The sequence below is a fragment of the Pseudomonas oplopanacis genome (genome assembly GCF_057128725.1).
Genome location: NZ_JBSKHV010000004.1, coordinates 1 through 417,280, shown reverse-complemented (window position 1 = coordinate 417,280; position 417,280 = coordinate 1). Strand labels below are relative to the sequence as shown.

Below are 417,280 nucleotides of genomic sequence, written 5' to 3'. Positions count from 1 at the left end.
TGGCGTACGGTTACCGGGATAGCGAATTCTTTTTCATGAAGATCAAGAGCGTCTTTCCCGGTAATCCGTGAAGAACCATAAAAAAGCCCCGATCAGATCGGGGCTTTTGCTTTTTCGATTTGTCGATTCACACTGCAATCATCAAATCGCGGCGAACTGGGAAATCAATCCCAGCTAAGCGCACCACCAGTTTGGTATTCGATTACCCGAGTCTCAAAGAAATTCTTCTCTTTCTTCAAGTCCATAATCTCGCTCATCCAAGGGAACGGGTTAGTCGTCCCTGGATACTCTTCCTTCAAACCAATCTGGCTCAAACGACGGTTAGCGATGAACTTCAGGTAGTCCTCCATCATCGCCGCATTCATCCCCAAAACGCCACGAGGCATGGTGTCACGTGCGTATTCGATCTCCAGCTGAGTACCCTGCAGAATCATCTGCGAAGCCTCTTCCTTCATCTCGGCATCCCACAGGTGCGGGTTTTCGATTTTGATCTGGTTGATCACGTCGATGCCGAAGTTCAGGTGCATGGATTCGTCGCGCAGGATGTACTGGAACTGCTCGGCGACGCCGGTCATTTTGTTGCGGCGGCCCATGGAGAGGATCTGGGTGAAGCCGCAGTAGAAGAAGATGCCTTCCAGAACGCAGTAGTAGGCGATCAGGTTGCGCAGCAGCTCTTTGTCGGTTTCGACGGTGCCGGTTTCGAACTTCGGATCGGAGATCGAACGGGTGTATTTGAGGCCCCAGGTGGCTTTTTTCGCGACCGATGGGATCTCGTGGTACATGTTGAAGATCTCGCCTTCATCCATGGCCAACGATTCGATGCAGTACTGGTAGGCGTGGGTGTGGATCGCCTCTTCGAAGGCCTGGCGCAGGATGTACTGGCGGCATTCCGGGTTGGTGATCAGGCGGTACACGGCCAGGACCAGGTTGTTGGCAACCAGGGAGTCGGCGGTGGAGAAGAAGCCGAGGTTGCGCATGACGATGCGGCGCTCGTCGTCGGTCAGGCCTTCCGGGTCTTTCCAGAGGGCGATGTCGGCGGTCATGTTGACTTCTTGCGGCATCCAGTGGTTTGCGCAACCGTCTAGATACTTCTGCCAGGCCCAGTCGTACTTGAACGGTACGAGTTGGTTGAGGTCGGCGCGGCAGTTGATCATGCGCTTTTCGTCGACAGCGACGCGGGCGGAGGCGCCTTCGAGTTCGGCGAGGCCTTCGGCGACGTCGAGGGTGTCCAGGGCAGCTTTGGCACGGGCGATTGCGGCAGAGTCGTTCGCGGTAACGGCGCGAGCTTCTTGAGCGGCGACACCACCAGCGGTGTCGAGTCGGTCCATGTTGGCTTCGGTCGCGTGGCCGGCGTTAGCGCCTTTTACCACGGCTTCGCCGCTGTCTTCTTTGTCGAATTCGTCCCAGCTCAGCATGACGTGTCGTCTCCTGCGTGAGGGCCAGATGCCCGTGTGATGGTTTTTCACACGGTCGGTCTGACCGCGTTGGATCTTAAGGAATCGTTTTTTGCAGCCAAGGCAGGCAATAAAACAGAATTTTGTACGGGGTTCCGAGAGCCACTGATGGGCGCAACCTGCGTTAAACGCGAGTGCGGGGCTTCAGATTGGCTTTTCATCCCTGTAAGGGAATATTGCAGGCCCGTTTAAGGCGGCATTATAGGGAAATTTTTGCCGGCGTGGTGCGGCGAATCGGCTCATGGAAGGGCCGAAAGGGATGGTTTTTCGGGCAAACCGAGGTAATACAGGGCTTTGGCCGGTGTAGATTTTTTTTAGTTAATTTTGACGCTGATTTGTTTTCGCTCAAAAAACAACCAAAAAGCCGCTTTTTCACTACATCTAGTGTTTCTCAGCGGTTTTCGTCGCTTGCAAACACAACTGAGCCCGACCGAAGCCGGGCTGGAATCGACCCTCAGCGCTCAGCTGAAATGACCCGATTCGGTGCAGTCTTGATCAGCCATTGGAGCAGCCGTTACCCATCATGGTGTAGCTCAGAATATGCCGTTGGCCCTTGGAGTCTTCGTATTCCATTTTCATCGGGACAACTTCACACACATTCGGTACTTCGCTGATGGAAACAACTTTGGCGATGTCCAGATGAGTGGAGTAAGTGTATTCCTCAACTACCGGTTGTTGCTGTGCGACATCAGTCGGGACCTCGTCTGCCATGGCGGTTGCGCACAGGCTGCTGAGGGCCAGAACTAATAAAGCTTTCATTTCAGATTTACCTTTTAGAGGTCGAGTGGGGTCACGCAACCTTTGTGGGGTTGCGTGTGGAGCTTGGGTACCGGAGTGTTTGATTAACTGCCTTCGTGGGGGCTGCAACTTGGTTAATCAGATTGCCTTGTTGGCGTGGCAGATTTTAGGCGTGGGGGTTTCAATCATATAGCCGTGGATTTGATAAACACCTTTGACAGATTTCGTAACAATCCACGGAAACAGGGGTTTCTACTCCATTTGCAGTAAGACGCTGCGTCCCTCATATGACACCGTAAGCCTTGCTGGCTGAGCCTCGCAGGCTTTTCAGGACATTTTGTAGGGGCTTGTTACTACCATCGTCGAATGGTTCTATAGGGCCGGCCCGGCTACAACAGGGCCATACAAAAACAACTATTCCACCGAGGTAAGAAAGATGAGTGCGGCTTCCCTGTATCCCGTTCGTCCCGAGGTCCTGGCTAACACGCTGACTGACGAGGCGACCTACAAGGCCATGTACCAGCAGTCGGTCGTCAACCCGGACGGCTTCTGGCGCGAGCAAGCCAAGCGCCTCGACTGGATCAAGCCTTTCACCACGGTGAAGCAGACGTCCTTCGACGATCACCATGTCGACATCAAATGGTTCGCCGACGGCACCCTGAACGTTTCCTACAACTGCCTCGACCGTCATCTGGCCGAGCGCGGCGATCAAATCGCGATCATCTGGGAAGGGGATGACCCTGCCGAAAGCCGCAACATCACCTACCGCGAGCTGCACGAGCAAGTCTGCAAGTTCGCCAACGCCCTGCGTGGTCAGGACGTACACCGCGGCGACGTGGTGACTATCTATATGCCGATGATCCCCGAAGCCGTGGTCGCCATGCTGGCCTGCACCCGGATCGGCGCGATTCACTCGGTGGTGTTCGGTGGTTTCTCGCCGGAAGCCCTGGCCGGTCGCATCATCGACTGCAAATCCAAAGTGGTGATCACTGCTGACGAAGGCATTCGTGCCGGCAAGAAGATCCCGCTCAAGACCAACGTCGACGACGCGCTGACCAATCCGGAAACCAGCAGCATCCAGAAAGTCATCGTGTGCAAGCGCACCGGTGGTGACATCAAGTGGAACCAGCATCGCGACATCTGGTTTGAAGACCTGATGAAAGTGGCGGGCAGTGTCTGCGCGCCGAAAGAGATGGGCGCCGAAGAAGCGCTGTTCATCCTTTACACCTCCGGTTCGACCGGCAAGCCGAAGGGCGTGCAGCACACCACCGGCGGTTACCTGTTGTATGCGGCGATGACCCACGAGCGCGTGTTCGACTACCGTCCGGGCGAAATCTACTGGTGCACCGCTGATGTTGGTTGGGTCACCGGTCACAGCTACATCGTCTATGGCCCACTGGCCAATGGCGCGACCACGCTGCTGTTCGAAGGCGTGCCGAACTATCCGGACATCACCCGGGTGGCGAAGATCGTCGACAAGCACAAGGTCAACATCCTCTACACCGCACCGACGGCGATCCGCGCGATGATGGCGTCGGGCACGGCGGCGGTGGAAGGCGCTGACGGCAGCAGCCTGCGCCTGCTCGGTTCGGTCGGTGAGCCGATCAACCCGGAAGCCTGGGATTGGTACTACAAGAACGTCGGCAAGTCCCGTTGCCCGATCGTCGATACCTGGTGGCAGACCGAAACCGGCGGCAACATGATGAGCCCGCTGCCGGGCGCTCATGCGCTCAAACCGGGTTCGGCGGCACGTCCGTTCTTCGGCGTGGTGCCGGCGCTGGTGGACAACCTCGGTAACATCATCGAGGGCGTTGCCGAGGGCAACCTGGTGATTCTCGATTCGTGGCCGGGTCAGGCCCGTACCCTGTACGGCGACCATGACCGTTTCGTCGATACTTACTTCAAGACGTTCCGTGGCATGTATTTCACCGGTGACGGTGCGCGTCGTGATGCCGATGGCTACTACTGGATCACCGGTCGCGTGGATGACGTGCTCAACGTCTCCGGCCACCGCATGGGCACCGCCGAGATCGAAAGCGCGATGGTCGCGCACCCGAAAGTCGCCGAAGCGGCGGTGGTCGGTGTGCCGCATGACATCAAGGGGCAGGGCATTTATGTCTACGTCACCCTGAAAAATGGCGAAGAGCCGACTGAGCAACTGCGCCTGGAACTGAAAAACTGGGTGCGTAAAGAGATTGGTCCGATTGCTTCGCCGGATGTGATCCAGTGGGCACCGGGGCTGCCGAAGACGCGTTCGGGCAAGATCATGCGCCGGATTCTGCGCAAGATTGCCACGGCTGAGTACGATGGGTTGGGCGATATTTCGACCTTGGCGGATCCGGGTGTGGTGCAGCATTTGATTGATACGCACAAGACCATGAATGTTGCTTAAGTAGCGAGTCATGAGTCATGAAACCCTGCCGGGTGGTGAGCCTGGTGGGGTTTTTTATTGCCTGGGGTTTTGTGGTGGCTGTTCTTGCCCTTTCGCGAGCAGGCTCGCTCCCACAGGGGATCTGCGTAGTAACCCAATCAAATGTGGGAGCGGGCTTGCTCGCGAAGGCGGCATGTCAGACACCCCATAAACAACAGCCAATAATTATCGGCTTCAGTTGTAGGTCGATTCCCACTGTTACCCATCCCCCTTCAAGTAACTGAATGTGTAACCGCCCGCGCCCATCCGGGGCATAGGGAAACGCAAAACCCCATTCCCACGCCTCCCCAGCCCGCCAGAAAAATAAGACATAACGCCAAGCTTGCCGGATTAGAAGGGTTTGCCAATAATAGGCCCGCAATTTGCAACGTAGATCGGTTCACTGTCTTTTGCTCTTGCATGATTTTGCAGGGCTGTCAACGCGCTCAAGCGGCTTTCTCGGTGCATCTGTAATTAGTTGTCGCATTGAAGAAATATCGGCTTCGGGCCTGTCGTTAGAATGCCGATCACTCGCTCGTCGGTGGCCGTGTTGAAAACAACACGCGATTCCTAGGACGCAGCAATCGCTTTTGTGGTTCTACTCACTCGCATATTGGGCTGTCGCTCACTCTGCCGTTTTTGCCCTTTACCGATGGAGTCCCAAGATGAAGAAACTCGTGCTGCTTGGCGCCCTGGCACTGTCCGTGCTGTCCCTGCCAACCTTCGCCGATGAAAAGCCTCTGAAAATCGGCATCGAAGCGGCTTACCCTCCGTTCGCTTCCAAAGCACCGGACGGCAGCATCGTTGGTTTCGACTACGACATCGGCAACGCACTGTGCGAGCAGATGAAGGTCAAGTGCGTGTGGGTCGAGCAAGAGTTCGACGGTCTGATCCCAGCACTGAAAGTGCGCAAGATCGACGCGATCCTGTCGTCCATGTCGATCACTGAAGACCGCAAGAAGTCTGTCGACTTCACCAACAAGTACTACAACACCCCGGCTCGCCTGGTCATGAAGGCTGGCACTCAAGTCAGCGAAGGCCTGACTGAGCTCAAGGGCAAGAACATCGGCGTGCAACGTGGTTCGATCCACGAGCGTTTCGCCCGCGAAGTCCTGGCCCCGCTGGGTGCCGAGATCAAGCCTTACGGTTCGCAGAACGAAATTTACCTCGACGTGGCCGCCGGCCGCCTCGACGGCACCGTGGCAGACGCTACGCTGCTGGATGACGGTTTCCTGAAAACCGACGCTGGCAAAGGCTTCGCCTTCGTTGGCCCGGCGTTCACCGACGTCAAATACTTCGGCGACGGCGTGGGTATCGCTGTGCGCAAGGGCGACGCGCTGAAAGACCAGATCAACACCGCGATCGCTGCCATTCGTGAGAACGGCAAGTACAAGCAAATCCAGGACAAGTACTTCGCCTTCGATATCTACGGCAAGTAATACGCTGCGGCGACAAGTCCGAAATGGCGCAAGCAACAGGATCTCTGAGGTTTGCGCCATTTTTTCATCCCAACTTTCGAGGACCTGAATCATGTTGAAAGGCTACGGGGCTGTCATCCTCGATGGCGCATGGCTGACGCTTCAGCTCGCCTTGTCGTCCATGGTCCTGGCCATCGTTTTGGGGCTGATCGGCGTTGCGCTGCGTCTGTCGCCGATTCGCTGGCTGGCCTGGCTGGGCGATCTGTATTCCACGGTGATCCGCGGTATTCCCGATCTGGTGCTGATCCTGCTGATTTTCTACGGCGGCCAGGACCTGCTCAACCGCGTCGCACCGTTGCTGGGCTTTAACGACTACATCGACCTGAACCCGTTGGCCGCCGGTATCGGCACCCTCGGTTTCATCTTCGGTGCGTACCTGTCGGAAACCTTCCGTGGCGCCTTCATGGCGATCCCGAAGGGGCAGGCAGAAGCCGGCATGGCGTACGGCATGAGCAGTTTTCAGGTGTTCTTCCGGGTATTGGTGCCGCAGATGATTCGCCTGGCGATTCCGGGCTTTACCAATAACTGGCTGGTCTTGACCAAGGCGACTGCGCTGATTTCGGTGGTAGGTCTGCAAGACATGATGTTCAAGGCCAAGCAGGCGGCAGATGCCACCCGCGAGCCTTTCACCTTCTTCCTCGCAGTGGCGGCGATGTACCTGGTGATCACCAGTGTCTCGTTGCTGGCATTGCGTCACCTTGAGAAGCGCTACTCGGTAGGCGTAAGGGCGGCTGATCTATGATCTTCGACTACAACGTCATTTGGGAGGCCTTGCCGCTGTACCTCGGCGGCTTGGTGACTACCCTCAAATTGCTCGCGCTGTCGCTGTTTTTCGGCCTGCTGTGCGCCTTGCCGCTGGGCCTGATGCGCGTCTCGAAGAACGCCGCCGTCAACATGAGCGCCTGGCTCTACACCTACGTGATCCGCGGCACGCCGATGCTGGTGCAGCTGTTCTTGATCTACTACGGGTTGGCGCAATTCGAAGCGGTACGTGAAAGCTTCCTGTGGCCGTGGCTGTCCAGCGCAACGTTCTGTGCGTGCCTGGCCTTTGCGATCAACACCAGCGCCTACACCGCCGAAATCATCGCCGGCAGCCTGCGGGCCACGCCGAACGGCGAGATCGAAGCGGCCAAGGCAATGGGCATGTCGCGCTACAAGATGTACAAGCGCATCCTGTTGCCATCGGCCCTGCGCCGGGCGCTGCCGCAGTACAGCAACGAAGTGATCATGATGCTGCAGACCACCAGTCTGGCGTCCATCGTGACCCTGATCGACATCACCGGTGCCGCGCGCACGGTCAACGCCCAGTTCTACCTGCCGTTCGAAGCCTACATCACCGCCGGTGTGTTCTACCTGTGCCTGACCTTCATCCTGGTGAAGCTGTTCAAACTGGCCGAGCGCCGCTGGCTGGGCTACCTGGCCCCGCGGAAGCACTGATATGGAACGCATCGATCACGTATTGCCGTGGAGCCACTTGGGCAGCGAGCGCCAGATCTCGGTGTTCCGCTTCGGTAGTGGCGAGCGCAAGGCCTACATCCAGGCCAGCCTCCACGCCGACGAACTGCCGGGGATGCGCACGGCCTGGGAGCTGAAAAAGCGCCTGGCCGAACTCGAAGCCCAAGGCTTGCTCAACGGCGTGATTGAGCTGGTACCCGTGGCCAACCCGATGGGCCTCGGCCAACTGTTGCAGGGCAATCATCAAGGGCGCTTCGAGGCGGGTAGCGGCAAGAATTTCAACCGCGATTTCGTTGAGCTGAGCGCGCCGGTTGCGGCTGCGCTGGCAGGGCGCCTCGGTGATGATCCGCACGCCAATATCCAGCTGATCCGCCAGGCCATGAGCGATGCGCTCGCCGCATTGCCACCGGCCGCGAGTCAGTTGCAAGGCATGCAACGCATCTTGCTCAGCCACGCCTGCACGGCTGACGTGGTGCTGGATTTGCATTGCGATTCGGAAGCGGCGCTGCACATGTACGCCTTGCCGCAACACTGGCCGCAGTGGCGTTCGTTGGCCGCGCACCTGAATGTGCGGGTCGGTCTGCTGGCGGAAGATTCCGGCGGCAGTTCCTTCGATGAAGCCTGCTCGCTGCCGTGGTTGCGTCTGTCGCGTCTGTTCCCGGATGCACAGATTCCGCTGGCGTGCCTGGCGACTACCATTGAATTAGGTGGTCAGGCGGATACCGGTCGTCTCGAGTCCGTGGCGCACGCCGAAGGCATTCTGGCGTTCCTCGCCGAGCAAGGCCTGATCAGCGGCGAATGGCCCAAACCTGCGCAAGAAGCGTGTGAAGGCATGCCGTTTGAAGGCACTGAATTGCTGTTTGCTCCACACCCCGGTGTGGTGAGTTTCCTGCGTAAACCCGGTGAATGGATCGACGCCGGTGACGAGATTTTTGAAGTGATCGATCCGTTGTCGGATCGGGTCAGCACGGTGTGTGCTGGTACGTCCGGGGTGCTGTTTGCCATTGAACGGCTGCGTTATGCCCAACCCGGTTTCTGGCTGGCCAAGGTGGCGGGGCGCGAAGCGCTGCGTCACGGGCGCTTGCTCAACGACTGACTGACTGTTTTTGTGAGAACCGACCGCATGTACAAACTTGAAGTCCAAGACCTGCATAAACGCTATGGCAGTCACGAAGTGCTCAAGGGCGTGTCCCTGAAAGCGGCGGCTGGCGATGTGATCAGCATCATCGGCTCCAGTGGCTCCGGCAAAAGTACCTTCCTGCGCTGCATCAACCTGCTGGAGCAGCCGCACGCGGGCAAGATTCTGCTCAACAACGAAGAGCTGAAACTGGTCGCCAACAAGGACGGCGCGCTGAAGGCGGCCGACCCGAAGCAGCTGCAACGCATGCGTTCGCGCCTGTCGATGGTGTTCCAGCATTTCAACCTGTGGTCGCACATGACCGCGCTGGAAAACATCATGGAAGCGCCGGTCCACGTACTGGGCATGTCCAAGGCTGAAGCCCGCGAGAAGGCCGAGCACTACCTGAACAAGGTCGGCGTGGGTCACCGCAAGGACGCTTACCCTGGCCACATGTCCGGCGGCGAACAGCAGCGTGTGGCAATTGCCCGAGCGCTGGCGATGGAACCTGAGGTTATGCTGTTCGACGAACCGACCTCGGCACTCGACCCGGAACTGGTCGGCGACGTGCTGAAAGTCATGCAGGCTCTGGCCCAGGAAGGCCGGACCATGGTGGTGGTCACGCACGAAATGGGCTTTGCCCGTGAAGTGTCGAACCAGTTGGTGTTCCTGCACAAAGGTGTCGTCGAAGAAAGTGGCAACCCGCGTGAGGTGCTGGTCAATCCCCAGTCCGAGCGTCTGCAACAATTCCTCTCGGGCAGCTTGAAGTAATCAAGACTGCCGTTGTGCACCGGGATAGTGCATGCTTCGCAATTTAGAGGCTGGCCCCGATCCCTTGTAGGAGCCGGCTTGCTGGCGATAGCGGTGGGCCAGTTTGCGTATCTGGCACAGACATACCGCCATCGCCAGCAAGCCGGCTCCTACAGTTGATCTCTGTTGGTTTTGAGATTTGCGTTCATTTACGGGCTAGCATTGGCCCATGCCTTCATCACCGTTCTTAGTTTCGGATTGCCCGCCATGACTGCCCATCGAATTGGTTTCCTGATTTGGCCCAGCACTAAAGCACTGACGCTTGCGCTGGCTGAGGAGGCCTTGCGTGTTGCCCAGCGTGTGCACCCGGACGTGGTTTACGAACTGTCGTTTTTGCAGGCCGAACCACCGACCGAAGGCGCCTGGCAATTGCCGGGTGAGCCGTGGGCCGGCAAGCTCGAAAACTTCCAGAAGCTGTTTTTGCTCGCCGATGAGCCGCCGACCACGCTTGCGCCGGCGCTCAGCAGTGCGTTGAAACAACTGGTGCGGTCTGGTTGTGTGATTGGTGGTTTGTCGGCGGGTGTGTACCCGCTGGCGCAATTGGGTTTGCTGGATGGTTATCGCGCTGCCGTGCATTGGCGCTGGCAGGACGACTTCACCGAGCGTTTCCCTAAAGTCATCGCCACCAGTCATTTGTTTGATTGGGATCGTGATCGCCTGACCGCGTGTGGCGGCCTGTCGGTACTCGATCTGTTGTTGGCAGTATTGGCCCGTGACCATGGCGCCGAACTCGCTGGCGCAGTCTCGGAAGAACTGGTGGTCGAACGCATCCGCGAAGGCGGGGAGCGTCAACGTATCCCGCTGCAAAACCGCCTCGGCTCCAGCCATCCAAAGCTCACCCAAGCGGTGTTGCTGATGGAAGCCAACATCGAAGAACCGCTGACCACCGACGAAATCGCCCAGCACGTGTGCGTGTCCCGACGACAGTTGGAGCGGATCTTCAAGCAGTACCTCAACCGTGTGCCGAGCCAGTATTACCTGGAGTTGCGCCTGAACAAGGCCCGGCAGATGTTGATGCAAACCAGCAAGTCGATCATCCAGATTGGCCTGTCGTGCGGCTTCTCCTCTGGACCGCATTTCTCCAGCGCCTACCGCAACTTCTTCGGTGCCACGCCGCGGGAAGATCGCAACCAGCGGCGCAGCAGCAGCCCGTTCGAGTTATCGTCGGTGCCGTCCGAGCGCGGCTGAGTTACTCGTCGATCTCGGAACCTTCAGAGGTGGAAATGTCCATTTCCCCTCGATTGATGACTTCGTCCACGCCGAAATCCGCCCCCGTGCGTTCGTAGTAACTGATCAGCCGTAACAGGCTCTCCTCGGACAACGGGTTGCCGCGCAACGTAATGTTCTCTGCAATTTCCACGGGCAGTTCCATCAAATCTCTGGGCACTTCGGTGATGGCATTGCTGCTCAGGTCTACCCAGTCGAGATCGGTCAGTTGCAGCAGGCCGTTTGGAATTTCGGTAACGCCGGTGTTATCAAGCAGGAGGGTCGACAGCTCCGGCATCTGGCTGACATCAACGGTGTGTCCCAACAGGTTGGAGCCGAGGTCGAGATAATCGAGCTGGTCCATTCCAGCCAATGCGTTTGCCGATTCTACCGACAGTCTGACGCGGCAAGCCGGAAGCGAAAGGGATCGTAATTGGCCCATGTTGAACACGGCATCCGGAATGTTGCCCAGCGTGCAATTGCGCAGCCTCAGGCTTTTGAGGTTAGGGAAGGACTCCAGGAAGCGACCAAGAGAGGTTGCACCGTCGGCACTCCGATTCTCCAGCGCTGAAACATGACTGAAGTCTGCATTCAGAGTAGGTAATTGTCCGTTGATGACTGAGCGGGCAGTCAGTTCGTAGGTGGGCGTTATACCGTCGTTGAAATCATCCAGCTCGGACTCGTGCTGCCAGCATTGCTCCAGCGCTTGCTTGAACTCGTCACGGTTAGCTTGTTCGGTAAAGAGTTCGGCGGCGCTGAAAGGCTGGCCCGTCAGCGGGTGTCGGGCCGGAAGGTCGGCGGTCCATGCGGACAAATCGGCTCTCAAACGCGTCAGCTCCTGTTCCAGGCGTGCCAGATCTGCCCGGCCATCCTCCAGAGTGCCCGGCAACTCGTAGACAAACTCGCTCGCTTGCTCGACTTCCATACCCGGATACAACGTCCTGACGCGATCAATGTCCGCCTCGGGGGCGTAGACGCCCAGGTCGTAAGCGCTATCGAAGTGATGTTGTTTGACGAGTTCCCGTGAGCGGTTGGAAATCGGGTTGTGCGTCAGGTGCACGCCGCGTTTTTCGTACAGCGAACTCTCGAACAACTCGACAGGCAATTCACTGATCTTGTTGTTCATCAGCAGCAGGGTGTCGAGTTTTGGATGTTGCAGGGCTCCGGTCGGAATATCGGTCAGGTTGGTATTGCTTAGATCAAGGTGAACCAGCTCATTCATCGAGTCGATGCGAGGGACGATGTCGAACGGGTTTTTGTACAGGTCCAGCATGACCAGCTTGTTCAATGCCGTCAGTTTTGCCCACGTGGCAGCGTTCATCCTGATACCGCAATTACTTAACACCAGCGCATCAAGGTCTGGCATTCGAGTGAGGGCCTCGGGGAGGGTGGACAAGGCGAAACGACGCAGCTCCAGGCGGCGAAGCCCACTGAAACTGTTCAGAAACTGCGATACACCCTGGGCAGCATGATTGCCTTCCAGAGAAAGCAATGACACATGGCTGAAGTCGGCGGTGAGTGTCGGCAAGTCGCCCAGGATCGGTTCTGAAAACCTCAATACATACTGCTCGCTGCCATCGGGCGCATCGAAATCACGCTCGGATTGGCGGCGCCAGCTGCGCTGGATTTCCTGGGCAAGCCGAGTGCGATTACGGTGCGCGACCTCGCGGTCCTGATCGCTCAGGGCGAGTCGGGTTTGCGGGTGGGCGGTCGGTGCGTCGTTTATCCAGCGCCCCAGATCCTGGTGCAGACGGGCCAACTCGTTTGCCAGCCGTGAAAGTTCTACACGGGCGCCACCGGGATGCCGCTGCAGCATCAGGACCATGGACTGGATTTCGTCCTCGGAAAGGCTTGGATAAACCTCGCGCACCCGTTCGTTGAGCGTTGGAGCTGCGGGGCCAACGCGCGGGTAACCTTCCGCACCCCCGGGCAGGCGCATGGTCGTTGGGTCATAGAAGGTTTTGCGACGAGGGTTTTTCGCGAAGAGTGCTCGAAGCTGTGGTTGGTCCAGAGCCTGCGCGGCAATGCGCTGTTTGAGCCGTTGTCCTTCGCCGATGGAAAAGCCCAGCGTCGTGCGCTCGGTATCCGGCAGTGCCTGAAGGATGGCCTGATAAAAGTCGCCAGAGAACAGCGGCGTCTGGCTGTCATCAAGCACTTGGTAAATGCCATCTTCGTTGCGTATCAGCGTTTTTCGGATCGATGCGTCGATGGGTCCAATGCTGTCGCGCACGACCCCGTCATGGACAAAGTCCCGCACCTCGATGCGCACGTTGGCAGGCCAGCCGGGTAGTAAATCCAGGCTGTGCAACGCCAGGGTGTGGGTGTCTGCCGTCGCCAATGCGTCAGAAAAGAGCCCTTCATACGCTCGGGATGCGCGCACAGCCTCCAGGGCCTTCCTTGCGACATCCTTCAGGCGTTGAGGTGTGGCCCCGTTGTGCAAGTGCATCAGTTCATTGCCCGACGCATTACCCGCCAGTTCCTGGGCGATATCGGTCGGCAATCCCTCGAAGTCGGCAAGCAGCTGTTGTGTCGCTGGATCTGCTGTTTTTTCCTGCTCACGATAGCGAAGCTCAAACAGCGATTTTCGGTAGTTTCGGGCGATATCCGCGGTCTGCTTGCGCAAGACGGGTGTCTGGGCTTCCGGTTTCGGCAGGGCGGTATCGGCAGGCCATGAGTCGAAACGGGTCAGCAACTGTTGCTGCATGAGCGGATCGGCCATGCGGTATTGCTCAGGCTGGTCGCTGCCAATCTGTTCGATAAACGTCTGAATATCCCGGTCGATCCTGAAGCGCTTGATCGTGTCGGTCAGCAGCGATGGGGGGCGATGGTTTTCGACATGGATTTCTCGCAACACGTTGTCGTGAAAACCGCTGATTCGCAGAATCTGCTCTCGCTCGGCACTGGAGAGCGATTCGACACTGTGGCCAAGACGCCGCATGACGGTTTCCCGGTCCCACTGCAGCGGTTGCTCCAGTTCTGTTTGCCAGGCGCCATGACCGTTGTGTCGTAATGACGGCTTATAGCTGTCATTGCGGCTTGGATGTTCAATCTGAAACTGACGGGTATCGCGAGTTGGGCGTACGGCGAACAGCTTTCCTTCGAGGGGCAACAGCGTTTTGCCTTCGTGGTGGTACAGGCCCAGGTGATCGGGGATTTTCTCCTGCGGCAGTTCAATGGTTTGTTCGTACGGCGCCAGATCCGGCTTCCAGTATTTGCTTTTGCCCTCTGGCGTGGGGACGGGTTTGAGCGGAGCGATTAGTGCCGTCGTTTCGCGGGAAAGGAGGCGACCGAATGTGCCGGCGGCGATGGCGCCGCCCACCGCGAAGGTCCCCACTTGCACGGCCGTTTCGACGAGGCCGATCAAGTGCACGAACGCTTCTTTTTTCAGCCCTTCGGCCCAGTCAATGATCCCTTCGAATGTCTCGTCGAGTAGCTGGTAGGCCATATAGGCCAGCATCAACTCGCCCAGGAACGGCACAAAGGGTATGGCCACGAATGTCGCTATTTCAAGGATTGTGGAGGCGATTTTGCTGAAGGCGTCCCACAGCGCCCATCGCGCCGTTTGATCGGCGCGCGCGGTGGAAACAGCGAGCGTGCTGGCGTCGTTGATGATTTTGTTCAGCTGTCGCTGGTACAGATGATTCCACAGACCTGCTCTGAATGGCTTCATCGAAAATTGCAGGTTGGGCTTGTCGATGGGCGTTTCGCGCCAGCTTGGCAGCGGGTCGCCATGAGTGTGTTGATGCCAGGTCACCGTTTGCAAGCGACTGTTGAGGTCAGCAAAAAAGTGCCCACGTTCCGCGTGATCGACGAAGCGGCTGAAGAAAGTTTGATAAGCGGGCGAGCGCAGTTTGCGGGTCAGTTCGGTCATGAACGCCACGGTGTCGGCGTACAGCTTGAGCGGGTGCTCCGGGTCGTCCGGAATGTAGGCGATGATGCGGCTGGCTTTGGTTACCCGGTCGGATTTGGCGCCAAAGATGACAATGCCGGTCAGCGCTGAGGACATCATCGTCAGGTCGTGACAATGCAGAGGGTGACCGTCCCATAGCATGGCCGGGCCTCCTTCCAGTACGCGATAGATCGCGTTAAAGGCGTTGCTGTCGATGTCCTGACGTGTGTGGGCCAGGTGCAACGCCGAGCGCAGGGCGGCTTTGTTCGCGCTCGTGACATTCGATTTCAGGACGGCCCCGGCCACCGGGTTGGTCAACCCCAGGTTGTCTTTGAGGTAGGCGTTGTACCGGGCACCAATGTCCAGTTCCCGGCACAACCGGGTAAAGCCTTGAACCGTTATTTTTCGGGTGACCTGCGGCAGGGTATCGAACTGCCCTGTTGGCGACGGTTGGGTGATAAAGGTCGATTCAGGCTCGTAGGCATCCGCCTCGGTCTCGGACGCCTGGAAGTTGTGCAGTGCGGCGTCCAGCAGCGATACAGTCCATGTGCGGGCGGCGCCGGTTTTGACCGCGAAGAAGGGCGTGGTCTGAGGGATATAGAGACGCAGGAAGGTTTTTTTGACGTCGATGCCCAGGTCGAACCGGGCTTTCAGGGCCTGCCCCAGAATCGACTCGGCAAAATCCCGGGCGTTTTGCAGTTTGGCCAACATCGAGCCCAGTCGGTTTCGCTGGGTCATGTGGGTCTGGCTTGAGGCTTTCAGCGCCTGATGGTGCGGTCGGGGCGCGGTACGGTGCCAGTGCGGTACATCAAGGCTGGCGTTCTTCAAGGCGCTGCGCGTCTCGGCCGAAGACTCCAGCACCCACGCGGGCAGGTTTTGGTAGAGGGGGTGAAAGTGGGTGTCTGGCTGAGTGTCGAGCTCGATATCGTTTTGGTTCATGCGCTAATCCCTTAGCGTTTGGATTGAGCCCAAGCAAACCAGATGACGATCCACGGTGTGCGGTACATATTTACCGCACCATTCATCAGGCCTGCCTATAACCTGTGCCGCCGGTTTAAACTGCGCCTTTGCGACGCTATATGTCGCATTGCCGTAAACCCGGCTGAAACCGGGGTTTGCGCTATAAGAAGTTGTCGCTTGGCGGCAAGGCCGGGCTGAAAACTGTCCTTACAATCCCCTCATCGCTCGCCAGTTTCAGGCGAGTGTTCCTCTTCAGGAGACTCCGATGTCCGTTGAGCACGCTGCGGTACAACGCGCCGATTTCGACCAGGTAATGGTTCCCAACTACGCGCCTGCCGCTTTCATCCCTGTGCGTGGTGCCGGTTCCCGCGTCTGGGACCAGTCTGGCCGCGAGCTGATCGACTTCGCCGGCGGGATTGCCGTTAACGTATTGGGCCACGCACACCCTGCGCTGGTCGGTGCCTTGACCGAGCAGGCGAACAAGCTGTGGCACGTGTCCAACGTGTTCACCAATGAGCCGGCCCTGCGCCTGGCGCATAAGCTGATCGACGCTACCTTTGCCGAGCGCGTGTTCTTCTGTAATTCCGGCGCCGAAGCCAACGAGGCCGCTTTCAAGCTGGCCCGTCGCGTCGCCTTCGATCGTTTTGGTACTGAGAAGTACGAAATCATCGCCGCGCTGAACAGCTTCCACGGCCGTACCCTGTTCACCGTGAACGTCGGTGGCCAGTCGAAGTACTCCGACGGTTTCGGTCCGAAAATCACCGGCATCACCCATGTGCCGTACAACGATCTGGCGGCTTTGAAAGCGGCTATTTCCGACAAGACCTGCGCCGTGGTGCTGGAGCCGATCCAGGGCGAGGGCGGCGTATTGCCGGCTGAACTGGCTTACCTGCAAGGCGCTCGCGACCTGTGCACCGAGCACAATGCGCTGTTGGTGTTCGACGAAGTGCAAACCGGTATGGGCCGCAGCGGCAAGCTGTTCGCCTACCAGCATTACGGCGTGACCCCGGACATCCTGACCAGTGCCAAGAGCCTGGGCGGTGGTTTCCCGATCGCCGCCATGCTGACCACCGAAGACCTGGCCAAACACCTGGTCGTCGGCACCCACGGCACCACTTACGGCGGCAACCCGCTGGCGTGCGCTGTCGCAGAAGCCGTGATCGACGTGATCAACACCCCTGAAGTGCTGGCCGGCGTCAATGCCAAGCACGACAAGTTCAAGGCGCGCCTTGAGCAGATCGGCGAGAAGTACGGCCTGTTCACTCAGGTGCGTGGCCTGGGTCTGCTGATCGGTTGCGTGCTGAGCGATGCCTGGAAAGGCAAGGCCAAGGACATCTTCAACGCCGCCGAACGTGAAGGCCTGATGATTCTGCAAGCCGGCCCGGACGTGATTCGCTTCGCGCCGAGCCTTGTGGTTGAAGACGCTGATATCGATGCCGGTCTGGACCGCTTCGAACGCGCTGCCGCCAAACTGACACAAGCCTGATAGGGGCCTTCGACGCCTGACTATTCGGGCGTCGAACCAAATTTTTATGCCGGACTTGTTCCATTGTGGGAGCGAGCCTGCTCGCGAAGAGGGCGTGTCAGTCAACATCTCTGCTGACTAATACACCGCTTTCGCGAGCAGGCTCGCTCCCACAGTGTCCGGCGTTTTTTCTGTGAATTTATAAGAGAAAGGAGTGACACCATGCTGGTGATGCGCCCCGCGCAAATGGCTGATCTGGGCGAGGTACAGCGTCTGGCTGCGGACAGCCCGATTGGTGTCACTTCCTTGCCGGATGACGTTGAACGCCTGAGCGACAAGATCGCTGCAAGCGAAGCCTCGTTTGCTGCCGAAGTCAGCTTCAACGGTGAAGAGAGCTATTTCTTCGTCCTCGAAGACACGGCCACCGGCAAGCTGGCCGGTTGCTCGGCAATCGTGGCCTCGGCCGGTTATTCCGAGCCGTTCTACAGCTTCCGTAATGAAACCTTCGTGCACGCCTCCCGCGAGCTGAAGATTCATAACAAGATCCACGTGCTCTCGCAGTGCCACGACCTGACCGGCAACAGCTTGCTGACCAGTTTCTACGTGCAGCGCGAGTTGGTGGGTTCGCCTTGGGCCGAGCTCAATTCCCGTGGTCGCCTGCTGTTCGTCGCCAGCCACCCGGAGCGCTTCGCCGATTCCGTGGTGACCGAGATCGTCGGTTACAGCGATGAAAACGGCGACTCGCCATTCTGGGACGCTATCGGCCGCAACTTTTTTGACCTCAACTACGCTGAAGCCGAGCGACTGTGCGGCCTGAAGAGCCGCACGTTCCTGGCCGAGCTGATGCCGCATTACCCGATCTATGTGCCGCTGCTGCCGGACTCCGCTCAAGAGGCGATGGGCCAAGTGCACCCACGGGCGCAGATCACCTTCGACATCCTGATGCGCGAAGGCTTCGAGACCGATCACTACATCGACATTTTCGACGGCGGCCCGACCTTGCACGCCCGTGTGACGGGGATCCGTTCGATCGCCCAGAGCCGCGTCGTGCCGGTGAAAATCGGTGAGCCGGTCAAAGGTGTCGGTCGTCAGTACCTGGTGGCCAATGCCCAGTTGCAGGATTACCGCGCCGTGTTGCTTGAGCTCGATTACGCGCCAGGCAAACCCGTGACCCTGGATCTGGAAGCGGCCGAAGCCTTGGGCGTCGGTGAAGGTGCCAGCGTGCGCCTGGTGGCGGTTTAACGCCGGCATTGATTTCCAGCGAGTAATACCTGGAAAGCAGCGAAATTTCACGGGTGGCGCAAGCGGCCCGTTTGAGGAGATAGCATGATCGTTCGTCCCGTACGCAGCAGCGATTTACCCGCTCTGATCGACCTGGCCCGCAGCACCGGCACCGGCCTGACTACCTTGCCGGCCAACGAAGAACGTCTGGCCCATCGGGTCGGCTGGGCCGAGAAGACCTTTCGCGGCGAAGCCGGGCGCGCTGATGCGGACTACCTGTTCGTACTCGAAGACGACACGGGCCGCGTGGTGGGCATTTCCGCCATCGCCGGCGCGGTCGGCCTGCGTGAGCCTTGGTACAACTTCCGGGTCGGCCTGACGGTCAGCGCTTCGCAAGAGCTGAACATCTACCGCGAGATCCCGACGCTGTTCCTGGCCAATGACCTGACCGGCAACTCCGAGCTGTGCTCGTTGTTCCTGCACGCCGATTTCCGCACCGGCCTCAATGGCCGCATGCTGGCGAAGGCGCGGATGCTGTTCATTGCCGAGTTCCCGCAACTGTTCGGCAACAAGATCATCGCCGAGATGCGCGGTGTCTCCGATGAAGCCGGGCGTTCGCCGTTCTGGGAAAGCCTGGGCCGTCACTTCTTCAAGATGGAATTCAGCCAGGCCGATTACCTGACCGGCGTGGGCAACAAGGCGTTCATCGCCGAACTGATGCCGAAGTTTCCGCTGTACACCTGCTTCCTGTCGCCAGATGCGCGCAACGTCATCGGCAAGGTCCATCCGGACACCGAGCCGGCGCTGGCCATGCTCAAGAGCGAAGGTTTCAGCTACCAGGGCTACGTCGACATCTTCGACGCCGGCCCGGCCGTCGAGTGCGAAACCGGCAAGATCCGCGCGGTGCGTGACAGCGAGGCGCTGGTGCTGGCCATCGGCACACCGGGCGACGACGCCACGCCGTTCCTGATTCACAACCGCAAGCGCGAAGACTGCCGGATCACTGCCGCGCCAGCACGCTTCGCCGCCGGCACGCTGGTGGTCGATCCGCTGACCGCCAAACGTCTTCAACTCAACGCCGGCGATCAAGTGCGCGCCGTACCGTTGTCTGCTGCTCGGGAGTCGAAATAATGAATTCGCTATACATCGCAGGTGAATGGCTGGCTGGTCAGGGCGAAGCCTTCCAGTCGCTGAACCCGGTGACCCAGCAAGTGCTGTGGTCCGGCGAAGGCGCCACGGCGGCTCAGGTTGAATCCGCCGTGCAAGCCGCCCGTCAGGCATTCCCGGGCTGGGCCCGTCGCACTCTGGACGAACGCATTACCGTGCTTGAGGCCTTTGCCGCCGCACTGAAAAACAAGGCTGACGAACTGGCGCGCTGCATCGGTGAAGAAACCGGCAAGCCGCTGTGGGAATCGGCGACCGAAGTGACCAGCATGGTCAACAAAATTGCGATTTCGGTGCAGAGCTACCGCGAACGTACCGGCGAGAAGAGCGGCCCGCTGGGCGACGCCACCGCTGTGTTGCGTCACAAGCCGCACGGCGTGGTGGCGGTGTTCGGTCCTTACAATTTCCCTGGCCACTTGCCGAACGGTCACATCGTGCCGGCGCTGCTGGCCGGTAACAGCGTGTTGTTCAAGCCAAGCGAGCTGACGCCGAAAGTCGCCGAGCTGACGGTTAAATGCTGGATCGAAGCCGGTCTGCCAGCGGGCGTGTTGAACCTGCTGCAAGGCGCCCGCGAAACCGGTATCGCCCTGGCGGCGAACCCGGGCATCGACGGTTTGTTCTTCACTGGCTCCAGCCGTACTGGCAACCACCTGCATCAGCAATTTGCCGGTCGTCCGGACAAGATACTGGCGCTGGAAATGGGCGGTAACAACCCGCTGGTGGTCGACGAAGTGGCCGATCTCGATGCTGCCGTTTACACCATCATCCAGTCGGCCTTCATTTCCGCCGGTCAGCGTTGCACCTGTGCACGCCGCTTGCTGGTGCCGCAGGGCGCCTGGGGCGACACATTGCTGGCGCGTCTGGTGGCGGTCAGCGCGACGATTGAAGTCGGGGCATTTGATCAACAGCCGGCACCGTTCATGGGGTCGGTCATTTCCCTTGGCGCTGCGAAAGCGTTGATGGATGCGCAAGAACATTTGCTGGCCAATGGCGCAGTGGCGTTGCTGGAAATGACTCAGCCGCAGGCGCAAGCCGCTTTGCTGACTCCGGGCATCCTCGACGTGACGGCCGTGGCTGATCGTCCTGACGAAGAGCTGTTCGGCCCGTTGTTGCAGGTGATCCGCTACGCTGATTTCGAAGCGGCAATCGCTGAAGCCAACGACACCGACTATGGCCTGGCGGCGGGTTTGCTGTCGGATTCCGAAGCGCGTTATCAGCAGTTCTGGCTGGAAAGCCGCGCCGGTATCGTCAACTGGAACAAGCAGCTGACCGGCGCCGCGAGCAGCGCGCCATTCGGCGGCGTCGGCGCCTCGGGCAACCACCGCGCCAGCGCCTACTACGCAGCCGATTACTGCGCGTACCCGGTGGCCTCGCTGGAAACCCCAAGCCTGACCATGCCTGCCGCTCTCACGCCTGGCGTGAAGATGGCGTAACGCCCATTCGCGAGCAGGCTCGCTCCCACATTGGAATGCATTTTCCTGTGGGAGCGAGCCTGCTCGCGAAGGCCGCGCCTCGGTCTGACTGAATTGTTACCTGAAGCCTATAACAACAGATTCTCGTGGAGCCTCGCTGATGAAATCCTATGAAGTCAATTTTGACGGTCTAGTGGGGCCGACCCATAACTACGGCGGGCTGTCCTACGGCAACGTCGCGTCCCAGAGCAACAGTCAGCAGTCTTCGAACCCGAAGGAAGCTGCGCTGCAAGGCCTGGCGAAAATGAAAGCGCTGATGGAAATGGGCTTTCAGCAAGGTGTGCTGGCGCCCCAGGAACGCCCGGACGTGGCCGCACTACGCCGTTTGGGTTTCAGCGGCACCGACGCGCAAGTGATCGAGCAAGCTGCTAAAGACGCCATGCCATTGCTGGTCGCCAGTTGCTCGGCGTCGAGCATGTGGGTGGCCAACGCCGCCACGGTCAGCCCAAGTGCCGACACTGCGGATGGCCGCGTGCATTTCACCGCCGCCAACCTCAACTGCAAATACCACCGCAGCATCGAACACCCGACCACCAGCCGCGTGCTGGGCGCGATGTTCGCTGATCAGAAGCACTTTGCGCACCACGCCGCGTTGCCGGCCGTGGCGCAGTTCGGTGACGAAGGCGCGGCCAACCACACCCGTTTCTGCCGTGAATACGGTGAAGCCGGCGTCGAGTTTTTCGTGTTCGGTCGCAGCGCTTTCGATACCCGCTACCCGGCCCCGCAGAAGTACCCGGCACGCCAGACGCTGGAAGCGTCCCAGGCCGTTGCCCGCCTGCACGGCCTGAGCGAAGACGGTGTGGTCTACGCGCAGCAGAACCCGTCGGTGATCGATCAGGGCGTTTTCCACAACGACGTGATCGCGGTGGGTAACGGCGAGGTGCTGTTCTATCACGAGGACGCGTTCCTCGACACCGAGCAGATGCTGGCCGAACTGCAAAGCAAGCTCGCTAAAGTCGGCGGCAAGTTCCAGTCGGTCTGCGTGCCGCGTTCGGCGGTCACTGTTGAAGACGCCGTTCGGTCCTACCTGTTCAACAGCCAGCTGCTGTCGCGTCCTGACGGTTCGATGCTGTTGATCGTGCCGGAAGAATGCCGTGGCAATGAGCGTGTCTGGCAGTACCTGCAAGGTCTGACCAGCTCCGGCGGCCTGATCCGCGAAGTCAAAGTCTTCGATCTGAAGCAAAGCATGCAGAACGGCGGTGGCCCGGCTTGCCTGCGGCTGCGCGTCGCACTGAATGAAACCGAACTGGCGGCGGTCAACCCAGGGGTTATCATGACGGCACCGTTGTACGGCACGTTGACCGAATGGGTCGACAAGCACTACCGCGACCGCATGACCGAAAACGATCTCGCGGACCCGCAATTGCTGCTTGAGTGCCGGACGGCACTGGATGAACTGACGCAAATCCTTAAACTGGGCGCGGTTTATCCATTCCAGATCAATTGAAAGTCTCAAACGAGAGCGTAAAGAACATGAGCGATACCCTGCAGCTGATCCTTGAAGACACCGACGGCACGCAACTGGAAACGTCCTGCACCCGCGTCGCGGTCATGTGGCAAGGCAAAGAGCTGTGGATCCAGCACGATGGCCGTGGCCAACTGCTGATCGGCGTGGACGTTGAAGAAGGTGACGCTGAATACGCCAACCTGCTGCTGCGTCCATTGGCGACTAATCTGGTAAGTCTGCAACTGGAAATGGAACCGGCTGAAGTCGGCGACGAAGACCACGTGCACGGCCCGGATTGCGCACACGACCACTAAGGAAACCGCTCTATGCTCGCCCTCGGCAAACTGCTTGAACTGACCCTCGCCGGCCGCGAACCGGCGGAGAAGACTCAACTGACTGTCGAAGGCGTGCGGATGCGCTGGTTGAGCGAAGGTGCGCTGGAAGTCCGGCCACCCGAGGCTCGCGACAATGGCCTGGACCTGCTGCTGTCGGCCGGTATCCACGGCAACGAAACAGCGCCGATCGAGTTGCTCGATCGCCTGTTGCATGACATCGCTCGTGGCGACTTGAAACCACGCGCACGCATTCTGTTCCTGTTCGGCAACCCGGAAGCGATACGTAAAGGCGAGCGCTTCGTCGAGCAGGACGTCAATCGGCTGTTCAACGGCCGTCATGAACAAAGCAGCGGCTCCGAAGCCTTGCGCGCTTGTGAGCTGGAGCGCCTGGCGGCGAGTTTCTTCAGCCTGCCGGATCGCCAGCGTCTGCACTACGACCTGCATACCGCGATTCGCGGCTCGAAAATCGAGCAGTTCGCCTTGTATCCGTGGAAGGAAGGTCGCCAGCATTCGCGTCAGGAACTGGCGCGCCTGCGTGCTGCCGGTATGGAAGCGGTGCTGTTGCAGAACAAGCCCTCCATCGTTTTCAGTTCCTACACTTACGACAAGCTGGGCGCCGAGTCCTTTACCCTTGAGCTGGGCAAGGCGCGGCCGTTCGGGCAGAACGCCGGGGTCAACGTTTCCCTGTTGGAAACCCGCCTGAAACAGATCATCGAAGGCACCGAGCCGGAACTGACCGACGCGGCACTGGACGGTTTGCAGCTGTACAGCGTGGCGCGGGAAATCATCAAGCACAGCGACAGCTTCCGCTTGAACCTGCCGGCGGACATCGAGAACTTTTCCGAGCTGGACGTGGGTTACCTGCTGGCGGAAGACATCGCCAATACCCGCTGGATCATCGAAGAGAAGGGCGCCCGGATTATCTTCCCGAACCCCAAGGTGAAGAATGGCTTGCGCGCCGGCATCCTGATCGTACCGACCACCGACGAAAACCTGGCCTGACCACAACACAAAACAAATGTGGGAGCGAGCCTGCTCGCGAAGGCGCCATAACAAACAACATCACCGTTGAATGTTAAACCGCTTTCGCGAGCAGGCTCGCTCCCACAGTTGGTTTGGGTGAAGGCAGAGACTTCACCCAGATCGGATTTTGGATTAAACAGCCATCGCACGCGGCTCACTGCGACGCAACGCACGCATCTTGTGCAGCGTATCCGCGCACGTTTTCGCCGCTTCCTGGCCTTTGTGCAGGAAATGCTCGAAGAAGAACTTCTGGTGCTCTTCACCGGCATGGAAGTGGTGCGGGGTCAGGGATACCGAGAACACTGGCACTTCGGTTTCCAGTTGCACCTGCATCAGGCCACTGACCACCGACTGGGCGACGAACTCGTGACGGTAGATCCCGCCATCAACCACGAGGGCTGCGGCGACGATGCCGGCGTAACGGCCGGTCTTGGCCAGCAGCTTGGCGTGCAGGGGCATTTCAAAGGCGCCGCCGACCTCGAAGAAATCGATGTCCGATTCCTGATAACCCTGGGCAATCATTTCGCTCAAGAAGCCTTTACGGCTCTGATCGACGATTTCCTTGTGCCAGCAGGCCTGGATGAACGCAACGCGCTCGCCCTGATGGTTTTTGCTTTTGCTATCGATTGCGGTGGGTTGCATGTTCTGACTCCTGTTTATGGTTAAAACAGGGCATATGAATCGAATGGGATTTCAGGGTGCGCACGCTCGCACGAATGCGACGGACGGCCCTTTGGCGTCAATCCCGTTCTCTCTTCATCCGGACTATGACCGTCGGCCCCGGGATCACACCGGGTCTGCTGACCTTGTCGTCATGCACGGCCATTGCCGTGCCTGTCGCCAAGCGCTCGCGGGCTATGCGCATTGCGCGCAATTACCGCCGGTGGGGAGTTGCACCCCGCCCTGAGAACGTTTTGCCGTCAGATTGTCTGGCAGCGCAGCGTTTTTAACACATATTTTCGACCCGCGCATCGCTGCTATCTGATGATTGCTATCGATTTTTTCGCTGGCTTGGGGTGTCTTTTGCGGCTCAAGGGTTGATTATTCGTGGTCATGACCGCAGTAATTCCTGACTGAAAGGGATTTTCCCTGCTTACCGAGGCCAGATTCATGAGCGTTATCGATCTTCGCAGCGACACCGTCACCCAACCCTCCGCCGGGATGCTCGACGCAATGGCCACAGCGGCCACCGGTGACGACGTTTATGGCGAGGATCCGACGGTCAACCTTCTTGAGGCCGAGCTGGCAAAACGACTCGGGTTCGCCGCAGCGCTGTTTGTGCCGACAGGCACCATGAGCAACCTGCTGGGGTTGATGGCGCATTGCGAGCGCGGCGAGGAATACATCGTCGGCCAACAGGCACACACCTATAAGTACGAAGGTGGCGGCGCGGCGGTGCTCGGTTCGATTCAGCCGCAGCCGCTGGAGCTGCAGGCCGATGGCTCAATGGACCTGGCTCAGGTGGCCGCCGCGATCAAACCGGACGATTTCCACTTCGCCCGCACCCGGTTGCTGGCGCTGGAGAACACCATGCAAGGCAAAGTGCTGCCGCTGGAGTATCTGGCGCGGGCCCGCAGCTTTACCCGTGAACAGGGCTTGCAACTGCACCTGGATGGCGCGCGACTCTACAACGCGGCGGTCAAACTGGGGGTTGATGCCCGGGAAATCACTCAGCACTTCGATTCCGTGTCGGTGTGCCTGTCCAAAGGCCTGGGCGCGCCGGTCGGTTCGGTGTTGTGCGGTTCGGTCGAGTTGATTGCCAAGGCGCGTCGTTTGCGCAAGATGGTCGGCGGCGGCATGCGTCAGGCCGGGATTCTGGCCGCGGCGGGCTTGTATGCCCTGGACAACAACGTCCAGCGCCTGGCCGACGACCACGCCAATGCGCAACTCTTGGCCGAAGGCCTGCGCGCAGCGGGTTACGGCGTCGAACCGGTGCAGACCAACATGGTGTACGTGCAGATGGGCGACAAGGCCGAATCCATCAAGACGTTCGCCGCCGAACGCGGGATCAAGTTGAGCGCGGCAGGGCGTCTGCGTATGGTCACGCACATGGACGTCAGTCGTGAGCAAATCGGGCAGGTCGTCGCGGCATTCGTCGACTTTTCGCGCAAGTGATAGCGTTAGCGCTCCAATTGACTGTTTCTATCGTATAAACACGCTGTACCCCGCGCGCAGGGCCGATATAATGCGGCCCTTTGCCGTCGCTTCGTCTGTTGACGTTTCGAACAGGCCTTTGGCCGCAGCCTCCGTGGAAGAACCTAATGAAAAGCGCAGAAATCCGTGAAGCCTTCCTTCGCTTCTTCGAAGAGCAAGGCCACACCCGTGTAGCCTCCAGCTCTTTGATTCCGGGCAACGACCCAACCCTGCTGTTCACTAACGCGGGGATGAACCAGTTCAAGGACTGCTTCCTGGGCCAGGAAAAACGTGCGTACACCCGCGCCACCAGCAGCCAGAAATGCGTACGCGCTGGCGGCAAAAACAGCGACCTGGAAAACGTCGGTTATACCGCTCGTCACCACACATTCTTCGAAATGCTCGGTAACTTCAGCTTCGGTGACTATTTCAAGCACGACGCAATTACCTTCGCCTGGACTTTCCTGACCGGCGTTTTGAAGCTGCCGAAGGAAAAACTCTGGGTCACCGTCTATGCCTCGGACGACGAAGCGTATGACATCTGGACCAAAGAAATCGGTGTGCCGGTCGAGCGCATGATTCGCATCGGCGACAACAAAGGCGCGCCTTACGCCTCCGACAACTTCTGGACCATGGGCGATACCGGCCCGTGTGGACCATGCACCGAGATTTTCTACGATCACGGCGATCACATCTGGGGCGGCCCACCGGGCTCGCCGGAAGAAGACGGCGACCGTTACATCGAGATCTGGAACAACGTGTTCATGCAGTTCAACCGCACCGCCGATGGCGTGTTGCATCCGTTGCCAGCGCCGTCGGTCGATACCGGCATGGGCCTGGAGCGGATCAGTGCGGTAATGCAGCACGTAAACTCCAACTACGAAATCGACCTGTTCAAGAACCTGCTGAGCGCGTCGGCCGATGCGATCGGCTGCGAAAATGGCGATCAGTCTTCGCTGAAAGTTGTTTCCGACCACATTCGTTCGTGCGGTTTCCTAATTGCTGATGGCGTGTTGCCGTCCAATGAAGGTCGCGGTTATGTACTGCGCCGGATCATTCGCCGCGCCTGCCGTCACGGTAACAAACTGGGCGCCACCGGCAGCTTCTTCTACAAGATCGTCGCGGCGCTGGTCGCCGAGATGGGCGAAGCCTTCCCTGAGCTGAAGAAGCAACAGAGCAACATCGAGCGCGTGCTCAAGGCCGAGGAAGAGCAGTTCTCCAAGACCCTGGAACACGGCCTGAAGATTCTCGAACAGGATCTGCTGGAACTCAAAGGCACCGTGGTGCCGGGCGATGTGGTGTTCAAGCTGTACGACACTTACGGTTTCCCGATGGACCTGACTGCGGACATCGCTCGCGAGCGCAACCTGACGGTCGACGAAGTCGGTTTCGAACGTGAAATGGAAGCCCAGCGGGTTCGCGCCCGTTCTGCCAGCTCCTTCGGTCTGGACTACAACACCTTGGTCAAGGTTGACGTGGCGACCGAATTTACGGGTTACAAGGCCACCAGCGGTTCGGCGAAAATTGTCGCTATCTATAAAGATGGCCAGTCGGTCGATGTGTTGAGTCAAGGCGAAGAGGGCGTGGTGGTTCTGAACCAGACGCCTTTCTACGCTGAATCCGGTGGCCAGATTGGTGACTGTGGTTATCTGCAAGCCGGCAACAGCCGCTTCGACGTACGCGATACCACCAAGACCGGCGGCGCATTCCTGCACCACGGTGTGCTGGCATCGGGCAGCTTGACCATCGGTGCGCCGGTAGAGACTCACGTCGACGCCGATGTTCGTCACGCCACTTCGCTGAACCACTCGGCGACTCACTTGCTGCACGCCGCATTGCGTCAGGTGCTGGGCGATCACGTTCAGCAGAAGGGTTCGTTGGTCGACAGTCAGCGCCTGCGCTTCGACTTCAGCCACTTCGAAGCCATCAAGCCTGAGCAGTTGAAAGCACTGGAAGACATCGTCAACGCCGAGATCCGCAAGAACTCCGCGGTTGAAACCGAAGAAACCGACATCGAGACCGCCAAGAAGAAGGGCGCCATGGCGCTGTTCGGTGAGAAGTACGGCGACAACGTGCGCGTGCTGAGCATGGGCGGCGATTTCTCGGTTGAACTGTGCGGCGGTATCCACGCCAACCGTACCGGCGACATCGGCCTGCTGAAAATCATCAGCGAAGGCGGTGTGGCATCGGGTGTGCGTCGTATCGAGGCCGTCACCGGCGCTGCGGCACTGGCCTACTTGAACGCGGCTGAAGAACAACTCAAGGAAGCGGCCAACCTGGTCAAGGGTAGCCGCGACAACCTGATCGACAAGCTGTCGGCTGTGCTGGAGCGCAACCGTCTGCTGGAGAAGCAACTCGAGCAGTTGCAAGCCAAGGCTGCCAGCGCGGCGGGCGACGATCTGTCGGCCGCAGCCCTGGACGTCAAAGGCGTGAAGGTACTGGCCGTGCGTCTGGACGGTCAGGACGGCAAGGCGCTGCTGGCGCTGGTCGATCAACTGAAAAACAAACTCGGCCGCGCAGTGATCCTGCTCGGCAGTGTCCATGAGGAAAAGGTCGTTCTGGTTGCAGGCGTAACCAAAGACCTGACTGGCCAACTCAAAGCCGGTGATTTGATGAAGCAAGCCGCTGCGGCAGTGGGCGGGAAGGGCGGTGGTCGTCCAGACATGGCGCAGGGCGGCGGTACAGACGCCGGCGCTCTGGATGCAGCATTGGCCCTGACCGTTCCATTTGTAGAGCAGGGTTTATAAGGCAGTGTGTCTGGCCCGCGGTCTAGTGGCGGGCCAGAACGCTGTTTGAGTGATTATTTGGGCGCCCTTCATGGGCAGAGGCGGCTTTGAAATGGCTTTGATCGTACAGAAATTTGGAGGCACCTCGGTCGGCACTGTCGAGAGAATCGAGCAGGTCGCCGACAAGGTTAAGAAATTCCGCGATGCTGGCGATGACCTGGTGGTTGTGCTGTCTGCAATGAGCGGCGAAACCAACCGTCTGATCGATCTGGCCAAGCAAATCAGTGGCGACGACCAACCGGTTCCCCGTGAGCTGGATGTGATCGTTTCCACCGGTGAGCAGGTGACGATTGCACTGTTGGCCATGGCGCTGATCAAGCGCGGCGTGCCAGCGGTGTCCTACACCGGTAATCAGGTACGGATTCTGACCGATAGCGCGCACAATAAAGCGCGTATCTTGCAGATTGATGACCAGAAGATTCGTGGTGATCTGAAGGCCGGTCGCGTAGTGGTTGTCGCCGGTTTCCAGGGCGTCGACGAGCACGGCAACATCACCACCCTCGGTCGTGGCGGTTCCGACACCACCGGCGTGGCGCTGGCCGCAGCCTTGAAGGCTGATGAGTGCCAGATCTACACCGACGTCGATGGTGTCTACACCACCGACCCGCGTGTGGTGTCCGTGGCTCAGCGCCTGGAAAAGATTACCTTCGAAGAGATGCTGGAAATGGCCAGCCTCGGTTCCAAGGTACTGCAGATCCGTGCGGTCGAGTTTGCCGGCAAGTACAACGTTCCGCTGCGCGTACTGCACAGCTTCAAGGAGGGTCCGGGCACCCTCATTACTATTGATGAAGAGGAAACCATGGAACAGCCGATCATTTCCGGTATCGCATTCAACCGCGATGAAGCCAAGCTGACCATCCGTGGCGTGCCAGACATCCCGGGCGTTGCCTTCAAGATTCTCGGCCCGATCAGTGCCGCGAACATCGAAGTCGACATGATCGTGCAGAACGTCGCGCACGATAACACCACCGACTTCACCTTCACCGTGCACCGCAACGACTACCAGGCGGCGCAAGCCGTGCTGGAAAAAACTGCTGGTGAGTTGGGTGCCCGTGAAGTCGTGGGCGATACCAAGATTGCCAAGGTATCGATCGTCGGCGTCGGCATGCGCTCCCACGCAGGCGTGGCCAGCCGCATGTTCGAATCCCTGGCGAAAGAAAGCATCAACATCCAGATGATCTCGACATCGGAAATCAAAGTCTCCGTTGTGATCGAAGAGAAGTACCTGGAACTGGCTGTGCGCGCTCTGCACACAGCTTTCGAACTGGACGCACCGGCCCGTCAGGGCGAGTGATGCGTTTGCCAAAGGGCGCGGTCTGACCGCGCCCTTTGTCTTTTTTTGAATGGCGCGGCCTAAAACTGTTCTTTTGCTCGCGCTGGTCAATACTCAGGCATGTAGGGCTGCGATCATTCCGGTTGTGGGTCGAATGCCTTTTTTTTGCAGACTGTTGTCCCTGAAATGAAATGCGTTAGGAGAAAGGTATGCTGATTCTGACCCGTCGGTGCGCAGAAAGCCTGATTATTGGTGATGGCGAAATCACCGTGACCGTGCTCGGCGTCAAAGGAAATCAAGTGCGTATCGGTGTGAACGCCCCGAAAGAGGTTGCTGTGCACCGTGAGGAAATTTACCTGCGTATAAAGAAAGAGAAGGACGAAGAACCAAGCCATTAATTTTTATCGTTTTTTATGTTTGCAAACGGGGAAAAGGTTGGTTAAGATACGCCCCGTGTTGCGGAGAGCTGGCCGAGTGGCCGAAGGCGCTCCCCTGCTAAGGGAGTACACCTCAAAAGGGTGTCGGGGGTTCGAATCCCCCGTTCTCCGCCATTATTTGCGTAGTACGTTGTAATCTGGCTTCTTCGGTAAGTTGTTGAAATTACTAGAAAAAGTGTTTGACATAGAGATTAGACGGCCTATAATGCGCGGCAACAAATGCACTCGTAGCTCAGCTGGATAGAGTACTCGGCTACGAACCGAGCGGTCACAGGTTCGAATCCTGTCGAGTGCACCATTTAAGAGTTGTTTGCAGTAATGCGAGCGACTTTGCTTCAGCCAGTTGTGGTCTGGTTTAAAAACACAAAATGCACTCGTAGCTCAGCTGGATAGAGTACTCGGCTACGAACCGAGCGGTCACAGGTTCGAATCCTGTCGAGTGCACCAAACACCAAAAAGCCTGCGTCTAACGCGGGCTTTTTGCTGTCTGGGATTTGGCTTTTCCTCGGGTACATCCTTTCTCGTCAAACTCGACCTGTGCGCTACGGCCTCGCTTGGCGTCGTAGCGGTAACTCGTTGATGAATTCCTGATACTGATCTTGTCTGGCTTGCCAAGGGCGCTCTCGACGTCCTGCTGGCTCATGCCGGCGACGACTCGTTGGTTGATGATCGCTTCGCGTCGTTCCTTGGCGCTGATCAGATTTCCGCATTTGTCTTCGGCCTGGCCTACGATGGTCGGTTCTCTCCTGATGTTTTTCATACCTGATGTTTCGCCAGTCCTGGCTTCTGGCATGAGTGCTGTCGTGCTGCCGGGTGTGAACGTGCGCACTTCCTGCAGCGAGAGGCTCTCTTCGTCCGTGCAGCTCAAGGTGGTGAAGGTGACGTGCCCGTTGGCAGCCTCGCAGCGGTGAACAATTCCCGCCTGTAGCCGGAGCGGCAGGCAGAGCAGGGCGGTCAGCAAAAAATAGTACGCAATCGATGGCATTTGACGTCCTCCATGACGGTCGATACCAAGGGTAGCTGCTACATTTTTTGAGGGCGGTGTGTTTTCTTTTCAGAATGAGTCGTCGCATTGGAAGAGATAAGTTGGCGCTCAGGTTTGGCTTGCAAGCGCTTGTTTCAGCCACGATTTTTTAACGTTTAAAACCGTTGGGCGGTGTATCATTGCGCCCGTCAGCCCCGCCGGGGCTTGTGGAATACCTCCATGGACTTACCCAGTAGTTACTCAGTACCCCGTTTTACCAATCATGAATTGACTGATTGATCCTTCCGGCGTGCCCCGCTGCTGGGAGTGGAGTTCGCCTATGTCCGAAGTTGAAGTAAAGAAAACGCAAGAAAGCCTGCAGGACCGCCTCGCTCAAGTTGTTGAGCTGTTGCAGCGTCAGCGGGTCGTCGAAGACCTGACTCATCGCCAGGAAGGTCCGCACCACGACCGGGTCGAGAACCTGGTTCACCGGCAAAACCTCGTCGAGCTGCAACGCAAGCTTGATGATCTGCACTCCGCCGACGTTGCCTACATCCTTGAAGCACTGCCGCTGGACGATCGTCTGACACTTTGGCAATTGGTCAAGGCTGATCGCGACGGCGACATCCTGCTCGAAGTATCCGACTCGGTCCGTGAAACCCTGATCGCCGACATGGACGATCACGAGCTCCTGGCTGCGGCCAAGGACATGGACGCCGACGAACTCGCTGACCTGGCTTCCGAGCTGCCGCGAGACGTCGTCCACGAGCTGATGGAGACCCTTGATGGTCAACAACGTGAGCGCGTTCGCTCCGCGTTGTCCTACGACGAGGAGCAAGTCGGTGCGTTGATGGACTTCGAGATGGTGACCATCCGTGAGGATGTCAGTCTCGAAGTGGTTCTGCGTTACCTGCGTCGCCTCAAAGAGCTGCCCGGCCACACCGACAAACTGTTTGTTGTCGACTACGACGGCGTGCTCAAAGGCGTACTGCCGATCAAGCGTCTGCTGGTCAACGATCCGGAAAAACAGGTTTCGGAAGTCATGGCCAGCGACCCGGTGAGTTTTCACCCGGACGAGGACGCCTACGACGCCGCTCAGGCGTTCGAGCGTTACGACTTGATCTCCGCCCCCGTGGTCGACAAGAACGGCAAGCTGATTGGCCGTCTGACCATCGATGAAATGGTCGACCTGATTCGTGAAGAGAGCGAAAACGAAGTTCTCAACATGGCGGGTCTGCGTGAAGAAGAAGATATTTTCGCGTCAGTCTGGAAATCCCTGCGCAACCGTTGGGCCTGGCTGGCGGTGAACCTGATTACCGCGTTTATTGCATCGCGCGTGATCGGCCTGTTTGAAGGCTCCATTGAAAAGCTGGTCGCATTGGCGGCGTTGATGCCGATCGTGGCCGGTATCGGTGGCAACTCCGGTAACCAGACCATCACCATGATCGTTCGGGCCATGGCGCTGGATCAGGTCAGTACCGGTAATACCTCGCGACTGATGCGCAAGGAATTGGCGGTCGGCTTGATCAATGGCCTGGTCTGGGGTGGGGTGATTGGCGTTGTGGCCTATCTGCTTTACGGCAGTTGGTCGCTCGGCGTGGTCATGACGGCCGCCATGACACTCAATCTGTTACTGGCTGCCCTGATGGGGGTTTTGATTCCGATGACCTTGGCGCGGCTTGGACGCGACCCTGCGATGGGGGCGAGCGTGATGATCACTGCCATGACCGACAGCGGCGGGTTCTTCATCTTCCTCGGACTGGCGACGATCTTCCTGCTCTGACTTGACCCACTTTAAGAAACCCGCCCAAGCGGCGGGTTTTTTATGGCCAGATTTCAGGCAAAAAAAAGCCAGCTATTATGCTGGCTTGAGCTTTCGGGGTGAATCAGGACGCGTCTGCGGCCATTTCAGCGTCGTGGGCGATCAGCGAAACGAGGGCGTTTTGCTGGCGGTGGGACAGTTGACGGAAACGTTGCAACAGTTCGCGTTCGTGCAATGACAGCTCCGGGCTGTCCAGGCGCATGCTCAACTCTTCGCCCAGTGCACCTTCCTGAATAAGACTCTGCTCCAGGCGTGCAATGATTTCGGAGTTCATGCTGCGATGATGATTGCGAGCCACCTCGGCAATGCGTTCACGCATTCCGTCTGGCAGACGTACGACGAACTTGTCAGCCGTACGGCTGGAATAAATTGCCTGTTTCAATGGGCGCATATATTTAACCGGTTAGTTCAGGGGAGCGGTTCTCGGGATTGGCCGCAGGATGTCTGGTAGGACAAGCTTACTGGCCAAATGTTCAACCTGAATTGAAAGAGGCCCGCATCATGCCTCAAGGAAGCCAGATCATTGGCGTCAATTCTGTGACAAATATTGAGCCGGGTAAAGGCTTAATGCCAGCACCCCTTGTCAGAAATGTGGACTGGTTGGAAAAGTTTGCCCAGAGCCGCATTGCTGACCGCGTCCTTTGCTCCCGCAGGTGATGTCTGAAGACGTCTGAGGGTGCATGCTATGCGGATTCGATCCTTGATCCTTGTCTGATACAGGATAGTGGCAAATGGCCGATTTACTAGGGGCGAACTCGCTCTGGGGGACGATTCAGGATGGATGGCAGGCTGATTTATCTGATGGGGCCTTCCGGATCCGGCAAAGACAGCCTCATCGAAGCGGCTCGTGAACCTTTACGGTCGATGAACTGCGAAGTGGTGCGCCGGGTCATCACGCGCTCGGCCGAGTCAGTGGGCGAGGATGCTGTTGGCGTCTCCCGCGAGGAATTTCTGCAGCTCCAAGATGCGGGTGAATTCGCGCTGTCGTGGCACGCCAATGGTCTGGATTATGGGATACCGATTCAGATCGATCAGTGGCTCAAGGAGGGGCGGCATGTATTGGTCAACGGTTCTCGCGGTCATATTGCCGAGGCGCTGCAGCGTTACCCCGATCTGGTACCGGTACTGTTGACCGTCAAGGATGAAGTGTTGCGCGAACGCCTGGTGCGGCGTGGTCGTGAGAGTCTCGCGGAAATTGACGCCAGGCTAGGCCGCAATACGCAGTTCGCGGCTGACGACGCGCCGGTCCATCGACTGGATAACTCTGGCGAGCTCGCCGTGACCGTTGCCCATCTCGTCGGTCTGCTGAAACTTAACGCAGCACCGGATCGAACTTGATTTTTCGCCCGGCAATCAAAGCCAACACAAACAACCCGGCGAAAACGCCGCAGGCAATCAGCGGCAGGGTGACAACCGCCTCTTGAACCAAGGCCAAATGAAGAATGCCACTCAGTAAGGCAAGGATCAAAAATCCTGCGGCTGATTTGGACATGCTGTGCTCCTGATAGGGTGATTCAAAATACAAAGCGTTCGGACGCCTGCGATACCGGGCCTTCCTGGCTCACATCCTGGCGAATAAACTCGCCCTGATCGCTCAAGACCGCCAATTGCGGGGCCTTTTGCAGTTGCAGGTAATGCGGCATGCGTTGAGCAACCTGCACCGCGCTGTTCTCGGGCGCAAAATGAAAACCCGCCAGGACTGCCAGGGCGATCGCATTCGAGAGTAAAAGGGCGCGGTTCATGAGGCTCACCTCTGTTGTTCTTGAGAACAGCTGAAGCAGCCCGCGTGCCAACAGTTTAACGGCTAATAAATCCTTTAAAAACAAAGAATTAACTTATCCTTTTGAAGTGTCCGCATTGCAAATTGCAATGGTGGCATTTTGAGAGGATGCAATTTGCACGGTAAACAAAGCCACAGCCCGGCGGGGCGCCTGCCTACACTTAAAAAGCCCTACGGACGACATGACAAATCCGGGCCTGCCCGTTAACATGCACGCCGTCCATCGCACCGCATTTCGTGCGGGCGACTTGTGTCTCAGTAGCTCAATTGGATAGAGCATCCCCCTCCTAAGGGGAAGGTTGGCAGTTCGAACCTGCCCTGGGACACCATCTATTTCACGGCGCCTTGCGCAATGCGCCGTTTCTGTCAGTGCCCGCATCGCACATTCCTTGCTTGTTCGTTTCCAGAGGCTTTGGCGCTAATGGTTGAAGAAGAGCTGTCCAGACCGGACGCAATCAGTCTTCGTGAAGCGTTCTGGTTCTGGTTGAAACTCGGCTTCATCAGTTTCGGCGGGCCTGCCGGGCAGATCTCGATCATGCACCAGGAGCTGGTCGAACGGCGGCGCTGGATATCCGAGCGCCGATTCCTGCATGCCCTCAACTACTGCATGTTGCTCCCCGGGCCGGAGGCGCAGCAGTTGGCCACCTATATCGGCTGGCTGATGCATCGAACCTGGGGCGGGGTGATTGCCGGCGCGCTGTTTGTGCTGCCGTCGTTGTTCATCCTGATCGGGTTGTCGTGGCTGTACATCGCCTTCGGTGACGTGCCGGTGGTGGCCGGGCTTTTCTATGGCATCAAGCCTGCCGTGACCGCCATTGTCGTGCAGGCGGCCCATCGGATCGGCTCTCGGGCACTGAAAAACAATTGGCTTTGGGCGATAGCAGCCGCTTCATTCACCGCCATCTTTGCGTTCAATGTGCCGTTCCCGCTGATCGTTCTGGGGGCCGCAGTGATCGGCTGTGTCGGCGGACGCCTGGCGCCCGAGAAGTTCAGGACCGGTGGTCATGGTGCTGCCAAAAAGTCCTTTGGCCCGGCCTTGATCGATGACGACACTCCATCCCCGGAACATGCCCGGTTCAGCTGGCCGAAATTGGCAATGCTGGCCCTGATCGGCGCCGCTTTATGGGCGTTACCAATGGGGATTTTGACCATCCTCTTTGGCTGGGACGGCACACTGACCCAGATGGGTTGGTTCTTTACCAAGGCTGCGCTGCTGACCTTTGGCGGTGCGTATGCCGTGCTTCCCTATGTCTATCAAGGGGCGGTCGGACATTATGGCTGGCTGACACCTACGCAAATGATCGATGGCCTGGCGCTGGGTGAAACCACGCCGGGGCCGTTGATCATGGTCGTGGCCTTCGTCAGTTTTGTCGGGGCGTACGTCGCTCAAGTGTTCGGCAGCGACCATGTTTTTCTCGCGGGAGCCGTCGCTGCCTGCCTGGTGACCTGGTTTACCTTCCTGCCCTCATTCCTGTTCATCCTCGCGGGCGGGCCATTGGTCGAGTCGACCCACAACGAGCTCAAGTTCACCGCGCCACTCACCGCGATTACGGCCGCCGTCGTGGGGGTGATTCTCAATCTGGCGTGCTTCTTCGGCTATCACGTATTGTGGCCAAAGGGTTTCAGCGGCCAACTCGACTGGCCCTCGGCACTGATCGCGATCGCCGCGGCCATTGCCTTGTTCCGCTTCAAGCGGGGCGTCATTCAGGTGCTGATGGCCTGTGCACTCGTTGGCCTGGCAGTGCATCTGCTGCGTTAGAAACACTAAAAAAGCCCTGCCGGAGACCCACATCCGGCAGGGCTTTTTTGTGCCTTCAAATAATTAGCCATCGCTTGGGACCCACTCAGTCTCAAGCTAACGGCACTCTTGGCCGATAACCCGAACGGTCACGCTCTTCTTCTTAAAACTGCCTGGAAATCTTCGATGCTGTCGTATCACCAAAAGAGTTTTCTGATCGTCGATGATTTCTCGGATTTCCGCAGTTCCGTCAGGTCCATGCTGCGTGAGCTGGGCGTCAAGGACGTGGACACCGCGGACTCTGGCGAGCAGGCGCTGCGCATGTGTTCGCAGAAGGCCTACGATTTCATCCTGCAGGATTTCCACCTCGGCGACGGCAAGAAGAACGGTCAGCAGGTCCTCGAAGACTTGATGATCGAGAAGCTGATCAGCCATGAAAGCGTGTTCGTCATGGTCACCGCCGAAACCAGCCAGGCCATGGTGCTCAGTGCGCTGGAGCATGAACCGGATGCCTACCTGACCAAGCCGTTCAACCGCTCGGGCCTGGCTCAGCGTCTGGAGCGACTGGAGCAGCGCAAGAACCTGCTCAAGCCGATCCTGCAAGCCCTCGACCGTGGCAAGCCGCTGGAAGTGCTCAATGCCTGCATCGAGCTATGCAAGAAGGACATCCGTTATTCGCCGCTGTGCCTGCGCTATCGCGCGGACGCGTTGCGCGACTTGAATCAGAACGAAGCGCTGGAACGCCTCTACGACAGCATCATTGCTGATCGGCCGTTGCCGTGGGCGTTTGCCGGGTTGGGCCAGTTGCTGTTCAAGCGCGGCCACGTCAGCCAGGCCAAGGGCATCTACGAAAAAGCCCTGAAAGTGTTTCCGATGATGCCGGCGCTGTATGACGGCATGGCCGACGTGCTGGTGGTCGAAGGCGACACCAAAGGCGCGCAGAAAGTATTGGAAGAAGCCATTCGCCTGTCGCCGCTGGCCGTGCGCCGGCAAGCGTTGCTGGGCAAACTGGCAATGACCAACGAAGATTTCGACACCGCCTCCCGGGCGTATCGCCAGGCGGTGTCCCAAGGGGCTCAGTCGCGTTTCAAGGATGCCGAAAGCAACCTCGGCCTGGCCCACGCCCTGATCAGCAAAGGCAGCGAGAAAGGCCTGGATACCCGCACCCGCCTGGAAATCAACACGACCCTCAGCCTGGTGGCCAAGGAGAACCCGTCTGATCCGGGCCTGCAGATTCGTGCGCGCCTGATGAAAGCCACCAGTTTGTTGCTCAACGACGGTGAAACGGCCGAGAAGCTCACCGAGCAAGCGATGATGCGCCTCGAAGGCATGGAGCAATTCATGAGTGCCGAGGCCGCGCTGCTGGTGGCCAAGCAGTTGCAAATGCTCGGTCAGGCAAGCGCTGGCGCCTCGATGCTGAAGAACTGCGCGGAAATCTACGGTGACGATCCGGTGGTGATGAAGGGTATCGCCAAACTGACCGACGACCCGACGATCCTTAGCTCCAGCAACGCCGCCGCCGAGCTGAACCGTGAGGGTGTGCGGGTGTACAAGACAGGCAATCTGGTGGAAGCCCGCTCGGTGTTCCGCAGGGCGCTGGCGATGCAGCCGAAAAACATCAGTATCGCGCTGAACATGGCGCAGTCGCTGCTGCACGGCACCGACACCAGTGTGCCATCGGCGGAAATCGATGAATGTCGGGTCTGCCTGAAAATGGTCGGCTTGATGCCCGACACGGACGCGCGTTATCCGCGCTATCAGAAACTCAAAATCAAGGCGTTCGGCGGATGAGCCAAGATAACCCGGCATTGGATTTCTCCACGGTGATTGCCTCCACCGTGCACGACATGAAGAACTCGTTGGCCATGCTGATGCAGGCTCACAGCCATTGGCTGGCGCGCTTGCCCGACCCGCAGCTGCACAGCCCGGAACAGGGCGTCATCGAGTATGAGTTCGCGCACCTCAATGGCATGCTGGTGCAGCTGTTGGGCCTGTACAAACTGGGCGTCAATCAATTGCCGTTGCAACCGGCCTACCATGATCTGGATGACTTTCTCGAAGCGCAGTTGGCCAGCCATCAAGAAGTGTTCGCCAGTCGCGGCATTATCGCCACTTATGAAGTCGACCCGTTGAGCCCGCTGGGGTTCTTCGACCGCGAGTTGGTCGCCTCGGTGCTCGGCAACATCATCAATAACGCCATACGATACGCGCGCGAGTCGCTGCTGATCAGCGTCAGTGACGAGGGCGGCCAACTGGTGCTGACCATCAACGACGATGGTGCGGGCTACCCGGCGGAGATGATCGAGTCTCAGGCGGACTATGTGCAGGGCATCAATTACAGCAGCAGTAGCACCGGCCTGGGCCTGTACTTTGCCGGGCGGATTGCCGCGTTGCATCAACGCAATGGTGTCGGCGGCAGCACCCGGCTCAGCAATGGCGGCCCGTTGGGCGGCGGCATGTTCAGCCTTTATCTGCCCTGAACATTCTTTATTGTGTGGCGCTGCTTGAAATTCTGAACAGGCGAAGCCTATTTTGTACGGGTCGCCGTTCGCGGCTCGCACAACAAAGGACTGAGTCATGACAACCGATGGCCATCGTTCACTCGCACAGCGATTGGCGGGCATTGATGAGATTGAATGTGTCACGCCGGACCTGAATGGAGTTCCCCGGGGCAAAGTGATGACGGCCGAGGGTTTCCTCGAAGGACGTCGGTTGCAGTTGGCGCGGGGTGTGCTGCTGCAATGCATCATGGGCGGGTATCCACCCGCGCGTTTTTACGGCAGTGATGACGGCGACCTCGCGTTGGTGCCGGACCCTGCGCACATCTATCGCCTGCCTTGGAGCCAGCAGCCACGAGCACTGGCCATTTGCGATGCGGACGAATTGAGCGGTGAACCGTCGAGCCTGTCGACCCGCGGTCAACTCAAGTCAGTGATCGCGCGTTACGCAGCGCGCGGCTTGGCGCCGGTGGTGGCGACCGAGCTGGAATTTTTCGTGTTCGCGCCCAACCCCGATCCGACTCAACCGTTCCAGCCGCCGCTGGGCCTGGACGGGCGTCGCGAGGACGGTCAGTCGGCATTCAGTGTCAGTTCCAATAGCGGCTTGCGGCCGTTCTTCAGTGAGGTCTACGCCTGCATGGCGGCGCTGGGCCTGCCGCGCGACACCTTCATGCACGAAATGGGTGTCAGCCAGTTCGAGATCAACCTGCTGCACGGTGATCCGCTGCTGCTGGCCGATCAGACCTTGCTGTTCAAGCACCTGCTCAAGGAAGTCGCGCTCAAGCATGGCCTGACCGTGGTCTGCATGGCCAAGCCGCTGGCGCACACGCCGGGCAGTTCGATGCACATTCACCAAAGCATCGTCGACATTGCCACCGGGCGTAACGTGTTCAGCGATGAGGCCGGTCAGCCGACCGCGACCTTCCGTCACTTTATCGGCGGCCAGCAGGCCGGCATGGCCGATTTCACCGCGCTGTTCGCACCGAACGTCAACTCGTATCAGCGCTTGTGCCATCCGTACGCGTCGCCGAATAATGCCTGCTGGTCCCACGACAATCGGGCCGCCGGGTTGCGCATTCCGGCCAGTTCGCCGGTCGCTCGTCGGGTCGAGAACCGTTTGCCGGGAGCCGACGCCAACCCGTACCTGGCCATCGCCGCCAGCCTTGCCGCCGGGTTGCATGGCATTGAGAACGAATTGGAACCCAGCGAGGCGATCCAGGGCGAATTCGAAGTGCCGGATAATCTTTCGTTGCCGTGTACCTTGCATGCGGCTCTTGAGCGTCTGAAACGTAGCCAATTGGCGAAGGAACTGTTTGGCACTGAGTTCATCGAAGGCTACGTCGCTTCGAAGTCCATGGAGCTGACCAGCTTCTTTGATGAAATTACCCCCTGGGAACGGCGTGTTTTAGCTGCTCAGGCCTGACGCTTCGTCGTCTTCGGGCTATCGTTTCGGTAGCCTGATCTTCACTGCAAGGAGCCGCTCGGAACGCCGATGCGCCAAATCTGGAAATCCTTTCGAGCGCTGTATTTCGCCTCGCTGATGATGTTGATCGGCTCGGGCCTGTTAAGCACTTACCTGGCCTTGCGCCTGGCAGCCGATCACGTCGACAGCTTGTGGGTCGGTGCGTTGATGGCGGCCAACTATTTCGGCCTGGTGCTGGGCGGCAAGATCGGTCACCGACTGATCGCCCGGGTCGGGCATATTCGTGCCTATGCCGCGTGTGCCGGGATCGTCGGTGCGGCGGTGCTCGGTCATGGATTGATCGACTGGCTGCCGGCCTGGCTGTTCCTGCGGGTGATCGTCGGCCTGGGCATGATGTGCCAGTACATGGTCATCGAGAGCTGGCTCAACGAGCAGGCCGATGCCAAGCAACGCGGCATGGTCTTCAGTGGCTACATGATCGCTTCCTATCTGGGGTTGGTGCTGGGTCAGCTGATTCTGGTCATGCACCCAGGCCTGGGCCTGGAGCTGCTGATGCTGGTCGCGCTGTGCTTCGCCCTGTGCCTGGTGCCGGTGGCCCTGACTCGACGGATTCACCCGGCGCCGTTGCACCCCGCGCCGATGGAGCCGCGCTTCTTCATCAAGCGCGTACCGCAATCGTTGAGCACGGTATTGGGAGCAGGGCTGATCGTCGGCTCGTTCTACGGTCTGGCGCCGTTGTATGCGTCCCAGCAGGGACTGTCCACCGAGCAGGTCGGTCTGTTCATGGGTAGCTGCATTTTTGCCGGCCTGCTGGTGCAGTGGCCGCTGGGTTGGCTGTCTGATCGTTATGACCGGGCGCTGTTGATCCGCTGTTTTGCCTTCAGCCTGGCGCTGGCCGCGCTGCCGCTGGCGATTCTGCAGAAGGTGCCGCTGGAGGTGTTGTTCATCTCCGGGTTCCTCTGTTCGCTGGTGCAGTTCTGCCTGTATCCGTTGGCAGTGGCGTTCTCCAATGACCACGTCGAAGGTGATCGCCGGGTCTCGCTGACGGCGATGCTGCTGGTGACCTACGGTGTCGGCGCCAGTATCGGGCCGCTGGTCGCCGGGGTGCTGATGAAGCTGTTCGGCAGCCACATGCTCTATGCGTTTTTCAGTTTCTTCGCGATGGTGCTGGTGTGGCGGATCCGTCCGAAAGCAGTTACCAACCTGCATCAGGTCGACGATGCGCCGCTGCATCACGTGGCCATGCCGGACAGCATGTCGAGTTCGCCGCTGGTGGTGTGCCTTGACCCGCGTGTCGACGAGCAGATCGTTCAAGAGCAGATGCACAGCCCGCCCCATCCGGAAGCGGAGCCGGGACCGGAGCCGGAGGTGGAACTGGAAGGAGAGCCGACGCCACCGGAAGACCCGGACGCCGGTCGCGAACAAAGCTTCACGGAAGCCAGACCCTGATAGTTGCGGCATAAAAAAACGGGCAGTCACCGCAAGGGACTGCCCGTTTTTTGTTGAAGCGTTGTATCAGAGATCGTCTTTGTCGAAGCGCCGTGCTTCACGCTGCAGCTGATACACGAAGCGCTCGACCTGACGCTGCACCAGCCCGCTCATGTTGTGAAAGCGGATGCCGGCGAAGGTGGTGGAGATCCTTTCTTCGAAGTGCAGATAACGCAGCTCAACCGGGGTGGTCATGCTGCCGAAGGGCAGGTCGGCGACGAAGCGGTCGTAGACCTGGCCCAGTTGCAGTCGGCCGGTGATGTCGCCGTCAAAGCGCAGCTTGCAGCCGGTGGCGGAAATATCCAGCAGCTTGCCGCTGACCGGGAACTTGAGCTTTTCACCGCCCAGTTCGACGTTGACCAATTGCGCCAGTTTCAATGCAGCCCGGAAGGCGTTGCGGCGCTGGTGGTAGACGACTTCGTCAGGCAGTTTGCCGCGATAGCAGCGGGTGTCGCTGAATTCGTCGATGCTCAGCGGGCCGTTGCTTTCCCAGGCGATGCGCACGCCGTCGTGGAAGCCTTCGACCCGAAACGACTCGCCCGCCAGCAGATAGCGCTCGCCATCGCGGGGCACCATTTCGTCCAGGGCAATCGTGTTGTTGTCCCGGTCAACCTCAACCAGATAGCTCTGGAAGCGCTGGTTACGTTCGTGGAACGTAATGATCAGCGGGTCATGGCTTTCTTGCAGCTGCCGCAGGTTACCCGCGATCTCCATGGGCGTGGAGAGCACCTTGGGTGGCTGCGGAGCATCTTCCGCGGTTAAGGCATTGGACACGGTTCATCGTTCTCCGGACAAAATGTGACAGCGCATGGCCAGCATACTGCCAGCATGTGACGCGTCTTGAAAGTGCGAACTCATCAACAGGTTCATGCCTGACTGAGCGGGCGCGGCTTCGCTAGCTTGGCGGTTGATCCGCGGGCATCGTAAAGCGCGGGTGGTTCGCCGCCGGTGAGGATCTTCAGCTGATTGGCCGTGGCGGCCTGCTGGACCAGGATCGACTGACCATTATTGACATTGATGGCCTGGCACTGCGCCAGAAGGTCGGTCAGGGCATCGCTTTGCGCAAGTAACTGGTCACCGACGCTGGATTGGCTGGCGAGTTGCTCCAGCCCCTTGCGATTGGTGGGCAGATTGAGGCTGGCGAGGACTTCGCTGCGCTTGCGGCCATGCTGTTCGAGCAGAATGATCATTGCCTGTTTGCGCGCCAGAATGTCTTCGAGCAGTGGCATGTCGCGACCATGCAAGGCGAGGGACTCGGTTTGCAGTAACTCCAGCAAGTGTTGCGCTGGAGCAAAGTCGTCGATGATCAGTTGCAGTAAATTAGTGTCGTGCATGGCTGGCCTTGGGGTTTAAGCGTCCAAAAGCCTGGCGCAGGCCGGGGGCCTAGCGCTGGGCTTCGAAGTTGAGCAGTTTGCTGGCTACACGGTTGCTGTCGACTTTATAGCTGCCATCGGCAATCGCTGCTTTCAACTCGGCCACGCGGGCATTGTCGACGGCAGGCTGATCGCGCAGCTTGTCAGTGACCTTCTGCAACTGTTGAGCCTCATTGCTGAGGTGTACCGATTCCCCGCTTTTGGCGGTACTGGCCTGTTCGGCCGGGGTATTCAGCGGCGCGGATTTGCCGGCTTCGGCAGTGTCCTTGTTGGCGCTGGTACGCGTACTGCCGGTCAGTGACGAGGAACTGTTCAAACGGCTGAAATCGATGACCATGATAAAAAACCTCTGGGAATTTGGACGCTTGCCATGTTTTCGGCTCTCCCTGCAAAAACTTTAGGCCCATTTATCAACGAGCCTGCATGCGCCAGCGCATTTCCTGCGTGAGGCACAGTTTAGGGAACAGCCACGGCCAGCGCCATGTTTTCGCAAGGGCAGAATTTCTACATGGCCACTTCCACCTGGCCCGGCGCCATGACCTGCGCCTTGATGACCCGTTGGGAGTTGAGGTTTTTTACCCGGATCTGTTCACGCAACCCGCCATTGGACAGGGCTTCGCCCGGCATGCGCACGCTGAGCGTACCACTGCGGGCAGTAATCACGACCTGATCGCCTTTGGAAATGACTTCGGCCTGTTCGAGATGGACCAGCGTCAGCACCTGATCGGCGACCGTTGGTCGGGTAAGTTTCTGCCCGATCGCCTGATCCGTCGAGGTGAAGTAGCCCTGACCGATCAGGCTGATGTCGCGTTCGCGCAGCATGACATCGCCCGGCTCGATAAAGCCGGCGCGCTTGAGCGGTCGGGTGGTGGTGACGACGTCGCGAAACAGGCGAACTTGAGCGGGCACGAAGACTGTCCAGGGTGAGGTGCTGTCGCAACGAACCTTGACCGTGACCCGACCAATCGGGATCGCCGGGCTCTCCAAAGTGGCTGTCAATTCCTTGTCGCACATGGGCATTCGCAGGCGCGGATCGAGCTGCTTGACCTCGATCTCATAACGACCTTCGGTTTGACTGGTCGCCAAATAGTCTTCTACGGTGAACTCAAGAAAGCCCTGAGTGACGCCGATAAGCATGTCAGGCAAGGTAACTGCGTCAGCAAGGGCAGGGCTGCCAGCGTTGAACAGGCAGACGGCCGACATCGCGCAAAGCACTTGGCGAGCGTTTGATGTCAGGCGTCGGAAAAATGTCGGTTCTGTGTTCATAAGAGTTAAAAAGCAAGCGCCGTGCCGTTTAGCAATGAACGTGCGTCGCAACACACTTAAGCGTTGGTGTAGGAGTCTGTGCATGGCTGGTGTAATGGATGCGGTAAACCAGCGCACGCAACTGGTAGGGCAGAATCGCCTGGAGCTGCTGTTGTTCCGTCTCGACGGCCAGCAGCTCTATGGGATCAACGTGTTCAAGGTTCGGGAAGTGCTGCAATGCCCAAAACTCACGCTGATGCCAAAATCCAGTCCTGTCGTGTGCGGTGTGGCAAATATCCGGGGGGCGACCATTCCGATTCTTGATCTGGCCATGGCGACCGGCTCCGGCGCGCTGAAAGATCAAAGCAATCCGTTCGTGATCATCACCGAGTACAACACCAAGACCCAGGGGTTCCTGGTGCGCTCGGTGGAGCGCATCGTCAACATGAACTGGGAAGAGATTCATCCGCCACCCAAGGGCACGGGGCGCGATCACTACCTGACGGCTGTGACTCGGGTCGACAATCAGTTAGTCGAAATCATCGACGTCGAGAAAGTCCTCGCGGAAGTGGCGCCGACGCCGGAAGCAATTTCGGTCGGTGTGGTCGATGTCGAAACCCAGCACAAGGCCTTGTCCTTGAAGGTCTTGACCGTCGATGACTCGTCCGTGGCACGCAAACAGGTGACCCGTTGCCTGCAAACGGTCGGTGTCGAAGTGGTGGCGTTGAACGATGGCAAACAAGCGCTGGACTATCTGAAAAAGCTGGTCGATGAAGGGAAAAAGCCGGAAGAAGAGTTCCTGATGATGATTTCCGACATCGAGATGCCGGAAATGGACGGGTACACCCTCACGGCCGAGATCCGCAACGACCCGCGCATGCAAAAGCTTCATATCATCCTGCATACTTCGTTGTCGGGGGTATTCAATCAGGCGATGGTCAAGAAAGTCGGTGCTGATGACTTCCTTGCCAAATTCCGTCCTGATGACCTGGCATCCCGGGTAGTCGACCGGATCAAAGCAGCAGATATCAGCTAGGGGCCTTCTGCCCCTGGTGGTTAACACGATTTAAGAGGCGGCATCTTTGTCTACGGGTAATTTGGATTTCGAACAGTTCCGGGTCTTCCTGGAAAAAGCCTGTGGCATTTTGCTCGGTGAAAACAAGCAGTACCTGGTCTCGAGCCGTCTCAACAAACTGATGGAACAGCAAGGCATCAAATCCCTGGGTGAGCTGGTCCAGCGCATCCAGACCCAGCCGCGCAGTGGTTTGCGCGAGATGGTGGTGGACGCGATGACCACCAACGAAACCCTGTGGTTTCGTGACACCTATCCGTTTGAAGTGTTGAAGAACAAGGTATTGCCTGAAGCGATCAAGGCCGCGCCCGGCCAGCGTTTGCGGATCTGGTCCGCGGCGTGTTCGTCGGGTCAGGAACCGTACTCGCTGTCGATGTCCATCGACGAGTTCGAGCGCGTCAATATGGGCCAGCTGAAGATGGGGGCGCAGATTGTCGCCACCGACCTGTCCGGCACCATGCTGACCAACTGCAAGACCGGCGAGTACGATAGCCTGGCGATCGGCCGTGGCCTGTCGCCCGAGCGTCTCCAGCGTTACTTCGACCCGAAAGGGCCGGGGCGCTGGGCGATCAAGGCGCCGATCAAGAGCCGCGTGGAGTTTCGCTCGTTCAACCTGCTGGACAGCTACGCGGCCCTCGGCAAATTCGACATCGTGTTCTGCCGCAACGTGCTGATCTACTTCTCCGCCGAGGTGAAGAAGGACATCCTGTTGCGCATTCACAGCACGCTCAAGCCGGGCGGCTATCTGTTCCTCGGTGCGTCTGAAGCGCTGAACGGTTTGCCGGACCATTACCAGATGGTCCAGTGCAGCCCGGGGATCATTTACCAGGCGAAGTGATTCGTTGGCGGCACAAAAAACGGGAGTCCTCAGGGGCTCCCGTTTTTTTTGCCGATGATTTCCCGCCAACACCACTAAACCCTGTGGGAGCGAGCCTGCTCGCGAAAGCGCTGGGTCAGGCAATGCAGATAGATGTCGACTGACAGGACGCCTTCGCGAGCAGGCTCGCTCCCACAAGGGATCTGCGTTGCTCTTGAGAAAGCGGCAGAAAAGCGGCATCCAGCGGAAACCGGTTGCCGCTTTTCTGGCATTGCCGCCCTTGCCACTGCCCGCAAAGCCCCGGTTTCCGGGCTTTTTCGATTTGGCACGCCGCTTGCTATGTCTCTGTTACGAAAAATCAGGTCACCCGAAGGTTTCCCGACATGAGCATCAGCTTCGATAAAGCGCTCGGTATCCACGAACAAGCCCTGGGCTTCCGCGCTCAGCGTGCCGAAGTCCTGGCCAACAACATCGCCAACGCCGACACCCCGAACTACAAGGCTCGGGATCTGGACTTCTCCAAAGTGCTCGCCGCACAGAACGAGAAAACCAAGAGCGGTACTTTTGCCTTGAACATGACCAACAGCCGTCATATCGAAGCTGAAGGCCTGGGCAATGGCGACGAGTCGCTGCTGTATCGCACGCCGATGCAACCGTCGATCGACCAGAACACCGTGGACGCCCAACTGGAACAGTCGAACTACGCGGAAAACGCCGTCGGCTTCCAGGCCAGCTTCACCCTGCTCAACAGCAAATTCAAAGGGCTGGTATCAGCCCTGCGCGGAGAGTAATTCATGTCTCTATCCAGTGTTTTCAACATTGCCGGTAGCGGCATGAGCGCACAAACCACGCGTTTGAACACCGTGGCCTCGAACATCGCCAACGCCGAAACCGTCTCGTCGAGCATCGACCAGACCTATCGCGCCCGTCACCCGGTGTTCGCCACCATGTTCCAGGGCGGCCAGAACGGCGGCAGCGATTCGCTGTTCCAGAGCCAGGACGCTGCCGGTCAAGGCGTGCAAGTGCTCGGCGTGGTCGAAGACCAGAGCAACCTCGAAGCGCGTTATGAGCCGAACCATCCCGCTGCCGACGCCAAGGGCTACGTCTACTACCCGAACGTCAACGTCGTCGAAGAAATGGCCGACATGATTTCCGCGAGCCGTTCGTTCCAGACCAACGCCGAAATGATGAACACCGCCAAAACCATGATGCAGAAGGTCCTGACCCTCGGTCAGTGATAAGGGGCGACTCAGATGAGTGTTACCGATACCACCAGCGGCTTGAGCCTCAAGGATGTCCTGGCCAACTCTTCGGTCAAGACCAATAACACCAGCAGCGACGGCCTGGCCGGAGCCACTAACAGTGCCACCGGCAATAAAGCATTGGGCAAAGATGCCTTCCTGCAATTGCTGGTGACTCAGCTGAAAAACCAGAACCCGCTGGAACCGCAGGACAACGGCGCGTTCGTCGCTCAGTTGGCGCAGTTCAGTAGCCTGGAAGGCATCACCACGCTCAACGATACGGTCAGCGGCATTGCCGGCAACTACAACTCGTCGCAAGCGTTGCAGGCTTCTTCGCTGGTGGGTCGTTCGGTCGTCGCCCAGACCGACACCGCGGTGGTCGATACCTCCAAGAGTTTCAACGGTACAGCAGTCGTACCGGCCTCGACGAACCCGGTCACGATCAAGATCACGGACACCGATGGCAAAGTCGTTCGCACCATCGATCTTGGCAGCCAGCAAGCCGGCAACGCCGGTTTCATCTGGGACGGCAAGAACGATGCGGGTGAAGTGGCCAAGGCCGGCACCTACAAGTTTGCAGCTACCGCGACTTACGACAGCCAGGCGACCTCGCTGGTGACTTACCTGCCGGCAACCGTCAACAGCGTGACCATCAGCCAGACCGGCGGTGAATTGATGCTGAACCTGGCAGGCCTGGGCAGCGTTGCCCTGTCCAAAGTACAGACCATTGGTATATAGAGCCGACTAACACGGCACAAAGGAGTGGAATATGTCTTTCAATATCGGCCTTAGCGGTCTCTATGCAGCCAACAAACAACTGGACGTCACCGGCAACAACATCGCCAACGTCGCGACCACCGGTTTCAAATCGTCCCGTGCAGAATTCGAAGACGTGTACTCGGCCACGCGCCTGGGTACCGGCAGCAAGACCGTCGGCAACGGCGTGCGTCTGGCCAACGTTTCCCAGCAGTTCGGCCAGGGCGACGTGAACAACACCGGCAACGTGTTGGACATGGGTATCCAGGGCAACGGTTTCTTCGTCATGAGCGACAACGGCTCGCTGAGTTACACCCGTGCCGGTGCGTTCAAGACTGACGCCCAGAACTACGTGGTCGACAACAACGGCCGCCGCTTGCAGGGTTTTGGCGTAGACGCCAACGGCAAGATCATCAACGGCGTGCTGACTGACCTGAAAATCGACACCTCGAGCCTGGCGCCGCACGCGACCACCCGTGTCGACCAGACGATGAACCTGAACTCCTCGGACCCACTGCCGACAGTGACGCCGTTCAACGTCAAAGACACCAACAGCTACAGCAAGACCATTTCCACCCCTGTGTTCGACACGCAGGGTAACCAGCACACGATGGACCAGTACTACGTTAAAAATGCGGCGTCCAACTCCTGGACTGTCTACACCTACATGGACGGCCGTAGCCCAACCAACCCGCTGGCTGAGCCGCCGGTGCCGATCACTGCTGACCTCACCTTCAATCCTGATGGCAGCATCAAGACCCTGGTTGGCGGTGCGGGCTGGACGCAAACCGGTACCACCCTGACCATGACAGGCTGGAAGCCGGGCGTGCTGGTTAACGCCAACACCAACCCACCAACCTGGGCCCTGAACGGCTCGGACGCAGCCGCGGCCGGTATCGCGTTCGACATGACCAAAACCACGTCGTACGCTTCGCCAACCGCACGTACTGCGCAGTACCAGGACGGTTACGCGACAGGCCAGATTTCCAGCCTGACCATCGACGAAAGCGGTGTCATGACCGCCAACTTCACCAACCAGCAAACCAAGGCCATCGGCCAGGTCGCCATTGCCAGCTTCGCCAACGAACAAGGCTTGCAGCCAATTGGTGGTACTGCCTGGAAAGAAACCTTCGCCTCGGGCGTGCCTGGCATCGATGCTCCGAAAACCGGTACCTTGGGTTCGGTTGTGTCCAACTCGCTGGAAGAGTCCAACGTCAACCTGACCAACGAACTGGTTGATTTGATCAAGGCGCAGAGCAACTACCAGGCGAACGCCAAGACCATCTCCACCCAGAGCACCATCATGCAGACCATCATTCAGATGACTTGATGCCTGATAGCGCTGCATAAAGAACCCCTCGAAAGAGGGGTTTTTTTATGCCCGGGATTTGTCTCCGGATCTTGGTATTTCGGTTGTCTGGGCCGGCCTCTTCGCGAGCAGGCTCGCTCCCACATTTGACCGCATTCCTCCAGGCCAACCCGGTCTCCTGTGGGAGCGAGCCTGCTCGCGAAGAGGCCAGTGGGGGCGCCACTTTCCACCAGGCAAAAGAAAACCCCCGACCCATCCAGAGGATTGATCGGGGGTTTCAGGTCAGCGCCCTTCAGCGCCTACCGGCTCAGCTTATTGGCAAGCTTCGCAATCCGGCTCGTCGATGGCGCAGGCCTTCGGCACTGGAGCAGGGCCGGCAGGTGCTGCCAGGACCGAATCTTCACCTTGGTTGCCGCCGCTGGAAACAGCGTTCAGCTTGCCGGTGTTGATGGTCGACTTCTCGGTGCTGGTCGCGGCCAGGGCACGGAGGTAGTAAGTGGTTTTCAGACCACGGTACCAGGCCATGCGGTAGGTCACGTCCAGCTTCTTGCCCGATGCACCAGCGATGTACAGGTTCAGCGACTGAGCCTGGTCGATCCACTTCTGACGACGGCTTGCCGCGTCAACGATCCACTTGGTGTCCACTTCGAAAGCAGTCGCGTAGAGCTCTTTGAGTTCTTGCGGGATGCGCTCGATTTGCTGCACCGAACCGTCGTAGTACTTCAGGTCGTTGATCATGACCGAGTCCCACAGACCGCGAGCCTTCAGGTCGCGAACCAGGTACGGGTTGATCACGGTGAATTCGCCCGACAGGTTCGATTTCACGTAGAGGTTCTGGTAGGTCGGTTCGATCGACTGCGAGACGCCAGTGATGTTGGCGATGGTCGCGGTCGGTGCGATGGCCATGATGTTGGAGTTACGAATGCCTTTCTGTACACGGGCGCGAACCGGTGCCCAGTCCAGGGATTCTTTCAGGTCAACGTCGATGTACTTCTGGCCACGTTGCTCGATCAGGATCTGTTGCGAATCCAGCGGCAGGATGCCTTTGGACCACAGCGAACCCTGGAACGTCTCGTAGGCGCCACGCTCATCGGCGAGGTCGCAGGAAGCCTGGATCGCGTAGTAGCTGACCGCTTCCATCGACTTGTCGGCGAAGTCGACGGCAGCGTCGGAACCGTAAGGAATGTGCTGCAGGTACAGCGCGTCCTGGAAGCCCATGATGCCCAGGCCGACCGGACGGTGCTTGAAGTTGGAGTTCTTCGCTTGTGGCACCGAGTAGTAGTTGATGTCGATAACGTTATCGAGCATGCGAACAGCGGTGTTCACGGTGCGTTCCAGCTTGGCGGTGTCCAGCTTGCCGTTGACGATGTGGTTCGGCAGGTTGATCGAGCCCAGGTTGCAAACGGCGATCTCGTCCTTGTTGGTGTTCAAGGTGATCTCGGTGCACAGGTTCGAGCTGTGGACCACGCCCACGTGCTGCTGCGGGCTGCGCAGGTTGCACGGGTCTTTGAAGGTCAGCCATGGGTGGCCGGTTTCAAACAGCATGGACAGCATTTTGCGCCACAGGTCTTTGGCCTGGATGGTCTTGAACAGTTTGACCTTGCCTGGGTATTCGGTCAGGGCTTCGTAGTACTCGTAGCGCTCTTCGAAGGCTTTACCGGTCAGGTCGTGCAGGTCCGGGACTTCGGATGGCGAGAACAGGGTCCACTTGCCGTCATCGAAGACGCGCTTCATGAACAGGTCAGGGATCCAGTTGGCAGTGTTCATGTCGTGGGTACGACGACGGTCATCACCGGTGTTCTTACGGAGTTCGATGAACTCTTCGATGTCCATGTGCCAGGTTTCCAGGTAGGCACACACAGCGCCTTTGCGCTTGCCACCCTGGTTAACGGCAACGGCGGTGTCGTTCACTACCTTGAGGAACGGAACAACGCCCTGGGATTTACCGTTGGTGCCCTTGATGTACGAACCGAGCGCACGAACCGGCGTCCAGTCGTTGCCCAGGCCACCGGCGAATTTCGACAACATGGCGTTGTCGTGGATCGCGTGGTAGATGCCCGACAGGTCATCCGGCACGGTGGTCAGGTAGCAGCTCGACAGCTGTGGACGCAGGGTACCGGCGTTGAACAGGGTCGGGGTCGAGGACATGTAGTCGAAGGACGACAACAGGTTGTAGAACTCGATGGCACGGTCTTCTTTCTGCTTCTCTTCGATCGCCAGGCCCATGGCCACGCGCATGAAGAAGATTTGCGGCAGTTCGAAGCGGATACCGTCCTTGTGGATGAAGTAACGGTCGTACAGGGTTTGCAGGCCCAGGTAGGTGAACTGCTGATCGCGCTCGTGGTTGATCGCCTTGCCGAGTTTTTCCAGGTCAAAAGTGGCCAGGACCGGGTTCAGCAATTCGAATTCGATACCCTTGGCGATGTACGCAGGCAGCGCCTTGGCGTACAGGTCGACCATCTCGTGGTGGGTGGCGCTTTCGGCAACGTTGAGGAAGCTCAGGCCTTCGGCACGCAGGGTGTCCATCAGCAGGCGAGCGGTCACGAACGAGTAGTTCGGCTCACGTTCAACCAGGGTACGGGCAGTCATCACCAGGGCGGTGTTGACGTCGGTCAGGGCCACGCCGTCGTACAGGTTTTTCAGGGTTTCGCGCTGGATCAGGTCGCCGTCGACTTCTTCCAGGCCTTCGCACGCTTCGGTGACGATGGTGTTCAGACGACCCATGTCCAGAGGTGCAAAGCTGCCATCGGCGCGGGTGATGCGGATCGACGGGTGAGCGTTGACAGCTTCTTCGGCCGGGGCGTGGGCGGCGCGTTGTTTCGAACGGCCGTCACGGTAGATCACGTAGTCGCGGGCTACTTTCTGCTCGCCGGCACGCATCAGGGCCAGTTCGACCTGGTCCTGGATTTCTTCGATGTGGATGGTGCCGCCCGATGGCATGCGACGCTTGAAGGTCGCGGTGACTTGTTCGGTCAGGCGGGCCACGGTGTCATGGATTCGCGACGAGGCGGCAGCGGTGCCGCCCTCAACTGCGAGAAACGCTTTGGTGATGGCGACGGTGATCTTGTCATCGGTGTAAGGAACGACAGTGCCGTTACGCTTGATCACACGCAGTTGGCCAGGCGCGGTAGCGGACAGATCCGAAGTCGAATCAGCGGCCTGCGGCAAGGTGCCCTGCGGGTTCTCGCGAGTTGTGTCGGTTTGCATGGGGGGGTGTCTCCACATTCTCTATGTTTGTTTGGGCACCATAAAGGTGCCCACCGTTCTGTCCAAAAGCACTACAACCGACGGGGGTCGGGCATAACAACTTCGGGACAGTAGGAAAAAGGCTAATGATGCCGCTTCCTTGCCGAAGTTTTTGGCCGCGAGCCTGGGCTCGAAACCGGATTCCTTTCAGGGGTGCCAGTAATGACTGCAACACCCGTACCGTTTTGGCTGTTCTGGCCTGAAAAAACGGTGCCATCCGCCTGTGCGGTTTGGGCTTGTAAATTCGTGCTTGGTTCAACCATAAACAGGCAATAAAGCGCTTGAGTTTCTGGTCTGAAATGTGGTTGGGCTTTTAAGCTAAAACCCTACATGTAGGGTTTTTTTGGCGCCGAGCTACAAGATAATGCGTTTTGGAGGGTGTTGCAACGTACTACCTGTGGATAAACCTGTGCGTAAATTGTGTGTGAAAGGTGGAACGGGCGTGTAGGCCGCGACCTAGCTGGAGCGCACCGTTTTTCATCGATTTTCAACGATTGAAAACAGCTGTTTGGATTTTTAAGGGCGCGAACCCTATCACAAAAAACCGGGTTGTCCGAACGCATTTGCCGGCTTGTGTTCTCGGCGGGCGGCGTTTATACAATCGCCCCATGGTTACGCATTCTTATCCTCCCCAATCATTACAAAAAGACGGGCGGATCCTTCCTTATAAGTGTTGTTGGCAAGCAGAGGTCACCGTGGAGCAAGAAGCCTGGCAGGTATTGATTGTGGAGGACGACCAGCGTCTGGCCGAACTGACCCGTGATTACCTGGAAGCCAATGGCCTGCGCGTTTCAATCGAAGGCAACGGTGCGCTGGCGGCGGCACGCATCATTAAAGAGAAACCGGACCTGGTGATTCTCGACCTGATGCTGCCGGGCGAAGACGGCCTTAGCATCTGCCGCAAGGTCCGCGACAAATATGACGGCCCGATCCTGATGCTCACCGCCCGCACGGACGACACCGACCAGATCCTCGGCCTCGACCTCGGTGCCGACGACTACGTCTGCAAACCCGTGCGTCCGCGCCTGTTGCTGGCGCGCATCCAGGCCCTGTTGCGCCGCAGCGAAGCCCCCGAGGCCATCCCGGAAAAACAGCGGCGTCTGCAGTTCGGTCCGCTGGTGGTGGACAACGCGTTGCGTGAAGCCTGGTTGAATGACAACGGCATCGAGCTGACCAGCGCCGAGTTCGACCTGCTCTGGCTGCTGGTGGCCAATGCCGGGCGCATCCTGTCCCGGGAAGAGATTTTTACCGCGTTGCGTGGCATCGGTTATGACGGCCAGGACCGTTCCATCGATGTGCGTATCTCGCGTATCCGCCCGAAAATCGGCGATGATCCCGAGCATCCGCGACTGATCAAGACCATCCGCAGCAAAGGTTATCTGTTCGTTCCCGAAGCCTGCGTAGACCCGTCGCTGTGAATTCGATCTTCCTGCGCATTTATGGCGGCATGTGCGCGGCGCTGGTGTTGGTCGCAGTGCTCGGCGTGTTGGCGTTGCATCTGCTCAACGAAGTGCGCAGCGAGCAATACCGCGAGCGCCTGGCCCACGGCACGTTTTCGTTGATGGCCGACAACCTCAAGCCGATGAACGAAACCGAGCGCCACCGCGCCTTGCTGGTCTGGGAGCGCTTGCTCGGGATTCCATTGGCGCTGACCACGTTTGCCCAGACCGACCTCGACCTCACCCAGCGCACCCGCGTGCTGCGCGGTCAGGCGCTGGTGGAGCAGACCGGCCCGCACGCGGCCAAGGTCTATCGCATGGTCAGCGACAAGGAGCAATTGGTGCTCACCGGCGAGGTGCAGCAGATCAGCGAACAATTGGCCCGTGCCACTATTTACCTGCTGGTCGATGAACTGGTGCGCTACCCGGTGGCGGAGCAACCCGAGCGGCTGGCGCTGCTGAAAGAAGACAAGGGTTTTGGTTTCGACTTGCGCCTGGTCAAGGTCGAGCAGGCGGATATGGACGAGGACCAGAGCCGCCGGGTGTCCGAGGGCGACACGGTGATGGCGCTGGGCAAGGGCGGCGACTCGATCCGCGTATTTGCCGGCATGGTCGGGACGCCGTGGGTGCTGGAGATCGGTCCGCTGTACCAGATGAATCCTTATCCGCCGGAATGGCTGGTGTTGATCGCGGCGCTCGGGTTGAGCCTGATCGGTTTGATCGTCTACCTGCTGGTGCGGCAACTGGAGCGCCGATTGCGCGGTCTGGAAGCGGCTGCCACGCGCATCGCCAAGGGCAGCCTCGAGACCCGCGTGCCGGCCCGCGGTGCCGACTCGGTGGGGCGATTGGCCGCGGCGTTCAACGGCATGGCCGAGCACTTGCAGCAATTGCTGGCGATCCAGCGAGAACTGGTGCGCGCCGTGTCCCACGAATTGCGCACGCCCGTGGCGCGCCTGCGTTTCGGCCTGGAAATGATCGGCTCGGCCACCACGCCGCAGCAGTTGGAGAAATACCGCGAAGGCATGGACCACGACATCGAGGACCTCGACAAACTGGTCGATGAGATGCTGACCTACGCGCGGCTGGAGCAGGGCTCGCCGGCACTGAATTTCCAGCGGATCGATCTGGATGCGCTGGTCAATCAAGTGATCGAAGAACTGGCGCCGTTACGCGCCGAGGTCACCGTGCAGCGTGGATTGTGTTTGTCGGCGGCAGATTGCGATGACGCCTGGGTCGAGGCGGAACCGCGTTACTTGCATCGGGCCATCCAGAACCTCGTCAGCAACGCCATGCGCCACGCCTCGTCGCGGGTGACCGTGAGTTATCAGGTGGGGCAGCAGCGTTGCCGGGTGGACGTCGAGGATGACGGGCCGGGTGTGCCGGAGTTGGCCTGGGAGCGGATTTTCACGCCGTTCCTGCGCCTGGATGACAGCCGTACCCGCGCTTCGGGTGGGCATGGGTTGGGGTTGTCTATCGTGCGGCGGATTATTCATTGGCATGACGGACGGGCGTTGATCAGCAAGAGCAAGAGTCTGGGTGGGGCCTGTTTCAGTTTGAGTTGGCCGCGCAATCAGGAGAAGCGCTGAGATTTGTGGTGAATGATAGGCCGCCTTCGCGAGCAGGCTCGCTCCCACAGGGATTTGTGGTGATGCATAGATCCAATGTGAGAGCGAGCCTGCTCGCGAAGAGGCCGGCCCAAACACCACACCTCTTCAGGCCTTGATACTGACCAGACTCAACAGCTGCCCATCCATCACCCCAAACTGCGCCTCCAGCTCTGTCCCGTTGCGCCACTCACCCGACAAATCCGTCAGCAACCGCAACCGCACCTCACCGGCCTCGGTCCATTCCAGCACCTCGGCATGTTCAAAATAAAAGCGCTGCTGAACAATCGGGTACAGCGCCTTGAACAGGCTTTCCTTCACCGAAAACGTCAGTGTCACCAACAGCGCCAGATCATCGCGATGACCGGCCGCCATGCGCTGCAACTCTGGCGGCGTGAGGATTTCCCCGGCCAGGCGCTCGGCCCGTTCCGGGTTGAGCAGGTTTTCCAGGTCCATCCCCAACCCGCGCCAATCGGTTTTCCTCGCGACAATCGCTGCCGCCCGGCCGGTGCTGTGGGTGATGGAGCCGGCGATGTGCGCGGGCCACACCGGCGCCCGGTCTTCGCCGATGGCCGGGATAAAACTCAGGCCTTCCAATTGTTGCAGTGCAGCCCGAGCGCACACCCGTCCAGCAAGAAACTCGGCCTGACGCTTGGCGACCGAGCGCTGAATGCTCGCCGGCGGCTCGATGGCACTGCGCCGGAAATCATCGTTGGCCAGTTGCGAGCTGTCGAAGTGGGTACTCAGCAACACCGTATCGGGCAGCACAAACGGCAGCGGCCAATGGGCATCGAGCGGGGTGCAGCAGGCGGGAAGGGCGGGGGTGGGATTCATGGCGGGCATTTTGCCGGGTTGCTCTCGGGCTGGGTAGTGCAAAGGTCTGGATTGGCGGTGCGGCCTTCGCGAGCAGGCTCGCTCCCACACTGGATCTGCGTAGCGACACAAATCCCTGTAGGAGCGAGCCTGCTCGCGAATGGCCGCGCCGCGGTCTAACCAAATATCTTTTTGAAAAACGCCTGCATATCCGCCCAGGAACGCTCATCCGCGGCTTTGTTGTACCCGATATCCGGCCCACCATGATCGCCATGGCTCAACCGGTCCGCATCCGGATTGCTGAACCCATGCTTGGCGCCCTCAAGGCTGACGAACTGATAGTCGGCGCCAGCCTTGTCCATTTCAGCCTTGAACGCCGCCACCGCATCCGGCGTGACCATACTGTCCATCGCCCCATGCTCCACCAGGATTTTCGCTTTCACACTGCCAGGGGTTGCTGGCGTATTGGTTGCCAGCGCGCCGTGGAAACTCACCACCCCCAGCAGCGGGGCACCCTGACGCGCCGCATTCAGCACCACACCGCCGCCAAAGCAGTAACCAATAGCCGCGACTTTTTGCGGGTCGGTTTGCGGTTGTTGCTCCAACAGGGTAAGTCCGGCCTGAAAGCGCACGGCGGAGGCCGAGCTGTCCTTGAGCACTTCCTGCATGAACGCCATCGCGTCCTTCGGATGCTCGGTGTTTTTGCCATCGCCGTACATGTCGATGGCCAGCGCGCTGTAGCCCAGACCGGCGAGGTCGCGGGCGCGGCGCTTGGCGTAGTCGTTCAGCCCCCAGAACTCATGCACCACCACCACGCCGGGGCGCGGGCCTTTAATGGCGTCATCGTAGGCGTAGTAGCCGATCATTTTTGTGCCGTCGGCACTTTGATAAGGGATTTCTTCAGTCTTGATAGCGGCCTGAGTCAGGGCGCTCAACACCAGCAAGCAGAGGGCGAGGATTACGCGCATGGTCGGATCTCCTGCAATGGATTCATCAGAATAGCCGCAGTGATCTGGTTCAGCTCAGGTTCAGTCTGCGTTCAGGGGCAGTTCAGGGGCAGGTGAGTAAGGTGGCTCGTACCCAAAGCACCTGCGCATGAGGAAATTCCCTAATGACTGGCTTTAAAAACCTGATTCTGGCTTTCACCGTTCTGAGCGCCAGCACCGCCGCGCTTGCCTCCGATGACGTCATTGCCAGCCTTGCTCTTGGGAAGACCAACGAGAAGGTCAAAAGATCCCTCACTCTGAACAGCTTCAGCACGGTCCGCACCGTGGGCCATGAAAGTGCCTGGAGTGCGCATTTGGGCCAACCCGCCACCCCGGCCGATTACCGCGCCGGTTACGCCAACGTGTCGGTCTCGCACAATGGCATTAAACTCAATCAGCAAGACCTGATGGGCCGCTATGATCTGTCCTGACCGTTGGATGCGCCGTTGTGCCATTGGAGATGTCGTTTTGCCCGGGAGAGCGTTATGAAACTGCTGGTCGTCGAAGATGAAGCGCTGTTGCGCCATCACCTGCAAACCCGCCTGACCGAAAGCGGCCACGTGGTCGAATCCGTGGCCAATGCCGAAGAGGCGCTGTACCAGACCGGACAGTTCAACTTTGACCTGGCGGTGATCGACCTCGGCCTGCCGGGCATGGGCGGGCTCGACTTGATCCGGCAACTGCGCACGCAGGGCAAGACCTTTCCGGTCCTGATCCTCACCGCGCGCGGCAACTGGCAGGACAAGGTCGAAGGCCTCGCCGCCGGCGCCGACGATTACGTGGTCAAGCCGTTCCAGTTCGAAGAACTCGATGCGCGCCTGAATGCCTTGCTGCGCCGTTCCAGCGGTTTCACCCAGTCGACCATCGTCGCCGGGCCGCTGTTGCTGGACCTCAATCGCAAGCAAGCGTCCCTTGATGAACAACCGCTGGCGCTGACCGCTTATGAGTACCGGATCCTCGAATACCTCATGCGTCATCACCAGCAAGTGGTGGCCAAGGACCGCTTGATGGAGCAGCTCTATCCCGATGACGACGAGCGCGATCCGAACGTCATCGAAGTGCTGGTCGGCCGTCTGCGCCGCAAACTCGAAGGCCCGGGCGGGTTTAAACCGATCGACACCGTGCGCGGCCTCGGCTACCTGTTCAATGAGCGTTGCACTTGATTCGTTCCCTTCGCGTTCGCTTGATGCTCGCCGCCACACTGTTGGCGGTGTTGTTCATGTTGGCGTTGCTGCCGGCGATGCAGGGCGCGTTCAGCCTGGCGTTGCAGGACTCGATCGAGCAACGCCTGGCCTCGGATGTCACCACGCTGATCTCCGCCGCACGGGTGGAAAACAACTCCCTGCAAATGCCGGCGCAATTGCCCGATGAGCGCTTCAACCTGACCGACAGCCGCTTGCTCGGCTACATCTTCGACCGCGAAGGTCACCTGGTCTGGCGGTCGAAAGCCACCGGGCAAGAACTGATCAACTACAAACCGCGCTACGACGGCCGCGGCAATGAGTTCGCGCGGATTCGCGAGTCCAACGGGCAGGAATTCTTCGTCTATGACGTCGAGGTCAAGTTGCTCGGCGGTAAAAGCGCGGCGTTCAGTATCGTCACGCTGCAACCGGTGCGTGAGTACGAAAACACCCTCGAAGGCCTGCGCGAAAACCTCTACCTCGGCTTCGGCGCGGCGTTGCTGGTGTTGCTGTCGTTGCTGTGGATCGGTCTGACCTGGGGCTTGCAGGCGTTGCGCCGGCTTAGCCAGGAACTCGACGAAATCGAAAGCGGCACTCTCGAAAGCCTCAGCGAACAACACCCGCGCGAACTGTTGCGCCTGACCGGCTCCCTCAACCGCTTGCTGCACAGCGAGCGCGAACAGCGCAGCCGTTACCGCGACTCCCTCGACGACCTGGCCCACAGCCTGAAAACCCCGCTGACCGTGCTGCAAGGCGTCAGCGAAGACATGGCCCAGCGCCCGGAGAACCGCGATCAGGCCTGGGTGCTGCAAACCCAGATCGAACGCATGAGCCAACAAATCAGCTATCAACTGCAACGCGCCAGCCTGCGCAAAAGCGGTCTGGTGCGCCACCAGGTGCGCCTGCAACCGGTGCTGCAAAGCTTGTGCGATACGCTGGACAAGGTCTACCGCGACAAACGCGTGCGCGTCGCCTTCGATCTGCCGCAACCGTGTTACGTGCCAATCGAGCAGGGCGCCTTGCTGGAAATGATGGGCAACCTGTTGGAAAACGCTTATCGGCTGTGCCTGGGTGAAGTGCGTATCAGCGTGCGAGAAACGCTGAGCGGGGTGGAGTTGTGTGTCGAGGATGACGGGCCGGGGGTGCCGGCGGATCAGCGCGCGCGGATTCTGCAAAGGGGCGAGCGGCTGGACCGTCAGCATCCGGGGCAGGGGATCGGGCTGGCGGTGGTCAAGGACATTATCGAAAGCTACAGCGCCAAGCTGACGCTGGGGGATTCGCCGATGGGTGGGGCGGCGTTCCGGATTCATTTTCCGGTGGTTTGATGAAGGCAAGAACGACTTAAGGTACTGACCATTCGTCGTAAAAGGGCCTGTACCTGTTATTTCTGACAGTAGCCAAGCTTCCTTCTCCGGGTGTCTGATCACCCCTCAAAGCCCCTGCAAACATGGGCTCATTGAGAAGGAAGGTGTCCCATGACGGCCAACGAATCAACCCCTGGTGTGCTGGTCAACGCACCGGTGAAATTTGCCGGTGCTACCCCCGGCGTTATCGTCACGCCAGCGCCTCCCGCCGGGGTGCCGGTGGAGGGTCTGCCGCAAGCGAGCTTCAGGGAGGTCCTCAGAAGGGATGGCAGTCGGGAAGGGGCGGTACAGGCTGTGGTTGATCCGCCCTTGGGTGGGAATTATCTAAACATTGCGCTGTACGTGCAGGGACCCCGGGATACGCAGTGGCAGTTGATCGAGCGCAAACCGGTGGCCCCGGCCGATCAGAACAACCCTGTGTATTTCAACGTCTTTCAGTCGCTGCTGAATGACGGGGTGCATCGTTTTATGTACGAGGTGGAAAGCACCAGCGGCAACAGTGGCCCCTCAACCGAATCATGGGCGCTCTACCACCGCGACCTTCCGGGCGGGAACGACGTTCCCGGTACAGGGGCTCATCCCGACCTGCGCATCAGCCTGCCGCCCGAACTGGGCAACCCGCCTCAGATCGGCAAGGACGAGGTGGATCGAGGTGTGCCGGTCACGTTGTCTTATCCGTTCATGAGGGCTTACGACGTCATCACGCTCGAGCTTAATCGCGAACGTTTCACCTTCACGGTACAACCGGGTGACGAGGGTAAACCGTTCGTGATCACCGTCACCCGCAGCATGTTCGAACGGGCCGGTAGTCATCCTGAATTTCCGTTCTCCTTCACCGCGGTTGATCATGTAAACAACCCGACCCATAAGCGGCGTTGGTCGAGCGTCATCAAGGCTAATGTCAATACTGAACGAGTCACATTGACGGCCCCTGATTTGAGCGAGAATCCGGACGATCCGGCCGATGATCCAGAGACAATTGACCTGGGCAAGGTGAAGGATTTTCTCTATGTGCTGGTTCACGTATTTTCACCCCTGTGGGCGGCCAATGACACGATCCGGATGACTTACACCTGCACCCCGGAAACAGGATTGCCCGTCACCCATACCGTCGAGATGCCTGTAACGCGACTACCTTTCACCCACAAACTGCAAGTTCCTGTGACTAAGGTTTTGAAGGGCGGCGCCGTGTCAGTGATTTACGAACAGGTCCAAGGGGGGAAGGTCATCGCCACTTCGTTGCCCGCCAAGGCGCCGGTCATTGGTGAAAGCCTCGTTAAATTGAGTGCACCGCTACTGGTCGCGCCAGCCACTAACCCGATCGATTTACTGAAGTTCCTGACCGGAGTGAAAGTGCGTGTAGAACACCTCACTGACCAAAACGGTGGTCAGGCGCAACTGTTTGAGGTCAACCCGCCGCCGGATTCCCCGCCGTTTGCGGTGGTGACGCTGAACAAGAACTTTCGGGCCAACTTCGACCTTGATGCGGCATTCCTCAGCACGCACTACGGCAAGGAGTTCCGTCTGCGCTGGAGGCTGATACGCGGCGGGGAGCAGATTGCCCAGTCAGGGCCGCTGGTATTGAGCGTGCTACGAATAGCCGATGGCGACACGCGGTTTCCGACCCCAGCGATCGATGGAGCAGTAGCTGGACAGTTGGATGTAACCAAAATGCAGGCGTCGGATAAGCTGCGGATTGCAGCATGGTGGCCTCAATCCAGCGGGACGAATACTTGTTGGTTGCAATATGCAGGCGTCGACATAAATGGCAGGACTACTTTCGACGACCTCGTAGGGCAACCGCATGACGGAGGACTGCCGCTGATTCGGCCGGCACCGATTGGCTGGTTGAAAACGCTCAAGAATGGCAGTTCGGTAACGGCAACGTTCAAGATTCAAATTGCTGAGGGCGCGACTCTCGTCACCTTTCCGATTTGCACTTACACAATCAAGGCCGAAGCACTCATCTTGCCTGCCATTACGATGGTCAGAGACACCTCCGACCGGATCATTTCGCCAGGGACGGAGACTGTGGCCCGCTCGGTGAAACTATCAGGAACCGCGCAGGAGGGGGCGGTCGTCGAGATCTACGACAGTGGGCAATTAAAGGGGCGGGTTACTGCGACTGGAGGGCATTGGGAGCTTCCGATCGCGGGGCTCTTGGTAGGCGACCATATCTATAGTGCGAAAGACACTCGCGGTACGTCCGAAAACTGGACCATTCGAGTCATCGCGGCTGTGCCACCGATTCTGGTGTCCATCACCAGACAGTTGGGAGGTAGCTATCCAAGCGGCAGCAGGATACCTGTCACGGTTTCCGAAAGAGGGCCGATTATCTTTCGCGTGACGTGCCAGGCCTTACCCTATGATCGGATGATTTACATCAATCAAATAAACTACGGTATGTCCGGCGTGCTTGTTTTAGCCGGAAGTACGTCAGGAGTCTCCCCTGCCTCTACCGCTTCCATACATCCCAATATGGGGCGGACCGAATGGACGCTCAGAGATACAGCGTCCGATGTCTTATCGGTGCTGCCTCGTTACTGGAACACGGTTAATTAGCGAAAAAGAGGACGTATTTATTTATCCGAAGTTGCGTCCCGTGAGGCCTGAGCGAGCATTAAACGGCGATGTTTAAAACACATCTCCAGACACTCACTCAGGCTACACATCCTTGCGCCGTTGCCTACGACTACGCCAGAATCCGCCGGCTTGTGTGTCTAAGGCTTGGGTCCTATCGTTATCCCGTCGCTGACCAATCAGCGATCGGGTTTAGCAGCCCGGATCTCTCTAGATGCACAACGTCCGTCGTTTTATGGCGGCTTTGCGTGGGGCACTTCGGTGCGCCGGGTTCTAGAGTCCTGGTCTGCTAACCCGCGCATAGCCGCCACCCGTTTTTCGTTTAGCAGCGATGAGTAGCGGCTCCATAACTCTAGGAGCTTCAAATGTTCAAGATCACTCCCAACCCGCCAGAAACCGACACCGACGACGTCTCCCCCTACGAAACCCCCCGATTCCAAAAAACTCAACAAAGCTGCCGACCGCGCCCTCGATTACTACCTCAAACCGGTCATTCCCAAAGACACCGCCCGCAAACCCAGCACGATCTACTTCGTCGGGGCCGACACCAATGATGAAACCCTGTTGGTCAGCGCCTGTGAAACCATGGCGTCGGCGAGTGTGATGCTCAGTGAATTTGCGGGGCAGGTGGAGGGGACGCAGCGCAACACGGTGCTGGGGATTGCGCAGGTTGTGATGCTGGGGGAACTGGCGATGAACCGGATGCTGGACAGGCTTGATCCGCCTTAGCCGATATTGAGTCAGGTAGACCGCGTCATCGTTCTTCGCGAGCAGGCTCGCTCCCACAAGGGATCTTCAGTGACCACACTATTTGTGAATATCCGAGATCAACTGCGGGGAAAAGGGGACGCATTTATTTTTCTGGCTGATCTGGTTTTCCCTATGGCCTGAGTGAGCATTAAACGGTGATGTTTAAAACACATCTCCAGACACTCGCTCAGGCTACACATCCTTGCGCCGTTGCCTACGACTACGCCAGAATCCGCCGGCTTGTGCGTCTGGGGCGTGGGTTCTATCGTTTGCGGGTCGCTGACGAATCAGCGATCGGGTTTAGCGATCCGATCCCCTACACAGACGCAAAAGCTGCAATTCGCGTAATGGCGGCTGTGCGTGGGAGACCCCTCGAGGTCTACCCGGGGTTTCTGTGTCCCGGATCGCTAACCTGCGTACAGCCGCCACCTTTACTTGTTTAGCGATAAGCCGTGGCGGCTCAATCAACCACGTAGCTGCACATGTTCAAGATCACTCCCAACCCGCCGGAAACCGACACCAATGATGAAACCCTGTTGGTCAGCGCCTGTGAAACCATGGCGTCGGCGAGTGTGATGCTCAGTGAAATTGCGGGGCAGGTGGAGGGGACGCAGCGCAACACGGTGCTAGGGATTGCGCAGGTTGTGATGCTGGGGGAGCTGGCGGTGAACCGGATGCTGGACAGGCTTGATCCGCCTTAGCCAATATTGAGTCAGGTAGACCGCGTCATCGTTCTTCGCGAGCAGGCTCGCTCCCACAAGGGATCTTCAGTGACCACACTATTTGTGAATATCCGAGATCAACTGTGGGAGCGAGCCTGCTCGCGAAGAGGCCAGTCAATTCAACGCAAAAATCAATTCTCCTGCGCGCGATAAGCCCCAGGCGTCAACCCGGTCCATTTCTTGAACGCCCGATGAAACGCCGAAGGCTCGGAAAACCCCAACTGCTCGGCAATCTGCTGCAACGACAAATCCGCGCGCCCCAGGTGATAAATCGCAATGTCGCGCCTTAGCTGATCCTTCAATTCCTGAAAACTCGTGCCTTCCTCGCGCAAATGCCGACGCAAGGTCTGCGGACTGATGTGCATGTGCGCGGCCACCGCTTCCAGGTCCGGCCAGCGAGCGCTGTCGCGGCTGAGCAAGCGGCGCAACTGGCTGCTCAGGCTGTCGCCGTCATCCGGGCGTGACAGCAGGTCGGCGGGGGAGTGTTCGAGGAAGTGCTTGAGGGTGCGATCGTCCTGCAACAGCGGCATGTTCAGGTAGCGACTGTGAAACAGCAGGCTGCTCTGCGCCGAGGAAAACACCATCGGGCAGGGGAACAGCAAGTCGTATTCGGCGCCGTGTTCGGGTCTTGGGTAACTGAACGTCGCCTGTTCCAGGCGCATGCGCTGGCCAATCAGCCAGCTGCCGAGCCGATGCCACACCATCAACTGGCTTTCGGTAAGGAAATGGTCCGGGTCCTGGAACTTCGAATCGTCGAGGCTCAGGCGGATCATTTCGCCTTCGTGGCTCAGGGTCAGGCGCGGACCCTCGGGGAATAAGCTATAAAACAATAAGCCGCGATGCAGTGCTTTATCCAGATTGCGGCAGTGGATCACGGCGTGGCACATCATGGCGAAGCTGCCGGTTTTACTCGCGACCGGCCCGAATCCGAGGTATTCGTCGTCCAGTGCCAGCCACAGGCCCTGGATCAATCGGGTGAACTGCTCAGGTGCGATACGCGCACGCGGTTCGTCCAGCAGCTCGGGACTGATGCCCAGTTGCTGCAACAGGTTTGAATAGTCATAACCCAGCCGGCGTGCGCCACCGAGAACGGCACGGGCGAAATGACTGGCGATGGTGCGTTCGCGCATAGAAGGCAGGTCCGTCCATTGAACGACGGATGGTAGCCGCGCTGACCGTCGAGGAACAAGGCGGATATCCGCCAAATTGCCGGACGAGGTTGGGTGGATGGGCGGAAATCCGCCACATCGGTGTCACCACTCAGTGACGAAGAAAAACCTGCAGCCCTTGATGTCAAAAGGCTTGCAGGGATTTTAGCGAAGGTGGCACGGGCCTTGCGATACAACGAGCAGATGCCTGCCGTCGCGCAGCTCGAAAAACAAATCCCTCCAGAAGCAGGAGGGTTCGCAATTCAGGTGTCAGGGACAACAGGTGGATGTTGTCACCGGGCACTCTTGAGGAACTTTGCAATGACGACTCGTCAGCCACTGTACAAATCCCTGTATTTCCAGGTGATCGTTGCCATCATCATCGGCGTTTTGATCGGTCACTTTTATCCGCAGACTGGTGTGGCCCTCAAGCCGCTGGGTGACGGGTTCATCAAGCTGATCAAAATGATCATCGCTCCGATCATCTTCTGCACCGTGGTCAGCGGTATCGCCGGTATGCAGGACATGAAATCGGTCGGCAAGACCGGTGGTTACGCGCTGCTCTACTTCGAAATCGTTTCGACCATCGCACTGTTGGTCGGTCTCGTGGTGGTCAACATCGTCCAGCCGGGTGCCGGCATGCACATCGACGTGACCACGCTGGATGCCTCCAAAGTGGCTCAGTATGTGGCCGCTGGCGCTGATCAAAGCGTGGTTGGCTTCCTGCTGAACGTGATCCCGAACACCATCTTCGGCGCGTTCGCCACCGGCGATATCCTGCAAGTGCTGATGTTCTCGGTGATCTTCGGTTTCGCCCTGCATCGCCTGGGTGCCTACGGCCGCCCGCTGCTGGACTTCATCGATCGTTTCGCCCACGTGATGTTCAACATCATCAACATGATCATGAAGCTCGCGCCACTGGGTGCCTTCGGCGCCATGGCGTTCACCATCGGCGCCTACGGTGTCGGCTCGCTGGTGCAGCTGGGTCAGTTGATGGCCTGCTTCTACATCACATGCGTCGTGTTCGTGCTGGTCGTACTGGGCGGCATTGCTCGCGCTCACGGCTTCAGCGTGCTGAAAGTGATTCGCTACATCCGTGAAGAATTGCTGATCGTGCTGGGTACTTCTTCTTCGGAATCGGTACTGCCACGCATGCTGATCAAGATGGAACGCCTGGGCGCGCAGAAATCCGTCGTGGGTCTGGTGATCCCGACCGGTTACTCGTTCAACCTCGACGGCACCGCGATCTACCTGACCATGGCGGCCGTGTTCATCGCTCAGGCGACCGACACCCACATGGACATCACCCACCAGATCACCCTGTTGGTGGTGTTGCTGCTGTCTTCCAAAGGCGCTGCCGGCGTGACCGGTAGTGGTTTCATTGTGTTGGCCGCTACCTTGTCCGCCGTTGGCCACTTGCCGGTTGCCGGCTTGGCGCTGATCCTCGGTATCGACCGTTTCATGTCCGAAGCCCGCGCCCTGACCAACCTGGTGGGTAACGCCGTTGCCACCCTGGTTGTGGCCAAGTGGGTCAAGGAACTGGACGTTGACGTGATGCACGCTGAACTGGCTTCTGGCGGTCGCGGCATCTCCGATGAACGCGTAGAAGACGACCTGGGCGTGGCCGAAGGCCCAACCCCAACCAACGTCAAGTAACACGCGTTGCAATGAAAAACCCGCTTCGGCGGGTTTTTTCTTGTCCGCAATTTGAGCGCAACGGTCACCTTTGCTGACACTTCGGGTGATTGCTGCAATGCCAATGGCTGCCTAGGCTGGAGGCATCGTTCACGGAGATCGTTCATGCTCGGGCCATTGGCATCACTCAAGGTTCTGGATTTTTCGACACTGTTACCGGGGCCGTTTGCCTCGTTGTTGCTGGCGGACATGGGCGCCGAGGTGTTGCGCATCGAATCGCCGACCCGCATGGATCTGCTGCGGGTGCTGCCGCCGCATGATCAGGGGGTTTCCGCCAGTCACGCCTACCTCAATCGCAACAAGCGCAGCCTGGCGCTGGACCTCAAGCACCCCGAGGCGCTGGCGGTGATCAAGCAGTTGCTGGCCGACTACGACATCGTGCTGGAGCAGTTCCGTCCCGGTGTGATGGAACGCCTGGGGTTGGGGTATGAAGCCTTGAAGGCGATCAATCCAAAGCTGATCTACGTATCGATTACCGGTTATGGCCAGACCGGCCCCTACAAGGACCGCGCCGGCCACGACATCAACTACCTGGCGCTGGCGGGGCTGGCCAGCTACACCGGCCGCGCCGACAGCGGGCCGCTGCCGTTGGGCATGCAAGTGGCGGATGTCGCCGGTGGCTCGCTGCACGGGGTCATCGGCCTGCTCGCGGCGGTGATCGCCCGGCAGCAAACCGGGCAGGGCCAGCATCTGGATGTGAGCATGACCGATTGCGCGTTCAGCCTGAACGCCATGGCTGGCGCCGGGTACCTGGCCTGCGGCGTGGAGCCGGGCAGGGAAGACCAGATGCTCAATGGCGGCAGCTTCTATGACTATTACCGTTCAGGGGATGGACGCTGGTTATCGGTGGGCAGCCTGGAGCCCGCGTTCATGAAGCAACTGTGTACGGCGCTGGGGCTGGAGGAGTTGTCGCCCTTGGGCTTGTCGCCAAAGCCTGCGGATCAGAAAAAGCTCAAGGACGCGTTGAAAACTGAATTCGAGAAACATGACTTTGGCGAGTTGTGCGGCCTGTTTGCTGAACTGGATGCGTGTGTTGAGCCGGTGTTGAATCTGGGTGAGGCGATTGCGCATCCACAGCTGAAGGCGCGGGAGCTGGTGGCCGAAGTACCCCGTGGTGACGGGACGACTCAGGCGCAGATGGCGTGTCCCTTGAAGTTTTCGGATGGCTTGCCTGAGCCCCGGCATATCGGTGCGGCGCTGGGGCAGCATACGGATCAGGTGTTGGGGGAGTTGGGGATGAGTGCTGAGCAGATCGCAGAATTGCGGCGTGCCAAGGTGGTTGTGTAGTGAATGCCAAGGCCCCTTCGCGAGCAGGCTCGCTCCCACACTGGATTTGTGTCACGCCGAAAATCCCCTGTGGGAGCGAGCCTGCTCGCGAAAGGGCCGGTACATGCACCGCAAATCTTGCTACTCGACCCGCATCTCCCCACTGAACACCAGCGTGCTCCGACACCGCCGGCACAGATACCGCCGGCCCTGGCGCACCAAACCATGGCGCTGCGCCGAAAACGGGAAATCGCTGTCCGCGCACGGGCATTTGTAGATATAGCGCGTCACGCTGCGGCGTTTGACGTCGTAGGTGTGGCAGCGATTGGGCGGCAGTTCGTACACGCCGCGCATGATCAGTTGCCACTCTTCACCGTGTGGCTGGATACGGTCGCCAAACAGTTGATGAGCGATCAGGTGCGCGACCTCGTGGGCCACGGTTTGCTTGAGGAAGTCTTCGGTGTTTTCCCGGTACAGCTGAGGGTTGAAGCGCAACAGGTTCTCGTGCAAATGCGCGACACCGGCTTTTTGACCACGCAGCTTGAGGCTCACCACGGGGCGTTTGAAAGTGCGTTTGAAAAAGGATTCGGCGAGTAGGTAACAGTCTTCGACGCGGGTATTGAGTTGCTCGGGCATGCTTGATGGATCTCCAGAGACGTCGAGTATGCCGCAACCCTGGAGTCTTGCGAATCGCCGAGGCGCCGAATGGTCGTCGCCCCCGGCATTAGAAGGCCGCCTTGCGGCGGCCTGTATTGGCAGATCTAGTTTTTGGGTGGAAAGCAGCATTAATTCGTATAGACCGGCCCCACGCCGAGTCCCCAGACAATGACTGTGAACGCCATGATGGCAACCAGCACCACCAGGCCTACCGCAAGCACCGAACTTGAAAACAGGAACCCCTCGTCTGATGGAATGTTCATGAAAGTGGGTAGCCCCACGTACAGCAGGTACACCGTGTAGCAGATGGCCGCCGTCCCGACGATCATCCCCAGCCACATGTGTGGGTACAGCGCCGCCAGACCGCCGATGAACAGCGGGGTCGCGGTATAGGTCGCAAACGCAACGCAACGGGCCAGGCTCGGGTTGGCGTCATAGGTGCGAGCCATCCAGTGGATGAACGCCCCCATCACTGCAACACCGCCGAGCATCGCCACGTACGACATGATCGTCATCCATAGCGCGCTTTCCTGCGTCAGCATCACCGGGGCACGGCTGCCGATAACCCAGCCGACCTGCGTGGTGCCGATAAACGCGGACACGGCGGGGATCGCCGCCAGAATCAGCGTGTGGGTCAGGTACATGTGGCTGATGCTTTCCTCTTGGTCGCCACGGATTTCTTTCCATTCCTGGTCGGGGTGGGTGAAGAGCCCCACTACGTGATGGATCATGCCAGTCACTCCTCTTGTTTTTACCGTCGCCCCCCAGTGGAGCGCCTACAGGCCAAAGTGGCCACGTAAGTAAAGGTCTGGATTTGAATGCGACCTTATGTCGCAGTATAGAAAGGACTTACCCGCACAGGTGATAGGGGCTTAGAGCAAATCGCGCTGTAAAGATCTCTGTTAATCGCCGACGGGTCTGTGCACGCCGATCCCTCGCCACAGGGGGATGCTGAACCCAGATAAAGTGAAGCCCCAGGCACTTCGCCCCTGATGGGTTTTTGCGTAAAATGCCGGCCTTTCGTCACACCTCACGGATTCGCGTCATGGGCACTCTCACGGTTAACCAGAACAAACTGCAAAAGCGCCTTCGCCGTCAGGCCGGTGAGGCTGTTGCCGATTTCAACATGATTGAAGACGGCGATAAGGTCATGGTCTGCCTGTCCGGTGGCAAGGACAGCTACACCCTGCTCGACGTGCTGATGCACTTGCAGAAGGTCGCCCCGATCAAGTTCGAGATCGTGGCCGTGAACATGGACCAGAAGCAGCCAGGTTTCCCGGAGCACGTGCTGCCGGCCTACCTCAAGGAACTGGGCATCGAGTACCACATCGTCGAGAAGGACACTTACTCGGTGGTCAAGGAGCTTATTCCCGAGGGCAAGACCACCTGCTCGCTGTGCTCGCGCCTGCGTCGCGGCACGCTGTACACCTTTGCCGACGAAATAGGCGCGACCAAAATGGCCCTCGGTCATCACCGGGACGACATCGTCGAGACGTTCTTCCTCAACATGTTCTTCAACGGTTCGCTCAAGGCCATGCCGCCTAAACTGCGTGCCGATGATGGTCGCAACGTGGTGATCCGTCCGCTGGCGTACTGCAACGAAAGAGACATCCAGGCCTATTCGGATTTCAAGCAGTTCCCGATCATCCCGTGCAACCTCTGCGGTTCCCAGGAAAACCTGCAACGCCAGGTGGTCAAGGACATGCTGCAAGACTGGGAGCGCAAGACCCCGGGCCGTACCGAAAGCATTTTCCGCAGCCTGCAAAATGTGCAGCCGTCACAATTGGCGGATCGCAACCTGTTTGATTTCACCAGCCTCAAGATCGACGAGACAGCGGCTTCGCGCTTCGTCAACGTGGTAAACCTCTGATTAAAACTGTGGGAGCGAGCCTGCTCGCGAAAGCGGTGTGTCATTCAACGAATAGGTTGACTGATACTCCCTCTTCGCGAGCAGGCTCGCTCCCACATTTGGTTTTTTGTTTAATACCTCAGGAGAGGGCATGCGCGATTACAAGTGGCTGCACGAATACTGTCTGAACCGCTTCGGGTCAGCAGCTGAACTGGAAGCCCATCTGCCCGTTCCGAAAACCCCGGCACAATTGCGCAAGATCAGCGACGACCGCTACCTGTCGACCATGGCCCTGCGAGTGTTTCGTGCCGGCCTCAAGCACAGTCTGGTGGACGCCAAGTGGCCGGCCTTCGAAGAAGTGTTCTTCAAGTTCGACCCGGAAAAAGTCGTGCTGATGAGCGCCGAACACCTCGAGCGCTTGATGCAGGACGCGCGAATCATCCGCCACTTGGGCAAGCTCAAAAGCGTGCCGCGCAATGCGCAGTTCATTTTGGACGTCGCGCATGAGAAGGGCAGCTTCGGTGCGCTGATTGCCGATTGGCCGGTGACGGATATCGTCGGGCTGTGGACCTACCTGAAAAAACGCGGCCATCAATTGGGCGGGCTGTCGGCACCGCGCTTCTTGCGCATGGTCGGCAAGGACACGTTTGTGCCGAGCTACGACGTGGTCGCGGCGTTGAATGCGCAGAAGATCGTCGACAAGGTGCCGACCAGTTTGCGCGATCTGGCCTTGGTGCAGGATGTGTTCAACCAGTGGCATGAACAGAGTGGCGGGCGGGCGATGAGCCAGATTTCGATGATGCTTGCCTACACAGTGAATCATTAAAACCGAGTCGCGGCATTCGCGAGCAGGCTCGCTCCCACAGGGTTCACGCGGTCCTGGTGGGAGCGAGCCTGCTCGCGAAGACGTCAGATCAGGCGACGGAAATTTCACCTTCACCGGCAAGCTTGCGATTCAACTGAAACCGCCACCGCACATACAACAACGCCGAGCAAAACACCGCCAGGCTCGCACCCATCTCCAGCAACCCAAACAACTGCCGATTCGGGTCATACGCCGCCAGCGCGCCCTTGATGAAGTACAGGTTCACCACAAAACACATCCACGAATGCCCGCGCGCACTGCCGATGATCATCCCCGGCGCCAGCAACAGCAGCGGCACCAACTCGATCAGCAGAATCACCCACGGCCGTGCGCCATGCAGATCGGCAAACACCAGGTAGTAGGCGCACAACAGCCCAACCAGACCGAAAAAGCACAGCAGGCTGACGACGCGCATCGCCCGGACCCGCGGTTCGAGCCATTCGATGGACGGTAGAATCTTCGGCTTCTTGGCCACGTCAGTTCCCCAGTTTTTGCGCAGTCTTCGCCAACCGCAGGCCCAAGGCCCGGCACAGCGCCACTTCATGTTCATTCAAACCGCTTTTGCCATCGGCCCCGGCGTGATGACTGGCGCCGTACGGCGTGCCGCCGCCACGGGTTTCCAGCAATGCCGATTCGCTGTAAGGCAGGCCGGTGATCAGCATGCCGTGGTGCAACAGCGGCAACATCATCGACAGCAGCGTGGTTTCCTGGCCGCCGTGCAGGCTCGCCGTGGAGGTGAACACGCCCGCCGGTTTGCCCACCAGCGCGCCGGTCAGCCACAGGTTGCTGGTGCCATCGAGGAAATACTTGAGTGGCGCAGCCATGTTGCCGAAACGGGTCGGGCTGCCCAGGGCCAGGCCCGCGCAGTTCTTCAGGTCGTCGAGGCTGGCGTACAGCGCGCCTTCGTCCGGAATGTCCGGTGACACGGCTTCGCATTCGGTGGAAATCGCCGGCACGGTGCGCAGGCGTGCTTCCATCCCGGACTGCTCGACGCCGCGGGCAATCTGCCGGGCCATTTCATTGGTCGAGCCGCTGCGGCTGTAATACAGAACCAGAATGTAGGGCGCACTCACGGCAGCAACTCCAGGATCTGCTCCGGCGGACGGCCGATGACGGCTTTGTTGCCGACTTCCAGAATCGGGCGCTCCATGAGTTTCGGATGAGCCGCGATGGCCGCGATCAATTGCGCTTCGCTCAGGCTGCTGTCCGCCAGATTGAGGGTTTTGTACTCGTCCTCACCGGTGCGCAGCAGTTGCCGGGCGCTGAGGCCGAGCTTGCTCAGCAGGCTCTGGATTTGTGCGGCGTCCAGCGGGGTTTCGAGGTAGCGGACCACGGTCGGGGTCAGGCCACGGGCTTCGAGCAGTTCGAGCGCACCGCGGGATTTCGAGCAGCGCGGGTTGTGATAAAGCGTCAGATCGGTCATGTGCGGGTCGCTTCTTGCGTAAAGTGGCGGCTATTCTAACTGTGCAGCGCGCAATCCAGAACCTTGCGAGGCGATGGGTCGCAGGCGCATTCAATTTTGAGCAAGGATTACCACATGACAAGGCGACTGGCAGCGGCATTGGCGATTATCGGGGCGTTGATGCTGGGGGGCTGCGGCAATGACTATGGCGTCGACCAGAACGGCCAGAAAGTAGCCTCCGAGCGCCTCGACAAACAATGGGTGGTGCTTAATTACTGGGCTGAATGGTGCGGCCCTTGCCGGACCGAAATTCCGCAGTTGAACGCGTTGGCCGATCAATTGAAGGACAAGAAGATCGGCGTGTTCGGGGTCAATTTCGACAACGTGCAGGGTGAAGAACTGAAGAGCGCCAGCGAGAAACTGGGGATCAAGTTCACCGTACTGGCTTCAGACCCCGCCGATCTTTTTGAACTGCCACGCAGTGAAGCCTTGCCGGTGACGTACATCATCGATAACAAGGGCAAGGTTCGCGAACAACTGATGGGCGAGCAGACGGCGGCGGGGGTGATGGCGAAGCTTGAGGCGTTGCAGGCGGTCAAGTGATTAGACGCGGGTCTGTGCCTGACGGGATTTTGTGGCGAGGGAGCTGTTGTGGCGAGGGGGCTTGCCCCCGTTTGAGTGCGTAGCGCTCACAAGATCTTTGGTATATCAGAGATTTTGGGGCCGCTTCGCAGCCCAACGGGGGCAAGCCCCCTCGCCACAGTTGTTTTCAGGTTGCAGCAGGGTGATCAACCCTCTTCAAGCCACCAACGCAGCGGCTTGCCTTCGGCCGGCCAGAAGCGCATCTGCTCGATCGGGGAAATGTCCCAGCGCTGCACGCCTTCCAGCGCCTGCAAGAAGCGTTTTTCCTGCTCCATGATCGCTGGCGCACACAGCTTGCGGGTGCTGCCGATCTGGCCGAAGCTCAGCTTGTCGCCTTCCAGGGTGTACGGCGCGAACCAATGGTTGCAGCCGCCGTTGCCATAGGCCCGGCCGTCGTCACCCAGGGTGATGGTCAGGTGGCTGTAATCCATCAACGGACGTTCGCCGATCCATTCCAGAATGTAACTACGGTTTTGTTGCAGTTGCACCGGCTCGGCGGCGCAGCCCAGCAGGCTGGCACCGACCAGGGTGGTCAGGGCGAGGCGTTTCATCACGCGGGCTCCTGGCATGTCGGGCACTGGTGCTTCTCACCCACGGTGGTCCAGCCCAACTCGGCAATCCGCGCGGTGGCAGCGGGCTTTTCAGCCTTGTTGCCCAGCTTGGCGTCGACCGCAAACTCGAAGTTCAGCTCTTTGGCGCAGCTGTCGCAGTTGACTTTCCAGGTGTGGATCGCCAGTTCACCGAATACCGGACCACTGGCCACCGCGACCCATTGGCCAGGCGGATTGATCAAGTGGCGAACCGTTTCGACGGTCAGGCGCATGGACAAGTCCTTGGCGCCTTTGAGGGTCACAACCAACACGTCGTTGTTACGAATCGAGCCGCCGTTGCCGGTAACTTGATAACGCCCCGGCACAAGGGCGCGGCATTCGGTGAGGGTGTGTTGCGGGTTCATCAGGCTATAGCGGAAATCGTGTTCGACCATGGGTCCTCCAAATATGCGCGGTATGCTATCACGGGCCTGCTCGCAGCATGGGGCGGGGAGATGACCTTCGATCAGGTTCAAATAACCGGTCGACTCATGGCACACTGCCGCTTTTACACCTCTAGGGAACGGACATGGCGTTAATCGAATGTTATGAGTGCAAGCAAAGCATCAGTTCCACGGCGGCTGCTTGCATTCATTGCGGTGCACCGGCGGCAACGGTGCAAGCGGCCACTTCGACAGTAGCGCCCGTGCAGGCACCGATTACTTTCGGGCGTTTGCCGGAGGACGAGAAAGTGGCGAGGGTGACGCCGGCCGCGTTCGGACGTAAGCGAAAAACCCAGGTTGAAACCGAAGCTCCAGCACCGGTACCGATCCCCGTGATGAACGGGACGCGACCGGTAGAACTCTGGCTGAAACTGATGATTTTCTTCCTGCCGCCGTTTTTTGTCTGGTTCCTGCTGCGTCGCGGGCATTCAGTGGGGCAGCGCTTGCTCGGCTTCGGCTGGCTGGGACTGATGATCCTGTTGTCCAAAGCCTGAGAAAAATCAGCCTTCGACCCGGTTCTGCGGCGTTCCAGCGGCCCAGGCGACGATGTTCTGCAAGGTCGTCGCGGCAATCGCGCCCAGGGCTTCACGGGTCAGGAAGGCCTGGTGCGCGGTGATGATCACATTCGGAAAGGTCAGCAACCGCGCCAGCACATCGTCCTGCAGCGGCAGGTCCGAACGGTCCTCGAAAAACAGCTGCGCCTCTTCTTCATACACATCCAGCCCCAGATAACCCAATTGGCCGTCCTTCAAGGCGTCGATCAATGCCGGGGTGTCCACCAGACCGCCACGCCCGGTATTGATCAGCATCGCGCCGGGTTGCATATGCGCCAGTGATTCGCGGTTGATCAGGTGTTTGCTCTGCTCGTTGAGCGGGCAATGCAGGCTGATGATCTGCGACTGCGCCAGCAGTTGCGGCAAACTAAGATAGCGAGCGCCAAGGGCTTCGACCTGCGGATTGGGGAACGGATCGTAGGCGAGCAATTGGCAGCCGAAACCGTTCATGATCTTGGCGAACGTTGCGCCGATCTGTCCGGTGCCGACCACACCGACGGTCTTGCCCACGAGGTCGAAGCCGGTCAGCCCGTGCAGGCTGAAGTCGCCTTCGCGGGTGCGGTTGTAGGCGCGGTGCAGGCGGCGGTTGAGTGCCAGGATCAACGCCACCGCGTGTTCAGCCACAGCGTGTGGCGAGTAGGCCGGGACGCGCACGATCGCAAGGCCCAGGCGCTTGGCTGCGGGCAGGTCGACATGGTTGTAACCGGCCGAGCGCAGGGCGATCAGGCGCGTACCGCCCGCGGCAAGACGTTCCAGCACCGGGGCGCTGAGGTCGTCATTGATGAAGGCGCAGACCACCTCGTGATGTTCGGCCAGCGCCACGGTATCCAGGCTCAGCCGCGCCGATTGAAAGTGCAGTTCGATGCCGGCGGGCAGCTCGGCGCCCAGAAAACTGTCGCGGTCGTAGGTCTGGCTGCTGAAAAGAATCGTGCGCATGAATCCTCCTGGATAACTCGGGTCAAGCTTTATGTAGCAGCTTAGCGCTGATGGTGGTCAGCGCCGTTGCGCTGCATCAAGCGTTGATACGGGCATGCGCGGCCAGGCGATTGATCGCCCGGTCGAGGTCTTCCAGGGCGCCGGGTGCTTTGGGGTCTTGTTGCTTGAGCAGGGTTTCACTGCGCTGGCAGGCGGCGCGCAGTTGCGGGACGCCGCAATAACGGGTCGCCCCGTGCAAGCGATGGACGCGTTCGATCAGTGCATTCTGGTCGTTGCTTTCGCGGGCAACCCGAATGGCTTCGCGGTCGGCTTCGAGCGAGGCCAGTAACATCGCCAGCATGTCCGCCGCCAGATCCGCCTTGCCCGCGGCCAGGCGCAAACCTTCTTCGGGGTCTAGCACCTGCAAATCATGCCCGCTGCCGTGGCTGTCGCTGGAACGTTCCGGCCCATGGTTACGCAGGGCGAGGCCTGTCCACTTCAGCACCACCTGCGCCAGTTGCCGCTCGCTGATGGGTTTGGTCAGGTAATCGTCCATGCCGCTTTGCAGCAGTGCGCGTTTTTCATTGGCCATGGCGTGAGCGGTGAGGGCGACGATCGGCAGCGGCGTGCAATGCCGCTCGCTTTCCCACTGACGAATCGCCTCGGTGCTTTGACGTCCGTCCATGCCGGGCATTTGCACGTCCATCAGCACCAGGTCGAAGGTTTCGTTCTGCACGGCTTTGACCGCCGCGTAACCGCTTTCAACCGCAAGCACTTTGGCACCCATGTCTTCGAGCAGGGTCTGCACCAGCAACAGGTTGGCCGGGTTGTCGTCGACGCACAGTACTTTCGGCGCACGACTCGACACCGGTTCGCCGGGTTCGCTGCGCTGCTGGCGCGGGTTGACCAGATCGGACAAGGCCCGACGCAGTTTGCGCGTGCAGGCCGGTTTGGCCTGAAGCTGACTGTGCGGGTTCGGCACCGAAAGATGGAACAGCGTCTGCTCGGTGGTCGGGCACAGCACCAGGACTTTGCAGCCCAGGTGTTCGAGGTCCCAGATGTGCTGGTTGAGACGCTCGGGCGGCATGTCGTTGCTGGTGATGCCGAGCACCGCCAGGTCGATGGCCTGATCCGTCTGATGCGCGCCGGTCACGCCATTGGCCAGGTTTTCCAGGGTATTGAACGGCGTGACGCTCAGGCCGCAATCTTCCAGTTGATGCTGCAATGCCTGCCGCGCCAGTTCATGGTTTTCCAGCACCGCCACGCGGCGCCCGAGCAGGGGCGCGCTGGGCAGGTCTTCGGCGTCATCGCGGGTCTTGGGCAGGCTCAGGCTGATCCAGAACTCCGAACCTTCACCCGGTGTACTGTCGACGCCAATCTCGCCGCCCATCTGTTCAATCAGTCGCTTGGAAATCACCAGCCCCAGACCCGTACCGCCGGGTTGCCGGGACAGGGAGTTGTCAGCCTGGCTGAAGGCCTGGAACAGCGCGCGCACGTCCTGGCTCGACAGGCCGATGCCCGTGTCCTGAATGCTGATGCGCAGTTGCACGCTGTCTTCGTGTTCTTCTTCGAGCATGGCGCGGGCGACGATGGTGCCTTCGCGGGTGAACTTGATGGCGTTGCTGACCAGGTTGGTGAGGATCTGCTTCAGTCGCAGCGGGTCGCCGACCAGCGACAACGGCGTGTCGCGGTACACCAGGCTCACCAGTTCCAGCTGTTTGGCGTGGGCGGCGGGGGCGAGGATGGTCAGAGTGTCCTGCAGCAAATCGCGCAAGTTGAACGGAATATTGTCGAGCACCAGTTTGCCGGCCTCGATTTTCGAGAAGTCGAGGATCTCGTTGATGATCCCCAGCAGGCTGTCGGCGGACTTTTCGATAGTGCCCAGGTAGTCGAGCTGGCGCGGCGTCAGTTCGCTTTTTTGCAGCAAGTGCGTGAAGCCGAGAATGCCGTTGAGCGGCGTGCGGATTTCATGGCTCATGTTAGCCAGGAATTCGGATTTGATCCGGCTCGCTTCCAGGGCTTCCTTGCGCGCCAGGTCCAGCTCGATGTTCTGGATCTCGATGGTTTCCAGATTCTGGCGCACGTCTTCGGTGGCCTGATCGACGCTGTGCTGCAATTCTTCCTGGGCATTTTGCAGGGTGCCGGCCATGCGGTTGATGCCGGACGCCAGTTCATCCAGTTCCTGGCTGCCGAGGGGCGGCAGGCGGGTTTCCAGATGACCGTCCTTGAGTTGCGCCACCGCCAGTTTGATCTGGCTGATCGGCCGGTTGATGGTCCGGCCCATGCGCAGGGCCAGCAGCGCCGCACCGGCCAGTCCGGCAGCAATCATCATCAGGCTGGCAAACAGGCTGCGGTAACCGCGCAGCAACATACCGTTGTGCGACAGCTCGAGTTCGACCCAGCCCAGCAGGCGGTCGGCTTCGTCGGGAATCAAGTCGCCGGCCAGGTTGCGGTGTTTGCCGAATACCGGCAGCAGATAGCGCGTTGCATCGTTGCCGCTACGGCGCAACATCTTCGAACTGTCGCCCAGCGGCGGCGCCGGATTGAGCATGGTCGGGCCGGCATGGGCCACTGGCGTGCGGTCGGGGGCGAGGAAGGTCACGGCGCGCACGTCGGCTGTTTCCAGCGACTGGGTGGCGATGCGTTCCAGCAGCTCATTGTCCTGGTGAGCCATGGCCGGGGCCACCAGCGGTGCAAGCTGTTCGGCAATCATCTCGCCGCGTTGCATCAGTTGGGATTGCAAGTCGGACTGCTGCATCCAGGTGAAATAGCCGCCTAGGACCAAGGCCATCAAAGTGGTCGGCAAGAGGGTCAGCAACAGCACGCGGCCTTTAATTCCCAGTTTCTTGAGCACGCATCTCTCCTGCATCCAGCGATTGATTGACCTGCGGGTACATCCGGTACGCGCCACCCGGGCAGTGTAGCGATTTGCAGGCAGGCAATCTTCGTAAAATTGATGTCGTCATTCGTCGGCCGGTAGGTTGGTTTTGCGTCTTGGGCAAACCTTGGGTTGCCCATCGGCAGGCAATCTTGAATAATCGCCCAACTGAGAATTATTTGCAGATACTGATGACTCCCATCCCGATTGGCCATCCCCGAATCCTTTCCATCGAAGACGACCTCGTGCTCGGTGCTTATGTGCACGAGCATTTGGGCCGTTGCGGTTTTCAGGTGACCTGGTGCCAGGACGGCCAGGAAGGCCTGGCCATCGCGCGCCAGCAAGCTTTCGATGTGGTGTTGATGGATATTCTGTTGCCGGGCCTGGACGGGCTCAATGTGTTGACGCAATTACGCCAGAGCCACGCCACGCCGGTGGTGCTGATGTCCGCACTGGGGGCCGAGGAGGACCGCATCAGCGGCTTTCGCCTGGGCGCCGATGACTACCTGCCAAAACCCTTCAGCATGGCCGAGTTGCGCGTGCGCATCGAAGCGATCCTGCGGCGGGTGGCGCTCGACCGTCGACCGGCGCCGCAGCCATTGGCCTGCGAGGTGCACAGCCTGCGGTTCGACGATGAGCTGTGTGAGGTTTTCCATGGCGAGCACGCCGCCGGCATGACGCGCAGCGAATATCGGTTGCTGGAAACGCTCAATCGCAATGGCGATGAAGTGTTGAGCAAAGCCTTCCTTTATCAGCATGTGCTGCAACGCGGTTACGCCGCCCATGATCGCAGCCTCGACATGCACATCAGCCAGATCCGCCGCAAACTCAAAGGCATCGGCTATACCGAGCGCGAAGTGCGCACGGTCTGGGGCAAAGGCTACGTCTTGAGTGCTGCCGATGAAATGGTCTGACCTGCCTGGGCGGTACTCGCTGTTCTGGAAACTCGCCTGTTTGCTGGTAGCGTTTTGTCTGCTGATGATCTGGCTGAGTTGGTCCTGGGGTCGGTACATGGAACAGAAAAACCTGTTCTTGTCCGAAGAGGCGCGGATCACGCTAACCGGCTACGCCGCCGAAGCCGAGCAAGCCTGGAGTCAACACCAGAGTGCTGGCGTCGATGTCTGGCTGCAGGGTATCGGCAAGCACGAAACATCCTGGGTCGGCGTCATCGGCGCTGATTTGCAGTCGCTGAGCAGCTATCCGCTGACGGATAAAGAAATTCAGCGCCTGACCTTTTTGCGTGGGCTGGATTGGCCAACGAGTCGCCATACCAAAGGCTTGCCGTGGTTGAGAATCCCCTTTCCCAAAGACCCGGCGGCGGGCAGCCTGGTGATCGAGCTGCCCCAGCGTTTTGTTCCGGGTCAATACCGGCTGTTCTGGCGGGTGATCACCAACGGCATCATTCCGGGATTGTTCACGCTGTTGTTATGCGTCGGTCTGTATCGACTGCTGGTCGTGCCGTTGAACAGTTTGCGCGAACAGGCGAATGCCTGGCGCGCGGACCAGTTGAACGTGCGCCTGTCGAGCAGCACCACCAATCGATCAGATGAACTCGGCGAGCTGGGCCGGGCCTTCGATCACATGTCCGAGCGCCTGCAAAGCACCGTGGCCTTGCAGCAGCAGTTGCTGCGCGATCTGTCCCACGAACTGCGCACACCGTTGAGCCGCTTGCGGGTGGCCAGCGAAAGCGAGCAGGGGCTGACGGCGTTGCGCGAGCGTATCGGTCGGGAAGTCGATGGCATGCAGCGTCTGGTCGAGGACACGCTGCAACTGGCCTGGCTCGATACCGAGCGTGCGCCGTTGCCCGACGAAGCGATTCAGGTTCAGGCCTTGTGGGAAATGCTCACGGAAAATGCCTGCTATGAAAGCGGCTGGCCGGGCAGTCAATTGCGCTGCACGGTGGCTTCGTCGTGCTGGGTGCGCGGCAACCTCAATACCCTGGCCCAGGCCATGGAAAACATCCTGCGCAACGCCATTCGTCATTCGCCCGAGGGCGGTGTGGTGAGTCTGGGCGGGCAGCGCGATGGTGATTTCTGGCATGTGTGGCTGGAGGATGAGGGCGGCGGGGTGGCTGAGGCTGATCTAGAGCGGATCTTCTGCCCGTTCATTCGGCTCGACGGCTCGCGACCGGGGGATGGCGGGTTCGGGTTGGGGTTGAGCATTGCGAGGAATGCGGTGCGGCGTCAGGGTGGGCAGCTGTGGGCTGAGAACACTGGGGTTGGGTTGCGGCTGAATATGCGGTTGGTGGCTGAAGTTGATGGTGTGAGCGATGACGCCTTCGCGAGCAGGCTCGCTCCCACAGGGGATGTGGGTCGCCCACAGATGGTGTGATCAACACAGTCCCAATAATGAAATGGCTACCCCCGCTGCCCCCTGTGATTGCCCACTGAGCTTTCACAGGGGGCCCATATTTCGGTCATCTCCAGCCAGAATAGTCCCTGTCCAGGCTGCTTATTCCCATAAGCCATAAGCACCGCACTTTGCGTGATATGGCCTGCGAACGTTTGCCGGTATGATAGGCGCCCCCGCAGTCTGGATTGCGAATACGCCATGACCTTGCAGTACCCAACCATCGCCGATTGCGTCGGCAACACTCCGCTGGTCCGTTTGCAGCGCCTGCCTGGCGCCACCAGCAATACCCTTTTGCTGAAGCTCGAAGGGAATAACCCGGCGGGTTCGGTCAAGGACCGTCCGGCGCTGTCGATGATCACCCGCGCCGAGTTGCGCGGGCAGATCCACGCTGGCGACACGCTGATCGAAGCAACTTCCGGCAACACCGGGATTGCGTTGGCGATGGCCGCCGCGATCAAGGGTTACAAGATGATCCTGATCATGCCGGACAACTCCAGTGCCGAACGTAAAGCCGCGATGACGGCTTATGGTGCCGAGCTGATCCTGGTCACTCAGGAAGAAGGCATGGAAGGCGCCCGCGACCTCGCTCAGCGGATGGAAGCCGAAGGCCGTGGCAAGGTGCTGGACCAGTTCGCCAACGGAGATAATCCGGAGGCGCACTACACCACCACCGGCCCGGAAATCTGGCGCCAGACCGAGGGCACCATCACCCATTTCGTCAGTTCGATGGGCACCACCGGCACCATCATGGGTGTCTCGCGCTACTTGAAAGAGCAGAGCGACAGCGTGCAAATCATCGGCCTGCAACCGATGGAAGGCTCGGCGATTCCGGGCATCCGTCGCTGGCCGCAGGAATACCTGCCGAAGATTTATCAGGCGGATCGCGTCGACCGCATCGTCGACATGGCGCAAAGCGAAGCCGAGGACGTGACCCGTCGTCTGGCCCGCGAAGAAGGCATCTTCTGTGGCGTGTCCTCGGGCGGTGCAGTAGCAGCGATGCTGCGCCTGTCCAAAGAAGTTGAAAACGCGGTGATCGTCGCGATCATCTGCGACCGAGGCGACCGTTACTTGTCGACCGGCATTTTCGACGCGCCCAACTGATGGCCAAGCACGAGAGAGGCCTGCGCTTCCAACCCACGGGCGGCAGCAAGGCCCCACAAATCCCGACCGGCAAAAAGCAGCGCTTGAGCATCGAGCGCCTGGCCAATGACGGTCGCGGTATCGCTTTTTTTGAAGGTCGCACCTGGTTCGTCATCGGCGCCTTGGCCGGTGAAGAAGTCGAGGCGCGAGTATTGGGCGCCCACGGCAAAGTGGTCGAGGCGCGCACCGAGCGCGTGTTCCAGGCCAGCGAACTGCGTCGCCCGGCACCGTGCCCGCACGCCGGTCGCTGTGGCGGCTGCAGCGTGCAACATCTGCCTCATTCTGAACAACTCGCCCTGAAACAACGCATGCTCGCCGAGCAACTGTCGAAAGTCGCCGGTGTCGAACCGCAAGAGTGGGCAGCGCCGCTGAGCGGTCCGGAATTCGGTTACCGCCGTCGCGCCCGTGTGGCGGTGCGCTGGGACATGAAAGCGAAAAAACTCGACGTCGGATTCCGCGCTGCGGGCAGTCAGGACATTGTCGCGATCAACGAATGCACGGTGCTGGTACAGCCCTTGCAACCGATCATGACCCACTTGCCGGAGATGCTCCGTCGCTTGAGCAAACCTCAGGCGCTGGGGCATGTGGAATTGTTCAGCGGTTCGTCGTTGGCCGTATTGCTGCGGCACATGGCGCCGTTGTCTGACGCCGACATGACCCTCCTCAAGGAATTCTGCGCCGCCCATGAAGCCCAATTGTGGCTGCATGGGGACGGTGAGCCACAACCGGTCGAGGCCGATGCGTCGCTGGGTTATCGCCTGGAGCAGTGGGACCTGGAACTGGCCTACCGGCCGGGGGATTTCATTCAGGTCAATGCCGGGGTCAACGAAGCGATGATTGCCCAGGCGTTGGACTGGCTGAAACCGCAGGCGGATGAGCGGGTTCTGGATTTGTTTTGTGGCTTGGGTAACTTTGCCTTGCCGCTGGCCAAGGCCGTTCGCGAAGTCGTGGCGGTGGAAGGTGTGCAGGCCATGGTCGAGCGCGCCGCTGCGAACGCGGCTAGCAATAATCTGCATAACGCGAAGTTTTTTCAGGCCGATTTATCCCAGCCTTTGACCGACGCTGAATGGGCGCGCGAAGGCTTTTGTGCGGTACTCTTGGACCCACCGCGTGACGGTGCTTTCGAGGCCGTGCGCAAGCTGGCGTCCCTGGGCGCCAAGCGGTTGGTGTACGTGTCGTGCAACCCGGCAACGCTGGCGCGCGACACGGTTGAATTGATCAAGCAGGGCTACCGGTTAAAACGTGCCGGGATTCTCGATATGTTTCCTCAAACGGCACATGTCGAGGCCATGGCGTTATTTGAAGCGAGCTAGGACGGCTCGTCTGGTCCGACTGTCCCGCCCGTGCAGCGCTCGCATGAGCCCCGCGAGCGCAAGCGGGCAACGAAGGTCAGCGATTTGACGCATTGAATCTGCGTCGTAGGGAAGGTAAGCAAGATGGTACAGGTGAGAGCACACCAGCCGATCAATACAGACGGCAGTATCAATCTCGAGGCTTGGCTCGATCATGCGGTCAGTGTCGATCCGGCACTGGATCGCGAAGCCTTGAAGGAAGCGTGCGAGTTCGCTCGTACGTCTGAACAGCAGGCCAATGCGGCGAAGAATCTCTGGTCCGAAGGGACGTCGAGTTTCCGCACGGGCCTTGAGATCGCCGAGATTCTCGCCGACCTCAAACTCGATCAGGATTCACTGGTCGCCGCGATCTTGTACCGTGGCGTGCGCGAAGGGCAGATCCTCTTGCCTGCGATCAGCCAGCGCTTCGGCCCGGTGGTGGCCAAGCTCATCGACGGCGTGCAACGCATGGCGGCGATCAGCGACAGCCTGAGCCCGCGTAAATCCCTGGTGCTGGGCACTCAGGGCCAGGTCGAAAACCTGCGCAAAATGCTGGTCGCCATGGTCGACGACGTTCGCGTCGCACTGATCAAGCTGGCTGAACGCACCTGCGCGATTCGCGCGGTGAAAACCGCCGACGACGAAAAACGCAATCGCGTCGCCCGTGAAGTCTTCGACATCTATGCGCCCCTCGCGCACCGTCTCGGTATCGGTCACATCAAGTGGGAACTGGAGGACTTGTCCTTCCGTTACCTTGAGCCTGACCAGTACAAGCAAATCGCCAAGTTGCTGCATGAACGGCGCCTGGATCGCGAGCGTTTCATCGCCGACGTGATGAGCCAGCTGAAGAACGAATTGCAGGCCACCGGCGTCGATGCCGACATCAGCGGCCGGGCCAAACACATCTATTCGATCTGGCGCAAAATGCAGCGCAAGGGTCTGGAATTCAGCCAGATCTACGACGTGCGCGCCGTTCGCGTGCTGGTGCCGGAAATGCGCGATTGCTACACCGCGCTCGGCATTGTCCACACCTTGTGGCGGCACATCCCGAAAGAATTCGACGACTACATCGCCAACCCGAAAGAGAACGGCTATCGCTCGCTGCACACCGCGGTGATCGGCCCCGAGGGCAAGGTGCTGGAAGTGCAGATCCGCACCCACGCCATGCACGAGGAAGCCGAGCTGGGCGTATGCGCGCACTGGCGCTACAAGGGCACCGACGTCAAATCCGGCTCCAACCACTACGAAGAGAAAATCTCGTGGTTGCGTCAGGTCCTCGAGTGGCACGAAGAGCTGGGTGATATCGGCGGCCTGGCGGAACAGCTGCGGGTCGATATCGAGCCGGACCGAGTCTACATCTTCACCCCGGACGGTCATGCCATCGACTTGCCGAAAGGCTCGACGCCGCTGGACTTCGCCTACCGCGTGCACACCGAGATCGGCCATAACTGCCGTGGCGCGAAGATCAACGGGCGCATCGTGCCGCTCAACTACAGCCTGCAAACCGGTGAACAGGTCGAGATCATCACCAGCAAGCACGGCACCCCGAGCCGCGACTGGCTGAACCCTAACCTGGGTTACATCACCACCTCGCGGGCGCGGGCGAAGATTGTCCACTGGTTCAAATTGCAGGCGCGTGACCAGAACGTCGCGGCCGGTAAGACCCTGCTCGAGCGTGAACTCAATCGTCTGGGCTTGCCGGCGGTGGACTTCGAAAAGCTGGCCGACAAGGCCAACATGAAGACCGCCGAGGACATGTTCGCCGCATTGGGCGCCGGTGATTTGCGCCTGGCGCAATTGGTGAACCTGGCGCAGCAACTGGTCGAGCCGGAACGCGGCAACGAACAGCTGGAGCTGATCCCGCGCAAAGCCACCGGCTACAAACCGGGCAAGCGTGGCGACATCCAGATCCAGGGTGTCGGCAACCTGATGACGCAAATGGCCGGCTGCTGCCAGCCGTTGCCGGGGGATGCCATCGTCGGTTACATCACCCAGGGCCGTGGCGTGAGCATTCACCGCCAGGACTGCGCTTCGGTGCTGCAACTGGGCGGGCGCGAGCCAGAGCGGATCATCCAGGTCAGCTGGGGCCCGGTGCCGGTGCTCACGTATCCGGTGGACATCGTCATCCGCGCCTACGACCGCTCCGGTTTGCTGCGTGACGTGTCGCAGGTGCTGCTCAACGAGCGGATCAACGTGCTGGCGGTCAACACCCGCTCGAACAAAGAGGACAACACTGCGTTGATGTCCCTGACCATCGAGATTCCGGGGCTGGATGCGCTGGGGCGGTTGCTGGGACGGATTTCCCAGTTGCCGAACATCATCGAAACCCGCCGTAACCGGACGCCTTGATGACCCCCGATCAAATGAGGGAGCGAGCCTGCTCGCGAAGAGGGCGTGTCAGTCGACATCAATGTTGTCTGACCCACCGCTTTCGTCGGAACGCCGCCCGGAGCCGGCTCGCTCCCACATTGGTTTTGTGTAGAGACTGATTGATGTATTCACTCGAAGACTTATTGCATTTGATGGCCCGTCTGCGCGACCCGCAGTTCGGTTGCCCGTGGGACATCAAGCAAACCTACGCCACCATCGTCCCGCACACCCTCGAGGAAGCCTACGAAGTCGCTGACGCCATCGAGCGGGGTGACTTCGATCACTTGCAGGGTGAGTTGGGGGATTTGCTGTTCCAGGTGGTTTATTACAGCCAACTGGCACGGGAAGAAGGGCGCTTCGAATTCGCCAGTGTGATCGACAGCATCACCCGCAAGCTGATCCGTCGCCATCCTCACGTGTTCCCCACCGGTGATCTGTATGCGCCCATGGACATCCCGCGCCTGAGTGAAGAACAGGTCAAGCAGCGCTGGGAAGAGATCAAGGCCGAGGAGCGCGCCGAGAAATCTGCCGCGCCGCAACAACTGTCCTTGCTCGACGATGTGCCCGCCGCGCTGCCGGCATTGTCGCGTTCCGCCAAGTTGCAGAAGCGCGCCGGGCAGGTCGGTTTCGACTGGCCGGACGCCTTGCCGGTGCTGGACAAGGTTCGCGAAGAGCTCGATGAAGTGCTCGAAGCGATGGCCGACAATGACTCGGCGGCGATTGCCGATGAAGTGGGTGACTTGCTGTTTTCCGTGGTCAATCTGGCGCGTCATCTAAAGGTTGATCCGGAAACTGCGCTGCGTGGTGCCAACAGTAAATTCGAAAGACGCTTCCGTTTTATCGAACAGGCATTGCGCGACACCCACCGTCCCATAGAAGATTGCACCCTCGAAGAGTTGGACGCCTTGTGGGGCGAAGCCAAACGTCAGGAAAAGAATTTGACCAGCTGCGGTTGAGCAGTTGCCTAAGTGAGAAACAAGCACCATGAGCATTTCCCTTCGCGACCAGTTGCTCAAAGCAGGGCTGGTCAACCAGAAGCAGGCCAAACAGGTCGGCAAAGACAAGCAGAAACAACAGCGCCTGGCCCACAAAGGCCATATCGAACTGGATGACTCGCAGCAGCGTGCGGCGCAGGAAGCGCAGGCCGAAAAGGTCAAGCGCGACCAGGAGCTGAACCGTCAGCAGCAGGAAAAGGTCGAGGCCAAGGCCCGCGCCGCGCAGATCAAGCAATTGATCGAAGTCTCGCGTCTGCCGAAGCTGACCACTGAGGATTACTACAACTTTGTTGACGACAAGAAGGTCAAGCGTCTCTGCGTCAACACGCTGATGCGTAACCAGCTCAGCAATGGCTTCCTGGCCATCGTGCACCACGCCGGCGGTTACGAAGTGATCCCGCGTGAAGCGGCGCTGAAGATCCAGGAGCGCGATCCACAACGCATCGTGCAGATGAACGTGAAGACTGAAGAAGTGGCCGCCGAGGACGATCCGTACGCCGCCTATCAGATTCCGGATGATCTGATGTGGTAAGCCGTTAACGGCCGCAACAACGACAAACCCCGCTCATGGCGGGGTTTGTCGTTTTCAATGCTGTAGTTGCTCAAGCGGAGCGCAACGCCCTTTGCTGCTCCAGTGTTTCCAGTTCGGATTTGTAGTTGTGCGCGTCAGTCTCGGAGTGAAACATCCCCACCAACAGGTCTTGTTGATGGACATCCCAAATGCGGATACCGGCGGCTACACCCTCATGGGATTTATGTGAATCGTCGCGTTCAGTTACTTTTACAGTCATCTGCTAGCTCCAATCTCAATTACCTGCACCAAGGCGTGTGCAGGTCTTTGTTATACGTTTTGTTAGCTTGCTAAGTAAACGTTCGGGATTGGTAACGAACAATTGCCGATTCTGCAAAAGTCCTGCAGCCCGCGTAACGCGCGACATTCGGTCGCAGGGCGTTGAGTTTTATGACAAAAGATTCATGTTTGCATTGATGAAGATGACTGTCTTCACACAAAACCTGTGGGGGCGGTGTTCAATCTTTCACGGGCACAAAAAAAACGCCCCGAACCAGTCGGGGCTTTTTTTTGTGCAGCGAAACGGCGAGGTATTACTTACCTGCCCAACGCTTCAGTACCAGCGTGGCGTTGGTGCCACCGAAACCGAAGCTGTTGCTCATCACGGTGTTGATGGTGGCGTTTTCGCGAGTCTTGGTCAGGATCGGCATGTCTGCCACTTCCGGGTCCAGTTCGTCGATGTTGGCGGAGCCCGCCATGAAGTTGCCTTCCATCATCAGCATGCAGTAGATCGCTTCGTGAACGCCGGCGGCGCCCAGGGAGTGACCCGACAGGCTCTTGGTGGAGCTGATGGCCGGAGCCTTGTCGCCGAACACTTCACGCACACCTTTCATCTCCGCGACGTCGCCGACCGGAGTCGAGGTGCCGTGGGTGTTCAGGTAGTCGATCGGAGCGTCAACGGTGGACATGGCCATCTGCATGCAGCGGATGGCGCCTTCGCCGCTTGGGGCGACCATGTCGTAGCCGTCGGAAGTCGCGCCGTAGCCAACGATTTCCGCGTAGATCTTCGCGCCGCGGGCCAGAGCGTGTTCCAGCTCTTCGACCACGACCATGCCGCCACCGCCGGCGATGACGAAACCGTCACGCTTGGCGTCGTAGGCACGGGAAGCCTTGTCCGGGGTTTCGTTGTACTGGCTGGACAGTGCGCCCATGGCGTCGAACAGGAACGACTGGCTCCAATGCTCTTCTTCACCGCCGCCGGCGAACACGATGTCCTGCTTGCCCATCTGGATCTGTTCCATGGCGGTACCGATGCAGTGAGCACTGGTGGCGCAGGCAGAAGCGATGGAGTAGTTCAGGCCCTTGATCTTGAACGGGGTGGCCAGGCAAGCGGAAACGGTGCTGCTCATGGTCCGCGTTACACGGTACGGGCCAACGCGCTTCACGCCTTTTTCGCGCAGGATGTCCAGCGCTTCCATCTGGTTCAGCGTGGAGGCGCCACCGGAACCGGCGATCAGGCCGGTACGCGGGTTGGAGACTTGCTCATCGGTCAGACCGGAGTCAGTGATGGCGTCTTTCATGGCCAGGTAGGCGTAAGCTGCCGCGTGGCCAACGAAGCGATAGATCTTGCGATCGATCAATTCTTCGAGAGGAAGGTCGATGGAGCCGGAAACCTGGCTACGCAGACCCATTTCGGCATATTCCGGGTTGAACCGGATGCCAGGGCGACTTGCACGCAGGTTAGCGGAGACGGTCTCTTTGTCATTGCCCAGGCACGAAACGATGCCCAGACCAGTGATAACGACGCGGCGCATGCGGATAACCCTTAGAAGTTGTCAGTGGAGGTGAAAACGCCGACCCGAAGGCCTTCGGCGGTGTAGATCTCGCGGCCGTCGACGCTGACCGAACCGTCGGCAATGGCCAGGTTCAGTTTGCCTTTCAACACGCGCTTGATCTGAATGTTATAGGTGACTTTCTTGGCGGTCGGCAGGACCTGGCCGAAGAACTTCACTTCGCCCGAACCCAGCGCACGGCCACGGCCCGGCAGACCTTGCCAGCCGAGGAAGAAGCCGACCAGTTGCCACATGGCGTCAAGGCCCAGGCAGCCTGGCATCACCGGATCACCTTCGAAGTGGCAGGCGAAAAACCACAGGTCCGGAGTGATATCCAGCTCGGCGACCAATTCACCTTTGCCGTACTTGCCACCCTCGGCACTGATATGGGTGATGCGATCCACCATCAGCATGTTCGGGGCGGGCAGTTGTGCGTTACCTGGGCCGAACAGCTCACCGCGACTGCAGCGCAGCAGGTCTTCCCGAGTAAAGGCGTTTTGTTGGGTCATGCGAGCTCCTCAATAGTCCCATGCGGCAGGGTGGGGCAAATCTCCCGGCCGATCGAGGCGTTCATGCCTCGAGTCAGCAGCCTACTCATAGACTATTGCGTTGTGGTGAAAGTCACAGCACCAAGGACATGAATGTACACTTGTGCACTGAAATTATTATTCAAGCCCCTTTTCGGGCCTGTTCGGGTGCCTAAGACTGCCGCACTTTCGCCTTTCACGCCAGTCGCAGATGGTCGAAAGGCCTGTACTACTGCACCCAGCGCTGCAGAATTTGCTGCAAATCAGTTCGTTTGAACGGCTTGGCCAAGTAATCGTTCATGCCCGCCGACAAACAGGCTTCGCGATCACCCTGCAACGCATTGGCGGTCAAGGCGATGATCGGCAAGTCCGCGCAGCCGGGTAATTGGCGAATCTGTCGGGTTGCTTCGTAGCCGTCGATGATCGGCAGTCGGCAGTCCATCAGGATCGCTTCAAAAATCAGGCTTTCGGCGCTGCGCACGGCCTGCGCGCCATCGGTCGCGACGCTGACAGTAAAGCCCAGGCTGCGCAACATTGCTTCGATCACGGTCTGATTCACCGGGTTGTCTTCGACCAGCAACACGTTATGCCCGGCGCCATCCTCATTGCCGGTCTGCGCCCTCGGGGTCAGCACCGGCAGCGTCTGTTTATAGAGCGCCAGCGGGATTTCCAGGGTAAACACCGAGCCCAGGCCTTCTTCACTCTGCGCCCGCAAGGTGCCGCCCATGCGTTCCGCCAGGGTGCGGGCAATCGGCAGGCCCAGGCCGGTGCCACCGTAACGGCGTGAAATGGAACTGTCGGCCTGCTGGAAGGCATTGAACATCAGCTCCAGGCTTTCAGCGGAGATACCAATGCCGCTGTCGCGCACGGTGCAGGTGAACCACAGCAGTTCGTGGTCCAGCGATTGCCACTGCGGTTCGATGCTGACGCGGCCGTGTTCGGTGAACTTCAAGGCATTGCCGACCAGATTCACCAGGATCTGCCGGATGCGCGTCGGGTCGCCTTGAACCTGAAGGGCGCGCAGGTCATCTGGGATCACCAACTGCAGATCGAGCCCGCGTTGCGCCGCGCTGTGCTGGAACGATTGGGCGCAACTGACGATCAGGTCCGCGAGGTTGAACGGGATGTGCTCCAGTTCCAGTTCCGAACGCTCGATGCGCGAGAAGTCGAGAATGTCGTTGATGACCTTGAGCAGGTGTTCGGTGGACTCCGAGGCCAGCGCCGCGTATTCGACCTGCTCTTCGGTCATGTCGGTGGTTTCCAGCAATTGCAGCATGCCGAGTACGCCATTCATCGGCGTGCGCAGTTCATGGCTCATCATCGCCAGGAAATCAGACTTGGCGTTGTTGGCCTTTTCCGCTTCCTCGCGTGTCTGGATCAACTGCGCCATCGCCTGATGCTGTTCGCGACTGGCTTGTTCGAGGCCGCTGGCGAGGTTGTTGATGTGTTGCGACAGCGCGCCCAACTCGGTGTCATCCACAATGGGCAAGGGCCGTGTGTAATCGCCTTCCTGGATCGCCTTCACCGCATTGCCAATGTCGCGGATCGGTTGCGACAGGCTGCCCGCCAGGCGCCGTGCGACCAGAAAGGTAAACAGCAGGGCGAACAGGGCGAGGATCGCGGCTTTCAACAGGATTTCCTGCTGACGCTGGTTGAAGGCGTCATTCGACAGACCGACGATCACCCGGCCCAGATAGTCCTCGGAGGGGCCGATACTCGCGGCTTTGGAGCCCTGGAAAAAATCATTGTTGAGCGCAATCCGCTGCAACCGCACCGGTGCCTGGAACACTTCCACCTGTTGCGAGCGGCGGTGGGTTTCCGACGGTTGCTCGACGTACACCAGAATCCGGTTGGCGTTGTCCTGGACCTCGAGGAAGCGCACGTTCGGCGTGGCGAGTGTCGCCTTGAGCAAGCTTTCGAGCACCTCGTTGTTACCCGAAATCACCCCGTATTCGGTGGCGGGAGCCAATTGGTTGGCGATCAACTGCCCGGTGTGGTTGAGCTCCTGACGCAGGTCCTGAATCCGTACGAAGGTAAAAAAGCTGATCAGCAGCAGTGTCAGCAACAGGGCCGGGCCAAGGCTGATCATCTGTGTGCGGGTGTTGATGTCCCAAGGGCGTCGGAAGGTCATGGGCGGCTTTCTCCTTCAGCCAACTGCAGGGCGGCAGACGCGTCATCAATCTGCTCAATACCTAATGAACGAGCCACTTGCGGGTTACTTGAGACTTTGAAGTGTTGCGGGTAAAGCGCGCGCGGCCAGCTCGCCGGTGGCAGGTCGAGCAATTCGTCGAGCACCTGCAGCCAGTCGCTCTGATCGCTGTACGTGCTGGCCAGGCTGCCGGCCTTGACGAACGCGGCATTCGGGCCGACCAAGGCCAGTTGCCGGGAGTAGCTGCTCAATAGCAGATTCTTTGCGGTTTTCGGGTTGTACAGGTCGGGATCGTCGAGGCCCAGCAGCACGTCGCAGTTTTTCAGCAAGTCCTGCAAGGGGCGACTGTCATTGGTGTTGTCCCAACGCTCGGCAACCACATCAAGCGATTCCCCCAGGGCGGCCAGGCGCATTTCTTTCAACAGGAATTCGCTGTGATCGTCGTACAGCACGCCGACGCGCCGCGCCTGGGGTAGGACCAATCGGGTCAGGCGCAATTGCCGATCCAGTGGCGGATCACTCCAGAGCAGGCTGAGCTGCGGTGGAAAGTTCACGCCGAAACGTTGTTGGGCTTGCAGGCGACTGATGCGCAGTACCAGCGTCGCCGGGCCTTGGGCCTCTTGCTGGCGCCAGTCGAGGCTTGGCAGATCGAGCAGGATCAAGCGCGTGGCGGCGGGCAGTTTGCTTGGCAAGGGGAGGCTCGCCAGTGGTTGGAAACGCACGTTGTCGGTGGGGCGCATCTCACTCAATGCATGGACGAAGGACTGCACGCCGGGGCTGTCTTCGGCGCCGGTCAACAAAATGTCGTCAGCCTGTATCGGCAGGGCGCCGAGCAGGCAGCCAACCGCCAGGCACAACCCGGCCAGCAGGCGGCCCAGTGGCGGCGACTTCCATGGCAGGCAACGGCGCATTTAAAACGTCAGCTCCGCGCTGAAATAAACCACTCGGCGCTCGTCGTAGTTGTTGTCGACGAAGGTGGTGGGTTGGTTGTCCAGGCGTTGCTGAAGAATGCCGGCCAGTTCCAGATGGGCCTTGCCCAGGCCGATACGTTTGGCAATACGTGTGTCTACCCGCTCGAAGCGGTATCCGTTGAGCGCATCGTCGCCATAGTAGAAGAGCGCGCTGTTCCAGCCCTGTCCCCAGTTGCGCAGCCAACCGGCGGAGCCGCTGTTGCGCGCGGTCTGTTGCTCATCCAGCGGGTTACTGGCGTCGGCGTCGACGTAGGCATAGGTCAGGCGCAGGCGGTCAGCGCTGCCGAGGTGCCAGTCCAGTTGTGTTTCCGCCCCGGTGAAGCGCGAGGTGTTGGAGTTGCTGGCGATGTACTGATTGTTGCGCAGCGGTTCGCTGATCATGCCGTTGATTTCGTCGTAGAACAGCTTCACATCGACGCTCAGTCCCAGCTCGACGAAGTAGCCGTTGTAGCCCAGCTCTCGCGAGCGCATGCGTTCCTTGTCGAGGTCGCCGGGGCCACGGGTCTTGACGAAATAGCGGGCGCTGCTCTGGCCGTAAGCGCTGGGCCGCAGGTTAGTCACCTGGTAACTCCAGTTGACGTTGTTCTCGAACATGTCCGGTGAGCGGATGGCTTCCGAGTACACGGCACGTAAACCATGGCGCGGGTTGATCAGGTAATTGACCGCGACACGCGGGGTCAACGAGCTGCCGGTCAATTGCGTGTCTTCGAACATCGCCCCGCCCTGCAACAACCAATGCTCGGTGGCTCGCCACTCCAGCTGGCCGAACGTGCGCCACGTGGTGTCATCGAGCGTGCCATTGAAGTAGGTCTCGGAATCGGCCCGGTCGTAACGATAGTTCATGCCACTGACCAGTCGCAGACTGTCGGACAGGCTGAGGGTGTCTTGTACTTCGAGGTCGTAGCGCGATTCCCGGGCGCTCTGGTCGATGTCGCCACAGAGCGTTTGCCGCGCGCCACTTTTCCATTGCCCCAGCACTTGATTGGCCAGCGCTTGTTCCGCCGGCGTGCCGCGAGGCGCGCCGGGACCGGTGAAGCGATCCATGTTGCGCGCCAGGCGTTCGGTGTAATTGGGGTTGAGCTGCCAGAGTTGGGTCAGCTCCGGGCTGAACGACACTTCGGCATCGCAGGCGCGCCAGGTTTGCTGGCGATCCCAGTGTTGGGCCGAGCCCTGGACATAAAGGCTGTGATCGGGATTGAGGTCCAGGTTCCAGCGCAGCGAGCCGGCGTAATCCTTGGCGGCGACGTCGGAATTGTCGCCGGCGGCGGTAATCCCCGGGAACACCGGGCGGTAGGTATACGGCCGTTGGTTGGTGCCTTCCTTCGCATTCAATTGCCAGTCGATGCTCTGGTTTTCGGCGAGCGTCTGGCTGACCGCGAGGTTGAAGCGATTGAGGCGACGGCTGTCCCGATAATCGGCACCGTTGCGGTCCGAATCGAAACCGTCGTCTTGCTGCCCGGACAGTGACAGACGCAGGTCACCGCCGTCCCAGCCGGTGCCCTGGCTGGCGTAATAGTCGTTGATGCCGCGTTGGCCACGGGTGACTTTGACGCGGGTGCCATGGCTGTTGGCCGGGTTGCGCATGATGATGTTGACCACGGCCATCAGCGCGTTGGCGCCGTAGCTGACGGTGTTCGGACCACGAAAGACTTCGATGCGCTCGATGTCTTCCATGGCCACCGGGATATCACTCCAGTCCACCGTGGCCAGTCCGGCGCGGTACACCGAGCGACCGTCGATCAGCACCTGCATGCGCCGGGCGGCGGTGGCGTTGGTGCCGTGGTAGTTCACGGCGGCCTGGTTGCCGCTGATGTTGCCGACCATCATGCCCGGCACCAGTCGCAGCAATTCGCTGATGTCGCGGGCGCCGCTGGCGTTGATCAATTCGCTGTCAATCACCGTCATGCTCCCCGGAACTGCGGCCGGCGATTGCTTCAGGCGTGTCGCCGTCAGCACTTGCGGGAGCGGTTCGTTGTCGAGGAACAAGTCGTCGGCCAGCAAGGACGGGCTGAACATCAGCGCCAGGACCAGCGGCGAGCGGGGTGATGGAGAACCAAGCGACACGTCATACCCTTTGATCGTGAGGAGTTGGCGCGCATGTTAACCGAGCGCGGGCACTTTTCCATTCACGATGCCGGCATTTTCCTCGTATTTATTGGTCTTCTTCCTACAAGTGTTGGTAATTGATGCGGGGGCTGGCCGCCACGGGGGCGCTCCGTATAATGCCGACATCGCCACTGGTATGGATTAACGGATTGCATATGACTGAACAGCGCCCAATTGCGGTCCTGGGAGGCGGAAGTTTTGGTACCGCCGTGGCCAATCTGCTGGCCGAAAACGGTCATCAGGTCCGGCAGTGGATGCGTGACCCCGAACAGGCCGAGGCCATTCGGGTCAATCGCGAGAACCCGCGTTACCTCAAAGGCATCAAGATTCTCCCGGCGGTAGAACCGGTGACCGACCTGCAAGCCACGCTGGATGCCTGCGACCTGTGTTTCGTCGCGTTGCCCTCCAGCGCGCTGCGCTCGGTCCTGGTCCCGCATGCCGCTCAGTTGAGCGGCAAACTGCTGGTCAGCCTGACCAAAGGCATCGAAGCCCACACCTTCAAGCTGATGAGCGAAATCCTCGAGGAAATCGCTCCGCAAGCGCGCATCGGCGTGTTGTCGGGACCGAACCTGGCCCGTGAAATCGCTGAACACGCGTTGACTGCCACGGTAGTCGCCAGTGAAGACGAAGAGCTGTGCCAGCGGGTTCAGGAAGCGCTGCATGGCCGGACCTTTCGCGTGTACGCCAGCGCCGACCGTTTCGGCGTCGAGTTGGGCGGGGCGCTGAAAAACGTCTACGCGATCATTGCCGGCATGGCCGTTGCGCTGGGCATGGGCGAAAACACCAAGAGCATGCTGATCACCCGCGCACTGGCGGAAATGACCCGTTTTGCGGTGAATCAGGGCGCCAACCCGATGACCTTCCTCGGCCTTGCCGGGGTGGGCGATTTGATCGTCACCTGCTCGTCGCCAAAAAGCCGTAACTACCAGGTCGGGTTTGCCCTCGGCCAGGGCCTGAGCCTGGAAGACGCGGTGACGCGTCTGGGCGAAGTCGCCGAAGGCGTGAACACGCTGAAAGTGCTCAAGGCCAAGGCTCAGGAGGTGGGCGTCTATATGCCACTGGTCGCCGGGCTGCACGCAATCCTGTTCGAAGGGCGCACGCTTAATCAGGTAATTGAGCTGTTGATGCGCGGCGAACCGAAAACCGATGTCGACTTCATTTCTACCAGCGGTTTCAACTAAGCACGCTTTGTAAATAAGCAGGGGAGCACGACATGAACGATCCAAAAATGGAAACCAAGTACGAGTCGATCCTGCTGCGGGTGCTGTGGATGATCGTATTCGTGCTGGTCTGGCAAGTGGCGCAGTTCATCCTTGGCGCGGTGGTGCTGGTGCAACTGATCTATCGTTTGTTCTATGGCGCTCCGAGCGCCAGCCTGATGAACTTCGGCGACAGCCTGAGCCAGTTCCTGGCGCAGATCGGTCGTTTCGGCAGCTTCCACAGCGACCAGAAACCCTGGCCGTTCGCCGACTGGCCGACGCCGCGTACACCGGAAGGTGAAGCGCCGCATGTTGTGGCGCCCGCGCCGCATCCGGCCCGAGATGAGGAACCCAAGCTATGAAACTCTGGGTATTGCGTCATGGTGAAGCTGAACCGTATGGCTCGCGTCCTGATTCCGAGCGAGCACTGACCCCTCATGGTTGTGAAGAAGTGCTGCGCAGTGCGGCCGAGCTGATCGGTCAGCCGATTACCGCGATCTACGCCAGCCCTTACCTGCGGGCGCAACAGACCGCGCAATTGGTGCGCGAAGCGCTGGGGTTCGAACCGGACATCCGCACCGTCGAGTGGCTGACACCCGACAACCGCCCGCAAGCGGTGTCGGAGCAGTTGGTGTCGGTGGATTACGCGCTGTTGGTCAGTCACAACCCGCTGGTGGGCAATTTGCTCGGTTATCTGCAGCACGGTCACGTGCAAGAGCCGGAAACCGTCAAAACCGCCAGCCTGGCAGAGCTCGAAGGCGACTTGCCGCTGGCCGGCGCCATGAAACTCAACGGCATCAAGCACCCCTGATAGTTTTGCTCCCACAGGGGACGGCGGTGTTGCTGATTTTTGTAATGAAATAGTCAACCAAGCAACCGCTTGGTTGACTACGCTTGCTCCAGACCAAAAATTCAGGAGCGAGTCGCATGTCTGCTGCTTTTCGTTTGCCGCTGGATGTCTTTTACGAGCGTGAGGCCCGTCATCCACGCCAGCGTTTTCTGGTCCAGCCCACGGGCGGCGGGCAGGTCGAGACCTTGACCTGGGCCGACGTCGGCCATCAGGCACGTTGCGCGGCACATTGGCTGCGCGCTCGCGAACTGCCGCAAGGCAGCCACATCGCGCTGATATCGAAAAACTGTGCCCACTGGATCATCGCCGACCTGGCGATCTGGATGGCCGGGCATGTCTCGGTGCCGTTGTACCCCAACCTCACCGCCGAATCGGTGGCCCAGGTACTCGACCACTCCGAAGCGGCGCTGGCGTTTATCGGCAAGCTTGATGACTGGCCGAGCATGTCTCGTGGCGTCAGCCCTGACTTGCCGACGATCAGCTTGCCGCTGCACCCACCCGGCACCTTCGATTTCAGCTGGGCCGACCTGCAACGCAGCTCGCCCATCCAGGATAACCCCACGCCGGCGGCCGATCAGTTGGCGACCATCATTTACACCTCCGGTACCACCGGCCTGCCCAAAGGCGTGATGCACAGTTTCGGCAATCTGGGTTTCGCCACCACCCGCGGTACGCAGTTGTTTGGCCTCAACGAGTCGGATCGATTGCTGTCCTATTTGCCGCTGTGCCACGTGGCCGAGCGGATGTTCGTCGAACTGGCGTCGATTTACACCGGGCAAACGGTGTTCTTTGCCGAGAGCCTCGATACCTTCCTGACCGATTTAAAGCGCGCCCGGCCTACTGCCTTGTTCGGCGTGCCGCGAATCTGGACCAAATTCCAGATGGGCGTGTACAGCAAGATCCCGGCAAAGCGCCTGGATTTTCTGCTCGGGCTGCCCTTCATCGGCAAACGGGTCGGGCATAAAGTCCTCGTCGGGCTGGGGCTGGATGCATTGCGTGTCGCCTTGTCCGGCGCTGCGCCCGTGCCACAAACCTTGCTGCTGTGGTACCGCAAACTGGGGCTGGACGTGCTGGAGGTCTACGGCATGACCGAGAGCTGCGGCTATTCGCACATTTGCCGGCCCGGCGAGAACAAGCCCGGCTGGATCGGCAAGCCGTGCCCTGAGGTGGAAGTGCGAATCGATGAATCCGGCGAGGTCATGGTGCGCAGCGGCGCGACCATGCTCGGCTACTTCAAGGAACCGCAGAAAACTGCTGAAACCATCACCGAGGACGGCTTCCTGCGCACCGGCGACAAGGGCGAGGAAGACGCCGAAGGCAACCTGCGCCTGACCGGGCGCCTGAAAGAAATCTTCAAGACCAGCAAGGGCAAATACGTCGCGCCGGCGCCAATTGAAAATCGCCTGGCGGTGCATTCGCGGATTGAACAAGTGTGCGTGGTCGGTGACGGTTTGAGTGCGCCGTTGGGACTGTGTGTGTTGTCGGCGGTCGGGCAGCAGGACGCCAGCGGCACGGCGAGGGCAGGGCTGCATTCAAGCCTGGAAAAACTCCTGGATGAAGTCAACGGCGTCCTCGACAAGCATGAGCGCTTGCGGCGTCTGGTGGTGGTCAAGGACAGTTGGGCCGTGGAAAACGGCTTCCTGACGCCGACCCTGAAGATCAAGCGCAATGTGATCGAAGCGGCTTACGGCGACCGCTTCGAAGAATGGAGCGAGCGCAGCGAGGCGGTGCTGTGGCAGGATTGAGCCACGAACAAAACCAACATAGGAAAGCAGCGATGAGTCTGTGGCGTACCACTCCCAACATCGAGCAGTTGAACGCGATCCAGAAAAACACCATCGGCGAAGTGCTGGATATCCGCTTCGAAGCGTTTGACGAAGGCTCCCTGACCGCAAGCATGGTCATTGACCATCGCACTCACCAGCCTTACGGCCTGCTGCATGGCGGCGCGTCGGTGGTGCTGGCCGAGTCGGTCGGTTCGATGGCCAGTTATCTGTGCATCGACGCCAGCAAGTTTTACTGCGTGGGCCTGGAAATCAACGCCAACCATTTGCGCGGCCTGCGCAGTGGACGGGTGACAGCCGTGGCCACGCCAATCCACATCGGCCGCACGACGCACGTCTGGGACATCCGCTTGACCAGCGATGAAGGCAAGGCCAGTTGCGTGTCGCGCCTGACCATGGCGGTCGTGCCGCTGGGCGAAAATCCGCCAGCGCGCTGACATCCCAGGCAAACTGCCTGGTCTTTTTTGGCGAGGGAGCTTGCTCCCGCTGGGCTGCGCAGCAGCCCTAATCTCCGTCACGGATGACCGCATTGGAAGAGCGACGACTGCTGCGCAGCCGAACGCGAGCAAGCTCGCTCGCCACTATGGCTCCACTGCATAGTCTTGACCGGACTGTCATCATTCCTGTCACTTACAGTCATTGCTGTCAGCCGTTGTCTTACGGACAATCAACGCCTGTTCTCGCTCATGGATTTGCCGGTATGTCGCAACAGATATTTTTCGCCCACGCCAATGGCTTTCCTTCCGGGACCTACGGCAAGTTGTTTGCGGCGCTGGCGCCCGAGTATCAGGTGACGCATCTGGAGCAGCACGCTCATGACCCGCGTTTTCCGGCGGACGACAACTGGTACAACCTGGTGGACGAATTGATCCATCACCTCAAGCAGCAGGCGGAACCGGTGTGGGGCGTCGGCCATTCCTTTGGTGGCGTGCTGCACTTGCACGCGGCGCTGCGTTGCCCTGAGTTGTATCGCGGCGTGGTGATGCTCGATTCACCGGTGCTGACGCGCACCGATCAATGGGTCATCCGCGCCGCCAAGCGATTCGGCTTCATCGACCGCTTGACCCCGGCCGGCCGTACCCTGGGACGTCGCGAAGAATTCGCCGACCTCGAAAGTGCGCGTAGCTACTTCTCGGGCAAAACCCTGTTCCGCAGTTTTGACCCGGAATGCTTTGACGCCTACCTGCAACACGGTTTGCACAAGGTCGGTGACAAGCTGCGCCTGCGCTTTGATCCTGCGACGGAAATCAGCATCTACCGTGGCGTGCCCCACACCAGCCCCGGTCGCACGCGTCAGCTGCAAGTGCCGCTGGCGGTGGTGCGCGGGCACAAGAGCCGCGTGGTGATGCGTCATCACGCAAGCGCTGTCGGACGCATGCCGCAGGGTGAATCCCTGACGCTGCCCGGCGGTCACATGTTTCCTCTCGAACGTCCACATGACACGGCCACGCTGCTGAAAACCCTGTTCAGCCGATGGGACGGTCGCAACGAAAAGGATTGCGCATGAGCAATGCCGTCGAAGAAGTCCGTCTGAGCCTGCCGCACATCGAGTTGGCGGCACACTTGTTCGGTCCTGAAGACGGCTTGCCGGTGATTGCGCTGCATGGCTGGCTGGACAATGCCAACAGTTTTGCCCGTCTGGCGCCCAAGCTCAAAGGCCTGCGTATCATCGCCCTGGACATGGCCGGTCACGGTCACTCCGGGCATCGCCCGCCTGGTGCCGGTTACGCGATGTGGGACTACGCCCATGACGTATTGCAAGTCGCCGAGCAACTGGGCCTCAAACGTTTTGCGCTGATGGGGCACTCCATGGGGGCCATCGCCTCGTTGATCATTGCCGGGTCGATGCCGGAGCGCGTCACACACCTGGCGTTGATCGACGGCATCATTCCTCCTACAGACAAAGGCGAAAATGCGGCCGAGCGCATGGGCATGGCCCTGCAAGCGCAGCTGGATTTGCGGGAGAAACAAAAACCGGTCTACAACACCCTCGATCGCGCCATCGAAGCACGCATGAAGGGCTTGGTAGCGGTCAGTCGCGAAGCCGCCGAGCTGCTGGCCCAGCGCGGTTTGATGCCCGTGCCGGGCGGTTACACATGGCGCACCGACAACCGCCTGACGCTGCCGTCGCCGCTGCGTCTGACCACCGAACAGGCCATGGCGTTTGTCCAGCGAATCAGTTGTCCGGCCAAACTGGTGGTGGCGGCCGACGGCATGCTCGCCAAACATTCCGAGTTGCTGGAACGTCTACCCTTTAGCCGTGAACAGCTGCCAGGCGGTCATCATTTGCACCTGAATGACGAAACTGGCGCCGACCTTGTCGCAGACTGTTTCAATCGGTTCTTCGCCGTTCCTTGACTTGCGCCGGGCAACTGTCGAGGCTGGGCGGGTTGAAATGGGAGACAACCATGATAGATCGCTCTACCGCTGCGACCCCGAATGGCCACAAGGTCTCTATCGTGCTCGAGAAACCCGGCCTGCCCTGCACGGAGCATGCCCCGGGTTTCGATAACAAGGAACGGAAGTTAAAAGGGGCCCAGGCCATGCTGATCCGATGAGCCTGTCCATGCGTTCACTCAGTCTGCTGGCGCTGTGTTGTTTCAGTCCTTTATCGTTTGCCGCTGATGTCCCGGGCAGTCAGGACTTGCCGATCCTGCCGCGCATGGAAGATGCGCAGATCGTTGATTATCGTCCGGCCGTCGAGCTTGAACGGATCTACCCCCTGGGTTCTATCCGCAAGATCAGCGGCCAGCTGCGCTTTGACGGTCAGGTCACGGCACGCGGGCAGACCACCTCGGTCACCTACGAGTTGCCGCCGGAGCATTCCTCCACCGAAGCCTTTACTGCTGCGCGGGAAGCCTTGCAGAAGCAGGGCGCCGAGTTGCTGTTCTGGTGCCAGGCCCGCGATTGCGGCGAAAGCAGCCTGTGGGCCAACGAAGTTTTCGGCAACGCCAAACTCTACGGTGCCGACGATCAACAGGCGTATTTGCTGCTGAGACTGGCGGCGCCACAGGACAATTCGCTGGTGGCGCTTTACAGCATCACGCGCGGTAACCGCAAAGCCTACCTGCATGTCGAGCAATTCGACGCGGCGGCGCCGTTGGGCGACTTGTTGCCGACGTCCGCCACTCTGCTGCGTCAACTCAAAAGCACTGGTGAACTCGATTTCCCGAAACTGAACGCTGATCCCGACGACACGTGGCTGCGTCTGATTTCACGCGGACTGAACCTGGACACCACCTTGCGAGTCAGTGTTTCCGGCACCAAGGCTGAGGCCTGGCGTCAGGCATTGATTGCTCAGGGTGTGCGAGCGGCGCGACTGGAAGCCGGCACCGTCGAAGGCTCTGGCCTGCACATCGAGCTGTTGCGATAAGCTGCACAGGCGAATGCGCGCGACGCGTTCGTCTACCCTTTGTTGACTGACTTTTTGAGACTTTACATGCCCAATAACGATCGGCTGTTGGTGCAGATTCTGCTCCTGGTGCTGTTTGGCGCGAGCTTCTGGGTGATGGCGCCGTTCTGGTCAGCGCTGTTCTGGGGCGCGGTGCTGGCGTTTGCCAGTTGGCCGCTGATGCGTTTGTTGACCCGTTGGCTGAATGGCCGTGAATCCCTGGCGGCAGCGCTGCTGACCCTCGGCTGGATGTTACTGGTAGCCGTGCCGCTGGTATGGCTGGGGTTCAACCTGGCCGACCATGTGCGTGACGCCACGGTGTTTATCAAGGATGTACAGGTCGAAGGCCTGCCGCAGGCGCCTGACTGGCTAGGCAGTGTTCCCTTGGTAGGCGCACGGCTGGTGGTGATCTGGAACAGCATCGATGAGCAGGGCGCGGCAATGATGATCTCGCTCAAGCCTTATCTGGGTCAGGTCGGTAACTGGCTGCTGGCGCGCAGTGCGCAGATTGGCGGCGGGATTCTCGAGCTGACGCTGAGCATCGTGTTTGTGTTCTTTTTCTACCGCGACGGCCCGCGTCTGGCGATCTTTGTTCATGGTTTGCTGGAGCGTCTGATCGGTCAGCGCGCCGGGTATTACATTGATCTGGTGGCGGGCACGGTACAGCGGGTGGTGAACGGTGTAATTGGTACGGCGGCGGCGCAGGCCGTGCTGGCACTGATCGGGTTCCTGATTGCCGGGGTGCCGGGCGCCTTGGTGCTGGGCATCGTGACCTTCCTGCTCAGCCTGATTCCGATGGGGCCACCGCTGGTGTGGATTCCGGCCACGGCGTGGCTGGCCTGGAAAGGCGAGTACGGGATGGCGGTGTTCCTGGGGATCTGGGGCATGTTCATCATCAGTGGCGTCGACAACGTGCTCAAGCCGTACCTGATCAGCCGGGGCGGGAATCTGCCGTTGGTGATTGTGCTGTTGGGGGTGTTTGGCGGGTTGATTGCGTTTGGCTTTATCGGGCTGTTTATCGGGCCGACCTTGTTGGCGGTGGCTTACAGCTTGCTGACGGACTGGAGCAAGAGTCAGGCGCGGGTAGAAGATCGCCGGCCTTAAAGTTTTGTATTGAGGCTTAAGGCCCCTTCGTCGGAACGCCGCCCGGAGCAAGCTCGCTCCCACACTGGATCTGTGTCGTTCACAAATCCCCTGTAGGAGTGAGCCTGCTCGCGATAGGGTCGCTGCGGTCTACCGGGCTTGACGCTTGGCTCAGGTAGCAACGTTCAGGTACTTGCCCACCGTCGCCACGTTATCGAGCGAATACTGCTTGCTCAGATTGGCGATCATTTTGTGCAGCGCCTCGTTGACGTTGAACTGATCGGTCGAGCTGTCACTGGTCTTCTCACGGCCTGCTTGCAACGCTGCTGACAATTCATCACTGCTGACACCGCCGCTGCTGTCACTGTCCAGTGCCTTGAGCAGGGCGGCGCTGGTGTCGGTGCTGGTCGATGACGTGCTGTTGCTCGCCTGCAGCGCACTGCTCAGTTCGGTGGCGGTCACGCTGCCATCGCTGTCGGTATCGAGCTGGCTGAACAGCTCCTCGCTGGACACCTGCTGTGGTGGTGGCGGCGGAGGGGCCAGGCTGGCGGCGAGTTCGTCCTTGCTGACAGTGCCGTCCTGGTTCTTGTCCAGGGCCGAGAAGATTTCCTTGCTGTCGGCAGTGCTGTCGGCGCTGGTCAGGCCGGTACTCAGTTCGTCGCTGCTGATGGCGCCGTCACCGTCGGTGTCCAGCGCGCTGATCATGGCATCGGCGAGCTCAGTGCTGGGTGGTTGATCATGTTGCGGTGGCGGCGGCGGGGCCATCGCGGCCATTTCTTCGCTGCTCAGGTTGCCGCTGTTATCGCTGTCGAGGTCGGCGAAGTTTTTGCTCAGGCTGACCAACAGGCCGTCGTCGGATTTTTGCGACAAGGCACTTTTCAGCTCGTCCTGATCCACCGCGCCGTCGCTGTTGGTGTCGAGCTTGGCCAGCAGTTCTTTCTGGAACTGCTGGCTGCGGGCGGTGTTGGATGTGGTGCTGCTGGTGCTGGTATAGCTCGTGTAGTTGCTGACGCTACCGATCATTGTGCTCACTCCCTGGAATGGAAAACCGGTGGGGACACCGGCTTATGCAGCCTCAAGGGGCAAGGTGTCGTGGGTATGTGAGGTTTGTACCGGTCAGTACACACAGCTCTCATGCCTGGCATGACCCCTGTAGGAATTTATGTGTGGCTCAGGTGCGGGGCAGGTGAATGACGGCGGTCAAACCACCGCCGGGGGTTTCTTCCAGGCTCAATTGCCCGCCCAACCGTTCCGCAGCCTCGCGGGCGATGGTCATGCCCAGGCCGACACCGCCGGAGTTGCGATTGCGTGAACCCTCCAGCCGAAAGAACGGTTCAAACACCGCCTCACGCTTATCCGCCGCAATGCCCGGACCCTGGTCAATCACCCGGATCACCAGGGTTTCGCGGCTGTCTTCGAGGGTGATCAACGCTTGTCCGGCATAGCGCAGCGCGTTATCCAGCAGATTGTTGATACACGAACGCAACGCCATCGGCTGGACGTGCAGCGGGGCGCAGTGGCCGCTGGCCTGCACATCGGCACCCTGGTCCTGGGCGTTTTCACACAGCGACTCCACCAGCGCCTGCACGTCCATCCATTGCCGGGCCTCGCTGGTGCGCTGTTCGTGCAAATACGTCAGGGTGGCGTCGAGCATGCTGATCATGTCGTCCAGATCCTGACGCATCTGACCTTGCAGCTTCTCGTCGTCGATCTGCTCCAGACGTAATTTGAGCCGCGACAGCGGCGTGCGCAGGTCATGGGACACCGCGCCGAGCATCCGCGAGCGCTGCTGCACCTGTTCGATGATGCGTTTCTGCATCAAGTTGAAGGTGTAGGCCGCTTGCCGCGCTTCCCGTGGGCCCGACTCATCCAGTGGCGTGCTGTCGAGGTTTTCGCTCAAGCGCTCGGCGGCATCGCTCAGGCGCTGGATCGGCCGGCTCAGCAGTTTGGCGCCGTACCAGGCCGCAATGACCAGCGAGATCAATTGAAAGGTCAGCGGCACCAACGGCCCGCCAAACCATGGCCGAGGCGGGCGGTTTTCAAAGCGTGGGTCCATCGGTGGGCGCTGTCCGTCAACGCCTTGGGAAAACTCCGGCGGCGGTGGAGGAGGGGGCGGGCCGTAATGGTGAAACCAGGCAAATGCCAACAGGTGCGCAAGGAAGATCGCCAGCAACAGCACGCCGAACAGGCGGCCGAACAGCGTATCGAAGCGCGCACGCATCAGCCGATGTCTCTGGCGTCGAACAGATAACCCTCGCCGCGAACGGTCTTGATCAACTGCGGGGCTTTGGGGTCATCACCGAGTTTCTGGCGCAGGCGCGAGACCAGCAGGTCGATGCTGCGATCAAAGGCTTCAATCGAACGGCCACGAGCCGCGTCCAGCAATTGCTCGCGGCTGAGCACCCGACGCGGACGTTCGATAAACACCCAGAGCAGGCGGAATTCGGCGTTGGACAGCGGCACCACCAGGCCGTCGGCGGCAATCAACTGGCGCAACACGCTGTTCAGGCGCCAGTTGTCGAAGCGAATGTTGGCTCGCTGTTCGGTGCGATCATCGCGCACCCGACGCAGAATGGTCTGAATCCTCGCCACCAGTTCACGGGGTTCGAACGGTTTGGCCATGTAGTCGTCGGCGCCCAGTTCCAGGCCGATGATCCGGTCGGTCGGTTCGCAGCGGGCCGTAAGCATCAGGATCGGAATGTCCGATTCGGCACGCAGCCAGCGACACAACGACAAACCGTCTTCGCCCGGCAGCATCAAGTCCAGCACCACCACGTCGAAATGTTCGGCCTGTAGCGCCAGGCGCATCGCCGCGCCGTCGGTGACACCGCTGGCGTGGATGTTGAACCGGGCGAGGTAGTCGATCATCAGTTCGCGAATCGGGACGTCATCGTCGACGATCAGGGCGCGAATGCTCCAGCGTTTGTCATCGCCGGGCGCTTTTTGATCGTCGTTCAAAGGGGCTAGGGTGTTGTGCATGCGTGCGTTCATCTGCCAGAGAGGCTGCCAACCACAAAGATGGGCTGCGAGGTTGTGGCTTCAGCATAGGCGTCCGGCCCGGAGGCGGGAAGTGCTGTAAGGACGTGTTGCGGCTGCCGACGGTAGCGATGAAGGATGTTGTGGGCGTGTCATGAGTGTATCGGCCTCGACACAATTGGCCAAAGGACTAGTCTTGCCTGAGCGCCGATGACGAATTACCGATCATCGGGTCCCGCAGCGCCGCTGGTTCCGCTACAATGCGCGCCGATTTCGTCCTGCCTGAGAGCCCGCACATGTCCGTCTGCCAGACTCCTATCATCGTCGCCCTGGATTTCCCCACCCGTGACGCCGCACTGAAGCTGGCCGACCAGTTGGACCCGAAGCTGTGCCGGGTAAAAGTCGGCAAGGAATTGTTCACCAGCTGCGCGTCGGAAATCGTCGGCACCCTGCGTGACAAGGGTTTCGAAGTGTTCCTGGACCTGAAATTCCACGACATCCCGAACACCACCGCCATGGCCGTCAAGGCCGCTGCGGAAATGGGCGTGTGGATGGTCAACGTTCACTGCTCCGGCGGCCTGCGCATGATGGCGGCCTGCCGTGAAGTGCTGGACCAGCGTACCGGGCCCAAGCCGCTGCTGATCGGCGTGACCGTGCTGACCAGCATGGAGCGTGAAGACCTGGCCGGTATCGGTCTGGACATCGAGCCACAGGAGCAAGTGTTGCGCCTGGCCGCGCTGGCGGAAAAAGCCGGGATGGACGGTCTGGTGTGCTCGGCGCTGGAAGCCCAGGCCTTGAAGTCGGCTCACCCGTCGTTGCAACTGGTGACCCCGGGCATTCGTCCGGCGGGCAGTGCGCAAGACGATCAACGCCGCATCCTGACCCCGCGCCAGGCCCTGGACGCCGGTTCCGATTATCTGGTGATTGGCCGTCCGATCAGCCAGGCAGCTGATCCGGCCAAGGCACTCGCCGCTGTAGTCGCCGAACTCGCCTGAACACCGCTAACCCTGTGGGAGCGAGCCTGCTCGCGAAGACGGAGTGTCAGTCGACATCAATGTTGACTGATACACCGCTTTCGCGAGCAGGCTCGCTCCCACAGTGGTTTTTGGTGACTTCAAAAAATCGGGTTAAACCTTCAACACCAACTTCCCGAAATTCTCGCCGCTGAACAATTTCATCAGTGTCTCCGGGAATGTCTCCAGTCCATCAACAATGTCTTCCTTGCTCTTGAGTTGCCCCTTGGCCATCCAGCCGGCCATTTCCTGCCCGGCGGCGGCGAACTGGGCGGCGTAGTCCATCACCACAAAACCTTCCATGCGGGCGCGGTTGACCAGCAGCGCCAGGTAATTGGCCGGGCCCTTGACCGCCTCCTTGTTGTTGTACTGGCTGATCGCGCCGCAAATCACCACGCGTGCCTTCATGTTCAGTCGGCTCAGCACGGCATCGAGAATGTCGCCGCCGACGTTATCGAAATACACGTCGACCCCTTTCGGGCATTCGCGTTTAAGACCGGCGATGACGTCCTCGTTCTTGTAGTCGATGGCACCGTCAAAACCCAATTCGTCGATCAGGAACTGACACTTGTCCGCGCCGCCGGCAATCCCGACCACGCGGCAACCTTTGATCTTGGCGATCTGCCCGGCAATGCTGCCCACCGCACCGGCTGCGCCCGACAACACCACGGTGTCACCGGCCTTCGGCGCGCCGACATCGAGCAGAGCGAAGTAGGCGGTCATGCCGGTCATGCCCAGGGCGGACAAGTAGCGCGGCAATGGCGCCAGTTTCGGATCAACCTTGTAGAAACCGCGCGGTTCGCCGAGGAAGTAATCCTGCACGCCAAGGGCGCCGTTGACGTAGTCCCCGACCGCAAACCCCGGGTTGTTCGACGCAACGACTTTGCCTACGCCCAGGGCGCGCATTACTTCACCCAAACCGACCGGCGGAATGTAGGACTTGCCCTCGTTCATCCAGCCGCGCATGGCCGGGTCCAGGGACAGGAATTCGTTTTTCACCAGAATCTGACCTGCCGCCGGCTCGCCGACCGGTACTTCCTGATAGGTAAAAGTCTCGCGGGTCGCTGGACCCACCGGACGTTTGGCGAGCAGAAACTGGCGATTGGTCTGGGTAGTCATGACAGGCACTCAAGATGAATGAAGCCTTGTTGATAGCCCTTCAAGCTCAATGCCGCAAGTTTGGCTGATGCGGCGAATGCACATCGATCCAGTGCAGTGATAGTTGGCACGGTCGTTCTATCACCGCCACGCATGGGCGCCCAACCGGCCACCTGATAGTGCTGCCGCGGCATGACCCTCTGTGGCTAGACTGAAACTACGAAATCCCCCCGCACTCGAGGACATAACAATGAGCATGACGTTTTCCGGCCAGGTCGCCGTGGTGACCGGCGCTGCCAACGGTATTGGCCGTGCGACGGCCCAGGCATTCGCCGCCGAAGGGCTGAAAGTGGTGGTGGCCGACATGGACACCGCCGGCGGCGAAGGCACCGTGGCGCTGATTCGTACGGCCGGCGGCGAAGCGACCTTCGTGCGTTGCAACGTCACGCTGGAAAACGATGTAAAAAATCTGATGGACGAGGTGGTGAACACCTACGGCCGTCTCGACTATGCCTTCAACAACGCCGGCATCGAGATCGAAAAAGGCAAACTCGCCGACGGCACACTGGATGAGTTCGACGCGATCATGGGCGTCAACGTCAAAGGCGTCTGGCTGTGCATGAAGTATCAGTTGCCCTTGTTGTTGGCCCAGGGCGGCGGCGCGATCGTCAACACCGCTTCGGTGGCGGGCCTGGGGGCTGCACCGAAGATGAGCATTTACGCGGCGTCCAAACACGCGGTTATCGGCCTGACCAAATCGGCGGCCATCGAATATGCCAAGAAAAAGATTCGGGTGAATGCGGTCTGCCCGGCGGTGATCGACACCGACATGTTCCGCCGTGCCTATGAAGCAGACCCGAAGAAGGGCGATTTCGCCAACGCCATGCACCCGGTGGGTCGCATCGGTAAGGTGGAGGAGATCGCCAGCGCGGTGTTGTACCTGTGCAGCGACGGTGCCGCGTTCACCACCGGTCATTCGCTGGCCGTGGATGGTGGCGTTACCGCGTTTTGAAGTCAGTCGCCGCTACGTAGGAAAAAGCCCGCACCTTTGCGGGCTTTTTTACAGTTCCGGGACGGGACTGCTCAATGTGTTTCAAAGGGTTAGAACCGAGGGTTTTGGCGGCTTTGTCGCACATCCCCTCCAGCGCTCCTGTGATTAACTGTTTCCCGCAAAACGGACAGGAGTTTGCTTGCTCATGGAATTGAGAATCGATCGACAGGCATTGGTGCCCGTCGTGCAGCAAATCGTCGACGCGTTGGCTGGCTGGCTCCGTCAGGAAGGGGTGCTGCCGGGGACGCGTTTGCCTTCAGCGCGGCAAATTGCACGGGTCAATCTGCTCAGTCAATCCAGTGTCGTCGAAGCCTGTGAGCGTCTGGTGACGCAAGGCATGCTGGCGCCGCGTCAGGGCACCGGTTTCATGGTTGCCCATCCTGCGCAGGGGGCTGGGCGGCGACAGGGTTGCCCTTGGTTCGAAGGAGCTGATGTAACGCAGAAGGGCCTGCCCGGTGAACTCCAGTTGGGCTGTGGCAGCCTGCCCGAAAGCTGGCGTGAAACCGACGATTTGAGCTACGCCATTCGCCAGGTGAGCCGCACCGACATGGCCGGTTTGTTCAGCTACAGCACGCCACTGGGTTTGCCTGCCTTGCGTGAGCAGATCCTCAAGCGTCTCCAGCCACTCGACATCGAAGTGGATGAGCGGCGGATTCTGACCACCACCGGGGCGACCCATGGGCTTGATCTGATCGTGCGTACCTTGCTCAAACCGGGGGATTGCGTGGTGGTTGAAAACCCGGGGTATTCGCTGTTGTTCGATCTGCTCAGGCTCAACGGCATGACGATGATCGAGGTGCCGCGGACCCCGCGCGGGCCTGATACGCAGGTGCTGGAGGCGTTGCTGCTGAAGCACAGGCCCCGTGCGCTGTTTATCAATAGCTTCTACCACAACCCGACCGGCAGCAGCCTGGCACCCGCGGTGGCGCAGCAGGTGCTGCAACTGACCCGAGACCACGGTGTGCTGGTCATCGAAGATGACGTCTTTGCCGATTTGCACCGCGGCCCCGGCACTCGCCTCGCGGCGCTGGGGATCGACGACAACGTCATCTACGTCGGGAGCTACTCCAAAACCCTCAGCAGTTCATTGCGCGTCGGCTTTGTCGTCGCCAGTGTCGCGGTTGTTTCGCGACTGGCCGAGGTCAAGATGACCAGCAGCATGGGCGCCTCAAGGTTCTGCGAATCGGTGCTGGCTTGCCTCCTGGCCAGCGGCGCGTATCGCAAATTGGTCCAGCGTCAGCGCCAGCGCTTGAACACCGACAGAGAGGCCGCTTTGCAGATACTCGAAGATGCCGATTGGGAAGTTTTCGGCAAACCGGTGGGCGGGCTGTTCATCTGGGCGCGATCGCGAATGTCCGACTACGCTCAGGTGCGCACGCAGGCCCGACGCTTCGGTGTGTTGCTGTCTTCTGCCACAGCATTCAATCCTGGCGGTGAGGCCACGGACTGGCAGCGCATCAACGTGGCTTGCGCCTGTGATCCACGCGCCCGGGCATTTTTTCAGGCCACCACTCTGAATCGACCTCAAGCGTTCTGAAAACGACGCGGGCGTAGCTTTTTGCCATTATTCCGACGCCAGAGACTTGTGCTGGCTCAGGCCCGTTGCGAATCTGCGTCAACAGACTATGTCAGGGGACTAAGTGCAATGATTTCGGCCGTGCAAGGACGTTTTGCCAACCTCGGTATGGCAAAAAAAATGGGTGTCGGGTTCGTCCTGGTGCTGCTGCTGACCGCACTGGTGGCAGCCATCGGCGTATGGTCCCTGCAAACCATCAGTCATCGCTTCGATGGGCTCAAGCAGATGTCGTCGCTCAATAGCGGCTTGCTCAAGGTGCGTCTGCTCGAGCAGGAGTACGCCTTGCACGGCAACCCGAAAACCGCCGATGCCCTGCACGAAGGCGTTGATGGCCTGATCGCTCTGGCGACCCAGCTCAAGGCTGCCTCGGCGGCTAACGTGCCGGTGATGAATGATGTCGAGCAGTCGCTGGGTGCCTATCGCAAGGCGTTCGATGAGTTCGTCTCGCTGAGTCAGGCCAAGGACCTGGCGCTGGAAATGGCCAGTTGGTCGGTGTCCAGCGTGGCCAACAACCTTGATGTGCTGCAAGCCGGCCTGGCCGATGACGGCGCCTACACCTTGAAGCAATCCGAGGGTAAGGACGGTGGGCAATTCCTCGAGCAGGCCAGTCAGGTCAGCCAGGTCTCGCGGTTGATGTTGCAGGCCATGAACGAAGCGCGCGTGCGTCTGGACCAGAGCCGCAAGGGCGACGACAGCGCGGGCCAGGGCAAGATCGAGCAGGCGGACCAGGCGTTGACTCAGGCCGAACAGCTGAAAACCACGGTCAAGGATGAGGGCTATCAGACGGTCCTCAATGAAGTGAGCGGCCACATCGGCAGTTTCAGTGAAAAACTGACGGAGTACACCGGCCTGTTGGCCCAGGAGAAAACCGTCTACGAACAACTGCATCAACGCGCCGCGCAAGTGGTGGAGCGGGTGGATCAGGCCTATGTCGCTGAAGATCAGTCGATGCAGGCCGAACTGAAAAAGAACTCGTTGCTGATCATCGGTTCCTCAGCCCTGGCGTTGCTGGTCGGGCTGGTGGCGGCGTGGGTGATTACCCGGTTGATCGTGGCACCGCTGCGCAGTGTGATCCTGGTGGCCCAGCAGATTGCCGCGGGTGATTTGAGTGCGACGGTCGAAGTGACCCGCCGTGACGAGATCGGCCAATTGATGCAAGCGATGCAGCAGATGGGTGCCGGGCTCAGCAGCATCGTCAGTGGCTTGCAGGCCGGTATCGAGCAATTGGCCAGTTCAGCGCATTCGCTGTCGGCAGTGACCGAGCAGACCAACCTGGAAGTCAGCAGCCAGAAAGAAGAAACCGAGCAGGTCGCCACGGCGATGAACCAGATGACCGCGACGGTGCACGACGTGGCACGCAATGCCGAAGAGGCGGCCCAGGCTGCACAGACCGCGGATGGCAAGGTTGAAAGTGGTCAGCAAGTGGTGCGCCAGAGCATGGCGCGCATCGAGCAACTGGCGGATTCGGCGACGTCGGCCAGTTCCAGCATCGAAAGCCTGAGCGCAGAGATCCAGAACATCGGCACGGTGCTCAGCGTGATCAAAAGTGTTGCCGAGCAGACCAACCTGTTGGCGCTCAACGCGGCGATCGAAGCCGCGCGGGCAGGCGAGCAGGGCAGGGGCTTTGCCGTGGTGGCCGACGAGGTCCGGGCGCTGGCCAAGCGTACCCAGCAATCGACCGAGGAGATCGAGCGACTGGTCAGTGCCTTGCGCTCGGCCGCTCAATCGTCGGTGCAGCAGATTCAGAACAGCGGCGAACTGGTGAAGCTGGCGGTCAGCGATGCGTTGCAGACCGAGAGTGCGCTGGGAAGTATTGCGGCGGCGGTGTCGTTGATTCAGCAGATGAACCAGCAGATTGCCGCGGCAGCCGAGGAGCAAAGTTCGGTGGCCGAGGAAATCAATCGCAGCGTCACGAGCATTCGCGCGAGCGCGGATCAGTCATCGCTGGCAATGCAGGGCAACGCGGCGTCCAGTATCGAGCTGGCTCAGCTCGGGCTTGAACTGAAAGGGATGGTGGGGCACTTCCGGCTCTGAAGAGCCCTGTGATCACTGTGGGAGCCTTGTGAGAGCGAGCTTGCTCGCGATGACAGCCTCACAGTCAACCGATCTTTCCCGAATGTACTCCCCGCCAAACCCAACTCAAAAAAAAGCCACCTTCTCAGGTGGCTTTTCTGTTTCCGCTGATCAGTCGTAGATCACTCTCTTTTTCCAGTCGGCATCGGCGTCGACTTGTTTGAGGCCGACGTTCAACTGGTTTGCCTCGCCCTCAACGGCAGCGATGTTGTCCATCACCATGGCGTTGGCGCGAGCCAGGAGTTTCTCCAGGTATTCCAGCTGCTCGGAGTAGACCTGCGGCTCCTGCTGTTTACGCAGGTACTGCACGCCACGTTCGAACGCCAGGCGGGCCTGACCCGGCTGGTTCTGTTGCAAGCAATGCTGGCCGAGGTTGTTGAAGAACTCGATGTGCAGCAGCACCAGGATATGGCGGACTTCGCGGATCCAGCGCTTGGCTTCGTTGGTCGGCAGGTAACCGTCCTGGGCCGCACGGGTGATCTGGCCATGCAGGGCTTCCAGCAGGAAACGTACGTCCTTGGCCTTGGCTTCGGTCTGGATCGGTGCCGGTGGGTTGTTGACCGGGATCGACTCGCCCTGGGCGGCAAGGGCCTCCAGTTCGGTGATCCGTGCCCTGAGGTTGGCGCTGGTCTTTTCCAGGTTGAGCAGGCGCTGGCAGACGTTGAGTTCCAGGCGGGTCAACAGCAGCTTGAGCGCCGGTGTCATCAACTGGCCGGGGAAGGTCTCGGTGATCTCGCCACAACGACGCAGGCGGTCGTTGAGCTCAACCTTGGTGCGGGCCTTTTCCAGCTTGTTGTTTTCCACCACATGGTTCATGTAGCCAATGGCGATCAATAGTGCGATCCCGGCTACAACTAGCAGGGTGATCATGAGTGGTGTCACCGGTAAGACCTCTTTATAGGGTTTGCGTTCGAGTGTAGTGGGCTGCCATTGGGGCGCATAGGCCGCTCGACGACTTGAATCAGCTATGGCCATGAATGTATCGGCCGTTGTCCTGCTTATATAAATGGTGGCGAAGATGTTTCAGATTGCCATCATCTTGATGGCGTGGACTATAGCGTCTTGAAGGAGGCCGGAATATAGGCGTTGGGCCCCAGTCTGTGGAAAAGCCCGAAACGCGTCTGAAAGCAGGGCGAAGTCATTGATTTAAATAAATTTATATCTGGGGGTTGACGACCCCTCAATCCATCCATAGAATGCGCGCCACTTACAGCGTAAAGCACACAGCGAAACGCGGTAGGGAGTGAATGTTGTACGTGTGTCCCCTTCGTCTAGTGGCCTAGGACACCGCCCTTTCACGGCGGTAACAGGGGTTCGAGTCCCCTAGGGGACGCCAATGCGGGAATAGCTCAGTTGGTAGAGCACGACCTTGCCAAGGTCGGGGTCGCGAGTTCGAGTCTCGTTTCCCGCTCCATTTTTAAGCAGCGTTGCTTTCGGGCAGCGTTGAGTGAAACCAGAACCGATATCTTCGGATACGGATTTGGGCACTGAAATACACACCATGTGTTTCAGTTAGCGTGTCCCCTTCGTCTAGTGGCCTAGGACACCGCCCTTTCACGGCGGTAACAGGGGTTCGAGTCCCCTAGGGGACGCCAATGCGGGAATAGCTCAGTTGGTAGAGCACGACCTTGCCAAGGTCGGGGTCGCGAGTTCGAGTCTCGTTTCCCGCTCCATATTTAACGAAAACGCCGCTCAGCAATGTGCGGCGTTTTTGTTTGTGCGTTTTTTATGGCGCAACAGCAAACAACCTTCTTCGAGAAATGCCGATCAGGTCAGTGCCAGGTTTGGACCCGCCAGCAGGGCAGGTCCAAGAGACGATCAGAGCTTCGGCAACTGCCCGATGCGCCCCATCATTTCGGTCACGATCTGCAGGTCCAGCAGGAACTGGTCGACCGTCTTGAACTCGTTATCCGTGTGGCCGGTGTACTTCATTTCCGGCCGGGCCAGGCCGAATTGCACGCCATTGGGCAGTTCATGCACCGAGGTCGCGCCGGCAGAGGTGCCGTACTTGTGTTCCATGCCCAGGTTTTCGCTGGCCACGGCCAACAGTGCCTTGACCCATTCGCCTTCAGGGTTGCGGTACATCGGCTCAGCGATCGAGTAGTCGAACGTTGCCGCTACGTGGGTTTTCTTGCTCCAGGCCGCGATTTTCTCGGCGATTTCGGCCTTGAGCGCTTCTGGGGACTTACCTTTCGGCACACGCAGGTTGACCGCCAGCTTGAAGGTTTTGTCATCCATCCCGACGAACGTCAGGGAAGTGGTCAGCGGCCCCATGAACTGATCGGCAAAACCGACACCCAATTTCCCACCCAGGTAATCCAGCCCCCAGTTGTCGGCGGCGTAGCGGGCAGCGTCGGTGATGTGGTTGTGCTTGAGCGCGACTTTTCCGTCGAGGCTGTTGATGAAGTCCAGCATCCTGGCCACCGGGTTGACGCCAGACTCGGGCTCGGAGGAATGAGCGGAAACGCCGGTCACGGTGAGCTTGACGTCTTTGTCGACGACCTTGGCGTTCACTTCGAAGTTTCCACCATTGCGCTTGGCGTACTCGTTACCGGCCTTTTGCAGGCTGGCGGCCAGTTCGGCAGGCTTGTCAGTCACTAATGTGGCGACCGAAGCCGACGGAATCTGATTGGTGGCCAGGCCGCCGGTCATCGAGGTGATTTCCGCGCCCTGGCCTTCGCCGTCACGCCGGGCAAAGTTGGCCATCACGGTGCCGTAGCCTTTTTCGGCGATGACCACCGGGTAGCCGCCGTCCAGCGCCAGGTTGTAGTTGGGCGTCGGGTTGTGTTCGAAGTAATAGGGGATGGCGTCGCCGGTGGTTTCTTCGGTGGTGTCGATCAGCAACTTGAAGTTCCTCGCCAGCGGCAGCTTCTCTTCCTTGATGACTTTCATGGCGTAGAGCGCCACCACGATACCGTTCTTGTCGTCCTCGGTGCCGCGGCCATACATGCGGTCGCCGATCAGCGTGACCTTGAACGGATCCAGTCGAGTGCCGTCTTTCAGGACCCAGTTCTCCGGCGTCACCGGCACCACGTCGGCATGCGCGTGAATGCCTACCACTTCATCGCCGCTGCCTTCGAGGGAAATTTCATAGACGCGGTTGTCGATGTTGCGGAAATTCAGGTTGAAGGACTCGGCAAGGCCTTTGATCTTGTCGGCGATCTTGATGAATTCGGGGTTGTCGTGCTGAGCAACACCCTCCACCTGGAAGGTCGGGATTGCCACCAGTTCACGCAAGGTCTCGGTGGCCGCAGCGCCGTATTTCACCCGTGCATAGAGGCCCAGCAGACGGTGGATCTCGTTCTGCTGTTCAGGGGTAAGCGTCTTGTTGTCCTGGAAAGCACTGATGGCCGGGCCGAGATCGGCGGTTTTGGCCAGGTCGCTTTTGGCCACGCCTGCCAGGAACTGCCTGAAATCCGTGGCTGAGGCGTCACTGAAATTCTTGAGAATGGTCGCGCTCTGTTGCGGTGTGATGTTGGTTTGTGCGACGACGGAAAACGACGAAAGGCTGGCCAGAATCAGGGTCGACGCGGCCAGATGCTTGAGTGAGAAGTCCATTGTGAAAGGCATTCCTTTGCAGGCAGTTTGTGGGAAGTGTCTGATCGATTGGTCAGAAACATTTCCAACCTAACACCACGCAGGCGTGAAAGGGGAGTCCTTGAAGCAGGATCTGTCGCACAGAAACGCAAAAGCGACGCAGATATGAAAAAGGCCCGCGAGTCAGACTCGGCGGGCCTTTTGCTCGGGCGCAGGTTTTACATCGACAGAATCAGGCGTCCGGCAAACAGGATCAGAATCACCCCCATCGTCCGTTCAAACCAATGCCCCATGCGCATGAACAGCACGCGCACCCGGGTGCTGGAGAAGAACAGCGCGACGATCACAAACCACAACGCATTCACAAAACACATCCAGACCCCATACAGCGCCTGGATGTTCAGCGGTGTCGTGGCGCTGATGATGGTGGTGAAAATCGCCAGGAAAAACAGCGTCGCCTTGGGGTTGGTCGCGTTGGTCAAAAACCCGGTGGTGAAGGCCTTCAACAGCGTTTGTTCGACGACAGGCTCGTCCGCAACTTTATCGCCTTCAAGCGTGGATTTGGGTTTGCTGCGCAGCAGGCTGACACCGAGGTACAAAATGTAGGCACCGCCCACGACCTTGGCCACGGTCAACAGCCACGGCGTGGTATGCATCAGCGCGCCGACCCCGAGCAGGGTGTAAAGCACGTGCACGGAAATCCCCGCGCCGATACCCAATGCCGTGCAGATGCCCACCAACCGGCCGAAACGCACGCTCTGGCGGATGGTAACGGCAAAGTCCGGCCCGGGTGCGACCACAGCCAGAAAGTGAATGGTTGCCAGCGCCAGAAACTCGCCCAGGTAATTCGAAAGCATCTCAACTCCAGAAGGTAAGGGGTGAAGCATTGCCGCGGTAGCCGACAAAAAACGAAAGGCTCAATCGCGGATCCGCCACGCCCGGTGTCACCGAGTGCATGCAGCGCGAATTGAACATGATGAAATCGCCCGGCTCGGGGCGTATCTCCAGGGTTGGAGGGCCGAGCAGGGCCGGGTCGATGCCGTAGCTGTCGCCGCGCATTTCGTCGAACTGATCTGGCGAAATGTCGTCGTCCCACATCTGCAGTGCGCCGCCCTCGGTCGGCATGTTCAGGTACACGTTGCAGGCGAACTGCGCTTCCAGGCTTCTGGCCTGGTAACTGTCCGGGGCGTCCTTGGCGAAAATGTCGTGGTGGGCCAGAAAACAAACGCCCGGTTTCACCACTCGCGACAGGCCGACGTACATCTTGCGACCGTAGAGGTTTTCCAGGTGCGCGCCTGCCGGCCAGGATTCGTCGAGCATGCAGCGCAGGGTGTCGACCGGGGACGAGTAGGGCGCGCAACGGTTACGCAATTCCGCGATGTTGCGGGTGGCGCGTTCGAAGTAGTCCTCGATCAGCAGCGGCTGGTTTTCCGCTTCATAAAACGCCATGCCGATGCGGCCGATGCTCGGCGCATTGATATAGCCTTCGAAACCGGGGGCGAGGATCTTGTCGCCAATCTGGATCGCCAGCGGCGGGGGCAGCAAGCCTTTGACGCGGATGGCGAGGACTTCTTCATTGGCCAGTTTTTTTATGCACGTCTCATCGAGACGCTCGACGTCAAGCATCATGTCTTAGGTCCATCTATCAGATAGTCAACAGAACCCGCGAACGCAGGCTCCCCCGGCGTCAGGCGATGACGGTGGCGCCATCGCCCAAATGCTCAATCCACGGTGTAGTGGACTGACAGCGTTCCCTTCTTCAATGAAAGGGAGGCGATCGTGACCGTGCCCAATTCCTTCAGGCTACGTACATGGGTGCCGCCGCAGCCGTAGGCGGGCAGTGCACCGAAACCGATTTCCCGGGCGCCTTCGCGCAATGACGTCAGGCGTGGAAAGTCCTCGGCAATCCACTGTTCGATGCCGAGTTGAACGGTTTGGGTATCGATGTCCTGCGCGCTTTCCAGCGCCTTGAACTGCACCCGCCCTTCGCCCGGCCAGTGATGCGCCTTGATCGGCATCCAGCCCTTGGCCTGGACGAAGTGGCCGATCAGATGCCCGGCCGAATGCATGCGCGTATTGAACTGACGCCGCTCGACGTCCACGCGAATCTGGGTCATGCCGGGTTTTACCGGCTGGTCGACGAAATGAATGATCCCTTCGGGATCCTGGATGACTCGCAGTACCTGGCTATCGCCTATCGAGCCTGTATCGAAGGGCTGTCCGCCACCCTGGGGATGGAACAGCGTGGCGCGAAGTACCACCGCAAATTCGTTCTCGTGGGGCGTGCAGTCCAGGACTTCCACATTGGCCTTGAGGTCATCACTATGGAAAAAGAGGCGAAGCGTCATATTCCATGCCCTTATTAAAGTTTCTATTTTTATTATATGAAGCGTGGAATTGCGTGATAATCCGTTCAAACATCAAAGGACTGTTGCGCTGTGAGCATAAATCTTCCACTGCCGCTGCTGGGTGAAATGGCGATTTTCGTCAAGGTTGTCGAGACCGGCAGCTTTTCCGAGGCGGCCCGCCAACTGGGTTCTTCACCTTCGGCGGTCAGCCGCAGCATTTCGCGTCTGGAGAAGGCGCTGGCCACGCGTCTGCTGCAACGAACCACGCGCAAATTGCGCTTGAGCGACGGTGGCGAAGAGGTGTTCAAGCGCTGCCAGGACATGGTCAGCGCGGCTAAATCGGTGATGGAAATCAGCGGGCAGTTCACCCATGAAGCCGAAGGCTTGGTGCGGGTCAGTGTGCCCAAGGCCGTGGGGCGATTCGTGATTCACCCGCACATGCCGGAATTTCTGCGGCGTTATCCCAAGGTCGATGTGGAGTTGTTGCTTGAGGATCGGCAAGTGGATCTGATCGACGATAACGTTGATCTCGCCATCCGTATTACCGACCGCCCGCCCGCGGGTCTGGTGGGGCGGCAACTGCTGACCATCGACCATTTGCTCTGTGCTACGCCGCAATACCTGGCCGAGCACGGCACGCCGACCCATCCCCATGACTTGCTCAATCACAGTTGCATCTACTTGGGCGAAACCCCGAGCGATGCGCGCTGGAAATTCAAGAAAGGCACCAAAGCGGTGACGGTTGGCGTGCGTGGGCGGTATGCCGCCAATCATACGGGTGTGCGGTTGGGCGCTGTGTTGCAGCACATCGGCATTGGCAGCCTGCCGTATTTCACCGCGCGATATGCGCTGGAGCAGGGGCTGATTGTGCAGGTGTTGCCGGACTGGACGTTTCTGGCTTCGTACCATGGTGGTGCGTGGTTGCTGCATTCGCCGACACGCTATCTGCCGCCGAAGTTGCGAGTGTTTATTGATTATCTGGTGGAGTGTCTGGAGAAGGAGCCGACGTTGAGCAAGCCGGGGAAGGCCGGCAGGGTGGCTGCGGAATATGAGTTGCCTGAGAGTGATGGGTTGCTTTGACTGGCCCCTTCGCGAGCAAGCCCGCTCCCACATTGGAACACGGTCAAATGTGGGAGCGGGCTTGCTCGCGAAGGCGTCCTCCCAGGCGCCACATTACCGGCCACAAAAAAGGCCCGCATGTTCAACCATGCGGGCCTTTTGCATTACTGATCGGAAATCAGTGCTTGCTGTCGTCGTTCGACATCGCCAGCAGCTGCTTTTCCTGGTTCCAGTCAAACGGTTCGTCGTTCTGTTCAGCTTCGAAGCGACGTTCTTCCAGCGCCTGATACAGATCGATTTCATCATCGGGCATGTAATGCAGGCAGTCACCGGCGAAGTACCACAGCAGGTCGCGCGGGACCAGGTGGGCAATTTGCGGGTAGCGAGTGATTACCTGGCAGAGAATGTCCTGGCCCAGGTATTGGCTTTCGATCGGATCGACCGGCAGCAACGCACGCAATTCATCGAAGCGCTCCAGGAACAAGGCATGGCTTTCTTCGGGAACCTGTTCGGCCTCACCCACGGCGACCAGGATGCTGCGCAAGTGGTCAAGCAAGACGAGATGGTCGGCAACGACGTTGGACACGAGATAAGTCCTCAAGAGCAAAACGGGCGCGGGAGTATAAAGCCCCTGCGTCCGTTTTGCATGGGGGCACTGGATCAGCGGACCTTTCCTGGTGCCAGCGCCAGCTCCTCTTTGTCGAAATCATCGACGTCGATCACCTTGCGTCGTGCCGTTTCGGCGGCCCGCAGGGTCTGCGCTTCCGTTGCCTGCAATACACCCGCCTCCAGCGCGGCATCGATCACGTGTTCGCCGGCGGCCGGTTTGACCTGGCCACTTTTGAGCGCAATGTGCAGTTTTTTCTGCAGTGGCTGCGCAGCGTTCAACAGATTGCAGGCGTGTTGCAAGGCACCGACGGCATCCTCGGCTGATTGCGAACGGTAGCACCCGCCCAGCAACTCCTCGAGTGTCGGGTCGCCCTTGGCGCGACCAATCACGGCAGCCACTTCGGCGCCGAGTTTGTCCGACGGCCCTTTGTGTCGACGGCCGAACGGGAACACGATCACCCGCAACAGGCAGCCCAATACCTTGTTCGGGAAATTGGTCAGCAGTTCATCCAGTGCCCGTTCCGATTGGCCAAGGCTTTCCTCCATGGCCCAGGTGAACAGCGGCGCCATGTGTTCCGGTGAATCGAGATCGTGGTAACGCTTGAGAGCGGCAGAGGCGAGGTACAGGTTGCTGAGCACATCCCCGAGGCGTGCCGACAGGCGTTCGCGGCGTTTCAGTTCGCCGCCCAGCAGCATCATGCTAAGGTCCGCCAGCATGGCGAACGCCGCGGCCTGACGGTTGAGCGCGCGGAAATAGCCCTGGCTGAGCTTATTGCCCGGCGTGTGTTCGAAGTGTCCGAAACCGAGGTTCAGCACCAGCGTGCTGGCGGCGTTGCTCACGGCAAAACCAATGTGTTTGAGCAGCAGGCCATCGAACTCGGTGAGTGCCTGGTCCTTGTCTTCACGACCGGCGAGGGCCATTTCCTTGAGCACGAACGGATGGCAGCGAATGGCACCCTGGCCGAAGATCATCAGGTTGCGCGAAAGAATGTTCGCGCCTTCCACGGTGATGAAAATCGGCGCGCCATTCCAGCTGCGACCGAGGTAGTTGTTCGGCCCCATGATGATGGCTTTCCCGCCGTGAACGTCCATCGCGTGACTGATGCACTCGCGACCGCGTTCGGTAAGGTGATACTTGAGAATCGCCGAGAGCACCGACGGTTTCTCGCCCAGGTCCACCGCGTTGGCGGTCAGCATGCGCGCCGCATCCATCATCCAGGCGTTGCCGCCGATGCGCGCCATGGCTTCCTGAATCCCTTCGAACGCCGACAATGGAACGTTGAATTGCTCACGGACCTGAGCGTATTGCCCCGTCACCAGGCTGGTGAACTTGGCCGCGCCGGTGCCGACTGCCGGCAACGAGATCGATCGCCCGACCGACAGGCAATTCATCAGCATCATCCAGCCTTTGCCGAGCATTTCCTGGCCGCCGATGAGGAAATCGAGCGGCACGAACACGTCCTTGCCGGAGTTCGGGCCGTTCATGAACGCGGCCCCCAGCGGCAGGTGACGGCGGCCGATTTCAACACCCGCCGTGTCGGTCGGAATCAGCGCCAGGCTGATGCCCAGGTCTTCCTTGTCACCCAGCAAGTGGTCCGGGTCATAGGCCTTGAAGGCGAGGCCGAGCAGGGTCGCCACCGGGCCGAGGGTGATGTAGCGCTTTTCCCAGTTCAGGCGCAGGCCGAGGGTTTCCTTGCCTTCCCATTCACCTTTGCAGATCACCCCGGTGTCGGGCATTGCCCCGGCGTCGGAACCGGCCAGCGGGCCGGTCAACGCGAAGCAGGGAATGTCGTCACCACGGGCCAGCCGAGGCAGGTAATGATTGCGTTGTTCGTCGGTGCCGTAATGCAGCAGCAGTTCGGCCGGGCCGAGGGAGTTGGGGACCATCACGGTGGACGCAAGGTCGCCGCTGCGGGTCGCCAGTTTCATCGCGACTTGGGAGTGGGCGTAGGCGGAGAAGCCCTTGCCGCCAAATTCCTTGGGAATAATCAGCGCGAAGAAGCCGTTTTCCTTGATGTGCGCCCAGGCTTCGGCGGGCAGGTCCATGTCTTGGCCGATCTGCCAGTCGGTGACCATGGCGCAGAGTTCGTCGGTCGGGCCGTCAATGAACGCCTGTTCTTCTTCAGTCAGCTGGGCTTTTGGATAGGACAGCAATTTGTCCCAGTCTGGACGGCCGCTGAACAATTCGCCGTCCCACCACACGGTGCCGGCGTCGATGGCGTCGCGTTCGGTTTGCGACATCGGCGGCAGGGTTTTCTGGAACCAGCTGAACAGCGGCGCGCTGAAGAACTTGCGACGCAGGTCGGGCAGCAGCAATGGCGCCGCAACGGCTGCAATCAACACCCAGAACACCAGCAGCAGCCAACCCGGCGCGCGGCTGAAAGCCCCCATCGCGACGATGTAGACGGCAACAATGCACAGGGCGGGCAGGGGGGCGGTGCGACGATGGGCTAACCAGGCTATCCCGACAATCAGAACCAGTATCCACAACAGCAGCATATTTAATCCTCCGTGAACCAGGGTAAAACCAACCTTCAGAGCTTAGACGGCATCCGCCAAACAGGGTGGTCAGAGCGAGGTGATTGAAATCGTGGGAAACCTTGGATGAGATTTGTAGGCTCGGTTGGCAACACGCTTGGGAATTCGTTCGTTTCCTACGCGACAATGCGCCCAAGTTTGGCCGAAACGTCGTTATCTCTGTGCTGAACCTGTCGCTAGACTCGAGGCTTCCCCAGGAGATTGATCTCATGCACGAGTACTTGAGTCCCGGCCGCTTCATCGATAGTGACCACCCCTCGGTGGTGGAGTTCGCCGAAACACATCGCGGCAGCGGTCGTGATCCGCTCGAGCAGGCGATCAGACTTTATTACGCGGTGCGCGAGGCGGTGCGCTACAACCCCTACACGTTCAGCCGCGACCCGGAGACCTTGCGCGGCAGTTATGCGCTGGCCGCCGGGGAAAGCTATTGCGTGCCCAAAGCCACGTTGCTGGCCGGCGCCGCGCGACATTGCGCGATCCCGGCGCGCATCGGTCTTGCGGATGTGCGTAATCACCTATCGACCCCGCGCTTGCTTGAACTGCTGAAAAGCGATGTGTTCGCCATGCACGGCTACACCGAGCTGTATCTGAACGACCGCTGGGTCAAGGCCACGCCGGCGTTCAACCAGCAACTGTGTGAATTGTTCAATGTCGCGCCGCTGGAGTTCGACGGGATCAGCGACAGTGTCTTTCATCCGTTCAATCGCGATGGCGCACAGTTGATGGAGTATCTGGTCGATCACGGCCAGTTCACCGATGTGCCGGAAGCGTTCTTTTTCGAGCACCTGGAAAAGTGCTATCCGCACCTGTTCAGCGACACACTGCCGGTCCTGCTGGGAGATATGCAGAGCGATTTGAGTCGCGCCTGATCCGGCGTATGCTGCCTGCCCACTTGTCGAAAAAGAGGCGGTCATGCTGAAGATCTGGGGTCGTAAAAACTCGTCGAATGTCAGAAAGCCTTTGTGGGCCGCCGAAGAACTGGGGCTGGCCTACGAGGCCATCGATGCGGGCGGCGCCTTTGGTGTCGTCGATACTCCGCAGTACCGGGCGATGAACCCTAACGGCCGCGTGCCCGTCATCGAAGACGACGGTTTTGTGTTGTGGGAATCCAACGCTATCGTGCGTTACCTGTTGGCCAGTCACGCCAGCGGCACGGCGTGGTATCCGGCGAATCTGCAAGCTCGCGCCACGGCCGACAAATGGATGGATTGGGCCACTTCAAGCCTTGCCGGCCCGTTCCGCACCGTGTTCTGGGGGGTATTGCGCACGCCGGCCGACAAGCAGGACTGGCCAGCCATCCATGCCGCGATCAAGGAATGCGAGGACTTGCTGTCGATGGCCGATCAGGCACTGGCCGTCACGCCGTACTTGTCTGGCGATGAAATCGGCATGGGCGATATTCCGCTCGGCAGTGCTATTTATGCTTGGTTCGAAATGCCGATCGAGCGCCGGTCACTGCCACATCTCGAGGCGTGGTACGCCCGGTTGAAACAGCGTCCGGCGTATCAAAAAGCCGTTATGACCGCGTTGACTTAATACTCACTATCGACACACTTGACTGTACTTGTGTGGCGGCGACAAGCACCATTGCGCTCACGTGCCGTGGTTGTTCCCGTCGCCGCCGGCCGTCTTTTATCCCTTTCTTCCTTCTTGGTGCGTAATCCGATATGAGTTCCGCTCTGTCCATCCGGCAGCTAACCAAAACCTACGGCAACGGTTTCCAGGCCCTGAGTGGTATCGATCTGGACGTTGCCGAAGGTGACTTCTTCGCCTTGCTCGGCCCTAACGGTGCCGGCAAATCCACGACCATCGGCATTCTCTCGACCCTGGTGAACAAGACCAGCGGAACGGTGAATATCTTCGGTCACGACCTGGACAAGAATCCTGCGCAGCTCAAGCGCTCCATCGGCGTGGTGCCCCAGGAATTCAACTTCAACCAGTTCGAAAAGACCTTCGATATCGTCGTGACCCAGGCCGGTTATTACGGCATCCCGCCGAAAGTTGCCAAGGAACGCGCCGAGCAATACCTGACCCAACTGGGGCTGTGGGACAAACGCGATGTGCCGTCGCGTTCACTGTCTGGTGGTATGAAGCGTCGATTGATGATCGCCCGTGCGCTGGTCCACGAACCACGCCTGCTGATCCTCGACGAACCGACGGCGGGCGTGGACATCGAACTGCGTCGCTCGATGTGGACCTTCCTCACCGAGCTGAACCAGAAAGGCATCACCATCATCCTCACCACGCATTACCTGGAGGAGGCTGAGCAGTTGTGCCGCAACATCGGCATCATCGACCACGGCACCATTGTCGAGAACACCAGCATGAAGCAGTTGCTCAGCCAGCTGCATGTGGAAACCTTCCTGCTCGATATTAAAAACACATTGACCAGCGCGCCGCAGTTGCTCGGCTACCCGACCCGTCTGCTCGATGGTCACACGCTGGAAGTCCAGGTCGACAAGGCCATGGGCATCACCGCGCTGTTTACTCAACTGGCGCAGCAAAACATTGAAGTGCTGAGCCTGCGTAACAAAACCAATCGCCTCGAGGAGTTGTTCGTGTCCCTGGTGGAGAAAAATCTGTCGAAGGTGGCGGTATGAGTTCCGAGTTGCAGCCCAACCTCGTTGCCCTCAATACCATCGTTTACCGTGAGGTCCGGCGTTTTACCCGGATCTGGCCGCAGACGCTGCTGCCGCCGGCCATCACCATGGTTTTGTACTTCGTGATCTTCGGCAATCTGATCGGCAAGCAGATTGGTGGCATGGGTGGCTTCACCTACATGGAGTACATCGTGCCGGGCCTGATCATGATGTCGGTGATCACCAACTCCTACGGCAACGTGGTGTCGAGTTTCTTCGGCAGCAAGTTCCAGCGCTCCATCGAGGAACTGATGGTGTCGCCGGTGTCTCCGCATACGATTCTGATCGGCTACACCCTGGGCGGCGTGCTGCGCGGGTTGATGGTCGGGATCATCGTGACGATCCTGTCGCTGTTCTTCACCGATTTGCAGGTGCATCACCTCGGCGTGACCATTCTGGTGGTGGTGCTGACGGCGACGATCTTCTCGTTGCTGGGCTTCATCAACGCCGTGTTTGCGCGCAACTTCGATGACATCTCGATCATCCCGACCTTCGTGCTGACACCGCTGACTTACCTGGGCGGGGTGTTTTACTCGATCTCCCTGTTGCCTCCGTTCTGGCAGACCGTGTCCCTGGCGAACCCGGTGCTGCACATGGTCAATGCCTTCCGATACGGCATTCTTGGGGTTTCGGACATCAAGATCAGCATCGCGATCACCTTTATGCTGGTGGCGACGCTTGTGTTGTATGTCGGTTGTGCACGGTTGCTGGTCAGTGGGCGCGGGATGCGTACCTGATTCAACACCGCGTTGCCCCTTTCGCGAGCAGGCTCGCTCACACACTGGATCTATGTCTCGCTGAAGATCCCTGTGGGAGCGAGCCTGCTCGCGAAGGGGCCAACACAAACACCGCATAAAAAACGGCCTCCACACTGGAGGCCGTTTTGCATTCCTACATCCGGTTTTTCTTGCGTCGTTTCCACTGCCGCGCCACCCACCACCGCCAGTACGTCATGGTCAGGAAGTAGGCGAGAGCCCCCAGCACCAGCCCCGTCACCACCGACCCCAGCAAAAACGGTTGCCATAACGTCGACAATTCGCCGCTGATCCATTCCCAGGACAATGCATCAGGCAATTGGCGGGCAGGCACATCCAACAGCCACGCCCCGGTCTGGTACGTGCAGAAAAACACCGCCGGCATGGTAATCGGATTGGTCAGCCAGACCAGGCTCACCGCTATCGGCATGTTGCCCCGCACCATGATCGCCAGCACCGCGGCCAGGAGCATCTGCAACGGGATCGGCAGAAACGCCGCGAACAGGCCGACCGCCATCGCCCGCGCCACGGAGTGGCGGTTGAGGTGCCAGAGATTGGGGTCATGCAGCAGCGTGCCGAGAAAGCGTAAGGATTTGTGTTCCCTGATGCTGGTCGGGTCTGGCATGTAGCGTTTGAACAAGCGCCGGGGCATAAGGCTTCTCGGTCGGTTAAGGCGGCAAGTATGTCTGGATTCTACGAACCGCCCATTCAGACTTTGTGACAATTGATATCGGCGCCGGTGCGGTTGGCCGGCTATGCCTAGGTGGGGACTCTCAAGGATGAGTGTATGCGCACTGGGATGTTGGCGCTTGCGCTGGGTTTGCTGACCCTGCGTCTTTTGCCGGTTTTACCGCCGGTCTGGTTTTGGATGTTGCTGCCACTGCCGGCTTTGATGCTATTGCCGTTTCGGACATCTGCGTTGGCGTTTTTCCTGTTCGGCTTCAGTTGGGCGTGCGCGAATGCGCAGTGGGCACTGGATGATCGGCTGCCACAAAAACTTGATGGCGAAACCCGCTGGATTGAAGGGCGGGTGACCGGGCTGCCGCAAAATGCCGACGGCGTGGTGCGATTCGAACTGACGGACAGTCAGTCAAGGCGAACGAAGTTGCCCAGGCGTTTGCGCCTGGCCTGGTATGGCGGGCCACCCGTCAGCAGCGGCGAACGCTGGCGACTGGCGGTCAAGTTGAAGCGTCCTGCCGGGCTGCTCAATCCGCATGCCTTCGATTACGACGCCTGGCTGCTGGCTCAACGCATCGGTGCGACCGGCACGGTCAAGGACGGCGAGCGACTCGCCGAAGCCCGATGGGCGTGGCGCGACGGCATTCGCCGGCGTTTACTCGCGGTCGATGCCCAAGGCCGAACCGCCGCATTGACCGCGCTGGTACTGGGCGATGGCGCCGGGTTGAGCCGTGAGGAATGGCAAGTGCTGCAAGACACCGGCACCGTGCATCTGCTGGTGATTTCCGGGCAGCACATCGGAATGCTGGCGGGGCTGGTCTACCTGCTGATTGCCGGGTTGGCGCGTTTTGGCCTGTGGCCAGGACGTTTGCCGTGGCTGCCATGGGCATGCGGACTGGCGTTCTCGGCGGCGCTGGCTTACGGGCTGCTGGCCGGCTTCGACGTTCCGGTGCAACGCGCCTGCGTGATGATCGGTCTGGTGCTGCTGTGGCGGCTACGTTTTCGTCACCTCGGCGCCTGGTGGCCGCTGTTGCTGGCGCTCAATGGCGTTTTGCTGCTGGATCCGTTGGCCAGTCTGCAACCGGGTTTCTGGTTGTCCTTCGCTGCCGTGGCGGTGTTGATCTTCACCTTTGGCGGGCGGCTGGGCCCCTGGCGGTGGTGGCAAACCTGGACCCGGGCTCAATGGTTGATCGCGATCGGCCTGTGCCCGTTGTTGCTGGTGCTCGGCTTGCCGATCAGCCTCAGCGGGCCGGTGGTCAACCTGCTGGCAGTGCCCTGGATCAGCCTGGTGGTGTTGCCGCCAGCCTTGCTCGGGACATTGTTGTTGCCCGTGCCTTATGTCGGCGAAGGGCTGCTGTGGCTGGCGGGTGGGTTGATCGACGGGATGTTCAAGGCGCTGACAATGATGGCCGGGCAATTGCCCGCTTGGGTGCCGATGGCGGTTCCGTTGTGGAGTTGGGCGCTCGGTACGTTGGGCGCCGTCCTGCTGTTGTTGCCGCGAGGCGTGCCGTTACGCCCTTTGGGGTGGCCGTTGCTGTTGTTGCTGGTCTTTGCGCCTCGGCCGCTGTTGCCGGAAGGCATGGCCGATGTCTGGCAACTGGACGTCGGCCAAGGCTTGGCCATCCTGGTGCGGACCCGTCATCACACGCTGTTGTATGACGCCGGGCCGCGTTTCGGCGACATGGACATGGGGGCGCGGGTGGTGCTGCCGTCGTTGCGAAAACTCGGAGTGGAAGGGCTCGACCTGATGCTGATCAGTCACGCCGATGCCGATCACGCCGGCGGTGCGCGAGCCGTGAGCAATGGCCTGCCGGTCAAACAGATTCTCAGTGGCGATCCCGAGGGTTTACCTGCCGAACTGCAAGCCCAAGGCTGTGACAGCGGCCGGCAATGGAGCTGGGACGGTGTGAATTTCCAGTTGTGGCAATGGACGTCAGCCTATGACAGCAACCAGAAATCCTGCGTCCTGCAAATAGAAGCCAGCGGCGAGCGACTGTTGCTGACCGGTGATATCGACATCGCTGCCGAGCGGGCCTTGCTGGAGAGTCCACTGGCGGTGGCCACCGATTGGTTGCAATCACCGCATCACGGCAGTCGCAGTTCCTCGTCGATGGCCCTGTTGAGCGTATTGCAACCCAAGGCCGTATTGATCTCCCGTGGCCAGGGCAATTCCTTTGGCCACCCGCACCCAACGGTCGTGGCGCGTTATCAAAAACGCCGCATGGCGATTTATGACAGCGCCGAGCACGGTGCCATTCATCTGCAACTCGGGCGTTTCCAGCCACCGTGGACGATGCGTCTGGACCGGCGTTTCTGGCGCGATCCACCGCCGGTCAATAAATAGCCGAGAGTTATTAAAGCCCGACCGGATGCGACATCACGGTCTTCGGTGCGCCGACCCCCTATGTTAGAGTGGCGCACTTTTTCGAGGGGACTGTCACTGTGTGGGAATTGGTCAAATCCGGCGGCTGGATGATGCTGCCGATCATTCTGAGTTCCATCGCGGCCATGGCCATCGTCGCCGAGCGTCTGTGGACCCTGCGTGCCAGCCGCGTGACGCCCGAGCACTTGCTCGGCCAGGTCTGGGTCTGGATCAAAGACAAACAACTCAATAAAGAAAAACTCAAGGAACTGCGCGCCAACTCGCCGTTGGGTGAAATCCTGGCGGCGGGCCTGGCCAACTCCAAGCATGGTCGCGAGATCATGAAAGAGTGCATCGAAGAGGCCGCCGCCCGGGTCATCCATGAACTGGAGCGTTACATCAACGCCCTGGGCACCATCGCCGCCATGGCCCCGCTGCTCGGCTTGCTGGGGACGGTGCTGGGCATGATCGATATCTTCAGTTCGTTCATGGGCACGGGCATGACCACCAACGCCGCAGTGCTGGCCGGCGGTATCTCCAAAGCGTTGATCACCACGGCCTCGGGCCTGATCGTCGGCATCCCCTCGGTCTTCTTCCACCGGTTCCTGCAACGGCGCATCGATGAGCTGGTGGTGGGGATGGAGCAGGAAGCCATCAAGCTGGTTGAAGTGGTGCAGGGCGACCGTGACGTGGACTTGTCCGAGGGCAAAAAAGCGTGAAATTCCGCCGCAAGCAACGGGAGAACGTGGACATCAATCTCGTGTCGCTGATCGACGTGGTGTTTGTCCTGCTGCTGTTTTTCGTTGTGACCACCACCTTTACCCGAGAAACCCAGTTGCGCGTCGAACTGCCGGAAGCGGTCAGCGGCGCGTCGGCTGACGATCAACCAGCCAAGCAAGTGGACATTACTATCAACGCTGAAGGCGTGTTCTCGGTGAACAATCGAGTCCTGCCCAAGAGCGACCTGGCGACCGTGATGGACGCGCTGCAAAAAGAGTCCAACGGCGACACCAACCTGCCGCTGTCCATCAGCGCTGACGGCAAGACTCAACATCAGTCTGTCATTACCGCCATGGACGCCGCCGGCAAGCTCGGTTTCAGCCATTTGCGCATGACCACTGTCGAGGCGGCGCCCGCGCATTGATGGCCATGTCTGATCGCTTGCTCGCCGCGTGGTACGAAGGTCATCCGGCCCTGAAGCTGTTGCAGCCACTGGAGTGGCTGTATCGGCGGGTGGTCATGAACAAGCGCAAGCGATTCCTGGCAGGTGAGGGCGAGATCTATCAACCGCCCGTGCCGCTGATCGTGGTCGGCAATATCACCGTCGGCGGCACGGGCAAGACGCCGCTGATCCTGTGGATGATCGAGCATTGCCAGCGCAGCGGGTTGCGGGTCGGTGTGGTCAGTCGTGGTTACGGTGCCAAGCCGCCGCAGCTGCCGTGGCGGGTCGAAGCCGACCAAAGTGCCGAGGTGGCGGGCGATGAACCGTTGTTGATCGTCCAGCGTACCGGCGTGCCGTTGATGATCGACCCGGACCGCAGCAGCGCAGTAAAAGCGTTGCTGGCGAGCGAGCCGCTGGACCTGATCCTGTCCGATGACGGCATGCAGCATTACCGCCTGGCCCGCGACCTCGAACTGGTACTGATCGACGCCGTCAGAGGCCTGGGCAACCAGCGTTGCCTGCCGGCCGGACCGTTGCGCGAGCCAGTCGAACGCCTGCAAAGCGTCGACGCGGTGCTCTACAACGGCGCCGCAGAGGACCGCGACGGCGGGTTTGCCTTCCAGCTGCAACCGACCGCCCTGATCAATTTGCTCAGCGGTGAACGACGTCCCCTCGACCACTTCCCCGCAGGCCAGGCGGTGCATGCCGTAGCCGGAATCGGCAATCCGCAGCGTTTCTTCACCACCCTCGAAACGCTACACTGCAAACCTGTCCCGCATGCGTTTGCCGACCATGCCGAATACAGCGTGCAGGCCTTGAATTTCACACCGTCATTGCCGTTGGTGATGACTGAAAAGGACGCGGTGAAGTGCCGTGCCTTCGCCGCCGCCGATTGGTGGTACCTGGCGGTCGATGCTGTGCCATCGCCGGCCTTCGTGGCCTGGTTCGATACACAGCTGATGCGCCTGTTGCCGGCTCGTCTTTTGCCTTAACTCCGTTTTTATCCAGGGAATGCTCATGGACACCAAATTGCTCGACATCCTCGCTTGCCCGGTCTGCAAAGGCCCACTCAAGCTCAGCGCCGACAAGACCGAGCTGATCAGCAAGGGCGCCGGCCTTGCGTACCCGATCCGCGATGGCATTCCGGTGATGCTCGAAACCGAAGCCCGCACCCTGACCACCGACGAGCGTCTGGATAAATGACCACAGCCTTTACCGTTGTCATTCCATCGCGTTATGCCTCGACCCGCTTGCCGGGCAAACCGCTGCTGCTGATCGCCGGCAAGCCGATGATCCAGCACGTCTGGGAACAGGCGAGCAAAAGCAGCGCCCAGCGCGTGGTGGTTGCCACTGACGATGCGCGCATTGTCGAGGCGTGCAATGCCTTCGGCGCTGAAGTGGTGCTGACCCGCGAAGACCACAATTCCGGCACCGACCGTCTGGCCGAAGTCGCCGCGAAGCTGGGCCTGGCGCCCGACGCCATCGTGGTCAACGTCCAGGGTGACGAGCCGCTGATCCCGCCGAGCGTGATCGATCAGGTCGCGGCTAACCTGGCGGCCCACACCGAAGCGCGCATGGCCACCTTGGCCGAGCCGATCGAAGACGTGGAAACCCTGTTCAATCCCAACGTGGTCAAGGTCGTCAGCGACCTTGATGGTCTGGCGCTGACCTTCAGTCGTTCGACCTTGCCGTGGGCCCGTGATGCCTTCGCCAAAAGCCGCGAGCAATTGCCGGAAGGCGTGCCGTATCGCCGTCACATCGGCATTTATGCCTACCGCGCCGGTTTCCTGCATGACTTCGTCAGTTGGGGCCCGTGCTGGCTGGAAAACACCGAATCCCTGGAACAGCTGCGTGCCCTGTGGCACGGCGTGCGGATTCACGTCGCCGACGCGTTGATCGCACCGCCGACCGGGGTCGACACCGTTGAAGATCTTGAGCGCGTTCGTCGCCTGCTGGAGGCCTGATGCGCGTTTTGTTCGTGTGCCTGGGCAACATCTGCCGTTCTCCAACGGCCGAAGGCGTGCTGCGGCACAAACTGCGCGAAGCGGGGCTGGCCGATCAGATTGAAGTCGCCTCCGCCGGCACCGGTGACTGGCATGTCGGCAAGGCTCCGGATAAACGTAGCCAGGCCGCGGCCAAACTGCGTGGCTACGATTTGTCCGCCCAGCGTGCCCAGCAAGTCAGCCGCGCCGATTTCGCCACTTACGACCTGATCCTGGCGATGGACAACAGCAACCTGCGCCACCTCAAGGCCCTGCAACCGGCCAAGGGTAAAGCCGAGCTGGACTTGTTCCTGCGTCGCTTTCAGTCGGAACTCGATGAAGTCCCGGACCCGTACTACGACGGCGACCAGGGCTTCGAACAGGTGCTGGACCTGATCGAGCGCGCCAGTGACTTGCTGGTGATCGAATTGAAGGGACGGCTATGAGTTTGCAGGTGCAATCACAGGTTTCGCTCAAACCGTTCAACAGCTTTGGTGTCGACGTTCAGGCTCGCCTGTTCGCCGAGGCGCATAGCGATGCCGACGTGCGAGAGGCCCTGGCCTACGCCGCAGAGCATGACGTGCCGTTGTTGGTGATTGGCGGCGGCAGCAATCTGCTGCTGACCGCCGATATCCAGTCGCTGGTGCTGCGCATGGCCACCCGCGGGATTCGCATCCTCAGCGATGACGGCCGCAACGTCGTGATCGAAGCCGAGGCCGGCGAGCCGTGGCATCCGTTCGTGCAACACACCCTGGCGCAGGGTTTGTCGGGCCTGGAAAACCTCAGCCTGATCCCCGGCACCGTCGGTGCGGCGCCGATGCAGAACATCGGTGCGTACGGGGTCGAGATCAAGGACGTGTTCGCCGGCCTGACCGCGCTGGATCGCCAGACCGGCGAGCTGCGGGATTTCACCTTGGCTGAGTGCAACTTTGCTTACCGCGACAGCCTGTTCAAGCAGGAACCGGGACGCTGGTTGATCCTGCGCGTTCGTTTCACCCTCGACCGTGCCGCGCACTTGCATCTGGAATATGGCCCGGTGCGTCAGCGCCTGACCGAGCAAGGCATCGAGCAGCCGACGGCGACGGATGTCAGCCAGGCGATTTGCAGCATACGCAATGAAAAGCTCCCGGACCCGGCGGTGCTGGGCAATGCCGGCAGCTTCTTCAAAAACCCGCTGGTGCCGGCGGCGCTGGTCGCCCGGCTCAAGGGTGAATACCCGGATCTGGTGGCGTATGCGCAACCCGACGGGCAAATGAAACTGGCCGCGGGCTGGTTGATCGAGCGGGCAGGGTGGAAGGGTTTCCGCGACGCGGATGCCGGCGTGCATAAGTTACAGGCGCTGGTGCTGGTCAATTACGGCGGTGCCACGGGGCTGCAACTGCTTAACCTGGCGCAGCGAATCCAGAAAGACATTTCAGAACGATTCCATGTCGATCTGGAAATGGAGCCCAACCAGTATTGAAGCTAAGCTTTCAGGACTGATCTCAAAGCCCTGCACACTTCCACTGTGCAGGGCTTTTTTGTTAATGCTGGGTTAACTTAGCCACCTAACGATGCAAGCATTTGCTCCATCAAAGGCCCGGTGCAGACATTCCCGTCGCATAAGAGAGCCTCATTAGCCTGAGTCGATCTGCGTATCACGAACCAAGATCCCACGGCAGATTGCTCGACCCCATAACCCAAGATCTATGCGGGCGTGCCCATGATTACCCTGAAACTCAACGGTCAAGACCATCCACTCGACGTCACCGAAGACATGCCGCTGCTCTGGGCTATCCGCGACGTCGCCGGTTACAACGGCACCAAATTCGGCTGCGGCATGGGCCTGTGCGGCGCGTGCACGATTCACATTGACGGATCACCGGCGCGCAGTTGCATTACGCCGATTGGTTCGGTGGTCGGCCAGAACGTCACCACCATCGACAATCTGCACGCCGATCCGGTTGGGCAAGTGGTCCAGCAAGCCTGGCTCGACACCGCCGTGGCCCAGTGCGGTTTTTGCCAGGGCGGGCAGATCATGTCGGCGACGGCGCTGCTCAAGACCAACCCCAATCCTACGGATGCGCAGATCGAAGAGGCGATGGTCGGCAACATTTGCCGCTGCGGGACTTACAACCGCATCAAGACGGCCATCCGTCAGGCTTCCACTCACTTGAAGGAGGCCAAGGCATGAACCAGCTACCGAATGATTTTGCCCTGAGCAACCTCAGTAACTTGAGCCGCCGCGGTTTCCTCAAAGGGGTCGGTGCGACCAGTGCCTTGGTGCTGGCGGCCAGTTGGGGCTGGCAGGACGTTTTCGCTGAAGAGGCCTCGAAGAAGTTCGGCGCCGACGGCATGCCCCACGGCGCGATCGATGATCCCAAGGTCTACGTCAGCATCGCCGCCGATGGCACGGTGACCGTGGTCTGCAACCGTTCGGAAATGGGCCAGGGCGTACGCACCAGCCTGACGATGGTGGTGGCCGATGAACTGGACGCCGACTGGGCGATGGTGAAGGTGCAGCAGGCGCCGGGCGACGAAGTGCGTTTCGGCAACCAGGACACCGACGGTTCGCGCAGCATGCGTCACTGGTACGAGCCGATGCGCCGTTGCGGTGCCGCCGCGCGAACCATGCTGGAACAGGCCGCTGCCGAGCAGTGGAAAGTGCCGGTCGCCGAGTGCCATGCGCAATTGCACAAAGTCATCCACAAACCGTCCGGTCGTGAATTGGGCTATGGCGCATTGGCCGTGGCAGCCAGTGCGCTGGCGGTGCCTGCGCGTGACAGCGTACGGCTCAAAGATCCGTCGGAGTTTCGCTACATCGGCAAGGAAGGCACCAAGGCCATCGACGGTGCCGACATCGTCAACGGCCGCGCCATTTACGGGGCCGACGTGCATTTCGACGGCATGCTCTACGCCACCATTGCGCGTCCGGCGGTGTACGGCGGCAAGGTCAAGTCCGTCGACTCCAGCGCTGCGCTGAAAGTCCCCGGCGTAATCAAGGTCGTGCAAATCGAAGGCAGCCCGCTGCCGTCCGAATTTCAACCATTGGGCGGCGTGGCCGTGGTGGCCAGCAACACCTGGGCGGCGATCAAGGGCCGCGAGGCGCTGAAGATCGAATGGGATGACGGCCCGAACGCCAGTTATGACTCGATTGCCTATCGCAAGGAGCTGGAAGCGGCGTCCCTCAAGCCCGGCAAAGTGGTGCGCAATACCGGCAGCATCGACGAAGCGATGAAGAACGCCGACAGCACCCTCGAAGCGTCCTATTACTTGCCGCACCTGGCGCAGGCACCGATGGAGCCGATGGTCGCCATTGCCCGCTTCAAGGACGGCGTCTGCGAAGCCTGGGGGCCGAGTCAGGCGCCACAGGTCACCCGGACACGGATCGGCGAGCGCCTCGGCGTTCCGTTCGATAACGTCACGTTCAACGTCACCTTGCTCGGTGGCGGTTTTGGACGCAAATCCAAGCCTGACTTCATCATCGAAGCGGCAATCCTCGCCAAAGAGTTCCCCGGCAAGGCCGTGCGGGTGCAATGGACTCGCGAAGACGACATCCACTGTTCCTATTTCCACACCGTGTCGGCCGAGTACCTCAAGGCCAGCCTGAACAAGGATGGCCTGCCCTCCGGCTGGCTGCACCGCACCGTGGCCCCGAGCATCACCGCGCTGTTTGCACCGGGCATGAACCATGAGGCGGCGTTTGAGTTGGGCATGGGGTTCACCAACATGGCCTACGCGATTCCCAACGTGCGCCTGGAAAACCCGGAGGCGACGGTGCATACCCGCGTCGGCTGGTATCGCTCGGTGTCGAACATCCCGCACGGTTTTGCGATTCAGAGCTTCGTCGATGAACTGGCGCACAAGGCCGGTCAGGATCCGCTCAAGTACCAGATCAAGTTGCTTGGCCCGGACCGTCAGATCGATCCGCGCACGTTGAGTGAAGAGTGGAACTACGGCGAATCCCCCGAGCGCTATCCGATCGATACCGGCCGCCTGCGCACGGTACTGGAAACCGCTGCCAAAGCCGCGGGTTGGGGGCGTGAACTGCCCAAGGGCCGAGGCCTGGGGCTGGCGGTGCATTACAGCTTCGTCACCTATGTGGCGGCGGTGATCGAGGTCGAAGTCAAAGACGACGGCACGTTGATCGTGCACAAGGCTGACATCGCCGTGGATTGCGGGCCGCAGATCAACCCCGAGCGCATCCGCTCGCAGTTCGAGGGCGCCTGCGTCATGGGGTTGGGCAATGCGGTGCTGGGGGAAATCAGCTTCAAGGACGGCAAGGTCCAGCAGGACAACTTCCACATGTACGAAGTGGCGCGCATGTCACTGGCGCCCAAGGAAGTCGCGGTGCATCTGGTCACCCCGCCAGGTGTTGTGCCCTTGGGTGGTGTCGGTGAACCGGGCGTGCCACCGATTGCCCCGGCGCTGTGCAACGCGATCTTCGCCGCTACCGGCAAACGCATCCGCAACCTGCCGGTTCGCTTTCAGCTGCAAGGTTGGCAGAAGGCGCAAGCCTGATGGACAGCGTCGATCTGAACGTCCTGCGCAGCGTGCTCGAATGGCGCCGCGCCGGTCAGCGGGTGGTGCTGTACAGCGTGGTCCAGACCTGGGGCACCGCGCCCCGGGCACCTGGTGCCATGCTGGCCTTGCGTGAAGATGGCGTGGTGATCGGTTCGGTGTCGGGCGGTTGTGTCGAGGATGACCTGATTGCCCGGCTGCACGATGGGCGTATCCCGGCGGATGGGCCGCCGGTGCAGTTGATCACCTACGGCGTCACTCGCGAGGAGGCCGCGCGGTTCGGTTTGCCCTGCGGCGGCACGTTGCGCCTGACCGAGGAGCGGGTCGGCGATCCGCGTTGGGTGGCCGAATTGCTGGCGCGCTGTGAGGCCCATGAAATCGTCGCTCGTTCGCTGGATATTGCGACCGGTGAAGTGGTCGTGCAGTCAGCGAGCAAATCCGATGTGCTGAGTTTTGACGGCACCACGCTGCGCGCCATTTATGGTCCGCGTTGGCGCCTGTTGCTGATCGGCGCGGGGCAATTGTCCCGTTACGTCGCCGAGATGGCGCGGTTGCTGGATTTCGAAGTGCTGATCTGCGATCCACGCACCGAGTTTGTGTACGGCTGGGAAGAGCAGCACGGTCGTTTTGTCTCGGGCATGCCGGATGAAGCGGTGCTGAACATTCAGACTGACGAACGCACGGCCATCGTCGCCCTGACTCATGATCCTCGCCTGGATGACATGGCGCTGCTGACGGCGCTGGACTCCAGAGCCTTTTATGTCGGCGCGCTGGGGTCTCGGGTCAACAGCCTGAAGCGCCGGGAAAACCTCGCCGAACTGGGCTTGTCGCCAGGCGCTATCGAGCGTCTGCATGGCCCGGTGGGGTTGCACATTGGCAGCCACAGTCCGGCGGAAATCGCCTTGTCACTGATGGCCGAAATTGTGGCGATCAAGAACGGTGTCGAACTGAAACAAAAGAAGCCGTTGCAGGAGGCTATATGAATGAATCCATCGGCGTCATCGTGCTGGCGGCCGGGCAGGGCAGTCGTTTTCGTCAGGTGGCGGGGGCAGATAAAGACAAGTTGTTGGCCGATTGCACGGGGCGCGACGGTGCGGTTCGTTCGGTGATCGAGCAGGTGTTGATGAGCTTGCCGGTTTCGTTGGTTAAACGCGTACTGGTGACGACAGAGGACCGTCCGCAGGTGATTCGCATGGCTCAAGCGTATGGCTGCGAGATTGTGTTGATCGACTCGACGGGCATGGGCGACAGCATTGCGGCGGGTGTGGCGGCGTGTCCGCAGTGCAGTGGCTGGTTGATAGTGTTGGGGGATATGCCGTTTATCCTGCCTGCGACGGTTGAGAGCCTGCTGGCGGGTGTGGCTGAAGATGCGATCATCGTGCCGGTGCTGGGGGGGGAGTTTGGGCATCCGGTGGGGTTCGGCCGCAGTTTTGGACCGGGGTTGATGGGGTTGTCGGGTGATCGAGGGGCCAAGCCGCTGTTTGCGAAGGGCAGGGTGGTTGAAGTGGCAGTGGATGATCCCGGAGTGCTGTGGGACGTCGATGTGCCTGAATCACTGACCTTCAAGCCTGCATAAATCCCCTGTGGGAGCGAGCAGGCTCACTCCTACAGGGGATTGCGGTGATGTTTGGAGGCATAAAAAAGCCCCGCCTGGGTGACCAGACGGGGCTTTTTATGGCCTAGGAGTTAGACGAGAGGTTTAGGCTCGTGCTCTTTTTCCTGGGCTTGTTCGTGTTGCTCTACGGCTTCCTGAACGGAGCGCGGTGCTTCTTCGATGACGGATTCGGCAACAGGTGCCGCTTCGATCACTTCAGCAACAACCGGAGCCGGTTCGGCAGCGACAGGCGCTTCAACCGGTGCGGCAGCGGCAGCCAGTTCGGCTTCCTTCTGCAGACGCTCTTCTTCACGCTTGCGACGACGCACTTCACGTGGGTCGTTCGGCGCACGGCCGCTTGGCGTCAGGGCGCTGATCGGGGCCGCTTCAACGGCTGGTTCAGCCACTTCGGCAACAACCGGAGCCGGTGCCTCAACGACTGGAGCAGGTTCGGCAGCCACAACCACTGGCTCGGAAACCATCGCTTCAGACACTTCAGCTTCGGCCACTGGTGCAGGTGCTGGTGCTTCAACAGCAACCGGCTCGGCAACCCAGTTGAACGCGGTTTGTTCTTCACGAACTTCACGGACAGCTTCGGTCACGGTTTCGGTGACGGTTTCGGCAGCAGGCTCGGCAGCAACCACTGGCTCGGCGACGACAGTCGCTTCAACCACAGATTGGGCTTCTTCACGAACAAACGCTTCGCGAACCGGCGCCACTTCGATTTCCGGAGCGGCAGTCGCTTCGACCGGAGTCGTAGCTTCAACCACTGGCGCTTCAACCGGAGCGGTTTCCTGAACAGACGCCGTGGCGCGTTCAGCTTGCTCGTGAGCTTGTGCTTCAGCAGGTGCACTGATCACGGTGCTGGCAACGGCTGCGGTAACAGCCAAGCCTGCGGCCAGATCAGAAGTGCTTGGTGCTTCGTTGCTTTCGCCAGCTTCGTTACCTTCGGATTCTTCCGAACCTTCGATCACGTTGCCGTTGGCATCGCGTTGACGCTCGCGACGGTTGCTGCGACGACGCTGGCCACGGGAGCGGCGGCGTGGACGATCGCCTTCGGCGCCTTCCTGACCGTCTTCCGGCAGTTGCTCTTCGTTGGAGGTCAGCTCTTCTTCAGCAACGGCGGCAGCCGCTTGTTCAGCACGTGGCTGACGTTCTTCACGCGGAGGGCGTGGAGCGCGTTCTTCACGTGGCTGGCGAGCCGGACGTTCTTCAGCGGTTGCAGTAGCAGTCGCAGTCGCGGCAGCAGCGGCTGGAGCGGCATCCAGAGGCTCGCGCAGTTCACGAACCGGACGCTCTTCACGATCACCGCGTGGCTTGCGGTCTTCGCGTGGAGCGCGCGGTGCACGTTCTTCACGAGGTGCGCGAGGTGCGCGCTCTTCACGTGGAGCACGTTCTTCGCGGGCTACGGCTGGGGTTTCTTCGCGGGCTTCGCGTGGTTCACGGGGAGCACGCTCTTCACGCGGTGCACGTTCCTCACGAGGCTTGCGTTCTTCATCGCGGCGACCATTACGGTTGCGGCTCTGCTGACGACCGTTGCGACGCTCTTCGTTACGCGGCGGACGCTCGGTGGTCGCTGGTTTTTCAACCACAACCGGAGCAGCAGGCTCTTCCTTGGTCGCGAACAGGCTGACCAGCGACTTCACCAGGCCTTTGAACAGGCTTGGTTCTGGCGCGGCAACCGGTGCGGCCACTGGCGCGGCAGCGACGACTTCGGTCGGAACCGGGGCGTTGGCGCGGGCCGGAGCGGTCTTGACCGCGGCTTCCTGGCGAACCAGGGTGCGGGTCGCAGCGGCTGGCTGGACTTCTTCGACTTCGGCAGCGGCAGCAGCGATTTCGTAGCTGGACTGGCCGACTGCGGCTTCCGGGCTGTCATCGCGCAGACGCTGAACTTCGAAGTGCGGCGTTTCGAGGTGATCGTTCGGCAGAATGACGATGCGGGCACGGGTGCGCAGTTCGATCTTGGTGATCGAGTTGCGTTTTTCGTTGAGCAGGAACGCAGCCACCGGGATTGGCACTTGGGCGCGAACTTCGGCGGTGCGGTCTTTCAGGGCTTCTTCTTCGATCAGGCGCAGGATCGCCAGCGACAGCGATTCAACATCACGAATGATGCCGGTGCCGTTGCAACGCGGGCAAACGATGCCGCTGCTTTCGCCCAGCGATGGACGCAGGCGCTGACGGGACATTTCCAGCAGGCCGAAGCGCGAGATGCGACCGACTTGCACGCGAGCGCGGTCGGCTTCCAGGCATTCGCGGACTTTCTCTTCCACGGCGCGCTGGTTCTTGGCAGGGGTCATGTCGATGAAGTCGATGACGATCAGGCCGCCGATGTCGCGCAAGCGCAACTGACGGGCGATTTCTTCGGCGGCTTCAAGGTTGGTCTGCAGGGCGGTTTCTTCGATGTCGCTGCCTTTGGTGGCGCGCGCCGAGTTGATGTCGATGGACACCAGGGCTTCGGTCGGATCGATAACGATGGAGCCGCCGGAAGGCAGTTCAACGACGCGCTGGAAAGCGGTCTCGATCTGGCTTTCGATCTGGAAACGGTTGAACAGCGGAACGCTGTCTTCGTACAGCTTGATCTTGCTGGCGTACTGCGGCATCACCTGGCGGATGAAGGTCAGGGCTTCGTCCTGGGCTTCAACGCTGTCGATCAGCACTTCGCCGATGTCCTGGCGCAGGTAATCGCGGATGGCGCGGATGATCACGTTGCTTTCCTGGTAGATCAGGAATGGCGCGGAACGATCCAGCGAAGCTTCTTTGATGGCGGTCCAGAGTTGCAGCAGGTAATCGAGGTCCCACTGCATTTCTTCGCTGCTGCGGCCAAGGCCCGCAGTGCGCACGATCAGGCCCATGTCGGCCGGGGCAACCAGACCGTTCAGGGCTTCACGCAGTTCGTTGCGCTCTTCACCTTCGATGCGACGGGAGATACCGCCGGCACGCGGGTTGTTCGGCATCAGAACGAGGTAACGACCGGCCAGGCTGATGAAGGTGGTCAGGGCGGCGCCCTTGTTGCCACGTTCTTCTTTTTCGACCTGAACGATGACTTCCTGGCCTTCGCTCAGGACGTCCTTGATGTTGACGCGGCCTTCGGGGGCTTTCTTGAAGTATTCGCGGGAGATTTCTTTGAGGGGCAGGAAGCCGTGGCGCTCGGAGCCGAAATCGACAAAGGCAGCCTCAAGGCTTGGTTCGATGCGAGTAATCCGGCCTTTATAGATGTTGGCCTTCTTCTGCTCGCGTGCACCGGATTCGATGTCCAGGTCGTAGAGGCGTTGGCCATCTACCAGTGCAACACGCAACTCTTCGGGTTGAGTTGCGTTAATCAGCATTCTTTTCATGTAGTACCGTCGGTTTCCGGGCTGCCGGAAACGGCGTTCGGCACACACGACTTCTCACGGTCGGTGTCAGGTGCGTCAGGAGTAGTTGGCTACTCCAGTGTCTAGCGAACCCCGACCAATTGGGCCGGTGTCGCGACGTACGCGTCCTGCTTGCTGTGGCTACTTAAGCACTCAGTCAGGAGGAGGAATCAACCAGCGGCTGTGGACGAGATGAAGCGTCTTGATAAAGCCTATTGCTACACAGTCCAGCGGTTGTGCATCTCCACCCTACACGTATCCCTGATAATTCGGGTGCTGCCGCGCGCAGAATCCGCAGCGGGTTGGCATTTACCGTGAGCTCCGAAGGGGGAGGTCACGCATCATGGCTAATTTAGGCGTTGTTTCCGAAGCGTTCGCTCAGGGTCGTTCGTGGCTGACTGCACTTTGTGAACTGGCCGTGAATATTTGCTCGCAAGGCGAGTTAAAACTCTGCTTTGCGGCATGATTCAGGCCTCATGTCACCTGCGCTCGTTACAGCTGCAAACTCCACCGTTACGTAGCGAAAGCCCCGTAGGACGGCCTCGCGTCCTGGTGAATTGCGTTGGTCAGGGCCGGTTTTTGACCGTTGGTCCGCTGTCCAGGCCGCTTTTGGCGGCGTTCGCGACTATAGCAGCAATGATTAAGTGCTTCAATTCCATAAAAAATTGTTATCATCCGCGCCATGACGACGACTACCCCTCCGACCCCAGCCGTACAACTGCTGGAGGTCTCGCCGGAATATGCCGGCCAACGTATTGATAACTTCCTTCTCGCTCGGCTCAAAGGCGTGCCCAAGACCTTGATTTACCGCATTTTGCGCAAAGGCGAAGTGCGGGTGAACAAAGGTCGGATCAAGCCCGAATACAAGCTGCAGGCGGGCGATATCGTGCGCGTGCCGCCGGTTCGCGTGCCTGAGCGCGATGAGCCGGTGCCGCTGGCCCAGGGCTTGCTGCAACGCCTCGAAGCCTCGATTGTCTTCGAAGACAAAGCGCTGATCGTGATCAACAAGCCTTGCGGTATCGCGGTCCATGGCGGCAGCGGTCTGACTTACGGAGTGATCGAAGCCTTTCGTCAGTTGCGTCCCGATTGCAAGGAGCTCGAACTGGTTCACCGTCTCGACCGTGATACCTCCGGCCTGCTGATGATCGCCAAGAAGCGCAGCATGTTGCGTCACTTGCACACGGCGTTGCGCGGCGATGGCGTCGACAAGCGCTACATGGCGCTGGTCCGCGGTAACTGGGCGGCCTCGATCAAGCAGGTTCGTGCATCGCTGGGCAAGAGCAATCTGCGCTCCGGCGAGCGTATGGTCGAAGTCGATGAGGAGGAGGGCAAGGAGTCGGTGACCGTGTTCAAGGTCCTGCGCCGCTTCGGCGACTTCGCCACCCTGATCGAAGCCAAACCGATCACTGGTCGGACCCACCAGATCCGCGTTCATACCCTGCACGCCGGGCATTGCATCGCCGGCGATACCAAGTATGGCGACGAAGGTTTCAGCAAGGAAATCCGCGATCTGGGCGGCAAGCGTCTGTTCCTGCATGCCTACATGCTGACCGTGCCGCTGCCGGATGGTAGCGAGCTGAAATTGCAGGCGCCTGTGGACGAAATGTGGTCCAAGACCGTGGAGCGACTGAGTGCGCCAATCTGATTACAAGCTGCTGATTTTCGATTGGGATGGCACGTTGGCCGACTCCATTGGTCGGATTGTGGAGGCGATGCATGTCGCCTCCGAGCGTTCCGGATTTCAGTTGCGCGATGATTTTGCCGTCAAGGGCATCATCGGCCTGGGTTTGCCTGAGGCGATTCGCACCTTGTATCCCGAGATTGGCGATACCGAGCTTGTAGCGTTCCGTCAGCACTATGCCGATCACTACATCGCCGCCGAGGCGGTGCCTTCGCCGTTGTTCGAAGGTGTTGTCGAGTCGATGGAGGCGTTTCGTGCCGAGGGTTATCATCTGGCTGTGGCGACCGGTAAGGCCCGTCGCGGGCTGGATCGGGTGCTGAAGTCGCACGGTTGGGAAGATTATTTTGATATCACCCGCGCCGCCGACGAAACCGCCAGCAAGCCGCATCCGCTGATGCTTGAGCAGATCCTCGCGCATTGCGAGGTTCGGCCCGAGCAAGCGCTGATGGTCGGCGATTCGTCCTTCGACTTGCAGATGGCGCACAACGCCGGCATGGACTCGGTGGCGGTCAGCTACGGCGCGCAATCGATCGAGGCGTTGAAGTTGTTCGAGCCGGCACTGGCCATTGATCGTTTTTCAGAATTGCATGCCTGGCTGAATCAGCGGGCTTAACAGGTTTTTGCTGGGGTAGATGTCATGACCGACGAATGGAAAGCGCCCGCCAAGGCGAGCGTAGAGAGCGGTGACGAAAAAAGCTGGAAGCTGCTGGAAAAGACCCTGCTGGCCGGCGTGCAGGAACAGCGCCGCTCCCGTCGCTGGGGGATTTTCTTCAAGTTGCTGACGTTCGTGTACCTGTTTGTGGCGCTGATCCTGTTCACACCGCTGATGGACATGGAAAAGAGTGCGACCCGCAGCTCCCACTACACCGCATTGATCGATGTGGTTGGCATGATCGCCGACAAGGAATCGGCCAGCGCCGACAACATCGTCGGCAGCCTGCGCGCGGCCTTCGAGGACGATAAGGTCAAAGGTATCATCCTGCGTATCAACAGCCCGGGCGGCAGTCCGGTGCAGTCGGGTTATGTGTATGACGAAATCGTTCGTCTGCGTGGTTTGCATCCGGATATCAAGGTGTACGCGGTGATCTCGGACCTGGGCGCTTCCGGCGCTTACTATATCGCCAGTGCGGCAGACCAGATCTACGCCGACAAGGCGAGCCTGGTGGGCTCTATTGGTGTGACGGCGGCCGGCTACGGCTTTGTCGGCACCATGGAGAAACTGGGTGTGGAGCGTCGGACGTATACGTCGGGCGAGCACAAGTCGTTCCTCGATCCGTTCCAGCCGCAGAAGCCAGAGGAAACTCAGTTCTGGCAGGGTGTGCTGGATACCACGCACCAGCAGTTCATCAACAGCGTGAAGAAGGGTCGTGGTGATCGCCTCAAGGACAAAGAGCATCCGGAGCTGTTCTCCGGGTTGGTCTGGAACGGAGAGCAGGCGCTGCCGCTCGGTCTGATTGATGGCTTGGGCAATGCTAGTTCGGTGGCTCGTGACGTGATTGGCGAGAAAGAACTGGTGGACTTCACTGTTCAGGAATCGCCGTTCGATCGCTTCTCGAAAAAGCTCGGTGCCAGCGTTGCTGAGCAATTGGCGATGTGGATGGGCTTTCACGGTCCGTCGATGCGTTGATTCTGTGGCTGCTAGAAATCAAAATCCGATGCCTGCGCGGGCATCGGATTTTTTATGCGTCTCGTTTGGACATTGGAACTGATCTGCAAATTTGCTTCCGCTCCAGACTCAATGGAAGGACTGTATTGAAAATAAAAATGCCAGTCAGCTTAACTGACCGGCATTACGCCAAGCGCTCGCTTTTTGTTAATTGTCTAACCCTGAAACAATGCGTAAGCATATCTCTGGGTTCGACAGAATCCTCTCACTAATATCAGGAAGCCGGACATTTCCAAACAATAGTTGCTAATCGCGCCCTAAAGGTGACAGAAGCTTAGCATTATCAATCAAAAGTATATTTTCCCTCTACCATGAACGTCGGCTCTCTCCAGTTGATGCTCCTGACAATTCCAGTCCCAGTAGATTTTATAAATTCCGCGTCACACATTTCCCAGACGATTTTCATTAGCCCCATATTATCCGCAACATGCGCCCAATTAGCCCAGCTATAGAGACGATCCAGCTGAGGAAAAGAGATGCCTAATTCATTCTTGGTAAGAAATAAGATTACTTCTTCAGGCTTCTCGTTTAATGCAATGGTTTTAATGACGCTCATCGATTCGCTCCTCCTAATTGTTTGTACTCTCTTTCAATTTGTTTGCCGTATGCCTCCATGGCTTCAGGTGTGTAGAGTAACTCAGGATCGTCTTTTAGTTTGTAGTCTTCCAGTGTTGCAGCGTGAGTGCTATTCCAAATAGCGCCTTCATCATTTGGATTTAAACCGTCTGCCACCCCTAATTTTCTGAAACGTTCAAGCTCTCTGAGTTCATGAGTATAGAAACGTTTGTCGGTAGCCGTGATTACTAATTTACCTTGGAGAATCTTTTTCAGTCGATCAGCCATGATGGCATTGGCATCTGAAGGACTGAAACGTCCAATATGCAATTTCACTCGTTTAATACCCGCTTTCGTCACGGTAGCCTTGGTCCAATCCAGATCCAGGATGGGGCCTCCAGCTTTGGCAGGATTAAAAAATCGACCGCTATAATTTCCTCTCGTAGTAGCCCCTTCATAAGGGCTATTGAAAACAACATAAATCGGCGGCAAGCCGCTGTTGATCGGAAAGCAGTAGATACAATCCCTGAAATTCGGCAGCTCGGACGCAGGCAATGGTTCGGGCTGTACGAGTAGCGGCAACAGCTCAACGCCACTGTAACGCGGTACTTCCACGGGTCTGGCAGGTGAAGTTGTCGAACTGTTGCCCCAGTGGATAATGGGAAAACTGAGGGTGATCGGTGGTGTGTCGGCGGAGGTGAAACTGTAGCTGTTAGTCTTCTGGTCGAACTCCAGCGCCCGAACTGGCACCGCTGATGAAATGCTCCCCTCCGCCGGTGTTGCAACGAGGGTGTATTGGCCAAGATCACCATAAATCCGGTAGGGAAGATCGATGGTTCCTTCGGCAGCGGCGATTTCATTCATGTTAGACGGTGCATCTGGCAATACCGTACTGCCAGATAGTTTGAGAGCCGTTTGAGGATAACGCTCGCCGTTACCCAGGGTGGGTGAATAGAGCAAAGCACCGATCCCAATCGCTGTCGCTGGACTGAGAAGTACCCCTCTCAGACCTGTCAACAACAATGTGCTTTTACGGATCGCTGCCTCGAAGGTCCAGCCGTCCGCGTTTTGGAGGGTAGCGGCACCCGCCACAGTGACCACCTGCGCGGATTGACTAAGGGTTAAATTGAAGTTGTAGGTAGTTTCACCTCTAGCTAAGGCAGAATGGATTGCAGCATCTATAGCAGGAGATGCGTCGTCTAAGATGGAAACAGCCTCGACAAGTATTCGTTTAATGTAGGCGGCTGTCAGAGATCTCAGGAAGCTTTCATAAAGGCCTAGGCGTTCTGCGTCGTGTTCTGCAGCGTCCACATAAGCTGCGAATAGCTCGGCACTTTCCATGCTGTCGAGTGACAATGCATCTGTGCCAAAAAATGCATCCGCTTCATACCAGCACCTATTCAGCCTAATTCGTTGCAGGAGCTCGACAATAATAATTTTCTTTTTTAAGGCCCCCTCCAGCTTGTTGAATGAGTGGGCGTCAGTGGCTGAGCTTATACGCCCCTCTATTTCATTTCGAACGCCCGCCGTACCATTCGGAAAAACACTTCCTATCTGATCTTGCGCCGAATGCGCAATAGCTACTAACTTTGAATATGCGTCGGGCTCAATATCGATAGTTTCAATACGGTGAGCCACTGTAACCGTCGGAAGCGCTCCATCCCATTTTAGAGCACTGTCAAAATTTGACAGAAATCCCGGATATTCCGTGGGTGGGTTGGGCAGGGCGTTCGATGATGTCAAAGGCGGAGGAGAGGCGATAGAATTTTGCATGCAGCATCCCTTGCAATAATTTGAATTCCATTTGAAGAGCGCCTAAGTTATGCCGCAATCACGACACTCTATCAACAGTAAAATGTTTACTGCATATAACGTGTTTAAAGATTGGGAAGATTCAATATAAACTACGATCAATAGTAATATTTCTTACATCAAAAAATCCGATTTTAGGCAGAAACATCTAGTGCGTTTTTTAGAGATTGATGATCTGTTACCCGGATTTGAATCATGCTGAAGATGGGTTGGATTATTTGCAAGATCACTGCCAATGGCTCCGACCGTCTTGAAGGCGACACCGGCGCTGGAAGCATTCGCTTCCCCGCTCTGCCCCGCAAAAGGGATCGAACTGATGTTCATGGCGCGCTTAAAGTTTGAAATGTCAGATTAAAACTCAGCTGATAGGACTATCGCCCTATCAGTTCATCGTTGCTATTTGAAATTGCTTAACGGATCGGCGTTGAGTCGTTGCAGCCGGTTTTTTTATGGTCAGGGAATTTGCACGCCTTCGGCCAGCAGCATGTCGATCAGGCGAATCAGCGGCAGGCCGATCAGGCTGGTGGCGTCAGGGCCTTCGGTGCTTTGAAACAGGCTCACCCCCAAACCTTCGGCCTTGAAGCTGCCAGCGCAGTCGTAGGGCTGTTCGGCTCGCAGGTAGCGTTCGATACGTGCCTGATCCAGTGTGCGCATGTGGACGGTGAACGGCACGCAATCGACCTGGCATTCACCGGTCTGGCTGTTGAGCAGCGCCAGGCCGGTGAGGAAGGTCACGCTGGCACCACTCGCGGCCAGCAGTTGCTCGCGAGCGTTTTCGAAGGTGTGGGGTTTGCCAATAATGCGCTCGCCGAGTACCGCGACCTGATCGGAGCCGATGATCAGATGAGCGGTATGGCTGCCCGCCAGTGCCTGGGCTTTGTCTTTGGCGAGGCGTTTGACCAGTTCGAAGGCGGGCTCACCCGGTCGATGGCTTTCGTCGATATCCGGCGAGCTGCAGGTGAACGGCAGCTGCAAGCGGGCCAGCAATTCCCGGCGATACACCGAGCTTGAAGCGAGTAATAAAGGCAGCATGCGCAACTCCAAAAGTCAGGCGCGAATTCTAGCGGAGGCTTGCAAGTGACGGACAGGGCTGAATTTCCTTTGACATGGCTGGGTGCATCCCTATAATGCTGCGCCTATGTTGAATGACCCGATTCCACCTCACGTTGACCCGCGCAAATTGGCTGACCGTGGCACCACCCTTCAAGGTGAACTGCTGCTGGCCGATTTGGAGAGACTCTGCGACCCGCTTTCCGACACTGTCGGTACGGTGCAGGCTAAATTCGTTTTTGAACGAGATGAACGTAAATCTGTGGTCATCCACAGCTTTATCGACACCGAAGTCAAAATGGTTTGCCAGCGTTGTCTTGAGCTGGTCACCCTGCCGATCCATAGCGAATGCAGTTATGCTGTGGTGAAGGAGGGTGCGAATACCCAGTCGTTGCCGAAAGGTTATGACGTGCTGGAACTGGGCGAAGATCCTTTGGATCTGCAGTCACTGATCGAGGAGGAGCTTCTGCTCGCCTTGCCCATTGTGCCTGCTCATCATCCGGAAGAATGCCAGCAGCCGGCGGGTCTCGATGAGCCCGAACCGAGCGAGGACGAGGTAACGCGGTCCAACCCGTTCAGTGTATTGGCGCAGTTAAAGCGTGACCCAAACGTTTAGGAGTTAATCAATTATGGCTGTTCAGCAGAACAAAAAATCCCGCTCCGCCCGTGACATGCGTCGTTCGCACGATGCTCTCGAGGCTAGCACCCTGTCTGTAGAAAAAACCACCGGTGAAGTTCACCTGCGTCACCACGTATCGCCAGAAGGCGTATACCGTGGCCGTAAAGTGATCGACAAGGGCGCTGACGAGTAATCACTTGTCCGCTCAAGTCATCGCGATTGACGCAATGGGCGGGGACTTCGGTCCCCGCAGCATTGTTCAGGCCAGCCTCGCTTGCCTGTCTGCTACACCCTCGCTGCACCTGACCCTCGTCGGTCAACCCTCCCTACTTGAAGAATTGCTCTCTGGCCAATCGGCTGTGGATCGCTCGCGCCTGTCGATCGTGCCGGCGTCCGAAGTCATCACCATGGACGAAAAGCCTGCGCAGGCCCTGCGTGGCAAGCCCGACTCGTCGATGCGTGTGGCGCTGGAGTTGCTGCGTGATGGCAAGGTCCAGGCCTGTGTCAGTGCCGGCAATACCGGTGCGCTGATGGCGTTGTCGCGGTTTGTGCTCAAGACCTTGCCGGGCATTGATCGTCCGGCGATGGTGGCGGCGATTCCGACGCAGAAGGGTTACTGCCAGCTGCTCGATCTGGGCGCCAACGTCGATTGCAGTGCCGAGCACTTGTTGCAGTTCGCTGTCATGGGTTCGGTAGCCGCGGAGACACTTGGCATTGTTCGCCCGCGTGTTGCACTGCTGAACATTGGCACTGAAGACATTAAGGGCAATCAGCAGGTCAAGCTGGCCGCCACTTTGTTGCAGGCCGCCCGGGGCATCAATTACATCGGTTTTGTCGAAGGTGACGGTTTGTATCGTGGCGAGGCGGATGTGGTGGTGTGTGACGGCTTTGTCGGCAATATCCTGCTCAAGTCGAGCGAAGGCCTGGCGACCATGATTGCCGGGCGCATCGAAGCCTTGTTCAGGAAAAACCTTGCCTCGAAAATGGTCGGCGCACTGGCGCTGCCGTTGATGAAACGTCTGCAAGCCGACCTCGCGCCTGCGCGGCACAACGGTGCGAGCTTCCTTGGTTTGCAGGGGATTGTGGTGAAGAGCCATGGTTCGGCGGGTGTGCAGGGCTTTCAAAGCGCTATTTCCCGTGCGCTGATCGAGATTCAGGAAAACCTGCCGGAACGGATACACGGTCGTCTGGAGGATTTGTTGCTTTAGGCGTTTTCGTCGGACAATGCTTAAATGTGACCGCTCAGTTTAATTGGCCATCCAACTGTCAGTTTCTTGCGTCCCCCAAGCGGGACGTCATTTCTCCGACGACAAGATCATTAGGGGCTCGTTACATGTCTGCTTCCCTCGCATTCGTCTTTCCAGGACAGGGTTCGCAGTCCCTCGGCATGCTGGCCGAGTTGGGCGCGCAACATCCGGTTGTCCTCGAAACATTCAAAGAAGCTTCCGATGCCCTGGGTTACGACCTGTGGGCGCTGACCCAGCAAGGGCCGGAAGAACAACTCAATCAAACCGATAAAACCCAGCCGGCCATTCTGACCGCCTCGATCGCCTTGTGGCGTCTGTGGCTGGCCGAAGGTGGCGCGCGTCCGGCTTATGTTGCCGGTCACAGCCTGGGCGAATACAGCGCCCTGGTCGCTGCGGGCAGTCTGAGCCTGGGTGACGCCGTGAAGCTGGTTGAGCGTCGCGGTCAGTTGATGCAAGAAGCCGTTCCGGCCGGGCAGGGCGGCATGGCCGCGATCCTCGGTCTGGACGACGCTGATGTGCTGGCAGCCTGTGCCGAAGCGGCGCAAGGCGAAGTGGTCAGTGCGGTGAACTTCAACTCCCCGGGCCAAGTGGTCATCGCCGGTGCCAAGGCGGCGGTCGAACGCGCCATCGAAGGCTGCAAGGCGCGTGGTGCCAAGCGCGCCATGCCATTGCCGGTCAGCGTGCCGTCGCACTGTGAACTGATGCGCCCGGCGGCCGAGCGTTTCGCCGAGTCCATCGCTGCCATCGACTGGCAGTCGCCGCAGATCCCTGTGGTACAGAACGTCAGCGCCAATGTGCCGGCCGATCTGGAAACCCTCAAGCGTGATCTGCTTGAACAACTCTACAAGCCCGTGCGCTGGGTTGAATCGGTCCAGGCATTGGCTGCCAAGGGCGCGACCCAATTGGTCGAATGCGGTCCTGGCAAAGTGCTGGCCGGTCTGAACAAGCGTTGCGCCGAAGGCGTGTCGACATCCAACCTCAATACCCCAGACGCTTTCGCTGCCGCTCGCGCAGCGCTGGCCTGAATCAGGAGAAACTTGCATGAGCCTGCAAGGTAAAGTTGCACTGGTCACCGGCGCGAGCCGTGGCATCGGCCAGGCCATCGCCCTGGAACTGGGTCGTCAGGGCGCCATCGTGATTGGTACCGCGACCTCCGCTTCCGGTGCCGAGCGCATCGCCGCGACCCTGAAAGAAAACGGTATTCAAGGCACGGGCCTTGAGCTCAACGTCACCAGCGACGAATCCGTTGCTGCGGTACTGGCGAGCATCACTGCACAGTTCGGTGCGCCGGCGATCCTGGTCAACAATGCCGGTATCACCCGCGATAACCTGATGATGCGCATGAAAGACGACGAGTGGCATGACGTTGTCGATACCAACCTGAACAGTCTGTTCCGCCTCTCCAAGGGCGTTTTGCGCGGTATGACCAAAGCCCGTTGGGGACGAATTATCAGTATTGGCTCGGTTGTGGGTGCCATGGGCAACGCAGGCCAAGTAAACTACGCAGCCGCCAAGGCCGGTCTGGAAGGTTTCAGCCGTGCACTGGCGCGTGAAGTCGGTTCGCGTTCGATTACGGTAAACTCGGTGGCCCCTGGGTTCATCGACACCGATATGACTCGCGAATTGCCCGAGGCACAGCGTGAAGCCTTGCAGACGCAGATTCCGCTGGGCCGTCTGGGACAAGCACAAGAGATCGCGTCTGTGGTCGCTTTTCTTGCGTCGGACGGTGCGGCTTACGTTACTGGGGCTACAATCCCGGTGAACGGCGGGATGTACATGAGTTAAATGTGACGGATCGCTTCAAAAAAATGTCATACGAGCTGTCTAAAATCCGTTATAAAGCTGCAATCTATTTATAGGCAGAGGGCTGTCGGGTTTGAGGAGTGAAGCTTTCAGTTGAAAAGCTGAAAAGTCTTTCTATACACTTACCCACTGGCCAGCTGCCTGAATTTGTCCATTAGGAGTGAAAACAAGGTATGAGCACCATCGAAGAGCGCGTCAAGAAAATCGTTGCTGAGCAACTGGGCGTTAAAGAAGAAGAAGTGGTCAACACTGCTTCCTTCGTTGAAGACCTGGGTGCCGACTCCCTTGACACCGTTGAGCTGGTGATGGCTCTGGAAGAGGAATTCGAGACCGAAATCCCTGACGAAGAAGCTGAGAAGATCACTACTGTACAAGCCGCAATCGATTACGTTACTAACCACCAGGCTTAATAGCTTGTAATCGTTGCTTGCTGTCATGGAAAAACCGCACTGCCATCACGGCGTGCGGTTTTTTCTTTAGGCCTGATGCAAAGTCGTCATTTGAAAAAAGGAGAGTGCTGTGTCGCGTAGACGCGTCGTAGTCACCGGTATGGGTATGTTGTCGCCACTGGGCACGGATGTGCCGAGCAGTTGGCAGGGCATTCTGGCTGGCCGCAGTGGCATTGGTCTGATCGAACACACCGACCTTTCTGCCTATTCCACCCGTTTTGGCGGCTCGGTAAAGGGCTTCAATGTCGAGGAATACCTGTCGGTCAAGGAAGCGCGCAAGCTCGACCTGTTTATTCAATACGGTCTGGCCGCAGGTTTTCAGGCGGTGCGTAACTCGGGGCTGGAAGTCACTGACGCCAACCGTGAACGCATCGGCGTGGCCATGGGCTCGGGTATTGGCGGTCTGACCAATATCGAAGAAACCAGCCGCACCCTGCATGATTCCGGCCCACGGCGGATCTCTCCGTTTTTCGTGCCAGGCTCGATCATCAATATGATTTCCGGTTTCCTGTCCATCCACCTGGGTGCACAGGGACCTAACTACGCCATCGCCACCGCGTGTACCACCGGTACGCACTGCATCGGCATGGCAGCCCGCAACATCATGTACGACGAAGCCGACGTGATGATTGCCGGTGGCGCCGAAATGGCTGCGTGCGGTCTGGGCATGGGCGGCTTCGGTGCTTCCCGCGCACTGTCGACCCGCAACGATGAGCCGACCCGTGCGAGCCGTCCGTGGGACAAGGGCCGTGATGGCTTCGTCTTGTCCGACGGTGCCGGTGCTCTGGTTCTCGAAGAACTGGAACACGCCAAGGCGCGCGGCGCGACCATCTATGCCGAGCTGATCGGCTTCGGCACCAGTGGCGACGCTTACCACATGACCTCGCCACCGGCAGACGGTGCGGGTGCTGCACGTTGCATCACCAACGCCCTGCGCGATGCCAAGGTCAACGTTGATCAGGTTCAATACATCAACGCCCACGGCACCTCGACATCGGCCGGCGACCTTGCCGAAGCCTGCGCGATCAAGTCGGTGTTCGGCGATCACGCCTACAAGCTGGCGGTCAGTTCGACCAAGTCCATGACCGGTCACCTGTTGGGCGCGGCGGGCGCGGTCGAAGCGATCTTCAGCGTGCTGGCAATCAATAGCCAGGTCGCGCCGCCGACCATCAACCTCGATGAGCCGGACGAAGGTTGCGACCTCGACTTCGTACCGCACACGGCGCGCAACATGGACATCGATGTGGTGCTGTCTAACTCCTTCGGGTTTGGCGGGACCAACGGCTCGCTGGTGTTCCGCCGGTTCGCTGACTGATGGACAGCTGGGTCGACGGTCAGCCGGCTGACGCTCTGTCGCTGAAGGATCGCGGCCTGGCTTACGGTGATGGTCTGTTCGAGACCATTGCCGTGCGTGGCGGACAGCCGCTGTTGCTTGAGCGGCATCTGTCGCGGCTGGCACAAGGCTGTTCGCGCCTGTCGATCACTGCGGATCAGGGACTGGTTCGCGACGAATTGCTGGCCTATGCCGCAGCACTCGGTGAGGGCGTGCTCAAGCTCATCCTCACGCGAGGTGACAGTCTGCGCGGTTATGCCGCCGATCCTTCGGCGCAAGCCCGACGCATTTTGCAAGGCAATCCGCCCGCGGCTTATCCAGCTGCGCACGCCGAGCAGGGCGTTCGTTTGTTCCCCTGTACCACACGACTTTCAAAACAACCCTTGCTTGCCGGGCTCAAACACCTGAACCGTCTTGAGCAAGTGATTGCCCGCTCCGAATGGCAAGATACCGAACATGCCGAAGGCTTGATGCTGGATCAGGCCGGTCGCGTGATCGAAGGTGTGTTCAGTAATCTGTTCCTGGTGCGCGATGGTGTGCTGATCACCGCCGATTTGAAACGCTGCGGCGTGGCCGGTGTGATGCGTGCCGAGTTATTGTTTCAAGCTGAGTCATCGGGGATCCCCACGCAAGTGAGCGACATCACGCTCGAACAGCTGCAATGGGCCGATGAAGTCTTTGTCTGCAACAGCGTGTATGGCGTTTGGCCGGTGCGCGCCTATGCTGCGCTGAGCTGGCCGGTTGGGCCGCTCACCCGTAAACTCCAAACCATTGCCCGCGCGCTACTGGATGCTTGATACGTGAGACGTAAATTCTTGCTGCTGCTGGAAACCGGATTGGTACTGGCGGGGCTGTGTCTGGGCGCTTCTGCCTGGAAAATCCATTCGGCGCTGGAACAACCGCTGAACATCACCCAGGAAGAACTGCTGGACGTGCCCAAAGGCACGACACCCACCCGCACCTTCTATCGACTGGAAGCCGATGGCGTCATCAAGGACGCGTTCTGGCTGCGCGTTTACTGGCGCTTCAATCTGCCCAGGCAACCGTTGCACAGTGGTGAATACCGCATGCTTCCGGGCATGACGGTTGAAGGGCTGATCGACCTGTGGAAGCGCGGCGAAATGGTGCAGTACAGCGTGACGCTGGTCGAAGGCTGGAATTTCCGCCAGGTCCGCGCCGCCCTGGCCAAAGATGAAAAGCTCGAGCAGACAATTGCAGGTTTGAGCGATAGCCAGGTCATGGAGAAACTCGGTCATCGCGGGATTTTTCCGGAAGGTCGTTTCTTCCCCGACACCTATCGCTTCGTGCGTGGCATGAGCGACGTCGATCTGCTGAAAAAAGCCTATGATCGCCTCGACGAAGTCCTCGCCAAAGAGTGGGATCAACGTTCTGCTGATGCGCCGTACACCGAACCCTATCAGGCGCTGATCATGGCCTCGCTGGTGGAAAAGGAAACCGGCGTGCCGCAAGAGCGCGGGCAGATTGCCGGGGTCTTTGTTCGACGCATGGCGATCGGCATGTTGCTGCAGACTGACCCGACGGTGATCTACGGCCTGGGTGATCGCTACAGCGGCAAACTGACCCGCGCCCACCTCAAGGAAGCGACCCCGTACAACACCTATATGATCTCGGGGCTGCCACCGACGCCGATTGCCATGGTCGGCCGCGAAGCCATCCATGCCGCCTTGAACCCGGTGGCCGGCAACAGCCTGTACTTCGTTGCGCGTGGCGACGGCAGCCATGTGTTCTCCGATGATCTGGATGCCCATAACAATGCAGTGCGCGAGTACCAGCTCAAGCGTCGCGCCGATTATCGTTCCAGCCCGGCGCCGATCCCTGGGCCAGAGGCGGTGAATGGCGAAGCACCGGAGGCCGAGGCGCCGATTCCTGCGGCTTCGCCTGATCCTGATCCCGAGGCCTTGCCTTCCGTGGCGCCGCAAGAACCGACGCCTGAACCTGCACCGACGCCTGAAGCTGCGCCTCCACCGGCATCTGAGCCCGCGCCGGAAGCTGTCGCTCCGCAAAGCCCGCAATAATTTCTGATAAGGACTGCCCGTGACTGGCTTGTTTATTACCCTGGAAGGCCCGGAAGGCGCCGGCAAAAGCACCAATCGCGAATACCTGGCCGAGCGCCTGCGCGCAGCCGGTATCGAAGTGCTGCTGACCCGCGAACCGGGTGGTACGCCGTTGGCCGAGCGGATTCGCGAAGTGCTGCTGGCCCCGGTTGATGAAGTCATGAACCCCGACACGGAACTGCTGCTGGTGTTTGCCGCGCGCGCCCAGCATCTGGCCGAAGTGATTCGCCCGGCGCTGGCCCGTGGTGCGGTGGTGTTGTGTGATCGCTTCACGGATTCTACATACGCCTATCAAGGCGGCGGTCGCGGTTTGTCGCTGGAGCGCATCGCGACGCTCGAAACCTTCGTCCAGGGCGATCTGCGCCCGGACCTGACGCTGATCTTCGACCTGCCGGTGGAAGTGGGCCTGGCCCGCGCCAGTGCTCGCGGTCGCCTGGACCGTTTCGAACTCGAAGGCCGAACCTTTTTTGATGCCGTGCGCAGTGCGTTCCTCAAGCGCGCTGAGGCGGATCCGGCGCGCTATGTGCTGGTCGATGCCGCCCAGCCGCTGGTGCAGGTTCAGCAAGCGCTGGACGCCTTGTTGCCGCGTCTGCTGGAGTTGACCCGTGGCTGAAGCCTATCCGTGGCAGGACAGCCTCTGGCAACAGTTGGCCGGTCGTAAGCAACACGCTCACGCCTATCTGCTGCATGGCCCGGCCGGGATCGGCAAGCGCGCGCTGGCGGAACGCTTGATGGCCAGCCTGCTGTGTCAGCGTCCCACCGCGCAGGACGCGTGCGGTGAATGCAAATCCTGCCTCCTGCTGAAGGCTGGCAGCCATCCCGACAATTACATCCTCGAGCCGGAAGAAGCCGACAAGGCGATCAAGGTCGATCAGGTCCGCGATCTGGTCAGCTTCGTGGTGCAGACCTCGCAGATGGGCGGGCGCAAAGTGGTGTTGATCGAGCCGGTCGAGTCGATGAACGTCAACGCCGCCAACGCCTTGCTCAAAAGCCTCGAAGAGCCGTCGGGCGATACCGTTCTGCTGTTGGTCAGTCACCAGACCAGTCGCCTGTTGCCAACCATCAAGAGCCGCTGCGTGCAGCAGGCCTGCCCACTGCCGAGCGAAGCGATGAGCCTCGCGTGGCTGGCGAAGGCCTTGCCGGACAGTTCGGAAGAGGAGCGCGTCGAATTGCTGACGCTGGCCGCCGGTTCTCCGCTGGGCGCGGTCAAGTTGCAGGCCCAGGGTGTGCGCGAACAGCGCGCGCTGGTGGTGGAGGGCGTGAAGAAGTTGCTCAAGCAACAGCAATCGCCGACGCAATTGGCCGAAGAATGGAAAACCATTCCGCAGTTGTTGCTGTTCGACTGGTTTTGCGACTGGTCGAGCCTGATCCTGCGCTATCAGTTGACGCAGGATGAAAACGGTCTGGGATTGACGGACATGCGTAAGGTGATTCAGTACCTGGCGCAGAAAGCCGCTCAGGATAAAGTCCTGACTATCCAGGACTGGATCCTCGCCCAGCGTCAGAAGGTGATGAGCAAAGCCAACCTCAATCCGGCGCTGTTGCTGGAAGCGCTATTGGTGCAATGGGCCTCGTTGCCTACCCAGAAGTGATCGTCTGCGCCTAGACTCTGTGTATCAGCAGTGGAGGTCCGCATGAATGAACTCGTCAACCCGGGGCCGCGTAACGGCATTTTGTCCCTGACCATCAAGGACAAATCCGTGTTGTACGCGGCCTACATGCCCTTCATCAGAAACGGCGGCCTGTTTATCCCGACCAACAAAAGCTACAAGTTGGGCGATGAAGTCTTCATGTTGCTGAACCTGATGGACGATGCCGAAAAGATTCCGGTCGCGGGCAAAGTCACTTGGGTCACCCCCAAAGGCGCTCAGGGCAACCGCGCCGCCGGCGTTGGCGTGCAGTTCAACGACGGCGACAACACGGCGCGCAGTCGAATCGAAAACCACCTGGCCGGAGCCCTCAAGTCCGACCGTCCCACTCATACGATGTAAGTTGCAGCCCTTTTATGCTCGTAGATTCCCATTGTCACCTTGATCGTCTCGACCTCGCCGCCCACGACGGCTCCCTGGATGCTGCTCTCGATGCGGCCCGTCAGCGCGGGGTAGGGCACTTTCTGTGCATCGGCGTCAGTGTCGATAACGCCGCCGACGTCAAAGCCCTGGCCGAACGTTATGACGACGTCGACTGTTCGGTCGGCGTGCATCCGCTGGACGTGCAGCCGGGTGCTGCGCCCGCATTGGACTGGTTGTTGCGTGAACTCAATCACCCGCGCGTCGTCGCGATTGGTGAAACCGGTCTGGATTATCACTACGAGCCGGAAGCGGCCGAGTTGCAGCAGGAATCGTTTCGCCTGCACCTGCAAGCGGCCCAGCAGACCGGCAAGCCAGTGATCATCCACACCCGCGGCGCCCGTGCCGATACTTTAAGCTTGCTGCGTGAGGCGGCACTGCCACAGGCGGGCGTGCTGCATTGCTTCACCGAAGACTGGGACATGGCCAAGGCCGCGCTGGACATGGGCTATTACATTTCCTTGTCCGGTATTGTCACTTTCCGCAATGCCGACGCGCTGCGCGATGTGGCCAGCAAGGTACCTGCCGACCGCTTGCTGGTGGAAACCGACTCGCCGTACCTCGCGCCGATCCCGTATCGCGGCAAGCCGAACCTGCCGCAGTACGTCAGGGAAGTCGCGGAGTTTCTGGCCATGTTGCGAGGTGAGCCTTACGAGCGATTTGCCGAGCAGACCACCGAGAACTTCAAGCGGCTGTTCCCTTTGGCGCATGTGAAACCGGTTTAGGACTCAATGCCGCCATCGCGGGCCGGCTCGCTACGCAGGGTCAAATCGCAGGCAAAAAAAACCCGGGTTCTGGGGGGTGAATCCGGGTTAAGACCATTAGGAGTAAAACAATGGTACGCGGTCCGTTGGTACCAATATCGGCGCAACACTTGGGGGAGATGTCTCGCCGACAGTTCAAGTATTGATCACTATTGCGCCTAGTCCAGTTTACGGGCCCCGGTTTTTAAACAATTTTGGAATACGCCCGCTTCGGAAGAGTTCTCATCAATCAGCGAGCCTGCGGCAAATCATCAAGAAACACAGATATGGTCGGATGATCCGTGCATTTTTGCGTAAGTTAGGCATAATACGCGGCTTCGAATTTTGACCCCCAACAGACCTTTTCTTATGCATAAAGAACCTCGTAAGGTCCGTGAGTTTCGTCGCCGCGAGCAAGAAATTCTCGATACCGCGCTCAAGCTGTTCCTCGACCAAGGTGAAGACAGTGTCACCGTCGAGATGATTGCTGATGCCGTCGGTATCGGCAAAGGCACGATCTACAAGCACTTCAAATCCAAGGCGGAGATCTATCTGCGCCTGATGCTCGATTACGAGCGTGATTTGAACGAGCTGTTGCATTCGGCCGATGTCGACAAGGACAAGGAAGCGCTGTCCCGGGCCTACTTCGAATTCCGCATGCGCGATCCGCAACGTTATCGGTTGTTCGACCGCCTGGAAGAAAAAGTGGTCAAGGGCAATCAAGTGCCGGAGATGGTCGAGGAGCTGCACAAGATTCGCGCCTCTAACTTCGAACGCCTGACCCTGCTGATCAAGGGCCGGATCAGCGAAGGCAAACTCGAAGACGTGCCGCCGTACTTCCATTACTGCGCATCCTGGGCGCTGGTGCATGGCGCTGTCGCGCTGTATCACTCGCCGTTCTGGAGCAATGTGCTGGAAGATCAGGAAGGCTTCTTCCAGTTCCTGATGGACATCGGTGTGCGCATGGGCAACAAGCGCAAGCGCGATACCGACACTCCGAGCAGCTGAACCATTCAGCTGCCTGATTGCGCCATGATTTCGCTATATGGCGCAGTACCGCAGGAATATACTCAGGCTTGGGACTTGCCAAAACTTGAATTCTGAGTCAAGTTTTGCGCGTTCCACTTGTCCATCGCCGGAGTGATCCATGATCGTTGACCGTCAAGGCAGGCGTTTTCGCAATTTGCGGATCAGTCTGACCTCAGCCTGCAATTACGCGTGTACCTACTGCGTGCCCAACGGCAAGCGGCTGGTGGCTGCGCAGGATGAATTGTCGGCCGAGGCCATGGCGCGCGGCGTGGCGTATTTGATCGAAGCGGCCGGCATCGAGCGGTTGCGCATCACTGGCGGCGAGCCGCTGGTCAGCCCCAAACTCGAAGCCTTCATGACCGCCGTCGGCCAGATGGGCCTGGAAGACATCAGCCTGACCACCAATGGTCAGCTGCTGGCGAAAAAGCTGCCGTTGCTGGTGGACGCCGGCATCCGTCGTATCAACGTTTCCCTCGACACCCTGGACGCCAGCGCCTTTCGCAGCATTGCGCGCGGCGGCGATCTGGCGACCGTGCTCGACGGCATGGACCAGGCCAGCGCGGCAGGCATGAAGATCAAGGTCAACATGGTCCCACTGCGCGGACAGAATCTTGATCAGGTGATGCCGCTGCTCGATTACTGCCTGGAGCGCGGCTATGAGTTGCGCTTCATCGAGCTGATGCGCATGGGCCACCTGGCCACCGACTCCAATGCGTTCCTGCAACAGTTCGTCAGCCTCCAGCAGTTGCTGAGCCTGATTGGCGAGCGTTATGAGTATCTGCAGGCCGATGCGCCGGTCGATGCCACTGCGGTGCGTTATGCGATTCCGGGACAGGGGCACTTTGGTGTGATCGCCAATGAAAGTGTTCCGTTCTGCCGTACCTGCTCGCGCTTGCGTCTGTCGTCCACGGGCTGGCTGCACGGCTGCTTGTCGTCGAGCAATCGCCATTATGTCGGCGACCTGCTCGACAAGCCTCGCCATCAAGCGCTGCCCGCGTTGCAGCGGCTGCTGGTGAAGGCTTTGGGTGACAAGCAGGAAGTGGCGTTCTCCGGCGGTGCGACGATCATGAAGATCATCGGCGGCTGACATTCTCTGTGGCGAGGGAGCTTGCTCCCGCTGGGGCGCGAAGCGGCCCCTGAACTAACAAAGACACTGCATTCCTCAGCATTTACGGCTGCTGCGCAACCGAGCGGGAGCAAGCTCCCTCGCCACAAATGTGCGTTATCAAACCGGAGATTTCTTAAGTCTCAAGGACTGGCGCGGAAGCTGCATCCCATGGCCATTCGCCGGTTTTCCGTCACCGGCCTCTGGAGGGTAGGATGCGTAGCCTGGTTTTGCTGCTGGCCGTTTTGGCGCTTGGTGGCTGCATGAATGTCAGCGACATGGCTGAAGGGACTCGCTACCACATGAGCGACGCGGGGCTGCTGGATCACAGCGACAGCCGTCGAGTGAATAACCTGCGGATTCAGCCGGATTCGTTCATCTACATTGCCCAAGGTGCCTTTTCGCCACCGGGCAATCCTTACCCGCGTCCAAACGTGGTGGCCGAAGAAGCTTTTAACGGCTTTATCGAATACTTCCCGATGGTCCGCCGCGCCCGCGCACCGGAAGGCCTCGACCAGGCCATGGCTGAAGCCCGTGCCGCCGGTGCTCATTACCTGCTTTACACGCGGTTCGCCAAGGCTGACGACCGCATCGGCAACTCCGATGAGTGGCTCGATCAGGAGTACGTGGACCGCCTCGGCATCGACAGCGGCGTGATTCAAATCATGTTGATCGAGACCAGCACCCAGTATTTGATTGATACTGCACGCATCAAGAGTCGTGGCGGTTTACTGACGTTCCATGACACCTCGCCAGGAGACCTGATCGGCCCACCCCTGCAGCAATACGCGCGCAGCCTGATCGGGATCAGTGACCAGTAATTTTAAGGAGAACGCCATGAGTGGCCCGCAAAAAGCCAACGACTTGTTGGGGCAAATCCCCAAGACCAAAGGCTTGCCGCCGGTTCACCTGTGGAACCCCGATTTCTGTGGCGACATCGACATGCGCATCGCCCGCGACGGCACCTGGTATTACCTGGGCACGCCGATCGGGCGCAAGCCGATGGTCAAACTGTTTTCGACCATCATTCGCCGCGATGGCGATGATTACTTCCTGATCACACCGGTCGAGAAGGTCGGGATCAAGGTCGACGATGCGCCGTTCGTGGCGATTGCCGTCGATGTGGAAGGCGAGGGTGAGGCGCAGCTCCTGCGGTTCACCACCAACGTGGATGAAACGGCCGAGGCAGGCACGGAACACCCGATTCGTGTGGTCATCGATCCAGTCACTCAAGAGCCTGCGCCCTATGTGCATGTGCGGACCAATCTCGAAGCCCTGATCCACCGCAATGTGTTCTACCAGTTGGTGGAACTGGCCGTGACCCGTGAAATCGACGGGCAACGCTGGCTTGGCGTGTGGAGTGGCGGCGAGTTCTTCCCCATCGGTCTAGAGCCTTAATATATCCCCCTGTGGACTTTCGAGAATCCAATTGACACCCAATCGTATGATGATTAGCGTGTTGCTCCATCGCGCGCGGTTTTGAGGTTTCCATGTCCAGCAGTTTTCATGCATCAACGGTCGATTGGCTGGGTTGCTGGATAGCCGCTGGCGAGGTCAAGCCCGGCGAAACCCTCAAGGTCGAAGCCGACCTGGGCGAGCAGCTCGGTGTCAGCCGCACCGTCATCCGTGAAGCCATCAAGACCCTGGTCGCCAAAGGCATGCTCGAAGTCGGGCCGAAAGTCGGCACACGCGTCTTGCCGGTGCGCCGCTGGAACCTCTTCGATCCGCAAGTCGTCGGTTGGCTGTCACGCAGCGGTTTGCCGGAAAACTTCGTCGACGATTTGTTAGACCTGCGCCGCACCATCGAGCCGATGGCTGTGCGCTGGGCCTGTGAACGGGCGACGGTCGAGCAAGTGCAGGCCATCCTCCTGGCCTACAACGCGCTGGAGCGGGCGGTGGACAGTGGCGCCGATTACAACCGCGCCGACCGGGTGTTTCACGAGTGCATCCTCGCCGCCAGCCACAATCAATTCATCGAACAAATGGTCCCGGCGCTCGGCGCGCTGCTGGCGGTGTCGTTCGAAGTGTCCGCCGCCGACCCCGACGAACTGCGGCGTACGCTGCCCATCCACAAAGACATGGCCGACGCCATCGCCGCCCGCGATGCCGCGCGCGGGGTGTGGGCGTGCATGACCCTGATCGATAACGCAGACTTGGCGATCAAACGCTTCTACCCCCAAGTCATGGCCGATAAAAAAACCGGCTAACTACAAAGAATCCCCTGTGGGAGCAGGCTCGCTCCCACATTAAAAACAAGAACAAGGCAGGAGGTTTCATGACGTTGAATGCGCTGACCCAGCATCGGGCGTGGCTTGGTGAAGGCCCGTTCTGGGATGCCCCGACACAGGCGCTGTACTGGGTCGACATCGCCGGCAAACAAGCCCTCCGGCTGATCGGCGCCAACGTCCAGATCTGGGAAATGCCGGAGTACGTCTCCGCGTTCATCCCCTGCGAAAGCGGTGATGCGCTGGTCGCGCTGAGCAGCGGTGTCTATCGTCTGGATCTCGACTCCCCAGGACTTGAGCCACGCCTGACCTTGCTCTGCATGGCCGACCCGCAACCCGGCAACCGCCCCAACGAAGCTCGCTGCGATGCGCAGGGTCGGCTCTGGCTCGGCACCATGCAGAACAACATCGGCGAAAACGGCGAAGACTTGCCGGTTACCCGTCGCTCCGGCGGATTGTTTCGCATCGACCGCGATGCGCGGGTCACGCCGCTGCTTCGCGGACTGGGAATTCCCAACACGCTGCTGTGGAGCGAAGACGCCACCACGCTGTTTTTCGCCGACAGCCTCGACGCCACGCTGTACCGATACTTCATCCACGCCGACGGCAATCTGGACACCGCTTACGTCTGGTTCGGCCCCGACAAGCGTGGGGTCCCCGACGGCTCGGCCATGGACGCCGAAGGTTACATCTGGAACGCCCGCTGGGATGGCAGTTGCCTGATAAGACTGACCCCGGACGGTCACGTCGATCGAATCATCGAACTGCCCGTCAGCCGTCCCACCAGTTGCGTATTCGGCGGCGAAGACCTGAAAACCCTGTACATCACCAGCGCAGCGAGCCCCCTCGACCATCCGTTGGATGGCGCAGTGTTGTCGCTTCGAGTGGATGTGGCCGGAAAACCGTGTACGCGTTTCGCTGGGTGAATCCCAAAATATGGGATGTAAAATTATATATTGAGATTATTTGCCGGGCAGGTTTATAGTCGACCATCAGTTACACGCACTCACACTTAAAAAAACAAAACAGGTGAAGTGATGCAGCGATTTTCCAGACAGTCTTTTGACCGGACATCGACAGATGCCCGGTTTTTGTCGTGCCCGCAAAAGGAGTCTTGATTCATGGCTGAACCTCTTTCTTTGCCAGCGGTGCCGGAACCGCCCAAAGGCGAGCGCCTGAGAAACAAGGTGGTGTTGCTGACCGGCGCTGCCCAAGGCATCGGCGAGGCCATCGTCGCGACGTTCGCGTCCCAGCAGGCCAAGCTGATCATCAGCGATATCCAGGCGGAAAAAGTCGAGAAAGTCGCAGCGCATTGGCGTGAACAAGGTGCGGACGTGGTAGCAATCAAGGCCGACGTCTCGCACCAGCAAGACCTGCACGCCATGGCCAGGCTGGCGATCGACCTGCATGGCCGCATCGACGTCCTGGTCAACTGCGCCGGGGTCAACGTGTTCCGCGATCCACTGGAAATGAGCGAAGAGGATTGGCGTCGCTGTTTCGCCATCGACCTCGACGGCGCCTGGTATGGCTGCAAGGCTGTGCTGCCGCAAATGATCGAGCAGGGCATCGGCAGCATCATCAACATTGCGTCGACCCATTCCAGCCACATCATTCCGGGCTGCTTCCCATACCCGGTGGCCAAGCACGGTTTGCTCGGCCTGACCCGTGCACTCGGTATCGAATACGCGGCCAAAGGCGTTCGCGTCAACGCCATCGCACCGGGTTACATCGAAACCCAATTGAACGTGGATTACTGGAACGGGTTTGCCGACCCGCATGCCGAGCGTCAGCGCGCCCTGGATTTGCATCCTCCGCGTCGCATCGGTCAACCGATGGAGGTGGCCATGACCGCCGTGTTCCTGGCCAGCGATGAAGCGCCGTTCATCAATGCCTCGTGCATCACCATCGATGGTGGGCGCTCGGTGATGTACCACGACTGAATACAACCGCTTTCAGGCGCGGAACTACGTCCGAAAGCCAATCATCATACGATATGACTATTAGCTCCAACGTTTCACCGGCTTTCAAATAACGCTCAAAAAAAATAACAAGGAGTCAGCTTATGAATCGTCGTCGCGGGATCCGTTCCCTGTGCTGTGCCGCCCTGGCGGTCACCGCGGTTAGCCTGAGCAGTACGCTGCTGGCAGCCGAGGAAGTGAAAATCGGTTTTCTGGTCAAGCAAGCGGAAGAGCCCTGGTTCCAGACCGAGTGGGCCTTCGCTGAAAAGGCCGGTAAAGACAAAGGCTTCACCGTTATCAAGATTGCCGTGCCGGACGGCGAGAAAACCCTGTCTGCCATCGACAGTCTTGCGGCCAACGGCGCCAAGGGTTTTGTGATCTGCCCGCCAGACGTCGGCCTCGGTCCGGCTATCGTGGCCAAGGCCAAAGCCAACGGTTTGAAAGTCATGGCAGTTGATGATCGTTTTGTCGATGCCAACGGCAAGTTCATGGAAGACGTGCCTTACCTCGGCATGGCCGCCTTTGAAGTCGGCCAGAAACAGGGCGCGGCGATGGCCACCGAAGCGAAGAAACGCGGCTGGGACTGGAAAGACACCTACGCGGTGATCAACACGTTCAACGAACTCGACACCGGCAAGAAGCGCACCGACGGTTCGGTCAAGGCGCTGGAAGACGCCGGTTTCCCGAAAGACCACATTCTCTTCACCGCGCAGAAAACCCTCGACGTCCCGGGCAGCATGGACGCCACCAACTCTGCGTTGGTGAAACTGCCGAGTGGCGCGAAAAACCTGATCATCGGCGGCATGAACGACAACACGGTGCTGGGCGGTGTGCGCGCTACCGAAACCGCCGGTTTTGCAGCGGCCAACGTCATCGGCATCGGCATTAACGGTACGGACGCTATCGGCGAGCTGAAAAAGCCCAATAGCGGCTTCTTTGGCTCGATGCTGCCAAGCCCGCACATCGAAGGCTACAACACCGCCAGCATGATGTTTGACTGGGTCACCACCGGCAAAGAACCGCCGAAATTCACCGCCATGGACGACGTGACGCTGATCACGCGCGAGAACTTCAAGCAGGAACTGGAAAAGATCGGCCTCTGGAACTGAGGCACGGTTGATTTCAACGGCGGCCTTGGCGACGGGGCTGCCTGATCTGTGAAGAGGTGGTTTATGCACGCGCAAGTACAGACACATGAGCACAGCGTCGGCGGCAGCCTGCGTTTCAACGGGATCGGCAAGACCTTTCCCGGCGTGAAGGCGCTGGACGGCATCAGCTTCGTCGCGCACCCGGGACAGGTTCACGCCTTGATGGGCGAGAACGGCGCCGGCAAATCGACCCTGCTGAAAATCCTCGGCGGCGCCTACACGCCGAGCAGCGGTGACCTGCAGATCGGCGAGCAGACGATGGCGTTCAAATCCACCGCCGACAGCATCGCCAGCGGCGTCGCGGTGATCCATCAAGAACTGCACCTGGTGCCGGAAATGACCGTGGCGGAGAACCTGTTTCTAGGGCACTTGCCGGCCAGTTTCGGCCTGATCAATCGTGGCGCCTTGCGCCAACAGGCGTTGGCTTGCCTCAAAGGCCTGGCAGATGAAATCGACCCGCAAGAGAAAGTCGGGCGCTTGTCCCTCGGGCAGCGGCAACTGGTGGAAATCGCCAAGGCGTTGTCCCGAGGCGCGCACGTCATTGCGTTCGACGAACCGACCAGCAGCCTGTCGGCGCGCGAGATCGATCGCTTGATGGCGATCATCGGACGCCTGCGCGACGAAGGCAAAGTGGTGCTCTACGTCTCCCATCGCATGGAAGAAGTGTTCCGCATCTGCAACGCGGTGACGGTGTTCAAGGACGGCCGCTACGTGCGCACCTTCGAGGACATGAGCGAGCTGACTCACGACCAATTGGTGACGTGCATGGTCGGTCGCGACATTCAGGACATCTACGATTACCGCGCTCGGCAACGTGGCGCGGTGGCGCTCAAGGTCGATGGCCTGCTCGGTCCTGGCTTGCGCGAGCCGGTGAGTTTCGAGGCGCACAAAGGCGAGATTCTTGGATTGTTCGGGCTGGTCGGCGCCGGGCGCACCGAGCTGTTCCGCCTGCTCAGCGGCTTGGAGCGCAATACCGCCGGACGCCTGGAATTGCGCGGCCATGAACTGAAGTTGCGCTCACCTCGCGACGCGATTGCGGCCGGGATTCTGCTGTGTCCCGAGGACCGCAAGAAGGAGGGCATCATCCCGCTCGCCAGCGTTGCCGAGAACATCAACATCAGTGCACGCGGCGCGCATTCGACCTTCGGCTGCCTGTTGCGTGGCCTGTGGGAAAAGGGCAATGCCGACAAACATATCAAGGCGCTGAAGGTGAAGACGCCCAGCGCCGAACAGAAAATCATGTACCTGTCCGGCGGCAATCAGCAGAAGGCCATTCTCGGTCGCTGGCTGTCGATGCCGATGAAAGTCCTGCTGCTCGACGAGCCAACGCGCGGCATCGATATCGGTGCCAAAGCCGAGATCTACCAGATCATCCATAACCTGGCCGAAAGCGGTATCGCAGTGATCGTGGTGTCCAGCGACCTGATGGAAGTGATGGGTATTTCCGACCGCATTCTGGTGCTCTGCGAAGGCGCGATGCGCGGCGAGTTGTCTCGCGCCGAGGCCAATGAATCCAACCTGCTGCAACTGGCTTTGCCGCGCCAACGCGCTGACGGCGTGGCGAACTGAGAGGTGACTATGATGACAACCCAAAACAACGCGCTGCCTACCGAGCGCAAACCCCTGGACCTGCGGCGCTTTCTCGATGACTGGGTGATGTTGCTGGCAGCCGTCGGGATCTTCGTGCTCTGCACCTTGCTGATCGACAACTTCCTCTCGCCACTGAACATGCGTGGCCTGGGCCTGGCGATTTCCACCACCGGGATTGCCGCGTGCACCATGTTGTATTGCCTGGCGTCCGGGCATTTCGATTTGTCCGTGGGCTCGGTGATTGCCTGCGCCGGCGTGGTCGCGGCGGTGGTGATGCGCGACACCGACAGCGTCTTTCTCGGGGTGGCGGCAGCGCTGTTCATGGGCCTGATTGTCGGGCTGATCAACGGGATCGTGATTGCCAAGCTGCGGGTCAACGCGTTGATCACCACGCTGGCGACCATGCAGATCGTTCGCGGGCTGGCTTACATCTTTGCCAACGGCAAAGCGGTCGGCGTCTCGCAAGAGCAGTTCTTCGTCTTCGGTAACGGCCAGTTGTTTGGCGTGCCGGTGCCGATCTTGATCACCATCGTCTGCTTCCTGTTTTTCGGCTGGCTGCTGAACTACACGACCTACGGGCGCAACACCATGGCCATCGGTGGCAACCAGGAAGCGGCGTTGCTGGCCGGGGTGAATGTCGACCGGACCAAGATCCTCATCTTCGCCGTGCATGGCGTGATCGGCGCACTGGCCGGCGTGATCCTGGCGTCGCGCATGACCTCCGGGCAGCCGATGATTGGCCAGGGTTTCGAGCTGACGGTGATCTCGGCCTGCGTACTGGGCGGGGTGTCGTTGAGCGGCGGGATCGGCATGATCCGGCATGTGATTGCCGGGGTGTTGATTCTGGCGATTATTGAAAATGCGATGAACCTGAAGAACATCGACACGTTCTACCAGTATGTGATTCGTGGTTCGATCTTGCTGTTGGCTGTCGTCATCGACCGCTTGAAGCAGCGCTAACCCCCGCTTTTGTGGCGAGGGAGCTTGCTCCCGCTGGGCTGCGTAACGGCCCCAAAATCTCTACTTTGATCGAGGATTTTGCGAGTGCTGCGCACTCGAGCGGGAGCAAGCCCCCTCGCCACAGTTGTACATCCTTCCGTCACTTACCCTAAAAATCCCTTGCCCGCATCGACCCGTTTCGGTTATCACTTTGTACATGATTAGACAGGTACGATTTGACAAGAAACAACGGGTGGTCGACGAACTCATCCGGCGCATTGAAAGCGGCCTCATGGAGGACGGCTTTCTGCTGCCGGGCGAGCATCAGTTGGCTCAAGAATTCAAAGTCAGCCGAGGAACGCTGCGTGAAGCCCTGGCCGAGTTGAAACGGCGCAACTACATCGCGACGCAAAGCGGTGTCGGTTCCATCGTCACCTTCGACGGTGTGGTGCTCGATCAGCGCAGCGGCTGGGCCCAGGCGTTGGCCGACAGCGGGGCGCTGGTCAATACCGAAGTGCTGCGGTTGGAAGCGGTGACGCGTGCGGACCTGATGCCGCGTTTCGGCACCGACCAATTCATCACCCTCGACCGGCGTCGCCGCTCCAATGACGGCACGCTGGTCTCCCTCGAACGCTCATTGATGCCCGCGACCGGCGGCCTGGAAAGCCTGCCGCGCGTTGGCCTGATCGACAATTCCCTGACCATCACCCTGGCCGCTTACGGCTACATCGGCGAACGCGGCGATCAATGGATCGGCGCCGAACCCCTGAATGCCGAAGACGCCGAATTGTTGGGACGTCCTGTGGGCTCCGTATTCCTCAAGGCCCTGCGGACCACCTACGACCGGCAAAACCGCTTCATGGAGCAAGTCGAAAGCTTGCTCGACCCCGTACATTTTCGCCTGCACCTGCAATTTGGTACCCCGAAATGACCGCGCTCAATCGTGCCCTGGGCGCGTTCTACGGACTGGCCCTGGGCGATGCGTTGGGCATGCCGACCCAATCCCTGAGCCGCGCCGAGATCAAGGCGCGCTTCGGCGAAATCAACGATCTGGAAGACGCCGGCCCCGATCAACCGATCGCCGCCAACATGCCCAAGGGCTCGATCACCGACGACACCGAACAGGCGATTCTGGTCGGGCAGTTGCTGATCGAAGGCGAAGGCTGGATCGATCCGTCGGTACTGGCGCAACGGTTGATCGAATGGGAAGCCGAGATGCAGGCCAAGGGCTCGCAGGACTTGCTCGGGCCTTCGACCAAACGGGCGATCGAGATGATCCTCGCCGGGCATTCGCCGGAAGAGGCGGGGCGTTACGGCACCACCAATGGCGCGGCAATGCGCATTACGCCGGTGGGCATTGCGGCCGATGTCGCCGACCCTGAGCGATTCATCAAAGCGGTGGTGCAAGCCTGTCAGGTCACCCATAACACCACGCTGGGCATTTCCAGCGCTGCGGCGGTGGCGGCGGTGGTTTCCGCCGGGATCAATGGCATGGACTTGGGCGAGGCGCTGAACCTCGGCCAGCACATCGCGCAGCAAGCCGAAGGACATGGTCACTGGGTGGCGGGCGGGCGGATTGCCTCGCGCATCAGCTGGGCGCGCAGCATCAGTGTCGACAGCGACAAGGCGCTGCTGGCGGATCTGATGTACGACGTGATCGGCACCTCGGTGGCCTCGCAGGAATCGGTGGTGGTCTCGTTTTCCCTGGCGCAGCAAGTGGCCATCGGCGAAATGAGTGCCTTCGAAGCGGTGTGCATGGCTGCGGGATTGGGCGGTGACACCGATACGATTGCGGCGATTCTCGGCGCGATGCTGGGGGCCTGCCTGGGCCTTGAGAGTTGGCCGGTGGCGATGATCGACAAGGTCAAGGCGGTTAACGGCCTGGAGCTGGAGCCGTTGGTGCAAGGGCTGTTGGCTTTGCGTTGACTGGGGTGACGCCTTCGCGAGCAGGCTCGCTCCCACAGGTTTCGCGTCCGGCATAAATCCCGTGTGGGAGCGAGCCTGCTCGCGAAGGCCGCACCGCTTATTCAAGTTATTCACCCGCAACGGATTGCACGAAAACGGCCAGGACAGCCGGGATGTTGTCTCGACTTCCGCAATTGCCCACAACCACAAAAATGGCAACAGGAGTATTTTCATGAGTTCGTCAACCGCCGGGCAAAGTGCCGGGCAACTGGAAACACGCGGCATCGAACCGGTGCCGGAAGCGGAGTGCAACGGTCATCCGCTGCAACTGTTCTGGGTCTGGTTCGCCGCTAACATCTCCATCCTCGGCCTGCCGCTGGGCGCCACGCTGGTGGCGTTTCGTGGCCTGGCGATCTGGCAGGCAATCATCGTTGCGATCCTCGGTGCCGCCGGTTCCTTCGCGGTGGTCGGGATCATCTCCATCGCCGGTCGTCGTGGCCGTGCGCCGAGCCTGACGCTGTCGCGCGCGATCTTTGGCGCACGCGGCAACATCGGCCCGACCTTGGTGTCGCTGATGTCGCGCCTGGGCTGGGAAACCGTCAACACCACCACCGCCGCGTTCGTGTTGTTGTCGCTATGCTCGATCCTGTTCGGATCGCCCGTAGAAGCCAAAAGCGCGCCGGTCCTGACGTTGCTGTTTATCGCGATTTTCGTGTTGCTGACGTTGTCGGTGTCCGGCCTCGGTCACGCCACGCTGCTGGTGATTCAGAAGTGGGCGACCTATGTGTTCGGCGCGCTGAACATTGTGGTCGGCGGTTTCCTCTGCGCCACCATCGACTGGAGCGCCGTGTTCAACGCCACGCCCGCACCGTTGAGCGCCATGATCATCGGCGTTGGCACCATGGCCGCCGGCACCGGGATCGGTTGGGCCAACGCCGGTGCGGACATGTCGCGCTATCAGCATCGCAGCGTCAAAGCCGTGCGCCTCGTGGCGTCGGCAGCGTTCGGCGCGGGGATTCCACTGGTGTTGCTGATCACCCTCGGCGGCTTGCTGTCGGTGGGTAATAACGACCTGGCTTCCGCCACCGATCCGATCATCGCGATCCGCGACATGCTGCCGACCTGGATGGCCGTGCCGTACCTGATCACCGCGTTCGGCGGCTTGCTGCTGTCGAATAACCTGTCGGTGTATTCGGCCGGCCTGACCACGTTGACCCTCGGTTTGAAGGTGAAGCGCGTGTACGCGGTGGTGGTGGACATCGTCGCGATCTTCGCCGGTTCGATCTATTTCATGCTGATCGCCGACAGCTTCTACGGCCCGTTCATTACCTTCATTTCCTTGCTGGCGGTGCCGATTACCGCGTGGGTCGGGATCTTTGTCGTCGACCTGATTCACCGTCATTACTACAGCCCCAAAGACTTGCTGGACGTCAGCCCGAGCAGCGCTTACTGGTACAGCGGCGGTATCGAATGGCGCGCCTTCGGTGCGTGGGCGGTGGCGATCGTATTGGGTTTCAGTTTCACCACCATCGGCACCACCGAACAGACGGTGTGGTTCCGTGGCTTCCTCTCCGACTCGTGGCTGGGCCACAACGGCCTGGGCTGGATCGTCACGTTCCTGGTGGCAGGGGGGATTTATTGTGTACTCGGTGGCGCCAAGGATCGCCGCGCCGCCATGACCGAGAATGCTCATGCCTAATTTGCTGCACACCGGCCAGGTCATCATCGACCTGGTCATGGCCGTGGATAAATTGCCGCAAACCGGCGGCGACGTGCTGGCGAAGTCCGCCAGTTTCGAAGTCGGCGGTGGCTTTAATGTGATGGCCGCGGCCCAACGTAATGGTTTGCCCGTGGTCTATCTCGGACGCCATGGCACCGGGCGTTTCGGCGATCTGGCGCGGGAGGCGATGCGGGCGGAAGGCATCCGGATCGGCATCGCCCACCCCGCAGAACGGGACACAGGTTTGTGCGTGGCGGTAACGGATGCTTCGGCCGAACGCAGTTTCATTTCCTACATCGGTGCCGAAGGTGAAGTGACCGCCGAGGACCTGGCCAGCGTGCCGGCCGAGGCGGGCGACTATGTCTACGTCAGTGGCTACAGCCTGCTGCAGGTCGGCAAGGCGCAAGCTCTGGTGGATTGGGTTCTGGAACTGCCGAAAGGCATCAACGTGGTGTTCGATCCGGGACCGCTGGTGGATTCGCCAGATGAGCCCTTGATACAAGCCTTGCTGGCGCGCATCGATATCTGGACCAGCAACAGTGTCGAGGTGCTGCGATTTACCGGTGCATCGGACATTGCCGAGGCGCTGGATCGCTTGGTCGATCACTTGCCCGCCGAAGTGTTGATGGTGGTGCGCGATGGTCCGCAAGGGTGCTGGATCAGCCAGCGTGGCGAGCGCCAGCACGTGCCGGGTTTCAAGGTGGCGGCGGTGGACAGCAACGGCGCGGGTGATGCGCATGCCGGGGTGTTTGTGGCTGGGCTGGCGCATGGGTTGTCGGCGATTGAGGCGGCACGGCGGGCGAATGCAGCGGCAGCGTTGGCCGTCACTCGTTGGGGGCCGGCGACTTCACCGGGGAGTGCTGAGGTGGATGCGTTGATCCGTGAGATTGATGGCGTCTGAACGATAGCCTTCGCGAGCAGGCTCGCTCCCACATTGGATCTGTGTACGACGCAAATCCCTGTGGGAGCGAGCCTGCTCGCGAAGGGGCCAGTCAATTCAGCAACAATCCTGACCGTTGCTCAGCTATCCAGCCTGCGCGCCGCCTCGACACCCGCCGCACTCAGTTTGATCGGCAGGTTCAACGAGTGCTCACCCGCCTCGTTGCACGTCACATGGCCGTGTTGAATCAGCCCGCGGTCCTGCAGGGCGGCGAGGGCGCTGGCCACGACTTTCTCCCCGCGATAATTGTCCAGGACCTCCTTGCCCAAGCCACTTGGGTGGGCGTGCAACAGGCGGGTCAGGACTTCTTTTTCCAGGTTGTTATCGTCGTTCATGTTTACCTCTTGATGGGTGTGGAGAGGTTGCTCGCGTCGGCGAGCTATTGATTGGCACCGCCCTCGGAACCCGAGCCACCGGTGGTGGTTTTCGAGCCGATGCCGCTGCCGGCGTTATCGGGTGTGCGGGTGTCCGGCTGGTTCAGTCCGCCTTGACGACCAGCGTCGTTACCCTGAGTCCGTGGGTCAGTGCCCGTGGAGGGCGGCAGGCTGTTATCGATGCCGGAGCCGTCGGTGTTCATGCCGGGTGCGCTCTGGATGGCGGGCGCTTTCGGGCCCTCGACCGGGTTGGTCGGGCCGGTTCCTTCAGCGAGTGTCGCGGCGAATGCGGCAGAGGACAGCAGCGTGGTGAGGGCGAGGGCGGTCAACCTGGACATGAACATGGCATCGTCTCCGTTTAATAGAGTCCTTACCTGATGTTGGTCCGCCTGCGATTTGCATTGGTGCCTGATGAGCGACGAACGGTCTAGGCCTGCTGCACGGCTTTAGCCGGCGCAACACGCCGCCAGATCAACCGGCCCACGGTGATCAGCCAGTTCAGGACAGCCACGGCCAACACGGTCAGCAGCAGCGCCGGCATCCCGTGTTCAACGATGATTTTCCCCGCCAGCAAGGGGAAACCAAACACGCCGATGAAGTAGGCGAGGCTGAACAACAGCAAGGCTTGCGAGGTGGTGCCGTGTGGTGCTTCGTTGGCCGCCAGGCCATTGATCACTGAATAGGTCAGCCCGTATCCGACGCCGAGCATCACGGCCGCCAGTACATAGCTGAACCCGCTGTCGACCACGAAACCAAACAGCACGATCGAGCCCATCATCAGGCCCGACAACAGGCAGGAGGCGCGGAACGGATCGCGCTTGACCACGATGCCGGCAATCAGCATACGGCTGCTGATCGCCGCGCCCATGAAGCCGAAAAAGAACAGCGAGTAGTCCAGCGAACGGGATGCGGCGTAACTGGTCTGGAAGCTCGACAGACCGCCGAACACACACCCGCCGAGACCGACCATGATGATCGGGAACACGGCGCGGGACGACAGCACTTGAGCCGTTGCGCGCCAGGAAATCCGCGCGACCGAGGTGGCGGGCGCGGGCGTTTTCTTGAGCTGTGCATCCAGTCGCCAGAACAGTGAAACGCCGATCAGGCTGGCCAGCGCGGCTAGGTAAAACGCCGCGGTCACCGGATAACCAAGGGCACTGGCGGCACGGCCCAGCAAGGGGCCGCTGCCGATCCCGGTCATCATGCTGCCCGACAGCAATGCAAAGTATTTGGCGCGTTGGGCCGGCGTCACCAGGCTGGCCACGATGATCGGCCCGAGGGTGTAGAACACGCCCCAACCCAGTCCCAGCAACAGTCCGAAAAACAGCAGCAAATTGCCGAAGCCCGGGGTCAGTGCGAAGCCGAGACTGGCCGCCACCAGCAAGACACCGAACAAGGCAATCGAACGCGCAGCACCGAGCAAGTCGGACAAATGCCCGGAGACGATCACCGCGGCGAAGGTGCTGAGCATGGCCGCTGAAATCACACTGCCGGCATCGTGTTCATTGCCGCCGCGTGAGCCGATCAGCAACGACAATAAAAAGGTCGCGCCATAGGACAGCGACAGCAAATAGCTGGCGAGGCAAAACAGGCCGAACAACCGGCTGGAGACTGGAGGTGTTGCGCTGGACATGACGCGGTTCCTTGACCCGATAGACGTGAGCGTTATCTATCTATCACGGGGCGCGCTGATGTTAGGTCTGTGGTTACCGATTTCAGGGTTAGCGCTGGCCGGAGTATCGCCTTCAGCAGACGCCGATCTCTTCCTTGAACTGCTCCATGAAACCCTTCAGGCGCTCATGCCTGATCTGCGCGAGACGTCGACCGGTTGGGGTCTGGAAACCGTCCGCGAGGTGCAGCAGCTTGGTCTGGAAGTGATCGAGGCAAAAGCGTTTGTCGTCGTAGTCGCGGTGCTGCGCCTCTGGGTCCAGCGGGTCGTACAACGCGCTGCCCATGCGCCCGGCAACGTAGAACGTGCGCGCGACACCGAGCAGGCCGAGGGAATCGAGACGGTCGGCGTCCTGCAAGATTTTCGCTTCGAGCGATGCAGCGGGAATGTTGGCGGAGAAGCTGTGAGCTTCAATGGCGTGGACCACTGCGCTGATGTTGGCGCCCGACCAATTCAGGTCGGCCAACACGGCGGACGCCTTCTCGGCAGCCAGTCGTGATGCCTGCGAACGCAGCGGCGAGTTCTTCTCCACCGACACGCAATCATGCAACAGCACCGCCGCGAGCAACACCTCAAGATCGCCGCCTTCCTGCGCGTGAATCGTGCGCGCGTTGTGCCAGACCCGCTGCAAGTGCGACAGGTCATGGGCACCGTCTTCTGAGGGTTCCAGCGCGTGGGGCAGCAAGTCAGCGGCGAGGGTTTGCAGAGGCGCGAATGCATCAATTGTCATGACAGTCCTTTGAAGTGAACACGTTTTTTTTGTGGCGAGGGAGCTTGCTCCCACTGGGTTGCGAAGCAGCCCCAACCCGAACGCAAAGTTATTTCAGTTAAATCCGGGTTGCCAGTTTTACGCCTGCTGCGCAGTCGAGCGGGAGCAAGCTCCCTCGCCACAGCGTTTTCTTATGTGACGGACGCAGCGTGGCAACTTAGTATGGCGTTTTCAACCTTTGACGAAGGCACGTCCCCATGACGATCGAGATCCGCCCGGCGACCCCCAGCGATGCACCGCAAATCCTCGGGTTCATCACTGAACTGGCCGACTACGAACGTGCCCGCCACGAAGTCATCGCCAGCGTCGCCGACATCGAGCGCAGCCTGTTCAGCGAAGGCGCCACCGCTCACGGCCTGATCTGCCTGCGCGACGGCCTGCCGATCGGCTTCGCCGTATTCTTCTTCAGCTATTCCACGTGGCTTGGCAGCAACTGCCTGTACCTCGAAGACCTCTACATCACCCCCGAACAACGCGGCGGCGGCGCGGGCAAAACCTTGCTGCGCCACCTGGCGAAAATCGCCTGCGCCAACGATTGCGGACGGTTTGAGTGGAGCGTGCTGGACTGGAACAAACCGGCGATCGAGTTTTACAAATCGCTGGGTGCGCAGCCGCAGGAAGAGTGGGTTCGGTATCGGATGGATGGGAAGGTGTTGCGCGAGTTTGCCGAGGGCCATTGATCGTCAGCCTTGTCACTTAAAAGATCGCAGCAATAAGCTGCGATTTTTTTGCGCGCATCCCAATATATGGGAGTGATATTTATATATTGAGATTGTCCCGCTTCCGGGTTTATAGTCCTGCTCACTCACTGCCAATAAACAAAACAGGTGAAGCGATGCTGGCGCAATTGATCGCGCTCGATTGGGGGACAACCTCATTACGTGCTTACAAACTCGCCGCGGGTGGCCAGGTACTCGAACAGCGTTCGCTGTCGTCGGGGATCATGCAGCTGCCGCGGACGCCGCGACTCATTAACGGTCAGGAATGCGCCGACGGTTTTGAACTGGCCTTTGATGAGGCGTGCGGTGACTGGCTCGACGCGCAGCCGGATTTGCCGGTGATTGCCTGCGGTATGGTCGGCAGCGCTCAGGGTTGGCGTGAAGCGGCTTACCGCGATACACCGGCGAACGTCGCCACTCTCGGAACGTCCCTACAAACAGTACGCAGCCTTCGCGGTGTCGATGTGCACATCGTGCCGGGTGTGATTCAGCGTTCGCGTTTGCCGAACGTCATGCGTGGCGAAGAAACCCAGGTGCTGGGCGTTCTGCAAAATCTTCAGGGCGAGGCGGGCAGCGATCTGTTGATCGGCCTGCCGGGCAGTCATTCGAAATGGGTGGAAGTGGCCGACGGCTGCATCGTGCATTTCGATACCTTTATGACCGGCGAAATCTTCGCCGTGCTCAGCGAACACAGCATTCTGGGGCGCACCCAGCAGCAAGGCGCGTCCTTCGATGGCCAGGCTTTTGATCGTGGGGTGCAAGTGGCGTTGTCGGCGGACGGCGAGATCGGCCCGCTGTCGACGGTGTTCAGTGCCCGCAGCCTCGGGCTGACCGGCGAACTGAGCGCCACGGCCCAGACGGATTATTTGTCGGGCTTGTTGATCGGTCATGAGCTGGCGGCGCTGGCGACGGCCCAGCGGCGTCGGCGCAACAGCGTGCACCTGCCTTCGATCATCCTCATCGGTAATGCCCAACTCTGTGCCCGTTACAGCCGGGCCCTCGACGCCTGCGGATTTGCCCGGGTGACGCTGGCCGAACAAGCCACCGAACGCGGGTTGTGGCAGTTGGCGCTCGCCGCCGGACTGATCACTTCCAACCCATCCCGTTAAACCTGACTGGAGGTCTGACATGCTCAAACACGCCTTGGCGCAAAACGGCCTGATCGCGATCCTGCGTGGCCTGCGCCCGGAAGAAGCGGCGGCCATCGGCGAAGTCCTGTACGCCGCCGGATTTCGCGTCATCGAAGTGCCGCTCAACTCCCCTGAACCGTACGAAAGCATCCGCATCCTGCGCAGCACCTTGCCCGCCGATTGCCTGATCGGTGCCGGCACGGTGCTGACGCCGGAGCAGGTCGAGCAGGTGAAAGCCGCTGGCGGCCAAGTGATCGTCATGCCGCACAGCGATCCGAAAGTGCTGCGGGCAGCGAAAGCGGCGGGGTTGTTCCTGTCGCCGGGTGTGGCGACACCGACCGAAGCATTCGCCGCGCTGGCCGAAGGCGCCGACGTGCTGAAGATGTTCCCCGCCGAGCAGATGGGCCCTGCGGTCGTCAAAGCCTGGCTTGCGGTGTTGCCGGCCGGGACCATTCTGGCGCCGGTCGGCGGGATCACGCCGGACAACATGCAGGTGTTTATCGACGCGGGCGTCAAAGGTTTCGGTCTCGGTTCCGGCTTGTTCAAACCGGGAATGACCCCAGAGGACGTGGCCGTCAATGCCAAGGCCTACGTGGCTGCCTGGAAAGCCCTTCGCTAAGACTTTTTGGCGCTGTGAGCGCTGCCTCTAATAAGAGAGAAGAAAATGAAAATCACCAAACTGACCACCTTCATCGTTCCGCCACGCTGGTGCTTCCTCAAAGTCGAAACCGATGAGGGCGTGACGGGTTGGGGCGAGCCTGTGGTTGAAGGTCGCGCCCACACCGTGGCGGCTGCCGTTGAAGAATTGTCCGACTACCTGATCGGCAAGGACCCACGCAACATCGAAGACATCTGGACCGTGCTCTATCGCGGCGGCTTCTATCGGGGTGGCGCGATCCACATGAGCGCGCTGGCCGGTATCGATCAGGCGTTGTGGGACATCAAGGGCAAGGCTCTGGGCGTGTCGGTCAGCGATCTGCTCGGTGGCCAGGTGCGCGACAAGATTCGAGTGTATTCGTGGATCGGCGGCGACCGCCCGGCAGACACCGCGCGTGCGGCGAAAGAAGCGGTCTCCCGTGGTTTCACTGCGGTGAAAATGAACGGCACCGAAGAACTGCAATTCCTCGATTCCTTCGAGAAAGTCGACCTGGCCCTGGCCAACGTCGCCGCCGTGCGTGACGCGGTCGGGCCGAACGTCGGCATCGGCGTCGACTTCCATGGCCGGGTGCACAAGCCGATGGCCAAGGTGCTGATGAAGGAACTTGATCCGTACAAACTGATGTTCATCGAAGAGCCGGTGCTCAGCGAAAACTACGAGGCGCTGAAGGAATTGGCGCCGCTGACCAGCACCCCGATTGCCCTCGGTGAGCGGCTGTTCTCGCGCTGGGATTTCAAGCGTGTACTGAGCGAGGGTTACGTCGACATCATTCAGCCGGATGCGTCCCACGCCGGCGGCATCACCGAAACCCGCAAGATCGCCAACATGGCCGAAGCCTACGACGTGGCGCTGGCGCTGCATTGCCCGTTGGGACCGATTGCGCTGGCGGCGTGCCTGCAACTGGACGCGGTTTGCTACAACGCGTTCATCCAGGAACAGAGCCTGGGCATCCACTACAACGAGAGCAATGACCTGCTCGATTACGTGAAAGATCCGCGGGTGTTCGATTACGACAAAGGCTTCGTGAAGATCCCGAATGGCCCGGGGCTGGGCATCGAGATCAACGAGGAATACGTGATCGAACGCGCGGCGGTCGGCCACCGCTGGCGCAACCCGATCTGGCGCCATGCCGATGGCAGTTTTGCTGAGTGGTAAGAGCTATCCGACTCAACAACACATAACCCCTGTGGGAGCGAGCCTGCTCGCGAAGACGGCGGCACATCCAACCTTGATGTGACTGCCAGAACGCTTCGCGAGCAGGCTCGCTCCCACAGTTTGATCTCCATGGTTAGCGAGATCTGCGTTTCACATTGACCTCAATAAACATAAGAAGAGGCACTCCTCATGCAACCGCAAACCCTCACCGGGCAAGCGTCGTTGGTGACGCCCAGTCGCAAGCGATTTTTCATCATGGTCCTGCTGTTCATCACCGTGGTGATCAACTACCTCGACCGCAGCAACCTCTCCATCGCCGCCCCGGCGCTGACCAGCGAACTGGGTATCGACCCGATCCATGTCGGGCTGATCTTCTCGGCGTTCGGCTGGACTTACGCCGCCATGCAGATTCCCGGCGGCTGGCTGGTGGACCGTGTGCCGCCGCGCATCCTTTACAGCGTCGCCTTGCTGCTGTGGTCGATCGCCACCGTGATGCTCGGTTTCGCCGGCAGCTTCATCGCACTGTTCGTCTTGCGCATGGCGGTCGGTGCCTTGGAAGCCCCGGCGTACCCGATCAACAGCCGCGTGGTCACCACCTGGTTTCCCGAGCGCGAACGCGCCACGGCCATCGGCTTCTACACCTCCGGGCAGTTTGTCGGCCTGGCCTTCCTGACGCCGGTTCTGGCCTGGCTCCAGCACGAGTTCGGCTGGCACATGGTGTTCGTCAGCACCGGTGCGGTGGGCATTCTGTGGGCGGTGATCTGGTACGCGGTGTACCGCGAACCCCGGGATTTCAAAGGCGCCAACGACGCTGAAATCGACCTGATCCGCGAGGGCGGCGGGTTGGTGGATATCCAGGCCGAACAAGCCAAAGTCAAAGCGAAATTCAGCTGGACCGACCTCGGCATCGTTCTGACCAAACGCAAGTTGTGGGGCATCTACCTCGGCCAGTTCTGCCTTAATTCGACGTTGTGGTTTTTCCTGACGTGGTTCCCGACCTACCTGGTGAAGTATCGCGGCATGGACTTCATCAAGTCCGGTCTGCTGGCGTCGCTGCCGTTTCTCGCCGCCTTCGTCGGTGTGCTGTGCTCGGGGTTCTTCTCCGACTTCCTGATCCGTCGCGGCTACACGGTGGGTTTCGCTCGCAAGCTGCCGATCATTGGCGGCCTGCTGATTTCCACCTCGATCATCGGCGCCAACTTCGTCGAGTCGACGCCGCTGGTGATTGCGTTCCTGGCACTGGCGTTCTTCGGCAACGGGCTGGCGTCGATCACCTGGTCGCTGGTTTCAACCTTGGCACCGGCGCGTTTACTGGGACTGACCGGCGGGGTGTTCAACTTCATCGGCAACCTGTCGGCGATTACCACGCCGATTGTCATCGGTTTCCTGGCGACCGGGGATTCGTTTGCCCCGGCAATTACCTACATCTCGGTTCTGGCATTGATCGGCGCACTCTCCTACATCTTGCTGGTGGGCAAAGTCGAGCGTATCAAGTTGTAGTGGCAGGCATCGGGCGACCATAATGCCGCCCGTTCACTCGCTCAACGGTAAAGGCTGGATATGCAGGAAGACGCCCCAAAAATCGCCAAGGACGCCGCCCCGACCGGCACCCAGACCCTGCTTCGTGGTCTGGGTGTGGTGCAGGCCGTGGCCAGTGGCGCCCGCGATCTCAAGGAAATCGCCCGGCTGATTGGCACGACGCGCAGCACCACCCATCGTCTGGCCAGTTGCCTGGTGGACGAGCGTTACCTGCGTGTGGTGCCGCAAGTCGGTTATCTGTTGGGTCCGAAGCTGATCGAACTGGGTTTCCAGGCGCGCGAAGAATTGCCGCTGGTGACCCTGGCCGGGCCGTATCTGGATGAGTTGTCGGCGTTGACCGGCGACACCATTCACCTGGCGATTCGTGAAGGCGACGAGGTGCTGTACCTGCACAAGAATCCGGGGCGCAATGGCCCGGAAATGCGTTCGCGAGTCGGCCATCGCATGCCGTTGGCCCGCACCGGGATCGGCAAGGCCTTGATGCTCGATGACTCGCAGGAAGAGTGGCAGCGGCTGTACGAAGTCAGCTTGCCGGCGGGTGGGAAGAACCTGTTTTGGCCGCAGCACCCGGAGCAATCCTGGGAGCAGTTTCAGCAGCGCATGGTCGAGTATGTCGCGGGCGGCTACGCCTTCGATCTGGAAGACAACGAACCGTCGATCCGTTGTGTGGCGGCGCCGATCCGTGATGCCAGCAAGCGCATCGTCGCCGGCATCAGCATCGCCAGCACCGTGCCTTACATGCCGCTGGAAAAAATGGCCGAGCTGATTCCCCTGATCAAAGGGGTCACAGCCCGGCTCTCGGCAGAACTCGGCGCGAAGGTTTAGACCTTCAGCGTCGCCATGTCGATCACGAAACGGTACTTAACGTCACCGGCGATCATGCGGGCGTAAGCCTCGTTGATCTGGCGGATGTCGAGCATTTCGATGTCGCAGGTGATGTTGTGTTCGGCGCAGAAATCCAGCACTTCCTGGGTTTCGGCAATCCCGCCGATCAGCGAGCCAGCCAGTACACGACGGCCCAACACCAGTTTGGCAGCGTGGACCGGCGGATCGATCGGTTCGATCAGGCCCACCAGAATGTGCACGCCGTCGAAACGCAGGGTGTCGAGGTACGGATTGAGGTCGTGCTGCACCGGAATGGTGTCGAGCAGGAAGTCGAAGTAGCCGGCAGCGGCTTTCATCTGGTCGGCATCGGTGGACACTATTACGTGGTCCGCACCTTGGCGACGACCTTCTTCGGCCTTGCTCGCCGAGCGGGTGAACAGCGTGACTTCGGCGCCCATCGCCTTGGCGAACTTGATGCCCATATGGCCGAGACCGCCCATGCCGAGGATCCCGACCTTGTCACCGGCCTTGACCCCGTAATGCTTGAGCGGCGAGTAGGTGGTGATGCCGGCACAGAGGATCGGTGCGGCGCTGGCCAGCGCGAGTTTTTCCGGGATGCGTACGACAAAGTGCTCGTTGACCACGATGCTGTCGGAGTACCCGCCCATGGTGTTGCTGCCATCGACCCGGTCCGGGGTGGCGTAGGTCATGGTCGGCCCTTCGAGGCAATACTGCTCGAGGTTGGACTGGCAGGCTTCGCAGCTACGGCAAGAATCGACCATGCAACCGACGCCGACCAGATCGCCGATTTTATGCTGGGTGACGTTCGCGCCGATGGCGGTGACTTTCCCTACGATCTCGTGGCCGGGCATCAGCGGGTACACGGCAATGCCCCACTCGTTGCGGGCCTGGTGGATGTCGGAGTGGCAGACGCCGCAGTAGAGAATTTCGATCGCCACGTCGTCGGCCCGAGGGCTGCGGCGTTCGAATTTTACGGGGGCGAGGGGAGTGGTGGCCGACTGGGCGGCGTATCCGATGGCGGTGTACATGAGGAACCTCGCAAAAGCAGTGACAGGTGAGGCGGTGCATTCTGGGCGCCGCACCTTGCACCGGCCATGGCGATTCCTCCGGGTGTCATGCCTATTCCTCCGGCATCCACGGGCGATTGATCAAATGCTCGATCAGACCTGCGAAGATGCTTTCATCCCTTTTTCCGCGACATTTTTGTGAAGAGCGCCCATGTTGTTGACCCGTCATCTCGATGCCAATGCCACGCTGGTTTCGCTGATTCAGCCGCTGACCACACGCGACGGCTTCGCGCCCACCGCGTTGCCGGGTGTGCAGGTATTGCGTGCCAGTTGTGATGTGGCGCGTGGGCCGCAGATCTATGAGCCGAGCCTGGTCATCATCGTCCAGGGCAGTAAATTGGCGTACCTGGGGCCGCGTACGCTGGAGTACGGCGCCGGTCATTATCTGATTCAGGCGCTGCCGGTGCCGTTCGAGTGCGAGACCTTTGCCGCGCCGGAGGGGCCGATGCTGGGGATTTCCATCGCGATCGACCGCACGTTGCTCGGCGAATTGGTGTTGGCCATGGGGTTGGTGGCTGGGCGCAGTATTGCGGCGCAGACGCTGGAGTCGATGACTTCGACTGTGCTCGACGACGCGATGCGCGGGTGTGTGGAACGGTTGCTGCGTTGCCTGCACGATCCGCTGGAATGCCAGGTGATGGGCCAGGCGCGATTGCGTGAGTTGTTGTTCGTCGCGTTGCGCGGGCCACAAGCCGATGTGTTGCGTGCACTGGTGGAGCAGCAGGGGCAATTCGCCCGGGTCGCGGCCTCGCTCAGTCATCTGCATGCGCATTACACCGAGCCGCTGAATGTCGAGACGCTGGCCAGTTGCGCAAACATGAGTGCGTCGACGTTTCATGAGCATTTCAAGCGCAGCACGTTGTTGTCGCCGGTGCAGTATCTGAAGCGCTTGCGTTTGCTCAAGGCGCAGCAGTTGTTGCTTTCCGAGGGCCTTGGCGTGGCGCAGGTGGCGCATCGGGTGGGGTATCAGAGCACGTCGCAGTTCAGTCGGGAGTACAAGCGCTACTTTGAGCGTAATCCCGGGGATGAACGCGCAGCCTGATCCACCGCAAATCCCTGTAGGTGCATGATCTTGAATCGCGGGCAACAAAAAGGCCCCCATTTCGGGAGCCTTGATGTTCAGGCGTTCGACTTACATGTTCGGGTAAGTCGGGCCGCCAGCACCTTCCGGGGTGACCCAGGTGATGTTTTGTGCAGGGTCCTTGATGTCGCAGGTCTTGCAGTGAACACAGTTCTGGGCGTTGATCTGGAAGCGCTTCTCGCCGTCTTCCTTGGTGATCACTTCGTACACGCCGGCCGGGCAGTAGCGCTGCGCGGGTTCATCGTACAGCGGCAGGTTTTTGCTGATCGGGATGCTCGGGTCGGTCAGCTTCAAGTGGCAAGGCTGTTCTTCTTCGTGGTTGGTACCGGAGATGAACACCGAGCTGAGTTTGTCGAAGCTGATCTTGCCGTCCGGTTTCGGGTAGTCGATCTTCTTGCAGTCAGCCGCTAGCTTCAGGCAAGCGTAATCCGGCTTGGTGTCGTGCAAGGTGAACGGCAGTTTGCCGCCGAAGATGTTCTGGTCGAGCCAGTTGAAACCACCGCCGACGATGGCGCCGAACTTGTGGATCGCCGGGCCGAAGTTGCGGCTGGCGAACAGTTCGTCGTAGAGCCAGCTCTTCTTGAACGCGTCGACGTAGGTGGTCAGCTCTTCGGTGCCGTCTTTCTCGGCGAACAGCGCCTCGGCCACGGATTCAGCGGCGAGCATGCCGGACTTCATGGCGGTGTGGCTGCCTTTGATCTTGGCGAAGTTCAGGGTGCCGAGGTCGCAACCGATCAGCGCGCCACCCTTGAAGACCATTTTCGGCAACGAGTTCAGGCCACCTTTGCAAATGGCACGTGCGCCGTAGCTGACGCGCTTGCCGCCTTCCAGGTACTGCTTGAGCACCGGGTGGTGCTTGAGGCGCTGGAACTCGTCGAACGGCGACAGGTAGGTGTTGCTGTAGGACAGATCGACGATCAGGCCGACGACCACCTGGTTGTTTTCCAGGTGATAGAGGAACGAGCCACCGGTGTTCTCGGTGCCCATGATGTCCAGCGGCCAGCCGGCGGTGTGAACCACCAGGCCTGGCTGGTGTTTGGCCGGGTCGATGTCCCAGATTTCTTTCAGGCCGATGCCGTAGTGCTGGGCGTCGGCTTCGCTGTCGAGGTTGAAACGCTTGATCAGTTGCTTGCCGATGTGGCCACGGCAGCCTTCGGCGAACAGCGTGTATTTGCCACGCAGTTCCATGCCCGGGGTGTACAGGCCTTCTTTCGGATGGCCTTCGCGGTCAACGCCCAAGTCACCGGTGATGATCCCGCGAACCACGCCGCTCTCGTCGATCAGCGCTTCCTGGGCGGCGAAGCCCGGGTAGATTTCTACGCCCAGGTTCTCGGCCTGCTGGGCCAGCCAGCGGCACAGGTTGCCCAGGGAGATGATGTAGTTGCCTTCGTTGTGCATGGTCTTGGGCACAAAGAGGTCAGGAATCTTTTGCGCGCTTTCAGCGTTCTTGAGAACGAAGATGTCATCGCGGGTGACCGGCGTGTTCAGCGGGGCGCCGAGTTCTTTCCAGTCCGGGAACAGTTCGTTCAGGGCGCGTGGTTCGAACACGGCACCGGACAGGATGTGAGCACCGACTTCGGAGCCTTTTTCGACCACGCAGACGCTGATTTCCTTACCGGCTTCAGCAGCCTTCTGCTTCAAGCGGCAGGCAGCGGAAAGACCAGCGGGGCCGGCACCGACGATGACGACGTCGAATTCCATGTATTCGCGTTCCACAGGTTATCTCCTACTCAAGGCTCAACAGTTTTTTTTCTAATTGGAGGTTTGGTGTCGCATCCATGAATCCCTGCACTAATGCCGGGAGGGGACAATCGATTAGTCACCTTTCTCTCTGGGTGGCGCATTATATCTACACCACTCCTAGCGTCCAATACAAACGTTTGTTTGAATTGGCTCAAAGCCAGAGAAATCAAAGTCACGCGGCTTACGAACGGCCATTTTGCCGTATTGACCGGAATAGGCGTTCCGGTCAAGATACGGTCGGTTTTGCGCTCGCCGTAGGCTGACTGTTGGTTTCAAGAGCACCTCTAAAGACAGGGCGATGGCAGTGGAAAGTGATGCGCAGCGCAGGTTTGGCTCGCAGTTTACACGCCGCGATATTGAATGACTCGTTGGTCACCACTGACGAACGGTCATGCACTTCATGAGCGATGGTCACTTGACACGTTTGCCGGCGTTTTTAGAGGTGCCCTTGCGCCCGATGAGCATCAACCGCCAGGTTCGCCTAGGCGACTTTCTTTTCACCGGAGAGTAACGAGGAATCCATGAAGGTTCTTGTAGCTGTCAAACGCGTTGTGGATTACAACGTCAAGGTCCGCGTCAAGGCGGACAATTCCGGCGTCGATCTTGCCAACGTCAAGATGTCGATGAACCCGTTCTGCGAAATCGCAGTGGAAGAAGCCGTACGCCTGAAAGAGAAAGGCGTTGCGACTGAAATCGTCGTCGTCTCCGTCGGCCCGTCCACCGCTCAAGAGCAACTGCGCACCGCGCTGGCTCTGGGTGCCGACCGCGCCATCCTCGTCGAATCCGCCGAAGACCTGACTTCGCTGGCCGTTGCCAAACTGTTGAAGGCTGTTGTCGACAAGGAACAGCCTCAGCTGGTGATCCTTGGCAAACAAGCCATCGACAGCGACAACAACCAGACTGGCCAGATGCTTGCAGCACTGAGCGGCTACGGTCAGGGCACGTTCGCTTCGAAAGTCGAAATCAGCGGCGACAGCGTTGCCGTGACTCGCGAAGTCGACGGCGGCGCTCAGACAGTTTCCCTGAAACTGCCGGCCATCGTCACCACCGACCTGCGTTTGAACGAGCCGCGCTACGCGTCCCTGCCAAACATCATGAAAGCCAAGAAGAAGCCTCTCGAAGTGCTGACTCCGGACGCTTTGGGCGTTTCCACCGCCTCCACCAACAAGACCGTGAAAGTCGAAGCGCCTGCTGCACGCAGCGCGGGTATCAAGGTCAAGTCGGTGGCTGAACTGGTCGAGAAACTGAAAAACGAAGCGAAGGTAATCTAATCATGACTATCTTGGTAATCGCTGAGCACGACAACAAGGTTGTGGCTCCGGCCACCCTGAACACCGTGGCTGCTGCCGCCAAAATCGGTGGTGACATCCACGTTCTGGTTGCCGGCCAAGGCGTTGGCGCCGTGGCTGAAGCCGCTGCGAAAATCGCTGGCGTGAGCAAAGTATTGGTAGCTGACAACGCTGCCTACGCTCACCAACTGCCGGAAAACGTAGCGCCTCTGGTTGCAGAGTTGGGCAAGGGCTACAGCCACATCCTGGCTGCCGCGACTTCCAACGGCAAAAACATCCTGCCGCGCGTTGCCGCTCAGCTGGACGTTGACCAGATCTCCGAGATCATCTCGGTCGAAAGCGCTGACACCTTCAAGCGTCCGATCTACGCCGGTAACGCCATCGCTACCGTTCAGTCCAACGCTTCGGTGAAAGTCATCACCGTGCGTGCCACCGGTTTCGACCCGGTTGCTGCTGAAGGTGGTTCGGCTGCTGTTGAATCCGTTGCTGCTGCTCACGATGCTGCGATCTCCAGCTTCGTTGGCGAAGAACTGGCCAAGTCCGATCGTCCGGAACTGACCGCTGCCAAAATCGTCGTTTCCGGCGGTCGTGGCATGCAGAACGGCGACAACTTCAAACACCTGTACGCCCTGGCTGACAAGCTGGGCGCTGCTGTCGGTGCTTCCCGCGCCGCGGTCGACGCAGGTTTTGTACCCAACGACATGCAGGTCGGTCAGACCGGCAAGATCGTTGCTCCACAGCTGTACATCGCGGTCGGTATTTCCGGCGCGATCCAGCACCTGGCCGGCATGAAAGACTCCAAGGTGATCGTTGCGATCAACAAGGACGAAGAAGCGCCGATCTTCCAGGTGGCCGATTACGGCCTGGTGGCAGACCTGTTCGAAGCAATCCCCGAGTTCGAGAAGCTGGTCTAATCCAGCGGCCTGACTTATAAAGAGCCCGACCTTTTGGTCGGGCTTTTTTTTGTTCCGGATTTGAGTAGGAGAGTGTCGCCATGGATCTGCGCCGTGTGTGTGGCTGGTCGTTATTGCTGGGCCTGACGATGTTGCCGACCTTGTCCAATGCAGCGGGCAAATGCGATCGGCTGATCGTGACCGGCAGCCCGGACGCACCACCGTACTTGTGGCAAGACCCGCAAAATCCTAAAAAGCTGATCGGTGCCAGTGCTGACCTGTTGCAGCAAGTGGCGGGGGAGTTGGGCATCAAGGTCGAGTTGCTGTATGCCGGCAAACGCGCCCAGGCGCTGGACGAAGTTCGCAGCGGGCGCATGGACATGTTGGCCGATGCAACGTTGACCGTCAGCGAACTGGAAACCCTGGATTACATTCATCCGCCGTTGCTGGAAAACGACTATCTGGTCTGGACCCGCAAAGACTCGGCATTGGTCTACAACCAGGCCCAGGACCTCCACGGCCATCCCGGCGCATTGTCGGAAAAGTCTCGAATGACCCCGGCATTCGGCACTTTTGCCGATCAGCAATTGACCCTCACCCGTACGCCCAACCTGACCCAGGCCTTTCAGAAATTGCTCTTGGGCGAGGTGGAATTTGTACTCGCCGGACGCTACTCCGGCACGGCGGCCGCGCAGGCGCTGAGCATGGCCAACGACCTGATCCCCCGTGCCGAGCCGATCGACAAACCCGGTCTGTACCTCGCGGTTTCCCATAACTCCGCCTGCAACGATCCGTGGTTGCGCGGACAGCTGGCCAAAAAGATGACAGAATTGCCCGCCTCAGGACTGACGGACGCCGCGTTGCAACGCAATATCGAGCGTTGGAAAACGCAGCAACAGCAGCAGCAACAACCTGTCAGTGCCCCAAAACAGTAGGGATTCTTAGTGAGTATTCGACCTCTTTTCGCTGCCCTGGCCGTTCTGGCTCTGGCGGGTTGTGCAGCCGATCCGGCGCCGAATGAACAGATTCGCCTGACCGAACAGGCACTTGTCCAGGCCAAGGCCGTGGGCGCCACCGCCGACGACATGCCGGAAATGAAACTGGCCGAAGAAAAATTCGCCCGTGCCCAAAGCAACATGACCGAGCAGTCCTACAAACATGCGCGCATGCGTGCCGAGCAGGCCGAACTGGACGCGCGTCTGGCCGAAGCCAAGGTGCTGACCCTCAAGAGCGAGGAGCAATTGAACGTGCTCAATACCCGCATCACTCGTCTGCGCAAGCAAGTGGGGGATGCCCAATGAGCCTCAAGTCGAAAGCGCTCGGCAGCTTGATCCTCGCCGGTTGCGCAAGCTTGTATGGCTGTGCCGGCCAGCACAGTGAAGCCGCTTTGCAAGAAGCAGGCGCCGACTTCCAGAAGGTCAAGGAAGACTCCAATGTGCTGCGTATCGCGCCCAAGGACGTGATCCGCGCCGGTGAGTCCCTGGCTCGCGCCGATCGTTTGTCCAGCTATTGGGGCAGCGGTTCGGACGTGGTGCATTACGCCTACCTGAGCCAGCGCTACAGCGAAATTGCCCGGGAGCACACCAATCTGGTGCTCAACGAAGAGCGCGCGGCGAAGCTCGAACTCGAGCGTCAGCGTCTGCAACTGGCACTGCGCGAATCCAAATTGCTCAGCGTTCAGCAGCAGGGCAAGTGGCTCGAAGAGCAGATTGTCGCGCTGGCGACCACCCAGACAGATCGTGGTCTGGTGATGACGTTGGGCGATGTGCTGTTCGATACCGGCGAAGCCGAGCTGAAAAACTCGGCGAACCGTGTGGTGCTGAAGATTGTTCAGTTCCTGCAGCTCAACCCGAAACGCGTGGTGCGGATCGAAGGCTACACCGACAGCACCGGCGGCAAGCAGGACAACTTCAAGCTGTCCCGTGACCGTGCGCAATCGGTGGCTGACGTCCTGATGGACCTGGGCATCGACGACAAACGCATCCAGGTCGAAGGCTACGGCGATGAATACCCGGTGGACGTGAACGCTTCCGAGCGTGGCCGTGCGCAGAACCGTCGGGTGGAAATTGTGTTCTCCGACGAAAAAGGCCAGCTCGGCGCCGCCCGCTAAGGGTTGCGTTACTGGAAAACCCGGCCTGCCAGACAGCGCCGGGTTTTTTTGCGCCTGTCGTTTGCCTGGCTGATGACAAAAAGCAGTACAGATTTTGCTGACACTGCACTGTACGGTCGACTATTGTGGCAACTGTCCCAGTACACTTCTAAACTGTTCCGGTATTGTTTCACACAAGAATAAAATGCCCGTGAAATCGAGTGCTGCGTCATGACCAATCTCTTGCTCTACCAACGTATTGCTCAACAACTGGCCGAAGACATCCGCCGTGGTGTCTATCAACCGGGGGAGCGCGTGCCTTCGGTGCGCAAGATGAGCTCGCAGCTCAATGTCAGCCATGCGACGGTGTTGCAGGCATATGCCAATCTTGAAGATCAGGGGCTGATCCGCGCCCGCCCGCAGTCGGGCTACTACGTTCACCAGACGCCGGCCCTGACCGCGCCGACGCCAGACATCGCCCGGGTCGAGCGTCCTGGCCTGGTCACGCGCAGCAGCATCATTCAACAAGTGTTGGTCGAGTCCCGTCGCGAAGGTGTTTTCCCGTTGGGTGCCGCAGTGCCCAGTGTCGATTACCTGCCGGTGCGGGCACTGCATCAGCAATTGGCCAAAGTCACCCGTTTCCATAGCCCGCGTGCCTTCAGCTACATGTTCAGCCCCGGGTTTGAACCGTTGCGCCGGCAAGTGGCGATCCGCATGCGCGATGCCGGTGTGGTGGTCGATCCCTCCGAAGTGGTCATTACCCACGGCTGCGTCGACGCGTTGCAGATGTCACTGCGCGTATTGACCCGACCGGGCGACCTGATCGCCGCCGAATCGCCGACGTATTACGGTCTGCTGCAACTGGCTGACTTGCTCGGCCTCAAAGTGATCGAGATTCCGAGTGACCCCGCCACCGGCATGAGCCTTGAAGCGCTGCAACTGGCGGCCAACCAGTGGTCGATCAAGGCGTTGGTGCTGACCACGCGGCTGAGCAATCCCTTGGGTGGGACCATGCCCGAGGAGCGGCAGAAACAATTGCTGCGCCTGGCATCGGACTTCGACATCCAGATTGTCGAAGACGACATCTACGGCGAACTGATGTTCGAGCAGGGGCGTACCAAATCGCTCAAGGCCTATGACCGGCTGGATCGGGTCATCTATTGTTCAAGCTTCTCCAAAACCCTGTCGCCGGGCGTGCGGATTGGCTGGATGATTGCCGGCAAATACCAGCAGGAAATCCAGCGCTTGCAGACGTTCAGTACCCATTCGGCCTGCAGCGTCACGCAAATGGGCATTGCGGCGTATCTGGAAAACGGTGGCTACGATCGACATTTGCGCTACATCCGCCAGGAATACCGCAAGAACCTCAGCGCCTTCCAACTGGCCGTTCAGCAATATTTCCCCGAAGGCACGCAGATGACCCGGCCGACCGGCGGCTTCATTTTGTGGGTCAGTTTGCCGGGGCGGGTCAACACCCAGGAATTGCACGTACGGGCGTTGCAGCAGGGCATCAGTATTGCGCCGGGGCTGATCTTCAGTAACACCGAGCAGTTCAATCACTGCATTCGGCTGAACTGCGGCACCCCCTGGAACCGTGAAGCCGAACGGGCCTTGATGACGCTGGGGATGCTGGCGACGCAACTTTGCCAGGAGACGGCCGGCGGCTTCTGAGCAGTCCGGCGGGAGGTTCTCGGCGGAGCTTGTCATGTGGCGCGCAACAGGCGAGCATATGGCCCTCTGCCGTTATTGCTGTTGGGTTCATGAAGCCGATTTTTCCTGCCGTCTGCCTGTTTCTTTGCCTGTTGATGACCGTTCACGCTGAAGGCGTCATGGCAGCGGCTGCCCAGGAAAAACCCGCCGCCAGCGCAACCGGGACCAAACCGGTGCCTGTCAAAAAAGCCGCTGTCGTAAAAAAGCCAACGGCGGCGGTGAAAAAGCGGCCACCTATTGCCTCCAAGTCGAAAGCGCCCAGCGAAGTGGTGAAAACCCAACTGCCTCCGGTCAAACTCGACTTGAGACTGCCGCCGCAAATGGCCCAGGAATTGAAACCGATCGGCACCGTGCCGCTGCCCAGTCACGATGCGCTGCTGCCACAAATGTTTGGCGAAAAGTCCGGCAGCAGCCCGTTTCAGCTCAACGGTCGGCTGCTCAGTAACGAAATGCAGTTGCAGCTGCGCAATGAAGAGCGCCGGGAAGTCGAAGGCGCGGCATTGGATTTCGAGTTCAAGCAGTAAATCGTTCCCATCCGTGAGCCGCTGGCCAGACGCTTTGTCGGAGACTGGTCAGTCACGCTGGTTTGAACGAAAAAACCCCGGTCCGGGTAATTTAAAACAACTGTTTTAGCGGTTACTCTGTGTCCCGTCCTTTTACACATCACACCTCGTGAGGAGCTCGTCGTCATGAAATGCCGTGAAGGCTGTGGCGCCTGTTGCATTGCCCCTTCCATCAGTTCACCGATTCCCGGTATGCCCAATGGCAAAGCCGCTGGCGAACGTTGCGTGCAACTGTCGGTCGATAACCTGTGCAACATCTTCGGCAAACCCGAACGCCCCGCCGTCTGTTCGGCATTTGAAGCCGATATCGAAGTGTGCGGCAGCAGCAGTGACGAGGCGATCAAACTGCTGGGATGGTGGGAGCAGATGACGGCGGCGTGATGTTTACAACCAACGGAACTTCAACAATAAGGAATAAAACCATGGGTTCGCTGCATCGTATCGCTGTGTTGTGTGGATTGACCGCCGTGTTGGCCACTACGGCCGCCCAGGCTGAAGACTGGAAAGTCGCCAAGAACGAAGACGGCATCAAGATCTCTCTGGCTGAAGTGCCGGGTTCGGACTACAAGTCCTATCAGGGCGTTACCTTGATGAAGACCACCGTCGCCAAACTGCGTGCATTGCAGGAAGACGTGGCCGGCGCCTGTGCCTGGATTCACGAGTGCAAGATGCAGAAGCTGCTCAAGCACGAAGGCGACCAGAGCTGGACCTACACCCAATTCAATACCCCGTGGCCCGTCACTGCGCGTGATTCGGTGCTGCACATCACCACCGTTGAAGGCGCCGATGGCAGTCTGACCCGCAAACTCGAAGGCGTGCCGAAGTACATTCCAGAAGAAAAAGGGTTTGTACGTGTCACCAAGGTCGACGGGTTCTGGAAGTTCGTCCCGAAGGGTGACCAGGTCGAAGTAACCTATCAGGTACACACCGAGCCAGGCGGCAGCGTGCCATCGATGATCGCCAACAAGTTCGTGGTCGATGCACCGTTCAATACCCTGAAAACCCTGAAAGAACGCGCCGAGAAGTAATCGCTGCGTTGTTCTGCAAACGCCCCGACTGGTTCGGGGCGTTTGCGTTTTTAGCCGTGCACGGCTTTATTGTGTTTCCGGATATGCGTTGCACAAAATTTTCACAAAGCCTCCAAGACAATCCGCCCGCATCCGTCAGCCAAACAGTAATCAATGGCAATGAGGCGGGTGATCGTGCAACATTTGCGCACCGCGCAAGCCCCGGGGCCAAGTAATGGCCAATAGAGGGCAGGGCGCCGCTGTATTTTTGAAACTTCAACTTCCAATGGGTCCTAAAACGACATGGCAAACCCGGACGCCCTGAATCAGCAGCGAGCTTCTAGTCGCCTGCTGCAACCGACCGTCAAATCGCATCTGGCCTACACGTTGTTGTGCGCCTTGATCATGATGGTCATGTTCAGCCTGCTGCGTGTTGCGCTGCTGGTCTACAACCGCTCGATGATCCTCGACACCCCGGCTTCGACGTTCCTTGAAGCGTTCGCCAACGGCCTGCGTTTCGACCTGCGCCTGGTGGTCTACCTCTGCGTTCCGCTGTTGCTGGCACTGTTCAGCGCGCGGGCCATGGCTGCTCGCGGGTTCTTCCGCTTCTGGCTGACCATCGCGTCGAGCATCGCGCTGTTCCTCGGCCTGATGGAGATGGACTTCTACCGCGAGTTCCACCAGCGCCTCAACGGCCTGGTCTTCCAGTATGTGAAGGAAGACCCGAAAACCGTGATGAGCATGCTCTGGTACGGTTTCCCGGTGGTTCGTTATCTGCTGGCATGGGCCGTTGGCACGTTGATCCTGACCCTGGCGTTCAAGGGCGCTGATCGTGCGACCCGGCCTCGTGGCCCGTTCAGCGGCGGCAGCATCGGCACGCGCCAGATCGCCCCGTGGTATGCGCGCATCGGCGTGTTCGTCGTCTGCCTGCTGATCTGCGTGGTCGCCGCTCGCGGCACCCTGCGTCAGGGCCCGCCGCTGCGTTGGGGTGACGTCTACACCACCGATTCGAACTTCGCCAACCAGTTGGGCCTCAACGGTACGCTGTCGCTGATCGCGGCGGCCAAGAGCCGGATGTCCGAAGATCGCGACAACATCTGGAAAGCCACACTGCCGCAGCCTCTGGCCCAGCAGACCGTGCGTGACATGCTGGTGATGAAAGACGAAAAACTGGTGGATGCTGAAACTGCCGCCGTGCGTCGCGACTACACGCCACCGGCCGACAAGACCCTGCCGATCAAGAACGTGGTCGTGATCCTGATGGAAAGCATGGCCGGTCACTCGGTCGGCGCGCTGGGCGGCCCGGGCAACATCACGCCGTACCTCGACAAACTGTCGAAGGAAGGCCTGCTGTTCGACCGCTTCTTCTCCAACGGCACTCATACCCACCAGGGCATGTTCGCCACCATGGCGTGCTTCCCGAACCTGCCGGGTTTCGAATACCTGATGCAGACCCCGGAAGGCAGCCACAAACTGTCCGGCCTGCCACAGTTGCTGAGCGCCCGTGACTACGACGATGTGTACGTCTACAACGGCGATTTTGCCTGGGATAACCAGTCGGGCTTCTTCAGCAACCAGGGCATGACCAACTTCATCGGACGTAACGACTTCGTCAACCCGGTGTTCTCCGATCCGACCTGGGGCGTGTCCGACCAGGACATGTTCGACCGTGGCCTGGTAGAGCTCCAGGCCCGGGAAAACGGCAAGCCGTTCTATGCCTTGCTGCAAACGCTGTCCAACCACACGCCGTATGCCCTGCCGACGCCATTGCCGGTCGAGCGCGTGACTGATCGCGGCAGCCTCAACGAACACCTGACCGCCATGCGTTACTCCGACTGGGCATTGGGTCAGTTCTTCGAGAAGGCGCGTAAAGAGCCGTACTTCAAGGAAACCCTGTTTGTGATCGTGGGTGACCACGGTTTCGGTAACGAGCAGCAAATCACCGAAATGGACCTGGGTCGTTTCAACGTGCCGATGCTGATGATCGCACCGGGTATCCAGGAAAAGTTCGGCCAGCGTGACCACACCGTGGGCACTCAGATCGACATCGTGCCGACCATCATGGGTCGTATCGGTGGCGAAGTGCGTCATCAGTGCTGGGGGCGCGACCTGCTCAACCTGCCGGAAGGCGACAGCGGTTTTGGTGTGATCAAGCCGTCGGGCAGCGAACAGACCACGGCCATTCTCACCGCTGACCAGATTCTGGTGCTGCCAAAAGAGAAGGAAATGGAGCCGAAGATGTACCGCTATGAACTGGGCGCCAAGCCGCATGCCGAGATCGTGCCTAACGATCCACGCACCGCCGAGTTGAAGCTCAAGCTTGAGTCGTTCCTGCAAACGGCGACCAAGAGCCTGCTCGACAACACCGCCGGTGTTATCGACGGCAAACCGGACTAAGTTTTCAGCGCAATAAAAAGAGGCCCTTTTTCAAGGGCCTCTTTTTTTGTCCGTTAATTCGTTATATCCGTTAAATCCTGCCAAGCAAGAGCAGAATCAACAGCACTACCAGCACGACGCCGATGATACCCGACGGGCCATAACCCCAACTTCTGGAGTGTGGGAAAACCGGCAGACCACCGATCAGCAAGAGGATCAGAATAACGATCAGAATTGTGCCCATGTCTATTTCCTTGTTGGAAGTGTTCTGGATTGACCTGTCTTTTAACTGTCAGCTGGAAGGTTATTAATTCAAGCTGCTTACAAAGTCCGACTGGTGCACGAGTCGGAAAATTCCATGTTTTTTTAATGTTTTTTGATGACCTGTTTATTTCGTTTTTTGCAGGATTAGTTGAACCACACGCGCCCACGGTTTGTTCGGGCCATTCAGCAATCTGATGGAGCGTGGGTCGGGCAAGGACCTTCGCTACACTCAGCGCATCTTTCCCGGAACCACAAGGCTGTTTGCTATGCAAAATCGCATGATGATCACTGGCGCGGGCTCGGGCCTGGGTCGCGAAATCGCGCTGCGCTGGGCGCGTGAAGGCTGGCAACTGGCCTTGTCGGATGTCAGCGAGCCCGGTCTGCAAGAAACCTTGAAGCTGGTTCGCGACGCCGGTGGCGATGGTTTTATCCAGCGTTGCGATGTGCGCGACTACAGCCAGCTGACCGCGTTCGCCCAGGCCTGCGAAGAAAAGCTCGGCGGCATCGATGTCATCGTCAACAACGCCGGTGTTGCCTCGGGCGGCTTCTTCAGTGAACTGTCGCTGGAAGACTGGGACTGGCAGATTGCGATCAACCTGATGGGCGTGGTCAAGGGCTGCAAGGCGTTCCTGCCGCTGCTGGAGAAAAGCAAAGGCAAGATCATCAACATCGCGTCGATGGCCGCCCTGATGCAAGGCCCGGCCATGAGTAACTACAACGTGGCCAAGGCCGGCGTGGTGGCGCTGTCCGAAAGCCTGTTGATCGAACTGGCGCAACAGGAAGTGGGCGTGCATGTGGTTTGCCCGTCGTTCTTCCAGACCAACCTGCTCGACTCTTTCCGTGGCCCCACGCCTGCGATGAAAGCCCAGGTCGGTAAACTGCTGGAAAGTTCGCCGATCACCGCCACCGACATTGCCGACTACATCTACAACCAGGTGGCTGCCGGCGAGTTCATGATCCTGCCTCACGAACAGGGCCGCATGGCCTGGGCGATCAAACAGAAAAACCCGCAACTGCTCTACAACGAAATGACCCTCATGGCCGACAAAATGCGCGCCAAGGCCAAACAAAGCGCGGGCTGAACTTGCCCGTAGGCAACCGCGTCGTTAGGGTGGCCGGCATCGGTCACTCTAACGAGACACCTGCATGCTCAATTACCTGTGGTTTTTCCTCGCGGCGCTGTTCGAAATCGCCGGCTGCTTCGCGTTCTGGATGTGGCTGCGCCAAGGCAAAAGCGTTTTGTGGGTGCTGCCGGCACTGCTCAGCCTGACTGTGTTCGCGCTCCTGCTCACCCGAGTCGAAGCCACCTACGCCGGGCGCGCCTACGCTGCCTACGGTGGGATCTACATCATCGCCTCGATTGGTTGGCTGGCTGTGGTCGAGCGGATTCGTCCGCTGGGCTCGGACTGGATCGGCGTGGCGCTGTGTGTGATCGGCGCGAGCGTCATTCTGTTTGGCCCGCGCTTTTCCGCATCCTGAAGGATTGGTCCTGCATTCAATCGATTTGTCGGACGCTTCCGTCAGGAGGGTTCTTCCAGTGTTGTAGGGCTGGACTGATTTGCCGTCTTCGCATTGAAGACCCGCTAAACGCCGGGCATCTTCAAGGGCCGGTAACCCTCAAGGACCAATACCATGCTTGTACTCAGTCGCGTTGTGGGCGAGATGATTTCCATCGGTGACGACATTTCAGTGCGCATCCTCAACGTCAGCGGCAACAGCGTGCGCTTTGGCGTCGAAGCGCCGAAGAACGTCAATGTGCATCGCGCCGAGGTCTATGAACGCATCCAGGTCAAACTGGCCAAGACCAAAGGTCGCTGAGCCGCTCAGTCGAAGAGGTGCTTGGGCACATCGTGCTTGAGCATCAACTGGCACTGTTCGCTTTCCGGATCGAACACGATCAGTGCCTGACCTTTGGTCAAGGCCTGGCGAACCCGCAATACGCGGGTTTCCAGCGGTGTGTCATCGCCGTTGTCCGTACCGTCACGGGTCACGAAATCTTCGATCAGGCGGGTCAGGGTGTCGACTTCAAGTTGGTCGTAGGGAATCAGCATAGGCACCTCGGCTAAAACAATGTCGGGATGCTACGGCGAATGATCGGTGGCGGCTAGCCTCGGGCTCGCCGCCTTCGCGAGCAGGCTCGCTCCCACAGGGGCATGCGGTCAACTGTGGGAGCGAGCCTGCTCGCGAAAGCGGAAGATCAAACAATGAAGATGTCAGCTATCGTTGCGCTGCCCGACAAGGCTATCCACCGAAGGCACTCGCGTATCACTTTCCATCTGCGTCTCATGTTCAAGCTGATGACTGAATCGGTCCAGTGACCCCTTCGCCGGTTGCGCATCACTGGCAAACACTGGCGGACTCAGGATGTAGGCACCGAGCAATCGACTCAGCGCCGCCAGGCTGTCGATGTGCGTACGCTCATAACCGTGCGTGGCGTCGCAACCGAAGGCGAGCAGGGCGGTGCGAATGTCATGTCCGGCCGTCACCGCCGAGTGCGCATCGCTGAAGTAATAACGGAACAGGTCGCGGCGCACGGGCAACTCGTTGTCACTGGCCAGGCGCAGCAGATGTCGCGACAAGTGATAGTCATAAGGCCCGCCGGAATCCTGCATCGCCACGCTCACCGCGTGTTCGCTGGAGTGTTGGCCGGGCGCAACGGGCGCAATGTCGATACCGACGAATTCGCTGACATCCCACGGTAGCGCGGCCGCTGCACCGCTGCCGGTTTCCTCGGTGATGGTGAATAGCGGATGGCAGTCGATCATCAATTCTTCACCACTGTCGACGATGGCTTTCAGCGCCGCGAGCAACGCCGCAACGCCAGCCTTGTCGTCCAGGTGACGGGCGCTGATGTGACCGCTTTCGGTGAACTCCGGCAAGGGGTCGAAGGCCACGAAGTCACCCACGCTGATCCCCAGCGAATCGCAGTCGGCGCGGGTGGCGCAATAGGCATCCAAGCGCAGCTCGACGTGGTCCCAGCTGATCGGCATTTCGTCCACGGCCGTGTTGAAGGCGTGCCCGGAAGCCATCAGCGGCAACACGCTGCCGCGAATCACGCCGTTGTCGGTAAACAGGCTGACCCGGCTGCCCTCGGCAAAACGACTGGACCAGCAACCGACCGGCGCCAGGGTCAGGCGTCCATTGTCTTTCACGGCGCGAACCGCCGCACCGATGGTGTCCAGGTGCGCGGACACCGCGCGGTCGGGGCTGTTCTTCTTGCCTTTGAGCGTTGCGCGGATGGTGCCGCGACGGGTCATTTCGAAGGGGATGCCCAATTCTTCGAGGCGCTCGGCGACATAGCGCACGATGGTGTCGGTGAACCCGGTGGGGCTGGGAATGGCGAGCATTTCCAGCAGGACCTTTTGCAGGTAGTTGAGATCCGGTTCAGGGATTTTGCTGGTCATGGAAACTCCTGATGGGTACAGAACATCGATGGTTTCGATGAGGGGGATAAGTTAAATTTTTGGTGCCTGGCACGCCGCCTTCGCGAGCAAGCCCGCTCCCACATTTGACCGCGTATCCCTGTGGGAGCGGGCTTGCTCGCGAAGGGGCCAGTTCAAGCACTACAGATCTAAAGGGCCGCCGGCTGACTGTGCGGAAACAACAAATCCACAAACCGCTCAGCCGTCGGCTGCGGTTCATGGTTGGCCAGCCCGGCGCGCTCATTGGCTTCGATAAACACATACTCCGGCTGATCGGCCGCCGGCACCATCAAGTCAAGCCCGACCATCGGGATATCCAGTGCCCGCGCCGCCCGCACCGCTGCATCCACCAAGGTCGGATGCAGAATCGCAGTGACATCCTCCAGAATCCCGCCTGTATGAAGATTCGCCGTACGCCGTACGAACAAATGCTCACCCGCCGGCAGAATGCTGCTGTAGTCGTAACCCGCCGCATGCAACGTGCGTTGGGTCTCATGATCGAGCGGGATTTTGCTTTCGCCGCTGGTAGCCGCCTGCCGCCGTCGACTCTGGGCTTCGATCAGCGCGCCGATGGAATGCTGACCATCGCCAACCACCTCCGCCGGGCGCCGAATCGCCGCCGCCACCACCTCAAACCCGATCACCAGAATCCGCAGGTCCAGGCCTTGGTGAAAGCTTTCAAGTAGCACTCGACTGTCGAACGCGCGGGCGGCTTCGATGGCTTGCTGCACCTCTTCAATGGTTTGCAAATCCACGGCAACGCCCTGGCCTTGCTCGCCATCCAGCGGCTTGACCACCACCCGCTCGTGCTCATCGAGAAACGCCAGGTTGTCATCGGCGTTGCCGGCCAATTGTTGCGAAGGCAGGTTCAGCCCTGCGGCTTTGAGCGCCTTGTGGGTCAGGCTCTTGTCTTGGCACAGGGTCATGCTGATGGCGCTGGTCAGGTCGCTCAACGATTCGCGGCAACGCACCCGGCGCCCGCCATGGCTGAGGGTGAACAGGCCGGCATCGGCGTCATCGACCTGCACATCAATGCCGCGTCGAAGGGCTTCCTCGACAATGATCCGCGCATACGGATTGAATTCCGCCTCCGGCCCCGGCCCGAGAAACAACGGCTGATTGATGCCGTTCTTGCGCTTGATCGCAAAGGTCGAGAGGTTGCGAAAACCGAGCTTGGCGTAAAGGCTTTTCGCTTGGCGGTTGTCGTGCAGAACCGACAAGTCCAGGTAACTCAGGCCACGGCTCATGAAGTGTTCGATCAAATGCCGCACCAACACCTCACCGACGCCCGGCCGCGAACAATGCGGATCGACCGCCAGGCACCATAGGCTGCTGCCGTTCTCTGGGTCGTTGAATGCCTTGTGATGATTGAGGCCCATGACACTGCCGATGATCGCGCCGCTGTCTTCGTCCTCGGCCAGCCAATACACCGGGCCGCCCAGATGACGCGGGGTCAGCAGGTTTGCATCGATCGGCAACATGCCGCGCGCCTGATACAACTGATTGATCGCCTGCCAGTCCGCATCGCTTTGTGCCCGGCGAATACGGAAACCACGAAACACGCGAGTGGCCTGACGGTAATCGCTGAACCACAAACGCAAAGTGTCGGACGGATCAAGAAACAACTGCGCCGGTTCCAGGCCCAGAATCTGCTGGGGCGCGGCAACATACAACGCAATGTCGCGCTCGCCCGGCTGCTCATTGAGCAGCTCCTGGGCGAGGCTGGCCGGATCGGGGAAGGTGTGCCCGATCAGTAGCCGGCCCCAGCCGCAATGCACGGCAATCGGTGCGGCACTCAGTTCGCTGCCGTCTTCGGCGAGACGCGCCTGCAAGCGTTCATAAGAAGGTGTCTGGCCGCGCAACAAGCGTTGGCTGTAAGCCGTGGCGTGGGGTTTCATCGATCAGATTCCTTGCTCGCTGAGCCACAGGTTCAGGGCCGCCAGTTGCCACAGCTTGGAGCCGCGCAGCGGAGTCAATTGACCCTGCGGGTCAGTCAGCAAACGGTCGAGCATCGCCGGGTTGAACAGACCGCGATCCTGACTCGGATCGAGCAGCAGTTCGCGCACCCAGTTCAGCGTATCGCCTTGCAGATGCTTGAGGCCGGGCACGGGGAAGTAACCCTTCTTGCGGTCGATGACCTCACTCGGAATCACCAGGCGCGCCGCTTCCTTGAGCACTTGTTTGCCGCCGTCGGGCAATTTGAATTTGCCCGGCACACGGGCCGACAATTCCACCAGTCGATAATCGAGAAACGGCGTTCGTGCTTCCAGGCCCCAGGCCATGGTCATGTTGTCGACGCGTTTGACCGGGTCGTCCACCAGCATCACCGTGCTGTCCAGACGCAGGGCTTTGTCCACCGCCGCATCGGCGCCGGGCTGTGCGAAATGTTCCTTTACGAAGTCACCGGCGGCGTCATTCGCTGTCAGCCATTTCGGCTGCACGGTGGCGGCGTAATCGTCATAACTGCGGTCGAAGAATGCTTCGCGGTAGGCGGTGTACGGATCAGCGGCGCCGTCGACTTGCGGATACCAGTGATAGCCGGCGAACAACTCGTCCGCGCCCTGGCCGCTCTGGACCACTTTGCAATGCTTGGCCACTTCGCGGGACAGCAGATAAAAGGCGATGCAGTCATGGCTGACCATCGGCTCGCTCATGGCGCGGAACGCAGCGGGCAGTTGCTCGATGATCTCTTTTTCGTCGATGCGCAACTGATGGTGCTGAGTGCCGTAGTGTTTGGCGATCAGGTCCGAATACTGAAATTCGTCGCCACGCTCGCCGCCAGCATCCTGAAAACCGATGGAGAAGGTCGACAGGTTTTCCACACCGACTTCACGCAACAGCCCGACCAGCAAACTCGAATCGACACCACCCGACAGCAGCACGCCGACGTCTACCGCCGCCCGTTGACGAATGGCCACCGCCTCGCGGGTGCTGTCGAGCACCCGGTCGCGCCAGTCTTCCAGGGTCAGGTTCGTTTCGTCGGCGCGAGGGCCGTAGGGCAGGGTCCACCAGGTTTTCTGCTCGGTGCGGCCATCGGCCTCGATGCGCATCCAGGTGGCGGGTGGCAATTTTTCAATGCCGGCCAGCAAGGTACGCGGCGCGGGGACCACGGCGTGGAAGTTCAGGTAATGATTGAGCGCCACCGGGTCGAGTATCGGGTTGATGTCGCCACCCTTGAGCAACGCTGGCAGCGCCGAGGCAAAGCGCAGGCGCTGGCCGGTGCGCGACAGGTACAGCGGCTTCACACCGAGACGGTCGCGGGCGATGAACAGGCGCTGGGCGTCGCGCTCCCAAATGGCGAAGGCAAACATGCCGTTGAGCTTGGGCAGCAAGGCTTCGCCCCAGGCGTGATAGCCCTTGAGCAGCACCTCGGTGTCACCGCCGGAATAGAAGGCATAACCAAGATTTTCCAGCTCGGTGCGCAATTCCGGGAAGTTGTAGATCGCGCCATTGAAGGCCAGGGAAAGGCCCAGTTGGTTGTCGACCATCGGCTGCGCCGAGCCGTCCGACAGGTCCATGATTTTCAGCCGACGATGGCCAAGCGCAATAGGCCCTTGGGCATGGAAACCCCACGCATCAGGGCCGCGAGGGGCCAGGTGGTGGGTGATTCGTTCAACGGCCGCGAGGTCCGCAGGTTGATGATCAAAGCGTAACTCGCCAGCTAATCCGCACATAAAATCCTTACCGGTTTTTCCGTTGGGGAGGGTCAATCGATACCCGGCCAAAACGGCGGGTACTCAGAAACTGACCCGGTGAGATCGTGGGAGTTTTAGATCGATAAGTAATAAGCCCTCGCGTCGGGCAGGGCGGCCTTACCTGAAAAACGCTCAAGGCGTGCGGTACATATTGCTGCGAAGCATTGAAAATGCTGCTGCATAAGCCACTGAATACGCTAGTTTTCCGAGTTATTCATTACCGCTTGAAGGGGCTACTTTATGGCCTCTCCTGCATGCAATAAGGAACATTGCAAATGTCAGACAAGGACCCCGTCACCCCGGCTGCCAAGCCATTCACGGAATCAGACCGACTATCGGCTTTGATCGACATGACCGGCGATCTGGACAGTGCCGAAACGCTTCAAAAGACTTTGCCCACCTGGCTGACCGCCGCCACACCTGAACAGATTGCTGCGCTTGCCAGTGCCATGCGTGAACTGCAGGTTTGTCAGGCCAAGGTTCAACCGACGCTTGATGCGATCAAGCCGCTGTACGAGTTCTGCCGCTCTGAATTGACGGAAGCGCTGACGAAGCAATTCGCTGTTGCATTCGACGTTGAAAATGACGGCGTCGAGTTACCGGGATTCGACTGCGGTTGCCCCGGTTCCACTGCGACCGATGATCTAGCCAAACGGAAAGTGATCGCCAAACGCAGCCTGTTACAGGCCGCGATGCATAACTTCACCGAGGACGAAACGGCTGAGGATGGCTTCCCTCCTGGCGGGATCGTGCGTCTGGTTTCAACGCCGGAGGGTTTACCCCGGCTGACGCCCATGGCGTTTGCCAAAGTGTGTCGCGATCTGGATTTGGGGACGCGCTACCAAACACATTTCGAGGCCACCTTCAAACCTGCCGCGGTGGGCCTGGACATCCGTCGACTCAAAATGAACGCCCTTAAGGTTGATGCTCATACCGCGCTATTGAAGGGCGACATTGGCAATTCGGCGTTTCAGATGCTGCAAAGCCTGGAGTTGAACAGCGGCGCGGTCAGCGCTGCGGGTGTGAAGTCCATTCTCTACGAGAATCTGCCGGTTCATACACAAGGGCTGGAGTTGTTCGGAACCTGTGTCTGGGGAGTGATCATCTTCTCAAAACGCTCGCTAAAGGATCATCCGGTCGACGGGTGTGTCGTGTACATGCCGAACGAGCCGAGCCGGCCGTTGTACGAATACAGCACCTTCGCGCTGTTCGAGCATTATTTGACCCGACAGCTGAAGGATCGCCCCTACGCGGATTTTTTCGCCAGCTACATCGATGAAAGCAACAAAGCCGACTTCTACACCTCTGTTACACAAAAGAAGGATATGAACCTGCAGGCGCCTCCCATTCTGGCGACGCTGTTCAATTTCCTTTACCAGAGCCATGTCACGAAGCTGCAGAGTGATGCATTGCTCCTGGCGGTGCCGACGGCAGATGTTGACGCCGATGCGCGGCACAAGCGTCTGGAAGAATACGAAGAGGCAGGTCTGCTGATCGCCAACATCGCCGGTTTTTTTGTTCCCGTGCTGGGGCAATTGATGATGGGCGTAGCGGTTGGGCAACTGTTGGGCGAGGTCTACGACGGTATTGAAGACTGGCGCCATGATGACAAGGCCGGGGCAATGGCCCACCTGCTCAACGTTGCAGAAAACATTGCCATGATGGCGGCATTTGCGGCCGGCACCAAAGCCATCGGTTCACTGGTCAGGAGGACTGTCGAGCAACATCCGGATTTTTTCAGTCGGTTCACCGCCATCAGCAATGCGGCGGATAAGCCCAGGCTCTGGTTGTCGGACGGGGCGCCGTATCAGCGAGCGCCGCTGATGAGTGTGATCGCCGACGCCGAGGGCATCTATCACGTCAATGCCCGGCGTTTCATCAAGATCGACGACGCAACCTATGAGATTACCTTCGATCAAGCGCAGGCCGCATGGCGAGTCAGGCATCCCGCCCGCAGCGACGCTTTTTCACCGTTTGTCGAGCAAAACGGTGAGGGTGGCTGGCGCTTCGCTCATGAGCAACCGGAAGCGTGGAGCAGCGGTCTCTATGCTTTGAAACGCATTGATCCCCGGCTGGCCGAACTCGATGAAAGCCGGTTGGAACCCATACGAAAAATCACCGACACCCCTGTCGCTCGGTTGCATCATCTGGCCGAAGAAAACAGGGGATTACCTGCACGATTCAAGGATAGCGTCGCGCGTTTTCGCATTGAGCAGCGGCTGACCGGTTTCATTGCGGACATGGAGAAAGGCGATACCCGGCGTGCCGAGTATGCCCAGGAACAGCTGCATACCTTGCCGTCCCTGCCGGGCTGGCCCGCAGACCGCTACATCGAAGTACTCGACGACGAGCACAAGATCACCGCGATGTACCCGCCAACGACGTTGGTCCCGGACGAAGAGTTGAGTGTCGAGGTGACCGAGGCGCAGCTGGCCAAAGGTGAGCTGCTGGATACGGTGGTGGCTGGGCTGTATCAGAGTGAGCTCGAAGCATTGCTGGGCAAAAACATCGCCAAAGGTACAGAGAGCGGATTGCTTGCAAAGAAAATCGGAGCGGTGGTGAAGGCTGACCGCAGATCCGTCTTCAAGCACCTGTATCAACGGTATGACCAGAGCATCGTCAGCGATGTGCAAAAAGTACGCAGCGTCTTTTCCGAGCTCCCCGCCGGTCTGGCGCAGGAGTTGATCGCAGCCTCAACCAGTACCGAACGCCTTCGCCTGCGAGCAACAGGACGGATTCCCATGGGGCTGGCGCAAAACGTCCGGCGAGTGTTGGCCGATATTCGTCTGGACCGGGCGTTGACCGGGTTTTCGTTACCCGACATTGCCGAAACCGACACGCGGAAGCTGGCCATACCGTTGCTTTCCCGTCTGCGTGGCTGGAGCAACGAGGTGCGGATTGAGCTCCGTGAAGGTTCTCCCGCCGGGCCATTGACGGCCAGCGTAGGTAACGAAAATGCTGCACTCAAACGAGTCATCATTAGCACTGCCAGCGGACACGAAGCGTTCGGCAGCGACGGGAAGTCGCTTGGCACCGCTTCGGGGGCCAACAGCCTCTACAGCGCGATCTTGCGCGCGCTTCCCCTGGAGAAACGCACTGCCCTGGGCATCACCGGTATCGAGGACATTGATGCGTGGCGCTTGCGTGACAACCTGCTGGGTAAGGGCGTTGAGGATAGAGCCATCGCCGAGCGACTGTTTTCAGGCGCGGCTATCGAAGAGGCGGCTCCGGCCGGCGACTGCCTGCAAGCCGATGAACCGGTGGCCGGCTCGATTCATCCTCGAACACTGGTTCGCAAAGTCAGAAAACTCTACCCGCTGTTTACCGAAACGCAGGCCCGGACGTTTCTTGACGGGTTGGGCAGTGACCACCTGGATCGAGCGAGGCAGATCAAAAATCGACAGCAGGCACTGAAAAAGCTGCGAAGTACACTCCGTGCCTGGCGATCGGATGAGACCGGTTCAATGTCGCCGACCGAAAGCGTGAGTGAGCGGCGCCAGAGTCGTTCGCAAGTGTCCGACATCATGGAAAACAGCTGGCGCCATCTGTCTTTTATACGCAACGAGAAGGGGATTTCGGTACCGGGTTTGAGTCTGGACCAGATGCGAGTCGGCAAGCTCCCGATATTGCCACCCGGGGTCACCTTTGATCACGTGCAATACCTGTCGCTCAAGGACATGGAACTGGATAACGATGTGGCGTACTTCCTCAAGGCGTTCAAAAATCTTGAATCCCTGGAGCTGGATACCAACAAACTGACATTGCTGCCGGAAATTCTTTCGCAAATGCCTGGGCTCAAACACCTCAGCCTGGCGAACAATGATCTGCAATTGACCGAGCAGACCTTGAAGAAGTTGAACGGCCTGCGAACCCTTGAAACCCTCAACCTGAACGCCAATCGCCGGCTCAGTGCAACGCTGGATGTCGGCCGGTTGTTTGATTTGCGTTACCTGTCATTGCGCGACACTCGCGCGACTGAAATGCCGAGAAATCTGGCACGCCTGCCCAATCTGGACCGGGTTGATCTGCGCGACAATGAGATCAAGGAGCTACCGGACTGGTTGTTCGGCAGCACCCGGCGGTTCAGCGAAACGCTCAACTTGCGGCATAACCCTCTTTCTGAAAACAGTCAGACCCTGCTCGAGCAATTTCGCGAACGGGTGGGTGTCGGCATGGGCTACCTGGAAGACGACATTGCCCGCTTGAACGAGCAACAGGCACGGGAACTCTGGTTGCCGGATGAGTGGGCCTCGACTGCGCGGACCGCGACATGGACGGCATTCAAGGATGATCCGGCATCGGATGGTCTGTTTCGACTACTGGCCGAGTTGGGCGACACCGCTGATGCCGAATATGTGCGCGAGGACATGACCCGACGAGTCTGGAGTGTACTGGACGCCGCCCAGACCAATACCTCGCTGCGCGAGCAAGTGTTCGAACTGGCGGCCAACCCGATCAATTGCACAGATTCGGCGGCATTGAACTTCAGTCATCTGGAAGTGGCGACGGAAGTCGAGAAGGTGATCAATCCCATCGGTAGTGTGCGTTCTACGGCGGCAGATTTGTTGACGCTGGGCCGCGGTCTGTTTCGGCTTGAGGAGCTGGAAAAGATCGCTCAAAGTCACATCAAGCAGGACCCCAAGGCTGATCCGCTGGAAGTCAGCCTCGCCTATCGAACCGGGCTGGCCAACACACTGAACTTGCCGGGACAGCCCACACACATGCGCTATGCCTCTTTGAGTGGTGTGAAGCAGGCGGATCTCGACATTGCGGAGGGCAAGATAAAAAGCGCGGAGCTGTCATCGCAATTGAAGAGGTTTCTGATACGCCAACCGTTTTGGACGGATTACCTGAGTCGCCATTACCCTCGGCGATTCGCCTCGGTCAGTGCGACGTATCCACCCAAGTTACAAGCGGTATTTGATAAGGCCGAGAGCCTGACGACGGCCGATTATCTCAGTCAGGTCTCGGGGATCAAGACCGAAAAAGAAACGGCGGAGAATGCCGTTTTCGAGCGCTTGACCGAGGACGTCATAAAAATGGTGGAGCTGGGCACTTGCTCTCTGGCAGACGGTTGAGCGGTTTTACTTGCCCCGGATCAAACGCCGCAAGGCAAAGCGGTTTGGATGACAGGCTTCGGCGATGGCTCTGGGCAATGGCAGCGGTTCGTTGTCCAGCCACGCTGCCAGCAACTCGCCCGACAACGGTGCGGTAATCAGCCCCCGTGAACCGTGGCCGCTGTTGACGTACAAGCCATCCAGCCATGGGCAAGGGATGTCCGGAGTTTGTCGGGCATCCTTGCTCAGGGCGATGTAGGCGTCGGTAAATGCCTGGCTGTCGGCCAGGGGGCCGACAATCGGCAAGTAATCCGGGCTGGTGCAGCGAAACGCTGCGCGCCCTTCAAGTGCTTCAGGTTGCAAGGTGTCTGCACCGAGTCGCGCGACCAGGTCCATCGAGATTTCTTCGAGCATGTGCAGATTGCCGACATGCTCGGCAGCGGTCGGTGTCAGGTCATCGTTGTTGAAGTCGAAGCTCGCGCCAAGGGTGTGTTCACCCAAACGTGCCGGTGCGACATAACCTTCGGCACACACGACGGTGCTCAGGCTTTGGCTTTCTGGTGTCTGGTGGAGGCGGGTGATCTGACCGCGAATTCGTTTGAGCGGCAGTTCGCTGCTGTAGGGGAAACGCTTGATTTCGGCGGCGCCGGCAAGCACCACCACGGGAGCGTCGGCCAGCAATGATTGGCCATCCCACGCTTGCCATCGCCCATCGACGCGGCGTAGTTCCAGCACATCACGATGGGTAAGAATCCGGATGTGCGGATGCGCTGCTTGCCAGTGGCACAGGGCGGGTGGATGCACCCAGCCGCCTTCGGGGTAAAACAGGCCACCCGATTGCAGCGCGATACCGGCGCGATGCTCGGCTTTTTCGCGATCAAGCAGGTGCAGCAGGTCGTCGGGAAACGCCGCCGCCAACTGTGCCTGACGTTCCGCTTCCTTGGTATTGAAGGCCAGTTGCAGTACGCCGCAATCGTCCCAGTCGACACCGCGTTGCAACTGCTCGAGCAACCGACGGGTGTGGCCAAAACCACTGACAATCAACTGTGACAACGCCGTGCCATGGGCCGACAACTTTAGGTACAAAACGCCTTGTGGATTGCCCGAGGCTTCTTGCGCGAGCGCGTCGTGACGCTCCAGCAAACTGACCTGCCAACCCCGCGCAGCGAGACTGGCAGCCGTGGCGCAGCCGGCCAGTCCGGCACCGATCACCAGTGCGTGACGTTCGCCGTCCAGCGGTGTCGGGCGAGCAAACCAGGGCTTTGCGCTGACGGCTGCGGCGCTGTCTTCGGGCCAACCGAGGAACACGCCCCGCAGGATTTCCCATTTGTGACCAATGCCAGGCGTGCGCTTCATTTTGAAGCCCGCCGCGTTCAGCAGGCGACGCACCCAACCGGTGCTGGTGAACGTGCTGATGGTCGAGCCTGGCGCTGCCAGCCGTGCCAGTTCGGCAAACAGTTCGGCAGTCCACATGTCGGGGTTTTTCGCCGGGGCGAAACCGTCGAGAAACCAGGCGTCAATCTGCGCGTCCAGTTGCGGCAACTGCTCCAGTGCGTCGCCGATCAGCAGCGTCAGGGTGACGCGGCCGTTGTCGAGGATCAGTCGCTGGAAGCCTTGATGGATCGCCACGTATTGCGCGAGCAATTGATCGGCGAACGGTTTGAGTTCCGGCCACAGCGCCAGGGCCCGTTGCAAGTCGGGTGCGTTCAACGGGTATTTTTCAACGCTGACAAAGTGCAGCCGCGCACCCGCCACAGCGTGTTGCTCAAACAACTGCCAGGCACACAAAAAATTCAACCCGGTGCCGAAGCCAGTTTCGCCAATGACCAATCGGCCACCGTCTGCCAACGCCGCGAAACGCTCACGCAAATTGTTTTGTTCGAGAAACACGTAACGGGTTTCTTCAAGACCGGACTTGTCCGAAAAATACACGTCGTCGAACACTCGCGAATACGGGCGACCCTGGTCGTCCCAGTCGAGTTGGGCGTGAGGCAATACAGGTTTCATGGCAGGCTCGGCAACGGCAAGGCCGCCATTCTAGCCCCCTCGCCACAAAAGCCCACATGGCAGGGAATTTTCTCTGCGGGTGATCGGCCCAATCCGCTAGTCTTGCTTAATCTGGGAAGGGAGCCGTCCATGTTTGAATCCGCCGAAATCGGTCACGCCATCGACAAAGAAACCTATGACGCCGAGGTGCCGGCGCTGCGCGAAGCCTTGCTGGAAGCGCAATTCGATCTTCAGCAGCAGCAACGTTTTCCGGTGATCATCCTGATCAACGGCATCGAAGGCGCCGGCAAGGGCGAGACGGTCAAGCTGCTCAACGAATGGATGGACCCGCGCCTGATCGAAGTCCGCACCTTCGACCAGCAGACCGACGAAGAGCTGGCGCGGCCACCGGCCTGGCGTTACTGGCGGATGTTGCCGGCCAAGGGCCGCATGGGGATTTTCTTCGGCAACTGGTACAGCCAGATGCTGCAGGGCCGGGTCCATGGCCTGTTCAAGGATGCCGTGCTCGATCAGTCGATCAACCAGTCCGAGCGTTTTGAAAAAATGCTCTGCGACGAAGGCGCGCTGATCTTCAAGTTCTGGTTCCACCTCTCCAAAAAACAAATGAAGGCACGCCTCAAGGCCCTGGCCGACGATCCGCTGCACAGCTGGCGCATCAGTCCGCTGGACTGGCAACAATCCCGGACCTACGACAAATTCGTGAAGTACGGCGAGCGCGTATTGCGCCGCACCAGTCGTGACTACGCGCCGTGGCATGTGATCGAAGGGGTGGATCCGCACTATCGCAGCCTGGCAGTGGGCAAGATCCTGCTCGAAGGCCTGCAAAATGCGCTCAAGCGTTCCAAGGTCCATCCCGACAAGGTCAACGCCGCGCCGCTGCCGATCCATATCGATCAGATCAACCTGCTCGACAGCCTCGACTTGACCCTGAGCCTGGACAAGGACGATTACGAGGAACAGCTGATTACCGAACAGGCGCGGTTCTCCGGCCTGATGCGCGATAAACGCATGCGCCGGCACGCGTTGGTGGCGGTGTTCGAAGGCAATGATGCGGCGGGCAAGGGCGGGGCGATCCGCCGGGTCGCGGCGGCGCTCGATCCGCGTCAGTACAGCATCGTGCCAATTGCCGCACCCACCGAAGAGGAGCGGGCGCAGCCGTATCTGTGGCGGTTCTGGCGCCACCTGCCGGCCAAGGGCAAGTTCACCGTATTTGACCGCTCCTGGTACGGGCGGGTGCTGGTGGAACGTATCGAAGAGTTCTGTCCACCAGCGGACTGGCTGCGGGCTTACAGCGAGATCAATGACTTCGAAGAGCAGATTTCCGATTCGGGCATCATTGTTGTCAAGTTCTGGCTGGCCATCGACAAGCAGACCCAACTGGAGCGCTTCCAGGCCCGGGAAGAAATTCCGTTCAAGCGTTTCAAAATCACCGAAGACGATTGGCGCAATCGCGACAAATGGGACGCTTACCGTGCCGCCGTCGGCGACATGGTCGATCGCACCAGCACCGAAATCTCCCCCTGGACGCTGGTGGAAGCCAATGACAAGCGCTGGGCGCGGGTCAAAGTCCTGCGCACGATTAATCGGGCATTGGAAGACGCGTTCGAAAAGTCCGATAAGAAGGCCAGGAAGCACAAGAACTGAGGCGATGGTTACGCATACGCGGGGTGAATGATTGTCGCGGTCGGTTATGAGGTGGACTTATGCTCGGTCCACTCTCAACCGACAACAACAATGAGGTATGCCATGCGTGAAGTGGTGATCGTCGACAGCGTGCGGACCGGCCTGGCCAAATCCTTTCGCGGCAAGTTCAACCAGACCCGTCCGGACGACATGGCGGCGCATTGTGTCGACGCCTTGTTGGCACGTAGCGGCATCGACCCGGCCAGCGTCGAGGATTGCATTGTCGGTGCGGGCTCCAACGAGGGCGCGCAGGGCTACAACATCGGGCGCAACGTGGCTGTGTTGTCGCGTCTGGGCATCGGCACCGCCGGCATGACCCTCAACCGTTTTTGCTCCTCGGGCTTGCAGGCGATCGCCATCGCTGCCAACCAGATTGCTTCGGGTTGCAGCGACATCATTGTGGCCGGTGGCGTCGAGTCCATTAGCCTGACCATGAAAAGCGTCAACACTGACAACCTGATCAACCCGCTGCTGAAAGAGCAGGTGCCGGGCATCTACTTCCCGATGGGCCAGACCGCCGAAATCGTCGCGCGTCGCTACGACGTCAGCCGTGAAGCGCAGGATCTGTATGCCCTGCAAAGCCAGCAGCGCACGGCACAGGCTCAGGCCGCCGGTCTGTTCGATGATGAAATCGTGCCGATGGCGGTGAAGTATCGGGTTGAAGACAAGGCCACCGGGCAGATTCAAATCCTCGATGGCATCGTCGATCGCGACGACTGCAACCGCCCGGACACCACGCTGGAGAGCCTGGCGGGATTGACGCCGGTGTTTGCCGAGGACGGTTCGGTCACGGCGGGCAACTCGTCGCAACTGTCCGACGGCGCGTCGATGACGCTGGTGATGAGCCTGGAAAAAGCCCTGGAACTGGGGCTGAAGCCGAAGGCGTTCTTCCGTGGTTTCACGGTTGCCGGGTGCGAGCCGGATGAAATGGGCATTGGCCCGGTGTTCTCGGTGCCGAAGTTGCTCAAGGCCAAGGGCTTGCAGATTGCCGACATTGATCTGTGGGAACTCAACGAAGCGTTTGCTTCGCAGTGCCTGTACAGCCGTAATCGGCTGGAGATCGATAACGAGAAATACAACGTCAATGGCGGCTCGATTTCCATCGGGCATCCGTTCGGCATGACCGGTTCACGGCAGGTCGGGCATCTTGTGCGGGAATTGCAGCGGCGCAATTTACGTTATGGCGTCGTCACCATGTGCGTGGGTGGCGGGATGGGCGCGACGGGGTTGTTTGAAGCGGTGCGTTAATCCGCAGAACTGTGTCGCCTGATCAACCGCTTTCGCGAGCAGGCTCGCTCCCACATCGTAATGCGATCGAATGTGGGAGCGAGCCTGCTCGCGAATGCAGCGCCTCGGTCTAACGGCGGGCACTCAAAACCAGCATCCGCTCGATATACGCCTGAATCTCCCGCGCCGCCGCCTCGGCATTATCAAACGGTCCTTCAAGCGTATTTTCCCGAGTACTGAAATACAGTTCCCCATTCACGCGACACAACCGGTCGCTGCGAAAGTGCGTCGCGGGGGCGTTGTCCTGGGCGCGCATGCCGTACATGGCGATCTCCTGAAGGTGAATCCCCTGAGCTTATGCACGAACCCCGGACTGTGCCCGGCCACCTGATCGACGGCCGCTGCGACCTGCACAGTTTCATTCGCGTCCACTCGCCAACTGTCCCTGTGTGCCAGACGCCGCTGCGCCTAGAATGGTGTTTCTCGCCATCTGGCTGTTGGGGTTCGCATGCACATTTCATCCGGTCGCTGGGTTTACGGTCTGTTTCTGGCCCTGTTGACTGCGTTGTTGTGGGGAATCCTGCCGATCAAGCTCAAGCAAGTGCTGCAGGTGATGGACCCGGTGACCGTCACCTGGTTTCGCCTGATCGTGTCCGGCGGTTGCCTGTTTGTGTACCTGGCCGCGACCAGGCGTTTGCCGACGCGCAAAGTCCTCGGCCCGCGAGGTGGCTGGCTGGTCTTGATGGCGGTGCTCGGTCTGGTCGGCAACTACGTGTTGTACCTGATGGGCCTGACCCTGCTCAGCCCCGGCACCGCGCAACTGGTGGTGCAGATGGGCCCGATCATGTTGCTGATCGCCAGTCTGTTTGTGTTCAAGGAGCGTTTCAGCGTGGGGCAGGGGATTGGCCTGTTGGTGCTGCTGATTGGTTTCGCCCTGTTCTTCAATCAACGCCTGGCCGAGTTGCTCACCTCGTTGACCGAATACACCACCGGCGTGCTGTTGGTGTTGTTGGCGTCCACGGTCTGGACCTTCTACGCCCTGGGGCAGAAGCAATTGCTGACGGTTTGGAATTCGTTGCAGGTAATGATGGTGATCTACCTGTTCTGCGCGTTGTTGCTAACGCCGTGGGTGCACCCGCTTGAAGCGTTGCAACTGAGTCCGCTGCAAGGCTGGCTGCTGCTGGCGTGCTGCATGAATACCCTGATCGCCTATGGCGCATTTGCCGAAGCGCTGGCCCATTGGGAAGCATCGCGGGTGAGTGCGACGCTGGCGATTACGCCGTTGGTAACGTTTGTCGCGGTGGCCATCGCCGCGTGGTTATGGCCCGATTATGTGCATGCCGAGACGATCAACGGTCTGGGGTATGGCGGGGCGGTCCTGGTGGTGTTGGGGTCGGCGTTGGTGGCGTTGGGGCCTTCGTTGATTGCGGGGCTCAAGGCGCGAAAGGCCAAAATGGCGCTCGGCTGAACACCTTTTATCGCGGCCATTCGCGAGCAGGCTCGCTCCCACAGGAGAATGCGATCCCCCTGTGGGAGCGAGCCTGCTCGCGAAGACTGACTAATGGTCGCAGCTGATTTCAGCCCTTGGCCCCGGCCTCCAGCATATTCTCCGGCCTTACCCACGCATCAAACTGCTCATCCGTCAGATACCCCAACTGCAACGCCGCCTCCCGCAACGTCAGCCCTTCGGCATACGCCTTCTTGGCAATCTCCGCCGATTTGTCATAGCCGATGTGCGGATTAAGTGCCGTCACCAGCATCAAGCCACGCTCCAGGTGTTCAGCCATTTTCTCTGCGTCCGGCTCAAGCCCGGCGATGCAGTGCTGCTGGAAGTTGCTGCAGCCATCCCCCAGCAGGCGGATCGATTGCAGCAGGTTGTGGATGATCACCGGTTTGAACACGTTCAATTGCAGATGACCCTGACTCGCCGCGAAGCCGATGGCGACGTCATTGCCCAACACCTGACAGGCCAGCATCGACAGCGCTTCGCACTGCGTCGGGTTGACCTTGCCCGGCATGATCGAACTGCCCGGTTCGTTGGCCGGCAATTTAACCTCGGCGAAACCGGCGCGGGGGCCAGAGCCCAGCAGACGCAAGTCGTTGGCGATTTTCATCAGTGTCACCGCCAGGGTCTTCAGCGCCCCGGAAAGTGTCGTCAGTGGTTCGTGACCCGCCAGCGCCGCGAATTTGTTTGGCGCGGTGATGAACGGCAGACCAGAAAGGGCCGCCAGTTCGGAAGCAATCGCTTCTCCAAAACCGTGGGGCGAATTCAGCCCGGTGCCAACCGCGGTGCCGCCCTGGGCCAGCTCACAGACGGCTGGCAGCGCGCTGCGGATCGCCCGTTCGGCGTAATCCAGTTGCGCGATAAACGCCGAGACTTCCTGGCCGAAGGTGATCGGCGTGGCGTCCATCATGTGCGTTCGGCCGGTCTTGACCAGTTTCATGTGGCGCGCCGCCAGCTCGGCCAACCCGCCCGACAGCTCGCCGATGGCCGGCAGCAAGTGCTGTTGCACCGCTTGGGCCGCCGCGATGTGCATGGCCGTGGGGAAGCAGTCGTTGGAGCTTTGCGAGCGGTTGACGTGATCGTTGGGGTGCACCGGCGACTTGCCGCCGCGAGGGTTGCCGGCCAGTTCGTTGGCGCGGCCGGCGATCACTTCGTTGACGTTCATGTTGCTTTGGGTGCCGCTGCCGGTCTGCCAGACCACCAGCGGGAACTGGTCGTCGTGGCTGCCATCGAGCACTTCGTCGGCAGCCTGCTCGATCAGCCGGGCGATGTCGGCGGGCACGTCGCCGTTACGGTCATTGACCCGCGCCGCGGCTTTCTTGATCAGTGCCAGGGCGTGCAGCACCGCCAGCGGCATCTTTTCGTTGCCGATGGCGAAGTTAATCAGCGAGCGTTGCGTTTGAGCGCCCCAGTAAGCTTCATCCGGGACTTCCACCTGGCCAAGGCTGTCGGTTTCGATACGGCTCATCATGCACACTCCTGTAGGTCTGATAGCGCAGTTTAGGCCGTGATCGTCGGCCGTGGTTCCATCTGAAGGTTTTTTGCCTCTTCAACCCCTCTAATTCAGGCCTGACAAGGCTTGGGGTTGAGTGACACACTTTTTTAGGCGCAGAATGGACGCCCTTGGGGTTTTACCTCGCCTGCTAGAAAAGGAAACTCGATGACTCGTCTTCGTGCCATCTGTACCGCGGTTGCACTGGTTTGCGCCAGCGGCCCAGTTTTTGCCGATACCGCCAGCCACAACGCCAGTGCCGAAGCTTTCCTGACCCTGGCGCACGCTGACAAATTGGGCACTCCGGTGTACATGCAAGTACAGCAAATGTTCGCTCAGCGCTTTGAACAGACCAAAGCCCCTGAATCGAAAAAAGCCTTGCTGGAAACGTACCAAGCCAAAGCCAACGCCGCGCTGGACCAGGCCATTGGCTGGAACAAGCTGAAGCCGGACATGGTCAAGCTCTACACCACCAACTTCACCGAGTCCGAGCTCAAAGACCTGGTAGCGTTCTACCAGTCGCCGCTGGGCAAGAAAGTCCTGGAAAAAATGCCGCAGCTGACTCAGCAATCGGCCCAGATGACTCAAGCCAAACTGGAAAGCGCAGTGCCTGTGGTCAACAAACTGTTGGCTGACATGACTGCCGAGCTGGACCCGAAAGGCGCCGCCGCTCCAGCAGCCAAGAAAAAGCCTTAAGCGGAGTTCGGTATGACCATGCAACAACGCATCGAATCAACGCTGGGCCTGTTACAGCCGCAGCATCTGCAAGTGCTGGATGAAAGCCACATGCACAGCCGTGGGTTGCAGACCCACTTCAAGGCCGTGGTGGTCAGCCAGCAGTTCGAAGGGCTGAACCGGGTCAAGCGGCATCAAAAAGTCTACGGCACGCTCGGCGAGCTGATGGGCGAGTTTCATGCGTTGGCGCTGCATACCTACACGCCTGAGGAATGGGCACAGATCGACGCGGCTCCGGCCTCGCCGACCTGTGCTGGCGGCAGCAAGCATTAAACCCGCGTTTTTTGCTAGAATCCGCAACGCGCCGCTCACCCGGCGCGTTTTTTTTTTGAATCCGGTTCACCCTTTGCGAGGGTAGCCACCTGGAGAAACACCCATGACACAACAGATTGTCGTGGCGGCACTGTATAAGTTCGTCACCCTGGAAGATTACGTCGCCCTGCGCGAGCCCCTGCTGCAAGCGATGGTCGACAACGGCATCAAAGGCACGCTGCTGATCGCCGAAGAAGGCATCAACGGCACCGTGTCCGGCAGCCGCGAAGGCATTGACGGGCTGATGGCCTGGCTCAAGAACGACCCACGCATGGACGACATCGATCACAAAGAGTCGTACTGCGACGACCAGCCGTTCTACCGCACCAAGGTCAAGCTCAAGAAAGAAATCGTTACCCTCGGCGTTGAAGGCGTGGACCCGAACAAAAAGGTCGGCACCTACGTGGATCCACAGGACTGGAATGCGCTGATCAGCGATCCGGAAGTGTTGTTGATCGACACCCGTAACGATTACGAAGTCTCGATCGGCACCTTCGAAGGCGCCATCGACCCGAAAACCACCAGTTTTCGCGAATTTCCTGACTACATCAAAGCCAACTTCGACCCGGCCGTACACAAGAAGGTCGCGATGTTCTGCACTGGCGGCATCCGCTGCGAGAAGGCGTCGAGCTTCATGCTTAGCGAAGGCTATGGAGAGGTCTATCACCTCAAGGGCGGCATTCTGAAGTACCTCGAAGAGGTGCCGCAGGAAGAAACCAAATGGCAGGGCGACTGCTTCGTGTTCGACAACCGCGTGACCGTGCGTCATGACCTCAGCGAAGGCGACTACGATCAATGTCATGCCTGCCGTACGCCGATCAGCGTCGAAGACCGCGCTTCCGAACATTACGTGGCCGGCATCAGCTGCCCGCATTGCTGGGATACGCTGAGCGAGAAGACCCGGCGCAGTGCCATTGATCGGCAGAAGCAGATCGAACTGGCCAAGGCGCGCAACTTGCCGCACCCGATCGGCTACAACTACAAGCAAACCCCTTCCGAGGCTTGAACCATGTCTGCGCGCCGCCTGCTCTATGTGATGGATCCGATGTGTTCCTGGTGCTGGGGGTTTGCGCCAGTGGCCAAAGCCTTGGTCGAACAGGCGCACGCGGCGGGCGTAGAGGTGCATCTGATCGTCGGTGGTTTGCGCACCGGCAGCGGTGCGGCGCTGGAGCCAACCACCCGACGTTACATTCTTGAACATTGGCAGGCGGTCACTGATGCCACCGGCCAACCATTCAAGACAGAAGGCGCGTTGCCGGAAGGCTTTGTGTATGACACCGAGCCTGCCTGTCGAGCGTTGGTGACCGCGCGTGCCCTGGCGCCGGATTGTGCATGGAAACTGCTGGGCCTGATCCAGCACGCGTTCTATGCCGAAGGCCGCGATGTCACCCACGCCAGCGTGCTGGTGGAATTGGCCGAACAGGCCGGTCTGCCGCGCATCGAATTCGCTGCCGCGTTTGACCGAGCCGATATGCACGCCGCCACAGCGGCCGATTTCACCTGGGTCCAGGACCTGGGCATCGCCGGTTTCCCGACCTTGCTGGCTGAGCGCAATGGTCAATTGGCGTTGCTGACCAATGGCTATCAGCCCCTGAGTGAATTGTCCCCGTTGCTCGGCCGCTGGCTGGAGCACTCCGTCTGTGCATGATGGTCCTGATGACGCCCCGGCTCCCACGCGTGTCGATCGGCTGAGCTGGGCCGAAATCCGCCGACTGGCCCTGCACCATAAAAAATCCCTGTGGATCGCCAATGGCGTCGCCGTGCTGGCGACCTTGTGCAGTGTGCCGATTCCGTTGCTGCTGCCGTTGCTGGTGGACGAAGTGTTGCTGGGGCACGGTGACGCCGCGCTGAAGGTGATGAACCACGCCCTGCCCGAAGGCTGGCAGAAAGCGGCCGGCTACATCGGCCTGATGTTGTTCGTGACATTGTTGCTACGTTGCGGCGCCTTGTTGTTCAACGTGATACAGGCAAAATTATTTGCGGCGCTGGCCAAGGACATCGTCTATCGCATTCGTACCCGACTGATCGAGCGGCTCAAGCGCATTTCCCTCGGTGAATACGAAAGCCTGGGCAGCGGCACGGTGACCACGCACCTGGTCACGGACCTGGACACGCTGGACAAATTCGTCGGCGAAACCCTCAGCCGCTTCCTCGTGGCGATGCTGACGCTGGTCGGCACCGCGAGCATTCTGATCTGGATGCACTGGAAGCTGGCGCTGCTGATCATGCTGTTCAATCCGTTGGTGATTTACGCCACGGTGCAACTGGGCAAGCGGGTCAAACACCTGAAGAAACTCGAGAACGACAGCACCTCGCGCTTCACCCAGGCACTGACCGAAACCCTCGATTCGATCCAGGAAGTGCGTGCTGGCAACCGCCAGGGATTCTTCCTTGGGCGCCTTGGCCTGCGGGCCCGGGAAGTGCGTGATTACGCAGTCAACTCGCAATGGAAAACCGATGCCTCGAACCGGGCGAGCGGCCTGCTGTTCCAGTTCGGCATCGATATTTTTCGCGCGGCGGCGATGCTCACTGTGTTGTTCTCCGACCTGTCCATTGGCCAGATGCTGGCGGTGTTCAGCTACCTGTGGTTCATGATCGGCCCGGTGGAGCAACTGCTGAATCTGCAGTACGCCTACTACGCGGCCGGCGGTGCGCTATCGCGGATCAACGAGCTGTTGGCCAGGGCCGATGAACCGCAATACCCCGGTGGCGTCGACCCGTTCCAGGGCCGTGACACGGTGGGCATTGAAGTCCAGGGCCTGAGTTTCGGTTACGGCGATGAGTTGGTGTTGAACAAGATGGACCTGTCCATCGCCCCCGGTGAAAAAGTCGCGATTGTCGGCGCCAGTGGCGGTGGCAAGAGCACCTTGGTGCAACTGTTGCTGGGCTTGTACACGCCACTGGCCGGGACCATCCGCTTCGGTGGCTCGACCCAACAGGAGATCGGTCTGGAAACCGTGCGCGAAAACGTCGCCGTGGTCCTGCAACATCCGGCCCTGTTCAATGACACCATCCGCGCCAACCTGACGATGGGCCGTGTACGCGGCGACGATGCTTGCTGGCAAGCACTGGAAATTGCCCAGTTGCACCACACGGTTCGAGAGCTGCCCAATGGCCTGGACAGCATCGTCGGGCGCTCCGGCGTGCGTTTGTCCGGTGGCCAGCGCCAACGCCTGGCGATTGCGCGGATGGTCCTGGCCGAACCCAAAGTGGTGATTCTCGATGAGGCGACCTCGGCGCTGGACGCTGCCACCGAATACAACCTGCATCAGGCACTGGCGAAGTTTCTCAGCCACCGCACCACGCTGATCATTGCGCATCGGTTGTCGGCGGTGAAACAGGCTGATCGGGTGCTGGTGTTCGATGGTGGACAGATTGCCGAGGATGGCGACCATCAACAACTGATTGCCGGAGGTGGTTTGTACGCAAAACTCTATGGGCATTTGCAGCAACTTTAGCGTCGACGTGCAGTCCCTTTTCTATTCCGCTTCATCCGTTGCAGGGAACATCCTGGTGAATAATCAAGGACTTGCCCGTCCTGGCAGGCTTCTCGCTTGCCGGGATCGAGATCGCACCCTAGTCTAGCTATAGCGATCACATCGGGATGATGATCTGGCAGTGCTAAAACAAGGGACCTCATGAATCAAACCCGGACTCTCGGAACGCCGCGGCTATTGGGCATTGTCTGGCCATTTATTGCCGTCGTGCTGTTTCAGGCCCTGTTGGGTGGTGTAAGCCTGTACGTTTTGTCGGCAGTTCGCGGCTACGTTGCCGGTGAAAGCCTTTGGTCAAAGGGCCAAAAGGACGCCATCTATTACCTCAACCTCTACGCGGACAATCGCGACGAGGCGATTTTCCTCAAATACCAGAACGCCATAGCCGTCCCTCAAGGTGGTCACGAGTTGCGTGTGGCACTGGATCTCCAGCCGCCGGACATCGAAGCCGCACGAGTGGCGATTCTCAAAGGGGGCAATCACCCCGACGACGTTTCCAGCCTGATCTGGCTCTACCTCAATTTCCGACATTTCACCTACCTTGAAAAAGCCATTGATCGCTGGACGGTGGGCGACGCGTACCTGTTGCAACTCAATGAGGTTGCGCAAGAGATGCACCGGCGCATTACCGAAGGTCAGGCCACCACCGCCGATATCTGGCGCTGGAAGGATCGAATTTTCGCCATCAACGATGCAGTGACGCCCGCGGCCAAAGCGTTCAGCGACGCATTGGGCGAGGGCTCGCGCTTGATTCTCCGGTTGCTGCTGGTGACCAACCTCGCCACGGCGCTGGGCTTGATCGCGCTGGCGTTGCTGCGTACCCACAAGTTGCTCAAGCAGCGCCATGAGTTCGCCGAGGCGCTGCAACTGGAGAAAGACCGGGCGCAGATCACCCTGCAATCCATTGGCGACGGGGTCATCACCACAGATGTCGAGGGCGCTATCGCCTACATGAATCCCGCTGCGGAAGCGCTGACCCACTGGAAAGCCGATCAGGCGACGGGTTTGCCGTTGGCGGCACTGTTCAATTTGCTGGATGAAAACGCTCAGGCTGATGGTTTCACGTTGATCGAACATATCCTGAGTGGTCAGCTCAGCGGTGGCAGTGAACATTCCAAGCTGATCCAGCGCCTGGATGGCAGCACGGTGTCGGTGACGCTGGTTGGCTCGCCGATTCGCAATGCAGGCAAGGTCAGTGGCACCGTGCTGGTGTTGCATGACATGACCCAAGAGCGCCAGTACATTGCCAATCTGTCCTGGCAGGCGACTCATGACGCGTTGACCGGGCTCGCCAACCGCCGCGAATTCGAATTTCGCCTGGAACAGGCTCTGCACAACCTGACGCGGCATTCCGCGCGTCATGCCCTGATGTTTCTCGATCTGGATCAATTCAAACTGGTCAACGACACCTGCGGCCATGCGGCGGGCGACGAGTTGCTGCGGCATATCTGCGCGCTGTTGCAATCGGGCTTGCGCGAAGGCGACACCCTGGCCCGTCTCGGTGGTGACGAGTTCGGCATCTTGCTGGAAAACTGCGCACCCGAAGCGGCGGACAAGATTGCCGAGAACCTGCGCCAGACCGTCCAGAACCTGCACTTTGTCTGGAAAGGTCGGCCCTTCGTGACGACGGTGAGTATCGGGCTGGTTCACCTCGCGCAAACACCAACCTCCCTTGAAGCCTCGCTGCGTGCCGCTGATATGGCCTGTTACATGGCCAAGGAAAAAGGGCGCAACCGGGTTCAGGTCTATCACGCCGATGACTCCGAGCTGTCGCTGCGCTTTGGCGAGATGGCCTGGGTCCAGCGTCTGCACATGGCGCTGGAAGAGGATCGCTTTTGCCTGTACTCCCAGGAAATCGCACCGCTGGGTCATACCGAGCGTGGGGGAGGGCATATCGAAATCCTGTTGCGCCTGCATGACGAAGCCGGCCGCATGATCTTGCCGGACAGTTTCATTCCGGCGGCGGAGCGTTACGGATTGATGACTGCACTCGATCGTTGGGTGGTGGAGAACGTCTTCAAGATCATTGCCCAATGCATGGCCGAACAGCGCAAAGGGCCGCTGGCCATGTGTGCGATTAATCTGTCAGGTACTACTATCGGAGATGAGGCGTTTCTGGACTTCCTGCGTGAACAGTTTGTTAACTATTCAATTCCGCCTGAAATGATTTGTTTTGAAATCACTGAAACCAGTGCAATTTCAAATTTGGGCAGTGCAATCAGATTTATCAATGAGCTCAAAGGTTTAGGTTGTCACTTTTCGTTAGATGACTTTTGTGCCGGAATGTCCTCGTTCGCTTACTTGAAACATTTGCCTGTAGACTTCTTGAAGATCGACGGGAGTTTCGTAAAGGATATGCTGGACGACCCGATTAACCGCGCCATGGTCGAAGTGATCAACCACATCGGCCATGTCATGGGTAAGCGTACGATTGCCGAGTTTGTAGAGTCACCCCAGATCGAGCAGGCATTGCTGGAAATCGGGGTCGATTTCGCTCAAGGGTATGTGATTGAACGCCCGCATCTGTTTACCTGCGATAGTTTGCAAAGTCGTCCTGCCCGGCCTCAGCCTTTGTTGTTCAAGGCCCCTGGCACGTTCCGTTGAAATCTCTTGCTGATCCGAACAATCACAATCAAAAGGAGCCCGACAGTGATCGACACATTCAACCGAACCGGACCACTCATGGAAGCTGCAAGTTATCCCGCCTGGGCTCAACAGCTCATCAAGGACTGCAGCGAGAGTAAGCGCCGGGTTGTCGAACACGAACTGTATCAGCGCATGCGAGATAACAAACTCAGCGCAAAAACCATGCGTCAGTACCTCATCGGTGGCTGGCCGGTCGTTGAACAGTTCGCGTTATATATGGCACAAAACCTGACCAAGACCCGCTTTGCCCGCCATCCTGGTGAAGACATGGCGCGTCGCTGGCTGATGCGCAATATTCGCGTGGAATTGAACCATGCCGATTACTGGGTGCACTGGAGTCGGGCGCACGGCGTCAGCCTTGAAGACCTCCAGGCGCAGCAGGTTGCCCCTGAACTTCACGCCCTGAGCCATTGGTGCTGGCACACCAGTTCGGCGGATTCGCTGATCGTCGCCATCGCCGCGACCAACTACGCCATCGAAGGCGCGACCGGCGAGTGGTCGGCGCTGGTGTGCTCCAGCGGCGTCTACGCTGCGGCGTTCCCGGAAGAAGATCGTAAACGTGCGATGAAGTGGCTGAAGATGCATGCCCAGTACGACGATGCCCATCCGTGGGAGGCGCTGGAAATCATCTGCACCCTGGCGGGCATGAACCCGAGCAAGGCGTTGCAAGTGGAACTGCGTCAGGCCATCTGCAAGAGCTACGACTACATGCACCTGTTTCTGGAGCGCTGCATGCAGCTTGAGCATTCGGAAAAAGTGCCGGTAGCGCGCGAGCGCATGGCGCTGGCGGAAAGCTGATCCATAGGCAACACAAAGCAAAAAATGTGGGAGCGAGCCTGTCTCGCGAATGCGGATTATCAGTCAACATTATCGTTGAAAGATAAATCGCATTCGCGAGCAGGCTCGCTCCCACATTGGTTTTTGGTGTTGAGAAAGCTCAACCCGCCATCGTCAACCGGTTACGCCCCTCACGCTTGGCGACGTACAGCGCGCTGTCGGCTCGTCGCAACAAGCTCTCGGCAGACTCACCCGGCAGCAGGGTCGAACATCCGAGGCTGACCGTCAGCTCGACTGCATTGCCATCTGCCTGATAGTCCTGGGCCTGAGCCGCCGCCCGCAGACGCTCGCCGACCATGGCGGCTGCTTCTCGAGTAGTGTTGGACAGCAGGATCAGAAACTCTTCGCCGCCAAACCGGAACACCATATCGACATTGCGCAGCTGGTTCTTGATCGCTGTGGCGACCGCCTTGAGCACGTCATCGCCGGCATTGTGGCCATAACTGTCGTTGACGTTCTTAAAGTGGTCGATGTCCAGCATCAGCAGAGATAGCGGCATCAGGTGACGTCGCGACATCTCGATTTCGCGTTCCAGGGTCTGATCCATGGCGATACGGTTGCCGGTATCGGTCAATGGGTCGCGCAATGCGCTTTGCGTTGCCGCTCGGTAAAGCAGGGCATTGCGCATTGGGAACAGCAGTGCAGACAGCAAAGACTCCAGATTGCCTTGATCAAGCTCGCTGAATCGCTGATTGCGGCGAAAGACCAGCTCACCCAGCTGCTCGCCTTCGTGGCTGAGGCTGTAACTGACCGAGTGATGGCCGCGCTGACCGAACTCCAGGCGCAAGTCGCTGGCCTGATGCCGATAGTTCAAGGCATCCAGTGGCACCAAGCGCTGAACTTCGCGGAAGAAAAGACCGAGAATGCGTTGTGGCTCAAGGCTGGTTTGCAACTGCTGACCCAGTTGCTGACGCAATTGCGCAAGGCTGACGGGGCGTTCCAGAAGAGGAGGTTGCTGACCAAATCCCAGGCGTTGCAATTTGGCGCTATCGAAGTCAATTGCGTTGGTCTGGGAAGGTGATTTCATATGGCGTGAGCCCCTAAGCGGTAAAGCTGTCTTACAGGCTGGGTGAGAGCGGCTTTGGGCTGCGCGTCATACTGGTCCATCAGTCCCGTGGGACAGTTGGCGCAAGTTTAGTCCGCTTTGCCGAAGATTAGTAACCTATGGGCTCCGGCGTCCGCCCGACTGCTTTCACTTTGCATGTCTGAAGAAATTTAGAGCGAAAGTCGTGCCATTCGGTTCATTCGAATAAAAAACCATAAAAATCATAAAGTTGAGTTTTATTTTGAGTTTTTTTAACGAAAGGGGGCGGCGGTTGTTTGACTGGGAGAGGGGTGGTTACGACTCACTTTGAGTGCCGCGCCGGAAAATCGGCACGGCACAAAAGCGACGCACGGTGTCACTGGGCGTTGAACGCCTGGCCATTGATGCCAGTGCTGTCCGGACCCATCAGGTAGAGGTAGACCGGCATGATCTCCTCCGGGGTCGGGTTGGTGAGCGGGTTTTCCCCTGGGTAAGCCTGGGCGCGCATGCTGGTGCGCGTGGCGCCCGGGTTGATGCTGTTGGAGCGGACCGGAGCCACGGTGTCCACTTCGTCGGCCAGGGTTTGCATCAGGCCTTCGGTGGCAAACTTCGACACGCCATAAGCGCCCCAGTACGCGCGGCCCTTGCGGCCGACGCTGCTGGAGGTAAACACCACCGAAGCGTCCTGCGACAACTTGAGCAATGGCAGCAGTGTGCTGGTGAGCATAAACATGGCGTTGACGTTGACTTGCATGACACGCATGAAGTTTTCGCCGGACAGCTGTTCGATCGGCGTGCGCGGACCGATGATCGATGCGTTGTGCAGCAAACCGTCGAGGTGGCCGAACTCGGTTTCGATCATCGCCGCCAGTTCGTCGTACTGGTGGGGCAGGGCGGTCTCCAGGTTGAACGGGATCACCGCCGGCTGAGGATGCCCGGCCGCTTCGATTTCGTCATACACCTGAGTCAGGTTGGCTTCGGTCTTGCCCAGCAGCAACACAGTGGCGCCATGGGCTGCGTAGGTTTTCGCAGCCGCCGCGCCGATGCCGCGACCAGCACCGGTGACCAGAATGACGCGATCCTTGAGCAACTCGGGGCGAGCGGAATAATCAAACATAAGAAAACCTCAACACAATTCAACAATAAGGCGAACACCGAACCTGTGGCGAGGGAGCTTGCTCCCGCTCGGCTGCGCAGCAGTCGCGAAACCTGCAGATGCGGTGGGCCTGACAGAGTGCGGTGATAGCTAGAGGGGTCGCTTTGCGCCCCAGCGGGAGCAAGCTCCCTCGCCACAAAAAGCCGCTCTACTTAGCAACTGCATAAAGCGCTATCGAGCACCTTGCGCAACTCCAGCGGATGATCAACCACCACATCCGCACCCCAGTGACGCGGGTTGTCGTCGGGATGAATGTAGCCGTAGGTCACTGCGGCGGTCTTGGTGCCGGCATCGCGCCCCGACTCGATATCGCGCAGGTCATCGCCGACAAACAACACGCTGGCCGGGTCCAGGTCGAGCATCTTGCACGCCAGAATCAGCGGCTCCGGGTCTGGCTTGCTGTTCTTCACGTGGTCCGGGCAGATCAGCAGCGCGGAACGCTCGGCCAGCCCCAGTTGCTGCATGATCGGCTCGGCGAAACGCAGCGGCTTGTTGGTCACCACGCCCCAGATCAGGTTGGACTTCTCGATGTCGGCCAGCAATTCGCCCATGCCGTCAAAGAGCTTGCTGTGAACCGCGCAACCGGCCAGATAACGCTCGAGGAACTCGAGTCGCAGCGCTTCAAAGCCTGGCGATTCCGGGTCCATCGAGAAGGTCACGGCGACCATCGCCTTGGCGCCGCCGGAAATCTCGTCACGGATGTGCTTGTCATTCATTGGCGGCAAGCCGCGATCGGCGCGCATTGCCTGGCAGATGGCAATAAAGTCCGGCGCGGTGTCGAGCAGCGTGCCGTCCATGTCAAAAAGGACTGCTCTGATACGCATCGGCTTACTCCTCGCGCAGGGTCTGGATCATGTAGTTGACGTCCACGTCGGCCGCCAGTTTGTAGTGCTTGGTCAGCGGGTTGTACGTCAGGCCGATGATGTCCTTGACGGTCAGGCCGGCCATGCGGCTCCAGGCACCGAGCTCGGACGGGCGGATGAACTTCTTGAAATCGTGCGTGCCGCGCGGCAGCAGCTTCATGATGTATTCCGCGCCGACGATGGCGAACAGGTACGCCTTCGGGTTGCGGTTGATGGTGGAGAAAAACACCTGGCCGCCGGGCTTGACCATGCGGAAGCAGGCGCGGATGACCGACGACGGATCCGGCACGTGCTCGAGCATTTCCAGACAGGTGACGACGTCGAACTGCTCGGGCATTTCTTCGGCGAGGCCTTCGGCGGTGATCTGCCGGTACTCGACGTTCACGCCCGACTCCAGCTGATGCAGCTGCGCGACCGCGAGCGGTGCTTCACCCATGTCGATGCCCATGACGGTGGCGCCGCGCTGGGCCATGGCCTCGCTCAGGATCCCGCCGCCGCAACCGACGTCCAGCACCTTCTTGCCGGCCAGATTGACGCGTTCATCAATCCAGTTGACGCGCAGCGGGTTGATGTCGTGAAGCGGCTTGAACTCGCTTTCACGGTCCCACCAGCGATGGGCCAGGGCTTCGAATTTCGCGATTTCGGCGTAGTCGACGTTGCTCATGGTTCAGTCCTCTAAAACTTGAAAAATCCTGTTGCCCCGGTTTTATGGTCCGGGGGTCTTACGATTCGGTACGGCCGCTGATGCGCTGGCCCCAGGCCTTGGCGGTGGCGCATAACTGTTCTTCATCCAGACGGGTCAGACGTCGGTCATCCAGCAGTTGCTTGCCGGCGACCCACAAATGTTTCACGCAGTCCCGGCCGGTGGCGTAGATCAATTGCGAAACCGGGTCGTAGACCGGTTGCTGCGCCAGGCCGGACAGGTCAAACGCGACGATGTCTGCCGCTTTGCCGATTTCCAGCGAGCCGGTTTCTGCCTCGATCCCCAGCGCGCGGGCGCCATTGAGCGTGGCCATGCGCAAGGCTCGATGAGCATCCAGCGCGGTGGCCGAGCCGGCGACGGCCTTGGCCAGCAACGCAGCAGTGCGGGTTTCGCCCAACAGGTCCAGGTCGTTGTTACTGGCGGCGCCGTCAGTGCCGACCGCCACATTGACCCCGGCCTGCCACAAGCGCTCGACCGGGCAAAATCCGCTGGCCAGCTTCAGGTTGGATTCCGGGCAATGAATCACGTTGGTGTTGCTTTCTACCAGCATCACCAGGTCTTCATCGCTGATCTGGGTCATGTGAACGGCCTGGAAGCGCGGCCCGAGCAAGCCCAGGCGGCCAAGGCGAGCCAGCGGGCGTTCACCGCGCTGTTCGACCGATTGCTGCACTTCGAAGGCGGTTTCATGGACGTGCATGTGGATCGAGGCGTCCAGTTCTTCGGCGATCACCCGGATTTTCTCCAGGTTTTCATCGCCCACGGTGTAAGGCGCGTGGGGGCCGAAGGTGATTTTGATGCGTTCGTGGTGCTTGAGATCGCCAAACAATTCCACGCCCTGACGAATGGCTTCGTCCGCCGTGCTGGCGCCCGGGATAGGGAAATCGAGGATCGGAATGGCGATTTGCGCGCGTATGCCGCTGTTGTGCACGCGCTCGCTGGCAACCTTCGGGAAGAAATACATGTCAGAGAAGCAGGTGATGCCACCTTTGATCTGCTCGGCGATGGCCAGGTCCGTGCCATCCCGTACGAAGGCTTCATCGACCCACTTGGCTTCGGCCGGCCAGATGTGGTTTTCCAGCCAGGTCATCAGCGGCAGGTCATCGGCCAGGCCACGAAACAGCGTCATGGCGGCGTGGCCGTGGGCATTGATCAGGCCGGGGCTGAGCAGCATGTCCGGCAACTCGCGCACTTCAGTTGCGTTAAGCTTCAACGCAGCCGAGCGTGGGCCGATAAAGACGATGCGTCCGTCACGGATGCCCAGGCCATGCTCTTTGAGGACAACACCAGCGGGTTCGACGGGTACCAGCCAGGTCGGCAGCAATAACAGGTCGAGCGCAGCGGCAGTGTTCGGCATCGAGGGTCGGTTCCAGTGCTTTTGTAAAGGATGGCGAAGTATACCCGAGCGTCTTCGCGGGGGGATCGCTATAATCGGCGGCTTTTGTGCTTGAGTGCGGGGTGTGGGATGCGCGATCGACTGTTGGCTGCGGAGAAAGTGAAGGCCATCGATTGGCGTGATGGCGCCCTGTACCTGCTGGATCAGCGTGTTTTGCCCTTCGAAGAAACCTGGATTGCCTACACCAGCGCAGCCGGTGTGGCCGAGGCCATTCGTTCGATGGTGGTACGCGGTGCGCCAGCGATTGGCATCAGTGCGGCTTATGCCATGGTGCTGTCGGCCCGCGCCCGGATTGCCGAAGGCGGTGACTGGCAGGCCTCGTGGGAAGAGGATTACGCGGTATTGGCCGATTCCCGTCCAACCGCGGTGAATCTGTTCTGGGCCCTGAGTCGCATGCGTGACCGCCTGGATCGTCTCAAGGAAGATGCAGACCCGCTGGCGGCGCTGGAAGCGGAGGCCATCGCCATTCATGAAAGTGATCGCGAAGCCAACCTGACCATGGCTCAACTGGGTGTGGACTTGATCCGCAAGCACCAGGGTAATGCTCAGGCAATCCTGACCCACTGCAATACTGGCGCACTGGCCACCGGCGGCTTCGGCACGGCGTTGGGTGTAATTCGCGGGGCCTTTATCGAAGGCATGGTCGAGCGCGTTTACGCCGATGAAACCCGGCCGTGGTTGCAAGGTTCGCGTCTGACCGCGTGGGAACTGGCCAATGAAGGCATTCCCGTGACCCTGAATGCCGACTCCGCCGCTGCGCACATCATGAAGACCAAAGGCGTGACGTGGGTGATCGTCGGCGCCGACCGGATCACCGCCAATGGTGATGTGGCGAACAAGATCGGCACCTATCAGCTGGCGGTCAACGCCATGCACCATGGCGTGCGCTTCATGGTGGTAGCGCCGAGCTCGACCATCGACATGAACCTGGCCAGTGGTGATGAAATTCCTATCGAAGAGCGCGATGGTCGTGAATTGCTGGAGGTCGGTGGCAAGCGGATCGGGGCGGATGTCGACGCGTTCAACCCGGTGTTCGATGTGACCCCGGCAGACTTGATCGACGTGATCGTTACCGAAAAGGGGATTGTCGAGCGGCCGGATACGGCGAAGATGGCGCAGTTGATGTGCCGCAAGCGTCTGCACTGATAATTTCTGGCGCCTGAGAGATTGCCATCGCGAGCAGGCTCACTCCTACAAGGGATTTGTGGTCAGCGCAGACCCAGTGTAGGAGTGAGCCTGCTCGCGATGAGGCCCTGACAGCCAGTAAATACGCTTCATTCCCCTCCGAAATTTTACTCTAAGCCCCTCTCGTCTCCCTCAAGCCTGTCACCGGTCAACTAACTATGCTCCATGCGCGTCTGGGGGATAGGTGCGTGGCGGCTCTTGTGATAACATCCGGCGTTTTCCGAGGCAGTCCCGCGGGGTTGTCTTTACTGCGCAAATCCATGGTTAATCTTGTTGATTTGTCGTAAGTCGGTGTATGGCACTCAGCCTGCAGCGGCGAGCTTCGTTCGTCCCATATGGATGTGACGAAGTTTCACCAGAAAAAGGAATCGAGCTTCTCATGGGCGAACTGGCCAAAGAAATCCTCCCGGTCAATATCGAAGACGAGCTGAAGCAGTCCTACCTCGACTACGCAATGAGCGTAATTGTCGGGCGGGCCCTGCCGGATGCGCGCGATGGCTTGAAGCCCGTGCACCGGCGTGTGCTGTTCGCGATGAGCGAGCTGGGCAACGACTTCAACAAGCCGTACAAGAAATCTGCCCGTGTTGTCGGTGACGTGATCGGTAAGTATCACCCGCACGGTGATACCGCGGTGTACGACACCATCGTCCGCATGGCGCAGCCGTTCTCGCTGCGTTACCTGCTGGTAGACGGCCAAGGCAACTTCGGCTCGGTGGACGGCGACAACGCCGCGGCCATGCGATACACCGAAGTGCGCATGACCAAGCTGGCGCACGAGCTGCTGGCTGACCTGCACAAAGAAACCGTGGACTGGGTGCCGAACTACGACGGCACCGAAATGATCCCGGCGGTCATGCCGACCCGTATTCCCAACCTGCTGGTCAACGGCTCCAGCGGTATCGCCGTGGGCATGGCGACCAACATTCCGCCGCACAACCTCGGTGAAGTCATCGACGGTTGCCTGGCGCTCATCGACAACCCTGAGTTGACCATCGATGAGCTGATGCAATACATCCCCGGTCCGGACTTCCCGACCGCCGCGATCATCAACGGTCGCGCCGGCATCATCGAAGCCTACCGCACCGGTCGCGGCCGCATTTACATGCGCGCCCGCTCGACGATCGAAGACATCGACAAGGTCGGTGGTCGCCAGCAGATCGTCATTACCGAACTGCCTTACCAGCTCAACAAGGCCCGTCTGATCGAGAAGATCGCCGAGCTGGTCAAAGAGAAGAAGCTTGAAGGCATCACCGAGCTGCGCGACGAGTCCGACAAGGACGGTATGCGCGTTGTGATCGAATTGCGTCGCGGCGAAGTGCCTGAGGTGATCCTCAACAACCTCTACGCCCAGACCCAGTTGCAAGCGGTGTTCGGTATCAACATCGTTGCGTTGATCGACGGTCGTCCGCGGATCCTGAACCTCAAGGACCTGCTGGAAGCCTTCGTTCGTCACCGTCGTGAAGTCGTTACCCGCCGTACCGTGTTCGAACTGCGTAAAGCCCGCGAGCGCGGTCACATCCTGGAAGGTCAAGCGGTTGCCCTGTCGAACATCGACCCGGTCATCGCCCTGATCAAGGCCTCGCCAACGCCGTCGGAAGCCAAGGAAGCGCTGATCAGCACTGCCTGGGAATCCTCCGCCGTAGTGGCCATGGTTGAACGCGCCGGTGCCGACTCGTGCCGTCCGGAGACCCTGGACCCGCAATACGGTCTGCGCGACGGCAAGTACTTCCTGTCGCCAGAACAGGCGCAAGCCATTCTGGAACTGCGTCTGCACCGTCTGACCGGTCTGGAACACGAAAAACTGCTGGCCGAGTATCAAGAGATCCTCAACCAGATCGGCGAACTGATCCGCATCCTCAGCAGCGCCACGCGCCTGATGGAAGTGATCCGCGAAGAGCTGGAAGTGATCCGCGCCGAGTACGGCGATGTGCGTCGCACCGAGATCCTCGATGCCCGTCTCGACCTGACCCTGGGTGACATGATCCCGGAAGAAGAGCGCGTCGTGACCATTTCCCACGGTGGCTACGCCAAGACCCAGCCATTGGCTGCGTACCAGGCTCAGCGTCGTGGCGGTAAAGGCAAATCGGCTACTGGCGTGAAGGATGAGGATTACATCGCTCACCTGCTGGTCGCCAACAGCCACACCACGCTGCTGCTGTTCTCCAGCAAAGGCAAAGTGTACTGGCTGAAAACCTACGAAATTCCGGAAGCATCCCGCGCTGCCCGTGGTCGTCCGCTGGTCAACCTGCTGCCGCTGGACAGTGATGAATACATCACCACCATGCTGCCGGTCGAGGAATACACCGAAGGTCACTTCATCTTCATGGCGACCGCCAAAGGCACTGTGAAGAAGACCCCGCTGGAATCCTTCAGCCGTCAACGCAGCGTCGGCCTGATCGCGCTGGAGCTGGACGAAGGTGACGTACTGATTTCTGCCGCCATTACCGATGGCGAGCGCGAAGTCATGCTGTTCTCCGACGGCGGCAAGGTCACTCGCTTCAAGGAAACCGACGTTCGCGCCATGGGCCGTACCGCTCGCGGTGTTCGCGGCATGCGTCTGCCGGAAGGCCAGAAGCTGATTTCCATGCTGATCCCGGAAGAAGGCAGCCAGATCCTCACCGCTTCGGCGCGTGGTTTCGGCAAGCGTACGGCGATCACCGAGTTCCCTGAGTACAAACGTGGCGGCCAGGGCGTTATCGCCATGGTCAGCAACGACCGTAATGGCCGTCTGGTCGGCGCGGTCCAGGTGCTGGATGGCGAGGAAATCATGCTGATTTCCGACCAGGGCACCCTGGTTCGTACCCGTGTCGACGAAGTGTCCAGCCTGGGTCGTAACACCCAGGGCGTGACCCTGATCAAGCTGGCCAGCGATGAAACACTGGTCGGTCTGGAGCGGGTTCAGGAGCCATCGGAAGTCGAAGGTGAAGAGCTGGAAGGTGAAGAGGGTGCAGAGTTCATCGGCGAAGTCGTGATCGACGACGTCGTTGACGATCAGCAACTCGATGCCGCCGCTGACGAAGAGCCACAAGAGTAAGCGAACAAACAGGGGGCGGATGAGAATTCGCCCCCTTGTTGTTTGTCCGTACGGAAAATTTCGATATCAGTGGAGATCCCTTGTGGGAGCGAGCCTGCTCGCGATGCAGGCGCTGCGGTACCTCTGAGACACCGCGGTGATGCATTCGCGAGCAGGCTCGCTCCCACAGGTTTTCTGCTTTGGCAGAGACTCTGTGTCGATTGATGTTGTGATTTATTGCGTGATTACCACCAAATCAGAGCGAGATTGGATGTGAGCAAGAGAGCCTATAACTTCTGTGCCGGTCCTGCGGCACTTCCCGAAGCTGTCCTGCAGCGCGCCCAGGGTGAACTCCTTGACTGGCACGGCAAGGGCCTGTCGGTCATGGAAATGAGCCATCGCAGTGATGAGTTCGTGTCCATTGCCACCAAGGCCGAGCAGGATCTGCGTGATCTGCTGAATATCCCTTCGAACTATAAAGTGCTGTTTCTGCAAGGCGGCGCCAGCCAGCAATTTGCTCAGATTCCTCTGAACCTGTTGCCGGAAAACGGTACTGCCGACTATATCGACACCGGTATCTGGTCGCAGAAAGCCATCGAAGAAGCTTCGCGCTACGGCAACGTGAATGTCGCCGCGACCGCCAAGCCTTACGACTATTTCGCTATTCCCGGTCAGAACGAATGGAACCTGTCGAAAAACGCGGCCTACGTTCACTACGCACCGAACGAAACCATTGGCGGCCTGGAATTCCAGTGGATCCCTGAAACCGGTGATGTTCCGCTGGTGGCCGACATGTCTTCGGACATCCTGTCGCGTCCGGTGGATGTTTCGCGCTTTGGCATGATCTACGCCGGCGCCCAGAAAAACATCGGCCCGAGCGGCATCGTGGTCAACATCGTTCGCGAAGACCTGCTGGGGCACGCCCGTTCCCTGTGCCCGACCATGCTCAACTACAAGGTCGCGGCCGACAACGGCTCGATGTACAACACCCCGCCGACCCTGGCCTGGTACTTGTCCGGCCTGGTATTCGAGTGGCTGAAAGAGCAGGGTGGTGTCGAAGCCATCGGCAAGCTCAACGAAGTGAAGCAGCGCACGCTGTATGACTTCATCGACGCCAGCGGCTTGTACAGCAACCCGATCAACCCGTCGGATCGCTCGTGGATGAACGTGCCGTTCCGTCTGGCTGATGACCGTCTGGACAAGCCGTTCCTGGCCGGTGCCGACGAGCGTGGCCTGTTGAACCTCAAGGGTCACCGTTCCGTGGGCGGCATGCGCGCCTCCATCTATAACGCCGTCGACATCGTTGCGGTCAACGCACTGGTTTCGTACATGGCAGAGTTCGAGAAGGAACACGGCTAATGTCTGAGCAAGAACTCAAGGCACTGCGCGTTCGCATTGATGCCCTGGACACTAAAGTCCTGGAGCTGATCAGTGAGCGCGCACGCTGCGCCCAGGAAGTTGCGCGAGTAAAGATGGCTTCGCTGGCCGAAGGCGAAGTGCCGGTGTTCTATCGTCCTGAGCGTGAAGCCCAGGTGCTCAAGCGCGTGATGGAACGTAACCAGGGGCCGCTGGGCAACGAAGAAATGGCGCGGTTGTTCCGCGAAATCATGTCTTCGTGCCTGGCGCTCGAGCAGCCGCTGAAAGTGGCTTACCTCGGCCCTGAAGGCACCTTCACCCAAGCTGCAGCCATGAAGCATTTCGGTCACGCGGTGATCAGCAAGCCGATGGCGGCGATCGACGAAGTGTTCCGCGAAGTGGCGGCCGGTGCGGTGAACTTTGGCGTGGTCCCGGTGGAAAACTCCACCGAGGGCGCGGTCAACCACACCCTCGACAGCTTCCTCGAACATGACATGGTCATCTGTGGCGAAGTCGAGTTGCGGATTCACCACCACCTGTTGGTCGGTGAAAACACCAAGACCGACAGCATCAGCCGCATCTATTCCCATGCCCAATCGCTGGCCCAGTGCCGCAAGTGGCTGGACGCACACTACCCGAATGTCGAGCGCGTGGCGGTGTCCAGCAACGCCGAAGCGGCCAAGCGGGTTAAAGGTGAGTGGAACTCGGCAGCGATTGCCGGCGACATGGCCGCAGGCCTGTACGGGCTGACCCGTCTGGCCGAGAAAATCGAGGATCGCCCGGATAACTCCACGCGATTCCTGATGATCGGCAGCCAGGAAGTGCCGCCGACCGGCGACGACAAGACGTCGATCATCGTCTCGATGAGCAACAAGCCGGGCGCGCTTCACGAGTTGCTGGTGCCGTTCCACGACAACGGTATCGACCTGACTCGAATTGAGACGCGTCCGTCGCGCAGCGGTAAATGGACCTACGTGTTCTTCATCGACTTCGTTGGCCACCATCGCGATCCGTTGGTCAAAGGTGTGCTGGAAAAGATCAGTCAGGAAGCAGTGGCACTCAAAGTGCTGGGTTCCTACCCGAAAGCAGTTCTCTAAGGGGTAGCAAATGAGTGATGACTTCCTCGCCCTGGCACAGCCGGGCGTACAACAACTTTCGCCGTACGTCCCGGGCAAGCCTGTGGACGAACTGGCGCGCGAGCTGGACCTTGATCCGGCAAGCATCGTCAAGCTGGCCAGTAATGAAAACCCGTTGGGCGCGAGTCCCAAGGCGCTGACGGCGATTCAAAATGCGCTGGCCGAGCTGACCCGTTATCCGGACGGCAACGGTTTTGCGCTCAAGACCCTGTTGGCCGAGCAGTGCCGTGTCGAACTCAATCAAGTGACACTGGGCAATGGCTCCAACGACATTCTGGAACTGGTCGCGCGTGCCTATCTGGCGCCGGGCCTGAATGCCGTGTTCAGTGAGCACGCGTTTGCGGTCTATCCGATCGTGACCCAGGCCGTCGGTGCCCAGGCCAAAGTGATTCCGGCCAAAGACTGGGGGCATGACCTGTCGGGCATGCTGGCGGCGATCGATGCCGACACTCGCGTGGTCTTCATCGCCAATCCGAACAACCCGACCGGAACCTGGTTCGATGCCGAGGCGCTGGACGAATTCCTGCAGGATGTTCCGGCGCATGTGCTGGTGGTTTTGGACGAGGCCTACATCGAATACGCCGAGGGCAGCGACTTGCCGGATGGCCTGGATTATCTCGCGGCTTATCCGAACCTGCTGGTTTCGCGCACGTTCTCCAAGGCCTACGGTTTGGCGGCGTTGCGGGTCGGTTATGGCTTGTCCACTGCTGTGGTCGCGGACGTGCTGAACCGTGTGCGTCAGCCGTTCAACGTTAACAGCCTGGCCTTGGCCGCTGCGTGCGCTGCGCTGCAAGACGTCGATTACCTGGCGCAAAGCCGTCGCCTGAATGAGTCCGGCATGCTGCAACTGGAAGCCGGTTTCCGTGAGCTGGGGCTGAGCTGGATCCCGTCCAAGGGCAACTTCATCTGCGTCGATCTCGGCCGCGTGGCTGCGCCGGTGTTCCAGGGCTTGTTGCGCGAAGGCGTGATCGTGCGTCCGGTGGCCAACTACGGCATGCCGAACCACCTGCGAGTCACTGTCGGTTTGCCGGCGGAAAACAGCCGCTTCCTAGAGGCGCTGACCAAGGTTCTGGCTCGTGGTTGATGTCACTGCACTGCAATCTGCTGCACCTATGATCGGTCGCCTGGTGGTGGTCGGTCTGGGATTGATCGGTGGTTCGTTCGCCAAGGGCTTGCGTGAAAGCGGCCTGTGCCGCGAAGTGGTCGGGGTCGATCTCGATCCGCAGTCGCGCAAGCTGGCGGTCGAGTTGGGCGTGGTGGATCGCTGCGAAGAAGACCTGGCTGCTGCTTGCGAAGGTGCTGATGTGATTCAACTGGCCATCCCGATCCTGGCCATGGAAAAAATGCTTGCACGCCTGGCGGCCATGGATCTGGGGTCGGCGATTTTGACCGACGTCGGTAGCGCCAAAGGCAATGTCGTCCGTGCGGCAACCGAAGCGTTTGGCGGCATGCCGTCGCGTTTTGTGCCGGGGCATCCGATTGCCGGTTCCGAGCAGAGCGGGGTGGAAGCCTCCAACGCCGAGCTGTTCCGTCGTCATAAAGTGATTCTGACGCCGCTGGATCAAACCGATCCGGCCGCGTTGGCAGTGGTCGACCGTTTGTGGCGCGAATTGGGCGCCGATGTCGAGCACATGCAGGTCGAGCGCCACGATGAAGTGTTGGCGGCGACCAGCCATTTGCCGCACCTGTTGGCGTTCGGTTTGGTCGATTCGTTGGCCAAGCGCAATGAAAACCTTGAGATCTTCCGTTACGCTGCCGGCGGTTTCCGCGATTTCACAAGAATCGCGGGGAGCGACCCGGTCATGTGGCACGACATCTTCCTCGCCAACCGCGAAGCTGTCCTGCGCACACTCGATACATTTCGCAGCGACCTCGACGCCTTGCGCGACGCGGTCGATGCAGGGGATGGGCACCAATTGTTGGGCGTGTTCACTCGCGCCCGGGTTGCCCGCGAGCATTTCAGTAAAATCCTGGCCCGCCGGGCCTATGTGGACGCTATGAACTCCAACGACCTGATTTTCCTGGCACAACCTGGTGGCCGCCTGACTGGGCGGATTCGTGTACCGGGCGATAAATCGATTTCCCACCGTTCGATCATGCTCGGCTCCCTGGCCGAAGGCGTCACCGAAGTCGAAGGCTTCCTTGAGGGCGAAGACGCTCTGGCGACCCTGCAAGCCTTCCGCGACATGGGCGTTGTGATCGAAGGTCCGCACCATGGTCGCGTGACCATTCACGGGGTCGGCCTGCATGGTTTGAAACCGGCACCTGGTCCGATCTATCTGGGCAACTCTGGTACCTCGATGCGTCTGCTGTCTGGCCTGTTGGCTGCGCAGAGCTTCGACAGCACCCTGACCGGTGACGCTTCGCTGTCCAAGCGCCCGATGAATCGCGTGGCCAATCCACTGCGTGAAATGGGCGCCGTGATCGAGACCGCTGCTGAAGGTCGTCCACCGATGACCATTCGTGGCGGCAACAAGCTCAAGGGTTTGACCTACACCATGCCGATGGCCAGTGCCCAGGTTAAATCCTGCCTGCTGCTGGCAGGTCTGTACGCTGAAGGCAAAACCACCGTTACCGAGCCTGCACCGACGCGCGACCACACCGAGCGCATGTTGCAAGGTTTTGGCTATCCGGTCAGCGTCAGCGGCGCGACTGCATCGGTCGAGTCCGGGCACAAGCTGACCGCGACCCACATCGAAGTGCCGGGCGACATCTCGTCCTCCGCGTTCTTCCTGGTGGCCGCGTCGATCGCCGAAGGTTCGGAGCTGGTGCTTGAACACGTCGGCATCAACCCGACCCGTACCGGCGTGATCGACATCCTGCGCTTGATGGGCGGCGACATCACTCTGGAAAACCAGCGTGAAGTTGGCGGCGAGCCAGTCGCGGACTTGCGCGTACGTGCAGCTAAACTTAAAGGTATCGAGATTCCCGAGGCCCTGGTTCCACTGGCCATTGACGAATTCCCGGTGCTGTTCGTGGCCGCGGCCTGTGCCGAAGGGCGCACGGTGTTGCGTGGCGCTGAAGAGCTGCGGGTCAAGGAGTCGGACCGGATTCAGGTCATGGCCGATGGCTTGCTGGCACTGGGCGTCAAGTGCGAGCCGACCCCGGACGGCATCATCATCGACGGCGGCCAGATCGGCGGCGGTGAAGTGCATGGTCATGGCGATCACCGGATTGCCATGGCGTTCAGCGTGGCATCGCTGCGCGCGACTGCACCGATCCGCATCCACGATTGCGCCAACGTCGCGACGTCGTTCCCGAACTTCCTCGCGCTGTGCGCGCAGGTCGGTATCCGGGTTGCTGAAGAGGCTCAGTCGTGATCAACAAGTCGCCAGTCATTACCATCGATGGCCCGAGCGGTTCCGGTAAAGGCACGATCGCCGGGATCCTGGCGAAACGTCTGGGCTGGAATCTGCTGGATTCCGGTGCGCTGTACCGCCTGCTGGCGTTTGCTGCGCACAATCATGGTGTTGACCTGACCAATGAAGAATTGCTGAAGGCGCTCGCGGCGCATCTGGACGTGCAGTTCATCGCTGCGACGGACGGTCAACTGCAGCGCATCATTCTGGAAGGCGACGAAGTCAGTGATGTGATTCGCACTGAAAGTGTTGGCGCCGGTGCGTCCCAGGTCGCGGCATTGCCCGCAGTACGCGAGGCGCTGCTGCAGCGCCAGCGTGCTTTTCAGGAAATGCCGGGGCTGGTGGCCGATGGCCGAGATATGGGCACGGTGGTTTTTCCGGACGCGCCCTTGAAGATATTCCTCACTGCCAGTGCCGAAGAGCGTGCGCGCCGTCGATACTTGCAGTTGAAGGGCAAAGTCGATGGTGTTAGTCTGTCGAGTCTGCTAGATGAGATACGTGTCCGCGATGAGCGTGACACCCAGCGAGCGGTAGCCCCGCTTAAACCGGCGGCTGACGCCATACAGCTGGATTCCACGGAATTATCCATCGATCAGGTGCTGGAACGCATCATGAGCGAGATCGCCATTCGCGATATCGCCGGGTGACCAAGAAGGCCGCGGGGGACCAGTCATAGTCCTGCGGTGGCTTCTTTTAAATGAAACTAACCCATACCGTCTGGGGTGTGGAGATGGGCGTAGTCTTCGCCCTCATCAACAGGAATTAAAATGAGCGAAAGCTTTGCGGAACTCTTTGAAGAAAGCCTAAAAACCCTGAACCTTCAGGCAGGCTCCATCATCACCGGTGTTATCGTTGATATCGATTACCAAGCTCGCTGGGTAACCGTTCACGCTGGCCTGAAGTCTGAAGCACTCATCCCGCTTGAGCAGTTCTACAACGACGCTGGCGAACTGAACATCAACGTCGGTGACGAAGTTCACGTTGCTCTGGACTCGGTTGAAGACGGCTTTGGTGAAACCAAGCTGTCCCGTGAAAAAGCCAAGCGCGCTGAATGCTGGATTGTTCTGGAAGCAGCCTTCGCAGCCGAAGAAGTGGTCAAGGGCGTTATCAACGGTAAGGTTAAAGGCGGCTTCACTGTCGACGTTAACGGCATCCGTGCGTTCCTGCCAGGTTCTCTGGTTGACGTCCGTCCTGTGCGCGATACTACGCACCTGGAAGGCAAAGAGCTGGAATTCAAGGTCATCAAACTCGACCAGAAACGCAACAACGTTGTCGTTTCCCGTCGCAGCGTCCTCGAAGCCGAGAACTCCGCCGAGCGTGAAGCTCTGCTGGAATCCCTGCAGGAAGGTCAACAAGTCAAAGGTATCGTCAAAAACCTCACCGATTACGGCGCATTCGTCGATCTGGGTGGCGTCGATGGCCTGCTGCACATTACCGACATGGCTTGGAAGCGTATCAAGCATCCTTCCGAAATCGTCAACGTTGGCGACGAGATCGATGTCAAGGTTCTGAAGTACGATCGCGAACGCAATCGTGTTTCCCTGGGCCTGAAGCAACTGGGCGAAGATCCATGGGTTGCTATCAAAGCCCGTTACCCAGAAAGCACTCGCGTTACCGCTCGTGTAACCAACCTGACCGACTACGGCTGCTTCGCTGAGCTGGAAGAAGGCGTTGAAGGCCTGGTACACGTTTCCGAAATGGACTGGACCAACAAGAACATCCACCCTTCGAAAGTCGTACAAGTCGGCGACGAAGTGGAAGTTATGGTTCTGGACATCGATGAAGAGCGTCGTCGTATCTCCCTCGGCATCAAGCAGTGCAAATCTAACCCATGGGAAGATTTCTCTGGCCAGTTCAACAAGGGCGATAAAATCTCCGGCACCATCAAGTCGATCACCGATTTCGGTATCTTCATTGGTCTGGACGGCGGCATCGACGGTCTGGTTCACCTGTCCGACATCTCCTGGAACGAAGTGGGCGAAGAAGCCGTTCGCCGCTTCAAGAAGGGCGACGAGCTGGACACCGTTATCCTGTCGGTTGACCCAGAGCGCGAGCGTATCTCCCTGGGTATCAAGCAACTGGAAAGCGATCCGTTCTCCGAGTACGTTCAAGAGAACGACAAAGGCGCAATCGTTAAAGGCATCGTGAAAGAAGTTGACGCTAAAGGCGCCATCATCACTCTGGCCGACGATATCGAAGCGACTCTGAAAGCCTCCGAAATCAGCCGTGACCGCGTTGAAGACGCGCGTAACGTTCTGAAAGAAGGCGAAGAAGTAGAAGCCAAGATCATCAGCGTTGACCGTAAGAGCCGTGTAATCCAGCTGTCGATCAAGTCGAAAGACGTTGAAGACGAGAAAGAAGCAATCCAGAGCTTGAAAGACAAGCCTGCTGCTGACGTCGCTGCTGGTCCTACCACTCTGGGCGACCTGTTGCGTGCACAAATGGAAAAACAGAACTAAGTTCTGTCTGACCATAGAAAAAGGGCGACTTCGGTCGCCCTTTTTTGTGCCTGCGATTTGATGGGGTCGCTGATGCTGTTTGGATGCAAAGGTTGCTTGTGAAACCAATATCCCCGATACGCTGTCTCTTTCTTTAATCGGATCAATCGTTTGTTTGCAGCTAACCTTTAGCTTGAAGTGAACGACAGTCGGGCAAGCCGCCCGGCCTAAGGAAGTGAATGAACAAGCTCATTGTCGTAATAGCAGTACTGACATTGGCGGGTTGCACCACTAATGCCAAGACTCACGTCGTGCGCGGGGTCAGTGGTATAGAGATCGACTGTTCCGGGCTGGGGTCCGGGTGGGAAAAGTGCCGCAAGCGCGCGGATAAGGAGTGTAAGGCGGCAGGGTATAAGGTCGTCGCAAGGTCTGATGACGCGAAGGATGAGGATGAATTCCCTTTTGGCTTTAATCCGGCGGGATACCTGACGCGGACCATGTTGGTTATCTGTCGGTAAATGGGGAGGTGTCGGGAGTCGGGGTTTTGTATGGCATCCCCGAGGCTTGAAAATATATGTGAAAACTCGGGCTGTTCAAATTCTTTCGAGCATGCTAAAACCTTTGAAGCGCTTTTCCTAGCTGCTTGAAAAAGAAGGGAAAAATATGACGAAGTCGGAGTTGATCGAACGAATTGTCACCCATCAAGGGCTGCTCTCATCCAAGGATGTGGAGCTGGCCATCAAGACCATGCTTGAGCAAATGTCCCAATGTCTGGCCACTGGGGATCGTATCGAGATCCGTGGGTTTGGCAGCTTCTCCTTGCACTACCGCGCGCCGCGCGTAGGTCGCAATCCAAAAACCGGTCAGTCCGTCAGTCTCGACGGTAAGTTCGTTCCGCATTTCAAGCCGGGAAAAGAACTGCGTGATCGTGTGAACGAGGATGAGGAGGAGGGGCTTTGACGGTCGCCATAATTCAAGGAGTTGCTCATGCGTAATGTTAAGCGCGTACTGCTCGCCTTGTTTGTGTTGTTGCTTGTATTGGCAATTCTGGCATTTGTTCTAGAGAATCAGCAGTCGGTTTCCTTGCTGTTTCTTGGTTGGGCGGGGCCACAGCTGCCAGTGTCGCTGGTGGTGGTTCTTGCATTGCTGGTCGGCATGGTCATCGGTCCGATGCTTGGCTGGTTTCTGGGGCGTGTTGCCCGGGCCACACGCAAGCGCCTGGTTTGATCCCGGTAATCGCATCACGCACGTCGATTTTGTCCCGCAGCTTGTCTATATCCATTAGTAAAACCTTCATTAAGCTGTAAAATGCTGCCCTTATCGGATAGTGGCCTATTCCCATATCGGTTCAGGCTGGCTCTGTCAGAAGCCTCGGCGAACGTAATGGCTTTTGCATTTATGGATTAGACAGTGCTCGGTTGGCGGCCCTGTCAGCAACTCAAGGGTATGGTTTCGCGTGAAAATTCTAGTTACCGGTGGCGCCGGGTTCATTGGCTCAGCAGTCATCCGTCATATCATTTCCAACACCACCGATTCTGTCGTTAACGTCGATAAGCTGACTTATGCCGGCAATCTCGAGTCCTTGGCAGAAGTTAGCCAGAACTCGCGCTATGTGTTTGAGCGGGTCGACATTTGCGATCGTGACCAGATGGATCGCGTCCTGCGTGAGCACCAACCCGATGCGATTATGCATCTGGCCGCAGAGTCTCACGTTGATCGTTCGATCTCTGGTCCATCTGAATTTATCCAGACCAACATCATTGGCACTTACACGCTACTGGAAGCTGCACGCCAGTACTGGGCTGCTATGGATGATGAGCGCAAGGGCAAATTCCGCTTTCACCATATTTCGACTGACGAAGTCTATGGAGACCTGGAAGGTCCAGAAGACCTCTTCACCGAAACTACGCCGTATCAGCCGAGCTCGCCCTATTCGGCAAGCAAGGCGAGTTCCGATCATCTGGTGCGCGCGTGGAGTCGTACTTACGGCTTGCCGACCCTGGTTACCAACTGCTCCAACAACTACGGACCATGCCATTTCCCTGAAAAATTGATCCCGCTGATCATCTTGAATGCATTGGAAGGCAAGCCGTTGCCGGTCTATGGCAAAGGTAACCAGGTTCGTGATTGGCTCTACGTCGAAGACCACGCCCGCGCGTTGTACAAAGTCGTGACTGAAGGTGTCATCGGCGAGACTTACAACATTGGCGGCCATAACGAGAAGCAAAACATCGAAGTCGTGCATACCCTTTGCGCACTGCTCGATGAGTTGCGTCCTGACTCCGCCCATCGTCCCCACGCCAGCCTGATCACCTATGTTCAGGATCGCCCCGGCCATGATCAGCGTTACGCGATCGATGCCAGCAAAATCCAGCGTGAGCTGGGATGGACGCCGGAAGAAACGTTCGAAACCGGTATTCGCAAAACTGTCGAGTGGTACCTCAGCAACACCGAGTGGGTAGCGCATGTGAAAAGCGGCAGCTATCAGCAGTGGATCGACGAGAATTACGCGGATCGCTCGAGCAAGGCATGAAAATTCTGTTGCTGGGAAAAAACGGCCAAGTGGGCTGGGAGCTGCAACGCTCTCTGGCGCCGTTAGGCGATTTGATCGCTCTCGATCGTCAAACGGTCGATGGCTTGAGCGGCGATCTGTCTAATCTCGACGCTCTGCGTGCGACGATTCGTCAGGTTAAACCTGACTTCATTGTCAACGCCGCGGCCTATACTGCCGTCGATAAGGCCGAGTCAGATACTGAGCTAGCCGATCGTGTGAACGGCCAGGCGAGTCAGGTCATGGCTGAAGAGGCCTTGTCCCTGGGGGCTTGGCTGATTCACTACTCGACTGACTACGTCTTCAGCGGGAAGGGGTCGGCGCCATGGCAAGAGACTGACGCTGTCGCGCCGGTGAACCGCTATGGGGCCAGTAAACTGGCCGGTGAACAGGCAATTATTGAATCTGGCTGCAAATACCTAATTTTTCGTACCAGTTGGGTTTACGGTGCTCGTGGCAACAATTTTGCGAAGACTATGTTGCGTCTGGCCAAGGATCGAGAAACCTTGAGTGTCATCGCTGATCAGATCGGAGCTCCGACGGGTGCTGATCTGATTGCCGACATCACGGCTCTAGCCGTTCAGCAGGTACAACTGCGCCAAGAGCTAGCAGGGCTGTATCATCTGGCGGCCAGTGGTGAAGTTTCGTGGCACGGTTATGCCAGTCATGTGATCAGCTTTGCTCAGGCCAATGGTGAGCAACTCGCCGTAACATCGATCCATCCGATCGAAACGACCGCTTATCCGACACCGGCTCGTCGTCCTTTGAATTCGCGTTTGAATACTCAGAAACTGCGTGACAATTTCTCTCTACACTTGCCGGATTGGCAAAGTGGTGTAACCCGAATGCTTAGGGAAGTTCTGAACAAATGACCACGACAAATCGTAAAGGCATCATCCTCGCCGGCGGCTCGGGTACACGTTTGCACCCGTTGACACTCGGTGTGTCCAAGCAGATGTTGCCTATCTACGACAAACCGATGATCTTCTATCCGCTGTCGGTGCTGATGCTGGCAGGTATGCGCGAAATATTGATCATCTCCACTCCGGAAGATTTGCCATGCTTCCGCAAGTTACTTGGTGACGGTAGCCTGTATGGCATCAAGCTGACTTACGCCGAACAGCCTAGCCCGGACGGTTTGGCACAAGCGTTTATCATCGGCGAAGAGTTCATAGGCAAAGACCCGTGCTGCCTGATCCTGGGCGACAATATCTTTTACGGTCAGCACTTCTCGGATAACTTGCGCTCCGCCAGTTCTCAACAGCACGGTGCGACCGTATTTGGTTATCACGTCTCGGACCCGGAGCGCTTTGGTGTTGTCGAGTTTGATGTGAACGGCCGGGCGCTAAGTATTGAAGAGAAACCGCTCAAGCCAAAGTCCAGTTACGCTGTGACGGGGCTGTACTTCTACGACAATAAGGTTGTCGAGATCGCCAAGAACATCAAGCCTTCCGAGCGAGGTGAGTTGGAAATTACCGATGTGAACCGCGCCTATCTTGAGCAGAAAACTCTTAATGTTGAAATGCTCGGCCGCGGTTTCGCTTGGCTGGACACTGGGACCCACGATTCGCTTCTGGAGGCGAGTCACTTTGTTCATACCATCGAGCAGCGCCAAGGTCTGAAAGTTGCTTGCCTGGAAGAAATTGCCTATCACAATGGCTGGATTACAGCCGAGCAGTTAGGCGCTCAAGCGGAAGCTTTGAAAAAGACTGGCTACGGTCAATATTTGGCGAAGCTTTTGATTTCCAGCGTGTATTGAGCACCTTTTTTCGTTCTTACGTGAGAAGCAGTCAGTGGTAAAGCCAAAAATTGCGGTGCTACTGGCTGCCTATAACGGGATGTTATGGATTGAGGCCCAGATCGATTCAATTCAAGATCAGGTCGGCGTAGACGTAACCATTTTTATAAGTGTGGATCCTTCTACGGACGGTACAGAAAAATGGTGTGCTTCCCTCTGTAAAAGAAACACGAATATCGTCTTGTTGCCTTTCGCCGGAAGCTATGGTGGCGCGGGAAAGAATTTTTACCGCCTGATTAGAGATGTGGAGTTTAGCGATTACGATTTTGTAGCATTCTCTGATCAAGATGATATTTGGTTATCTGACAAACTTAAGCGGGCTACTCACTTTCTGCAAAGCGGGGTGTGTGATGCTTACTCAAGTAGTGTTACCGCTTTCTGGCCAGATGGGCGAAGTTGCTTGCTGAATAAAGCCCAGCCGCAGGTTGCGTGGGACTATCTTTTCGAAGCTGCAGGACCTGGGTGTACGTATGTTTTCAATAAGCGCCTGGCAGCGGGTATAAAAAGTACGTTGTGCGATAGCTGGGAAATCATCCAGTCAATAACGCTACATGATTGGTTTTGTTATGGTTACGCGCGCGCTAATAATTACAAATGGTTTATCGATTCTCAGTCGGGTGTGCTTTATCGTCAGCATTCGAATAATCAGGTTGGTGCCAACGTCGGGTTGAAATCCCTTGCCTCTCGTTATAAGTCAATCAGAAGTGGTTGGTGGTTCTCTCAAGTATTATTGATGGTGCAAGTTTTCAATAAAACGAATAATGCTTTTGTAAAACGCTGGATAACGCTAGGCGCGCCCCAACTACTCTACTTGGCAGCTCAGGCTCACAAGTGCCGACGTCGTTATCGAGATAGAGTGCTATTTATTCTCATTTGTTTTGTGAGTATTTCCGCTCGATTTGGAACATCAGATAATCCAGTGAAATAGCCCCCCAGCCTGCCCTCCGTTTTTTTGCCGGGACGGTGGGCAGAGTGCCACCCTTTTGTTCTTCTACCAACAACTTGGTATCCTTAGCGAGCCGCTGGGCTGCTGCTAAATTTTTGATTTGCGCATCCACTTTTCAGGTCCGTCCTACGCGACAGCGGGCTTTGATTGATGGCAAGTGGCTATTAATCAAGGGGGGGAGTGGCTATAATTGCGTATTTATGTGTATCTCTCCGTGCTTCCGAGCGGGAGAAATTTCAGAATCAAACTCTAGCTCGATGAGCAAGAGAATTGTAGGGAGCTGTGTCGAGTGACAAGCCGTTTTACGTCTGGCTCTCAAAAGAGTTCGGTTATGCCCCAGGAAGGGAAAGGTAACCCGTCGTCCGCTCGATTAGATCACGTTACGATTATGCTCTGTACCTTCAATGGTGAGCGTTTTTTGGCGAAACAACTGGATTCAATCGCAAATCAAACACATTCGAGATGGACGGTCGTGGTATCCGATGATGGTTCCTCGGATGCAACACTCGATATTTTACGAAGTTACCAAACCCGCTGGGGCCTCGAAAAGCTCAAAATTCTTGGTGGGCCTCGTAATGGTTTCGCACAAAATTTCATGTCTCTTGTGTGTGATCTTGCGGACGCATCAGATTATTACTCCTGGGCGGACCAAGATGATATCTGGCATGAAGAAAAAATAGCAAAAGCCTTGGAATGGATCAAAACTGTACCTGATAACGTACCTGCACTTTATTGCGGGCGCACCAAAACTATTACAGCAAGCGGCGAGTCGATTGGCGAATCGCCGTTATTCAAACGCCCGCCATCATTTAATAATTCTTTGGTTCAAAGCTTAGCGGGGGGGAATACGATGGTATTCAACCGTGCAGCTCAGCAGATACTAAAAAACATTGGCAGGAGTTTTTCAATAGTCTCCCACGATTGGTGGGCATATTTAGTGATTTGTGGTGTTGGGGGCATCGTTCATTATGATGAGCGGCCGTTTGTGTGCTACCGGCAGCATGGCACTAATCTTGTCGGATCCAATTCTGATTTATATTCCCGTCTGAAGCGTCTAGGTATGATGTTTAGCGGCCGTTTCCAGGAATGGAATAAAAATAATATTGCTGCTTTGGAATCGATGGAGTCATTATTAACTACCAGTAATAGGTCGATACTTGAGGACTTTAAGCGCGCTCGAAATGGTAGTGTCGTTAAGCGGTTTTTGTATTTGAAGCGATCTGGTGTGTATCGGCAAACAAAGTTAGGAGGCTGCGCGCTAATGCTAGCGGTATTATGCAATGCAATCTGATCAGGTGGTACTTGCGGTTATGTGCGACGTTAACTCATGCTTAAAATATCCAGATAGGAAGGGTCGGTAATGACTCAAGTACACATAAGCACGAACCCTCATTCGGCTCATTCGATTTCGCCTGCAGTACTTATTAAAAATATGTGGCGAAATAAGCAAATTATTTCTCAGATGACAAGGCGTGAAGTCTCTGGTCGGTATAAAGGCTCCGCCTTCGGCTTGCTGTGGTCACTTTTTAATCCGATTCTGATGCTTGTTGTCTACACATTTGTTTTTTCTGAAATATTCAAAGCTCGGTGGGGTGGGGCGGGTGGAGACGATAGTAAGACTCAGTTTGCGGTAGTACTGTTCGTCGGTATTATAGTGCTGAATTTGTTTTGCGATGTAATCAATAGGGCGCCCTCTTTAATAGTCGCCAATGCCAACTTTGTAAAAAAAGTTATTTTTCCTGTAGAAATACTTTCTATAGTAACAGTGTTTGCAGCGTTGTTTAACAGTTTGATAAATGTAGGCGTCCTTCTCGTGGCGCTTCTTGCGTTCAATGGGTATGTCCCATGGACTGCTGCGTTCGTTCCTTTGGTTATGCTTCCTTTGGTGATCTTGATTTTGGGATTGTCATGGTTTCTTGCATCTCTTGGTGTCTTCATCCGAGATGTTGGGCAGACTGTAACGATTGTTACAACGGTATTGATGTTTTTGTCCCCGGTTTTCTATCCCCTGGATGCTGTTCCAGAACGCTTCCGTCATTTTATTCTATTAAATCCGCTAACGTTTATTATCGAGCAGTGCCGAGCGGTGCTTATATGGGGGGAGTTACCCGATTGGAAAGGTCTGTTGTTGTACTTTGTGGCGTCGACGGCGGTCGCGTACATTGGGTACGTCTGGTTCCAAAAGACTAGAAAGGGGTTTGCAGATGTCCTCTAATGACTATGCCATACGCGTAACTGATATCAGTAAATTCTATGAAGTTTACGCCAGTCCACGGGATCGGTTGAAACAGTTCTTTCTGCCTATTTTGCGGAAAATTTTCCGTCAATCTGGTAAGCAATACTACAAAGAATTTTGGGCTCTTAAAGACGTATCTTTTGAAATAAAAAAAGGCGAAACGGTAGGAATTATCGGTCGAAATGGAGCCGGGAAATCTACACTGCTTCAGATTATTTGCGGCACGCTTCATCCTTCACAAGGAAGTATAGAAACCAACGGCCGGATTGCAGCCTTGCTTGAGTTGGGGTCGGGGTTCAATCCCGAATTTTCGGGAAGAGAAAACGTTTTTCTAAATGCTGCCGTTTTGGGGCTGAGTCGTAAGGAAGCCGAGTCCCGATTCGACGACATAGTAGCGTTCTCCGAGATCGCCGATTTTATAGATCAACCCGTAAAAACATATTCCAGTGGAATGTATGTTCGTCTCGCTTTTTCGGTGATTGCTCATGTAGATGCTGATATCTTGATTGTTGACGAAGCGTTGGCGGTTGGTGATGTTTTCTTTCAGCAGAAGTGCATGCGTTTCTTACGAGCTCACCAGGAAAAAGGTGGCACCGTTGTATTTGTAAGCCATGACACCAGCGCCGTTGTAAATTTGTGTGAGCGAGGAGTGCTTCTAACAAAAAATGGCCCGCCGATCGTGGATACAACAGATGTTATATGTCGAACATATGTAAAAGATCTTTATGCTGAAAAAGACATACAGAATATTGTAGGTGAAGAAGATACCGATCATCTGATCTTACATTCCTCTGACGGCAGCGCCGAGCATTATAATGCAAGTGAGTTGCCGGAAAACGTAATCAAAGTTTCTCCTTTCAGAGATCAGGCTGAGTCTTTTGGAAACGAAGGAATAACAATTGTTAACGCTTGGTTTGAAAATGAAATGGGGGGCCGAGTTAGTACCTTGGCAGGGGGGGAGTCCGTCAGATTCAATATACTTGCGAAGGCCGCCAAACATATTAAGAATCCTGCCTTTGGCATCATGTTAAAAGATCGATTGGGTCAGTATGTATTTGCAGAGGGGACCGACCTCGCTTTCCGTAACTCGGGATTGAGTGTCCGTCCAGCAGAAGAGGTAAGAGTGAGCTTCTCCTTCAGAATGCCGATTCTGATCCAGGGTGATTACTCTTTCAATATTGCAGTTGCCGACGGAGTAGGTGATGAGCATATACAGCATCACTGGTTGAATGACGCTATGGCCCTGCATAGTTTGAACAGTCGATTGGTTCATGGAATATGTGGTTTTCAGGATCTTAATATGAATATAGTTATAAGTTCTGTCGCCGGCTCGGAGTGAATTGAAGTGATTTCCACTAAATACGGCAAAATGAACGTGATAGCCGCAGACCAAATTGTTTCTCACTCGTTATCTCTTTATGGGGAGTGGGCGGGCGACGAACTTGATTTTTTGAGTAAACTTATCAAGCCCGGAATGAATGTGCTTGATGTAGGTGCATTTATCGGTACCCACACGCTGGCGTTTGCTCAGTTTGTAGGCGAAAGCGGGCGCGTTTACTCATTTGAACCGCGCAGGGAAATCTATCAGGTACTTTGCTCTAATATAGTTGCCAATCACTTAACGCATGTTACAGCATTCAATAAGGGGCTCGCGGAAGCTGCGGGCTACATTGCCCTTGAAGCAATTGATATTACCGAGTCAGTAAATTTTGGCGGTCTGTCGATAGACAATCTTATACCTGAAGAAATTAACAACGTCTATCAGGTCGAAATTTCCACAGTTGATTCATTGGACGTGTCTACCGTTGACTTTATAAAGTTAGACGTCGAGGGAATGGAGCGGCGTGTCCTGGAGGGCGCGATTAAAGTGATTGAAAAAGATCAACCCTTGATCTTTTGTGAATGTAATTCGTTATCCTCTGGTTATGAAATTTTTGAATTCTGTCAGCCGCTAAATTATCATGTGTTCAGTATGTTGTCGGCAGCCTATAATCCAAATAATTTCAATAGCGTATCTAATAATATATTTGGTAGTGGCAAAGAGGTTTCGCTGCTGCTGGCCTCCACCTCAAGCGTTCAAACTCTCGAGTTGGAAGGTTTCGAAGGCCTTATTGAACTGAGGAGTCTAGAGGACTTCGTTTTACCTCTGCTGCATAAACCACAGTATGCTCATGAGGTGCTGGCTCATACGCATCCCGCGGCAAAACTTGGTATACATTACCCTTCCCCTTTGTCTGCTCAACAAATTTCGGATAATGAAGAAGCTCTAGATGAAGCAGAGAAGAGTGATGCCGCGTTAGTCAAAGTTTTGTGGCAACGTGATGCTGAGATAGTTGAAAAGGAGAATGAGTTAAAAACTTTAGAATCCCAGATATGTGAACTAAGTAAAAGGATCGATTTTCTGTCTGTCGATGTTGAATCGCGAAAGCAAGAGATCTATTCACTTCATTCAGATATACAACGACTTCTTGCATCGACGTCTTGGCGCATGATGAGACCTTTGCGACGTATCGGTCGAGCTCTTTTTAAAGTTAAAACACTTTTCAGTACATTATTGAGTTATGGCGAAAAAAACCCAGGTCTGAGTGGCCAGATTAAACTTTTTAAAACCATCTGGAACGAGCTTCGTAATGGTGGTTTGCCGTCGTTGAAGAATAAATTTCAGATGTTTCGCCAAGCAGAAAGCTCGCCAGTTAAAAGTGCTAACGTGGTAGCTAAACAGCAAGCAAGCGAGCTGGAGCAGCTTAACAGCATGCTGGAGCATTCGGAACTTTGTATTGATACAATCATTTTTGACCATAATGGAGGCGGTGGGTCTAATACATACACTGCCGAATTGATCTCCGCTACTATAGTTGCGGATATGTCTGTTTTAAGGGTTTATTGCTGGGATGGAGACTGGTACGTTCAGCTTCGGAATAGTCTGTCGTCTGATAACAGCATCTATATATCGCCCGGCCTTGATGAACTGTTCGGCTGTCTCCGCCATTCTGGTGCCAAAAATATAATTATCAATTCTCTATACGGCTATAAGCGTATTGAGGAAGTGATTGATCTGGTTATAGCGCTTCAAGGTGAGTTTGGAAGTTCTTTGGATTTCAAAGTTCATGATTTTCATTCTCTTTGCCCGTCTCCGCACTTGTCTAACTACGAGCAGAAATACTGCGCCGTTCCCGTGGATCATAATGTTTGTAAGCAATGCCTGCCTAGAAATTTGAGCTGGTACCATACTTGGTTTGATAAGAGCGATATGGCTGTTGATATTGATGTGTGGCGCAGGCCCTTTCAGCGCCTATTTGATGCATGTAGTGTGGTTACCTGCTTTGATAGCTCTTCCATCGATATTTTGCGAATCGATTTTTCTATTGATCAAGAAAAATTTAAGGTGGTGCCTCATGCATCGCAGCACTTTCGCTGTGCAGAGAAGACTGATATTGCGAACGCTGTGAGTATCGGTGTCATCGGCACTCTTTCTCATATCAAGGGTGGGAATGTTATAAGTGAATTGTGTTCCTACATTGATCAACAAAAACTGCAAGTCCCTGTAAATATCATTGGTGAAAGCTATACTCAGTTACCCCCTAGCGCGATAATTCATGGGCGCTATTCTCCCAGTGAGTTGCCATCGCTCATAAATTCTCTGGGTGTGAGCGTTGTATTTATGGCGTCTATAGTTCCTGAAACATTCAGCTATACGATTTCAGAAGCAATAGAGATGGGAATGCCGATTGTAGCGTTTGATATAGGCGCTCAAGGAAGGCGGGTTCGAGAATATCGCCTGGGCAAGGTAGTGCCCGTCGGTGCGTCGCCCGCAGAGATACTGGCCGCCGTTAACTCTATTCATCAAGCTGCGAAGGAGTAAATCATGCTTGTCTATACTTCCATTACTAAAAGTTATTTGCCAAAAGCTCGAGTACTCGCAAAGTCGGTCAAGAAGTTCCATCCTGACTGGACGTTTGTTTTGCTTTACTCCGATGATCTTCCAGTAGGATTTGACTTGGCTGCAGAGCCATTCGATGAAGTGTTGACTATAGAAAATCTTGGGATTCCCGATTGGAAGCGTTGGGCATTCGGCCATACGGTTGTTGAGCTATGTACGGCAGTCAAAGGCACTGCGGCAGAAGTTATGGCGCAGCGTCCCGGCGTAGATAAGATTATGTACCTTGATCCTGATATCAAAGTATTCAACTCACTAACTGTACTTGACGATCTTTTAGATAAGCATGAAATTTTACTCACACCTCATTTGTTGGATATGGAGTCTGACGTAGCTTCGATTTGTGATAATGAGCTGTCTGCGTTGAAACACGGTGTTTATAACCTGGGTTTCTTTGCCGCGCGCACAAATGGTCAGGGTTTAGGTTTTATTCAATGGTGGGCTAATCGACTTCGCCTGTTCTGCCGTGATGATATTCCAGCAGGGATCTTTACAGATCAACGCTGGTGTGACTTGGCCCCGGCATTTTTCAGCGGTTTACATATAGTAAGAGATCGTGGCTGCAACGTGGCAACTTGGAACATTGCGCATCGTCCTTTGAGCAAAGATGATAATGGTACCTTTCTGGTTGCCGGTGTCCCACTTCGCTTCTACCACTTCACTGGTTATGACAGCGGTGCGGGATTTGGCATGCTAGCGCGTTATGCATCAAGCCAGGCTGTGGCTCAAGAGTTGTGGGATATATATGCGAAGGATATAAAAGCAGAAGGTCAAGGGGATGTAGCCCTCAAAGGTTGGTATTTTGGCCAGTTTGATAATGGCGAATCTATCCCAGCGAAAGCTCGTCGCCTTTATCAGCAAAGAGTTGATGTGCAAAAAGTCTTTCCTTTTCCTTATCGTTCAGAAGAGCCTAGCTATTTTAGTTGGTGGAAGGCCGAAACGAAAAGTGGTATGAATCAACCTGTGGATAGTGGTGTAGGTTCTCCAAGTGTCGGCAGCTTGGTTAAGCAAAGTTTGATGTCGCGGGAAGTTGCGGCCCAAAACGTCAAGGCGGTGATTCGGGTACTCAAGCGAGATGGTGTACTTGGTTTGATAAAGAAAATAATCGCTCGATAGTTTTATGCTTTATTGGGGCGCTGTAATAGATCATGATTGAATCATGCTATTACGGCGTTCTATAGATTTATGGGGGCTACCCAAGGCGAACATATTTAAGCATTCTAACTTGGATCTAAAGTACGATGAAACGAACCAAAATTCTAGTGACCGGCGCGTCGGGACTTGTTGGTTCAGCACTCGTTACGAGCTTGGCAAAGTTTTCTCGATATGATGTGGTCGCGGCTGTTAGATCTAATGGTGTAACGTTTCCGCCTAATATTACAATGCGTACAGTCGGAGGTTTGCGTTCTGATACTTCATATCGTGGGGCTTTGGCTGGTGTCGATGTGATAGTGCACGCTGCCGCTCGCGTGCATGTAATGAATGATCAGGAATCCGATCCTCTCGAAATGTTTAGGTTAGTAAATGTTGGGGGTACAGTTAACTTAGCTCTTCAAGCTGCAGAGTGTGGCGTTAAACGGTTTATTTTTATAAGTTCTATAAAGGTTAACGGTGAGAGTGGGGGAAGTACTCCCTTTACGCCGGAAGATCCTCCTGCACCTTCTGATCCTTACGGTATTTCCAAGTTTGAAGCCGAGTCTGCATTGCTAAAAATTTCTGAAGAGACCGGGATGGAAGTAGTAATTATTAGACCTCCATTGGTATATGGTCCTGGAGTAAAGGCAAACTTTCTCTCGATGATGAACTGGTTAAGCCGAGGTTATCCTCTACCTTTCGGAGCGATATTCAATCAGCGTAGTTTTGTTGCAATAGATAATCTTGTTGATTTGATTCGGGTTTGTCTTGAACATTCAAACGCTGCGAACGAGATTTTTTTGGTTAGTGACGGAAATGATTTGTCTACTACCGAATTACTCCGTCATTTAGGACGCTCCTTGGGAAAGCCAGCGAGACTTGTCCCTGTTCCTGTTTGGTTGATGAAAGCAGTTTTAGTTTTATTGAGAAAGCGCTCTCTTTCTGTTCGGTTGTTTGATTCGTTACAGGTCGATATTAGTAAAACAAAAAAATTACTCTGTTGGGCTCCGCCCGTTGATGTGGATAAGGCTTTGGATTTGACAACTGAGCATTTTCTTAAGGGGCATAAATTATGAATGTTGGATGGTCAGTACTATTTGTTTTTTTGATATCTTTTTTTCTGACTATGCTATTACGGAAATATGCGCTTTCAAAAAGTCTTATGGATATACCTAACGAGCGTAGTTCACATGCGATTCCAACGCCGCGCGGGGGAGGTCTGTCTATAGTTATAGCGTTTATATTGTCTTTGTTTTTTATGCAGTGGTGCCAATTTATATCATATGAAACGATGTTGGCCGGAGTCATAGGTGGGTCAATTGTTTCGGTAATCGGCTTCATGGATGATCATGGTCACATTGCTGCTCGTTGGCGTCTATTGGCCCATGCCATTGCCTCTATCTGGATATTGTTTTGGGTGGGCGGTTTTCCATCAATAACACTAGGTGGAGTATTATTTGATTTTAGTTGGTTGGGACAGATTCTAGGCGTTCTTTATTTAATATGGATGTTGAATCTATATAATTTTATGGATGGCATTGATGGAATTGCAGGTGTTGAGGCCGTTAGCGTATGTTTGAGCACATGTGCACTGTATTGGATCGCCGGAGCTGAAAATCTGATTTGGGGACCGCTCCTCCTTTCCGCTGGTGTGGCTGGATTTCTGTTCTGGAATTTCCCTCCGGCTCGTATTTTTATGGGAGATGCCGGAAGTGGATTTCTTGGGCTTATGCTTGGTTTGCTTTCTCTTCAAGCCGCTCGAGTTGCGCCTGATTTTTTTTGGGCATGGCTTATCCTGTTGGGGGTATTCATTGTCGATGCGACGGTCACTTTGCTACGTCGCTTGATCCGTGGAGAAAAAGTTTACGAAGCCCACAGGAGCCATGCTTACCAATTTGCGTCACGTAAATCAGGTGGCCATATGCCCGTAACTATCGGCGTAGGGCTTATCAACATTTTTTGGTTATTACCCTTAGCACTTTTTGTTACGTGTTATGGGCTCGATGGTTCTGTTGGATTGCTCATCGCCTATGCGCCATTAAGTGTGCTTGCATGGAGGCTCAACGCCGGTGGGACAGAGCTGAAGGGTGACGCTTGATGATTTTTCATTCGAATGATTCACCAAGTGATGGAGCCAAACGGAGTTTTGGCTTGGTTAAATCAATGGAATCGACCTCTCATTATCGGTCCCCCGCGGCTGGTTCGCTCGTTCGTGGCCTAGCCTCTGACCTGAAGCTTTTTGTCTAGGTCACATTGTGGCAAAATAACGAGTATTTTCCTTGCAGGGAGAAAAGGGCGCAGATCATGCAGTCAGCTGGGTTTAGTAGAGAATCAAGAGAGTGCGAGTGACGAAACTCAACTTATAGCCTGAAGCTTTCATACGGTTCTCGACTTTTCTTTGCAACTTTTGAAGTGCTACGCTAAGGCGCAGCGTACGTTAAACTAGCTAATCGTTTAGAGTTAAATTGGTTTTTGTATTTTGTTACCTGTCTGTAGAAGGACGCTGAAAACTCTACCGCCAGGCATCTTGTAGTCAGGAGATTTATATGAGTAGTTTCCCCGTGTTTCTATCCGTTGTATGTGTTTTACGCAACCAGGGCGAAAATCTTCAAAGTCTTCTTGAAGAAGCTACTGCTGCCATACGACCTCTTACCAGTGACTATGAATTGATTGTTATTGATAACGCTTCTGACGACGATAGCGTCCTTAGGTTAAAAGGGCTGACAGGGGAGTCAGGACTTCCAAATTTACAGATTTATGCGCTGACCAAGGAAGTGGATTGGGATACAGCTTCCTGGGTTGGACTCGAAAATGCTCTTGGTGACTTCGTTGCTGTAATCGACCCGTTAACTGACGATATACGCTATGTCGAAAAAATGCTCGATCATGCCGTCAGTGGTGCTGATGTAGTTTTCGCAAAAAATGAACAAAAGACTACTCAAACATTAGCTTACAGGTTTGCATATTCTATTTTTAATAAGATGTATAGCCGTTTCAACGGCGTTCATTTGGAAAATGAAGCTCCACAGTATCGCTTACTCAGTAAGCGAGTCATAAATTTTATATTGCAGCACCCTCAACCGGCTATTTCTTATAGGCACTTGCCCGCGACAGGTGGTTTTGTTCGTGTGAATCTCAGCTATCACTCTGTACCTAAGTCAAAAACGGTTAAGAGGCTAGCTGAAAGTGTCGATAGGGGAATGCGGTTATTGGTCTCTACAACAAGAGCTCCAATGCGACTAGTCACAACATTATCGATGTTTGGTGCTGTCGCGAACCTTTTTTACTCGGTGTATGTAGTTGCGATCGCACTGTTCAAATCCAACGTTGCCCCAGGGTGGATTAGTTTCTCACTACAACAATCAGGAATGTTTTTCTTGATTTCGTTGGTGCTACTTGTGTTAGGTGAGTACATATTAAATATGGTCAGCTTATCAAACGAGGGACCTCCTTATCATGTAGCCCAAGAGTTTACGAGCGCTTGCATGACCCGTAGGGAAAAGCTAAACATCGAAGAAGACAAGCCATTGAACGCTCGTCTTACCCCCGATGTGTCGGGGAATTTTTGATGCTGGAATTGACGCCTGATGTGGACGCAGTAGTGATCGGTGGGGGGTTTTATGGAACCGCCATTGCTGTCTACCTTGCAAAGCAAAGAGGGGTGAAAAATGTCTTGTTGGTTGAGCGTGAGGGCAAACTGTTAGCGCGGGCGTCATACAACAATCAAGCAAGAGTCCATAATGGTTACCACTATCCAAGAAGCTTTACGACCGCTTATCGTAGTCGCATAAATTTGCCAAAATTTTTGGCGGATTGGCCAAGCATTATTAACGGTGACTTTACCAAACTCTATGCAATTGCTCGGAAAAATTCGAAGGTTACCGCAAAACAGTTTGAAAGATTCTGTCGGGACATAGGTGCCGATTTTCGACCGGCGAAAGCTCAGTTTCGCAGCCTCTTTGAACCGCGATTAGTAGAAGATATATTTGAGGTTGAAGAGTATGCATTTGACTCTACTAAACTTGCGTCTTGGGCAAAGTCACAGCTCGCTAAGTATTCGGTTAATGTTAAACTAAGTACCAGAGTAACTTCAATCGGTAAAAAAACCGACGGGGTGCTGTGTGTTCGTACTCTGGATGGTGAAGGTATTCAGGCAGAAGTTTCCGCGAAATATATATTCAATTGTACATACAGTGGTTTGAATCAGATTAAGGGTGATTTTCCAGGAATCAGATGCGGGTTGAAGCACGAGGTTACTGAGATGGCTTTAGTTAAGTTGTCCGGTGTATTGAGTGAAGTGGGTATTACCGTCATGGATGGTCCTTTTTTTTCGGTTATGCCATTTCCTTCTCGATCGTTGCATACGTTATCTCATGTTCGTTATACCCCGCATTTTAACTGGGAAGATAAAGTGGGTTCGGATCCATATCTGCGATTACATGAGTATGAAAAGGCGACAAGAGTAGATCGTATGGTACGTGATGTAACCCGATATATTCCTAGTTTTAAATCTGCGACTTTTGTTGACTCGCTTTTCGAAGTTAAGACGGTATTGATGAAAAGTGAAGTGGATGATGGGCGTCCGATATTATTTGAAAAACATGCTGATATGCCAGGCTGCTTCTCAATTCTTGGCGGGAAAATAGACAATATCTATGACGTGCTCGAGAAGCTGGATTCCGAACAGTTTGATGTAAGCGATGCCTGTAGTCTTCGAGGTGTTAAAATATGAATAAAGCACTTATTGGCTTTTCCGGCTTTGTAGGGGGAACTCTGCTAAAGCAAACGTCGTTCACTCACCTTTACAGATCTACAAATATCGGTGAAATCCGTAACAAGTCGTTTGATACGGTGGTTTGTGCTGGTGCTCCTGCGCAAAAATGGGTTGCTAATCGTGACCCTGAAGCAGACCATCAAAAAATAGCTGAATTAATATCTCATTTGAAATCTATAACGTGTAAGCATTTTATTCTTATTAGTACCGTCGATGTGTTCAAAAATCCTGTAGGGGTCGATGAAGATACTATTGTTGATGTTGACGGGCTTCACGCGTACGGAAATAATCGTCGATTATTGGAAGAGTTTGTTGAGAACAATTTTTCTAATAGCCTAATCGTTCGGTTACCAGGTTTGGTAGGCCCCGGATTGAAAAAGAATGTGATTTTTGATTTTCTTCATGATAACAATGTCCATTCTGTTGATAGTCGGGGCATATTTCAGTTTTATCCAATGGTAAATCTCTGGCCCGATATCGAAATAGCGATGGGCTACAATCTGAAATTGATTCATCTTTCTGCCAGCCCTATTAGTGTTCAGGAAGTATCAGAGCTTGGTTTTGGAAAAAGCTTTGTGAATCGGATTGCTGATTTAACTGCTATCTATGATGTACAATCAAAACACGCTGGGTTATTTGGTGGAAATGGCAGATACCAGTACAGCCAACGCGAGACGGTGCAGGCAATTCGTGCTTATGCACAGTCGGAGCTACCGGTGTTGGTTAGCAAGGGAGTAGTTTGATGCGTCTAGCTATTTCAAATATAGCTTGGGATGTCTCAGAAGATAATTCAATCGCCGAGTTGTTAGTGCGTCATGAGATTGACGCTATTGATATTGCGCCAGGAAAGTATTTTCAATATCCGGAGCAGGCATCGGATACAGAGATACTTTTCGTCAAGGATTGGTGGTGCCAGCGTAATATTAAAATATCAGGGATGCAGGCTTTGTTGTTTGGTACAACAGGATTGAATGTCTTTGGATCCTCACATAGTCGAGATTGCCTGATAAAGCATATCGCTTCTGTTTGTAGAATTGGTGCAGGTATCGGAGCGAAACACTTGGTTTTCGGGTCTCCAAAAAATCGTGATCGATCTGGCATAAAAGATGATGCGGCTAGGCGAATCGCTGTTGATGTTTTTAAGGCCATGGGTGATGTTGCCGCGTCTCATGGGGTTACGGTATGCCTAGAGCCTAATCCCCCTTGTTACGGCGCGAACTTTATGACCACAAGCCTTGATACCGCGGACGTGGTTAGGGCTGTTGCTCATAAGAACATAAAAATGCAATTGGATATTGGGGCTTTGACTATAAATCAAGAGTCGGCTGCGGATATTCTCGAACATTGTGCAGAGCTCATTGGCCACGTGCATATTAGTGAGCCGAATTTGGTTCCCATCGGTGATCTAGACACCAAGCATGGAGACATTGCAGGCGCTGTTCTGAAGCACCTTCCTGATCATACATTGACTATTGAGATGCTTGCTACTACGCAGGAGTCCCATATTCAATCTGTGGAAAGAGCAATTAAGGTGGCTTCTAGCTACTATCGGGCTCCTAAAAAGGTACCCAAAAGATGAAATGGGCAATTCTCCTACTTGGAATTTTGGCAAATGCTTCGGCTAGTGTACTTGTTAAGATGGCCATGATGCCGCCAAGGAAATTTCCTTCCCTTAGTGATCCAATTGGGGCGCTTAGTAACATACCATTTTGGATAGGATTGTTTCTTTATGGTGCTGCCTTTTTATTATATGCGGCATCATTGTCACGACTACCATTGAATGTTGCTCATCCTGTTTTGACGGCTGGCGCTATTGCGACGGTTGCAGTTTTTTCCGCATTTCTTTTTCACGAGACTTTTCATTGGACAACAATATTGGGAATTGTGATGGTTGTTGTCGGAGTTGGACTAATTACGGTTCGTGTTGTCTAAAAAATTTAGGTGAGTGATATGGGTTTAAAGATAGATGAAGTGCCAAGGGATCAGTGGCAGGTTCCTGAATTTGTGTCAGAGTTTTTTCTCGGGAAATTGCATTCTTATTGCGTTGTGATTCCGGTTATAAATGAAGGTGATCGTATCAGGAGCTTGTTGGATAAAATGTTCGCTCTGCGTATTCATGAGCAGGCAGACATTATTATTGTAGATGGCGGAAGTACAGATGGTTCTTTAAAGCATGAAATATTGAAAGCGAAAGGTGTTCAAGGTCTGCTACGTAAAACAGGTCCTGGGAAACTTAGTTCTCAATTGCGCTGTGCTTACTCCTTCGCGCTCGATCAAGGCTACAAAGGGATTGTCAGTATCGACGGGAATGACAAAGATGACCCAGAAGCGATTCCCCGCTTTATACAAGAAATCGAGCGTGGGGTTGATTTTGTTCAGGCTTCTCGATTTGTATCCGGAGGAATTGCAGAAAACACTCCAAAAATTAGAGATCTTGCAATACGCCTTATTCATGCGCCTTTGTTAAGCTTAGCATCGGGTTTCAAATGGACTGATACTACCCAGGGTTTTCGAGGTTATAGCAAGTCTTTATTGCTGGATCAGAGAGTCGCGCCGTTCAGGGACGTGTTTCTCGATTATGAATTGCTAGCTTATCTATCTTATCGGGCACCATCGATTGGGTATAAGTGTTTAGAAATAGCAACGATTAGAAAATATCCCAAAGGTGAGGTTCCTACTAAGATATCTAGTATACGAGGGAATTACTCTCTGATGAAGGTTTTGATAAATGCTTGTCTGGGTAGATATAACCCAAGCAAACCTATGAACAAAGGTTGAGAAAATGAATCGAGGCTTTGTTATCAAAGGTGGGTTTCTTTTTTTGTTCAGCCTGATTGTCGGGTGGGCGATTTATTCCCCGGGTTTTATGTCCGCCGATTCTTTCTCTCAGTATGATATCGCGCGGACCCATAATTATAGTGACTGGCATCCTCCGGTTATGTCTTGGGTTTGGTCAGGATTGAACCTCTTTTTTAACGGGCCTCAAGGTCTTCTATTCTTACATTTATCCTTATTATGCGCGGGGTTGTATCTGATTAATCTTTTTTTTTCGGGATACAGATATGCGTGGGCAATTTGGATAGTTTTCTATTTGCCATGGGTCCTCAATTTTTCCGGAGTGCTTTGGAAAGATGTCGGTATGGCATTTTCGTTGTTGTTGGCTGTCGCCGTTGGCATTCAGAAAAGAACGCTGGTTAATGTGTTTTTGTTTTTGTTGTTAATGTTTTATGCCATCAATCTTCGATATAACGGTATTTTCGCAGCGTTCCCATTGATGCTGATGGTAGTGAATGGGTGGTGGCCAAACTTAGCGTGGTGGCGGAATGTTTGTGTTTCCTTTTGTACTTTGATTTTTGTGGTTTTTATTGGGGGTTTGTTTAATTATAACTATTTGGCTGCCGAAAAGACTAATCCGTCAAGTTATATGATGGTAGATGACCTTGCTTTTATGTCGATTAAGCAGGGTGTCAGTCTTATTCCTGATACCGAATTTGGGGATATTCTGCGCTGTGCAACCCAGGTTGTTGGGCAGGGTAAATTGGTCGGCCGAAGTTTTTGTCTTCCCGGTTCTACGCATTCAAAAAGTGCAAATATTTATAATGAGAAGGTCAAAAAAGAATGGATTGCTCAGGTAACGGCCCATCCTCTCGACTACTTACAATTTAGGTTGGCGGCTTTCTCATATTTAATTAGGTCTCCCGGAATGATGCCTTATTTTATATGGCAACCCGGTGTGGACTCAAATTCAATGGGGATTGTTCGCGAAGCGAGCGACGCAACGTCCTTTGTTAATAGCTACGTATCGACATCGGCAGACTATTTTCCATTTTTGTTCAAGCCTTTTTGGTGGTTGTGGTTTGCTAGTATTCTATTAATAGCCAGTTTATACATGAGGCGCTCTAGGGCGCGTGCTATTTCTCAAGCTCTGCTGTCGTCGGCCATATTTTATATATGCGGGTATGTGCCGCTAACTGCAATGGCGGATTTTCGATACGTTTATTGGAGTGTGCTGGCCACTACTGTTGCTTTCATTATTATGCTATTAAGCTGTAGGCTCAGAGTTGTTAAAGTGAGCCCTTGGATACATGCGGCTGGTTTGTTCATTGCTGTTTTAGGGACGATGCTAATCTTGAACTTCGATAAAATATTCTTTGTGAATACGGATGCTCTAGTCTTACGGAGTCTTTCTGATGCGCCCGTTTCGCTTAAGGAGCCAAGTATCAGTTATCAGTTGGACAAGACATCGTCGAATAGCTACTCGGTAACAGGTATTGATCCAAAATTTATTTACAATATCTCGCCAAATGATACTCGCACGGAAGGCCGTACACTCATTGCTTTTGACTTTGAATGTAAAGGCACCGGGGTAGAACCACGTATGCAAATTTTTTGGTGGGGCGGACAAAAAAGTGGTCCGGTCGAAGAAGACAGCATTATGTTGAGTTTGCATAAAGGTTTAAACTTGATTGCCATTCCTCAACTCAAGCAGTATCACGGGGAAAGTTTTTTGAAAGGTTTGAGATTTGACCTTTCTAATCCTGAGGCCTGCTCAAATATTTCGTTTTCTGGTTTGTCAGTTTATGGTATTTGATACATTGCCTTTTCTTAGTGTTTTTATTTTAGGGTGAACTGATTAGGCAGTCACTGCCGAATGATATTTATCTTCAAGTTTTTCGGGCAGGCTCCTGATTGGTGGCGGGAACTTCCCGCATGATTCTTGTTTATCAATTGCTGAGTTAAAGGATATTTTTACTAATGAACTCAACATGCACGTATGGGCTTTTTGTAGTTGTTCCAATACTCCACATACAAGGATGCAATTCGATGCTGGATGCTGTGCTACCGATCTTTCTGTGGAGTCAGCCGCCTAACAGCGCTGTCTTTGGGACCGACCGTGGCCTTACGGCGAGGAAGGCGTCATGCGCAAATCTGGCGGCATAGTCTCGTGCTAGAGCAGTAGCGACGATTTTTGTCGTTTGTATTATGGGATTGGCTTAGAATTTGATTTCGCTAGCCGACGACAATCCCAGATTTCAACTGAAGGTGCTCGCGGAGCCCGGCCCGTTTGGTCCACTTTAGGTTTGGAGTGATGATCTGCGCTGATTGGGCTCTCCGAATATCGTTTTCTGTTTCAGTTGAACGGAGCAAGCTGAGGTGGTTGAAAGTCATATGGATAGAGTGAGAGCTTTTTTGGTGGGGCTGCCTCGGCGGCAAAAACGACTGATCCAGGTCTTTACGGACGTGCTGCTTGTCTGGGCCGCGTTGTGGCTAGCTTTTATTGTTCGCTTGGGTGTGGATGATATGTATAACCCTTTCAGGGTACATTTCTGGCTTTTTACCAGCGCCCCCGTCATCGCCATCCCTCTGTTTATCAGGTTCGGAATGTACCGGGCCGTTATGCGCTATTTCGGAAACGACGCCCTCGTTGCGATTATCAAGGCGGTCAGCCTTTCTTCCCTGATTCTCGCACTCGTAGTGTATTGGTACAGCAACCACGAAGCGGTTGTACCTCGCTCCATCATTTTCAATTATTGGTGGCTGAGCCTGGTTATTATTGGCGGCTTGCGCCTTTGCATGCGCCAGTATTTCATGGGGGACTGGTTCTCCGCCGCCCAGCATGTCCCGTTCACCACCCGTGATGACGGTTTGACGAAAGTGGCGATTTACGGCGCAGGGGTTGCAGGCAATCAGCTAGTAGCTGCGCTGCGGATGGGCCGGGTCATGCGTCCGGTCGCGTTTATCGATGACGATTCCAGCATTGCCGACCGCTCTATTTCCGGGCTGCAGGTTTACAAACCCAAGCATATCCAGCAGATGATCGACGTGACTGGTGCGCAGGAAATTCTGCTGGCGCTGCCATCTTCGACGCGAGCCAGGCGCCGGGAAATTCTCAATTTTCTGGAAGGTTACCCGCTGCATGTGCGCAGCGTGCCTAACTTCACCGATCTGGCCAGCGGCCGGGTGAAGGTTGAGGACATTCAGGAAGTGGACATCGCAGACCTGCTGGGACGCGATGCCGTGCCGGCGCAACCGGATCTGCTTGTACGTTGCATCAAAGGCAAGACGGTCATGGTCACCGGGGCCGGCGGTTCGATTGGTTCAGAGCTTTGCCGTCAGATCTTCTCGTTAAGACCGACCACGCTTCTACTGTTCGAACACAGCGAGTTCAACCTTTACAGCATTCTCTCGGAACTGGAACAACGTGGCATTCGTGAGTCGGTATCGATCAAGTTGCTGCCGATTCTTGGTTCCATCCGTCATCAGCACAAACTTCTCGATGTCATGAAGACCTGGCACGTGGACACCGTCTATCACGCTGCCGCTTACAAGCATGTGCCGATGGTGGAGCACAACATCGCCGAAGGCGTGCTGAACAATGTGATCGGGACACTCAATACAGCCCAGGCGGCATTGCAGTCGGGTGTTTCCAACTTCGTGCTGATCTCCACCGACAAGGCTGTTCGCCCTACCAATGTGATGGGCAGTACCAAGCGTCTTGCCGAGTTGACCCTTCAAGCCCTGAGCCGCGAAATCGCCCCCGTCCTGTTCGGCGACAAGGCTAATGTGTCACGCGTTAACAAAACCCGTTTCACCATGGTTCGTTTCGGCAACGTGCTGGGCTCGTCGGGTTCAGTCATTCCGCTGTTCCACCGCCAGATCAAGACCGGTGGCCCGTTGACGGTCACCCACCCGAAGATCACTCGTTATTTCATGACCATTCCCGAAGCCGCCCAATTGGTGATCCAGGCCGGTTCGATGGGGCAGGGTGGCGATGTGTTTGTCCTGGACATGGGCGAGCCGGTGAAGATTGTCGAACTGGCAGAGAAAATGATTCACCTGTCGGGTTTGAGCATTCGGTCGGAAAAAAATCCACAAGGCGACATCTCTATCGAATTTACCGGCCTGCGTCCCGGCGAGAAACTCTATGAGGAGTTGTTGATAGGTGACAACGTCGCGGCCACCCAGCACCCGATGATCATGAGTGCCAATGAAGACCATCTGCCCTGGGACGTCCTCAAGGGACGTTTAACGGAGTTATTGGTGGCAGTTGATCAGGACGACTACGCTCGCGTGCGTCAGCTCCTGCGCGAAACCGTCAGCGGATATACGCCTGACGGGGATATCGTCGACTGGATCTACCAGCAACGCCGCCTCGACCCCTGATTGTTTCACATCCTGTAACCGACACACTTTTGACAGTTCCATCACATCGCCTAAGTTTGGAGAGCAGCTTCGGAAAAGCTGCTTTCTCAAACGATGTTATGGAGCTTCATCTATGCGTACTGGCTATTTCTACTCCTTGGTTTTTGCCCTGCTCACCAGCGTTTCTGTTGCCACAATTGCTGCGCCTGCGGCGAAACCCGAAGTGGGCAATGCACCTGTGGTGCTGGAAGTTTCCCCTAAGGCACAGTCTGGCAAAGTCGATCTCAATCAAGCCGATGCACCAACATTGCAGCGTGAGCTGTCCGGTATCGGTGAGGCCAAAGCCAAGGCGATTGTTGCTTATCGTGAGAGTAATGGGTCATTTTCGTCAGTAGACGAACTGCTGGAAGTAAAAGGGATAGGCAAAGCGATTCTGGACAAGAACCGCGAAAAAATTCAGGTGAACTAAGCTTGTAACTCAACGCCAGGGGCCGGTCATTGACCGGCCTTTTTGCATTCTGGCAATAGAGGTGTGAGACGCCTTTCATCGGCTGATAAAAAATTATGGCTGTCATATGCCTCTAATATTATGCCTATAATTCATTCGCGTGCCGCTGAAGCGTGCCGCTGTTCAGACGCTCACTTTCTCAAATATTTACTTGGAGCACAGTCATGACTTCCACCCAGTCCCAAGGTACGGCCCTTGTCACCGGAGCCTCTTCCGGTATCGGTGCGATTTACGCCGAGCGGTTGGCGGCGCGTGGTTTTGATTTGTTATTGGTCGCCCGTGATCAAGAGCGACTGGAAGCGGCAGCAAGCAAGTTGCGCACCGAGCACGGCGTTCAGGTGGAAGTGCTCAAGGCAGACCTGACACAAAAGGATGATGTGCTGAAGATCGAACAACGACTTCGCAGCGATTCGAGTATTAGCCTGCTGCTGAACAACGCTGGCGTCGCGTCGGATGGTCTGCTGGCGAATGCCGACATGGACCAGCTGGAAAAGCTGATTCAACTGAACGTCACTACAGTCACACGCCTGGCATCGGCGGCAGCCGCGGGTTTTGCCAAGGCGGGACGGGGTTCAATTATCAATATCGCGTCGGTGGTGGCCTTGTTTCCCGAGCGCTTCAATGCGACCTACAGCGCCAGTAAAGCGTATGTGTTAAGCCTGACCCAATCCTTGAATGCCGAACTGGATGGCACCGGGGTCAAGGTCCAGGCCGTGTTGCCGGGTGTCACGCGCACCGAGATCTGGGAACGCTCCGGCATCGACGCCAGCCAGATTCCGGCGGAGATGGTCATGGAAGCCGGGGAAATGGTTGATGCGGCGTTATCCGGCCTGGACCAGGGCGAACTGATCACCATTCCATCGTTGCCGAACGCCTCGGACTGGGACGACTTTGTAAAGGCCCGCCTGGTCATGGCGCCGAATCTTTCCAAAAGTACCGCCGCCGCGCGTTACAAATGAAACACCTTCAATCGTATTGAGGTAATTACGGCATGAGTGATCGTCGAGTAGTTGTCACCGGCATGGGCCTGGTGTCTCCATTGGGTAGCGGTGTAGAGGCTGTCTGGGAGCGTCTGCTGGCCGGGCGTTCAGGGCTGCGGAATTTGCCGGACGAGGTGGTCGCCGATTTGCCGGCAAAGGTGGGCGGTGTGGTGCCGACTGCCGAGGAGGATGCCGAGGCGGGGTTTGACCCGAATCGGGCGACGCCACCCAAAGAGCAGAAGAAAATGGACCGTTTCATTCTGTTTGCCATGGAAGCCGCGCGGCAGGCGTTGGAGCAGGCGGGTTGGCAGGCGCTGGACGCGCAAGCCCAGGAACGTACCGCAACCATCATCGGTTCAGGGGTCGGCGGATTCGGCGCGATTGCCGACGCGGTGCGCACCACCGACAGCCGTGGCCCACGGCGATTGTCGCCGTTTACCATTCCTTCGTTCCTGGTCAACCTCGCTGCGGGTCATGTGTCGATCCAGCACGGTTTCAAAGGCCCGTTGGGCGCTCCGGTGACGGCGTGTGCGGCGGGGGTTCAAGCAATTGGTGATGCGGCGCGGCTGATTCGTTGTGGCGAAGCGGACATTGCCGTGTGCGGCGGCGCGGAGGCGTCGATCGATCGGGTCAGTCTTGCCGGGTTCGCGGCGGCGCGTGCCTTGTCCAGCGGTTTCAACGAAACCCCGGAGCGTGCTTCCCGGCCGTTCGACAGTGATCGTGACGGCTTTGTGATGGGTGAGGGCGCGGGCCTGCTGGTGATTGAATCCCTGGAGCATGCCTTGGCGCGCGGGGCTCAACCGCTGGCCGAGTTGGTTGGCTACGGCACCAGCGCCGATGCCTACCATCTCACTGCGGGCCCTGAAGATGGCAATGGTGCGCGCCGGGCGATGTCGCTGGCATTGGCGCAGGCCGGTGTTTCAGCGGCGCAGGTGCAACATCTCAATGCGCACGCCACGTCGACGCCGGTGGGCGACCTCGGCGAGTTGGCGGCGATCAAGTCGTTGTTCGGTTCGGACAACAAGGTGGCAGTGACGTCGACCAAATCGGCGACCGGGCATTTGCTCGGGGCCGCTGGCGGGATAGAGGCGATCTTCACGCTGTTGGCGATTCGCGATCAGATCGTGCCGGCCACCTTGAATTTCGATAACCCGGACCCGGCGGCGCAAGGGGTGGACATCGTCCACGGTCAGGCGCGCCCAATGGCTATTGAGTACGCGTTGTCCAACGGCTTTGGGTTTGGCGGGGTCAATGCCAGCGTGCTGTTCAAGCGCTGGCAGGGTTAACCCTGGGGTGGTTTAAGAAACGTGCGGGTCACGTCGAGAATCCGCTGAGCCAGTTCCGGGCTCTCGACACTGCGTGATAGCAACAAAGCGCCGACCAGAGCGGACATGATGAAGACGCTCTGGTCAGCGGCATCTTCGCCCTCAAGGGTGTTTTCTATTTGTTGGAGTCGTGAGTTCAGCACCACGTCTGATGTCGAGCTTGGCTGCCCGCGCAAGCCGAGTTCCGAGGACATGGTCGGTAACGGGCATCCTTCATGCGGCGAAGTCTGGTGCCATTCAGACAAATAGGCGTCGATGAATGCCTCCAGCGGGCGATCCTGAGCAAACAGCTCGGCACAGACGGCGTCGCACTGATCGCCAGCCGCTTGCAACGCCTTTTCAACCAGTTCGTCCTTGGACTTGAAGTGCGAGTAAAAGCCACCGTGGGTCAACCCCAGCGCTTTCATCAGTGGTTGCAGGCCAGTTGCATCAATTCCGTCGCGGCGGAATCGCGCTGACGCTTCCTTGATAATGCGCTGGTGGGTCTGGGCTTTATGGTCCTGCGAGTAACGCATCTGAAATCTCCGCAACAATGCGCCATCTTAACCAATGAAAATGGGATGGTGACTGTACTTCTACTTCTAAAAAGCATGCAGATGCGTCCAACTTCATCCTAAACACGACGTGATCTGGCACGGATAGTGATTACTCATTAGTCGGAGATTGTTGAACAATCATAAGGCGAAGCGCATGAGTAACGGACAGTCCCTGGCCGACCACATCACACTGGAACTGCGTGCCGACATCATTGGCGGCCGATTGGTGCCCGGCATGGCATTGGTGGAAAACGATCTGGTGTCTGCCTATAACGCTTCCCGCAACACGATCCGCGAGGCCTTGCACCGCTTGGGTCAGGAAGGGTTGACCGTGTATGTCCGCAACAAAGGTGTGAGCGTACGCCGGCTAGGCGTCGTGGACGTGCGGGACCTGTTCAAGGTTCGACGCACCCTTGAGTTGCAGGCCATTAACGCCAGTCAGCCGCTGCGCGACGATCAGTCCGAACGGATGCTGCAGGCCCTGGAAGCCACCGAGCTGGCCAGGGAGCGCGAGGACTGGCGTGCCGTCGGCACTCACAGCCTGGCCTTTCATCAGCACATTGTCGGGTTGCTGCGCAGTCCGTTGTTTGATGAGTTCTTCACCAACGTTGTCGCGCAATTGCGCCTGGTGTTCTCCACCGCTCCCGATGAATCACGTTTTCAGGCGCCATGGCTGGCGCGTGACCGGCAGATCCATGCCTTGCTGGCCGAGGGTGACACTCGCGCAGCAGCGGATGCCATGAGCCTTTACCTGGATGATTCGGAACACCTCCTGTTACAGATATGTACCCCTTCTTCCCATCACTGATCGAGGATTCGTGCCATGTACAAAGACTATCCGGCGGCTTATCAAGTCAGCAAAGGCTCGGCGTTGCAGGTGGATACAGCCTTCTACGAACGGATTCGTGATGCGAAGGACGGCCGTACGCTGATCGAGCAGTTCGAAGTACCGATCCGCACCGGCCGCGCCTGGAACGTGCCGGCCGGGCATGTGTTTCGCGTCACCACACCGGTCGGGCCGCAAGTGGGGGATTTCAACGTCTGGAATGCCCATGACCCACGGGAACGCTTGTGGGCGGCACGTACCCGTCAATTGCAGGGCGCCCACGTCAGCACCCACGACCGGCTCTGGTCGAACCTGCCCTTTCTACGGCCGCTGGTGACCATTACCGACGACAGCCTGGCGAGTTATGGCATCGACGAACATGGCGGTCGCTTGCACGATTTACTCGGCACCCGTTGCGATCCCTATGTGAACAAAATGCTCACCGGCGAGGATTTTCATCATCACTGCCACTCCAACCTGACTCGTGCGGTGTTGCCCCATGGCCTGACCGAGTTCGACGTGCATGACGTGCTGAACATTTTTCAGTGCACCGGCCTCAACCACGACGACTTGTACTTCATGAAAGCCTGTCCGGCGCAGAAGGGCGATTACCTGGAGTTCTTTGCCGAAATCGATTTGCTGTGTGCGCTCTCGACCTGTCCCGGCGGTGATCTGTCGTTGGCCATGTGGGGGCCGGATGCGCAGGATCCGCTGACGGTATGTCGGCCGCTGGGTGTGGAGATTTATCGGCTGGAAGAGTCGTTGCTGGAAGGCTGGAATCAACCGGAGCGCGCGGCGTACAAAGGCCTGCACGGCTTGCACATCGCCAAAGCCGACTGGGAAAAATAAAAGAAAACCCCTGTCCTTCGCTGAGGATGACAGGGGTTTCAGTCAGCGGTCCTGTGCTTCCTTGGCATCCATTTCCGCATTGCGTTCAGCGACGCGTTTACGTTGCTCTTCGGTCAGGTCGACCTTGGTGGCGGTGTCGCGCAACATCATCAAGCCACCAACGATCGAGCCGATTGCAACGACCAGAATCAACCAGGCATACCAGGGCATAGGGCTCTCCTTGAGGGCAGGCCGATTGGCGGAGGTCGCCAATCGATCGTGCATACCACTTTGAGCGATGGAATTTCGCAGTGGTTCCATTCTATGCCTGATAAGCCAACCGCATCTGAACCGTTTACAGCCCGGTCAGCATCGCGTCCGCCGGTGCGTCTGCGCGCAACTGCGCGGTCAGCAGGAAATACACGAAACCTGCCGCCATGAAGCCGAGGAAGATCAGCCCGATCAACATGTTGAACCAGGCCATCGCCACCAAGCAGACCACCGCCAGTACCAGCGCAATCATCGGCACCAGCGGATAGCACGGCGCACGGAACGTACGCTCCAGGTTCGGTTCGGTCTTGCGCAGTTTGAACAGGCTGAGCATGCTCATGATGTACATCACGATCGCACCGAACACCGCCATGGTGATCATCGCCGCGGTCAGCGTCATGCCGCCGAGGTTGATCAGGCCGTCGCTGTAAATCGCCGCGATGCCGATCACGCCGCCAGCGATGATTGCCCGGTGTGGCGTCTGGAAGCGCGACAACTTGGCCAGGGAGGTTGGCAGGTAACCGGCCCGGGCCAAGGCGAAGAACTGCCGCGAGTAGCCGAGAATGATCCCGTGGAAACTCGCCACCAGCCCGAACAGGCCGATCCACACCAGCATGTGCAACCAGCCGGAGCTCTCGCCAACCACGGTTTTCATCGCTTGCGGCAACGGATCGTTGATGTTCGACAGGGTGCGCCAGTCGCCGACGCCACCGGCAAAGAACATCACGCCCATGGCCAGCAACACCAGGGTCAGGATGCCGCTGATGTAAGCCTTGGGAATCGTGCGTTTCGGGTCCTTGGCTTCTTCGGCGGCCATGGCGGCGCCTTCGATGGCGAGGAAGAACCAGATCGCAAATGGAATCGCCGCGAACATCCCGGCAATCGCCGGGGCACCGAACACGTCGGAACCGGCCCAACCATTCAACGCGAAATTGCTAAAGCTGAAGGCCGGCGCAACCACGCCCATGAACACCAGCAGTTCAGCCACGGCCAGTACGCAGACGACCAGCTCAAACGTGGCCGCGAGTTTCACCCCGAGGATGTTCAGGCCCATGAACACGATGTACGCACCGACTGCCGCGTGTTTCGGGTCGAGCGCCGGAAACTGCACGTTCAGGTAAGCGCCGATCGCCAGGGCAATCGCGGGGGGCGCGAAGACGAACTCGATCAGCGTCGCCAATCCTGCGATCAATCCGCCTTTTTCGCCAAAGGCGCGGCGACTGTAGGCAAAGGGGCCACCGGCATGGGGAATCGCCGTGGTCAGCTCGGTGAAGCTGAAGATGAAACAGGTGTACATCGTCGCGACCATGAACGAGGTCACCAGAAAGCCCAATGTACCCGCGACGCCCCAGCCGTAGCTCCAGCCGAAATACTCACCGGAAATCACCAGCCCGACGGCAATGCCCCACAGGTGCAACGTGCCCAGCGTGGGTTTGAGTTGTGTGTTCATGCGGTTGCTCCCTGAACGGTTTGGAATGCTCGGGGGAGGGTGTTTGCAGTGGGCGTGCCAGTGTTGTGATAGCAGTCGTAAAGGGTAAAAAGGTGTCGTATCGGGGATGTTCGCGGCTGGATGTGCGCATTTTTGTGCGCCAGTTCAGAGCGTTGTGGCCTGTAATGCCGCCTTCGCGAGCAGGCTCGCTTCCACAAGGGCATGCGATTGCCCTGACTACACCGATCCCCTGTGGGAGCGAGCCTGCTCGCGAAGGGGCCCGCCAAAACACAGCTGTAACGCCCGCATAAACCCACTCTTTACGCTTTCTTTATGCCCTGCCCGCACCCTCGGTCTCGTTCCTTTACAGCCTCCCTGCCGACAATGACTCCACACGCGGCAATACGCCGTAACACGGAGAACTTCCATGAGCGTTCTGGACGGAGTGTCACTGCTACTGGCAGTGGGGCTGTTCATTTATCTGTTGGTTGCGCTGTTGCGCGCGGACCGGAACTAGGAGCGGCTATGCACAGTTATGACTATTGGCTGATCCTCGCGTTTTTCGCGGTGGTATTGGTCCCGGCGCCGTTTCTCGGGCGCTTCTACTACAAGGTAATGGAAGGTCAGCGCACGTGGCTGACGCCGATTCTCGGGCCGGTGGAACGTGGCTGTTATCGCGTGGCCGGCGTTGATCCGCAGGCCGAACAGAGCTGGCAGAAATACACTCTGGCCTTGCTCGCCTTTAACCTCGCGGGCTTCTTGCTGTTGTTCGCGATCCTGTTGTTTCAGGATCACCTGCCGCTGAACCCGCAAAACCTGCCGGGCCAGGAATGGACGCTGGCCTTCAACACCGCCGTCAGCTTCATGACCAACACCAACTGGCAGGCCTACAGCGGCGAGGCGTCGTTGAGCTACCTGAGCCAGATGGTCGGTCTGACCGTGCAAAACTTCGTCAGCGCCGCCACCGGTCTCGCGGTATTGGTTGCGCTGTGTCGCGGTATCGGTCGCAAGTCGACGAAGACCCTCGGCAACTTCTGGGTCGACATGACCCGCGCCACCCTCTACGGTCTGCTGCCGCTGTGCCTGCTGCTGGCGCTGTACCTGGTCTGGCAGGGCGTGCCACAAACGTTCGCCCAGTACGTGAATGCCGTGACGATGCAAGGCGTCGATCAAGTGATCCCGCTCGGCCCGGCCGCCAGCCAGATTGCGATCAAGCAACTGGGCACCAACGGTGGTGGCTTCTTCGGCGTCAACTCGGCGCACCCGTTCGAGAACCCGACGGCGTGGAGCAACCTGTTCGAGATGGCCTCGATCATCCTGATCCCCGTTGCCCTGGTGTTCACCTTCGGCCATTACGTCAAAGACCTGCGTCAGAGCCGCGCGATCATCGCCTGCATGCTGGCGCTGTTTCTGATCGGCGGCGCGACGTCGCTGTGGGCTGAATACCAACCGAACCCGACCCTGAACAACGTCGCCGTCGAACAGACCGCGCCGCTGGAAGGCAAGGAAGCGCGTTTCGGCACCACCGCCACCGTGCTGTGGTCGGTGACCACTACCGCGGCGTCCAACGGCTCGGTCAACGCCATGCATGACAGCCTCAACCCGCTGACCGGCATGGTCGCGCTGGTCAACATGATGGTCGGCGAAGTGATCTTCGGCGGTGTCGGCGCTGGCCTCTACGGCATGTTGCTCAACGTGTTGATCGCGGTGTTCCTCGCCGGCCTGATGATCGGCCGCACCCCGGAATACCTCGGCAAGAAACTGCAAGCCCGGGAAGTGCAACTGCTGGTGGTGACCTTGCTGGTGATGCCGGTCGGCGTGCTGGTGCTCGGCGCGATTGCCGCCAGCCTGCCGGGTCCGGTCGCGGCGGTGAGTAACCCTGGCGCCCACGGTTTCAGTCAGTTGCTCTATGCCTACACCTCGGCCAGTGCCAACAACGGTTCGGCGTTCGGCGGCTTCGGTGCCAACACCGCGTTCCACAACCTGATGCTCGGTCTTGGCATGTTGATCGGTCGCTTCGGTTACATCCTCCCGGTACTGGCATTGGCTGGCAGCCTGGCGATGAAGAAAACCGCACCGATCGGCCAGAACAGCTTCCCGACCCATGGCCCGCTGTTTGTGACTTTGCTGACCGTGACCATTTTGCTCGTGGGTGGTTTGACCTTCCTGCCAACCCTGGCGCTGGGTCCAATCGCTGAACACTTGAGCATGGGCTTCTAAGGAGTCAATGATGAATATGCCCGCAACAAAACCGGTCACCGTGAAGGCGCCGGAACAACCGAAAACCGCGATCTCGGCCCTCTGGCGCCCGGCGCTGGTGCAAGCCTTCGTCAAGCTCGATCCACGGCAATTGCAGCGTGCGCCGGTGATGCTGGTGGTCGAACTGACCGCTGTGCTGACCACCGTGCTGTGCTTCATTCCCGACAGCGCCGTGCCGACGTTTGTCGCCGCGCAAATCGCTTTGTGGCTGTGGTTCACAGTGCTGTTCGCCAACTTCGCTGAAGCCCTGGCCGAAGGTCGCGGTAAGGCCCGCGCCGACAGCCTCAAGGCCGGCAGCGAGGGCTTGAGCGCCCGTCGCAAAACCAGCAACGGCACCTTTCAGGTAGTGCCGGCGACGAGCCTGCGAAAAGGCGATGTGGTACGCGTCGAAGCCGGGGAAATGATCCCCGGTGATGGCGAAGTGATTGAAGGCATCGCGGCGGTCAACGAAGCGGCGATTACCGGTGAATCCGCGCCGGTGATTCGTGAGTCCGGGGGCGACCGTTCGGCCGTCACCGGCAACACTCGACTGGTGTCCGACTGGCTGCTGGTGAAGATCACCGTCAACCCCGGCGAGTCGACACTGGATCGCATGATCGCCCTGGTCGAAGGCGCCAAACGCCAGAAAACCCCGAACGAAGTGGCGCTCGACATCCTGCTGATCGGCCTGACGCTGATCTTCCTGCTGGTGGTCGTGACCCTGCAACCGTTCGCCCACTTTGCCAATGGCAGCTTGCCGCTGGTGTTCCTGGTGGCGTTATTGGTCACGCTGATTCCGACCACCATTGGCGGTTTGCTGTCCGCCATTGGTATCGCCGGGATGGACCGTCTGGTGCGCCTGAACGTGATCGCCAAGTCCGGTCGTGCCGTGGAAGCGGCGGGGGACGTGCATGTCCTGTTGCTGGACAAGACCGGCACCATCACTTTCGGCAACCGTCGTTGCACGGCGGTGCATCCGGCCCCGGGCGTCACCGCCAAGGAACTGGCCGAGGGCGCGTTGTTCGCCTCGCTGGCCGATGACACGGCGGAAGGCAAGTCCATCGTCGAGTACCTGCGCGGCACTCAGCCACAACCAGAACCTGCCGCCGAGTTGCTGACAGCGGTTCCGTTCAGCGCTGAAACCCGTCTGTCCGGTGTCGACTATCAGGGCCGCGTGTATCGCAAAGGCGCGGTGGATTCGTTGCTGGCCTTCGTCGGCCTCAAGCGCGCCGATCTGGCCGCATCGCTGTCCCGGGAAGTCGACAAGATTGCCCAGAGCGGCGGCACCCCGTTGCTGGTCTGCGCCGACGGCAAGTTGCTCGGCGTGATTCACCTCAAGGACGTGGTCAAACCCGGCATCCGCGAGCGTTTCGCCGAGCTGCGCAAACTGGGGATTCGCACGGTCATGGTGACCGGCGACAACCCGCTGACCGCCGCCGCGATTGCCGCCGAAGCGGGTGTCGACGATGTGTTGGCCGAAGCTACGCCGGAGAAAAAACTGGCGCGCATCCGCCACGAGCAAAACGACGGTCGCCTGGTCGCCATGTGCGGCGACGGCGCCAACGACGCCCCGGCATTGGCCCAGGCGGACGTCGGTATGGCAATGAACGACGGCACCCAAGCGGCGCGCGAAGCGGCCAACATGGTCGACCTCGACAGCGACCCGACCAAGCTGCTGGACGTGGTGCAGATCGGCAAGGAATTGCTGGTGACCCGTGGTGCGTTGACGACGTTTTCCATCGCCAACGACGTGGCCAAATACTTCGCGATTTTGCCGGCGCTGTTCGCCTCGATCTACCCGCAACTGGGCGTGCTGAATGTCATGCACCTGACCAGTCCGCAGAGCGCGATTCTGTCGGCGATTGTGTTCAACGCCTTGATCATCGTCGTGCTGATTCCATTGGCTTTGCGTGGCGTGCGAGTGCAAGCGGCGAGTGCGGCGGCGTTGCTGCGACGCAATCTGTTGATCTATGGGCTGGGCGGGATTCTGGTGCCGTTCGTGGGCATCAAGGCAATCGACATGCTGTTGACGGCGTTGCATCTGGTTTGAGCTTGAGCGGTGTGCCAGTCACACCGCCTTCGCGAGCAGGCTCGCTCCCACGTTGAAATGCATTCCCCTGTGGGAGCGAGCCTGCTCGCGAAGAACACGACACGGTCCATCTGACTGAACGCTGTATTTGTTCTGCGAATTCGAGGATTTTGAAATGTCCACAATGATACGTCCGGCCTTGAGCCTGTTGGTCCTGATGACCCTGATCACCGGCGTCGCCTACCCCTTGGTGGTCACCGGTGTCGCCCAGGTCGCGTTCCCGGATCAAGCCAATGGCAGCCTGGTGTATGACGCCGACGGCAAGGTCCGTGGCTCGTCGCTGATTGCCCAGGATTTTGTCGGTGACGCCTGGTTCCATCCACGCCCATCGGCCGGTGCGTTTGCCACCGTGTCGAGCAGCGCGAGTAACCTGTCGCCGAGCAATCCGGCGCTGGCAACACGAGTGATCGACGATGCCAACAAACTGCTGGTACCGGGGCAGGGGCCTGTGCCATTGGCCATGCTGACCACCTCCGGCAGCGGCCTCGATCCGCACTTGCCACCGGCCGCGATTGCCTATCAACTGGCGCGTGTTGCCGCTGCGCGAAATCTGCCGGTGTCTACGCTCCAACAACTGCTGGACGCGCATATCGAACAGCCACTCGTTGGGCCGCCGGTGGTGAATGTGTTGGCGCTTAACATCGCGCTGGAAAACTTGTAAGTCGGTGGCGCTGCCATTCGCGAGCAGGCTCGCTCCCACAGGGAAATGCATTCCAACCGTGGGAGCGAGCCTGCTCGCGAAGACGGCCGAATAATCACCACATCAATATCTGAAAAAGAGAGCTCCAAGCATGAGTGACTCCGGCCGCGCCGACGCGTTGTTAGCAGACTTGCCCCGCGATGGCCGTGGCCGGCTCAAGGTTTTCCTCGGCGCCGCGCCCGGTGTCGGTAAAACCTACGCCATGCTGCAAGCCGCTCATACCCAACTGCGCCAGGGCGTCAAAGTCATCGCCGGCGTGGTCGAAACCCATGGCCGTGCAGAAACCGAAGCGCTGCTAGGTGGCTTGCCGCAGCAGCCCTTGGTGCGCTCGGAATACCGTGGCGTGATGCTCGAAGAAATGGACCTCGACGGTCTGCTCGCAGCGAAGCCGAAACTGGTGCTGGTCGATGAATTGGCCCACAGCAATGCCCCCGGCAGCCGCCATACCAAACGCTGGCAAGACATCCAGGAATTGCTCGCCGCAGGCATCGACGTGTTCACCACGGTCAACGTCCAGCACCTCGAAAGTCTCAACGACCAAGTACGCGGCATCACCGGTGTGCAGGTGCGTGAAACCCTGCCGGACTGGGTGCTGCAAGAAGCCTACGAACTGCTGCTGATCGACCTGCCACCACGGGAATTGCTTGAGCGTTTGCGCGACGGCAAAGTCTATGTGCCGGAGCAGGCGCGAGCGGCCATCGACGCGTTTTTCACCCAGACCAACCTGACCGCCCTGCGCGAAATGGCGATGCAAACCGCTGCCGCACAGGTCGACAATGACCTGGCCCAGGGTTATCGCCAACTCGGTCAAGCAGCGCCGGCGGTACGCGGGCGTCTGTTGGTGGGGGTCGATGGCGATGCCCAGGCCGAGCGCCTGGTGCGTCACGCCAGTCGCGTCGCCCAGCGTCGGCATTTGCCGTGGAGCCTGGTGCACGTCGACAATGGCAGCGTACGTGACGAGCAATCGCGCCTGCGTCTGCAAAGTGCCCAGCAATTGGCCGAACGCCTCGGTGGCGAAGTGGTGTTGCTGCGCGCCGGCGAAGTCGCGAAAACCCTGATTCAGCACGCCGCCGAACGCCGCGCCAGTCTGGTGCTGGTCGGCCAGTCCCGGCAGCGTTTACGCCGACGTTTGTTCGGTGGTGGCTTGGCGTCACGCCTGTTGCGCGATGCACGCGGGCTGGAAATCAACGTCCTCGACAGTGATCACACACCGTATCAGCCGCGCCAGCGTTCGGCACAATCGCTGGTGTGGTTCGACTACGCGCTGGCGCTGGTGGCGACCATTTTGGCCAGTGCGTTGGCTTGGGGCGTGGCGAGTATTTTGCCGTTGCCCAACATATCGCTGGTGTTCCTCGCCGCGGTGCTGCTGGTGGCGGTGCGCAGCAGCCTCGGTCCGGCGCTGGCCTGTGCGGCGCTGTCGTTTCTGACCTACGACTTCCTGTTCATCCCGCCGAATTTCTCTTTCAGCATCCAGCGCGAAGAAGACGTGCTGACCTTGCTGTTCTTCCTGTTGATGGCGGCCCTTACCGGCAACCTTGCGGCGCGGCAACGCAGGCAATTGCAGGCACTGCGTGACACCCAGGAAGAGACCACTGAGTTGCTCGACCTGTCGCGCAAATTGACGGCCGCCACCGATCGCCAAGCCGTGGTCAGCGCCGCCGCCCAGCACCTCAACGGCTGGAGTGACTTGCAGTTGTGCCTGCTCAATCAAGACGGGCAGGGTGGCTGGAAAGTCGAAACCGGCGGGCCGCTGGAGTTTTCCGAAGCCGAACGCGCGGCGGCCGATTGGGCCTGGCAACACGATCAACCGGCGGGTGCAGGCACTGGCACGTTGCCCATGGGGCGTTGGTGGTGGTGGCCGTTATCGGTGGAAGACGGGCCGTTGGCATTGATGGGCGTGTGCGCCAAAGAAGGCCAGACATTAAGCGGTCAGCGCCGGCGCTTGTTGACCGCGTTGAGCCAACCGCTGGCCCAGGCGCTGGCGCGCGCGCAACTGGCCGAAGATCTCGAAGCCGCGCGACTGCACGGCGAAACCGAGCAACTGCGCAGCGCGCTGTTGGCCTCTGTGTCCCACGACCTGCGCACGCCGCTGACGTCCATGCGCGGCAGCATCGACAGCCTGTTGGCCCTTGGTGAAGCCATTCCGCTGGAGGATCGCCGCGAATTGCTCGAGGGCACGCGTGACGAAGCCGAGCGCCTGGATCGCTACATTCAGAACCTGCTGGACATGACCCGCCTCGGTCACGGCGCGCTGAAGCTGGCGCGTGATTGGGTGTCGCCGGCCGATATCGTCGGCAGTTCCCTCAACCGACTGCGCGCCGTGCTGGCGCCGTTGCAGGTCAGCACGGACGTGCCGCCGGAGTTGCCGCTGTTGTTCGTCCACGCGGCGCTGATCGAACAGGCGCTGGTCAACGTGCTGGAAAACGCCGCGCGATTTTCACCGGCGCACGGGCGTTTGCAATTGCGCGCCGGGGCAGATGACCAGGAGCTGTTTTTCTCGGTGAGTGATGAGGGGCCGGGCATTCCGGAGGAGGAACGGGCGAAGATTTTCGACATGTTCTACACCGCCGCGCGCGGTGATCGGGGCGGGCAGGGCACCGGGCTGGGGCTGGCGATCTGTCAGGGCATGGTCGGAGCGCATGGCGGTCGGATCAGCGTCGCCGATGGCATTGATGGACGCGGCACATGCATCACGCTGCACTTGCCCTTGCAGGAACAACCTGCCTTCGAAAGTGAGCGCTGAAGTGAAGCCTGATACCCTTTGGACATCCCCATGCCGCGATCAGAAACCATGAGCCAGACCGCGACCATTTTGGTCATTGACGACGAACCGCAAATCCGCAAATTCCTGCGCATCAGTCTGGTCTCCCAAGGCTACAAAGTGCTGGAGGCCGGCACCGGCACCGAAGGCCTGGCGCAAGCGGCGCTGAACAAACCGGACTTGCTGGTGCTCGACCTCGGTCTGCCCGACATGGACGGCCAGCAAGTGCTGCGCGAGTTTCGTGAATGGTCGACGGTGCCGGTGCTGGTGCTGTCGGTGCGTGCGAGCGAAGGGCAGAAAGTCGAAGCACTCGATGGCGGCGCCAATGACTACGTGACCAAACCTTTTGGCATTCAGGAGTTTCTGGCTCGAGTGCGCGCTTTGTTGCGCCAGGCACCCGTCGGTGAAGCCCAGCAAGCGGCGTTGACATTCGGGCCGTTGACCGTGGACCTGGCTTATCGGCGGGTGCTGCTCGAGGGCGTCGAAGTGGCGCTGACGCGCAAGGAATACGCGGTTCTGGCGCAACTGGCGCGGCATCCGGGGCGGGTGATTACCCAGCAGCAACTGCTCAAGGATATCTGGGGGCCGACCCATACCGAGGACAGTCATTACCTGCGGATTGTGGTGGGACATTTGCGCCAGAAGCTGGCGGATGATCCGACTCAGCCGCGGTTTATCGTGACTGAGGCGGGGGTTGGGTATCGGTTGTTGAGTGAGGGTGGCCTTTAGTTCTGCGATGTCTGATCTGGCGTCTTCGCGAGCAGGCTCGCTCCCACAGTGGATATGTGTACGCTTTCCATTGTGGGAGCGAGCCTGCTCGCGAAGGGGCCCTTGGATTCACCCGAGAGCTTCAGGGCTCACGCTCATTCTCATACCGGTCCAGCGTATCCCGCGCAATCTCCCGCCCCAGCGCGATCAACTCCGGCGCCTTGTAAAACTCGAAAAACCGGCAAACCCTTTTCGGCACGTTGATCAGGATGTCCGGCGGATACCCGGCGATCTTGTACTGCGCCAGTGACGTTTGCATCACCTCGAAACTCTGGTTGATCAGGTCCAGCAAAGACGCCGGCCCGACGTTATCGATGATGAACGAACCGGTGGCCGACTTCGGCGCGCCTTCGCGTTCCGGGGCGGCGGCAGGTTGTTGCGCTTCGGGTTCGGCGGATTCGATCCAGGGGTTGATATCAGCCGCTTCAGCCATCAACGCTTCCTTTTCCAGCAGCAGTAATTGTTCGGCCTGTTTACGCCGGAACGGCAACTTCGAACCCAGTGAATTGATCAGGCTGTCGAAACGGCTCTTGAATGCAGGGGGACGCTGGATAACGGGTAATTGGTAGTGACGTTGGTTGGTGGAGTTGAGGTTGACCGCGATGATCAGGTCGCAATGACTCGACACCACCGGCACGATCGGTAAAGGGTTGAGGATGCCGCCATCCACCAGCATCCGGTTGCCTTGCATCACCGGGGTGAAGAGGCTGGGGATCGCCGCCGAGGCGCGCATGGCCTGGTGCAGACAACCCTCCTGGAACCAGATTTCCTGCTGGTTGGTCAGGTCCGTGGCCACGGCCGTGTAGGGAATGCGCAGGTCTTCGATATTGATCTCGCCGACGATCTTGCGGATCTGCCCGAAGACCTTCTCACCGCGAATCGCCCCTAGCCGAAAGCTGACGTCCACCAGGCGCAACACATCGAGGTAATCCAGGCTTTCGATCCAGTTGCGATACTCGTCCAGTTTGCCTGCGGCATAAATCCCGCCAACCACCGCGCCCATGGAACAACCGGCGATGCAGGCGATGTCGTAACCACGCCGTTCGAGCTCTTCAATGACACCGATATGGGCATAGCCACGGGCTCCACCTGAGCCCAGTACCAGTGCGATACGCTTTTTCATGAATCGCCCTCGTCTGACAAGGTTCAACAATGCACCCATCAAGGGGCGGGCTCAATCGCCAAGGTCGCTCGATGGGCCGAGGGCGTCGTTTTTTCGACACTCCATGGCGGCACTTGGCTATTCTTGCCCGCGCTATAGTGAGTTTGCTTCGAGCGGCCAAGGCACTTTTCACGCGCCGGGCCGTCTTACCTGCACGACTGTTGACCTATCTTGAGGTGGTATTGATGAAAGCCTGGATTTGCGTACCTTTGATTGCGCTGGCGCTCGCCGGTTGTGCCGGCAAAACGGCTTACCGTGAAAGCTGCGGCAGCCAGATTGACGCCGCGTGGCATGAGCTAGACTTGGCCAAGGCCGAAGGTTTCGCCGGGACTGTCAGCTACTCCAAGGCCCTGTCGCTGCTGACCGGCGCCAAGACCCAGCAACAATTCGAAGCTTACGAAGGCTGCACCAGCAAAGCCGAGAAAGCGCGCTTCTATATTCGTGAGTCGCGTGCCGGTCGTTGAAGCAGTGATATAGAGGACACTCGATTCAGGGAGTAAACGATGTCTGATTTGGTTGATCGGTTGGTGGCTCATGTCCTGGGCCTTGAAGTCCGCTTGTTGGCCTGTCAGGCGCGTTTGACTGCCCGCACTGACCCTGAAGCGTTGCACGACCTGCGCACCACGGTTCGCCGTTTGCGCAGCCTCTTGCGCCCCTTGCGTGGCCTGCCCGGCGTCGAGCAGGTAGAAGTGGCGGCCTCTCGGGTCGGCGAGCTGACTACGCCGTTGCGCGATCGCGAAGTGCTGGCGGCGTATTTGCTCGAGCACGGTCAAGTCGAAGCCGCACACCGGCGCATGGCGCTGATGGCCGAGGCGTATCCGGCGGTGGCGGTCAGTCCCGAGTTGGCGCAGTTGCTGATGATCTTCGACGCCTTTCCGCGTTTTTTGCGCGCGTCCCAGCGTCAGGGTTTGCTCAAGGGCTTGCGCAAGCGCATTGAAAAACGCTTGGGCAAACAATGGAAAAAACTCGACGTTGCCTTGCACGACCCGGCCCACGACCGTCATCGCTTGCGCCTGTTGATCAAGCGTGTGCGCTACGGCATCGAGGCCTATCCCGAGCTGGACCGATTGCCGAAGGCGGCCTTGCCCCGATTGAGAGCGGCGCAGGGCGCGTTGGGGGATTGGCACGACAGTTGGCAATGGCTGGCCAGGGCGCAAGAAGAAGCTGACTTGCAGCCTTGTGTCGCGGTCTGGAAAACCACCATGGCTGACGCTGAAGCCCGCGCCGACCGTGTGCTCGACAAACTCAGCGCCCGCTGCTTCAAATCCTGAAAACACCAAGGTCAAATTGTGGGAGCGAGCCTGCTCGCTCCCACATGGGGTTGGTGTTGGATGCAGATTCGTATTCCTCGGCCATACGCGGCTCTTCTGTCAGTACTTTTGGCCGGAACAGGTGCTGTATCCACATCGCTGGCTGGTTAAGATCCTCCTCTCCTTTTCCCGTTTCCGAGGTCTTCATGCGTTTTTGCGATCTGCTCGACGCCGTCCGCCAGCAACCGCTGGAGCTGTCTATTCCGGCCGGATGGGCGCAGGGGCGGGCCAGTTTTGGTGGTTTAGTGGCGGCGTTGCAATACGAAGCCATGCGCGCAAAAGTCCCGGCGGATCGGTTGGTGCGTTCGCTGGCGATCACCTTTGTCGGCCCCGTCGAGCCTGAAGTGCCAGTCAGCTTTGAAGTTGATGTCTTGCGCGAAGGCAAGGCCGTCAGCCAGGTGCTGGGCCGGGCGATGCAGAAGGGGCAAGTGGTCACGTTGATTCAGGGCAGCTTCGGTGCCTCGCGGCCTTCCGAAGTGGCGATCACGGCTGAACCTGCCCCGCAAATGAAGCACTGGGACGAGTGTCAGGAATTGCCCTTCATCCCCGGCGTGATTCCGGAGTTCATGCGCCATCTGGCCATGCGCTGGGCCGTCGGAGGCATGCCGTTCACCGGCAACACTTCCCGTCAAATGGGCGGTTGGGTGCGGTTACGTGGGGATGTGAAGGAGGAGGCTGTCACCGAGTCGCATATCCTCGCGCTGGTGGATGCTTGGCCGCCGTCCTTGTTGCCGCACCTGAAAAAAACCGCGATGGGCAGTACGCTGACCTGGACCATCGAATTCGTTCAGCCGTTGCTGGAACTGAGCACACTGGACTGGTGCAAATACCTGGTCGAAACCGAGCATGCCTCAGACGGCTATGGTCATGCGGCTGCGAAGTTGTGGAGCGCGGACGGCCGGTTGATCGCCATGAGCCGGCAGACGGTGACGATTTTCGCCTGATCAGTGCCGACGATGGCGCTCACGCCAGGCGCGCCACCAGCCGCCACTGAGGAAAAACCGCGGAAAGGTCAGGAACTGCTCGACCATCAAGCGTGATACCGCGTCTTTGCGATCACTGAATGGCTCGGCGGTTTGCGCCTCCAGGCTGTGACCGTGACGTTGCAGACCCAGCGCCGCGAACAGGCCGATCACGCCGATGGCGATGTTCAACAGGCTCAAGCTGAATACCCCGGAAACAATCAGCAGAAACGCGACGATGAACAGCGGCACGGCAATCAGGTGCAGTACCAGATTGGTCGGGTGCTGGTGATTGTTCGGGTACGCGCGCCATTGCCAGGCGGGTAGGTTGGGGTGACGTTTGCCCATGTTGAAACTCCTCAATCCGTGTTGACCATATGATTGAAGAATAGGCGGGGGGAGGGCGGTCGGCGAATCGAGGTTGGCTATGGGGGTGATAGGTCGGGATTGATGTTGGCCGGGCTGACGCCTTCGCGAGCAGGCTCGCTCCCACATTTAATCGCATCCCCTGTAGGAACTAGGTCAACTGTGGGAGCGAGCCTGCTCGCGAAGGGGCCCTCAGAGTTTGAGCTGCCCGATCGCCTTGCTCAACTCCCCAGCCAACGCCGCCAGTTCATGACTGGTAGTCGCTGAATTGATGGTCTGCTGCACAGTGTTCTCGGTCACATCGCGAATACTCACCACCGCCCGATTCATTTCCTCCGCCACCTGGCTTTGCTGCTCGGCCGCCACCGCAATTTGCGTATTGCTTTCACGCATCTGCGCCACGGCGCTGGTGATTTCAGCCAGCGCGGCGCCCGCTTCTTGAGCCTGCTTAACGCAGTCATCGGCCTTGAAGGAGCTTTCCTGCATGAAGTCCACCGCGTCCCGGGTTCCGGCTTGCAAGGCAGACACCATCAGGGTGATCTCGTCGGTGGAGGTCTGCACACTCTTGGCCAGATTACGCACCTCATCGGCCACCACTGCAAAGCCCCGACCCATTTCACCGGCGCGTGCCGCTTCGATGGCCGCATTCAGGGCCAGCAAATTGGTCTGCTCGGCAATGCTGTGTATCACGCCGACCACGCCGTTGATTTTCTGACTGTCCTCGGCCAGGCGCTGAATCATCTCCGCCGTTTGCTGCACACCGCTGGACAACCCGGCAATCGACTTCTGAACGCGGCTTACCACCTGCTGCCCACTGCCCGCCAATGAGTCCGCCGTTTGCGAGAGGTCGCGGGTGGCGCCGGCGTGCTGGGCGATGTGATAGACGGTGGCGGTCATTTCATTGATCGCCGTGGCGGCCTGATCGGTTTCGCTTTGCTGGCCGAGCATGCCGTGGCGCACTTCGTTCATGCTCGAAGCGAGGCGCGCGGCACCGACATCCAGTTGTCGGGCCGTGCTGGCGACGGTGTTGACCACCCGCTGGTAACCGGCCTGCATCGCGTTGAAGGCGTTGGCCATCTGCCCGACTTCGTCCTTGCAGGCCAGCGGCACACGGGCCGACAGGTCGCCGGTTTTTTCGACGTGGAGCATCACGTCTTTCAAGGTGTTGAGCTGGCTTAGCAGGAAGCGGATCAACAGTTGCGAAGCGCCCAACATCGCCAGCATCAGGATAAATACAGCCACCGCGTACTGGGCGAAGCGTTCGCCGAAGACTTGGCTCAGGCTCGGGCCAAAAGCGATCACCGCGACTTGCTGGCCGTCGGTACGGTTGATCACTTCGGCACCCATCAATGGGTTGTCGCCGAACAGCGGCAGTGGGTTGATCTCGACCCAGCCGTGGCTGTCAGTCAGTTCCAGGAGTAGCTGACCGTTCCACGATGGTGCCTGCCGTCGCCCGAAGATCAGCAAGTTGTCGGCCTCGGGCAGCGGTTGCCCGGAGGGCCAGGCACTGAGCAATCGCGCCTGCGCCTGAGCGGATACTTGTGCGGCGTGACGGCGGGCCTGTTGTTCGAGCTGCACGGCGTACAGCACCAGCAACAGGGTGGTGAAGAAGGCGACCGCGTTGACCGCCCAGAATTTGTATTTCAGCGAGATGTTGCTAAGCCAGGCACCCATGGAAGGTCTTCTCTGATAGCGGAAACAGCATTGGCAAGGTGCCAGCATTGTGCCGCTATCGAAGATTCTGAAATTGATATGAGTCAATGTGGGAGCGAGCCTGCTCGCGAAAGCGGTATGACATTCAACATTGATGTCGACTGACACAATGCTTTCGCGAGCAGGCTCGCTCCCACAGGGGGATTGTGGTTACTGGGGGATTGTGGGCAAGCCGAAAAATGCTCGTGCGCAGGCAGTGGTGTGATCCGCCAGATCCTCCACCGTTTCCCCACGATGCAACGCCACTTCCCGCAACACTTCAGTCAAATACGCCGGCTCGTTGCGACCGTTTTTCGGCTTCGGCCGCAAGCTGCGTGGCAACAGATACGGCGCATCGCTTTCCAGCATCAAACGCCCGCGTTTGATTTCCTTCACCAGCGGATGCAGGTGAGTGCCCCGGCGCTCATCGCAGATCCAGCCGGTGATACCGATGTGCAAATCCAGATCGAGGTAGCTGAACAGGGCTTTCTTTTCGCCGGTGAAGCAATGCACCACGGCGGCCGGCAATTGATCACGGTAATCACGCAGGATTTCCAACAATCGCTGACTGGCATCGCGCTCATGCAGGAACACCGGCAATTGCAACTCGACCGCCATCGCCAGGTGCTCTTCGAGAACTTTTTCCTGCTGCGGGCGTGGCGAGAAGTCACGATTGAAATCCAGCCCGCACTCGCCCACGGCCACTACGTTTGGCTCCTTGAGCAAAGTGCGCAAACGCTGCGCGCTGTCAGCGTTCCAGTCGCTGGCCGCATGCGGGTGAATGCCCGCCGTGGCGAACAGGCGTTGAGCGCTTTCGTCCAGCTGTTGGCACAGTTCCAAAGCCTGTTCGCTGCCCTCGACACTGGTGCCGGTCAGGACCAATTGGCAAACCCCTGCGGCGTACGCGCGGTCGAGTACGGCCTGGTGTTTGTCGGCAAAACTGGGGTTGGTCAGGTTGACGCCGATATCGATGAGTTGCATGGTGCTACCTCGGACCAAAGGCCGGAAAGCATATCAGAGCTGTAGATTTATAAGAAAAGCCAAGAACTACAACGAGTTAAAGCTGTCTCTTGATGCCGCGAGACAGGCCGGGGTGGCCAAGGTGCCATCACTGTGCCAGTCTTTCGCACTTTGCCAGCGCTCATGGCGCTCTGTTTCTGACGTTCGATTTCGTGATTTTTTTAGAAATCGGCCCAGTATTCTTTCCGGAGAGTGGATGACACGTCCCTCGATTTTGCTACTGCTGTGCTGTTCGTTGCTGCTGCCGATGCCGGCGGTCGCGCGTCTGGCCGGACCGCTGCAAGCCGTGCCGGCGGCCAAGGTGCGCGACCTGGCGGAAATTCGCAGCAGCCGCGTGTTGCGAGTGCTGGTCAATCAGAGCCGCAACAGCTCCGGTGAAGTCCAGGGTCAGGCCATCGGCGTCGAATACCACCGCTTGCGCGCCTTCGAGCAGTACCTCAATGGCCACGCCCGCGACGGTCAGGAAGTCACCCTCAAGATCATCCCCAAAGCCAAGGATCAACTGCTCGGCGCGTTGCAGCGCGGGGAAGGGGATCTGGTCGCGCCCGGGGAGTTGCTCGATTTGCAGCCTGGCCACGCAGTCAGCAGCAGCGAACCGATCGCCAGCAACATCCCGTTGGTGCTGGTTGGGATCAAGGGCGAGCGGCGTTACACGCGGGTCGAACAACTCGCGGGCAAGACCCTGGCGTTGCCCACCGGCAGCGCGGCCGGCGATGCCGTGAGCCAGCTCAATTCAAAACTCGCCCTGCACAAGTTGGCACCGATAAAGATCGAGTGGGTCGATCCCAGCCTGGCCGTCGAAGACGTGCTGGAAATGGTTCAGGGCGGGATCTTTCACCTGACCATCGTCGAGCAACCGATTGCCGAGCGCTGGGGCAAGATCCTGCCCAAATTGCGCTTCGACAAGCAGCTGTTGATCAGCGAGCCGGGCGAAGAGTTCTGGTTTGTGCGCCGCGATGCCTCGATGCTGCGGGCGAGCATCGATCGTTTTCTAACGACGTACAAGAAGCCGTCGGACCAGGACGTGGCGTTTCTGCGGATCTATCGCCGGCTGTACCAAGTGCACTATCCACTGGCCAAGGCCGACCGTCAGCGCCTGGAAAAACTGCGACCGGTGCTGCAGAAGCACGCCGATGCCCAAGGCATGGACTGGTTGAACCTGGCGGCGCTGGCGTTCAAGGAGTCGGCGCTGCAACCCAACGCCCGCAACGGTGGTGGCCCCACCGGCCTGATGCAAATCACCCCGTCTGCCGCCCAGCGGGTGGGGGTCAACAACATTCAGGACCTTGACGCCAACGTGCAGGCTGGGGCCAAGTACCTGGCCATGATCCGCCGCAAGTTCTTCGCCAGCCCCAAGCTCAACGAACGTGAGCGCATGGCGTTCGTGCTGGCGGCCTACAACATCGGCCCGGAGCGGGTTCAGGGCATGCGCGCCGAAGCCCGGCGACGTGGCCTGAATCCCAACCAGTGGTTTTTCCAGGTCGAGCGCATTGCCATGGAACAGGTGGGGATGGGCCCCGTCAGCTATGTTAATAGCGTGAACAAGTATTACCTGGCGTTCGATCGTGAGAGGGAGTCATTGGAGCCGCAGGGACAAAAAGTGGTCTCTCGTAAATAATCGACTAAACTGATTGTTATGTCGCAATTATTGCGCTTTTTACATTTGTTTTATCGATTAATATGGCGCCCAACGAACACGCACTCACAATGGATGACATAGCATGAGCTCACTGATCAACAAGGTACTGTTTACCCGCGCCGGTTTCGGCCTGACCGCGATACGGATTGTCGTAGGGGTCATCTTCGCCGCTCATGGCGCACAGAAACTCTTCGGGATGTTTGGTGGCTACGGCATTGCTGGCACCGCGCAGTACATGGAAAGCCTCGGTCTGGCACCCGGTCACCTGATGGCGATTCTGGCCGGTGGTACCGAGTTCTTCGGTGGCCTGGCGTTGATCATCGGTCTGCTGACACGTCCGGCAGCACTGGGCCTGACCTTCCTCTCGCTGGTCGCGATTTTCTCGGTGCACATCCATAACGGCTTGTTCATGGCCAACAACGGCTATGAATTCGCCCTGGCCTTGCTGGGTGGTAGCATCGCGGTATTGATCGAAGGTGCCGGCAAGCTGTCGCTGGACCGCGCCATTACCGACTGACCGCTCTGGCTCAACGAAAAGGCCCGCATTGCGCGGGCCTTTTTTGTTGCGCGTCATTCTTGACACTGTCCGGTCAGCTTCTCTAGGATGTTGCCCATGCGCCGATTTAAACAGCTACTTGCGGGGCGCCAGGTAACTCATCCAGTTGCCGATAGAAGCTTGAAACAGGCTTCGAAATACCGCTAAAGCGCTGGTTCGGTGTTGCCTCTCACCTGCCATGCAGAATTTTGAGGCAGAGACACGACTTGATGAACGCACTTAGCCCCGTAGTACGTCCCGCGCCGATCACGGCACATCTCACCCAGCGCAATCCAAAAATCCTGCTTGGCGGTAAACATCAGCCGACGCTGCTGCGTTACCTCGATGGCTGGCCACGTCGTACCGGCGGGCCTGCAGCGTTCCTGATCCAGTTTGTCGAAGACGGCGAATCACTGGCTCGATTTGCCAGCGATAGTTTTGACCTTGCGGTGATTCAATCACCGAGCCTCGAAGACGCGCCGGAAGTGATCAAACAACTGACCCGCGTTGCCCGGCAGGGGCTGATTACCCGGCGCTAAGGCTCACGGATACTCGATCGCCACGATGTACACGCATTGCTCACCGGTCGGCGTCTGGACCCGAACTTCGGCGTCCAGCGCCTTGCCGATCAGCGCGCGGGCAAGGGGTGAGTCGATGCTGATCAACCCCTGCTTCAGGTCCAGTTCATCCGGCCCGACAATGCGATAGCGCGACTCTTTGCCGTCTTCGTCTTCAATGGTGACCCAGGCGCCAAAATAGACCTTGTTCGGATCGCTGGGCTTTTCGCTGACCACCTTCAACGCTTCCAGACGTTTGGTGAGAAAGCGCACACGGCTGTCGATTTCACGCAGCATTTTTTTGCCGTAGGTGTATTCCGCATTCTCGGAACGATCACCCTGCGCCGCGGCCTCGCTTACCGACTGCGTCACTTGCGGTCGCCGTACATGCCAAAGCTCATGAAACTCGGCCCGCATCCGCGCTTCACCTTCGGGGGTGATCAGCGCGGTGCCAGCGGGGCGGGGGGGACGATAACGGCTCATGGCTACTTCTTGTAATGGGCAAGGTTCGAGTCTATCAACCCTCACGCAACACTGTCAGGGGGCTGGCGTTCAACGCACGGCGCGTACCAAACACACCGGCGCCGCCAATCAGCACCGCACCGATCACCGGCAGCACCAGCAACCATGGATGCGGGTGCCACGGCAGGTCGAAGGCGTAGCGGTAAAGCACCAGGCTCACCAGTTCCGAGCCCAGGGCCGCCAACAAACCGCTGACGGCACCGAGCAAACCGAATTCGATCCGCCGGGCCTTCACCAGCAACTGCCGTTCGGCCCCCAGCGCGCGCAACAGGGCGCCTTGGCGAATGCGTTCATCGAGCGTCGCTTGCAGTCCGGAAAACAACACCGCCATCCCCGCCGCCAATACAAACAACAGCACATATTCCACCGCCAGCGTGACCTGGGCGAGGATGCTGCGCAGCTGTTCCAACAAGGCTTCGACTTGCAGAATGGTCACAGCCGGGAAACTGCGCGAGAGGTCGACAATCTGCTGATCGTGACCGGCCGCCAGATAGAAACTGGTCAGATAAGTCGCCGGCAAATCTTTCAAGGTGCCGGGCTGGAAGATCATGAAGAAGTTCGGCTGGAAGTTGTCCCAGTTGATCTCTCGCAGGCTGGTGACCTTCGCTTCACGATTGACCCCGCCCACGGTAAACACCAGGTGATCGCCGAGCTTGAGCTTCAGGCTTTCGGCCACTTTGCCTTCGACCGATACACCGGGAACCTCGTCGGGTGCCTGCTCGGTCCACCAGTTGCCTGCCGTGAGTTTGTTGCCCACCGGCAAGTCCGCCGCCCAGGTCAGGCTCAGGTCGCGCTGGATCGCTCGATCCCCTGCCGAATCCTTGCTGACGATGTCCTGCACCGGCTCGCCATTGATGCTGATGAGTCGACCCGGCACTACCGGGTAGAGCGGCGCGGATTGCGCCGACAGTTGAATCAGGCGATCCGTAAAGGCCTGTTTGTCCGCGGGCAGGATGTTCAGAGCAAAATAATTCGGCGCGTTTTTCGGCAACTGGTTCTGCCAGGTGTCCAGTAACTCGCCCCTCAGCAACGCGATCAATGCCATGGACAGCAGAATCAGGCCGAAGGCCAAGGCTTGTCCCGCTGCGGCCAGTGGGTGGCGCAGCAACTGGCCCAGTCCGAGGCGCCAGGGCAGCGAAGCGCGGGCCAGCAGCCGGCGCAGGCTGTTGAGCAGCAGCAAGAGCAAGCCCCCGAGGACCAGCGCGGCGATTACACCGCCGCCGAGCAGGGCGAAGGTCAGGACCAGATCGAGGCTCAGGCGCCACATGATCAGGCCGAGGGCGCCCAACGCGGCGCCATAGACCATCCAGGTGCTGGATGGAATCGGCAACATGTCCCGGCGCAGCACGCGCAAGGGTGGCACGCGACCGAGCGCGGCCAGCGGTGGCAGGGCAAATCCGGCCAGTGCCACCAGCCCGGTGCCGATCCCGGCGATGGCCGGCAGCAGGCCACCCGGCGGCACGTCGGTCGGCAGCAAATCATGCAGCAACGCAAACAGCCCAAGCTGTGCCAGCCAGCCGAGGAGGGCGCCGCTGAGGCTGGCGAGCAGCCCGAGTACCGTCAGCTGCAAACTGAACAGCACCATGGTTTCCCGGCGTGACAGGCCCAGGCACCGCAGCAGGGCGCTGGCATCGAATCGGCGTGTGGCGAAGCGCGTGGCCGACAGCGCTACCGCCACGCCGGACAACAGGACCGCTACCAGACTCGCCATGTTGAGGTAACGCTCGGCCTTGCCCAGCGCGCCGCCAATTTGTCGATTGCCGTCGCGGGCATCCTGCAGGCGCTGGTTGGCGGCCAGGCCAGGCTTGATCAGTTGGCGATAGGTTTCCAGCGCCTCGGCTTTGCCGCGCCAGAGTTCGCGGTAGCTGACCCGGCTTCCGGGTTGCACCACACCGGTGGCGGCCAGGTCGCTGAGGTTGATCAGCACCCGTGGCGTGAGGCTATAGAAGTTGCCGGCCCGGTCGGGTTCGTAGGTCAGGACGCGCGCCAGTTTCAGGGTTTTCATGCCGACGTCGATGCTGTCGCCGATCTTCAGATCCAGCGCTGTCAGCAGACGTGCCTCGACCCAGGCCTCGCCGGGTTTCGGTCCGCCACCGGGCTCTTCCTGCGCAAAGGGCGCCGGGGTGCTTTTCAGTTCGCCGCGCAGTGGGTAGACATCATCGGCCGCTTTGATGCTGGACAGTTGAATGCCGTTATCGGTGGCGATGACGCTGGAGAATTCCACCACTTGAGCGTGTTCAAGCCCCAGTTCGGTACCGCTTTTGATTTGTTCGGGTCGTGCCGGTGAGCTGCCTTCGAGCAACAGGTCGGCGCCGAGAAATTCGGTGGCGCGCAACATCATGGCGCCGTTCAGGCGGGCGCCGAAGTAGCCGATGGCGGTACTCGCTGCCACGGCCACCAGCAAGGCGAAGAACAGCACGCGCAATTCGCCGGCGCGGGCATCGCGCAGCAGTTGGCGGATGGCAAGACTGAACAGGCGCAACAGCGGCAGGCGTGCCATCAAGGCTCCAGAGGGGCGACCAACAGGCCGGCTTCAAGGCGGATCAGCCGCCGGCAACGATGTGCCAGGCGTTCGTCGTGGGTCACCAGTACCAGCGTCGTGCCGCGTTCCTGGTTGAGTTCGAACAACAGGTCGCTGATGCGCTCCCCGGTGTGGCTGTCGAGGTTGCCGGTGGGCTCGTCGGCGAACAGCACATCGGGTTCGGCGGCAAACGCCCGGGCAATCGCTACTCGTTGCTGTTCACCCCCCGAGAGCTGGCGCGGTGAATGGGTCAGGCGCTGGCCCAGGCCGACCCGTTGCAGCAACTCGGTGGCACGTTCGCGGGCGTCTTTGCGGCCATCGAGTTCCAGCGGCAACATGACGTTTTCCAAAGCATTGAGGCTGTCGAGCAACTGAAAGGACTGGAACACAAAACCGACATGCTCGGCGCGAATGCGCGCGCGTTGATCTTCATCAAGCGTGCTCAACCCTTGCCCGGCGAGGGTGACTTCGCCGCTGCTGGGCAGGTCGAGCCCGGCGAGCAGGCCCAGGAGGGTGGATTTGCCGGAACCGGAGGCGCCGACGATGGCCAGGCTGTCGCCCTTGTTCAGTTCCAGGCTGAGTTCGTGCAGGATAGTCAGTTCACCTTCCGCGCTGGGAACCACTTTGCTGAGGTTCTTCGCGGTGAGAATGCTTGCGCCCATGGAGAATCCGATGCGTGTGTGGTTTTTGAGTGCTGGCCTGGCCTTGATGTGCATGGCCCAGAACGCAGCGGCGGGTACTGTCCTGATCGTTGGCGATAGTATCAGCGCGGGTTTCGGACTGGATACCCGGTTGGGGTGGGTCTCGCTGCTCGAGCAACGGCTCAAACACGAAGGTTTCGACGATAAAGTGGTCAACGCCTCCATCAGTGGCGACACCAGTGCCGGAGGCCAGGCGCGCCTGCCTGCGCTGCTTGCAGAGCATAAGCCGGAGCTCGTCATCCTCGAGTTGGGCGGCAATGACGGCCTGCGTGGAATGCCCCCGGCTAATTTGCAACAAAACCTTGCGTCGATGATCGACAGCTCCCGGGACAACGGCGCCAAGGTCCTGCTGTTGGGCATGCAACTGCCGCCCAATTACGGCGTTCGTTACACCGAGGCCTTTGCCAGGGTCTACAGCACGCTGGCCACCGAGAAAAACATCGCGCTGGTGCCGTTTTTCCTCGACGGCGTCGGCGGTCATCCGGACTTGATGCAGGCTGACGGCATACACCCGGCGGCCGGGGCTCAGGACAAGTTGCTGGATAATGTCTGGCCTACGCTAAAACCGCTGTTATGACCCTTTTCTAGGCGCAGGCTTTCGGCTAAGGTGGCGGCCCCCGATTTGGAGCCCCCGATGCCGCGTCCTGCCTGGTCACTTTTTGCCTACCAACTGATCGAGCCTGACGAACAGCTGGATCTGTTCGCCTGCCAGGAAGTGCGGGTGCATCTGGTTACCCGTCAACTGGAGCTGGGCGGCTCGGCAGACCGGACCCTGTGTGGCAGCCTGCTGCCGGCACAGCCGCGCTGGTCGAGTGTCGATCGTCGGGTTTTCCAGGACCAGCGCCTGTGCTCGCTGTGCCGGGCCATCCTGGAATCGCAAAAACGCGGCACCTCGCCGATCTGGCCAGAGCTGCGTTTCGAGCTCTGACGCCGAAAAGATAGCGTGCTATCGGCCAACTCCCCGAAATTCCAGGCGCCGGTGTACAATCGCGTTTTTATACCCTTGTCGATCATGCGAAGGACTTTCCGGATGTTGCCGCGTTTTCCTGCCGTCACCCGCTGCCTGTCTCTTGCCGCCCTTTGTATGGCCGGTCCAGCTGCAGCATTGGAGTTTCCCCTGCCACCGCCCGGTGAAGACATCATCGGCCAGGTGCAGGTGATCAAGGCCAAGTACGAAGATACCTTCGCCGACCTTGGTACCGCTTACGACCTGGGCTACACGGAAATGATCGCGGCCAACCCGGGTGTCGATGCGTGGTTGCCGGGCGCCGGTACTGAAGTCATTCTGCCGACCCGTTTCATCCTGCCACCGGGCCCGCGCGAAGGCATCGTGATCAACCTGGCTGAGTACCGCCTCTACTACTACCCCAAAGGCCAGAACGTGGTGTACACGTTCCCGCTGGGGATTGGTCGTGAGGGTTGGGGCTCACCGATCGCCCACACCACCATCACCGCGAAAACGCCGAACCCGACCTGGACCCCTCCAGCGTCGATCAAGGCCGAGCACGCCGCCGATGGTGATCCGCTGCCGAATGTGGTGCCAGCGGGCCCGGATAACCCTCTGGGGCCGTTCAAGTTCAGCCTGGGCACTCCGGGCTACCTGATTCATGGCTCGAACAAGAAATTCGGCATTGGCATGCGCACCAGCCACGGCTGCTTCCGCATGTTCAACAATAACGTGCTGGAAATGGCGAAAATGGTGCCGGTCGGCACATCGGTACGGATCATCAACGACCCGTACAAGTTTGGCGTGAGTGGCGGCAAGGTGTATCTCGAAGCGCATACCCCGCTGGATGACAATGGCAACCCGTCGGTGGTCGACAAGCACACCTCAGTGATCAACGCGATGCTCAAGCGTGAAGACATCACCAACAACCTGCGCATGAACTGGGATGTGGTGCGTGACGTAGTCGCCGCTGAAGATGGCCTGCCAGTGGAAATCGCGGTGCCGAATGGCACTGCGCCGATGGTGTCGAGTGCGCCGCTCGATCCGTTGCAGTAAGGCCTGAAAAAAACCCGCCGACGCACACCGCGTCGGCGGGTTTTTTATTGCCGGAAGGAAACACCAGGCAATAAAAAAGCCGACCCAAAAAATGGGTCGGCTTAATAACAATCCCGAGGGATTATTACTTGCGGCTAGCTTTGTCCAGCATGCGCAGAGCACGCTCGTTAGCTTCGTCAGCAGTCTGTTGTGCTTTTTGAGCAGCAGCCAGAGCTTCATCAGCTTTACGGTAAGCTTCGTCTGCACGAGCCTGGGAGCGAGCAGCTGCGTCTTCAGTAGCGGTCAGACGTGCTTCGGTTTCTTTCGATGCGCTGCTGCAACCGGTAGCCAGAACTGCGGCCAGAGCCAGAGCAGAGAATTTCAGAACGTTGTTCATCGTGTTCCCCTTCAAGGACTTTCTATTAAGTTAGCTGTCTCCTCAGAGTGAGGAAATAGCCGGCGTACATACTACTCATTACTACTCGTAAGTAAACTGACGTAAAGCAAGAAGCAAAAAAAATTGTAGGCGTTGATTCTTTTTCGAGCAACTTTTAACTGCATTGTTTAAAAAATATCCAGCTGCAAGGCCCGAGCCTGAGCGAGCCGCCAAAGAAAAGTTCCGCGCACTCACCGGGTTTTTTTTCAGTCTTGGCTAAAGTCTGGCTAGATGAAGACGTCCATACTTCTGTTCGAAATTTGCGCAGCGGCTCTCATAATCTTTATCCATCTAGAGGTGACTTTAAGAGAGCGGATTCGTCTCATGTCTCAATATCCGGCAATGTTCAGGCTACCGACCCGCAAAGACCGTTGGTCGAGCCGTCCCTGCGTACCCCGGAGCAGCACCCGCTGGCTGAGCATGATGACGAGCGCACCTTGAGCATTTTCGCCAATGGTGCCTACTATTTGATACGTGCTCGGTTGCGCGAGATCGGTGCTGTTCTTCTCGGTGTCCATTGGCACGGGGTGGCGTAGATGTTCCTTCGCCGGAAAAACATCGGTAAGGTAGGGGTCAGAATTCAAGACCCGCGAGGAGTAGTGATGAGCGAGGCGTTGTCCATCCACCATGACCAGGCTGGTCATCAGTTCGAGACCAATGTGGACGGTCATCGTGCCTACCTGACCTATATGGATCTGGGAAAACAGACCCTGGATATCTATCGCACCTTCGTGCCTAACGCTCTACGGGGACGCGGCATTGCTGCGGCATTGACCGAGAAGGCGTTGGAGTACGCTGATGAAATGGGTTACACCGTGATTCCATCGTGCTCCTACGTTGAGCGCTACATGGAGCGTCACCAGCGGCACGCCGCCAAGCTGTGACCAAAACGAACGCATAAAAAAACGCCAGGTTTAAGCCTGGCGTTTTTGTGTGCGCTAAACGGTGATCAGGTGCGATCGCGTTTGGGCAGCACGTCCTTGAGCTTGGCATGCATGCTGCGCAAGGTGTTTTCGGTGGCGGACCAATCGATGCAGGCGTCGGTGATCGACACGCCGTATTGCAGGTCGGCGAGGTCTTTCGGGATGGCCTGGCAACCCCAGTTCAGGTGGCTCTCGACCATCAGGCCGATGATCGACTGGTTGCCTTCGAGGATCTGGTTGGCGACGTTCTCCATCACCAGCGGTTGCAGGGCCGGGTCCTTGTTGGAGTTGGCGTGGCTGCAATCGACCATGATGTTCGGCTTGATCTTCGCCTTGTTCAGCGCTTGCTCGCAGAGCGCGACGCTGACCGAATCATAGTTCGGCTTGCCGTTGCCACCGCGCAGTACCACGTGGCCGTAGGCGTTGCCCTTGGTGGTGACGATCGACACGCCACCTTCCTGGTTGATGCCCAGGAAGCGGTGCGGGCTGGAAACCGATTGCAGTGCGTTGATTGCCACGGTCAGGCCGCCGTCGGTGCCGTTCTTGAAGCCGACGGCCGAGGACAGGCCGGACGCCATTTCGCGGTGAGTCTGGGATTCGGTGGTGCGCGCGCCGATGGCCGACCAACTGATCAGGTCCTGCAGATACTGCGGGGAAATCGGGTCGAGGGCTTCGGTCGCGGTCGGCAGGCCCATTTCGGCCAGGTCCAGCAGCAACTGGCGTCCGATGTGCAAGCCGTCCTGGATCTTGAACGAGTCGTCCAGGTACGGGTCGTTGATCAAGCCTTTCCAGCCGACGGTGGTGCGTGGCTTCTCGAAATACACACGCATGACCAGATACAGGGTATCGGACACTTCCGCGGCGAGCGTCTTCAGGCGCTCGGCGTATTCGTGGGCAGCCTTGATGTCGTGGATCGAGCAAGGCCCGATGACGACGAACAGGCGGTGGTCGGTGCCATCCAGGATATTGCGAATGACTTCGCGGCCCTTGGTGACGGTGCGCAGGGCGGCGTCGCTCAGGGGGATGTCACGCTTGAGCTGATCAGGAGTGATCAGCGTCTCGTTGGAGGCGACGTTTAGGTCGTTGATCGGTAAATCAGCCATCGTTTACTCGTCAGGTCACGGGTGCCGGCCGCCAGCGAACCCGCGCGGCGGAGCACAGCAAATTAAGCGCGTCGGGGACCCGAACCTTAGCGCGTTAGGCGCCTGCTCGACAATGGGCACACACCTGTTTAATCCAGCACTGCCTGTGCAAATGCCTTGCGCACGGTGTCGTGAGAGAACTCGTCGGCATGCGCCTGGACCCATTCGAGGGCCAGCGCCTGAATACCCTGCAAGTCGTCGTGCGCGTCATGCAGGCGGCAATAGCGTTCGATCTGGCACACTTGCTCGCCCATTCGGGCACTGAACAGCATCTGCTCGTCGACAAAGGCAATGCCCACCAGGTAGCCGCGTTTGCGCCGCAGGCACCAGGCCACATAGCCCAGGTAGCGCAAATCGGGGTTCAGGGTCGGCATACGCACTTCCAGCGCCGTGCCGTGGCGCCAGGCCCGGTGATAATTGCAAGCCATGCCCCCGAGGCTGATAGTGTGCAAGCGCTGTCGCGAGATGCACTCATGTGTGAGCAACGTTAATTCGACGGGTACATCGTCAGGATGAGGAATAAAGCGTCCCATGAACACGGACTCCCTGTGTCGGCCATCTGACATTCTTTCCCCCAGTATAGTGGTCGAATTGGAACTGACCGATTTCGATGCCGACCAACGGCTGCTGGCGATGCCCGGCGTTTCGCTGGTGATTTTCACCAGTGTCGGCTGCGCCAGTTGCCGATTTGCCCGTGAACAATTGCCAAGGCTCGATCTGGCAGTCGATCGGCTGTGCTGGATCGATGCCGGGAACAATGGCGGGGTAGTCGAGCGCTATCAGGTTTTTCATTTGCCGGCGCTGTTTTTAGTGCGCGACGGTGAGTTCTTCGGGGCATTAAAATCGCGCCTGACCGGTACCGAACTCAATGAAGCGGTCGGACGGGCGCTGATGAAAACAGCAGAGGAGTTGCCATGATGGGGGCAGTTACAAAGCCGACAATCGGTGTGATCGGGACCGGCGCAATCGGCGGGTTCTACGGGATGATGCTGGCGCGTGCCGGCTTCGATGTGCACTTCTTGCTGCGCAGTGAATTTTCAGCGGTGGCCGAGCGCGGGTTGCGACTCGACAGTGCGGCGCACGGCGCACTGACGTTGAACCCGGTTCAGGCCTATTCGTCCGCGCAAGACATGCCCGCCTGCGACTGGTTGCTGGTCGGCGCCAAAACCACCAGCAATGCCGACCTGGCCCCTGCCATCATTCAGGCGGCTGCTGCGAACGCCAAAGTGCTGGTGTTGCAGAATGGCCTGGACGTCGAAGACAGCCTGCGCGAGTTGCTTCCTGACTCTTTGCACCTGCTCGGCGGGCTGTGTTTTATCTGTGTCCATCGCACCGGTCCTGGAGAAATTACCCATCAGGCACTCGGCGCCGTCAACATCGGCTATCACAGTGGTCCCGCGGCTGATGAAGCGGCGCGCATGGCGATTGTAGAAGAGGGCGCCGGACTGTTCCGCAGCGCCGGCATCGATTCCCAGGCCATGCCGGACCTGCAACAGGCACGTTGGCAAAAACTGGTCTGGAATGTTCCCTACAACGGTCTGTCGGTTCTGTTGGGGGCCAGCACCACGCCATTGATGGCCGATGCTGACAGCCGGGAACTGATCAAGGCATTGATGGCCGAAGTGGTGCAGGGCGCAATCGCCTGTGGTCACGACATACCGGCCGGTTACGCCGACCATCTGTTCATGGTCACCGAAAAAATGCCGGACTATTGGCCGAGCATGTACCACGATTTCCTGCACAAGCGACCGCTGGAACTGGCGGCGATTTACGCGCGGCCCTTGGCAGCGGCCAAAGCGGCAGGGTGCGAATTGCCGCTGATCGAAGCCTTGTATCGCAGTTTGAGTTTTATCGATCGACGAAATACCTGAGTCGATCAATCCGGGGGAAGGGCATGGCCAAGACTATCGACGACAAACTGGTGCTGGCGATTTCTTCGCGGGCACTGTTCGACCTGAGCGAAAGCCACAAGGTGTATCTGTCGAGCGGCGTCGAGGCTTACCGGCAATACCAGATCGAGCACGAGGATGAAATCCTCGAGCCCGGTGATGCCTTTCCGCTGGTGCAGAAACTCCTCAATCTCAATACTCTTCTCGGCCGCGCCCGGGTCGAGGTGATCCTGGTGTCGCGCAACAGCGCCGACACCGGGTTGCGGGTGTTTAACTCGATTCATCACTACGGCCTGGCGATTTCCCGCGCGGCGTTTGTCGGCGGGCGCAGTCCTTATCCGTATCTCAAGGCCTTTGGCTGTGACCTGTTTCTGTCGACGCATGCCGAAGACGTGCGCAGTGCACTGGAGGCCGGTTTCGCCGCGGCGACCATTCTGTCGGGTGGTGCCAGCCGCGCGGCCAGCGATGAATTGCGGATTGCCTTCGACGGCGATGCGGTGCTGTTTTCCGACGAGTCGGAGCGTGTCTATCAGTCGGGTGGCCTGGAAGCGTTTCAGGCCAGCGAACGTGAAGCCGCCCGTGAGCCATTGCGCGGAGGGCCGTTCAAAGGCTTCCTGGCGGCCCTCAATCTGTTGCAGCGTGAGTTTCCCGACGACGACTGTCCGATCCGCACCGCGTTGGTCACAGCGCGTTCTGCGCCGGCCCATGAGCGCGTGATCCGTACGTTGCGCGAATGGGACATTCGCCTGGACGAATCACTGTTTCTCGGTGGCCTGACCAAATCGGCGTTTCTTGAAGCGTTCGCCGCCGATGTGTTTTTCGACGATCAGGCCGGCCATTGCGAATTGGCCCGCGAAGTCGTCGCCACCGGTCATGTACCGCACGGCATAAGCAACGAGCAAAAGGTTTAAGCCCACCGTTCAACGCGTTACGCAGAGCGTCGTACTCGCCAAGGCACTGCTAAGCTGAATCAAATCTCCGCCATGTTGGCTTGCGAGGAGATCCTAATGATTCAGTCGATGCTGTATGCCACTGACCTTGGCCTATATGCACCGTTGGTGATGCAACATGCCTTGGCCCTGGCGCGGACATTCAATGCCGACTTGTATGTGGTCCACGCGGTTGAGCCCATGGGGCTGTTTGCCGAATCGGTGCTTCAAAGTTATCTCGATGAACAGGCCTTGAACGAGTTTCACAGTCAGGGCCTGAGTACCGTAATTGCCAATATCGAGCAGCGGGTGCTCGACAGTTTTCGCGAAGAGCTGGGGGATGAAGGGGAGCAGGATCTGGCGCGAATCCGCGCGGTGCGTGTCCTTCAGGGGGATCCGTCGCAGGTGATTCTCGACCAGGCGCAGAAACTCTCTGTGGATTTGCTGATCGTAGGTAGTCACAGCCATGGTGCTGGCGCAGAAACGCCCTTGGGCAGGACCGCAGCGCGTGTGTTGCAGCTGTCGCGGGTGCCGGTCTACCTGGTGCCGCTGGTAGAGCGTCGCCGCCAGGAAGATCGCTAGAACACAAATAGTGGCAATTTGACAAAAAAGTTCTAGATTTATTCTTCATGCCATTAATATAGTTATATACCGTCGCTGATGCCCGTGGCGTCTACCTGCTTTGAGGGATTCATATGAAGCTTCAACAATTGCGCTACATCTGGGAAGTGGCGCACCACGACCTCAACGTTTCCGCTACCGCCCAAAGCCTTTACACCTCGCAACCGGGTATCAGTAAACAGATCCGCCTGCTGGAAGACGAACTGGGCGTCGAGGTGTTCGCCCGCAGCGGCAAGCACCTGACCCGCGTCACCCCGGCCGGCGAGCGCATCATCACCACCGCCGGCGAAATCCTGCGCAAGGTTGAAAGCATCAAGCAGATCGCCCAGGAATTCTCCAACGAGAAAAAGGGCACCCTGTCGATCGCTACCACTCACACCCAGGCACGTTATGCGTTGCCTCCGGTGATCAGCACCTTCATCAAGCAATACCCGGACGTTGCCCTGCACATGCACCAGGGTTCGCCGATGCAGATCGCTGAAATGGCCGCTGACGGCACCGTGGATTTCGCCATTGCCACCGAAGCGCTGGAGTTGTTCGGCGACCTGGTGATGATGCCGTGCTACCGCTGGAACCGCTGCGTGGTCGTGCCACAAGGTCACCCATTGACCAAGCTGTCGAAGCTGACTCTCGAGGCCTTGGCCGAATACCCGATCGTAACGTACGTGTTCGGTTTTACCGGCCGCTCCAAGCTCGACGAAGCCTTCAGCCATCGCGGCCTGACGCCGAAAGTGGTGTTCACCGCCGCCGACGCCGACGTAATCAAGACTTACGTTCGCTTGGGGCTGGGCGTGGGCATCGTGGCGAAAATGGCGGTCGATGCCAAACTCGATAGCGATCTGGTCATGCTCGATGCGAGCGATCTGTTCGAATCGAGCATCACCAAAATCGGTTTCCGTCGTGGCACTTTCCTGCGTGGCTTCATGTGCGACTTCATCGAGAAGTTTGCCCCGCACCTGACCCGCGAAGTGATGGCCAAAGCCATTCAGTGCCACAACAAGCAGGAACTGGAAGAGCTGTTCGACGGCGTCGAACTGCCGGTCCATTAATCTCCCTTTCTATACCACCTCGGTGACAGAAAACTGTTGCCGAGCACCCGCCACCAGAATCTCCACTTCATCCCCTTCGAACTTGCCCAGCAGGCTTTTGCCCAGCGGCGAGCGGGGGGTGATGACGGTGATCATTTGCCCTACCAGGTCGACCTTCAGGCCAGCTGCATCGGGGGCCAGAAACAGCCATTGCTCACGACCCTTCTCGTCTTCCAGGCCGAGCAATGCCCCGACTTCAATGCCACGTTGATCGTCATAAGGGCGCAAGGCCAGGTTCTGGCACAGCGTCAGTGACTGGCGGATTTCCTCGACCCGTTTGGCCTGGCCGGCCGCCAGATAGGAAGCCTCCAGCCCGAGGGTGTCGTACTTGTTTTCGGCGATGTTTTCTTCGTGGGTCGCGGTTTCGTACGCGGTTTGCGCAGCACGTTCGGCGATGTCGAGATCGATCCGCAGCTTGTCGAGAATCAATTGGTGGACGGATTGTTTGTTCATGATCAGTCGCAGAATTGCAGGACATTGGCGCGGCTTTTTTCGCTCGGCGCGGTATGGTCCTGCTGCAACCAGAACTGGCATTTCGGATTGGACAGATTGCGACTGCTGCTACGGGCCTGATCCATGCGCACTTGTTGCTCGTCCTTGCGCAGGTTCTCTTCGTATTGCTCGAACAACGGGCTCTGCGGTGGAATATCCGGCCTCGGCTGTTCGACAACCGGCGGCTTGGCCAGTTGCTCCACCGCAGCGGCGACCGGTGCCAGTTGTTCTTTGAAAAACACCGCCGAGACGAGCCAGCAGGTCAGCGCGATGGCGAGAAATCCCAGCCACAAACCGAGGGCAACGCTGCCGGTCAATTGCAGGGCGCTGAGCTGGATTGGCAACGGGCGGCGCGGGTTGGGACGGTAGGGCATGGCTGCCTCCTGGCGGATGGTCGCGGGCGAATGGCGATTGTCGCACGAAGATTAATCGCCGTCGGCTCTTCTGCACGAGGTAATTTATGCGGACAATCGGTGCCTTTGCCAACGGGAATCTGGAATGCCTGAACTGCCTCAAGTGAAAAGCCGCTGGCGCTGGGATATTTTTTGCACCGTGGTCGACAACTTTGGCGACATCGGCGTGACCTGGCGCCTGGCTCGACAACTGGTGGCCGACCATGGTCTGGAAGTGCGCTTGTGGGTCGATGACCTGCGCGCCTTCGAACGCCTGTGTCCCGAGATCGACACCCATGTCGCGCAGCAATGGCAGGCCGGTGTCGAAGTGCGCCAATGGCCGACCGAGTGGTTGGCCACCGAAGCGGCAGAGGTGGTCATCGCTGCATTCGCCTGCCAGTTGCCGAGTGCCTACATGGACGCCATGGCCGCGCGGGCAAAGCCGCCGCTGTGGATGAACCTCGATTACCTGAGCGCCGAGGACTGGGTGATCGGCTGCCACGGTTTGCCGTCGGTCAAATATAAAACGGTGCAGAAGTACTTCTTTTTTCCGGGATTCCGGCCGGGTACCGGCGGTCTGCTGCGTGAAAGTGGGCTGCTTGAGCGTCGCCGGCAGTTTCAGCAAAGTCCAGAGGCTCAACGCGAATTCCTTCAAGGGTTGGGCATCGAGCGTGCGCCGAATGCGCAATTGATCTCGTTGTTTGCCTACGAGAATGCCGGCTTGTCGAGTTGGCTGGAGGTGCTGGCCGCCGATTCGACACCTACGCATTTGCTGGTGCCCGAAGGGCGGATTCTCGGCGATGTCGAACGCTGGCTCGGCGTTGAAGGATTAGTCGCGGGAGCCCTGCATGTTCGCGATGGCGTGACCGTCCAGGTCCTGCCGTTCGTCCGACAGGACCAGTACGATCACCTGCTCTGGTGCTGCGATTTCAACGCCGTGCGCGGTGAAGACTCCTTCGTCCGCGCCCAATGGGCGGGCCGGCCGATGCTCTGGCACATCTATCAGCAGGAGGAAGACATCCACCTGGACAAGCTCGATGCGTTCCTCGCGCTGTACACAAAAGGCCTGTCCGAGCCCGCCAGCCAAGCGATAAACGGTCTTTGGCACGCCTGGAATGCCGGTCATGATATGTCCGACCACTGGCGCACGGCCCGCAAACACTGGCCAGAGCTGCAAAAACACGCCGAGGCGTGGTGTCTGGAACAAGCCTTGCAGGCCGATCTTGCCGCGGCGCTGGTACAGTTTTATGTAAATTGGATATGATACGCGGCCTAGATTTTTGTAAATCCCATCCAAATTCGGATATTCGCAATGAAAACTGGTAAAGAACTGAAACCCGGTACCGTGATCCGTCTCGAAAACGATCCTTGGCTGGTTCAGAAAGCTGAATTCACCAAATCCGGTCGTAACAGCGCGATCATGAAGACCAAGCTGAAAAACCTGCTGACCGGTTACAAGACCGAGATCGTTTACAGCGCTGACGACAAACTGGACGACGTGATCCTCGACCGCAAAGAAGCGACCCTGTCCTTCATCAGCGGCGACACCTACACGTTCATGGACACCACTGACTACACCATGTACGAGTTGAACGCTGAAGACATCGAAGCCGTTCTGCCTTTCGTTGAAGAAGGCATGACCGATGTTTGCGAAGCGATCTTCTTCGAAGAGCGTCTGGTTTCCGTAGAACTGCCGACCACTATCGTGCGTGTAGTTGACTACACCGAAGGTTCGGCTCGCGGCGACACTTCTGGCAAGGTGATGAAGCCTGCCAAGCTGGCCAACGGTACTGAGCTGCAAGTTGCTGACTTCATCGAAATCGGTGACAAGATCGAGATCGATACCCGCGAAGGCGGTTCCTACAAAGGCCGTGCTAAATAAGCACTGCTTGAGTAATGAAAAAGCCCGACCATTGAGTCGGGCTTTTTTGTGCCTGCAATTTCAGCTTCAACGTTGCACCCTTGTGGGAGCGAGCAGGCTCGCTCCCACAAGGTTCTTACTTCAGGTGTTGCTTCAGTTCTTCAGAGGCTTGCAACATCGCCGAACGCACCGCAGGCACCTGGCTCACCACATTGAGCAAACCGTAGTCGTGGATCATGCCGTTGTAGCGAACCGACGTCACCGGCACCCCGGCCTCATCAAGTTTGCGAGCATAGGCTTCACCCTCATCGCGCAGAACGTCGGCGCCCGCCGTCTGCACCAGTGCCGGTGGCAAGCCTTTCAGCTGTGCGGTGGTTGCCCGCAGTGGCGAGGCGTAGATCTCGTTTCGCTGGTTGGCGTCCGTGGTGTAGTTGTCCCAGAACCACTTCATCGCGTTTTTGGTGAGGAAGTGCCCCTCGGCAAACTGGTTGTATGACGCCGTTTCGAAGTTCGCATCCGTCACCGGCCACAGCAGCACCTGGAACTTGATCGCCGGCGTGCCCTTGTCCTTGGCCATCAGCGCAACCACTGCCGCCATGTTGCCGCCGACGCTGTTGCCGGCTACGGCCAGGCGCTTGCTGTCGACGTTGATCTCTTTGCCGTGCTCGGCCACCCATTTCGTCGCGGCGTAAGCCTGGTTGATCGCTACCGGGTAATGCGCTTCCGGCGACGGGGTGTAATTGACGAACACCGCAACCGCTCCCGAGCCCGATACCAGGTCACGCACCAATCGTTCGTGGGTCGGGAAGTCGCCCAGCACCCAGCCACCGCCGTGGAAGAACATGAACACCGGCAGCTCGCCCTTGACCCCGGCCGGCCGGACGATGGTCAGGCTGAGCGGTTGGCCGTCGACTTGAATGGTCTTCTGGCTGACATCGGCTTTTGGCAGCGTCAGTTTCACCCCGGCTTGCGCACCCACCAGTACGGCGCGGGCGTCTTTGGGGGAGAGTTGTTCCAACGGCTTGCCGGTGCCGGCATTCAGAACGTCGAGGAAGGCTTGGGTGTTGTGTTCAACACCGTCGCCTGCGAACGCGTTGCCGATGGACAGGGCGAGAAGGGTGCCGGTCAAGACTTTGCTGAAAGTGTTCATGTTCATTTCCTGTTCGGGCCTTGGGATCAGCGATTAGACGGTGACGTGCAGGCGCACATCGACGTTGCCACGGGTGGCGTTGGAGTACGGGCAGACCAGGTGGGCCGCGTCGACCAGGGCTTTTGCATCGGCTTGTTCAAGACCGGGCAGGCTGATGTGCAGATCGATGTCCAGACCGAAACCGCCAGGGATTTGGCCGATGCCGACATGGGCGGTGATCGAGGCGTCGTTCGGGATGGTGCGTTTGGTCTGGCTGGCAACGAATTTCAGGGCGCCGATGAAGCAGGCGGAGTAACCGGCTGCGAACAGTTGCTCAGGATTAGTCGCAGCGCCGCCCGCACCGCCGAGTTCTTTCGGGGTAGCGAGTTTGACGTCGAGGATGTTGTCGCTGGAAACAGCACGACCATCACGGCCGCCAGTGGAGGTTGCGATTGCGGTGTAGAGAGTTTGCATGGTGTGAGCCTCATTCGGGTTTGGGTGATTTGCGCTAAATGTTTGCGCGCTAAGTAAGTGCGAGGTGAATGTATCGCGCAAGTATTTAGCGCGCAAGATAAATTTTCGAAAAAGTTTTGGGCGGAATTTGGGCGGGCGATGTGAAGGGCCGAGCTAGAGCGGTCGAGGTGGGGTTTTCAGGATTGAAATTTTTTTGAGGAGGGGCTGATCGAGGTTGGAAGGGGCACCACAATTCCAATGTGGGAGCGAGTCTGCTCGCGAAAGCAGGGTGTCAGTCGACATCAATGTTATATGTCACACCGCTTTCGCGAGCAGGCTCGCTCCCACAGGGGATCTAGGTTGGGTTTGAAAATCAGAGGCTGTCCTGCAAGTTGCCGCGCAGCACTTGCAGCTCCGCTTGCAGCTTGTTCAGCCGCTCCACCGTCATGCCGCTCGCGCCGAGGATGCACTGCGGAATGCTCCGTGCCTTTTCCCGCAAGGCGCGGCCTTGATCGGTGAGTTCGACGATCACCACCCGTTCGTCTTCGCGGCTGCGGGTGCGGCTGAGCAGACCTTCGACCTCCAGGCGTTTGAGCAACGGGGTCAATGAGCCGGGATCGGTCAGCAGTCGCGTGCTGATTTCCCCGACGGTCAAACCATCGCGTTCCCACAGCACCATCATCGCCAGGTATTGCGGATAGGTCAGGCCCAGCGCTTGCAGCAGCGGTTTATAGACCTTGGTCATCAGCAGCGACGTCGAGTGCAGGGCGAAACAGGCCTGATTATCCAGCAGCAGTTGTTCGCAGGTATCCGGGGTGTCGCGTTCGGTGGTCATCTCAAAAGCCTTGATCGGTAATCTTCATGAATCTAGCGGGCGAATCTTTAATGCGCCAGATAATTCTGGACTAGTGGCGATCCAGCGTGTTTTGCAACGCCAGGTCCCACGGCGGGATAGGGCTGAAGCGGGTCTTGAGGTATTCCAGCAACAACCGGCTGCGTGAGTTGGGCTGCTGCGCCAGTCGCAAGGCATAGATGCCGGCGCTCTCCGGTTTGGGCAGCCCGTTATCGCAGAACAGCGGCAGCAGTTCACCGCGCAGCAGGTATTCGCTGGCCAGCCAGGTCGGCAGATGGGCGATGCCCAGTCCGGCCAGGGCGCCACAGAGCAACGCCTCGGCATTGTTGGCGCTCATGCGGATCCGCGCCGGACGGTGCAACTGCATCTGCCCATCGCGTTCGAAGCGCCAAGCGAACGGCGGGGCGAGGCCATCCCAATCGAGGCCGTCGTGATCGACTAATTGTGCCGGCTCGGTTGGCACACCGCGGCGTTGCAGATAGTCCGGGCTGGCGCAGGCAACGCGCACCAAGCTCGCCAGTGGTGTGGCCACCAGCCGGGTGTCGGCCATCTGTCCGGCGCGCAACACCAGATCGACCTTGCCCAGGTTCAAGCCTTGCATGTCGACGAAGCTGTCGATCAGGTGCAGTTGCACGTCGAGGCCGGGGTATAGCATCAGGAAGTCGGCAATCACCGGGGCCAGATGCCGTCGCCCGAATGCCGCGGGCGCATCGATCCTGATCAAGCCTTCCGGCGCGCTGCTCAGGGACACCGCTTCGGCGCGGGCCAGCCGGAGTTCTGCGACGATTCGTCGGGCGCGCTCGGCAAAGGCCAGGCCCGCCGGGGTCGGCATCACTGCGTGTGTGCTGCGGGTGAACAACTGGCTGCCGACAGCTTTTTCCAGGCTGTCGATGCGCCGCGCCACGGCTGATGGGGTCAGGGGATGGCGGCGTGAGGCCGCAGAGAAGCTTCCGGATTCCAGTACATCAAGAAACAGCCCAAGCTGTTCGGTCAATTGATTAGGGTTCATGGTGATCACGGCTGTGCGAAGTTGGCACAGCCATTGTGCGTTGCTGTGCGTTTCCGCGCCATCGAGGACTGCGTAGCATGAACACCCTGTCAAAAGAGGAATCGCCCGTGATCGAGTTTGTGATGTATCTAGTGTTTGGCGCGGCCCTCGGCACGCTCGGCGGGTTGTTCGGCATCGGCGGCGGCTTGATCGCGATCCCGTTGCTGGGCGTGCTGTTCGGGCTAGATCAACAGATCGCCCAAGGCACCGCGCTGGTGATGGTCGTACCCAACGTCATGCTGGCGCTGTGGCGCTACCACCAGCGCAATCGCATCGAATTGCGCCACGCGTTGCCCTTGGCGACGATGGGCTTCTGTTTCGCGTGGATCGGTTCGATCTGGGCAGTCGGCATCGATGCGCAAACCATGCGGATCGGATTTGTCGCGTTCCTGGTGGCGCTGTCGGCCTACAACCTGCTCAGAATGTTCATCGCCAACACTCCCGCCTCGGCGCAGATGCATTACGGCTGGCCATGGCTGGGTGTACTCGGTGCGGCTTCCGGGGCCATGGGCGGCTTGTTTGGTGTAGGCGGGGCGGTGGTGGCGACGCCGGTGTTGACCAGCGTGTTCGGCACCAGCCAGGTGGTGGCCCAAGGGTTGTCGCTGGCGCTGGCGTTACCCAGCACCGGCGTCACCTTGGTGACCTACGCGGCGCACCATCAGGTGGACTGGTTGATTGGCGTGCCATTGGCCATCGGCGGGTTGATGAGCATCAGTTGGGGCGTAAAGATCGCCCACGCACTGCCGGAGCGACTGCTGCGCGGGTTGTTCTGCGGTTTTCTGGTGCTCAGCGCGGTGATGCTCGCGTTTAAAGTTTGAAGCCTTCGACGATGTGCTCGGCCAGGCACTCGGTGATCGGCGACGGGTTGTGCAGATTGCGCACGAGCATGATGCAGGCCTCCGGTAATTGCGGCAGGTCTTCGGCCTCACCGAGGATGCGCATGTCCGGGGTAATCAGGCTTTCCAGTTGCGCGGTCACCGCCAGCCCGGCACTGACCACGGCCATCAACGCCGACAGGCTCGAACTGTTGTAGGCAATCCGGTAATCACGGCCCATGGCATCCAGCGCATTACACGCCCACAGCCGGCAGAAACAATCACTGTTGAACATCGCCAGAGGCAGCGGCGTCTGCTCATGGGCGCTGAAACATTGCGCCTCGGCCCAGACGAAACGTTCCTTGCGCAGCAACTGGCCAATCTCGGTGCCGGGCTCGCGAGTGACGATTGACAGGTCCAGATCCTGGCGTTGCAGCAATTGTTTTGATGATTCGCAGTGAACCTCAATCTGGATCAGCGGATAGCTCTTGGCGAAACGCGACAAAATCCCCGGCAAAAAACGCATCACGTAATCGTCCGGCGTCCCGATGCGCACGGTGCCGACCATGTGCGGCTCACGCAGTGTGTTGAATACTTCGCTGTGCAGCTTGAGGATGCGCCGCGCATACCCCAGCAAAACCTGGCCTTCGGCGGTCAGTTTGACCTGGCGTCCATCGCGTTCGAACAGTTGGCGCTGCAACACGTCCTCTTCCAGACGTTTCATCTGCATGCTCACCGCCGACTGCGTGCGATTGACCAATTCACCGGCGCGGGTGAAACCGCCCTGGTCGGCGATGGCGACAAAGGTACGCAGGACATCCGTATCGATACTGGGGAAAGCCGACATCCATCAATCTCCGAGATGGTTACCATCAGAAACATTCGTTGGATTGATCTTATCGCTGAGGCGAGACTTGAGCCATCCCCAACGGAGGACAACAAGATGAAAGGTCATAACGAGGTTGTAACGGAACAAAAATTCTCAAGCCACGTGGTATCGGATCTGCTGCACAAGTTTAGTCGCTGGTACGAACTTCATCGCGAGCGCGAGCTGCTGGCGAGCCTGAGCGATGAAGCACTGAAGGACATCGGCATGAGTCGCGCCGACGTCGAACATGAATCGGTCAGGCCGTTCTGGGATGATCCGATGCATAAATGATGAGGCCATTGCTACACAAACCCCTCTCTGGTGAGGTAGGTTGCGAGCAGACACGGAGGTATTCATGCCCGCGACGCTGTCCTTTTCCAACAAGCAAGCTCGACGTCTGGCACTGGCTGCCCAAGGGTTCAACGGGCGCCAGCCGCCAGCGGCGATCAAACCGGTTCAACTCAACCGAGTGATCGAACGGCTGGGCATTCTGCAGATCGATTCGGTCAATGCGTTGGTGCGTTCGCACTACCTTCCCTTGTTTTCCCGCCTCGGTAATTACCCCTCCGACTTGCTCGATCAGGCGGCCTGGAGTCAGGGCCGACGTCGAACGTTGTTTGAATATTGGGGGCACGAAGCCTCGTTACTGCCGTTGTCGATGTATCCCCTGATGCGTTGGCGCATGCAGCGCGCTACGCGCGGCAAAGATATTTACCAGCAACTGGCGCGTTTCGGGCGTGAACAACAGGACACCATTCGCAGGGTGCTGGCCTCGGTCGAAGAACTCGGCGCGCTGGGTGCCGGAAGCTTGTCGACCCGTGAGGAACGGGCCGGGCCGTGGTGGGACTGGAGCGCGGAAAAGCATGCGCTGGAATGGTTGTTTGCCGCCGGTGAAGTAACGGTGGCGGGGCGTCGTGGGTTTGAACGACTTTATGATTTGCCGGAGCGGGTGATTCCTTCGGCGATTTTGCAGCAGCCGGAGCTGAGTGAGGCCGAGGCTCAGCGCGGGCTGTTATTGCATGCGGTGACGGCGCTGGGTGTCGGCACGGAAAAGGATTTGCGGGACTATTTTCGCTTGAACCCGGCAGACAGTCGTCCGCGTCTGGCGGAACTGGTCGAGGCTGGTGAGTTGCGGACCTGCGAAGTGCAAGGCTGGCGGCAACCGGCCTATTGCCTGCCCGAGCCGAAAGTGCCGCGCAAGGTCGAGGCCAGTGCATTGCTTTCACCGTTTGATTCGCTGATCTGGGAACGCAGTCGCACCGAGCGGTTGTTTGATTTCCGCTATCGGCTGGAGATTTACACGCCGCAGGACAAGCGGGTCTACGGGTATTACGTGTTGCCGTTTTTGCACAACGAAAGGATTGCCGCGCGGGTGGATCTGCGGGCGGAGCGGGCGTTGGGGCGGTTGGCGGTACACGCGGTGCACGAGGAAGAGCCAGGGCTGGATGATCAAGGGATGCAGGCTTTGGCGGTCAATTTGCGGCGGATGGCGGACTGGTTGGGGCTTGAGCGGGTGCAGTTGAATTGTCAGCGGGTGAGTGCTGCTCGGTTGCGGGTGGCATTGGCACAGCTTGATGGTGTTTGATCTGGCCCCTTCGCGAGCAGGCTCGCTCCCACATTGGATCACCTGAACCTTGTGGGAGCGAGCCTGCTCGCGAATGAAGCGACGCGGTTTAGCGCCGAACCTGTTTCAGTGTCTCAGCAATCAAAAACGCCAATTCCAGCGACTGATCAGCATTCATCCGCGGATCACAATGGGTGTGATACCGGTCCGACAACCCGTCCTCAGTAATCGGCCGCGCCCCACCAATGCATTCGGTCACGTTCTGCCCGGTCATCTCGATATGGATGCCGCCGGCATAACTGCCTTCCGCCTGGTGAACCTGGAAGAACTGCTTCACCTCGCCGAGGATCTGCGCGAAGTCGCGGGTCTTGTAGCCGCTGCTCGCCTTGATGGTGTTGCCGTGCATCGGGTCGGAACTCCACAGCACCTGCTTGCCTTCGCGCTGCACCGCGCGGATCAGTGCCGGCAAATGATCGCCGACCTTGTTCGCGCCCATCCGCGCGATCAGGTTCAGGCGGCCCGGGTCGTTGTCCGGGTTCAACACGTCGATCAGGCGGATCAGGTCTTCAGGGTTCATGCTCGGGCCGACTTTGACCCCGATCGGGTTATTCACCCCGCGCAGGAATTCGACGTGCGCGCCGTCGAGCTGACGGGTGCGGTCGCCGATCCACAACATGTGCGCCGAGCAATCGTAGTAATCGTTGGTCAGGCTGTCGCGCCGCACGAAGGCTTCTTCGTAATTGAGCAGCAGCGCTTCGTGGGCGGTGAAGAAACTGGTTTCGCGCAATTGCGGCGAAGTGTCCATGCCGCAGGCGCGCATGAACGCCAGGGTTTCATCGATGCGGTCGGCCAGGTGGCTGTATTTTTCCGCCAGCGCCGAGTTGGCGATGAAGTCCAGGTTCCACTTGTGCACTTGATGCAGGTCGGCAAACCCGCCCTGGGCGAATGCGCGCAGCAAGTTCAGGGTGGCGGTGGACTGGTGGTAGGACTGAAGCAGACGTTCCGGGTCCGGCACGCGGCTCTTCTCGTCGAAACCGATGCCGTTGACGATGTCACCTCGGTAGGCGGGCAGGGTCACGCCATCGATGGTTTCGTCATTGGCGGAGCGCGGCTTGGCGAACTGACCGGCCATGCGCCCGACCTTGACCACCGGGCAGCCGGCGGCGAAGGTCATGACGATGGCCATTTGCAGCAGGACTTTGAAGGTGTCGCGGATTTTCGCGGCGGAGAACTCGGCAAAGCTCTCGGCGCAATCGCCGCCCTGCAACAGGAACGCGCGCCCCTGGGTCACTTCGGCAAACTGACGGCGCAACTCCCGGGCCTCACCGGCAAACACCAGCGGCGGATAACTGGCCAGGGTTTGCTCGACCTGCTGCAAATGCGCGGCGTCGGGGTATTGAGGTTGTTGCTGGATCGGCAGGGCGCGCCAGCTGTCAGGGCTCCAGGGTTGGCTCATCACGTTCTCTAGTGTTTTACGCTCGGACGGTCATGTTATCAGCAATTAGTGCGTGACCTGTTCCCGTCGCTTCGCGGACAATCGCGCCTTTGCCGCGCCCCCTCGCGGTTTTCTTGCGCTGCTGTTTATCACAGGTCGGCGCGGCAGCAATCAGGAGACGAAATGACTGAGGAGCGCGTCGAGCATCTGCTCGCCGAGGTACAGGATGAGTTCGGCGTGATACGCGTGCTGGAAGTCGCCGACTACCGTTTTCTGGAGTTCGGCGATGCCATCGAGCAGAGCTGCGTCTTCACCGCTGATCCGAGCTGGCTCGAGTACGACTACACCCGGGCGATGCTGATCGGTGCGCTGTGCCACGAACAGCCTGAAAGCGCGCTGTTTCTAGGGCTTGGCGCGGGCACGTTGACCCAGGCTTGCCTGAAGTTCCTGCCGCTGGAAGATGTCGAAGCAATTGAATTGCGCCCGGACGTGCCGCGCCTGGCCATTGAATACCTGGGGCTGGACGATGATCCTCGGTTGTATATCCGGGTGGGTGATGCGCTGGAGTTGCTCGACACCGCTGAGCCGGCGGACCTGATTTTCGTCGACCTTTACACCGATGTCGGTCCGGGTGTCGGGCATCTGGCGTGGAGCTTTCTGGAAAACTGTCAGAAGCGCTTGAATCCGGGTGGCTGGCTGGTGATCAACCAATGGGCCACCGATGATGGCAAACCGTTGGGCGCGGCGTTGTTGCGCGGGCTCTATCACCGGCATTACTGGGAGCTGCCGGTGAAGGAGGGCAATGTGATTTTGATCGTGCCTTCAGAACTGGATCAGGAACTGGACATGGACGGTTTGATCGCCCGGGCTGAAGGGCTGGCGCCGCGATTGGGGTATTCGTTGCAGTCGCTGATCAAGGCGATTCGCCCGGCGACTTGATGTGTTGTGCGGGCGGGCCCCTTCGCGAGCAGGCTCGCTCCCACCTTTGAAATGCATTCCCCTGTGGGAGCGAGCCTGCTCGCGAAGGGGCCATCAAAGCCAGCACAGATCTCAAAGCCCTTTGAAGATACCGGGCCGCTTCTCGACCATCGACCGCACTCCCTCTTTGGCATCCTCACTCGCCAGCAACTTCTTCACCAGCGGCGGCAACCCCTGCGCCGCGGCAGTTTCCCCTTCATAACGCGCCTGCCGCGCCGACATCAACGTCGCCTGCACCCCCAGCGGCGCCTGTCGGGCAATTCGTTCCGCCAATTCAATCGCCCGTGGCAGCAGATCCTCGCTGGCCATGACTTCCTGTACCAGGCCCAGATGCAACGCGTCATGCGCATCGAACTCATCGCCGGTGAGCAGCCAGCGCATGGCATTGCCCCAGCCGGCGACCTGATGCAGACGCAATGTCGCGCCGCCAAACGGGAAGATCCCACGCTGCACTTCTTTCTGGGCGAATCGGGTGTTGCTCGCGCACAGGTTGATGTCAGCGGCCAGCATCAACTCGATGCCGATGGTCAGGCAGTAGCCTTGGGCGGCAACAATCACCGGTTTGCTGACGCGGGGGCCGGCAAAAACACCCCACGGATCGCAGCCGCCCGGCGGGGCCTGCCAGCCTTCGGCCAACGCTGCGCTGGCACTGACCAGATCGAGCCCAGCGGTGAAATGCTCGCCATGGCCGAACACCACCGCGACCCGCGCCTCGCTGTCGGCCTCGAATTCGCCGTAGGCCAGGCTCAGTTCGTTGAGCAGTTCAAGGTCGAAGGCGTTGCGCTTGGCCACCCGATCCAGGCCGATCATCAGGACATGACCGTGTCGTTCGCGGGTGACGCGACTGCAAGCGGGCTGATTCATGGAACAATTCCTCGGGCGGGAAGGGTGTGTCAGACCGCAGGTCTGCCTGTTGACGATGAACCGTTTTAGCGCCATCACCAGCAGGGCCGGGCCTTTGAAAAATAGACCGTCTCAGGATTATCCGCAAAGCCTGTGACACAACGGTGTATCCGTCAGTTTTCCGACAAATAATGCTCCCTTTTTGGGCGAATTCCGGTATAGTGCGCGCCGGCCTTTAACCGGGCCGCGTTTAGGTAGCGCAATTCCCCGAAGTCAGCTTCGGCTGCACGTCCGCACAGCGGACTCTCCCTTGACGAATCTTTTTCATTCATTCGTTTTCGCAAATCCCCGCCGACAAAGCAGCCAGGGCGACTCTTGAGTCTTACACGGCATGCGCAGCTTTGGAGCATGGGTCTTTGCGGATGCACTTAGAGGCAGACCCATGACCCAGGAAACCGGCGGCTTCGCCGCTTTTAATCTTAATCCGAATATCCTTGCAGCCGTCATTGCGACCGGCTACGAAGAGCCTTCGGCTATTCAGCAGCAATCGATCCCGATCATCATGGCCGGCCACGACATGATTGGCCAAGCGCAAACCGGTACCGGTAAAACCGCCGCGTTCGCCCTGCCAATCCTGCATCGCATCGATCCTGCAAAGCGCGAGCCGCAAGCCCTGATCCTGGCGCCAACCCGTGAGTTGGCGCTGCAAGTAGCAACCGCTTTCGAAACCTACGCCAAGCAAATGCCGGGCGTTACCGTTGTGGCCGTTTACGGCGGCGCCCCTATGGGTCCACAACTGAAAGCAATCCGTAATGGCGCACAGATCGTTGTCGCCACGCCGGGCCGTCTGTGCGACCACCTGCGTCGTGACGAAAAAGTCCTGGCTACCGTGAACCACCTGGTTCTCGACGAAGCGGACGAAATGCTCAAACTGGGTTTCATGGACGACCTCGAAGTCATCTTCAAGGCACTCCCTGCAACCCGTCAGACCGTATTGTTCTCGGCCACCCTGCCGCAGTCGATCCGTGCCATTGCCGAACGCCATCTGCGCGATCCGCAACACGTGAAGATCCAGACCAAGACTCAGACCGTTACCGCGATCGAACAGGCTCACCTGTTGGTTCACGCTGACCAGAAGACCTCGGCTGTATTGAGCCTGCTGGAAGTGGAAGATTTCGACGCCCTGATCATGTTCGTGCGCACCAAGCAAGCGACCCTGGACCTGGCCAGTGCCCTGGAAGCCAAAGGCTACAAAGCCGCTGCGCTGAACGGTGACATTGCTCAGAACCAGCGTGAGCGCGTGATCGAATCCCTCAAGGATGGCCGTCTGGACATCGTTGTGGCGACCGACGTTGCCGCTCGTGGTCTGGACGTTCCGCGCATCACTCACGTGTTCAACGTTGACATGCCGTACGACCCAGAGTCCTACGTTCACCGTATCGGCCGTACCGGCCGTGCCGGTCGCGAAGGTCGTGCACTGCTGCTGGTGACTCCACGTGAGCGCCGCATGCTGCAAGTGATCGAGCGTGTAACCGGTCAAAAGGTTGCCGAAGTTCGCCTGCCGGACGCTCAAGCTGTTCTCGATGCCCGCATCAAGAAACTGACCAACAGCCTGTCGCCGCTGGTAGCTGATGCCGAGTCGACCCACGGTGATCTGCTGGATCGCCTGACTGCCGACATCGGTTGCACTCCACGTGCACTGGCCGCTGCTCTGCTGCGCAAGGCAACCAACGCTCAGGCGTTGACCCTGGCTGCCATCGAGAAAGAACGTCCACTGGTGCCGAACAACGCACCGCGTGGCGATCGTCCAGAGCGTACCGGTGATCGTCCGGACCGTGGTGACCGCGAGCGTCGTGCTCCGGTTCCATTGGCTGAAGGTCGTGCTCGTTGCCGTACCGCGCTGGGTGCGCGTGACGGTATCGCTGCCAAGAACCTGCTGGGCGCTATCCTGAATGAAGGCGGTCTGGCTCGTGAAGCCATCGGCCGCATCCAGGTACGTGACAGCTTCAGCCTCGTCGAGCTGCCGGAAGATGGTCTGGAGAAGTTGCTGACCAAACTGAAGGACACTCGCGTTGCCGGTAAGCAGTTGAAGCTGCGTCGCTATCGCGAAGATTGATCCGCTCTTGAGCTGATTGATCGCACATAAAAAATCCCCGACTGGTTCGGGGATTTTTTTTGCCTGCTTTTTGCCTGGCTTGGAGACTGAGGTGGCCTCATTCGCGAGCAGGCTCGCTCCCACAGGGGATCTTTGTATTACACAGATATTGTGTTCACTGAAGATCCCTGTGGGAGCGAGCCTGCTCGCGAAGGACGCGACTCGGTCTACCGGTCAGCCAAAACGATAAATATCCATGCCCAACGCGCCCATGGTGAAACCCTGATGCGCAATGCTGAACTCGCCTCCGGCCCCGCGAGCAAAGTACAAAGGCAACAGATGCTCATCGCCAGGGTGATTGCGCACCGCATTGGGCGCTTGCTGACGATAATCGTGCAGCGCCGCTTCATCGTCGGCCGCGAGTTTCTCGATCATCCAGTCGCGGAAGGATTTGGCCCACGGCTCGACGCTTTCCGGGCCCGCATGCCAATCCAGTTCACGCAGGTTGTGCGTGATGCTGCCAGAGCCGATCAACAGTACGCCTTGCTGGCGCAGGCTGGTCAAGGCATGGCCGACGCGGGTTTGCAGAGCAGGGCCGCCACGGGTAGGCAGCGAGACTTGCACAATGGGGATATCGGCTTGCGGATACATCAACGTCAAAGGCACCCAGACACCGTGGTCGAACGGGCGCTTGGCATCAATGCGTGCTGGCAGATCGGCGGCCTTCAGTAATTCGACCACCTGCGTCGCCAATTGGGGATTGCCGGGTGCCGGGTACTGAACGTCGAACAACGCCTGAGGAAAGCCGCCGAAGTCGTGCCAGGTTTCCGGCTGGGGATTGCCGCTGACCAGCAGCTCATTGCTTTCCCAATGCGCAGATACAATCACGATGGCTTTCGGTTTCGGCAATTCGGCGGCCAATCGAGCGAGCGCCGGCCCGCTGGCCCCCGGTTCCAGTGCCAACATGGGCGAGCCATGGGATATGTACAGGCTGGGGAACATGAAAGAGCTCCTGAGGGGTAAGATGGCGTCATCTTCAGTCAGATCATTGATCTAAATCTAATATAAGTTTTAGGGTCTTTTGATCGAATTTTCGGGATTAATTATGCAGCCGGAGTTTTGGCACAAGCGGTGGACGACGAATCAGATCGGCTTTCACCTGCCGGAAGTGAATCCTTATCTGCAACGGTACTGGCCGCAGCTGGCACTGGAAGAGGGCTCGCGCGTACTGGTGCCGCTATGCGGGAAGAGCCTGGATCTGCTGTGGCTGGCAAAGTGCGGTCACGAGGTGTTGGGCGTCGAGCTGTCGGAAAAAGCGGTAGAAGACTTTTTCCACGAGCATCAATTTGATCCGGACGTCAGCGACCAAGGTCCCTTCACGGTCTATCGAGCGGGCTCGATCGAGATCTGGTGTGGGGATTTCTTCGCGTTGACGGCCGGTGATGTTGCCGATTGCAGCGCGCTGTACGACCGCGCTGCACTGATAGCCTTGCCGCCGAAGATGCGCGAGCAATACGCCGAGCACTTGAAGCGGATTTTGCCGAAGGAGTCGCTGGGGGTGCTGATTACCCTGGACTACGACCAGGCGCAAATGGAAGGCCCACCGTTTGCTGTGCTGGATGATGAGGTGCAGCGGTTGTTTGGTAGCTCGTGGTCGCTGAAGATTCTGGAAGATCAGGATGTTCTGAATTCGAGCGGGAAATTCCTCGAGGCGGGCGTTACTCGGCTTGAAGAGCGGGTGTATCGGGTTTCCAGCCATTAAGGTGTGTTGATTTTGCTGGCCCCTTCGCGAGCAGGCTCGCTCCCACAATGGATCTTGGGTGAACACAAATTGTGCAATCACAGACGATCTGTGGGAGCGAGCCTGCTCGCGAAGGGGTACTAATGAGCACCGCATCAACCCGGTAAATAAAAAAGGCCCGCATCACTGCGGGCCTTTTTTTTGCTGCTGAACAATCAGCGCTGAAGTCGATGCAGCGCGTTGATGCGCTCTTCCAGCGGCGGGTGGCTCATGAACATCCGGGCGAACCCTTGCTTGATGCCACCGTTGATGCCAAAAGCGTTCAGGGTGTCCGGCATATGCACCGGCAGGCCCTGTTCGGCGCGCAGGCGTTGCAGGGCGCCGATCATCGCGGCAGTACCGGCCAGGCGTGCCCCGGCTTCGTCGGCACGGAATTCACGCTTGCGCGAGAACCACATGACGATGGAGCTGGCCAGAATGCCCAAGACCAGTTCGGCAAAGATGGTTGCCACGTAGTAGGCAATCCCCTGGCCTTCTTCGTTCTTGAAGATCACCTTGTCGACGAAGTTGCCGATGATCCGCGCGAAGAACATCACAAAGGTGTTCACCACGCCCTGAATCAGCGCCAGGGTGACCATGTCGCCATTGGCCACGTGGCCAATTTCGTGGGCCAGCACGGCTTTCACTTCATCAGGCGAGAAACGCTCCAGCAAGCCCTGGCTGACCGCGACCAGTGCGTCGTTCTTGTTCCAGCCCGTGGCGAACGCGTTCGCCTCGTAGGCCGGGAAAATCCCGACTTCAGGCATCTTGATCCCGGCTTCCCGAGACAGTTGCTCGACGGTTTGCAGCAGCCATTGCTCGTGACGGGTGCGTGGCTGGGTGATGATCTGGGTGCTGGTGCTCATCTTCGCCATCCATTTGGAGATGAACAGCGAGAACAGCGAACCGGCAAAACCAAAGACCGCACAGAAAATCAGCAGCTGATTGAGGTTCAGATCAACCCCGTTGGCCGCCATGAACCCGTTGAAGCCGAAAAGGCTCAGGGTGATGCTGGCAATCAGCACGACCGCCAGGTTAGTGGCCAAAAACAGCAGGATGCGCATCATGGTTGTAGAAATCTCCTCGTGCTAAAGATGTAGCTTACTGCGGGGTATATAAGGTGCTGCACCGGGCTATTCAACCGGGTGACTATTTCAAACTGTGTCCTACGGCAACAGTCTAGCCGCTTGAAGGCCTTTTCCGACGCAGGCATGGGAAATGTTTGACAGGCAAAGCGTGGCTCAGGCCCCGTGGTTGTTAGACGCGAGCACCCAACCAGTGACCAGGCATGACTTGAAGCAAGGATGTGCGGCAGGGCGCAGAGATGTGTTGCTGAATTAATCACCGCGCGACTTTCGCAAAAAGTCGCACGGTGACAGACCCTTTACTGACGGTAGGACTTGAGGAAGCTGCCGATCCGCCCGATGGCCATCTCCAGGTCATCCACGCGCGGCAGGGTCACCACTCGGAAGTGGTCCGGCCAAGGCCAGTTGAAGGCCGTGCCCTGAACCACCAGCAGCTTCTCGGAGAGCAGCAGGTCGAGCACGAACTTCTCGTCGTTATGGATCGGGCAGACTTTCGGGTCGATCCGCGGGAACGCATACAGCGCGCCCATCGGCTTGACGCAGGTGACGCCCGGAATGTCGTTGAGCAGTTCCCAGGTGCGATTGCGCTGTTCCAGCAAGCGGCCCTGCGGCAGCACCAGGTCATTGATGCTCTGATAGCCGCCCAGCGCGGTCTGGATCGCGTGCTGGCTCGGCACGTTCGCACACAGGCGCATGTTGGCCAGCATGTCGATGCCTTCGATGTAGCTCTGCGCGTGATGTTTCGGGCCGGAGATGGCGATCCAGCCGGAACGGAAACCGGCCACGCGATAAGACTTGGACAGACCATTGAAGGTCAGGCACAGCAGGTCCGGGGCCAGGGACGCGGTGCAAATGTGCACGGCGTCGTCGTACAGAATCTTGTCGTAGATTTCATCCGAGAACACCACCAGGTTGTGCTGGCGCGCCAGTTCGAGCATGCCCAGCAGCACTTCTTTGGAATACACCGCACCGGTCGGGTTGTTCGGGTTGATGATCACCAGCGCCTTGGTGTTCGGCGTGATCTTGGCCTTGATGTCGGCCAGGTCCGGCCACCAGTTGGCCTGTTCGTCGCACAGGTAATGCACCGGGTTGCCGCCGGACAGGCTGACCGCGGCCGTCCACAGCGGATAGTCCGGGGCCGGCACCAGCACTTCGTCGCCGTTGTTGAGCAGGGCCTGCATCGACATCACGATCAACTCGGAAACGCCGTTGCCCAGGTAGATGTCTTCGATGCCGACGCCTTCAACCTGCTTCTGCTGGTAGTACTGCATCACCGCTTTGCGCGCGCTGAACAGGCCTTTGGAATCGCTATAGCCCTGGGCGGTCGGCAGGTTGCGGATCACGTCCTGGAGGATTTCGTCCGGCGCTTCGAAACCAAAAGGCGCCGGGTTGCCGATGTTCAGCTTGAGGATGCGATGACCTTCCTCTTCCAGGCGTTTGGCGTGCTTGAGCACTGGGCCGCGAATGTCGTAGCAGACGTTGGCGAGCTTGTTCGATTTGCTGACCTGCATGGCGATGTGTTCCCGAAAATGAACGATCCAGGCGGTGTATGAACTACCGTACTGGGAATCCTGCGTATTCACACAGGCCTGACGCCTTGAGATGCAGCACCCATAAATCCGTTTGAATGCGCGTGGTATGGCTGCCAGACTGGCGTTTGACGAGGCGCAATCATACGTGCCGCCCGATCCGTGGAAAAGGTACAGATCGGGCTTTTTCAGTTGCCGAGGTGTGAAGATGGAAAAGTTGGAAAAAACCCTGGAAGAATGGAAGGCGATGCTCGATCCGGAGCAGTACAACGTGTGCCGCCTCAAGGGCACCGAACGGCCGTTTTCCGGTAAATACAACGGCACCAAGACAGACGGCGTTTATCACTGCATCTGCTGCAACGAGCCGCTGTTCGACTCCAAGACCAAATTTGACTCCGGCTGCGGCTGGCCGAGCTTCTACGCGCCGATCGGCGACAGCGCCATGGTCGAGATCCGTGACGTCAGCCACGGCATGATCCGCACCGAAGTGGTCTGCGCCAAATGCGATGCACACCTGGGGCACGTGTTCCCGGACGGTCCGCCGCCGACAGGCCTGCGTTATTGCATCAACTCGGTGTGCCTGGATCTGGTGCCGCGCGAATAATGTGAACGCTGTAGGAGCACGGTTTGTCGTGCTTCCATTGATTTATTAAATTGCACACAATTCAATTGCTCGCTATGTTTAACGTCTTCTTTCATCAAGAGTGCAAGTCATGACTGACAACCTGCTGAGCATCCCGTGCACCACCATCAAGGGTGAGCAAAAGACCCTGGCCGATTACGCCGGCAAGGCCGTACTCGTGGTCAATACCGCTAGCAAGTGCGGCTTCACTCCGCAATACAAAGGTCTGGAAGAATTGTGGCAAACCTACAAGGACCAAGGCCTGGTGGTGCTCGGCTTCCCGTGCAACCAGTTCGGCAAGCAGGAACCCGGCAATGAAGGCGCCATTTCCGAATTCTGCGAATTGAATTTCGGTGTCAGCTTCCCGCTGTTCAAGAAGATCGAAGTCAACGGTGACGGCGCGCATCCATTGTTCGTTCAACTGAAAAAACGCGCCCCGGGTCTACTGGGCTCGCAGGGCATCAAGTGGAACTTCACCAAGTTCCTGATCGGCAAGGACGGTCAGTTGGTCAAGCGCTTTGCCCCGGCGACCAAACCGCAGGACCTGAGCCGCGAGATCGAAGCCCTGCTCAAATGAACAGCCTGTCAGTCGATTCGCTGAAGCTCGACAGTCAGCTCTGCTTCAAGCTGTACGCCGCTTCCCGGGCGGTGATTCGTGCCTACAAGCCGATGCTCGACCAACTCGGCCTGACCTATCCGCAATACCTGGCCATGCTGGTGTTGTGGGAATGGCAGGAGGCGGCCCCAGAGCAACCGACCGTCAAGGCGCTGGGCGAACGCCTGGCGCTGGATTCCGGCACCCTGACGCCGTTGCTCAAGCGACTTGAGCAATTGCAACTGGTGCAGCGTCAGCGGTCGGCTCGCGATGAGCGTGAGGTGCACCTGAGTCTGTCAGCTGCCGGCAAGGCGCTGCGTGATCAGGTTGGCCCGCTCAAGGCGCGCCTGTTGTGCGACAGCGGGGTGGATCTGGATCGCCTGAGTGATCTGCGTAATGGTCTCGATCATTTGCTGGGGCAGATCAAGGCACTGTCGTAGTCGGAACCCAAAGATCAAGCAGCGCGGCCAGTTCTTCGCGGCGGAAGGGTTTGGCCAGGTAGTCGCTCATGCCCGCCGCACGGCAGCGTTCGCGTTCCTCGGACATGGCGTTGGCGGTCAGCGCGACGATCGGCAGTTGCGGCCAGCGTCCGCTGCGACGGATTTGCCGACTGGCTTCGTAGCCGTCCATCACTGGCATGTTGCAGTCCATCAACACCAGGTCGAAGTCGCTTTGCTCCAGTTGATCCAGTGCTTCGGCCCCGTGAGCGGCGACGATGACCTCGCAGCCGAGTTTGCCGAGCATGCCCTTGGCGACCAGCTGATTGACCGGGTTGTCCTCCACCAGCAATACCCGTCCGCGCCGCTGGTGGGGAAGGGCTTCGATCCGCGCGCCATTGATCATCGTGGTTTCGGGCTGCAAGACCCGCCGCAAAGTCTGATACAGCGCATTGCGCGCCAGCGGTCGTGCCTGTTGCTGCAAAGGGGCGAGGGCGCTCGCCTGTTCGCTCGGCATGAAGTTGCCATAAGCGGTTACCAGCAGAATCGGCGCGTCAAGCGTGGGGCGTAGGCCGAACAGGCATTCGGGGCAGTCGGTGATCAATACGTCAGGTTCAAGCCCGAGTAGCGAGTCATCGATGGAGCGCTGCTGATAGTCGAGTCCCCACGCCGGCAGCAGGGTTTTCAGCAGCTCGGCCAGGCCGCTGCTGGCAGCGGTGATGGCAATGATCTTGCCGGACAGCGGTGCCGGGGATACGGCGCGAGTATGAGCGGGCAGCGGCAGGTCGGCGCAGAACTGACTGCCAAAACCGGCTTCCGAGCTGATCGTCAGGCGTCCCTGCATGGCTTCGCAGAGGTTGTAGGTCAGGGCCAGGCCCAGCCCCGTACCGCCGAACTGCCGGGTAATACCGGCGCCGGCCTGGGTAAATGGCTGGAAGATCTTGACCTGGGCATCGTGGGCGATCCCGATGCCGGTATCGCAGACTTCGATTCTGACGCCCTCTTCGAAGGCAGACAGACGCAAATCGACCCGACCGAAGCGGGTGAACTTGAGCGCATTGGATAACAGGTTACTGACGATCTGCCGCACCCGCGTCGGGTCCCCCAGCACCAGCGCCGGAAATTGCGGATCGATCAGGCACGTCAACTCCACGCTCGGCGCCGCATTCTGCGACAGCAGGTTGGCGGTGTCTTCGACCAGCGCGCCAAGGTCGAACGGAATGTGTTCGAGTTCCAGTTGACCGGCATCGAATTTCGACAGGTCGAGAATATCGTTGAGCAGTTCAACCAGCACTTTGCCCGAGTCATGGGCGATCGACAGTTGTTGCTGTTGTTCGGCCGTGAGCGGGCCGTCCAGCGACAGCGCGATCATCCCCAGCAGACCGTTGAGGGGCGTGCGGATTTCATGGCTCATGTTGGCCAGAAAGACCGAACGTGCTTCAGCCATCTCGATGGCCGTGGTGCGCGCGACTTCCAGCTCCTGATTGGATTGGCTGAGCCTGGCATTGATCGCCTTGAGTTCCGCCGTGCGTGCTGAAACGATGTTTTCCAGTTGGCTGAGGTAGTCGGTCAGACGGTTTTCGGCGTTGCGTCGTTGCTGGATTTCGGTGGCGATGTTTTCGAATTGCTGGTTGGCGACTTTGACCAGCACACCGATTTCATCGTTTTCATGCCCCGCCGGGTATTCCAGCCAGGTTGGCTCCGCGCTGCGCGGATCACGGCCACTGAGTTCGCGGATGACCCGCACCAGGGGCTTGGTCAGCATCACGTAGAACAGCGCCAGCAGAATGCCTGTCAGGATCAGGCTTCGGGCGAAGCCGTTGAGCAGTGTCACTTCGGCCCGGCGCAGGAAGCGGCTGCCGAAGGCGTAGGTGTCGACTTCCAGTTGCAAGGTCCCGAGCGATTCGTTGGGCAGGTGATCGAGAAACAGACGGTCTTCGAACTGCCGATTGGCGCCGAACAGGAAGTCGCTGATCACTCGATAGCCACTTTGCGCGCTCGGGCGTTTGACGCTGGCCAGCACGGTATTGTTGTTGTCGGTGAGTGTCGCGCTGAGGATTGCCGGTGAGCGCACCAGGCCCATGGTCAGTTCCTGGGCGAGTTCGGCGTCGATGTTGTAGGCGATGCGCGAGGCGGGGTTGTGGCTGATTTCCAGCAAAGACAGTATTTCGCGGTTGATGGAGGCGTCTTCACTGGCATAATCGATGCCTATTTGCAGCAGGCTGAGCAGCGTGCCCAGAATGAAACCGACCAGCACAGTAAGCCTGGCTTGCTTGTATGACAGCCGGTGGGTGAATTTGATGTCCATGGGGTGTTGAACCACTTCCGTTTCCTTTCGCTGCTCAAGCATAGTCGATCATGCATGGATTCCGATGTTCTCGCGAACCCCTGAGCAGGGGATGAACCGGGCACTGAACGCTGTGTATTCGTCGCTGTATCGCCATCATCACTGTGAACGTGCCCGAGGAGAAGACGTGGACGCCCGATTGAATGCTTTTCTTGAACGCGCCGATGCTGTTTTGGCCCGTATCGAGCCGCTGCTGCCCGCACCTCGGCAAGCCATCGACTGGAACCAATGCCTGGCCGCGCGCTGGCAACGCGAGGGGCGCAGCGGTTTTCTGCTGCCGCTGCACGTCAGCCTCGACATGCGCCTGTCCGACCTGATCGGCGTCGACCGGCAACTGGAGCAACTGGGGCGAAATACCCAACAGTTCCTCGACGGCATGCCGGCCAACCACGCGTTGCTCTGGGGCTCGCGCGGCACCGGTAAATCGTCGCTGGTGCGGGCCTTGCTGGCCGAACACGCCCAGGCCGGTTTGCGCCTGATCGAGATCGAGCGCGATCACCTGGCGGACCTGCCGCGCGTGGTCGAGCAAATCGCCAAGTTGCCGCAGCGCTTTGTGCTGTTCTGCGATGACCTGTCGTTCGAGGCGGGCGAGGGCGATTATCGCGTACTCAAGAGCGTGCTCGACGGCTCCCTCGAACAAGCGCCGGACAACGTTCTGCTGTACGCCACGTCCAACCGTCGTCACCTGGTGCCGGAAAAGGAAAGCGATAACGAAAACTGGAAACGCGTCGACGGTGAACTGCACCCAAGCGAAGCGGTGGAAGACAAGATCGCGCTGTCGGACCGCTTCGGCCTGTGGCTGTCGTTTTATCCGTTTACTCAGGAGCATTTCCTCAACGTCGTCGAACACTGGATCGGTCAACTGGCCGGCAAGGCCGGTCTTGAATGGCAGCGTGACGAAGAGCTGGACATCCTCGCGGTGCGTTGGGCCGGCGGCCGAGGCAATCGCAATGGACGTTGCGCTTATCAATTTGCCCGCTATTGGGTCGGGCTCAAGCTGTTGGAGCACAAAGCATGATTGATTTACAGAAGAGCGGCCAAGGGCTGGATGGTTACGGCATGTTGTGGGCGCAGCTGGAATCGTTGCTGGCGGACGAGCGTGATTTCATTGCCAATGCGGCACAATTCTCGGCCTTCCTGTTCAACCAGCTCGATGATTTGAACTGGGCCGGTTTCTACCTCAATCGCAATGAAGAGCTGGTGCTCGGTCCGTTCCAGGGGCAAATCGCCTGCGTGCGGATTCCGTTTGGTCGCGGTGTGTGCGGGACGGCCGCGTCGACCTTGCAGACTCAATTGGTTGAAGACGTGCACGCCTTTCCCGGGCATATCGCGTGCGACAGCGCATCGAACAGCGAACTGGTTGTGCCGCTGGTCAAGGACGGTCGACTGATCGGTGTGCTGGACCTCGATAGCCCGAAACTGGCACGGTTTACCGCTGAGGATCAAGCCGGTATCGAGCGCCTGGCGGCGATTTTCCTGCGCCTGACCGATTGCTGATCAGGCACTCAAGCCTGCCTTGACCAGCAGGCTTGCCGGGTCGACGGGGTCAATTTGCTGCGGATCGAGGAATCGTTCGGCGTACTGCAGATAAATGCGCGCCTGGACGAACAACCCGAACAGCTCCGGGTCGATGTGGGCGTCACGGCACATATTGGCCATGATGCCCAAGGCTTCGCTCAAGGTTTTGGCCTTCTTGTACGGGCGATCGGCAGCGGTCAGCGCTTCGAAAATATCGGCAATCGCCATCATCCGTGCCGGCAGGCTCATCTCTTCGCGCTTCAACTGTTTGGGATAACCGGTGCCGTCCATTTTTTCGTGATGGCCGCCGGCAATCTCCGCGACGTTATTGAGGTGACTGGGGAAGGGCAGATGGCTGAGCATCCGGATCGTCTGCACCATGTGGTGATTGATGATGTAGCGCTCCTCGCGAGTCAGCGTGCCTCGGGTGATGCTCAGGTTGTAGAGTTCGCCCCGATTGTATTTGTAGTGCGGTACATCAAGCTTGAAACCCCATGGATTGTCAGCCGGTATCAGCTCGCTTTCGGCGCGTTCAAATAAGTGTTCGGGTTTGTCCGCCAGCAACGGCTCGCTGACCGGCAGCGTCGGGGCCGGAGTGCGAGCCTGGCGGCGATTCTCTTCCCATGAAACCCCAAGTCGGTCATCCAGCGTACGGGTCCAGGTGCGTTGAGCAATGCCGCGCAAGCGTTGCAGGTCGGCTTCGGCCATGGCCTCGCCGCCCAGATTGCAGTGGGCAATGAACGCGAAATCATCGTCCAGTCCCGCCAGGTTGGCGTTACGCAACTCGGCCAGGTGATGTTCGTCTCCGCCGTGGGCGATGGCCTGCCAGTAATTGATCCAGGTATCACGCTTGAGCACTTCGAAACGCGTGCGGACTTCGTGGATGCGGTCGTTCAGGGTTTCGAGCTTGGTGGCTTTGTCGACCACATACTCCGGGGTGGTGACTTTGCCGCAATCGTGCAGCCACGCCGCGATGTGCAGGGCTTCCCATTCATCTTCCGTGGGGTGATAACCGCTGAAGGCCGGCTCCTGACTAGCCGCGGCAGCCTCGGCGAGCATCAGCGTCAATTCCGGCACTCGCTGACAATGCCCGCCGGTGTAAGGGCTTTTTGCATCGATGGCGCCAGCCAGCAATTGAATGAAGGAATCCAGCAGTTGTTTCTGCCGGGCTTGCAAACGCTGGCTTTCAATACTCACCGCCGCCGCGCCAGACACCGCCTGGAGAAACGCGATGCGGTCCGGACGCAGCTTTTCCAGATCGCTCTGGGCGCCGCTGTCGGCGAGCAAGAGGACCAGCAGGCCGACGGTTTCGTTATGCCGATTGTGCAGCCGGATACCGATCAGGTGAACCCGTGGGCACTCCAGCGCCTGCAGCACCTTTTGCAGATCGACTGCGTTTTCGAAGCCCAGGCTGGTGACCACATTGTCGGCGCGGGACAACTGCTGCATCCACTGAGGGCTCCGTGAATCCTGGAGTTCATAGCCTTGAATACCAAACGCTGGCAACACCTGAGACGTCTCGTTGATCACCAGGCCATGGGGCTCCATGCGGTCGCCGTCCTGCTCGCGCAGGTAAATCAGGCCCGCCTGGGCCTGCCCGATCTTCACGGTTTCGAATAGCACCCGTTGCAGCAACGGGGCGAAACGGGTCTCGGCGCTGAGGCTGTCAGATATCTGGAAAAAGCTCGCCAGGGTGTCCTTCATGCGCGTCATCGACACGCCCAGTTGGTCGACTTCCAGCACGGGCGAGCGTCGGCTGATGGGAAAGTTGAAGTCGAAACTGCGGATCGCATCGGCTTCCTGCACCAGTGCGCGCAAGGGTTTGACCAGAATTCTGGAGGTGAGCCACCCCAGCGGCAGGCACAACAACAAGGTTGCCAGCGTGATCAACGCCCCTTGCCAGCGCATGCGATAGGCATCGACCAGTAATTCATCTTCGGGCACCAACAGCGCGAGCTGCAATCCTTGCGGCCCGCCTTCCTGCATGCTGCTGCGGGCCACAATCCATTCACGCCCGGCGGCGTCCAGTCGATTGCCCTCGGGCGGATGGGTGAGCAGGGCGCCGAGCGCCGGATTCAGATCGGCCGCCTTGATCAGGCGTGCGGTCTGGTCGTCGACGATCAGACGGCTGCTGTCGGGATAGGCAACAGCATTGCCATCGGCATCGAACAGCACGATTTCGGTATGGGGAGTCACCACATGTTTGGCCAGCGTCGCCGACAGTTCGGCGAGTGTAAGGTCGGCGCCTATCACTGCGTTTTCGCCGCTGCGCCGCGCCAGCGTCGTCCCGACATGGTGAGTGGAGAAAAACACATAGGGTTCGGTGGTGATCTGGCCCTCATCGCTGCGAGCACTGGTAAACCAGGCGCGAGTACGCGGATCGTAGGTTTCTTCAGGGTTATCCTGGCGGCTGACGAGCGCCAGGTTCTGATCAAAAAACAACGACTGGGACCTCGCCTTCGCGACGCCGGAAAGGTGTTCGATGCTCCAGACCTGATAGGCCGCCGTGTCCGGGGCATTGGTGAGCGTTCTCAGGGCGGGGGTGCGCAGGGGGCGCACCATGAAAAAGTCGCCATTGCCGTATCCCAGGTACAGCGAGGCCAGGTTGGGGTTGTCTTTGAGCGACTGGCTAAAGGGTTTCAGCAGCGCGAGCCGTTGCTCCAGCGCGAGCGCCTCGGTCGCCGGGTTGTCCGCCAGCAAGCTCAGCAGGTGGCGAATCGGTTCATAAGTGCCCTGAAGGTCCAGCCGGACATCCTGTTCGATGCGATTGAACAGTTTTTCACTGCTGGACAGGATGATCTGCGTGGTTTGGCGGTAATTGAAAATGCCCAGCACCACGCCCGTGAGCAGCAGCAGGAAGGTAAACATCACGCTGATATGGACGTGCAGCGGAAACCTGCGTTGATCGGGGCGCAGTGGGTTGGACATTACTGGTCTCTCCGTGATGGTTAACACACTGCTCAGCGTCCAAGCATAGTTAAGGCTCCACCATCCTGCTTCTGTCGTTGTGCCCTATTTGTTGTTGCAAGGCGTGCTCCAGTTCGAGCATGGCGCGCTCGATGGCTTGAGTGCAGCCGGCTACGTTTTCGGGGTGGAACACTTCACGGCAGACGCTTTCGAGCGCCTCGCAGCTGTCGATCAATCGGCCCGCCTGGACGATGCGTGCCGCCCCCTTGATTTTGTGAGCGATGTCGAGGAATGACTGACGGTCTTGGCACTGTGACAAATCCAGCAATTCCTGGCGGTCCAGACGATTGCTGTTCAGTACTTCGAGCAGCAGGCGTTGATCCAGCTTTGGATTGCCGCCGGTGAGCAGCTGCAGCCCTTCGAGGCTGAACGCAGGGGGACGGGCAACCGGCTTGACGCGTTCAATCCACAGTCTCAAGGCTGCCAGGCTGAGGGGCTTGAACAGGCAGTCGTCCATCCCGGCGTCTTTGCAGCGTTGTACTTCTTGCGGCTGTGCGTTGGCGGTGAAGCCCAGCAGGGTGCACGCCGCGCGCGACTGTTGCTGTTCGTGTTGGCGAATCAGCCGGGCCAGTTCATAGCCATTCATGACCGGCATGTTGCAATCGACAATCACCAGATCGAACAGCCCGTGTTTCCATGCCTTGAACCCGGTTTCGCCATCGGTTTCAGCGCGGTGGTGGTGCCCCAAAAACTCCAGTTGCTGGCACATGAGCAAGCGATTGGCCGGGTGATCGTCGACCACCAGGACGTTCAATGGCGTTGAGGTCGGTTGAACCGGTGCTTCGGCGATTTTCGGCAGCAGTTCTGGCGGTAATGTCGCCAGGTGCAGGGTTATTTCGACCTGCGTACCGGCACCGACCTGACTGCGCAATTGCAGGCTGCCGCCCATCATCTCGCACAGGGTTCGGCTGATCACCAGGCCCAGCCCGGCGCCTCCCCGGGTCGACTGCTCGCTGTGGCTCGCCTGGGCGAATGGCTCGAACAAACGCTGTTGATCCTGCTCGCTGATGCCGATTCCGCTGTCCTGAACCTGCACGCGCAACATGACCCGGTCGGGCTCGTCCGTGGCTTGCCACTCCAGCACGATCCGCACCTGACCCTGTTCGGTAAACTTGATGGCGTTGCTGACCAGGTTGGACAGCACCTGCTTGAAGCGCATCGGGTCCAGCAGCACATCGTTTGGCAGTTGGGCTGGGCTCAAGTCCAGCAAAAGGCGCAGGTTTTTCTGCCGGGCGAGGCCGTCGAAGATCCTCACCACCGACGCTACTGTTTCACCGAGGTTGACGCGTTCCGGGTTCAGGCTCAGGTGCCCTGATTCGATGCGCGCGATATCAAGAATGTCCCCGATCAGTTCCAGCAGGTCTTTCGCCGAGTTGTACGCGACGTCGATGGCGGGTCGGTCGGGATGAGCCGGTTCGATACGTTTGAGCGTCAGCTCCAGCATGCCGATGATTGCATTCATCGGGGTGCGGATCTCATGGCTCATGTTCGCCAGGAAAGTGCTTTTGGCTCTGTTCGCTTCATCGGCGCGTTCTTTGGCTGCCCGAAGGTCATCGAACAGTTGTCGCCGCTCGCTGATATCAATCCAGCCGCCAATGATGCCCTGCACTTCACCGCTCGAGTCCCGGTAGGGCAGTACCCAGTGATAAATCGTCAACTGGCGACTGCCAATTTGTAATGTGCGGTCGAGAATCAGCGGTGTGCCTTCGTTTACCACGCGCTGATAGTCAGCCTCAAACTCCCGCGCCTCGAACGCATTGCTCAGATTGCCTTGAATGACGCTTTTGCCGATCACGTCGTCGTACTTTGCGCTGAAGGTCTCCAGATAACTGTCGTTGCAGCTTTGCAGCAACCCCTGGCGGTCACGCACGTAGATTGGATGCGGCGTGCCATTGACCAGTGAGTGCATGAACTCAAGTTGGTCATTCAGCGCGAGTTCGGCCGTCTGACGCTGTTTGATCTGGCGACGCATGTAAGCGTTCCAGGCAACAGACATCAGCAGTAGCACGCCAACACCCAGCACCACTTGATAGAACACCCGGTGGTAGTTGCGCCAGGTGTTTTGCGACGTCGAGGAGTAACCCCGCCAGCGACTGTTGATAATGCCTAATTCTTGCGGGGTGATGCTCAGCAATGCCTTGTCGAGGATCGCGCTCAGCTCTTGGGCATCGCGCCCGGTCGCCAGCGAGAACGCCGCCTGTTGCGTGCCAACGGTTGAACTGATCTGAAGCGTCTGCTCGAAGACTCTGGACGAGACGAAGTAGTTGGCGATCACCAGCGAGGTTACGGAGCCTTCAGCCTTGCCCTCCGCCACCAGTTGCACCGCGCTGAAGGTGTCCGGGGTTTCGATCAGAGTGACGTTCGGGAACTCGTGACGCAGGTAATCCACCATCGGATTACCTTGGGCAATCGTCAGGCGTTTACCCGAAAATTGGGTGAGGTCGTTCGGACTGCCGGCCACTTTGCGTGTCAGCAGGACGAAGGAGTTTTCCAGGTAAGGACGGCTGAAGTTGAGCAGGGTTTCACGGTGTGTACTGGGCAGCAGGGCGGCAATCAGGTCGGCCTGATGCTGACCGATGCGCTCGATCATCTCGTCATCACTTCGGCTGCGATGAATCTCGAAGCGCAAACCGGTGCGCAGCCTGATCAGTTCGAGCAGATCGGCAGCGACACCTCGAAAGTTGCCGTCGTTATCGAAAAATGTCAGCGGCGCAAACGCCTCATTGACCACCACGCGAACCACCGGATGTTGCGCCAGCCAGCGTTCTTCACGAGTAGTAAGTTGCAGTTTGTGATCGGTGAGAAGGATGTCACTGCCTGCACTCCAGCGTTTGGCGATTTCTTCTCGCGCATTGGTGGGCGTGGCATTCAGTATTGTGTTGATGATTCCAAGCAGTTCCGGGTTGTTCCGGTGCACGGCAAAGCTGAAGCCGTGAACTTCGTGTTTACCGAAATTGGCCATCCGGACGTTGTTCAGATAACCCTTGTTGATCAGGTAATGGGTCGAAATGGTATCACCGAGAAAGACGTCCGCCTGGTCGAACGCGACCGCGTTAATTGCATTCTGGTAAGACGGGTAGGCCGTGATAATCGCCTTTGGATATAGGGCTTTGACTTCATCCATCGGTAAATAGTGGTACACCATGCTCAACCGCAATCCGGCCAGTCCATCGGACAGGGACCGGGTTTCTCCTTCTCGTGTCACCAGAACCGGTTGATCCGCGGCGTAAGGTGTCGACAGCACAATGTCGGCGTTGCGTGCCTCAAATCCGTTGGCGCTGCCGAGCATATCGACCTCACCGTTTTGCAGCGCCTCGATGGCGTCTTCCCGGGATGCGTAGCGCTGAACCTTGACTGGCAGGCCGGTCACCTTGCCAAGGATGCCCGCGTAATCTGCGGTGAAGCCTTCGTAGTCGCTGCCGCTGCTGGTCAGGTCGAAAGGCGGGTAATCGGGGGCTGAGCTGCCCAGAATCAGTTCGCGTTTGTTTTTGATCCATTGTCGCTGTGATTTATCCAGTTGTACTTCCATGTGCCCGACCATTGAGCGACTGAGCAAAGTGTAATGCTCGCTGGCGGAGTGTGTCGCAGACACTGAGGTGCTCAGGCATAAGCCGGCGGTGATCAGTATCAGATAATCCTTTAAACGACTGGGCATCCGGTCTCTCACACTAAGGCGTTGCGTTTTGCCATATCGATAAGTTCAACCAGTGATTTGGCTTTGAGTTTTTGCATCAAACGTTTTTTATAGGTGCTGACGGTCTTGTTGCTGAGGAACATGCCCTTGGCAATTTCCTTGTTGGTACGGCCCTGTGCAAACAGTTGCAATACCATCAATTCCCGGTCGTTGACTGACTTGAAGAGTTCCAGGTCGGCGTATCGCGTGTCATCGCTACGGACGGGGTTCAGCGCCTGGCTGGGGAAATAGTTGTAGCCTGAAAGCACCGCTTTGATTGCACTGACCAGTTCACTGAGGTCTTCCTGTTTGCAGACATACCCCGACGCGCCGGACTGCATGCAGCGAATACCGAACAAGGTCGGGCACTGGGCCGTTAAAACCAGGGTTTTTAACGGAGTACACATGGCATTGAAACGGGAAAGAACTTCCAGCCCATCCAGTTTGGGAATGCTGATGTCGAGAATGACCAGGTCTGGCATGCATTCGCGGACCATCTGCATGGCGTCGACCCCGTTATCAGTTTCGCCGACGACTTTATAACCCTCATGTTCGAGCAACATTCGGACGGCAAGGCGGATAACGGGGTGATCGTCGACAATAAAAACGGAGTTCATAATCAGATCCCATGCGAGCTCAAATAAAGCGCGCACCTTAGCTCAGATAGTTGTAGGGGCGCATGAACTGACAGGTCGATAGCAGTGATATAGGACAAATCCTACAATTGAAGAAGAATAGGACTACGTTCCAGTTCGGTTTTGAATGAGGAACAATGGAAGTGTTGTATGTATTAAGTTGATGGTTGAATGATTGGTTTTAGGGGGGGGTCAGGGTCAATAAGTTAATAAAGCCTGATTGTTTCGACGGTTTATCAAGTAATCAGGTAACGGTAGATCTTGTTGAACCGACAGTTTTCAAGTTTTTCAAGTTCGTCAGACTACCTTGACGTAGTGCTTGCTCATTCCAGCATCCGACCCGCGTTCAGACAATCTGAACAGCGGGTCGAGGCGGGGGGCATCAGCGGCTTGAACGACCGGTCATTTCCAAGGCCATTTCACTGGCGTAGCTGTCAGTCATGCCGGCAATAAAGTCGATCATGCGCAGGAATGAAGTGTGCAAAGGCCCGCGAGGATCGGGTGCATTGTTGCCCAACAAGTCGAGGATGCGCCGACTTTTGAACGACGGCGTTCGACCGTTGTGCTGTTCCAGTGCCGCGCCGCAGAATGCGTTCAGTAGAATCTCCAGCGTGGTGTAGGCGCCAATTTCATGCAGTGTCTTGCGCTTGTCCTGGAAGATTTTCTTCCTGGCCATGTCTTTTGCGTTCAGGACACAGCGCTTGGCCGGGCCATGCATGTGCTCCACCAGGTCGCCGGGCAGTGTACCGGCCAGCAGGGCGTCCTGTTGTTCGACGAAGGCCCGGGCCGCAGCATTGGTCAGGTGTTCGATGGCTTTGCCCCGCAGGATGGCGAGTTTACGTCGGCGCGAATCCAGCGGGCCCAGTTGGCGATAGGTTTCCGGCAGATCGTCGCCCACCAGGTTGAGCAGTAACGATTCGACTTCGGCGTACTCCAGCAACTCCATTTCCAGACCGTCTTCCAGGTCGATCAGCGCGTAGCAGATGTCATCGGCGGCTTCCATCAGGTACACCAATGGATGACGTGCCCAGCGCTGCTCCTCCAGTTGTGGCAGGCCGAGTTTATGAGCGATCTGCTCCAGCAACGGCAGTTCGCTCTGATAACAGCCAAACTTGTGCTTCTTGTAGCCCAGCGAGTCAGCGTGCTTCGCCGTCCAGGGATACTTCAGGTAAGTACCCAGCGTGGCGTACGTCAGCCGCGTGCCTCCATCGAACTGGTGGTACTCCAATTGAGTGAGTACCCGGAAGCCTTGGGCATTGCCTTCGAAATTCAGGAAGTCATTACGTTCGACTTCACTCATGTCATCCAGCCAGCCACGGCCTGCTGCCTGTTGGAACCAGTGTCGGATGGCATCTTCGCCGGAATGGCCGAAGGGTGGATTGCCGATATCGTGGGCCAGGCAAGCCGACTGCACTACCATCCCCAAGTCGCTCGGTTCGCACCAGTCCGGCAAGGCGCTGCGGATGGTTTCACCCACGCGCATACCCAACGAGCGGCCAACACAGCTGACTTCCAGCGAGTGGGTCAGGCGCGTGTGAATGTGATCGTTGCTGGTGACCGGATGGACTTGGGTCTTGCGTCCCAGCCGGCGAAAGGCACCTGAGAAAATAATGCGGTCATGGTCTTTATGGAAAGGACTGCGGCCGAGTTCTTCTGGGCTGTGCAGCGGTTTTCCGAGGCGTTCGCGGGTAAGCAGGGTTTGCCAATCCAAGGCTGGTCTCTCCGTCAGGTGACTGATGCCTTAGCCTAGAGCCCGGCGGCGTCGATGTCGATGAGCAGCAGTCGCTCGCCATTGTCGAAAAATTGCCCGGCGGTGAGGCAATACTGGTTGCTGGTGGCGTCGCGGTAGGTGTTGGAAAGCGTAAGCCGACGCTCGTCCCAACCCTCTGCCAGCAAGTGATAGAAATACGGACGCCATGACCAGTTGTGACCCAGGTAGCGGCTGTCCGATTCCCAGGCGTTGTTTCGCCATTCAAGGTTGGGCGTCAGTTGCGTGCCGTGGCGATCGCATTGATAGAAACGCAACAGCCAGGGGAATGCGTCCAGGTGGGGCAGGGTGCTGAGCGGTGCGTGGGCCTGGGCCCATGTCTGCAACAGGCTCATCAGCTCGCCGAGTTGCTGGCGCATGATCATCAGCCGCCCACGCTCTGCGAGTTTTTGTTGGACATACCGTTGGCGCAGTTGCGCGAAGCGCTCGACAAAAGCGTCAGCGGCGAAGAAGTCGGCCTGTGCCTTGGCAAACAGAAAACCCTGCACGTACCGCGAGCCGCACTCCAGGGCAAAACTCAATTGAGCTTCAGTTTCCACGCCTTCGGCGATGATCCAGCAACCGGTTTTCTCGGCCATCTGTGCCAGCGCCTTCACCACATCGCTGCTCGGACCACCCAATGCCGCCGCCTGGAACAAGCGCATGTCGAGCTTGAGGATGTCCGGTTGCAGGGCCAGTACGCGATCGAGTTGAGAATAACCGGCACCGAAATCATCAATGGCGATTCGTGCGCCTGCTTCTCGATAGCGAGCCACGACGTCCGCCAGGCGCTGAATGTCGCCGCCCAGTTCGGTGATCTCGAAGACGATGCGTTGCGGGTCGACGTTGTGCCTGCACAGTTGTTTGAGGCTTGGCAGCGCTTGATCCGGGCGCAGGCGATTGATCCAGCGCGGGGAAATATTCAGGCTGAGAAACCAGTCCGAAGGCGCCTCATGCAAGCGACTCAGCGCGTTGTCGCGGATCTGCCGATCAAGACGCCGCAACGCGATGGCCGGTGTCCTAGGGTCGGCGAACAGCGGGCCTACCGAGGCCAGTTGACCATTGGCCTGTCGCAGTCTGCCCAATGCCTCGACGCCGGCGATACGGCCGGTGGCGGTATCGATGAAGGGTTGAAAGCAGGCGAGCGGTTGCCCGTCGATCACGTGGCCTCCTTGGTTAAGGTCTTGTTTTTGGATGCCTGGTCACCGGATAGGCACACAGGATTGAACCCCTCGATAGAGAGGTTCATCCCGGAGATATTGCAAGAATGCAGCCAGATAGTGGCTATTTAGTCTTTGCGCGAATTGCTTTGCAGCACCAGCTTGATCAAGGGCCCCAGGCTGGTGCCCAGACGAACCAGGCGAGTCAGGCTGCTGGCGCCGCCGTTGCGGGTACTTTTGCCGGTCAGAAAGCCGAGCAAGGTGACGGCCGCCACGCCCCAGAGCGGGGCATGCTTGATGCCAAAACCGTCCTGCAGGTCTTGCTTCATTCCGCGAATCCGCTGCAAGGGCTGCAGCAGTTCCCGGGACTCGAGACGGATTTCCTGACGGTGCATTTCCATGCGCAGGCGAATCAGCGCCTTGCGCATTTCCGCGCGCGAGCTGTTATTGGGCAGTTGAGGCAGGCTCATGGCAGCAGGCGCTCCCGATCGTTGGCCAATTCTTCCAGGGTGCCATGGAAGGGCGAGGACTCATCGAAGACCGCTGCTTTCAAACGCAATCCGCAGAAGATCGCGGCAAGGGTATAGAACACGCAGAGCCCGATGATGGCGGCCAGGCGATAGGTGTCCCAAAACACAATCAACACCAGGGTCGACAACCCCACCAGCAACAACAATGCAAAGACCAGTGCCAGGCCCGCAAACAGCAGCAGGCTTACGGTGCGTGCCTTTTGTTCCTGCAACTCGATGCCGAACAGTTCGACATGGCTGTGCAACAGTCCGAGAAACGCGGCACCCAGGCGCCGCGATGAAGCGCTTGTGCCCGTCGCCGACGAGCTGGATTCGCCGATAGACATATCAGCGCCGAGAAGCCAGCAGGCCAATGAGGAAGCCTACCCCGGCGGCGATCCCGACCGATTGCCATGGGTTGGCCTGCACATAATCTTCGGTGGCGGTGACGGCAGCCTGGCCACGTTCGCGTAACGAGTCTTCGGTCAGCTTCAGGGTTTCCCGGGCACGCAACAGACTGTCGTGGATCTGGGTGCGCAGTTCATCCGCCTGATCGCCGGCCAGGGTCGCGGTGTGCTCCAGCAACCGTTCGGTGTCGCTGACCAGGGTCTGAAAATCGTTCATCAGGATTTCTTGAGCAGTCTTTGCCTTGATGCTGGCCATGGGTAGATCTCCGTAAGTGGCTTCTGATGGGTTCGAGTATGAGCCTTGCGCGAAGGTTCAGTACAAATGACTGGTACAACTTTTGCTGTGTCGTGGTGCGTTTGCCGGCGCCGATGCGCTGTTGCCGGGCATGATTTCAGGAAAACCTCGACTCAAACAATAAAAACTCGCGCGACGATTTCGCGCTGATGCGCCAAAGCGGTTCATGGAGATCAGTGATTCGATCCGGATAAGCCGCAACTTGGTGCGTCAGCAGCCTGCGCGAACTGCTTTGGTGCTTTTTTAGCCTTAAGGTCTGCCACTCCATGGAAAATCTGCAAAGCGCTGTGGACAGTCTGGTCCATAGCTCCAATACATTGTTCATCCTCATTGGCGCCGTCATGGTGTTGGCCATGCACGCCGGTTTCGCCTTTCTTGAGGTTGGCACGGTTCGGCAAAAGAACCAGGTCAACGCCTTGTCGAAGATTCTCAGCGACTTCGCCATTTCGACCTTGGCCTACTTCTTTATAGGCTATTGGATTTCCTACGGGGTGACGTTTCTGCAACCTGCAGCGGTGATCAATGCCGACCATGGTTATGGGCTGGTGAAATTCTTTTTCCTGCTGACCTTCGCCGCCGCCATCCCGGCGATCATTTCCGGCGGTATTGCCGAACGTGCAAGGTTTGTCCCGCAGTTGTGCGCGACCGCGCTGATCGTGGCGTTCATCTATCCCTTTTTCGAAGGGATGATCTGGAACGGCAATTATGGTTTGCAAGCCTGGTTGCTGGCGCGATTCGGCGCCAGCTTCCATGACTTTGCCGGTTCCGTGGTGGTGCATGCCATGGGCGGCTGGTTGGGCCTCGCGGCGGTGTTGTTGCTCGGGCCGCGACAAGGGCGCTATCGCGACGGTCGCCTGGTGGCGTTTGCACCGTCGAGCATTCCCTTCCTCGCCTTGGGCTCGTGGATCCTGATTGTCGGCTGGTTTGGCTTCAACGTCATGAGCGCCCAGACCCTGCAAGGCGTGAGCGGACTGGTGGCAGTGAACTCGCTGATGGCCATGGTCGGCGGCACCGTGGCGGCGCTGATCGTCGGGCGCAATGACCCAGGCTTTCTGCACAACGGCCCCTTGGCCGGGCTTGTGGCCATTTGCGCCGGCTCCGACCTGATGCACCCGGTGGGCGCGTTGGTGACCGGCGCCATCGCCGGGGCACTGTTTGTCTGGTGCTTTACCGCGGCGCAGGGCAAATGGCATATCGACGATGTGTTGGGTGTGTGGCCTTTGCACGGTCTGTGTGGCGTCTGGGGCGGTATCGCGTGCGGCATTTTTGGCCAGACTGCCTTGGGTGGCTTGGGCGGGGTGAGTCTGATCAGCCAGTTGATTGGCACCTCGCTGGGGGTGCTCGTGGCGCTGGCCGGTGGCTTTGCGGTGTACGGAACGATCAAGGCGTTCCATGGACTGCGCTTGAGCCAGGAAGAGGAGTACTACGGCGCGGATTTGTCGGTGCACAAGATCGGCGCCGTCAGTCAGGACTGAATCACTTTTCTGCATCTTCGGCTCCTGGATAAAAGTCATGGAGCATCCGGTAGCGATCATGCCGGATCTGATCGGCCCGCTCCTGTACCTGATGCGCGGGCAGTCCCAGCATGATCAGTGCATGGGAGGCGAGCATCAGGCTGGACTCCAGCAACTCGGGTACGACTTCGTTGGCGCCGGCCTCTTTCAGTTCGGCCAGTTGGCTGTCGTCGCGGGTACGAACCAGAATCGGAACCTTGGCACTGATCCGGCGAGCTTCCTTGAGGATCTCCAGCGCGACGTCAGGCTGATCCACGGCGATCACCAGCAACCTGGCGCGAGCCAGTCCGACGGCCTGCAGTAATTCACCTCGACGCGAGTCTCCATAGTGCACGCTGCTTTCGCTGACGGCCGCTTCCTCGACGCGGACCGGATCGTGATCCAGCGCAATGTAAGGTTGTTGCTGATGACTCAGGCAGCGGCCGATGGACTGGCCGACGCGCCCGTAACCACAAATGACCACATGCTTGTCCAGATCCGCATTGAGCGCGCTGATCTCTTCAAGTTGTGCCTCCTTGTTGGATTTGCGATGCAGGCGCTTTGCGATAGACGGGGCTGCGCGCAGCATCAGTGGCGTGACCAGCATCGAACAGAATGTCGCGGCCAGCAACAGGCCGCCAAGTTGCGCGGGCATCAGGTCGCTTTGCTGCATCTGCGCCATCAGTGCAAAGCAGAACTCACCTCCCTGGGCCAGTGCCAGGCCACTGCGCCAGGCAGTTTCTCCATCACTGCCGCGCCATTTGACCAGCAACGCCACCACGGTGCCCTTGATCAGCAGTAATCCCAAGGTCAGGCCAAGGATCAGCAGTGTGTGGCTGGCAAACAGATTCAAGTCGATCAGCATGCCGATGGTGACGAAGAACAACCCGAGCAGAATGTCGCGAAACGGGCGGATATCGGCCTCGACCTGATGCCGGTAATGACTTTCGCCCAGCAGCATGCCAGCCAGAAACGCGCCGAGGGCAGGTGAAAGACCCAGCAAGTGAGTCAGCCAGGCTGTCAGCAGGACAATCACCAGCGCCAGCAGTACGAACAGTTCGGCGGAACGGGCGGCGGCCACTTCATGGAACAGTCTTGGTAACAACCAGCGACTGGCCAATAGCAACCCGCCGAACAACACCACGGTTTTTATCAGTGTCAGTGGCAGCGCCCAATACCAGGCCTGATCACTGTTGCCGGCGAACACGGGCACCAGTGTCAGCAGCAAGACGGCCACCACGTCCTGAAACAGCAATACGGCGATGGCATTCTGGCCATGGCTGCTGAAAATTTCGCCAAGGCTGGTCAGCTCCTTGCTGACGATTGCAGTGGACGACAGCGCCAGCCCGGCGCCCAGCAACAGCGCAGGGGTGACCGGCATCCCGAACATCATCAGCAAAACACCCAGTAATAGTCCGCACGCCAGCACTTGCAAACTGCCAAGACCGAACACCACATGACGCAGTGCGATCATTTTCGTCAGGGAAAACTCAAGACCGAGGGAGAACAGCAGGAACACCACACCTAACTCGGCAAGGTGTGGCAACCCTTCGCTCTCATTCACCCAGTTGAAGGCGGTCGGGCCGATCATCAGCCCCACGCACAGGTAGCCCAGCACCGGGGGCAATCGCAGACGCTGGAACAACGCAATGACCACTAGAGAGGAGACGAGAATAATCAAGAGATTGGCAAACACAAAAAACTCCGCTGACCGACGCTGGCTACTCAAGCGTAGAAGCAAAAAAAACGTGAGCATTGCTTAAATGGCACAAACGACGCCTGATTTGCGTCAGGGTTATTCCGCCATCATGGCGATTCATGTTGCCGGGCAGAAAATTCGACGGCTCGACGGCTTTTCGGGGCAGGCCTAGAATAGTTACTTAATTTTTTTTCGGTTGAGCGCTCATGCCTCCTGAATGTCAGCTGTTCGGCACCCTGGGGTGCCATCTTTGTGAAGTGGCCGAAGCCGAGCTGATGCCGTTGGTTGAACACGGTCTGCTGGTCGAGCTGGTAGATATTGCTGACGATGAAACCTGGTTCGCAGCCTACAGTCTGCGCATTCCGGTCTTGCGACGAGTCGATACCGGGGCAGAGCTGGGTTGGCCGTTCAGTGCCGACGAGGTGGTGGCGTTCTTGCGTTAAGCGGTTTTTGTGCTGGCGATGGTCCCGTCTGTCGAACTTTACGATTGATCCCCTTGGCTTAACCGATGCTCTTCGGATACTGTATGCGCATACAGTTATTCGTAGTGCTGCCTTGCTGTCCCGGATTATCGGGTGTGAGCAGTCAGTTCCGGGCGTGAGAGGGATGAATCGTGGTCAATGTCGAACAATTGAAAAACAGTGTGAACCGGATGTCGGTCGATGTTGTGCGCGAAGCTGTCCTCGAATTGCGTCTGGACGGTCTGGTGACGGAAGGAAAAACACCTTTTAACAAGCTGCACTTCAACACCTGTTTTGCCGAGATCGAAGCGCTGTTCCAGCGTGCGGGTTACCACCGACAGCTTGATGTCGTGGGCTATCAGGGGTTGTTGTACGCACTTTACGACCCGGCTCGCTGGGAAGCCGTCGACGTGTTGCGCTGGCTCAAGGAGTTCACCGAAGCAGCGGCACGCACGCAGATTCCGGCATGAGGATTCTCTGCTAGGTTCGACCCGGCCACTGTTGGATAATGCCGCCCTGTATTGAGGGTCAGAGCTTTCGTATGTCCACTTCTTCTTTTTCTGCCGCACACAACCAGGCCAGCACACTCTACTTGCCGCCGGGTTCGTGGCTGACCGTTATCGATTGCCTGTGCGAACATTTCAGCGCTATCGGTCGTGAACAATGGCTGGACAGGGTGGCCCGCGGTCGCGTGCTCGACGGGCACGGGATGCCGATCGCGCTGGATCTGCCGTACAAGGAAGGCCTGCGGATTCATTATTTTCGTGAGGTTGCGGACGAAAAGCCGATCCCGGTGGTCGAGTCGATCCTCTATGCCGATGAGCATCTGGTGGTCGCTGACAAACCGCATTTTCTGCCGGTGACTCCGGCAGGCGAATACGTTGAACAGACGTTGCTGAGAAGATTGATCCGTCGCCTGGATAACCCACACCTGGTGCCGTTGCATCGCATTGACCGGCATACCGCGGGGCTTGTGCTGTTTTCCGCCAACCCACAGAGCCGTTCAGCGTATCAGTCGTTGTTTCCGACACGGCAGATTGAAAAGTACTACGAGGCAATCGCCCCCGCATTACCTGATCTGACCTTTCCATTGGTGCATAAAAGCCGGCTCATCGATGGCGAGCCGTTTTTCCGCATGCAGGAAGGTCCAGGTATCAGCAATACCGAGACAGCCGTCGAGGTTCGGGAAAAGAACGGGGATCTCTGGCGGTATGCGCTTTACCCGGTGACGGGCAAGAAACATCAATTGCGGGTGCACATGACTGCGCTGGGCGCCAGTATCTGTAACGACCCGTTTTATCCGCGGGTGCTCAAGGACGTTGAAGATGACTATGCCAATCCGCTGAAACTGCTCGCGCAGGGATTGCGGTTTGTCGATCCGGTCACCGGCCAGAAAAGAGCGTTTGAAAGTACCATCACCTTGCAGTGGTGAAAAAATCCCGGCCACGAAAAAGCCCGCATCAAGCGGGCTTTGTCATGTCTGGCAGGTGCAGTAAAGATTACAACTCTTTAACGGTACGAACCTGATCCTTGTTGATGCGGGTTTCCTTGCCATCCAGCTGTTCGAATTCGTAGAAGCCCGATTTCTCATCGTACTGTGGCGAGTCCACTGCCTGGATTTCGCGACCGTCATTCAAGGTGATCACTGTCGGTGATGCGCAGCCCGCCAAGGTCGCGAGGCCTGCTGCGAGCATGAGAGTGGCGAGGGTCCGATGGGTCATGAGTGTATCTCCGAATAAGAATTCTTTTGGTTACTGAGCTTGTAGACGTATACAACGCACGCAAGTTCCTTGGCTAGTGTCATTCTGACACGGTATGCGCGCTTAACAATTGCGGGGTGTTGAGGTTGGCCAGTCGAGGGTCATTGTCTGCGCATTGCAGGGCGGTAGCCTCCAGTTTGCGCATGATGCGTCCAGGGCTGCGTTCGCCTTCATTCCATGCCGTGTCGAACGCGGCGCAGAGTGCCACAGGGATAACGCACAGCAACGGTTCCCAATGTGCGCCCTGGCGAAGCATCAGCGGTTTGTCCGGATGCTGGCTGGCGGTTTCGCGCATGCTGTGGAGCAAGTCGGCGTTGATGCGGGGCACGTCGCACGGTAAGACCAACAAATAAGGATGACGGGCAGCCTTGAGGCCGGCGCGAATCCCGGCGAGGGGACCGGGGAAATCGCCTTCGTCGTCATGAACCAATTGATCGGCGTAAGGCGCGTAGGTGTCCAGGTTCCTGTTGCACGAGATGATCAAGTCATCGCTCAGGTCGCGGGTCTTGTGATGCAGGTGCGCGATCAGTGGCTTGCCGTGCCATTCCAGCAAGCCCTTGTCCTGGCCGCCCATGCGTTGGCCGCGGCCACCTGCCAGGAGCAGAATGGAGCAGGGTGGCAATGCTGGGTTCGAGGTCATGGCAGGTCTCCATGGGGGCGCTGAAAAAGTGAAGCGCTGTGATATAACACCGAGCTGTTTTTCCTACAACTGGACGAGCCTATGAAAGCCAAGGCTGATGTACCTTTCGCGCCGCTCAACATCGCGGTGCTGACAGTCAGTGATACCCGAACCCTGGAAACCGATACGTCAGGCCAGGTTTTCGTCGACCGCTTGAGCGCCGCCGGCCACAACCTGGCCGCTCGGGTGTTGCTTAAAGATGATCTCTACAAAATCCGCGCGCAAGTCGCCAACTGGATTGCCGATGAAGTGGTGCAGGTTGTGCTGATTACTGGCGGCACCGGGTTCACCGGGCGTGACAGCACGCCAGAAGCGGTGAGTTGCCTGTTGGACAAGCAGGTCGATGGTTTTGGTGAGCTGTTCCGGCAGATTTCCGTTGCCGACATTGGTACTTCGACCGTCCAGTCCCGTGCGCTGGCTGGTTTGGCCAACGGTACGCTGGTCTGCTGCTTGCCCGGCTCGACCAATGCCGTGCGCACTGGCTGGGATGGCATTCTCGCCGAACAGCTGGATTCGCGGCATCGTCCCTGCAATTTCGTGGCGCATCTGAAGCAGGCAGAGCCCTGTGAATCCCGTGGGTAAGCCAGGTAAAACCGGCAGCCTGATGCCGGTCGAGGTGGCGCTGGCGCGTTTGCTGGAAATGGCAGAGGCGTCGCCCATACGCGAGCGTGAACGTTTGCCTGTGGCGCACGTTCAGGGGCGCGTGCTCGCCGATGACCTGGTTTCAACCCTTGATCTGCCACCGTGGCCAAACAGTGCCATGGACGGCTACGCCCTGCGGGTCGCTGACTGGACGGGTGAACCGTTGGTGGTCAGTCAGAAGATATTTGCAGGACAGGCGCCCGAACCGCTGCAACCTGGTACCTGTGCCCGAATCTTTACCGGTGCACCGGTGCCAGCAGGCGCCGACTGTGTCGAGATGCAGGAAAATGCCGAGGTTCAGGCGGACGATCGAGTCCGTTTCATCGAGCCCATGACCCCCGGTCAAAACATCCGGCCTCAAGGTCAAGAAACAACGGTTGGCGAGCTTGTTTTGCCGGCCGGTACGCGCCTTGGATCAATCGAACAGGGCTTGGCTGCATCGCTGGGATGCGCTGAGCTCGATGTCGTTCGCAAGGTCCGTGTTGCGGTTCTCTCAACCGGAGATGAATTGGTTGAGCCGGGCCAGGCCCTGGGCCCGGGACAAATCTACAACAGCAATCGCGTATTGCTGTGCAGTTGGTTGCAACGCCTGGGTTGTGAAGTCATCGATGCCGGTATTCTTCCAGATGATTTGGTGACCACTCGTGCTCGTCTGGGCGAGTTGGAGGATGTTGATCTGATCCTCTCAACTGGTGGGGTGTCGGTCGGCGAAGCCGATTTCCTGGGCATCGCCTTGCGCGAAGCCGGCGAGTTGACGCTGTGGAAACTCGCCATCAAACCGGGAAAGCCGCTGACCTTCGGGCATTTTCGCGGTGTGCCTGTGATTGGTTTGCCCGGCAATCCGGCGTCGACACTGGTCACTTTTGCGTTGTTGGCAAAACCCTATCTTCTGCGCCGTCAGGGTGTAAAAGAGGTCGAGCCGCTGAAGTTTCAGGTGCCGGCAGGGTTCGTCTGGCCAAAGGCTGGCAATCGTCGAGAGTACTTGCGTGGACGCCTGGAGAATGGCCGGGCGATCATTTACAAGAATCAGAGCTCCGGCGTACTTCGCAGTGCCGCCTGGGCTGACGGCCTGGTTGAAGTGTTGGAAGATCGCACGTTGATCGAGGGTGAACAGGTAATGTTCATTCCTCTGAGCGAAGTCCTGAACTGATCTCGTAGTGCCCATTTGCCGCAAGCCCGATAAAGCTGTCGGGTCTTGCGTGCATGGCCAACGCTTAACGAACCAGAAGTGTCACGACCTGATCAAAGCGGCTGTTGGCAACCCAACCCAACAGCCCGAGGACGACCGCTGCCCCTCCTGCTGAATAGGCAAGTCGGTGCTTGATGGATTTGACGTCATTGCGCACTTCATCCATGTCTCTTCGGATGTATTTCAGATGAGTTTCCAGTTCAATGACGCGAGGTTCCATGTCAGCTCCTGCAGCGGGTTTTGCGTTGTTATTGAATTCAGCCTGAGGATTGGCGCGATTTTCCGAGAACGGCTTCGCCGGGTTGAACGGTAACTTGATGTCATGAGTTTGCATGGAGAAAAACGCTCCTTGCATCAACGCCCTTTGAATGGCCGAAGCTCGTATGGCGTGTGTTTTTTGTAGCCCTTGATGAGTGTCTGATCATTGCTTGCACATCCCTGTGTATTTGCTTTTGATGACGGATAACCGCCGACTCCAAGGTGTACCAATCGCCCTCATGGGTCAATTGAGCCGATTCCTCATATATCGTAAGAAAATATCCCGAGCTGTAGGACCGCAAACCTCCGCGCCTCGAAATATCTCAACGCCGAGCGACCTTTATAGGGGGCAGTGAGGTCAACATCTCCAGAATGAATTCCAATCAGGAGCTACAACAATGAGTGAGCGCAAGGCGCTGTTGATTCTGCATGGCAAGCAGGCACTCAACGAGGAGGTACGCGCGGCCATCGAAGGTAAGCGCAATCAGGGGTGGACACTGGCCGTCCGACTGACCTGGGAAGCGGGTGACGCGCAGCGATTGGTGGAAGAGGCGCTGAGCGCAGGCTATACGCAACTGATTGCCGGTGGCGGCGATGGCACGTTGCGCGACATTGCCGAAGCCCTGGCGGCGCACCCGAATCAGGCCAGCTTGGTCTTGATGCCATTGGGTACCGCCAATGATTTTGCTCGCGCGGCTGGCGTGCCTCTAGAACCAGCGCTGGCACTGGATCTTCTTGAGGCTGCACCACACGCTATCGATCTGGGAGAAGTAGGAGGGCAGGTCTTTCTGAACATGGCCACCGGCGGTTTCGGCAGCCAGGTCACAGCGAATACGTCGGAAGACCTGAAAAAAGTCCTCGGCGGCGCAGCGTATCTGTTCACCGGCTTATCACGCTTCAGCGAGTTGCATGCGGCTTATGGCGAGTTGCAGGGGCCGGATTTTCATTGGCGCGGCGAGCTATTGGCGCTCGGTATCGGCAATGGTCGGCAGGCGGGAGGCGGGCATGTGCTGTGCCCGGAGGCGCTGGCTGACGATGGTCTGCTGGATATCAGCATTTTACCGGCGCCACAGGAAGTGGTCGGTACCTTGAAGAACCTGCTGGCCGATGGCTTTGGCATCGACAACATGTTTGTGCGTGCTCGTTTACCCTGGGTCGAGATCAAGGTTTCGGAAGGTCTGCACATCAACCTTGATGGCGAACCTCTGGAGGGTGACAACCTGCGGTTTACGGCGCGTGCCGCGGCATTGCGCGTGCATTTGCCGGAGAATTCCCCGCTGTTGAGTGCATCGCGGTCAGCTAATCGTCCAGGCTGATGATTTGTTCGCGTACGGCAAACAAAACCAGGCCGGCCACATCGTAGATCTGCAGGCGCTTCATGATCTGCGAGCGGTGGGTTTCAACGGTCTTGATACTGAGGCCCAGGCCATTGGCGATTTCCCGGGTAGATTTTCCGCGAACAATCAGTCGCAGGATTTCCAGTTGGCGGGCCGTCAGGTTATGGGATTCGTGCGTTTCCGGCTGTTGTTTCTGGTTCCGGATCAGCGCCTGGTTGATCACCGTGTGGGCGATGGCAGGGCTGAGGTAGCGTTCGTTGTTGCGCAGGGCATCCAGGGCATGTTCCAGCTCGGTGGCCGTGGTGTCCTTGAGCAAATAGCCATGAGCGCCAGACTCCAGGGCTTGCATGATGAGCGCGGGATCGGTGTGCATCGACAGGATCAGCACCTTACTTTGCGGGCGCACCCGCTTGAGCCGCTGCAAGGCTTCAAGGCCGCCGGTCTCCTTCATGGAGATGTCCAGCAGAACAATGTCAGGGGACAGTTTCTCGACCATTTCGAGCAGCTGCGAGCCGTCATTGGCCTCGCCAACTACCGCATAGCCGGGAATGTCCAGCACCAGGGCGCGTACGCCTGCCCTGATCAGCGAGTGGTCGTCCACCAGAAGTAGATTACAAGTCAATGCAAAACCTTATTCGTACTGGCCCGTTCGAGCGCACGCGGCGCCCAGGGGAAGAGTGCTTCGATTTGAGTGCCTTTGCCCGGTTCGCTGGTCACGGCCAAGGTACCGCCCAACTGATCGATCCGTTCTCGCATCCCGGCCATCCCACGCTGCCCCTCTCGACCGGGATCAACCGCAGGGGCGAAACCCTGGCCGTCGTCGCTGATGAATAATGTCAGGCCTTGGGGCGTGCGTTGCAGTCGTACCAGAAGATTTTTCGCTTCGGCGTGACGCAAAATATTGGTCACTGCTTCCTGGGTGATTCGAAAGGCCGCCACTGCCATTTCTTCCGGTACACCGGTCAACCGTTGATGGCATTCCAGGCTCCAGTGCACCGAAGTATTGGCCAGGGTCTTGAGCAGATGCGCACGCAGACTGGCTTCCAGCCCGAGGCTCGCCAACTGCCTGGGATTAAGAATGGCGGAGACGTCACGAACCTTGGTCAGGGTTTCTTCCAGTGTGTCGCAGAGCACCGAGCACTGGGCCTGCATTTCATCAGGCATCCGGCGTCTGAGCCATTCACTTTGCAGTTTTGCGGCGGTCAGCAACTGGCCAATATCGTCGTGCAATTCTCGACTCAGACGATGGCGTTCATTTTCCTGTACTTCCAACAGGCGGTCCGCCAGCTCTTGCGGTTCGAATTTTATCGACTTGCCAGAGAGGCGATCCTGGACCCAGACGCAGGCCAGTGCCGCGATATTGAGCGCCAACAAGCTCAGTGCAAGGGGGGTGGAGAGACCGAAGACCAGCAGGCTGCCAAGTACCGAGCAGGTGCACAGCAATAGCGTGAACCGTCGAGCGTTTTTCTGGAAAGGTGGCCATGAGGTGACTGACTTGAGGCTGGCGTACATAGCGGATGGAGCCAATGAATGTTCGCTGCGGGCAGACCGGCCATAGTGGCTGACGGGTCTCTGTCTGAAAATCTGTAGTGACTCGTCTTGAGCAGAGCGGGCTCCAGTGGTTGAACTACAGCCTTTATCGGCCTGCTCTGATCTGAAGTCCACTTTGCCATTAATTGGCGTCAACTAATGGTCGGCATAATACCACTTAAGATACCGTTGGTCGCGTTTGGTATATATGTCCATAAAGTCAGGAAATAACGCCGTGGACGATAGTTCCACTATGGAAAAGTTTTACGCAGGGGAGTAACGATTAATATCGAGTTGTCGCGCAAAGGTATGAAGTATTCAATTGCGACATGAGCCCACTCAGTTATAGAGCGGCTGCATGGCAATTAGAATATGCACTGCTAGTTGTCTGACTAATTCAAGCCTGCCGTTCCGAATAGGAAACGAGCGTAAACGGTTTGGAATTAGCCGGTAACTGAAAATGACTCTGTCCGACCTGAAGCGCAAATGCTTCGATCAGGGAAGTCTGCTCGCTGTCGTCAAGGCTGAGCTGCCCGGTGGTCTGATCGATGAGCTCGAGTTGCCAGGCCATCAACGTGAAGCAATTCTTCAGCGCGCCCAGTGCTTGCTCGTGCAGGTCGATGTGGGTGTGGGCGTGGTTCAGCAAACCGTGAATATGCAGGGAAAATTCCGACACGGCTTCAAGCGCCAGGGCATCGGCGCGGCTCGCCAGTTTGAGCAGGCTGCTCAGCATGCAATCGATTGCGTCCTTGTCATTGCTGATCAATTGCAGGTGGCTCAGGCACTCCTCCGATTTGGCCAGGAGGGTTTCCGCCTCGACAAGAAACTCGGGTAAGCGCTGAGCCCACTGCTTAGGTTTGTTCGGCATGCTTATCTCCACAACGTCATGTCAAATGAGGGGATGTCGCGTATGTCGACCAGGACGTCCAACGTCCCGACGCTGCCATGCCGGCATGAGATCGCGCTCCTGCAGGCCTGAGGGCAGGCTTGGGAACTCGAGAGGGTGGATGGCCACTTACCTGCGATCGCACACAAAAGCCTGACTCCGTTCATGCAATGAGAATGGCGTCACATTAATGGCTATTGGATATTGCGAATATCAGGTTGGACCTGATTGTTACTAGGGGAATCCCTTACGCGAGGGAACCTATCGTGCAAACCGTGGTCGCGCGGCAGGGAGTGAAGCAGATGAATCGCAGATGCAGTAAAGCATGATGTTAATGTGACATCAATGCTCGATCGTGGCATTTTGTCTCAGGGTCAAGATCCGGCAATAACGGCCGATAACCCACTTTAAGTGAATTAATCAGAACAAGCCCAGGAGTCATTAATGGCCGGCATTCTCGACACGGTAGACCAACGCACGCAACTGGTGGGTGAGAATCGCCTGGAAATTCTCATGTTTCGCCTGGCCGGCCGGCAATTGTTCGCGATCAACGTCTTTAAAGTGCAAGAAGTGCTGCAACTGCCCAAGCTGACCCTGATGCCCCAGCGCCATCCGTTCGTCTGCGGCGTGGTCAATCTGCGCGGCCAGACGTTGCCGGTGATCGATCTCTCCCAGGCCATCGGCATGCGCCCGCTGATTCCGAGTCCGACCAGCACGATCATCGTCACCGAGTACAACCGGTCGGTGCAGGCGTTCCTGGTTGGCGGTGTGGACCGCATCGTCAACATGAACTGGGAAGCCATTCTGCCACCGCCGGCCAGCGCCGGTCGTCAGCATTACCTCACGGCGATCAGCAAGGTCGATGACCAGTTGGTGGAAATCATCGACGTCGAGAAAGTCCTGGCCGAAATCGTGCCGTACAACGCCAAGGTCTCGCGCGAAAAACTCGACGACCCGGTACTTGAACGCGCCCGCGGCCGTGAAGTGCTGTTGGTCGATGACTCCAATGTCGCACTGTCGCAATTGCGCGACACCCTGGGTCAATTGGGCGTGAAGATGCACATTGCCAGCGACGGTCTGAAGGCGCTGAACATGCTCAAGGCCTGGGCGGATACGGGCGTGTCCATGACCGACAAACTGTTGATGGTGTTCACCGACGCCGAAATGCCGGAAATGGACGGCTATCGCCTGACTACTGAAATCCGTAATGACCCGCGTCTGCGTGGCCTTTATGTGGTCCTGCACACCTCCCTGTCGGGCAGCTTCAACGACTCGATGGTGAAGAAAGTCGGCTGCGACAACTTCCTCTCCAAATTCCAGCCGGATAAGCTCGTCGATGTGGTGCGCCAGCGCCTGATGCTCGACGAAGTCCCGGCCTGATCACGACCTGTGGGAGTGTCCTGTTTTCTGCCTTTGATTCGGTGACCCAGCTCGTATAGGGTGGCCTTTTTTGACCATCAGGAAGCTGGCCATGCTGCGTCTGAGCGCGCTTTACCGTTATCCGTTGAAATCCGGCAAGGGCGAAACCTTGCAACAGGTCGGCCTCGACAAACTGGGGCTGGACGGTGATCGACGCTGGATGCTGGTAGATGAGGCAAGCGGACGCTTCCTGACTCAGCGCGCCGTCGCGTCCATGAGCCAGTTGTCGGCGTTGTGGAATGCCGACGGTGGCTTGACCCTCAGCGCCCCGGGTCGGTCGCCGATCGACATCGCCTTGCCCTCCGGCAATGCTGAACTGCGTGGCGTCACGATCTGGCGCGACACCTTGCGCGTGCCGGATGCCGGTGACGAGGCGGGCGCCTGGGTCAGCGAGTTCATTGGCAAGCCGACGCGCCTGGTGCAGGTTCCCCTTGATCGAGCGCGCATGACCGAGGCCGGTTACGGCCAGGACGATGATCAGGTTGCGTTCGCCGATGGTTATCCATTGTTGTTGATCGGGCAGGCGTCCCTGGAAGACTTGTCGCAAAAAGTCGGACGATCCCTGGAAATGCTGCGCTTTCGACCGAATCTTGTGATCGAGGGCAGCGAAGCCTATGCCGAAGACAGCTGGAAGCGTATTCGCATCGGCGATGTCGAGTTCCGGGTGGTCAAGTCCTGCTCACGCTGCATTCTGACCACCATCGATCCGCAAACCGGTGAGCGCAGCAATGACCGGGAACCGCTGGCCACGTTGCAGAAATACCGTGCCGAGGTCGACGGCGCGATGTTTGGGCAGAACCTCGTCAACGACAGCAATGGTCGTCTTGAAGTCGGGATGCCGGTGACGATTCTCGAATAAAAAACCCCTGAATGAAAAATGCCCGTGTCCAAAGACACGGGCATTTTTTTATCGCTTTGAAAACCCGGGGGGTTAGCCGCGGTATTCACACAGGTAAGCGGTGTCGACGGCCACTTTCAGCTGGAATTTGCTGTTGGCAGGCACGTTGAACTGGCTACCGGCGGCAAAGGTTTCCCAGTCGCTGCTGTCAGGCAGCTTGACGGTCAGGGCGCCGCTGACCACGTGCATGATTTCACGCTGGCTGGTGCCGAATTCGTATTCGCCCGGAGCCATGACGCCAATGGTCGCAGGACCTTCAGCGGTGCCAAAGGCGATCGACTTGACGGTGCCGTCGAAGTACTCGTTGACTTTAAACATGGGCGATTCCTCGAAAAGGGCTAAAAAGGGCCGGCCAGTATGCACAAGGCCTTGAGCGCCGTCACCACTCTAAGTGGGGAGAGTCAGCGGTAATAAGCGAGCTGTATTGCGCGCGTCTTCCAGTGCCCGGTGTTGCTGCCCGGTGAATTGCATGCCCGCCAGTTGCAGGGCGCCATTGAGCCCCAGCGGGCGTTCCAGGCGCCGGGCCTTGGCAAAGCGCTGCTTGAGATTCATGTGCGGCACGCGGCTCAAGGCGCTGTCGAGCTGCAGGCGCTCCCACTCCTGAACCAACTGTTTGCGATCGTAGTCGCCCCAGCTCGCCCAGCCTTCCAGGCGTGAATGATGCTGGCTCAGCCAACGCTCAAACGCTGGCCAAACCTCGGTCAGCAGTTGCGCGGTATCGATATTGCCTTGGGTGATGTGCGTCAGCTCCCGGCAAAACGGTGTCAGCAGGGGCCGCCGCAGTGGTCGCACGAAACGCTGGAAATGGTCCAGTTCGCGACCTTTACGGTCCACCAAGGTGGCACCGATTTCGATGATTTCCATTTCCGTTACTGGCCAGCCACCTTCATCGGTGGTGGCTTCCAGATCTATCACCAGCCAGTGAGGCATCGCAGGTTTCCTGGTATCCGCGTCCTGATAGGGCTTGAGCGTAGCCAAACCCGGCGGATCCGCCTAGCGGCTTATTCGACCTCCAACAAAATCTGACGATTTTTGACCTGATCGCCAACCTGAACCTGCAAGCGTTTCAGTACGCCGTCGATGCCCGACTTGAGTGGATGCTCCATTTTCATGGCTTCGAGCACCACCAATAGCTGGCCTTTACTGACCGTGCTGCCCTCACTGACCAGTACGTCAATGATGGCGCCGTCCATCGGTGCCTTGAGCGTGCCGGAATTGACGCTGGCCTGACTGCTGACCAGCGCCTGGGTCCGATCCAGCAACTTCAAACTGCCGGGGCGGGCGAATAACCACAGATGCCCGGCCTCGAGACGATAGGCATGACGCTGGTGGATGCCGTCGATCTCCAGCATTGCCCAGCGCCCATCGCTACGGATGATTTTCAGTTTGAGCAGTTGGCCGGCGACCTGAACCTGAAACGCACCGTCAGGCAAGGCGTTCAATTCCACCGGCCAATCCTGGTCATTCAGACCGATGCGATAGTGCAACGGCACGCTCGCATTGTTGCGCCAGCCCGCCAGCGGTGCCGGATGAGCCTGTGCCGACGCTTGATAGAACAGTGCCGCAGCGATGGCCAGCTCAAAGGCGCTCGGGACATGCGCCTGCAAGCACGCATCGTCAGCAAAGCAGGTCGGGATGAACCCGGTGCTGAACTCGCCGCTGATGAACTGCGGGTGTTGCAGCAGGCTGGCAAGCAGGCGCTGATTGCTCTGTACGCCCAGCAGCACGCTGTCCTGCACCGCCCGCAACAACTTGCGCCGGGCCTCTTCACGGGTTGCACCGTGGGCGATGATTTTGCCCAGCATCGGGTCATAGAACGGGCTGATGTGCTGGCCTTCAAGCAAGCCATGATCGATCCGCACACCGTTCTGCAACGCCGGTTCCCACGCCATGACTTGACCGGTTTGCGGTAGAAAGTCGTGAGCGGGATCTTCGGCGTACAAACGCACTTCCATGGCATGCCCGTTGAGCTGAACCTGCTCCTGTCGCAGCGGCAGCGGCTGTCCTTCGGCGACGAGCAGTTGCCAGGCCACCAGGTCCAGCCCGGTGATCAGTTCGGTCACCGGGTGTTCCACTTGCAGCCGGGTGTTCATCTCCAGAAAGTAGAATTGCCCGCGTGCATCCAGCAGAAATTCCACCGTGCCGGCGCCGACGTAATTCACCGCCCGGCCAGCCTTGAGCGCGGCCTCGCCCATGGCCTGGCGCAACTCGCTGGTCATCACCGGGCACGGCGCTTCTTCGATGACTTTTTGATGGCGGCGCTGGATGGAACAGTCGCGCTCGCCGAGGTAGATCAGGTTGCCGTGCTGATCTCCAAACAGCTGAATCTCGACGTGACGCGGGTTGATCAGGGCTTGTTCGAGAATCAGTTCGTCGCTGCCAAAACCATGCTGCGCTTCGGAGCGTGCAGTGCGCAGTTGCTCCAGCAATTCACCGGCATCCTGCACCAGGCGCATGCCACGTCCGCCACCGCCCGCACTGGCCTTGATCATCAGTGGGTAACCGATGCGTTCGGCTTCGCGACTCAGGGTTGCGTCGTCCTGTTCGGCGCCTTGATAGCCTTTCACACAGGGCACGCCCGCATCGATCATGGCGATTTTCGACAGGCGTTTGCTGCCCATCAGCTCAATGGCTTCGGGGCTGGGGCCGATGAAGGTGATCCCTGCGTTTCGGCAGGCAAGGGCGAAGCCAGCGTTTTCCGAGAGGAAGCCGTAGCCGGGGTGGATCGCATCGGCGCCGGTGCGCCGGGCAGCGTCGATGATGGCCGGGATATTCAGATAAGACTGTTGCACCGGGGCCGGGCCGATGTTGACGGCTTCGTCGGCCATTTGTACGTGCAGGGCATCGGCGTCGGCGTCGCTGAAGACGGCGACGGTGCGATAGCCCAAGGCCTGGGCGGTGCGCTGGAGGCGGCAGGCGATTTCACCGCGGTTGGCGATCAGGATTTTTCTGAGTCCGGGCATGGGTTCTTCCCTTGAAGTTTGCGGTGGATGTGATGGCCTCTTCGCGAGCAGGCTCGCTCCCACAGGTTTTGTGAACGACGCATAACCAATGTGGGAGCGAGCCGGCTCCGGGCGGCGTTCCGACGAAGCTTTTAGGTGGCCCACCCCGGTTTTCTTTTTTGCACAAAAGCCATCGTTCCTTCGACGCCTTCCGCCCCCGTCACCGCTTCGCTAAACCACTGCGCCGCGTCATCCAGCAGCGCATCCGACGGTTGTCCGGCGCTCGCCAGCAGCAGTTTTTTTGTCGTCGCATTGGCCCCCGGCGCACAACACAGCACATGGGCGAGGACTTCATCGAGGCGTTCGGCCAGCGCTTGCGCGTCATGCTCGACAAAGTGCACCAGCCCCATGCGCCGCGCCTGCGTACCGTCGAAACGCGCGGCGGTCAACGCCAGGCGTCGAGCCTGGGTCAGGCCGATGCGCTGGACCACAAACGGGGCGATTTGCGCAGGCAGCAAGCCGAGGCTGGTTTCCGGCAATCCGAACTGCGCCAGGTGATCGGCCAGGGCGACGTCACTGACACACGCCAGGCCCAGGCCACCGCCCAACACAGCGCCTTGCAGCACCGTAATCACCACTTGCGGCGCGTGTTGCACCTCTTGCAGCAGTGCGCCGAACGCCCGGTTCAACTCGCGATAGGCGTCCGGACCTTGGGCACGTGCGCTGGCCATGTCCTTGATGTCGCCACCGGCACAGAAATGCCCGCCGGCACCGCCGATCACCAAGGCCCGGACCGCTCGATCATCACGCACCGCCGCAAGGACCGCGCGCAGTTCGGCGACCATCTGCAGACTCATGGCATTGCGGCTTTCCGGGCGATTGAGGGTGATGTGCAGCACGCCGTTATGCGGTTCCAACAGCAACGTCTGGCAATCGGGCAGAGTGCTCATTTCTTTTTCCCCGGCAGGATGCCCATGAGCTTGCAGATGATCCCCAGCATGATTTCATCGGCGCCACCGCCAATCGACACCAGCCGCACGTCGCGGTAAGCGCGTGCGACCGGGTTGTCCCACATGAACCCCATGCCGCCCCAATATTGCAGGCAGCTGTCGCTGACTTCACGGCCCAGGCGCCCGGCCTTGAGTTTGGCCATGGAAGCCAGGCGGGTGACGTCCTGGCCTTTGATGTATTGCTCGGTGGCCTGATAGACCAGCGCCCGCAGGCATTCGATTTCGGTTTGCAGCTCGGCCAGACGGAAGTGGATTACTTGATTGTCGATCAGCGCATTGCCGAAGGTCTTGCGTTCCTTGCAGTACTCGATGGTGCTGTCGACGCAATATTCCAGGCCCTTGATCATGTTCGCCGCGCCGAACAGGCGTTCCTCCTGGAATTGCAGCATTTGCATCATGAACCCGGCGCCTTCATGGCCGATGCGGTTGCGCTGCGGCACACGCACATTGTCGAAAAACACCTGGGCGGTTTCCGAGCTGCGCATGCCGAGCTTGTCCAGGTGCGAACTGAGGCTGATGCCGGGCGTGTTCATCGGCACCATGATCAGCGACTTGTTGATGTGTGGCTTGTCGTCCGAGGTGTTGGCCAGCAGGCAGATGAAATCGGCGCTCGGCGAGTTGGTGATCCACATCTTGCTGCCGTTGATCACGTAGTCATCGCCGTCCTTGCGGGCGGTGGTTTTCAACCCGGCGACGTCGGAGCCGGCACCGACTTCGGAAACGCCGATGCAGCCGACCTGTTCGCCGGTGATGGCCGGGCGCAGGAATTCTTCACGCAACTCATCGGAGCCGAAGCGGGCGAGGGCGGGCGTGCACATGTCGGTCTGCACGCCGATGGACATCGGAATGCCGCCGCAATGGATGGTGCCGAACTCTTCGGCGGCGACGATCGAGTAGCTGTAGTCCAGCCCCATGCCACCGAATTTTTCCGGTTTGGAAATCCCCAGCAGGCCGAGGTCACCGGCCTTGCGGAAGATCTCGTGGATGGGGAAACGACCGGCCTTTTCCCATTCCTCGACGTGCGGGTTGATCTCGTGATCGACGAACTGGCGGACGGTGCGGCGCAGTGCTTCGTGTTCCTGGGTGAAGATCATTTTTATTGTTCTCCTAAAGACCGGTCTAGAACCTGGCGACGCCAAAACTGTTGGTTTGCAGCGGCCGCACTTCGGCCTCGTGACAGATATCCAGCAAGTAACCGAGCAACGTCCGGGTATCCCGCGGATCGATCAGCCCGTCGTCCCACAGATTGGCACTGCCGTAGAGCGCGGTGGACTGACTGTCGAGTTTCTGCGCGGTGACCTGCTCCAGCATGTCGAGCATTTTCGGGTCCGGCACCAGACCGTCCTTGAGCTGTTTGGCCTCGGTGACGATGCGCAGCACCTTGCCGGCCTGGGCGCCGCCCATCACGGCGGTGCGACTGTTGGGCCAGGCGAAGATGAAGCGCGGGTCGAGGCCACGCCCGCACATCGCGTAGTTGCCGGCACCATAAGAGCCGCCGACGACAATCGTCAGTTTCGGTACCCGAGCGTTTGCCACCGCCTGAATCATCTTCGCTCCGTGCTTGATCACGCCTTGCTGTTCCGATTCGGTGCCGACCATGAACCCGGTGGTGTTGTGGAAAAACAGCAGTGGCGTCTGACTCTGGTCGCACAGCTGGATGAATTGCGCGGCCTTGCTCGCGCCCTTGGGCGTGATCGGGCCGTTGTTGCCGATGAAGCCACAGGCACGCCCCTGGATTTTCAGGTGGCCGCAGACGGTCTGCTGATCGAACTCAGCCTTGAATTCGAGGAAGCTCGAACCGTCGGCGATACGCGCGATGATCTCGCGCACGTCATAAGGTTTTTTCGGGTCGTCCGGGATCAGGCCCAGCAGCTCGTCGATGGGGTAGAGCGGCTCTTCCCAGCGATGATCCGGGCGCCAGGGTAACTGATCGTTCCAGGGCAACAAACTGACAATCTCGCGCACCTGACGCACGCCGTCGGCATCGTTCTCGGCCAGGTACTCGGCGGTGCCGGCGGTTTGTGCGTGCATCTCGGCGCCGCCGAGTTCTTCGTCAGTGGCGACTTCACCGGTCGCCGCTTTCAGCAGGGGCGGGCCGGCGAGAAACAGCTTGGCTTTGCCGCGCACGACCACCACGTAATCCGACAGTCCCGGCTGATACGCGCCGCCCGCGGTGGCCGAACCGTGCACCACGGTAATCTGCGGCAATCCCATGGCCGACATCCGCGCCTGATTGGCGAAGCTGCGCGCGCCTTCGACGAAAATGTCCGCGGCGTAATTCAGGTTGGCGCCACCGCTTTCTGCGAGGGTGATCACCGGCAGTTTGTTCTCCATGGCGATCTGTTGCAGGCGCAGGGACTTTTTCAATCCGCTGGGGGAAATGGTCCCGCCCTTGATCGCGCTATTGTTCGCTACCACCAGCACGCGCACGCCGGACACGTAACCGATCCCGGCGATCAAACCACCACCGGCCGCGCTGCCGTCCTTGTCGTCGTGCAGCTTGTAGCCGGCCAGGCTCGCCAGTTCGAGGAACGGCGCGCCGGGGTCGAGCAGCAGGTTAAGCCGTTCACGCGGCAGCAGTTGGCCACGCTTGTCGAATTTCGGCTTGGCTTCGGCAGCCTTGTTCAACAGGTTCTGCTCGAGCTGGCGCACGTGTTCGATCACGGCCAGCATCGCGTCGCGGTTCTGGGCGAACTGCGCGTTGAACGGGTCTACCTGGGATTCAATCACCGGCATGGGCTATTCCTTGTCCTTGAGTACGTCAGGTAAGTACGCGCGGTGAAAACCGTTGTACGACTCACTGTTCGTAGCCTTGTGAATCGGCCACGCCCGCCCGCCGAGGCTGGCAGCGCCGTCGATGCGCAAGGTGCTGCCGCTGACAAACGCCGCGGCCGGGCTGAGCAGGAACACAATCGCCGCGCTGACTTCCGATTCGGTACCGATGCGTTTCAGCGGCACGTGTTCGCGCAAGGTCGGAATTACCGCTTTGAATGCGCCTTCGTAAGTGTCCATGCCACTGGACGCGACCCACCCCGGCGCCACTGCATTGACCCGTACCCCGGCGTAACCCCATTCGAAAGCGGCGGTCTTGGTCAGGTTATCCATGCCCGCACGCGCCGCGCCTGAATGCCCCATGCCGGGCATGCCGCCCCACATGTCGGCGAGCATGTTGACGATGGCGCCGCCATGCTTGCTCATGGATTGATTGAACACTTCCCGGGCCATCAGGAAACCGCCCACCAGATTGGTGCGGACCACGGTTTCGAAACCTTTCTGATTGATCGAGGCCAAGGGGGAAGGGAATTGCCCGCCGGCATTGTTGACCAGCCCATGGATCGGCCCGTATTTGCGAATCAACTCGCTGACCAGGTGCTTGACCGCTTCTTCCTCGCGAATATCGCACGCGGCCCAATCCGCCTTGCCGCCATCTTCGGCAATCTCGGCAGCGACGCTTTTCAACTTGTCGGCCTTGCGCCCGACCAGCAACACATGCGCGCCCAGCGCTGCCAGTTCATGGGCGGTGCAACGGCCGATGCCGCTGCCGCCACCGGTGACAAGAATGGTTTGGCCCGTAAACAGATCGGTTTTGAAGATCGAATCGTAAGCCATGGCGGCAGTCCTCTAGTTGACCTGGTCGGCGATGCGCTGCGGCACCGGAATCTGGATTTCCAGCAGCTGCTGGGCGAAGGCCTTGCCTTGCGGGTCGATCCGCAGGCTGGCCACGCCACCGCCGCCGAGGGCGTTCTCCAGGAGAAAATTCAGGCTGTGGGTGCCGGGCAAATACCAACGCTCCACACGCCCGTGAACGGGGTCGAGGACGTGGCTCATCCAGTCGACCATGACCGCCGGTGTCAGCGCTTCGGCGATCCACGGCAGGTACTCGGGCTCGCGGGCCATGACCCCGATGTTGCTGTGATTGCCTTTGTCGCCGGAGCGCGCGACCGCGAGTTTGATCAGGGCCACGCTGGCGTCGGCGCGGTCGCTGGGCTGCGGTGGGTCGAACGGGGCAGGCAAGTCATCCGGGTCGAGCACATCGACGGCGGGCAGGGCGCAGGGATGGCGCTGGCCGTTGAAATCAATGTCCAGCGTGCAGGCGGTTTTGTCGATAAGGAAGGAGAACAGCCGGATCAGCGGATACACCGTTGGCCGTCCGCCAACAATGCCGGTCAGCCCCGGCGCCATGCCCGTTGCGGCCTGGGCGATTTCCCGGGAGAACACGATCAACGCCTGTTTGCTCGGGTGGCGCACGGCGAGTTTGATCACCACTTCGCGGCTGTCCGTGCGCTGGCCGTGGGGGCCGTACGTGGCCTCGCTGCCGAGCAGTTCGATGCTCACTTCGCTGTAGGGTGCCCAGCCGCGCTGGCGGAAAATATCCGAAGTCTTGTTGATGATCGCTTCGCTGACCCGACGCGCCTTGTCCACCGCATCGATGCCCGCGATCAGGCAACTGGCGGTGCAGCGGAAACCGTCCGGGTATGTCGCGCTGACCTTGTACTGATCGGTCGGCGGCAAGCCCTTGGCGCCGTGTACTTGAACCGCGTTTTTGCCCTGTTGTTGAAGTTTGACCTGAGTGAAATCACAGACCACATCCGGCAGCAGGTAAGCCCGAGGATCGCCGATTTCATAAAGCATTTGCTCGCCGACGGTCAGAGCCGTGACCAGGCCGCCGGAGCCTTGCGGTTTGCTGACGATGAACTGGCCGTCGGCGCTGACTTCGACGATGGGGAAGCCGATGTGTTCGTAGTCGGGCACGTCACGCCAGTCGGTGAAATTACCGCCGGTGCATTGGGCGCCGCATTCGATGATGTGGCCGGCCAGCGCAGCTTGGGCCAGTTTGTCGTAGTCGTGCCAGGACCAGCCAAATTCATGCACCAGTGCAGCGCTGACCACTGCGCTGTCGACCACGCGCCCGGTGATGACGATGTCCGCACCCAGGCGCAAAGCCTCGACGATGCCCGGCGCGCCGAGGTAGGCGTTGGTCGATACGCACAGGGGCGGCAATGGCGCGCCGCTGAACATTTCATGAATGCCCTGGCTGCTCAGCTGTTTGAAGTGCGGTTGCAGGTCATCGCCCAGCAGCACGGCGATTTTCAGCGCCACGCCGGCCTTGTCGCAGGCGGCTTGCAGGGCGGCGGCGCAGGCGAGCGGGTTGACCCCGCCGGCGTTGCTGATGACACGAATGTTTTGTTCGGCAAGTTGCGCCAACAAAGGGCTGAGGACTTCGATGAAGTCGCCCGCATAGCCGGCCTGCGGGTCTTTCATCCGTGCGCCGGCCATGATCGACATCGTGATTTCGGCCAGATAGTCGAAAACCAGGTAGTCCAGGCGTCCGCCTTCCACCAGTTGCGCGGCGGCGGTCGAGGTGTCGCCCCAGAAGGCGCTGGCGCAGCCGATGCGAATCGTTTTAGGCACAGTCAACTGCATAGCCACCTCCCAGTGAAGTGAATCGAGACTACCAAGCAAGCGCTTGGTTTGTAAATGCCTGAAATATCTTCTGCCCGAGCGCTTGCTTGGTTGTCCTTGCCAGCTTAAATTGCCCGCGCAACCCCGTTGTTTTAGCGGCGAGCGGCGTATTTGATTGATCGACTGTAGGAGAGAACGGGTGGACGAGCAAAAAGCCCTGAGGGTCATGCGCGAATTGGTCGACAGCGGCCAATTGACCGACCCGGACAGCGCCCGCGGCAAACTGCTGCAAGTGGCGGCTCACCTGTTCCGCAACAAAGGTTATGAACGCACCACTGTGCGCGATCTGGCGGGTGCCGTGGGCATCCAGTCAGGCAGTATTTTTCATCACTTCAAGAGCAAGGACGAAATCCTTCGCGCCGTGATGGAAGAGACCATCCGCTACAACACCGCGTTGATGCGTGCGGCCCTGGCCGAGTCCGCCAACGTACGCGAACGGGTGCTGGCGCTGATTCGTTGTGAACTGCAGTCGATCATGGGCGGTAGCGGCGAGGCCATGGCGGTGCTGGTGTATGAATGGCGCTCGTTGTCCGAAGACGGGCAGGCGCAGGTATTGGCGCTGCGTGATATTTATGAAGAACTGTGGCTGCAGGTGTTGGGCGAAGCCAAAGAGGCAGGTTTCATTCGCGGCGATGTGTTCATCACGCGGCGTTTCCTGACGGGCGCATTGTCCTGGACCACCACCTGGTTTCGCGCTGACGGCAGCATGAGCCTCGATCAATTGGCCGAGGAAGCCTTGATTCTCGTGCTGGAAGAAAAACAATAAGGTTGTGCCAATCTAAGGAAACTGGCTAAGTGGCCGAAACCGCCTAGCTTGAATGCATTGATGCGTATTTTTTGGGGAGTGGGTTGTTTTGATGTCTTCGCCAATCAGGATGGCTTCGCAGCTTTTGCTGGCGTCGCTTGCGGCGCTCTGGGTATTGCCGTCCCACGCGGCACAACTGGTACGAGTGGGGGCGGCGCATTTTCCGCCCTATACCATTCGCCCGGAAACCGGTGTCGACACCGGCCTGCTGCCACAGCTGGTCGAGGCGTTGAATCGCGAGCAAAGCGATTATCAATTTGTCCTGGTGCCCACTTCCATTCCACGGCGCTTTGGTGATTTCAAGCAGGGTCGGGTCGATATGGCGATTTTCGAAAACCCGGATTGGGGGTGGAAGGACATTCCGCACATCGACGTCGATATGGGGCTTGAAGACGCCGAGATTTTTGTCGCGCAACGCCTGCCGGATCGGCAGCAGAACTATTTTGCCGACCTCTCCGGCAAGCGGCTGGCCCTGTTCAGCGGCTATCACTACGAATTCGCCAACTTCAATGCCGACCCGAAATTCCTCGCGCAAAACTACAACGCGACGCTGACCTATTCCCACGACAGCAATTTGCTGATGGTGCTGCGCGGGCGGGCGGACATTGCCCTGGTGACGCGCTCGTACCTGAGCGATTACCTGCTGCGCAACGAGAAAGTCGGCGATCAGCTGTTGGTGTCCCAGCGCATCGATCAGGTCTATCACCACTACGCCATCCTCCGTCCCTCCGCGCCCATCACTGGCGAAGCGTTCGGCAAGTTGCTGCAAGGATTGCGCGACAACGGCCAGATGCTGAAGATTTTCGATCCATACAAAATCGCCGTGGTGCCGGTGCCGCGAAACTGATTTCGCGCCACAGTATTTACGCACTTGTCTTAAATTTCCGGCCCCGGCTCACGTCACATCGTTGAACTGTCGACGATTAACGTGAGCCCGACCCATGCCCGATTTGATTGACCTGACTGCGCTGGCCTTGCCAGCCGAAGGGCCGCTTGTAGCGGATGAAAGCGAAAATCGCCTGCACCTCAGCCTGCAAGGGCTGCCGTTGATTCAGCTGCGCCTGACCCGCGAGCCCGAGTTACAGGTGCAGGTGGAAGAGCACTTTGGCCAACCGCTCGGACATGGCATCCGGACGGCGTGTTATTGGCTGTTTGCCCGTGATCCTGCTTGCCAGCGCCTGACCTGGCAACTCGATGAAGTCCCCGACGATGCACTGCTCAGCGGATTGCTGATTCCTACCGAAGTCGCCGGCCAGTATCACTGCCTGCGCACCCTGTTCTGGCAATTGCCTCAGCCATGGCTGGGTGAATCGCTGACCGTCGGTTATCCGCAGCATAAGGTCATCAGCAACGGCAAGCGTCATCCACTGCGCCCACCGAAGCCGCAGGGCGAAGTCTATCGGCGCTTTGATGCGCATCTCGGTGCCTGGATTTCCCTGCGCACGGTGGACATTGAATTGGACCTGGAACGTTTCAATCGCTGGCAGAACAGCCCGCGCGTGGCGAGTTTCTGGCAGGAGGAGGGCAGTCTCGAACAGCATCGTGACTACCTGGACAAACTGGCGGCGGACCCGCACACGGTAACGCTGATCGGCTGTTTCGATGATCAGCCGTTTGCCTACTTCGAAGCGTATTGGGCCAAGGAAGACCGCATCGCGCCGTTCTATGACGTCGATGATTACGACCGTGGCATCCACATGCTGGTGGGTGAAGAAAATCACCGGGGGCCGCACAAAGTGGCGAGCTGGTTATCGGCGCTGGTGCATTACCTGTTTCTCGACGATCCGCGCACGCAGCGGGTGGTGGCCGAGCCTCGCGCCGATAACGCGAAGATGATCGGGCATATGCAGGGGCAGGGTTTTTACTGCGAGAAGGAGTTCGACTTCCCGCACAAGCGCGCGGCGTTGATGGTGGTGGGGCGGGAGCGGTTTTTTGATCGGTGTGCTTTGGCTTGATGCTTAAGGCTCAGGACCTGCATGGGTCTTGAGTCTGCCTTCGCGAGCAGGCTCGCTCCCACAGGGGATCTCCAGTGAACACACAATTTGTGTGCACCAAGGATCAAATGTGGGAGCGAGCCTGCTCGCGAATGGGGCGACGCCGATTTCAGCTCTTAGCGACGAGCAAAAGTATCCGCCCGACTCCCCGACACCTTGCGGCAATGCACCAGCGCATCACGAATCATGAAGTTCACCAGGGTCGGCGATACGCCGAGTTCCTTGGCGATGTCCTTCTGCGGCACCCCGTGCAGGCGGTACATCTCGAAGGCGTAACGGGTGCGGCTCGGCAACTCCGTCAGCGCATCGGCAATGTGCTCGAGGGTCGAGAAATTGATGTGCGAGGTTTCAGGTGAAGCGCCTTGAATCACCACGTTCAGACCTTCCTCTTCAGGGCCGGAATACTTCTGCTCCAGCGCCTGCTTGCGGTAATGGTCGATCGCCAGGTTGCGCACGATCTGGAACAGGTAGCTGAGCTGAGCCTTGAACGAGGACGTGATCGCCGGTGCTGATTGCAGCCGGAAAAATGCATCCTGCACCACGTCTTCAGCGCGTGACCTGCAACCGGTAATGCGGGCTGCAATCTTGACCAGAATCAGTCGATTGTCGACGAAGGCCTGAAGTAGCGGTGAATCGCACCTGCTTGTGGATACTTGTTCCGTCATGGAAATCACCCTGCTGCCAATAGGTTGGTGGGACGGCACGAAACCTGCGCCGTCCGACACGTCGAGCGACAAATTAGGCTGAATGATAATGATTGTCAATTGAGAAAGAGAAGTAATGCGCCTCGTTGGTGCAAAGTGCGAACTGCCGCACGCCGACGCCCTCGCTTGCACCACCCATCCCCGCTGGCTATCCGGCCTGTCGACTAATTATTTGCAGACGTCATCCGTTCTCATTGGTGAAAGGCTCCGGGCGAATCCCGGCCACAGCCGCATTCCCAATGCCTTGCGCGGTCGGCGAAGACCGCGTCCTGCACGCCTTCCCATGGGCGTGACGCCAGAAAACCGATTCCACTTGCAAGCCGAAATCAGGCAGGAAAACTCATGACCGACGCGTTCGAACTCCCAAGCACACTGGTCCAAGCTTTACAGCGCCGCGCGGCCCTGACGCCGGATCGGGTGGCCTTGCGTTTTCTTGCCGACACCCCGGATCAGGCTGTAGTCCTCAGCTATCGCGAACTGGATCGGCGTGCGCGAACCATTGCCGGTGCGTTGCAAGCCGAGGCGGAATTTGGCGATCGCGCGGTGCTGCTGTTTCCCAGTGGCCCGGATTACGTCGCCGCGTTTTTTGGCTGCCTGTATGCGGGGGTGATTGCGGTGCCGGCCTATCCGCCGGAATCGGCCAAACGTCATCATCAGGAACGCCTGCTGTCGATCATCAGCGATGCCGAGCCGCGCTTGCTGCTGACCAGCGCCGATCTGCGCGACGCGTTACAGCAGATCGAAGGCGCGCCGCCGCTGCTCTGCGTCGATACCCTCAATGTGGAACTGGCGGATCGCTGGGTCGAACCAAACCTCGAAGGCGACCACATCGCCTTCCTGCAATACACCTCCGGTTCCACCGCATTGCCCAAAGGCGTGCAAGTCAGCCACGGCAATCTGGTGGCCAACGAATTGCTGATTCGCCACGGCTTTGGCATTGATCTGAACCCTGACGACGTGATCGTCAGCTGGCTGCCGCTGTACCACGACATGGGTTTGATCGGCGGTCTGTTACAGCCGATTTTCAGCGGCGTACCGTGCGTGCTGATGTCGCCGGCGTACTTCCTCGGCCGGCCGTTGCGCTGGCTGGAAGCGATCAGCGAGTACGGGGGCACGATCAGCGGCGGGCCGGATTTTGCCTATCGGCTGTGCAGCGAGCGGGTCAGCGAGTCGGCGTTGGAGCGACTCGACCTGAGCGGCTGGCGTGTGGCGTATTCCGGTTCCGAGCCGATTCGTCTCGATACCCTGGAGCGCTTCACCGAGAAATTCGCCCCGTGCGGTTTTACCCCGGACAGTTTCATGGCGTCCTACGGCTTGGCCGAAGCGACGCTGTTCGTGGCCGGCAGCCCTCGTGGCCGGGGCATTGGCAACCTGCGCGTGGACGATCAAGCCATGGCGCAAAACCGTGCGGAACCGGGCGAGGGCAGCGCGATCATGAGTTGTGGTATCAGCCAGCCGGATCACGCGGTGCTGATTGTCGATCCGGTTGCGCTCACTGAACTGGCCGACAACGCTGTCGGTGAAGTCTGGGCCACCGGGCCGAGCATTGCCCTCGGCTATTGGCGCAACCCCGAGGCCAGCGCCAAGACCTTCGTACAGCACAACGGCCAGACCTGGTTGCGCACCGGTGACCTGGGGTTTATGCGCGACGCTGAACTGTTCATCACCGGGCGCCTGAAGGACCTGCTGATCGTTCGCGGTCATAACCTTTATCCACAGGACATTGAGCAAACCATTGAGCGGGAAGTGGAGGTGGTGCGCAAAGGTCGCGTCGCTGCATTCGCGGTCAATATCGACGGTCAGGAAGGCATTGGCATCGCCGCGGAAATCAGCCGCAGCGTGCAGAAAATCCTGGCGCCCGAAGCGCTGATCAAAGCCATCCGCCAAGCCGTGGCCGAGGCGTATCAAGAAGCGCCGAGCGTGGTGGTGCTGCTGAATCCGGGCGCGCTGCCCAAGACATCGAGCGGCAAGTTGCAACGCTCGGCGTGCCGCAATCGTCTGGCGGATGGGAGTCTCGACAGCTATGCGCTGTTTCCGTCAGCGGCCACCGAGCGTGAAGCAAACACCGAAACCGCTTCTGAGTTGCAAACCCTGATCGGCCAGATCTGGTGCGAACAATTGCAGGTCAAACAGATCCATGCCGACGACCACTTCTTCCTGCTCGGCGGCAACTCCATCGCCGCCACCCAAGTAGTCGCGCGTCTGCGCGAAGCACTCGGCCTGGAGCTGAACCTGCGCCTGTTGTTCGAAGCGCCGACTCTCGGCGCATTCGCCAATGCAGTGGCTCAGCAACAACAGGATGGCGGCCTCGCCCAAGGCGCGATCACCCCGTTGCCGCGCACCGACGCCATGCCGCAATCCCTGGCGCAAAACCGCCTGTGGATCACCTGGCAACTCGACCCGCACAGCAGCGCCTACAACATTCCCGGTGCGTTGCGCTTGCGTGGTGAATTGGATGAAGACGCGCTGCGCGCCAGTTTCCAGCAACTGATCGAGCGCCACGAATCCCTGCGCACGCGGTTCTTCGAGCGTGACGGCGTGGCGCTGCAACAGGTGGATGCAGCCACCCGGTTCAACCTGCAATTGATCGACATCAGCGACCTGCCGGCCGCCGAGCGTGAAGCCCGCGCCGAGCAGATCCGTGAGGACGAAGCGCGTACCCAGTTCGATCTGGAGAAAGGCCCGCTGCTGTGGGTGACGCTGGTGCGCCTCGACGATGAAGATCACCAGTTGCTGGTAACGATGCACCACATCATCGCCGACGGTTGGTCGCTGAACGTGTTGATCGACGAGTTCTCACGCCTGTACGCCGCTGCATCCCAGGGACAGCAAGCAACACTTCCCGCCTTGCCGACCCAGTATGCCGACTACGGCAGTTGGCAGCGCCAATGGCTGGTGCAAGGGGAGGGTGAACGACAACTGGCTTACTGGAAAGCCCGGTTGGGCGATGAGCAGCCGACGCTCAACCTGGCCACCGACCACCCGCGTTCGGCACAGCACACTCACAGCGCGGCGCGTTATTCCGTCAAGCTGGACGCGACCTTGAGCGACGCCATTCGCCGGACCGCGCAGGTGCATGAATCAACCCCGTTCATGCTGCTGCTCGCCGCGTTCCAGAGCCTGTTGCACCGCTACAGTGGCCAGCGCGACATCCGCATCGGCGTGCCGAATGCCAACCGTCCACGCCTGGAAACACAGGGTCTGATCGGCTTCTTCATCAACACCCAGGTGCTGCGTGCCGAAGTGGATTCGCGGCAGCCTTTTGTTGAGCTGTTGGCGCAAACCCGGCAGAACGCATTGGGCGCCCAGGCGCATCAGGACCTGCCGTTCGAACAACTGCTCGAAGCGTTCCCGCAAGCCCGTGAACAAGGTCTGTTCCAGGTCATGTTCAACCACCAGCAACGGGACTTGAGCGCACTGCGCCGGTTGCCGGGATTGCTTGCCGAAGAGCTGCCGTGGCACAGCCGCGAAGCCAAGTTCGACCTGCAACTGCACAGCGAGGAAGACCAAAAGGGTCGCCTCAGCTTGTCTTTCGACTACGCCAGCGAACTGTTCGACGCATCGACCATTGCGCGTCTGGCCGAACACTTCAGCAACCTTTTGCGCGCCATTTGCGAACAACCCGACACGGCCATCGGCGACCTGCCGCTGCTGACGTCGAGCGAGCACGCTCAGCAAGCAGCCTGGAACGCTGAGCCTTGCACGCCGGCCAGCCAATGGCTGCCGCAACGGCTCAACGAACAGGCAAAACTGACACCGGAACGCACCGCCCTGCTGTGGGACGGTGGCGCCATGGACTTCGCCGACCTGCACACCCGAGCCAACCGCCTCGCGCATTACCTGCGCGACAAAGGCGTCGGCCCGGACGTGTGCGTGGCCATCGCTGCGCAACGCTCGCCGCAATTGCTGATCGGCCTGCTGGCGATCATCAAGGCCGGTGGCGCGTATGTGCCGCTGGACCCGGACTACCCGGCCGAACGCCTGGCCTACATGCTCGGCGACAGCGGCGTCGACTTGCTGCTGACCCAAACCGGGTTGCTTGAACATCTGCCGGCCACCGAGGGCGTCAGCGTGATTGCCATGGACGCGCTCAACCTCGACGGTTGGCCGAGCCATGCGCCGGGGCTGCATTTGCATGGCGACAACCTCGCCTACGTGATCTACACCTCGGGTTCCACCGGTCAGCCGAAGGGCGTCGGCAACACTCACGCGGCGTTGGCCGAGCGACTGCAATGGATGCAAGACACCTATCGCCTGAATGACACCGACGTGCTGATGCAAAAGGCGCCGATCAGTTTCGACGTGTCGGTGTGGGAATGCTTCTGGCCGCTGATCACCGGCGCCCGTTTGCTGATGGCCGGCCCCGGTGAACACCGTGACCCGCATCGCATTGCGCAGTTGGTCCAGCAGTACGGCGTGACCACGCTGCACTTCGTACCGCCCTTGCTTTCGTTGTTCATCGACGAACCGCTCACTGCTGAATGCACCAGCCTGCGCCGCGTATTCTCCGGCGGCGAAGCCTTGCCGGCAGAACTGCGCAACCGTGTGCTGGAACAATTACCCGCCGTGCAGCTGCACAATCGTTATGGTCCGACCGAGACCGCGATCAACGTCACCCACTGGCAGTGCACCACCGCCGATGGTGAGCGTTCGCCGATTGGCCGTCCGTTGGGCAACGTCATCTGCCGCGTGCTCGACGACGACCTCAACCCCGTACCGGCGGGCGTACCCGGTGAGTTGTGCATCAGCGGCATCGGGCTGGCGCGCGGTTATCTGGGGCGTCCTGGCCTGACCGCCGAACGTTTTGTCGTTGATCCGCTGGGCGAGCAGGGCGCACGCCTGTATCGCACCGGCGACCGTGCGCGCTGGACCGCCGACGGCGTGATCGAATACCTCGGCCGGCTCGATCAGCAGGTCAAATTGCGCGGCTTCCGTGTCGAGCCGCAGGAGATTGAAGCGCGGTTGCTGGCGCAGAATGGCGTCGCGCAAGCCGTGGTGCTGGTGCGCGAGACGGCGGTCGGCGGGCAGTTGATCGGTTACTTCACCACCACAGAAACCAGCGAAACCGAAGACGCCCAGACCACACGCCTGATCACCGCGCTAGGGGCCGAGCTGCCGGAATACATGGTTCCGGCGCAGCTGATGCGCCTGGAGCAAATGCCCCTGAGCCCGAGCGGCAAGCTCGACCGTCGCGCCTTGCCCGAGCCGCAATGGCAAGTGCGTGAACACGTCGAACCGGTCACTGCGCTGGAACAACAGATCGCCGGCATCTGGCGCGAAGTGCTGGGCCAGACGCAAATCGGTCTGCGCGACGACTTCTTCGCCCTTGGCGGGCACTCGTTGCTGGCCACACAAATCATTTCCCGCACCCGCCAGGCCTGCGACGTCGAATTGCCGTTGCGTGCGTTGTTCGAGAACAGTGAACTGGGCGCGTTTGCCGAGCAGGTTCGGCTGATTCAGGTCAGCGGACACACCAACAAGCAACCGCCGATCGAGCAAGTCGACCGCAGCCAACCGGTGCCGCTGTCGTATTCGCAGCAGCGCATGTGGTTCCTCTGGCAGATGGAACCGGACAGCCCGGCGTACAACGTCGGTGGCATGGCGCGGTTGCGTGGCGTGCTCGATGTCGGGCGTTTCGAAGCGGCGCTGCAAGCGCTGATCATGCGCCACGAAACCCTGCGCACCACGTTCCCGAGCGTCGACGGCGTGGCCCGGCAACAGGTGCATGGGCAAACCGGAATGCGCATGGACTGGAAGGATTTTTCCGCACTGGCGGGTGAAGTCCGCGAGCAACGCGTCCAGCAACTGGCTGACGACGAGGCGCATACGCCGTTCGATCTGGAAACCGGCCCGCTGCTGCGTGCCTGCCTGGTCAAGACCGCCGAGCACGAACATTACCTGGTGCTGACCCTGCACCACATCGTCACTGAAGGCTGGGCGATGGACATCTTTGCCCGGGAGCTGAGCGCGCTTTACGAAGCCTTCGTCGATGACCGCGAATCACCGCTGGCGCCGCTGCCGGTGCACTACCTCGATTACAGCGTGTGGCAACGGCAGTGGCTGGAGTCCGGCGAGCGTCAGAGCCAACTCGATTACTGGACGGCGCAACTGGGCCGTGAACACCCGCTGCTGGAACTGCCGGCGGACCGTCCGCGTCCACCGGTGCAAAGCCATCAAGGCGAACTGTTCCGTTTCGACCTGAGCGATGATTTGGCGGCACGCGTGCGCGCCTTTAACGCGCAAAACGGTTTGACCCTGTTCATGACCATGACCGCCGCGCTGGCCGTGCTGCTTTACCGCTACAGCGGCCAGACAGACCTGCGTATTGGTGCGCCGGTGGCCAACCGGATTCGCCCGGAAAGCGAAGGGCTGATCGGTGCGTTCCTCAACACCCAAGTGCTGCGTTGCCAACTCGATGGGCAGATGTCCGTCGGTGAATTGTTCGAGCAGGTGCGCCACACCGTGATCGAAGGCCAGTCCCATCAGGACCTGCCGTTTGATCATCTGGTGGAAGCGTTGCAGCCACCGCGCAGCGCCGCGTACAACCCGCTGTTCCAGGTGATGTGCAACGTGCAGCGCTGGGAGTTCCAGCAGAGCCGCACCCTGGCCGGCATGACCGTCGAGTACCTGGCCAACGATGCGCGGGCGACCAAGTTCGACCTCAACCTGGAAGTCACCGACCTCGATCATCGTCTCGGTTGCTGCCTGACCTACAGCACAGATTTGTTCGATGAACCGCGCATCGCGCGCATGGCCGGACATTGGCGCAATCTGCTGGAAGCGTTGCTGACCGATCCGCAACAGCGTCTCAGTGAGCTGCCGTTGCTGGACACCCGTGAGCAGCAACACCTGCTCGATAGCCTTGGCGTCGAACCGGGCGAGCATCGCCTCGATCAGTGCATTCATCACCTGTTCAGCGAGCAGGCACTGGCCCGCAAAGACGCGCCGGCCCTGACTTTTGCCGGGCAAACCCTGAGTTATGCCGAACTCGACAGCCGCGCCAATCAACTGGCCTGGATGCTTCGCGAGCGTGGCGTTGGCCCGCAGGTGCGTGTCGGCCTGGCGCTTGAGCGGTCGCTGGAAATGGTCATCGGCCTGCTGGCGATTCTCAAGGCTGGCGGTGCCTATGTGCCGCTGGACCCGGAATATCCGCTGGACCGTTTGCACTACATGATTGAAGACAGCGGTATCGGTCTACTACTCAGCGATGCAGCGATGTTCGAAGCGCTGGGCGAGTTGCCAACAACGGTCGCGCGCTGGTGCCTGGAAGAGGACACGGCCGGGCTGGTCAATTACCCGACCACCGAGCTGCCGTTTATCAGCCTGCCGCAACATCAGGCCTACCTGATTTACACCTCCGGTTCCACCGGCAAGCCGAAAGGGGTGGTGGTGTCTCACGGTGAAATCGCCATGCACTGCCAAGCGGTGATCGAACGCTTCGGCATGCGTCCGGACGACTGCGAGCTGCATTTCTATTCGATCAACTTCGATGCCGCGACCGAGCGTTTACTCGTGCCGTTGCTGAGCGGTGCGCAAGTGGTGTTGCGAGCGCAAGGGCAGTGGGATGCGCAAGAAATCTGCGAGCTGATTCGGCAACATCACATCAACATCCTCGGCTTCACCCCGAGCTATGGCAGCCAGTTGGCGCAATGGCTGGCGACCCAGGGCGAAACCCTGCCGGTGCGCATGTGCATCACCGGCGGCGAGGCCCTGACCGGCGAGCACTTGTCGCGGATTCGCGCAGCCTTCAAGCCCAGCCTGTTTTTCAATGCTTACGGCCCGACCGAAACCGTAGTCATGCCGCTGGCCAGTCTCGCGCCTGAACAGCTGGAAGAAGGCTTGGGCAGCGTGCCGATTGGCAGCGTGATCGGTGCGCGGGTGGCTTACATTCTCGACGCCGACCTGGCGTTGGTTCCACAAGGCGCGACCGGCGAGTTGTACGTCGGCGGCGCCGGTCTGGCGCAGGGTTATCACCAGCGTCCGGGCATGACCGCCGAACGTTTTGTCGCCGATCCGTTCGCCAACAATGGCGGACGCCTGTACCGCACCGGCGACCTGGTGCGTCAGCGTGCCGACGGGTTGGTGGAATACCTCGGACGCATCGACCATCAAGTGAAGATTCGCGGTTTCCGCATCGAGTTGGGCGAGATCGAAACGCGCCTGCTGGAACATGAATCGATCCGTGAAGCCGTGGTGCTGGCCCTCGACGCACCGAGCGGCAAGCAACTGGTGGGCTATCTGGTGACGGAGGTCGCCGAGCAGGACGAAGCGCAACGAGCCGAACTGCGCGAATCCCTCAAGTCGCACCTCAAATCCCAACTGCCGGATTACATGGTGCCCACGCACCTGATCCTGCTGGCCAGCATGCCGCTGACCGCCAACGGCAAACTGGACCGCCGTGCATTGCCGGCACCGGACCCGGAGCTGAATCGTCAGCAGTATGTTGCACCGAGCAATGCACTTGAACTGACCCTGGCCGCGATCTGGTGCGAAGTGCTGAACGTCGGGCAGGTCGGGCTCAACGACAATTTCTTCGAACTGGGCGGCGATTCGATTCTGTCGATCCAGGTGGTCAGCCGCGCGCGGCAACAGGGCATCCATTTCAGCCCGCGTGACCTGTTCCAGCACCAGACTGTGCAGACTCTGGCCGCGGTGGCGACCCGTACTGGACAGGTCACCGCCGAGCAAGGCTTGCTCACCGGCGAGTCGCGTCTGACGCCGATCCAGCATTGGTTCTTCGATACCGACATCCCCGAGCGCCAACACTGGAACCAGGCGTTGCTGCTGGAACCGACAATGGCGTTGGAGCCCCATCGCCTGGAGCAAGCGCTGCTGGCGGTGATCGAACAGCACGACGCCTTGCGCCTGCACTTCACCCAAACCGATGCGCACTGGCGCGCCGAACACCAACCGCTGTCCGATGTCCCCGTGCTGTGGCAAGTACGTGTTTCGTCGATGGACCAATGCACCGCGCTGTTCGCCGATGCCCAGCGCAGCCTTGATCTCGAAGCGGGGCCGTTGCTGCGTGCGCTGCTGATCGATGGGCCTGAGGGACAACAACGGCTGTTCATCGCCATTCACCACCTGGTGGTCGACGGCGTTTCATGGCGCGTGCTGCTGGATGATCTGCAAACGGTTTACCGGCAACTGGACGCGCAACAATCGGTCAACCTGCCGGCGAAAACCAGTGCCTTCAAGGACTGGGCGGCGCGCTTGCAGGCGTACGCTGGCAGCGAATCCCTGCGCGAAGAACTGAGCTGGTGGCAGGCGCAACTGGCCGGCCCACGCGTTGAATTGCCCTGCGAGCGTCCTCAGGGCGGCCAGCAGAATCGTCACGCGCACACCGTCAGCGTGCGCCTTGATAGCGAGCGCACTCGCCAATTGCTGCAACAGGCGCCGAGCGCGTACCGCACGCAAGTCAACGACCTGCTGCTGACGGCACTGGCCCGCGTGCTGTGCCGCTGGAGCGGCGACGAATCGACCCTGATTCAACTGGAAGGCCACGGCCGCGAAACCCTGTTCGAAGAGATCGACCTGACCCGCACCGTGGGCTGGTTCACCAGCGCCTATCCGTTGCAACTGACCCCGATCGGCGGGCAGGGCGACTCGATCAAGGCGATCAAGGAACAACTGCGCGCCGTGCCGCACAAAGGTTTGGGGTATGGCGTGTTGCGTTATCTGGCCGACGACCTCTGCCGACAGGCGATGGCCGGGCTGCCGGCAGCGCCGATCACCTTCAACTACCTCGGTCAGTTCGACCAGAGCTTTGGCGTGGATGCCTTGTTCCGTCCGCTGGATGAAGCGGTCGGCGAGGCCCACGATCCGCACGCGCCGCTGCCCAATGAGCTGAGCGTCGACAGTCAGGTCTACGGCGGTGAACTGGTGCTGCGCTGGACCTTCAGCGCCGAACGCTATGACCCGCAAACTATCTCCGACCTGGCTGACGCTTACGTACGTGAACTGCACAGCCTGATCGAACATTGCCTGCAAGACGAGGCGGGTGGCCTGACACCGTCGGACTTCCCGCTGGCGAAACTGACCCAGACGCAACTCGACGCGCTGCCGGTTCCGGCCGCCGTGATCGAAGACGTCTACCCGCTGACCCCGATGCAGGAAGGCATGCTGTTGCACACCTTGCTGGAGCCGGGTACCGGGCTCTACTACATGCAGGACCGCTACCGCATCAACAGCGAGCTTGATCCGCAGCGTTTCGCCCAGGCCTGGCAAGCGGTGATTGCCCGTCACGAAGCCTTGCGTGCGTCGTTCTGCTGGAACGTCGGCGAAGACATGCTGCAGGTTATCCACAAGCCGGGCAGCACACCGATCGAGTACCTCGACTGGAGCGCGATGCCCGAAACCGAGCAGGAACCGACGTTGCAGGCCCTGCTGAAAAGCGAGCGTGAGGCCGGGTTCGATCTGCTCAATCAGGCCCCGTTCCACCTGCGCCTGATCAAGGTCGGTGCGGCGCGTTACTGGTTCATGATGAGCAACCACCACATCCTGATCGATGCCTGGTGCCGTTCGTTGTTGATGAACGATTTCTTCGAGATCTACACGGCCCTCGGTGAAGGCCGCGAGGCGCAACTGGCCGTGCCGCCACGGTATCGCGACTACATCGGCTGGCTGCAACGCCAGAGCCTGACTGACGCGCGGCAGTGGTGGAAAACCAACCTGCAGGGCTTCGAACGCACTACGCCGATCCCGAGTGATCGACCGTTCCTGCGCGAACACGCCGGCGACAGCGGCGGCATGATCGTCGGCGACCGCTACACCCGGCTTGATGCCCGTGACGGTGCGCAATTGCGTGAATTGGCGCAGGCGTATCAGCTGACCATCAACACCTTCGCCCAAGCGGCGTGGGCGCTGGTGCTACGGCGCTTGAGCGGTGATCGCGACGTGCTGTTCGGTGTCACCGTGGCCGGGCGCCCGGTGGACATGCCGCAGATGCAACGCACCGTGGGGCTGTTCATCAACAGCATCGCGCTGCGGGTGAAAATGCCCGAAGACGATCAGCGTTGCAGCGTGCGCCAATGGCTCAGCGGTTTGCTCGACAGCAACATGCAGCTGCGCGAGTACGAATACCTGCCATTGGTGAGCATTCAGGAACACGGTGAACTGCCCAAAGGTCAGCCGCTGTTCGACAGTCTGTTCGTGTTCGAAAACGCCCCGGTGGAAGTGTCGGTGCTGGACCGTGCGCAAAGCCTCAACGCGACCTCGGACTCGGGCCGCACCCACACCAACTTCCCGCTGACGGCTGTGTGCTATCCGGGCGATGACTTGGGCCTGCACCTGTCTTACGACCAGCGTTATTTCGACGAATCGACCATCGAGCGCATGCTCGGTGAGTTCAAGCGCTTGCTGCTGGCGCTGGTCGAAGGGTTCCATGGCGACATGGCCGACTTGCCGTTGCTGGGGGGCGAGGAGCAGGAATTCCTCATCCATGGTTGCAACCAGAGCGAACACGATTACCCGCTGGAACAGAGCTATGTCGCGTTGTTCGAAGCGCAAGTTGCTCGGCATCCGCAACGGATCGCCGCGAGTTGCCTCGATCAGCAACACAGCTACGTCGAACTGAACCAGCGCAGCAACCGCCTCGGTCACGCCCTGATCGCCGCCGGTGTCGGGCTGGATCAACCGGTGGCGTTGCTGGCCGAACGTAATCTCGATCTGCTCGGCATGATCATTGGCAGCTTCAAGGCAGGGGCGGGGTATCTGCCGCTGGACCCGGGGTTGCCGAGTCAACGTCTGAGCCGGATCATCGATCTGAGCCGTACGCCGTTGCTGGTGTGCACTCAGGCCTGCCGCGAACAGGCGCTGGCGTTGCTGGATGAGTTCGGTTGCGCCCAGCGGCCTAAATTGTTGGTCTGGGAAGAGGTCCAGGCGAGCACTGTTTCGGTGGGCAATCCAGGCATTTATAGCGGGCCGGATAACCTCGCCTACGTGATCTACACCTCGGGCTCCACCGGTTTGCCCAAAGGCGTGATGGTCGAGCAGCGCGGCATGCTCAATAACCAGTTGAGCAAGGTGCCGTACCTGAACCTCAGTGATGCCGACGTGATCGCCCAGACTGCCTCGCAAAGCTTCGATATTTCGGTCTGGCAGTTCCTCGCCGCGCCGTTGTTCGGTGCGCGGGTGGACATCGTGCCAAACACCATCGCCCATGATCCACAGGGGCTGTTGGCGCATGTGTCGGCGCAAGGCATCACCGTGCTGGAAAGCGTGCCGTCGCTGATCCAGGGCATGCTTGCCCAGGAGCGCATGAGCCTCGACGGTCTGCGCTGGATGCTGCCGACCGGTGAGGCGATGCCGCCGGAACTGGCGCACCAATGGCTGTTGCGTTACCCGCAGATCGGCTTGGTGAACGCTTATGGCCCGGCGGAATGCTCGGACGACGTGGCGTTCTTCCGCGTCGACCTGGCCTCGACGCGCGGCAGCTATTTGCCGATTGGTACACCGACCGACAACAACCGTTTGTACCTGCTCGATGGCGCGCTGGAACTGGTGCCGCTGGGTGCGGTGGGCGAGTTATGCGTGGCCGGCACCGGTGTCGGTCGCGGCTATGTGAGTGATCCGTTGCGCACGGCGCAGGTGTTTGTGCCGAACCCGTTTGGGGCGCCGGGGGATCGGTTGTATCGCACTGGCGACCTGGCCCGTCGTCGCAGTGACGGGGTGCTGGAGTACGTCGGGCGCATCGACCATCAAGTGAAGATTCGCGGATACCGCATCGAACTGGGGGAAATCGAGGCGCGCCTGCATGAACAGCCGGAGGTCCGCGAGGCGGCGGTGGGGGTGCAGGAAGGGGTGAATGGCAAACATCTGGTCGGCTATTTGGTCGAGGCTGATTCCGCCTTGAGTCCGAGCGAACGACTGGAACGCATCAAGCAACGCCTGCGCGCCGAATTGCCGGAATACATGGTGCCGCTGCACTGGTTGTGGCTGGATCGCATGCCGCTCAACGCCAACGGCAAACTTGATCGCAAGGCGCTGCCGGCGCTGGAGATCGGCCAGTTGCAGAGCCAGGACTATCTGGCTCCGCGTAATGATCTGGAGCAGACGCTGGCGGCCATTTGGGCTGAAGTGTTGAAGGTCGAGAAGGTCGGTGTGCGCGACAACTTCTTCGAGCTGGGTGGGCATTCGTTGCTGGCGACGCAGATTGCGTCGCGGGTGCAGAAAGCGCTGCAACGGGATGTGCCGCTGCGGGCGATGTTCGAGTGCAGCACGGTGGCGGAGTTGGCGGAATACATTGATGGGTTGGCGGCGAATGACATTACCGAGGAGAAGGTGGATCGGCTGAATGACCTGATGGCTGAGTTGGAGGGGTTCTGATTCTTTAGCGTCTGGTAAGGCCTCTTCGCGAGCAGGCTCGCTCCCACATTGGAATGCAATTACCTGTGGGAGCGAGCTTGCTCGCGATGGGGCCGGTACAGACACTCCAAATGTTGACTATGGGGCCACCGCAGCACAGTCTCCCCACTCCAGTTTTCACCAAGGAACCCGTCAATGCCCTTCGCAACGATTGAGGGTCAAGCCCTCCATTACCTGGATCAAGGCACCGGCCCGGCGGTCCTGCTGGCCGGCAGTTACCTGTGGGACCAGGCCATGTGGGCCCCGCAGATCGCCGCCCTGTCACCACACTACCGGGTCATCGCTCTGGACCTGTGGGGACACGGCGAATCCGGGCCGCTGCCCGCAGGCACGCAATCGCTGGACGACATTGCGCGTCAGGCCTTGGCGTTGCTCGATCATCTGGACATCGATCGCGTCACGCTGGTCGGCTTGTCGGTCGGTGGCATGTGGGGCGCGCGGCTGGCGCTGTCTGCACCGCAGCGAATCAACGGTCTGGTGCTGCTGGACACCTACCTCGGGGTCGAGCCGGAACCGACTCGCCAATACTATTTCTCGTTGTTCAAACAGATTGAAGACACCGGTGTGATCTCGGCGCCGTTGCTCGACATCGTGGTGCCGATTTTCTTCCGTCCGGGCATCGATCCGCAGTCGGCGCTGTATCAGGAATTTCGCGCGAAGCTGGCTGCACTGCCGCCGCAGCGCCTGCGTGAAAGCGTGGTGCCGATGGGGCGGATTACCTTTGCGCGTGATGATTTGTTGCCGCGTCTGGGGGCGTTGAATCCCGAAACCACGCTGGTGATGTGTGGCGATCAGGACAAGCCGCGGCCGCCGTCGGAAGCGAAGGAAATGGCTGAACTGATCGGGTGCCCGTCTGTGCTGGTGCCGGAGGCGGGGCATATCTCCAGCCTGGAGAATCCCGGATTTGTCACTGAGGCGCTGCTGAAGTTTTTGGCTGAGAGAAATTAGTTAAATTTGCCAGCCCATCGCGAGCAAGCTCGCTCCCACAGTTGATCGCGTTCCCCTGTGGGAGCGAGCTTGCTCGCGATGGGGCCAGGGAGGTCGATCACTTAGGCCCGAGGATTTTCGCCAACTTATCTGGCGAAGGCGCGCCTTGCTGCTGTTGCAGCTCACCCTTGTCATCCATATAGAAAATCGCCGGAGTCGCCTGCAACTCCAGGTCTTCCATCAATTGCATGTTCGCCGCCAGTTTCAGCTGAATCACCGGCGGCACTTCCTTCAGCGCCTTGAGCGAACTCTCCTTGCCAGCCTTTTCGTGTTCTTCCAGCGCTTTGCTCGGGTCCTTGGCCGCCAGCAATGCCGCCGATTTGCCCGGGCTGTCTTCGCGAATGATCCCGACCATGATGTGCCTCAGCTGTACTTTGCCAGCCTTCACCCACGGCCGCGCCTGCTCCCAGAACACATTGCAGTAAGGGCAGTTCGGATCGCTGAACAGGTACACGACACGCGGGGCATCCTTTTTTCCGTCGCCGATCCAGTTACTGGCTTCCATCTTGCCCCAGACTTCCTTGGACATCGGCGCGTAGACCAATTTCTGCAACGGCGCCGTGGACAGGTCATTGCCCTCGGCATCGTAGAGGTTACCCAGCAACACGTGTTTGCCATCCGGGGTCAGGTACAGCGCCATGCCACGGTTCTGGTATTGCGCGGCATAACCGCGCAAGCCATCCGGTGCATCGAACTGGCCGACGATTTTCGCACCCTTGGCTTCAATCTTCTTGATTGCTTCAGGCAGTTCTTCGGCGGCCTGCACCGACGGCAGGTGCAGCAGGGCGGCGCCCAGGGTCAGCGTCAGCAGGTGGCGGAGGCGGGGCATGGCAGTTTCCTTGGAGAAGTGGACGGTGCGGCAGAAGAAGGGCTGTCGAAGTTTTCCAGGGCGCGGGCCAGGCTGGCTTCCGAGAGTTCGCCCAGGTGGCTGCCCAACAGGCGACCGTCATTGCTATAGAACAGCGTAGTCGGCAAAGCCATGGAACCCACGGCCTGCCCCAGACGACCGCCGCCATCGAACAGCACGTTGGTCAGGCTCAAGCCCTGGGTTTCGAGAAAGGTGGCGACGCTTTGCATGCTTTCGGCCTGATTGACGAACAGGAACGTCAGGTCCGGGCGATGTTGCTGGGCGTTTTCCAGTACCGGCATTTCCCGACGACACGGCGGACACCAGGTGGCCCAGAGGTTGATCACCAGCGGACCACCCTTGTAATCGGCCAGTTGCACGGTTTCACCGGCGGCATTGCGCAAGCTGATTTCCGGCAGGCGCGTGCCTTGCTCGTAAATGCTCAGGGAGACGGTCGCCAGCAGCCAGAACGCCAGGCCGCTGCCCACGCCGAATCCCAGAGGACGGCGCAATCCCGGCCGACGCCAGCCGCGATATAGCGTGGCCAACAGCAGCACAATCACCCCCGGCCAGGCCAGAAAACCACCGTCGCGCAGGTCGATGATTTGCCATGGATCGTTGCGATAGTGCATCCAGTAAACCGCCACGAAACTGATCCGGGCCGCCAGCATGCCCATCAGGAACAGGCTGAACAGCACCGACTCGGGGTTCTCGCCACCCCGTTTGGCCACCCGCCAGCCGACAAACGTCGCCAGTGCCAAGGCACTGATCAGCAGCAGATGGTTAAGCGCGATGGCAAAGGTGCCGAGGGTAAAGGTCAGCATTAACGGGCGTCTCGGGTAGTGGTCCAGCGTTGCAGAAAGGTGTCGGCATCGACCTCGCCGGTGATGCGCTGGCTGCGACGCTCTTCGCCGTCGGCGCCGATCCACAGGAAACTCGGTGGCCCCGGCACTTTATAACGGCCGAGCAGTTCGCGGCTGGCGGCATTGTCGGCGGTGACGTCCAGCCGGAGCAAGCGCACATCGCTCAACGCGTCCATCACCTTGGCTTTGCCGAAGACCTGTTTTTCCATGACTTTGCACGAGGTGCACCAGTCGGCGTAGTAATCGAGCAGCACCCATTGGCCCTGCGCTTGCGCCGCATCCAGTTCCCGTTGCAACGCTTGCGGGTCTTTGATCGTGGTGAAGGCCTCGTGGCCGACCGGTGCACCGGCACTGGCCGTGGTTGAACCGCGATAGACCTGCAGCGGCTGAAACAAATCGTCACTGCCACCGGCGGCGCCGATCATCAACAGGCTGCCCCACAATCCGAGGAGCAATGAACCGGCACCGAACACGTGCGCCGTTCGACCAAAACCACTGGACTGGCGCCAGGCGCTGTAAGCCGCTACCAGCAACAGTGCGCCGCACAAACCGATCCACAGCGACTCATTCAGCACCGGACGCAACATCAGCAACGCGGTGGCGAGGAACAGGAAACCGAAGATGCCTTTGAGCAGGTTCATCCAGGCACCGGGTTTGGGCAGGAAGCGGTTACCGATGGTCACCAGCAACAGCAGCGGCACACCAATGCCGATGCCCATGGCAAACAGAATCAGCCCGCCATGCAGCGCGTTACCGCTTTGCGCGATGTAGAGCAGGGCGCCGGCCAACGGCGCGGTCATGCACGGCCCTACCAGCAAACCGGACAACGCGCCCAACGCACCGGCGCCGACCAGGCTGCCGCCACGCTGATTGCGCGATACGTTTTCCAGACGGTCGCGAACCGCCACCGGCAGTTGCAGTTCGAAGAAACCGAACATCGGCAACGCCAGCAGTACAAATACCGCCGCGAAACTGCCCAGCAGCCACGGGTTTTGCAACAGCGCCTGCAGGTTAGCGCCGAGCAGCGCGGCTAACACGCCCATCGCCGCATACACCAGCGCCATGCTCACCACGTAGCTGCCCGCCAGGGCAAACCCGCGCCTGGAGGTGGCGCCGCTGCCCACGATCAAACCGGCCAAAATCGGCAGCATCGGCAATGAGCAAGGCGTAAATGCCAGCAACAGGCCCAAACCGAAAAACACCAGCAAGCTCCAGCCCAGCGCCCGTTGTTGCAGGTCGCTGGCCAAGGCCTGATCCGGTGCTTCGTTTGCGGTAATCGGCGCGACACCGCCCAGATCCACGACCTGGGTCTGCGGCGGATAACACAAACCAGCATCGGCGCAACCCTGGAAGCCCACCTTGACCTGCCCGGTAGCGCCGGCCGGGATCTTCAGTTCCAGACCCTGGCGGTAAACCTGTTGCTCGCCAAAGAACTCGTCACTGTGCGCTTCGCCTTCCGGCAAGACGGGATGCTGATCAACAGGCAAACCATCGAACTTCAGGCGTTTTTGATAAAGGTAATAGCCGTCGGTGATCTGCCAATAGAGCTGGGTTTCACCGGATTCAAGGCGTTCGGAGGTGAAAACGAACGCTTTTTCCACTGGCAGGAATTCAGGTTTGGTATCGAACGGATTGCTCCCTGCCTGGGCCATACCCGAGATCAAGAGGACAAAAAATAAAAACAGACGACGCATGGGTAAGCCTTATCCCTGTGCAAGTGAGATGCACAATGGGAGGCGGCGATTAACCGATGATTAACCGCACGCCGGTGAATCTTCAGCCGCGCTGCAAGCCCGGCCACGTCTTGTCATTGACCGCGTGAGGGCCGGATTGCAATCGATTGAGTTGCAGGTTGTAGATCAGGTATTGATTGTTCGTCAGGAAAACGTAGAAATAGTTGTCGGCAAAAGTTCGGTCTTTTTGTACGCCTGTAATAATTCGATTGGTATAACGTTCCAGCCCTGGCCAGTAAGTGATGCTGATCTGGTTTTTGGCGTAATCAAAAGAAAGGTGATTGCCGTCATTCATGATGAACTTGAATATGAACTTTTTCCCGGTGACGTCCCACCATGTACCTGCCACGATACGGTCGAAATAAGGAAGCAGCGGTGCCCATATGGAATCTTTAACCGGTTTGATATAACTGACGGTATCGGCGTCTTGATCATATCGACAGACAGTGGGTATTTCGCCCACATAGAAGAATAACCAGGAGGCATCCGAGTCAACCCCACCGATATCATAGGACAAGCTGGTTGTGGTGAAGCCGAATCGCAGATTTTTGGCATGAGAATGGAAGTCGCCCCAGTTGCCTTGCGATATGGCACTTGGGTATCCCTCTGGGATTTTTTCGTCCTCGTTGCTGTACCTGGAGTATTTATTGATATCTTTGAAGAAGAAATGAATAGCGTCGGTTCCAGAGCGCCAGTCAATGGCGACAAAGTTTTTTAGTTGGGGCATGTACTGATTCCTTTCAGTGGGTGGAAGACTTTTGGTTTTTCAATAGATGTCTTCGTTGTTTAAGTTTCGGTTATTTAAGTTGTACTGCGGAATGAAGCTTATCGTTTTGCGTGCATTTATCAGTATGTTTTTTTCGAGTCGTTTGTTTCGCTTTGCAACTAAGCAGTATTAAGAGTACGTTCAAGGAAGTGGATGAGAGAAATCGATACTGTTCGTCAGCCACCGCACTTGCCATAATTGCGCCTTAATCCTCGCCTGTTTGACTCGCGTTTTTACTCCTGGGAGCGCCCATGCACGTACTGGTTTGTGAAGACGATGAGCTGATCGCCAGCGGCATTGTTGCCGGGCTTACCGCACAAGGCCTGACGGTCGAGCACGTCGCCACCGCGTCGTCTGCGCGCGCGATGCTCAAGGTCGCTGAATTCGACGTCATGGTGCTCGACCTCGGCCTTCCCGACGAAGATGGCCTGAAGCTGTTGCAGCAACTGCGTCATAACGGCCTGGAGATTCCGGTGCTGATTCTCACCGCGCGCGATTCAGTGACGGATCGGGTCGATGGCTTGCAAGCCGGCGCTGATGACTACCTGCTCAAACCGTTCGATCTGCGCGAACTGGCTGCGCGTCTGCACACGTTGCTGCGCCGGGTGGCGGGGCGCAGTATCAACCTGATAGAACACGGTGCGCTGACCTACGACCCCAGCAGTCGCGAAACCCTGCTCGGCGGTCAACCGGTGGACTTGTCGCGTCGCGAGCAGGCGTTGCTGCAAGCCTTGCTGCATAACCGCGGGCGCGTGCTCTCCACCGAGCAACTCAAGGACAGCGTCTACGGTTTCAACGACGAACTGGAAAGCAACGCCCTCAACGTCCACATCCATCACCTGCGGCGTAAACTCGGTAACGGCATCGTCGAAACCGTGCGCGGCCTGGGCTATCGCCTGGGGCCGGCTGATGGCGGAGAATCCTCGAAGTGATGAGCCTGCGTTTGCGCCTGAGCCTGACCCTCGGCGCCGCTTTTGCCTTGATCTGGGCGCTGGCGGCGGCCTGGATGCTCAGCGACCTGCGTAACCAAATGATGTTTTCCCTCGACCAGCGGCTGGTGGCTTCAGCGCGCATGGTCGCCGGCCTGATGGAACAATTGCCCGCGTTGCCGAGCAAGGGCGAGGGCACCCATTTCAGCGCTGAACAGTTGAATATCCCCGGCGGCATGGCCTGTCAGGTCAGTTCATTGCGTGGCGAAATCCTCGCCCGCAGCCACACCGATCCGCAGCAAACCCTGGAAGCCGAGAAAATGGGCTTTCACGACCAAATGATTGACGGCGCGCCGTGGCGCAGCTTCACCCTGGCGCGCGGCGATCTGCGCATCACCACCGCCGACCGGCAAATCGAGCGCGAGGCGCTGAACATGTCGATCCTGCTGGCCGCCTCAGTGCCGGTGGGTGTGGCGTTGCTCGGCTGTCTGTGCCTGTTGTGGCTGGGCATCGGCCAAGGGCTGGCGCCGCTCAACCGGATGCGCGACGCGCTGATGCGGCGCAGCGCCGATTCCCTCGAACCGTTGCAGATCCAGCCGCTGCCCAGCGAGCTGCAACCGCTGCTGGACACGCAGAATCAGCTGTTCCAGCGCATCGGCAAGACCATTGAACGTGAACGACGTCTGACCGGCGATGCGGCGCACGAACTGCGCAGCCCGTTGACCGCGATCAAGACCCACCTGCAAGTGGCGCGCATGACCGACGGCGCGGCGCGGGATCAATCTCTGGCCCGGGCTGAAGAGGGCGCCGACCGCATGCACCGGACCCTTGAACAACTGCTGTTGCTGGCGCGGGTCGAGGGCAGTCTGTCATTCGATGACGGCGTTCAGTGCAGCGCTGAACAAGTGGCGAAACTGGCCATTCAGGACGCCGCCAGCGGGGATCGGCAACGCATCAAGCTGCAGATGCCGAACACGTTCTCCAGTGCCCCGGTGCAAATGCCCGCCGTGTTGTCGATTGCCGCATTGCGCAACTTGTTGGACAACGCCTTGCGTCATACCCCTGGCGATGGCGCCGTGGAATTGAGCCTGGAAACCACCGGCAATCGTGCGCGTTTTCTGGTGCGCGACCATGGGCCGGGGATTGCCGAAGACGATCTGCAACACCTGACCCAGCGCTTCTGGCGCAATGGCCAAAGCACCGGTTGCGGCTTGGGGCTGGCGATTGTTCAGGCGATTGTCCAGCGCTGCGGCTGCACGTTGCGGTTCGACAGCCGACCGGATGGGTTGCGGGTTGAGCTGACCATGCCCCTGCAAACAATCTAACCAACACCCCCCAATCTCTGTGGGAGCGAGCTTGCTCGCTCCCACAGAGGGGCTTGTGTTGCACACCAAATGTAATGTTTCTCCATTAGTCACCCGCGCCCCGGAGCGCTATCGTCCCCGGCAGCTTTTTCTCAATGGATTGAGGTAACAGCGCCATGGAAGCATCGGTTCATATCTGCAAGGCAACCTCCGCCGACGCGGGCATCATCAGCCGCATCGTCGAGCGCTCCATTCGGGTTGGGTGCGTGCTGGATCACCGCAATGACCCGCGAACCGTCGCCACCTGGGTCCAGAACAAAACCATCGAACACGTCCAGCCCTGGCTGACTGACCAACGGTTGTACCTCAACATCGCCCTGTTGCACGACAAACCGGTCGGCGTCGCGATGGCTGCCATCAGCGGCAGGGTCGCGTTCTGTTACGTGCAGCCGGAATGGTTCCGCCGAGGTGTCGGGCAGACGCTGGTGCGCGACCTTGAAGGCTGGTTGATCGATCACGGCGTGCACTTGGCACGACTCAACAGCACCCGAACCGGCGAGGCCTTTTATCGGCATCTCGGTTACCAGGCCTGCGCTGAAACCTTCGCGGTGGCGGGGCTTCAGGCGGTTCCCATGCACAAAGCGTTGTCGACGGTCTAAATCCTTGAGCCCCTGATGCGTTTCCAGAACAGGAAACCTTATTGAGGGGTCGAGAAATGTCAGTCGCTACCAGCCTTATCGAAGATCAGCCGGCCCGGATTGTCCCGATGTCTGCCGAAACGCTGTACCAGTTCAATGAATCGCCGCTGCTGGCCCGTCAAAACCAGCAGGAATCCAATGCCCGCAGCTACCCGCGGCGCATTCCCCTGGCGCTGAAACGTGCCAAGGGCATTTATGTCGAGGACGTCGAAGGTCGCCATTTCATCGACTGTCTGGCCGGTGCCGGGACGCTGGCACTGGGGCACAACCATCCGGTGGTGATCGAAGCGATTCAGCAAGTGCTGAGCGATGGGCTGCCGCTGCACACCCTCGACTTGACCACGCCGGTCAAGGACCAGTTTGTGCAGGACCTGTTTGGCCTGCTGCCGCCTGCACTGGCCGCCGAGGCGAAAATCCAGTTCTGCGGCCCGACTGGTACCGATGCGGTGGAAGCCGCGCTGAAACTGGTGCGCACCGCCACCGGACGCAGCACCGTGTTGTCGTTCCAGGGCGGTTATCACGGCATGAGCCAGGGCGCATTGAGCCTGATGGGCAGTCTGGGACCGAAAAAGCCATTGGGTGCCTTGCTCAGCAGCGGCGTGCAGTTCATGCCGTATCCCTACGATTACCGTTGCCCGTTCGGCCTCGGTGGGGCGCAGGGCGTGCAGGTCAATCTGAGCTACCTGGAAAACCTGCTGAATGATCCCGAGGCCGGCGTGCAATTGCCGGCGGCGGTGATTGTGGAAGTGGTGCAGGGCGAAGGCGGCGTGATTCCGGCGGATCTCGATTGGTTGCGCGGTGTGCGTCGCATCACCGGAAAGGCTGGCGTGGCGCTGATCGTCGATGAAATCCAGAGCGGTTTCGCCCGCACCGGCAAGATGTTTGCCTTCGAGCACGCCGGGATCATTCCCGACGTGGTGGTGATGTCCAAAGCCATCGGCGGCAGCCTGCCGCTGGCAGTGGTGGTTTACCGCGACTGGCTCGACACCTGGCTGCCGGGCGCACACGCCGGGACCTTCCGTGGCAATCAGATGGCCATGGCCGCCGGTTCTGCAGTGATGCGTTATCTGGTCGAACAAAAGGTGTGCGAGCACGCGGCCGCGATGGGCGAGCGCTTGAGTGAACACCTGCGCATCCTGCAGCGGGACTTCCCGCAGATGGGCGACATCCGCGGTCGCGGCTTGATGCTCGGCGTTGAACTGGTCGACCCGAACGGAGCGCCGGACGCTCAGGGCCATCCGCCGATATTTGCTGCACTGGCGCCGCTGGTGCAGCGCGAATGCCTCAAGCGCGGGTTGATTCTCGAACTGGGTGGCCGTCATGGCGGTGTCGTGCGCTTCCTGCCGCCGCTGGTGATCACGGCGGCTGAAATCGATCAGGTCGCCGGGATTTTCGGCCGGGCCATGGCCGCGGCCACCGCCAGTCTCTAAATTTCTTGGCGCCCTGAACGTTCTTTCTACATAACGGCTGCGCACGCCGCGCAGCCCACCCTACAGCGATGGAGAAACGCCCATGACTTCAGTATTCGACCGCGAGGACATCCTCTTTCAGGTCGTGGTCAACCACGAAGAGCAATACTCGATCTGGCCTGACTACAAAGCCGTGCCAGAGGGCTGGCGCACCGTGGGCAAGAGCGGTTTGAAGAAGGAATGCCTGGCCTACATCGAAGAAACCTGGACGGACATGCGTCCGCTGAGTTTGCGTCGCAAGATGGAAGAGCAGGCGGCAGTGACTCACTGATTGAGCGTGCGAAAAAAGCCCGCTGAACCGAGAAGGTCAGCGGGCTTTTTCATGTCCGGAGTTTGTGGCGTTTGTGAGGCCGTCTTCGCGAGCAAGCCCGCTCCCACACTGGATATGCGGCATCACACAAATCCCCTGTGGGAGCGAGCCTGCTCGCGAAGAACGATAACGCGGTCCAACTGACTTAAGCGCCGTTCAACCCCTTGATCACCAAATCCACATTTCCTTCCAGTTCGGCCACCGGATCCGCCGCATCCACGCTCAACACCACCAACCGGCTACCGGCTTCGGCAATCGCCGCTTTCACCGCGTCCGAAGGCTGCCGATGATGCAACACCACCGCCACCTCATTGTCCTTCAGCGTCGCGCCTAATTGCTTGAGCGCTTCAGGCGTCCACTCGGCATCCGGGCGCGCGTCAATCCCGATCAACTCCAGATTGAGCCCGCCAATCAGATAGCCGAAGTGATCGCTGAGGCTCATCACACTGAGATTGTCAGCACTGGCCAGCCGCGCTTCGCTGTCGGCGCTGAACTTGAGCAAACGCTGTTTCAGCGCCGCCAGGTTAGCCTCGATTGCAGGCTTGGCTTCTGGCGACAGGCGCACCAGGTCAGCGGCCATCACGTCCGCCATCCGCCCCATGTTGTTGCTGGACAGCCACGGCTGACTGTTCAAACCCTCGACCTTGTTGTCTGGCTGCACGGCGATGCCGGGGAGGGCGCCGTCCACCGGGCGCGCCGCATCGACTTCAACGATGCGAATGTTGCTGCGGCGGGAGATCGGATACAGCGGATCATCCGCCCACAGCGAACGCAGGCCGATCACCGCATCGGCGTCGGTCGCCAGTTTGGCCAGCGCCGGGGCGCCACGGCCGGTGAAGTATGCGGTCTGACGGCTGCCGGGCAGGTTCGCCGGTGCGGCACGTTCAAGGTTGATTTGGGTGCCCTTGAGCAGCACTTCGCCCAGTCCGTAAGTGATCGGCAAGGACGCCAGCACGTGCAGCGGTTTGGCGTTTTCTGCCGCAAAAGTTGTATTGGCCAGCCCACACAAAGCAACGGCCAGGGTCAGTTGACGCAGAGAAAAAGACATTTATCCGAGATTCCCTTTGAGGCTTGGGACGACTCCGCGCGCAATGGCGGACAGGGCGAAGGCGATACCGGCCACCAGAATGATCGCGGCACCGGACGGGATCGGCAGATCAAAGACAATCGGCGCCAGAATCCCGCACAGCGTGCTGACCGTGGCGATCAGCACCGAGCACCAGAAAAAGCCCTTCAGCGATTGGCTGAGCAAGCGCGCGGCGGCTGCCGGAATCACCAACAGCGCGCCGACCAGAATCGCGCCGATGACCTTCACCGCGGCGACGGTGATCAGTGTCACCAGAATCACAAACAGGTAGTCCAGGGTCTTCACCGCCACCCCGCGCACCGCCGCCAATTGCGGGTTGAAACTGGCCAGCATGATGCGGTTGTACAGCGGCAAGGCCAGCGCCATGACCAGCGAACCGACGATCGCCAGAACCGCCAGGTCGTTACCGTTGACGGTCAACACCGAACCGAACAGCACGTTTTCCAGAATGTGCACGTTGATCTTGCCCGCCAGAATCAGCAGCAGGCTCGCGCCCAATGCCAGCGACACCGACAGGAACACACCGATCAAGGTATCCGGCGCCAGACCGGTGCGGTTGCGCAGGTAATTGAGCAAAATGCCGAACAGCAAACAGTAACCAAACAGGCTGCCGTAAGGCCCGGTGTAGGGTTCGCCGAGCAGGATGCCGATGGCCACGCCGGTCAGTGCCGCGTGACCCACCGCTTCGGAGAAAAACGCGAAGCGCTTGACCACCACCAGCGTACCCAAACCACCGAGCACCGGGCCGATCAACAGGCCGGCGAGCAACGCGTTGACCACAAATCCGTAGGCCAGCGCCTCGGGCAGATACCCCGAAGACGCCCAGCCCTGAATCATCAAGCGAAAGGCTTCATAGCTCATCAGGCAGCGCTCCGTGGATGGGTGGAGAACAGGGTCAGCAGACGTTCCGGGGTCAGTGCCTGTTTCGGCGTGGCATCGAATAACACCCGGCGATTGAGCCCGGTGACGCGATCTGCCAGACGCCCGACGGCCTCCAGATCGTGCTCGATCCACAGCACGGTGATGCCGCTTTGGCGCCAGTCGCCGAGCAGCCGTTCGAACACCTGGATACCGGCTTCGTCCAGCGCCGACATCGGTTCGTCGAGCACCAGCAGTTGCGGTGCCGGGATCAGCCCTTGCGCCAGCAGCACCCGTTGACGCTCACCACCGGACAACGCCCCCATGCGTCGTTTGCGTTTGTCCTGCATGCCGACCCGTTCCAGCGCCTCGCCAATCGCGGCAGCGTAGTGCTTGCTCAACCCGAGAAACGCCGGGCGGCGTTGGCACATGGCGGCCATGAAATCGTCGACGGTCATGGGCAGGCCGCGATCAAACTCCAGGGCTTGCGGTACATAGCCGATGGTCCCGGGTTCGCCCGGCCATTGCAGGCTCAGGCGACCCTGATGCGGCATCTGCCCGAGCAGGGTCTTGATCAGCGAACTCTTGCCACCACCGTTGGGGCCGACCAGCGCGTGCACACTGCCGGGCGAGACCTGAAAGGTCACGTTGTCGAGGATCGTCGTGCGCCCGAGGGTCAGGCTGACATCGGCGAAATCCAGGGTCGGGCCGGTGCTTTGGACAGCGAGGTTTTCTTGTGCGGTCATTGGCCCGACTCCTGTATCGCCCGGACCACCGTGTTGAGGTTACCGGTCATTTCCTTTTCGTACTTGTCAGCGGTGTATTCGCCATAGGAGATGTGCGACAGCGGATACAGCTTCACCCCGGATTCACGCTGGATGGTATCGACGTAGGTGGAGGGAAAATCCATCTCCGAGAAGATCACTTTCACGTCCAGTTCGCGTAGTTGGTCGATGGTTTTTTTCAACTGGCTCGGGCTCGGTTCGATGCCATGGGCGGGTTCGACCACCGCAGTAACTTCCAGGCCGAATTCGCGCAGCAGGTAATCGTAAGCCGCATGAACCGTGGCCACGCGCAGTTCGGCGTTGGGGGCCTGGGTCAGCTTCGCCAGGGCGTCGGCGCGCATCTGCCGCAGACGCTTGCCGTAGGCGCGGGCGTTTTGCGTGTAGGTCTTGGCGTTGGCCGGATCCAGCTTGCCCAGTTCCCGGGCGATGTTGTTGACCTGGGCAATCGAGGCACTGATCGACAGGAACGTGTGCGGGTTGACCACCTTGCCGGCGCCACGTGCGGCGACGCCGGTAGCGGCCAGCAGCGGCACGTTTTCGTTGGCTTCGATCACCGGGATGTTCGGGGTTTCGCTGGCAGCGATCATGCGGTCGGCGAAGTCGTCATGACCGACGCCATTGAGCACGATCACGTCCAGCCCGCTGATGCGCTTGATGTCCTCGGCGCGGGGTTCGTAGGCATGCGGATTGAAACCGGCCGGAATCAGCGGCACCACATCGGCCTTGTCGCCGACGATGTTGGCAACGTAGCTGTAATAAGGGTGCAGGGTGATGCCGATGCGCAGGCGTTTGGCGTCGTCGGCATGGGTCAGAGGAGTCAGCAGGCAAGCCAGCAAGCCGACCGATAGCAGGCGCAGGAAAGATGAAATAGGCATGGGAAAGCGGTCTTCTCTCGGATGAATGCGAGGGGTCAGTGCCGGTGCTGGCGGGTCACGCCGGCATCGAATTGCGCGACGATCAATTGCCAGCCGGCGCTTTCGAGGGCTGCGTCCGTCAGGTCGGTCGGGGCTTTGAGATCGGTGGCGCGGTTGAGCCAGATGTCCGGCGCCTCGGTGCCAGCAGTCAGGCGCATCAAAAACGAACCGGCCACGGCGGGTGTCTGGCTCTGGCCGAAGTAAGCCTTGGCGTCGAGCAATTGCCAGGCATGGGCGCCACGGCTGACAGAGCTGGCGTCCTGGGCGAACGGTGCAAATCCTTCCTCGGCGAGGGCTTCAGGTGTTGGCAGGGTTTGCTGTTCCTGTTGCAGCAAATGAATCTCGTCCAGCGTCACCCGCAGGTCGGCGTAGATCCCTTGCTCGGACGCACTCAAGTCGCGGCGGGCATCCAGTTGATGGCTGCCGACGCTGCTTACGGCCTGGGACTCGTGGCGCCAGGCAACCACCGAACCGGCCACCGCCAGAATCATCAGGCACAACAGCAGCACATAAAGGGTTTCGTGGCCGGCACCAGCCGGGCGCACAACGTGTGTGGTAGGCGTACTCATGGTGATTCGATGTCCGCTTGGTCGATTTCGACGACGTGGCCGGGACCGGCGTCGAACAGCACATAAAACTCCGCGCCGGGTTTCTTGAAGGTCAACGTGGAATCGGCGCCGAGCTTGCCCGGCACCAGAATGGTTTCGTCGTAGCCGATCACGTCCAGGGTCACGCCCGGCGCACCACTGCCGTCGGAGAACCCGCCGGTGCATTTGATCTGTTCGGCATCGACGGCTTTGCATTCGCACATCGGGTTGTGCGCCAGCGCGCTGGCGCTGAAACCGGCGCAGAGCACCAGCAAAACGGCGTGGAGTGGGCGAAAAATGCGAATCATGGTTTGCCTCCTGGTTGGTTCAGCCACGCGACGGTGGCCGGCGATGCCTGGCTCAGGGGCAGGGCGGCCTGATGCATCGCGCCGTCCCAGCCTTCCATGGTGATCCACAGCTCGGCGTCAGCCTTGGTCTTTTCCGGGATCGGCACCATGGCGGCCATGCGGTGCGGCGTGCCGAAGAAAATCACCCCGGCGGCCCGCAGGCTGCGCGGTTTGCCGATGCGCAGGTAAGTCGCCTTGACCTGATCGCGGCAGCTGTCGCACAGCGCGGCGGTGAAGTTCTTCATGTGGCCGGCCGGCCCATCGAGTGTCGGGGCCTCATTGCGCAACTCGGCCAGACGCAGGCTCCACGGGCCGACCTGGACTTCTCCGATCTCTCGCTCACCCAGCCCGGTATCGCCGCGAAACAGTGCCGCGTCTGCGAAGTATTTGGGCATGAACCCCAGCGGCACCAACAACAGCAGAACGTTGATGTGGAAGCGCCATTTCAGCCAGAAGCGGCGCAACATCGAGTCCGGTGTTTGCTTGACGTGTGCGTTCATTGGCTGACCTCCGTCGCGGCTTGCACCCGTGGCTGTTTGTGGCTGCGCTTGAGGGCGTTGGCGGTGGCGAGGGCGGTGCGTTTGGTCCAGATCAGCAGGCCGCTGAGGACCATCATGCTCAGGATCAAACCGAAGAAAAACCAGATCAGCTTGATCCAGATCCCGCCGAAATCACCGGTGTGCAAGGGGCGCATGGACTCGGTCACCAGCTCCAGGCCGGTGCGGTCCGACAGCAGGCGCGTGGCGGCGACGTCGCCGGTGTAGGGGTTGATGTCGGCCGTCTGGTACATCAGCGGATACCAACTGCGTCCCCCCACCGAGAGGTAGCTGTAGGCATTGGCGGGTAGGCTGACGAAGCTGTCTTCGAGGCCGGGAATGCGTTCCTTGGCCTGGGCAATCGCGGTTTCGAGGCTGATCGTCGGTGCGGGCGAGCCATCTGTGGTCACCGGCACACTTTCACGCGGCACCACCAGGGCCACCGGCGCGGTGGAAATCGAGATCTGGTTATCGAACATGAACGCCTGAATCAGGAACCAGGTGCTGGTGACGGAAATCACCGCAATGAACCAGATCGACCAGATACCGCTGAGGCGATGAAAGTCGCCCCAGAAAATCCGCGCGCCATGACGAATGCGCAGGGTCGGTCGGAAGAAGCCTTTCCAGAATTTTTTGTAGACCACCAGCCCAGTGACCAACGAGGCCAGCAACGGCAGGCTCAAGAAGGACACCAGGTACCAGCCCCAGCTGTAGCCATTGGTGAACGGCACCAGCCACCAGCCGTGCAGCGCGCGGGTAAACGCCTTGAAATCGAAGGCCGGGGCGGTGCCCTGAATGACGCCGCTGTACGGGTTGACGTACACGGTCACCGAGCGGCCGTCGGGGTAGCTGACGCTGACGTCGAGGGCGAAGTGGGATTCATCGGGGCGGCTGATGGATTCGACCAGCGTGTCCGGCTCGGCCTTTTTGATCTCCGCTATGATCTGGTCATAACTGAGCAACGGCGCATCGTCCGACGGCTGGCTGGCGCGCATTTGCGGGTTGGCCAGCCAGACGATTTCCTGACTGATCACCGCCAATGTGCCGGTGACGCAGACAATCAGCACGAAAAACCAGATCGGCAATGCCAGCCAGCTGTGGACCAGAAACCAGAGTTTGGAACGGGATTTCTTCGACATGATTAAAGGTCTTGTATCGATGAGAGAACCTCTGCTGCGGGCTTCCCAGCGTTGAGGTCCATGAAAAGGCCGGCGGTGGCTGTTGCCTGCGCACGCCGACTGCATCTCTATAAGACGGATGAGGAACAGAAATCCCGAAGGGGGAGATGAAAGTAAATGTTTCTTATTGGCGGTTAGTCATTACAGGAGCGGATTTGAGGTGCTGGGGATGGCCCCTTCGCGAGCAGGCTCGCTCCCACAAGATCACCGCTGTACCTGTGGGAGCGAGCCTGCTCGCGAAGAGGGCCGGTCAGACACTGAAAATCTCAACCCTGCTGAAACATCTCCTTCGCCCTCTGCTCAATCTGCTCTTGAGTCAGGTCTTCCTTGCGCGTAGCCAAAAACCACAAATGCCCATACGGATCCTTCAACGTCCCGGAGCGGTCGCCGTAAAACTGATCCTTGACCTCGGACACCACCGTGCCGCCCGCATCAATCGCCTGTTTGTAGGACTTGTCCACATCCGTCACATACAGATGCAGGCCCACTGACGGCGAGTTGTCAGGATTGCTCAGCGGCCCCTGATCGCACGGTGTGCCGAGCATGATCGGGCAGTCGCCGATCCTCAGTTCGGCGTGACCAATGCCGCCATCAGGCATGGCCAGGCGCATGACTTCGATGGCGCCAAAGGCCTTCTTGTAGAACTCGATCGCTTCGGCTGCTTTTTGAATGCCCAGGTACGGGGTGATGCTGTGATAACCCTCTGGAATGGGTTTGACGCTCATGATGAATCTCCCTGTTTGTTGTTGTGGGTGGAAAGTCTCCTGCGCCGATTTCCGGCCGATTAAATATAGGTCAGCGTGGTGTTGGCAGCCGGGCACCCGACGAGCAGCCTCACTGTTCAGCCATCAACAGCGCAGCAGCAGATTGCTCGGCTGCATCATCAGAAACGCTGAAAAACACCCGTCAAACCCCCGAAATCATGGGTGATGAACCTCGGCACAGAAGCTGCAATAGCTCTGTTAAACACTGTTGTCGAGACCGTCACATGCCTGAATCTGCCGTTTATCCGATCAACCCGCCGGCCGCCCATCGGATCGCCGACGAAGCCGAAGCCCTGCGTGTCGCCGAGCGTGTCGCCGCTGTATTGCTGGAGCAGGACGCTGAGCGCGACCGCACGCGCCAGGTCCCCGCCGATGTTGTCGATCTGTATTCCAACAGTGGTTTATGGGGCATCAGCGTGCCTCGCGAGTTTGGTGGCGCACAGGTGTCCTATGCGGTGCTGGCGCAGGTCATCGCGATCATTTCCGCCGCCGATCCGTCGCTGGGGCAGATCCCGCAAAATCACTATTGCCTGCTGGAAGATATCCGCCTGCAAGGCACGCCCGAACAACAGGCCCACTTCTTCGAGTTGGCACTGCAGGGCCATCGCTTTGCCAATGCCTTGTCGGAAACCGGCGGCAAAAACGTCCAGGACATTCAGGCGACGATCCGCCGTTATGGCGACGGCCATGTGATCAACGGGCGCAAGGGTTATTGCACCGGTTCGCTGTACGCCCACTGGCTGGCGGTGCTGGCGCTGGACGAAGAGCAGAAGGGTCAATTGGCCTTCGTCCAGCGTGGAACCCAAGGGCTGGTGATCGTCGACGACTGGGACAGCATCGGTCAGCGCACCACGTCCAGCGGCACCGTGCTCGCCGAGGATTTGCACGTCAGCGCATTCAATCTGTTCCCGACCTACCGTTCCTATGAATCGCCGACGCTGGCCGGCCCGTTTGCACAATTGACCACCGCGGCCATCGACGCCGGCATCGCCCGTGCGGCACTGCGCGACACCATCGCCTTCGTCCGGCAGTTCGCTCGGCCGTGGATCGATGCGGGTGTGGAAAAGGCCAGTGAAGATCCGCTGACCATCATCCAGGTCGGTGGCCTGGAGATTCGTCTGGAAGCCGCCGAAGCCTTGCTGGAACGGGCAGGGCGAGCGCTGGATGCGGCGCGTCCGGCACCCGACGAAGATAACGTCGCCCAGGCTTCCCTCGCGGTGGCCAAGGCCAAAGTGCTGACTACTGAAATTGCCATCGAAGCCAGCAACAAACTCTTCGAACTCGGCGGCACCCGCTCGACCCTGAAGAAGCACAACTTCGACCGCCATTGGCGCAACGCCCGGGTTCATACCCTGCACGACCCGGTGCGCTGGAAATACCACGTGGTCGGCAACTGGATGCTCAACGGCGTGAAACCGCCACGCCATGACTGGTCGTGATTGATGGCCGAGTTGCTGAAACATATCTATTGGGCGGACATCGCCCAGGCCTGTCTCGACACCCTGAGCATGCTCGGCGCTGCGTTGGGATTTACCGTGTTGCTGGGGTTGCCGTTGGGGGTGGTGCTGTTTCTTACCGGCAAGCGCCAGTTGCATGAAGCGGTCGGGGTTTACCGGGTGCTGTCGGTGATCGTCAACATGCTGCGGTCGTTGCCGTTCATCATTTTGCTGATCGTGCTGATTCCCCTGACCACGCTGCTGGTTGGCACTTCGCTCGGGGTGCCTGGGACCATTCCACCGCTGGTGGTCGGTTGCACGCCGTTCTTTGCACGGCTGGTGGAAACCGCTTTGCGCGAGGTGGATCGCGGGGTTGTGGAAGCGACCCAGGCCATGGGCGCGAATACGTGGCAGATCATCCGCCACACCTTGTTGCCCGAGGCGCGGGGAGGGTTGTTGGCGGCTGTCACGGTGACCGCGATTGTGCTGGTCGATTACACGGCGATGGCCGGCGTGATCGGCGGCGGAGGACTGGGTGACCTGGCGATCCGCTACGGCTACCAGCGTTTTCAGACCGACGTCATGGTGGTCACTGTGGTGCTGTTGTTGATCCTGGTCCAGGCCCTGCAAATGACCGGCGACCGATTGGTGGCGCGCTACAGCCGACGATAAGTTTTATCCAAAAGAAAGCAATCAGGCCCCACGTCCACCCCACGACGGCCACTCAATCTGCCTAGGAGCGCAACATGAAAAAGACCCTGGCCATTCTGGCTGCCTTAGTGTCGTTGAGCGTTCACGCCAACGAAAAACTCACCGTCGGCGCCACTCCGGTCCCGCACGCGGAAATCCTCGAATTCGTCAAACCGATCCTGGCCAAGGAGGGCGTGGACCTGGACATCAAGGTTTTCACCGATTTCATCCAGCCCAATCAGCAGTTGGCGTTGAAGAACCTCGACGCCAACTATTACCAGTACCGGCCGTTTCTCGATGACTACAACAAGACCCGCCACACCGATCTGGTGCCGGTGGTCGGCGTGCACATTGAACCGTTCGGCGCCTACTCGACCAAGATCAAAAACATCGCCGAGCTGAAGGACGGCGCCACCGTGTCGATCCCCAACGACCCGGTGAACACCGGCCGTGCGCTGGTGCTATTGCACGAAGCCGGGCTGATCAAACTCAAGGACCCGAGCAACACCCTGGCCACACAACGGGACATTATCGACAACCCCAAACACCTGAAGATTCGTGAGCTGGAGGGCGCATTGCTGGCGCGTTCGGTGAGTCAGGTCGACCTGGCGTTTGTCTTTGCCAACTACGCGCTGGAAGCGGGGATCGACACCAACAGCGCGCTGATTGTCGAGAAGGGCAAGAGTTTGTATATCGAGTTTCTGGTGGCGCGGCCGGACAACATCAATGATCCGGGCTTGCAGAAACTGGCCAAGGCGTTGAATTCGGATGAGGTTCGGCAGTTCATCCTGACCCGGTACAAGGGGCAGATTGCGCCAGGGTTCTAGATCTTTATTGAATGTAAGGACGCCATCGCGAGCAGACTCGCTCCCACAGTTGACCGGAGAACGCGGTCTCCTGTGGGAGCGAGCCTGCTCGCGAAGGCCGCGACGCTATTTCTGGCCTGGCCCAGATTCCAGCAGCTGCGCCCCCGGCCCCTGTTCCCCCAGCACATCACCAAAGTTGCGCAACGGACATGCCTCCATCGACAAACACCCACACCCGATGCAGCCATTGAGCTTGTCGCGCAGCAACGTCAGTTGATTGATCCGCTCATCCAGGTCCCGGCTCCATTGCGCCGACAGCACCTTCCAGTCCGCCGCCGTCGGTGCGCGGTTATCCGGCAGCGATTTCAACGCCTCACCGATCTCCGCCAACGGAATCCCCAGGCGTTGCGCGACTTTGATCAGCGCCACCCGCCGCAACACTTCCCGTGGATAGCGCCGCTGGTTGCCCTGATTTCGCGTGCTTTTGATCAGCCCCTTGGATTCATAAAAGTGCAGCGCCGTGACCGCCACACCGCTGCGGGCGGCCAATTGGCCGACGGTGAGTTCCTTGTGCAGATTGTCCGGGGTGATCATTTAAAAATCCTGCTTGACCTCTAGTTAACTCGAGGTTTTACCCTGCAGGCCTTCGGATCGCAAGATCCGCCTGGCACGTGAGGGGGACTATTCATGCAATCGTCAGAGAACAATCGCAGCTTCACCCAACTGATCGAGTTCGAGATCGAGCCGCATCAGCAACCTGCGCTGGTGACGGCGTTGTCCCGGCAGACCGAGCGTCTGGCGCGGGATTTCAGTGGTTTTCTGAGTGCCAGCATCCAGGCCAGCGACGACGGCCGGCGGGTGCTCAACTACCTGCAATGGCAAACCCGCGCGGCGGGAGAGGCGGCCTTTCGCAGTTTTGAAAGCGGCGAACAGGATTTCTGGCAACTGATCCGCGCCCATCAGGCGAAGACCGTGACGTTCGGCTCGTTCCAGGTGCTGCACAGCCTGGCGCTCAGCCACGACAACGCGCTGCACTGCCGCCTGGTGGGTTAAATCGACAACTGCATGACCCGCTCGCCCTGGACATTCTCCATCACCCGGCGTTTGTTTACGGCCAATTCGCCGATCTTGATCAGCCGCGTGCGCGTCACGTTTCGGCTCAGGCCCAGCAGGGCAGCGGTGTGCACCTGGTTGTAATGGCAGAAGCGATAGGCCGCGCGCAACAAGGCGTCTTCGACTTTTTCATGCAACGCGCCGGCCTGTTCTGCGAAGAGTTTTTGAAAGGCTCTATCCAGCAGGGCTTCCGGGGAATCGTCGACGCTGGTGTGATAGTCGTCCTGGCGCTCGATGCGCATGTTGGACAGGCGCAGGTCATCGCGTTCGATCACGCCGTTGCGGCAGATCAGCAGCGTGTGGTGGATGACGTTTTCCAGTTCGCGGATGTTGCCCGGCCAACTGTAGCTGCGCAGTTTCAATTCGGCTTCTTTGCTGATGGTGATGCTGCCGTAGCCCAGGCGTCGGCTGTAGGCGTCGATGAAATGGCGGGTCAGCGGCAGGATGTCGCCGGGGCGCTCGCGCAAGGGGCTCAGCTCCAGGCTGACGACGTCGAGGCGGTAATAAAGGTCTTCGCGAAAATGCCCGGCGTTGATGGCTTTTTCCAGTTGCACGTTGGTCGCGGCCAGCACGCGCACGTCGATCGGAATGCTTTTACGCGAACCGAGCCGCACCACTTCGCGCTCCTGCAACACGCGCAGCAGCTTGACCTGAATCGCCATCGGCAGATCACCGATTTCATCGAGGAACAACGTGCCGCCATCGGCCTCTTCGAACCAGCCGGCCTTGGCGCTCAACGCGCCGGTGAACGCGCCTTTTTCGTGGCCGAACAGCTCGGCCTCGACCAGCGATTCGGAGAAGGCGCCGCAGTTCACCGCCACGAACGGCCGGTTGCGCCGGGCGCTGAGGTTGTGGATGTGCCTCGCCACCAACTCCTTGCCGGTGCCGGTTTCGCCAATGATCAGCACGCTGGCTTCACTGGGCGCGACTTGTTGCAGATGGGCGAGCAAGGCCTGGGATTTCGGGTCTTCGAACACTTGCGCGGTGGCACGGATCGAAGTCGCCAGCGCGGGCGAGGGCGGTAAGGTCAGCAGTTGCATGGGGTTCGCTCCATGAAGAGAAGGCTAGGAATAGAAAGTCGGAACGGGCAAGGCCTGGTTCAGCGCCCAGTCACCCAGCTCATGGAGTTTGTAATCCACCGGGTCGTGCAGGGTTTGCGTGCGCAGGTTGCGCCAGTGACGGTCGAGTCGCAGGGACGCGTGAGTCGAGCGCGCGCCGGTGACTTCGAACAAGCGGCTACACAGCTCCAGGCCGTTACGCGTGGCGGCGACTTTCGCGGTGGCGATGGCGGTGGCCAGATGTCCACGTTCTTCGGCGCTGAGGTTCGGGCCTTTTGCCCAAGCCTTGTCGAGCAGTTCGGCGGCGCGTTCCACCAGCAGTCGAACACCTTCGAGAGCGACCCAGAATTCGCCGTAATGGCCGAGGACATAAGGATCCTGACGCACATCCTGAACCGTGGATTTGTGCCACGGCCGGGTCTCGGTGAGCGTGTATTGCCGCGCTTCTTCAAAGGCGCCCTCGGCGATGCCGAGGAACATATGGGTGAACGTCAGTTGCGCAATCAACGGCCGCAGGCAGGCGAACGGTGTGCTCAACGGGCCCGGATCGAGCAGCAATTCCGACTCTTCGACCCGCACCCGTTCGAACGTGGCGCTGCCGCTGTCGGTCTGGCGCTGGCCCATGTTGTTCCAGTCGTTGTGCAGGGTGATGCCGCTGCGACCACTGGGAATCGCGGCGATCAACAATTTGCCGCCGGCGCTTTCATCGACGGCAGAGGCGATCAGCATTTCCGAATCGCTGGCACCGGAGCAGAAGCTTTTCTTGCCGGAAAACTCACGCCAGCCCCTCAGGTTTTTCACCACCGTGCGGGTGTCCAGCGGGTTGAGGGCGTTGCCCCAGAACCAGTTCTTGCGTGCAGTCTGCTCGAACCAGGGCTGCCATTGTTCAGGCCTGGCGAACAGGCGCACGGTGGCGAGCATCAAGTGATGGAAACCGAAGACGTGGGCGATGGAACTGTCGACCTTGGCGAACTCACGGACGATGGCCAGGGTTTCGCTCCAGCTGGCGCCGAGGCCGCCGTACTGGACCGGGATGCTCAAACCCAGCAGGCCACTGTGGCGCAGGGCATCGCGTTCAACCTTGGGCGTGCCCCCGCGCTCGTCGCGCTCGACGGCGGTCAGGGCAAACCCGGCGGCCAGTTGGCGGGCGGTCTGCAAGGGGGATAACAGGGTGCTGTGCGGCTTGGCGGTCACGCGTGAGTTCCTCATAAATTCGACACAAATCCTCCTATGGAGTGGGCTTTGTTTGGCGAGGGGGCTTGCCCCCGTTCGGCTGCGAAGCAGTCGTTAAACCGATTGACGCGGAGTATCAGAAAATACTCGGCATCCAGGTTTAAGGGCCGCTTCGCGCCCCAACGGGGGCAAGCCCCCTCGCCACAAAGTTGCCCATTCCCAAGGAGGAGTTGTTCGTCAGGCCGTGGCTTTGGTGGGCAGCACATCATTGGCAATCATTTCGCCAAAGGGCCCGGTCAGGTTGGTGGTGCCGCGTCCCGCCAGGCTGGCGTACGGCTCGGGCAACAACGGGAACACCAACTCGGCAAACCGATAAGCCTCTTCAAGGTGCGGATAACCGGAGAAGATGAAACTCTCGATTCCCAGGTCCGCGTACTCCTTGATCCGCGCCGCCACTTGCTGTGGATCACCGACCAACGCGGTCCCTGCACCGCCCCGCACCAGACCGACACCGGCCCAGAGATTGGGGGCAATTTCCAGGTTGTCACGACGCCCGTCATGCAGCGCCGCCATGCGTCGCTGACCTTCGGAGTCGAACCGCGAGAACGATTTCTGGGCAGCGGCGATGGTCTCGTCGCTGATGTGCTCGATGAGTTTGTCAGCGGCTTTCCAGGCTTCGTCGGCGGTCTCGCGCACGATCACATGCAAGCGAATCCCGAACTTCACCGTGCGACCGTTTCGCGCCGCACGCTCACGCACATCCGCGAGCTTTTGCGCCACGGCGGCCGGAGGTTCGCCCCAGGTCAGGTAGACGTCCACCTGCTCGGCGGCCAATTCATGGGCGGCTTCGGAAGATCCGCCAAAGTAAAGCGGCGGGTAGGGTTTTTGCACCGGCGGGTAAAGCGCCTTGGCGTTCTGTACCTGAAGGTGTTTGCCTGCGAAATCCACCGCTTCGCCTTGTAGCACCCGGCGCCAGATCTGCAGGAATTCATCGGTGACTTCGTAGCGCTCGCTGTGATCGAGAAAGATACCGTCGCCACGGTTTTCATCCGGGTCACCGCCGGTCACCACATTGATCAGCAAGCGGCCGTTGGACAAACGATCCAGCGTCGCAGCCATGCGCGCCGAGACCGTCGGCGAGATGATCCCTGGCCGAATCGCCACCAGATAACGCAGGCGTTCGGTCAGCGGCACCAACGCCGAAGCAATCACCCAAGAGTCCTCGCACGAACGCCCGGTTGGAATCAGTACGCCGTGATAGCCAAGGCTGTCCGCAGCCTGGGCCACTTGTTTCAGGTAGTTGAGCGTGACCGGGCGTGCGCCCTGGGTGGTGCCCAGGTAATGGCCGTCGCCGTGAGTGGGCAGGAACCAGAAAACATCCATGAAGAAATCCTTAAGCGATTTTCAGCAGATTTTTGGGGTGCACGCCGAACAACGGCGCGGCGCGTTCTGCAGCAAGACGAATGCGGGCCTTCAAGGGCTCACTGGTTATTTGGTAGTTGGAGAAATCGGCTTCGGTGGCATAGACGCCAATCGGCAAGGTCAGGGCCTGGAAGAAACTGAACAGCGGGCGCAATTGATGATCGAGGACCAGCGCGTGACGTTCGCTGCCACCGGTGGCAGCCAGCAGTACCGGCGTGTCGATCAGGGCGTTGAGGTCGATCAGGTCGAACAGGTGCTTGAGCAATCCCGGGTAGGAGCCGCGATACACCGGCGCGGCCACAATCAGCAGGTCGGCGTTCTCGATCGCTTGCAACTCGGCTTCAATCTCGGCGCTCAATTCTTGTCGCGAAAGTGCCGCACCGAGGGGGCGAGCGATGTCGCCGAGTTCGATCAGCCGGCTCTCGATCGGCAATTGCTCCGACAGTTCGCTCAACAGCGCCTGAGTCAGCACCAGGGTGCGAGACGGGCGCCAGGTTCCGCCCGACAGGGCAACGACTTTCAATGCACGGGACATGATCAGTTCCTTTTTCAACAGTTGCTCGGGGAGCAGTGAGTAGGTCTTGGGTTGAGCAAGAGCTGTACCAATCCTTCGGGCCCCTGTTTACGGGGCTTTGAGCATGTTTCCTGGCCGACGTTGTACTGTTTTCGGCGCTGTTTGCTGGATGACTGTTGCCTGGCAAACAGTTGTTCCGGCAACAGTTCGTGCAGCGATGGCGTTGTTATAAAGGCTGTTTTATATTCCGTAAAAGACATTAAACAAATATTTATAGATCTTTAAGGAATATATGTGGGCGGACCTGGAGAGTGTTTACCAAAGTCGATAGCCACTATTGAGAGCGTTGATTTCTGCCCGTGAAGCCGCGCGAGTAGCCTGTGTTCATTCCCCCGAACCCAGATGCAGGACGCCAAAAATGAAACCTCTAATCGCCACTTTTCTGCTGCTCGCGGTCTCTGTGCTTGCCGGTTGTGCCAGTCATGTTTCACCGGAATTGCGGCCGTACACCGCAGAAGAATCCAAGGAATTGGCGTTAGAGGATTTGAATCGTCGTGGTCTGTCCTTCGAGGAATACCACGCGAAGAAAGCCGCACTGCTCGGTCAACCGCAAAAGTCGTTCAGCTTCGATAAACAGGGTGAGATGAACGCCGAACGTGCTGTACAGCTTCACGGTCGTCCAAGCTGATCGAAAACTGTACCGCTCGAAGTTTCACGTAACTGTCCATGGGTTTCCGGCAAGGCGTGCGTTAGGGTCTTAACACCCGATTGACCCTAATGGACTGCCGCTGATGACACTTTCACTCGATCTGCTGATGGGCCTGGCCCTGTTTGCGCTCGTCACCTCGATTACTCCCGGCCCCAACAACACCATGTTGCTGGCATCGGGTGTGAACTTCGGCTTTAACCGCACCATCCCGCATATGTTGGGTGTCACCTGCGGCTTCTTTGTCCTGGTGGTCGCCGTCGGGTTCGGCCTTGGTGCCGTGTTTCAAACCTATCCTTTGCTCTACACCGTGCTGCGCTACGTCGGCGCGGCGTATTTGCTGTACCTGGCATGGAAAATCGCCCATTCAGGCCCGGTCTCCGAGAGCGAGAACGGCGAAAGCAAACCCATCACTTACCTCGGCGCAGCTGCGTTCCAATGGGTCAATCCCAAGGCGTGGATCATGGCCATCGGCGCCATCAGCACCTACACGCCGATGCAGGGTTATTTCACCAATGTGATCATCATTGCGGCGGTGTTTGCCGTGATCAACCTGCCGAGCGTCGGCATCTGGGCCGGGTGCGGCACGTTGTTGCGCAATGTGTTGAAGGACCGCCGCTGGTTGCGCCTGTTCAACTGGGGCATGGCGGCGCTGTTGGTGGCTTCGCTGTATCCGTTACTTCTTGAAAGCTTTAGCTGACGCATTGCTTCAACCGGTTGCCCGATGCCTGTTAAGCTCGACTTCAGGAGCGTTCCTACGCACTTTTAAATGAAGTTGTTCTTCTTTAACGGCTTCCGATCAGGTATTTCTAACGTGCTGAAATATCGGCGCAGCTCACAAGGCTGCGCCTTGACGTTTCCGTCATGAGCTTCCTGATCCCGGAACACGCTCTGCGAGTCTTTTATGAATAAGCGTCCGTTGTATTTCGATTACGCCGCCACCACGCCGGTGGATGAGCGGGTCATCAAGGTCATGGTCGAGTGTCTGGGTTATACCGGCAATTTCGGTAACCCGGCGTCCAGCTCCCATGCCTATGGTCAGCAAGCCCGACAGTCGGTCGAGCACGCCCGGCAGCAGGTCGCCGATCTGGTTGGCGCCAACGCGCAGCAGATTGTCTGGACCTCCGGTGCCACTGAATCCAACAACCTCGCGCTCAAGGGCGTGGCCCAGGCCCGTGGTGTCAGCGGCGGGCACATCATTACCAGCCAGATCGAACACAAGGCGATTCTCGACACGGCGAAGCAATTGCAGGACGCCGGTGTTGCGGTCACCTACCTGGTGCCTGACGCCGAAGGTTTGATCACGGCGCAAGCGGTCAGCGAAGCGATGCGTGAAGACACCTTTCTGGTGTCGCTGATGCTGGTCAACAACGAACTGGGCACGGTCAACGATATCGCCGCCATTGGTGAAGTCGTGCATGCACGCGATGCGTTGTTTCACGTCGACGCGGCGCAAGGCGCAGGCAAAGTGGCCATTGATCTGGCGCGCCTGCCGGTGGACCTGATGTCGTTTTCCGCGCACAAGATCTACGGCCCCAAAGGCATCGGTGCGCTGTACGTCGGCCCGCGCGCGCAACAACGCTTGCAGGCACAGATTCACGGCGGTGGTCACGAAGGCGGGTTGCGTTCCGGCACCCTGGCGACTCATCAGATCGCAGCCATGGGCGCGGCCTTCGCCTTGGCCGCCGATGTCTTCGATGAAGAGAAAGCCACGATCGTGCGCTTGCGCGAACGTTTGCTTGAGCAGTTGCTGAGCCTTCCCGGCGTTCGCCTCAATGGCAGCCCGGCCCAGCGCATTCCCCATACCTTGAGCCTGACGTTCAGCGAAGGTGAATTCAATTCTGCGGCGTTGAGCCATTCAATCGCTTTTTCTGCGACGTCGGCCTGCAACTCTGCCAGCAACGCCCCATCCCACGTGCTGCTGGCCCTGGGGCATGACGCCCGCTCGGCGAGTCGCACCATCCGCTTGAGTCTCGGCCGGTTCACCACCGAGCAAGATATCGACCAAGCGGTGCAACTGATCAAAGCGGCCTGCGCCAGCGCCCCGGCATTCTGGCAGTAGCGCCTTAAAGCGCCGACTCAGATCGGCACTCAACAATAAGCTGAAGTGATTAGCAGGAGACACGATGAGTACGCAGCCTTCGATCAATGGATCGGTGCCACAGCGCCTGGCGCAAACCCGCGAACTGATGAGCCGCGAAGGCATTCATGCCTTGCTGGTGCCGTCGGCCGATCCGCACCTGTCGGAATATCTGCCGGGTTACTGGCAGGGACGGCAGTGGTTATCGGGCTTCCATGGCTCGGTCGGCACACTGATCGTGACCCCGGATTTTGCCGGCGTCTGGGCCGACAGTCGTTACTGGGAGCAAGCGACCAAGGAGCTCAAGGGCAGCGGCATCGAACTGGTCAAGCTGCAGCCGGGTCAACCTGGCCCGTTGGATTGGCTGGCCGAGCAAACCCCTGAAGGCGGCGTCGTCGCGGTGGACGGTGCGGTGATGGCCGTGGCGTCGGCACGTACGCTGGGTGGCAAACTCGAAGAGCGCGGCGCCCGCCTGCGTACCGACATCGATCTGTTGAGCGAAGTCTGGAGCGACCGCCCGACGTTGCCGAATGAGCCGATCTATCAGCATTTACCGCCGCAGGCGACGGTCAGCCGTGGCGAGAAACTGGCGAAACTGCGCGAGGTGTTGAAGGATCGTGGCGCTGACTGGCATTTTGTCGCGACCCTCGATGACATCGCCTGGTTGTTCAATCTGCGCGGCGGCGACGTGTCGTTCAACCCGGTGTTCGTGTCTTTCGCCTTGATCAGCCAGGAGCAGGCCACCCTGTTCGTTGCCCTGAGCAAAGTCGATGCTCAACTGCGTGCGGTGCTCGAACAAGACGGCGTGACCCTGCGCGATTACAGCGAAGTGGCCGCTGCATTGCGAGCCGTGCCGAGCGGCGCGAGCCTGCAAGTCGATCCGGCGCGCGTCACCGCCGGTTTGCTGGACAACCTCGACAAAGGCGTAAAACTGGTTGAAGGCCTGAACCCGACCACGCTCGCCAAGTCGCAAAAAAGCCTGGCCGATGCCGAACATATTCGTCAAGCCATGGAGCAGGACGGTGCCGCCCTGTGCGAATTCTTCACTTGGCTGGACTCGGCCTTGGGTCGTGAGCGCATCACCGAGCTGACCATCGACGAACACCTCACTGCCGCGCGTACCCGACGTCCGGGCTACGTGTCGCTGAGCTTCAACACCATTGCCGCGTTCAACGCCAATGGCGCGATGCCGCACTACCACGCGACCGAAGAAGAGCACGCGGTGATCGAGGGTGACGGTCTGTTGCTGATCGACTCCGGCGGTCAGTACCTGGGTGGCACCACCGACATCACGCGAATGGTGCCGGTCGGTACACCAACGGCTGAACAGAAACGCGATTGCACACGCGTGCTCAAAGGCGTGATCGCGCTGTCCCGCGCGCAATTCCCTCGGGGGATTTTGTCGCCATTGCTCGATGCCATCGCTCGCGCGCCGATCTGGGCTGAGAGTGTCGACTACGGTCACGGCACCGGCCATGGCGTCGGCTACTTCCTCAACGTTCACGAAGGTCCGCAGGTCATCGCCTATCAGGCTGCTGCTACTCCGCAGACCGCGATGCAACCGGGCATGATCACCTCCATCGAACCAGGTACCTATCGTCCGGGCCGTTGGGGCGTGCGTATCGAGAACCTGGCGCTGAACCGAGAGGCGGGTTCCAGCGAATTTGGTGAGTTCCTCAAGTTCGAAACCCTGACACTGTGCCCGATCGACACCCGTTGCCTGGAGCCGTCGCTGCTGACCCTGGAAGAGAAACAGTGGTTCAACGCTTACCACGCCGAAGTGCGCGAGCGCTTGAGCCCGTTGCTCGAGGGCGCGGCCCTTGAGTGGTTGAACACCCGTACTGCGGCTATTTGACGGGTTGCAGTTCAGGCGCTTGTTCGAGCGCCTGACTCATGTAGTCGACAAAAGCCCTGACCCTGGCGGATTGGCGACGATTCGCCGGGGACACGGCATGGATCGGCAGCGACTGTGCCGTGTAGTCTTGTAAAATCGCTTTCACTCGGCCGGCTTTCAGATCCTCGCTGAATAACCACACCGGCGACAGCGCAATGCCCAATCCCCCCAGCACCATCTCGCGAATTGCCTCGGAGTTGTTGCTTTGCGCATTACCCCTGATACGCACTTCGTGGCGTTGGTTGCCTCTTTCGTAATGCCATAGGTTCTGACTGTTCAGTAAATTGAATTGCAGGCAGTTGTGCGCGCCGAGCTCTTCCGGGGTGTGTGGCTCGCCGTGTTGCTCAAGGTAGTCAGGCGCTGCAACCGTAATCCGGTGCGTGGTACCGATGTGACGTGCGAGCAGACTACTGTCGCTCAACTCGCCGATTCGGAACGTCACGTCCAGCCCTTCACTGACCAGGTCCTGATTTTGATCGCTGAGTTGCAGGTCAATCTGAACCTGAGGGTGCGCTTTGAGAAACTCAGGGAGTCGCGGTGCAATGTGCAAGCGCCCGAAACTCACGGATGAACCGATTTTCAGGTTGCCGGCGACGGATTCGCGTCCCGATCGAAAACGCTGTTCCGCCGCGTCCACGGCAGCCAGGATTTGCCGGCATTCGGTGTAGTAGCGCTGACCTTCATCGGTCAGTGACAGTTGGCGGGTGCTGCGGCTAATCAGCTTGGCGCCCAGTCTGGTTTCCAGCGCCCTTAGTAGCTTGCTGATGGTGGGCTGGCTGGTCTGCATCTCCCGGGCAACGGCCGAGAAGCTGCCACGTTCGACGACCCGAACGAAAGTGGCCATTGCGTTGAGTGTGTCCACGAGATTTCTCATTGATGCCATATGGGCATGATCACTATAGCGATATAGCGTCTTATCAGCATGATTGAACGGGGCGAAGATTACTTCCACACCCACTTCTGACGGGATTTGCCGAAATGACTGACTCACTTGAAATGCGCGCTCTGATGGTGGACTCGGCCAATGGGCCTTTACGCTTGGTTTCCCTGCCGCGGCCGGTGCCGGGAGCGGGCCAAGTGCTGGTGCGGATCAAGGCCAGCGGGGTGAATCCGCTGGATACCAAGATTCGTTCGGGGCAGGCGGCTCATGCACGGCAGCCATTGCCGGCTGTGTTGGGCATGGACCTCGCGGGGATCGTTGAGGCGATAGGAGAGGGCGTCAGTGGATGGCTGCCGGGTGATGAGGTCTATGCGATGGCGACCGGAATCGGTGGTGCGCAGGGCTCTTTGGCTGAGTTCGCGGTGGTTGATTCGCGGCTTCTGGCGCACAAGCCAAAAAATCTGAGCATGCGCGAGGCGGCAGGGTTGCCTTTGGTATTGATCACGGCGTGGGAAGGGCTGGTTGATCGGGCTCGGGTTCGGGCTGGACAGAAAGTGCTGATTCACGGTGGTGCGGGTGGTGTCGGGCACGTGGCTGTGCAAGTTGCCCGGGCTTTCGGTGCAGAAGTGTTCGCGACGGGTTCAACGGGTAACAAGGGGCTTATTGAAAGCTTTGGCGCAACGTTCATCGATTATCGTGCGTCTTCGGTGGAGGAGTATGTGGCTGAGTTCACTTCGGGGGAGGGATTCGATGTGGTCTATGACACGGTGGGCGGCGGGGTATTGGATGATTCATTCAAGGCAGCTCGGGTTTATGAAGGGCATGTAGTGAGCTGTCTGGGCTGGGGACAACATAGCCTTGCGCCGTTGTCATTTCGTGGGGCGACTTATTCCGGGGTGTTTACGCTGTTGCCTTTGTTAACCGGTAAGGGGCTTGAGCACCATGGGCAGATTCTTCAGGACGCGACTCGGCTGATAGAGGCGGGTCAGTTGAAACCGTTGCTCGATCCTCGGCAGTTCACGCTGGAAACTGCCGGGGCTGCTCATGAGTTGATCGTTTCAGGAGGCGCGCAGGGGCGGTTGGTGGTCGAGATTTAACTCAGGGCTTCAACCACGAAGTCCAGCCGATCCTGGCCGAAGAACAACTGATTGCCGACGAACATGCTTGGCGCACCGAATACACCGCGTTGTACGGCTTTCTCGGTATTGTCCTTGAGGACAGCTTTGACTTCCTCGTCGGCTGTCAGGGCGAGTACTTCGTTGGGGTCAAATCCGTGGTGTGTCAACACAGCTGCGACGGTGGCCGGGTCATCGAGGCTGCGGCCTTCGACCCAGAGGGCCGTGAACAGACAGTCGATAAACGCCATGAAGCGCTCGGGATGACGTAACTGAATCCCGGTCACCGCACGCATGAGCATCAGGGTATTGATGGGGAAATGTGGATTGAATTTGAGTGGCACGCCATAGCGCTTTGCATAGCGGTCGAGGTCTTGAAACATGTAGCGGCCCTTGGCCGGGATCACCGCCGGCGAAGCGTTACCGGTGGCCTTGAAGACGCCACCCAGCAGCATGGGCGTGTAAACAAGTTGGCTGCCGGTTTGCTCGCAGATTTTGGGCAGCTGGGTATAGGCCAGGTAGGTGGCCGGGCTGCCGAGGTCGAAATAAAACTCCACGGTTTTGCTCATGGTCGGTGCGCTCTGTTTATTGTTGTAGGGGAGGGCTTACCAGCGTTCGCTCCAGGGCCGTAAATCCAGTTCGAACGTCCAGGCGTCGCGGGGCTGGCTGTGCAGGTACCAATAGTTCTCGGCGATGTGCTCGGGGTTGAGAATTCCGTCTTCGTCCTTGGTCGCGTACTTTTCCGGAAAGCTCTCGCGGATGAAATCGGTATCGATAGCCCCATCGACGACGACATGAGCAACGTGGATATTCATGGGGCCAAGTTCACGCGCCATGCTTTGGGCCAGGGCTCGAATTCCGTGCTTGGCACCGGCAAATGCTGCGAATCCCGCGGCACCGCGCATACCCGCGGTGGCTCCGGTGAACAGGATAGTGCCCCGTTGACGCTTGGCCATGCGCTTGGCGACTTCACGAGCGTTGAGAAAACCTGAAAAACAGGCCATTTCCCAAATCTTGAAATACTTGCGGGCCGTTTCTTCAAGAATGCTGCAGGGCACATTCGCGCCGATATTGAACACAAACGCTTCGATGGGGCCGATCTCGCTTTCGATCTGTTCGACTAGCGCGATCACCTCTTCTTCCTTGCGCGCATCACAGGCAAAACCGTAGGCGTCACCGCCGTTGGCTTTGATGGCGTCGACCAGCGGCTGAAGTTTGTCTGCGCTGCGTCGGGTGACGCAGGCGACGTAACCTTCCTGGGCAAAACGCTTGGCGATGGCGCCGCCAGTAGCATCACCCGCGCCGACAACCAGTACGACCTTCTTGTTATTCATAGGTTGAGCCCTTTGCTAAACGATCGTTAACTGAACGAACGTTATGCTACGATTTGGCACGCGTCAAGACGATCAATCCTGAGGAGAGGGCAATGCGCTACTCGGCCAGTCACAAGTTGGAAACCAAAGAGAGGCTGCTGGAAAGCAGCGCGGTGTCAGCCAAGAAGTCAGGTTTTTCCACGGTCGGTGTCGACGGTTTGATGAAGGCGATCGGCCTGAGCGGCGGGGCTTTCTACAGTCATTTTTCGTCGAAAGATGAACTGTTCGCTTCAATCGTCGAGCGTGAGCTGTGCCAAAGCCTGGAGCGATTAAGCGCCGATCAGGGGCGCGAAAAGCTTGAGCGGTGCCTCAAGCATTACTTGAGCATGGCGCATGTCGAGCATCCAGAATCCGGCTGCGCATTACCCGCGTTGGGTGCAGAGATCGCTCGTTCGGATGTGCTGGTTCGCCAGCAGGCGGAGCGCTGGATTTGTCAGCTACAGGAGAGTTGGGCGCGCATCCTGGAGAGCGACAGCCTGGCTTGGGCCATTTTGTCGCAATGCATCGGTGCTTTGGTGGTCGCGCGGATGCTGGCGACGCCAGACATCCAGCGGAATGTATTGAAGTCCAGCTACGATGAGATTGGCCGCCAGATTGCCGGGCGGCATCAATCTACTTGCAAATGACGATCATGCTGCGGCTGGTGTAGCCGGCGGGATTGAGGCCGAACGGATAATCGCCTGGTTCTTCCACCGCATCCCCCGACTTGGCGATGACCTTGTACCCCTTGGGTGCGCACGAGTTGGCGGCGCTGGTGTAGCACTTGTCCCACGAGGATGAGAGCCCTGAACAGTTGATATGCAGCCCTTTTTTGCCATGCTTGACTGATGTTTTCGAGGTCGCCGCGCAGCCCGCAACTGCAAGTACGGCGATCAATATCAAAATTCGTTTCATTGCTGTCCTTATAGCGTTCCCGGATCTTGCGCCCGGGTCTGGCTGCATTCGCTTTCGCTGAAGCGTTCTGATGTCCCTATCCTGAAAAAATCCATGTCTGGCGCTGGGTTACGGGCCTAAACATGGCCTAATTGAGCGGTAATTACCAGACCCGCGTCAAATCCTGTATCAATCTGCCGCAACCGCTGGCTTGGCACTGCTGCCCATGGTCATGGTCGCCCCCACGGAAGCCAGAATGATGCACAAGATAGCCATCCACTGTGACAGTGAGAGGTACTCTTGGAGGAACAGCAGGCCTGACAACGCGCCAATCGCCGGTTCGATGCTCATCAAAGTGCCGAATGTACGGGCGGGCATTCGGGTGAGCGCGACCATCTCCAGCGTGTAGGGCAGGGCGGTGGACAGAATGGCTACACCAATGGCCACGGGGATCAGCGACGGAGTCAGCAGCGCGGCGCCGGCGTGGACGATGCCGATAGGGGCCACGAACAATGCCGCAATCATCACGCCCAATGCGGCGGTCTGCACACCGTTGTCGGCGCCGGCCTTTTGCCCGAAAAGAATGTACAGCGCCCAGCAGACACCCGCGCCCAACGCATAGCCGGCACCTTCAAGGTCAATCCCGGCACTTGTCGCGCCTGTAGGTATCAAGAGCAGCAAGCCGATAGCCGCGAGTGCTATCCATAAAAAGTCGATCGCACGCCGCGAAGCGTAGATCGCCACTGCCAGAGGCCCGGTGAATTCCAGGGCTACGGCAATGCCCAGGGGGACGGTGCGTAACGACATATAGAAGAGGAAGTTCATGCCGCCCAGCGCCATGCCATAGATGATGACGGTGCGCAGGGATTTTGCGGTGAGCTTGGCCCGCCATGGCCGCAGCATGAGCAGCATGATCACACTGGCGAACATCAGACGCAGGGTGGTGGTTCCTTGAGCGCCAATTACCGGGAACATGCTTTTGGCCAGGGACGCTCCGGACTGGATCGAGGCCATGGCTATTATTAGCAGGCCTACCGAAAACAAGGTCGAGGCGAGGCTGCGGGGCTGATCATTCATTGCGTGGCATCGTCCGAAAATGGAAGCGAGAGTGTTGATGTAGTGCGGTTGGGCAATATAGTGCGCATTCGTGGCGGGCGCGTCTATATATAGCAGTGATTTTGGATTGATCGATAGAAAAACCAAATCAGCGCTTGACGGCAGATTCTGGATGTCTATAATTCGCCCCACTTCCGGCGCAGTCGAAACGGAAAACTCCTTGGTAAACAAAGAGTTATGCAGGTTTCGACAGTGAGCGGCTTCAGGTCATCGAAGCCCGAAAGGGAGTTGAAAAAGAGGTGTTGACAGCAGCGTGTAACGCTGTAGAATTCGCCTCCCGCTACCGAGTGATCGGAAGCGCAAGTGGTTGAAGTTGTTAAAGATTTCCAAGCGAAACTTTGAAAACTTCTGAAAATAACCGCTTGACAGCAACAGAGGCTGCTGTAGAATGCGCGCCTCGGTTGAGACG

General features: G+C 59.0%; 381 protein-coding genes, 8 tRNA genes, 4 pseudogenes and 1 riboswitch. Of the genes and pseudogenes, 253 read left to right on the top strand and 140 right to left on the bottom strand.

The annotated features are described in order from the left end of the window. Positions 1-164: 164 nt before the first annotated feature. Both ACWKV5_RS12275 and ACWKV5_RS12270 read right to left on the bottom strand, forming a co-directional pair. The gene (locus ACWKV5_RS12275) at positions 165-1,415 is read right to left on the bottom strand and encodes a ribonucleotide-diphosphate reductase subunit beta (protein WP_007943877.1); all 1,251 of its coding nucleotides are present in this window, start codon (positions 1,413-1,415) and stop codon (positions 165-167) included. 534 nt (positions 1,416-1,949) lie between these two features. Then, a complete protein-coding gene (locus tag ACWKV5_RS12270) occupies positions 1,950-2,213 on the bottom strand; it encodes a DUF2790 domain-containing protein (protein ID WP_483841447.1) in 264 nt (87 codons plus the stop codon). Positions 2,214-2,628: 415 nt separating this feature from the next. On the opposite strand from ACWKV5_RS12270, the gene acs reads away from it, so the two are divergent. The 7 genes from acs to argR all read left to right on the top strand — a co-directional run bounded on the left by acs (position 2,629) and on the right by argR (position 10,650). Then, positions 2,629-4,584 carry an acetate--CoA ligase gene (gene acs / locus ACWKV5_RS12265; RefSeq protein ID WP_483841446.1) on the top strand — a complete coding sequence of 652 codons (1,956 nt, stop codon included), beginning with the start codon at positions 2,629-2,631 and terminating at the stop codon, positions 4,582-4,584. Positions 4,585-5,267: 683 nt separating this feature from the next. Then, a complete protein-coding gene (locus ACWKV5_RS12260) occupies positions 5,268-6,041 on the top strand; it encodes an ABC transporter substrate-binding protein (protein WP_310268414.1) in 774 nt (257 codons plus the stop codon). A 91-nt stretch (positions 6,042-6,132) separates the two neighbouring features. Beyond that, entirely contained in the window at positions 6,133-6,822 is a 690-nt protein-coding gene (locus tag ACWKV5_RS12255) for an ABC transporter permease (protein WP_027923922.1), read from the top strand. After that, the gene (locus ACWKV5_RS12250) at positions 6,819-7,517 is read left to right on the top strand and encodes an ABC transporter permease (RefSeq protein ID WP_140667450.1); all 699 of its coding nucleotides are present in this window, start codon (positions 6,819-6,821) and stop codon (positions 7,515-7,517) included. The genes ACWKV5_RS12255 and ACWKV5_RS12250 overlap by 4 nt, the downstream gene beginning before the upstream one ends. Before the next feature lies 1 nt (position 7,518). Then, complete coding sequence (locus tag ACWKV5_RS12245; protein ID WP_483841445.1) at positions 7,519-8,631, top strand: M14 family metallopeptidase; 1,113 nt, start codon at positions 7,519-7,521, stop codon at positions 8,629-8,631. 27 nt (positions 8,632-8,658) lie between these two features. Beyond that, entirely contained in the window at positions 8,659-9,423 is a 765-nt protein-coding gene (locus ACWKV5_RS12240; RefSeq protein ID WP_007943885.1) for an ABC transporter ATP-binding protein, read from the top strand. 246 nt (positions 9,424-9,669) lie between these two features. Next, positions 9,670-10,650 (top strand): transcriptional regulator ArgR, encoded by a 981-nt coding sequence (gene argR, locus ACWKV5_RS12235; protein WP_027923925.1) that lies wholly within the window; start codon positions 9,670-9,672, stop codon positions 10,648-10,650. 1 nt (position 10,651) lies between these two features. Here the strand turns inward: argR and ACWKV5_RS12230 are convergent, their stop codons facing one another. Further along, positions 10,652-15,496, bottom strand: coding sequence for a dermonecrotic toxin domain-containing protein (locus ACWKV5_RS12230; protein WP_483841444.1), 4,845 nt, complete (start codon positions 15,494-15,496; stop codon positions 10,652-10,654). Positions 15,497-15,782: 286 nt separating this feature from the next. On the opposite strand from ACWKV5_RS12230, the gene ACWKV5_RS12225 reads away from it, so the two are divergent. The 7 genes from ACWKV5_RS12225 (at position 15,783) to astE (ending at position 23,623) form a co-directional block, all read left to right on the top strand. After that, positions 15,783-17,003, top strand: coding sequence for an aspartate aminotransferase family protein (locus ACWKV5_RS12225; protein ID WP_059182301.1), 1,221 nt, complete (start codon positions 15,783-15,785; stop codon positions 17,001-17,003). Between the two features lie 201 nt (positions 17,004-17,204). Then, positions 17,205-18,224, top strand: coding sequence for an arginine/ornithine succinyltransferase subunit alpha (gene aruF / locus ACWKV5_RS12220; protein ID WP_483841443.1), 1,020 nt, complete (start codon positions 17,205-17,207; stop codon positions 18,222-18,224). An 84-nt stretch (positions 18,225-18,308) separates the two neighbouring features. Next, a complete protein-coding gene (gene astA / locus ACWKV5_RS12215; protein ID WP_483841442.1) occupies positions 18,309-19,334 on the top strand; it encodes an arginine N-succinyltransferase in 1,026 nt (341 codons plus the stop codon). Further along, a complete protein-coding gene (gene astD, locus ACWKV5_RS12210) occupies positions 19,331-20,800 on the top strand; it encodes a succinylglutamate-semialdehyde dehydrogenase (RefSeq protein ID WP_483841463.1) in 1,470 nt (489 codons plus the stop codon). The genes astA and astD overlap by 4 nt, the downstream gene beginning before the upstream one ends. Before the next feature lie 139 nt (positions 20,801-20,939). Next, entirely contained in the window at positions 20,940-22,286 is a 1,347-nt protein-coding gene (gene astB, locus ACWKV5_RS12205; RefSeq protein ID WP_123432856.1) for an N-succinylarginine dihydrolase, read from the top strand. Positions 22,287-22,312: 26 nt separating this feature from the next. Continuing rightward, positions 22,313-22,600 carry a hypothetical protein gene (locus tag ACWKV5_RS12200; RefSeq protein WP_046031534.1) on the top strand — a complete coding sequence of 96 codons (288 nt, stop codon included), beginning with the start codon at positions 22,313-22,315 and terminating at the stop codon, positions 22,598-22,600. A gap of 12 nt (positions 22,601-22,612) precedes the next feature. After that, entirely contained in the window at positions 22,613-23,623 is a 1,011-nt protein-coding gene (astE, locus tag ACWKV5_RS12195; protein WP_483841441.1) for a succinylglutamate desuccinylase, read from the top strand. Between the two features lie 153 nt (positions 23,624-23,776). Here astE and ACWKV5_RS12190 read toward each other — a convergent pair whose 3' ends face one another. Beyond that, on the bottom strand, positions 23,777-24,286 hold the full coding sequence (locus tag ACWKV5_RS12190) for a 6,7-dimethyl-8-ribityllumazine synthase (RefSeq protein WP_483841440.1): 510 nt from the start codon (positions 24,284-24,286) through the stop codon (positions 23,777-23,779). A gap of 101 nt (positions 24,287-24,387) precedes the next feature. Further along, positions 24,388-24,559, bottom strand: a riboswitch (FMN riboswitch). A 195-nt stretch (positions 24,560-24,754) separates the two neighbouring features. Here ACWKV5_RS12190 and ltaE point away from each other — a divergent pair. From ltaE to ACWKV5_RS12155, 7 genes are all read left to right on the top strand, one after another. Next, complete coding sequence (ltaE, locus tag ACWKV5_RS12185) at positions 24,755-25,759, top strand: low-specificity L-threonine aldolase (RefSeq protein ID WP_483841439.1); 1,005 nt, start codon at positions 24,755-24,757, stop codon at positions 25,757-25,759. A 146-nt stretch (positions 25,760-25,905) separates the two neighbouring features. Continuing rightward, on the top strand, positions 25,906-28,524 hold the full coding sequence (gene alaS / locus ACWKV5_RS12180; RefSeq protein ID WP_483841438.1) for an alanine--tRNA ligase: 2,619 nt from the start codon (positions 25,906-25,908) through the stop codon (positions 28,522-28,524). A gap of 91 nt (positions 28,525-28,615) precedes the next feature. Further along, positions 28,616-29,857, top strand: a complete 1,242-nt coding sequence (locus tag ACWKV5_RS12175) for an aspartate kinase (RefSeq protein ID WP_123432851.1) — start codon at positions 28,616-28,618, stop codon at positions 29,855-29,857. A 188-nt stretch (positions 29,858-30,045) separates the two neighbouring features. Further along, a complete protein-coding gene (gene csrA, locus ACWKV5_RS12170) occupies positions 30,046-30,234 on the top strand; it encodes a carbon storage regulator CsrA (RefSeq protein WP_002554426.1) in 189 nt (62 codons plus the stop codon). A gap of 62 nt (positions 30,235-30,296) precedes the next feature. Next, a tRNA-Ser gene (locus ACWKV5_RS12165) sits at positions 30,297-30,387 on the top strand. Positions 30,388-30,494: 107 nt separating this feature from the next. Then, positions 30,495-30,571 (top strand) — tRNA-Arg (locus ACWKV5_RS12160). Positions 30,572-30,643: 72 nt separating this feature from the next. After that, positions 30,644-30,720, top strand: a tRNA-Arg gene (locus tag ACWKV5_RS12155). A 19-nt stretch (positions 30,721-30,739) separates the two neighbouring features. Here the strand turns inward: ACWKV5_RS12155 and ACWKV5_RS12150 are convergent. Beyond that, complete coding sequence (locus tag ACWKV5_RS12150) at positions 30,740-31,258, bottom strand: cell envelope protein SmpA (RefSeq protein WP_483841437.1); 519 nt, start codon at positions 31,256-31,258, stop codon at positions 30,740-30,742. 319 nt (positions 31,259-31,577) lie between these two features. Between ACWKV5_RS12150 and mgtE the strand changes: the two genes are divergently transcribed. Then, positions 31,578-33,020 carry a magnesium transporter gene (gene mgtE, locus ACWKV5_RS12145; RefSeq protein ID WP_010457218.1) on the top strand — a complete coding sequence of 481 codons (1,443 nt, stop codon included), beginning with the start codon at positions 31,578-31,580 and terminating at the stop codon, positions 33,018-33,020. A 103-nt stretch (positions 33,021-33,123) separates the two neighbouring features. Here the strand turns inward: mgtE and ACWKV5_RS12140 are convergent, their stop codons facing one another. Next, positions 33,124-33,450: an Arc family DNA-binding protein gene (locus tag ACWKV5_RS12140; protein WP_003178899.1), complete on the bottom strand. Its 327-nt coding sequence runs from the start codon at positions 33,448-33,450 to the stop codon at positions 33,124-33,126. A gap of 386 nt (positions 33,451-33,836) precedes the next feature. Here ACWKV5_RS12140 and phnN point away from each other — a divergent pair, with 386 nt between their 5' ends. Continuing rightward, a complete protein-coding gene (phnN, locus tag ACWKV5_RS12135) occupies positions 33,837-34,397 on the top strand; it encodes a phosphonate metabolism protein/1,5-bisphosphokinase (PRPP-forming) PhnN (protein ID WP_483841436.1) in 561 nt (186 codons plus the stop codon). Here phnN and ACWKV5_RS12130 read toward each other — a convergent pair. Continuing rightward, positions 34,372-34,551, bottom strand: coding sequence for a PA3371 family protein (locus ACWKV5_RS12130; protein ID WP_123432848.1), 180 nt, complete (start codon positions 34,549-34,551; stop codon positions 34,372-34,374). The two genes, phnN and ACWKV5_RS12130, sit on opposite strands and share 26 nt — an antisense overlap. Before the next feature lie 22 nt (positions 34,552-34,573). Then, positions 34,574-34,801: a hypothetical protein gene (locus ACWKV5_RS12125; RefSeq protein WP_483841435.1), complete on the bottom strand. Its 228-nt coding sequence runs from the start codon at positions 34,799-34,801 to the stop codon at positions 34,574-34,576. 290 nt (positions 34,802-35,091) lie between these two features. Between ACWKV5_RS12125 and ACWKV5_RS12120 the strand changes: the two genes are divergently transcribed. The 6 genes from ACWKV5_RS12120 (at position 35,092) to ACWKV5_RS12095 (ending at position 41,947) form a co-directional block, all read left to right on the top strand. Further along, positions 35,092-35,168 (top strand) — tRNA-Arg (locus ACWKV5_RS12120). 92 nt (positions 35,169-35,260) lie between these two features. Further along, positions 35,261-36,598, top strand: a complete 1,338-nt coding sequence (gene chrA / locus ACWKV5_RS12115; RefSeq protein WP_483841434.1) for a chromate efflux transporter — start codon at positions 35,261-35,263, stop codon at positions 36,596-36,598. Between the two features lie 165 nt (positions 36,599-36,763). Then, on the top strand, positions 36,764-38,368 hold the full coding sequence (locus ACWKV5_RS12110) for a response regulator (RefSeq protein WP_483841433.1): 1,605 nt from the start codon (positions 36,764-36,766) through the stop codon (positions 38,366-38,368). Continuing rightward, on the top strand, positions 38,365-39,057 hold the full coding sequence (locus ACWKV5_RS12105) for a sensor histidine kinase (protein WP_483841432.1): 693 nt from the start codon (positions 38,365-38,367) through the stop codon (positions 39,055-39,057). The genes ACWKV5_RS12110 and ACWKV5_RS12105 overlap by 4 nt, the downstream gene beginning before the upstream one ends. Positions 39,058-39,256: 199 nt before the next feature. Beyond that, entirely contained in the window at positions 39,257-40,498 is a 1,242-nt protein-coding gene (locus ACWKV5_RS12100; RefSeq protein ID WP_483841462.1) for a glutamine synthetase family protein, read from the top strand. Positions 40,499-40,567: 69 nt separating this feature from the next. Beyond that, complete coding sequence (locus ACWKV5_RS12095) at positions 40,568-41,947, top strand: MFS transporter (protein ID WP_483841431.1); 1,380 nt, start codon at positions 40,568-40,570, stop codon at positions 41,945-41,947. Positions 41,948-42,013: 66 nt separating this feature from the next. On the opposite strand, the gene ACWKV5_RS12090 is transcribed toward ACWKV5_RS12095, so the two are convergent. From ACWKV5_RS12090 to flgA, 4 genes are all read right to left on the bottom strand, one after another. Further along, positions 42,014-42,760 (bottom strand): flagellar brake protein, encoded by a 747-nt coding sequence (locus tag ACWKV5_RS12090; protein ID WP_483841430.1) that lies wholly within the window; start codon positions 42,758-42,760, stop codon positions 42,014-42,016. A gap of 92 nt (positions 42,761-42,852) precedes the next feature. Further along, on the bottom strand, positions 42,853-43,320 hold the full coding sequence (locus ACWKV5_RS12085; protein ID WP_483841429.1) for a flagella synthesis protein FlgN: 468 nt from the start codon (positions 43,318-43,320) through the stop codon (positions 42,853-42,855). Between the two features lie 49 nt (positions 43,321-43,369). Further along, positions 43,370-43,696 carry a flagellar biosynthesis anti-sigma factor FlgM gene (gene flgM, locus ACWKV5_RS12080; protein WP_027923951.1) on the bottom strand — a complete coding sequence of 109 codons (327 nt, stop codon included), beginning with the start codon at positions 43,694-43,696 and terminating at the stop codon, positions 43,370-43,372. A 167-nt stretch (positions 43,697-43,863) separates the two neighbouring features. Continuing rightward, positions 43,864-44,625: a flagellar basal body P-ring formation chaperone FlgA gene (flgA, locus tag ACWKV5_RS12075; RefSeq protein WP_483841461.1), complete on the bottom strand. Its 762-nt coding sequence runs from the start codon at positions 44,623-44,625 to the stop codon at positions 43,864-43,866. Between the two features lie 82 nt (positions 44,626-44,707). Between flgA and ACWKV5_RS12070 the strand changes: the two genes are divergently transcribed. From ACWKV5_RS12070 to flgE, 6 genes are all read left to right on the top strand, one after another. Next, positions 44,708-45,640, top strand: a complete 933-nt coding sequence (locus ACWKV5_RS12070; RefSeq protein WP_140667425.1) for a chemotaxis protein CheV — start codon at positions 44,708-44,710, stop codon at positions 45,638-45,640. A 46-nt stretch (positions 45,641-45,686) separates the two neighbouring features. Next, a complete protein-coding gene (gene cheR / locus ACWKV5_RS12065; protein WP_010457158.1) occupies positions 45,687-46,514 on the top strand; it encodes a protein-glutamate O-methyltransferase CheR in 828 nt (275 codons plus the stop codon). Positions 46,515-46,876: 362 nt separating this feature from the next. Then, a complete protein-coding gene (flgB, locus tag ACWKV5_RS12060; RefSeq protein WP_223516188.1) occupies positions 46,877-47,284 on the top strand; it encodes a flagellar basal body rod protein FlgB in 408 nt (135 codons plus the stop codon). 3 nt (positions 47,285-47,287) lie between these two features. After that, a complete protein-coding gene (gene flgC, locus ACWKV5_RS12055; RefSeq protein WP_123432836.1) occupies positions 47,288-47,731 on the top strand; it encodes a flagellar basal body rod protein FlgC in 444 nt (147 codons plus the stop codon). A gap of 15 nt (positions 47,732-47,746) precedes the next feature. Beyond that, a complete protein-coding gene (gene flgD, locus ACWKV5_RS12050) occupies positions 47,747-48,472 on the top strand; it encodes a flagellar hook assembly protein FlgD (RefSeq protein WP_483841428.1) in 726 nt (241 codons plus the stop codon). Between the two features lie 31 nt (positions 48,473-48,503). Then, entirely contained in the window at positions 48,504-49,820 is a 1,317-nt protein-coding gene (flgE, locus tag ACWKV5_RS12045; protein WP_483841427.1) for a flagellar hook protein FlgE, read from the top strand. Positions 49,821-50,111: 291 nt separating this feature from the next. Here the strand turns inward: flgE and ACWKV5_RS12040 are convergent, their stop codons facing one another. After that, positions 50,112-53,006 (bottom strand): ribonucleoside-diphosphate reductase subunit alpha, encoded by a 2,895-nt coding sequence (locus ACWKV5_RS12040; RefSeq protein ID WP_483841426.1) that lies wholly within the window; start codon positions 53,004-53,006, stop codon positions 50,112-50,114. A gap of 734 nt (positions 53,007-53,740) precedes the next feature. Between ACWKV5_RS12040 and ACWKV5_RS12035 the strand changes: the two genes are divergently transcribed. Then, positions 53,741-54,463 (top strand): response regulator, encoded by a 723-nt coding sequence (locus ACWKV5_RS12035; protein WP_123432832.1) that lies wholly within the window; start codon positions 53,741-53,743, stop codon positions 54,461-54,463. Further along, a complete protein-coding gene (locus ACWKV5_RS12030) occupies positions 54,460-56,070 on the top strand; it encodes an ATP-binding protein (RefSeq protein WP_483841425.1) in 1,611 nt (536 codons plus the stop codon). The genes ACWKV5_RS12035 and ACWKV5_RS12030 overlap by 4 nt, the downstream gene beginning before the upstream one ends. Positions 56,071-56,196: 126 nt before the next feature. Here ACWKV5_RS12030 and ACWKV5_RS12025 read toward each other — a convergent pair whose 3' ends face one another. Next, positions 56,197-56,922, bottom strand: a complete 726-nt coding sequence (locus ACWKV5_RS12025; RefSeq protein ID WP_483841424.1) for a 4'-phosphopantetheinyl transferase family protein — start codon at positions 56,920-56,922, stop codon at positions 56,197-56,199. Between the two features lie 155 nt (positions 56,923-57,077). Further along, positions 57,078-57,869, bottom strand: a complete 792-nt coding sequence (locus ACWKV5_RS12020) for a dienelactone hydrolase family protein (protein ID WP_483841423.1) — start codon at positions 57,867-57,869, stop codon at positions 57,078-57,080. Positions 57,870-58,012: 143 nt separating this feature from the next. Between ACWKV5_RS12020 and ACWKV5_RS12015 the strand changes: the two genes are divergently transcribed. The 6 genes and pseudogenes from ACWKV5_RS12015 to ACWKV5_RS11990 all read left to right on the top strand — a co-directional run bounded on the left by ACWKV5_RS12015 (position 58,013) and on the right by ACWKV5_RS11990 (position 64,463). Then, positions 58,013-58,318, top strand: a complete 306-nt coding sequence (locus ACWKV5_RS12015) for a hypothetical protein (protein WP_483841422.1) — start codon at positions 58,013-58,015, stop codon at positions 58,316-58,318. Positions 58,319-58,372: 54 nt separating this feature from the next. Continuing rightward, a complete protein-coding gene (locus ACWKV5_RS12010; protein WP_483841421.1) occupies positions 58,373-59,050 on the top strand; it encodes a response regulator in 678 nt (225 codons plus the stop codon). Beyond that, positions 59,047-60,393 carry an ATP-binding protein gene (locus tag ACWKV5_RS12005; protein ID WP_483841420.1) on the top strand — a complete coding sequence of 449 codons (1,347 nt, stop codon included), beginning with the start codon at positions 59,047-59,049 and terminating at the stop codon, positions 60,391-60,393. Before ACWKV5_RS12010 ends, ACWKV5_RS12005 begins: the two co-directional genes overlap by 4 nt. A 150-nt stretch (positions 60,394-60,543) precedes the next feature. Then, positions 60,544-62,994, top strand: coding sequence for a hypothetical protein (locus ACWKV5_RS12000; RefSeq protein WP_483841419.1), 2,451 nt, complete (start codon positions 60,544-60,546; stop codon positions 62,992-62,994). A 383-nt stretch (positions 62,995-63,377) separates the two neighbouring features. Further along, a pseudogene (locus ACWKV5_RS11995) lies at positions 63,378-63,741 on the top strand (DUF6124 family protein). A 503-nt stretch (positions 63,742-64,244) separates the two neighbouring features. After that, positions 64,245-64,463, top strand: a complete 219-nt coding sequence (locus ACWKV5_RS11990; RefSeq protein ID WP_483841418.1) for a DUF6124 family protein — start codon at positions 64,245-64,247, stop codon at positions 64,461-64,463. Between the two features lie 152 nt (positions 64,464-64,615). Here the strand turns inward: ACWKV5_RS11990 and ACWKV5_RS11985 are convergent, their stop codons facing one another. Beyond that, a complete protein-coding gene (locus ACWKV5_RS11985) occupies positions 64,616-65,614 on the bottom strand; it encodes an AraC family transcriptional regulator (RefSeq protein WP_483841417.1) in 999 nt (332 codons plus the stop codon). Between the two features lie 339 nt (positions 65,615-65,953). Here ACWKV5_RS11985 and ACWKV5_RS11980 point away from each other — a divergent pair, with 339 nt between their 5' ends. Together ACWKV5_RS11980 and ACWKV5_RS11975 are read left to right on the top strand one after the other, a co-directional pair. Further along, a complete protein-coding gene (locus ACWKV5_RS11980) occupies positions 65,954-67,288 on the top strand; it encodes a dicarboxylate/amino acid:cation symporter (RefSeq protein WP_123432822.1) in 1,335 nt (444 codons plus the stop codon). 144 nt (positions 67,289-67,432) lie between these two features. Further along, on the top strand, positions 67,433-68,614 hold the full coding sequence (locus ACWKV5_RS11975) for a CaiB/BaiF CoA transferase family protein (protein ID WP_483841416.1): 1,182 nt from the start codon (positions 67,433-67,435) through the stop codon (positions 68,612-68,614). Positions 68,615-68,734: 120 nt separating this feature from the next. On the opposite strand, the gene ACWKV5_RS11970 is transcribed toward ACWKV5_RS11975, so the two are convergent. Both ACWKV5_RS11970 and ACWKV5_RS11965 read right to left on the bottom strand, forming a co-directional pair. Continuing rightward, a complete protein-coding gene (locus tag ACWKV5_RS11970; protein ID WP_140667407.1) occupies positions 68,735-69,229 on the bottom strand; it encodes a SprT family zinc-dependent metalloprotease in 495 nt (164 codons plus the stop codon). A 149-nt stretch (positions 69,230-69,378) separates the two neighbouring features. After that, positions 69,379-69,981: a Yip1 family protein gene (locus ACWKV5_RS11965; protein ID WP_008029348.1), complete on the bottom strand. Its 603-nt coding sequence runs from the start codon at positions 69,979-69,981 to the stop codon at positions 69,379-69,381. Positions 69,982-70,295: 314 nt separating this feature from the next. Here ACWKV5_RS11965 and ttcA point away from each other — a divergent pair, with 314 nt between their 5' ends. Then, positions 70,296-71,120: a tRNA 2-thiocytidine(32) synthetase TtcA gene (ttcA, locus tag ACWKV5_RS11960; protein ID WP_483841415.1), complete on the top strand. Its 825-nt coding sequence runs from the start codon at positions 70,296-70,298 to the stop codon at positions 71,118-71,120. Between the two features lie 130 nt (positions 71,121-71,250). After that, positions 71,251-71,925: a DNA-3-methyladenine glycosylase I gene (locus tag ACWKV5_RS11955; RefSeq protein ID WP_056743285.1), complete on the top strand. Its 675-nt coding sequence runs from the start codon at positions 71,251-71,253 to the stop codon at positions 71,923-71,925. 88 nt (positions 71,926-72,013) lie between these two features. Here ACWKV5_RS11955 and ACWKV5_RS11950 read toward each other — a convergent pair whose 3' ends face one another. The 3 genes from ACWKV5_RS11950 to arsC are packed head-to-tail and all read right to left on the bottom strand — an operon-like array spanning position 72,014 to position 73,387. Further along, positions 72,014-72,439 (bottom strand): DUF2069 domain-containing protein, encoded by a 426-nt coding sequence (locus ACWKV5_RS11950; RefSeq protein WP_223519740.1) that lies wholly within the window; start codon positions 72,437-72,439, stop codon positions 72,014-72,016. A gap of 1 nt (position 72,440) precedes the next feature. Then, the gene (gene wrbA, locus ACWKV5_RS11945; protein WP_027923973.1) at positions 72,441-73,037 is read right to left on the bottom strand and encodes an NAD(P)H:quinone oxidoreductase; all 597 of its coding nucleotides are present in this window, start codon (positions 73,035-73,037) and stop codon (positions 72,441-72,443) included. Next, the gene (gene arsC, locus ACWKV5_RS11940) at positions 73,034-73,387 is read right to left on the bottom strand and encodes an arsenate reductase (glutaredoxin) (protein ID WP_483841414.1); all 354 of its coding nucleotides are present in this window, start codon (positions 73,385-73,387) and stop codon (positions 73,034-73,036) included. Before arsC ends, wrbA begins: the two co-directional genes overlap by 4 nt. Positions 73,388-73,501: 114 nt before the next feature. On the opposite strand from arsC, the gene ACWKV5_RS11935 reads away from it, so the two are divergent. After that, a complete protein-coding gene (locus tag ACWKV5_RS11935; RefSeq protein ID WP_483841413.1) occupies positions 73,502-73,969 on the top strand; it encodes a TlpA disulfide reductase family protein in 468 nt (155 codons plus the stop codon). Between the two features lie 185 nt (positions 73,970-74,154). Here ACWKV5_RS11935 and ACWKV5_RS11930 read toward each other — a convergent pair whose 3' ends face one another. Both ACWKV5_RS11930 and ACWKV5_RS11925 read right to left on the bottom strand, forming a co-directional pair. Beyond that, positions 74,155-74,559 (bottom strand): META domain-containing protein, encoded by a 405-nt coding sequence (locus ACWKV5_RS11930; RefSeq protein WP_483841412.1) that lies wholly within the window; start codon positions 74,557-74,559, stop codon positions 74,155-74,157. Next, positions 74,559-74,993, bottom strand: a complete 435-nt coding sequence (locus tag ACWKV5_RS11925; protein WP_483841411.1) for a hypothetical protein — start codon at positions 74,991-74,993, stop codon at positions 74,559-74,561. Before ACWKV5_RS11925 ends, ACWKV5_RS11930 begins: the two co-directional genes overlap by 1 nt. Before the next feature lie 134 nt (positions 74,994-75,127). On the opposite strand from ACWKV5_RS11925, the gene ACWKV5_RS11920 reads away from it, so the two are divergent. Further along, positions 75,128-75,535 carry a hypothetical protein gene (locus ACWKV5_RS11920; RefSeq protein WP_483841410.1) on the top strand — a complete coding sequence of 136 codons (408 nt, stop codon included), beginning with the start codon at positions 75,128-75,130 and terminating at the stop codon, positions 75,533-75,535. Between the two features lie 6 nt (positions 75,536-75,541). On the opposite strand, the gene ACWKV5_RS11915 is transcribed toward ACWKV5_RS11920, so the two are convergent. Both ACWKV5_RS11915 and ACWKV5_RS11910 read right to left on the bottom strand, forming a co-directional pair. Next, on the bottom strand, positions 75,542-76,531 hold the full coding sequence (locus tag ACWKV5_RS11915; RefSeq protein ID WP_483841409.1) for a 2-hydroxyacid dehydrogenase: 990 nt from the start codon (positions 76,529-76,531) through the stop codon (positions 75,542-75,544). Positions 76,532-76,607: 76 nt separating this feature from the next. Further along, positions 76,608-79,364, bottom strand: coding sequence for a response regulator (locus ACWKV5_RS11910; protein ID WP_483841408.1), 2,757 nt, complete (start codon positions 79,362-79,364; stop codon positions 76,608-76,610). A 215-nt stretch (positions 79,365-79,579) separates the two neighbouring features. Here ACWKV5_RS11910 and ACWKV5_RS11905 point away from each other — a divergent pair, with 215 nt between their 5' ends. The 7 genes from ACWKV5_RS11905 (at position 79,580) to ACWKV5_RS11875 (ending at position 88,108) form a co-directional block, all read left to right on the top strand. Then, positions 79,580-80,302 carry a response regulator transcription factor gene (locus tag ACWKV5_RS11905; protein ID WP_483841407.1) on the top strand — a complete coding sequence of 241 codons (723 nt, stop codon included), beginning with the start codon at positions 79,580-79,582 and terminating at the stop codon, positions 80,300-80,302. Continuing rightward, the gene (locus ACWKV5_RS11900; protein ID WP_483841406.1) at positions 80,289-81,719 is read left to right on the top strand and encodes a histidine kinase sensor domain-containing protein; all 1,431 of its coding nucleotides are present in this window, start codon (positions 80,289-80,291) and stop codon (positions 81,717-81,719) included. Before ACWKV5_RS11905 ends, ACWKV5_RS11900 begins: the two co-directional genes overlap by 14 nt. Positions 81,720-81,938: 219 nt before the next feature. Next, the gene (gene cysM, locus ACWKV5_RS11895; protein ID WP_392890799.1) at positions 81,939-82,841 is read left to right on the top strand and encodes a cysteine synthase CysM; all 903 of its coding nucleotides are present in this window, start codon (positions 81,939-81,941) and stop codon (positions 82,839-82,841) included. Then, the gene (gene rlmD, locus ACWKV5_RS11890; RefSeq protein WP_483841405.1) at positions 82,841-84,193 is read left to right on the top strand and encodes a 23S rRNA (uracil(1939)-C(5))-methyltransferase RlmD; all 1,353 of its coding nucleotides are present in this window, start codon (positions 82,841-82,843) and stop codon (positions 84,191-84,193) included. Before cysM ends, rlmD begins: the two co-directional genes overlap by 1 nt. A gap of 123 nt (positions 84,194-84,316) precedes the next feature. After that, complete coding sequence (gene relA, locus ACWKV5_RS11885; RefSeq protein WP_483841404.1) at positions 84,317-86,560, top strand: GTP diphosphokinase; 2,244 nt, start codon at positions 84,317-84,319, stop codon at positions 86,558-86,560. A gap of 143 nt (positions 86,561-86,703) precedes the next feature. Continuing rightward, positions 86,704-87,537: a nucleoside triphosphate pyrophosphohydrolase gene (gene mazG, locus ACWKV5_RS11880; RefSeq protein ID WP_483841403.1), complete on the top strand. Its 834-nt coding sequence runs from the start codon at positions 86,704-86,706 to the stop codon at positions 87,535-87,537. Between the two features lie 28 nt (positions 87,538-87,565). Then, the gene (locus ACWKV5_RS11875) at positions 87,566-88,108 is read left to right on the top strand and encodes a DUF2058 domain-containing protein (RefSeq protein ID WP_483841402.1); all 543 of its coding nucleotides are present in this window, start codon (positions 87,566-87,568) and stop codon (positions 88,106-88,108) included. Positions 88,109-88,178: 70 nt separating this feature from the next. Here the strand turns inward: ACWKV5_RS11875 and ACWKV5_RS11870 are convergent, their stop codons facing one another. From ACWKV5_RS11870 to ACWKV5_RS11845, 6 genes are all read right to left on the bottom strand, one after another. After that, positions 88,179-88,367 carry a hypothetical protein gene (locus ACWKV5_RS11870; RefSeq protein WP_140667387.1) on the bottom strand — a complete coding sequence of 63 codons (189 nt, stop codon included), beginning with the start codon at positions 88,365-88,367 and terminating at the stop codon, positions 88,179-88,181. Between the two features lie 313 nt (positions 88,368-88,680). Continuing rightward, the gene (fabB, locus tag ACWKV5_RS11865; protein WP_483841401.1) at positions 88,681-89,901 is read right to left on the bottom strand and encodes a beta-ketoacyl-ACP synthase I; all 1,221 of its coding nucleotides are present in this window, start codon (positions 89,899-89,901) and stop codon (positions 88,681-88,683) included. 11 nt (positions 89,902-89,912) lie between these two features. After that, complete coding sequence (gene fabA, locus ACWKV5_RS11860) at positions 89,913-90,428, bottom strand: 3-hydroxyacyl-[acyl-carrier-protein] dehydratase FabA (protein WP_008148022.1); 516 nt, start codon at positions 90,426-90,428, stop codon at positions 89,913-89,915. A 247-nt stretch (positions 90,429-90,675) separates the two neighbouring features. Beyond that, on the bottom strand, positions 90,676-92,577 hold the full coding sequence (locus ACWKV5_RS11855; RefSeq protein ID WP_483841400.1) for an ATP-binding protein: 1,902 nt from the start codon (positions 92,575-92,577) through the stop codon (positions 90,676-90,678). After that, a complete protein-coding gene (locus ACWKV5_RS11850) occupies positions 92,574-93,506 on the bottom strand; it encodes an ABC transporter substrate-binding protein (protein ID WP_483841399.1) in 933 nt (310 codons plus the stop codon). The genes ACWKV5_RS11855 and ACWKV5_RS11850 overlap by 4 nt, the downstream gene beginning before the upstream one ends. Then, complete coding sequence (locus tag ACWKV5_RS11845) at positions 93,507-95,630, bottom strand: TonB-dependent receptor plug domain-containing protein (protein WP_483841398.1); 2,124 nt, start codon at positions 95,628-95,630, stop codon at positions 93,507-93,509. Positions 95,631-95,827: 197 nt separating this feature from the next. Between ACWKV5_RS11845 and ACWKV5_RS11840 the strand changes: the two genes are divergently transcribed. From ACWKV5_RS11840 to ACWKV5_RS11795, 10 genes and pseudogenes are all read left to right on the top strand, one after another. Beyond that, on the top strand, positions 95,828-96,853 hold the full coding sequence (locus ACWKV5_RS11840) for an NAD(P)H-dependent glycerol-3-phosphate dehydrogenase (protein ID WP_123432799.1): 1,026 nt from the start codon (positions 95,828-95,830) through the stop codon (positions 96,851-96,853). A 32-nt stretch (positions 96,854-96,885) separates the two neighbouring features. Next, entirely contained in the window at positions 96,886-97,233 is a 348-nt protein-coding gene (locus ACWKV5_RS11835) for a DUF4389 domain-containing protein (protein WP_027923994.1), read from the top strand. Beyond that, positions 97,230-97,682, top strand: coding sequence for a phosphohistidine phosphatase SixA (gene sixA / locus ACWKV5_RS11830; protein WP_483841397.1), 453 nt, complete (start codon positions 97,230-97,232; stop codon positions 97,680-97,682). The genes ACWKV5_RS11835 and sixA overlap by 4 nt, the downstream gene beginning before the upstream one ends. A gap of 116 nt (positions 97,683-97,798) precedes the next feature. Further along, positions 97,799-99,466 carry an AMP-binding protein gene (locus tag ACWKV5_RS11825; RefSeq protein ID WP_483841396.1) on the top strand — a complete coding sequence of 556 codons (1,668 nt, stop codon included), beginning with the start codon at positions 97,799-97,801 and terminating at the stop codon, positions 99,464-99,466. 32 nt (positions 99,467-99,498) lie between these two features. Then, a complete protein-coding gene (locus ACWKV5_RS11820) occupies positions 99,499-99,942 on the top strand; it encodes a hotdog fold thioesterase (protein ID WP_140667376.1) in 444 nt (147 codons plus the stop codon). A gap of 263 nt (positions 99,943-100,205) precedes the next feature. Further along, positions 100,206-101,012 (top strand): alpha/beta fold hydrolase, encoded by an 807-nt coding sequence (locus ACWKV5_RS11815; RefSeq protein WP_483841395.1) that lies wholly within the window; start codon positions 100,206-100,208, stop codon positions 101,010-101,012. Further along, the gene (locus ACWKV5_RS11810) at positions 101,009-101,863 is read left to right on the top strand and encodes an alpha/beta hydrolase (protein ID WP_483841394.1); all 855 of its coding nucleotides are present in this window, start codon (positions 101,009-101,011) and stop codon (positions 101,861-101,863) included. The genes ACWKV5_RS11815 and ACWKV5_RS11810 overlap by 4 nt, the downstream gene beginning before the upstream one ends. 50 nt (positions 101,864-101,913) lie before the next feature. Further along, positions 101,914-102,039: pseudogene (locus ACWKV5_RS11805) on the top strand (thioredoxin domain-containing protein); the annotation flags it as partial. Positions 102,040-102,071: 32 nt separating this feature from the next. After that, entirely contained in the window at positions 102,072-102,878 is an 807-nt protein-coding gene (locus tag ACWKV5_RS11800) for a DUF4892 domain-containing protein (RefSeq protein ID WP_483841393.1), read from the top strand. A 66-nt stretch (positions 102,879-102,944) separates the two neighbouring features. Beyond that, positions 102,945-104,000, top strand: a complete 1,056-nt coding sequence (locus ACWKV5_RS11795) for an AI-2E family transporter (protein ID WP_483841392.1) — start codon at positions 102,945-102,947, stop codon at positions 103,998-104,000. A 150-nt stretch (positions 104,001-104,150) separates the two neighbouring features. On the opposite strand, the gene xopAW is transcribed toward ACWKV5_RS11795, so the two are convergent. The 3 genes from xopAW to ACWKV5_RS11780 form a co-directional block, all read right to left on the bottom strand. Then, the gene (gene xopAW / locus ACWKV5_RS11790) at positions 104,151-105,002 is read right to left on the bottom strand and encodes a XopAW family type III secretion system calcium-binding effector (protein ID WP_483841391.1); all 852 of its coding nucleotides are present in this window, start codon (positions 105,000-105,002) and stop codon (positions 104,151-104,153) included. A gap of 148 nt (positions 105,003-105,150) precedes the next feature. After that, positions 105,151-106,200, bottom strand: a complete 1,050-nt coding sequence (locus ACWKV5_RS11785; RefSeq protein WP_483841390.1) for a sensor histidine kinase — start codon at positions 106,198-106,200, stop codon at positions 105,151-105,153. Next, a complete protein-coding gene (locus tag ACWKV5_RS11780; protein ID WP_483841389.1) occupies positions 106,200-106,958 on the bottom strand; it encodes a response regulator in 759 nt (252 codons plus the stop codon). The genes ACWKV5_RS11785 and ACWKV5_RS11780 overlap by 1 nt, the downstream gene beginning before the upstream one ends. Positions 106,959-107,251: 293 nt before the next feature. Between ACWKV5_RS11780 and pyrF the strand changes: the two genes are divergently transcribed. After that, positions 107,252-107,950, top strand: coding sequence for an orotidine-5'-phosphate decarboxylase (gene pyrF, locus ACWKV5_RS11775; RefSeq protein WP_027924005.1), 699 nt, complete (start codon positions 107,252-107,254; stop codon positions 107,948-107,950). A gap of 132 nt (positions 107,951-108,082) precedes the next feature. On the opposite strand, the gene ACWKV5_RS11770 is transcribed toward pyrF, so the two are convergent. After that, positions 108,083-109,087, bottom strand: a complete 1,005-nt coding sequence (locus ACWKV5_RS11770; protein ID WP_483841388.1) for an NADP-dependent oxidoreductase — start codon at positions 109,085-109,087, stop codon at positions 108,083-108,085. Between the two features lie 229 nt (positions 109,088-109,316). On the opposite strand from ACWKV5_RS11770, the gene ACWKV5_RS11765 reads away from it, so the two are divergent. The 4 genes and pseudogenes from ACWKV5_RS11765 to ACWKV5_RS11750 all read left to right on the top strand — a co-directional run bounded on the left by ACWKV5_RS11765 (position 109,317) and on the right by ACWKV5_RS11750 (position 113,727). Further along, positions 109,317-110,078: an SDR family oxidoreductase gene (locus ACWKV5_RS11765; RefSeq protein WP_483841387.1), complete on the top strand. Its 762-nt coding sequence runs from the start codon at positions 109,317-109,319 to the stop codon at positions 110,076-110,078. 184 nt (positions 110,079-110,262) lie between these two features. Then, positions 110,263-111,654 (top strand): aminotransferase-like domain-containing protein, encoded by a 1,392-nt coding sequence (locus ACWKV5_RS11760; RefSeq protein WP_483841386.1) that lies wholly within the window; start codon positions 110,263-110,265, stop codon positions 111,652-111,654. A 108-nt stretch (positions 111,655-111,762) separates the two neighbouring features. Beyond that, positions 111,763-112,818: pseudogene (locus ACWKV5_RS11755) on the top strand (methyl-accepting chemotaxis protein); the annotation flags it as partial. A 27-nt stretch (positions 112,819-112,845) separates the two neighbouring features. Then, a complete protein-coding gene (locus tag ACWKV5_RS11750; RefSeq protein ID WP_483841460.1) occupies positions 112,846-113,727 on the top strand; it encodes a methyl-accepting chemotaxis protein in 882 nt (293 codons plus the stop codon). A gap of 150 nt (positions 113,728-113,877) precedes the next feature. On the opposite strand, the gene ACWKV5_RS11745 is transcribed toward ACWKV5_RS11750, so the two are convergent. Further along, complete coding sequence (locus tag ACWKV5_RS11745; protein WP_483841385.1) at positions 113,878-114,648, bottom strand: hypothetical protein; 771 nt, start codon at positions 114,646-114,648, stop codon at positions 113,878-113,880. A gap of 378 nt (positions 114,649-115,026) precedes the next feature. Here ACWKV5_RS11745 and ACWKV5_RS11740 point away from each other — a divergent pair. From ACWKV5_RS11740 to ACWKV5_RS11725, 4 genes are all read left to right on the top strand, one after another. Further along, positions 115,027-115,102, top strand: a tRNA-Glu gene (locus tag ACWKV5_RS11740). A 2-nt stretch (positions 115,103-115,104) separates the two neighbouring features. After that, positions 115,105-115,180 (top strand) — tRNA-Gly (locus ACWKV5_RS11735). Between the two features lie 105 nt (positions 115,181-115,285). After that, positions 115,286-115,361 (top strand) — tRNA-Glu (locus ACWKV5_RS11730). Between the two features lie 2 nt (positions 115,362-115,363). Then, positions 115,364-115,439 (top strand) — tRNA-Gly (locus tag ACWKV5_RS11725). A 145-nt stretch (positions 115,440-115,584) separates the two neighbouring features. Here ACWKV5_RS11725 and ACWKV5_RS11720 read toward each other — a convergent pair. From ACWKV5_RS11720 to ACWKV5_RS11705, 4 genes are all read right to left on the bottom strand, one after another. Beyond that, positions 115,585-117,324 carry a dipeptidase gene (locus tag ACWKV5_RS11720; RefSeq protein WP_483841384.1) on the bottom strand — a complete coding sequence of 580 codons (1,740 nt, stop codon included), beginning with the start codon at positions 117,322-117,324 and terminating at the stop codon, positions 115,585-115,587. 197 nt (positions 117,325-117,521) lie between these two features. Next, positions 117,522-118,160, bottom strand: a complete 639-nt coding sequence (locus ACWKV5_RS11715; protein WP_483841383.1) for a LysE family translocator — start codon at positions 118,158-118,160, stop codon at positions 117,522-117,524. A gap of 1 nt (position 118,161) precedes the next feature. Continuing rightward, entirely contained in the window at positions 118,162-118,932 is a 771-nt protein-coding gene (locus ACWKV5_RS11710; protein ID WP_483841382.1) for a 2OG-Fe(II) oxygenase, read from the bottom strand. A gap of 92 nt (positions 118,933-119,024) precedes the next feature. Next, positions 119,025-119,651 (bottom strand): alanyl-tRNA editing protein, encoded by a 627-nt coding sequence (locus tag ACWKV5_RS11705; RefSeq protein WP_483841381.1) that lies wholly within the window; start codon positions 119,649-119,651, stop codon positions 119,025-119,027. 90 nt (positions 119,652-119,741) lie between these two features. Here ACWKV5_RS11705 and ACWKV5_RS11700 point away from each other — a divergent pair, with 90 nt between their 5' ends. Next, entirely contained in the window at positions 119,742-120,731 is a 990-nt protein-coding gene (locus ACWKV5_RS11700) for a LysR family transcriptional regulator (RefSeq protein ID WP_483841380.1), read from the top strand. Between the two features lie 157 nt (positions 120,732-120,888). Here ACWKV5_RS11700 and ACWKV5_RS11695 read toward each other — a convergent pair whose 3' ends face one another. Continuing rightward, a complete protein-coding gene (locus tag ACWKV5_RS11695; RefSeq protein WP_027924016.1) occupies positions 120,889-121,296 on the bottom strand; it encodes a PA2817 family protein in 408 nt (135 codons plus the stop codon). A gap of 74 nt (positions 121,297-121,370) precedes the next feature. Further along, a complete protein-coding gene (locus ACWKV5_RS11690) occupies positions 121,371-123,818 on the bottom strand; it encodes an acyl-CoA dehydrogenase (protein ID WP_483841379.1) in 2,448 nt (815 codons plus the stop codon). A 248-nt stretch (positions 123,819-124,066) separates the two neighbouring features. Between ACWKV5_RS11690 and ACWKV5_RS11685 the strand changes: the two genes are divergently transcribed. The 4 genes from ACWKV5_RS11685 (at position 124,067) to ACWKV5_RS11670 (ending at position 127,233) form a co-directional block, all read left to right on the top strand. Further along, positions 124,067-124,726 (top strand): transglutaminase-like domain-containing protein, encoded by a 660-nt coding sequence (locus ACWKV5_RS11685; RefSeq protein ID WP_483841378.1) that lies wholly within the window; start codon positions 124,067-124,069, stop codon positions 124,724-124,726. A gap of 43 nt (positions 124,727-124,769) precedes the next feature. Further along, a complete protein-coding gene (locus ACWKV5_RS11680) occupies positions 124,770-125,393 on the top strand; it encodes a glutathione S-transferase family protein (protein WP_483841377.1) in 624 nt (207 codons plus the stop codon). 131 nt (positions 125,394-125,524) lie between these two features. Continuing rightward, positions 125,525-126,457, top strand: a complete 933-nt coding sequence (locus ACWKV5_RS11675) for an ABC transporter ATP-binding protein (RefSeq protein ID WP_483841376.1) — start codon at positions 125,525-125,527, stop codon at positions 126,455-126,457. Continuing rightward, on the top strand, positions 126,454-127,233 hold the full coding sequence (locus ACWKV5_RS11670) for an ABC transporter permease (protein ID WP_483841375.1): 780 nt from the start codon (positions 126,454-126,456) through the stop codon (positions 127,231-127,233). Before ACWKV5_RS11675 ends, ACWKV5_RS11670 begins: the two co-directional genes overlap by 4 nt. A 154-nt stretch (positions 127,234-127,387) precedes the next feature. Here ACWKV5_RS11670 and ACWKV5_RS11665 read toward each other — a convergent pair whose 3' ends face one another. Then, positions 127,388-127,903, bottom strand: a complete 516-nt coding sequence (locus ACWKV5_RS11665) for a DUF2062 domain-containing protein (RefSeq protein WP_483841374.1) — start codon at positions 127,901-127,903, stop codon at positions 127,388-127,390. A 135-nt stretch (positions 127,904-128,038) separates the two neighbouring features. On the opposite strand from ACWKV5_RS11665, the gene ACWKV5_RS11660 reads away from it, so the two are divergent. The 12 genes from ACWKV5_RS11660 (at position 128,039) to ACWKV5_RS11605 (ending at position 139,511) form a co-directional block, all read left to right on the top strand. Then, entirely contained in the window at positions 128,039-130,273 is a 2,235-nt protein-coding gene (locus ACWKV5_RS11660) for a DNA internalization-related competence protein ComEC/Rec2 (protein ID WP_483841373.1), read from the top strand. 98 nt (positions 130,274-130,371) lie between these two features. After that, a complete protein-coding gene (locus ACWKV5_RS11655; protein ID WP_185058243.1) occupies positions 130,372-131,010 on the top strand; it encodes a MotA/TolQ/ExbB proton channel family protein in 639 nt (212 codons plus the stop codon). Further along, positions 131,007-131,435, top strand: coding sequence for an ExbD/TolR family protein (locus tag ACWKV5_RS11650; protein WP_483841372.1), 429 nt, complete (start codon positions 131,007-131,009; stop codon positions 131,433-131,435). Before ACWKV5_RS11655 ends, ACWKV5_RS11650 begins: the two co-directional genes overlap by 4 nt. Beyond that, complete coding sequence (lpxK, locus tag ACWKV5_RS11645; RefSeq protein ID WP_483841371.1) at positions 131,435-132,445, top strand: tetraacyldisaccharide 4'-kinase; 1,011 nt, start codon at positions 131,435-131,437, stop codon at positions 132,443-132,445. The genes ACWKV5_RS11650 and lpxK overlap by 1 nt, the downstream gene beginning before the upstream one ends. Positions 132,446-132,470: 25 nt before the next feature. Next, the gene (locus ACWKV5_RS11640; protein ID WP_007945752.1) at positions 132,471-132,656 is read left to right on the top strand and encodes a Trm112 family protein; all 186 of its coding nucleotides are present in this window, start codon (positions 132,471-132,473) and stop codon (positions 132,654-132,656) included. Then, entirely contained in the window at positions 132,653-133,417 is a 765-nt protein-coding gene (kdsB, locus tag ACWKV5_RS11635; RefSeq protein ID WP_483841370.1) for a 3-deoxy-manno-octulosonate cytidylyltransferase, read from the top strand. Before ACWKV5_RS11640 ends, kdsB begins: the two co-directional genes overlap by 4 nt. Then, positions 133,417-133,881 (top strand): low molecular weight protein-tyrosine-phosphatase, encoded by a 465-nt coding sequence (locus tag ACWKV5_RS11630; RefSeq protein ID WP_483841369.1) that lies wholly within the window; start codon positions 133,417-133,419, stop codon positions 133,879-133,881. Before kdsB ends, ACWKV5_RS11630 begins: the two co-directional genes overlap by 1 nt. Beyond that, positions 133,878-134,897 carry a UDP-N-acetylmuramate dehydrogenase gene (murB, locus tag ACWKV5_RS11625; protein WP_483841368.1) on the top strand — a complete coding sequence of 340 codons (1,020 nt, stop codon included), beginning with the start codon at positions 133,878-133,880 and terminating at the stop codon, positions 134,895-134,897. The genes ACWKV5_RS11630 and murB overlap by 4 nt, the downstream gene beginning before the upstream one ends. A 240-nt stretch (positions 134,898-135,137) precedes the next feature. Then, a complete protein-coding gene (locus ACWKV5_RS11620; RefSeq protein ID WP_027924030.1) occupies positions 135,138-135,608 on the top strand; it encodes a (2Fe-2S)-binding protein in 471 nt (156 codons plus the stop codon). Further along, positions 135,605-137,935, top strand: coding sequence for a xanthine dehydrogenase family protein molybdopterin-binding subunit (locus ACWKV5_RS11615; protein ID WP_483841367.1), 2,331 nt, complete (start codon positions 135,605-135,607; stop codon positions 137,933-137,935). The genes ACWKV5_RS11620 and ACWKV5_RS11615 overlap by 4 nt, the downstream gene beginning before the upstream one ends. Then, positions 137,935-138,918, top strand: a complete 984-nt coding sequence (locus ACWKV5_RS11610) for an XdhC family protein (protein ID WP_483841366.1) — start codon at positions 137,935-137,937, stop codon at positions 138,916-138,918. The genes ACWKV5_RS11615 and ACWKV5_RS11610 overlap by 1 nt, the downstream gene beginning before the upstream one ends. Continuing rightward, the gene (locus tag ACWKV5_RS11605) at positions 138,915-139,511 is read left to right on the top strand and encodes a nucleotidyltransferase family protein (protein WP_483841365.1); all 597 of its coding nucleotides are present in this window, start codon (positions 138,915-138,917) and stop codon (positions 139,509-139,511) included. The genes ACWKV5_RS11610 and ACWKV5_RS11605 overlap by 4 nt, the downstream gene beginning before the upstream one ends. Positions 139,512-139,621: 110 nt before the next feature. Here the strand turns inward: ACWKV5_RS11605 and rne are convergent, their stop codons facing one another. Continuing rightward, positions 139,622-142,864: a ribonuclease E gene (gene rne, locus ACWKV5_RS11600; protein WP_483841364.1), complete on the bottom strand. Its 3,243-nt coding sequence runs from the start codon at positions 142,862-142,864 to the stop codon at positions 139,622-139,624. Between the two features lie 700 nt (positions 142,865-143,564). Between rne and rluC the strand changes: the two genes are divergently transcribed. From rluC to ACWKV5_RS11585, 3 genes are read left to right on the top strand one after another with little or no spacing between them, the layout of a single operon-like run. Then, entirely contained in the window at positions 143,565-144,527 is a 963-nt protein-coding gene (rluC, locus tag ACWKV5_RS11595) for a 23S rRNA pseudouridine(955/2504/2580) synthase RluC (RefSeq protein WP_483841363.1), read from the top strand. Continuing rightward, a complete protein-coding gene (locus tag ACWKV5_RS11590) occupies positions 144,514-145,176 on the top strand; it encodes an HAD-IA family hydrolase (RefSeq protein WP_483841362.1) in 663 nt (220 codons plus the stop codon). The genes rluC and ACWKV5_RS11590 overlap by 14 nt, the downstream gene beginning before the upstream one ends. Before the next feature lie 24 nt (positions 145,177-145,200). Next, positions 145,201-146,190 (top strand): S49 family peptidase, encoded by a 990-nt coding sequence (locus tag ACWKV5_RS11585; protein ID WP_483841361.1) that lies wholly within the window; start codon positions 145,201-145,203, stop codon positions 146,188-146,190. A gap of 322 nt (positions 146,191-146,512) precedes the next feature. Here the strand turns inward: ACWKV5_RS11585 and ACWKV5_RS11580 are convergent, their stop codons facing one another. Together ACWKV5_RS11580 and ACWKV5_RS11575 are read right to left on the bottom strand one after the other, a co-directional pair. Beyond that, on the bottom strand, positions 146,513-146,785 hold the full coding sequence (locus ACWKV5_RS11580; protein ID WP_483841360.1) for a hypothetical protein: 273 nt from the start codon (positions 146,783-146,785) through the stop codon (positions 146,513-146,515). Further along, the gene (locus ACWKV5_RS11575) at positions 146,782-148,557 is read right to left on the bottom strand and encodes an S-type pyocin domain-containing protein (protein ID WP_483841359.1); all 1,776 of its coding nucleotides are present in this window, start codon (positions 148,555-148,557) and stop codon (positions 146,782-146,784) included. Before ACWKV5_RS11575 ends, ACWKV5_RS11580 begins: the two co-directional genes overlap by 4 nt. Positions 148,558-148,791: 234 nt before the next feature. Between ACWKV5_RS11575 and ACWKV5_RS11570 the strand changes: the two genes are divergently transcribed. Further along, positions 148,792-148,938, top strand: a complete 147-nt coding sequence (locus tag ACWKV5_RS11570) for a hypothetical protein (RefSeq protein ID WP_483841358.1) — start codon at positions 148,792-148,794, stop codon at positions 148,936-148,938. A 111-nt stretch (positions 148,939-149,049) separates the two neighbouring features. On the opposite strand, the gene ACWKV5_RS11565 is transcribed toward ACWKV5_RS11570, so the two are convergent. Continuing rightward, positions 149,050-149,628 (bottom strand): Maf family protein, encoded by a 579-nt coding sequence (locus ACWKV5_RS11565; RefSeq protein ID WP_483841357.1) that lies wholly within the window; start codon positions 149,626-149,628, stop codon positions 149,050-149,052. A gap of 106 nt (positions 149,629-149,734) precedes the next feature. On the opposite strand from ACWKV5_RS11565, the gene ACWKV5_RS11560 reads away from it, so the two are divergent. The 27 genes from ACWKV5_RS11560 to ACWKV5_RS11430 all read left to right on the top strand — a co-directional run bounded on the left by ACWKV5_RS11560 (position 149,735) and on the right by ACWKV5_RS11430 (position 174,504). Then, complete coding sequence (locus ACWKV5_RS11560) at positions 149,735-150,262, top strand: YceD family protein (RefSeq protein WP_004371317.1); 528 nt, start codon at positions 149,735-149,737, stop codon at positions 150,260-150,262. Between the two features lie 13 nt (positions 150,263-150,275). Then, a complete protein-coding gene (gene rpmF, locus ACWKV5_RS11555; protein WP_003179396.1) occupies positions 150,276-150,458 on the top strand; it encodes a 50S ribosomal protein L32 in 183 nt (60 codons plus the stop codon). A gap of 4 nt (positions 150,459-150,462) precedes the next feature. Then, on the top strand, positions 150,463-151,473 hold the full coding sequence (plsX, locus tag ACWKV5_RS11550; protein ID WP_027924039.1) for a phosphate acyltransferase PlsX: 1,011 nt from the start codon (positions 150,463-150,465) through the stop codon (positions 151,471-151,473). Positions 151,474-151,598: 125 nt separating this feature from the next. Next, complete coding sequence (fabD, locus tag ACWKV5_RS11545) at positions 151,599-152,537, top strand: ACP S-malonyltransferase (protein WP_483841356.1); 939 nt, start codon at positions 151,599-151,601, stop codon at positions 152,535-152,537. A gap of 16 nt (positions 152,538-152,553) precedes the next feature. Then, positions 152,554-153,297 (top strand): 3-oxoacyl-ACP reductase FabG, encoded by a 744-nt coding sequence (fabG, locus tag ACWKV5_RS11540; protein WP_027924041.1) that lies wholly within the window; start codon positions 152,554-152,556, stop codon positions 153,295-153,297. Positions 153,298-153,488: 191 nt separating this feature from the next. After that, positions 153,489-153,725 carry an acyl carrier protein gene (acpP, locus tag ACWKV5_RS11535; RefSeq protein WP_003442511.1) on the top strand — a complete coding sequence of 79 codons (237 nt, stop codon included), beginning with the start codon at positions 153,489-153,491 and terminating at the stop codon, positions 153,723-153,725. 109 nt (positions 153,726-153,834) lie between these two features. Beyond that, positions 153,835-155,079: a beta-ketoacyl-ACP synthase II gene (fabF, locus tag ACWKV5_RS11530; RefSeq protein ID WP_027924042.1), complete on the top strand. Its 1,245-nt coding sequence runs from the start codon at positions 153,835-153,837 to the stop codon at positions 155,077-155,079. Further along, a complete protein-coding gene (gene pabC, locus ACWKV5_RS11525; protein WP_483841355.1) occupies positions 155,079-155,894 on the top strand; it encodes an aminodeoxychorismate lyase in 816 nt (271 codons plus the stop codon). Before fabF (ACWKV5_RS11530) ends, pabC begins: the two co-directional genes overlap by 1 nt. Before the next feature lie 3 nt (positions 155,895-155,897). Then, on the top strand, positions 155,898-157,133 hold the full coding sequence (gene mltG, locus ACWKV5_RS11520; protein ID WP_483841354.1) for an endolytic transglycosylase MltG: 1,236 nt from the start codon (positions 155,898-155,900) through the stop codon (positions 157,131-157,133). A gap of 19 nt (positions 157,134-157,152) precedes the next feature. After that, the gene (tmk, locus tag ACWKV5_RS11515; RefSeq protein ID WP_483841353.1) at positions 157,153-157,785 is read left to right on the top strand and encodes a dTMP kinase; all 633 of its coding nucleotides are present in this window, start codon (positions 157,153-157,155) and stop codon (positions 157,783-157,785) included. Next, positions 157,778-158,764 carry a DNA polymerase III subunit delta' gene (locus ACWKV5_RS11510; RefSeq protein ID WP_483841352.1) on the top strand — a complete coding sequence of 329 codons (987 nt, stop codon included), beginning with the start codon at positions 157,778-157,780 and terminating at the stop codon, positions 158,762-158,764. Before tmk ends, ACWKV5_RS11510 begins: the two co-directional genes overlap by 8 nt. A gap of 42 nt (positions 158,765-158,806) precedes the next feature. Then, positions 158,807-159,163 carry a PilZ domain-containing protein gene (locus tag ACWKV5_RS11505; RefSeq protein ID WP_483841351.1) on the top strand — a complete coding sequence of 119 codons (357 nt, stop codon included), beginning with the start codon at positions 158,807-158,809 and terminating at the stop codon, positions 159,161-159,163. 14 nt (positions 159,164-159,177) lie between these two features. Then, positions 159,178-159,966, top strand: coding sequence for a TatD family hydrolase (locus tag ACWKV5_RS11500; protein WP_059182344.1), 789 nt, complete (start codon positions 159,178-159,180; stop codon positions 159,964-159,966). A gap of 387 nt (positions 159,967-160,353) precedes the next feature. Further along, positions 160,354-160,992, top strand: coding sequence for a TetR/AcrR family transcriptional regulator (locus ACWKV5_RS11495; protein ID WP_008152317.1), 639 nt, complete (start codon positions 160,354-160,356; stop codon positions 160,990-160,992). Positions 160,993-161,131: 139 nt separating this feature from the next. Next, positions 161,132-162,100: a GTP 3',8-cyclase MoaA gene (locus ACWKV5_RS11490; RefSeq protein ID WP_483841350.1), complete on the top strand. Its 969-nt coding sequence runs from the start codon at positions 161,132-161,134 to the stop codon at positions 162,098-162,100. A gap of 233 nt (positions 162,101-162,333) precedes the next feature. After that, positions 162,334-162,939 (top strand): DUF4823 domain-containing protein, encoded by a 606-nt coding sequence (locus ACWKV5_RS11485; RefSeq protein WP_483841349.1) that lies wholly within the window; start codon positions 162,334-162,336, stop codon positions 162,937-162,939. Positions 162,940-162,955: 16 nt separating this feature from the next. After that, a complete protein-coding gene (locus tag ACWKV5_RS11480; RefSeq protein WP_483841348.1) occupies positions 162,956-163,516 on the top strand; it encodes a DUF1285 domain-containing protein in 561 nt (186 codons plus the stop codon). A 92-nt stretch (positions 163,517-163,608) separates the two neighbouring features. After that, complete coding sequence (locus ACWKV5_RS11475; protein WP_483841347.1) at positions 163,609-164,325, top strand: FadR/GntR family transcriptional regulator; 717 nt, start codon at positions 163,609-163,611, stop codon at positions 164,323-164,325. A gap of 68 nt (positions 164,326-164,393) precedes the next feature. Continuing rightward, positions 164,394-165,269, top strand: coding sequence for an SMP-30/gluconolactonase/LRE family protein (locus ACWKV5_RS11470; RefSeq protein ID WP_483841346.1), 876 nt, complete (start codon positions 164,394-164,396; stop codon positions 165,267-165,269). A 195-nt stretch (positions 165,270-165,464) separates the two neighbouring features. Beyond that, a complete protein-coding gene (locus ACWKV5_RS11465; protein WP_483841345.1) occupies positions 165,465-166,283 on the top strand; it encodes an SDR family oxidoreductase in 819 nt (272 codons plus the stop codon). Between the two features lie 122 nt (positions 166,284-166,405). Then, positions 166,406-167,410 (top strand): substrate-binding domain-containing protein, encoded by a 1,005-nt coding sequence (locus ACWKV5_RS11460; RefSeq protein ID WP_140667323.1) that lies wholly within the window; start codon positions 166,406-166,408, stop codon positions 167,408-167,410. 63 nt (positions 167,411-167,473) lie between these two features. Further along, a complete protein-coding gene (gene araG, locus ACWKV5_RS11455) occupies positions 167,474-169,018 on the top strand; it encodes an L-arabinose ABC transporter ATP-binding protein AraG (RefSeq protein WP_483841344.1) in 1,545 nt (514 codons plus the stop codon). Positions 169,019-169,030: 12 nt separating this feature from the next. Next, on the top strand, positions 169,031-169,999 hold the full coding sequence (gene araH, locus ACWKV5_RS11450) for an L-arabinose ABC transporter permease AraH (RefSeq protein WP_483841459.1): 969 nt from the start codon (positions 169,031-169,033) through the stop codon (positions 169,997-169,999). Between the two features lie 196 nt (positions 170,000-170,195). Beyond that, on the top strand, positions 170,196-170,909 hold the full coding sequence (locus tag ACWKV5_RS11445; protein ID WP_483841343.1) for a GntR family transcriptional regulator: 714 nt from the start codon (positions 170,196-170,198) through the stop codon (positions 170,907-170,909). Further along, a complete protein-coding gene (locus ACWKV5_RS11440) occupies positions 170,906-171,904 on the top strand; it encodes an ADP-ribosylglycohydrolase family protein (RefSeq protein ID WP_483841342.1) in 999 nt (332 codons plus the stop codon). The genes ACWKV5_RS11445 and ACWKV5_RS11440 overlap by 4 nt, the downstream gene beginning before the upstream one ends. Positions 171,905-172,115: 211 nt before the next feature. Next, positions 172,116-173,582, top strand: coding sequence for a purine-cytosine permease family protein (locus ACWKV5_RS11435; RefSeq protein ID WP_483841341.1), 1,467 nt, complete (start codon positions 172,116-172,118; stop codon positions 173,580-173,582). Next, positions 173,575-174,504, top strand: a complete 930-nt coding sequence (locus ACWKV5_RS11430; protein ID WP_483841340.1) for a PfkB family carbohydrate kinase — start codon at positions 173,575-173,577, stop codon at positions 174,502-174,504. The genes ACWKV5_RS11435 and ACWKV5_RS11430 overlap by 8 nt, the downstream gene beginning before the upstream one ends. Positions 174,505-174,623: 119 nt before the next feature. On the opposite strand, the gene ACWKV5_RS11425 is transcribed toward ACWKV5_RS11430, so the two are convergent. The 4 genes from ACWKV5_RS11425 to ACWKV5_RS11410 all read right to left on the bottom strand — a co-directional run bounded on the left by ACWKV5_RS11425 (position 174,624) and on the right by ACWKV5_RS11410 (position 177,316). Continuing rightward, positions 174,624-174,878 (bottom strand): hypothetical protein, encoded by a 255-nt coding sequence (locus ACWKV5_RS11425; RefSeq protein WP_483841339.1) that lies wholly within the window; start codon positions 174,876-174,878, stop codon positions 174,624-174,626. 44 nt (positions 174,879-174,922) lie between these two features. Then, a complete protein-coding gene (locus tag ACWKV5_RS11420; protein ID WP_483841338.1) occupies positions 174,923-175,261 on the bottom strand; it encodes a hypothetical protein in 339 nt (112 codons plus the stop codon). A gap of 83 nt (positions 175,262-175,344) precedes the next feature. After that, positions 175,345-176,550: an MFS transporter gene (locus tag ACWKV5_RS11415; protein WP_483841337.1), complete on the bottom strand. Its 1,206-nt coding sequence runs from the start codon at positions 176,548-176,550 to the stop codon at positions 175,345-175,347. A 112-nt stretch (positions 176,551-176,662) separates the two neighbouring features. Continuing rightward, a complete protein-coding gene (locus ACWKV5_RS11410) occupies positions 176,663-177,316 on the bottom strand; it encodes an HD domain-containing protein (RefSeq protein ID WP_483841336.1) in 654 nt (217 codons plus the stop codon). 236 nt (positions 177,317-177,552) lie between these two features. On the opposite strand from ACWKV5_RS11410, the gene ACWKV5_RS11405 reads away from it, so the two are divergent. The 6 genes from ACWKV5_RS11405 to ACWKV5_RS11380 all read left to right on the top strand — a co-directional run bounded on the left by ACWKV5_RS11405 (position 177,553) and on the right by ACWKV5_RS11380 (position 183,381). Beyond that, positions 177,553-178,035 (top strand): GNAT family N-acetyltransferase, encoded by a 483-nt coding sequence (locus tag ACWKV5_RS11405; RefSeq protein WP_109785221.1) that lies wholly within the window; start codon positions 177,553-177,555, stop codon positions 178,033-178,035. A gap of 155 nt (positions 178,036-178,190) precedes the next feature. Continuing rightward, on the top strand, positions 178,191-179,183 hold the full coding sequence (locus ACWKV5_RS11400; RefSeq protein WP_483841335.1) for a 2-dehydro-3-deoxygalactonokinase: 993 nt from the start codon (positions 178,191-178,193) through the stop codon (positions 179,181-179,183). 19 nt (positions 179,184-179,202) lie between these two features. After that, positions 179,203-179,823: a 2-dehydro-3-deoxy-6-phosphogalactonate aldolase gene (locus ACWKV5_RS11395; RefSeq protein ID WP_027924069.1), complete on the top strand. Its 621-nt coding sequence runs from the start codon at positions 179,203-179,205 to the stop codon at positions 179,821-179,823. A gap of 45 nt (positions 179,824-179,868) precedes the next feature. Then, a complete protein-coding gene (gene dgoD / locus ACWKV5_RS11390) occupies positions 179,869-181,017 on the top strand; it encodes a galactonate dehydratase (RefSeq protein WP_007903915.1) in 1,149 nt (382 codons plus the stop codon). Positions 181,018-181,206: 189 nt separating this feature from the next. After that, a complete protein-coding gene (locus ACWKV5_RS11385; RefSeq protein ID WP_483841334.1) occupies positions 181,207-182,517 on the top strand; it encodes an MFS transporter in 1,311 nt (436 codons plus the stop codon). 60 nt (positions 182,518-182,577) lie between these two features. Further along, positions 182,578-183,381, top strand: coding sequence for an IclR family transcriptional regulator (locus tag ACWKV5_RS11380; protein WP_027924071.1), 804 nt, complete (start codon positions 182,578-182,580; stop codon positions 183,379-183,381). Here the strand turns inward: ACWKV5_RS11380 and ACWKV5_RS11375 are convergent. After that, positions 183,378-184,430, bottom strand: a complete 1,053-nt coding sequence (locus tag ACWKV5_RS11375; RefSeq protein ID WP_483841333.1) for an NAD(P)-dependent alcohol dehydrogenase — start codon at positions 184,428-184,430, stop codon at positions 183,378-183,380. The two genes, ACWKV5_RS11380 and ACWKV5_RS11375, sit on opposite strands and share 4 nt — an antisense overlap. Before the next feature lie 190 nt (positions 184,431-184,620). On the opposite strand from ACWKV5_RS11375, the gene ACWKV5_RS11370 reads away from it, so the two are divergent. Continuing rightward, entirely contained in the window at positions 184,621-185,511 is an 891-nt protein-coding gene (locus ACWKV5_RS11370; protein WP_027924073.1) for an AraC family transcriptional regulator, read from the top strand. A gap of 90 nt (positions 185,512-185,601) precedes the next feature. On the opposite strand, the gene ACWKV5_RS11365 is transcribed toward ACWKV5_RS11370, so the two are convergent. Then, entirely contained in the window at positions 185,602-187,266 is a 1,665-nt protein-coding gene (locus ACWKV5_RS11365) for an electron transfer flavoprotein-ubiquinone oxidoreductase (protein WP_483841332.1), read from the bottom strand. A 548-nt stretch (positions 187,267-187,814) separates the two neighbouring features. Here ACWKV5_RS11365 and ACWKV5_RS11360 point away from each other — a divergent pair. From ACWKV5_RS11360 to ACWKV5_RS11315, 10 genes are all read left to right on the top strand, one after another. Next, complete coding sequence (locus ACWKV5_RS11360; protein WP_007945693.1) at positions 187,815-188,564, top strand: electron transfer flavoprotein subunit beta/FixA family protein; 750 nt, start codon at positions 187,815-187,817, stop codon at positions 188,562-188,564. 2 nt (positions 188,565-188,566) lie between these two features. Then, positions 188,567-189,496 (top strand): electron transfer flavoprotein subunit alpha/FixB family protein, encoded by a 930-nt coding sequence (locus ACWKV5_RS11355; RefSeq protein ID WP_140667304.1) that lies wholly within the window; start codon positions 188,567-188,569, stop codon positions 189,494-189,496. An 80-nt stretch (positions 189,497-189,576) separates the two neighbouring features. Next, a complete protein-coding gene (locus ACWKV5_RS11350) occupies positions 189,577-190,410 on the top strand; it encodes a substrate-binding periplasmic protein (RefSeq protein ID WP_483841331.1) in 834 nt (277 codons plus the stop codon). Positions 190,411-190,419: 9 nt separating this feature from the next. Beyond that, the gene (locus ACWKV5_RS11345) at positions 190,420-190,776 is read left to right on the top strand and encodes a DUF4398 domain-containing protein (protein WP_483841330.1); all 357 of its coding nucleotides are present in this window, start codon (positions 190,420-190,422) and stop codon (positions 190,774-190,776) included. Next, positions 190,773-191,585, top strand: coding sequence for an OmpA family protein (locus ACWKV5_RS11340; protein WP_483841329.1), 813 nt, complete (start codon positions 190,773-190,775; stop codon positions 191,583-191,585). The genes ACWKV5_RS11345 and ACWKV5_RS11340 overlap by 4 nt, the downstream gene beginning before the upstream one ends. Before the next feature lie 210 nt (positions 191,586-191,795). Continuing rightward, a complete protein-coding gene (locus tag ACWKV5_RS11335) occupies positions 191,796-193,235 on the top strand; it encodes an aminotransferase-like domain-containing protein (protein WP_123432724.1) in 1,440 nt (479 codons plus the stop codon). An 89-nt stretch (positions 193,236-193,324) separates the two neighbouring features. Further along, the gene (locus ACWKV5_RS11330) at positions 193,325-193,798 is read left to right on the top strand and encodes a translation initiation factor 2 (protein ID WP_483841328.1); all 474 of its coding nucleotides are present in this window, start codon (positions 193,325-193,327) and stop codon (positions 193,796-193,798) included. A gap of 165 nt (positions 193,799-193,963) precedes the next feature. Next, positions 193,964-194,218 carry a YkgJ family cysteine cluster protein gene (locus ACWKV5_RS11325; RefSeq protein WP_123432722.1) on the top strand — a complete coding sequence of 85 codons (255 nt, stop codon included), beginning with the start codon at positions 193,964-193,966 and terminating at the stop codon, positions 194,216-194,218. Positions 194,219-194,259: 41 nt separating this feature from the next. Continuing rightward, on the top strand, positions 194,260-194,865 hold the full coding sequence (locus ACWKV5_RS11320; RefSeq protein ID WP_483841327.1) for an START domain-containing protein: 606 nt from the start codon (positions 194,260-194,262) through the stop codon (positions 194,863-194,865). Positions 194,866-195,147: 282 nt separating this feature from the next. Beyond that, positions 195,148-197,241 (top strand): LTA synthase family protein, encoded by a 2,094-nt coding sequence (locus ACWKV5_RS11315; RefSeq protein ID WP_483841326.1) that lies wholly within the window; start codon positions 195,148-195,150, stop codon positions 197,239-197,241. Positions 197,242-197,311: 70 nt separating this feature from the next. Here the strand turns inward: ACWKV5_RS11315 and ACWKV5_RS11310 are convergent, their stop codons facing one another. Further along, on the bottom strand, positions 197,312-197,470 hold the full coding sequence (locus ACWKV5_RS11310; RefSeq protein WP_172825980.1) for a DUF3309 family protein: 159 nt from the start codon (positions 197,468-197,470) through the stop codon (positions 197,312-197,314). 280 nt (positions 197,471-197,750) lie between these two features. Here ACWKV5_RS11310 and ACWKV5_RS11305 point away from each other — a divergent pair, with 280 nt between their 5' ends. The 3 genes from ACWKV5_RS11305 (at position 197,751) to csrA (ACWKV5_RS11295) (ending at position 199,302) form a co-directional block, all read left to right on the top strand. Further along, the gene (locus ACWKV5_RS11305; protein ID WP_027924084.1) at positions 197,751-198,566 is read left to right on the top strand and encodes an SDR family oxidoreductase; all 816 of its coding nucleotides are present in this window, start codon (positions 197,751-197,753) and stop codon (positions 198,564-198,566) included. Between the two features lie 64 nt (positions 198,567-198,630). Continuing rightward, positions 198,631-198,963, top strand: a complete 333-nt coding sequence (locus ACWKV5_RS11300) for a YnfA family protein (protein WP_483841325.1) — start codon at positions 198,631-198,633, stop codon at positions 198,961-198,963. Positions 198,964-199,116: 153 nt separating this feature from the next. After that, entirely contained in the window at positions 199,117-199,302 is a 186-nt protein-coding gene (gene csrA / locus ACWKV5_RS11295; RefSeq protein ID WP_483841324.1) for a carbon storage regulator CsrA, read from the top strand. Between the two features lie 5 nt (positions 199,303-199,307). Here the strand turns inward: csrA (ACWKV5_RS11295) and ACWKV5_RS11290 are convergent, their stop codons facing one another. From ACWKV5_RS11290 to ACWKV5_RS11275, 4 genes are all read right to left on the bottom strand, one after another. Beyond that, positions 199,308-199,535 (bottom strand): YheU family protein, encoded by a 228-nt coding sequence (locus ACWKV5_RS11290; protein ID WP_007945785.1) that lies wholly within the window; start codon positions 199,533-199,535, stop codon positions 199,308-199,310. Between the two features lie 162 nt (positions 199,536-199,697). Next, positions 199,698-200,888, bottom strand: coding sequence for an osmoprotectant NAGGN system M42 family peptidase (locus ACWKV5_RS11285; RefSeq protein WP_483841323.1), 1,191 nt, complete (start codon positions 200,886-200,888; stop codon positions 199,698-199,700). Between the two features lie 167 nt (positions 200,889-201,055). Continuing rightward, on the bottom strand, positions 201,056-202,804 hold the full coding sequence (gene ngg / locus ACWKV5_RS11280) for an N-acetylglutaminylglutamine synthetase (RefSeq protein ID WP_483841322.1): 1,749 nt from the start codon (positions 202,802-202,804) through the stop codon (positions 201,056-201,058). Between the two features lie 3 nt (positions 202,805-202,807). Continuing rightward, entirely contained in the window at positions 202,808-204,580 is a 1,773-nt protein-coding gene (locus ACWKV5_RS11275; protein ID WP_483841321.1) for an N-acetylglutaminylglutamine amidotransferase, read from the bottom strand. A gap of 296 nt (positions 204,581-204,876) precedes the next feature. Here ACWKV5_RS11275 and ACWKV5_RS11270 point away from each other — a divergent pair. Further along, positions 204,877-205,869, top strand: a pseudogene (locus ACWKV5_RS11270) (dermonecrotic toxin domain-containing protein); the annotation flags it as partial. Between the two features lie 2,712 nt (positions 205,870-208,581). Then, positions 208,582-209,679, top strand: a complete 1,098-nt coding sequence (locus ACWKV5_RS11265; protein ID WP_483841458.1) for an NEL-type E3 ubiquitin ligase domain-containing protein — start codon at positions 208,582-208,584, stop codon at positions 209,677-209,679. A gap of 6 nt (positions 209,680-209,685) precedes the next feature. On the opposite strand, the gene mnmC is transcribed toward ACWKV5_RS11265, so the two are convergent. Beyond that, complete coding sequence (gene mnmC / locus ACWKV5_RS11260; RefSeq protein WP_483841320.1) at positions 209,686-211,665, bottom strand: bifunctional tRNA (5-methylaminomethyl-2-thiouridine)(34)-methyltransferase MnmC2/FAD-dependent 5-carboxymethylaminomethyl-2-thiouridine(34) oxidoreductase MnmC1; 1,980 nt, start codon at positions 211,663-211,665, stop codon at positions 209,686-209,688. A 129-nt stretch (positions 211,666-211,794) separates the two neighbouring features. On the opposite strand from mnmC, the gene pap reads away from it, so the two are divergent. Both pap and ACWKV5_RS11250 read left to right on the top strand, forming a co-directional pair. Further along, entirely contained in the window at positions 211,795-213,309 is a 1,515-nt protein-coding gene (gene pap / locus ACWKV5_RS11255) for a polyphosphate:AMP phosphotransferase (protein ID WP_483841319.1), read from the top strand. 102 nt (positions 213,310-213,411) lie between these two features. Then, positions 213,412-214,596: a thiolase family protein gene (locus ACWKV5_RS11250; RefSeq protein WP_483841318.1), complete on the top strand. Its 1,185-nt coding sequence runs from the start codon at positions 213,412-213,414 to the stop codon at positions 214,594-214,596. 109 nt (positions 214,597-214,705) lie between these two features. Here the strand turns inward: ACWKV5_RS11250 and ACWKV5_RS11245 are convergent, their stop codons facing one another. After that, positions 214,706-214,900 (bottom strand): DUF6316 family protein, encoded by a 195-nt coding sequence (locus ACWKV5_RS11245; protein WP_483841317.1) that lies wholly within the window; start codon positions 214,898-214,900, stop codon positions 214,706-214,708. Positions 214,901-215,083: 183 nt separating this feature from the next. Between ACWKV5_RS11245 and ACWKV5_RS11240 the strand changes: the two genes are divergently transcribed. Next, positions 215,084-216,043 (top strand): DMT family transporter, encoded by a 960-nt coding sequence (locus ACWKV5_RS11240; protein ID WP_483841316.1) that lies wholly within the window; start codon positions 215,084-215,086, stop codon positions 216,041-216,043. 109 nt (positions 216,044-216,152) lie between these two features. Here ACWKV5_RS11240 and ACWKV5_RS11235 read toward each other — a convergent pair whose 3' ends face one another. After that, positions 216,153-217,547 (bottom strand): class II fumarate hydratase, encoded by a 1,395-nt coding sequence (locus ACWKV5_RS11235; RefSeq protein ID WP_483841315.1) that lies wholly within the window; start codon positions 217,545-217,547, stop codon positions 216,153-216,155. A gap of 192 nt (positions 217,548-217,739) precedes the next feature. On the opposite strand from ACWKV5_RS11235, the gene ACWKV5_RS11230 reads away from it, so the two are divergent. From ACWKV5_RS11230 to ACWKV5_RS11200, 7 genes are all read left to right on the top strand, one after another. Continuing rightward, a complete protein-coding gene (locus tag ACWKV5_RS11230) occupies positions 217,740-218,267 on the top strand; it encodes a DUF2059 domain-containing protein (RefSeq protein WP_027924097.1) in 528 nt (175 codons plus the stop codon). Positions 218,268-218,279: 12 nt separating this feature from the next. Then, on the top strand, positions 218,280-218,579 hold the full coding sequence (locus ACWKV5_RS11225) for a BolA family protein (RefSeq protein WP_008151216.1): 300 nt from the start codon (positions 218,280-218,282) through the stop codon (positions 218,577-218,579). 103 nt (positions 218,580-218,682) lie between these two features. After that, a complete protein-coding gene (trhO, locus tag ACWKV5_RS11220) occupies positions 218,683-219,624 on the top strand; it encodes an oxygen-dependent tRNA uridine(34) hydroxylase TrhO (RefSeq protein WP_483841314.1) in 942 nt (313 codons plus the stop codon). Between the two features lie 3 nt (positions 219,625-219,627). Continuing rightward, positions 219,628-220,266 (top strand): DsbA family protein, encoded by a 639-nt coding sequence (locus ACWKV5_RS11215; protein ID WP_483841313.1) that lies wholly within the window; start codon positions 219,628-219,630, stop codon positions 220,264-220,266. Next, the gene (locus ACWKV5_RS11210; protein WP_483841312.1) at positions 220,259-222,076 is read left to right on the top strand and encodes an ABC transporter ATP-binding protein; all 1,818 of its coding nucleotides are present in this window, start codon (positions 220,259-220,261) and stop codon (positions 222,074-222,076) included. Before ACWKV5_RS11215 ends, ACWKV5_RS11210 begins: the two co-directional genes overlap by 8 nt. Positions 222,077-222,256: 180 nt before the next feature. Next, positions 222,257-224,716, top strand: coding sequence for an EAL domain-containing protein (locus tag ACWKV5_RS11205; RefSeq protein ID WP_483841311.1), 2,460 nt, complete (start codon positions 222,257-222,259; stop codon positions 224,714-224,716). 78 nt (positions 224,717-224,794) lie between these two features. Further along, complete coding sequence (locus tag ACWKV5_RS11200; RefSeq protein WP_483841310.1) at positions 224,795-225,556, top strand: iron-containing redox enzyme family protein; 762 nt, start codon at positions 224,795-224,797, stop codon at positions 225,554-225,556. A gap of 139 nt (positions 225,557-225,695) precedes the next feature. On the opposite strand, the gene ACWKV5_RS11195 is transcribed toward ACWKV5_RS11200, so the two are convergent. The 5 genes from ACWKV5_RS11195 to ACWKV5_RS11175 form a co-directional block, all read right to left on the bottom strand. Beyond that, entirely contained in the window at positions 225,696-226,622 is a 927-nt protein-coding gene (locus tag ACWKV5_RS11195) for a GGDEF domain-containing protein (protein ID WP_483841309.1), read from the bottom strand. A gap of 373 nt (positions 226,623-226,995) precedes the next feature. Continuing rightward, a complete protein-coding gene (locus tag ACWKV5_RS11190) occupies positions 226,996-227,736 on the bottom strand; it encodes a YciK family oxidoreductase (RefSeq protein ID WP_483841308.1) in 741 nt (246 codons plus the stop codon). A gap of 191 nt (positions 227,737-227,927) precedes the next feature. Beyond that, a complete protein-coding gene (gene mupP, locus ACWKV5_RS11185; RefSeq protein WP_483841307.1) occupies positions 227,928-228,599 on the bottom strand; it encodes an N-acetylmuramic acid 6-phosphate phosphatase MupP in 672 nt (223 codons plus the stop codon). 4 nt (positions 228,600-228,603) lie between these two features. Beyond that, entirely contained in the window at positions 228,604-229,302 is a 699-nt protein-coding gene (ubiG, locus tag ACWKV5_RS11180) for a bifunctional 2-polyprenyl-6-hydroxyphenol methylase/3-demethylubiquinol 3-O-methyltransferase UbiG (protein ID WP_007945809.1), read from the bottom strand. Positions 229,303-229,360: 58 nt separating this feature from the next. Continuing rightward, complete coding sequence (locus tag ACWKV5_RS11175) at positions 229,361-230,695, bottom strand: TRZ/ATZ family hydrolase (protein ID WP_483841306.1); 1,335 nt, start codon at positions 230,693-230,695, stop codon at positions 229,361-229,363. A gap of 108 nt (positions 230,696-230,803) precedes the next feature. Between ACWKV5_RS11175 and mtnA the strand changes: the two genes are divergently transcribed. From mtnA to fabF (ACWKV5_RS11010), 33 genes are all read left to right on the top strand, one after another. Beyond that, positions 230,804-231,880 carry an S-methyl-5-thioribose-1-phosphate isomerase gene (gene mtnA / locus ACWKV5_RS11170; protein WP_483841305.1) on the top strand — a complete coding sequence of 359 codons (1,077 nt, stop codon included), beginning with the start codon at positions 230,804-230,806 and terminating at the stop codon, positions 231,878-231,880. A gap of 418 nt (positions 231,881-232,298) precedes the next feature. Then, positions 232,299-234,953 carry a DNA gyrase subunit A gene (gyrA, locus tag ACWKV5_RS11165; RefSeq protein ID WP_027924108.1) on the top strand — a complete coding sequence of 885 codons (2,655 nt, stop codon included), beginning with the start codon at positions 232,299-232,301 and terminating at the stop codon, positions 234,951-234,953. A 252-nt stretch (positions 234,954-235,205) separates the two neighbouring features. Then, positions 235,206-236,291 carry a 3-phosphoserine/phosphohydroxythreonine transaminase gene (gene serC, locus ACWKV5_RS11160; protein WP_483841304.1) on the top strand — a complete coding sequence of 362 codons (1,086 nt, stop codon included), beginning with the start codon at positions 235,206-235,208 and terminating at the stop codon, positions 236,289-236,291. After that, complete coding sequence (gene pheA, locus ACWKV5_RS11155) at positions 236,291-237,385, top strand: prephenate dehydratase (RefSeq protein WP_029298704.1); 1,095 nt, start codon at positions 236,291-236,293, stop codon at positions 237,383-237,385. Before serC ends, pheA begins: the two co-directional genes overlap by 1 nt. Positions 237,386-237,395: 10 nt before the next feature. Continuing rightward, entirely contained in the window at positions 237,396-238,508 is a 1,113-nt protein-coding gene (gene hisC / locus ACWKV5_RS11150; protein ID WP_483841303.1) for a histidinol-phosphate transaminase, read from the top strand. A gap of 28 nt (positions 238,509-238,536) precedes the next feature. Beyond that, complete coding sequence (locus tag ACWKV5_RS11145; protein WP_483841457.1) at positions 238,537-240,744, top strand: bifunctional prephenate dehydrogenase/3-phosphoshikimate 1-carboxyvinyltransferase; 2,208 nt, start codon at positions 238,537-238,539, stop codon at positions 240,742-240,744. Next, the gene (gene cmk / locus ACWKV5_RS11140; protein WP_027924112.1) at positions 240,741-241,430 is read left to right on the top strand and encodes a (d)CMP kinase; all 690 of its coding nucleotides are present in this window, start codon (positions 240,741-240,743) and stop codon (positions 241,428-241,430) included. The genes ACWKV5_RS11145 and cmk overlap by 4 nt, the downstream gene beginning before the upstream one ends. Before the next feature lie 120 nt (positions 241,431-241,550). Next, positions 241,551-243,242, top strand: coding sequence for a 30S ribosomal protein S1 (gene rpsA / locus ACWKV5_RS11135; protein ID WP_046031753.1), 1,692 nt, complete (start codon positions 241,551-241,553; stop codon positions 243,240-243,242). Positions 243,243-243,460: 218 nt separating this feature from the next. After that, positions 243,461-243,739, top strand: a complete 279-nt coding sequence (locus tag ACWKV5_RS11130; RefSeq protein WP_483841302.1) for a hypothetical protein — start codon at positions 243,461-243,463, stop codon at positions 243,737-243,739. Positions 243,740-243,884: 145 nt separating this feature from the next. Beyond that, on the top strand, positions 243,885-244,181 hold the full coding sequence (gene ihfB / locus ACWKV5_RS11125; RefSeq protein ID WP_003369729.1) for an integration host factor subunit beta: 297 nt from the start codon (positions 243,885-243,887) through the stop codon (positions 244,179-244,181). A 27-nt stretch (positions 244,182-244,208) separates the two neighbouring features. Beyond that, positions 244,209-244,448 carry a lipopolysaccharide assembly protein LapA domain-containing protein gene (locus ACWKV5_RS11120; protein ID WP_483841301.1) on the top strand — a complete coding sequence of 80 codons (240 nt, stop codon included), beginning with the start codon at positions 244,209-244,211 and terminating at the stop codon, positions 244,446-244,448. Between the two features lie 229 nt (positions 244,449-244,677). After that, positions 244,678-245,754, top strand: coding sequence for a dTDP-glucose 4,6-dehydratase (rfbB, locus tag ACWKV5_RS11115; RefSeq protein WP_483841300.1), 1,077 nt, complete (start codon positions 244,678-244,680; stop codon positions 245,752-245,754). Next, a complete protein-coding gene (gene rfbD / locus ACWKV5_RS11110; protein WP_483841299.1) occupies positions 245,751-246,644 on the top strand; it encodes a dTDP-4-dehydrorhamnose reductase in 894 nt (297 codons plus the stop codon). Before rfbB ends, rfbD begins: the two co-directional genes overlap by 4 nt. Further along, on the top strand, positions 246,641-247,531 hold the full coding sequence (rfbA, locus tag ACWKV5_RS11105; RefSeq protein ID WP_483841298.1) for a glucose-1-phosphate thymidylyltransferase RfbA: 891 nt from the start codon (positions 246,641-246,643) through the stop codon (positions 247,529-247,531). Before rfbD ends, rfbA begins: the two co-directional genes overlap by 4 nt. Positions 247,532-247,565: 34 nt before the next feature. Next, positions 247,566-248,498, top strand: coding sequence for a glycosyltransferase (locus ACWKV5_RS11100; RefSeq protein ID WP_483841297.1), 933 nt, complete (start codon positions 247,566-247,568; stop codon positions 248,496-248,498). 349 nt (positions 248,499-248,847) lie between these two features. Beyond that, entirely contained in the window at positions 248,848-249,807 is a 960-nt protein-coding gene (locus tag ACWKV5_RS11095) for a glycosyltransferase family 2 protein (RefSeq protein WP_483841296.1), read from the top strand. Positions 249,808-249,876: 69 nt separating this feature from the next. Continuing rightward, complete coding sequence (locus ACWKV5_RS11090) at positions 249,877-250,731, top strand: ABC transporter permease (RefSeq protein ID WP_483841295.1); 855 nt, start codon at positions 249,877-249,879, stop codon at positions 250,729-250,731. Further along, positions 250,721-252,091 carry an ABC transporter ATP-binding protein gene (locus ACWKV5_RS11085; protein WP_483841294.1) on the top strand — a complete coding sequence of 457 codons (1,371 nt, stop codon included), beginning with the start codon at positions 250,721-250,723 and terminating at the stop codon, positions 252,089-252,091. The genes ACWKV5_RS11090 and ACWKV5_RS11085 overlap by 11 nt, the downstream gene beginning before the upstream one ends. 6 nt (positions 252,092-252,097) lie before the next feature. Beyond that, the gene (locus ACWKV5_RS11080) at positions 252,098-254,614 is read left to right on the top strand and encodes an FkbM family methyltransferase (protein ID WP_483841293.1); all 2,517 of its coding nucleotides are present in this window, start codon (positions 252,098-252,100) and stop codon (positions 254,612-254,614) included. Positions 254,615-254,617: 3 nt separating this feature from the next. After that, complete coding sequence (locus tag ACWKV5_RS11075) at positions 254,618-255,805, top strand: glycosyl transferase (RefSeq protein ID WP_483841292.1); 1,188 nt, start codon at positions 254,618-254,620, stop codon at positions 255,803-255,805. Positions 255,806-255,930: 125 nt separating this feature from the next. Next, on the top strand, positions 255,931-256,899 hold the full coding sequence (locus ACWKV5_RS11070; RefSeq protein WP_483841291.1) for a UDP-glucose 4-epimerase family protein: 969 nt from the start codon (positions 255,931-255,933) through the stop codon (positions 256,897-256,899). Then, entirely contained in the window at positions 256,896-257,921 is a 1,026-nt protein-coding gene (locus tag ACWKV5_RS11065) for an MraY family glycosyltransferase (RefSeq protein WP_483841290.1), read from the top strand. The genes ACWKV5_RS11070 and ACWKV5_RS11065 overlap by 4 nt, the downstream gene beginning before the upstream one ends. Positions 257,922-258,369: 448 nt before the next feature. Further along, positions 258,370-259,392 carry a glycosyltransferase gene (locus tag ACWKV5_RS11060; RefSeq protein ID WP_258666731.1) on the top strand — a complete coding sequence of 341 codons (1,023 nt, stop codon included), beginning with the start codon at positions 258,370-258,372 and terminating at the stop codon, positions 259,390-259,392. Further along, entirely contained in the window at positions 259,392-260,555 is a 1,164-nt protein-coding gene (locus ACWKV5_RS11055) for an NAD(P)/FAD-dependent oxidoreductase (RefSeq protein WP_483841289.1), read from the top strand. Before ACWKV5_RS11060 ends, ACWKV5_RS11055 begins: the two co-directional genes overlap by 1 nt. Continuing rightward, a complete protein-coding gene (locus tag ACWKV5_RS11050; protein WP_483841288.1) occupies positions 260,552-261,340 on the top strand; it encodes an NAD-dependent epimerase/dehydratase family protein in 789 nt (262 codons plus the stop codon). The genes ACWKV5_RS11055 and ACWKV5_RS11050 overlap by 4 nt, the downstream gene beginning before the upstream one ends. Further along, positions 261,340-262,176, top strand: coding sequence for a sugar phosphate isomerase/epimerase family protein (locus ACWKV5_RS11045; RefSeq protein ID WP_483841287.1), 837 nt, complete (start codon positions 261,340-261,342; stop codon positions 262,174-262,176). The genes ACWKV5_RS11050 and ACWKV5_RS11045 overlap by 1 nt, the downstream gene beginning before the upstream one ends. Beyond that, positions 262,173-262,529 (top strand): EamA family transporter, encoded by a 357-nt coding sequence (locus tag ACWKV5_RS11040; RefSeq protein WP_258666722.1) that lies wholly within the window; start codon positions 262,173-262,175, stop codon positions 262,527-262,529. Before ACWKV5_RS11045 ends, ACWKV5_RS11040 begins: the two co-directional genes overlap by 4 nt. A gap of 18 nt (positions 262,530-262,547) precedes the next feature. Beyond that, positions 262,548-263,375 carry a glycosyltransferase family 2 protein gene (locus tag ACWKV5_RS11035; RefSeq protein WP_258666718.1) on the top strand — a complete coding sequence of 276 codons (828 nt, stop codon included), beginning with the start codon at positions 262,548-262,550 and terminating at the stop codon, positions 263,373-263,375. A gap of 4 nt (positions 263,376-263,379) precedes the next feature. Then, positions 263,380-265,188 carry a hypothetical protein gene (locus ACWKV5_RS11030; protein WP_483841286.1) on the top strand — a complete coding sequence of 603 codons (1,809 nt, stop codon included), beginning with the start codon at positions 263,380-263,382 and terminating at the stop codon, positions 265,186-265,188. 578 nt (positions 265,189-265,766) lie between these two features. Next, positions 265,767-267,761, top strand: coding sequence for a polysaccharide biosynthesis protein (locus ACWKV5_RS11025; protein ID WP_483841456.1), 1,995 nt, complete (start codon positions 265,767-265,769; stop codon positions 267,759-267,761). A gap of 112 nt (positions 267,762-267,873) precedes the next feature. Then, positions 267,874-268,209 (top strand): ComEA family DNA-binding protein, encoded by a 336-nt coding sequence (locus ACWKV5_RS11020; protein WP_483841285.1) that lies wholly within the window; start codon positions 267,874-267,876, stop codon positions 268,207-268,209. A 203-nt stretch (positions 268,210-268,412) separates the two neighbouring features. After that, positions 268,413-269,207 carry an SDR family NAD(P)-dependent oxidoreductase gene (locus tag ACWKV5_RS11015; RefSeq protein WP_483841284.1) on the top strand — a complete coding sequence of 265 codons (795 nt, stop codon included), beginning with the start codon at positions 268,413-268,415 and terminating at the stop codon, positions 269,205-269,207. Between the two features lie 32 nt (positions 269,208-269,239). Next, a complete protein-coding gene (gene fabF / locus ACWKV5_RS11010; protein WP_483841283.1) occupies positions 269,240-270,514 on the top strand; it encodes a beta-ketoacyl-ACP synthase II in 1,275 nt (424 codons plus the stop codon). On the opposite strand, the gene ACWKV5_RS11005 is transcribed toward fabF (ACWKV5_RS11010), so the two are convergent. Then, entirely contained in the window at positions 270,511-271,068 is a 558-nt protein-coding gene (locus ACWKV5_RS11005; RefSeq protein ID WP_483841282.1) for a TetR/AcrR family transcriptional regulator, read from the bottom strand. The two genes, fabF (ACWKV5_RS11010) and ACWKV5_RS11005, sit on opposite strands and share 4 nt — an antisense overlap. A 175-nt stretch (positions 271,069-271,243) precedes the next feature. Between ACWKV5_RS11005 and ACWKV5_RS11000 the strand changes: the two genes are divergently transcribed. Continuing rightward, positions 271,244-271,897: a GntR family transcriptional regulator gene (locus ACWKV5_RS11000; protein ID WP_483841281.1), complete on the top strand. Its 654-nt coding sequence runs from the start codon at positions 271,244-271,246 to the stop codon at positions 271,895-271,897. 15 nt (positions 271,898-271,912) lie between these two features. Then, positions 271,913-272,764: an urea carboxylase-associated family protein gene (locus ACWKV5_RS10995; protein WP_483841280.1), complete on the top strand. Its 852-nt coding sequence runs from the start codon at positions 271,913-271,915 to the stop codon at positions 272,762-272,764. Between the two features lie 42 nt (positions 272,765-272,806). On the opposite strand, the gene ACWKV5_RS10990 is transcribed toward ACWKV5_RS10995, so the two are convergent. After that, the gene (locus tag ACWKV5_RS10990) at positions 272,807-272,974 is read right to left on the bottom strand and encodes a DUF2897 family protein (RefSeq protein WP_081744012.1); all 168 of its coding nucleotides are present in this window, start codon (positions 272,972-272,974) and stop codon (positions 272,807-272,809) included. A 124-nt stretch (positions 272,975-273,098) separates the two neighbouring features. Continuing rightward, positions 273,099-274,463, bottom strand: coding sequence for an ethanolamine permease (eat, locus tag ACWKV5_RS10985; protein ID WP_483841279.1), 1,365 nt, complete (start codon positions 274,461-274,463; stop codon positions 273,099-273,101). 406 nt (positions 274,464-274,869) lie between these two features. On the opposite strand from eat, the gene kdpF reads away from it, so the two are divergent. From kdpF to ACWKV5_RS10955, 6 genes are all read left to right on the top strand, one after another. Continuing rightward, complete coding sequence (kdpF, locus tag ACWKV5_RS10980) at positions 274,870-274,959, top strand: K(+)-transporting ATPase subunit F (protein WP_007899818.1); 90 nt, start codon at positions 274,870-274,872, stop codon at positions 274,957-274,959. Between the two features lie 8 nt (positions 274,960-274,967). Continuing rightward, positions 274,968-276,662 carry a potassium-transporting ATPase subunit KdpA gene (gene kdpA, locus ACWKV5_RS10975; RefSeq protein WP_483841278.1) on the top strand — a complete coding sequence of 565 codons (1,695 nt, stop codon included), beginning with the start codon at positions 274,968-274,970 and terminating at the stop codon, positions 276,660-276,662. A gap of 10 nt (positions 276,663-276,672) precedes the next feature. Beyond that, entirely contained in the window at positions 276,673-278,730 is a 2,058-nt protein-coding gene (gene kdpB, locus ACWKV5_RS10970; RefSeq protein WP_483841277.1) for a potassium-transporting ATPase subunit KdpB, read from the top strand. 154 nt (positions 278,731-278,884) lie between these two features. After that, the gene (gene kdpC / locus ACWKV5_RS10965; RefSeq protein WP_483841276.1) at positions 278,885-279,430 is read left to right on the top strand and encodes a potassium-transporting ATPase subunit KdpC; all 546 of its coding nucleotides are present in this window, start codon (positions 278,885-278,887) and stop codon (positions 279,428-279,430) included. Positions 279,431-279,560: 130 nt separating this feature from the next. Continuing rightward, positions 279,561-282,212 carry a DUF4118 domain-containing protein gene (locus ACWKV5_RS10960; RefSeq protein ID WP_483841275.1) on the top strand — a complete coding sequence of 884 codons (2,652 nt, stop codon included), beginning with the start codon at positions 279,561-279,563 and terminating at the stop codon, positions 282,210-282,212. 48 nt (positions 282,213-282,260) lie between these two features. Beyond that, positions 282,261-282,959 (top strand): response regulator, encoded by a 699-nt coding sequence (locus ACWKV5_RS10955; protein WP_483841455.1) that lies wholly within the window; start codon positions 282,261-282,263, stop codon positions 282,957-282,959. Between the two features lie 121 nt (positions 282,960-283,080). Here ACWKV5_RS10955 and ACWKV5_RS10950 read toward each other — a convergent pair whose 3' ends face one another. Further along, the gene (locus ACWKV5_RS10950; RefSeq protein ID WP_483841274.1) at positions 283,081-284,121 is read right to left on the bottom strand and encodes a patatin-like phospholipase family protein; all 1,041 of its coding nucleotides are present in this window, start codon (positions 284,119-284,121) and stop codon (positions 283,081-283,083) included. 224 nt (positions 284,122-284,345) lie between these two features. Between ACWKV5_RS10950 and ACWKV5_RS10945 the strand changes: the two genes are divergently transcribed. The 3 genes from ACWKV5_RS10945 (at position 284,346) to ACWKV5_RS10935 (ending at position 286,414) form a co-directional block, all read left to right on the top strand. Next, positions 284,346-284,624 (top strand): hypothetical protein, encoded by a 279-nt coding sequence (locus ACWKV5_RS10945; RefSeq protein ID WP_027925691.1) that lies wholly within the window; start codon positions 284,346-284,348, stop codon positions 284,622-284,624. Positions 284,625-284,663: 39 nt separating this feature from the next. Continuing rightward, entirely contained in the window at positions 284,664-285,431 is a 768-nt protein-coding gene (locus ACWKV5_RS10940) for a CHAD domain-containing protein (RefSeq protein ID WP_483841273.1), read from the top strand. Positions 285,432-285,616: 185 nt separating this feature from the next. Beyond that, positions 285,617-286,414: an acyl-CoA thioesterase gene (locus tag ACWKV5_RS10935; protein WP_483841272.1), complete on the top strand. Its 798-nt coding sequence runs from the start codon at positions 285,617-285,619 to the stop codon at positions 286,412-286,414. Here ACWKV5_RS10935 and ACWKV5_RS10930 read toward each other — a convergent pair whose 3' ends face one another. The 3 genes from ACWKV5_RS10930 to ACWKV5_RS10920 form a co-directional block, all read right to left on the bottom strand. Then, positions 286,415-286,780, bottom strand: a complete 366-nt coding sequence (locus ACWKV5_RS10930; protein WP_483841271.1) for a terminase — start codon at positions 286,778-286,780, stop codon at positions 286,415-286,417. A 210-nt stretch (positions 286,781-286,990) separates the two neighbouring features. Beyond that, on the bottom strand, positions 286,991-288,472 hold the full coding sequence (locus ACWKV5_RS10925) for a methyl-accepting chemotaxis protein (protein ID WP_483841270.1): 1,482 nt from the start codon (positions 288,470-288,472) through the stop codon (positions 286,991-286,993). A gap of 189 nt (positions 288,473-288,661) precedes the next feature. Next, positions 288,662-289,471, bottom strand: a complete 810-nt coding sequence (locus ACWKV5_RS10920) for a TatD family hydrolase (protein ID WP_483841269.1) — start codon at positions 289,469-289,471, stop codon at positions 288,662-288,664. 235 nt (positions 289,472-289,706) lie between these two features. Here ACWKV5_RS10920 and ACWKV5_RS10915 point away from each other — a divergent pair, with 235 nt between their 5' ends. From ACWKV5_RS10915 to ACWKV5_RS10905, 3 genes are all read left to right on the top strand, one after another. Next, entirely contained in the window at positions 289,707-291,128 is a 1,422-nt protein-coding gene (locus tag ACWKV5_RS10915; RefSeq protein WP_483841268.1) for an MltF family protein, read from the top strand. A gap of 103 nt (positions 291,129-291,231) precedes the next feature. Beyond that, complete coding sequence (locus tag ACWKV5_RS10910) at positions 291,232-291,666, top strand: DoxX family protein (protein ID WP_123432655.1); 435 nt, start codon at positions 291,232-291,234, stop codon at positions 291,664-291,666. 248 nt (positions 291,667-291,914) lie between these two features. After that, the gene (locus ACWKV5_RS10905) at positions 291,915-292,223 is read left to right on the top strand and encodes a hypothetical protein (protein ID WP_027925699.1); all 309 of its coding nucleotides are present in this window, start codon (positions 291,915-291,917) and stop codon (positions 292,221-292,223) included. A gap of 3 nt (positions 292,224-292,226) precedes the next feature. Here ACWKV5_RS10905 and greB read toward each other — a convergent pair whose 3' ends face one another. The 3 genes from greB to ACWKV5_RS10890 are packed head-to-tail and all read right to left on the bottom strand — an operon-like array spanning position 292,227 to position 295,946. Then, positions 292,227-292,724, bottom strand: a complete 498-nt coding sequence (greB, locus tag ACWKV5_RS10900) for a transcription elongation factor GreB (protein WP_483841267.1) — start codon at positions 292,722-292,724, stop codon at positions 292,227-292,229. Positions 292,725-292,758: 34 nt separating this feature from the next. Further along, on the bottom strand, positions 292,759-295,263 hold the full coding sequence (locus tag ACWKV5_RS10895; RefSeq protein ID WP_483841266.1) for an ABC transporter permease: 2,505 nt from the start codon (positions 295,261-295,263) through the stop codon (positions 292,759-292,761). Beyond that, positions 295,263-295,946 (bottom strand): ABC transporter ATP-binding protein, encoded by a 684-nt coding sequence (locus ACWKV5_RS10890; RefSeq protein WP_007943616.1) that lies wholly within the window; start codon positions 295,944-295,946, stop codon positions 295,263-295,265. The genes ACWKV5_RS10895 and ACWKV5_RS10890 overlap by 1 nt, the downstream gene beginning before the upstream one ends. Before the next feature lie 10 nt (positions 295,947-295,956). On the opposite strand from ACWKV5_RS10890, the gene ACWKV5_RS10885 reads away from it, so the two are divergent. The 3 genes from ACWKV5_RS10885 (at position 295,957) to ACWKV5_RS10875 (ending at position 297,987) form a co-directional block, all read left to right on the top strand. Next, entirely contained in the window at positions 295,957-296,562 is a 606-nt protein-coding gene (locus ACWKV5_RS10885) for an arylesterase (protein WP_483841265.1), read from the top strand. A 57-nt stretch (positions 296,563-296,619) separates the two neighbouring features. Beyond that, positions 296,620-296,913, top strand: a complete 294-nt coding sequence (locus ACWKV5_RS10880; RefSeq protein ID WP_003226812.1) for a hypothetical protein — start codon at positions 296,620-296,622, stop codon at positions 296,911-296,913. A gap of 102 nt (positions 296,914-297,015) precedes the next feature. Beyond that, complete coding sequence (locus ACWKV5_RS10875) at positions 297,016-297,987, top strand: L,D-transpeptidase family protein (RefSeq protein WP_483841264.1); 972 nt, start codon at positions 297,016-297,018, stop codon at positions 297,985-297,987. Positions 297,988-298,111: 124 nt separating this feature from the next. Here ACWKV5_RS10875 and oprI read toward each other — a convergent pair whose 3' ends face one another. Together oprI and ACWKV5_RS10865 are read right to left on the bottom strand one after the other, a co-directional pair. Continuing rightward, a complete protein-coding gene (gene oprI / locus ACWKV5_RS10870) occupies positions 298,112-298,363 on the bottom strand; it encodes an outer membrane lipoprotei OprI (RefSeq protein ID WP_003199355.1) in 252 nt (83 codons plus the stop codon). 368 nt (positions 298,364-298,731) lie between these two features. Next, complete coding sequence (locus ACWKV5_RS10865) at positions 298,732-299,073, bottom strand: hypothetical protein (protein WP_483841464.1); 342 nt, start codon at positions 299,071-299,073, stop codon at positions 298,732-298,734. Between ACWKV5_RS10865 and ACWKV5_RS10860 the strand changes: the two genes are divergently transcribed. Next, complete coding sequence (locus ACWKV5_RS10860) at positions 299,005-299,286, top strand: GNAT family N-acetyltransferase (protein ID WP_027925705.1); 282 nt, start codon at positions 299,005-299,007, stop codon at positions 299,284-299,286. The two genes, ACWKV5_RS10865 and ACWKV5_RS10860, sit on opposite strands and share 69 nt — an antisense overlap. A 65-nt stretch (positions 299,287-299,351) precedes the next feature. Here the strand turns inward: ACWKV5_RS10860 and ACWKV5_RS10855 are convergent, their stop codons facing one another. Together ACWKV5_RS10855 and ACWKV5_RS10850 are read right to left on the bottom strand one after the other, a co-directional pair. Next, a complete protein-coding gene (locus ACWKV5_RS10855; RefSeq protein WP_123432647.1) occupies positions 299,352-300,428 on the bottom strand; it encodes a 3-deoxy-7-phosphoheptulonate synthase in 1,077 nt (358 codons plus the stop codon). Between the two features lie 128 nt (positions 300,429-300,556). Then, complete coding sequence (locus tag ACWKV5_RS10850) at positions 300,557-301,000, bottom strand: PilZ domain-containing protein (protein WP_140670892.1); 444 nt, start codon at positions 300,998-301,000, stop codon at positions 300,557-300,559. Between ACWKV5_RS10850 and ACWKV5_RS10845 the strand changes: the two genes are divergently transcribed. The 5 genes from ACWKV5_RS10845 to cysB all read left to right on the top strand — a co-directional run bounded on the left by ACWKV5_RS10845 (position 300,999) and on the right by cysB (position 304,955). Further along, positions 300,999-301,385, top strand: a complete 387-nt coding sequence (locus ACWKV5_RS10845) for a thioredoxin family protein (RefSeq protein WP_483841263.1) — start codon at positions 300,999-301,001, stop codon at positions 301,383-301,385. The genes ACWKV5_RS10850 and ACWKV5_RS10845 overlap by 2 nt on opposite strands. Further along, complete coding sequence (locus ACWKV5_RS10840; RefSeq protein ID WP_483841262.1) at positions 301,382-302,338, top strand: putative 2-dehydropantoate 2-reductase; 957 nt, start codon at positions 301,382-301,384, stop codon at positions 302,336-302,338. The genes ACWKV5_RS10845 and ACWKV5_RS10840 overlap by 4 nt, the downstream gene beginning before the upstream one ends. A 23-nt stretch (positions 302,339-302,361) precedes the next feature. Next, a complete protein-coding gene (locus tag ACWKV5_RS10835) occupies positions 302,362-303,267 on the top strand; it encodes a 5'-nucleotidase (protein ID WP_123432643.1) in 906 nt (301 codons plus the stop codon). A 96-nt stretch (positions 303,268-303,363) separates the two neighbouring features. Continuing rightward, the gene (locus tag ACWKV5_RS10830) at positions 303,364-303,867 is read left to right on the top strand and encodes a universal stress protein (RefSeq protein ID WP_123432642.1); all 504 of its coding nucleotides are present in this window, start codon (positions 303,364-303,366) and stop codon (positions 303,865-303,867) included. A 113-nt stretch (positions 303,868-303,980) separates the two neighbouring features. After that, entirely contained in the window at positions 303,981-304,955 is a 975-nt protein-coding gene (cysB, locus tag ACWKV5_RS10825) for an HTH-type transcriptional regulator CysB (RefSeq protein WP_027925712.1), read from the top strand. 9 nt (positions 304,956-304,964) lie between these two features. Here cysB and ACWKV5_RS10820 read toward each other — a convergent pair whose 3' ends face one another. Both ACWKV5_RS10820 and ACWKV5_RS10815 read right to left on the bottom strand, forming a co-directional pair. Continuing rightward, positions 304,965-305,447, bottom strand: coding sequence for a GreA/GreB family elongation factor (locus ACWKV5_RS10820; RefSeq protein WP_483841261.1), 483 nt, complete (start codon positions 305,445-305,447; stop codon positions 304,965-304,967). 2 nt (positions 305,448-305,449) lie between these two features. After that, a complete protein-coding gene (locus ACWKV5_RS10815; protein ID WP_483841260.1) occupies positions 305,450-305,860 on the bottom strand; it encodes a hypothetical protein in 411 nt (136 codons plus the stop codon). Between the two features lie 124 nt (positions 305,861-305,984). On the opposite strand from ACWKV5_RS10815, the gene earP reads away from it, so the two are divergent. Both earP and ACWKV5_RS10805 read left to right on the top strand, forming a co-directional pair. Continuing rightward, positions 305,985-307,142 (top strand): elongation factor P maturation arginine rhamnosyltransferase EarP, encoded by a 1,158-nt coding sequence (earP, locus tag ACWKV5_RS10810; protein ID WP_483841259.1) that lies wholly within the window; start codon positions 305,985-305,987, stop codon positions 307,140-307,142. A 48-nt stretch (positions 307,143-307,190) separates the two neighbouring features. Further along, on the top strand, positions 307,191-307,760 hold the full coding sequence (locus ACWKV5_RS10805) for an elongation factor P (protein ID WP_007908599.1): 570 nt from the start codon (positions 307,191-307,193) through the stop codon (positions 307,758-307,760). Positions 307,761-307,875: 115 nt separating this feature from the next. Here ACWKV5_RS10805 and ACWKV5_RS10800 read toward each other — a convergent pair whose 3' ends face one another. The 4 genes from ACWKV5_RS10800 to ACWKV5_RS10785 all read right to left on the bottom strand — a co-directional run bounded on the left by ACWKV5_RS10800 (position 307,876) and on the right by ACWKV5_RS10785 (position 311,183). Beyond that, a complete protein-coding gene (locus ACWKV5_RS10800) occupies positions 307,876-308,889 on the bottom strand; it encodes an alpha/beta hydrolase (protein ID WP_483841258.1) in 1,014 nt (337 codons plus the stop codon). A gap of 33 nt (positions 308,890-308,922) precedes the next feature. Next, entirely contained in the window at positions 308,923-309,342 is a 420-nt protein-coding gene (locus tag ACWKV5_RS10795) for an organic hydroperoxide resistance protein (RefSeq protein ID WP_483841257.1), read from the bottom strand. A gap of 352 nt (positions 309,343-309,694) precedes the next feature. Beyond that, positions 309,695-310,156, bottom strand: a complete 462-nt coding sequence (locus tag ACWKV5_RS10790; protein ID WP_483841256.1) for a MarR family winged helix-turn-helix transcriptional regulator — start codon at positions 310,154-310,156, stop codon at positions 309,695-309,697. A gap of 70 nt (positions 310,157-310,226) precedes the next feature. Next, positions 310,227-311,183, bottom strand: a complete 957-nt coding sequence (locus ACWKV5_RS10785; protein WP_483841255.1) for a LysR substrate-binding domain-containing protein — start codon at positions 311,181-311,183, stop codon at positions 310,227-310,229. Between the two features lie 107 nt (positions 311,184-311,290). Here ACWKV5_RS10785 and ACWKV5_RS10780 point away from each other — a divergent pair, with 107 nt between their 5' ends. Beyond that, positions 311,291-312,040, top strand: a complete 750-nt coding sequence (locus ACWKV5_RS10780) for a sulfite exporter TauE/SafE family protein (RefSeq protein ID WP_483841454.1) — start codon at positions 311,291-311,293, stop codon at positions 312,038-312,040. Here the strand turns inward: ACWKV5_RS10780 and ACWKV5_RS10775 are convergent. Next, positions 312,030-312,884 (bottom strand): LysR substrate-binding domain-containing protein, encoded by an 855-nt coding sequence (locus tag ACWKV5_RS10775; RefSeq protein WP_027925721.1) that lies wholly within the window; start codon positions 312,882-312,884, stop codon positions 312,030-312,032. The genes ACWKV5_RS10780 and ACWKV5_RS10775 overlap by 11 nt on opposite strands. Positions 312,885-312,980: 96 nt before the next feature. On the opposite strand from ACWKV5_RS10775, the gene ACWKV5_RS10770 reads away from it, so the two are divergent. Together ACWKV5_RS10770 and ACWKV5_RS10765 are read left to right on the top strand one after the other, a co-directional pair. After that, positions 312,981-313,196, top strand: coding sequence for a DUF1127 domain-containing protein (locus tag ACWKV5_RS10770; RefSeq protein WP_483841254.1), 216 nt, complete (start codon positions 312,981-312,983; stop codon positions 313,194-313,196). A gap of 64 nt (positions 313,197-313,260) precedes the next feature. Continuing rightward, positions 313,261-314,490: a winged helix-turn-helix domain-containing protein gene (locus tag ACWKV5_RS10765; RefSeq protein WP_483841253.1), complete on the top strand. Its 1,230-nt coding sequence runs from the start codon at positions 313,261-313,263 to the stop codon at positions 314,488-314,490. An 88-nt stretch (positions 314,491-314,578) separates the two neighbouring features. Here ACWKV5_RS10765 and ACWKV5_RS10760 read toward each other — a convergent pair whose 3' ends face one another. Continuing rightward, positions 314,579-315,925 carry a class II 3-deoxy-7-phosphoheptulonate synthase gene (locus tag ACWKV5_RS10760; RefSeq protein WP_123432632.1) on the bottom strand — a complete coding sequence of 449 codons (1,347 nt, stop codon included), beginning with the start codon at positions 315,923-315,925 and terminating at the stop codon, positions 314,579-314,581. A gap of 162 nt (positions 315,926-316,087) precedes the next feature. Here ACWKV5_RS10760 and ACWKV5_RS10755 point away from each other — a divergent pair, with 162 nt between their 5' ends. After that, positions 316,088-316,843: a spermidine synthase gene (locus ACWKV5_RS10755; RefSeq protein WP_140670919.1), complete on the top strand. Its 756-nt coding sequence runs from the start codon at positions 316,088-316,090 to the stop codon at positions 316,841-316,843. 111 nt (positions 316,844-316,954) lie between these two features. Here the strand turns inward: ACWKV5_RS10755 and ACWKV5_RS10750 are convergent, their stop codons facing one another. Further along, positions 316,955-317,746: a crotonase/enoyl-CoA hydratase family protein gene (locus tag ACWKV5_RS10750; RefSeq protein ID WP_483841252.1), complete on the bottom strand. Its 792-nt coding sequence runs from the start codon at positions 317,744-317,746 to the stop codon at positions 316,955-316,957. Positions 317,747-318,167: 421 nt separating this feature from the next. On the opposite strand from ACWKV5_RS10750, the gene ACWKV5_RS10745 reads away from it, so the two are divergent. Beyond that, positions 318,168-319,841, top strand: coding sequence for a DEAD/DEAH box helicase (locus ACWKV5_RS10745; RefSeq protein ID WP_007943712.1), 1,674 nt, complete (start codon positions 318,168-318,170; stop codon positions 319,839-319,841). A gap of 213 nt (positions 319,842-320,054) precedes the next feature. Here ACWKV5_RS10745 and ACWKV5_RS10740 read toward each other — a convergent pair whose 3' ends face one another. Next, positions 320,055-320,822, bottom strand: coding sequence for a DODA-type extradiol aromatic ring-opening family dioxygenase (locus ACWKV5_RS10740; protein ID WP_483841251.1), 768 nt, complete (start codon positions 320,820-320,822; stop codon positions 320,055-320,057). 103 nt (positions 320,823-320,925) lie between these two features. Here ACWKV5_RS10740 and ACWKV5_RS10735 point away from each other — a divergent pair, with 103 nt between their 5' ends. Further along, positions 320,926-321,582 (top strand): thiopurine S-methyltransferase, encoded by a 657-nt coding sequence (locus tag ACWKV5_RS10735; RefSeq protein ID WP_483841453.1) that lies wholly within the window; start codon positions 320,926-320,928, stop codon positions 321,580-321,582. 194 nt (positions 321,583-321,776) lie between these two features. On the opposite strand, the gene htpX is transcribed toward ACWKV5_RS10735, so the two are convergent. Together htpX and ACWKV5_RS10725 are read right to left on the bottom strand one after the other, a co-directional pair. Next, positions 321,777-322,667 carry a protease HtpX gene (gene htpX, locus ACWKV5_RS10730; protein WP_027925729.1) on the bottom strand — a complete coding sequence of 297 codons (891 nt, stop codon included), beginning with the start codon at positions 322,665-322,667 and terminating at the stop codon, positions 321,777-321,779. A gap of 317 nt (positions 322,668-322,984) precedes the next feature. Beyond that, positions 322,985-324,196 (bottom strand): pyridoxal phosphate-dependent aminotransferase, encoded by a 1,212-nt coding sequence (locus tag ACWKV5_RS10725; protein WP_123432627.1) that lies wholly within the window; start codon positions 324,194-324,196, stop codon positions 322,985-322,987. 226 nt (positions 324,197-324,422) lie between these two features. Here ACWKV5_RS10725 and msrB point away from each other — a divergent pair, with 226 nt between their 5' ends. From msrB to ACWKV5_RS10710, 3 genes are all read left to right on the top strand, one after another. Beyond that, the gene (msrB, locus tag ACWKV5_RS10720) at positions 324,423-324,818 is read left to right on the top strand and encodes a peptide-methionine (R)-S-oxide reductase MsrB (protein ID WP_223519212.1); all 396 of its coding nucleotides are present in this window, start codon (positions 324,423-324,425) and stop codon (positions 324,816-324,818) included. A 109-nt stretch (positions 324,819-324,927) separates the two neighbouring features. Then, positions 324,928-325,413, top strand: coding sequence for a glutathione peroxidase (locus tag ACWKV5_RS10715; RefSeq protein ID WP_483841250.1), 486 nt, complete (start codon positions 324,928-324,930; stop codon positions 325,411-325,413). Beyond that, complete coding sequence (locus ACWKV5_RS10710) at positions 325,410-325,871, top strand: MarR family winged helix-turn-helix transcriptional regulator (RefSeq protein ID WP_483841249.1); 462 nt, start codon at positions 325,410-325,412, stop codon at positions 325,869-325,871. Before ACWKV5_RS10715 ends, ACWKV5_RS10710 begins: the two co-directional genes overlap by 4 nt. On the opposite strand, the gene ACWKV5_RS10705 is transcribed toward ACWKV5_RS10710, so the two are convergent. Beyond that, positions 325,855-328,176, bottom strand: coding sequence for a hybrid sensor histidine kinase/response regulator (locus ACWKV5_RS10705; RefSeq protein ID WP_483841452.1), 2,322 nt, complete (start codon positions 328,174-328,176; stop codon positions 325,855-325,857). The genes ACWKV5_RS10710 and ACWKV5_RS10705 overlap by 17 nt on opposite strands. A 166-nt stretch (positions 328,177-328,342) precedes the next feature. Here ACWKV5_RS10705 and ACWKV5_RS10700 point away from each other — a divergent pair, with 166 nt between their 5' ends. Beyond that, positions 328,343-329,233 (top strand): ATP-binding protein, encoded by an 891-nt coding sequence (locus ACWKV5_RS10700; protein WP_123432624.1) that lies wholly within the window; start codon positions 328,343-328,345, stop codon positions 329,231-329,233. Beyond that, entirely contained in the window at positions 329,230-329,712 is a 483-nt protein-coding gene (locus ACWKV5_RS10695; protein WP_027925736.1) for a GAF domain-containing protein, read from the top strand. Before ACWKV5_RS10700 ends, ACWKV5_RS10695 begins: the two co-directional genes overlap by 4 nt. Here ACWKV5_RS10695 and ACWKV5_RS10690 read toward each other — a convergent pair whose 3' ends face one another. From ACWKV5_RS10690 to ACWKV5_RS10655, 8 genes are all read right to left on the bottom strand, one after another. Continuing rightward, positions 329,713-332,661, bottom strand: coding sequence for an HD domain-containing phosphohydrolase (locus ACWKV5_RS10690; protein WP_483841248.1), 2,949 nt, complete (start codon positions 332,659-332,661; stop codon positions 329,713-329,715). 49 nt (positions 332,662-332,710) lie between these two features. After that, a complete protein-coding gene (locus tag ACWKV5_RS10685) occupies positions 332,711-336,355 on the bottom strand; it encodes a transporter substrate-binding domain-containing protein (protein WP_483841247.1) in 3,645 nt (1,214 codons plus the stop codon). A gap of 8 nt (positions 336,356-336,363) precedes the next feature. Continuing rightward, complete coding sequence (locus tag ACWKV5_RS10680) at positions 336,364-336,990, bottom strand: response regulator transcription factor (RefSeq protein ID WP_027925739.1); 627 nt, start codon at positions 336,988-336,990, stop codon at positions 336,364-336,366. 400 nt (positions 336,991-337,390) lie between these two features. After that, positions 337,391-338,719: a deoxyguanosinetriphosphate triphosphohydrolase gene (locus ACWKV5_RS10675; protein ID WP_027925740.1), complete on the bottom strand. Its 1,329-nt coding sequence runs from the start codon at positions 338,717-338,719 to the stop codon at positions 337,391-337,393. 35 nt (positions 338,720-338,754) lie between these two features. Continuing rightward, on the bottom strand, positions 338,755-339,918 hold the full coding sequence (locus tag ACWKV5_RS10670; protein WP_483841246.1) for an EAL domain-containing protein: 1,164 nt from the start codon (positions 339,916-339,918) through the stop codon (positions 338,755-338,757). 125 nt (positions 339,919-340,043) lie between these two features. Continuing rightward, positions 340,044-340,385 (bottom strand): hypothetical protein, encoded by a 342-nt coding sequence (locus ACWKV5_RS10665; protein WP_123432618.1) that lies wholly within the window; start codon positions 340,383-340,385, stop codon positions 340,044-340,046. After that, positions 340,382-340,771, bottom strand: a complete 390-nt coding sequence (locus tag ACWKV5_RS10660) for a phage holin family protein (protein WP_123432617.1) — start codon at positions 340,769-340,771, stop codon at positions 340,382-340,384. The genes ACWKV5_RS10665 and ACWKV5_RS10660 overlap by 4 nt, the downstream gene beginning before the upstream one ends. A 1-nt stretch (position 340,772) precedes the next feature. Continuing rightward, the gene (locus tag ACWKV5_RS10655) at positions 340,773-341,087 is read right to left on the bottom strand and encodes an ElaB/YgaM/YqjD family protein (RefSeq protein WP_007943326.1); all 315 of its coding nucleotides are present in this window, start codon (positions 341,085-341,087) and stop codon (positions 340,773-340,775) included. A gap of 305 nt (positions 341,088-341,392) precedes the next feature. On the opposite strand from ACWKV5_RS10655, the gene ACWKV5_RS10650 reads away from it, so the two are divergent. Continuing rightward, positions 341,393-342,601 carry an ammonium transporter gene (locus ACWKV5_RS10650; protein WP_483841245.1) on the top strand — a complete coding sequence of 403 codons (1,209 nt, stop codon included), beginning with the start codon at positions 341,393-341,395 and terminating at the stop codon, positions 342,599-342,601. 1 nt (position 342,602) lies between these two features. Here the strand turns inward: ACWKV5_RS10650 and ACWKV5_RS10645 are convergent, their stop codons facing one another. Continuing rightward, positions 342,603-344,315, bottom strand: a complete 1,713-nt coding sequence (locus ACWKV5_RS10645) for a cation:proton antiporter (protein ID WP_483841244.1) — start codon at positions 344,313-344,315, stop codon at positions 342,603-342,605. Between the two features lie 209 nt (positions 344,316-344,524). On the opposite strand from ACWKV5_RS10645, the gene ACWKV5_RS10640 reads away from it, so the two are divergent. The 3 genes from ACWKV5_RS10640 (at position 344,525) to ACWKV5_RS10630 (ending at position 346,211) form a co-directional block, all read left to right on the top strand. Continuing rightward, positions 344,525-344,761: a glutaredoxin family protein gene (locus ACWKV5_RS10640; protein ID WP_027925746.1), complete on the top strand. Its 237-nt coding sequence runs from the start codon at positions 344,525-344,527 to the stop codon at positions 344,759-344,761. Between the two features lie 170 nt (positions 344,762-344,931). Beyond that, positions 344,932-345,249 (top strand): transcriptional regulator, encoded by a 318-nt coding sequence (locus tag ACWKV5_RS10635; protein ID WP_027925747.1) that lies wholly within the window; start codon positions 344,932-344,934, stop codon positions 345,247-345,249. A gap of 71 nt (positions 345,250-345,320) precedes the next feature. Further along, complete coding sequence (locus ACWKV5_RS10630; RefSeq protein WP_483841243.1) at positions 345,321-346,211, top strand: pseudouridine synthase; 891 nt, start codon at positions 345,321-345,323, stop codon at positions 346,209-346,211. A gap of 67 nt (positions 346,212-346,278) precedes the next feature. Here the strand turns inward: ACWKV5_RS10630 and ACWKV5_RS10625 are convergent, their stop codons facing one another. Together ACWKV5_RS10625 and mobA are read right to left on the bottom strand one after the other, a co-directional pair. Next, complete coding sequence (locus ACWKV5_RS10625; protein WP_483841242.1) at positions 346,279-346,500, bottom strand: YgdI/YgdR family lipoprotein; 222 nt, start codon at positions 346,498-346,500, stop codon at positions 346,279-346,281. 79 nt (positions 346,501-346,579) lie between these two features. Beyond that, complete coding sequence (mobA, locus tag ACWKV5_RS10620) at positions 346,580-347,179, bottom strand: molybdenum cofactor guanylyltransferase MobA (protein ID WP_483841241.1); 600 nt, start codon at positions 347,177-347,179, stop codon at positions 346,580-346,582. 81 nt (positions 347,180-347,260) lie between these two features. Between mobA and moaB the strand changes: the two genes are divergently transcribed. Both moaB and ACWKV5_RS10610 read left to right on the top strand, forming a co-directional pair. Further along, positions 347,261-347,800, top strand: a complete 540-nt coding sequence (gene moaB, locus ACWKV5_RS10615) for a molybdenum cofactor biosynthesis protein B (protein WP_483841240.1) — start codon at positions 347,261-347,263, stop codon at positions 347,798-347,800. A gap of 22 nt (positions 347,801-347,822) precedes the next feature. After that, complete coding sequence (locus ACWKV5_RS10610; RefSeq protein ID WP_483841451.1) at positions 347,823-349,010, top strand: molybdopterin molybdotransferase MoeA; 1,188 nt, start codon at positions 347,823-347,825, stop codon at positions 349,008-349,010. A 64-nt stretch (positions 349,011-349,074) separates the two neighbouring features. On the opposite strand, the gene ACWKV5_RS10605 is transcribed toward ACWKV5_RS10610, so the two are convergent. Further along, positions 349,075-349,383 (bottom strand): hypothetical protein, encoded by a 309-nt coding sequence (locus ACWKV5_RS10605; RefSeq protein ID WP_483841239.1) that lies wholly within the window; start codon positions 349,381-349,383, stop codon positions 349,075-349,077. 322 nt (positions 349,384-349,705) lie between these two features. Here ACWKV5_RS10605 and yegS point away from each other — a divergent pair, with 322 nt between their 5' ends. Beyond that, positions 349,706-350,623, top strand: coding sequence for a lipid kinase YegS (yegS, locus tag ACWKV5_RS10600; protein WP_483841238.1), 918 nt, complete (start codon positions 349,706-349,708; stop codon positions 350,621-350,623). Here yegS and ACWKV5_RS10595 read toward each other — a convergent pair. The 3 genes from ACWKV5_RS10595 to ACWKV5_RS10585 form a co-directional block, all read right to left on the bottom strand. Then, positions 350,607-351,266 (bottom strand): response regulator, encoded by a 660-nt coding sequence (locus ACWKV5_RS10595; protein ID WP_483841237.1) that lies wholly within the window; start codon positions 351,264-351,266, stop codon positions 350,607-350,609. The two genes, yegS and ACWKV5_RS10595, sit on opposite strands and share 17 nt — an antisense overlap. Beyond that, positions 351,263-352,156 carry a sensor histidine kinase gene (locus tag ACWKV5_RS10590; RefSeq protein ID WP_483841450.1) on the bottom strand — a complete coding sequence of 298 codons (894 nt, stop codon included), beginning with the start codon at positions 352,154-352,156 and terminating at the stop codon, positions 351,263-351,265. The genes ACWKV5_RS10595 and ACWKV5_RS10590 overlap by 4 nt, the downstream gene beginning before the upstream one ends. Before the next feature lie 415 nt (positions 352,157-352,571). Beyond that, the gene (locus ACWKV5_RS10585) at positions 352,572-353,042 is read right to left on the bottom strand and encodes a hypothetical protein (RefSeq protein WP_483841236.1); all 471 of its coding nucleotides are present in this window, start codon (positions 353,040-353,042) and stop codon (positions 352,572-352,574) included. A 462-nt stretch (positions 353,043-353,504) separates the two neighbouring features. Here ACWKV5_RS10585 and ACWKV5_RS10580 point away from each other — a divergent pair, with 462 nt between their 5' ends. Together ACWKV5_RS10580 and ACWKV5_RS10575 are read left to right on the top strand one after the other, a co-directional pair. Continuing rightward, entirely contained in the window at positions 353,505-354,440 is a 936-nt protein-coding gene (locus ACWKV5_RS10580) for a chemotaxis protein CheV (protein ID WP_123432604.1), read from the top strand. Positions 354,441-354,531: 91 nt separating this feature from the next. Beyond that, a complete protein-coding gene (locus ACWKV5_RS10575; RefSeq protein ID WP_483841235.1) occupies positions 354,532-355,338 on the top strand; it encodes an MOSC domain-containing protein in 807 nt (268 codons plus the stop codon). A gap of 72 nt (positions 355,339-355,410) precedes the next feature. Here the strand turns inward: ACWKV5_RS10575 and ppnP are convergent, their stop codons facing one another. The 8 genes from ppnP to ACWKV5_RS10535 all read right to left on the bottom strand — a co-directional run bounded on the left by ppnP (position 355,411) and on the right by ACWKV5_RS10535 (position 364,741). Beyond that, positions 355,411-355,695 (bottom strand): pyrimidine/purine nucleoside phosphorylase, encoded by a 285-nt coding sequence (gene ppnP, locus ACWKV5_RS10570; RefSeq protein ID WP_007940055.1) that lies wholly within the window; start codon positions 355,693-355,695, stop codon positions 355,411-355,413. Between the two features lie 69 nt (positions 355,696-355,764). Then, complete coding sequence (locus tag ACWKV5_RS10565; RefSeq protein ID WP_483841234.1) at positions 355,765-356,307, bottom strand: 3'-5' exonuclease; 543 nt, start codon at positions 356,305-356,307, stop codon at positions 355,765-355,767. 71 nt (positions 356,308-356,378) lie between these two features. Further along, the gene (locus tag ACWKV5_RS10560) at positions 356,379-358,340 is read right to left on the bottom strand and encodes an acetyl/propionyl/methylcrotonyl-CoA carboxylase subunit alpha (protein WP_483841233.1); all 1,962 of its coding nucleotides are present in this window, start codon (positions 358,338-358,340) and stop codon (positions 356,379-356,381) included. A 131-nt stretch (positions 358,341-358,471) separates the two neighbouring features. Next, positions 358,472-359,269: an enoyl-CoA hydratase/isomerase family protein gene (locus ACWKV5_RS10555; protein ID WP_483841232.1), complete on the bottom strand. Its 798-nt coding sequence runs from the start codon at positions 359,267-359,269 to the stop codon at positions 358,472-358,474. Further along, positions 359,266-360,423 (bottom strand): citronellyl-CoA dehydrogenase, encoded by a 1,158-nt coding sequence (gene atuD, locus ACWKV5_RS10550; protein ID WP_483841231.1) that lies wholly within the window; start codon positions 360,421-360,423, stop codon positions 359,266-359,268. The genes ACWKV5_RS10555 and atuD overlap by 4 nt, the downstream gene beginning before the upstream one ends. A 25-nt stretch (positions 360,424-360,448) precedes the next feature. After that, positions 360,449-362,065, bottom strand: a complete 1,617-nt coding sequence (gene atuC, locus ACWKV5_RS10545; protein WP_483841230.1) for a geranyl-CoA carboxylase subunit beta — start codon at positions 362,063-362,065, stop codon at positions 360,449-360,451. A 3-nt stretch (positions 362,066-362,068) separates the two neighbouring features. After that, positions 362,069-362,938 carry an SDR family oxidoreductase gene (locus tag ACWKV5_RS10540; RefSeq protein ID WP_483841229.1) on the bottom strand — a complete coding sequence of 290 codons (870 nt, stop codon included), beginning with the start codon at positions 362,936-362,938 and terminating at the stop codon, positions 362,069-362,071. 12 nt (positions 362,939-362,950) lie between these two features. Then, entirely contained in the window at positions 362,951-364,741 is a 1,791-nt protein-coding gene (locus tag ACWKV5_RS10535) for an acyclic terpene utilization AtuA family protein (protein WP_483841449.1), read from the bottom strand. A 190-nt stretch (positions 364,742-364,931) separates the two neighbouring features. Here ACWKV5_RS10535 and ACWKV5_RS10530 point away from each other — a divergent pair, with 190 nt between their 5' ends. From ACWKV5_RS10530 to ACWKV5_RS10520, 3 genes are all read left to right on the top strand, one after another. Next, positions 364,932-365,558: a TetR/AcrR family transcriptional regulator gene (locus ACWKV5_RS10530; protein ID WP_483841228.1), complete on the top strand. Its 627-nt coding sequence runs from the start codon at positions 364,932-364,934 to the stop codon at positions 365,556-365,558. A 91-nt stretch (positions 365,559-365,649) separates the two neighbouring features. Then, positions 365,650-366,444: a substrate-binding periplasmic protein gene (locus ACWKV5_RS10525; protein ID WP_483841227.1), complete on the top strand. Its 795-nt coding sequence runs from the start codon at positions 365,650-365,652 to the stop codon at positions 366,442-366,444. Positions 366,445-366,538: 94 nt separating this feature from the next. Next, the gene (locus ACWKV5_RS10520) at positions 366,539-367,552 is read left to right on the top strand and encodes a GNAT family N-acetyltransferase (protein ID WP_483841226.1); all 1,014 of its coding nucleotides are present in this window, start codon (positions 366,539-366,541) and stop codon (positions 367,550-367,552) included. Positions 367,553-367,707: 155 nt separating this feature from the next. On the opposite strand, the gene ACWKV5_RS10515 is transcribed toward ACWKV5_RS10520, so the two are convergent. After that, positions 367,708-368,256, bottom strand: a complete 549-nt coding sequence (locus ACWKV5_RS10515) for an RNA polymerase factor sigma-70 (protein ID WP_027925770.1) — start codon at positions 368,254-368,256, stop codon at positions 367,708-367,710. 381 nt (positions 368,257-368,637) lie between these two features. Here ACWKV5_RS10515 and ACWKV5_RS10510 point away from each other — a divergent pair, with 381 nt between their 5' ends. Both ACWKV5_RS10510 and ACWKV5_RS10505 read left to right on the top strand, forming a co-directional pair. Then, entirely contained in the window at positions 368,638-381,621 is a 12,984-nt protein-coding gene (locus ACWKV5_RS10510; protein WP_483841225.1) for a non-ribosomal peptide synthetase, read from the top strand. A 174-nt stretch (positions 381,622-381,795) separates the two neighbouring features. Next, a complete protein-coding gene (locus tag ACWKV5_RS10505) occupies positions 381,796-382,608 on the top strand; it encodes an alpha/beta fold hydrolase (protein ID WP_483841224.1) in 813 nt (270 codons plus the stop codon). Positions 382,609-382,705: 97 nt separating this feature from the next. Here the strand turns inward: ACWKV5_RS10505 and dsbG are convergent, their stop codons facing one another. From dsbG to ACWKV5_RS10485, 4 genes are all read right to left on the bottom strand, one after another. Next, positions 382,706-383,476 (bottom strand): thiol:disulfide interchange protein DsbG, encoded by a 771-nt coding sequence (gene dsbG / locus ACWKV5_RS10500; protein WP_483841223.1) that lies wholly within the window; start codon positions 383,474-383,476, stop codon positions 382,706-382,708. Then, positions 383,452-384,318, bottom strand: coding sequence for a TlpA family protein disulfide reductase (locus ACWKV5_RS10495; RefSeq protein ID WP_483841222.1), 867 nt, complete (start codon positions 384,316-384,318; stop codon positions 383,452-383,454). Before ACWKV5_RS10495 ends, dsbG begins: the two co-directional genes overlap by 25 nt. Next, a complete protein-coding gene (dsbD, locus tag ACWKV5_RS10490) occupies positions 384,318-386,051 on the bottom strand; it encodes a protein-disulfide reductase DsbD (RefSeq protein ID WP_483841221.1) in 1,734 nt (577 codons plus the stop codon). Before dsbD ends, ACWKV5_RS10495 begins: the two co-directional genes overlap by 1 nt. 82 nt (positions 386,052-386,133) lie before the next feature. Further along, positions 386,134-386,817 carry a hypothetical protein gene (locus ACWKV5_RS10485; protein ID WP_483841220.1) on the bottom strand — a complete coding sequence of 228 codons (684 nt, stop codon included), beginning with the start codon at positions 386,815-386,817 and terminating at the stop codon, positions 386,134-386,136. 290 nt (positions 386,818-387,107) lie between these two features. On the opposite strand from ACWKV5_RS10485, the gene ACWKV5_RS10480 reads away from it, so the two are divergent. The 5 genes from ACWKV5_RS10480 (at position 387,108) to ACWKV5_RS10460 (ending at position 391,527) form a co-directional block, all read left to right on the top strand. After that, positions 387,108-387,788, top strand: a complete 681-nt coding sequence (locus tag ACWKV5_RS10480) for a response regulator (protein WP_483841219.1) — start codon at positions 387,108-387,110, stop codon at positions 387,786-387,788. After that, on the top strand, positions 387,785-389,110 hold the full coding sequence (locus ACWKV5_RS10475; protein ID WP_483841218.1) for an ATP-binding protein: 1,326 nt from the start codon (positions 387,785-387,787) through the stop codon (positions 389,108-389,110). The genes ACWKV5_RS10480 and ACWKV5_RS10475 overlap by 4 nt, the downstream gene beginning before the upstream one ends. A gap of 155 nt (positions 389,111-389,265) precedes the next feature. After that, positions 389,266-389,748, top strand: a complete 483-nt coding sequence (locus tag ACWKV5_RS10470; RefSeq protein WP_483841217.1) for a GNAT family N-acetyltransferase — start codon at positions 389,266-389,268, stop codon at positions 389,746-389,748. Between the two features lie 56 nt (positions 389,749-389,804). Continuing rightward, the gene (locus ACWKV5_RS10465; protein ID WP_483841216.1) at positions 389,805-391,217 is read left to right on the top strand and encodes a diaminobutyrate--2-oxoglutarate transaminase; all 1,413 of its coding nucleotides are present in this window, start codon (positions 389,805-389,807) and stop codon (positions 391,215-391,217) included. Between the two features lie 82 nt (positions 391,218-391,299). Further along, positions 391,300-391,527, top strand: a complete 228-nt coding sequence (locus ACWKV5_RS10460; protein ID WP_483841215.1) for an MbtH family protein — start codon at positions 391,300-391,302, stop codon at positions 391,525-391,527. Between the two features lie 184 nt (positions 391,528-391,711). Here the strand turns inward: ACWKV5_RS10460 and ACWKV5_RS10455 are convergent, their stop codons facing one another. The 9 genes from ACWKV5_RS10455 to ACWKV5_RS10415 form a co-directional block, all read right to left on the bottom strand. After that, positions 391,712-392,614, bottom strand: coding sequence for a metal ABC transporter substrate-binding protein (locus ACWKV5_RS10455; RefSeq protein WP_483841214.1), 903 nt, complete (start codon positions 392,612-392,614; stop codon positions 391,712-391,714). Then, positions 392,615-393,514, bottom strand: coding sequence for a metal ABC transporter permease (locus ACWKV5_RS10450; protein WP_007943275.1), 900 nt, complete (start codon positions 393,512-393,514; stop codon positions 392,615-392,617). Beyond that, positions 393,514-394,257, bottom strand: a complete 744-nt coding sequence (locus ACWKV5_RS10445; protein WP_483841213.1) for a metal ABC transporter ATP-binding protein — start codon at positions 394,255-394,257, stop codon at positions 393,514-393,516. The genes ACWKV5_RS10450 and ACWKV5_RS10445 overlap by 1 nt, the downstream gene beginning before the upstream one ends. Continuing rightward, entirely contained in the window at positions 394,254-395,171 is a 918-nt protein-coding gene (locus tag ACWKV5_RS10440; RefSeq protein ID WP_483841212.1) for a metal ABC transporter substrate-binding protein, read from the bottom strand. The genes ACWKV5_RS10445 and ACWKV5_RS10440 overlap by 4 nt, the downstream gene beginning before the upstream one ends. Positions 395,172-395,206: 35 nt before the next feature. Next, entirely contained in the window at positions 395,207-395,779 is a 573-nt protein-coding gene (locus ACWKV5_RS10435) for a DUF6162 family protein (protein WP_483841211.1), read from the bottom strand. Next, complete coding sequence (locus tag ACWKV5_RS10430; protein WP_483841210.1) at positions 395,776-396,105, bottom strand: hypothetical protein; 330 nt, start codon at positions 396,103-396,105, stop codon at positions 395,776-395,778. Before ACWKV5_RS10430 ends, ACWKV5_RS10435 begins: the two co-directional genes overlap by 4 nt. Then, complete coding sequence (locus ACWKV5_RS10425; protein ID WP_483841209.1) at positions 396,102-396,644, bottom strand: thiamine pyrophosphate-binding protein; 543 nt, start codon at positions 396,642-396,644, stop codon at positions 396,102-396,104. The genes ACWKV5_RS10430 and ACWKV5_RS10425 overlap by 4 nt, the downstream gene beginning before the upstream one ends. After that, positions 396,641-397,819 carry a PepSY-associated TM helix domain-containing protein gene (locus tag ACWKV5_RS10420; protein WP_483841208.1) on the bottom strand — a complete coding sequence of 393 codons (1,179 nt, stop codon included), beginning with the start codon at positions 397,817-397,819 and terminating at the stop codon, positions 396,641-396,643. Before ACWKV5_RS10420 ends, ACWKV5_RS10425 begins: the two co-directional genes overlap by 4 nt. A gap of 305 nt (positions 397,820-398,124) precedes the next feature. Next, positions 398,125-398,583 (bottom strand): VOC family protein, encoded by a 459-nt coding sequence (locus ACWKV5_RS10415; RefSeq protein ID WP_483841207.1) that lies wholly within the window; start codon positions 398,581-398,583, stop codon positions 398,125-398,127. A 263-nt stretch (positions 398,584-398,846) separates the two neighbouring features. Between ACWKV5_RS10415 and ACWKV5_RS10410 the strand changes: the two genes are divergently transcribed. From ACWKV5_RS10410 to ACWKV5_RS10400, 3 genes are all read left to right on the top strand, one after another. Continuing rightward, positions 398,847-400,061 carry an SfnB family sulfur acquisition oxidoreductase gene (locus tag ACWKV5_RS10410; RefSeq protein ID WP_483841206.1) on the top strand — a complete coding sequence of 405 codons (1,215 nt, stop codon included), beginning with the start codon at positions 398,847-398,849 and terminating at the stop codon, positions 400,059-400,061. A 3-nt stretch (positions 400,062-400,064) separates the two neighbouring features. Continuing rightward, a complete protein-coding gene (locus ACWKV5_RS10405) occupies positions 400,065-400,730 on the top strand; it encodes a methionine ABC transporter permease (protein WP_123432572.1) in 666 nt (221 codons plus the stop codon). Between the two features lie 74 nt (positions 400,731-400,804). Continuing rightward, on the top strand, positions 400,805-401,575 hold the full coding sequence (locus tag ACWKV5_RS10400; RefSeq protein ID WP_483841205.1) for a MetQ/NlpA family ABC transporter substrate-binding protein: 771 nt from the start codon (positions 400,805-400,807) through the stop codon (positions 401,573-401,575). 105 nt (positions 401,576-401,680) lie between these two features. On the opposite strand, the gene soxR is transcribed toward ACWKV5_RS10400, so the two are convergent. Beyond that, a complete protein-coding gene (soxR, locus tag ACWKV5_RS10395) occupies positions 401,681-402,148 on the bottom strand; it encodes a redox-sensitive transcriptional activator SoxR (protein WP_483841204.1) in 468 nt (155 codons plus the stop codon). 93 nt (positions 402,149-402,241) lie between these two features. On the opposite strand from soxR, the gene ACWKV5_RS10390 reads away from it, so the two are divergent. Next, positions 402,242-402,607 carry an antibiotic biosynthesis monooxygenase gene (locus ACWKV5_RS10390; RefSeq protein ID WP_483841203.1) on the top strand — a complete coding sequence of 122 codons (366 nt, stop codon included), beginning with the start codon at positions 402,242-402,244 and terminating at the stop codon, positions 402,605-402,607. Here the strand turns inward: ACWKV5_RS10390 and ACWKV5_RS10385 are convergent. The 4 genes from ACWKV5_RS10385 to msuE all read right to left on the bottom strand — a co-directional run bounded on the left by ACWKV5_RS10385 (position 402,604) and on the right by msuE (position 406,855). Beyond that, on the bottom strand, positions 402,604-403,707 hold the full coding sequence (locus ACWKV5_RS10385) for a sigma-54 interaction domain-containing protein (protein WP_483841202.1): 1,104 nt from the start codon (positions 403,705-403,707) through the stop codon (positions 402,604-402,606). The genes ACWKV5_RS10390 and ACWKV5_RS10385 overlap by 4 nt on opposite strands. A 24-nt stretch (positions 403,708-403,731) precedes the next feature. Continuing rightward, positions 403,732-404,934, bottom strand: a complete 1,203-nt coding sequence (locus ACWKV5_RS10380; RefSeq protein WP_483841201.1) for an acyl-CoA dehydrogenase family protein — start codon at positions 404,932-404,934, stop codon at positions 403,732-403,734. Between the two features lie 201 nt (positions 404,935-405,135). Continuing rightward, positions 405,136-406,281: an FMNH2-dependent alkanesulfonate monooxygenase gene (gene ssuD / locus ACWKV5_RS10375; RefSeq protein ID WP_483841200.1), complete on the bottom strand. Its 1,146-nt coding sequence runs from the start codon at positions 406,279-406,281 to the stop codon at positions 405,136-405,138. A gap of 10 nt (positions 406,282-406,291) precedes the next feature. After that, on the bottom strand, positions 406,292-406,855 hold the full coding sequence (gene msuE / locus ACWKV5_RS10370) for an FMN reductase (protein ID WP_483841199.1): 564 nt from the start codon (positions 406,853-406,855) through the stop codon (positions 406,292-406,294). A gap of 397 nt (positions 406,856-407,252) precedes the next feature. Here msuE and ACWKV5_RS10365 point away from each other — a divergent pair, with 397 nt between their 5' ends. The 4 genes from ACWKV5_RS10365 to ACWKV5_RS10350 all read left to right on the top strand — a co-directional run bounded on the left by ACWKV5_RS10365 (position 407,253) and on the right by ACWKV5_RS10350 (position 411,475). After that, positions 407,253-407,522, top strand: a complete 270-nt coding sequence (locus ACWKV5_RS10365) for a hypothetical protein (protein WP_027925793.1) — start codon at positions 407,253-407,255, stop codon at positions 407,520-407,522. A 103-nt stretch (positions 407,523-407,625) separates the two neighbouring features. Continuing rightward, positions 407,626-408,240: a LysE family translocator gene (locus ACWKV5_RS10360; RefSeq protein WP_483841198.1), complete on the top strand. Its 615-nt coding sequence runs from the start codon at positions 407,626-407,628 to the stop codon at positions 408,238-408,240. 204 nt (positions 408,241-408,444) lie between these two features. After that, positions 408,445-409,602, top strand: a complete 1,158-nt coding sequence (locus ACWKV5_RS10355) for an aminotransferase class V-fold PLP-dependent enzyme (RefSeq protein ID WP_483841197.1) — start codon at positions 408,445-408,447, stop codon at positions 409,600-409,602. Positions 409,603-409,666: 64 nt separating this feature from the next. After that, complete coding sequence (locus ACWKV5_RS10350; RefSeq protein ID WP_483841196.1) at positions 409,667-411,475, top strand: aminopeptidase P family protein; 1,809 nt, start codon at positions 409,667-409,669, stop codon at positions 411,473-411,475. Here the strand turns inward: ACWKV5_RS10350 and ACWKV5_RS10345 are convergent. Continuing rightward, positions 411,468-412,388, bottom strand: a complete 921-nt coding sequence (locus tag ACWKV5_RS10345) for a LysR family transcriptional regulator (RefSeq protein WP_483841448.1) — start codon at positions 412,386-412,388, stop codon at positions 411,468-411,470. The genes ACWKV5_RS10350 and ACWKV5_RS10345 overlap by 8 nt on opposite strands. A 104-nt stretch (positions 412,389-412,492) precedes the next feature. Here ACWKV5_RS10345 and ACWKV5_RS10340 point away from each other — a divergent pair, with 104 nt between their 5' ends. After that, a complete protein-coding gene (locus tag ACWKV5_RS10340; RefSeq protein WP_483841195.1) occupies positions 412,493-413,491 on the top strand; it encodes a zinc-dependent alcohol dehydrogenase family protein in 999 nt (332 codons plus the stop codon). Here the strand turns inward: ACWKV5_RS10340 and ACWKV5_RS10335 are convergent. Together ACWKV5_RS10335 and ACWKV5_RS10330 are read right to left on the bottom strand one after the other, a co-directional pair. Further along, positions 413,488-414,078 carry a 2-hydroxychromene-2-carboxylate isomerase gene (locus tag ACWKV5_RS10335; protein ID WP_483841194.1) on the bottom strand — a complete coding sequence of 197 codons (591 nt, stop codon included), beginning with the start codon at positions 414,076-414,078 and terminating at the stop codon, positions 413,488-413,490. The two genes, ACWKV5_RS10340 and ACWKV5_RS10335, sit on opposite strands and share 4 nt — an antisense overlap. A gap of 36 nt (positions 414,079-414,114) precedes the next feature. Then, complete coding sequence (locus ACWKV5_RS10330; protein WP_483841193.1) at positions 414,115-414,843, bottom strand: SDR family oxidoreductase; 729 nt, start codon at positions 414,841-414,843, stop codon at positions 414,115-414,117. A 92-nt stretch (positions 414,844-414,935) separates the two neighbouring features. Here ACWKV5_RS10330 and ACWKV5_RS10325 point away from each other — a divergent pair, with 92 nt between their 5' ends. Next, positions 414,936-415,508 carry a TetR/AcrR family transcriptional regulator gene (locus ACWKV5_RS10325; protein ID WP_483841192.1) on the top strand — a complete coding sequence of 191 codons (573 nt, stop codon included), beginning with the start codon at positions 414,936-414,938 and terminating at the stop codon, positions 415,506-415,508. Here the strand turns inward: ACWKV5_RS10325 and ACWKV5_RS10320 are convergent. Together ACWKV5_RS10320 and rhtA are read right to left on the bottom strand one after the other, a co-directional pair. Then, entirely contained in the window at positions 415,495-415,776 is a 282-nt protein-coding gene (locus tag ACWKV5_RS10320; protein ID WP_027925802.1) for a hypothetical protein, read from the bottom strand. The two genes, ACWKV5_RS10325 and ACWKV5_RS10320, sit on opposite strands and share 14 nt — an antisense overlap. A gap of 168 nt (positions 415,777-415,944) precedes the next feature. Beyond that, on the bottom strand, positions 415,945-416,832 hold the full coding sequence (gene rhtA, locus ACWKV5_RS10315; protein ID WP_483841191.1) for a threonine/homoserine exporter RhtA: 888 nt from the start codon (positions 416,830-416,832) through the stop codon (positions 415,945-415,947). Between the last annotated feature and the right edge of the window lie 448 nt (positions 416,833-417,280).

Bases quoted from the DNA above. Each gene is read 5' to 3' on its own strand.
- htpX (WP_027925729.1), bottom strand. From the start codon at position 322,667: ATGATGCGCATCCTGCTGTTTTTGGCCACTAACCTGGCGGTCGTGCTG.
- ACWKV5_RS10325 (WP_483841192.1), top strand. From the start codon at position 414,936: ATGCGCTACTCGGCCAGTCACAAGTTGGAAACCAAAGAGAGGCTGCTG.
- ACWKV5_RS11780 (WP_483841389.1), bottom strand. From the start codon at position 106,958: ATGCACAACACCCTAGCCCCTTTGAACGACGATCAAAAAGCGCCCGGC.
- ACWKV5_RS11320 (WP_483841327.1), top strand. From the start codon at position 194,260: ATGGGTTCGCTGCATCGTATCGCTGTGTTGTGTGGATTGACCGCCGTG.
- ACWKV5_RS12200 (WP_046031534.1), top strand. From the start codon at position 22,313: ATGAGCGATACCCTGCAGCTGATCCTTGAAGACACCGACGGCACGCAA.
- ACWKV5_RS10895 (WP_483841266.1), bottom strand. From the start codon at position 295,263: ATGGCACGCCTGCCGCTGTTGCGCCTGTTCAGTCTTGCCATCCGCCAA.
- ACWKV5_RS10575 (WP_483841235.1), top strand. From the start codon at position 354,532: ATGCTGCGTCTGAGCGCGCTTTACCGTTATCCGTTGAAATCCGGCAAG.
- ACWKV5_RS11380 (WP_027924071.1), top strand. From the start codon at position 182,578: ATGCAGGAAGACGCCCCAAAAATCGCCAAGGACGCCGCCCCGACCGGC.
- rfbA (WP_483841298.1), top strand. From the start codon at position 246,641: ATGACCACGACAAATCGTAAAGGCATCATCCTCGCCGGCGGCTCGGGT.
- ACWKV5_RS12150 (WP_483841437.1), bottom strand. From the start codon at position 31,258: ATGCCATCGATTGCGTACTATTTTTTGCTGACCGCCCTGCTCTGCCTG.
- ACWKV5_RS10650 (WP_483841245.1), top strand. From the start codon at position 341,393: ATGGAAAATCTGCAAAGCGCTGTGGACAGTCTGGTCCATAGCTCCAAT.
- moaB (WP_483841240.1), top strand. From the start codon at position 347,261: ATGAAAGCCAAGGCTGATGTACCTTTCGCGCCGCTCAACATCGCGGTG.
- ACWKV5_RS10460 (WP_483841215.1), top strand. From the start codon at position 391,300: ATGACTTCAGTATTCGACCGCGAGGACATCCTCTTTCAGGTCGTGGTC.
- ACWKV5_RS11765 (WP_483841387.1), top strand. From the start codon at position 109,317: ATGAGCATGACGTTTTCCGGCCAGGTCGCCGTGGTGACCGGCGCTGCC.
- ACWKV5_RS12110 (WP_483841433.1), top strand. From the start codon at position 36,764: ATGCTGTCGTATCACCAAAAGAGTTTTCTGATCGTCGATGATTTCTCG.
- ACWKV5_RS10800 (WP_483841258.1), bottom strand. From the start codon at position 308,889: ATGAACACTTTCAGCAAAGTCTTGACCGGCACCCTTCTCGCCCTGTCC.
- ACWKV5_RS11430 (WP_483841340.1), top strand. From the start codon at position 173,575: ATGCCTAATTTGCTGCACACCGGCCAGGTCATCATCGACCTGGTCATG.
- fabD (WP_483841356.1), top strand. From the start codon at position 151,599: ATGTCTGCTTCCCTCGCATTCGTCTTTCCAGGACAGGGTTCGCAGTCC.
- ACWKV5_RS10425 (WP_483841209.1), bottom strand. From the start codon at position 396,644: ATGAACGCACACGTCAAGCAAACACCGGACTCGATGTTGCGCCGCTTC.
- kdsB (WP_483841370.1), top strand. From the start codon at position 132,653: ATGACCACAGCCTTTACCGTTGTCATTCCATCGCGTTATGCCTCGACC.
- flgM (WP_027923951.1), bottom strand. From the start codon at position 43,696: ATGGTCATCGATTTCAGCCGTTTGAACAGTTCCTCGTCACTGACCGGC.
- ACWKV5_RS11675 (WP_483841376.1), top strand. From the start codon at position 125,525: ATGAGTTCCGCTCTGTCCATCCGGCAGCTAACCAAAACCTACGGCAAC.
- cysM (WP_392890799.1), top strand. From the start codon at position 81,939: ATGACCTTGCAGTACCCAACCATCGCCGATTGCGTCGGCAACACTCCG.
- ACWKV5_RS10865 (WP_483841464.1), bottom strand. From the start codon at position 299,073: ATGACCGTCCACATTGGTCTCGAACTGATGACCAGCCTGGTCATGGTG.
- ACWKV5_RS10495 (WP_483841222.1), bottom strand. From the start codon at position 384,318: ATGCTGACCTTTACCCTCGGCACCTTTGCCATCGCGCTTAACCATCTG.
- ACWKV5_RS11055 (WP_483841289.1), top strand. From the start codon at position 259,392: ATGCTGGAATTGACGCCTGATGTGGACGCAGTAGTGATCGGTGGGGGG.
- ACWKV5_RS11385 (WP_483841334.1), top strand. From the start codon at position 181,207: ATGCAACCGCAAACCCTCACCGGGCAAGCGTCGTTGGTGACGCCCAGT.
- ACWKV5_RS11085 (WP_483841294.1), top strand. From the start codon at position 250,721: ATGTCCTCTAATGACTATGCCATACGCGTAACTGATATCAGTAAATTC.
- ACWKV5_RS11815 (WP_483841395.1), top strand. From the start codon at position 100,206: ATGTCGCAACAGATATTTTTCGCCCACGCCAATGGCTTTCCTTCCGGG.
- ACWKV5_RS12020 (WP_483841423.1), bottom strand. From the start codon at position 57,869: ATGCGCGTAATCCTCGCCCTCTGCTTGCTGGTGTTGAGCGCCCTGACT.
- ACWKV5_RS11930 (WP_483841412.1), bottom strand. From the start codon at position 74,559: ATGAAACGCCTCGCCCTGACCACCCTGGTCGGTGCCAGCCTGCTGGGC.
- ACWKV5_RS11825 (WP_483841396.1), top strand. From the start codon at position 97,799: ATGTCTGCTGCTTTTCGTTTGCCGCTGGATGTCTTTTACGAGCGTGAG.
- ACWKV5_RS11855 (WP_483841400.1), bottom strand. From the start codon at position 92,577: ATGACCTTCCGACGCCCTTGGGACATCAACACCCGCACACAGATGATC.
- ACWKV5_RS12225 (WP_059182301.1), top strand. From the start codon at position 15,783: ATGTCCGTTGAGCACGCTGCGGTACAACGCGCCGATTTCGACCAGGTA.
- aruF (WP_483841443.1), top strand. From the start codon at position 17,205: ATGCTGGTGATGCGCCCCGCGCAAATGGCTGATCTGGGCGAGGTACAG.
- ACWKV5_RS12275 (WP_007943877.1), bottom strand. From the start codon at position 1,415: ATGCTGAGCTGGGACGAATTCGACAAAGAAGACAGCGGCGAAGCCGTG.
- ACWKV5_RS11340 (WP_483841329.1), top strand. From the start codon at position 190,773: ATGAGCCTCAAGTCGAAAGCGCTCGGCAGCTTGATCCTCGCCGGTTGC.
- ACWKV5_RS10610 (WP_483841451.1), top strand. From the start codon at position 347,823: ATGCCGGTCGAGGTGGCGCTGGCGCGTTTGCTGGAAATGGCAGAGGCG.
- ACWKV5_RS10835 (WP_123432643.1), top strand. From the start codon at position 302,362: ATGGCCAAGACTATCGACGACAAACTGGTGCTGGCGATTTCTTCGCGG.
- ACWKV5_RS11435 (WP_483841341.1), top strand. From the start codon at position 172,116: ATGAGTTCGTCAACCGCCGGGCAAAGTGCCGGGCAACTGGAAACACGC.
- ACWKV5_RS11575 (WP_483841359.1), bottom strand. From the start codon at position 148,557: ATGCAAAATTCTATCGCCTCTCCTCCGCCTTTGACATCATCGAACGCC.
- csrA (WP_483841324.1), top strand. From the start codon at position 199,117: ATGCTTGTACTCAGTCGCGTTGTGGGCGAGATGATTTCCATCGGTGAC.
- rhtA (WP_483841191.1), bottom strand. From the start codon at position 416,832: ATGAATGATCAGCCCCGCAGCCTCGCCTCGACCTTGTTTTCGGTAGGC.
- ACWKV5_RS11565 (WP_483841357.1), bottom strand. From the start codon at position 149,628: ATGCTGCCTTTATTACTCGCTTCAAGCTCGGTGTATCGCCGGGAATTG.
- ACWKV5_RS11800 (WP_483841393.1), top strand. From the start codon at position 102,072: ATGCGTTCACTCAGTCTGCTGGCGCTGTGTTGTTTCAGTCCTTTATCG.
- ACWKV5_RS11030 (WP_483841286.1), top strand. From the start codon at position 263,380: ATGAATCGAGGCTTTGTTATCAAAGGTGGGTTTCTTTTTTTGTTCAGC.
- ACWKV5_RS10505 (WP_483841224.1), top strand. From the start codon at position 381,796: ATGCCCTTCGCAACGATTGAGGGTCAAGCCCTCCATTACCTGGATCAA.
- ACWKV5_RS10690 (WP_483841248.1), bottom strand. From the start codon at position 332,661: ATGTCCAACCCACTGCGCCCCGATCAACGCAGGTTTCCGCTGCACGTC.
- ACWKV5_RS10365 (WP_027925793.1), top strand. From the start codon at position 407,253: ATGAAACCTCTAATCGCCACTTTTCTGCTGCTCGCGGTCTCTGTGCTT.
- ACWKV5_RS12105 (WP_483841432.1), top strand. From the start codon at position 38,365: ATGAGCCAAGATAACCCGGCATTGGATTTCTCCACGGTGATTGCCTCC.
- ACWKV5_RS11410 (WP_483841336.1), bottom strand. From the start codon at position 177,316: ATGACAATTGATGCATTCGCGCCTCTGCAAACCCTCGCCGCTGACTTG.
- ACWKV5_RS10440 (WP_483841212.1), bottom strand. From the start codon at position 395,171: ATGCCTATTTCATCTTTCCTGCGCCTGCTATCGGTCGGCTTGCTGGCT.
- ACWKV5_RS10855 (WP_123432647.1), bottom strand. From the start codon at position 300,428: ATGGCTGATTTACCGATCAACGACCTAAACGTCGCCTCCAACGAGACG.
- rfbD (WP_483841299.1), top strand. From the start codon at position 245,751: ATGAAAATTCTGTTGCTGGGAAAAAACGGCCAAGTGGGCTGGGAGCTG.
- ACWKV5_RS11630 (WP_483841369.1), top strand. From the start codon at position 133,417: ATGCGCGTTTTGTTCGTGTGCCTGGGCAACATCTGCCGTTCTCCAACG.
- ACWKV5_RS11235 (WP_483841315.1), bottom strand. From the start codon at position 217,547: ATGAGCCGTATCGAAACCGACAGCCTTGGCCAGGTGGAAGTCCCGGAT.
- fabG (WP_027924041.1), top strand. From the start codon at position 152,554: ATGAGCCTGCAAGGTAAAGTTGCACTGGTCACCGGCGCGAGCCGTGGC.
- argR (WP_027923925.1), top strand. From the start codon at position 9,670: ATGACTGCCCATCGAATTGGTTTCCTGATTTGGCCCAGCACTAAAGCA.
- ACWKV5_RS11920 (WP_483841410.1), top strand. From the start codon at position 75,128: ATGGCGTTAATCGAATGTTATGAGTGCAAGCAAAGCATCAGTTCCACG.
- ACWKV5_RS11460 (WP_140667323.1), top strand. From the start codon at position 166,406: ATGAATCGTCGTCGCGGGATCCGTTCCCTGTGCTGTGCCGCCCTGGCG.
- msrB (WP_223519212.1), top strand. From the start codon at position 324,423: ATGGAAAAGTTGGAAAAAACCCTGGAAGAATGGAAGGCGATGCTCGAT.
- ACWKV5_RS11370 (WP_027924073.1), top strand. From the start codon at position 184,621: ATGTTGTTGACCCGTCATCTCGATGCCAATGCCACGCTGGTTTCGCTG.
- ACWKV5_RS11990 (WP_483841418.1), top strand. From the start codon at position 64,245: ATGTTCAAGATCACTCCCAACCCGCCGGAAACCGACACCAATGATGAA.
- ACWKV5_RS11610 (WP_483841366.1), top strand. From the start codon at position 137,935: ATGGACAGCGTCGATCTGAACGTCCTGCGCAGCGTGCTCGAATGGCGC.
- ACWKV5_RS11490 (WP_483841350.1), top strand. From the start codon at position 161,132: ATGATCGTTGACCGTCAAGGCAGGCGTTTTCGCAATTTGCGGATCAGT.
- ACWKV5_RS11265 (WP_483841458.1), top strand. From the start codon at position 208,582: ATGCCGAGAAATCTGGCACGCCTGCCCAATCTGGACCGGGTTGATCTG.
- ACWKV5_RS10525 (WP_483841227.1), top strand. From the start codon at position 365,650: ATGTCTTCGCCAATCAGGATGGCTTCGCAGCTTTTGCTGGCGTCGCTT.
- xopAW (WP_483841391.1), bottom strand. From the start codon at position 105,002: ATGATCGGTAGCGTCAGCAACTACACGAGCTATACCAGCACCAGCAGC.
- atuC (WP_483841230.1), bottom strand. From the start codon at position 362,065: ATGCCGGTGATTGAATCCCAGGTAGACCCGTTCAACGCGCAGTTCGCC.
- cysB (WP_027925712.1), top strand. From the start codon at position 303,981: ATGAAGCTTCAACAATTGCGCTACATCTGGGAAGTGGCGCACCACGAC.
- ACWKV5_RS11225 (WP_008151216.1), top strand. From the start codon at position 218,280: ATGACCATGCAACAACGCATCGAATCAACGCTGGGCCTGTTACAGCCG.
- ACWKV5_RS11330 (WP_483841328.1), top strand. From the start codon at position 193,325: ATGAAGCCGATTTTTCCTGCCGTCTGCCTGTTTCTTTGCCTGTTGATG.
- ACWKV5_RS12070 (WP_140667425.1), top strand. From the start codon at position 44,708: ATGGCTGGTGTAATGGATGCGGTAAACCAGCGCACGCAACTGGTAGGG.
- ACWKV5_RS10735 (WP_483841453.1), top strand. From the start codon at position 320,926: ATGCAGCCGGAGTTTTGGCACAAGCGGTGGACGACGAATCAGATCGGC.
- ACWKV5_RS10830 (WP_123432642.1), top strand. From the start codon at position 303,364: ATGATTCAGTCGATGCTGTATGCCACTGACCTTGGCCTATATGCACCG.
- ACWKV5_RS11200 (WP_483841310.1), top strand. From the start codon at position 224,795: ATGGAAGCTGCAAGTTATCCCGCCTGGGCTCAACAGCTCATCAAGGAC.
- ACWKV5_RS11130 (WP_483841302.1), top strand. From the start codon at position 243,461: ATGAACAAGCTCATTGTCGTAATAGCAGTACTGACATTGGCGGGTTGC.
- ACWKV5_RS10945 (WP_027925691.1), top strand. From the start codon at position 284,346: ATGAAAGCCTGGATTTGCGTACCTTTGATTGCGCTGGCGCTCGCCGGT.
- ACWKV5_RS10710 (WP_483841249.1), top strand. From the start codon at position 325,410: ATGAACAGCCTGTCAGTCGATTCGCTGAAGCTCGACAGTCAGCTCTGC.
- fabA (WP_008148022.1), bottom strand. From the start codon at position 90,428: ATGACCCAACAAAACGCCTTTACTCGGGAAGACCTGCTGCGCTGCAGT.
- rpsA (WP_046031753.1), top strand. From the start codon at position 241,551: ATGAGCGAAAGCTTTGCGGAACTCTTTGAAGAAAGCCTAAAAACCCTG.
- pheA (WP_029298704.1), top strand. From the start codon at position 236,291: ATGTCTGAGCAAGAACTCAAGGCACTGCGCGTTCGCATTGATGCCCTG.
- ACWKV5_RS11500 (WP_059182344.1), top strand. From the start codon at position 159,178: ATGCTCGTAGATTCCCATTGTCACCTTGATCGTCTCGACCTCGCCGCC.
- ACWKV5_RS10705 (WP_483841452.1), bottom strand. From the start codon at position 328,176: ATGGACATCAAATTCACCCACCGGCTGTCATACAAGCAAGCCAGGCTT.
- alaS (WP_483841438.1), top strand. From the start codon at position 25,906: ATGAAAAGCGCAGAAATCCGTGAAGCCTTCCTTCGCTTCTTCGAAGAG.
- ACWKV5_RS11760 (WP_483841386.1), top strand. From the start codon at position 110,263: ATGGAATTGAGAATCGATCGACAGGCATTGGTGCCCGTCGTGCAGCAA.
- ACWKV5_RS10485 (WP_483841220.1), bottom strand. From the start codon at position 386,817: ATGCCCCAACTAAAAAACTTTGTCGCCATTGACTGGCGCTCTGGAACC.
- ACWKV5_RS10815 (WP_483841260.1), bottom strand. From the start codon at position 305,860: ATGCCCTACCGTCCCAACCCGCGCCGCCCGTTGCCAATCCAGCTCAGC.
- ACWKV5_RS11710 (WP_483841382.1), bottom strand. From the start codon at position 118,932: ATGATGCTTGACGTCGAGCGTCTCGATGAGACGTGCATAAAAAAACTG.
- ACWKV5_RS11250 (WP_483841318.1), top strand. From the start codon at position 213,412: ATGCGTGAAGTGGTGATCGTCGACAGCGTGCGGACCGGCCTGGCCAAA.
- ACWKV5_RS11795 (WP_483841392.1), top strand. From the start codon at position 102,945: ATGCCCAATAACGATCGGCTGTTGGTGCAGATTCTGCTCCTGGTGCTG.
- rpmF (WP_003179396.1), top strand. From the start codon at position 150,276: ATGGCTGTTCAGCAGAACAAAAAATCCCGCTCCGCCCGTGACATGCGT.
- ACWKV5_RS10725 (WP_123432627.1), bottom strand. From the start codon at position 324,196: ATGCAGGTCAGCAAATCGAACAAGCTCGCCAACGTCTGCTACGACATT.
- relA (WP_483841404.1), top strand. From the start codon at position 84,317: ATGGTACAGGTGAGAGCACACCAGCCGATCAATACAGACGGCAGTATC.
- earP (WP_483841259.1), top strand. From the start codon at position 305,985: ATGCCTGAACTGCCTCAAGTGAAAAGCCGCTGGCGCTGGGATATTTTT.
- fabB (WP_483841401.1), bottom strand. From the start codon at position 89,901: ATGCGCCGCGTCGTTATCACTGGTCTGGGCATCGTTTCGTGCCTGGGC.
- ACWKV5_RS10935 (WP_483841272.1), top strand. From the start codon at position 285,617: ATGCGTTTTTGCGATCTGCTCGACGCCGTCCGCCAGCAACCGCTGGAG.
- ACWKV5_RS11290 (WP_007945785.1), bottom strand. From the start codon at position 199,535: ATGCTGATTCCCTACGACCAACTTGAAGTCGACACCCTGACCCGCCTG.
- ACWKV5_RS11050 (WP_483841288.1), top strand. From the start codon at position 260,552: ATGAATAAAGCACTTATTGGCTTTTCCGGCTTTGTAGGGGGAACTCTG.
- ACWKV5_RS10380 (WP_483841201.1), bottom strand. From the start codon at position 404,934: ATGAGGAACTCACGCGTGACCGCCAAGCCGCACAGCACCCTGTTATCC.
- ACWKV5_RS11275 (WP_483841321.1), bottom strand. From the start codon at position 204,580: ATGTGCGGATTAGCTGGCGAGTTACGCTTTGATCATCAACCTGCGGAC.
- ACWKV5_RS11785 (WP_483841390.1), bottom strand. From the start codon at position 106,200: ATGCGTGCGCGCTTCGATACGCTGTTCGGCCGCCTGTTCGGCGTGCTG.
- ACWKV5_RS11870 (WP_140667387.1), bottom strand. From the start codon at position 88,367: ATGACTGTAAAAGTAACTGAACGCGACGATTCACATAAATCCCATGAG.
- ACWKV5_RS11415 (WP_483841337.1), bottom strand. From the start codon at position 176,550: ATGTCCAGCGCAACACCTCCAGTCTCCAGCCGGTTGTTCGGCCTGTTT.
- ACWKV5_RS10875 (WP_483841264.1), top strand. From the start codon at position 297,016: ATGTTGCCGCGTTTTCCTGCCGTCACCCGCTGCCTGTCTCTTGCCGCC.
- ACWKV5_RS10790 (WP_483841256.1), bottom strand. From the start codon at position 310,156: ATGACCACCGAACGCGACACCCCGGATACCTGCGAACAACTGCTGCTG.
- ACWKV5_RS10585 (WP_483841236.1), bottom strand. From the start codon at position 353,042: ATGCCGAACAAACCTAAGCAGTGGGCTCAGCGCTTACCCGAGTTTCTT.
- ACWKV5_RS10560 (WP_483841233.1), bottom strand. From the start codon at position 358,340: ATGCCCGGACTCAGAAAAATCCTGATCGCCAACCGCGGTGAAATCGCC.
- ngg (WP_483841322.1), bottom strand. From the start codon at position 202,804: ATGAAACCCCACGCCACGGCTTACAGCCAACGCTTGTTGCGCGGCCAG.
- ACWKV5_RS10385 (WP_483841202.1), bottom strand. From the start codon at position 403,707: ATGCAACTGCTGACCTTACCGCCCTCGCCCGCGCTGGCGACTTCGATC.
- flgC (WP_123432836.1), top strand. From the start codon at position 47,288: ATGTCTCTATCCAGTGTTTTCAACATTGCCGGTAGCGGCATGAGCGCA.
- fabF (WP_483841283.1), top strand. From the start codon at position 269,240: ATGAGTGATCGTCGAGTAGTTGTCACCGGCATGGGCCTGGTGTCTCCA.
- mobA (WP_483841241.1), bottom strand. From the start codon at position 347,179: ATGACCTCGAACCCAGCATTGCCACCCTGCTCCATTCTGCTCCTGGCA.
- ACWKV5_RS11665 (WP_483841374.1), bottom strand. From the start codon at position 127,903: ATGCCCCGGCGCTTGTTCAAACGCTACATGCCAGACCCGACCAGCATC.
- ACWKV5_RS11900 (WP_483841406.1), top strand. From the start codon at position 80,289: ATGAAATGGTCTGACCTGCCTGGGCGGTACTCGCTGTTCTGGAAACTC.
- ACWKV5_RS11230 (WP_027924097.1), top strand. From the start codon at position 217,740: ATGACTCGTCTTCGTGCCATCTGTACCGCGGTTGCACTGGTTTGCGCC.
- ACWKV5_RS11570 (WP_483841358.1), top strand. From the start codon at position 148,792: ATGCTGAAGATGGGTTGGATTATTTGCAAGATCACTGCCAATGGCTCC.
- ACWKV5_RS11305 (WP_027924084.1), top strand. From the start codon at position 197,751: ATGCAAAATCGCATGATGATCACTGGCGCGGGCTCGGGCCTGGGTCGC.
- ACWKV5_RS11465 (WP_483841345.1), top strand. From the start codon at position 165,465: ATGGCTGAACCTCTTTCTTTGCCAGCGGTGCCGGAACCGCCCAAAGGC.
- ACWKV5_RS10390 (WP_483841203.1), top strand. From the start codon at position 402,242: ATGCAATCGTCAGAGAACAATCGCAGCTTCACCCAACTGATCGAGTTC.
- ACWKV5_RS12190 (WP_483841440.1), bottom strand. From the start codon at position 24,286: ATGCAACCCACCGCAATCGATAGCAAAAGCAAAAACCATCAGGGCGAG.
- ACWKV5_RS12245 (WP_483841445.1), top strand. From the start codon at position 7,519: ATGGAACGCATCGATCACGTATTGCCGTGGAGCCACTTGGGCAGCGAG.
- ACWKV5_RS11335 (WP_123432724.1), top strand. From the start codon at position 191,796: ATGACCAATCTCTTGCTCTACCAACGTATTGCTCAACAACTGGCCGAA.
- soxR (WP_483841204.1), bottom strand. From the start codon at position 402,148: ATGATCACCCCGGACAATCTGCACAAGGAACTCACCGTCGGCCAATTG.
- ACWKV5_RS11120 (WP_483841301.1), top strand. From the start codon at position 244,209: ATGCGTAATGTTAAGCGCGTACTGCTCGCCTTGTTTGTGTTGTTGCTT.
- ACWKV5_RS10680 (WP_027925739.1), bottom strand. From the start codon at position 336,990: ATGAACTCCGTTTTTATTGTCGACGATCACCCCGTTATCCGCCTTGCC.
- ACWKV5_RS10410 (WP_483841206.1), top strand. From the start codon at position 398,847: ATGCCTGAATCTGCCGTTTATCCGATCAACCCGCCGGCCGCCCATCGG.
- ACWKV5_RS11810 (WP_483841394.1), top strand. From the start codon at position 101,009: ATGAGCAATGCCGTCGAAGAAGTCCGTCTGAGCCTGCCGCACATCGAG.
- ACWKV5_RS10470 (WP_483841217.1), top strand. From the start codon at position 389,266: ATGGAAGCATCGGTTCATATCTGCAAGGCAACCTCCGCCGACGCGGGC.
- ACWKV5_RS10740 (WP_483841251.1), bottom strand. From the start codon at position 320,822: ATGTTCCCCAGCCTGTACATATCCCATGGCTCGCCCATGTTGGCACTG.
- mgtE (WP_010457218.1), top strand. From the start codon at position 31,578: ATGTCCGAAGTTGAAGTAAAGAAAACGCAAGAAAGCCTGCAGGACCGC.
- ACWKV5_RS12085 (WP_483841429.1), bottom strand. From the start codon at position 43,320: ATGCACGACACTAATTTACTGCAACTGATCATCGACGACTTTGCTCCA.
- ACWKV5_RS10925 (WP_483841270.1), bottom strand. From the start codon at position 288,472: ATGGGTGCCTGGCTTAGCAACATCTCGCTGAAATACAAATTCTGGGCG.
- ACWKV5_RS11285 (WP_483841323.1), bottom strand. From the start codon at position 200,888: ATGACCAGCAAAATCCCTGAACCGGATCTCAACTACCTGCAAAAGGTC.
- flgE (WP_483841427.1), top strand. From the start codon at position 48,504: ATGTCTTTCAATATCGGCCTTAGCGGTCTCTATGCAGCCAACAAACAA.
- ACWKV5_RS10640 (WP_027925746.1), top strand. From the start codon at position 344,525: ATGCCTCCTGAATGTCAGCTGTTCGGCACCCTGGGGTGCCATCTTTGT.
- ACWKV5_RS11470 (WP_483841346.1), top strand. From the start codon at position 164,394: ATGACGTTGAATGCGCTGACCCAGCATCGGGCGTGGCTTGGTGAAGGC.
- ACWKV5_RS11440 (WP_483841342.1), top strand. From the start codon at position 170,906: ATGACCGCGCTCAATCGTGCCCTGGGCGCGTTCTACGGACTGGCCCTG.
- ACWKV5_RS11060 (WP_258666731.1), top strand. From the start codon at position 258,370: ATGAGTAGTTTCCCCGTGTTTCTATCCGTTGTATGTGTTTTACGCAAC.
- ACWKV5_RS11980 (WP_123432822.1), top strand. From the start codon at position 65,954: ATGACGACTCGTCAGCCACTGTACAAATCCCTGTATTTCCAGGTGATC.
- ACWKV5_RS11840 (WP_123432799.1), top strand. From the start codon at position 95,828: ATGACTGAACAGCGCCCAATTGCGGTCCTGGGAGGCGGAAGTTTTGGT.
- ACWKV5_RS11375 (WP_483841333.1), bottom strand. From the start codon at position 184,430: ATGTACACCGCCATCGGATACGCCGCCCAGTCGGCCACCACTCCCCTC.
- ACWKV5_RS10695 (WP_027925736.1), top strand. From the start codon at position 329,230: ATGATTGATTTACAGAAGAGCGGCCAAGGGCTGGATGGTTACGGCATG.
- ACWKV5_RS11020 (WP_483841285.1), top strand. From the start codon at position 267,874: ATGCGTACTGGCTATTTCTACTCCTTGGTTTTTGCCCTGCTCACCAGC.
- ACWKV5_RS10840 (WP_483841262.1), top strand. From the start codon at position 301,382: ATGATGGGGGCAGTTACAAAGCCGACAATCGGTGTGATCGGGACCGGC.
- ACWKV5_RS10480 (WP_483841219.1), top strand. From the start codon at position 387,108: ATGCACGTACTGGTTTGTGAAGACGATGAGCTGATCGCCAGCGGCATT.
- pyrF (WP_027924005.1), top strand. From the start codon at position 107,252: ATGTCCGTCTGCCAGACTCCTATCATCGTCGCCCTGGATTTCCCCACC.
- ACWKV5_RS10510 (WP_483841225.1), top strand. From the start codon at position 368,638: ATGACCGACGCGTTCGAACTCCCAAGCACACTGGTCCAAGCTTTACAG.
- acs (WP_483841446.1), top strand. From the start codon at position 2,629: ATGAGTGCGGCTTCCCTGTATCCCGTTCGTCCCGAGGTCCTGGCTAAC.
- ACWKV5_RS12260 (WP_310268414.1), top strand. From the start codon at position 5,268: ATGAAGAAACTCGTGCTGCTTGGCGCCCTGGCACTGTCCGTGCTGTCC.
- ubiG (WP_007945809.1), bottom strand. From the start codon at position 229,302: ATGAGCAACGTCGACTACGCCGAAATCGCGAAATTCGAAGCCCTGGCC.
- ACWKV5_RS10415 (WP_483841207.1), bottom strand. From the start codon at position 398,583: ATGAGCGTCAAACCCATTCCAGAGGGTTATCACAGCATCACCCCGTAC.
- ACWKV5_RS10350 (WP_483841196.1), top strand. From the start codon at position 409,667: ATGAGTACGCAGCCTTCGATCAATGGATCGGTGCCACAGCGCCTGGCG.
- ACWKV5_RS10400 (WP_483841205.1), top strand. From the start codon at position 400,805: ATGAAAAAGACCCTGGCCATTCTGGCTGCCTTAGTGTCGTTGAGCGTT.
- hisC (WP_483841303.1), top strand. From the start codon at position 237,396: ATGAGTGATGACTTCCTCGCCCTGGCACAGCCGGGCGTACAACAACTT.
- pabC (WP_483841355.1), top strand. From the start codon at position 155,079: ATGGACAGCTGGGTCGACGGTCAGCCGGCTGACGCTCTGTCGCTGAAG.
- ACWKV5_RS11040 (WP_258666722.1), top strand. From the start codon at position 262,173: ATGAAATGGGCAATTCTCCTACTTGGAATTTTGGCAAATGCTTCGGCT.
- ACWKV5_RS11175 (WP_483841306.1), bottom strand. From the start codon at position 230,695: ATGCCGAACACTGCCGCTGCGCTCGACCTGTTATTGCTGCCGACCTGG.
- trhO (WP_483841314.1), top strand. From the start codon at position 218,683: ATGACACAACAGATTGTCGTGGCGGCACTGTATAAGTTCGTCACCCTG.
- ACWKV5_RS10915 (WP_483841268.1), top strand. From the start codon at position 289,707: ATGACACGTCCCTCGATTTTGCTACTGCTGTGCTGTTCGTTGCTGCTG.
- ACWKV5_RS12240 (WP_007943885.1), top strand. From the start codon at position 8,659: ATGTACAAACTTGAAGTCCAAGACCTGCATAAACGCTATGGCAGTCAC.
- ACWKV5_RS10910 (WP_123432655.1), top strand. From the start codon at position 291,232: ATGAGCTCACTGATCAACAAGGTACTGTTTACCCGCGCCGGTTTCGGC.
- ACWKV5_RS11195 (WP_483841309.1), bottom strand. From the start codon at position 226,622: ATGAAATCACCTTCCCAGACCAACGCAATTGACTTCGATAGCGCCAAA.
- acpP (WP_003442511.1), top strand. From the start codon at position 153,489: ATGAGCACCATCGAAGAGCGCGTCAAGAAAATCGTTGCTGAGCAACTG.
- ACWKV5_RS11400 (WP_483841335.1), top strand. From the start codon at position 178,191: ATGCTGGCGCAATTGATCGCGCTCGATTGGGGGACAACCTCATTACGT.
- ACWKV5_RS10850 (WP_140670892.1), bottom strand. From the start codon at position 301,000: ATGGGACGCTTTATTCCTCATCCTGACGATGTACCCGTCGAATTAACG.
- ACWKV5_RS11750 (WP_483841460.1), top strand. From the start codon at position 112,846: ATGCAAGCGATGCAGCAGATGGGTGCCGGGCTCAGCAGCATCGTCAGT.
- ACWKV5_RS10420 (WP_483841208.1), bottom strand. From the start codon at position 397,819: ATGTCGAAGAAATCCCGTTCCAAACTCTGGTTTCTGGTCCACAGCTGG.
- ACWKV5_RS10955 (WP_483841455.1), top strand. From the start codon at position 282,261: ATGAGCCAGACCGCGACCATTTTGGTCATTGACGACGAACCGCAAATC.
- dsbD (WP_483841221.1), bottom strand. From the start codon at position 386,051: ATGCGTCGTCTGTTTTTATTTTTTGTCCTCTTGATCTCGGGTATGGCC.
- ACWKV5_RS10450 (WP_007943275.1), bottom strand. From the start codon at position 393,514: ATGAGCTATGAAGCCTTTCGCTTGATGATTCAGGGCTGGGCGTCTTCG.
- ACWKV5_RS12255 (WP_027923922.1), top strand. From the start codon at position 6,133: ATGTTGAAAGGCTACGGGGCTGTCATCCTCGATGGCGCATGGCTGACG.
- rne (WP_483841364.1), bottom strand. From the start codon at position 142,864: ATGAAAAGAATGCTGATTAACGCAACTCAACCCGAAGAGTTGCGTGTT.
- ACWKV5_RS10820 (WP_483841261.1), bottom strand. From the start codon at position 305,447: ATGAACAAACAATCCGTCCACCAATTGATTCTCGACAAGCTGCGGATC.
- ACWKV5_RS10625 (WP_483841242.1), bottom strand. From the start codon at position 346,500: ATGACCCATCGGACCCTCGCCACTCTCATGCTCGCAGCAGGCCTCGCG.
- ACWKV5_RS11820 (WP_140667376.1), top strand. From the start codon at position 99,499: ATGAGTCTGTGGCGTACCACTCCCAACATCGAGCAGTTGAACGCGATC.
- ACWKV5_RS10435 (WP_483841211.1), bottom strand. From the start codon at position 395,779: ATGAGTACGCCTACCACACACGTTGTGCGCCCGGCTGGTGCCGGCCAC.
- dgoD (WP_007903915.1), top strand. From the start codon at position 179,869: ATGAAAATCACCAAACTGACCACCTTCATCGTTCCGCCACGCTGGTGC.
- ACWKV5_RS11915 (WP_483841409.1), bottom strand. From the start codon at position 76,531: ATGCGCACGATTCTTTTCAGCAGCCAGACCTACGACCGCGACAGTTTT.
- ACWKV5_RS10905 (WP_027925699.1), top strand. From the start codon at position 291,915: ATGAACGCACTTAGCCCCGTAGTACGTCCCGCGCCGATCACGGCACAT.
- ACWKV5_RS10745 (WP_007943712.1), top strand. From the start codon at position 318,168: ATGACCCAGGAAACCGGCGGCTTCGCCGCTTTTAATCTTAATCCGAAT.
- ACWKV5_RS10845 (WP_483841263.1), top strand. From the start codon at position 300,999: ATGAACACGGACTCCCTGTGTCGGCCATCTGACATTCTTTCCCCCAGT.
- ACWKV5_RS12100 (WP_483841462.1), top strand. From the start codon at position 39,257: ATGACGGCCGAGGGTTTCCTCGAAGGACGTCGGTTGCAGTTGGCGCGG.
- ACWKV5_RS12040 (WP_483841426.1), bottom strand. From the start codon at position 53,006: ATGCAAACCGACACAACTCGCGAGAACCCGCAGGGCACCTTGCCGCAG.
- ACWKV5_RS11985 (WP_483841417.1), bottom strand. From the start codon at position 65,614: ATGCGCGAACGCACCATCGCCAGTCATTTCGCCCGTGCCGTTCTCGGT.
- ACWKV5_RS11360 (WP_007945693.1), top strand. From the start codon at position 187,815: ATGAAGGTTCTTGTAGCTGTCAAACGCGTTGTGGATTACAACGTCAAG.
- ACWKV5_RS10405 (WP_123432572.1), top strand. From the start codon at position 400,065: ATGGCCGAGTTGCTGAAACATATCTATTGGGCGGACATCGCCCAGGCC.
- msuE (WP_483841199.1), bottom strand. From the start codon at position 406,855: ATGTCCCGTGCATTGAAAGTCGTTGCCCTGTCGGGCGGAACCTGGCGC.
- ACWKV5_RS10930 (WP_483841271.1), bottom strand. From the start codon at position 286,780: ATGGGCAAACGTCACCCCAACCTACCCGCCTGGCAATGGCGCGCGTAC.
- ACWKV5_RS10795 (WP_483841257.1), bottom strand. From the start codon at position 309,342: ATGCAAACTCTCTACACCGCAATCGCAACCTCCACTGGCGGCCGTGAT.
- ACWKV5_RS11685 (WP_483841378.1), top strand. From the start codon at position 124,067: ATGCACGAGTACTTGAGTCCCGGCCGCTTCATCGATAGTGACCACCCC.
- oprI (WP_003199355.1), bottom strand. From the start codon at position 298,363: ATGAACAACGTTCTGAAATTCTCTGCTCTGGCTCTGGCCGCAGTTCTG.
- eat (WP_483841279.1), bottom strand. From the start codon at position 274,463: ATGAACACACAACTCAAACCCACGCTGGGCACGTTGCACCTGTGGGGC.
- flgD (WP_483841428.1), top strand. From the start codon at position 47,747: ATGAGTGTTACCGATACCACCAGCGGCTTGAGCCTCAAGGATGTCCTG.
- ACWKV5_RS11240 (WP_483841316.1), top strand. From the start codon at position 215,084: ATGCACATTTCATCCGGTCGCTGGGTTTACGGTCTGTTTCTGGCCCTG.
- ACWKV5_RS12000 (WP_483841419.1), top strand. From the start codon at position 60,544: ATGACGGCCAACGAATCAACCCCTGGTGTGCTGGTCAACGCACCGGTG.
- ACWKV5_RS11850 (WP_483841399.1), bottom strand. From the start codon at position 93,506: ATGCGCCGTTGCCTGCCATGGAAGTCGCCGCCACTGGGCCGCCTGCTG.
- ACWKV5_RS10340 (WP_483841195.1), top strand. From the start codon at position 412,493: ATGACTGACTCACTTGAAATGCGCGCTCTGATGGTGGACTCGGCCAAT.
- ACWKV5_RS10455 (WP_483841214.1), bottom strand. From the start codon at position 392,614: ATGTCTTTTTCTCTGCGTCAACTGACCCTGGCCGTTGCTTTGTGTGGG.
- ACWKV5_RS10445 (WP_483841213.1), bottom strand. From the start codon at position 394,257: ATGACCGCACAAGAAAACCTCGCTGTCCAAAGCACCGGCCCGACCCTG.
- ACWKV5_RS10770 (WP_483841254.1), top strand. From the start codon at position 312,981: ATGAAAGGTCATAACGAGGTTGTAACGGAACAAAAATTCTCAAGCCAC.
- ACWKV5_RS11905 (WP_483841407.1), top strand. From the start codon at position 79,580: ATGACTCCCATCCCGATTGGCCATCCCCGAATCCTTTCCATCGAAGAC.
- ACWKV5_RS11425 (WP_483841339.1), bottom strand. From the start codon at position 174,878: ATGAACGACGATAACAACCTGGAAAAAGAAGTCCTGACCCGCCTGTTG.
- ACWKV5_RS11925 (WP_483841411.1), bottom strand. From the start codon at position 74,993: ATGGTCGAACACGATTTCCGCTATAGCCTGATGAACCCGCAACACACC.
- rlmD (WP_483841405.1), top strand. From the start codon at position 82,841: ATGGCCAAGCACGAGAGAGGCCTGCGCTTCCAACCCACGGGCGGCAGC.
- ACWKV5_RS10785 (WP_483841255.1), bottom strand. From the start codon at position 311,183: ATGAACCCTAATCAATTGACCGAACAGCTTGGGCTGTTTCTTGATGTA.
- ACWKV5_RS10760 (WP_123432632.1), bottom strand. From the start codon at position 315,925: ATGAGCCAACCCTGGAGCCCTGACAGCTGGCGCGCCCTGCCGATCCAG.
- ACWKV5_RS10430 (WP_483841210.1), bottom strand. From the start codon at position 396,105: ATGATTCGCATTTTTCGCCCACTCCACGCCGTTTTGCTGGTGCTCTGC.
- ACWKV5_RS11395 (WP_027924069.1), top strand. From the start codon at position 179,203: ATGCTCAAACACGCCTTGGCGCAAAACGGCCTGATCGCGATCCTGCGT.
- mazG (WP_483841403.1), top strand. From the start codon at position 86,704: ATGTATTCACTCGAAGACTTATTGCATTTGATGGCCCGTCTGCGCGAC.
- pap (WP_483841319.1), top strand. From the start codon at position 211,795: ATGTTTGAATCCGCCGAAATCGGTCACGCCATCGACAAAGAAACCTAT.
- ACWKV5_RS10990 (WP_081744012.1), bottom strand. From the start codon at position 272,974: ATGCCCTGGTATGCCTGGTTGATTCTGGTCGTTGCAATCGGCTCGATC.
- ACWKV5_RS11770 (WP_483841388.1), bottom strand. From the start codon at position 109,087: ATGACTACCCAGACCAATCGCCAGTTTCTGCTCGCCAAACGTCCGGTG.
- araH (WP_483841459.1), top strand. From the start codon at position 169,031: ATGACAACCCAAAACAACGCGCTGCCTACCGAGCGCAAACCCCTGGAC.
- ACWKV5_RS10775 (WP_027925721.1), bottom strand. From the start codon at position 312,884: ATGTCGGCTTTCCCCAGTATCGATACGGATGTCCTGCGTACCTTTGTC.
- ACWKV5_RS10920 (WP_483841269.1), bottom strand. From the start codon at position 289,471: ATGCAACTCATCGATATCGGCGTCAACCTGACCAACCCCAGTTTTGCC.
- ACWKV5_RS11190 (WP_483841308.1), bottom strand. From the start codon at position 227,736: ATGTTTGATTATTCCGCTCGCCCCGAGTTGCTCAAGGATCGCGTCATT.
- ACWKV5_RS11505 (WP_483841351.1), top strand. From the start codon at position 158,807: ATGAATGAACTCGTCAACCCGGGGCCGCGTAACGGCATTTTGTCCCTG.
- ACWKV5_RS11300 (WP_483841325.1), top strand. From the start codon at position 198,631: ATGCTCAATTACCTGTGGTTTTTCCTCGCGGCGCTGTTCGAAATCGCC.
- ltaE (WP_483841439.1), top strand. From the start codon at position 24,755: ATGAGCGTTATCGATCTTCGCAGCGACACCGTCACCCAACCCTCCGCC.
- ACWKV5_RS11325 (WP_123432722.1), top strand. From the start codon at position 193,964: ATGAAATGCCGTGAAGGCTGTGGCGCCTGTTGCATTGCCCCTTCCATC.
- ACWKV5_RS11875 (WP_483841402.1), top strand. From the start codon at position 87,566: ATGAGCATTTCCCTTCGCGACCAGTTGCTCAAAGCAGGGCTGGTCAAC.
- ACWKV5_RS10750 (WP_483841252.1), bottom strand. From the start codon at position 317,746: ATGAATCAGCCCGCTTGCAGTCGCGTCACCCGCGAACGACACGGTCAT.
- ACWKV5_RS12125 (WP_483841435.1), bottom strand. From the start codon at position 34,801: ATGAACCGCGCCCTTTTACTCTCGAATGCGATCGCCCTGGCAGTCCTG.
- astA (WP_483841442.1), top strand. From the start codon at position 18,309: ATGATCGTTCGTCCCGTACGCAGCAGCGATTTACCCGCTCTGATCGAC.
- ACWKV5_RS10995 (WP_483841280.1), top strand. From the start codon at position 271,913: ATGTACAAAGACTATCCGGCGGCTTATCAAGTCAGCAAAGGCTCGGCG.
- ACWKV5_RS10580 (WP_123432604.1), top strand. From the start codon at position 353,505: ATGGCCGGCATTCTCGACACGGTAGACCAACGCACGCAACTGGTGGGT.
- ACWKV5_RS11475 (WP_483841347.1), top strand. From the start codon at position 163,609: ATGTCCAGCAGTTTTCATGCATCAACGGTCGATTGGCTGGGTTGCTGG.
- rluC (WP_483841363.1), top strand. From the start codon at position 143,565: ATGACGACGACTACCCCTCCGACCCCAGCCGTACAACTGCTGGAGGTC.
- ACWKV5_RS11355 (WP_140667304.1), top strand. From the start codon at position 188,567: ATGACTATCTTGGTAATCGCTGAGCACGACAACAAGGTTGTGGCTCCG.
- ACWKV5_RS11720 (WP_483841384.1), bottom strand. From the start codon at position 117,324: ATGGACTTCTCACTCAAGCATCTGGCCGCGTCGACCCTGATTCTGGCC.
- ACWKV5_RS10540 (WP_483841229.1), bottom strand. From the start codon at position 362,938: ATGGCTTACGATTCGATCTTCAAAACCGATCTGTTTACGGGCCAAACC.
- ACWKV5_RS10590 (WP_483841450.1), bottom strand. From the start codon at position 352,156: ATGTACGCCAGCCTCAAGTCAGTCACCTCATGGCCACCTTTCCAGAAA.
- ACWKV5_RS11835 (WP_027923994.1), top strand. From the start codon at position 96,886: ATGAACGATCCAAAAATGGAAACCAAGTACGAGTCGATCCTGCTGCGG.
- ACWKV5_RS10765 (WP_483841253.1), top strand. From the start codon at position 313,261: ATGCCCGCGACGCTGTCCTTTTCCAACAAGCAAGCTCGACGTCTGGCA.
- araG (WP_483841344.1), top strand. From the start codon at position 167,474: ATGCACGCGCAAGTACAGACACATGAGCACAGCGTCGGCGGCAGCCTG.
- ACWKV5_RS10940 (WP_483841273.1), top strand. From the start codon at position 284,664: ATGTCTGATTTGGTTGATCGGTTGGTGGCTCATGTCCTGGGCCTTGAA.
- ihfB (WP_003369729.1), top strand. From the start codon at position 243,885: ATGACGAAGTCGGAGTTGATCGAACGAATTGTCACCCATCAAGGGCTG.
- ACWKV5_RS10605 (WP_483841239.1), bottom strand. From the start codon at position 349,383: ATGCAAACTCATGACATCAAGTTACCGTTCAACCCGGCGAAGCCGTTC.
- ACWKV5_RS10345 (WP_483841448.1), bottom strand. From the start codon at position 412,388: ATGAGAAATCTCGTGGACACACTCAACGCAATGGCCACTTTCGTTCGG.
- ACWKV5_RS11690 (WP_483841379.1), bottom strand. From the start codon at position 123,818: ATGCTGCTGTTGTGGATACTGGTTCTGATTGTCGGGATAGCCTGGTTA.
- ACWKV5_RS10355 (WP_483841197.1), top strand. From the start codon at position 408,445: ATGAATAAGCGTCCGTTGTATTTCGATTACGCCGCCACCACGCCGGTG.
- ACWKV5_RS10335 (WP_483841194.1), bottom strand. From the start codon at position 414,078: ATGAGCAAAACCGTGGAGTTTTATTTCGACCTCGGCAGCCCGGCCACC.
- ACWKV5_RS11145 (WP_483841457.1), top strand. From the start codon at position 238,537: ATGATCGGTCGCCTGGTGGTGGTCGGTCTGGGATTGATCGGTGGTTCG.
- ACWKV5_RS10715 (WP_483841250.1), top strand. From the start codon at position 324,928: ATGACTGACAACCTGCTGAGCATCCCGTGCACCACCATCAAGGGTGAG.
- ACWKV5_RS11065 (WP_483841290.1), top strand. From the start codon at position 256,896: ATGAATGTTGGATGGTCAGTACTATTTGTTTTTTTGATATCTTTTTTT.
- ppnP (WP_007940055.1), bottom strand. From the start codon at position 355,695: ATGTTTAAAGTCAACGAGTACTTCGACGGCACCGTCAAGTCGATCGCC.
- ACWKV5_RS11480 (WP_483841348.1), top strand. From the start codon at position 162,956: ATGAGTGGCCCGCAAAAAGCCAACGACTTGTTGGGGCAAATCCCCAAG.
- ACWKV5_RS10565 (WP_483841234.1), bottom strand. From the start codon at position 356,307: ATGCCTCACTGGCTGGTGATAGATCTGGAAGCCACCACCGATGAAGGT.
- ACWKV5_RS12250 (WP_140667450.1), top strand. From the start codon at position 6,819: ATGATCTTCGACTACAACGTCATTTGGGAGGCCTTGCCGCTGTACCTC.
- ACWKV5_RS12230 (WP_483841444.1), bottom strand. From the start codon at position 15,496: ATGAACCAAAACGATATCGAGCTCGACACTCAGCCAGACACCCACTTT.
- ACWKV5_RS10950 (WP_483841274.1), bottom strand. From the start codon at position 284,121: ATGAAAAAGCGTATCGCACTGGTACTGGGCTCAGGTGGAGCCCGTGGC.
- ACWKV5_RS11245 (WP_483841317.1), bottom strand. From the start codon at position 214,900: ATGTACGGCATGCGCGCCCAGGACAACGCCCCCGCGACGCACTTTCGC.
- ACWKV5_RS11315 (WP_483841326.1), top strand. From the start codon at position 195,148: ATGGCAAACCCGGACGCCCTGAATCAGCAGCGAGCTTCTAGTCGCCTG.
- ACWKV5_RS10660 (WP_123432617.1), bottom strand. From the start codon at position 340,771: ATGTCTATCGGCGAATCCAGCTCGTCGGCGACGGGCACAAGCGCTTCA.
- kdpF (WP_007899818.1), top strand. From the start codon at position 274,870: ATGAGCGTTCTGGACGGAGTGTCACTGCTACTGGCAGTGGGGCTGTTC.
- csrA (WP_002554426.1), top strand. From the start codon at position 30,046: ATGCTGATTCTGACCCGTCGGTGCGCAGAAAGCCTGATTATTGGTGAT.
- ACWKV5_RS11670 (WP_483841375.1), top strand. From the start codon at position 126,454: ATGAGTTCCGAGTTGCAGCCCAACCTCGTTGCCCTCAATACCATCGTT.
- flgA (WP_483841461.1), bottom strand. From the start codon at position 44,625: ATGAACACAGAACCGACATTTTTCCGACGCCTGACATCAAACGCTCGC.
- ACWKV5_RS10330 (WP_483841193.1), bottom strand. From the start codon at position 414,843: ATGAATAACAAGAAGGTCGTACTGGTTGTCGGCGCGGGTGATGCTACT.
- ACWKV5_RS10805 (WP_007908599.1), top strand. From the start codon at position 307,191: ATGAAAACTGGTAAAGAACTGAAACCCGGTACCGTGATCCGTCTCGAA.
- ACWKV5_RS11705 (WP_483841381.1), bottom strand. From the start codon at position 119,651: ATGACGCTTCGCCTCTTTTTCCATAGTGATGACCTCAAGGCCAATGTG.
- ACWKV5_RS12015 (WP_483841422.1), top strand. From the start codon at position 58,013: ATGACTGGCTTTAAAAACCTGATTCTGGCTTTCACCGTTCTGAGCGCC.
- murB (WP_483841368.1), top strand. From the start codon at position 133,878: ATGAGTTTGCAGGTGCAATCACAGGTTTCGCTCAAACCGTTCAACAGC.
- ACWKV5_RS11495 (WP_008152317.1), top strand. From the start codon at position 160,354: ATGCATAAAGAACCTCGTAAGGTCCGTGAGTTTCGTCGCCGCGAGCAA.
- mtnA (WP_483841305.1), top strand. From the start codon at position 230,804: ATGCGCGATCGACTGTTGGCTGCGGAGAAAGTGAAGGCCATCGATTGG.
- sixA (WP_483841397.1), top strand. From the start codon at position 97,230: ATGAAACTCTGGGTATTGCGTCATGGTGAAGCTGAACCGTATGGCTCG.
- ACWKV5_RS11970 (WP_140667407.1), bottom strand. From the start codon at position 69,229: ATGCCCGAGCAACTCAATACCCGCGTCGAAGACTGTTACCTACTCGCC.
- ACWKV5_RS11005 (WP_483841282.1), bottom strand. From the start codon at position 271,068: ATGCGTTACTCGCAGGACCATAAAGCCCAGACCCACCAGCGCATTATC.
- ACWKV5_RS10890 (WP_007943616.1), bottom strand. From the start codon at position 295,946: ATGGGCGCAAGCATTCTCACCGCGAAGAACCTCAGCAAAGTGGTTCCC.
- ACWKV5_RS11215 (WP_483841313.1), top strand. From the start codon at position 219,628: ATGTCTGCGCGCCGCCTGCTCTATGTGATGGATCCGATGTGTTCCTGG.
- ACWKV5_RS11420 (WP_483841338.1), bottom strand. From the start codon at position 175,261: ATGTTCATGTCCAGGTTGACCGCCCTCGCCCTCACCACGCTGCTGTCC.
- astB (WP_123432856.1), top strand. From the start codon at position 20,940: ATGAAATCCTATGAAGTCAATTTTGACGGTCTAGTGGGGCCGACCCAT.
- ACWKV5_RS11620 (WP_027924030.1), top strand. From the start codon at position 135,138: ATGATTACCCTGAAACTCAACGGTCAAGACCATCCACTCGACGTCACC.
- ACWKV5_RS11075 (WP_483841292.1), top strand. From the start codon at position 254,618: ATGCTTGTCTATACTTCCATTACTAAAAGTTATTTGCCAAAAGCTCGA.
- gyrA (WP_027924108.1), top strand. From the start codon at position 232,299: ATGGGCGAACTGGCCAAAGAAATCCTCCCGGTCAATATCGAAGACGAG.
- phnN (WP_483841436.1), top strand. From the start codon at position 33,837: ATGGATGGCAGGCTGATTTATCTGATGGGGCCTTCCGGATCCGGCAAA.
- ttcA (WP_483841415.1), top strand. From the start codon at position 70,296: ATGGGCACTCTCACGGTTAACCAGAACAAACTGCAAAAGCGCCTTCGC.
- ACWKV5_RS10515 (WP_027925770.1), bottom strand. From the start codon at position 368,256: ATGACGGAACAAGTATCCACAAGCAGGTGCGATTCACCGCTACTTCAG.
- ACWKV5_RS10860 (WP_027925705.1), top strand. From the start codon at position 299,005: ATGAGCGAGGCGTTGTCCATCCACCATGACCAGGCTGGTCATCAGTTC.
- flgB (WP_223516188.1), top strand. From the start codon at position 46,877: ATGAGCATCAGCTTCGATAAAGCGCTCGGTATCCACGAACAAGCCCTG.
- ACWKV5_RS11580 (WP_483841360.1), bottom strand. From the start codon at position 146,785: ATGAGCGTCATTAAAACCATTGCATTAAACGAGAAGCCTGAAGAAGTA.
- ACWKV5_RS11660 (WP_483841373.1), top strand. From the start codon at position 128,039: ATGCGCACTGGGATGTTGGCGCTTGCGCTGGGTTTGCTGACCCTGCGT.
- ACWKV5_RS10630 (WP_483841243.1), top strand. From the start codon at position 345,321: ATGTCCACTTCTTCTTTTTCTGCCGCACACAACCAGGCCAGCACACTC.
- dsbG (WP_483841223.1), bottom strand. From the start codon at position 383,476: ATGCCCCGCCTCCGCCACCTGCTGACGCTGACCCTGGGCGCCGCCCTG.
- mupP (WP_483841307.1), bottom strand. From the start codon at position 228,599: ATGCGTATCAGAGCAGTCCTTTTTGACATGGACGGCACGCTGCTCGAC.
- ACWKV5_RS10885 (WP_483841265.1), top strand. From the start codon at position 295,957: ATGCGTGTGTGGTTTTTGAGTGCTGGCCTGGCCTTGATGTGCATGGCC.
- mnmC (WP_483841320.1), bottom strand. From the start codon at position 211,665: ATGAAACCTGTATTGCCTCACGCCCAACTCGACTGGGACGACCAGGGT.
- ACWKV5_RS11000 (WP_483841281.1), top strand. From the start codon at position 271,244: ATGAGTAACGGACAGTCCCTGGCCGACCACATCACACTGGAACTGCGT.
- ACWKV5_RS11605 (WP_483841365.1), top strand. From the start codon at position 138,915: ATGAATGAATCCATCGGCGTCATCGTGCTGGCGGCCGGGCAGGGCAGT.
- ACWKV5_RS11090 (WP_483841295.1), top strand. From the start codon at position 249,877: ATGACTCAAGTACACATAAGCACGAACCCTCATTCGGCTCATTCGATT.
- ssuD (WP_483841200.1), bottom strand. From the start codon at position 406,281: ATGGATGTTTTCTGGTTCCTGCCCACTCACGGCGACGGCCATTACCTG.
- ACWKV5_RS11095 (WP_483841296.1), top strand. From the start codon at position 248,848: ATGCCCCAGGAAGGGAAAGGTAACCCGTCGTCCGCTCGATTAGATCAC.
- ACWKV5_RS10655 (WP_007943326.1), bottom strand. From the start codon at position 341,087: ATGGCCAGCATCAAGGCAAAGACTGCTCAAGAAATCCTGATGAACGAT.
- ACWKV5_RS11025 (WP_483841456.1), top strand. From the start codon at position 265,767: ATGGATAGAGTGAGAGCTTTTTTGGTGGGGCTGCCTCGGCGGCAAAAA.
- ACWKV5_RS11585 (WP_483841361.1), top strand. From the start codon at position 145,201: ATGACCGACGAATGGAAAGCGCCCGCCAAGGCGAGCGTAGAGAGCGGT.
- lpxK (WP_483841371.1), top strand. From the start codon at position 131,435: ATGGCCATGTCTGATCGCTTGCTCGCCGCGTGGTACGAAGGTCATCCG.
- ACWKV5_RS10685 (WP_483841247.1), bottom strand. From the start codon at position 336,355: ATGCCCAGTCGTTTAAAGGATTATCTGATACTGATCACCGCCGGCTTA.
- ACWKV5_RS10665 (WP_123432618.1), bottom strand. From the start codon at position 340,385: ATGAGCCTGCCTCAACTGCCCAATAACAGCTCGCGCGCGGAAATGCGC.
- ACWKV5_RS10360 (WP_483841198.1), top strand. From the start codon at position 407,626: ATGACACTTTCACTCGATCTGCTGATGGGCCTGGCCCTGTTTGCGCTC.
- ACWKV5_RS12140 (WP_003178899.1), bottom strand. From the start codon at position 33,450: ATGCGCCCATTGAAACAGGCAATTTATTCCAGCCGTACGGCTGACAAG.
- ACWKV5_RS12270 (WP_483841447.1), bottom strand. From the start codon at position 2,213: ATGAAAGCTTTATTAGTTCTGGCCCTCAGCAGCCTGTGCGCAACCGCC.
- ACWKV5_RS11715 (WP_483841383.1), bottom strand. From the start codon at position 118,160: ATGCTTTCGAATTACCTGGGCGAGTTTCTGGCGCTGGCAACCATTCAC.
- ACWKV5_RS10960 (WP_483841275.1), top strand. From the start codon at position 279,561: ATGAGTGACTCCGGCCGCGCCGACGCGTTGTTAGCAGACTTGCCCCGC.
- ACWKV5_RS10465 (WP_483841216.1), top strand. From the start codon at position 389,805: ATGTCAGTCGCTACCAGCCTTATCGAAGATCAGCCGGCCCGGATTGTC.
- kdpA (WP_483841278.1), top strand. From the start codon at position 274,968: ATGCACAGTTATGACTATTGGCTGATCCTCGCGTTTTTCGCGGTGGTA.
- ACWKV5_RS11445 (WP_483841343.1), top strand. From the start codon at position 170,196: ATGATTAGACAGGTACGATTTGACAAGAAACAACGGGTGGTCGACGAA.
- ACWKV5_RS11955 (WP_056743285.1), top strand. From the start codon at position 71,251: ATGCGCGATTACAAGTGGCTGCACGAATACTGTCTGAACCGCTTCGGG.
- ACWKV5_RS11975 (WP_483841416.1), top strand. From the start codon at position 67,433: ATGCTCGGGCCATTGGCATCACTCAAGGTTCTGGATTTTTCGACACTG.
- ACWKV5_RS11485 (WP_483841349.1), top strand. From the start codon at position 162,334: ATGCGTAGCCTGGTTTTGCTGCTGGCCGTTTTGGCGCTTGGTGGCTGC.
- ACWKV5_RS11035 (WP_258666718.1), top strand. From the start codon at position 262,548: ATGGGTTTAAAGATAGATGAAGTGCCAAGGGATCAGTGGCAGGTTCCT.
- ACWKV5_RS11045 (WP_483841287.1), top strand. From the start codon at position 261,340: ATGCGTCTAGCTATTTCAAATATAGCTTGGGATGTCTCAGAAGATAAT.
- ACWKV5_RS10755 (WP_140670919.1), top strand. From the start codon at position 316,088: ATGACTGAGGAGCGCGTCGAGCATCTGCTCGCCGAGGTACAGGATGAG.
- ACWKV5_RS10555 (WP_483841232.1), bottom strand. From the start codon at position 359,269: ATGAGCACTCTGCCCGATTGCCAGACGTTGCTGTTGGAACCGCATAAC.
- ACWKV5_RS11615 (WP_483841367.1), top strand. From the start codon at position 135,605: ATGAACCAGCTACCGAATGATTTTGCCCTGAGCAACCTCAGTAACTTG.
- ACWKV5_RS11560 (WP_004371317.1), top strand. From the start codon at position 149,735: ATGTTGAATGACCCGATTCCACCTCACGTTGACCCGCGCAAATTGGCT.
- ACWKV5_RS12010 (WP_483841421.1), top strand. From the start codon at position 58,373: ATGAAACTGCTGGTCGTCGAAGATGAAGCGCTGTTGCGCCATCACCTG.
- greB (WP_483841267.1), bottom strand. From the start codon at position 292,724: ATGAGCCGTTATCGTCCCCCCCGCCCCGCTGGCACCGCGCTGATCACC.
- ACWKV5_RS11680 (WP_483841377.1), top strand. From the start codon at position 124,770: ATGCTGAAGATCTGGGGTCGTAAAAACTCGTCGAATGTCAGAAAGCCT.
- ACWKV5_RS12175 (WP_123432851.1), top strand. From the start codon at position 28,616: ATGGCTTTGATCGTACAGAAATTTGGAGGCACCTCGGTCGGCACTGTC.
- ACWKV5_RS11965 (WP_008029348.1), bottom strand. From the start codon at position 69,981: ATGATCCATCACGTAGTGGGGCTCTTCACCCACCCCGACCAGGAATGG.
- ACWKV5_RS11640 (WP_007945752.1), top strand. From the start codon at position 132,471: ATGGACACCAAATTGCTCGACATCCTCGCTTGCCCGGTCTGCAAAGGC.
- ACWKV5_RS11205 (WP_483841311.1), top strand. From the start codon at position 222,257: ATGAATCAAACCCGGACTCTCGGAACGCCGCGGCTATTGGGCATTGTC.
- ACWKV5_RS11350 (WP_483841331.1), top strand. From the start codon at position 189,577: ATGGATCTGCGCCGTGTGTGTGGCTGGTCGTTATTGCTGGGCCTGACG.
- kdpB (WP_483841277.1), top strand. From the start codon at position 276,673: ATGAATATGCCCGCAACAAAACCGGTCACCGTGAAGGCGCCGGAACAA.
- ACWKV5_RS12025 (WP_483841424.1), bottom strand. From the start codon at position 56,922: ATGAATCCCACCCCCGCCCTTCCCGCCTGCTGCACCCCGCTCGATGCC.
- yegS (WP_483841238.1), top strand. From the start codon at position 349,706: ATGAGTGAGCGCAAGGCGCTGTTGATTCTGCATGGCAAGCAGGCACTC.
- ACWKV5_RS10520 (WP_483841226.1), top strand. From the start codon at position 366,539: ATGCCCGATTTGATTGACCTGACTGCGCTGGCCTTGCCAGCCGAAGGG.
- ACWKV5_RS12130 (WP_123432848.1), bottom strand. From the start codon at position 34,551: ATGTCCAAATCAGCCGCAGGATTTTTGATCCTTGCCTTACTGAGTGGC.
- ACWKV5_RS10880 (WP_003226812.1), top strand. From the start codon at position 296,620: ATGCCGCGTCCTGCCTGGTCACTTTTTGCCTACCAACTGATCGAGCCT.
- atuD (WP_483841231.1), bottom strand. From the start codon at position 360,423: ATGATCTTCACCCAGGAACACGAAGCACTGCGCCGCACCGTCCGCCAG.
- ACWKV5_RS11935 (WP_483841413.1), top strand. From the start codon at position 73,502: ATGACAAGGCGACTGGCAGCGGCATTGGCGATTATCGGGGCGTTGATG.
- ACWKV5_RS11015 (WP_483841284.1), top strand. From the start codon at position 268,413: ATGACTTCCACCCAGTCCCAAGGTACGGCCCTTGTCACCGGAGCCTCT.
- arsC (WP_483841414.1), bottom strand. From the start codon at position 73,387: ATGACCGATCTGACGCTTTATCACAACCCGCGCTGCTCGAAATCCCGC.
- ACWKV5_RS12095 (WP_483841431.1), top strand. From the start codon at position 40,568: ATGCGCCAAATCTGGAAATCCTTTCGAGCGCTGTATTTCGCCTCGCTG.
- ACWKV5_RS11405 (WP_109785221.1), top strand. From the start codon at position 177,553: ATGACGATCGAGATCCGCCCGGCGACCCCCAGCGATGCACCGCAAATC.
- ACWKV5_RS10320 (WP_027925802.1), bottom strand. From the start codon at position 415,776: ATGAAACGAATTTTGATATTGATCGCCGTACTTGCAGTTGCGGGCTGC.
- ACWKV5_RS11070 (WP_483841291.1), top strand. From the start codon at position 255,931: ATGAAACGAACCAAAATTCTAGTGACCGGCGCGTCGGGACTTGTTGGT.
- chrA (WP_483841434.1), top strand. From the start codon at position 35,261: ATGGTTGAAGAAGAGCTGTCCAGACCGGACGCAATCAGTCTTCGTGAA.
- astE (WP_483841441.1), top strand. From the start codon at position 22,613: ATGCTCGCCCTCGGCAAACTGCTTGAACTGACCCTCGCCGGCCGCGAA.
- kdpC (WP_483841276.1), top strand. From the start codon at position 278,885: ATGTCCACAATGATACGTCCGGCCTTGAGCCTGTTGGTCCTGATGACC.